We start from the raw sequence: 347,555 nt of genomic DNA, 5'->3' as shown, positions 1-347,555 counted from the left end.
GCCCGCCAGCAAGCGCCGCCGGGTGACGAAAGACAAACTCATGCTATTGTCGGAATCATCCATGATCCGAGCTCCATACGGCTTGGGTTGTGGTCAGGCCGCGTCGAGTGTTCGCTCACTCGACGCGGCCGCTTTCTAAAAACGAAAGGATTGTCTGTTTTTAGAAAGCCACTGTCAAGGTTTTCCGAAAAGGCTTGCGATTTTCGGAAGTTATCACCAGTTTGCGGCATGGATTCTTCTCAATGTCGCGCCGCACGAGCACTGTTGAAATGGACGCAAGAGGATCTTGCCGCCCGCTCCGGCGCGAGTGCTGTTACCATTCGCAATTTTGAAAACGACCGTTCTGTTCCTCAAACTGGAACGCGATACCTCCTCCAAAAAACGCTTGAGACTGCCGGCATCGAGTTCATACCTGAAAATGGCGGTGGTGTCGGTGTGCGCTTGTCACGGCGTTCCGAAAGCACGTAGCTCGGTGACGTCGCGTCCTTTGACCAAGGCACACGCGTTCATTGCCGACAATCATTTCGGCGCGGCGGCGGTTAGGTATCAACCGCGAGGGCTTCGACGATCGCCCTCTTTGCTCGTCGGGGCGTGATTGAGCGAATCCTTGCTTTCACGCAGCACCCATCGAGCCGAACGGCACGACCTCCGCGCCACCTCTGACAATTCCGGCCAGTCGATCGGCCCAAAGTTCGAGTGCTTCTCGCTTTTCTCTCATGTAATCGTAGCGCGCATAAACGCGGCTGGTGATGCTGGCCTTCGTCGCGCTTACGTGATTCAAAACGTGGCCAATAATGAAGGGCGAGATGCCGAGTTCTTCCATGTGCGTTGCCGCCGACCTGCGAAGGTCGTGTGACGTCCAAGGCTCAACGCCCAAGATCGTCGCTGTTCCGCGCTTCATGACCTCTTCACGCTTGATCGCCTTCGCGATCGCGGCGCCGGTCACAGGCGCACGGGCTCCAGGTCCTGGCAAGACGAAGGCCGGCATCGCCCTGCCCTTACGTTCGGCAAGCGCCTTCACGTCGGCAAGTTGGTCGCGAATGATCTTGACGGCCATTGGCGATAGGGGGACGGCATGCTCGCGCTTGTTCTTTGAACGCGTCGGCGGAATGGTCCACAAGGCGGCGTCGAGGTCGAGCTCGTCGACCGTTATTCCGCAGACCTCGCCTACGCGCTGCGCGGTGACAAGACACAGGCGGATGACGCGCCGCGTCGACTCCCGCATATCCGCGTCTGCCAAGGCTCCCCACATGGTTCTGATCTCGTCGACAGATAGCACGCGATCGCGTTCAACTGTCTCGGTGGGCTTGCGCATACCCTCAACGAGATTCTGATCAAGATCGCCGCGGCCTCTAGCCCATCGGATCATGGCGCGAACGTCTTCGAAGAGTCTGTTCGCCTCGACGTGGGCGCCGCGATCCTTCACGGCGTCGATCGCCTTCGTGATATCGCGGCGATGCAGCTCGGAAAGCTTGACCTCCCCAATGCAACCCGCCGAACAATCCTCCAACTTCTTACCGTCGGCGTCCCGGCCAGATACATTCTTGCGAAGGCGGCGAGCGATCTCGTCGCCCGAGCGCTTCGTCGAGGCGTGACGCTTGACGTAGTTCTCGACTAGGTCAGCAACAGTCTGGGAAACCGCCAGCGACTTCTTGTCGGCGACCGGATCGCCTCCATCTCCCACCTTCGCACGCGCATCCCGGGCGCGCTGACGGGCTCCCCTGTCACCACCGAGCGGTATTTCCGGATAGGAGCCGAGTTTCAGCCATTGGCGCTTGGCCGGCGGCCCATAGACTAGATACCAGGACTTCGTCCCACCTGCCGACACACGCAAGACGAGCCCTTTTACCAACGTGTCGAAGTAGTCGACCTTTCGCCCAGAAGTCGCCTTCGCAGACTGGCAGAATTTGTCCGTAAGCTCGTTCTGCGGCATCCGTCCCTCGACCAACCGGTTCACATGATCTACACAATGATCTACAGGAATCCACGCGCTTTGTCGAGATGCGATGCGACGACGCGAGATGCGGAAGAGGGAAAAAAGAGTTTCATTACATGAGCTTCTGATGTTTCAGGCCGTCGCAAGACGGTCCAGAGAAAGTCAGCGGAAAACCTCTGTTAACCGGTTGGTCGCTGGTTCGAATCCGGCCCGGGGAGCCAACATTTCCAAAGACTATACGCGGGCACCACACACGGCGGCGTAGTGGGCTTGACTGGTCGGCTACCCGTACTGAGCTGCGGCAGCGACACCTCTGGGCAGTGCCGCTGCCGTGTCGCAGCTAGGCGGCTATCCCACCGCGGCCTGATTTGGTACCACTCATCCAGGGCAGCGGAGCAAGCGGCTCCTGCAGGATCTTGACAGATCTCGCGAAGCCAGCGACGGCATCGCGCGCGACCGACAGTGGTATCTGGCCATCATAAGCACGCTGGCAAGCCCGGAAAGCCGTTTCGAAAATCGGGCCCCGCCGCTCCCGCGGCCACTCGTCCAAGAAATCGAAGGCATCCTCAAGACTTCCTATTTCTTGAATGAACTGGCCATCCTTGACCAACACCGGTCGATCGAACGTCCTGTCGTCCATGTAGTCCTCCATTCGGTTGAACGAATTGGTTTGCCGATTCAGGTTTTCACGCGATGGCATGCTCAGGCTCCGCGAACATGCCGCCATCACCACATCTGGGCGGAACGCCGGCATACGCCGGAACCGGCGGCGGATCATCGTCATCGTCATCTCGCCAAGGGTACCGTATCCAACCGCGCCTGGCTTTGTTGCGACGCCGGTCTGAAGACGGACTGCGGTCAACCGGTGCCCTGGCTGGCGGCTTGCGCCCGATCTCGTCCAGGGTGCGGAGCGCACGAAGAATTTCTTTGACTTGCGCAACGGCACCGCTGTCCAACTGGCGTAGGGCGGGATTGTCAGGAACCGCATTGGCGTCCGAAGCCCAGAAGGCGAGCAAAGCCCTCTTTTCGTCGATCGTCATTTCTTCGTTCAGGACGTCCTCCGGCGTACGCACGGCAGCGAATCCCGCAACGTGATCTGTCAGTTTGGATTCATGAAAACAGTAAGCTTGCGATCTCATCTCCATTCTCCGCGATCTGTGCCTCCCGGCCGAGCCGGGAGGCGGACCACAGACTGAGGTTTCCGGTATCAGGCCACCTTGCGTTGCGGCTCTGAATCCATGGACTGCTTGTTGCCGCTGTCCTGAAGCGGAACCGCTCTGGCTTCGGAGCCGATCTCGATGCGCCGAGGCTTGAGTTCATCGGGCACTTCGCGGACCAGGTCCACCGACAGCAGGCCATTATGAATATTGGCCGCCTTGACCTTGACGTGGTCCGCAAGTTTGAACACCTGCTTGAAGTTTCCTGTCGCAAGGCCGCGATGGAGGATTTCCCGATTTTGCTGATCGGGCTTCCTCTGTCCGGTCACGGACAATTCAGGGCCGTTCTGCACAAGCTCGACTTCGTCAACACCGAAGCCGGCGACGGCCATCGTGATACGATAATCGTTGTCGCCATTCTTCTCGATATTGTAGGGAGGCCAGTCGGAGCGCACGCCGTTTTCGAGCATGTCGAACAGTCGGTCGAAGCCGACCGTGGTGCGGTAAAGGGGGGAATAATCAAAGCTTCTCATAGCCATATCCTCCGTGAAGCAACATGGGTCGCGGCAGCGCCGCCGCGACGAACTATGTCGAGCCGAAGCCTCGACGGAAACGATCTGGGAATCACGTTTTTTTTGTTCAAGAGGTCGCCCGAATTTTTTTTTGGAGCGGCACCACGGTCGTTCATGATCGGCATACGTCCGACTTTCGCGGCGAATTTTGCGGCGAAAGCGTTCGGTTCGAAGCGGGAATATGGTTTCTGTGATGGAACGCCTGCCCGTGCGAGTGCGCGCCAGGTTCGGCCTCTGGTCAGGAGCGGTCACACGCCCCGCCACTTCTTGCGTGATGAGAGGGTTCTCAGCAGCCGCGCGGCGTGCGGAGCGGACTTGCTCGGTGAAGACTGGCGCAACCTCACGGGCAACTCAACGTGCAATCCGGACGCCTTTCCATCCACGCTCACAAAGCGCCTGAGCTCGCTCTGCAACCGCACGCCGGTGTGTACCAGTGAAAGACATTTCTTTGCGTCGAAAACGAAACTATCGGGAACGCAGCGAGAAGCGCGGCGTTGGGATCGTGAAGGGACGGCCGTCCCTGCCGCCGTAAGGCCGGCATCGGACAGGCAGTCATCGGAGTATCCGTCATGCGAACTCTCATCGTCATTGCGGCGTTTTCGCTGCTTGCCGGCCCCGCGTCGGCAGCCGATCACCTCTTCACCGCCACGTCGGCCGGGGGCCTGACGACCTCGAGCCAGCCGTTCATGAACGGCATAAACAACAGTGCGCCGACAGCCGACGCTGTGCCGGGCCAGGGCAGTCCGCTGTCGGGCGACGAGCATACCGTACCGGCCACTGATACGCAGACCGGTGCCTCACTCAGGACCCCGCCGTCGGTGACTCAGGGTAAGACGGCACCATCGGCCAAAGCCCGGTAACAGCCCTGTCGCCTGACGGACGCGCAAGGCGGCACCCATCATCAGCGAGTGCCGCCCTCGGGTCCTAAGCGGACTGCACCCCCCGGAGGTTGATCGTCACTCGCGACCGCTGACCGGAACCGGCCAGGCGGCGCGTCATGTTTTTTTCTGCCCGATGGACTGGCTCCACTGATATTGCTCTGCGGCGCGGGCTCTATGGCCTAGACCTCAATACGCTGTCGGCAGGTGGTGGCGGTCTGCTGCTGAGCCCGGCAGTGACCTTCCAGCAGGGGCGCAAAAGGCGATCAATAGGCCATCTCAAAGGATTCGCCTGCGACGATTTTCCCTAACAGCCGCGTCACGGCGTGGGAGCCGCCGTGATCTGCAATCCACCTGCTTACCCGGCAGGCAGCTTTCGCGTACAGGCTGGCCGATGCCGCACTTTCAATCCAGGCGCTCCTCGTCGTCGGCAGCGCGCCATCCGGTTCAACCAGGCAACGATCGGGCGATGATATTGGCTTCAGGTAGCGGTCGTCATCCGAAACCAGGACCGCAACGCCCTCATCAAACCATTGCGGCACATCACGACGGAAAGTCTTGACCAGCCCGATCCGGACATGAAGTTCGATGTGCGACATCTCGTGTGATGCAATGGTAACGGTCACGCCTTCGGGCGAGAGGAACAGCGCGAGATTGAGGACAGCCATGCCGCGCGATTTGCCACCGCCGATCATGCGGTAACAATTGTCGTCACCGCAGACGAAGATCTCGGGATTACTTTCTGTCGCCCCGTAGAACTGGCGAAGCCGTTCGCGAGCCATGGCGATTGTCTCAAGCGCTGCTGCCTGCTGCTGAGGCGTCATCCCCTCCTCGACATAGACTTGACCCGAGGCCTTTTTGAACCCCAGGCAGCTCGGGCACGCTATAGCGGCCGCCGTGGGATATGCGACCGCGAGGCCGGCGGCTGTCGTCACAATCAGAAGGATTGCGAGTGCGGTTGCTTTCATCGATCTCGACACCATGCTCCGTCAGTCCCGCGCGGGTATGAGCTTATACAGTGGCTTTCGCGGCGATGCGGGTTGGCGAGCCATCACGAAGCACAGAAGACGGAGAGCGCTAGGACCCGGCCGCATCGCCGACGCCGGACGAAACGGTGTTCAACTGAGAACGCGCGAGCAGATAGAATGCGGTGAGATGTGAGATCATCTGCAACGGCATATAGATGATCAGGAACGCGTACATGGCGCCGAGTTCGCCCGCGGCTGCAGGAAGATTGACCTGGACTGCGTGGTAGGAGTCGAGGGCAATGTCCGCCACCCCTATAAGGTTGAAGGCGAGCACGAGCAGCCAGAACAGCGGACGCATCCTGATCGCGAGCAGCGCCAGCATGGATAACGCCCCGGTCGCGAAGTTGCCATAGGCCGCGAACGTGGCGAAGCCGTCAGGCAGGTTGGAGCCGACGACCCCCGGAAGGAGAAAGGCAAGCCCGATGACGCGGAAAATGTGCACGGCCGCAATAGCACGTTGCGCATCGAAGTGATCCATCGCGTTGAGCCTTGGCCAGATGTACGCGCCAAAGAAAAGCAGCCACGAGACATACCCCAGGACGAGCTGGGTTAGGAACACGGTTTGCGACGACATGTGAGCTCCTATAAGCTGGTCTCGTTCGTCAATCCGCCGGCGGCCTCGAACGTCGCGTTCGGTGGCCGACAGCCTTCCTCGACTAAACGGTCCGAAGGAAGTCGATCATGGCGGCGTTCACCTGCGGCGCACGTTCTTGCTGGGTCCAATGACCGCAGCCCGGCAGCATGACTGCGGGCCGGAGCTTGGGAACCATTGCCGACTGTTTTGCGATGATCGGTTGAAATAGCTCCACGATCATGTCGTGTTCGCCCGCAATGTAGAGCGCCGGAACAGTCACCACCGCCTGGCTGAACGCGGCCATGAGCTCCCAACTGTGATCGATGTTGCGCCACCAGTTCAGAGCGCCGCGAAATCCGCTGCGCGTGAATTCCTCGACATAGATATCGATGTCGGCCTCACTGACCCAGGAAGGCAACGACACCGGATTGGTCAGGAAATCTCCGTTCCGGGGCACCATTCCGGCGGCAAATCCTCCGGCGCCTGCCTGTGGCGGGCTGTCGCCCGAGAGCGAGTAGAACATGGAACGGAAGGTGCGACGCAGGTCGCCTTCGAGCGCCGCCTCAGCCTCGGGGGTCTGGAAATAGAGTTGATAAAACAGGGCGTCCTTGGTGTGTGGCATCAGCGTCGTCGGCGGCCCTGAGTCGCCGAACCCTCGCGAGCGGAACGGCGGGCTGAGCGCGACAACAGCCCGGAAGCGATCGGGGCGCAGAAGCGCTGTTTGCCATGCTATCGCAGCACCGATGTCGTGGCCGGCGATCACGGCTTGTCTGGCGTCAAGGGCGTCGAGAAGGCCCACCATGTCGCCGATATTATGGAGAATCGTATATTTCTCCACATCCTCCGGGCGGTCGCTCCGCCCGTAGCCGCGCAAGTCGGGCGCTACCGCACGGAACCCGGCGTTCGCCAGCGCGCCAAGCTGGTGCCGCCAAGAATACCAGCATTCGGGAAAGCCGTGACAGAGGATGATAAGCGGACCTTCACCCTGTTCGGCCACGTGCAGCCGGATGCCGTTTGTCTCGATCATGCGATGCGTAACGTCGGGCATCGTCGGATCCACCCACGACGTCGGCTCTGGGCCGCCTACGGCGAGTTGAGCGGCAGCGGCTTCAAGTGGCTTTGCGAGAGTAGCGCCGACTGTCAGCGCGCCCCCTGCCAAGAGCACCTCGCGTCGGGAAAATGTCGCGTCGGCCATTGTGTGTCTCTCTTGATCCTCGCGCATCTGGAGCATCGACGACGTCGCAGGCTCGAATTGCGGCGCGAGTCCAGATTTCCACGGGAGAGGTACCGCCGCTCCCTGCGATCGACTATTGGCGATAACGTCGATGAGCTATGAAGTAGAACTTCACAATCAAGCGCTGAGCGCCGGACTCGCGCCTCGTTCGGGCGTGCCGTGAGTCCCGTAACTTTCAATGGACAGATCGATCCAGACCGATCCGACAGGATTGTTGGGCCCGGCAGCGTCGGGCGCGCAAATGTAAACTTCGGCACCGCTGGGGAGGCAGCAGACTTGCGTTGAGGGATATGTGCGGCCGCGTTTGAGATGGATACGGGCTCGAACTGCTTCGCTCAGAGGGGGTGGCGCGCTCCCCTCGCCGCCCCGGCCGCTGCGACCGGCTCCTGATAAGTGGTTCCGTAAGCAATTCCGGACGGAAACCGCTCACACTTTTCCTGGAATTGCTCTTCCTGGAATAGCTCTGGTCCTTGCCACAAGTGCCAGTATCAGCACGGCCGGCATGGTCAGCATCGTCGTCTTGGCGCTTATGCCGACGCTGGTGGAGTTGATCAGCAATGCGAAAAAGAGCGGCAGGATCGCGCCACGGCCGCCGACCCGCAGCATCTCGATAAACCAGCTCAAGATGCCCAGCCACAGAACCGACGAGAAGACGAGACCATAGCGCAACAGGTGGCCAGCCCACGCGTTCTCGATACCCTCGCTGAGGCCGTTTATACGTACACTGGTCTCCAGTTCGTCCTGATTAAATCCGATGAGCAGTTCGCGCAGCCCGAAATTGTCGAACAGGCGAAACAACTGAATGCGAGTCGCCGCACTGCCGCTGTCATTGGTAAAACGCGCGAGGAAATTGTCGAAATAGCCGAATTGGTACATTGCCGCGACAGCGACTACGCCAAGCGGTGCAAGAACGAGAATGGCGAGCAATGCGCGCACTGAAATCGCGCCGCCGCGCATCAGCTTCAAAATGAAGAGCAGGCCCATCACCGCCGCCACGCCATAGACAACAGCAAACGAGGTTCGGGCGCCGAGAAGCGGCATCGTCGCCATGCACAGGAGTATGATGGGCAGGCGCCAGCGCGGGCTCAGCCCGCGAACATCTTTCACAGTCATCAGGATCACCGCGTAGACGCCAGTGACCAGCGCACCACCAAGCGGGTGGCCAAGCAAAGCCGTGGCCCGATGATCCCAGGTCTGGACCCGATCCTCAATGAGGAAGGGAAACAGTCGCCACGATGTCAAGCCTTCGGCGATCGCAATCAGGCAATTGAGGACTATCAGCATGTGAAGGCAACGGGCAGCATAAAGCCGCAGCTTCTCGCCCGAGTCGCAAAACAGCATGGTAATAACGGCCGCGACCATCAACGCGTCGATCAGGAAGGAGGCGGATTGATCGGGCTTGTAACGGGAGATGAAGTACCAGAGCAGCAGGCAAGCGGCGAGCAGGCTGGTCGATCCGGCGCAACGAACGAGAAGGGAGACCGCGTAGCCGACCGGGTTTCGATTGGCGAGCACCGCCAGGACCAGCGCCAAGCCAAATGTGTAGGTAGCCGGATGGATCTTGGTGACGATCGATCCGCTCGATGAATCATACGGGATGCCGAGAAAGTCGAGCGCATAGTTTGATAAGGAGAATAAAAGTACCGTGGCCAGCAGAATGAGCGGATCGACCAACTGCCGCCAGGACGCAGGGTCGCCTTGCACCTTTAGAGGGAAATCGGCCACGTTCAGCCGATACTCTATTGATCCCATTGTCATTGACTTTCAGTGGCCGCGTTGGGCCGATGAATGCCTTTCGCCGCGTCGCAATTTTTTGGCCAGGGGAACTTCATGCGGCCTGATCGATAGCCACGTCCTTCTCAACCGACACCACCGAAACATCCATGTCGCCATCGCCGGCCAACGCATTTAAAGCCTGGCGTTCGCGTAGACCAAACACACCGTCCCGCACCGCCAGCACCGACCGGCTGGAATATCCGGCAATCACATCGGCCATGGGACCGGGACTGGCCTCGAGTGTCCCTCCATTGACAACGATGTGGTCATATTCCTGAATTATCGCGCCAAGGACCGCTTCCACTTTTCCGGGCGACAGGCGCGCGACAGTATCCTTGCGCCCGGCGTTGAGCATCTGAAGTCCCGATTTACGGCCGATCCGGATCGCTTTCGCGACCGGGGATTCACCAATTGCTAGTTCCGCAAGTCCGGCTATGTCGGAAGGTGCATCAGACGCGAGATCGATGAAAATGACCTTCTGGTCGGCCGCCATTGCGTCTCGCGCCAACTCGAACGCGGCCTGACGGGCAAGGGCGGGATCATGGATGGAGACGACTGTTACAAGCCCGCCGCCGATGTCCGCCTTGGCAGGCTCCAAAGGCTGAGCCTGAGGACGCGCGGCGGGCGCGCCGGCAGCCAGATCCCGCAATATCGCGGCAAAGACGCCTATGAACAAGCCCAACAGTCCGGCGGCGATAAGCAGCGGCAACTTAGGTGGATACGAGGACGAACTTGGAACCGCCGCTTCAGCGATGATACGGGCATTGGGCGGCGAAATATTTTCCTGCTCGGCGGTTTCCTTGGCGCGGACCATAAACGCCTCGTAGACGACCTTGCTGGACTGCGCCTTGCGCTCAAGTTCACGCAGCTTGATTAGATCCTGGTTGGTATCGAAGGAAGCTGTCTTGGCGGCATTAAGGTCTCCGGTGACCTTGTTCAGCGTGTCAACAGCTGCGCGATAGTCGTCTTGCGCGGCTTGCACCAGCCGCTCACTTTCCGCACGGATTGTCGCGCGAGCTTGCATAACCTGCCCTTCGGCAGCCGTGACGCGCGGATGACGTGGTCCGAGGATCTGCTGGAGCTCGGCCAAGTTTCGCTGCGCCTCGCCAAGCTGGGTGCGCAGGTCGACCATGGCGCTGTCGGTACCGGTGATGACCGTGCTGACATCTCCGCGCGTCTTCAGCGCGGCCTGCATAACCTCGAACCGGGCCTTTGTTTCGTTGACTCGCGCAGCACTAGCCGACTGGCGAGCCGAAAGGTCCGTCAGTTCGCGATCGCCGAGCAATCGTCCGTCCGATTCCGAAACATTGTGGTCGCGCTTGAAGGCTTCGACCTCTTCCTCTGAGCTGTTCAACTCGCTTTGCAATTGTGCGAGGCGGTCACGGATCGACGTGCTGGCGTCGCGTGCGGTGCCGGAAGTTGTTTCGGCCTGATAGCCCAAATAAGCGGCAGCCACGGCGTTCGCGAGACGAGCCGACTTGATGGCTTCTTTGCTGGTGACGCTGATCTGAAGCACGTAAGTGTTTTCGGGCCGCACGACCTTGGTCGCTTGCGCCAGCGCTTCAAGCGCAACGACGGAGGGATCTTGCCCGCTTTTGATGGCGGATATGAATTCCGGATCCGTGGCAAGACCGCTGCTCTGGACAACCCGCTTGAGCACCGCTTCCGAGGTGATCACCTCGATCTGGCTTTCCACCAGCGCCATGTCGGAGCCGAAGCCTTGCTGCACCACCTCGTTCTGCATGACCCGCTGCTCACGCGGGTCGATAAGGATGCGCGACGTCGCTGTATACCGCGGCGAAATCAGGAACAACGCCAACAGTCCCAAGGCGACGAAGGTCAGCGTGAACGAAAGAACGATCCAGCGCCGGCGGATTAGCGTATCGGCAAGGCCGAGCAAATCCACCGAGGTATCGACCTGCGCTCGCCTGGCGGCAGATCGATCGCGTGAAATGCCGCCCATGGAGGTCGCCATAGTCTCGTCTCCACCGCACTAAAATCATCGTGCGCATATCGCCAATAAGCCATGCGCGGATATGCTTAATATCGGGTTACAGGATATTCCTCAGCCGCGATGCCGGAGCACCCTCATCGGGAAGACGCCGGTCAGGGCGAGGTCTCAGTCCGGGATCTGACTGACATCTGGTCAGCGACGGATATGCTCCCAAGGAGAGGCCTCATGCGGTTCCTCAATCGTGCCGTAGTCCGTGGAAGCACCCTTCGAAAATCCACGTCCGACATAGGCTGAGCTTGCAATTTTAGCTTGTCCGTTGCTTGAAGATTGCATCAGTTCGGCCACGCTGGCGTGCAGTTCGGCGAGCTCGGCATGAATGCTGTGGATGGTTTCAGCGGTATTCTCATCCTGGTCTTGGAATATCTCGTTGTCATGAGGAAAGTAGTCCAGTTCCAGTGGATCAAGGAGCCGTAGTCTGGCAGGCGAGCCGGCAAAATCGTCATCCCCGTAGATCACGCCGGTCTGTGAAGCCGCTATATTGCCGCTCCTCTTGCGCAGCAAATTGGTGATCAAGGACAGCAATCTCAATTTTTTCTCGCTCGACGGTGGCAAATCTGAGTTTTCACCCGGCCTGACGGCTGTGTTTCGCGCGTTGGACATTCCGCGATATCCATGAAGATAAAAAGCCTCTCCCAATTGGTATGCCAGTTTGGGAAATAAAGAATTAAAGTGCCGGCTGTCGATTGGCCGTCGAGCAGGCCCCAGGTCCCTACCGCCCGTCGGCGGCGGGGCTTAACAACTGTGTGACGTGCTCGACAAGCCGAGAGCGTGCATGGGCCGGCGTCAATGTATGATCGGCGGCATCCAGACGCACGAGAGTGACACCTTGCATGCGCCTCAAACGCTCGCCGTCCGGCCCGAAGTGACGAGCAATTTCATCCAGGCTCCGATCGTTTTCGGCGCTTACCACCAAAACGCGCGTTCCACGCGCGGTCAGATTTTTCATCCAGGTTTCCACCGACTGGCTTCCCGAACCGCGCCTGCGCCAAAAATTGGACGTCGTGGATTTCGACAGTTCCAGGCCGAAGCGCAGGGTGCGCCCGCCAAGTCTCGACAAGAGCGCTTTCAAGCGAGGTGATCTCAAGGCCGTTCCGTGTGAATGCGGCTCAGCCACATCCGCCTCGCCGGCGCCGTCCTCTGGTTTGAGTGAGCCACGCGCATTGTCCCTGACTTTCGACAGTTCCATGTCCAGGGCATATGAACTGTTCCATGCGAAGCACAAAGGATTGACCATGGTCAGCGAGGCAATACGGCGATCGAATCGCGCGGCATGGAACGCCTGATAGGCCCCGGCGCATGTGCCGATCGCGCTGACCTGATCAAATCCATGCTGCTCGAGCCAGTTTACAATACGCAGCATGTCATCGCGGCCGCGCTCATCGTAGAGAAACAGCCGCTTCTCGTCCGGCGTCCCGCTCTGGCCGAGGCCCGGCAGATCGACCCTCAGCGAGGCTATGCCATCTCGGGCGAGTGAACGCGCCATGTCGACCGCACCACGTGCCCAACCGATATGCGGTATCGCGCCGGCATTGAGGATAAGGACGACCTGTCCCTGGGGCTTGGCCTGGGCAGGCATGCACAGCACGCCGCAAATCTCCGGCGCGGGCGCGAGGACCAGTGGCCATTCGTTATATCCACCCTCCGCCAGAAACACTGGCGCGGTGGCCACCGGCTCGTGGGAAGCCGCGCCGATGGGCTTTCGGCGCTCGACTGCCCACCCCACGACCATCTCAAGGGTGGATTGCGGGATGTCGTTGGCGGTCGGGTTGCTCATCAGCCGGGCAAAACCGGCAAATGTCTCGATCCGCACGCTGCCACCGGCCGCGGCCACGCCTTCGGCGAGCGCCGAATGCGACGTGGCGGGTTGTGTCGTCACAAGCAGAATATCCTGGCGCAAGGAACCGGCGAGTTCACGCCACTCAAGCGTCCGCAGATCCGCGATCGTCTCGGCGCTCATCCTGAAGCCGGCGGTTTCGATGCCGTCGAATGGGTCGACCTCAGTGCCGTATGGCGGCAGGGCTGCGTCGATCATTCTTGCCAGGCCTGCCATCTCGCGCACATAGGCCTTGCCCGATATTGGCGGCGCAAGCAGTGCCAGACCGGCAACGTCATCGCGTCCGACTATGGCCGATGGAGCAAGGAGAGCACCGAGACGGAAGCCGATCACCAGCACATCGGTCACGCCGGTTTCGGCTTTCAGTCGCGCTATCGCCGTCTCGATGCTCGACACCCAGGCAGCCACGCGATGGGGCTCCGTGTGATCGCCGGTGGCGTCTCCACAACCTGGATAGTCGAATTGCAGAACCGGTAGACCAGCTTGGGCCAACCGCCTTGCCATCAATGTGAGAAAACGCCGGCTGCAAAGGTCTTCGAAACCGTGCGCGCCCGCTATAACCACGCCCCGGCTGCCCCCGGCGGGATGAACCCAGCCGACAGTCCCTTCGAAGACGATCGGCCTCACGAAATGCCCCTGGCTGCACCCATTTTAGGGAACGGCTCGGTCAGGTCGAAAACAGCAGGTTGCTGCGCATTGAGGGCTGTAACGGTCCCGATAGGCATCGGTGCGCCTGTCAACGCGACCAGCCGCACTGTTTTTTCGCGACCAGGCAACAGATGAAAATAATCCTCTTCGGCCCGATAATGGGGACCGCCGACGTGGACATAATACGCGGCTCTGTCGCAGGCGAGCCGAAGTCGCCAGCAATCGCTGCCAGGTTCGATCTTGGCGCGAAGGCCGACATCGCACCGTTTCGTCATGATATTGGGCAGAACATGGAAGGCTTCCGCCAACTGGGTTCCCTGCGAATCCGTAAACTGCCCCACGCTCAACTCATGCGCAACCGGACCGAAGCGATAGGCGTAAGAGATATCGAAGAACGCACCGAACAGCTCGAAGGCCGAAACCGTCACGGCATCATGCGCCGCAACCGCGATCTCGCGTTTGCCTGTGACGACCGGTGTCAAACCATCGCGCAGGCAGGTCAGGGTGAGCCTGCCTTCAACCAGGTCCGGTCCATCGTTGATCACATGCACATAGAGGCCGTTCAAGCCTTCATCGCTAAGGATCAGGCGCAGCGGACGGAAGGCCCGCTTCATCGCATGCCAAACCGATTTTGGCCGGCCGGTCGCATCGATCGCGCCCCAGCCGGCGCCGACGGCCAGATCTTTCCAGAACAAGGTCAGTGCACCCGCCGTCGGCGAGGCCGGTCGGCGCCATTCGTCAATCGTGCGCTCCACAATCTCGGCCGTCACGGCACGCGAGAGGTCGAGGTAGCGTGCACCGTCCTGCAGCCTCAACGCACGGGCGTCGACGCCGAAGACGTTTTCCAGATAGTGGTCGCGTACATCCTCGAAATCCCAAGACGCCCCAACGTCCCTCGGCGTCGCGGCTTTCCAGCGTGGGTCATGCACGGGCGCAACGGCCAGGAAGGCGTCCAGCGTCTCCTGATCCGGCACGTTGGCGAAGGCAAGGCACTCGCTGGCGAAGCGGACCTCGGCACGGCGCGCATCCTCCAGCGGCCGGCAATAAGCGCCCACGCCGTAATAATGCACCGGTCCGGCTTCAGCGGTGAAAGACAGGCTGCCGCCATGCGGCGAGGAAGCAACCTGCACGAGATCAGGTCTAATGGCGCCCGCAAGCGGCCTCACCACCGTGTCGAACCATGGCGTCGGGTCCATGGACGCTGGAATTCCCATCATCGACGCCTGCTGGGCGATTTCGCTGCCGCCGCAAATCACAGCAAGCGAAGGCGAGTGCCGCAATCGTCGCAGCAATGCTTCTACCTCCGCCGCCAGCGCAGCGCACCATTCGTCATCCCGGGCGGGATAGTCGAAATTCGCCAGCATCAAATCCTGCCAGACGAGTATGCCGAGTTCGTCACACAGGGCATGAAAGGCGTTGGATTCATAGACGAAGGGGCCGGCGACACGCAGCATGTTGACACCGGCATCACTTGCCAGGCGCAAGGCGGCGTCCAACGGCGCCGCGCTCCCGTCCAAGGACACTATGTCCGACGGTGTCCAAACCGCGCCGCGACAAAAGACCGGGATGCCGTTGACGATCAGCCGAAAGTCGCGCCCGTCACGGCCGCGATCCAGTTCCAGGCGTCGAAAGCCGACACGTCCGAGGTTTACCTCGTTACTCCCGATGGTAGCGCTGACACCATGAAGATCCGGCGTTCCATGGCTGTGCGGCCACCAAGCCGCAACGTTGGCGATGTCAAGGCGCGCATTCAGCTTCTCGCCATCGCTGGTGAGCGTCGCGGTTTTTCCGGCACAGCTGATAAAGGCGGTTTCGCCGTCGACAAGCGGCGTGAAGAGCGTCAGCTCGACATCGAGCCTGCCTGTAGTCCCTTCGAGATCGGAATGCATGTCGACGCTAGCGACGCGCGAAGCCAAATTCTCGCGCACCAGCAGAACCGGCCGCCATGCGCCGACCACGTCGAAGGCCGGGCACCAGCCCGGCATGTGGCCAAGCAGGGTCGTGCGAACGAGCCGCAAGCGCTGATCGTCAATCATGCGCGCCTTCCAGCGGGCCCGCGGACCCTTGAGGCCGTCCATATAGGCGTCAAGACTGCGAAACGCGATGGCAAGCATTTCGCCGCCTTTCAGCGTCAGCGACGTCTGACAAGGCGCGAACATGGAGGTGGAGACAAGGACCAATCGATCGTCGATGTAGATTTCGGCAATCGTCGCAAGGCCTTCGAAGACAAGCCGCACCGGCCCGCTGGCTTCAAGGCGACAGCGATACCAGATGTCCTTGTCGTGCAATGGCATCGGTGCTTGCCGATCCCAAAGGCCGCCCGCCTCGAGCGCCGCCGCCGCGGTACCAGGACATGTGGCGCGCAGCCATGTTGCCGAAGGGTCAGCATCGCCCGGCCCGCGCCATGCACCAGCCGGCGTCAGGGCAAGCTGCCATCCTGCTTCCAGCAACTCAGCTGAATCGGCGACGGAGATCACTGTCGTCATGGATCTGATCCAGGCTACGGCAGCCGAATTCCGCTCGCCGTTCAGGCCGCCTCCGCCAGGGTTGCCATGCGCGCGTCAAGCACGTTGATGATAACATCATAAGCGCTGGCCATCGGTTCCAGCGTCGCCTCCAGGCCATCGAAACGCCCGCGCGCCATGGCCCTTGCGAGTTTGAACTGCATGACCTTGGCGCCTTCGGCGATATCGCCGGCGGCCTTGGCCGCTTGCTCGAAACTCTCGCGGCGATTTTTCCCGAGCCACTCCAGGTGGCTGCCGAGAAGCTCGAAATTCGCGCCTAGCTGCCGCAACGTGTTGAAGGAGTAGATATGAAAATACTCCGGCGGGCGGTGGACCAGCATATCGACATGGCGGCCGAACGCAGCAGCGTAGGATCGCAACGGATTGTGCTTCGGGCGGCGTGACAGGTGATGTGAGAGCAGTGCCGCGGCTGCTCGTGCCATGTCTTCCGGCGGCTGCGTGACGCCGAATTTCACGAACTCCGCGTAGGGAAACAGTGGCAACGAGCCCGCGCTCGCAAGGTCCGCGCCGCCGAAGATGCCTTCATAGTCCTCACCACCCAGTGCGAAGACACCATCATTGTGAAAATAGACCATCCGCTGCGTCCGCGGATCGACCTCATTGATACCGATGGTCGTCTTGGAATGGGCCGCGCGATAGGTGATTCCCCTTGTGTCGGGCAGGTAGAAAGCATCGACTTCCACCAGCGGCAGGCGTCCGAGGTCGATCTGCGTCGCAACATGCGTTTCCAGCCGGTCGAAGATCGCCAGTTCCTGGATATCGAGACCCGCAAGCCGCTGCAGATCGGCGATCGGAAACTTGAAGAAGGTGAACTGATCGCCTTCGAAATCCTGGGCAAGGGTAAAGCCGAGCGCGGCCACCGGATCATGGCCGGTCGCATGCATGACTTCAATCAGCAGGTCGACGTAGCAATTTGTCTGCGGCCAGCGTCGTTCGGCGCTGTGCAATTCATGCGGCCTGTAGCCCGCCGGGTCGAGACCGGGGATCACGGCGTTCATGTCAGGCATCCCAGAGAACCGCGCGGACAGCCGGCGGCCAGGCATTAACGTCGGGGCCATGATGACGAAACAGCGCCAGCGCCACCCGTTCCAGGCCGAAGCCGACGCAGGCCGAATGGCACAGGCTGCCATCGGCGAACTTCAATCCCCAGGTCTGGCCGAAATGATCCTGGTGATAGTTGAAACTCAGGCAGGCTGTCGGCTTTTCCTGGCTGCTCACCGGTATCAGCAGCTCGAACTTCAGCCCCTGGTCGCGCTGGTTGTTGGCCAGCATCTTGCCGCCGCGACCGAAGAACGGGTCGTTGGCGAGATCCAGCTCACAAGGCAACTCCAGCGACTCGATCATCGCCTTGCCACGCTCAAGCCAGCTCTGGCGAAACGCATGCACATGATCGGCCGTACCGATGCAGACGAATTCCCGCATTCGGAAAAGCTGCATGCGGGCCGGGTCCTGCGATGGCTCATGCCGGAAACAATAGGATGAGAGTTCAAACAGGAGACCGTCCATCGGAACTGGTCCGCGCGCGGCGACCGTCGGATAAAGCGGATAGCACGCGGCAGGCGTCAGCGCCAACTCCGTTGGCTGCTGCAGTTCGGTCCAGTCCTGGCCGGCGTCCATCATGCCAAGCAGCTTGGCATGGTCGCGCTCGCCGCCCATGAAGGAGTGCACGCACCCGGCAAGCTGCGGAAAGCTTTTCATGTAGCCGCTTTTTTCCAGCGTCGCGCGGCTCATGCCTGGCGGAAAGTGGATACGGGTAGGCTTGTCGACCGCGCCGAGGCCCGTGACCAGGCGCTCGAAACGTTCGATGACTTCCTCGAACATGCCGGAGCGGCCATAGAGGCCGTCGACGCCGGTCTCAAACAGGATGCCGTTATTGAACAGCTTGTCGAGCAGGTCCTTTGAGGTGAATGTCCCGGTATCCATCTCAACCTCCCAGCCTGGCATCGAAGCGGCTCATCAGGAGCAGCGTCGACGTGTTCGCATGAATGCGGTCGTTCGAGATCATCACTGTAGCGGAGGTGATGTCGCGCAGATGCCGGCCGACGCTGAACGGCGTGCCGTTCTTATAGCCAAGGATGCCGCAGATCAGCATTGCGAGCCGCACGATTTCGCCCGCCTTTTCGCTCGCGGCCACCTTCAGCGCGTTGATTTCAGCGGCAAAGCCTATCGAGGAGAGATCGTCCTCATTGCGTTCGGCGATCTCAAAACGGCGGATGGCGGCAACGAGATGTCCCTTCATTTCCTGCAGCTTGGCGGCTGCCTCCGACAGGCGGAGCGCGCCTGGCGGCGTCAGGTTTGGCTGCTTGCGGGCGGCTTGCTTGACGAAGGCCTGGGCACGCCCGAAGGCATCGGCCGCGATGCCAAACCATGTCGCTGCCCAGTAGATGTGCGAACTCGCCAGCATTGATTGGGCAGCGATCTCCGAAAACGGCTTGGTGAATATCTGCGCGGCATCGCCGGTTGCGGTCAGCAGAAAGCCGTCGGAACAGGTGCCGCGCATGCCGAGCGTGTCCCAAACGGACTTGCGCTCCAGCGTGCGGTTGGCGTCGGCGGGTATGACGATCATGGACTGATCGGTGCCGGCTGCGTCCGGTGCCCGGCGCGCTGTGGCCAGGATGGCGTCGGCAAAGGCGCCGTAGGAAATCACGGTCGCGTCCTTGGTCAACGAGAAGCGGCCATCGATGACGTTGAGCGCGCAGATAGAATTGCGAAGATCGCCACCAATGCCCGCCTCGGAGGTAGCGGATGCCATCAGCAGCTGCTCGCTCGCAATGCGACGCATGTAGGCACGATGCCATTCGCTGCCGGTCCCATGGCTGGCCAAGCTCGCAATCTGAATCTGGTGCATGCCATAGATCATCGCGCTGGAACCGCAGGCCTGCGCCAGCTGGACGATCAGATCGGCAATAGCGGCATGGCCCATTCCCTGGCCGCCGAATTCAATCGGCACAGCCACGCCAAGAAGGCTTTCCTGCTTCAATGCATCGAAGACTTCGTGGGGGAAACGGGCGTCGCGATCGACGGAATCGGCCGCCTTGGCCGCAACCTCGGCAACACGGGCCATGCGCGCCGTGGGGGCGTCACTGTGCATGCCGGCAGGGGCGACGCCAATTGCTTTCGCGACATTCATGGTCAGACTGCCTGCCTCGCAAGTTTGGAGACCGCCTCGGCGATGTTGGCAAGCGAGGCGAATGTGCGCCGTGTCAACATTTCCTCTGGAAATTCGGTGTCGAATTCCTCCTCGATCGCCAGCATGATCTGGACGGAGGCGAACGACGTCATCCCCGCATCATAAAGGTTGTCATGATCGGAGAGTGTTTCGATGTTGAATGAAAGCGCCTCGTTGCGGGCGAAAAGTGCACGAATACGATTGATCATCTGTCCAAGTCTCCCTGGCTGGAAGATACGCTTCAACTCTAGCGGCGCAGTTAATGCGAAATCGTATCCGCGATTATGCTTAACCAACGACTTCCGGATCCATTATAATGCCTGTGTTTCACCCCGACGCACCATCAGGCATCCAAGGATGCCGACTTGGCGAGCGCAGTGGAAAGGTCACGATCGCGAAGCAACGTGCCCTTTTCACCGCACGTCCGGCCAACGGCGAAGCGGGTGAACCCGATATAGACCACCGTCTGCAGTGACCAGGCGATGGCGCGGGCTATAACGATGCCGAGAGCGCCACGATCTTGCAGAAACCACGTTGCGATGATGAATGTCAGCGCCCATCCAGCCGTGATCGAAAGTCCGGTCCACATGTAACCGGAGGACACCGGGACCTGTCCGAGCGGCAGGGCAGCGGCGATGATGGCGGCCGCGAGCACCACGATCATGAAAATCGGCCAGTGCTGGGCGGGATCGAGCTTGAACAGCACAAGGAACCAGTTGCCGAACGTCATCATGACCACGACGAAGCCTATGGCTATGGCTATATTGGTGCCGATGCCCATGCCAAGCACGTTGATCACACGCCGGCGGTCGGCCTCGCCAAAGCCGGCCGACAGCATCGGGATAACCACTTGCACCACGATCTGCGGCACGAACAGCAGCAGCGTCTCCAACTGCATGGCAATGAAGTACAGGCCGACCTGGGCAAGACCGTCGGGATTGTTGACCACCATCGCCGTGCAGATCCAGTTCACCGGCTCGTACAGCAGGCTGGCAAGCAGCGCCGGCACCGCATAGCGTGTAACCAGCCGCCACTGCGAAAATGCCTCCCGGAACGCAATCTCAATACCGCGCCGGCGAAGCGCTGCCACTACGGCCGGATAGGAGATGAGGCATCCACCCAGATAAGCGCAGCCCAAGGCGATAAAGCTGCCCGAGAGGCCGTAAAAGTAAAGCCCGACAGGCACCAGCGTGATCATCAATCCACCAAAGATCACGTTGAGGCGAGCGATGGTCCTGAAGGCCTGGATACCGCTCAGGATGGCCGTCTGGACCGTGTTCATCGCGTTGACCACAATCACAGGCGCGATGATCTGGAGATAGAAAGCGAGTTCCGGTTGCTTCAGCAGCCGACCGGCGATCTCATGCGCGAACAGGAAGATCATCAGGCCGATCAATGCCGCGGCGCCACCGGTGAGGAGGAATGCCATGCCGGCAAGGCGGCCCGCCGTGGCGGGGTCGTTTATCGAGTAGGCGGCGATATTGCGCGTCGCCATCAGGCTCACACCGGCGGATGCCAGCAGGCTGCTCGACATCAGTGTGCCGTAGGTCACTCCGAATTTGCCGACGAATTCAATGCCGAACCAGTGTGAAATCAAAATGGTGGTGATCATCGGCGTCAGCCGAACGATCACCGTTCCAAAGGTCGACCAGAGCAGCCCGGCGCTGAATACCCGAATGTCTGCGGATCGACCGATCAATGTTCTGAGCGACGCAATCAATTCTCGTCCTGTCGATTGGATAATTCTCGCCGACTGCTAACAGGAATGTATGAGCTAAGCGATTACCGCCGAGGCGACCGGTTCGAAAGGTTAACGAACTCTCTGCGCTTGACTCTCCGCCGCCCGAGAAAACGCGATCCATGGGAATGAAGAACATCTGTCTGAGGTATTATAGAGGATTGCTAGACCATTCCTTAAGTCGTGCGGGATAAAGTAGTTTGGAACCTGGCATGCATACCCAACAGTTTTCTCAACGCAGATTGCCAGCAGCCGGCGCCAAGGGTCGCGAGAATGAACTCACGGTTGAACACGGCAGCCGATGGAGAGGCACAGACTGTCTGGTCCGACAGACCTTGTGGTCGTTTCGAGGTCGCGGCTTTTACCAACCCTTCGGATATCGAGCGCGAATGGCGCCAACTCGAGTCGACCGGCGTGGCAACGATCTTTCAGCGCTATGATTGGGTCGATGCCTACGCCCGGCATGTGCTGCCAAAGGAGAAAGCCACGCCAGCCATAGTATTGGGGCGGCTCGACGGCAATCCGGCCTTCATCCTCCCGCTGGCGACCTCGACGTTCGGACCCGTTCGCGTCGCGACCTGGATCGGCGGAAACCACTCCAGCTACAATTTCGGCCTGTGGAGCCACGAAGCCGCGGCGGCCATGGCCAGCATGAGGCGCACCCAGATTGAAGCCATGTTGCGCGCCGCGCTCGATGGAGTGGACTATGCGGTGCTCAGAAGAATGCCCAGGATCCATGACGACATGGCTCAGCCGCTCGCCGCGCTGTCGCGCAGCCCATCGCACACGGAAGGCTACTCCTTCGCTCTTGCCGGGGGATTTGCGGCTGTGCTGCAGAAAAGAAACGGCGGTTCGCGCCAACGCAAAATCCAATCGAAAGAGCGTAAAATGCGAGAGGCAGGCGTGCTGGAATATGGCACGGTTCGGTCTCTCGAGCGCGGCAATGCCGCTCTCGACTTCTTTTTCGAGCAGAAAGCCTTGCGCCTTGCCGAGCAAGGCCAGCTCAACAGCTTTGGTGCCCCAGGGGTGACGGATTTCTTCCGCGACCTTCTCGATCGCTCCCGGCACATGAGCGAGCCGTTGCTGGAAATGGCGGAGCTTCGGGTGGGCGGCAAGATCTGCGCCGTCATCGGTTCGGCGATACATCGCAAGCGGGTCAACGTATATTTCATGACCTTCGCCAGGGATGAATTGGCGCCACAAAGTCCGGGCCAAGTGCTGACTTTCAGGCAAATCGCGGAGTGCTGCGAACGCGGCATGGCCGCCTATGACCTGGGCGTCGGCTTCGAAGACTTCAAGACCCATTGGTGTGACGTCATCCATGAACTGGATGATGCCTATGTGCCGCTCACATCACGCGGCAATGCCGCTATCGCGGCGATCCAGCTTGGTCGGGCAGCGACGGATCAACTGCGTCGAAACCCATTTCTGTGGCAGCGCCTTAAATGGTTGAGGGCATATTTGGCGCGCCATGCATTCGCACGGAACAGATGACAGTCTTGGCCTCGAAACAATCCATCGCGACCGCTGACGTGAAATCGCCACAGCAAAGTCCGCTGGCTGGAGTCCGCGTCCTGTTCGTGGCGCCAGACGACTACCCGGCATTCCGTGTCGATCTGGTGGAACTGTTTTCAAACCATCTGGTTGGCCGTGGGCTGAAGATTGACTGGAGCCTGCGGCCTTACGCGGATGGTCTCAAACGTGTCGACGTGCGCGGCGCCGAGCGGTTCTATATCGCTCGTCGCCAGATGACGGAGAAATTCGGTTCGCTCCGTTATATGATGGCGGAAACCCGGCTTCGCCTGAAGCTGGCCTGGCGGGCAATGCGTGGCGAATATAACCTGATACAGATACGCGATCAGCCGCTGTGGGGCATCGTGTACGGCATCGCGGCCAGGATCTCCGGTACGCCCTTCGTGTTCTGGATGAGCTATCCCGTGCTGGAAGCGCGCATGCGTATCGCGCTTCACAATCTCGTGCCCATGAGCCTGCCGGCCCGATTTGTTCGACTTGCCTATGCTGTTATCGGCAGCGCCCTCTTCTACCGGATCGTGCTGCCGCTGTCGGACCATGTCATTGTCCAATCGAAAAGGATGCTTGAGCGCGTTGCCGAACGAGGCATACCGACGAAGAAGATGACGCCGATACCGATGGGGGTCACGGTTGAGCGCTATAATCCCGCGTCGATCACTGCCACTGACGACCCGCGGCTCATCGGCAAAAAGAGCATGGCTTATATGTGCGCCGATGTTCTGAACCTGACCACCCGCCTGACATTCGAGGCATTGGCCCTGCTGGTAGCCAACGGTTACGACACAGTGCTGGTGATCATTGGGGCCGTTGCGGCGCACGAGCGTGAACAACTTGCCTCTCAACTCGACAGGCTCGGCCTGTCCGAGAGGGTGATCTTTACCGGACGTCTTCCCCTGGTCGAGGCGCTGGGCTGGGTAAAGCGTGTCGACGTCTGCCTGTCACCGTTCGAGATGGATGCGGCCCAGCAGGTAGCCACGCCCACAAAGCTGGTTGAATATATGGCCATGGGACGGCCGATCGTTGCCACCGTCCACTACGATCAGAGCGAGGTGGTCAACCGCAGCGGCGCCGGTATCGTCACGGCATTTTCGGGCGAAGCAATCGCGGAAGGTGTCGCGCGATTGTTCGACGACCCGGACAAGGCCCGGACGATGGCCGCCAAAGGGCCCGTGTGGGTCAAGGCCAACCGTGACTACGCCCGTCTGGCAGACGAAGTTGAGCGCGTCTATACCAGCCTGCTTGCCCGATAGTGGTCGCGGGAGTTGAGGCTCTAACTCTTGTTTTCACATAATCTTGGACGGAATAGTGCTGGCAAGCATCGCTGCGGCGGTCTCAAGGCGGGGATTGCTTTCAGCATGTCGCGGCGGATAGGATTCGGTCGACCTGCCGTAAGCTTCTGATTCTATGCATGTCGTTATCCCGGAACCGAGGACACTTCCGGGCGACATGCATTAGCCTGGCATCCCCAATGCCTCGACGATCAAAGGATCGATCCGGTTGTCGTCGGCCCGCTGAATACCAAATTCCCGGCCGTTGATTTCCCAGAGCGCCCAGCCAAACCCCTGCGTCTGCGCAATGCCTGTCACATCCGAAAGCCAGGCCCGGCGATAGATCGGCTCGGCTCCCGTGAAAATCCGATCGCGCCGCGTCACCCCGCACTCGCCCATCACTATGCGATTCCTCGCGATGCCGTTACGATCTGCCCAGTTCGCCACACGCACGAAGTCTTTCTCGATGCGGGCGCGGTTCCAGCCGTCGGCCAAGAAACCATCGAGAATCCGATGCGCATCGGCCATGACAGCCATCTTTGCAGCCTGGTCAAGCGTCGTGTTGGCGGCAATGCGAGCTTCTATTTTCGCCGATATCTCGTCGGGCGAGACAGCGTCGTAAGGATAAGGAAGATCGACGACGTAGGGCGAAGAGGGTGCGTCCGGCGTCCCAAAATCGATGCCCTGATGGGTGAAGCTGAGCGGCATGTAGTAGTGGTAGGAAAACAGCGTATTGCTATCGATGAATGGTGATGGATCCAGATCCGTAAGCCCACTGATGCCGCCATAGTCGGCGCCGGTCAGCAGGATCGGCAGATCGACCGCCGCCCGCCGCGCCGCATCGTGCAGAACCAGCTGCGCCGCGCCCCAGACTTGGACCTGGGTTCGATGACTCGCCTCCCCGATCACCGGCTCATTCATGAGTTCCAGCGCGACCCGCTCCGACCGCAGTTCACCCAGCAGAGCCGCCAGCCGGCTGATCATCGCGGTATATTGAGCAAAAAGCGGCGCCTCCAGATCCGCCAGGATTGACTGAACCGAATAGGCCGGCACCTGCTCGACCGGATGGCAATCCACGATCACCGAAAGCCCGAGCTCCTGGAAGAGTTGCAAATTGTCCATGAGCTTCCGCTCCAGCGCGTCCCTGTCGCTGCCCTGCAACTGGATGAACGGGCCAACGTCCAAGGTGAGTCGGATAAAGTCGAATCCGACCTGCGCAAAATCGCGCACCAATTCGGCTGGGAAGACGTTTCGGGCCGTTTCGAACGGGCGCGCCACATAGTGTTGTGGATCGCCGTCGCGCAACGCTCCCCAATTCATCATTGTATGGATCGAACCGCCGTGTTGAAAACGGGAATTAGTTTTTGGCGCCGCGGCAGCACGCACCGAAAGGGCCGTCAGCGCGGCAATCGAAGCTGAAAGAAGCTGGCGTCGTGAGAATTCCATATGGCGGCGCTCCTGCGAGGCCCTGCAAGCCCGCGCCTATAAAGATACGGTACCCGGCCGGTGCGCACGAGGACAACGCGACAAAGATGCCGATTAAGGTTAGCGGAGCCGTCTGCCCGATAGCCGATGTTAATCTCAAGGCAATGGCAGTCCGTTAGAATCTGCTCCATGTTGAGACGTTTGACCTGGTATGCACGACGGCTTGCCGTGATGGAACATGGCGAGGTCCGTCATCGGTTTCGTGAGCAGTTGGAGCGCAGGCGCGCGCGGCGCGAGCGCCACAACTGGTCCGACTTTGCAACGGCCGGTGCGCGACCCAGCGTGTTGCCGCTGTTTGCGCCCCTGTTCGAAGCGGACTTGCCGCTGCCCGTCGCACAGCAACTGCAAACCGCCGCTGCCGCGTTTCGCGCCGGCCGGCTGAGACTGCTCAATCGCGACTGGCCTGTATCGATGCTGGACAGTAGCGGCCGTGTCGATCCGGTGATCTGGCGACTGGACCCGGTGAGCGGCGCAAGCTGGCCTGGCGCCGAGCGATCGACCTTCGACATCAATTTCCGCTTCGGCGAGGAGCATGGAGACGTCAAGTATGTGGCCGAGGCAAACCGGCTGCATTTTCTGGCGGCGCCGGCAATCCATGCCCGCCGGGAAAACGACGCAAGCCTTGCCCACGCCATACTCGGCTCCGTCTTCTCGTGGATGGAAGCGAATGTTCCCGGCCGCGGCATCAATTGGTATTCAGGCATCGAGGCCGGCTATAGGCTGATCTCGCTGTCCATCATCATAGCGTCGCTCGATCCATGGATCGACCGGGCTGCCGGCGAGCGGCTGGCATCCTTTGTCTGCGCCCACGGCCTGTGGCTCGCCAGGTTTCCCTCACTCCATTCCTCGGCCAACAATCACCTCGTCGCCGAGGCGATGGGCCTTGTGCTTGCCGCACGCATGCTGCCGGACCACTCGGACGCCTCACGCTGGTCGACACACGGTCGGACACATCTTGAAGACAGGGCGCTGGCCCTGTTCCATAAGGACGGCGTGGGCAAGGAGCAGTCGCCGGCCTACAGCGCTTTCACGCTCGAAATGCTGCTCATCGGCTTCAGCGTCTTGGGCGGCGCCACAGAAACCGCACGTAAGCGCATGGCTGAAGCCGCCCGCGCCTTGAACTTCTTTCTCGATGATGCCGGCCATACGCCGTTGATCGGCGATGACGACCAGAGCCGGGTCCTGTTGGCATTCGGCAGCGATGAGCCGCGTTATGTCACGTCCATCGTCGGCGCGATTGCCGGTTTTCTGGATCAGCCCGAACTCGGACCGGCTATACGCGATCCGCATTGGCGCGATGCTGTATTCGCCACCCCATCGTTGACGCCGCCGCCCGCCGACGGCGCGGTTACCCTTGAAGAGGGCGGCTATACCATCCGGCGCGGTGCCATAAAGGGCCGCCGTGTCCATTTTGTCTTCGATCACGGACCGCTTGGATTTGGCGCCTTGGCCGCACATGGCCACGCCGACGCGCTCGCGGTATGGCTCTCACTGGATGGCCTGCCGCTGCTGGTCGATGCGGGCACGCATCTTTATCATTCGGAAGGCGAAAGTCGACGGCGCTTCCGGGTCAGCGCCGTACACAATACCCTTACCATGGACGGCGTCAGCCAAAGCGAGCCGTCAGGTGCTTTCAACTGGATGCCACGGCGTGCCCGAGCAAGATTGGACGCCAGGTCGCAAGCGTCCCGGCTGAAAGTATCCGCCTCGCATGATGGTTACATGAGGCGCTTCGGCGTCATCCACCATCGGGATATAGAAGAAACCGCCGAGGGTTTTCTGATCACGGACCGGCTGGTTGGCACGAAGCCGTCGGGGACGGTCGAGATCGCTTTCCTGATTTCGCCGGAACTCAGCGTGTCGGTCGAGGGCAATTGTGTGGTGGCACGCCGCAACGGCCGGTCGGAACTCAGCATAGTAGCGCCCGAAAGCGCCGAGATCGAGATTGTACGCGGCGACCAGGCATCCGGACGCGGCCTGCAGTCGGCTGGATTCGGGCTCCTCGATGAGGCGGCAACCGTTGTTTTCAAGGCGCCTGGCCACCGGATGCGGTGGCAAAGCAGATTACTGATCGGTTTGCTAACCTGACCTTTACTTGTATTTTTTATGTTCTTCGAAAACAAGCGTGAAGGTGGCTCGATCCGCCTTTCGAAAGAAAGAACAGGACGGGCGAGCTATGAAAGTTTCCATCTTCGGATTGGGATATGTCGGTACTGTTTGTGCCGCGTGCCTGGCCGAGCGCGGGCATGACGTCATCGGCTGCGACGTCAGCGAGGCCAAGGTCGATCTCATAAACAGTGGCCGAAGCCCTATCATCGAGAAAGACGTCGGCGAACTTGTCGCTGCCAATGTCGCGTCGGGTCGTCTAAAGGCCTCATCCTCGACCGAGGAAGCCGTGATGAACAGCGACTTGTCGTTGCTTTGCGTCGGCACGCCCTCACGCCCCAACGGCTCACTGGATCTGTCGGCGGTTCAGGCGGTATCGCGCCAAATCGGATCGTCTCTTTCCAGAAAGGCCGACTATCACTCGGTCGTCGTTCGCTCGACCGTGCTGCCGGGGACGTTGTCCGACATCGTCATTCCGGCGCTCCAGGCAACTGCATCAAGGAAACTGGGCGAAACGTTCGGCGTGGCCTCAAACCCCGAATTCATGCGCGAGGGATCGGCGGTCGCCGATTTCAATAATCCAGCCAAGACCGTGATCGGCGTTGACGATGAGATAACCCGGGATCGGCTGTTGGAGCTCTACGCAGGCCTGCCTGGCCGCGTTGTCGTCACAGAGCCCCGGCTGGCTGAACTGGTCAAATACACAGACAACACCTGGCATGCGCTTAAGGTCGCCTTCGGCAACGAAATCGGCAATATCTGCAAGGCGGCGGGCGTTGACAGCCATGAGCTGATGGAGGTGTTCTTCGCCGACACCAAGCTGAATATCTCGAATGCCTATCTTCTGCCCGGCTTTGCGTTCGGCGGCTCCTGCTTGCCAAAGGACGTACGTGCGATCAACGCCTACGCGATACAGAACGATGTGGAAGCACCGCTGCTTAAATCCCTGCTGCCGTCGAACAAGCAGCAGGTCGAGCGCGCACTGGATCGCTTGCTGAGCTATGGCAAGCGCAAAATCGGCTTCCTCGGCTTCTCCTTCAAGGCAGGCACCGACGATTTGCGCGAAAGCCCGTATCTGGAACTTATCGAGCGGCTTGTCGGGAAGGGCTGCGACATCCGCATTTTTGACCCGAACGTGTCGTTGGCAAAGCTGATGGGCGCCAACAAAACATACCTAATGAACGCGATCCCGCACGTTACGCAGCTGATGGTCCCCTCGCTCGACGAGATGGTGATGCATTCGGACGTTGTCGTGGCCACCAGTCGTTCGCCCGAATATGAAACTGTGGTTGACAAGATGAATGCAGACCAGACGCTTCTCGACATGGCCAGGCTGCCGAACACGAACCGGTTTGCGGGGACCTATGACGGCATCAACTGGTAAGCGCATCCTCATCATCGTCGAAAACCTGCCTGTCCCCTTCGACCGCCGCGTCTGGTCAGAGGCAACCACGCTGGTGAAAGCCGGCTATCAAGTGTCGGTGATCTGCCCGAAAGGCAAGGGCGCGACCGCGCCCTACGAGGTGATCGACGGCGTCCATATCTATCGCCATTCGCTGCCGCTCGACGCCGAGGGCTTCCTTGGCTATGTGCTGGAGTACAGCACCGCGTTGTTTTGGGAATTCCTGCTGTCACTCAAAGTGGCGCGGCAGCGCGGTTTCGACGCGATCCATGCCTGCAACCCACCAGATACGATTTTTCTCATCGGCGGGTTCTACAAGTTGTTCGGCAAGAAGTTCCTGTTCGACCATCACGACGTCAATCCAGAGCTCTACGAGGCCAAGTTCGGCAAGCGCGGCATCGGCTGGAAATTCATGGTCTGGCTGGAGCGGCTTTCGTTCCGAACCGCCAATGTCTCGATCGCCACCAATGAAAGCTACCGCGACATCGCCATCAGACGGGGGGGCATGCTCCCCGAGAAGGTGCATATCGTGCGTTCTGGCCCCAATCTGGACCGGGTCAGAGAGGTTGCGCCCGATCCGAAATGGCGCAATGGTCGCCGCTTCGTCGTCGGTTATGTCGGCGTCATCGGCAAGCAGGAAGGACTCGACCTTCTGCTCGACTCGGTCGACCACCTGGTGAATACCAAAGGCCGCCAGGATATTCAGTTCGTGATCTGCGGCGGCGGTCCCGAGCTTGATGCCATCAAGGCGGATACAATCGCGCGCGGGCTCGTCGAGTACGTCACCTATACCGGTCGCTGCCCGGACGAGATTCTGTTTTCCGCGCTCTCGACCGCCGATGTCTGTGTCAATCCCGACCGGCCCACGGCGATGAACGACAAATCGACCATGAACAAGATCATGGAATATATGGCGCTTGGCAAACCGATCGTGCAATACGATCTGCGGGAAGGCCGCTTTTCGGCGCAAGGCGCCTCGCTCTACGCAACCTGTACGGAGCCGACCGACTTCGGCGACAAAATCGCCGAACTCCTCGACGACAGCGAGCGCCGCGCGACCATGGGCGCGTTAGGTCGTGAGCGGGTACGCAAGGAACTCGCCTGGAGCCACGAGGGTCCGAAGTTGCTGGCCGCCTATGACGCCTTGTTCGGCACGCCTTCCAGGAGCCAAATCCAGAAGCCAAGTTCGGGGTCCGACCCGGCCATGTGCAGCGGTCAGGGCTAGCCGCGATGTGCGGAATTTTTGGGTTCCACGCCCGATCGCGCTTGGCTCTCGCCCAAACGCTGGATGGGGCCACGGATCGGCTGGCCCATCGCGGTCCGGACGGGCGCGGAACATTGATCATGCGGAGCCCGGATGGCGAGTGGCAGGCCGGACTCGGTCATCGTCGGCTGTCGATCCTTGATATCGAAGGCAGCCCGCAGCCGATGCATTCGCATGACGGCCGATATGTCATCGTCTACAATGGCGAGGTCTACAATTATATCGAATTGCGCGCCGAACTCATGGAACGCGGACATCGCTTTGCCACGCAAGGCGACACCGAAGTCGTGATCGAGGCCTGGCGCGCCTGGGGCGACGACTGCCTGCCGCGCCTCAACGGCATGTTTGCCTTTCTGCTTTGGGACAGCGAAACCGGCCGCCTCTATGCCGCGCGCGATCCTTTCGGCAAGAAACCGCTCTTCCTGGCTTCCGGGGACGACTTCCACGCCTTCGCCTCCGAAATCGATTCGCTGCGCCATTTTCCAGGTGTCGACGACCGTCTGGATCAGGATTCGCTGCGCGAATTTCTCAGCTATCGCTATGTCCCTGGACCGGCCACGTTCTTTCGCGGCATCTCCAAGGTTCCGCCAGGAACCTTCATGGTGGCCGATGGCGCCAACATCCGTGCGGAGCGCTATTTCACGACGCCTTTTTCGCGCACGTCGCCCACCGTCGAAAGCTTCGACGAGGCGGTGAGGCTTTTTGGCGAGAAGCTTGATGAGGCGGTACGGCTCAGATTGCGCTCGGATGCGCCGTTTGGCGCATATCTTTCCGGCGGGCTCGATTCCTCGATGATCGTTGCGCTGATGAGCCGTCACATGGGCAAGCCCGTGGCGACCTATTCAGTAGGGTTCGATGTGCCCGGCTCCTCCGAATTACCCTATGCCAGGCAAGTCGCCGACACCTTCGGCAGCTACCACAGTGAGCTCGTCGTGAACATGGATGCGTTCACGTCGGTGTGGGAGGAGGCGGTGCTGCGGCGGGGCGCGCCGGTATCCGAGCCGTCGGACCTGCCGGTTCTCCTTTTGTCACGGCTGGCGAGCCGCACCGTCAAGATGGTGCTTACCGGCGAAGGCGCCGACGAGCTCTTGGGAGGCTATCCCAAGCATCGCGCCGAGCCGTGGGTTTCCATGTACCAGAGTCTGGTGCCGGGCGGCTTGCACGAAGCCCTTGTGGGTCCTGGCGCACGCGCCCTGCCCTATGCGGCGCGGCGACTGAAGATCTTGGCCGGCGTCGCCGGCATTCGCGATGCACAGGCCCGTATGGTGGCCTGGTTCGGCGGAGCAGACGGCGGACAAGCCGAGGCGCTCTATTCCGGTCCGCCCCAATCGCGCGATCTCGATCCGCTGCCGTTCACGACCGATGGCGAAATCAGCCCGCTCAAACGCATGCTGCATTTCGATCAGACGTCATGGCTGCCGGACAATCTTCTCGAGCGCGGCGATCGCATGATGATGGCGGGGTCAATCGAAGGACGCATGCCATTCATGGATGTCGGCCTGGCCGAACTCGTCGCCCAATTTCCCGATGCTTTCCTGACCGGCGCGCCAAAGGGCAAGCGCGTGCTGCGATCGCTTGCAGCGCAATTGCTTCCCCGCCAGATCCTGGAGCGCAAGAAGGTCGGCTTCCGGGTACCTGTCGAGCAATGGTTCCGTACCGGCATGTCGGATCAGCTTCGAGATCTGCTGCAGAGTGACAGCGCCACAGTGCGCAATGTCTGCAATGCGCGCGAGATAGATCGACTGATGAGCGAGCACCTGGGTGGCGCTCACAATCACGAGAAGATACTGTGGGCGCTTGCCAATCTGGAGCAGTTCTTCCGGGTGTTCCGGCCGACGCTCGATGCTGAACAGCCGCAAGCCGCTCAGCGACGGGTCGCCAGCGCCTTCCGATAGGCTCCCTGAAGACCTTCGATCATGGTTTCGAGGCGGAAACGCGCGTTATAGATATCGCGCGACGCGGTTCGAAACGCTTCGCGGCGCGCGCCGTTTTCAATCAATTGCGCAAGGGCATGCGCAAGCTCTTCCGCATCGTCCGGCTTCACGCTTAGACCGTTCCGACCTTCCCTCAATACGTCGGGCACCGAGCCAACCGATGTCGCGACCAGGGCTGCGCCCGCACACGCACCCTCCAGCAGGCAAACCGGCAGGACCTCATTGCGTGACGGCAGGACGACGATGTCGGCCTGCCGATAGAGCGGCAGGATCGTCTCGAGCGCCAGCCAGCCGGTGAATTCTACCTGGCCGAAAAGCCCTGAACTTATGGCGCGGTCGCGGAAGGCGGCGACATCGCCGGCACCCGCGAAGGTCGCGCGCCATCGCGGCAGATCCTTCGGCAGCAGCGCAAGTGCCTGAAGCAATACCCCGGCGCCTTTGGCCTCGGTGAGGTTGCCGGCAAACAACAGTCGAACGGGCGCATTCTCCTCGCGCGGTTGCGGTGCATCAAAAGCGAAGTCGGCGACGCCATTGGACACGACATCGAAGCGATCCGGCGGCATGTGATAAAAGTGAGCGACGAAGTCTCGCCAGTAATCGCCAAGCACGATGATGGCGTCGGCTCGCTCAAAGACAAGGCGCAAGACACGGACCCAGCCGCGTTGCGCATCTCCGGGCTTGGGAAAGGCCGAGCCATGAAAATGGACGACCGTGGCCGCGCCGGCCAATCGCGCCATGGACTGCATGACCCATTTCCTCCACGACGATGCATTCGTCGCGGTGTTGAGGTGGACGATGTCATACCGGCGGGTTGCCAGCAGCCAGCCATAGCGGATCAATGCGAACGGGAAATGTGCCAGCCAACCGACACTGGACGCGTCGCCACGCGAGGCCAGGAAATCCATCTCGATCGCACTGCCAGCCGTCGAACGAAGCTGTTCATCAACGTGAGAAAACAGCGTCTCGATCCCGCCACGGCCTTTCAGGCCCCGTGGAACGACACAGAGGACCCGTATTCGATCCAAAAGGTCACACAACCCTTCGAAGCGCCGACCTGGGCGCGGGTGCACGACAGTCGATGACTTCAAGATGATCGCTGCTGTTGAGAGTATGGATCATCGGATAAGGTCTCTTTGCCGACGCAAGAATGGGCACTGGTAAGGTCAAACGCACCTTCGTCTCGTCCAACTCGACAAGGTCGGCAAGTCCGAGCCCGCCGCCATAATTGTCCGTGCCGTTCTGCAATGGCAATATGATGCGATCGCCCATACGCACAAAACAGCCTCCGGGCCGGGCTGCGGCGCGATCGATTCTCACCGGATTGCTCCGGTGCGGGAACCATGGTCCCTCCAGGGCCTGCGCATAATAGACCACGAGGGTGTCCGAGGCGCTGCCGTAGCCGTCGCGTTCGGTCGCGAACAGCCAAAGCTTGCCGCCATGCTCCAGCAAGGTCGCATCGAAAAGTTCGCGATCCGGAATCAGGACCGAATGCCGAACCCACCGGTCCGGGAACGACTCAGCCCGGTATAGAACCAGATCTCCACCCGAACCGCCCTCGGGAAGCATCCAGATCTGGCCGCCATGACTGAACACTTGCGGATAGGACAGATGATAGGGTTCCTCGATCACCACACGCGGCACGGTTGGAGCGCCGTCCCGGAAGACCTCGGTCACGGAAATCACCGCTTTGGTACTGGCATGGCAAAAGTCTTCAATGAATATGAAATATCGCCCCTGCCATTCGAACGGAAACGGATCAGCATAGAAACGATCGCCATCATCGGGCAGATCGATCCAGGGTTCTCCGGCCAGGAGACCCGTGGCCGCGACGGTCTGGCCATTGTGAAACCGGTAGCTCACCCGCCAACGATTGAGGCGGAACCCCAAGCGCTTGGCCGCCCCTGCTGTTTGCCGGGGTATGGTTGAAAGAAGGTAGGTACCGATCAGCTGTCCATTGGTTGGACACTGATGCGCGCGCCCTGTCGGTTCGGATCGGGCCTTGTGGCCCTTGAGGAAATGATCCGTCGTATCCACCAGCAGTGTGCACATGCGCGCCAGAATGTCATTGAGCCCGCGAAGGATCGAAAGCCGGCTGTCGACCATGGGGGCCGCGCACGCGATGCGTTCACCATCCAGAATGATTTCGATATCGGGAAGGCCGCCGGCCATCAACACCCGGGCTGCTTCGGCAATTGACGCGGAGCCCGCGAAGCCCGGGCGAAGGCCGGGAGAGGCAATAGGCAGCATGACGCCGGTCAGATCGATACGCAGTTCAGCGTCAGGCCGGGACCGAGACAGTTCCACGCTCTCGACAGGTTCAAGAAGGTCATGGCCCCGAATCTGCACTGCCTTGCGCTCAAGGCGCAGAATATAGCCAAGCGGCCATTGTACCCCGGGCGCCGCAACGCCGACCAGCGCAACGTCATGACCTTTCTCGGCCAGCCGCTTGGCGACAAGCATGTGCACCGAACACACGTTGTCATCAGGAACAAGTATATCAATTCTGCTCATCGGGGATTCCGTCAGCGAAGGTCGAGAGACTATGAGAACCAGTTGCTAAGTTCGGCTTAATACCGCGGACTCTGTAAGGTGTGTTCGGCGGTGTGCGTTCTGCCTATCACCGAGACGTGCGACAGCATGGCTTTCTCACTCGATGCCAGGTGGCAATGGGTCGAGCCATTCCGACGGTCTCACCGGCAGGCTTGCGCATGGGGAGTCTCCCGAGCAATGCTGCGGCAGTGGAGGAATCATGCGGAAAGTCCTGATAGCGGTACTGCTGACCGCGGCCGCACTTTATGCAAATTGTGCCCTGGCATTGGACAGCAGCGGAACCCCCGTCGTCGTGACGCCACTCGCATCACGCACGACCACTGCATCAGGTCAGCCGATCCCGCTGCCGCAGAAGAACGTGCAGGTGCTGGTCTCGACCTATGACATCAGGCCCGGCGCGACCTTGCCGGTCCATCGCCATCCCTTCCCGCGCTACGCCTATGTCGAGGCCGGAACACTGAAGGTCACCAACGTCGAGACCGGCAACAGCAACGTCTACAAGACAGGTGATTTCATCATCGAGATGATCGGCCAATGGCATCAGGCCACCAATATTGGTGACGGGCCGGTCAAGCTCCTGGTGATCGATCAGGTCGAGGAAGGCGCCAAGAACACGGAATTGCGCCAGTAGCCACCAAGACTAAGCCCGCGCCCGAGGGCGGGAAGGCAAAGCCCCGCCCGCCCTCGCCTCGCGGACCATTCGAACCAGGCGCCTAGCCCCAGGCGCCAACCGGCTGCCGGGTCGTTGCGTTCAGCCTATTGAAGGCGTTGATCAGGGCGATCTGGATGACCAGTGCGGCAAGCGCCTTCTCGTCATAATGCCGCGCCACTTCGTCCCAGACATCGTCCGGCACTGCGTCCGGCCGGTCGGCGAGCCTGGTGCCGGCTTCTGCCAGCGCCAATGCCGCGCGCTCGGCGTCGGTGAAATACGGCGTCTCCCGCCAGGCCGCCAGCGCAAAGATGCGCTCGTCCTTTTCTCCGGCCTTCTTCAATTCGCGCGCATGCATGTCGACGCAGACGCTGCAATTATTGATCTGGCTGGCGCGCAGATGAATGAGCTTGCGCGTCACATAGGGCACGTCGGCCGCCTCGGTCGACTTGTCCAGCGCCAGCAGCGCCTGCACCGAACCGGGGATGAGCATCACCGGGTTCTTGATCCTTGCTTGCATGATCCTTCTCCTTTTGAATTGTTTCTCCGGGCGTGTCTTCCCGGCCCGGACGCCTCGCATCCAGGATTCGAACTTGATAAAACTGTTAGCTGCCTGCCGCGTATCAGGCCTGCGTTGCGGTAACCTGTTCGAGCCGTTCGAGAATGCGCGGCCAGCCACTTCCCATGCCGATATAGCCACGCTCGTCGGCCGGCCGGAATCCCGACTGCTCCATTCGCACCCGGGTCGCCACACCCTCGGGCGTCAGTGACCAGGTCACCACGGTTTTCAACCCGCTGTCCGATTCCGTCCCATCGCCCCAACTGTAGGCCAGCAGCCGCGGCGCCTCGACTTTCAGCACCACGCAGTTCGTTACGCCGGACCATCCGGGAATTGGTGTGGCACGCAGTGTGAAGCGATGCCCCTCTTGCGCAGCGAAGTCATTCTGCATGAGCCATTCGCCGACGAGCGCTGGCACGGTCAGTGCCCGCCATATCTTTTCCGCCGAATATGGAACCAGCCTTTCGACGACAATCGATTTGGTTTCCGTCATGCCTTGCTCCTCTCGTTGTTGTCGTCGTGCCACGCACGCGCAATCAATAACCCGTCAGCTATACATTACTCATAACCATGTGGTTATGCGATTGTCAAGTAAGGAATCTGCCATCTGGTCCAAATGGCGGCATAGGGTTCGCGCTTTCGCGTCAGCCGTCCTGGTGCTAGGGCTCTCCACGACATCATGAACTGGATTGCCCCTTGACCATGGAAACTCGCCCGCCGCTGATCGAAATCTGTGTCGAAGGCATCGATGGCCTGCTCGCCGCGCAGGCCGCAGGCGCCGACCGGGTCGAACTCTGCGCCAGTCTGGTCGAGGGCGGCATCACGCCGAGTGTTGGCACTGTGCACGCCGCGCTCGACCAGGCGACCGTCCCGTTCCACGTCATGGTGCGGCCACGCGGCGGTGATTTTCTCTACAGCGAGACTGAATACCGCTCGATGCTGGCCGACGTCACCGCGCTCCGCGAGCTCGGTGTGCCCGGCGTGGTGTTCGGCTGCCTGAACGCCGACGGCACCATCGATGAGAAGCGAATGGGCGAACTGACCGAGGCCGCAGGGCCCTTGAACGTCACCTGCCACCGCGCCTTCGACATGACGCGCGATCCGGCCGAGGCACTGGAAGCGCTGATCCGCGGCAAGGTCGGCCGCGTGCTGACCAGCGGTCAGCGCGACACGGCGATCGAGGGCTTGCCGTTGCTGGAAGAGCTGGTGCGTCAAGCCGGCGACCGGATCATCATTCTCGGCTGCGGCGGGCTCGATCTCGGCAACATTGCCGAGGTGCGCGCAAGGACCGGCCTGGCCGAAATGCACTTCGCCGCCCTCAAGGACGTGCCGAGCGCCATGCGCTACCGCAATCCGAAGGTCGGCATGGGCGGCTCCGATCTCGACCGCGAGTATCGCAACACACTGACCGACACACCGCTGGTGGCGGCGACAATCGCGGCGGCCAAGGCATGACCTCTCCCATAGACCGCATAGCGCAGGACGACGAAGCCGCCATACTGGCGCTCAACAACGAGCACGCCGCCGAATTGTCGTGGCTCGAAGCCGAACGGCTGTCCTTCCTGCTCGGCGAGTCCTTCTATGCCCGCCGCATCGGCGATCTCGAAGCCTTCATCATGACCTTCGACCAGGATGCGAATTACGACAGCCCGAACTTCGTCTGGTTCCGCGAGCGCTACGAACGCTTCATCTATGTCGACCGCGTCGTCGTGGCGGCGCACGCAAGAGGCCGCGGCCATGCTCGCCGGCTCTATCGGGACCTGTTCGACCAGGCGGAGAGCGCCGGCCACACACTGGTCACCTGCGAGGTCAACACCGACCCGCCCAACCCAGCCTCGGATGCCTTCCACGCCGCTCTCGGCTTCGCCGAAGTCGGCGACGCGGTGATCCATGGCGGCAAGAAGGCGGTGCGCTATTATATCAGGCAGATCGCCGCCTGATCCGATGGCGCTCGGCGCTCATTCACCAATTGCGGTTGAGCCATTCGCGCGCTGGGCGCTCGATGAGATAGTAGCTGCAGAGCGCGCAGGCGAAAACCCCGGCCAGCATCGGCCATGGATTGCTGCCCTGCTCGTAGACGAATTTGTAGAAGGGCTGCTGCCACAGATAGAGCGAATACGACCACAGACCCAGTGTCGTCATCGGCAGGGATGACAGCCATCCGGACAAGAACCGCGTGCTGAAATCCAGCGCATTGATAGCAGTCGCCAGCAATGGCACCGCGACCAGGTAGTGGATCGGTGTCGGTACTGAATCCATGAACAGGAAAACCGCGCCAACGGCCGCCGCAACGGCGACATAGGGCCCCTTCAACAAGGCCGGCAGCTTGCCGTCGGCCTTGAGCAGGCAGACCGCGGCCGACAGCAGGATCGAGGCGATGTGCACATCGGTGCGCCAGTACGTGGCTTCATAATCCATGTGCAGGAACCAGTAGGAAACCGCGCCATTGGCCATGGCCAGCAAGGCCAGGACCAGCAGCAGCGGGACGACACGGCTGCGGCTGGCAACGATTGCGCTGATCGCTGCCAGGATGATGTAGGCATGCTCTTCGATACAGAGCGACCAGATGTGGTCGAGTGCGCCGGCCCGGTTCAGGAGAATTCCGGCATAGTTGTAGGTGAATGTCAGCGCCGTCAGGGCCGCCTTCCATTTGAAGACGATGAACGTGCCTGAGAGCGCGATCATGGCGACGACGACAAAGACCAGAAGCGCCGGATAGATGCGCGAGAAGCGGCGTTTGAAGAATTTCTTCAGCGGATAGCGTTCGATGAACAGGATTTCGGCCATCAGCCGGCCGCTGAGCACGAAGAAGAATTCGACGCCCAGCACGCCCAGATTGATTCCGGGAACGGGAAAAAAATGCCCAATCAGCACCAGGGCGATCGACAGACCGCGCCAGCCGTCGAGATAGGCAAGCCTTGTCCTGGCCGATCGGTCGACGATCGTTTGGGACGGAACCAAATGGGTCGCGGAAATTTCGGACATGCCGATCCCTTCGCATTGATATGCGAAAGGGCACGGCTGCACGCATTCCGAACCCGGCTCGCATTCTCCGCCCGCCCCATACTGCAGTGCAATATAAGTTTGTGCAAGTGCGAGATTGGCGCCGGTGCATTCCCGGGCAGGCATGGGTCAGAATCGTTTCAACCAAACATGGGAATGCGGCGGCCGGGAACCGGGCAGCTACAGGCGCCAGGAACGAAAAAGGGGCCGTGACAGCCCTTTCCTTGTCCGCAATCGATCTTGTGTCAGGCGTTGGCTGCCGCCACCGCGCGCTTGGCCATGACCGCGATCAGGTTGGCGCGGTAGTCGGCGGAAGCGTGGATGTCGCTCATCAGGTTTTTCGCCGGCACTTTCACGCCATTGAGCGAAGTGGCATCGAAGCTCTTGGCAAGTGCCGCCTCGATCTCCTTCGAGCGGAAGACGCCGTCATCGCCGGCGCCGGTGACGGCAACGCTGACGCCATCCTTGCCCTTGGCCACGAACACGCCGACGATCGCGTAGCGCGAGGCCGGGTTGCGGAATTTTTCGTACGCAGCCTTTGCCGGCGCCGTGAAGGAGACCGCCGTGACGATCTCGCCATCCTTCAAGGCCGTCTCGAACAGCCCCTTGAAGAACTTGTCGGCTGATATGTCGCGCTTGTTGGTGATGATGGTGGCGCCCAGCGCCAGAAGTGCGGCCGGATAATCCGCCGCCGGATCGTTGTTGGCGATCGAACCGCCGATCGTGCCCTTGTGGCGTACCGCCGGATCGCCGATCAGCGACGCCAGATGGGCAAGCGCCGGGCAGGCCTTGCGCAGCTTATCGTCATTGGCGACGTCGAAATGCGTGGCGGCGGCGCCGATCGTGACCGTCTTGCCTGACACCTTGACGCCCTGCAGGTCCTTGATGCGTGACAGGTCGACCACGTCGGAAGGGGCCGCCAGCCGCGTCTTCATGGCGGGGATCAAGGTCATGCCGCCCGACAGCAGCTTGGCGTCGCCGTTTTTTACGAGCTTGGCGGCTTCAGTGACCGAGGCGGCACGGTGATAGTTGACTGCGTACATGGGATCCTCCCCCTAAGTGGTTAGGCAGTAGTGGTAGTCAGTAGTAGGTAGGGACTGGCTGCCGCCGGAGCTGGATACGGTGCCCTTTTTCGCTACTCACTACTCCCTACTCACTCATTCGCGGCGCGGATCGCGGCCCACACGGTCGACGGTGTGGCCGGCATGGCGATATCGGCGATGCCGATGGCGTCGGTGATGGCATTGATCACCGCCGGCGGCGAACCGATGGCGCCGGCCTCGCCGCAGCCCTTGATGCCGAGCGGATTGCTCGGACATGGCGTGTTCGATGTCGAGACCTTGAACGACGGCAGGTCGCCGGCACGCGGCATGGTGTAGTCCATGTAGCTCGCCGTCAGCAATTGCCCGCTGGTGTCATAGTGAGCGCCTTCCAGCAGCGCCTGGCCAACGCCCTGGGCGATGCCGCCATGCACCTGCCCTTCGACGATCATCGGATTGATGATGTTGCCGAAATCGTCCGCCGCCACGAACTGGACGATCTCGGTCGTTCCGGTTTCCGGATCGATCTCAACCTCGCAGATGTAGCAGCCCGCCGGGAAGGTGAAGTTCGCCGGATCGTAGAACGCCGTTTCCTTCAGTCCTGGTTCCATGCCGGCCGGCAAATTGTGCGCGGTATAGGCGGCCAAAGCCACCTGGAACCACGGCAGGCTCTTGTCGGTACCGGCGACCTTGACTTCGCCATTCTCGATGACGATGTCGCCCTCGTCGGCTTCGAGCAGGTGCGCGGCGATCTTTTTGGCCTTGGCCTCGACCTTGTCGAGCGCCTTGGCAATCGCCGACATGCCGACCGCGCCCGAGCGCGACCCGTAAGTGCCCATGCCCATCTGCACCTTGTCGGTGTCGCCGTGGACGATCGACACCGAATCGATCGGCACCCCAAAACGCTGGTTGACCAGTTGCGCGAAGGTCGTTTCGTGCCCCTGGCCATGGCTGTGCGAGCCCGTCAGCACCTCGATAGTACCGACGGCATTGACCCTTACCTCAGCCGATTCCCACAGGCCGACGCCGGCGCCAAGCGAGCCGACCGCAGCCGACGGGGCGATGCCACAAGCCTCGATGTAACAGCTCATGCCGATGCCGCGCAGCTTGCCCTTTTTGGCCGCGTCCGCCTTGCGCCTGGCAAAGCCTGCATAATCGGCGGTCTTCATGGCCGCGTCGAGCGAGGTCGCATAATCGCCGGCGTCATAGTTCATGATCACCGGTGTCTGGTGCGGGAAGGTCGTGATGAAGTTCAGGCGCCGCAGCTCGGGCGGAGACACGCCGAGCTCGCGTGCAGCGGCTTCCATGGTGCGCTCCAGAAGATAGGTGGCTTCTGGCCGCCCTGCCCCGCGATAGGCATCGACAGGTGCCGTGTTGGTGTAGACGGTGCGTACATTGGCGTGAATGGCCGGGATGTCGTACTGCCCTGACAGCAGTGTCGCGTAGAGATAGGTCGGCACACAGGACGAGAACAGCGACATGTAGGCGCCGAGATTGGCGATGGTGTCCACCTTCAGCCCGGTGATCCTGTTGTTCTTGTCGAAAGCCATTTCCACGGTCGAGACGTGGTCGCGGCCATGCGCGTCGGTGAGGAAGCTTTCGGTGCGATCGGCGACCCATTTGACCGGCACGCCGGTCTTCTTCGAGGCCCACAGGCAGACGATCTCTTCCGGGTAGATATAGATCTTGGAGCCGAAGCCGCCGCCGACATCCGGCGCGATCACGCGCAGCTTGTTTTCGGGTGCGACGTTGTAGAAGGCGCTCATCACCAGCCGCGCGACATGCGGGTTCTGCGATGTCGTCCAGCAGGTGTAATGATCCTCGGCCTTGTCGTAATGGCCAAGAGCCGCGCGCGGCTCCATCGCGTTCGGCACCAGCCGGTTATTGACGATCTTCATGCGGGTGACATGCGCCGCCGCCTTGATGGCGGTATCGGTCGCCTTAGCATCGCCGATCTCCCAGTCGAAGATCAGGTTGTTCTCGGCCTCGGCATGGACTTGCGGCGCGCCCTTTTCGAGCGCCTTGGTCGCGTCGACGACGGCCTTCAGTTCCTTGTAGGTGATGTCGACCGCCTCGGCCGCATCGCGTGCCTGGCCCTTGGTTTCGGCCACCACCACCACGACCGCATCGCCGACATAACGGACCTTGTCGACGGCCAGCGGCGACCATGCGCCCATCTTCATGGGCGAACCGTCCTTGGAATGGATCATCCAGCCGCAGATGAGATTGCCGATACCATCGGCCTTGAGCTCCTTGCCGGTCAGCACGCCAATGACGCCCGGCATGCCTTGAGCCGTTTTCACGTCGATCTTCTTGATCTGCGCATGCGCGTGCGGGCTGCGCACGAAGGCTGCATGCTTCATGCCGGGCACCACCATGTCGTCGACATAGCGGCCGGCGCCGGTGATGAACCTTTTGTCTTCCTTGCGCGCGACCCGAGCGCCAACACCTTCGATGCCCATGCAGAGATTCCTCCCGAAAAGTGAATAGGAAGCAGTGAGCAGTAAGTATAGCCGCCGGTTCAGACCGACTACTGACTACTCACTACTCGCTCTTCTCTCACGCCGCCTGTTTCGCCTTGTCCTTGGACCCCTTCGACATCGTCTTCGATGCGGCGAGGATCGCCTTCACGATGTTGTGGTAGCCGGTGCAGCGGCAGATATTGCCTTCGAGTTCTGCACGAACCGTGGCCTCGTCGAGGCCTTCGGGATGACGGTTGATCATGTCGATTGCGGCCATGATCATGCCTGGCGTGCAGAAGCCGCATTGCAGACCATGATGTTCCTTGAAGGCCGCCTGCACTGGATGCAGGTCGGCGCCGTCGGCGAGGCCTTCGATCGTAACCACGGTCGATCCGGACGCCTGGACCGCGAGCATGGTGCAGGACTTGACCGCCTTGCCGTCGACATGCACGACGCAGGCTCCGCACTGCGAGGTGTCGCAACCGACATGGGTGCCGGTCAAGCCGAGATTCTCCCGCAGGAAATGGACGAGCAGCGTTCGATCCTCGACGGCACCGCCGATCCGCTTGCCGTTCACCATCAACGAAACGTCCGACATAGCCCCTCCCTGGGTGTCAACCTTGGTCATCAGGTTGCCGACGCGCCGCTGGCACTTCGGCCATGCGTTAGTCGTACACCGCACAACGCACAAAAAACAACACGAGGGAAAAGTCGGATTATTGTACTTTCGGCCATGGCCAAGGGACCAAAGTGCATTTTTCCGGCCCCATTGCCAAAACGCCTCCTGGCGGCAAGAATGCCTTCGTCGCTCGCGCGCCAGAAGCACTCGAAAAGCCGCGCACAAGAAGGCGTCGGAGGAAATGCGGGAGAACGCCGCTGACCAGTTCACTGACGCGCTACGCATGCGGGTTGTCGGCGCTGACCACGGACGAGCCCGACCCGGACGTCTTCGCACGCGCGGTAGCCGCCGAGGCCGCTGCCATTGATGCCGGCTTTGCCCTCGTGTTCTTTTCCCAAAGCCTCGTCGAGGCAAGGACCCTCTCGCAGGCGCTCGCGACGTGCGCGCCGGGGCTCCACCATGCCGGCTGTTCCACCGCCGGCGAGATCACGCCGCAGGGGCTCGAGGAAGGCCATATGCTGGCGATGCTGCTGCCCTCGGCGTCCTTCACGGCGGTCAGCACCATGGTCGACAATTTGTCGACGTCGGGCATGGACAGGATCACCGAAGAGGTCGAGGCCCTGCGGCGCACGCTGCGCGCCCGGCCCGGCGGCGAGCAGACCAGGAACACCTTCGCGCTCTGCTTCATCGACGGGCTGTCCTATGCCGAGGAAGCGGTGAGTTCGGCCATCCACTGGGGTCTTGACGACATACCGCTGCTCGGCGGCTCGGCCGGTGACGATTTGAAATTCGAGACGACGCGTCTGATCTCGAACGGCGCCGTCACTTCGGACAGCGCCATCATCGTGCTGATCGCCACGGAAATTCCGTTCCACGTCTTCAAGACCGACAACTTCGTTCCCACCGACGAAAAGCTGGTGGTGACCGCGTCCGATCCGGATCATCGCATCGTGCGGGAGTTCAACGCCGCCAATGCGGCGGAGGAATATGCCGCTTCCGTCGGCATCCTCCCGCAGACCCTGACCCCGCTGAGCTTCGCCTCGCATCCTGTGGTGGTGAAGGTGGGCGGAGAATATTACTGCCGCTCGATCCAGAAGATGCACGCGGATGGCTCGCTGTCGTTCTTCTGCGCCATCGACGACGGTGTCGTGCTGTCGATCGCCCAGCCCAAGGACATGGTGGAAGCGACACGAGCGGCATTGCGCGAGGTCGAGGAAAGGCTGGGCGGTATCGATATGATTCTTGGCTTCGACTGCGTGCTGCGCCGGCTGGATGCGCGCAACCGGCAGGTCTTTCGCGACATTTCGGAGCTCTACAGGGTCAACAATGTCATCGGCTTCGGCACCTATGGCGAGCAATATCGGTCGATGCACCTGAACCAGACTTTCACCGGCATCGCCTTCGGTGACCGGCAATCGGCTGAATAGGCTCAACAAAATGCCGCTCAGGGACATAAACGATCTCGACAGGCTGAAGAAGATCAACGCCGCCCTGGTCAGCCGCGTCGAGCGCTCGATGGACCAGCAAGGCAATGCCTTTTCGTTGTTCCAGACCGCGATCTCGCTGGAAAACCGGGTGCGCACGCGCACCGAGGAACTGCATTCGACCTTGCGCAGGCTGGAACAGTCGAACATCGACCTCAGCGCCGCCAAGGAGAGTGCCGAGCTGGCGAACCTGTCCAAGACAAGGTTCCTCGCCGCCGCCAGCCACGACGTGCTGCAGCCGCTGAACGCCGCCCACCTCTCCGTCTCGGCGCTCGCCGAGGTGCAGACCAGCGAAGAGGGAAAAAAACTGGTTCGGCAGGTCGAGCGCTCGCTGGAGACGATGGAAGACCTGCTGCGCACCTTGCTCGACATTTCCAAGCTTGACGCCGGCGTGGTCCAGCCCGACATCGGCGATGTCAGCCTGGAGGCGTTGTTCTCGTCGCTGCGCTCGGATTTCCAGCCGGTGGCGGAGTTGAAGGCGCTGTCGCTGAAATTCCGGCCGGTCAATGCGGTGGTCCGCTCGGACAGGACCTTGCTGCGCCGCATCCTGCAGAACATCCTCTCCAACGCGCTGGGCTATACCCGTTCGGGTGGCGTGCTCGTCGGCACACGCCATCGCGGCGACACCATCCGCATCGATGTCGCCGACACGGGCTGCGGCATTCCCGAGGACCAGCGCGAAGCGGTGTTCGAGGAGTTCCATCGCGGCACCTCGCCGGCCAACGCCGAACTCGATGGCGGCGGGCTTGGGCTCGGGCTCGCCATCGTGCGCCGCATGGCCGGCGCGCTCGGCCACCCCGTGACGTTTTCATCCAAGGTTGGCCGTGGCACCATTTTCCACATCGATGTCCCCGTCGGCCTCGGCGCGCCGGCCGATGCCATCGCCAGCGCCGCCAGCCTGGAACGACCGCGCGGCTACGGCCTGTTCGGCACCAAGGTGCTGCTGGTCGAGAACGATGCCGAGGTGCTGGAGGCCATGACCTTCCTGCTTGAGCGCTGGCAGTGCCTGGTGCGGGCCGCGACCTCGACCGACGATGCGCTGGACCTGCTCGGCGATACCGATTGGGTGCCCGACATCGTCATCGCCGACCAGCATCTCGACGGCGGCGACCTCGGCACCGCCACCATATCGGAAGTCCGCGACTATCTCGGCCGCGCCGTGCCGGCGCTGATCGTCACCGCCGACAGTTCCGAAGCCGTGGCCAAGGCAGCGCGTGCCGGCGGCATCGAACTGATGCGCAAGCCGTTGAAGCCGGCGCAACTGCGCGCGCTGCTGGCGCATTTGCTGGCCTAGAGTCCCCAGCGGAGGACTAATGGCTCAAAAACCGGCCTGATCGCGAAACAGCTCGGCACTGTCCAGCTTCGACACCTCGATCACCGCTTGCGTGCGGCTGTAGACGTTGAGCTTGCGCAGGATCTCGGAGACATGCGCCTTCACCGTGGTCTCGCCGACCTGCAGCTCGTAGGCGATCTGCTTGTTGAGCAGGCCCTGGCGCAGCATCTGCAGCACGCGCAATTGCTGCGGCGTCAGCTTGGAGAGGCGCTGGAGCATGTCGGCGCGATCGGGACTGTCGGCGCCCGGCGGCACGCCCTCATAGGTTTCCGGCACATAGATCGTGCCGTCCATCACCGAACGGATTGCCGCGGCCAGATCGCTCTTGCGCGCTGATTTCGGAATGAAGCCGGCAGCGCCATAGGACAAGGCCTCGGAGATGATCCTCGGCTCCTCATAGCCCGACACTATCACCACCGGCAGGCGCGGATAGCGGGTCCTGAGCTGCAGCAGCCCGTCGAAGCCGTGCACGTCGGGCATGCTGAGGTCGAGGAGCGCCAGGTCGAAAGGCTTTGCATCGGCCAGCAGATCCAGCGCCTCGGTGATCGATCGCGCTTCGACCGTGTCGACCTCGGGATAAGCCATCTGGACGGCGCTGTGCAGCGCCTCGCGAAACAGCGGATGGTCGTCGATGATAAGAAACCGGGCACGATCGGTGGGAGGGGTCATAGGGCTCGTTCCGGTTTACCGGGCACACCATAGTCTCCTGACCATGGCCGGATTATTGGCAAATAGTCTATCGCCTGTTGACGGGATTCATCGCTGCAAAAATGATCGGAAGCCTGAATTCCTCATCCAGCCGCGGCAAAGCCCATGCTTATGAAAAGCGACGCCTTGCCCGACCCCCGAAATCGGCCGAATGTATCGCCATCATACGCAGAGATCGCCATGACCGCCTTTGTCCTTCCCGTCCCGCCAACGCCTTCTGTCGCCATTGCGGGTTCCGGCGAACGCTTTGCCGTGCGGCGCATCTTCTGCGTCGGCCGCAATTATGCGGCGCATGCGCGCGAATTCGGCAATGACGAGCGCGATCCGCCTTTCTTCTTCACCAAGCCGGCCGACGCGGTGGTCGATTCCGGCACTCATATCCCCTATCCACCGCTGACCGAAAATCTCCACTTCGAGATCGAGCTGGTGGTGGCGATCGGTACATCGGGCTTTCGCATTTCCCGCGACAAGGCGCTGGACCATGTCTGGGGCTATGGCGTCGGCATCGACCTCACCCGCCGCGATCTGCAGGATGCCGCCAAGAAGGCGGCGCGGCCCTGGGACTGGTCGAAGGCGTTCGACCGTTCCGCGCCTTGCGGCCCGCTGGTTGCCGCGCGGAAATCCGGGCACCCGGCGAAGGGCCGTATCTGGCTCGCCATCGACGGCGCGGTGAAACAAGATGCGGACCTCGCCGAGCTGATTTGGCCGATCGCCGATATCGTCTCGATCTGCAGCGAAGGCGTGGAATTGCAGGCCGGGGACCTGATCTTCACCGGGACGCCGGCCGGTGTCGGCGCGGTCAAGCCGGGTGAAACGATATCAGGCGGCGTCGACGGCATCGGCACGATCGAAGTGACCATCGGCCAGCCGAAGTCATGAGCAAGATTGTCCTGCACAACTACTTCCGCTCCTCCACCTCGCACCGGGTGCGGATCGCCCTGGAGATGAAGGGGCTGAGCTACAATTATGTCCCGCATCATCTGCGCCATGGCGAGCATCTGGAACCATCCTATCTCGCGGTCAATCCGCAGGGGCTGGTGCCGGCGCTGATCTGGAGCGACGGCATGCTCCTGACGCAATCGCTGGCGATCATCGAATTTCTCGACGAGACCATACCTGAACCCCCGCTATTGCCGAAAGACCCGCCCAGCCGGGCACGGGTGAGAATGCTGGCGCAGATCATCGCCTGCGACATCCACCCGGTGAACAATCTGCGCGTGCTGACCTCGCTGCGCACGCTGTTCGGCGTCGGCGACCAGGATGTCGCCAACTGGTTCCGGCATTGGGTCAATGAGGGTTTTGCGCCGCTCGAGCAATTGCTGACGGCTTCGCCCGAAACCGGCGCATTCTGTCACGGCGACACGCCGGGGCTGGCCGACATCTGCCTTGCCGCGCAAGTCACCAGCAACGCCCGCTTTGGCGTCGATATGACGCCCTACCCGACAATCGCGCGCATCAACGCCGCCTGCATGGCGCTAGCCGCCTTCCAGAAAGCCGCGCCACAGAACCAGATCGATGCCGAATAGAGAAGCCACCGATGCCGACGAGGCAAAGGCGCTGACCGATATCGAGGCGTATGGCTGCCTCTACGTGCTGGAGGAAGATGACGAACCGCCATTCGCCTCCTCCGTTGGCATCGCGGAATCGATTTCCGCTTGAACGGTCAAGGAATCGGCTATCGTTTCCCCGTGCAGTCTCAAGGGTGGAGTGACCGATGAAAGCCGTCGTCTTCGAAAAATTCGGCGAAGCGCCGACGATCCAGACCGTGCCCGATCCGAAGCCGGCTGCCGATGGCGTTGTCATCAAGGTCGAGGCTACCGGGCTATGCCGCAGCGACTGGCACGGCTGGATGGGCCATGATGCCGATATTCGCCTGCCGCATGTACCGGGCCACGAACTGGCGGGAATCGTCGTCGCCGCCGGCAAGCACGTCACCCGCTGGAAGGCGGGCGAACGCGTCACCGTGCCGTTCGCCGTCGGTTGCGGCCGCTGCTTCGAATGCACATCAGGCAATCACCAGGTTTGCGAACATCAGTCGCAGCCGGGCTTCAACGCCTGGGGCTCATTCGCCGAATATGTCGCCATCGAATATGCCGACACCAATCTCGTGCGGCTGCCCGACGAAATGGAATTCGCCACCGCCGCCAGCCTCGGCTGCCGCTTCGTCACGTCGTTCCGCGCCATCGTCGACCAGGGCCGGGTGACGCCGGGCGAATGGGTGGCGGTGCATGGCTGCGGCGGCGTCGGCCTGTCGGCGATCATGATCGCCAGTTCGATGGGCGCCAATGTCATCGCCATCGATCTCACCGAGGAGAAACTGGACTTCGCCAAAAAGATCGGTGCCGTGGCGACCATCAACGCCTCCACGACGCCGAACGTCGTCAAGGCGGTCAAGCAGATCACCAATGGCGGTGCCCACATGTCGATGGACGCACTCGGCCACCCCACGACGTCCTTCAACTCAATCGCCAACCTGCGCCGGCGCGGCCGTCACGTACAGGTCGGCCTGATGCTGGGCGAGCACGCCCGCCCGCAAGTGCCGATGGACAAGGTGATCGCCTTCGAGCTCGAAATCCTCGGCAGTCACGGTATGCAGGCCTATCGCTACCCCGCGATGATGGAGATGATCCGCCACGGCAAGCTCAAGCCCGAACTGCTGGTCGGCAAGAAGATCAGCCTCGACGAGGCGCCAGCAGCCTTGATGGCGATGGGCGGTTTCGAGGGCATCGGCATCGGCGTGGTGACGAAGTTCTAAGGTCGAGACTCAATCACAGCCCGAACGCTATTATGGCAGCGAGGGTGAGCCCGATCCTCTTGGAGAGAGTGTATGATCGCGACAGACCGGTTGAAGCTCAGGGCCTGGCGAGAGGCGGATAAGCCCCTATTGGGCGTTATCCACGCCGATCCGGAGGTGATGCAGTTCCTCGGCGGCATGAAGACCGCCTCTGAGACCAGCGACATCGTCGAACAACTGATGCGGCTTTCCGAAGTCGGCGAGCCGATTTTCTGGGCCGCCGAGCGTATCGGCGACGGAGCGTTGCTCGGCGCGGTCGGCCTGCACCGCCTCGGGACCGGTTTCCCTTTCGGCCCGGCCCTGGAGGTGGGCTGGCGCCTTGCTCGCGACCAGTGGGGCAAGGGTTATGCGACCGAAGCCGCTCGCGCCGCCCTCGACTATGCGTTCGGCAGCCTGGATGCGCCGTGCGTCTACGCATTCACCGCATTGGCGAACACGCGGTCCGAAGCCGTCATGCAGCGGTTGGGGATGAAGAAAATCGAGGGCGGGGAATTCGCTCACCCTGACCTGCTGCCGACCGATCCGAGCTCAATGCACATGCTGTATGTCGCCGAAAGGATGGTGCCGCAGTCGGGTACCTAGAGCTTAAACTCGTTCAGAGCCAAAAGGCGGTGAAAGCGAAGCAACAATCGGATGGCCGCTAGGCCATGCTCGACAAGAAGGCGCCGCTGGTACTTCATCGATAATGTCGCATTTGAGCGCCAGCTCGGCGCATCTCATGGCGACTCTCCACCTACGCTCGGTACAACTTATTGGGTCAGTGACTTGAGGAGAGTTTGCATGCGTGGTCATTGCTTATGCGGCGCTATTGCTTTTGAAGTCGATGGGCCGGCGCAAGCATGCGTGGTCTGTCATTGTGAAAGTTGTCGGCGGCAATGTTCCGCGCCGATGACCACCTACATTGGCGTCTTGGACGGCCACTGGCGATGGTTGGGCAAGCCACCGAAGGTATTCGACTCTTCACCCGGTGTGGAAAGAACATTTTGCGATCACTGTGGCTCGCCGCTGTCCTTCCGCTCAACGAACATGTCCGGTGTCATGCATTTTTTTGCAGCGGGGATGGAGGAGCCGGAAAAATTTGCACCCACGCTGCATGTCGCTTTTGAGGAGAAACTCCCTTGGTTGAAACTCGCCGACGGCCTGCCGACACGGGTTGGGCCTAACTATACGAAAAACTAGTCAGGTCGGCATCATCACTATGCAGTCGCACGCCGCGGCAAATCCCGCTTGGCGAATTTCTTCGCGCCGAACACGCAGGTCACCACGCCCAGCGTGACGACGATCATCATTGGGCTGACCTGCTCGTGCAGCAGCGTCGCCGCCAATGCGAGCCCGAAAAACGGCTGCAGAAGCTGCAACTGCCCCACCGCTGCAATACCGCCTTGCGCCAGGCCGCGATACCAGAAGACGAAGCCGATCAGCATGCTGAACAGCGAGACATAGCCAAGACCGATCCAGGCATTGGAGCCGACGCTGGCGAAGGATGGCGGCAGGGTCGCAAACGTCAGCACCAGCATGATCGGCAGGGACAGCACCAGCGCCCAGCAGATCACTTGCCAGCCGCCGAGCTTGCGCGACAGTGCGGCACCCTCGGCGTAGCCCAGGCCGCAAGCGATAATGGCCGCAAGCATCAGCCCATCGCCGATCGGCGAAGCCGTCACGCCTTGCGCAAGTGCAAAACCCGCCACCAGCGCACTGCCGAGGCATGAGAACAGCCAGAAGGCCGGCCGGGGCCGTTCACCGCCGCGCAACACACCGAAGATCGCAGTCGCCAGCGGCAGCAGGCCGACAAAGATGATGGAGTGGGCCGAGGTGACATGCTTCAGCGCCAATGCCGTCAGCAAGGGAAAGCCGACCACCACGCCAAGAGCAACAATGACGAGCGACAGCAAGTCATGACGCCCAGGGCGTTCCTCGCGGAATGCAAGTAGCAGCGCCAGACCAAGCAGGCCGGCTATGACCGCGCGGGCCGATGTCAGGAATATCGGATCGAGATCCATCACCGCCACGCGCGTCGCCGGCAACGAACCGCTGAAGATCAGCACGCCGATAAATCCGTTCACCCAGCCGCTCGCCGTCTTGTCCATCGCAGGCTCCATTGCTTTCACCCTCTATCGGGCGGACGCCCATGGTGCGGCCAGAGACAATGGGGTACAATTCGATGAAACTGTAATGGAGGATTGAGCAGTACGGATGACAGACCTTACTTTGGAACCCGACAGCGCGCCCACCCTTGTGGAAAGCGTCATGGCGACCATCCGACAGCGGATCGCAGCGCGCAGCCTGACACCGGGAACCCGATTGCCGTCGATCCGTGCCTTCGCGAAGTCCATGCAGGTGTCCAAATCCACCGTCGTCGAAGCCTATGAGCGGCTCGCCGCCGAAGGCGCGATCCGCTCCCGGCCGGGTTCCGGTTTTTATGCCGCCGGCTCGCTGGCGCCGCTGTCCCTGGCCGAGATCGGCCCCCGGCTCGATCGTGCCGTCGATCCGCTCTGGGTTTCGCGCCAGTCGCTGGAGGCTGGCGAGGAGGTCCTGAAACCCGGCTGCGGCTGGCTGCCGGCATCATGGATGCCCCAGACCGGGCTGCGCCGGGCACTGCGTACGGTCGCGCGAGCCGACGATGTCGCGCTTGCCGATTACGGCACGCCGCTCGGGCTGCCGCCGCTGCGGCAATTGCTGGCGCGGCGCATGGCCGGGCACGGCATCGAAGTTTCCCCCGAACAGATCATGCTGACGGAATCGGGAACCCAGGCCATCGACCTGCTCTGCCGGTTCCTGATCGAGCCCGGCGACACGGTGCTGGTCGACGACCCCTGCTATTTCAATTTCCACGCTTTGCTGCGTGCCCACCGCGCCAAGGTCGTCAGCATTCCCTATACACCGTCGGGACCGGACATAGAACTGTTCGCCCAGGCGCTGGCCGAACACCGGCCGCGCCTCTACATCACCAACTCCGCCATCCACAATCCGACCGGCGCGATCTTGTCTCCGGTCACCGCGCACCGTTTGCTCAAGCTTGCCGATCAGTCGGACCTGACCATCGTCGAGGACGACATCTTCGCCGATTTCGAGCACACCCCTGCCCCAAGGCTGGCGGCGTTCGATGGCCTCAGTCGCGTCGTCCAGATCGGCAGTTTCTCCAAGACGCTGTCGGCGTCGGTCCGCTGCGGCTTCATCGCCGCGCCCCGAGATTGGATCGAGCGCCTAGCCGACCTCAAGATCGCCACGACTTTCGGCGGCGGACGGCTGGCGGCCGAACTTGTGCTGACGCTGCTGAAGGACGGCAGCTACCGCAAACATATGGATCTGCTGCGCGCCAAGCTTGCGCGCGCCATGGTTGAAACCAGCGCCCGGCTGAAAGCGATCGGCATCATGCCCTGGATCGAGCAGCCGGCCGGCCTGTTCCTGTGGTGCGGCCTGCCGGACGGGGTGGACGCCGCCGAAATCGCCCGCCGCGCCCTGGCCGACAACATCGTGCTGGCACCCGGCAATGCGTTCAGCCTGTCGCAGTCCGCCAGTCGCTTCCTACGCTTCAACGTCGCCCAGTGCGCGGACGAGCGGATTTTCAAGGCGCTCGAAACGGCGATGGCTCGCTGATTTGGCACGAAATCGTCAGTGCTTCGAACAAACCGCGCGCACGCACTCACGCAACCAGCGTTGTGCCGGATCGGCATCGAGGCGCGGATGCCAGAGCATGGAGATGGTAACGTCCAAGGTGGCGACCGGCAGGGGAAAACTGTGCATGCCGGCGCGCGCTCCTGTCGTATGTCGCTCCGGCACGCTGGCGATCAGGTCCGAGGCTCGGGCCATGGCAAGTGCCGCCGAAAAGCCCGAGACCATGCACACCACCGTCCGCCGCAAGCCAAACCCATTCAGCGCTTCGTCGATCGGCCCCTTCTCGCGGCCGCGCCGCGAAACACTAATGTGCCGGCCGGCCGCATAGTGCTCGGGCGTCACCTTGCCCTCGCTCAGGGGATGGCCTGAGCGAACAGCGCCGATGAAACGGTCGCGAAACAGCGCCTGGATGCGCACTTCGGGTCCGGTCTCGCCGGCAACGCCAATTTCTAGGTCAATCGCCGCTTCGCGCAGCGACATCGCATCCTTATCGGACTTCGGCGCAAAACGCAGCCGCACCCCTGGCGCATCGGCCTCGATGCGGGCGACGAGACGGGGCGCGAACTCCTCGACGAAGCTTTCGTTGGTGCGCAATGTGAAGATCCGGTCCAGACTCCGGGGGTCAAGCAACTCGGCAGGGCGCAGGAGCACTTCCGCGTCCTGGACGACACGGCCGACTTGTGACCGCAATTCCTCCGCACGCGGCGTCGCCACCAGACCGCGCCCGGCGCGCACCAGCAGAGGATCGCCCGTTGCCTCGCGCAGCCGCGCCAGCGTTCGGCTGATCGCCGAGGGGCTGAGGCGCAGACGGCGCGCCGCGCGCGCCACACTGCCCTCGGCCAGCAGGACATCGAGGGCAAACAGCAGATTGAGATCGGGTGATGTCATCGGTCTATCCTAGCATGATATGGCGTTTGACGCACGGATAAGATGCAAATGCTGCACCTTCCGCCATATCAGCCACAAGACTAGATCTCCGACAGCTCCGCTTCGGGAGCAGACAGAAGGAGATCGCCTTGGCACTCGCTGAGCAAAATCGGAAACTGATATCGGCGCCGCAACAGGCCCGGTCCACCGGCCTGGCGCTGACGAGCCTGTCGCTCGCCACGCTGCTATCGTCCTTGGGAACCAGCATCGCCAGCGTCGGGCTGCCCTCGCTCATGCAGGCTTTCGATGCATCGTTCCAGTCCGTGCAATGGGTGGTTCTCGCCTATCTGCTCGCCATCACGACACTGATCGTCGGCGCCGGGCGGCTGGCCGACATGTTCGGGCGCCGGCCGTTGCTGCTCGGCGGCATCGCGCTGTTCACGCTGGCATCGGCGCTCTGCGGCCTGGCACCGACGCTCTGGCTGCTGATCGCGGCACGCGCCATGCAGGGGCTTGGCGCCGCGCTGATGATGGCGCTGACGTTGGCCTTCGTCGCGGAAACCGTGAGCAAGGAGCGAACCGGCAGCGCCATGGGCCTGCTCGGCGCCATGTCCGCGATCGGCACGACGCTCGGGCCTTCGCTTGGTGGCTTTTTGATCGCTGGCCCTGGCTGGCGGGCTATCTTTCTGGTCAATGTCCCGCTGGGCCTTCTGACCTTCGCTCTCGCCTGGCGTGCCCTGCCGGCGCGCAGCGGGACAATGGAGGTCGCTCGAGGCACGTTTGACGTCACGGGCACCGCCCTGCTGGCCCTTACCTTGGGCGCCTATGCCCTGGCATTGACGCTTGGCAGAGGCAATTTCGGCATGCCCAATTTGGGCCTGCTGGTCGTGGCCGGTATCGGCGTTATCGTGTTCGCCATTGCGCAGGCGAAGGCGAAGGTGCCCCTTGTCCAACTCGCCCGCTTCCGCGACCCACGGCTGAGCGCCGGCCTTGCCATGAGTCTCATCGTCGCGACGGTGATGATGGCAACCCTCGTGGTTGCTCCGTTCTATCTGTCGCGCGGGCTCGGATTGGATGCCGCGATGGTCGGAATGGCGCTTTCGACCGGGCCGCTTGTCTCGACCCTGTCGGCGCTGTTGGCCGGCCGCCTGACCGATCGCCTCGGCGCCCACGCGATGATGGTCGCCGGCCTGGCCTGCCTCGCCACGGGGACGTTCCTCCTGTCGCTTGCCCTGACCAAGTTCGGCATTGCCAGCTATGTCGTTCCAATCACCGTCACATGCTTCGGCCACGCCCTGTTCCAGACCTCCAACAACGCGAATGTCATGAGCGGTGGAAGCGCAAACGAACGTGGCGTCGTTTCCGGTCTGCTCAACCTGTCGCGCAATCTCGGCCTCATCACCGGCGCATCGCTGATGGGCGCCATATTCGCGATTGCATCGGCCGGTACGCGGCAAGGAACAGGTCAGGACGTCCTGAGTTCCGCTTCGGCCGCCCGGGGCATGCAGGTCACCTTTCAGACGGCAGCGGCCTTAGCGCTGGTTGCGCTGTTGCTGGCGCTAATCTCACTACGCTTTGCCGGCCGTACCCGGCCCGGGATTGCGTGACCTGTTTGGCCGGCGTAGGGCGTCCCAAAGGACCGCCGTTCAGGCCCCTGCCCGTCTGCGGCGCTCATAGAGCATGACCAGCGTTTCAGCCATCAGCGCCGGCTTTTCCTCCCCTTCGATCTCGACCGTATTGGCTGCCTTCATCAGATACTGGCCCGGGCCTCTGTCTTCCATGGAAAGCAGCGTCGTGCGCAGGCGAATGCGTGCGCCGACCTTGACCGGCGCCAGGAAACGCACCTTGTCGAAACCGTAATTGAAGGCGGCCTGCGTATTCTCGGGAACGATCCCCATGTCGAGGGCCAACGCGCCGATGATCGACAACGTCAGATAGCCATGCGCGATCGTGGTGCGGAACGGGCTTTGCCGCCGCGCCCGTTCAGGATCGACGTGGATCCATTGATGGTCGCCGGTACAGTCGGCGAACTGGTTGATACGGTTCTGGTCGACCGTGGTCCATTCCGAGACGCCGAGCTCCTGTCCGGACATCGTTCTCAGCTGCTCGTAGCTAGGCGGCGTTTTAGGCCGTACTTCCGTCATTCCTGCTTTCCCGATCGCTTCCAAAGCTTCCGGACCACGAACCGGCGGCCTCTGTCAATTCATCCTGCGCAAATCCGTTCCGGCGGAGTCGAGCTCACTCGTGCCATGCATTGCCAGGCGATGGCAGGCCGAATTCGGATTTTCCAACCTTCCAGGCTGCCGGGAGCTTATGCTGTGGCGCTAATACAACTATGCGCAAGGTTGCGGAATCGCGAACCGGCGTGCTTGGCCGAGGACGGAACGACAGCCGATGAGAACCTACTTCTGCCCGTAACCGGCGCGGACCTCCTCCATCGCTTCCTTGATGCGCGCGCGCAGGATATCGATCGATTCGGTGCCTGATTTCCTTGCCAGTTCAGCCACTTCACCGGTGTTCTTGAGCGCCGCCTCGAAGGACTTTCTGGCAAACTCCGTCTGCTTGGCCATGAGCTCCTGCGGATTGCCCGGTGCGCGGTAGCTCTGCGCCATGTCGGCGACTTCCCGCAGCGTGTCCTGCAGCATTTCGCGCTGCCTCGACAGCAGCGAGGATGCCCCGGCCGCACTGGTCCGTGCCGCCTTCTCCAGCGCTTCCAGATTCTTGCGATGGTGCGCAAGAATCGCCTCGACATCGACGTTGGGCACCTTGAGGTCACGGCCGAATCTGCCGAACATCTCCATGAAGGAATCGGATTCCGGTTGCCTGGCCATGATTGTCTTCTCCCCTGTTGCCGCGGGTGCGGACGCCCTCGACTGGAGAATAGCACTCGAACGCCGTGTGTCCATTTCGAACGCACGCCTGGCGGTCGAAACGGATCAATTGACCGGGAGCAGCAACTCTATCGTATAGAGCACGATGCCGGCCAGCCCGCCGATGACCATGCCGTTGAAGCGGATATATTGCAGGTCCCTGCCGATGTTCATCTCGATCAGGCGCGTCAGTTGCGCGAGATCCCAGCGCTTGACTTGGTCGGCGATGAATTTCGATACGCCGCTCTTCTGGCTCTCGACGAAAGAGGCCAGCGCCACCACGAATCCTCCGTTCATGTCGGCCCGGATCTGCGCATCGCCGGCAAGATGGCGGCCGACCTCGACGAACATGTTGGCGAGATGCTCCCGGATCAGCGAATTCGGCGCCTTGGCATCCTGCTCGATGAACAGGCTGAGGCTCTCCCACATGTCGCCGGCCAGCGCCCTGACTTCGGGTCTGGCGAGGAAATCGCGCTTCATTTTCTCCGCTCGCTTGGCATATTGCTTGGACGTGCGCAGCCGCTCGACGAAGCCTAGCGCGAAACGGTCGAATTCGGCGCGCATCGGGTGGTCGGGATCGGCACGCACCTCGTCCAGCAGGGAGCCCGCCGAGGCGACGATCTTCTTCAGGAGATAGGCGTCGGCGCGGAACAGGTTGAACAGCGACGGCAATTCCTCACGGATCTTGTCGCGCATCGTCGCCAGCGCCTGTTCGTCGTTGAGAAACCGGCCGATGACCTTGATGAACTCGTCGAACAGCTTTTGGTGGCGGCGATCGTCGGTGAGCGCCGACAAGAGTTCGGCGGCCAGCGGCGCCAGCGGCACCTTTTCGATCTGTTCGAGCATGCGGCTGGTGACGAAACCGCGCAGGCCGGATTGTTCGACGGCGGCAAGCGTCTGCGGCACAAGCCGCACGACGAAGCGCGACAGGTCGGCGGCGCGCTCGGCATCGGCCAGCCAGTCGGCGACGAGTGCCGAAAAATCGACCTCGGCGAGTTTTTCACGCACCGGCTCCGGCGCCAGGAAATTGACCTCGATGAAACGGCCGAGATTGTCGGCGATACGATCCTGGTTTTCCGGGATGATGGCGGTGTGGGGAATGGGCAGCCCAAGCGGCCGTTTGAACAGCGCCACCACCGCGTACCAGTCGGCAAGGCCGCCGATGGTTGCCGCCTCGGCGAAGGCGGCGACGAAGCCGAGCCACGGATAGCTGCTCTGGAAGGACTTGGCCAGGGCAAAGACCAGCACGCAGAGCGCCAGTGCCGCCGTGGCGACGAACTTTGTCCGCCGCAGCGCGGAAAGTTTGGCGCCCGCGTCGGCATCGAACCGCACTGGCGCCAGGGACTGGTCCGATTGAGCCATGGATGGGCCGCTCCTCGTCGATCTCAGCCTATTTAGTGTTTCGACCGCCAGAATGCCCGTGACAGCGATTACCCCCGGGTTTCACCTGGTCAGGCACATAAAGTTGACGAGAATGTTCAGCTATAACTCGAAGCTAGTCTGGAATTATTCCAAGGTATAGGCCATATTCCGTCGAGGCCAGTGTGGAGACTCCGAAATCCGGATGAAGCCGCGCCAGCAAGTCTACACTCTGGCATGGTTGCACCGTGCCAGCGCTTTGTGAGGATGAAATGCGGCTTACCCGCCAAACCAACTACGCCATGCGCATCCTGATGTATTGTGCCGCCAACAATGAACGGTTGAGCCGCATCCCGGAGATAGCGGCCGCCTATTCGGTGTCGGAACTGTTCCTGTTCAAGATCCTGCAGCCTTTGGTCGAGAACGGCCTGGTCGAGACTGTCCGCGGCCGGAACGGAGGGGTACGGCTCGGCCGTGCCGCCGAAGCGATAAGCCTGTTCGACGTTGTGCGCGTGACCGAGGAAAGCTTTGCCATGGCGGAGTGCTTCGAGAACGACGCGGCCGAATGCCCGCTCGTCGACAGCTGCGCGTTGAATTCGGCGCTGCGCGAGGCGCTCAACGCCTTCTTCGCCGTGCTTGCCCGCTACACGATCGCCGACCTGGTGGCGGCGCGGCCGAATGTGCGCAACCTGCTCGGCATCGATCTGTTGATGGAGCGCCGCGCGCCGGCAGCTTGATCCCTGTCGCGTCGTGCGAGGTCGGCTGAATATCAGCTGACCGACGATTGCGGGAGCACGAACGGCATGTCGCTAGCCGGCAGCACGCCGACCTTGAGCCGGCAATCGAACACCTTTTCGATCAGCTCATCGCTTAGCACCTCCCGCGGCGAGCCGGTCGCGGCCAGCCGGCCGCGATGCATCACGAAGATGCGGTCGGCATACATGGCCGTCAGATTGAGGTCGTGCAGGATCGCGACCACGCCCCCGCCTCTTCTGGCGAAATCGCGGGCTATGTTCATGATGATCAGCTGATGCTTGATGTCGAGGCTGGAAACCGGTTCGTCGAGGAAGAGATAGCGCGGCCTGCCGTCGAGCACTGGCGCCCAGACCTGGCACAGCACGCGCGCAAGCTGGACGCGCTGCTGCTCACCACCCGAAAGTTCCTGGTAGAAACGCCCGGAAAAGCCATCGAGATCGACCCGCGCCAGCGCCCGCTCCGGCAGGCGTTCGTTCTCGCCAGGCAGCACCCCCGCGCAGCCACCGACCAGGCCAAGCCTGACGATCTCGCGCACCGTGAAGGGAAAGGACAAGGTCGTTGCCTGAGGCAACACCGCTCGCACCGTCGCAGCCTCGACCGGCTTCATCGTCGACAGCTCGCGACCGTTGATGACGATCCGTCCGGTATGGGCGAGATCCCCCGACATCGCCTTGAGAAAGGTCGTCTTGCCCGAGCCGTTGGGACCGACGATGGCCGAGATTTCACCCGGCCCGACTTCGAAATCGACATCAACGACAATACGCTTCTTGCCGATCGCCACAGAAACATCGCGCGCCTCGATCATGAAACACTCCAACAGGGTCCCAACTCACAGGTCGATCACGCCGCGCTTGCGCAACAGGATCCACAGGAAGAGCGGCGCGCCAGCGACGGCGGTGACGATACCGATCGGCAATTCGGCCGGCGCCACGATGGTGCGGGCGACGGCATCGGCGAGCAGCAATAGCGAGGCGCCGAGCAGCGCCGAGGCCGGCAGCAGGTAACGATTGTCCGGGCCGATCAGCAGGCGCAACAGATGCGGCACCACGATGCCGACGAAACCGATGCCGCCGCTGACGGCGACGGACGCCCCGACCGCCGCCGAGACACCAATGATGGCGGTGTATTTCAGCCGCTGCACCGGAATGCCGAGATGGCCGGCGGTCGCTTCGCCCAGCGCCAGCGCGTTAAGGCCGCGGCCCAGGAACGGCATCGCCGCCAGTGCCAGGACGATAATGGGCCCGACGGAAGCGATCTTGGCCCATGTCGCACCGCCGAGCGATCCCAGTGACCAGAAAGTCAGGTCGCGCAACTGGCGATCGTCGGCCATGAATATGAGGATTCCGGTCAGCGCCATGGCAAGTGCCGCCAGGGCTATGCCGGCGAGCAGCATGGTGGCGACCGAGGTTTGCCCGCGTCGCGTGGCGACCTCATAAAGCACCAGTGTGGTGGCGAGGCCGCCGAAAAACGCCGCAAGCGGCAGCGCGAGCGTTCCGAGCAAGGCGGTCGCCGGTACCAGCACGGTCCCGCCGAGCACGATGACGGCCACCGCGCCAAGGCTGGAGCCGGCTGAAACCCCGATCAGGCCGGGATCGGCGAGCGGATTGCGGAACAGCCCTTGCATGACGGCGCCGGAAACCGCGAGCGCCGCGCCCACCAGCATGCCGAGGATGACGCGCGGCAGGCGGATTTCGTAGACGATCAGACTGTCACGCGCGTTGAGGGCCGCATCGCCAGGGACGGTGCCAAAGAGCCAATCCCTGATGACGTTCACGGCGGATGCATCCGACGCCCCGGATGTGAGCGAAAGCAAGACGGCGATCGCCAGGCCCAAGAACAGCAAGAGGACGACGGCACGGGCGCGACCGGAACGATCGCCTTCGGATGCACCCATCGCCTTCATTGGACCGGCGATCGACTGGTCGGCCATGATGCTCAGTCCGTGACCTGTGCGCCATAAAGCGACACGGCGAGGTCGTGGATGGCGTCGGCCGTGCGTGGCCCGAAGCCGAGCAGATAGGCGCCATCGATGCGGATCAGCTTGCGCGCGGTGCCGGCCGGCGTCGAGGCTATGGATGGATTGCCGAACACTTCGTCGCCCGACACCGGCGGCCCGGCATTGCTCATCATCAGGATCACGTCCGGCCTGGCGGTGACGATCGCTTCGTCGGACATCTGCTTGTAACCGGAAAAGCCTTCCACCGCATTGACCCCGCCCGCCAGCTTGACCATGCCGTTGGCCGCGGTGTCGCTGCCGGCCGCCATGATCTTGCCGCCCTGCACCGAGAGCACGAACAGGACGCGCTTGCGCTCCTTGATCGATTCTGTCTGCTTTTTAGCGGCCGTGAGTTTGGCATCGAGCGCCTTGGCCAGCACCTCCGCCTTGGCCTCGACCCCGAGCGCCTTGCCGACAATGCGGACCTTCTGGAGGATGCCTTCGTGGTTGTACTGCTCGGGCACTTCGATGAAGGGAATGCTCGTCTTCTTCAGCACGTCGACGGCTTCCTTGGGGCCGCTGCCCTGCAATGCCAGTATGGCTGTCGGATTGACCGACAAGACGCCTTCCGGCGACAGCTGGCGCATGTAGCCGACATCGGGCAATTCGAGTGCCGCTTTCGGATAGAGGCTGCTGGAATCGCGCGCTACGAGACGCTTTTCCTCGCCAAGCGCATAGACGATTTCGGTGATGGAACCGCCAATGGCGGCGATCTTCGAAGGGTCGGCGAAGACCGAAACGCCTTCGGTGGCGCCGGCTGGTTGCATTGCCGCGAAAGCCAGGGAAAGGCCGATCGCGGAACCGATGATCGATCCGCGCAGGACGGATGGTCTCGAAACAGAACGCATTACACTTTCCTCAGGCTGCCGTCGGGCTTGGAATGCGCGGCAGGTGCTCGGCCAGGAAACGCCAGTCGTCGCGTTCGCCCTCGCCTTCATGGCGCTTACCGAAGAACTGGATAATCATGTCACCATTGGCGGCATAGACCTCGAGCGAGGTGACATGGCCGTCCTTGGTCGGCTTGCGCACCGCCCAGACCTCATGGATGTGGTCGATTCGCAGGTGCAGATGAAAGGTCTCGTCCAGCACATTGATCCACGGTCCCATCGTCTTGATCGACTTGACCGGGCCGGAATGGATCTGGATGCAGCCGCGGTTGCCCACGAAGCACATGATCGGCATCTCGCCTTCGGCGGCGTGATGGAACATGGCCCGGACCGCGTCATTGTCGAGCAGCCAGGCATAGTCCTGGCCGATCATGCGCACCGCCTGGCGGCGGCTGAGCTTCAACGTCTTCAGCATGCCGAAGAACTGGTGCACGTCCGTCAGCTGGCTCCAGCGGTCACGCAGATCGTCCAGGCTTGCGGTCCCTGCCTCGCTTTCCACATCGAGAACGGGCCGTGAAACGGCGGTTGTCGGCTCCTGGTTCGACGATTCCAGTGAGGCGACCAGCTTCTGGTAGGCATAGAGGCTGGAGGCCGGGCGCAGATGCACCTTGTGCACCGCCTCGCCGGCCGCATCGAAGAACTGCAGGCTGCGGCGAATGTCGTCGCCGTCCCGCTTCTCCACGGCGAAGCCATGCGCCCAGACTTTCGGGAAGATGCGCAGGTCGATGTTCTCGCCAAGCACCATGGCATTGTGGTTGCCGGTGACGGCCTTGTCATAGACCCCGATCTTCTCGTGCACCGCACTTTCGTTGCGGGTCAGCGCCATGACCTCGCCAACGGCCTCGAGACCGGTCAGGAGGTCATTGACGCGCGGTTCGATGCGGACGGCGCCGTCGCCGCAATGCGCGGCGACCAGCTCGGCCTCCGAAATGCCGAGCTGGGCGGCAAGGTCACGCTCGCGCGTTTTCGGATTCTCGGTCCGTGCCCGCCGGATTTCATGCGGAGCGGGTTTTACGCGCTGGTCCATGTCTTTACCCCTGATGCCTTGCCTTACTTGTTGAGAATGAGCTTGCCCTGGCGGGTGATCTTCAGCCGGTAGAGCGCTCCATGATGTTCGATGCCGATCTCGTGCTCGCCCTGAAACAGCGTGTTGCTGGACAGCGTTCGCACCGCCAGCGGAATCCGATCGAAACGGGCGGAGGCATCGTCCGAACGGCGGACGCGATAGCGAAAATCGTTGGGATTGTGCGTGTTCATCTGGGTCGATCCCTTTCCTGTGCCGGGCATCTGGCTAGGCGTTGCGAAATTGCCGATTCATTTCTTGACTCGAATAATCATGTTTACTAGTCAGTGCAATACCGGAGTAAATGAGTCAACATTTAAGATGCCGGATACGATCGAAAATGCCAGCAAGCCCCGGGCCAGCCAGCATGGAACCTGGAATTTGGAGTTGGGGCATGGGGTTGATGAATTGGGAATGGCGCGGCCGGTCGAAGGCGAACCGTGCAATGGCTTTGCTTGCAAGCGTGGCGGCGATCGCCCTATCCGCGCCATCGGCGCACGCGCAACAGGCGACGCAGCCGGCGAGCGAGCAGACCAGTCAATCGAAAAAGACTGATCAGGAAAAAGCAGCTCCCTCGGGCGCGACGCTGCTCGACAAGATCCTGGTGCTCAGCCGCACCGGCGAAACGGCGATCGAATCGCTGGCTTCGGCCAGCCACGTCGACCAGGAGCAACTCGACCGCCGCATGGCGACGACGCCAAACGAAATGCTGCTCGGCGTACCAGGTGTCGCCGCGCAGGCAGACGCCAGGCGCGTCAGCACCAGCATCAACATCCGAGGCCTGCAGGATTTCGGCCGCGTCGCTGTAATCGTCGATGGCGCGCGCCAGAATTTCCAGCGTTCCGACCACGGCACCCAGTCGACCTTCTACATCGATCCCGAACTGGTCAAATCCCTCGACGTGATCCGCGGTCCGGTCGCCAACACCTATGGTTCTGGCGCCATTGGCGGCGTCGTCTTCTTCGATACCAAGGATGCGCTGGATTTCCTCAACCCTGACGAAACCTGGGCAGGCTCCGTTACTGGACGCTACGAAAGCAACGGCAAGGGCTGGACATCAAGCGCATCCGGCGCCTATCGGATCAATCAGAACTGGGACGTGCTGGGCAACATCGTCTACCGCGACTACGACAACTACAAGGACGGCGACGGCGACACCGTCAATGGCACTGGTTTCGACGTGCTGAGCGGCCTGCTCAAGACCACCATCCGGCCGACCGAGAACAGTGAACTGAAGCTTGGCTGGGTCGGCTCTAGCGATGGCTGGAACGAGACCAGCGGCGGCCTCTCTGTGAATGATGTCGACCTGAAGTCGAACACCTTCACGGCCCGCTACAACATCACGGACGAAGACAAGAGCTGGCTCGATCTCCACATCAACACCTCCTACAACAAGACCAATCTCGACCTGACCAGTCTTGTGCCGCAGAACCGCTTCGATCCGGTGACCGGTCTTCCCGTGATGCTGCCGACAGGATCGCGGTCGACATTCGATGTCGGCACGACCGGCATCGATATCTGGAACACGTCACGGTTCGAGACGAGCGGCATCGCGCATGAACTGACCTATGGCGGTGACTGGGTCGGCGACAGCGTCAAGACGGGCGGCGCTGCCGGCGGCGACAGTTTCTACACCCCTTCTGGCAAGCGGAATGTGTCGGGCGCCTACGTCCAAGACAAGCTCAGCTGGGACTGGCTCGAAGTCATCGCCGGCCTGCGCTACGACAGCTATAGCCTGAAGGATGACACGCACGATATTTCCGGCGACAGGCTATCGCCGCGCGTCACGGTCGGTGTCTCGCCCTTCGAGAGCGCCGGGCTTGCCGGCCTGCAATTCTACGGCACCTACGCGGAAGGCTATCGCTCGCCGTCGATCACGGAAACGCTGATCAGCGGCAACCATCCGGCTGGCGTCAGCTTCCCGTTCCTGCCCAATCCAAATCTGCGGCCTGAAACCGGCAAGACGACCGAGTTCGGCGTCAACTACAAGCAGAACGACATCTTCGAGGCTGGCGACGCACTCCGTATCAAGGCGGCCTATTTCAACAACGATGTCGACGACTATATCGACGGCGTAACGCTGTCGCCGTTCGCTCCAGGCAGCGGCTGCCCCTTCGGCCCCGGCATCCCGATCTGCTTCCAGTATCAGAATTTCGCCAAGGCCAAGATCGACGGCCTCGAGCTGGAAGGTGTCTACGACGCGGCATGGGGCTATGCCGGCCTCTCGGCTACGATCACAAATGGCCACACGGTTTCCTACAAGGGTGTGGAAGCCGACCTCGCCACCATTCCTTCCTCTCAGGTCACCGCTCAGCTCGGCTTGCGCTTCCTCGAGGACAAGCTGACCGTCGGCGGCGAGGTACAGTATAACGGCAAGCCGAAGGGCAATGCGGTGGCCACGGACTACATACTGGTCAACGCGTTCGCCAGCTATCAGGCGACCGACAATCTGAAAGTCGATTTCCGTGCCGACAACCTGTTCGACGTCAAATACGCCAACCCGCTGAACGGTGGCACGACGGTCGCTGTCCATGAACCGGGCATCACGCTGAAGCTGGCCGCAACCATGCGATTTGGAGGCTGAGCATGACGAGCTTGACGACATCCCTTCGTCTGCTGACCTCGACGCTGGCGATGTCGCTTGCGATCGTTCCGGCGTGGGCTGAACAGTCCGCGCCGGTCCTGATCCTCGAACTCAATGCCGCGCAAGCTTCCGACAAGGGCTGCCGGCTGACCTTCCTGGTCAACAACAATCTCGGCGCCGACCTCACCAAGGCGGCGTTCGAGATCGCCCTGTTCAACGAGGCCGGGGTGGTCGACCGGCTGACGGTGCTCGACTTCAAGGATTTGCCATCGGGCGAGACAAAGGTGACGCGCTTTGACCTGGCCGGCACCGACTGCACCAAGGTCAGCCGTGTGCTGATCAACAGCGCGACGGAATGCGCCGGCACGGGCCTCGAACCGGCCGCCTGCTTGCGCAAGCTGAAGACGGACACCAGGACCGGAGTTGCTTTCGGCGTCTGATGTGGGACCAGAACTGCTGTTCGAGCCAGCCTATCTTGATTTGACAATGGCGCCTGGGCCGCTGCATTTTCCGCCGCGCGACATGCAGGAAATCAGTTCCTTCCCCACTGCCGGCGACGAGTTGGCCATCGTGCCGGCCGAGCCGCTTGCCCAGACGCGGCCGCCTGCCGGCACCGGCAAATGGCCGGCTGCGATCGTCGTCTCCTGCCTGCTCCACGCAGGCGTGGCGGCGGCCTTTTTTATATCGCCAACGGCAACGTTCGATCTCCAGGGCGGGGTGCAGTCGGAAGGCAGCGATCACTCAGGAGACAAGGTGGTCGGTAGCGCCCTGGACAAGGACCCGGCGGCGATGAATGTCACGCTGGTGCCGAATCCGCAGCCGGCCAAGCAGCAACCGGCAAAGGCAGCGGGGTCAATGCCACCGACACAACCTCCACGTCCCGCGCAGAAAGGCGCGAAGCCCCCTCCCGAGCCTCTGCCGGAACCTGTCAAGCTGCCGGCGGTCACGCCGGACATACTGGTGGCGGGGACGCCGCGTTCCGATGACCAGAGCGTGGCGCCTCCCAGAACTGAAATGCCGGCGCAACCGACCGTGCAGGCCGAGGACACCGAAACGCCTGCCTCGGTTCCAGAGCAGCCGCAGGTTCCCATCGCAAGGCCGAGCCCGGAAAGTGCTCCAGCAAATGCCGGCGAACCATACGAGAAGCGCGGCTCGGCTGACGGCCATGAAATCAAGGCGGCCATTGCCAGCAAAGGGAGAAAGCAAAGCGAGGCCGGCAACGCGGCGGCTTCCCGCTATAGCGGCGAAGTGGCCAGCAAGTTGGCTCGCGCCAATCGCCGTGTATCGAAATCCGCGCAAACGACAGCCCGCAACAACGCGATGGTGGCATTTGTCGTGCTTGCCGATGGCAACGTTGCCGATTTGCAACTTGCCAAGAGCTCCGGCTCGCCGGAGCTTGATCAATTCGCATTGGAGCTGGTGCGAAAACAGGCGCCATTCCCGCCAATCCCGCCCGAGACCGGGATGTCGAGCTGGCGCTTCAAGGCGCCAATCGGTCCGTTCTGAGCCGTAGCCATTCACTCAAGCCATCAATCATCAACGTTCGAGACCTGCTGAAAGGAACCCCCATGTATATCGCCATGAACCGCTTCAAGGTGCAGACCGGCTCCGAGGCCGAGTTCGAAGCCGTGTGGAAGAACCGCGATTCCAGCCTTGCCGAGATGAAAGGCTTCCGCGAGTTCCATCTGCTGCACGGTCCGGTCAACGAGGCCGAAGGCTACACGCTTTTTGCCTCGCATACGGTCTGGGCCAGCCATGACGATTTCGTCGCCTGGACCAAGTCGGAGAATTTTCGCGCCGCCCACCGCAATGTCGGCACGACAAAAGTCCACTATCTCGGCCACCCGCAATTCGAGGGCTTTTCCGTTGTCGAAGGCGCGTAAGTATCGACCAGTCTATGCAGCGGCCAACAGGCTGGCATTGCCGCCCGCTGCCGTCGTGTCGACGCAAACCGCCCGCTCATGCGCATAGGCCGCCGGATTGAGCACCTCGCTGACCAGCGGCACGATCGGCCCGCTGCGCTCGGCGATGACCTTGCGCACGATGCGCGCCGCCTCGGGCGTGCCTGAAAAAGCAACGACATCGACGCGCAGCGAGCGCGCCTCGACCGGATCGGGGCGGCCATCGATGGCCGCCAGCGGCAGGCCTTTCCCCGTCAATGCGGAGAGGGTAGCCGGGGCACCTGGCGCCACCGCCAGCACCGCATTGCCGGCGGCGAGCGCCTGGATGGTCTGGGCTAGCAGCGTGTCGGCGTCCGGCCCCAGACACAGCACCCGGCCGCGCGGCGACAGCGACAGCGTGTTGGCCTCGCCGGTCGGGCCAGGCAAATCGACCTGGCCGAAATCGATGTTGGCGGCGGCACCGATCGCGGCCGCGCCCTTGCCACGCAGATGCTTCCTCAGGATGGCGATCCGGTCCGGCCGCGTCGACCAGCCGCCAAGTGCCGGATCGGGCAGATTGTCGGCAAGCTCGGTCGCCGTAACCTTGTGGCCTTCGCCAACTTCCGTGCCTGCTTCCGGCCCCTTGCGGAAGCGCCTGACATAGTACGGGCCGCCTGCCTTCGGCCCGGTGCCGGAGAGGCCCTCGCCGCCAAATGGCTGCGAACCGACGACGGCGCCGATCTGGTTGCGGTTGACATAGATGTTGCCGGCATGGATGCCGTCGACGAAATGCTGCACACGCCCCTCGATGCGGGTGTGCAGACCGAAGGTCAGGCCATAACCCTTGCGGTTGATGGCGGCGATGACGCTGTCGATCTGATCGGCGTCGAAACTGGCGACGTGCAGCACCGGCCCGAACACCTCGCGCTCCATCTCCTCGATGCCCTTGACCCGGAAGACATGCGGCGCGACGAAGCGGCCGTCCTTGGGGGCTTCCAGTTTGGCGATCAGCCGCCCTTGCAGCCCCATCGTCGTGCAATAATCGCGGATCGAGGCCTGCGCCTCGTTGTCGATGACCGGCCCAATGTCGGTCGAGATCAGCCAGGGATCGCCGATATTGAGCGCCTCCATGGCGCCCTTCAGCATCTCCAGCATCTTCTTCTCGACGTCTTTCTGCACATAGAGCACGCGCAGCGCCGAGCAGCGCTGGCCGGCACTCTGGAAGGCCGACGCCAGGATATCGCGCACCGCCTGTTCGGGCAGCGCGGTAGAATCGACGATCATGGCATTGAGACCACCGGTCTCGGCGATCAGCATGGCGTCCGGCACCGCGGTCTCGGCCAGTTGTTTTTCGATCAGCTTGGCAACCTCGGTCGACCCGGTGAAGCAGACGCCGGCAATACGCGGATCTGCAGTCAGCGGGCCACCGACCGATGGGCCGTCGCCGGGCAGGAGCTGGATGACGTCCTCCGGCACACCGGCCTCGCGCAGCATCTCGACGGCGCGGAAGGCGATCAGCGGCGTCTGCTCAGCCGGTTTGGCGATCACCGAATTGCCGGTGACGAGTGCTGCCGCGACTTGGCCGGTGAAGATGGCGAGCGGGAAATTCCATGGCGAAATGCAGACAATGGCGCCGCGCGCTTGCGTGCCCGCCTCGGCATTCGCCGCCTCGGTGGCGTAATAGCGCAGGAAGTCCACGGCCTCGCGCACCTCGGCGACGCCGTCTGCCAACGATTTGCCGGCTTCGCGCGTAGCGAGCGCAAAGAACTCGACGGCATTGGCCTCGTAAAGGTCAGCCGCGCGGTTGAGGATGCCGGCACGCTCGGCGACCGGCCGTTTTGCCCAGGCCGGCTGCGCCTCCACCGCGATGCGCACGGCGGTCGCGACTTGCTTGGCGGCGGCCTCGTGAACCATGCCGACGACCTCGGAAGGTTTTGCCGGATTGACGATCGGGCGCTGCTTGCCGTAGCCGGCGGCGCGCGTGATCGGCTTGGCGTGCCAGCGATCGGGACCCGCGAATGCCGCTTTGGCCTGGTCGATAGCAGCCAGCGTCATCGCATCGGTAATGTCGAACCCTTTCGAGTTGCGACGGCCCGCGCCAAATATCTGGGAAGGCCGGGCAATCGCCGGATTGGCGGCGGTACCCTGGCGTTCGACCGTTTCCAATGGATCACGCGCGATGTCCTCCGGCTTGACGTCCTCATCGGTCAGCTGATGCACGAAGGAGGAATTCGCCCCGTTCTCCAGCAGTCGACGGACCAGATAGGCAAGCAGGTCCGAATGCGCGCCGACCGGCGCGTAAATGCGGCAACGCGTGCCCTCCGACCGGCGCACGGTTTCGTGCAAGGCCTCGCCCATACCGTGCAGGCGCTGGAATTCGAAGGTGTCGCGGTTGTCCGCCATCGACAGAATGGCGGCGACGGTGTGGGCATTGTGGGTGGCGAATTGCGGATAGATTCGGTCGGTCATCCCAAGCAGTTTTTTCGCGCATGCGATGTAGGAAACGTCGGTGTTGGCCTTGCGCGTGAACACCGGATAGCCTGACAGTCCGAGCGTCTGCGCACGCTTGATCTCGGTGTCCCAATAAGCGCCCTTGACCAGCCGAACCATGATGTTGCGATTGTTTTTTTTGGCCAGCGCATAGAGCCAGTCGACGGTGAAAGCCGCGCGCGGGCCATAGGCCTGCACGACGACGCCAAAACCATTCCAGCCGGCGAGTTCCGGCTCTGCCAGCACCCGCTCGATGACGTCGAGCGACAGATCCAGACGATCCGCTTCCTCGGCATCGATGTTGAGGCCCATCCGCGAATACCGTGCGGCCAGAGCCAGCGACAACAGCCGCTCGGCCATCACAGGCAGCATCTTTTCCTTCTGCGCCACCTCGTAGCGAGGATGCAGCGCGGAGAGCTTGACCGAAATGCCGTGGTTGTACCGGATATCTGGCCCGTTCGAGCCGGCATCGAGCGAGGAAATGGCGTCGGCATAGGCCTTGTGGTAGCGCAAGGCGTCGGCCTCGGTGCGAGCCGCTTCGCCCAGCATGTCGAAGGAATAGAGATAACCCTTCTGGGTCATCGGCCGGCCGCGCTTGACGGCTTCCGCGATCGTGCGGCCAAGCACGAATTGTTCGCCCATCTCGCGCATGGCGGCGGCCACCGCCTTGCGGATAACGGGTTCGCCCAGCCTTCGCACCATCGAGCGCAGCGTGCCTTCGATGCCCCCCTCGCCTTCGTCGAGCACCCGGCCGGTCAGCATCAATGCCCAGGTCGAGGCATTGACGAAAATGGAACTCGAACCACCGGAATGCGCCGACCAGTCGTGCGGCGCGATCTTGTCGGCGATGAGATCGTCCATCGTCTCGGTGTCGGGCACGCGCAACAGCGCCTCGGCCAGGCACATCAGCGCCACGCCTTCCTTGGTGGAGAGACCGTAGGCGGAGAGGAAGACCTCCATCAGCCGGGGATCGGTGGAGCCCCGTACCGCCCGCACCAGGTCGGCCGCGCGCGCCGAGATCGCCTTGCGGTGTCCGGCAGAAAGCCCGGTCGCCTCGGCCAATCGCTTAACCGCTGCGTCTTCGTCGGGCAAATAATTGGCACGGATCTGCTGGCGGATGGCGTCGAGCGGCATGGCGGTCCTATGAGCAAGCATAAGGGAGCGGCCGGCGGTCACCGGACCGAATGGCGCAAGCTAGCACAAGTGCCAGATTTCAGGCGGTCTGAAAAAATCGACACGGCAGCTCAATCGGACTTATCATGCTGCTGAAAATTGCTGATTCAGGCTGCGGTTTCGATGACAGAAGACCAATTAGACCGCATCGACAGGAACATCCTGTCGGCATTGGCCAGCAACGGCCGGCTTTCCATGTCGGAACTGGCCGCCAGAGTCGGCTTGTCGAAGACACCGGTGCAGGCGCGGGTGAAGCGGCTGGAGAAGGACGGCTATATCAGGGGATACCAGGCGATCATCGACCGCGAACGCATGGGCGAAGGCCATGTCGCCTTCGTCCAGGTGAAATTGTCGGACACCCGATCCGCCGCGCTCGATGCCTTCAACCGGTCCGTACAGGCCGTGCCGGAGATCGAGCAGTGCCACATGATGGCGTCGAGCTTCGACTATCTCCTGAAGGTCCGCACCCGCGACATCGCCGCCTACCGCCGCGTGCTCGGCGAGCGCATCTCGGCCCTGCCCCACGTCGCCCAGACCTCGACCTTCGTGGCGATGGAAACGGTGAAGGATAGGTAACCTATTCCGACAACGTCTTCAGGAACGCCACCAGTGCGGCGCGCTCGTGGTCGGACAGCTCAAGCGGGTGAATTTCAGAGGTGCCCTCAACACTTCCTGCTGCTTTGGCGTAGTGCGCCACAACCTCGTCGAGCGATGAAAACTGCCCGGCATGCATGTAAGGCGGACGCGTCGCCGCACCGCGCAGCGACGGCGTCTTGTAGGCGCGCACAAGTTCCGGCGCATCCTTGACCATGAAGCGCAGTTCGCCGCAGGCACTGGCGTCGCCATCGCGATAAGCGCCGAAGCAGTTGAACGGGTCGGCCTCGACTTGGGCCACCGCATCGGCGCGCCCACGATCCGCCGGCAGGCCGGCAACAGGCGGCACGCCCGTGTTGTGAAAACCGTTGTCGCTCAAGCGCGGGCCGTTGTGGCAGGTCACGCAATTGGCCTTGCCGATGAACAGTTTCAGCCCAAGGATTTCTTCTTGCGAAAAGGCCGCATCGCCTTTCGGCTCGGCACCTGTGGCAAGGTCCAGTGCAAAGCGGTCGAAGCGCGTCGGCGACGGCTCGATCGAGCGTTCGAAAGCGGCGATCGCCTTGCCTATATTGGCGTAGACGCGGTTCACCGCATCACGCTGCGCGCCGCTCATCGCGTTCCAGGCTGTCCTTTCGGCATCGCTTCCGAGCGGGCTGGCATTCGGCGGAATGCCGGACAAATCAGGCAATGGCCCGAAGATCCGCTCATAGCGTTCGCCGAAGCGTGTCTTCATGTAACGCGCATAGGCGGTGCGGTTTCCAGCCTGTTCCAACGGGTTTTCGAGGGGGGTCAGCGCCTGCGCCCACAAGCTATCGCGACGTCCGTCCCAGAAGAACCAGGGGTCGCGCGCCACACCGGCCAGTGGCATGGTGCGCCGGTTGGTGCGCCCAACGCCGACCGCCTGCGGCAGGTCGTCCTGGAACTGGCGATCGATCTTGTGGCAGGTCGAGCAGGACACCGTACCGTCGCGGCTCATCCCGACGTCGAAGAACAGCGTCGAGCCAAGTGCGGCGGCGGCTGGCACATCCGCAAAGCGATTGGTGGTGTCCGGCTTCAGCGCTGGCAGTGTGTTCAATGCCAGCGAAGCAATCATTTTCTTCTCGGCATCGGAAAAATCCGGCTTGCCGCAACCGGCAAGGATGGCCGCCACCGTCAGCGCAAAAAAGCAGAAAAAGCGCCTCATCGACCGCTCACAGCACCACGTTGAACAGCACAGTGTCGGAGCCCGCGCCGGACGATATGGCGAAACGCAGTTGCCACCAGCCGCTCATGGTGAATTTCACCCCTTCGATGCGGTAGCGTCCCTCGCCCAGATAATCGGTCGCCTGCGGGCTGGTCGGCAGACCGTGATTGTGTTGCGGCATGCCGCCGGAGATGGTGATCGCGGCTCGCTCCACCGAAGCCCCTGTCTTTGTCTTCAGCGTCAGCAGCCAGGATTCCAGCTCGCCCTGCCGCACCACGCCGCGTTCCGGCACGAAACTCGCTACGTACAATCCATTGTCGGTTTTCTTGGTCCGCGAGACATCCGGGCCGACGGGCTGTGCCGAATGCGGCGCCGTCAGATAGACGGCCGCGAGAACGCCGACCAGCAAAGCAGCCAGACCAAGACCTGCCAGGAAATAACGCCATAATGATGCCAAACCGGTTCCTCTTCTGCGGATAACGTTCTGCCGGGCGGATCGCATCCCGCCAGCCTGTGGGAAAACGCTGTGGCGGAAAAAAGCCTGCTTGCCAAGCATGGCGCTGCGTCCGCCAAAAAGCTACAGCACCGAAATCACTGGAGGATTGCAGATGGTGGGAAACGGCGTCGCCTCGATCGGCGAATGCATGCTCGAACTGTCGGGACAGACCGGCCCGAACTGGCGCATGGGCTTTGCCGGCGACACGTTCAACACGCTGTGGGCGCTGCATGCGCTGAGCGCTGACCGGCCGGCAACATATGTCTCGGCCTTCGGCGACGACCCCTTCTCACAGGGCCAGATCGCCTTCTTCGCAGAAAACGGCATCGGCATCGGCTCCAGCCCGGTCGTACCGGGCGCGCGCCCCGGCCTCTATGCGATCACGCTGACCGGCGCCGAGCGCTCCTTCACTTACTGGCGCGGCGACGCCGCCGCCAAGCAGCTCGCGTCGGATCCAGCGGCGTTGTCGAAAAACCTGGAAAATCAGGCGCTTGTGTATTTTTCCGGAATCACTTTGGCAATTCTCGACGAGGCCTCGCGCAAGGCACTGCTGGTTGCCGTGGCTAAGGCACGCTCGGCGGGCTCGCTGATCGCCTTTGATCCGAATTATCGGCCACGGCTCTGGCGCCGCCGCGAGGATTCGCAGGCAGCGATCGTCGAAGCGCTCGCCGTCACCGACATTGCATTGCCGACTTTCCCGGACGAACAGATGCTGTTCGGCGATGACACACCGCAGGCGACCGCTGATCGCCTCGGTCAATTGGTCAAGGAGGTCGTGGTCAAGAACGGCGAAGCGCCGGCGTTGATTGCCGAGGGTGGAGCGCTGCGGGAGGTCGCCGCAATCCATGTCGCGGAGCCCGTGGATACGACAGGTGCCGGGGATTCCTTCAACGGCGGCTATCTCGCCGCACGGCTTGCCGGGTTTGGTCCGACGGACGCTGTCCGCCACGCGCACCGCGTTGCCGCTGCCGTGGTGCAGGTCCGCGGGGCGCTGGCGTCGTTCGAGACGCTACGAGCGGCGTTCGACAAGCCCTGAAAAAGCTAACTCTGCCGGAAGCGATATTCGGTCACGTGGTGGTAGATCGCGCCCGGCCATAGCGTCGCCTGCGGGAAATAAGGCCGGTTCGGCGCGTCCGGCCATATTTGCGGCTCCAGGCAGAAGCCGCTGAAGGCCTTGTAATTCCGTCCTTCCAGACCGATGCGCGGCGTCACATATTGCCCGGTGTAGAGCTGGACACCGGGCTCCGTGGTCCAGACTTCCATCTCGACGCCGGAATTCGCTCCTTGCACCCACGCTGCCTGCTTGAGCGGCCCGCGCGCCGCGGCCAGGCAGAAATTCTGGTCGTAGGGCAGCTGTTCGCCCTCGGTCTCCATGCGCAGCGGCCGCGCCTGACGAAAATCGAAGGGCGTGCCGTCGACCGGCTTGACCACGCCGGTCGGGATCATGTCGCCGTCGACAGGCAGATAGGCGCCGGCGTTCAGCATCATCCTGTGGTCGAGAATGTCGCCCGTGCCGCCATCATCAAGGTTGAAGTAGGAATGCTGGGTGAGATTGCACGGCGTCGGCTCCTCGCAGGTCGCCGTCAGTTCGACGCTGAGCGTGCCGGGAATTTTCAGCCGGTAAGTGCAGGTAACGTCGAGCGCGCCGGGAAAGCCCATCGCGCCATCGGGATCGTGCAATGTCAGCGTGACGAAGTCCCTGCCATGCAGTGAAACCGCCCATGGACGGTGCGAGTAGCCTTGCGAGCCGCCATGCAGCGTATGCTTGTCCAGGAAGTTGCGCTCGGTCTGGTAGCGGTTGCCGCCAATTGTGAAGCGGCCGTCGCCGATGCGGTTGGCGTAGCGCCCAACCACTGCCCCGAAGAAGCCGGTGTCGGTCTCATAGGCCTCCAGATTGTTGTAGCCGAGGACCAGCGGCGCGTCGTGCCCGATCAGCCGCAGGTCCTGGACGATGGCGCCAAGCCCGATGACGTTGGCGCTGAGGCCGCCGCCCCTGATCGTAAAGCGGCGGATCGGTTCGCCTGCCTGCGTCGTGCCGAAAACCTCGCCGTCCTTCATCATCATGCCCGCAAATGCCAGTGGATCCAAAGGACTTCGGCTGGTTGTTCAGCCTGGGGCAGGTTTACCAGCCTGCCCCAACACCAGCCTATCAGAGGCCGAGGCCGCCGATGCACACATATTTGGTATCGAGGTAATCCTCGATGCCCTGATGTCCGCCTTCCTTGCCAAGTCCGGATTCCTTGACGCCGCCGAACGGCGCTTCCGGAGTGGTGATCAGCCCTTCATTGACGCCGACCATACCGTATTTCAGGCCTTCCATGACCCGGAAGGCGCGGCCGAGATCGCCGGTGTAGAAATAGCAGGCAAGGCCGAACTCGGTGTCGTTGGCGAGCGCGACGGCCTCTTCCTCGGTTTCGAACTTGAACACGGGTGCGACCGGGCCAAAGATCTCTTCCTTCATGAAGCGCATTTTCGGCGTCGCGTTGGCGATGACCGTCGGCTGGAAGAACGAGCCGCCCAGCGCATGGCGATGACCGCCGGCGACGACCTTGCCGCCCTTCGAGGTGGCATCGGCGATCAGCTCCTCGACCTTCTCCACCGCCTTCTCGTCGATCAGCGGCCCCTGCTGGACGCCCTCTTCGAGGCCGGAACCGACCTTCAGGCCGTTGCTGGCTGCAGCGAGCTTCTCGACGAACTTGTCGTAAACACCGGCCTGGACGAGGAAGCGATTGGTGCAGACGCAGGTCTGGCCGGAATTGCGATATTTGGCGGTGATCGCGCCGGCCACGGCACGCTCGACATCGGCGTCGTCGAAGACGATGAACGGCGCGTTGCCGCCGAGTTCCATCGACACCTTCTTGACGGTGACCGACGATTTCTGGATCAGGACCTTGCCGACCTCGGTCGAGCCGGTGAAGGTGATCTTCTTGACCAGCGGATTGGCGCAGATCTCGTCGCCAATCTCGCCGGCGGCGCCGGTCAGGATGTTGACGACGCCCTTGGGAAAGCCGACTTCCTCGGCCAGCGCTCCCCAGGCGAGACCCGAATACGGCGTCTGCGAGGCCGGCTTGACCACGGCGGTGCAGCCTGCGGCAAGTGCGGGACCGAGCTTGCGGGCCAGCATCGAGGACGGGAAATTCCACGGTGTGATGGCGGCAATGACGCCGACCGGTTCCTTGGTCACCAGGATGCGACGGTCCGCCCATGGCGAGGGCACGACGTCGCCATAAGTACGGCGGCCTTCTTCGGCGAACCACAGGATGTAGGCGGCGGCCGAACCGATCTCGCCCTTGGACTCGAACAGCGACTTGCCCTGCTCGATGGTGAGCAGTTCAGCCAGCACGTCCTGATTGTCCATCATCGCGTCATGCAGCTTGCGCAGCAGCTTGGAGCGTTCGAGCGCGGTCGTCTTGCGCCAGGTCTTGAAAGCTTCGTCGGCCGCCTCGATGGCGCGGCGTGTCTCTGCCTTGCCCGACTTCGGCACCGTGCCGATCTTGAGGCCGGTGGCTGGATTGTTCACATCGACCGTCTGGCCGCTGTCGGCCTGCACCCATTCGCCGTTGATGAGATTGGCCTGGCGCATGAAATGGCTGGTTTTCTGAAGCATGGTCTAGCCTCCGTTCGGCGCTCACGGGCCGCTATCTGGATGTCTTCGGTAAAGCGCAGGCAGGGCCGCACGCTGGAGCCATTGCTCTTAACCTAGGGAAAGCCTCGCAAGCAATCGCAAGATGGCATATAGGGGTTGGACCAGCGCAAGACGAGAGCGGGTCGGCATGCGCCGTCGTCAATCTCACCCGAAGACATGCAGGACCACCGTCAGCCAGAAGGCGGTGGTGAGGACCGCGCAAGCCGTGGCGATGGTCATCTGGTTCGATGCCAGCGCCTGGCCGGTGTTGAACTGCACGGCGATGAGATAGGAATTGATGCCGGACGGCAGCGCCGCCACCACGACCGCCACCTTGGCAGTCAACGGCGGCAGGCCGAGCAGCCAGACGAAGGCAAGAACCAGCGCCGGCATCAGGAACAGCTTCAGCGCCGAAAGCGCCAGGGCCGGCCGGACATTGCCTGATATGCCGAAGCGGCGCAGGCTGAGCCCCATGGCAAACAGCGCCACCGGCCCGGCCGTATTCGCCAGCGCATCGACCAGCCGCATGACGAGACCGGGCAACGGCACGCCGCTGAGCCGCGATGCCAGCCCCAGGATAATGCCGATGATCAGTGGGTTGATGAACAGCCGCCTCAGGAAGCTGCGGATGACGCGCAACGGATGCACATGGTCGCCGCTGCCCCGGCCGAACATCTCGAACAGCACGATCGAAGCCATCATCATGATCGGCAGATGCACCGAGACCAGCAGCGACAGCACTTCGAAGCCGCTCGGACCAAATATGCCAAGGATGAAGGGGGCACCGAGCAGCACCACATTGGAATAGGCCGATGACACCCCGCCGACGACCCCGGCGCGTGCATCGCGACCAAAGATTCGCGTGGTGACGACATGGCCCGCCGCCCAGGTGATCGCCACGGCGGTGAAATAGGCACCCCATAGCGGCCATGGTGCCACGCCATGGAAATCGGCCTTGACCATGGTCTGGAACAGAAGCAGCGGCATTGCCACGGAGACCGCGAAGTCGGATATCCCCTCGCCGCTCGCCGGTCTCAGATAACCTGTGTACCCGGCGAGATAGCCGAGCGCGACAAGACTGAAGACGAACAGGACGGTTTCGGTGAGCGGAGACATTTTTCAGGGATAGGCGAGCCACGGTCGCGGCGCAATCGCGCCCGAATTTGATCATCGTCGGCTGCCAGGGTTATAGAGGGCTTGGATCATCAGGGCGGAACGACAAATGACCTTTGTCGAAACCTCGAAACTGCGTCTTTTCCGGCGTGCGTGGCTGACGTTGTTTGTCGCCATGCTTGTCTCCGTTGCCGCGTCGATGCTTCAGGCTGCCGAGGCAAAAGACCTCAAGGGCGTGGCGCTGATCGTCGGCCAGTGCATTGACGGTGTTCACCAAGCAGCGCTTCCCGATGGATTGGGCGTCGGCGCAGAACAATCTCGGCTCGATCTACCAGACGCTTGGCCAGCGCACCCGCGACGCATCCAGGCTGGAGCAGTCGGCCGCGGCATTCCAGGCGGCCCGCCAGGTCTATGTCAGACGGAAATTTCCCCTCGATTGGGCGATGAGCTACTGTAATCTCGGCAACACGCTCCAGCTTCTTGGCGGCGTGACGGACAAGCCCGAACACTACAGCGAGGCGATTGCCGCCTACCGCGATGCCTTGCGCGAGTACAAACGCGAGACCAATCCGCGGCAATGGGCGCTGAGTCAGGCTGGCCTCGGCTCGACGCTGCATTGGTTGAGCATGAGCAATGCCGATCCCAGGATCTTGCAGGATTCAATCGCCGCGCGGCGTGCGGCGCTTGAAGTGCTGACCATCGAGACGGCACCCGTCGACTGGGCCAACGCCCAGAACGGTATCGGTATGAGCCTCCTCAACCTCGGCAACATCGAACGGACCGGCAAATATCTCGATAACGCCGGGGCGGCTTTCACGGCGACGCTGAAAGTGTTCACCAGGGAAAGTCAGCCCATGCAGTGGGCCTTCGAACAGAGCAACCTTGGCGACATCCACTGAAACCGCGCCAGCTATGGCGGCGGCAAGCCGGAATACCTCAAGGCGATCGCGTTCTTCGAGAACGCCAAACAGGGTTTTACCGAAGCCGGCTACACAATCCCCATCCCGCTCACCGACCAGAAGATCGATCTGGTGAAGCAGCAGCTCGCCAAAAAGTGAGGCTTGAGACGCGGCCGACGCCCGGCTTGTCTTTGTGCCCGCTTTCCAATCTCTATATGCGAATGGTTGGAGCCCGATACGGACTCATGGAAGGGTGGCGATGATCCGGTTAGCCTTGGCGTTGTTCCTGCTTGTCGTCCCCGCCGCCGCGCACGCGACGGACGCCGGCTGGGCGCTGCTGCGCGACGGCGGCCATGTCGTGCTGCTGCGCCACGCCATGGTCACCGGCACCACCGACCCGGCCAATTTCGAGATCGGCAATTGCGCCACCCAGGTCAATCTGTCGGCGCGCGGCAAGCAGCAGGCAAGCAAGATCGGCGCCCTGTTTGCCGCCCGCGCGGCTCCCATCGAGCGCATTCTGTCCAGCCGCTATTGCCGCTGCCTCGACACGGCGCGCACCGCCTTCGAGGCCGAGCCGGAGCTTTTTGCACCCCTCGATCTTTTGAAGAGCGATGCGGCGGACAAGGCGGCGCAGATCGCGGCGGTTATGAAGGAAATCCGCGCCTATACCGGTTCCGACAATATGGTCATGGTCACCCATCTCGAAAACATCGTGGCGCTGACCGGCGTATCGCCGCGCGAAGGCGAAGCAGTGGTGGTCGAGCCGCAAGGCGACGGCTTGCGCGTACTCGGCCGCGTCACGTTCTGAGACCGCAACTCCCCGATCGCAGGCGCGGCAACCAGTGTTGCCGAAATGCCACCGCCGCAAGAAGCCGCGATTTGGCCGCGACAATGCCGCTTGCGACAACCCGTCGCGGGGGCTATAGGCGCGCTCCCGGTCACGAAAACCGAAGCGAGCACAACGGTTGGAGCTTTCGTCTCCGCCCGTGCAGGCGGCTTTGCCGCCCTGTATACGGCGCAGCTTTGGGGATTGGGATCGCGGATGTAGCTCAATTGGGAGAGCGCCGGACCTAATCCGGAGGTTGTGGGTTCGAGTCCCGTCGTCTGCACCACGGATAGCTCAGTTTGGTTAGAGCATCAGACTCATAATCTGATTGTCGAAGGTTCGATTCCTTCTCCATTGGCCTGATAAGCCAGCACCCTGCCAGGGTTTATCCGAAAACGGTCCGGGGACTGGAATGCTGAAGACCTGACGGACGGCCGAAGCCTTCGGGCCAAAGCCGTATCGAAAGGTCCGATGCCGTCGGCTCGCGGCCAGGCTCGCGGTGATGGTCAAGGCGCAGCGTCGCCGGCAAGGGAGGTTTTGGCCTCCGGCGCCCGCTTCGCTGCCCCGCGATCCGCTCCCGAAGGCCCGCCACGGATTGATGCCACCAGTCCCTGGATCATTCGTGCCGGAATTCGAAGCGAAACGAGAAACGAAGGGAAGATCGACGCATGACGTGACGCCTCGCATGGGGCCATGCCCGACAGGAGTAAGACAATGACGACTATTCTCGACAAGGTTCTTGGGCGCGAGCGCGTCCTCGTAAGGGAAAACGAACGTGCCCTCACCCTCCACAAGGGGGAGATCAAGGCTGTCCTGCTGCCGGGTGAGCACTGGCTCGCCAACCGGAACCAGAGCCTTGAGGTGTCCCGGCACGATTTGAAGAACCCGGAATTCGTTTCGGCGTACGAGAAGGCGTTGTTCGACAAGCTCCCGGACGTGGCTGCGCGTCATTTTACCGTCATTCGCACCGGACGCACGGAAGTCGCCGTCATCGAGCGTGACGGCAACCTCCATTCCGTGCTGGCGCCGGACCGCAAGCTGGTGCTGTGGACCGATGCCGGACCGTGGAAGGTGACGGTGGTCGACACCTCGGCCGATCTTGCCATCGATCCGGCGGTTATGCGCCGGCTCGGCCAGGCTCGGAAGGCGGAATTGATGTCCGTTCACCCCGTTGTCGACGGCCAGGCCGGGCTGCTGTTCATCGACGGTGTCCTTGTGCGGACACTTGCCGCTGGCGTGCACGGCTTCTGGAACGTCGGACGGATGGTGCAGATCAAGGTCGTCGACCTCAAGCGCCAGTCGCTCGACGTCGCCGGGCAGGAAGTGCTGACCAGGGATCGCGTCACGATCCGCGTCAACATCGCCGCCGAATACCGGGTCGTCGATCCGGTCAAGGCGGTGAGCGTGGTGAAGGATTTCTCCGAGGCCCTCTACCGTGCCCTGCAGTACGCCTTCCGCAAGACGTTGGGCGCGCTCACCCTCGACCAGATCCTTGAAAAGAAGGTGACGGTCGACGAAGAGGCGGCGGCCAAGGTCCGGGCCGACATGGCCGAGATCGGGGTCGAGGTCAGCGATATCGCGCTCAAGGATGTCATCCTGCCGGGCGAGATGCGCGAGATCCTCAATCAGGTGGTTTCGGCCGAAAAGCAGGCCGAGGTCAACGTCATCCGCCGCCGTGAGGAGACGAACGCCACGCGTTCCCTGCTCAATACTGCCAGGGTGATGGCGGAAAACCCGGTGATGCTGCGGTTGAAGGAGCTCGAGGCTCTGGAAACCATCGCCGGCAAGGTCGAGCGGCTGACTGTCCACAACGGAACGGGCGGGCTGCTGAACGACCTGGTCAAGCTCCGCGACAGCTGAGCTTACGTTACGTCAATGGAAGAGCCGCCGGGTCAACCGGCGGCTCTTCTTGCGTTTCCTGGGCGCCCTGCCCATCCGCGCCCGGCTATCAGGCCTTTTCCTGCCGGAAAAAACCGATTAGACAGCGCCCAAACGAATGCGGACAGATTCCGCCCGCAAAGAAGGAAAAGCCCTTGTCCACCACGAACTCCACCACGTTCGACAAAGTCGCCAAGATCATTGCCGATACCAGTGAGATCGATATCGACACGATCACGCCCGAGAGCCACACCATTGACGATCTCGGTATCGACAGTCTCGACTTCCTCGACATCGTCTTCGCCATCGACAAGGAATTCGGCATCAAGGTGCCGCTGGAAAAGTGGACCCAGGAAGTCAATGACGGCAAGGCTTCGACCGACGATTACTTCGTCATGAAGAACCTGTGCGCCAAGATCGACGCGCTGGTTGCCGCCAAGACCGCCTGAGGTCATCAGGGCGCGTGACTTGACGCGCTCCGCCGCCTGACCCACAAAGCCGCCCATGAGCAGCCCCCACGACGTCGTCATCACAGGTATCGGCCTTGTTTCCTCGCTGGGGGAAGGTCCTGACGCCCATTGGCAGAAGCTGGCGCAACCCGGCCGGGAGCCGGTGCTCGAAGCCGCGCGCTTTGCACCCTACACCGTCCATCCGCTGCCCGAGATCGACTGGAACCTTCAGATCGCCAAGCGCGGCGACCAGCGGCAGATGGAGACATGGCAGAGGCTCGGCACCTATGCCGCGGGCCTCGCCCTGGACGATGCCGGCATCAAGGGCAATGACGAGCTGTGCACCACCATGGACATGGTCGTGGCAGCCGGCGGCGGCGAGCGCGACGAAGCGGTCGACGCTGACATTCTCGCCGCTTCGGAAAGCCGCAACGACCGCGACGTGCTGCTCAACGAGAAGCTGACCACAGAGCTGCGCCCAACTCTGTTCCTGGCGCAGCTTTCCAATCTGCTCGCAGGCAACATCTCCATCGTCCACAAGGTGACGGGCTCGTCGCGCACCTTCATGGGCGAGGAAGGCGCCGGCGTCGCCGCCGTCGAGACGGCGGCCGCGCGAATCCGCTCCGGCCAGTCGACGCACATCCTGGTCGGCGGCGCCTTCCAGACTGAACATTCCGACATGCTGCTCGGCTATGAACTGGCCGGTTATCTGCATCGCGGCCCGTGGAAGCCTGTCTGGCAAAGGCAGGGCGCCGAGGGCGGCGGCGTGGTGTCAGGTTCCGGCGGGGCCTTCCTGGTGCTTGAGCAGCGCGAACACGCGGCAAGCCGCGGGCGCAAGATTTACGCGGAGCTCGGACAAATCGTGTCCGGCCGCGCCAGGCGGTCGCGCGGAGAACTCGACGCCGAGATCGCTCTCCTGCTTAAACAGGCGGCGCCGCCGAACGGCAAGCTGCTCGCCATGTCCGGCGCGTCCGGCGCACATGCGGCAACCATTGCCGAGAAATCAGCGCTCGATGCCGATCCGGCAATCGCCACGCGCGGTTTCTCGACGCTGACCGGGCATATGAAGGAAGCACAGTTCCCCTTCGCCGTGGCGCTGGCGGCATTGGCTGTCGACCGCAAGGCCGCCTACCCTGTTTTTGACGCTACGGCCGAAAAGCCATTCGAAGGCATTCCCGCGAGCGTCCTTGCAACGGCGATCGGCTATCACCAATTCGAGGGCATGGCGCTGGTCAACGCCGCCTGAGGCGCGTTTCGCGATCATGCCGCAGAGATGAGAGGGGCTCCCGGATGGCCAAGTTCAGAGATCACATGGGCAGGCCCGTTGTCGCCGTCACCGGCATCGGGGTTGTGACCTCGCTCGGCGTCGGCAAATCAGATAATTGGGCAGCACTGACTTCGGGCAAGTCGGGCATTCACCCGATCACCCGTTTCCCGGTCGATCACCTCAACACGCGTATCTCCGGCATGGTCGATTTTCTGCCGTCGAGCTCCAAGGGAGCAAGCCTCCTCACCTATGAGCTTGCGGAAACCGCTGCGCAGGAGGCCGTTGGCGAAGCCGGCCTGAATTCCGGTGATTTCGGCGGCCCTCTGTTCCTCGCCTCGCCACCGGTAGAACTCGACTGGCACGACCGCTTTTCGCTCTACAATTCCGACAAGCAGGATTCCGGCGCCGAAAGGCTGCTGCGTGTGGCGCGCGGCCTGAAGGAGCTTGATGTTTTCGAAACCACCCAGTTCGGTTCGATCGCCGACCGGCTCGCCGACCGGTTCGGCACGCGCGGCCTGCCGATCACGCTCTCGACGGCTTGCGCGTCCGGCGCGACCGCCATTCAGCTCGGCGTCGAGGCGATCCGCCGTGGAGAATGCGACCGGGCCCTGTCGATCGGCGCCGACGGTTCGGCAACCGCCGAGGCGCTGATCCGCTTCTCGCTGCTGTCGGCTCTTTCCACTCACAACGACAATCCGGAAAAGGCTTCCAAGCCGTTTTCCAAGGACCGTGACGGCTTTGTATTGGCGGAGGGGTCCGGCGCTCTGGTGCTGGAATCGCTGGAGGCGGCGCTCGCCCGTGGGGCCGCCGTTCTTGGCATCCTCAGCGGCTGTGGCGAAAAGGCCGACGATTTCCACCGCACCCGCTCCAAGCCGGACGGTTCGCCGGCGATTGCCGCTGTCCGGGCCGCACTTGCCGATGCGGGCCTCGGCGAAGACGAGATCGACTATGTCAACGCCCACGGCACCTCGACGCCGGAAAACGACAAGATGGAGCACCTATCGCTGTCGACGGTGTTTGGCGAGCGCATCGGCTCTATGCCGATCTCGTCCAACAAGTCGATGATCGGCCACACACTGTCGGCGGCGGGCGCGGTCGAAGCGGCGTTTTCGCTGATGACGATGTGCGAAAGCGTCATTCCCCCGACCATCAATTATGACAATCCCGACCCTGCGATCGTGCTCGACGTCGTGCCGAACAAGAAGCGCGATGCGCAGGTTCGCACTGTACTGTCGAACTCCTTCGGCTTCGGCGGCCAGAACACTTGCCTTGTCATGGCGCGGGAACCGGTCTAAGCGAGCCCTTTCCGCTTAACAGAACCGACAGGCTCCATGCGCGCACTGCAACTTATCGAGGACCGCCGCCTTGAAACGGTGGACCTGCCACCCCCGCCACCCCCCGCGCTTGGCGAAGTCACGCTGCGCATCAAGGCAGTGGCGCTGAACCATATCGACGTCTGGGGCTGGCGTGGCATGGCCTTCGCCAAGCGCAAGCTGCCGCTGGTCGTCGGCGCCGAGGCTTCCGGCGAGGTTGAGACGGTCGGTCCCGGCGTTTCCAGCCTGCTTCCCGGACAATTGGTGTCGATCTACGGCGCGCGCACCTGCGGCCTCTGCCGCGCCTGCCGCGAAGGCCGCGACAATCTGTGCGAACATGTTTCGGGCGTTCACGGCTTCCATCTCGACGGCTTCGCGCAGGAGAAGATCAACCTGCCGGCGCGCCTTCTGGTTCCCGCCCCGCCCGGCGTGACCGACATCGGGGCCGCGGTAGCACCCGTTACTTTCGGCACCGTCGAGCACATGCTGTTCGACAATGCCAGGCTGCAGCCCGGCGAGACGATCCTTGTCCATGCCGGCGGATCGGGCATCGGTTCGGCGGCTATCCAGTTGGCCAAGCGGATGGGCTGCACGATCATCACCACGGTCGGCTCGAACGACAAGATCGACAAGGCCAAGGCGCTCGGCGCCGACCACGTCATCAACTACCGCGACGACCGCTTCGAAGGCGTCGTGCGCAAGCTGACGAAGAAGAAGGGCGTCGACGTCGTGTTCGAGCATGTCGGCACCGACACCTTTGCCGGCTCGATGCTGTGCCTGAAGCGCGGTGGCCGCCTGGTGACCTGCGGCTCGACCTCGGGCGTGTCGACGCAGATCAACCTGATGCAACTCTTCCAGCAGCAGTTGAAACTGCTCGGATCCTTCGGTTGCCGCATGGAGAACATGGCCAACGCCATGCAGAAGATGGCTGCGGGGCAGGTCGCGCCGGTCATCGACACCGAGGTCGGCTTCGACGATATCGATGCCGCGCTGAAGCGCATGGAAGGCCGCGACGTCTTCGGCAAGATCATCCTGCGCGTCGCCTAGAGCCTCGATTTCCGTGCTCAAGAAACTTCGCCGCGATCTGACATTTCGCTATGGCAGACAACTGCGCCAGATGAATTACTGGCTTGTCGCGCGCGCGGCGATGATCATCATGTCGCTGCTGCGCCTGCTGCCGGTCGACAGCGCGCTGAATTTTGCCGACCGCACGGCTCGCCTCATCGGCCCAAGGGTCGGACGCCACCAGGTCGCCATCGACAATCTGCGCAAGGCCTATCCGGGAAAGAGTGATGGCGAAATCCAGGCCATCGCCTCCGACATGTGGGGCAACATGGCCCGCCTTGCCGCCGAATACATCTTTTTGGACGCCCTGTTCGACTATGACCCCGCCGCCGGCAAGCCGGGTCGGGTTGAGGTCAAGGGAACAGAGCACTTCGTCGAGATCGCGGCCGAGAAGCAGCCGCATATCGTCTTCACCGGCCATCTCGGCAATTTCGAGCTGCTGCCGGTGGCGGCCGCGACCTTTGGCATGAACATCACGGCGCTGTTTCGGCCGCCCAACAACCCCTACCTGGCCGACTACATCCTTTCGACAAGGCGATCGACCATGGGAGGCTTGCTCCCTTCGATGGCTGGCGCCTCGTTCGCGCTGGCGGGAGTCTTGGAGAATGGCGGCAATATCGGCGTTCTCGTCGACCAGAAATTCTCCAACGGCCTGGACACGACCTTCTTCGGCCGTCCCTGCCAGAGCAACCGCGTGCTCGGCACCCTTGCCCGTCACTATGACTGCGATGTCTATCCGGCGCGTTGTGTCAGGTTGCCAGGCAACCGCTTCCGGCTCGAGATTGAGGACAAGCTGGTCTTGCCGCGCACGGCCGACGGCAGCGTCGACGTCCACGCCACCACCCAGATGCTGAACGACGTCGTCGAGCGCTGGGTGCGCGAGGATCCCGGCCAGTGGATGTGGTTCCACAAAAGGTGGGAGATCAGCAACTGGCGGCGAAAAAAGCGGCCGAACCCGGCTCCCGCCTCAAACACCTGAGCAAGCCGCTGGCGGGAACGTGAGTTCCTCCGCCAGCAGACAAAGCCAATATCAGTGAACCGCCAATTGCCTAATTGGTGACGACAATGCGCGTATTGCCGTATCCGACCTCGCGCACCATCGAATAGAAGGTTGCGGCATTTGCCGTATGCAGCCTCACGCAGCCATGCGAAGCCGGGCGGCCGAGCTGCCTGACGGCGCCTGTTCCATGGATGGCATAGCCGCCATGGAAGAATACGGAATAAGGCATCGGCGACATTTCGTATTTGCGCGAATACCACATCCGCGCCGTGCGTTGCGGCCGGTAGGTGCCGCGTGGCGTGAAATAGCCTGGCCGAGCGGTCGACACGGCCCACCGATAGACCGAAGCGCCATAGCGGACCGTCATTGTCTGCGACGACACGTCGATATTCGCCACCAATGTGGCCGCCTCACTTGCGACCGATGCGCCAAACAGCGCAACAACCAATACTGCTGCCTTGAGAAATGACATTTTCATGCGATCAAACCCCTTTGATTGCCCCTTGCCTGCTCGCCATCACGTTCTTTTTCACCTTTTTAATGGCGGTGAACGGATAACACACAGTCCTTGATCAATTCGCCAATCCAAAGCAGCTAATTTGAACGATTTCCCGCGATAGTTGCCGCAGGGACGCGCTGCACGGGTTGATCGACGGGCTTGCAAAACCACGGCGATCGCTGCTCAAATCGCGGCATGAACGAGCGACTCCTCAAGGCAATCGATATCAGGCGCGACGAGTTGGTGGCGCTGACCGCCGACCTGATCCGTTTTCCGACCGTCAATCCACCCGGCGAAGCCTACAGGCCATGCGCCGACTATATCGGTGCGCGGCTAAGGAAACGTGGCTTTGAGACCGAGTTCATCCGCGCCGAAGGCACGCCCGGCGACACCGATCGCTATCCGCGCGTCAATGTCGTCGCCCGTTTCGACGGCCGGTCACCCGGCGCCTGCGTCCACTTCAATTCGCATATAGACGTGGTTGAGGCCGGCGAGGGCTGGACCGTGGATCCCTTTGCCGGCGTCATCAGGGACGGCAGGGTCTATGGCCGCGGCGCCTGCGACATGAAGGGCGGCCTCGCCGCCTCCATCATCGCTGTCGAAGCCTTCATGGAAGTCTTCCCCGACTTTCCCGGCGCTATCGAGATCTCGGGCACGGTCGATGAGGAGTCCGGCGGCTTCGGCGGCGTCGCCCATCTGGCCAGGCTCGGCTATTTCTCGAAACCCAAGGTCGACCACGTCATCATCCCCGAGCCGTTGAACAAGGACCGCATCTGCCTTGGCCATCGCGGCGTCTGGTGGGCGGAGATCGAGACCAAGGGAGAGATCGCGCACGGTTCGATGCCGTTTCTCGGCGACAATGCGGTGCGCCACATGGGCGCCGTCCTGCGGGCCTTCGAGAACGAGTTGTTTCCGGCGCTCGACCGCAAGATCACGCGCATGCCGGTGGTGCCGGAAGGCGCCAGGCGCTCGACCATGAACATCAACTCCATCCATGGCGGCCAGACCGAGGATTTCCGGCCCGGCCTGCCCTCGCCCAACGTGCCCGATTCCTGCCGGCTGACCATCGACCGCCGCTTCCTGCTCGAGGAGGATCTCGCCACGGTCAAAGCCGAAGTGACCGGCATTCTCGACCGACTGAAGCGCGAGCGCGAAAAGTTCGATTATGAAATCCGCGACCTGATGGAAGTACTGCCGCTGATGACCGAGCGCGACGCGCCCGTGGTCAAGGCGGTGGCGCAAGGCATTCATGCGATCTTCGACCGCGAGCCCGACTACGTCATTTCGCCCGGCACCTACGACCAGAAGCACATTGCCCGCATCGGCCACATCTATGACTGCATCGCCTACGGACCCGGCATTCTCGATCTTGCCCACCGGCCGGACGAGTGGGTCGGCGTATCGGACATGGTGGAATCAGCCAAGGTGATGGCGATCGGGCTCAACGTGCTGCTGCGTGGCACTGCCACGGAATAACCCAGCATCGCGACAAGCTTCGACCTGCCGACAGGGCTGGCACGGCAGAAACATTCCCGGCCATCCTGCCCGGCAGCACGAAACGCAATTTACTCCCGCGCGAAATCACGCTTCTATCGCCCGGTTTGAGCACGTGTCCTGAACGCATGGGGAGTTGCACGATGAGACTGTGGAAAACCATTCTGGCCGCGGCGGTCCTTGCGCTGGCCGCCGGAAGTCAGGCCGTTGCGGCCCGGACCGACCTGGTCATCGGCATTCCGCTCGAACCGCCCCATCTCGATCCAACAGCGGGCGCTGCGGCGGCGATCAAGGAAGTGCTCTACGCCAATGTCTTCGAGGGTCTGACCCGGATCGGCCCCAATGGCGAGGTTCTGCCGGATCTGGCCGAGGGCTGGACAATTTCCGATGACGGCAAGATCTATACGTTCAAGCTGCACACCGGCGTCAAATTCCACGACGGCGCCGATTTCAGCGCCGACGATGTGAAATTCTCGCTCGACCGGGCCCGCGCCGACAATTCGGTCAATGCGCAGAAGGGCCTGTTCGCAGCCATCGACAAGGTCGAGATCATCGATCCGGCAACGGTCAAGATCACGCTGAAGAACCCGCAAGGGTCTTTCCTCTACAATATGGGATGGGGCGACGCGGTGATGGTGTCCCCCAAATCCGCCGATACCAACAAGGAAAAACCTGTTGGCACCGGCCCGTTCAAATTCCAGAACTGGGCCAAGGGATCATCGATCACTTTGGTAAAAGCCGACCATTACTGGGGCGCTCCGGTGTTCCTCGACAAAGTCGAGTTCCGTATCGTGCCGGATGCCGCGGCCTATGTGCCGGCGCTGCTGTCCGGCGACATCCAGGCCTTCCCCTTCTTCGATCCCGACAGCCTGGCACAGGTCAAGGACGACCCGCGTTTCAAGGTGGTGATCGGCTCGACCGAGGGCGAGACCATCCTGGCGATCAACAACAAGAAGCCGCCTTTCGACAAGCTGCAGGTAAGGCAGGCGATCTCCTACGCGCTCGACCGCAAGGCGATCATAGACGGCGCCTCGGCCGGCCTTGGCCTGCCGATCGGCTCGCATATGTCGCCAGCCAACAAGGACTATGTCGACCTCACCGGCCTCTATCCGCACAACATCGACAAGGCCAAGGAGTTGCTGAAGGAAGCCGGGCTGGAGAACGGCTTCAAGGCAACGCTGAAACTGCCGCCGCCCAGCTATGCACGGCTGGGTGGCGAGATCATCGCCTCGGAACTTCGCGATGTCGGAATCAACCTCGAAATCATCCCGGTCGAATGGGCGCAGTGGCTGGACCAGGTGTTCACCAAGAAGGACTACGACCTGACCATCGTCTCCCACACCGAACCCAACGACATCGATATTTATTCGCGCAAGGACTACTACTTCAACTACGACAATCCGACCTTCGACAAAATAATCGCCGACCTCAACCTCACCTCCGACGAAACCAAGCGCAAGGAACTGCTTGGCGAGGCACAAAAGATCCTGGCCGACGACGCCGTGGTCGGCTTCCTCTACGAACTGCCCAAGATCGGCGTCTGGGACGCCAAATTGCAGGGATTATGGGAAAACGCGCCTATCCAGGCCAATGATCTCACCAAGGTGAAGTGGAGCGAGTGAGGCTTGTGGTGCGGCAGCGGTTGCGCGGGACTGCCCTTCTCCCCTTGTGGGAGAAGGTGGATTGGCGCAAAGCGCCAAGACGGGTGAGGGGTGCTGGAACAAACTCAACCTGCAATTCGTCCAGTACCCCTCATCCGACCTCGCTTCGCGAGGCCACCTTCTCCCACAAGGGAAGAAGGAAGAACGCCACGCTCCCTCGCCTTCCATGACAGCCTACCTCCTCAAGCGCCTCGCCATCGCTTTCGCCACGCTGGTGCTTGCCTCGATGGTGGTGTTCGCCGTGCTGGAGGTCCTCCCCGGCGATCCCGCGCGGCTGATGCTGGGTATGAATGCCAGCGCCGATCAGGTCGAACTCTTGCGCAACCAGATGGGTCTCAACGCGCCACTTGTCCTGCGCTACCTGCATTGGGTCGGTGGCCTGCTCAGCCTCGATTTCGGCCGCTCCTATACCTATTCGGTGCCGGTCATCGACCTCGTGCGTGAACGGCTCGCCGTCTCGCTGCCGCTGGCGCTGATCGCGCTGGCGCTCTCTACCATCATCGCCATTCCGGTCGGGCTTTATTCCGCCAGCCGGCGCGGACGGGCCGGCGACACGATTTCAATGGGCGTGGCGCAGCTTGGCGTAGCCGTCCCCAATTTCTGGTTCGCGCTGATGCTGATCTATGTCTTTGCCGTCTGGCTGCGCCTGGTCCCAGCCGGTGGTTTTCCCGGTTGGGGAGCCGGCGCCTGGCCCGCGCTGAAATCGCTGCTGTTGCCGGCGGTAGCGCTTGCCCTGCCACAAGCGGCGATCCTGGCGCGCGTCACCCGCTCGGCGCTGATCGAGGTGCTGAACGAGGACTATATCCGCACCGCCCGCGCCAAGGGCCTGCCCTATCGCGCCGTGCTGTGGCGGCACGCGCTGCGCAACGCCATGATCCCGGTGCTGACCATTCTTGGCCTGCAATTCGCCTTCCTGCTCGCCGGTACCATCATCATCGAGAATGTCTTCTATTTGCCCGGTCTCGGCCGGCTGGTGTTCCAGGCGATCACCCAGCGCGACCTGATCGTCGTCGAAAGCGTGGTCATGCTGCTGGTCGCCGCCGTCATTGCCGTCAATCTCGTCGTCGACCTTTCCTATGCGGCGGTCGATCCTCGCCTGAGGACCCGGCAATGACGCTGCGCATCGACATCCCCGAAGAGACGTTCCGCAGCATCCTGGCCAAGGCGTTTGGGAACGCCGCATTCGTCGCCGGCTTCATCATCACGGCGCTGATCCTGGCAATGGCCGTCGTCTCCTATGCCTGGACACCTTACGATGTGACGAAGCTGGTCATAGCGGACAAGACGCAAGGCCCATCGCTGGCGCATTGGTTCGGCACCGACCATTTCGGCCGCGATATCCTGTCGATGCTCATGGTTGGCGCGCGCAATTCGATTGCCGTGGCGCTGGTGGCCGTCGGCATCGGCATGGGGGTCGGCGTGCCGCTTGGCGCCTTCGCCGCGGCGCGCGGCGGCCTCGTCGACGAGGCGCTGATGCGCGTCAACGATCTCGTCTTCGCCTTCCCCGCGCTGTTGTCGGCCATAATGATCACCGCCATTTTCGGGCCGGGCGCCATCAACGCGATCATCGCCATCGGCATCTTCAACATTCCGGTGTTCGCCCGCGTCGCCCGCGCCGGCGCGCTGGCCGTCTGGCCGCGTGAATTCATCCTTGCCGCGCGCGCCGCCGGCAAGAGCAGCACGCAGATATCGATCGAACACGTGCTGCCCAATATCGCCACGCTGCTCCTCGTGCAGGGCACGATCCAGTTCGCGCTGGGCATCCTGGCCGAAGCCGGGCTTTCCTATCTCGGCCTCGGCGCTCAGCCGCCAATGCCGAGCTGGGGCCGCATGCTGTTCGACGCCCAGACGCGCATGGTGGTGGCTCCCTGGATGGCGATCTTCCCCGGCATGGCGATCGTCGTCACCGTGCTCGGCCTGAACCTTCTGGGCGACGGCATCGCCGACATTCTCGACCCGAAATCGCGGCGGCAGCGATGAGCCTGCTCGAAATCGACAATCTGTCGCTGACCATCGGCGATACGCAGGTCCTGAAAGATATGGAGCTCTCCGTCGCGCCCGGCGAAGTCATGGGGCTGGTCGGCGAATCCGGCTCCGGCAAATCGATGACCGCGCTGACGGTGATGCGGCTCCTGCCCCCTGCCGCACGCCCCACCGGGCGCGTCACATTCGACGGCATCGATATTCTGACGGCAACCGAGGACCAGATGTGTGCCCTGCGCGGCGATGACATCGGCATGGTGTTCCAGGAACCGATGACAGCGCTCAATCCGGTCAAGACGATCGGCGAACAGGTCGCGGAAGGCATACGCTGGCACGCCAGGGCAAGCCGTGCCGATGCCGAGGAGCGCGCGCGAAAAATACTCGATCGCGTTGGTCTGCCCTCGGCAAAGTTCCCGCTGTCGCGCTATCCCCACGAACTGTCAGGCGGCCAGCGCCAGCGCGTCGTCATCGCCATCGCCTGCGCGCTGAAGCCAAAGCTGCTGATCGCCGACGAGCCGACGACGGCGCTCGACGTGGTGCTGCAGGCGCAGATCCTCGACCTCTTGCGCGACCTCGTTGCGGAGAACCGCATGGGCCTGCTGCTGATCTCGCATGATCTCGCTGTCGTGACCGAGATGGCCGACCGCATCACCATCCTGCGCCATGGCGAGGTGATGGAAGCAGGCGACACGGCGCGCACGCTCTCCGGTCAGCTTCATCCCTATACGCGCCAACTGGCGCAGGCTTCGATGCATGTTCCGACGCGCGCCAAGCCTCACCGTGTCGGGACAGACCAATCCTTGCTCCAGGTCGAAGGCGTCACCCGCGATTACCCCGGCCGCCGCATCTCGCTGTTCAGCCGTGCGCCGGCGATTCGCGCCGTCGACGACGTCTCCCTTTCGATGGCGCCGGGCCAGTCGGTGGCACTAGTCGGCCGCTCCGGTTGCGGCAAGTCGACCCTTGCCCGCATGATCCTGGCACTGGACCGGCCGGGTTCGGGCGAGATCCGGTTTCGCGGCGAAGCCATCACCGGCAAGAGCGAAGCCGAGCTGAAGCCGGCCAGGCGCGATATGCAGGTCGTGTTCCAGGATCCCTACGGGTCCTTCGATCCACGCCAGAAGGTCGAAAAACTGGTTGCCGAGCCGCTTCATGTCCTGGAGAAAAAACCGACGCGGGCCGAACGCCGCGAGATGGTGGCGCACGCGCTCCACGAGGTCGGCCTCGACCAACGCGACATGGACAAATACCCGCACGAGTTTTCGGGCGGCCAGCGTCAGCGCCTGTCGATCGCCCGCGCCATCATCACCCGCCCGAAACTGGTGGTCGCCGACGAGCCGGTCTCGGCACTCGATGTCTCGATCCGCGCCCAGATCCTGGACCTGTTCGCCGATCTTAACCAGAAGCTTGGCATCGCTTATCTCTTCATCACCCATGACCTGACCGTCGCCCGCGCCATCACGGACGAAGTGCTGGTTATGCATGACGGCAAGATCGTCGAGCGCGGCAAGACGAGCGAAGTGCTCGATCACCCACAATCAGAGGCGGCCAAGGCGCTTGTCGCTGCGGCCCCGGACCTGCACCGGGCAATTGCTCGGCGAATGCAGGAACAGGGTTAGGATATCTCAAATCATCTGGAATTCTCCGGTGCTCTTGAACCGGAGATAGGCCTCGACGCTGCGCGCCATGTTTGGCAGCATCTCAGGCAGGCTGTCGACCGCGAACCATTCGACGGCGCTACTCTCGTCGTCGGCGACGGCCGCCTCGCCTTCAAAGGCGCGCGTATAAAATATCAACGCGAAGAACTGGGCGCGATCGCCATTCGGAAATTGGACGGTCTCATAGCGTGGGTTACAGCCGAACCCGAACGGCTCGACATCGCTGACGACCAAGCCGGTTTCCTCAAGTACTTCTCGGATCACCAGGGTTTCCAGGCCCTCGCCTTCCTCGGCATTACCGCCGGGCAAGCCCCACAAGCCAAAATCGGTTCGTTTCTGCAGGAGAATGCTGCCGTCTGCGCGTTCAATAACGATACGAGCACCTGGCATCAGCACCAGACGGTCGCCGATCAGCGCCCGCAATTGTCCCAGGTAGCTATCGGCAAAGCTCACACAAACAGCCCCTCGGCGCTGGCGATTGGGTGTCTCACGCAGTGTCAATCTTCTGGCTTCACCATATCGACCGGGCTGATGTCGAGCAAATCGAGCGTGCGGCGGAGCAGCCGCACCTCGGTTTCGGCCAGCTGCGAATCCGCCTTGGCGATCTCCGCCATGTGCTGGGCCAATTGCTTGCGCCGCCCGACGTCGAGATCGCGGAACAGCGCGATCGCCTGCGAGCCGTTGGTCTCGTAGCCGAATTCGTTGAGGTATTCGATGACGGCATCGATGCTGCTCTCCGGAATGCCGAAGGCATCCTTGCAGATGCGCCGGAAGGCAACCATCTCGCTCTCGCTCACTGTGCCATCTGCCAGGATCATCCGGAACAGCATCAGCAGTTCCGCCGACAGGACGGGATCGTCTGCGACCTTGCGCACGCCCGGGTCGCCGTCGAAGATCGAGCGTATCTGGTCCAGCAACGCGAATGCCATGAACGGCCCCTTTCCGATTCCTCTTCAATAGAATTAGCGCGGAATCGGCCTTGCGCAAACGGGGTGGTCGTGGTCGAACGCGCGCTATCTCAGCCGACCGGACATCTCGACAGATCAGATGATCGACCTCAGCATCCAGTCCATCGCCATGCTTGCCCTCGCGGCTTTTGCCGCGGGCTTTGTCGATTCGATTGCCGGCGGCGGCGGACTGATCACCATTCCGGCGTTGCTGCTTGCCGGTTTCTCGCCGGTCGAAGCGCTTGGAACCAACAAGCTGCAAGGCATGTTCGGCTCCGGGTCGGCGACGATCCACTATGCCTCGAAAGGCCATGTCGACCTGCGCCGGCAATTGCCATCGGCGCTGCTGGCACTTGCCGGCGGTGCCGTCGGCGCGTTGCTGGCCACGATCGTGCCCGGCGACCTGTTGCGCGCGGCCCTGCCGCTGGTGCTGATTGCCATCGCGCTATATTTCGCGCTCAAGCCCAACATGAACGATGTGGACCGGGCCGAGCGCCTCTCGCCCTTCCTGTTCGGCGTGACCGTGGTGCCGGCCATCGGCTTCTATGATGGCGTGTTCGGCCCGGGCGCCGGTTCCTTCTACATGCTGGCCTTCGTGACGCTCGCCGGCTACGGCGTGCTCAAGGCGACGGCGCACACCAAACTGCTCAATTTCGCTTCCAATATTGGCGGCTTCATCGTCTTTGCCGCTGTCGGCGTCATCTCCTGGAAGATCGGCCTGATGATGGGCGTTGCCCAGTTCCTCGGCGCCCGGCTTGGTGCCAGTCTCGCCATGCGCATCGGCGCCAAGCTGATCAAGCCGCTGCTGGTCATCGTCTGCGTGGCTTTGGCGGTGAAGCTGCTGGCGGATCCGGTCAACCCGCTGCGTGTCATGATTGGTGTGTGATCACGGGCCTGTTACAATATCGCTGTTCGAATGATGTTGGAGGAGCCAGACATGAATCTCAGCGCGCCTACTCAGATTGTTTTCATCATTTCCCTGGTCATCGCCATCATCGGCCTTCTTGCCGCGCTTGGCGTTTTTGCGTTCATTCCGCTCGCATCGGTGTGGATCGTGCTCGTCGCCTACATCGTGCTCGCCGCCGGCTGCCTGATGCGCGGCGCCTGACAAGTTTCCCTCGACAAGCGGGGACCGAGAGCGCCCGGCCAAAGCCGGGCGTTTTTTGATTCCAATGCGGGCTCTGCTAGATTCGCTTGGCGGAAGGATGGCCAATGCCAATCGAGATGCAGCGCCGGAAAGAACAGGATCGCTCCATATCGGGGCTTTTCGAAATGCGCCGGCGGCTTCCCAACGCAGCACTTGACGGCGTTGTCACCGATATCTGCGGTTATCGCGAGACCGCGCCCGGCTATTTCCATAACATCGAATATGCCTCGCTGACCGTGCCGCTGGTGATCAGCTTTGCCGAACCCTTCGCCATCGGGCTTGGCCGAACCCCCGGCGACAACGACCGTTTCGCCAGCTTCGCCGCGGGCCTTTATGCCGGACCGGTGATGATCCAGTCTTTCGGCGGCGCCTGCTGCGTCCAGGTCAACTTCACGCCGCTGGGCGCACGCCGGTTTTTCGGCCGGCCGATGAGTGAATTGGCCGATCGCATGGTAGCCCTCGACGACGTGCTCGGTCTCGAAGGCATCGCCCTGCGCGAAAAGCTTGGCAACGCGCCGGATTGGAACATGCGTTTCGACTTGGCGGAAATGTTCGTCGCCGGCCGGCTGGCCGCTGCCCGCGAGACCCCGGCCGAGATCGCCTGGGCTTATGACAGGATCGTCTTTTCGGGCGGCCGCACGCGCATTGCCTCTCTTGCCGAAAAGCTGGGCTGGAGCCGCAAGCATCTTGCCGGGAGATTCACCGACGCCACCGGCATCGGTCCGAAAACCCTGTCGCGCATCGCGCGCTTCAACCGAGCCCTCGGCCTGTCCAGGCAACAGGCGAGCGGCTGGGCCGACATCGCCGCCGATTGCGGCTATGCTGACCAGGCGCATCTGGCCCGCGAGTTCCGCGACCTTGCCGGCGAAACGCCGACCGCACTGTCGATGGGCGTGTAGTTCCGAACAAGCCGCAGCGCACTGGCTGGCAGGTAACATTTCTTCAAGACGCCGGAACGGCCTTCGAACAGACTGGGTTATCGACCAATCCGGATGAAGGAGGCAGCCATGCCCACAACCACAACCAATGAAGCACCCCGGCTCTACCCTGCCCTGCGCTACAGAAACGCGGCGAAGATGATCGACTGGCTGGGCGAAGCCTTCGGCTTCAGCGTCCGTGCCTGCTATGGCGAAGGCGATGTCGTGCATCATGCCGAACTGGTCTTCGGCTCTTCGATGATCATGCTGGGCACGGTGCGCGACGACGACTACGGCAAGATGGTCGGCGAACCCGGTTCAGGCGGCGGCAAGTCGATCTATATCGCCGTCGACGATGCCGACGCCGCCTACGCCAAGGCCAGGAAGGCCGGCGCGACGATCATCCAGGAACTGACGAACCGCGATTACGGCAGCCGCGAATTCATCTGCCGCGATCCCGAAGGCAATGTCTGGTCGTTCGGCACCTACCGGCCGAAAGCAGATGAAAAGGCCTGATTCGGACCTTCAACGTGCCAGCGCGAAAATCGCATCGCAGTCGAGATGGTTCTCCAGCTCGGCCGCGACTTCGTCCAGCGCCCGCTCGACTTCGGCGCGATAGTCGATGCCGCCCCCCTTGATGCCGAGGCTTTCGAGGAATTTTCCCCGAAAGCCGTCGGCGCCGAACAGGCCATGCATGTAAGTGCCGATCACCTTGCCGTCGGCGGAGATCGCACCATCCTCGATGCCGTTGATGATCGCCGACGGCCGCATGGTGTCCGGGCCGGTGGTGCGGCCGAGATGGATCTCGTAGCCCTCGAGCGGCAAGTCGAACGGCACAGAGCGGGCACTGACATTGCGCACCGTCTTTTCCGGCTCCATCACCGTTTCGATATCAAGCAAGCCCAGCCCTTCGGCATCGGTGACGCTGCCTTCGATGCCGTTGGGGTCGCGCACCGTTCGGCCTAGCATCTGGAAGCCGCCGCAAATGCCGACGACATGGCCGCCGCGCTTGCGGTGCGCCGCCAAATCCCGGTCCCAGCCATTCTCGCGAAACTTCAGGAGATCGCCGATCGTCGACTTGGAGCCGGGAATGACCACCAGCCCGGCATCGGCCGGCAGCTTCTTTCCCGGCGGCACGAACACCACCTCGACCTGCGGTTCGGCCTTGAGCGGGTCGAGATCGTCGAAATTGGCGATGCGGCCAAGCATCGGCACCGCCACCTTCAACGCGCGCGCCTCACCGGACGCCAGCCGCTCCAGCACCACCGAATCCTCCGATGGCAGCCGCGCCGCCGCCTTCAGCCACGGCACGACGCCAAAACAGCGCCACCCGGTGAATTTCTCGATCGCCTTCAGGCCGTCATCGAACAGCGAAACGTCGCCCCGGAACTTGTTGATAAGGTAGCCGACGATCATGCACCGATCCTCTTCCGGCAGGATCAGATGCGTGCCGGCGACCGAGGCGATGACGCCGCCGCGATCGATGTCGCCGACCAGCACCACCGGCACGTCGGCGCGCGTGGCAAAGCCCATATTGGCGATGTCGCGGCTTCTGAGGTTGATTTCGGCTGGCGAACCGGCGCCCTCGACGATGACGAGGTCGGCGCCCTCGCGGACCTCGCCCCAGGAATCCAGCACGGCATCCATCAGCCGGCCCTTCAGCGCCTGATAGTCACGCGCCCGCGCTTCGCCGAACACCTTGCCCTGGACGATGATCTGGGCGCCGACATCGGTCTGCGGCTTAAGCAGCACCGGGTTCATATGGACCGACGGCGCAACCCCGCAAGCGATCGCCTGCAGCCATTGCGCACGGCCGATCTCGCCGCCATGGTTGTTGTCACCGGGAACATCGGCAACGGCAGCGTTGTTCGACATGTTCTGGGGCTTGAACGGCCGCACCTTCAGGCCGCGATTCCTGGCGGCGCGGCACAGCCCGGCGACGAGCACCGTCTTGCCGACATCCGAGCCCGTGCCTTGCAGCATGATCGCTTTGGCCATCAGCTCTGGCCCTGCGTCGCATTTCCGGTGATCGTGGACTTCTGCGCCAGCGGCCCGCCGCGCCAGATATAAAGCGCCAGCAGAGGTTCCTTGCCAGTCCGCATGGCGTGATTGACATTGGAGGCATGGTGGACTACCTCGCCGGCTTCACGCGTGCGAAAACCGCCCTCGCCCATGCGCCATTTCGTACGGCCGGTCAGCGGAATGTAGATCTCCTCGGCGACGTGATGATGGTCGGGATAGACGATCCCGGGCCCAAGGATCAGCAGCCCGGCCGCAACCTCGTCATTGGCGAAATGGCCACGCGTGCCGAACATTTCCAGCCAGCCATAATTGTCGATGAAATCTTTCCCGATATCCGCTTCGCTGTAGGTCTGCCCCCAATGGAGGTCGTTGCGCTGCCGTGCCAGCAATTGCACCAGGGGTTTCGCGGCCATCGGCGCCAGCTCAGCCGAGCGATCGAGATGGCGCAGGCAACCAAGCGCATACGGCTCCAGATCGCGGGCCGGCATGTCCCAGCCTATGCGCGCCACGGCCTCGCGCACCAGGGCGTCGTCGACGGAAGCAAGGTAGGCGTGGAACTGTTCCAGCAGTTCGTCGAATTTTGTCGTCACATCTTGCTCCGGACATGCATTGGTGCACAGCCGCTCCGCGGCAGGTCGGGTTGCGCGGCGGCATCATTGGTCTAGATTGGTGCGCGCGCAAAGCCAAAAACGACAGGCCAGCGGGCTAGCTGGCCAACATATAGGGAGCACGCCATGGACGCCGCGGTCGATGCGAGCACCAGCCAGTTCGAACTCAACGAGGAACAGCGCGCCATCCAGGAGATGGCGCAGGCCTTCGCCGCCGATCGCGTTGCGCCGAATGCACTCGACTGGGACCGCAGGAAACACTTCCCCGCCGAGGTGATCCGGGAAACCGGACCGCTCGGCCTCGGCGGCATCTATATCAAGGACGACGTCGGCGGTTCCGCGCTCGGCCGACTCGACGCGGTGCTGATCTTCGAGGCGCTGTCACATGCCGACCCGGCCTTTTCTTCCTTCATCTCGATCCACAACATGGTGGCCTCGATGATCGACCGTTTCGGCAATGAAGAACAGCGCCGGCGTTTCCTGCCGAAGCTCACCTCCATGGAATGGCTGGCGAGCTATTGCCTGACCGAGCCGGGTTCCGGCTCCGATGCCGCTGCATTGAAGACCCGCGCGGTGAAGAGCGGCGGCGACTATGTTCTCAACGGCGCCAAGCAGTTCATCTCGGGCGCCGGCGACAGCGATGTATACGCCGTCATGGTGCGCACCGGCGCCGACGGCCCGAAAGGCATCTCCACCATTGTCGTGCCCAAGGATGCGCCCGGCCTCTCCTTCGGCGCCAACGAGCACAAGATGGGCTGGCATATGCAGTCGACCCGCCAGGTCATCTTCGAGGACTGCAAGGTGCCGGCGGAGAATCTCCTGTCGGGCGAAGGCGCCGGTTTCGGCATCGCCATGGCCGGGCTCGACGGCGGCCGGCTGAACATCGCCGCCTGTTCGCTGGGCGGCGCGCAGTCGGCGCTCGACAAGGCGCTGGCCTACACGGCCGAACGCAAGGCCTTCGGCTCGAAGATCAACCAGTTCCAGGCGCTGCAGTTCAGGCTTGCCGACATGGAGACAAAGTTGCAGGCCGCGCGCATCTTTCTCTACGCGGCGGCCTCGAAGCTCGACCGCAAGGCGCCGGACGCCGGCAAATGGTCGGCGATGGCCAAGCGCTTCGTCACCGACACCGGCTTCGACGTCGCCAACGATGCGCTGCAATTGCTCGGCGGCTACGGCTATCTGCATGATTATGGCATCGAGAAGCTGGTTCGCGATCTGCGCGTGCACCAGATTCTGGAAGGCACCAACGAGATCATGCGCGTGATCATCGCGCGCGCGCTGATCGGCCGCTGAAGCCAGCAAACTCCGGGAGAGAGACAATGACGACGACCGCCTTCATCGGCCTCGGCAATATGGGCAATCCGATGGCCGCAAACCTGGTCAAGGCGGGCCATACGGTGCATGGCTTCGATCTGATGCCGGAAAACCTCACCATCGCGCGTGAACATGGCGTCGTTGTCATGGCCAATGCGCTCGCGGCGGTGAAGGATGCCGACGTGGTGATCACCATGCTGCCCGCCGGCAAGCATGTTTTGTCGGTCTATGAGGACATCGCTCCCAAGGCGAAGAAAAATGCCTTGTTCATCGATTCCTCGACCATCGACGTGGACTCGGCACGCAAGGCGCATGCGATTGCCGCGAAGCATGGCCTGCTGTCGATCGATGCGCCGGTTTCGGGGGGCACCGGTGGTGCCACGGCCGGTACATTGACCTTCATGGCCGGGGGATCCGATGGTGCCTTCGCCGCCGCCGAGCCGATCTTGAACCCGATGGCCGGGCGCATCGTCCATTGCGGCAGCGACGGCGCCGGCCAGGCCGCCAAGATCTGCAACAACATGATCCTCGGCATTTCGATGATCGGCGTCGCCGAGGCCTTCGTGCTGGCGGAGAAACTCGGCCTGTCGCATCAGGCGCTGTTCGACGTCGCCTCGACGTCGTCAGGCCAGTGCTGGTCGCTGACCACCTATTGCCCGGTGCCCGGCCCGGTTCCCACTTCGCCCGCCAACAAGGATTACAAGCCGGGATTTGCTGCGGCTCTTATGCTGAAGGACCTGAAATTGTCCCAGGAAGCAGCGCTTGGCGCCGGCGCGGTGACGCCGCTCGGCGCCGAAGCGGCGCAGCTCTATGCCCTGTTCAATGCCCAGGGACATAGCGGCGCGGATTTCTCCGGCATAATTAATTTTCTGCGCGGCAACCCGGCGTAACCGGCGGATCGAATTGACTTTTTTCCGGTCCTTCCAGTCGAAGGGCCGCAAATTTAGATTTGCTTAAGCTCTCGATAACTCCGCGGTAACGATGTCCCTATAAAACGGATTGCGAGGCGGATATATCGCATCCGCCCGGCGCTCCGGATCAGGTCTCGCGTGCCGGAGCCCGTAAGTTTCGCAAGTGTCTTCGTAGCGAAACGCCATGCGTATCTGGCAAAGCCGCGTTCCCGGTGGGGCGCGGTTTTTGCGTTTCCGACCCCTTTATTATCGATGATCCGTCTATATTCCGATCGCGGCGCCCGGGATCGGCACGTGATCTTCATTGGTCAGCACGATCGGCGCATCGACGCCGTCCACGCGGACCACGAGCAGGCGCGTGCTCCAAGTGCCGGCATTGCGAATCAGATGAGAGAAGACGGTGCCCTTGCCCTTGGCGCCGTGGACGGGAATGCTGAACTGGGCATCGCCCGCCCCATTCGCATTGACGTTGAGGTGGCCTCCGATCCAGAATTTGTCGGTCACATCGTCGCCAATGGCGGCCTTCACCCGGGTGTCGGCGCGGACGGCGTCCATGGTCATACGGAAGGCGTCGCTCCCTTTGAGCACGAAGGGGATGCTGCCGACCATGGTCGCACAGCCGCCGATGCTGACCACCCAGACGGCAAGGCCGGCAATCGCCCAATTGCGCTGCGTCTTGCGGAACTGCTCGGCGTCGCGCCAGGCACGGTTCCGCCAGGCCCAGCGGCTGCCGCGCGCGCCGAGCACGAAGATCATGATGAGGTTGACGACGGGGATCAGCGCCAGCAGCGCGATGAAGGTGCTGTTGCCGATGCCCCAAATCCAGTTGAGGAAGAAGGCGCCCCAGTTCCAGCGATCGAGTTCGGCTGGAATTTCAGCCGGCTGGTTGAGCGGTTGTCCGGCCATGTTGTCCCCCATCGATGCGTATGCCGATTGGTTCTAGCGCATGACTTCGACGATGCGCAAAGAAGTTCCGCGACGCCCGCTTCAACCCTTTGTCGAAAGCCGACGAAAATTTGCCTTCACGGCGCGGCTGGCCGGCTTCAGCGCGGCGCTGATCGACCGTTCGGCCGCGACGCCGTTGAACAGCGACGGCGTGCGGCCAGAAGAGAGCGCCCGATCAACGGACGCCCGGTTCCGTTTTACCGCCTGTGCAGGTCGGCCTGCGCCAGGTCGAGCGCCTTGCCGATGCGCTCACAGGCCATGTCGATGGTGTCACGGGTCCAGATCAGCGGCGGCGACAGGATCATCGTGTCGCCGGTGGCGCGCAGCATCATGCCATTGGCGATTGCATGATCGCGCACCGTCACCGCGGCACTTCCCGACGGCAGGAAGCGTTCCTTCGTCGTCTTGTCCTTGACGATCTCGATCGCACCCATCAGGCCGATCGAACGCACCTCGCCGACCAGATCATGCCCGGCGATACGCTCCTGCAAAGCCTTGGCGAAATACGGTCCGGTGTTGTTCCTGACGCGATCGACCAGGCCTTCCCGTTCGATAATCTCGAGGTTCTTCAGCGCCACGGCGCAGGCCACTGGGTGCCCCGAATAGGTGTAGCCGTGGTTGAACTCGCCGCCCTTCTCGACCAGCGTCGAGGCAATGCGATCGCCAACCAGCAGCGCCGAGAGCGGCTGATAGCCCGATGTCAGCGCCTTGGCCGTGGTGATGGTATCCGGTTCGATGCCGAAGGTCTGGGCCGCGAACCACTCACCTGTCCGGCCATAGCCGGTGATGACCTCGTCCAGCATCAAAAGCACGTCGTATTTGCGGCAGATGCGCTGCACTTCGGGCCAGTAGCTCGCCGGCGGGATCTTGACGCCACCCGCCCCCATCACCGGCTCGCCGATGAAAGCCGCGACCTTGTCGGCGCCAGCCTCGATGATGGCATCCTCGACGGACTTTGCCGCGCGCAGGCCGAAATCGTGATCGCTTTCGCCAGGCAGAGCCAGCTCATAAGCATAGGGCATCATCACATGGACGATATTGGGCACCGCGCCGTTGAGCTGCTTGTGCATGGCATCCATGCCGCCGAGCGAAGTGCCGGCGATGGTCGAACCGTGATAGGCCATCTTGCGCGAGATGACGCGGTTCTTCTCCGGCTTGCCTTCCAGCACCCAATAGTGGCGCACAAGGCGCAACGCGGTGTCGTTGGCCTCCGAACCGGACGAGCCGTAAAACACCTGGTTGACGTTGCGTGGCGCGATCTCGGCGAGCTTTTTCGACAACAGCACCGGCGTCGGCGTCGAACATTTGAAGAAGGAATTGTAGTAAGGCAATTCCTTCATCTGGGCATAGGCGGCCTCGGCCAGTTCGTCACGGCCGTAGCCGATATTGACGCACCACAGGCCGGCCATGCCGTCCAGCAGTTCGGTCCCTTCGGAATCGTAGATGAACAGGCCCTTGGCGTGGGTGATGACGCGCGCGCCGGCCTCACGCAGCTCCTTATGGTCGGTGAAAGGATGCAAGTGATGCGCGGCGTCGATCTGCTGAAGCTGCTTCAGCGAATAATTCTGATAGGTCATTGATTTGATCTTTCCTCTGAAATCCTTCCGGCGGTGCCGGGGCGAATTCGTCAGAGGACGGCAGGTGGCGAATAACCAATACGGGCGCACAGCCGCAAAAGCTCGGCGCGCAGCGTGCGTGACGATGGCGTCACCGCGACCCGGAATGCGCGAGCTGATAATCTAGCGAGAGCCATGAAGGCACCTTAGAGCAAAGGGCGGTCGAGGTGAACCACCCTTTGCTCAAGTGGCGCCATGGCATGATGTCAGGCTTCGCCGCTCAGCGCCCGCTGCAGGAACACATACTTCATCGCCGTCTGCGCCGCCTGCGGCCGTCGGTCGCCGCGCCCGCCATGACCGCCTTCGGTCTCCTCGAAGAACAGCGTCTTGCCGTGTCCGGCTTCCTGCAGGCGGGCCGCCATCTTGCGCGCGTGGCCCGGATGGACCCGGTCGTCCGCGGTCGAGGTGGTCAGCAGCACCGGGGGATAAGCGGCATCCGCCTTGACATGCTGGTAGGGTGAATAGGCGGAAAGCCATTTGGCGTCTTCAGGCTTTGACGGATCGCCATATTCGGCCATCCACGAAGCGCCCGGCGGCAGTTCGGTGTAGCGCAGCATGTCGAGTAGCGGCACATCGATGATGACTGCGCCGAAAAGCTCGGGATGCTGCGTCAGGGAGGCGCCCGTCAGCAGGCCGCCGTTGGAGCCGCCCTGAATGCCAAGCGACGCAGGCGTTGCGATGCCACGCCTGACGACATCCTCAGCCACCGCGGCAAAGTCGTCGAAGCCGGTCCGGCGCTTGCCTTTCAGCGCAGCCTGGTGCCAGGCCGGGCCGAACTCGCCACCGCCGCGAATACAGGCCTGCACATAGGCATTGCCTTTCTCCAGCCACAGCCTGCCGCGCACGCCGGCATAGCCGGGCAACAGCGGCACTTCGAAACCGCCATAGCCGTAGAGCAGCGTCGGCACCGGCCCATTCTGGTCGCGCCGCCTGACGACGAAGTAAGGGATCATCGTGCCATCTTTCGAGCGCGCCTCGAACTGCTCCGAGACAAGCGGCGAGGCATCGAAGCGCGCCGGCTGCGACTTCACGGTGGCGAGCGTCTCGCCATCGTCATCGGACCAGATGATCGAACTCGGCGTCAGGAAATCGGTGAAGGAGAAGGAGACGGTGGAGCCGAAATGCTCGGCATGGCTGATGCCGACAGTGCCGTTTTCGGGCAGCGCGACAGGTTTCAGCGACCAGGCGTCGTCCCTACGCTCGCAAACGAGAACCTTGCCACGCACATTGTCCATCAGGTTGATGAACAGGCGGTCCTGCGTGCGGCTGATACCGGCGATCGAGACGCGATATGCCGGCGCCAGCAACGTCTCGATCGTACCAAAACTGCCGGTTTCGATCCAATACGCGAAATCGATCGAATAAAGCCCGTCCGGCTGGCATGCGGTGCCGTCCGGCGCCGTCCATGGCGTCCGCACTCCAAACACCAGTTGGTCCCTAAAGAGCGCGGTGTCGGTGACGTCGTCGGGCAGGGGGATGCGGCGGTTCTCTCCCGAAGGGAGGCGCAGGAAACTGTGCGACGCGAAGAAGTTGAGTGTCCGCGCCAGAAACAGGTGACGCTTCTCGCCATCGAACTCGACCCCGGCGCCAACGGCAAGATCCTCGGTCTTTCCCTCGAAGATCGGCGTCGCCTCTTCCAACCTCGTGCCGCGCTTCCAGAGCTTGACCATACGCGGATATCCGGACTCGGTCTTGTCGGCCTCTTCGAATGCGGCCGAGACGATCACCGTATCCTCGTCCAGCCAGCCGAAGCCCGATTTCGAGGCCGGCGCCTGAAAACCGCCTTCGACGAAGTACTTGGCCGCGATGTCGAACTCGCGCATCGCGCTGGCGTCACCGCCATCGGGCGACATCGAGACCAGGCAGCGATTGAAATCGGGGTAAAGCCTGACAGCGCCGCCGAACACCCACTTTATCCCCTCCTTCGCCGCCAGTTGATCGAAGTCGATGATCGTCTCCCAGTCGGGCTTGTCGGTTTTGTAGGAAGCGATCGTCGTGCGCCGCCACAGGCCGAGCGCATTGTTCTTGTCCTGCCAGAAATTGTAGACATGGCCCGCGATTGCCGCGCCAACCGCGATATTGTCCTCGGCCGTCATCAGGTCGAGTGCCGTCTGGAACAAAACCTGGTAGGATGGATCGCCCTGCAATTCCGCCACCGTGACCTCGTTCTGGCTATGCACCCAGTCGAGCGACTGTTTGCTGGTCCTGTCTTCCAGCCAGAGGAAGGGATCGCCGGCCTTCTGAGAGGGCTGGGCTTTGGTCGTCGAAAAGGTCATGCAGGTCTCCGGGGGATTCTGGGCGGCCTTGCCTACATCGCGTTGGCGGCGCTGACATTCAAGATGCGATATGGTCTTTTGCGGTCCGCATCACATTGCTTCACAGCACCCGCCGGCGGATGATCGTCGCCAAGGCCAGCGTAGCGCAGATCGCACCAAGCGTGACCGGCAGGCCGACCGCGCCAAACACATCCATCACGCCGCCGGTAAGCGGCGGAACCAGAATGCCGCCGACGCCCCACATCAGGGAGAATGCCGCATTGCCGGCAACCAGCGCCGAGCCGGTAAAGCGCTCGCCAAGCTCGATGATCGACATCGTGTAGATGCCGTAGGACACCGCGCCCCAGACGAACACACAGGGCCAGACCAGCGGGGTTTCGATCAGAACCGGCAGCAGCGCACAACCGAACACAGTCAGCGAGACGCAGATGAAGCGCACCAGGCGGGCCGTCAGCCGCTCGGCCAGCAGGCCAAGCGGCACCTGCATGGCAATGTTGCCGGCAATCATGACCGACAGCAGCGCGGACATGCGAGCCTCCGCGATGCCATGATACGTGCCATAGACAGGCAGCAGCGCCAGCACCGCCTGCTCGAAGCCGGCGGCCACGACCACCGCCGACAGAAGCAGCCAGGCGAGAGGCATGAAACCCATCACCGAAACCTGATGCTCTGCCTCGTCCACCCTGGGCAGCCGCGGCAGAACCGATGCCAGGCAGAAGCCGCAGAGCACGAAGGCGCCAATGCCGACAAGGAACGGCGGCCAGCCTTCCGTGCCGACGGCAAGCAGGCAAAGCGGGCCGGTCGCGAAGCCAGCGGAAATGATCGTCGAATAGAGACCCATGATGCGGCCGCGCCGGGCCGGCGGTGCGAGCGCGATCACCCAGATCTCACTGAGCACATAGAGTGGGTTGGTCACTACGCCGATCAGGAAGCGCAGCGGAAACCAGAGATAGACGTTCTGCGTCCAGCCGATCAGCGCCAGCACGACAGCCGAGAGTGCGGCACAGGTGAGTGCCGTGCGCCCTGCCCCGAACCGCCTTGCCAGGCCAGGTATCAGTGGCGATGACAGGATGAAGCCGACAGGCGTCATTGCCGCCGACAGGCCGATCATCGCCGGCGAGACACCCTGGCGCTGCAGGATGAAGCTCAACAGCGGGTAGGACAGGCCCTGCGCGATGGCGAACACGGACACGGTCGCGATCACACCGGTGATCGCCGCCCACTGCGTCGTCTCGTCGCTTCTCGTGTCCACCAAGTCCATGATCCATAATGCTGTCGTGGTTGCAGACTTAGCGGTTCGGTCAGGCCCGGGTAAGCCCCGCGGCCCGAACCGACGCCCGGCTCCAGCCAAACCCTGCCAGGAGCCTCTGCGGCTGGCCGATCTATAGACAGCGAAGGCGACCAGCAAAGCGTCGAGGGCGACGATCACGGTCGGCAATCCCAGTCGTCCGATCGCTTTTCCCGCTTCGCCTTCGCTCGAGCCGGTTGCGACCATGCTGCCATTCCATGTGACGTGCCGGCTAACCTCCCTGCCGACAGGCCCCACTAGCTACGGGTTCGATCGGCGGAAAGAAAGGGCCGGCAAGCAAGATCCGCTTGCGCCAACGGGTGGATGATCAAGGCGGATGTCGCGTCCACGCAACTGCCGTTCCGGCATGTCGCTTCCCTCGCCCTAGTGGTCGCCGCCTCCGCAATGGCCGGGCGGGCGCCGGTCCATTATGCCGCCCATTATCGCATCCTACGAGGACCATCATGACCGCCGCCCTACAACCCTCAGAGCCGGCTTTGGCGCCCGACCGTGCCCGCCGGGGCGGTCGCGCCGGAAAGCGCGCCGGTGGCTCGGCCGCGTTCGAGCAACCGGCTTTCCGCCAGCTGAAAAATCCGCTGACGCCGACCAAGCTGGTTTCCGAGGACGAGCTGGAATCGATCCACCTCGCTTCCTTGCGGGTGTTGCGCGAAATCGGTGTCGACGTTCTGCACGACGAAGCCCGCAGCATCATGAAGGCGCATGGCGCCGATGTGCGCGAGGGCTCGGAGCGCGTGCGCTTCGACAGCGACATGATCCTGGAGCTGGTGTCGAACTGCCCGTCCGAATTCACCATCCACGCCCGCAACCCTGCCCACAATGTGCACTTTGGCGGCGACAATCTGATCATCTCGATGATGGCGTCGGCGCCCAATTGCTCCGACATCGATCGTGGCCGCCGGCCGGGCAACCAGCAGGATTATCGCAATTTCCTGCGGCTGGCCCAGATGCACAACATCCTGAATTGCACGGGCGGCTATCCGGTCGAACCGACCGACATCCACCCTTCGGTGCGCCACCTCGAATGCATCCGCGACCTCGCCACGCTGACCGACAAGGTGTTCCACATCTATTCGCTCGGCAAGGAGCGCAATGTCGACGGCATCGAGATCACCCGCATCGCGCGCGGCATCAGCCATGAGCAGTTGCTCACGGAGCCATCCGTCTTCACCATCATCAACACCAATTCGCCGCTCAAGCTCGACGTGCCGATGATGGAAGGCATCATCCAGATGTCGAGCAAGGGCCAGGTCGTCATCGTCACGCCCTTCACCCTGTCGGGGGCGATGGCTCCTGTCACCATCGCCGGCGCGCTGGTGCAGCAGAATGCCGAAGCACTGTCCGGCATTGCCTTCGCCCAGATGGTCAGGAAGGGCGCGCCGGTCGGCTACGGCGGCTTCACCTCCAATGTCGACATGAAGTCCGGTTCGCCGGCCTTCGGCACGCCCGAATACATGAAGGCGCAGCTGGTCGGTGGCCAGCTTGCCCGCCGCTACAACATTCCCTACCGCACCTCCAACACCTGCGCCGCCAACACGGTCGACGCGCAGGCCGCCTATGAAAGCGTGTTCTCGCTGTGGGGCGCCATCCAGGGTGGCGGCAATCTGATGATGCATGCCGCCGGCTGGCTCGAGGGCGGCCTGCGCTGCTCCTACGAGAAGACCATTCTGGATATCGACCTCTTGCAGATGGTGGCCGAATTCCTGACCCCGCTCGACCTCTCCGAAGAGGCGCTCGGCTTCGATGCCATCCAGTCGGTCGGCCCCGGCGGGCACTTCTTCGGCACCCAGCACACGCAGGACCGCTACAAGACCGCCTTCTATTCGCCGATCCTCTCGGACTGGCGCAATTTCGAAACCTGGGCGGAAGCCGGCTCGCCGACGGCGCTGGAAAAGGCCAACAAGGTCTGGAAGGAGCGGCTGGCGTCCTATGACGAGCCCTACATGGATCCCGCCATCCGCGAAGAACTCAACGCCTTCGTCCAGAAACGCACGGCCGAAGGCGGCGCGCCGACCGATTTTTGATCTGTATTGATGAACAGTCGACCCCCACTCCGTCGAGCTTCGCTCGCCACCTCTTCCCCGATCGACGGGGGAGAGGAAAGGCGCGAGCTTAGGCCGTCTGGCGCCCTTCCTCTCCCTCCTGAGGGGGGAGAGGTGGCGCTGCGAAGCAGCGACGGAGTGGGGGAAGGCGCTCCCCGAACGCGCAGCCGCCGCAAAGCTGGCACAACGCAGCGAGCGCGAAAGCTCCGCCAAGCGGGCAACCAAGCAGAGGCATTGCTTTGGCTTGAACTGAAAGCGCGCAAGCTTGGCGGTCATCGCTTTACCCGTCAGCTCTCCATCGGCCCCTTCTACCCAAACTTCGCATGCGGCGAAAATCGGCTCGTCATCGAGGTCGATGGATCCCAGCACGCCGACAGTCCCTATGGGCGCCGCCGCGACGATTTTCTGCGCGCGCAGGGCTATTCGATCCTGCGTGTCTGGAGCCACGATGTCCTGAAACATCGTACTTCCGTCTGTAAGACCATCCTAGCCGCGCTTGATGGCAGGCTCTCCGAAAACATTGCTGAATCCGACCTGAACTTTGTTTTCACGCCCCATTCATTCGATTCAATCTCTTCAAAAACGGATCTATCTTCATGAAATCCCATGTAAAAGCGGTCGTCATCGGCGGCGGCGTCGTCGGCTGCTCGGTGCTCTATCATCTTGCCAAGGCCGGCTGGACCGACATCATGCTGATCGAGCGCTCGGAGCTCACCTCGGGCTCATCCTGGCACGCGGCGGGCGGCTTCCATACACTGAACGGCGATCCGAACGTCGCCAAGCTGCAGGCCTATACGGTGCAACTCTACAAGGAGATCGAGGAGATCTCGGGCCAATCCTGCTCGCTGCACCTGACAGGCGGCGTGATGTTGGCCGATACGCCCGAGCGCATGGACTTCCTGCGGCTGGCCCACGCCAAGGGCCGCTATCTCGGCATGGACACCGAACTGATCACGCCGTCCGAAGCCAAGGCGATGTTCCCGCTGATGGACGAGACCAATTTCGTCGGCGCCATGTGGGATCCGGTTGAAGGCCACCTCGACCCCTCCGGCACCACCATCGCCTATTCCAAGGCGGCGAAAAAACTCGGCGCCGAAATCGTGCTGCGCAACCGCGTGGTCGACCTGACGCAGCAGCCGGACGGCACCTGGAATGTCGTCACCGAACAGGGCACGGTTCACGCCGAGCATGTCGTCAACTGCGGCGGCCTGTGGGCGCGCGAGATCGGCCGCATGGTCGGCGTCGAGCTGCCGGTGCTGGCCATGGAGCACATGTATCTGCTTACCGAACCGATGCCGGAGGTTGAGGAATTCAACAAGTCGACCGGCCGCGAAATGATCGGCGTGCTCGACTTCAAGGGCGAGATCTACACCCGCCAGGAGCGCAACGGCATCCTGCTCGGCACCTATGAAAAGGCTTGCAAGCCATGGTCGCCGGTCAACACGCCGTGGGACTTCGGCCATGAACTGCTGCCGCCCGATCTCGACCGCATCGCGCCGTCGCTGGAAATCGGCTTCAAGCATTTCCCCGGCATCGAAAAGGCCGGCATCAAGCAGATCATCAACGGCCCCTTCACCTTCGCGCTCGACGGCAACCCGCTGGTCGGCCCGGTTCAGGGACTGACCAATTTCTGGTGTGCCTGCGCCGTGATGGCCGGTTTCAGCCAGGGCGGCGGCGTTGGTCTCGCTCTGTCCAACTGGATGGTCCACGGCGACCCGGGCTTCGACGTCTGGGGCATGGATGTCGCCCGCTTCGGCGAATGGGCCGGCCTGCGCTATACCAACGCCAAGGTGCGCGAAAACTATTCGCGCCGCTTCTCGATCCGCTTCCCCAACGAAGAACTGCCGGCCGCTCGCCCGGCGCAGACGACGCCGCTCTACGACACCATGGTCGCCAACAACGCCGTCATGGGTGACTCGTGGGGCCTCGAAACCCCGCTCTGGTTCGCGCCCAAGGGCAAGGAGCCGAAAGACGTCGTCTCCTTCCACCGATCCAACGATTTTGGGCCAATCGGCGAGGAAGTGCGCGCCACGCGCGAGCGCGTCGGCGTCACCGAGATCGCCAACTTCGCCAAATACGAAGTGTCGGGACCGGGTGCGGAAGAGTTCCTCAACTGGCTGATGACCAACCGCATGCCGAAGACCGGTCGCATCGTGCTGACGCCGATGATCAACGAGTTCGGCAAGCTGATCGGCGACTTCACCATCGCCAAGGCCGGCGCGGACCGCTTCATGATCTGGGGTTCGTCGGCGGCGCAGAAGTACCACATGCGCTGGTTCGAAAAACACCTGCCCAAAGACGGATCGGTGCGCATCCACCGTTTCGACCAGACACTGGTCGGCCTGTCGATCGCCGGTCCGAAATCCCGCGACCTCTTGCAGAAACTGGTCGATGTCGACATTTCGACCAAGGCCTTCCGCTTCATGGATTTCCGCGACATGGCGGTCGGCGGCGCACCCTGCCTAGTCAACCGCATCACCTACACCGGCGACCTCGGCTATGAGATCTGGATGGCGCCGGCCTATGAGCGCCTCGTCTATAAAGCAATCAAGGATGCCGGCGAAGAATTCGGCGTCGTCGATTTTGGCATGCGCGCCTTGCTGTCGATGCGTCTGGAAAAGAACTTCCCGACCTGGTTCCGCGAGTTGCGGCCGATCTACGGGCCGTTCGAAGGCTCGATGGACCGCTTCATCAAGCTCGAGAAGAACGGCTTCATCGGCCGTGAAGCGGCCGCCAAGGAACAGGCGGAAGGGCCAAAACTGCGCCGCGTCTCTTTCATCGTCGATGCAGCGGACGCCGACGTAATGGGCGACGAGCCGATCTGGGCCAAGGTCAGCAAGGATTATGGCACGGTGGAAAAGCCACATGGCTACGGTGCGCCGCGCTTCGACACATCAGGCCAGGAAATACGCGGTTCAAAGGCCGCCGAAGGCGCGTCCGCCGTGCGCGGCATCGTCGATGGCGACTGGCGCGTGGTCGGCTGGGTGACGTCGGGCGGCTATGCGCATTACGTCCAGAAGTCGATGGCGCAAGGCTATGTGCCGGCAGCCCTCGCCGAGGATGAAAGTGCCGGATTGTTCGAGATCGAGATTCTTGGGTCCCGCCGCCCGGCCCGCATCAATGTCGAAGCGCCTTTCGACCCCAGCGGCGAGAAGATGCGAACCTGAGGTTTCGTCATGGATAGCGGGGCGCTAAAGGGAAGCTTCGGCCGCCACCGCAAGATCATGCCGTTTGTATCAGGCTCGATCGAAGCGTTGCGCGAAGCCTCCCGGGAGAAGGCGGCGGCGCTCAACCAGCATGTGCTGGGCTATGGTGCACAAGCTGAAGCGGAATGGGCGGCGGCAGGTATTGCCGCGCCCGACCTGCCGGCGATGCGAAAATACCGGCTCGAGCGCATCCGTGCCGAGCTGAAGCGCCGCAGCTACGCCGGCGCCTTGCTCTATGATCCCGTCAACATCCGCTACGCGGCCGATTCTACCAATATGCAGCTCTGGGTCGCGCACAACCCGACGCGGCATTGCTTCGTCGCCACCGACGGGCCGGTGGTGCTGTTCGACTACTTTTCCTGCGAGCACCTGTCAGACCATTCCGGCATCGTCGACGAAGTGCGGCCGGCGGTGTCGTGGATGTATCTCTACAGCGGCGAACTGACCGAGCAAAAAGTCCGCCGTTGGGCCACCGGTATCGCCGATCTGATCAGGGAGCACGGCGGCGGCAACAGCCGCATCGCCGTCGACCACATCAACCCGGAAGGCGTCGAGGAACTGGCGCGCCTTGGTGTTTCAATCGGCAATGGCGAAGCGGTGATGGAGAACGCCCGCTTGTTAAAATCGCCGGACGAAATCCTCGCCATGCGCCGCGCAATCGTCGCTTGCGAGGCGGCCATGGGCGAGATGGAACATGCGCTCAAGCCCGGTATCTCCGAAAACGAATTGTGGGCCGAACTCCATCGCGGCAACATCGCGCGCGGCGGCGAATGGATCGAAACGCGGCTGCTGACGTCGGGACCGCGCACCAATCCGTGGTTCCAGGAATGTTCGTCGCGGAACATCGAGACGGGCGACCTGGTCGCCTTCGACACCGACCTGATCGGCCCCTACGGCTTCTGCGCCGATCTCTCGCGCACCTGGCTGTGCGGCGATACAAAGCCGACCAACGAACAACGCGACCTGTTCCGCATCGCAGCCGATCAGATCGAACACAACATCGCGTTGATGCAGCCCGGCGTCTCGTTCCGCGACCTTGTCGAACGCTCAGCCATCCCGCCGGGAGACTGCTTCCCGACCCGCTACGGCGTGCTCTACCACGGCGTTGGATTGGCCGACGAATATCCAACCTTGCCGCATGCCAGTGACTGGACGCCAGACACGCCCGATGGCGTGCTTGAACCAGGCATGGTGCTGTGCGTGGAAAGCTATATCGGCCGGCTGGGCGGCCGCGAAGGCGTCAAGATCGAGGAGCAGATCCTGATCACCGAGACCGGCAACGAGAAGCTTTCAACCTACCCGTTGGATGCGAGGCTGCTCGGCTAGTCCAGCAAGCGCTTCGCGCATCGAGTGCAGGGTCTTTTCCGGCGTCGTCCTGGCGGTGATGTAAGGCAGGCCTTTGCGTCGTGCCGTCCAGCCGACGATCACGACCTTGCGCGCCGCCGGCTCGAAACGCTGCGCCAGCGCCCAGCTTTCGCAGTCGATCGCCGCGATATCCGCTCTGCCTTCGGCGACCGCCACGATCGAGTCGCGATGGCCGCCGCTTTCGCCGCTCGATGAAAATATGTCCAGGTTTTCGCCGGCCGCTTCAAGGTCGCGCGTCAGCGCGATGATGCCCGACATGGAATCGAGGCTGTTGAAGGTAAAGCGCCTGTCTCGGATGAGATCGAGCGGCAGCAAGGCCTTGCCGTCGGCGGGCGACCGAACCTCCGGTCCCTCGCCTGCCCGCATAACCAGCGCGCTCGAATAGAGTTCGCCCTGTCCGCCCTCATAGGCGTCATAACTTGGCTGGCCAACCACCTGCACATGCCGGGACAGGCCGAGTTCCATCGGCCCCCAGCAGGCCTGCGCGAACAACAGTGCCGGATGCAGCCAGAGCTTATGGGAATCGAGTTCATCCGGCGGCAGCGTCGCCGGATCCGGAGCAATCAGGCCCCCCTGAGCCTCATGGATACCACCCGGCACGACCGGCAGGTCGCCATTGCGGCGCACAATGCTTTGCGGCGCATCGATACCCTTCCGCCGGAAGGCATCGCGCAACACCGCCCATTGGGCGTCGACCTCGTTACGCGCCTCCGGCCAGTCATACATCGGCAACGCCGCAATCAATTCGCTCATGCCGATATCAAACCACCATGCCGGGATAAAGGATCGCAAAAACGCGGCGCCCAATCAGAATTGGCCGACACAGTATCCACTCTACGCGCGGATACTATTCCTTGGGCGGTTCGGCGGGAACCGGCGCGCTGCCAAGCCCACTGATGCTGCGCGCCCTGACGCGCGGCTTGAACGCCCTGCCCGGCTCGGGCGCGCGCCGCAGAACCGGATGCACGATCGGCTCCTTGGCCTTGAAGGCATAGGATCTGAGCAGCGCGAAATAGTTCGGGTAGGCATAGCCATTGTTCATCCGCAGCCAATCCTCGCGCCGGTCACGGAACAGTTTCGGCAGCCGGTACCAGGCGATGGTCGGGCTCTTGTGGTGGACAAAATGCAGATTGTTGTTGAGGAACAGGAGCGACAGCGGCGAGCGCTCGACAATCACCGTGCGGCCTTCCGGATGCTCCGACCACTGATGCTCGGCATAGGTGCGGATCGAGATCAGCGACTGGCCGAGCCAGACCGGCACCAGCACATAGAGCCAAACCGGCATGCCGAACCCGAACTGCACGACCGGCAGCACCACGACGAGGCCGATCGCATGCAGCAGCCAGGCCTTGCGGATCGCCTTGTCGCCGGCGATCGCCTGCTTGGCGTCGTCGATGAAGAAGCCGATGCAGGACAGCCATGGCCCCAGCACGAGGCGACCGGCCATCGTGTTGTTGACCTTCAGCACGAATTTCATCAGCGGCGGCAATTCTTCGTGATGCCACAGAGCCTTATAGTAGCTCTCGGGATCGTCCAGCGGATCGGTCAGCCGCTCGTCCGCATGGTGGCGCAGGTGAATGGTCTTGAAGCGACGGAACGGCCAGGCAAGGCCGATCGGCAGGAAGACGAAGGCTTCGTTGACGAGGGCGTTGCGGGTCGGGTGACCATGCAGCACTTCATGCATGATCGAGGACTGCAGAGCCAGCGTAACGGCCATAACGACAAGGGCCAGGATGGGATAGGATGGCCAGAGGAAGAGACCGGCAACGAACCAGACACCGTAGCAGAAGAAAGCGAGAACCACGGTCGGCCATTCGATGGCCGGTCTGCTACTTCGCCGAATGCTCTTGCCAGTCATGCTATCGACCACTGTCCCTCAGTCGCCGGAACCCCAACTGGTTCCTGACAGCATTGTGTCAGGAGAAGTGATTCCACTCAACGCGACAAAGTGCACAAAATGTTGAGATTGCGCATTTTTGACCGCATATGTTGCACATTGTGAACAAACTTAGAGATTCGTTTACGCCTCAAGCGCCTATTCACCGGGATCGAGCGCAAATTTTTCCTCCAGCAGACGGAAGCAAAGGTATGGACAAACGCGATCTGTCGACGATCTTCCGGGAGCGTCTGAAGCTCCTCCTGACAAGGTCCGACCTCAACCAGTCGGCTTTCGCGTCAGCAGTCGGCATCGATCGGTCGGCGCTGTCGCAACTGATGTCGGGCGCCTCGACGCGCCTGCCGCGCGCTGAAACGCTGCTCAACATCGCCGCCGAATTCAAGGTGTCGCTGGATTGGCTGCTTGGCCTCAGCCAGGACGAAGGCGTGACCGGCGAAATCCGCGAAAGCCTCGAGATCGAGGAAGCGCCCGACGGCTTCGACCGCACGCTGCTGGCAAAATGGTTCGCTGAAGCGGCCGGCACCAAGATCCGTTATGTGCCGGCCGGCATTCCCGATCTCCTGCGCACTCGCGCGCTCGTCGACTACGAGGCCAACATCACCAATAGGAGCCGCCTGGCGCAGGCCAGCGAGACGCAATACCGCATCGAATACAACCGGCGTCCGGAAACCGACATGGAAGTCTGCATGCCGCGCCACACGCTGGAGATTTTCGCCCGCGGCCTCGGTGTGTGGGACCGTTTCCCGGCGGCAGACCGCCAGCAGCAACTTGCCCATATGGCGACGCTGCTCGACGACCTCTATCCGACCTTCCGCCTGTTCCTCTACGACGGCCGCATGCGCTATTCCATCCCGCTCACCATCTTCGGCCCCTACCGCGCCGCCATCTATGTCGGCGACATGTATGTGGTGCTGAACGCCACCCAGCCGGTCCAGGCCCTGACCCGACACTTCGACAATCTGATCCGCGCCGCCGACATCAACCCGCACGAAGCGGCCGCTTTCGCACGCAATCTGGCCGGCATGTCGTTCGCAGCAGGCACTGTCTGAGCGCGCTGGATACCGGGGGATCGTCAGATCCGCCTCTATGCCTGCCATTCCGACGTCGCAATTTGATTGACTAGACATAAAGACTTCTTTATATCCTTATTCGAATTCCAGGACATGAAAGCCAATCCGATGATGCCCAATCCGATCGATGCCCTGCTGGCTGAAAAGGGTGTGCTGCTGGCCGATGGCGCCACGGGCACCAATTTATTCGCCATGGGTCTGGAGGCCGGTGAGGCGCCGGAACTGCTGAACGAAACCGCGCCCGACACCATCACCCGCCTGCACCAGAATTTTGTCGACGCCGGCGCCGACATCATCCTGACCAACTCCTTCGGCGGCACCCGCCACCGGCTGAAGCTGCACCATGCGCAGGATCGCGTCCATGCGCTGAACAAGCGCGCGGCCGAGATTGCGCGGGCCGTTGCCGACAAGGCCGGCCGCAAGGTGATCGTCGCCGGTTCGGTCGGCCCAACCGGCGAATTGCTGGTGCCGCTTGGCGCCATGACCTATGACGAGGCGGTTGACGCCTTTGCCGAGCAGATCGAGGGCCTCAAGGAAGGTGGCGCCGAGGTCGCCTGGATCGAGACCATGTCGGCGCCGGACGAAATCCGCGCCGCTGCCGAAGCCGCCATCCGCGTCGGCATGCCTTACACCTATACCGGCTCCTTCGACACCGCCGGCCGCACCATGATGGGCCTGCTGCCGAAGGATATCCACGGCGTCGCCGATGGCCTGTCGCAAGCCCCGCTCGGCGTTGGCGCCAATTGCGGCGTTGGCGCCTCCGACATTCTGGCCTCGCTGCTCGACATGACCGAGGCGAAGCCGGAGGCGACCGTCATTGTCAAGGGCAATTGCGGCATCCCTGAATTCCGTGGCACCGAGATCCACTATTCCGGCACGCCGGAATTGATGGCCGACTATGTCCGGCTCGCCGTGGATGGCGGCGCCAAGATCATCGGCGGCTGCTGCGGCACCTCGTTTCAGCATCTTGCCGCGATGCGCAAGGCACTCGACGCCCACACCAGGGCGGATCGTCCGACGGTCGAAAAAATCGTCGAGCGCATCGGCCCGATGCGCAATAAGGTGGCGACGGCAAACACCGCCGAGACCAGCGAAGCCCGCCGCGAGCGGCGCCGCGGCCGCGCTTGACGCGATTTCTTAACGGCTATTCGGTGTTGTCGGCGTAGCTCGACTGCGCCGACTTGAAATCGACGATACTGTCGCCGCGCATTGTCGCAAGCGCACCCGATGCACCGGGATCGGTGATCTGCTCCAGCATGGCGCGGAAGCGGTCGTTGGTCAGTGCCGAGATGGCGGTGTGACGCGCCTGCGCGACATCATCGCTGATGCGTCTGGATTCGGCAGACGGGGCTGATGAAACCGCCGAAGCATCCCGTGCCGGCGGAGTCGAGTTGGCGATGGTTCTGATTTGCAATTCCGGCTCCCTCAAGCCTTAGACATAACCGGCGTAACGAGAGGAAATTGCGATCCGGTACCGGAAATGCAGCGCAATTTAACGATCCGGCGCGCTGCCCTAGGATCTGTTGAGATTCAGGTCAGGCCGAGCCGAAAACAGTGACTTTCGAGAACCGGAGCGGAGCGTACTTAGGTACGTGAGCACCGGAAGCACAGGAAGCCACTGTTTGCAGGCCGGCATCACCTGAATATCAACAGATCCGAAAAAAGGCCGGCAAGGGAAAGTATCCCTCGCCGGCCTGCCTCACCCGCCCGTGGGCCGGTTATCAGAATGATCCCATCATCTGAAAGAAACCGGCCTTCATCGCCACTACCGGTTGCCGCCCAGCGCCGAGGCAAGGCGCACAAGCGAAAGGAACTCGGACCTGTACCCAAACGGGTCGGCTCCTCGGGCGGCAGTGGCAATCTCCATGATCTTGTCGTAGCCGAACTTCGCGGTCGCATCCTCGTCGCGCAGCTTCTGGCCGAAGGCCGCGACCGCGACGGAGAAACGCTGGTCGGTGCTCGCCTGGTCGAAGGACGACACCTCGTTGGCCGAGGTTACCGGCGTGGTGATCAGCTTCGAGACATCCTCGTTCGGCAGCTTGTAGCGGATCTTGACGAAGGCATATTCGCCCGCATTGGCAACGCCGCCATTGTTCACCGTGGCCTGGCCATAGCGCAGCGGATCGATCTGCTCGCCGCCACCGCCTTTGGGCGTGATCTCATAGATCGCGGTGACCGAATGCCCCGAGCCGATATCGCCGGCATCGACGCGGTCATTGTTGAAATCCTCACGGTTGAGCGCCCGGGTCTCGTAGCCGATCAGTCGATATTCGGAGACCTTGTCCGGGTTGAACTCGACCTGGATCTTCACATCCTTGGCGATGGTGAACAGCGTCGAGGACGCGTCCTCGACCAGCACCTTCTCGGCTTCGGCCAGTGTGTCGATATAGGCGGCGGTGCCGTTGCCGTTCTGGGCAATGGTCTGCATCATTTCATCGTTCAGATTGCCGCGACCGAAGCCGAAAACCGACAGGAATACACCGGTCTTGCGCTCGCTCTCGATCAGCCGCTTGAGATCATCGTCATCGGTCTGGCCGACATTGAAGTCGCCGTCGGTGGCAAGCATCACCCGGTTGACGCCGTCCTTGACGAAGGACTGCTGGGCAAGCTTGTAGGCTTCCTTGATGCCGGCCTCACCTGCCGTCGAGCCACCGGGCTGCAGATTGTCGATGGCATTGAGGATCTTGTCCTTCTCGGCAACCTTTGTCGGCATCAACACGGTGCCTGCGTCACCCGCATAGGTGACGATCGAGATCGTGTCGTCGGCCTTGAGCTTGCTGACCAGCAGCCGGAACGCCGACTTGAGCAGCGGCAGCTTGCCCGGTTCGTCCATCGAACCCGACACGTCGATCAGGAAGACCAGATTGGCCTTCGGCTGCTCGGTCGGCTTGATGTCGAAACCCTTGATTGCGACATGCATTAGCTTGGTGTGCGCGTTCCACGGCGTCGGCATGACGCTGACGGTCGAGTTGAACGGCGTCGAGGCCGAGTCCGGCCCCTTCCAGTCATAGGGGAAGTAATTGATCATCTCCTCGACGCGGACCGTATCGGCTTGCGGCAGGTAGCCCTGCTTCAGCGAGCCGCGCACGAAGGAATAGGAGGCCGTGTCGACGTCGATCGAGAAGGTCGAGACCGGATCCTCGAGTGCGGCATGCACCGGGTTGGTCTTGAAATCCTCGATACGGTCGCGGTTTTCCTCTTGCGGCTGCATCTGGTCGGCCGGGATGGCCGCCGGCTGCTGCGGGGCCACAAGCTTGGACTCAGCTCCCTGGACGCGACTGGTCCGCGCGGCATCGGGCGCGGTTGGCATGAGACCGGCACTCTCCCGTGAAACTTCACCGGTGGGTGCAGGCGCCGGCCTGGAGGCTCGCAAAGTCCCAGACTCCATCTCCTTGCCGCTGTAAGTCTTCAGGTCAAGCCTCGATGATACAGTGGGGCTCACCGGCGCGTTCGGTTGTGCTGCGCCACCGGCGGCAGTCGATTCGGATTTCGGCGGTGCGGCCGGCGCGAGGGCATCGCTGGCATCGCGACTTTCCAGATCCGCGTCGGCCTTCTTGTCCTTGGCCGGCACAGTGGTCACGGCCGGCTCATTGACGGCCTGATCTCCCGGTGCCTGCTTGGGCAATGGCTTCAGCGTCGCTGGCTTGTCGGCCAGCGTCTCGGTGATCTTCTCGTCGCCGCCGAACGGCGAAGGCTGTTCCCTCAGCATATGGAAGGTGGCGTATCCGGCGATCGGCAGGGCGACGAGCCCGGCGATGGCCGGCGTGGCAATGAGTTTCTTTTGCATGATCTCGCTCCAGAGCTTTTGTGCTCGCTCTGTGAGACGAAGGCCGCCGACTGATCCTTGGGTGACGGCGGAAATATTCTGCTGGTCATAAGCGCGCAGGGCGGCCTCGAAGGCGCGCGCCTTCGCGCTCTCGCCGGGCACCGGTATTGCCGTGTCGCGCAGCTTTCTGAGTTCGTTGTCGTCGACCATGGTCACACTTCCCCGGCTGAACGCATCAACGTCTTCAGCCGTTTCTTCGCTTCATGGATGTGCCAGGAAACCGTCGTCTCCGAGATCGCCATCGCCTCGGCGGCGGCCGCGTGGCTCAAACCTTCGCCATAGACAAGCATCACGGCATCGCGCTGCTTGTCGGGCAATTGCCGCACCGCCGCCCACAGCGCCTCGGCGGGGTCTTCGCTCTCGGCCGGGGCCTCGCCCGAAATCAGCGCATGGACGCCATAGGCCTCGGTCTTGACGGTCTCGCGCGCGGTCTTGCGCATCATGTCGCGCGCGGCGTTCATCGTCATGGTATAGAGCCATGTCGTGAACGCGCCGCCGCCGCGATAATCGCGGATCGCCTTGCCGAGCCGGACACAGACTTCCTGGGCGATGTCTTCGGCATCCGCCTTCCTGCCGCACCAGCGATAGGCGGCGCGATAAACGAAGTCGTAGTGACGCTCCAGCAACTTGCCGAAGGCCCCCCTGTCTCCGCCCTTCGCCCGCCCGATCAGCTCGGCGTCGGAGGCTTCGCTCACATCCAGCATCATCGCCATCATTTGCCCGTTGGACGAAGGCTACTGGCTAATCCTTGGGGTGATGGAAAGATTTTTTCGAATTGGGACTTTTGCACCTGGAGCGGGTTGAGATTCAGGGCAGGCCGGCTCCACCAGGATATCAACACGCCTGGCCCGCCGCCCAGCCCGACGACCACGCCCATTGGAAATTATAGCCGCCGAGCCAACCCGTGACGTCGACGACTTCACCGATGAAGAACAGTCCGGGTATCGATTTCGCCTGCATCGTCTTCTGGTCGAGGCCATTGGTGTCTACCCCGCCAAGCGTCACTTCGGCCGTACGGTAGCCCTCCGAACCGGCCGGCTTGATGCGCCAGTCGTTGACCGCGGCCTCGACGGTTTTGATCTGGGCCTCGGAAAGATCGGCGAGGTTGCCGTCGAGCCCAGTTCGCTCGGCTATCGCCTGTGCCAGCCGTTTCGGCAAATGATTTGCCAGCACGGTCTGCACCGCTTGCCGGCCATTGCCACGCCTGGCGGCGCGGACGAGCTCAGCCACATCCGTGCCCGGCAGCATGGCGACGCGGATTTCATCACCCTCGCGCCAATAGGAGGAGATTTGCAGGATGGATGGCCCACTGACGCCGCGATGCGTGAAGAGCATTGCTTCGGAAAACCGCGTCTTGCCGCAGGCAATCTCGGCGTCGACGGCGTTCCCGGCCAGGGGCGAAAGCCGCTCAAGCGTTTTTGCATCGAAGGTCAGCGGCACCAGGGCAGGCCGTGTTTCGACGATGGCAAGGCCAAACCGTTCGGCAACCTCGTAGCCGAAGCCCGTCGCGCCCATCTTGGGGATCGACTTGCCGCCACAGGCCACGACTAGGGACTGGCAAGAGACCGCGCCGGTGGAAAGGGCGAGTTCGAACCCTTGCACGGTTTTGGCGACCGTCTCAACGCGGGTCGACAACACCAGCTCGGCGTCCCTGCCCCGCATTTCCGAGACCATCATGTCGATGATCTGGCGCGCGGAGCCGTCACAAAACAGCTGCCCCAGTGTCTTCTCGTGATAGGCAATGCCGTGGCGTTCGACGAGCGCGATGAAGTCGCGTTGCGTATAGCGGCTGAGCGCCGAGATGCAGAAATGCGGATTCCTCGAGATAAAATTCTTCGGGCTCGCATGGATGTTGGTGAAATTGCACCGGCCGCCGCCGGAGATGCGGATCTTTTCGCCAGGTGCCGCCGCATGATCGAGGATCAGCACCGAACGGCCGCGCTTGGCGGCCTCCACGGCGCACATCATTCCGGCGGCGCCGGCGCCGATGATCACGACATCATAGGATTGCATCAGGCTGATCGTTCCCGCATGACCCCGCGCCGCATTAGCCGGGCGAGGCGCTCATTCCGCCTGATACCTCCAATGTGCCGCGCGGCCAACAGGGTGGCGAAGGCTCAGACCAACGTTTCTGCGAACAAGTCAGTCAATCGCTTCCAATGCCGCTCGGCACCGGCTGCATTGAAGACGCTATGGTCGGGCACGCACCAGCCATGCGCCATGCCGACATAATTCTCGATCGCGTGGTCGATTTCAGCGTTCCGAAGCGCCTCTTCCAGCCGCGTCGACTGCTCCGGCGGAAAGCTCCGGTCGACACCGGCCATGCCGACATAGACACGCGCCTTGATGGAGGCCGCCTTGCGGTGCGGACTGTCGGCGGCATCGCTGGCGAGATTGCCGCCATGGAAACTGGCGGCGGCCTTGATCGTGTCTGGATACGTCGCAGCGGCGTTGAGCGCCCGCGCTCCGCCCATGCAATAACCGACGGTGCCGATCGGCCCGGTGACGCCTTCGGCGGACATTGCCTCGAGAAAGCCGCCGCTGTCGCTGATGGTCATCTCCTGCGTCGTGCCGGTGACCAGCGCCATCAGCGCTGTCTTGGTCTTTTCCACGGTGAAGGCGGTCTTGGCGTCGAACGGACCGTAAGGCGCATTGCGATAGAAGAGGTCCGGCACCAGCACCGCATAGCCCTCGCCCGCCAGCCGTTCCGCCATTTGGTCAAGCGCCGGGCGTGGACCGAAAGCGTCCTGATAGAGGATGATGCCAGCTTTGGCTGGAGAGACCTTGGTCGAGCGGAACAGGCCAGCCTTCGCCACGCCGTCACGGGTCTTGATCTGAAGGTCCTGCTTCGCCATTGCCTGCTCCGTTGATCAGATGGGCGATACATATCCGCGCAAGCGGCCGCGGCAAGGCGGTTGCCTGAATCCGCCAGTCAACATTTCGTAGGATCGCGTGACGAGCTAAAGATCAGCGAATGCAGCCATATGGAAGGCCTGAACCTCTGCCGGATAGCGGTAGCTTGTGCCATAGGGGCAGGCATTGCGGTCAAGGCAACCGCCAGTGCGGCACGGCCCGCCATTCGCTCCCCGAACATGCGCCAGGCAGGGCTGGTAGGCGAACCCTTCCGTGGAATAGGCATCGACCGGGCAGGATTTCAGGCACGGTTTCTCGACACATGCCTCGCAGAGATGGATCGCTTCGCAAGGCTGCGGAAGCGCTATCTCCTCCTCGAACAGCAACGCGCCGCGATAGGCATGCCACAGCCCATATTGCGGATGCATGAGGATGCCGAGCGGCGACGGCCTCAGCCCCTCCGCCCGAACAGCCCATTGCTGGAACGGCAGGTAAGGCTTGTCCGACGGCGAAACGGCGCGCGCGCCAAACTTTTCTGCTACAGCGCCAATCACCTGCCGCGACCAGGTGTCGAGCGGATTGGCGATCGCCTGCGGCTGCTCTTTCCGCCAGCGCAGGAAATGCGGCCAAGGCGCGGCACCCGCCTGCCCCACCAGCAGGACGGACTTTGCCGGCGCGCCCGAGACGCCATGAGGGGCACCGTCGTGATGGGGAAAAAGAAAGCCGCCACGCAGGATGAGGCCGTTGGCGCCAAGCGCGGCCGTGATCTCCCCGATCATGCCGCGCACGCAATCATCCCTTCTTGTCCGGATCGGAGAAGGCGCTCCGCCAGACTTCCTTGTGGATGATGTTGGCGACTTTAGCCCCGCCTGACTCGGGCTCCTTTCAGGTGAAGGCGTCGGGCATCGACCCCTTCTTCTTGGCGATGAAGTCCTTCAGGGCTTCGTCGATGCCTTCATCAAGGTGCGGCGCCTCGTAAGACTCCAGCCAGCGCCGCGCCAGATCGTTGGCACGCTGCGGCGCGGTCTTCTGACCCTCGGCCAGCCACTGCTCATAGGAGTTGTTGTCGGCGATCGACGAGCGGTAGAAGGCGGTCTGGAAATTGGCCTGGGTGTGGTCGCAACCGAGATAGTGGCTGCCCGGGCCGACCTGGCGGATGGCGTCCATCGCCTGGCCGTTTTCCGAAAGATCGACGCCTTCGGAGAATTTTTGGGTCATGCCGAGCTGGTCGATATCCATCATGAATTTTTCGTAGCAGGACGCCAGGCCACCTTCGAGCCAGCCAGCCGAATGCAGCACGAAATTGGTGCCGGCGAGAATGGTCGAGTTCAGCGTGTTGGCGCTCTCATAGGCTGCCTGCGCGTCCGGGACTTTCGAGGCGCAGAGCGAGCCGCCGGTGCGGAACGGCAAGCCGAGGCGGCGTGCGAGTTGCGCCGCGCCATAGGAGACCAGCGATGGTTCCGGCGTGCCGAAGGTCGGCGCGCCCGACTGCATGGAGATCGACGAGGCGAAGGTGCCGAACAGCACCGGGGCGCCCGGCCGGATCAGCTGCGTGAACGACGCGCCGGCCAGCACTTCGGCCAGGACCTGCGTCAGCGTGCCGGCGACCGTCACCGGGCTCATCGCGCCGGCCAGGATGAACGGCGTGACGATGCAGGCCTGGTTATGACGCGAATAGACCTTCAGGGCGCCAAGCATGGTCTCGTCGAACACCATCGGCGAATTGGCGTTGATCAGACTGGTCAGCACCGTGTTGTTCTCGACGAAGTCGTCGCCGAAGACGAGCTTGGCCATCGCCACCGTGTCCTCGGCGCGCTCCGGCGCGGTCACCGAACCCATGAACGGCTTGTCGGAATATTTGATGTGCGCGTAGACCATGTCGAGGTGGCGCTTGTTGACCGGCACGTCGACCGGCTCGCACACCGTGCCGCCCGAATGGTGGATCGATGGCGCCATATAGGCGAGCTTCACGAAATTCTGGAAATCCTCGATCGTCGCATAGCGCCTGACGCCGTCGAGATCGCGTACGAAGGGCGGACCATAGACCGGCGCGAACACGGTCGCATTGCCGCCGATCTGCACCGAGCGTTCTGAATTGCGGGCATGCTGGGTGTAGACGGATGGCGCGGTCTTCAAGAGCGAACGGCAGAGCCCCTTGGGAAAATGCACGCGCTCGCCCTTGACGTCGGCGCCGGCCTCTTTCCACAACTGCAACGCTTCCGCGTCATCGCGGAAAATAATGCCGATCTCTTCCAGCACCGTGTCGGTATTCTTCTCGATCAGCGCCAGGCCTTCCTCGTTCAGCACCTCGTAAACGTTGATCTTGCGCTTGATGTAAGTGAGCTGTGTGCCCGGGCCGCCGCCGGAACGCGCCGCGCGCCTTGCCGCCGCTCCGCCGCTGGCGCCGCGCCCACGCCGCGCGTTTGACGCTTCCTGGTCGACTGCCGCGTGTTCGCTCATGATCGCTCTTCCCTGAATATGGCCTGCCTGACTATGGCCGGTCCGTAACCGTTGCGGCCGCATGGCGCGGCTTTCGCCGGATCGTAGCCAAGCACCCTATTCGAAACGGCCCGTCCGCGCCAACGCCTGTCGCAAAATCGACAAGAAATCCGATAGATTTTCCAGTCGCTTTCCTTTTGCGGGAAGTCGCAAATCAGCTATGGATACCCGCCCGTTGCGGGTTAGGTATGAACGCCATTATTTTGTGCCTTGCGACACAGTCGCGATGCCGTGAGGAGCTGGATTAAAATGTCCGACGACGAGATCATCCTTTCCGAACTTTCCGACGACGAGTTGGTGCAGCAGATGCACGACGATCTCTATGACGGTCTGAAGGAAGAAATCGAGGAAGGCACGCGCATCCTGCTCGATCGCGGCTGGGTGCCCTACAAGGTGCTGACCGAGGCGCTGGTCGAGGGCATGCGTATCGTCGGCGAGGATTTTCGCGACGGCATCCTGTTCGTTCCCGAGGTGCTGTTGTCGGCCAATGCGATGAAGGCCGGCATGTTCATCCTGCGCCCTCTGCTCGCCGCCACCGGCGCGCCGAAACAGGGCAAGATGGTGATCGGCACCGTCAAGGGCGACATCCACGACATCGGCAAGAACCTCGTCGGTATGATGATGGAGGGTGCTGGCTTCGACGTCATCGACCTCGGCATCAACAACGCGGTTGAGAAATATCTCGATGCGATCGAGCAGCACCAGCCCGACATCATCGGCATGTCGGCGCTGCTCACCACCACCATGCCCTACATGAAGGTCGTCATCGACACGATGAAGGAAAAGGGCATTCGAGACGATTATGTCGTGCTGGTTGGCGGCGCGCCGCTCAACGAGGAATTCGGCAAGGCCGTCGGCGCCGACGCCTATTGCCGCGACGCCGCGGTGGCGGTCGAGACCGCGAAGGACTTTATGAAGCGCAAGCACAACGTGCGTGCTTCGGCCTGATTGGACAATCCGGCATGGACAATAGAACAAGCCGCGCCTTGCAGCGCGGCTTTTTTGTTCCCAGATGATGGGAAGGCCGCCCGCGGATCAGGGCTTCGTGACGGTGTCCTTGACCGCCCTGGCCGTCGATTTGACGTCCTTGCCGACGCCGCGGACGGTGTTCGCGCAAGCCGTAAGGGCCAGGACGCTGGCAAGAATGGCAATCGGTGCGATGCGTAGCAGTTTCATGGACGGTGTCTCCCTCAATAGATAAATTAGCTTACAGCAACGAAGCTCGGCTTGACTGATCCCATGGCCAAAACACAGAAAACGAAACCGAATCAAAGCGACAGGCTGCTCGTCATCGCCTGCGGGATGATTGCGCGCGAGGTGTTGGCCGTCAAGGAACGGCTCGGGCTGGATCACCTCGAATTGACGTGTTTGCCGGCGGAATTTCATTTCTATCCCGACCGCATCGCGCCAGCCATGGATAAGGCGATCGAGAGGGCCAAGGCGGAAGGTTACGAGCACATCTTCGTCGGCTATGCCGATTGCGGCACTGGCGGCCTGCTTGACCGCGTGTTGGAGAAGCATGGCGTCGAGCGCATGGCCGGCCCGCATTGCTTCGCCTTCTATCAAGGCATGGAGGCCTACGACAAGGTCGGCGACGACGACATGATGTCGTTCTACATGACGGATTTCCTGTGCCGTCAATTCGATGCCTTCTTCATGAAGCCGCTCGGCCTGGACAAGCACCCGGAGCTGATCAAGGACTATTTCGGCAACTACCAGAAGCTGATCTATCTCGCGCAGACCGATGACCCCGAGCTCGACAAGGTCGCGGAAAAGGCCGCTGCCCTCCTTGGCCTTGCCTATGAGCGCCGCTCCACCGGTTTTGGCGACCTGACGCCAGGCCTGGCGCGGGCGGCCGCGAACGCCTGACGGCTCAGGTCCCGTCTTCGGCCGCCAGCGCCGCCAGCACGTCGGCAAAACTTGTCCTGCAGGCAAAGCCCAGCCTGTCCCTCGTCCGTGACGCGTCATAGACCCGGTCGATCGAGGAAAACATCGTCCAGCCTTTGCGCGCATAAAGTGCCGGAAATTCGGGAAAATAACGCGCCACGACCGATGGAGCGTCGGCGATCAAGTCGGCGCAATCGTCGGGTTGGAACAGCGTTGGCGCACAGACGATGAAGATGTCGAAGCCGAGTTCCGGTGCCTTCTCCAATGCCGCGACATGCGCCTGCGCCGCGTCGTCCACCGTCAGCCGCCGAAACAGCAGTTCGTTCGCCTTGGTGTTGGCGTCCGACTGCTCGATCGCATGCGCCATGTCGTCGGGCTCGGGGAAGAAACGTGCCGTGCGCGCAGCACCACCACCCAGCCACCCGACGACCCCGTGAGCAAGATTCGCATTCGTCACACCATGAATTTCGACCGTGACCCTGTTAAGCACGGATGACAGGCGCCAGCGACCCGGTAAGTTAGCCCAGACAAAAACAGGGAATCCTTTGATGAACCTCCGCCCCTTGCTTGCCGTTGTCGGCCTGCTCTGCTGCGCTTTGCCCGCCTTTGCCGACGGTCAGGTGCAGAAACTGATCACCGCCGCCGACAAGGCGCGGCTCGACAAATATGGACACCCGCAAGGCGGCGCTCGCCGAGGCAAAGGCGGGCAAACCCGCCGAGCTCAAGCAACTCGACACGCTGCTGGGCAAGCCGCTGGTCGCCTTCTCCGACAAGGATCTCACCGGCAATTGGCGGTGCCGCACGATCAAGATCGGCGGACCGAGCCCGCTCGTGATCTATGGCTGGTTCAAATGCAGGGTCACCGATGATGGCTCCGGCTGGCGGCTGGAAAAGATCAGCGGTTCGCAGCGCACCCAGGGCCGCTTCTTCGACGACGGCGACAAGCGCTCGATCTATCTTGGCTCCGGCTCCGTCAACGACGACCTGGCAAAGCCCTATGGCAGCGGCCCGCAAACCGACCAGGTCGGTTACGCCTTCCGCAACAGCGCCAAGGAATGGCGCATCGAATTCCCCGCGCCCTACTACGAATCGAAGCTCGACATCATGGAGTTCAAGCGCTGACCGGGGTCTTCATGCCGTGGTAGGCTTCCGGCATACCAAGGATTAACCCGCCTGCCCTAAAGTCCGGCCACATCAGCCGGTCCTTGGAGCATGGCAAGATCAATGGCGGCGTCGCGACGTTCGATCCAGGGCTGCTATCGAAACAATGGTACCACCCAACGATCTGGTTCTACGTCTGGAGGGCTGAGAACCGGCATCTGATAACGCATCCAGCGTCGGGAACAGCGCAAACTTCGCCGCCATTCCTGCTGCATTGACCCCGTCGCGACATAGGTCGCAAACGAATAAACCCCCCTTTCATTTTACGACATCCAAATGCGTCGCTTTTGAATGCGCGCGCGTCGTCCCATAACAAGCAGCCTTGCGACGCTTTCGGCAATGCTCGGAATATCGAGGAGCGAGAATTCATGGCCGATCTTATCGTCGTCTACTGGCGCGACATCCCTGCCCAGGTCATCGTCAGGAAAGGCCGGCAGAACGCCAAGCGCGAATTGCCGTTGCGCTTCACCGAGGCGATCGACATGTGTGCCATGCGCACCGGCGCCGGTGGCACTGACGACTATCTCGCCGAATGGCGCAAGGCCGAACCGGTTCCGGTCGGTGACGATCTCGAAGCCGAGGTCGAAAAGGCATTCCACGAGCTCGACACGAAATACGACCGCGAGCGGCTGGTCGCTCTGGTCAAGGCGGGCGGAAAAGAAAATGTCTGACGAGAACCCGGCGGTTACCCAGGCCACGCTGGTCAAGAAGGCCGCGCCGAAATCCGACTACAAGCCAGCCGACGTGTCGCCACAGCGCCGCGTGCAGCGCTCGTTCGCGGTGAGACTATGGTCTGTTCGGCACTCGCGATTGCTCGAATGGTTTTATGCCCGTTTTGCCGACATGTTCCTGCTGCTGCATCCCTTGTGGAAGGGTATCGGCTACGGCCGCGTCGAGGCTCCAATCAAATTCGTTGAAAAGCGCGTCAAGGGCTTCATGTTCGACTGCCGCATGTGCGGCCAGTGCATCCTGTCCTCGACCGGCATGTCGTGCCCGATGAATTGCCCCAAGCAGTTGCGCAACGGCCCCTGCGGAGGCGTGCGCGCCAACGGCAATTGCGAGGTCGAGCCCGATATGCCCTGCGTCTGGGTCAAGGCCTGGGAAGGTTCGCAGAACATGGTCAATTCCGACAGGATCCTCACCGTGCAGAAGCCGGTCGACCAGTCCTTGCGCGAAACTTCAGCCTGGCTGCGGGTGACCGCGCAGGCCGCGGCAGCCCGTGAAGCCGCCGCTGCCGCGAAGACCGGAGCCTCCGCATGATCGGCCGCCAGCTCGATGAAAATCCGGCCGGCATCCATTTGCCGCTCGATCCCCTGCCCGGCCACACCTCGCGCGGCCGGCTGGAGCGCGTGCTCAGGCGCGGCGAATTCGCGGTGACCACCGAGCTCAACCCACCCGACAGCGCCGATCCCGAGGATGTCTATAACAGGGCGAAGATATTCGACGGATGGGTCGATGCCATCAACGCGGTCGACGCGTCCGGCGCCAATTGCCATATGTCGTCGGTCGGCATCTGCGCACTGCTGACCCGCATGGGCTACGCCCCGATCATGCAGATCGCCTGCCGCGACAAGAACCGTATCGCCATCCAGGGCGATGTGCTGGGCGGTGCTGCGATGGGCGTCGCCAACATGCTGTGCCTGACCGGCGACGGCGTGCAGGCCGGCGACCAGCCGGGCGCCAAGCCGGTGTTCGATCTCGATTCCATGTCTCTGCTGGAGACCTGCCGCATCATGCGTGACAACGGCAAGTTTCTGTCCGGCCGCAAGCTGACGACGCCCCCGCAGCTGTTCCTGGGCGCTGCCGTCAATCCGTTCGCGCCGCCCTTCGACTTTCGCCCGATCCATCTCGGCAAGAAGATCGCCGCCGGTGCGCAGTTCGTGCAGACGCAGTATTGCTTCGACGTGCCGATGTTCAAGACCTTCATGCAGAAGGCCCGCGATCTCGGCCACACTGAAAAGGTGTTCATCCTGTGCGGCGTCGGCCCGCTCGCTTCAGCCAAGACGGCAAAATGGATCCGCTCCAACGTGCCCGGCATCCATATCCCTGACGCCATCATCAAGCGGCTGGAAGGCGCCCAGGACCAGAAGAAGGAAGGCAAGCAGCTCTGCACCGACATCATCAACGAGGTGAAGGAAATTCCCGGCGTCTCTGGCATCCACGTGATGGCCTATCGCCAGGAGGAATATGTCGCCGAGATCGTCGATGAATCGGGTGTGCTGAAGGGCCGTCAGCCATGGAAGCGTGAGATCCGCCGCGACGACCAGATGGTCGCCGACCGGCTGGACCATATCCTGCACGACGAGATTACCGAAACCCAGGTGGATATGGTGAAGACCGCGCATTGACCCGCGCGGAACGACCACCATTCGCTTGATCGACAAGAGATAACGATATAAAGAACTCTTTATATCACGACGGAGAGATTTCATGACCCGGACCATCGTTGCCTCGGCGACACGAGAAATCATCATCGGCTTCGACCAGCCCTTCTGCGTGATCGGCGAACGCATCAACCCGACCGGCCGCAAGAAGCTCGCCGCCGAGATGGTGGTTGGCAATTTCGAGACCGTCATCAAGGACGCGCTGGAGCAGGCCGCCTGCGGCGCCACCATGCTCGACGTCAATGCCGGCGTCACTTCGGTCAACCCGAACGAAACCGAACCTGGTCTTTTGGTGCAGACGCTGGAAATCGTCCAGGGCCTGGTCGACCTGCCGCTGTCGATCGATAGTTCCGTCAGTGCCGCGATCGAGGCCGCGCTGAAGGTCGCCAAGGGCCGGCCGCTGGTCAACTCTGTCACCGGCGAGGAGGAAAAACTCGAAGCCATCCTGCCGCTGGTCAAAAAATACAACGTGCCCGTCGTCGCCATCTCCAACGACGAGACCGGCATTTCGATGGACCCGGACGTGCGCTTCGCCGTCGCCAAGAAGATCGTGCAGCGCTGCGCCGATTTCGGCATCCCGGCGCACGACGTCGTCGTGGACCCGCTGGTCATGCCGATCGGGGCGCTTGGCGATGCCGGCCGCCAGGTGTTCGCGCTGCTGCGCCGCCTGCGCGAAGAGCTCAAGGTCAACACCACGTGCGGCCTGTCGAATATCTCGTTTGGCCTGCCGCACCGCCACGGCATCAACGCCGCCTTCATCCCGATGGTGATCGGCGCCGGCATGACTTCGGCGATCATGAACCCGGTGCGGCCGCAGGAAATGGAAGCCGTGCGCGGCGCCAACGTGCTGAACGGCACCGACGAGAACTGCACCAAATGGATCAAGACCTACAAGGATTACAAGCCGGCCGAAGGCGGCCACGCGGTGGCGGCGCCGACAGCGGTCAATGCACCGGGCGAAGGCGGCGGCAATGGCAGCCGCCGGCGCGGCGGTCGTGAAGCCCGGATGGGCCGGGGATAAGCGCGCAATCGTGAATTCACCTGCAAACATTACCGATCCGCTCGTGCTGTTCATGCCGTCAGGCAAGCGCGGGCGGTTCCCTGTCGGCACGCCGGTGCTCGACGCCGCGCGCCAGCTCGGCGTCTATGTCGAGAGCGTGTGCGGCGGACGCGCCACTTGCGGGCGCTGCCAGATCGAGGTGCAGGAAGGCAATTTCGCCAAGCACAAGATCACCTCCTCAAACGACCACATCTCGCCCAAAGGTCCCAAGGAAGAGCGCTACGAACGCGTGCGCGGCCTGCCCGAAAGGCGCCGCCTCTCCTGCTCGGCGCAGATCCTCGGTGATCTCGTCATCGACGTGCCGCAGGACACCGTCATCAACGCGCAGACCATCCGCAAGGATGCCGACACCAGGGTGATCGCCCGCGATACGGCGATCCGCATGTGCTATGTCGAGATCGAAGAGCCCGACATGCACAACCCATCAGGCGACCTGGACCGGCTCAAGATCGCGCTGATGAAGGACTGGGGCTTTAAAAACCTCGAATTCGACTTTTATCTGCTGCCGCAGGTGCAAGGCATATTGCGCAAGGGCAACTGGACCGCTACCGCTGCCATCCACAAGGATGCCGACAGTGACATCGCGCGCGTCATCGCGCTGTGGCCGGGCCTCAAGAACGAGGCTTATGGGCTGGCCTGCGACATCGGCTCGACCACCATCGCCATGCATCTGGTATCGCTGCTGTCGGGGCGCGTCGCCGCCTCGTCCGGAACGTCGAATCCGCAGATCCGCTTTGGCGAGGATTTGATGAGCCGCGTCTCCTATGTGATGATGAACCCGGATGGCCGCGAAGGCATGACGGTGGCCGTGCGCGAGGCGATCTCCGGCCTCGTCGACAAGGTCTGCGCGGAAGGCAATGTCCAGCGCAACGACATCCTGGATTCCGTCTTCGTCGGCAATCCGATCATGCATCACCTGTTCCTCGGCATCGATCCGACCGAACTCGGCGGAGCCCCCTTCGCGCTTGCCGTCTCGGGCGCCGTGCGCATCAAGGCATCCGATATCGGGCTGAAGCTCAACCAGGGCGCGCGCCTCTATATGCTGCCTTGTATTGCCGGCCATGTCGGCGCCGATGCGGCGGCGGTGACGCTGTCGGAAGGCCCGCATCGCCAGGACGAGATGATGTTGATCGTCGATGTCGGCACCAATGCCGAGATCGTACTCGGCAATCGCGCGCGTGTCGTGGCTGCCTCCTCGCCCACCGGTCCGGCCTTCGAAGGTGCCGAAATCTCCGGTGGCCAGCGGGCTGCGCCCGGCGCCATCGAGCGCGTGCGCATCGATCCCGACACGCTGGAGCCGAAATACCGCGTCATCGGCTCGGAATTGTGGTCCGACGAACCGGGCTTCCTCGACAGCGTGCAGGCGACCGGCGTCACCGGCATCTGCGGCTCCGGCATCATCGAGATCGTCGCCGAAATGTATCTCGCCGGCATCATCTCGGAGGATGGTGTCGTCGACGGTTCGCTGGCCGCGCGCTCGCCGCGCGTCGTCGCCAACGGCCGCACCTTCTCCTACGTGCTGAAGGAAGGCGAACCCAAGATCACCATCACCCAGACCGACGTACGCGCCATCCAGCTTGCCAAGGCGGCGCTCTATGCCGGCACCAAGCTGTTGATGGAAAAGCAGAACACCGAGCATGTCGACCGCATCCATTTCGCCGGTGCGTTCGGCTCCTTCATCGATCCGAAATACGCCATGGTGCTCGGCCTTATCCCCGATTGCGATCTCGACAAGGTCTCGGCCGTCGGCAACGCCGCCGGCGCCGGTGCCCGTATGGCGCTGCTCAATCGCGGCTATCGTCGCGAGATTGAGGAGACGGTGAGCCAGATCGAGAAGATCGAGACCGCGCTGGAGCCGAAATTCCAGGAGCATTTCGTCTATGCCATGGCGTTGCCCAACAAGGTCGATCCCTTCCCGAAACTGTCGGCGGCGGTGAAACTGCCGCCACGCAAGACGGTCAGCGAGGATGGCATCGCCGGAGATTCAGCACCGCGAAGGCGCTCGCGCGAAGGCCACGCCGCACGGCGCAGCCGCGACTGACAAACCGCTTCAGGCCGTTGCGATCGGATTCATGTGTCTGCAGCCTGGGTAAGCGGGGTCTCTTTTCCGCGCTTGACGCCTTTGGGGCGTGAGGGGTGCAGCGCCCGGATGAGCGGCTTTTCAACGACCGGATAAAGCATCGCCGAGAACACCAGGCTGAGAACGACGATCAGCGCCGGCTGCAATGCCGGCAGCACGCCGAGCCGCAAGGTGATGCCCGTCACCGCGACGGCGACCAGGGCGTGCCAAAGATAGATCGAATAGGAGGCTTCGCCGAGGAAACTGAACAAGGCCACAGGCCTGAACGGCCGAGCGCGTTCGGCAAAGACCGCACCCGCCACGATCAGCATGGCCGGGATGCCCCAGCGCAATACGCGCGGCATATCGGCGTCGACCAACGGGATGACGGCGAGCAGAAGAAACCCACCACTAAGCAGCGTCAGGGCCAGCCCAAACGAGAGCCTAACGTCCTGGAGCCACAGGCGTGCGAGAATGACGCCGGCAGCGAATTCGAGCACGATTGGGCTGGTGAAGGAACGCGCATATCCGTCGGGCAAGACAAAATGCAGCGCGACGATGATGGTGAGACTGCCGACGAGCACGCCCAGACGCCATCGTTCGCCCAGAAAAAGAGTCAAGGCGAAAACGAGATAGAACATCATCTCGTAGCTCAGCGTCCAACCCTGGAGGACGACGGGATGCAATGCGCCGTCTTGCAGAAGCGGCAAGAAGAACAGCGAGCGGCCGAGACTCAGCGGGCTGAGCAACTGATCGTAAAAAAACTGTGGCTTGATCAGCATGGCTGCGGCAGTCATGAAGGTGACGATCCAGTAGAGCGGCACGATGCGGGTGATCCGGCGGCCGATGAAGCCCACTGGATCCGCCGGGCGGCTCGCCGTCGTCACCCACATGATGAAACCGCTGATCACAAAGAAGACGTCGACCCCGGCGGCACCGACAGAGAACGGGCCGTCGAACTGCTCGCTGACGTGGAAGCAGACCACAGCACTCGCAGCTAGCGCCCGCAGATACTGAATGCTGTGGATACTCGGCACGATGACCCCAGTCATGGTTTCCGCGTTGTGCTGCAACGCACACTTCTGCTGCTGCGCTGCACAATTACAGGCAGTTGCGGGGCGACTTGTCAACTATTTTCTATTCGATTCGCAGCGCACCACCGCCCGAGGACGTCCAATTTATTGGGACCTGAAAACGACTTCGGCGCCTCGAAAACTCATTTGTATGCAATGTTTCCAGATTAGGCCGATCTGGAAACGAACGCGCTATTTCCGCGAAATCCATCCGATACATGGCAGGCGCATTTACCCCGCATCGAACGGCGGCCGAGAAGTCCTTGGCCACTGCCGTTCTTCAAGGGAGATGAAAATGTCGATGTTCGAAAGTCTCGGCCGCTTCGGTGTGACCGTCAGGCAAGCTCATGCCAGGAATAAGGCGATCCGCGCGCTGAACAGCTTGCCGGCGCATGTCCAGAAGGACATCGGGTGGCCGGCATCGCCGCCGAACGATCCGCAGGCCACGCTCGCCTCGCTGCTTCTGGGTACGACGCGCTGATGACCTTCACCGACAAATGCAAATTGCTCGGCCTTCGCCGGGGACCTCGCACGTCCCCGACGGCCCGCAACCGGCTGCGCGCGGCACTTCTGCCGCGCCACTGATCACACCAGCGTGTGGACAAGGCGCTGATCTTGACATCTTTGGCCAGGGCACGATCTTCAAGAATGAAGGGGAATTCTCTTAGTCGGCTGCCGCCGAAGTCCGTGTATCCGCATGCCAAGTTTGAAAAGCCACGTCGTGTCCTTCGTGCTCAGGCACAGCCGCAAGCAGGCCTTTTCCAGCCCGGAAAACCTGCAGCGCTGGATAGCGGCCGCGCGCAAGACCGAGGATCACCGTCCGCCGGCCTTGCTGCAGCAGCGTTACGATATCCAGACGCGCAGCGTTGACGGGTTTCCGGTCTACGAAATCGCGCCCAGGGCCGGAGAGCACAAGCAGATACTCTACCTGCATGGCGGCGCCTATGTCTTTGAGATCACGCCTTATCACTGGTATCTGATCGCCGACATGGCCGACCGGCTGGGCTACGGCATCACCGTGCCGATCTATCCAATCGCCCCCGAGCACAACTTCCACGCCATGTTCGGCATGGTCGGCGCTGTCTATCGCCGGATGCTCGAGGAGACAGAGGCGGAAGACATCATCTTCATGGGCGATTCCGCCGGCGGCAACATGGCCGTGGTGCTGACCATGATGGCCGCGGAAGCGGGCCTGCCCCTGCCCTCGCGCCATGTGCTGATTTCACCCGGCCTCGACGTCTCGCTCGCAAACCCCGAAGTATTCGAGGCGGAGCGGAACGATCCATGGTTGGGCATTGCCGGTGGGCGGGAGGCGATCCGGCTCTATAGTGCCGGTATGGATCCGACCGACTGGCGCATCAGCCCGGTCTATGGCGATCTGTCGGTGTTGCCGAAGACATTGCTCCTGACGGGCTCCCGCGATCTTCTCACGCCCGACAATCTGATCTTTGCACAAAAAGCCCGCACCGCCGGTGTCGAGGTGGAGTTGGTTTACGAGGAAGGCATGTTCCACGTCTGGCCGCTGATTGACATGCCGGAAGCGCGGCGCGCGCGCCAACACATCGTTGCTTTCCTGAGCCAGAGCCCTTCGCCGATCGCCGCCTCCGCAGACGCGGCGGAGCAGCGCCTTCGGTCCGACTATCCCGGATGATCAGAACTTGCCGGTTTCCCTAAATACTTCGAAAGTCGCGCGGATGTGGTCGGCGACGGCCTTGACCGGCGCACTGGCGTCCGGCGCCACCACCATGGCAAGATTGTAAGTGCCGATATCGGGCATGCCGTCCTTCGGGCAGAGTTCGACCATGTCGTTGCCGAGGAACGATCGCGGCAGCGGCGCGACCGCAAGATCTGCCATGATCGCGGCTCGCTGGCCTGCGGTATGGGCGCTCATGTAAGCGACGCGATAGTTGCGGCCCTCGCGGCCTAATGCCTCGAGCGCACCGGCCCGCCAGGCACAGCCTTCTTCCCACAATGAGACCGGCAGCGGTTCGCGTAGATGCGCGCAGCCGCCCTTGGCGCCGGCCCACACGATGGGCTCGGTCAAAAGCACCTCGGCGCCAAGCGCGCTGGTCTTATAGGAGTTCGTCAACAGCGTAATGTCGAGCGCGCGGTCGTCCATGCGCCGGCGCAGATTGCTGCTCTGGTCGATGGTGACGTCGACGGCAATCGAGGGATGCGACTGCGCGAAACGCTTCAGCACATGCGGCAGCACGCGCTCGCCATAATCATCCGGGGAGCCAAGCCGCACCACGCCCACAATATCGGGGATAATGAACTTCGACACCACCTCGCGGTTGATCGACAACAGCCGCCGGGCATAGCCGAGCAGCATTTCGCCGTCCGTGGTCAGCGTCACCGAACGTGCATCGCGCGCGAACACCGAGCGGCCGAGAATATCCTCCAGCTTCTTGATCTGCATGGAGACGGCCGACGGGGTCCGGAACACCGCATTGGCCGCGGTGGTGAAGCTGCCGGTCTCGGCAATCGCCACGAAGGTGCGCAAAACGTCGAGGTCGAGCAGCGGCAGCGGATGATTGAGTGGGGCGTTCATGACGATCGACCTTCAATTTTTCTGATACAAAACATCATTCCATTTCGTTTGATTGAACATCAGATCAGGAGCATAGTCAACTCCATCGAAGCAGCATGCTGCCAAAGCGGCCACGAAACGACTACGGCGCAGACCTGCATTCGACGTGTAATGTAGCTGAAACAGACCTGACGTAATGCATTGCCGGCGCCTCCGCGCCGCAGCAAAGGAGATCGAAATGTCTATCCTCTCATCCCTCGGCCGCATCGCGACCGAATTCAACGCGGCCCGCGCCCGCTACCAGACCGAACGCGCCATCCGTTCCCTGCCGATCGAGTTGCAGAAGGATATCGGCTGGCCGGAAGCTTCCGACACCAAGACCGGCATTCGCAATGGCGTCGGATCCTGGGCTGGAGCAAAGTAGATCGTGTGTACCCCGTGCTGAAGGCCTGCCGCGCAACCCGCCCGGCAGGCCTTCTCTATTTTATTTGTATTCAAACGAATTCAGCAGCCATGCTGCCGCTGCATGGCGCATATGAGCAAGCCGCATAGCAGCTCTTTTTTGAAGCCAACCAACTGTAAATATTCGTAAATATTGGGCACAATACCTGCAACCTGCCCAAATCTGTTGCAGTCGGTGTCGCTTTTCATATCAAGCGCTTCGCTTTTGCGATTCAGTTTCTGCTTACACAAGCCTATATCCCCGTCAGCAAACGAGCTGCCCCACTCCATCAAGCGAAGGCGACCCGTCTGAGCAACCGATTGGAGATGATCATGAAGCTTTTTGCCCGCCTCTTCGCTCGCCGCGAAATGAACCTGACCACCGCTCTCGAGCGTCAGCGCCTCGCCAACACCATGCCTGGCCAGACCGGGGCCATGGCTGCGGCGCGTCTCGGCTTCGTCGCCTGATACCTCCACAGCCGCGCTCCCTGCCACGGCTTCAGAGTTGACAGCCGCCGCTTCGGTTCCGCCGAGGCGGCGTTTATCTGTTGCGCTTCCATCACCTTTTCACAACCTGACGGTGGCCTGGTTTGAGCAGCACCGCGCTGCGATTGCCCATTTGCGACCCATGTCGCAAATTTAATCTTGCCAAAGCCGCCTAGCCGATTGACAGGAATGGTTTTTCCTGATGACGCTATGCTATTCGCGACATCCTGTTCGCGTCATGGCCAGATGAGGTTCCCCGTGAACGCCGTCAAGCATCCGATCAAGCGGTCGTTTGTGTTCTTCCTTGTTCCCGATTTCACCATGATCGCTTTTGCGACCGCGCTGGACCCGTTGCGCTCCGCCAATCGGATGCTCGGCTACGAGGCCTATCGCTGGCGCCTTGCCAGCATTGACGGCAAGCCGGTGCGCGCCTCCAACGGCGTGGAGTGTGCGGTCAACACCTCGCTGGAGGAGGAACGCAAGAAGATGGCCGGGCCGGACCGCCCGAACATGGCCATCGTCTGCAGCGGCACCAATGTCGAGCGCTATCAGAACAAGTCGGCTTTTGCCTGGCTGCGCGAGGAATATAACCGCGGCGTCGCAGTCGGCGGTCTGTGCACCGGTGCGCATATCCTGGCCGCCGCCGGGCTGTTGTCGAACAAGCGCTGCGCCATCCATTGGGAAAACCTGCCGGGCTTTTCCGAGGCCTTCCCGAAAGCCAATGTCTTTGCCGACCTGTTCGAGATCGACCAGAACATCTACACCTGCGCCGGCGGCACCGCCGCGCTCGACATGATGCTGAAGCTGATCGGCGACGATTTCGACGAGAACCTCGTCAACCGCGTGTGCGAGCAGGTGCTGACCGACCGTGTGCGCAGCCCCACCGACCGCCAGCGCCTGCCGCTGCGCGCCCGCCTTGGCGTGCAGAACTCGAAAGTGCTGACCATCATCGAACTGATGGAGGCCAATCTGTCCGAGCCGCTGTCGCTGATCGAGATCGCCGACCATGTCGACCTGTCGCGCCGCCAGATCGAGCGCCTGTTCCGCACCGAGATGGGCCGCTCCCCAGCCCGCTACTATCTCGAAATCCGCCTCGACCGCGCCCGGCATCTCTTGATCCAGTCGTCGCTCCCGGTGGTCGAGGTGGCGGTCGCCTGCGGCTTCGTCTCGGCCTCGCATTTCTCGAAATGCTACCGCGAGCTCTACGCCCGCTCGCCGCAGCAGGAGCGCGTGGACCGCAAGCAGTTGCTGGCGGCTTGACCCCAAACCGCAGACGACCGAGCCGTGAACGGTTAGTGCACCTCTGCGGTCCGCATCGCCTCGACGCGGATGTCCTCGGTCAGCCGTGCCTTCAACGCCGAGAATTCCGGACTGGTCTTCAGCGTGTAGTGGCGCGGATGCGGCAGGTCGATGGCGACATCCGACTTGATGCGGCCGGGCCGCGCCGTCATCACGATGACCCGCGAGGCCATGAAGATCGCCTCCTCGATGTCGTGGGTGACGAACAGCACCGTTTTCTTGCGCCGTTCCCATATGCCGAGCAGCAATTCCTGCATCAGCCCGCGCGTCTGGTTGTCGAGGGCTCCGAACGGCTCGTCCAGCAGCAGGATTTCCGGATCGTTGGCCAGTGCCCGCGCTATCGCCGTGCGCTGCTGCATGCCGCCGGAAAGCTGCTTCGGCCAATGATTCTCGAACCCCTTCAGCCCGACGAGATCGACATAGGAGGCAACGATCCCGTCCCTCTCCTCCTCGGCCATGCCGCGTTCGCGCAGGCCGAAAGCGATGTTTTCGGCGACCGTCAGCCATGGGAAAAGCGTGTAGGACTGGAAGACCATGCCGCGGTCCGGCCCGGGTCTCGTCACCGCCTTGCCGTCGAGCAGAACGCGACCTTCGCTTGGCGCTTCCAGGCCGGCGACGATCCTCAACAGCGTCGACTTTCCGCAACCGGACGGCCCCAGTATGGTGATGAAATCATTTGCCGCGACCGCGAGATCCACCGGCATCAGCGCCCTGACCGGCTCTCCGCCGCGCACGCCGGCAAAGGTGCGCGCAACGCCCTCGATGAGAAGCTTGCTCACGCCAGGCTCCATGGAAAGAGCCAGCGGTTGAACGCCTTGAAAGCGAAATCGGACAACAGCCCGATCAGACCGATGACGATGATGCCGAAGATGATCTGCCCGGTCGCCAGCCGTGACTGGCTGTTGATGATCATATAGCCGATGCCCGACGACGAGCCGATCAGTTCGGCAACGATGACATAGGTCCAGGCCCAGCCGAGCACCAGCCGCAGCGTCTCGGCGATCTCGGGCGCGTTGGCCGGCATGATCACCCGCCTGACGATGCCATTGTTGGTCGAGCCCAGCGTATAGGCGGCCTCGACCAGGTCGCGCCGTGTGGAACCGACCTTGACCGCAATGATCAGGATGACCTGGAACACCGAGCCGACGAAGATGACGAGCAGCTTTTCCAGCTCGCCAATGCCGGCCCACAGGATGAGCAGCGGAATGAAAGCCGAGGCCGGCAGGTAGCGGGCGAAGGAGACGAAGGGTTCCAGAAATGCTTCCACCGGTTTCCAGGCGCCCATGGCGATGCCGAGCGGCACGGCGACGACCGAGGCCAGCACAAAACCGCCGAAGACCCGCCAGATGGTGATCAGTATGTCGAGCCAGAAACGGTCCTCGACCAGCAGCCGCCAGCCGTCCCGCAGCATCGACAGCGGGTCGGCGAGGAAGATGCGGTTGACGTGGCCGCCAAGTGTGATCCAGGCCCAGAAGGCCACGAACAGCACGAAGAAGGAGATACCGAGCACTGTTCGCAGGCTCGGTGAGACAGGATGCAAGGGGCGCATCTTCATCCTTTGTCAGCGGGAAAGTGGCGGCGCACTGCGCCGCCGCACGGTATCCAAGGGTTGAACCGTCAATTCGCCACGGCGCTGGTGTCGGCCAGCGTGGCGACGTCGGGCGCCTCCTTGATCAGCCCCATCTGCAGCAGCAGGTCGCCGGCGGTCTTGGAAAAGTCCTGGAATTCCTTGGTGAAGAACTGCTTGTTTGCGGCCTTGTCGGCCCATTTCAGGTACTTCGCCGAATCCTCGAATTCCTTGGCCGACTGTTTCACGTCGGCGCCCATGATCTCATAGGATTTCTGCGGATCCTTCTTGATCATCTCGAGGGCATCGAAATAGCTGTCGGCAAGCGCCTTGGCGGCGTCGGGATTAGCCTTGAGAAATTCGGGCGTGCAGCCGACCGTGTCGAGAACCATCGGATAGTCGAGCGTGGTCGCCAGGATATGACCCTGGTCGGCCTTGTCGCGCACGGCCGAGATGAAGGGCTCGTAGGTGACGGCCGCGTCATTCTGCCCGGCGAGGAAGGCTTGCGCCGCCGCGTCAGGCTCGAGATTGACGACCGTCACGTCCTTGGTCGACATGCCGTTCTTGTTCAGCACCCAGGCCAGCATGAAATAGGGCGACGTTCCCGGCGCGGAGGACGCTACATTCTTGCCCTTGAGGTCGGCGACGGTCTTGATGTCGTTGCGCACGACGATGCCGTCGGCGCCATAGGATTTGTCGAGCTGGAAGATTTGCTTGGTGGTCACCCCGCTGGCGTTCCAGACCAGCCAGGTCTCGACCGTGGTGGCGGCGCATTGCAGGTCGCCGCTGGCGATGGCGAGCGGCCGGCTGGCCTGCGGCACCTTCTTCAAGGTCACGTCGAGGCCATGCTTCTCGAACAGCCCTGCCTGCTTGGCGAGTGTCAGCGGCGCGAATCCGGTCCAGCCGCTGATGCCGATGGTGAGTGACGTGGCGGCCATCGCCGGCGCGGTCAACCCCGCGGCAAGCGTCAATGTCGCGGCAAAGACGGTTATCCTGTTCATGTCAGTTCCCCTTTTGTTTTTCTGGGGGAAATTGTTCACAGAGGCCGATGGGCTTGTCAATCAACAGGAACGTGTTTGCGCACAAAGCAGCCGGCAACCCGGTTTGGAATTGCTCTACCTGCTGTCGGGCATCCAGTTGCGGTTGCGCCACATTTTCTCGCCGACCTGGCAGTCGGCGGCGGGCTTGTCCTGCGCCAGCTCCACTGGCGGATAGTCCGCCTCCTCCGCCACCCAATAGGGTGACGCCGGACCGGCAAGCTCAAGCACAAGCTTGCGGCGGATGGCTTCGGGAAATTGTGTCCAGTCATTGACCGGGATCATGAAGGCACCGGCGCCGCCGATGACGCAGTCGCTGTAGTAGCGGTCGAGATCGTTCACGTCATAGACGCCGGAAAAGCCGCCCCGGGTCATCAGCGGCAGGCCGTTGATGACGATGCCTTGGCTGACCACCCCGTTGCGGACGAGATTGACCGGCGCGCCCTGGTTATTCGGCCCGTCGCCCGAAATGTCGATGACGCGCTTGGTTCCCTGGTAGCCGCTTTCGGCGAAAAGATCGCTGCCGAACTCCAATGCACCGGAGATCGAGGTGCGCCGTGCGCTGTTGAGCGGCTGGGCCGACATTTGCGCCACCACCCGCTCGGCGTCGGCGCGGCTTGCGATCACCGTCCACGGCACGATGACGTGTTGCCAGCCGGTGCCGGCCCATTCGACATAAGTGACGGCGATCTTGCCATAGGCGCCATCGGCGATCGCCTGCAGCACATTGTCATGCGTCAGCGCCGCCGCGTAGCCATGGCGCTGGATCTCCAGCTCCTCCGCCGACATGGACAGCGAAACGTCCACCGCCAGCACCAGCTCGACATCGACCGGCTCGTCGGCGTGGGATCTCGGCGCCAGCCAGAGCGTCAGCGCCAGTGCGGCAGTGGCCGAAAGCAGATGTCTCGCGCAGGGCAAACCAGACATTGCGCAAGGTTAAGCCAGAATCGCCCACCGAAAAAGAGAAAAGCCCGGCCGTGGCCGCGCTGATCCAACAGCGAGCCCGGCCGCGGGCGATCAGCTCCGCGGCTTGAGATTCTCCGGGTCGTAAAGCGGCTTGTAGCCAACGCTGGCGACTTCGACCGGATAAGTCTCGCCGAAATACTCGACCGTGAGCTTGCGGCCCTCCTGGGCATAGGCCCAGGGCAGATAGGCGAGCGCGATGTTCTTGCCGATGGTCGGGCCATAGGCGACCGATGTTGTGAAGGAGCGGCGGCCGAGTTCGTCGACCAGTGTATCCCCGCTCTCGGGGTCCATCACCGGCATGATGCCGACGGGATAACGGGCAACACCCTTGGAGTCCGTATTCTCGGTCATCACCAGCGTGCACAGCATGGCGGGCTGGTGCGCCCGTTCGCGATACTCCACATGCTTCGCCTTGCCGCAGAAATCGTTCTCCTTGACCTTCGGTCGGGCAAGATCGGCCTCGAGCAGATTATACTCGGTCAAGAGGTCGGCGTTCTGCAGCCGCAGGCTCTTCTCCATGCGACGGGTGTTGGCATAGGTTTCGACGCCGAACGGCATGACGCCTGTCGAGCGCAGCGCGTCCCAGACGGCCAGACCGTCCTCGTAGCGCATATGCAGTTCCCAGCCCTGCTCGCCGACATAGGAGATGCGGAACGCGGTGACGTCCTTGCCGCCGATCCTGACCGGCTTGATCGCCGCGAATGGAAAATTCTCCGGCGAAAGCCCATCCGGGTTCTCGACCACCTTTTGCAAGGTCGCCCGCGCGTTCGGCCCCCAGATGCCGATGGTGACGTACTTCTCGGTCACATCGGTGATGGTGACATCAAAACCTTTGTCCTGAGCCGTGCGGCGCATGTACTGGAAGTCGCGCGGCCCCGCGTCGGCGCCGTCGATCAGCCGGCAGCGGTCGGCCATGCGGATCACGGTGAAGTCGGCGCGCACCATGCCTTCCTCGTCGAGGAAGTGGGTGTAGATGCCCTTGCCGATGTTGTTGTCGCCGCCGATCTTGGCCGCGCACAGCCATTCCAGCAGCGCGACATGGTCGGGTCCTTCGATATCATACATGGAGAAATGCGAGAGGTTGACGATGCCGCAATCCTCGCTCATCGCCAGATGCTCGGCGTTGGAGACGCGCCAGAAATGGCGGTTGTCCCATTCGTTCTCGCGCACCGGCACCCGGTTTCCATACTTTTCAAGCAGATGCTCGTTGGCGGCGTAGCCGTGGGCGCGCTCCCAGCCGCCGAGTTCCATGAAATAGCCGCCGAGTTCCTTCTCGCGCTCCCAGAACGGCGAACGCCTGATGTTGCGGGCCTTGGAGAAGGGTTCGCGCGGATGCACAGCCGGATTGTAGACCTTCATCGCCGTCTCGGTGCAGCGATCCCAGATGAACTGTTCCTTGGTCTGGTGCGGATAGAAGCGCGCATAGTCGATTGCGTGGTGGTCGATCTCGGTGCGGCCGTCGGTCATCCAGTCGGCGATCAGCTTGCCCATGCCCGGGCCGTCCTTGACCCAGATGGCGACGGCATACCAAAGCCCCCTCACCTTCTGGCTTTCGCCCATCGATGGGCCGCCATCGGCCGTCACCTGCAGCAGGCCATTGAACGAATGGCTTTCGTTATAGCCGAGTTCACCCAGGATCGGCGTCAGTTCCATGGCGCGTTCGAGCGGCGCCAGGATCTGCTCCATGTCGAGATCGCGCTGCGACGGCGACAGCCGCGCCTGGTCCTTCTCCAGCAGGTCGCGCGGATGGCAGAGGCGCGGATTGGTCTCTTCGTAATAGCCCCATTCGATCTGGCCGCCCTCGGCGGTCTTGGGATCGCCAGTGTCACGCATATAGGCCGAGTTGCCCTGGTCGCGCAGCAGCGGCCAGCCGATCTCCTTGCCGGTGCCGGCGAACTCCGTGTACGGGCCAAAGAAGGTCAGCGGATGGTCGATCGGCATGACAGGCAGGTCCTCGCCGACCATCTCGGCGATCAGCCGGCCCCAGATGCCGGCGCAGACGATGACGTAGTCGGCCTCGATCGTGCCGCGGTCCGTCACCACGGAACTGATGCGGCCATCCTTGACGACAAGCGACTTCGCCGGCGTGTTGGCGAAGGATTTGAGCTTGCCGGACGCTTCGGCCTGGTCGACCAGCTTGCCGGCAACGGTCTGCGAGCGCGGAATGACGAGACCGGCGTCCGGATCCCACAGGCCGCCCTGCACCAGGTCTTGTTCGATCAGCGGGAATTTTTCCTTGATCTCGGCGGGCTCGATCAAACGGGCGCGCGTGCCGAAAGCCTTGGCCGAAGCGATCTTGCGCTTGATCTCGTCCATGCGGCCGTCGTCGCCGACACGGGCGACCTCAAGGCCGCCGACGCGCGCGTAGTGGCCCATCTTCTCGTAGAAATCGATGGAATAGAGCGTCGTCCAGCAGGACAGAAAATCATGACTGGTGGTGTAACAGAAGTCCGACGCATGCGCGGTCGAGCCGATGTCGGTCGGGATGCCCGACTTGTCGATGCCGACAATGTCGTCCCAGCCGCGTTCGATCAGATGATGGGCGATCGATGCGCCGACAATGCCGCCGAGGCCAATGATGACGACCTTCGCCTTTTTCGGAAACTCTGCCATTGCCCGCGACTCCAGAATGCTGTTGCGGGCGGCGTCGGCGCCCGCTTGATCGGCGCACAATATGCAGGCCACGGGCACGGCGCTACCGCCTGTTTGCGACACGCCAAAGATGCGGCGCGACCCTTCCCAAATCAGGGAAAACAGCTACCCATCAGGCAAACGCCCACACGTCCTGGGCCTGGAAGCCAAGCTGGTAGCCCGCCGTTTTCAGCTTGACCACGACCTGGCCTATCTACAGGGCGGCGCGCCGACCTCGACCTTGATCATGCCGGGACATAGCGCTTGAGGTCGAGCTGCTCGAACACACGATGCAAACGGCTGACGCGGCGGGATTTTCAGCGTCATTGTTAGACAGCTACCGGAAATGATAAAAGGCCGAGCAAACGCCCGGCCTTTCCAATCATGCCACCGAGATTACTTGATGCGGGCGACACCGCCGGAAATCTCGACGGTTTCCGAACCGGTCAGGGCTTCGAGGTCGCCATTGGGCAAGGTGACGAAGCAACCGTTCTGGCAGAACTCGACGGTTTCGCCGCCGGCCAGCGCAAGCTCGGTCTTGCTGCCGCCCTCGGTCACGACCAGCGTGCGCGTCTCGGCGTCCTTGTTGACCGCGCTTGCGGCATGGGCGGAGCCGCTCACGGCGAGCAAAGCCACTGCGGCGACGAGAGACTTCCACATTTGCAATATCGGTGTTCCCACCGCCTCTGTTGCATTTCACAAGGCATTTTCGCCTTTGCATGGAGCTTATATGAGATGGAAGCTGAACCGCAACTGAATGCCGCATTCATGCCGCAATTGGTCTTGGCGACGTGCAACGCCTCCAATCTAATCCGGATCGGGCTTGCGTGTCCTGCGGCCTGATTTGGCCTGACGCTTCGCTTCGGCCTCGGCTTGCGCCTTAGCCTCTTGCTGTTCGGCGAAATCGGCCTCGATCTTGTCGTCATCGGTCGGCCATGCCACGTGCTTCTTGGCCTCGACGACCGCGCGAGGCGTTGAAGGGATTTCGATGTGCTGATCGTCGAATTTCTCCAGCACGGTGAAGCGGACGTCGTTCTGCACGATGTTGCCGTTCATCACATCGGCCAGGAACAGACGAATCTCGAATTCGAGCGCGGCGGGTCCGAAATTGGAAAACAGCACGAACGGCTCGGGGTTCTTCAGCACCAGCGGATGCCTGCGCGCGATCTCCAGCAGGACGGCGTGGACATGCTTGACGTCGCTGCCATAGGCGACGCCGACCTTGATGTCGATGCGGCCGAGCTTGTTGCGGTGCGTCCAGTTGCCGACGGCATTGTTGATCAGGTTCGAATTGGGCAGGATCACCGACTGCCGCTGGAAAGTCTCGATCTCGGTGGCGCGCACGCTGATCTTCTTGACCGTGCCGCTGACGTCGCCGGCCACGATCCAGTCGCCGACCTTGAACGGCCGCTCGGCCAAGAGGATCAGGCCGGAGACGAAATTGGACACGACATTCTGCAGGCCAAAGCCGATACCGAGGGAGAGAGCGCCGGCGACCAGTGCCAGGCTGGAGAGATCGATGCCGGCCGCCGAAATACCGACCAGCGCCGCAAGAGCAACGCCGGCATAGCCGACCGCCAGCCGGATCGAGTTGCGCACCCCTGTATCGACCTTGCCACGCGCCATGACCGAGCCGTCGAGCCAGCCCTGGAACCAGCGCGTCAGGAAATAGCCGACGACGAAGACGACGATGCCCGACAGGATGCCGGTGACCGAAATCGTCACCGAACCGATATTGATCCCGGTTGCGAGCTTGTACGCCCACGCTTCGATATCGCCAGGCTGGAAGCCCCACATCAAAAGGATCAGCGGCAGGAACACCAGCACGATCATCACGTTGATGGCGATGCTGACGACAAGGCCGAGCTGGTCAAGCGCGGTGTCCTCGTAGCTGGAATTGGCCGACAGCCAGCGCCCGACCGACGTGTTGGCGAAAGCGTCCTCCTCGCCGATCGCCTGCGCCGACAGGAAGCCGATATAGGCTGTTATCAGCGCCGTGCCGGTGACCACGACCTGTTGTGAGACGAACAGCGCAAGGCCGATATAACCGAGCAGCGCCGCGACGATGGTGAACAGGCCAAGGGCGAGCGATGTATAGCGCAGCCATGCCGGCCATGGTCGCCAGCTTCCGTCACGCGCCCTGAACGGCCTCAGCATGGCCATCAGCATCAGGATGACGCCGACGGTTATGGCGGCTCCGAAACTGCGGGCGATGGTCAGCGACAGCGGCGAGCCCATCTTGTCGTTGACGATCGACAGGAAATAGTTGGCGCCGATGACCACGGCCATGGCTGTCGCTAGCCGCACCAGCCAGCGCGCCGGGCCGGTTTCGACGGGAATGAGCCGCCAGTTCGGTAGGCGCGGCTCGAGCGCAGCGTTGGTCAGCCGATTGACGCAAAACACCACGCCGATGACGGCCGCCAGCGCATTCAGGAAGAGCCCGATATCGCCGCGCAAAACATTATAATAGTTGAAGAAGAAGATCGTCGAGCCGAGAAAGGCGGCAACCGCCACCGTCGGCAGCAAGGTCGACCAGAACGCCACCGAAAGACGGCTGAGATAGGACGGGTCCTCATTGCTGGAGTCGGCCTCGAACACCCGCCCGAACAGGCGCCGCCCGCCGACCAGCAGCACCAGCGCGAGGCCGAGCGCCACGAAGGTTGCCGCCAGGATGGCCTGGAACTTGAACTTGATGGCGAAGCTCAGCCAGGACGACACCGCCTTGTAGAAATTGCCGAACTCGTCGCGCGCATCGGAAAACACCTGCGGGCTCAAGGCGTCCGAGAGTACGTAGCGCTTGGTCAACAGATTCCGGAACAGCGCGCTGCGCATGTTGCCGATCTTGTCGATCAGCCCGCTGATGCGGATCGACAAGGTCTGAGCTTGTGCGATGACCGCGTTGATCTCCGCCTTTTCGGACGTCAGCGCCTGGCGCTCGCCGCTGACGATGTCGGGCTCCGCCGGTTGGCCCGCGGCAGGCGGCGGCCCGAGCTGTTCGAGCCGGCTGTTGATTTCGCCCAGGCGCGTGCGGAACGCCAGCGCGCTGGTCAGCGATTGCCGCGACAATTCCTCGAGCTGCAGGCGGATATCGACGAGGTTGCTGTCGTCCTCGCCATCCTGCTGTGTCTGCTTCTCGAAATTGTCGGCCTTGGTCGTCAGGCCCTGGATGATCTTTTGCTGGTCGGCGACCAGTCCGGCGGGCGCCTGGCCAACGCCTTGCGCCGCCGCCTCGAACGACAGCGGCGCCGCAACGACAAGCGCCAGGACCAGAATGAAGCGAAGCAATCGAAAAAACATGATGGATCGGCGACTCGCGGGCGGCAAAGGCATTCAAAAGCCTGTCCTTGATAAAGACGGCCATATCATGGGGCAAGTCACCGCGACGATCGCACTCATCAAGCGTCGGCCAGTCGAAAGGCGATGGCGCAATATTGGCTTTCTATCAGCCCCCTGCTCTATAGTCTGCCGCATCGCCGCAACGGACACCTTACACATGGCAGAGTACTCAGCCCTTTCGCTGCTCGCGAACGCGTTCAAGGGAAACAAGGACTGGAAGCCGGCCTGGCGCAAGCCGGATCCGAAGGCATCCTACGACGTCATCATCATCGGCGGCGGCGGTCACGGCCTGGCGACCGCCTATTATCTAGCCAAGGAACATGGCATCACCAATGTCGCGGTGCTGGAGAAAGGCTGGCTGGGGTCCGGCAATGTCGGCCGCAACACGACGGCCGTTCGCTCGAACTATCTCCTGCCCGCCAATACCCGCTTCTACGAACATTCGATGAAGCTGTGGGAGAACCTGTCGCACGAACTCAATTACAACGTTATGTTCTCGCAGCGCGGCTGCCTGAACCTGGCGCACACGCCGGCTCAGTTCGACGACTACGCAAGACGCGGCAACGCCATGCGCCATCTCGGCGTCGATGCGGAACTGATGACGCCAGCCGAGATCAAGCGCCTGATCCCGGCGCTCGATATCTCCAATGATGCACGCTTTCCGGTGGTTGGCGGCCTGATGCAGCGGCGCGCCGGCACCGCCCGGCACGATGCGGTCGCCTGGGGCTATGCACGCGGCGCCGACCGGCGCGGCGTCGACATCGTCGAGAATTGCGAGGTCACCGGCTTCCTGCGCGACGGCGACCGCATCACCGGCGTTACCACATCGCGCGGCGATGTCAGGGCCAAGAAGGTAGCGGTCGCGGTGGCCGGCAGCACCGGCCGCGTCATGCAACTGGCCGGCGTCGAGACAATGCCGATCGAGAGCCATGTGCTGCAGGCCTTCGTCACCGAATCGCTGAAACCCTTCATCGACACGGTCGTGACGTTCGGCATGGGCCATTTCTACATGTCGCAGTCCGACAAGGGCGGCCTTGTCTATGGCGGCGACATCGACGGCTACAACAGCTACGCCCAGCGCGGCAACCTGCCCATCGTCGACGAAGTGATGAGCGAGATGCTGGCGCTTTTCCCGGGCCTAACGCGTGTGCGCATGCTGCGCTCCTGGGGCGGCGTCTGCGACATGTCGATGGACGGTTCGCCGATCATCACCATCGGGCCCCTGCCCGGCATGTATCTCAATTGCGGCTGGTGCTATGGCGGCTTCAAGGCGACGCCCGCTTCCGGGTGGTGCTTTGCCTGGACAATCGCCAAGGACCAGCCGCACGATTTCAACGCCCCTTTCACGCTGGACCGATTTCATCGCGGCCTGGTGATCGACGACAAGGGCCAGGGCGCGAACCCGCGGCTTCATTAGGAACATTCAGTGCTGATCACTTGCCCCTATTGCGGCCCGCGCGACGTCATCGAGTTCACTTATCAGGGTGACGGCAACCGCGAACGTCCCGACCCTGCCTCGCAGAATTTCGAGGCCTGGAACGCCTACGTCTACGACCGGCTGAACCCGGCCGGCGACCACAACGAGATCTGGCAGCATTCCGGCGGCTGCCGGGCTCACCTGAGGGTCGTGCGCAACACGCTGACGCATGAGATTTCCAGTGTCGCCTTCGTGCGCGGCGATCACAGCTCGGCCGCGCGCCGCAAGGCGGAGGACAAGCCATGAGCCCGCGCCGCACCGTCACCGGCGGCCGCATAGACCGGTTGAAGACGATCCGCTTCAAGTTCGACGGCGTTGCCTATACCGGGCATGGCGGCGACACGCTGGCGTCCGCGCTGCTGGCCAATGGCGTCACCCTTTTCGGGCGTTCTTTCAAATACCATCGCCCGCGCGGCCTGCTGAGCGCAGGCGTCGAGGAGCCCAACGCGCTGGTAACGGTGCTGAAGGGCGAGGTGCGGGAACCCAACATCCCGGCGACCATGGTCGAGATCCATGACGGGCTGATTGCCGTCAGCCAGAACCGTTTCCCCTCGCTCACCTGGGACATCCATGCCGTCAACCAGCTCGGTGGCAAGCTGCTGTCGGCCGGCTTCTACTACAAGACCTTCATGGGGCCGGTTATCGGCCCGCTGAAAGGCACGCGCTTCTGGATGTTCTGCGAGCATTTCATCCGCCGCGCCGCCGGCCTCGGCAGCGCCGGATCGGCAAAGGACCCGGCCCGCTACGAGCGCATGAACGCCTTTTGCGACGTGCTTGTGGTCGGCTCCGGCCCAGCCGGCCTGATGGCCGCCAAGGCCGCCGCGGACCAAGGCGCCCGCGTCATGTTGACCGATCTCGAGCCGCGTTTCGGCGGTTCGGCCAACTGGTCCGGCGAAACCATCGATGGCGCACCCGCGGCTGATTGGGTGCACCGCACCGTCGCTCAGCTCGAGGCGCGCGACAACGTCCGGCTTCTGCCGCGCACCACGGTCTGGGGCTACTACGACAACAACACGCTTGCCGCGCTCGAGCGGGTCAGCGACCACAAAGCACAGCCCGCCAAGGGTGAGCCGCGCCATCGCTACTGGGCGATCCGCGCGGGATCCGTCGTGCTGGCTACCGGCGCCTTCGAAAGGCCGCTGGTGTTTCCCGGCAATGACCGGCCCGGCGTGATGCTGGCGCATGCGGCGGAGCGCTACGCCAACGAATTGGGCGTGCTGCCGGGGCAGCGCGTCGTGGTGTTCACCAACAATGACAGCGCCTACCGGTCGGCGCTGGCGCTGAAGCAGGCAGGTGCGGCGATCGTTGCCATCGTCGACGTGCGCCCGCAACCGTCCGCCGAGATGAGCGCCCTGGCCGGCGAAGCCGAGGCGGAATTGCTTTCCGGTCATGCGGTGGTCGCCACGGAAGGCGGCAAGTCGTTGTCCGGCCTCAAGGTCCAGCGTTTCGACATGGTCGCCGGTGCGCTGAGCGGCGATGCGCGCAGCGTCCATGCCGATTGCCTGCTGATGTCGGGCGGCTGGTCGCCGACCATCCATCTGGCCAGCCAGGCCGGCGCCAAGGCGGAATGGAACGCCGCCCGGCAGGCCTTCCTGCCGCCCAAGCCGACGCAAAATTGGATCGGCGCGGGCGCCTTCACCGGCAGCTTTTCGACGGTCGAGGCGATCGCCGAAGGGCGCGCCGCAGGCACTGCCGCGGCTGGCGGAACCGCCGCGCCTGTAGCATTGCCCGCTGTCGAGGCAACCCCTGGAGATCCAGATCCCGCGCCCGTGTTCGAAATCAAGGGCAGCGGCAAGAGCTTTGTCGACTTCCAGCACGACGTCACGGCGGAGGATGTCCGCCTGGCGCATCGCGAAGGCTTCGTCTCTGTCGAGCACCTGAAGCGCTACACTACGCTCGGCATGGCCACCGACCAGGGCAAGAGCTCCAACGTCCCCGGTCTTGCCATCATGGCGGAAGCGCTCGGCAAGCCAATCCCGGAAGTCGGCACGACGCGCTTCCGGCCACCCTTCGCACCGGTGTCGATCGGCTCGCTGGCAGCCGAGCGCTTCGGCGACCTCAAGCCCGAACGGCTGACGCCGATGCATGACTGGCATGTCGCCAATGGTGCGACCATGTACTCCGCCGGCCTCTGGTACCGGCCGATGATCTACGGGCTTTCAGGCGAAACCATCGAACAGGCCTACGTGCGCGAAGCCAAGGCGACGCGCGAAAGTGCGGGCATCGTCGATGTCTCGACGCTGGGCAAGATCGCCGTGCAGGGCCCCGACGCCGCCACGTTCCTCGACCGTGTCTACACCAACATGTTCTCGACCCTCGCCGTTGGCAAGGCGCGCTACGGTTTGATGCTGCGAGAGGATGGTTTCGCTTTCGACGACGGCACCACCTGGCGGCTCGGCGAACAGGATTTCCTGATGACCACCACCACGGCCAATGCCGGCAAGGTGATGCAGCATTTGGAATATTTCCTCGACGTGATCTGGCCGGAACTCAAGGTCCACGTCACCTCCGTGACCGACGAATGGGCAGGAGCCGCGATCGGCGGGCCGAAAGCGAGGCAGATTCTGGCCGCCTGTGTCACCGGCACGGCTGTCGACAATGCGACGCTGCCCTTCATGGGCATCGTGCACGGCGAGATTTCAGCTGTGCCGGTGATGATTTGCCGGCTGTCCTTCTCCGGTGAAATGGCGTTCGAGGTCTATTGCGGCGCCGGCCACGGCACCCATGTCTGGGAAGCGTTGATCGAAGCCGGCAAGCCGTTCGGGCTGGTCACCTACGGGCTGGAGGCGCTGGGCACGATGCGCATCGAGAAGGGCCATGTCACCGGCGCCGAGATCGACGGCCGCACCACGGCGCGCGACCTGCATCTCGACTGGATGCTGTCGAAGAAGAAGCCCTTCATCGGCTCGGCGATGATGGACCGCGAAGGTCTCGTTGCGTCCGAGCGGCTGGAACTGGTCGGCCTGGTCGCGCTCGACAACCGGCCGCTCAATGGCGGCGCGCACATTGTCGAGGAGGTCGACGAAGCCAATCCGCACGGCTCGGTCGGGCACATCACCGCCTGCTGCTATTCGCCGGCGCTCGGCAAGCATATCGCGCTGGCGCTGGTCAAGGGCGGCAAGGCCAGGCACGGCACGCGCGCCCATGTCTCCGATCCCTTGCGCAACCGCTTCGGCCCCGTGGAGATCGTCTCCAACCACTTCTACGATCCGGAAGGGACCCGCATGCATGGCTGAGCGTCAATCGCCCCTCGAGCCGGAGTTCCATGTCGGCTCGCATGGAAATTTCGAACATGGCGTCGAGATACTGCTCACCGAAACCCGGCCGGGCTCGATCGTGCAACTCGCAGCATGGCCGGGCGAAGAGAAGAAACTGATCGCGGCCATCCGCGGCGTCACCGGGCTTGCGCTGCCCGACGGCGCTGGCGGCGGCTTGAGCGACGGCGTGAAATCGGTGTTCGGCTTCGCACCGGGAAAATTCACGGTAACCGATGAGGCCGAAGGACTGGCCGCGGCCTTCGCCAAGTCGGTGACGCCGGCCATCGGCACGGTGACGGACCTGTCGCATGGCCGCACCGCCATCCGCATCGCCGGGCCGAAAGCCGAATGGGTGCTGTCGAAATTCTTCGCCATCGACTTCGCCCTGCCCGCCTTTCCGGTCGGCGCCGGCCGCTCGACAACGCATCACGACGTCTTCGCCCAGATCCAGCGCACCGGCACCGACCAGTTCGACATCTATGTCTTCCGCTCCTTCGCCCGCTCGTTCTGGAAGGCGCTCTGCCACGCCAGCGAGGAGGTCGGCTACGAGGCACAGTAAGCGGTGTGGCCTTGGAGCGGCTGCCTCTGGCCTCAATGCCGGCTGGTTCTGCCGCTAGAGAATCCCGCCGCGGGCGCCCATGATGGAAACGTGGCCCGTTCAACCGGTCCAAGGGGATGAAAATCCCATCTCAGAGTCGGCATATTTGGTTCGAACATCCCCATGACCGCTGAACTATCCGCCGGCGCCACCGATCGCGCCGATGTGTCGGCCAGAGCCTTGCTCCTGCTGCCGCTGACCGTTGCCTGCGGCGTGTTCATGACCAGCCTCGACCAGAATGTCGTGGTGACGGCGCTGCCGGGCATCAGCGAAAGCCTTGGCCGTCCGCCAAGCCAGCTCGGCCTGCTGATCACCGTCTACGTCGCCAGCCTGATCATCTCGATGCCGCTCGGCGGCTGGGCCGCCGACCGTTTCGGCCTGCGCAATGTCTATTGCTTTGCCCTGCTGGTGTTTGCCGCTTCATCGGCCCTGTGCGGGCTATCGAACGACATCTGGATGCTGGTCGGCGCCCGCGCGCTGCAGGGCTTCGGTGGCGCTCTGATGGGCACGCTTGGCCAGGTAGTGATCCTGTCGACCTTCCCGCGCAGCCGGACCTTGAAGATCAACATGTATATCTCACTGGCCGGGCAGTCCGGGCCGCTGGTCGGTCCGCTCGTCGGCGGCGCATTGACCACCTACATCTCCTGGCGCTGGATCTTCTTCATCAACGTGCCGTTCGCGCTCGCGGCGGCTATTCTTGCCGCCTCGTTGTTTCCGACAATGACCAAGCCGGTGCGCACGCGGTTCGATTTTTCAGGCTTTGTGCTGGTCGGCGGCGGCATGGTCCTGCTGGTCTTCGGCATGGACTCGCTCGCGGCGAAAGACGCTGCCGGCAGCATGATCGCCGCCGAGCTTGCGCTGGCGCTCATCATCCTGACGGCCGCCTCCTTCTACTGCCTGCGTGTGCGCAATCCCCTGCTCGATCTCAAGCTCCTGCGCATCCGCACCTTCCGCATCTCCTTCCTTACTGGCGGCGGGCTCGACACGATCGGTCTCAGCTCCGTCGTCTTCCTGCTGCCGCTGATGTTCCAGCTCGGCTTCGGCATGAGCGCGGTGCAGGCGGGATCGCTGACCTTCGTGGCGGCGGTCGGTTCGGTGGGTATGCGTGTCTTCATGCCACGCGTCCTCAACCGTTTCGGTTTTCGCCGCGTGCTGGTCTTCAACACACCCGTTGTTGCCGCCATGGTCGCGGGCTTCGCCTTGATGCAAGCAACGACTCCGGTCTGGATCACGCTCACCTACATCTTCGTCTTTGGCGTCTTTCGCTCGGTGCAATGGGCTTCGACCGGCAACCTCGCCTATTCCGACATCGCGCCCGAACAACTCGCCCGCTTCAGCGCGCTCTACTATATTCTCTGGCAGCTGGCGGTCGCGATCAGCGTCGGCCTGGCGGCTGCGATGCTGTCGTTTCTCGCCGGCGGCGGGCCGGCCGCCGCCAGCGATTTCCGGATCCTGTTCGTGATCGAGGGCATCATCACGCTCTGCGCGCTGCTCGCCTATCTCAAGCTGACGCCGCAGGACGGCGCCCATGTCAGCGGCCACGGCGCGCACATGAATACGGAATAGCGGAGCTGCGCCGGACGAAACCTATTCGCTGAACGTCACCCATTCCTTGAGCGGCTCACGGTCGGTGCGGAAGGCGTTCTCGGGCTTGGACGTGTCTTCATAGCCGAGCGCCATGCCGCAGACGACGATCTCCTCGTCGGGAATGTCGAGCACCGGCCGGATCTGCCGGTGATAGGGCGCGAAGGCCGCTTGCGGACAGCTATGCAGCCCCCTGCCGCGCGCCGCGACCATGATGTTCTGCAGGAACATGCCGTAATCGATCCACGAACCCTGGTTGAGCCGGCGGTCGATGGTGAAGATCATGCCGACCGGCGCGTCGAAGAAGACGAAGTTGCGGTCGTGCTGGGCGCGCATCTTGTCGACTTCCCGGCGGCCGATGCCGAGCGCGCCGTAGAGGCCGAACCCGTTGGCACGGCGGCGGGTGAGATAAGGCTCGAAGAACTGGGTGGGATAATAGCGGTATTCGTCCCAGTCGGCTTTTTCCGCGCGGATGCCGGAATTCATGATGGCATCCGTGATCCGTTGCTTGGTCCCGCCCTTGGTGACATAGACCCGCCACGGCTGCATGTTGGTGCCGGAGGGAGCCCGCGCAGCAACAGTCAGTATGTCTCGGATCGTCTCGTCGTCGACCATGTCGGGCAGAAATGCGCGCACCGAACGGCGCGACATGATCGCATCGTCGACGATCTCGGCATCAACCGCGATTCGAGCCTTCTTTTCCAGCATGGGCCGTCCCTTAGCCATTATGTCGATCGGACGTCCCCACTCGCCGCTCGCGGCGGAGCCTTTGCATGAACCGTCAAAATCCTGCAAGCAAATCTTGAGCATTGGTGAAAATCTACTTGATTTTTTCATGAGCTTCATTTCTCATGAAATTCGACTGCAATTTTTCATGAAGTGAGCGATTTGGCCTCCCCTACCGCACGAACATTACAGGGAGCTGACGAACGAGTCCTGGCCGGCGATATCAGGGCCTTGCGCCGGGTGCGCGGGCTGACGCTGGCCGAGATCGCGCTGAAACTCGGCCGGTCGGTCGGCTGGGTCAGCCAGGTCGAGCGCGGCCTGTCGACGCCATCGCTCAGTGACCTCAGGGCCTTCGCCGAGTTGTTCGGCGTGCCGATCAGCCTGTTCTTCAGCCATGACGTGCCCGTGGAAAGCGAGCGCGGCGTGGTGGTGCGCGCCGGCAAGCGTCGCACGCTTGGCACCAGCGAATCCGGCCTGGTGGAGGAGCTTCTGTCACCGGACCTCGGTGGTAGCTTCGAGATGGTGCGGTCGGTCTTCGCGCCGGGCGCGGAGTTGAAGAGCGAGGCACGCCGGCCGACCGAGGAGGCCGGATACATCTCGTCCGGGCAGTTCGACATCGAAATAGCCGGGGTCTGGCACCGGCTTGGCGAAGGCGACTCCTTCCGCTTCGAAGGCAAGCCTTACCGCTGGCGCAATCCGGGTAGCGAGCCGGCGGTCGTCATCTGGGTGGTTTCGCCACCAGTCTATTGAGTGCATGTCGCCCCAAACCCGTGGAGCGGTTTTGGGATAACGACATGCATCAAACAAAAATAAAGCGCGGCGCGCTTGAAGATTGGGAGAAGAACATGGCGGGTTTGCCGAGCTCGGCGCGCGTGGTGATCATCGGAGGTGGCGTTGTCGGCACCTCCTCGCTCTATCATCTGGCCAAGGCCGGCTGGACCGACTGCGTGCTCCTGGAAAAGAACGAGCTGACCTCGGGCTCGACCTGGCATGCTGCCGGCAATGTGCCGACCTTCTCCTCCTCCTGGTCGCTGATGAACATGCAGCGCTATTCGACCGAGCTCTATCGTGGGCTCGCCGACGCAGTCGACTATCCCATGAACTACCATGTCACCGGCTCGCTGAGGCTCGCCCACTCCAACGAGCGCATGCAGGAATTCCAGCGCGCCAAGGGCATGGGCCGCCACCAGGGCATGGACATAGACGTGGTCGGGCTCGACGAGATCAAGCGCCGCTACCCCTTCCTCGAAACGCACGAGTTGAAGGGCGCGCTCTACGATCCGAGCGACGGCGACATCGACCCGGCACAGTTGACGCAGGCGCTGGCTAAAGGCGCGCGCGACATGGGCGCCAGGATCATCCGCTTCTGCCCCGTCACCGGCGTGCGACGCGAGAAGGACGAATGGGTGGTCGTAACAGCGCAAGGCGAGATCCGCTGCGAGATCATCGTCAATGCAGCCGGCTACCGTGCCGCCGAAGTCGGCAGGATGTTCGGCCGCGACGTGCCGATGATGGTGATGAGCCACCAGTACATATTGTTCGAGGAAATCCCCGAACTCGCCGCCTGGTCGAAGGAACAGGGCAAGAAGCTGCCGCTGCTGCGCGACGTCGACACCTCATACTATTTGCGCCAGGAAAAGGCCGGCATGAATCTTGGCCCCTATGAGCGCAATTGCCGCGCGCATTGGGCCACCCACAGCGACCCCATGCCGGAGGACTTTTCCTTCCAGCTCTTCCCCGACGATCTCGACCGGCTGGAGCATTACCTGGCCGACGCGGTCGCCCGCGTTCCGATCCTGGGCACCGCGGGCCTCTCCAAGGTCATCAACGGCCCGATCCCTTATGCGCCGGACGGCAATCCACTGATCGGTCCGATGCCGGGCGTTCCCAACGCCTTCGAGGCTTGCGTCTTCACTTTCGGCATCGCCCAGGGCGGTGGCGCCGGCAAGGTGCTGGCCGAATGGGTGACGCAAGGCCGGACCGAATGGGACATGTGGTCGTGCGATCCGCGCCGCTTTACTTCCTTTGCTTCCGCGCCGGACTATTGCGTGGCCAAGGGCATGGAAATCTATGGCAATGAATATGCCATCCAGTTCCCGCGTCACGCCTGGCCGGAAGGACGTGACAGAAAACTGTCGCCGATCCACGATCGCATCAAGGCGTTCGGCGCCCGCTTCGATGCCTATAATGGCTGGGAGCGCGCTATCTGGTACGCGCGGGACGGCGACGACGTCTCCGAGGAAGCCACGTTGACCTTCCGCCGCGACGGACCCTGGCAGCATCGCGTCCGTGAAGAGTGCCTGGCCGTGCGTGACGCCGCGGGCATCCTCGACCTGCCCGGCTTCTCGCGCTTCAACCTCGAGGGCCCAGGTGCCGCCGACTGGTTGAGCCGGCAAGTGACCGGCCTGGTGCCGAAGCCTGGCCGCATCGGCCTCGTCTATTTCTCCGACGACAAGGGCCGCATCGTCACCGAAATGTCGGTGGTACGCCATGGCGAGGAATCCATGACGCTGATCACCGCGGCGGTGGCGCAGTGGCATGACTTCGAATGGCTGAAATCGCACATGTCCGGTGATGCGGCGCTCAAGCTGATCGACCGGACGGAGGAATTCTCCACGCAGATCCTGGCCGGTCCCAATTCGCGAAAAATCCTTGCCGATGTCTGTGATGCCGACCTGACCCTGCCATGGCTGACCCATCAGGAGACCAGGATTGCCGGCCGCTGGGCCAAGCTGGTCCGTGTCTCCTTCGCCGGCGAGCTCGGCTGGGAGATCCACACCAGGGTCGACGACACCGCCGCGATCTTCGATGCGATCTGCGCCGCCGGGCAGAATCATGGGTTGAAGCCGTTCGGCATGTACGCGCTGGATTCGCTGCGTCTGGAAAAGGGCTACCGCACCTGGAAGGGCGACCTGTCGACGGACTACTCTATCCTGCAGGGCGGGCTGGAGCGTTTCGTCAAATGGGAAAAGCCCGACTTCCGTGGCAAGTCGGCGCTCCAGAACGAGAAACAGCAAGGCGTGAAGAAACGCTTCGTCACGCTCGTGGTCGAAAGTCCCGGCGATTGCGACGCGCCTTACATGTCGACGCTCTGGCATGACGGCCAGATCGTCGGCGAGACGACATCGGGGGGCTGGGGCCATCGCGTCGACAAGTCGATCGCGCTCGGCATGCTGCGCGCCGACCTGACCGAACCCGGTACCGCCGTCGAGGTCGACATCTTCGGCGATCGCTTCAAGGCGGTCGTGCAGCAGGACGAGCCCTTGTGGGATCCCAGGAACGAAAGGCTGCGGGCATGAAGAGCGTTATCCTCACCGATGGCGGCATGGGTCAGGAGCTGGTGCGGCGCAGCAAGTCCGAGCCGACGCCGCTGTGGTCGGCCAGGGTGCTGATGGACGAACCGGACCTCGTGCGCGGCCTGCATGCCGAATTCATCCGCGCCGGTGCCCGTGTCATCACCATAAACACCTATTCGGCGACGCCCGAACGCTTGGTGCGCGAAGGCGCGGAAGACTTGTTCAAGCCATTGCAGAAGCGTGGCATCGAGCTGGCCAGGCAAGCGCGCGACGAGGCGGGCGATGCGGCCATCGCCGGCTGCCTGTCGCCGCTTTTCGGCAGCTACGCGCCGGCGCTGACCATCTCCTACCAGGACACGCTCGACATCTACCGCCGGATCGTCGCCGAGCAGGCGGACGGTGTCGACCTGTTCCTGTGCGAGACCATGGCGTCATCAGAGGAAGCGCGGGCCGCGGTCACCGCGGCATCGGAAAGCGGCAAGCCTGTCTGGGTGTCATGGACACTGGCCGATCACGGCACGCCACGCTTGCGCAGTGGCGAGACGATTGCGGCGGCGGCGGAGGCGCTTGGCGATCTGCCGGTGGCGGCGCGGCTGCTCAACTGCTGCCGCCCGGAAGCGATCGCGGCGGCCTTGCCGGAACTGATCGAGCTGGGCGGCCCAGTCGGCGCCTATGCCAATGGCTTCACCTCCACCGAAGCGCTCAAGCATGGCGGCACGGTGGATGTACTGCATGCCCGCCACGACCTCGGTCCGGACGCTTATGCCGAACAGGCTGTCGGCTGGGTGGAAGCGGGTGCGGACATCGTCGGCGGTTGCTGCGAGGTCGGTCCTGCCCATATCGCCGCCTTGCGCGACCGGCTGCAACGGAACGGCTACGCGATCTCGGGAGTCTCACATGCCTAGACCATCATCGCGCATTACCGGCATCGTGCCATCGGGCAAGGACGGCTGGGAGGTTCATTTCGCCGCCTGGAACCGCAAGGAAGCCGGCGAGGACATCATCATGCTGTCGGCCGGCGACCATGATTTCGACACGCCTTCGGAAACGATCGAAGCTTGTGTGGTAGCGGTCCGTGGCAGCAACCATCACTACACGCCGCTGCCTGGCCTGCCACGCCTGCGCAAGGCGATGGCGGCGGCCTCCAGCGCCTGCACCGGCGTCGAGACGATGCCGGAAGAGGTCATCGCCACGCCAGGCGGCCAGGCCGCACTTTACGCGGCCGTGCAGGCTGTTCTCGACCCGGGCGACCACGCCATCGTCGTCGCCCCTTATTATGCCACCTATCCCAACACCTTCAGTGCGGCGGGTGCCAGTTTCACCGTTGTCGAGACACCGGCCGAGGATGGTTTCCAACCCCGCGCGGACATGATCCGCGCGGCACTCAAGCCCAACACGCGCGCCATATTGATCAACACGCCGAACAACCCGACCGGTGCGGTCTATTCGCGCGAGCGGCTGGAACAATTGGCCGAGGTTTGCCGCGAGCATGACCTGTGGCTGCTGTCCGACGAGGTCTACTGGACGCTGGGCGGCGGCGAGCACATCTCGCCGCGTTCGCTGCCAGGCATGGCCGAGCGCACGCTGGTCATCAATTCCATGTCCAAGAGCCACGGCATGACCGGCTGGCGCATGGGCTGGCTGACCGGTCCTGAGAAAATGATCACATTGCTGATCAACCTCAACCTGGTAACGACCTACGGCTTGCCCGCCTTCATCTCGATCGCTTGCACCGAGGCGCTGGAGCAGAACTATGGCGTCAAGGACATCGCCGAACGCTACGCCGCACGCCGCACCGTTCTGCTCGATGCGGTGCGCGGCATGAACGATGTCACCGTGCGCGGTTCCGAAGGCGGCATGTATGTCATGCTCGACATTTCGGCTGTCGAACCCGACGACGAGAAATTCGCCTTCGCCTTCCTCGACAAGGAGAAGGTCGGCGTCATGCCGGGCTCGAGTTTCGGCGAAGCCGCAGCCGGCCATATCAGAATCAGCCTGTGCCAGCCCGAGCCCGTATTGCAGGAAGCAGCCACGCGGCTGCGCCGTTTCGTTTCCAGCTACCGCCGCGAGGCCGCATGACCGCCAGGATCCTTCCCACCAAAGCGCGAGCCGTCATCATCGGCGGCGGCGTCTCCGGCTGTTCGGTCGCCTACCATCTGGCCAAGCTCGGCTGGACCGACATCGTGCTTTTAGAGCGCAAGCAGCTGACCTCGGGCACGACATGGCATGCCGCCGGGCTGATCGGACAGTTGCGCGGCTCGCAGAACATGACCCGGCTGGCGAAATATTCGGCCGACCTCTACGTCAAGCTGGAAGCCGAGACCGAGGTCGGCACCGGCATGCGCCAGGTCGGCTCGATCACCGTGGCGCTGACCGAAGAGCGCAAGCACGAGATCTACAGGCAGGCGTCGCTCGCCCGCGCCTTCGATGTCGACGTGCGTGAGATTTCTCCCAACGAAGTCAAAGAGATGTACCCGCATCTCAACGTCTCCGACGTGGTCGGCGCCGTGCATCTGCCGCTCGACGGCCAGTGCGACCCCGCCAACATCGCCATGGCATTGGCCAAGGGTGCGCGTCAGCGCGGCGCCACCATCGCCGAGAATGTGAAGGTCACAAAGGTCCATACGAAAAATGGCCGCGTCTCCGGCGTGTCCTGGGCGCAAGGCGAAGACCAGGGCACGATCGAAACCGACATCGTCGTCAACTGCGCCGGCATGTGGGCGCGCGACCTCGGCGCCCGGAACGGCGTGAACATCCCGCTGCACGCCTGCGAGCACTTTTATCTCGTCACCGAGCCGATCCCCGGCCTCGGCCGGCTGCCGGTGCTGCGCGTGCCGGACGAGTGCGCCTACTACAAGGAAGACGCCGGCAAGATGATGCTCGGCGCCTTCGAACCGGTGGCAAAGCCATGGGGCATGGAGGGCATTCGCGAGGATTTCTGCTTCGATCAGTTGCCCGAGGATATGGACCATTTCGAGCCGATCCTCGAAATGGGCGTCAACCGCATGCCGATGCTGGCCACCGTCGGCATCCACACTTTCTTCAACGGCCCTGAAAGCTTCACTCCCGACGACCGCTACTATCTCGGCGAGGCGCCGGAGCTGCGCGGCTACTGGATGGCGACCGGCTACAATTCGATCGGCATCGTCTCGTCCGGCGGCGCCGGCATGGCGCTGGCGCAGTGGATCAACGATGGCGAAGCGCCGTTCGATCTCTGGGAAGTCGACATCCGCCGCACCCAGCCGTTTCAGAAGAACCGCCGCTATCTCAAGGAGCGCGTTGCCGAAACGCTCGGCCTGCTCTATGCCGACCATTTCCCCTACCGCCAGATGGCGACATCGCGTGGTGTGCGCCGCTCGCCCCTGCATGAGCATCTGAAGGCGCGTGGCGCCGTGTTCGGCGAAGTCGCCGGCTGGGAGCGCGCCAACTGGTTCGCGCGCGAAGGACAGGAACGCGAATATCGCTATTCCTGGAAGCGGCAGAACTGGTTCGACAACCAGCGCGAGGAACATCTAGCCGTCCGCAATAAGGTCGGCCTGTTCGACATGACCTCGTTCGGCAAGATCCGCGTCGAGGGCAGCGATGCCTGCGCCTTCCTGCAAAGGCTCTGCGCCAACGACATGGACGTGGCGCCGGGCAAGATCGTCTATACCCAGATGCTCAACCAGCGCGGCGGGATCGAGAGCGACCTCACCGTGTCGCGGCTTTCGGAGACTGCCTATTTCCTCGTCGTGCCGGGCGCCACGCTGCAGCGCGACCTCGCCTGGCTGCGCCGGCATGCCGGCGAGCAGTTCGTGGTCATCACCGATGTTACCGCCGCCGAAAGCGTGCTTTGCCTGATGGGCCCGGATGCGCGAAAACTGATCCAGAAGGTCAGCCCCAACGACTTCTCCAACGAGAACAATCCGTTCGGCACCTTCCAGGAGATCGAAATCGGCATGGGCCTCGCCCGGGCGCATCGCGTCACCTATGTCGGCGAACTCGGCTGGGAGCTTTATGTCTCGAGCGACCAGGCCGCCCATGTATTCGAGGCGATCGACGATGCCGGCGCGGATGTCGGGCTGAAGCTGTGCGGGTTGCACACGCTGGATTCCTGCCGCATCGAAAAAGCTTTCCGCCATTTCGGCCATGACATCACCGATGAAGACAACGTGCTGGAGGCGGGCCTCGGCTTCGCGGTGAAGACGGCCAAGGGCGATTTCATCGGCCGAGATGCCGTGCTGAAGAAGAAGGAAGCCGGACTGGACCGCCGTCTGGTCCAGTTCCGCCTGAAGGATACGCAGCCCCTGCTCTTCCATAACGAGGCGATCCTGCGCGACGGCAAGATCGTCGGTCCGATCACCTCCGGCAATTATGGTCACCATCTCGGCGGGGCGATCGGGCTGGGCTATGTGCCTTGCCAGGGCGAGAGCGAGGCAGATGTGCTGGCCTCGACCTACGAAATCGAAATCGCCGGCGAGCGGTTTGCTGCGGAGGCATCGCTGAAGCCTATGTATGATCCGAAGGCGGAACGAACGAAGATGTAGCGCCCTCTTCCTTCTCCCCTTGTGGGCCCCGAAGGGCGGGCGAGGCCCGTGACTCGCCCAGGGCGGTGGATCGCCGCGTAGCGCCAAGACGGTTGAGGGGTGTTCCAGCGGAGTGAGGCGTCGGTGTTCTCTGGAACACCCCTCATCCGACCTCGCTTCGCGAAGCCACCTTCTAACCACAAGGAGAGAAGGCAAGTCCCGCGCTTAAAATCGCTCCAGCTTCGCCCGCACCTTCACCAGAAACGCCGCCCTCGTCGCCGGCGTCGACGCGTCCATCAAATAATGCGCCAGGAAGAACGTCTTGCAGCGTCTGGCGCATAGCGCCCGCATGCCACGCAGCAAGGTCTTGCGTCCGGGTTGGCCGACGACGACGCTCCACCAGGTCGGCGCACCGCAGGTGGTGATGACGCCGACCTTGGTCACATGCGTCATCAGCGACTTGATCCCTCCCTTGCCGGCCGGCAGCTTGAAAGCGATGTCGGTCGCCCACACGCGGTCGAGCCAGCCCTTCAACATCGCCGGCAGCCCGTACCACCAGGTCGGATAGACGAACAGGATCGCCTCGGCCCAGTTGAGCAGTTCGAAATGCGGTTTCAGCGCCGGATCCCGCGGCGCCTGATCGTTGTAGGAACGCCGCTCCTCGCAGCTCATCACCGGATCGAACTTTTCCGCATAAAGGTCGAGCAACCGCACGTCCCAGCCTCGCCGCGTCAGCACATCCACGGCGGTATCGCGGACCGCGGCGCAAAAACTCTCCGGCACCGGATGGCAATAGACCACAAGCGCACGCATCAAAATGCATCCATGCTGGCCGCGACCTTCGCCGTGAAGGACTTCCGCGTCTCGTCGGTCGACAGGTTCATCGAATAGTGGGCAAGATAGGAGACCGGAGCGCCGGGCTTGATCGTGGCGCGCAGCATGCGCTTCACAACCTTGCGCGGCGGGTCACCCATCAGCATGGCGCGGAATCGGCTGCCGCCATAGGTAGTGACAGCCGTCAGCTTGCGGATGTTGTGTAGCGTCGGCTGCACTTTGCCATCGACAAGCTTGAACGACACGCCGGGCAGGAAGACGCGGTCGAAAAACCCTTTCAGGATCGCCGGATAGCCGTAATTCCATACCGGAAACGACAGCACCAGAGCCTCGGCTGCCTGTAGCCTCTGAATGTAGCCGGTGACCGCATCGCCTGGTCCACGCCGGTCGTGATAGCCGAGCCGCTCGGCCCGCGTCAGCCGCGGGTCGAAGTCCTCGGCATAGAGGTCGCAGTCATCGACTGTATGGCCCGCCGCCGTCAGCCGCTCGACGATCATCCGGTGCAGGCCGGCATTGAAGCTGGTCTCGACCGGATGGGCGTAGAGGACGAGGATGTTCATGGGAGGACATCCCGCAGGTCAGCCCGAGGCGCCCCCCTCTGCCCTGCCGGGCATCTCCCCCTCCAGGGGGGAGATTGGCAGTTTCGACGTCCCCAATCCGTTGCGGCGTTGGCAATTGGCGAAAGCCCAGGCGACATCCAATTTCCCTTGAGGGGGAGATGGCCGGCAGGCCAGAGGGGGGTGGCTTGGCGCCAACGCTTCATCGTTATCAGCCTGCCTTTTGCAGCCCCTTGAACAGAAAAGTCCGGCCCGAACGATAATCATAGTCCGGGTTTTCCCAGGCGATCATCTTGCCAGGGTTGAGCAAGCCTTGCGGGTCCGTCTCACGCTTGAAGGCGAGTTGCACCGCGTCCGTCTGCTTCATGCCGCCCTCTTCCAGCGTGTAGCGGTGCGGGTTGAAGATCGGGCAGCCGTTGTCCTCGTGCAGGCGGATGATCTCGTTGAGCCGCGCCTCGGTGGTGAAGTTGACCAGTGGCAGGCCAAAGCAGGTGATGTTGCCGTCCAGCCGCACGAATTCGAGATGCGAGAACACTTCTCCGGGAAACATCGCGTCCATTTTCTCGACCAGCGCCAGCTGGTTGGGAAAGGGATAGAGCGACTGCAGATAGGTAATGGCTGGGTCGACGCGCAGCGCCCTGAGCGTCGTGTGGTTCCAGGCCAATTCATAGGCCGGCGGCAGGCCCTTTTTCTCCTCCGGCGCGGCAAGGGCGGCGTTGAAGATCACTTCGCCCCCAGCGCGGCGCGTAAAGGCAAGGAAGGCGTCCAGCCCATGCTGCGCCACCATGACGACGCAGATGCTTTGGCCTTCCCTGAAAAATTTCTGGTGGCGTTTGAAATAGAGCTGCGGAACGGGTGCTGCGATCGGCGTGATCAGCTTGGTCAGGATGCCATCCTGGCAGGCCAGCGCATTGCCATAGCGGGCCGCATCCATGAAAGCGTCGAAGCCGACGATGACGTCGATCCACTCATAGGCTGCCGTCAGCGGCATCTCGACCTCTGATATGATGCCATTGGTGCCATAGGCATGGGTCACCTTGTGCAGGTCTTCGCCTGTCAGTTCGAGCACCCTCGGCTCGGCCTCCATCGTCACCACGCGCAAGCGCAGCACATTGCCGAAATCGCGCAATCCGCCGAAATTGATCGAGCCGACGCCGCCAGAACCGCCGGCGATGAAGCCGCCGATCGAAGCGGTGTTGTAGGTGGAGGGCGACAGCCTCAATTCCTGTCCGGAATGCGCCCGTGTCGCCTTGTCGATGTCGGCCAGGATCGCGCCGGGTCCGGTCACCACGCGGCCTGGGCCGATCGACGTGATCTCGTTCATCTCCGCAAGATTGAGCACCACGCCTCCCGACAGGGGCATCGCCTGGCCGTAATTGCCGGTGCCGCTGCCGCGCGGCGTCACCGGCACGCCATGGCGGTGACAGGCGGCAAGCACGCGGAGCAGCTCGGCTTCGGTCTTCGGCGTCACGATCAGGTCGCCGGTGACATGGTCGAGCTGCTGTTTCAGAACCGGGCTGTACCAGTAGAAGTCGCGGCTCTTCTGCTGGACGATGGCCGGATTGTCGTCGAGCTTCATCCCATCGAGATCGCGTTTCAGCGCCGAAACATCCATCATTCCACCATCAACTCGTCGAGTTCGGCATAGTCGGGCAATTGCCGGTCGATCGCGCGTCCGGCGCGTACGACGATGCGATCCGATTCGGGCCGCGACAGCAATTCCGTCCAGCTCCGACCTTTAAACAGCACAAAGTCGGCATCGCCTCCGGCGGCAAGCGTGCCGAAGCCATCGAGCCGCATCACCTTGGCCGGCGTCGCGGTGACCGCCTGCGGCCAGTCGGCGACCGGATGATCGAAATGCAGGATACGTGTCGCCATGCGGTAGACCTCCAGCATGTCGAGATCGCCATAGGCATAGAAGGGATCGCGCGTGTTGTCTGAAGCGACGGCCACCGGAATGCCCCTCGCCTTCATCTCGTGCAGCAGCGTCACGCCACGCCAGCGCGGTGTGGTTTGATCAGCGCGACGATCTTGCAAATAGAGATTGCACATCGGCAGCGACACGATTGCGAGCCCAGCCTTCGCCACCTTGTCCAGCGTGTCCAGCACCTCGAGATCCGGCTGCCGCGCCAGCGAGCAGCAATGGCCGACGAGGATTTTTCCCTCGAAGCCGTTCCACAGTGCCGCCTCGGCGATCTTCTTCAGCGAGATTGCGGCGACATCGTCGGTCTCGTCGGCATGGAAATCGAGATCGAGCCCATGCTTGATCGCTTGCGCGAAAACGTGGTCGAGCAGCTCTTCCAGGTCTGGCACCATATAGGTGACGACGCCAAGCACGCCCTTGGCGGCGGCCACGCGTTTCGCCAGCCTGTCGAACCATTTTTTGTCGCGCACGCCCTCGATGCCGAGCAGGCAGGCACCCTGCAATTTGATGCGACCACGCCATGCCTCGCGCATCGTCTCGAACACCGGCCAGGAGATTTCCTCCTGCGGCGCGACGCTGTCGATATGAGTTCTGAGCGCCCGGGTGCCATGCGCGTAGGCCGAGCGCAGCGAGAAATCCATGCGGCGCGCCACATCCTCGGCGCTCCAGCGGGCAGTGCGGTCGGCCCCCGTAGCGTTCAGAGCGCCCATGAACGTACCGTCAGGATTGGGCTTTCGCGGCCAGATATGGCCCTTGTCGATATGCGTGTGGCAGTCGACGAAACAGGGCAGCACGACACGGCCGCCAAGGTCGATGGCGCCGGCCGATACCTTCGATGCGGCATGCGCAGCGGCGATGCTGGAAATCTTGCCGCCCGCGACGGTGATGTCGGTCAGCGCAAAACCATCTCTGTCGAAAGCCGCGGCAACGCCCGGCGTCAGCGACGCGTGAAGCCGGACATTGGCGAGGTGATAGGGACCGGAGGTTGGTATCAAGGCACTAACGCTCCTGCTTCAGTGCGCTCTCGTGCCAGCGCCGCAGAATGAGATGCGAAATCAGCGACAGTACGAGGAAGATCAGGATGCCGGTAAGTGAAATCAAAAATAGCGCCGCGAAAAGCCTGGGTGCATTCAGCCGGTAGCCGGCCTCGATAATGCGCGAGGCGAGCCCCGACGACTGGCCGGTGGCGCCGGCGACGAACTCGGCCACCACGGCGCCGATCAGCGACAGGCCGCCAGCGATCTTCAGCCCGCCGAGGAAATACGGCATCGCCGCCGGCAGTCTGAGATAGCGCAGCTGCTGCCACCGCGTCGCGCCGTTGAGCTTGAACAGGTCGCGCAGATTGCGGTCGACCGAGTTCAGGCCAAGCGTGGTGTTGGACAGGATCGGGAAAAAGGCGACGATCCAGGCGCACAGCAGAAGTTTGGTCGTCTGATTGTCGACATAAATGTTGATCAGCGGAAAGATTGCCACGATCGGCGTCACCTGCAGCACGATGGCGAACGGGAAGAACGACATCTCCACCCACTTCGACTGCGCGAACAAGACCGCCAGGCCGACGCCGCCGACAACTGCGAGGAGCAGGCTGAGGAAGGTGATGCGCAAGGTGACCAGCAGTGCGGAAAACAGCAGGCCGGCATCGTTGTAGAGCGTTGTCAGCACCACGCCGGGGCGCGGCAGGATGTATTGCGGAATCGCGTTCCACACGCAGATACGGTCCCACAGCCAGATCGCCAGGACCATGATTGCCAGCGGCAGCACCCAGCGGCCGATTCGCTCGAGCCGCTCCTGGCGCACGCGCCGCGCCTCCTCGGGGTCGAGTTTCAACGTGCCGTCAATGACCGTCATGATGCGAGCCCGCAGTTGAATTGATGGCATTGACCAGCACATCCGAGGCCTGCCGGCAAAGGGCCGCATAATCCGGCGAGGTGCGAAACGCCTCGTCGCGCGGATAGGATGCCTCGATGGCGAGTTCGTCGAACACCCTGCCCGGCCGCGCCGCCATGACGACGACGCGGTTGGACAGAAACACGCTTTCGAACACACTGTGGGTGACGAAGACGACGGTGAAGCGTTCGTCTTGCCACAGTTCCAGCAGATCGTTGTTGAGCTTGAAGCGGGTGATCTCGTCGAGCGCCGCGAACGGCTCGTCCATCAACAGCACGCGCGGCTTGGTCACCATGGCGCGCGCGATCGAGACGCGCATCTTCATGCCGCCCGACAGTTCGCGCGGCACGGCGTCTTCGAAACCGGTCAGGTGCACACGCGCCAGCATCTCCGTTATCGCTGGAGCTGCCTTGGCGCGGGAAATGCCCTTCAGCCTGAGCGGCAGCCAGACATTGTCGAAGACGCTGGCCCAGGGCAGCAGCGTCGGCTCCTGAAAGACGAAGCCGATATTCGCGCGGTCGAGCGAACCGCCGCCACGCCAGTCGAGCACACCTGATGTCGGCGTCGACAGGCCGGCAATCAGCCGCAGCGCCGTCGACTTGCCGCAGCCCGATGGTCCGAGCAGGCTCAGGAAATCGCCTTCCCGGATCGTCAGGTCGACATCGCTGAGCGCCGTCACGCCATTGGAAAAGACCTTGCCGACGCCACGCAGCGCCAGCAAGATCGGAGCCATGTCCGAGGCGGGCGTTTGCGCCACCTTTTCCCGCATCATGCCGGGCCGGCCTATTTCTTCAGCTCGAGCCCGACGCCCTTGTTGACGAAGGCCAGCGTGTAGGCCTTCGTGATGTCGATGCCTGCAGGCGTGACCTTGGCCTTGACCATCTTGTCGTAGAAACTCTTGATCCGCGCATCGGTCATGGCGCCGATGCCGAGCTTCTCGGTGTCACCGGAATCGGCAAGGCCGAACTTCTTCATCTGGTCGATCGAGAAAGCGATCTGCTCGTCGCTTATGTCAGGATTGTCTTTCTTGATCAGATCGTTGGCGGCCTTGTTGTCGCCGTAGAGGTACTTGTACCAGCCCTTGGCCGAGCCATCGACGAAGCACTGGACCACCTCGGGCTTCTTGTCGATCGTGTCCTGCATCACCTCGATCGTGGTCGAATAGGTATCCCAACCATAGTCGGCGAGCAGGAACTGGTTCGGCACGAAGCCGCCTTCCTTCTTGACCGCGAACGGCTCCGAAGTGACGTAGCCCTGCTGGATCGACTTCTTGTTGGCGAGGAAAGGAGCGGTGTTGTAGGTGTAGGGAGCGCGCTTTGAAGCGTCGAAACCGAGTTCGATGACCATCCACTGGAAGAAGGTCTGCGCACCTTCATCGCCCAGAATGTACTGCTCGGCGTTCTTCAGGTCTTCCCATTTGTCGAGCCCCTCACCGGGGTGGGACATGATGACCTGCGGATCCTTCTGGAAATCGGCGGCCACGACACGCATCGGAATGCCCTGCTGGACGGCATCGAAGGCCGACAGCAAATTGCCGCCCATGTAGAAATCGATCTTGCCGGCAAGGAGCATCGGCCGGCCGCTGACCTGCGGGCCGCCCTGCATGATGGTGACATCGAGGCCGCAGGCGGCATAGGTGCCATCCGCCACGGCCTGGTAATAGCCGCCATGTTCCGGCTCGGCGAGCCAGTTGGTGCCGAAAGTCACTTTTTCATTCGCCGCCGCGCCCAATGTGCTGGCCGCAAGGAGAGCCACCACCGCGACCGAAATCTTCTGTTTCACGTACATTGACCACCACCCTTTATTTGCACCGGCGCGCTGCGCGCCGTGCTTGACACCAAAGATTCAAGAAGCAAGACACATGCCACCGGCGTCGCGCGCCGGGACCCGCCCGCCTGCACCACAGCCATCTGCGAAAGCCGGAAAGGTCGTGCTGCACCGAAGGGCATCGTGCCTATTTTTTGAACGCCTGTCCACAATCGCACCGGCGACATGCACCGCCATCTTGATGGTGCAATGCATCCGGCCTTAGGCTGGCCATATCCAGGAGATTGCCATGTTCAAGTTCCTCACCCCGAAGTCGATCAAGCCGCCCTTTGCCCGTTACAGCCACGGCGTCGAGGTGGCGGCCGGCAAGCGGCTGGTGCTGTGCTCCGGTCAGGTCGCCATCACGGCGGACGACCAGATACCGGACGACGCCGGCGCGCAGGCCGAACTCTGCTTCAGGAACATCGCGGCGATCCTGAGCGAGGCCGGGCTGGGGCTTGGCGACATCGTGCGCATCAACGCCTATGTCACCGACCGTGCGCATCTGCGGCCCTATATGGAGGTCCGCGACCGGCTGTTTTCGAGCCCGGCGCCGGCCTCGACGCTGATGATCGTTTCCGGCTTTGCCCGGCCCGAATTCAAGGTCGAGGTCGAGGCGATCGCGGCCGGGTGATCGACAGGCCGGGCACACCGCGCTAGGTCTGCCCTGATCATTTGAAGAGGCGTGACATGACCGTAGCAAAAAGACGCGTCTGGTGGGGCGATTACCGGACAACCGAGTATGCCTCGATCGATCCCGAGATGACGATCGCGGTGCTGCCGGTCGCGGCGATCGAGCAGCATGGGCCGCATCTGCCCGTCTCGACCGACACGTCGATCATGAACGGCATGCTCGACACGGTGATCGCACGCCTGCCCGAGGACCTCGATATCCGCATCCTGCCGGTCCAGGCGGTGGGCAAGTCGAACGAGCATCTGCACGCGCCGGGCACATTGACCCTGCCGGCAACGACGCTGATCGAGGCGTGGACCGAGCTTGGCCTGTCGATAGCGCGCGCCGGCGTGCGCAAGCTCATCGTCGTCAATTCCCATGGCGGCAATGAAGAGATCATGGGTATCGTCACGCGCGAACTGCGCGTGCGCGAAAAGATGCTGGCGGTGAAGACCAGTTGGCAGCGCTTTGGCCGTCCGGCCGGCATGTACACCGAACTTGAGGACCGCCACGGCATCCATGGGGGCGACGTCGAGACTTCGCTGATGCTGCATTTCCGGCCGGACCTCGTCGACATGGGCAAGGCCGACAGTTTCGTTTCCAACGTCGCCGACGCGGAGAAGGAATTCGCGCTTCTGCGCCAGACCGGCACGCATGCCTTCGCCTGGATCGCTAGCGATCTCAACGCAAACGGCGTGGTCGGCGACGCCAGCATCGCGACAGCCGAGAAAGGCCGGTTGACCGCGGAATATCAGGCCAATGGCTTCATCAGCCTGGTGCGGGACGTGCGCAAGGCCAAGCTCGCCGAGTGGCTGAAATAGCCGCCTAAATATCGATCTTGAGTGCGAACGGTGTGCCTTCGAAGGCGTCGGCGCCGCGCCCGATCGCTTCGATCGCCTCGATCATGCGGCCATTGCGCTCGAGCAGCGTGTCGGCCACAGCGATCAGCCGTGGATTGGGCGTCGCCGAAGGCGACAGCGCGCGCAGCGTCTGCGCCAGTTCCACCTCGTCGCGTTTCGGCGCCAAAGCCGCGGCGATGATATAGGCCGAGGCGGTCGAGCGGCTGATGCCGGCATAGCAATGCACGACCATCGGCTTTGCGCGGTTCCAGCGGCGCGCGAAATCGAGCAGGTTGCGCACATGCTCCTCGCCCGGCACGGTCATCCCCTCCTGCGCCACGGCGATGTCGTGCATGACCAGATGCAGATGGTTTTCCCGGGGGATTGAGGCTGGTCGAATTACGTCCGTTCCGGCGGCAAGCAGCGACAGCATGCGGTCGGCGCCGGTCCTGGCAACGGTTTCCTCGATCTTCGCCAGCGAGCAGACATGGATCATTGTTTCGAACCTTTCGACCGATCCTCGCGCCGCGACGCCCATTCGGCAAGGGCGGATTCAAGCCTGCGCCATTCCTCCTCGTTTGCCGGCAGGCCGGCGCGCAGGGCATGCGGCCGGTCAGAGAAATGCCGGAGCAGGATGCCACTCTCGCCAAGCGCAGAAAACAGGCCGCCGGCATCGGGCAGGCTGAGATAGCGGAACAATATGGTGCCGCCCGCGACGCGAACGCCGAACCGGCCAAACAGCGCATCAACCCGCACCACCTCATCCGCCAGCGACGCCCGCATCGCATCTTGCCAGCCGAGATCGGCGAGCGCGCGGATGCCGTATTCCAGCGCCGGTCCGGCGACGGCCCACGGCCCGAACTGCATGTGCAACCGTTCAGCCGTCGGCGCATCGGCAAGTGCGAACCCAAGCCGCAGGCCGGCCAGACCAAAGAACTTGCCAAAGGAACGCAGCACGACAATGCCGGCCTGGCCGACGTCGGCGGCGAGGCTGTGTTCGCGTGGACCGACATCCATGAACGCCTCGTCGACGACCAGCAGCCCGCCCTTGGCGCGAAGTCCGTCAGCCAGCATCAGCAGCCGGTCGCGCTCGATGATGCGCCCATCCGGATTGTTCGGATTGACGATGATGGCGAGGTCAGCGTCCGCCAGCGCCGCGAAATCGCTGACCTCGACCACCTCATGCCCGGCAATCGCCGCCGCCCGGGCGTGTTCGGCATAGGTCGGCCCCAGCACCTTCGCCTTACCGGGCCTCACCAGCGAGGCCACGCGCGGCAGCAGGATTTGGGTCCCGGGCGCCGCCACCACGTTTCCCGCGGAAGGCGCGCCATAGGTGTTGGCCGCGATCTCTATCAGTTCGCGCCCACGCGCGGCCTCCGGCAACCGCCACAGAGAGGTGGCGGGCAGGTCGAAAAGCGGGTAGGAGTGCGGATTGATACCGGTCGAGAGGTCGACGAAAGGCAGCACGGCATTGGGGAAAAGCGCCCTTGCCCGGCCAAGACTTCCACCATGGTCCACCGCTCCTTCAAGAAGCTTCATGTCTGTCCTGATCGCTTTCCTGTCATTGGTTGTCGAATTCGCCCTTGGTTATCCCGACTGGCTGTTTCGCGCCATCGGCCATCCGGTGACGTGGTTCGGCAGGCTGATATCCTTTCTCGACTTGAGGCTCAACCGCGCCACTGATCCCGACGCACTGCGTCGTCAACGTGGTGTCCAGGCGCTTTTGGTCATCGTGCTGGTGCCGGCGCTGACAGGTCTTTGCGTGCAGCTCGTTCTGCTCTGGTTCGTCCCCTTGGGATGGATCATTGCCGTCCTTCTGGCAACATCGCTTCTGTCGCAGAAGAGCCTGCATGAACATGTCGAAGCCGTCGCCGACGCGCTCGACAGTGGAGGCCTCGACATGGGCCGCGCCGCCGTCTCGCGGATCGTCGGCCGCGATCCCGAAACGCTGGACCGGGCAGGCGTCTGCCGTGCGGCGATCGAAAGCCTGGCGGAGAATTTTTCCGATGGCATCGTCGCCCCCGCCTTCTGGACCGGCGTTGGCGGGCTGGCCGGCGGCGCCGCCTACAAGGCGGCCAACACCGCCGATTCGATGATCGGCCACCACACCCCGCGCCACGAGGCGTTCGGCTGGGCGGCGGCGCGCTTCGACGATTGGATCAACCTGCCGGCATCGCGGCTGACGGCGCTGCTGATCGTGCTCGCTTCCTTCTTGGTCGAGGGCGCCGACCCCCACTGCGGCTGGCAAGCGGTACGGCGCGACGCGAAAAAACACCGCTCGCCCAATGCCGGCTGGCCCGAAGCGGCCATGGCCGGCGCGCTTGGGCTCGCGCTTGCCGGACCACGCAGCTATGGCGGTGTCATGGTCGACGACATCTTCATGGGCGAAGGCGGCCGCAGCGATGTCGACAGCGGCGATATAAGGCGCGCGCTGCAACTCTACCGTGTCGCTGATTTCCTGCTGATTGGCTTGTTCGGCCTGGTCGCGGTGATCGCTGTTCTGGTTTTTTAAAACTCGATGCCCTGCTGAGCTTTCACGCCCGCCGAGAAATGATGCTTGGTGACGCCCATCTCGGTGACCAGATCGGCAGCCTCGACCAGCGCTGGCTTGGCGTTGCGGCCGGTGATGACGACATGCAGACCCTCGCGCCGGCCCTTCAGCGCCGCAACCACCTTGTCGAGATCGAGATAGTCGTAGCGCAACGCAATGTTGAGCTCGTCGAGCACGACAAGGCTGATCGAGGGATCGTCGATCAATTCCAGCGCCTTGGCCCAGGCGGCTTCGGCGGCGGCGATATCGCGCTTCAGGTCCTGCGTCTCCCAGGTGAAACCCTCGCCCATAGCATGCCAGACCACGCGGTCGCCGAAGGCGGCAAACGCATCCTTCTCGCCGGTGTGCCATTTGCCCTTGATGAATTGCACGACGCCGACGCGCTTGCCGTGGCCGAGCATCCGCAGCGCCAGCCCGAAGGCGGCCGTGGTCTTGCCCTTGCCGGGACCGGTGTTGACGATCAGCAACCCCTTCTCGACCGTCTTGCTCGCAACCTCGGCGTCCTGCACCGCCTTGCGCTTGGCCATTTTGGCGCGATGGCGCTCTTCATCCTTGTCGTCGATATCGGTCATTTCACTTCACCTTGAGCGGTAGCCCCGCCACCATCAGCAGCACCGTGTCGGCAACCGCGGCGACCCGCTGGTTGAGCCGGCCGGCGTCGTCGCGAAAACGCCGCGCCAGTGCATTGTCGGGAACGATGCCTTGCCCGACCTCGTTCGACACCACGAACCACGGTCCGCGCGGCCGCGACAGCACGTCGGCCAGCCGTCGGCACTCCGCCTCGACGTCGTAATCGGCCAGCATGTGATTGGTCAGCCATAGCGTCAGGCAGTCGACAAGCACCGGCCGATCATCCGGCAAGGCCTCCAGCGCTTCGGCAAGGTCGAGTGACGCATCGATGGTCGACCAGCCCTCACCGCGCCGCGAGCGGTGCACCGCGATGCGCTCGCGCATCTCATCGTCATAGGTTTGCGCCGTGGCGACATACGCCCATGGCGGGGGGAATGCCGTCACCAGGGTTTCGGCGTGCGCGCTCTTTCCGGAGCGCGCGCCACCGATGATGAAAGTCAGCTTGCCGCGGTCAGGCAAAGCTGTCGCGCAAGCTGGTCGCCGTGCCGGTGAAGCGCCTGCGCACCACGCCCACGACCGCGCCGAGCACCAGCCAGAACACCAGATTGGTCACCGTCACCGCCACCACGAACTGATGGTGCAGGCCTTCCGGGATAGGCGTCTCGAAACTGTCGGGCTGCGGCGCGCCGACGATATGCGGGACGACGATCAGCAAGACGGCGAAGATGGTCAATGGCAGCGATCTGCGAAACACGATCAGGCCAAGGCCGATAGCGGTCGCCGCGGCCGTTGCCGTCCACCAGATCTGGCGCGCAAGCAGATCGGCCGCCGGCATCGCCGGCAGTTCCGGCTGCAGGCCGAGGCCTGGTGCCAGCGTGAACACGGCAAAGCCGGCCAGCCCCCAGAATACGCCCTGGCGCCAATTGCCGACGCCGCCGGCAAACTCGGAAATCGCGACCAGGACCAGCGCGAAGCCGATGCCGGTGACGATATTGGCAACCACGCTGAAGGCAAAACGCTCGACACCGTCGGCCGGCGCCCAGCCTTCATCTTCCTCCGCCGGTGCCGTGACTTCGGCGGGTGCTGGCGCGGCAGAACTCATCGCATTCCCAGCGGGCGCGACCGTGCTCACCGCATCGTTGCTCGCCGCCGGTGCAGCCGCGTGGTCATGGTGATGGCCGCCGCCGGCCTGTTCGTAGACTTCCGCCTTGAGGATCAGCGGCACTGTCGCATAGGCCTGCATACAGGCGAGAACGACACCCGCCACAAGCCCCGCGATCGCCGCGATGAACACGACGTTGCGAAACAGATTCATGATGTCAGATCCTCGTTAGTGGCAGGGAAACGCCATCGAGTGGCGATAGTCGTGGGCGGCATTGTGGACCGCATCGATATGCGAGAAACCGACAAAGCCGACGACGAACATGCCGAGCAGCGCCGCGAGCGCGAGCTGCATGAAGCGCGACTGCGAGGAGACGGAGGCGCCGAGGGAGACGGAAGCGGTAGTCATGTCTTGTCCTTTCGCCCTCCACCCGAGGGCATCGAAGTCAGTTTCCTGTCGCCGGCAGGTCTCCTGGCTCGCGGATAAGCGCCCTTCCCCACCTTCCCGAGGAAAACCCTCAGTGGCATATGGAGAGGACTACCGCACACAGTTGCGGGGGCAGCCACGGCATTGGACAGGAATTCCTGTCCGCACCGCATTCCCTCTTGGCTCCAAAAAGGAACCGACGACGTTGGTGACTATAGGGAAATTTGCCGCGCGCGGCAAACCAAATTCCGACAGTCGCCAGCGCAGGAGCGTCGTATCGGCGAAGCCGCTCCATCCCGTCCTGATTGACAAATTTTCTAGTCGGGTGTCGGCTCGCAACCCTCACAGGAAGCCAGCCATGCAGCCCAATGCCAGCGAGCGCGAGCCCTACAACGGCCTGACCCGAACCCAGCAGACGCTGCCGTCATCGGCCTATTGGGACCAGGAGAACTATCAGCGTGATCTCGATGCCATCTGGTACAGAAATTGGCTGCTCGTCTGCCGCGAGACCGACCTTGCCCAGCCTTTGGCATTCCGCACCTTCCGCGTCGGTACGCAGGAAATCCTTGTGCTGCGCGACGACGCCAGCGAGTTGCATGCCTTCCACAACACGTGCCGGCATCGCGGTTCGCAGCTTTGCCAGGAAAGCGAAGGACGCCTGAAGGCGCGGCTGATCACCTGCCCGTACCATGCCTGGTCCTATTCGCTGCGTGGCGATCTGGTGCGTGTACCGTCGAAATCGCTGCCTGACGGCTTCGACAAGGCCGACCACCCGCTTTACCGCGTTGTACTCTCGGTGCGGCGGGGCTTCGTCTTCGTCAATCTTGCTGAAGATGCCGCCGGCTCAGTGCAGTCATCCTTCGACCCGGCCTCCGGCGACCTCGGCAACTGGCCGCTGGACACGCTGGTGTCAGGCCATGTGCTGCGCAAGGTGATGAACTGCAACTGGAAGATTTTCTGGGAAAACTTCAACGAGTGCCTGCACTGCCCGGGCGTCCACAAGGACCTGTCGCGGCTGGTGCCGATCTATGGCCGCGGCCTGATGAGCCGGCATGACGATCCCGAATGGACGCGCCATGCAGACAATGATGCGCCGGAATTCTCCGGCGGCCTGCGCGCCGGGGCTGAAACATGGTCGCGTGATGGGCAGACGCATGGGCCGGTTTTCCCCGGCTTGACGCAGGCGGAACGCACCGCCGGCCAGACCTACGCTACCAGCCTGCCCTCGATGTTCATCGTCGGCCATGTCGACTATGTCAGGACCGTGCGGCTGGTGCCGCTCGGTCCCGAACAGACCGAATTGACCGCCGAATGGCTGTTCGCGCCCGAGGCGCTCGCCGCCACCGATATCGACAACATCGTCGCCTTCGGCACACAGGTGCTGGAGGAGGATGCCGCGATCTGCGAGGTCAACCAGAAGGGCCTGCGCTCGATGCGTCATACAGCCGGCGTGCTGATGCCCGAGGAATATGAGCTGCACCGCTTCCACAATCGGGTGCGCGAGCGCCATGCTGAGCTTTCGCTCTGATTTTTTAGAGGGATTTAGGCAGGTAGCGCCAGGTCATGAGGCCACAAAACGCCGCCAGCAGGCCGAGCGTGACGAACACCGATCCCAATCCGAAGAAGGCCAGCACCACCGAATAGACCAGCGGCGGCGTCAATTCGGAAAAGTCGAGATAGGTGCGGTAGACCGCCGCCATCTGCGCGCGTTCATAGGAGCGCACCGAGCGCATGAAGGCGGTCGAGCCCAGCGCGTCGAGCGCGATGGTGAAGAAGGCGCCGCACAACAGGAAGGCGCCGGTCAGCAACGGCTCTGCCGCTCCGACCGTGCCCGCCGCCAGCAGCGACGCCGACATGGCGAAATAGGCAAACGTCATGGTGCGTCGGCCGCCAAAGCGTTTTCCTGCCTTGCCCCAGAAGATCGCCATGAACAGCAGCGCATTGCCGGCCGAGACCAGCAGGCCGCCCGCCAGTTCACCCTCGCCGGTGATCACCATGAACAGCGGTCCATAGACGAAGAACGTCGTCCAGAAGCACGACCGGCCGAAGGCGATCAGCCAGGCGAGCCTGAGCCTTGGCTGCGCCACGAAGCGGCCGATGTTGGCGAGCGGATTTGCCGGCCGCGTCTTGCCCGGGCGGATCGACGGGTTATCGCCCAGCCGGTAGGTCCAGAACAGCGCCAGCAAAGCCATGGCGAAAACCGCCACCGCGCCATGCGCGGCATAGATGCCGAAATGCGCATAAAGGAAAATGCCAAGCGTCGGCCCGCCCGTCCAGGCAACCATCGACCACGCCATGCGCAGCGATTCGGCCTGCATGAAGTCGGTCTTGCGGATGTGGTCCATGATGTAGAGGTTGAGTGTGATCGACAGCGCACTGGCGCCCATGACGCGGCACAGCATGCCGGCGAGTTGTCCAGCGAGCGTGTGGGTGACGAAGAACAGCGAGCCGATGGCGAGCAGGCAGGCGCCTGCCGTGTAGACCCAGCGCCGCGCGAAGCGGCGGATCAGCATCGGCATGAACAAGGTCACCGAGAGGCCGAGCATGGATACGACGGTGTAGAGGATCGAGACGATCTGCTCGTTGTGGAGTATCTCGTAGGCCTGGATCGGGATGACGCTCGACACCATGGCGCGGGCGAAGGACTCGACCGCGTAGAGCGAGGCGAAGGTGCGCGCATCCGCGGCCTTGAGGGCCGGAAGCCAGTTCGGATGGCGCACATGCGTGGACATTGCTTCCCCAAAGCAGAATCGCGGCGTCAAATCTGCCGTGGACATTTCAGGCCCATTAAGAGGAAACCGACGCACACCCGGCAAAAAGCGAAGCCGGTCAAAGGCTTTCCCGCGCTGGCCCAATTCGGCGGCTGGCGCGGGCTCCGCCGCGCGGTCAGGCCAAGGCGACCGGTCTTCTTCTATCCAGTGCAACCGTGATAGTCGTCTTGGAGGGCTGAATCAGATCGCGAGACCATGAGCATCCACACGCCGACCGCACCCGTTCCGCAGCCATCGAAGCGCATCGTTGCCATCGATATTTTGCGCGGCATCGCGCTGATCGCGATGGCAAGCTACCATTTCACCTGGGACCTGGAATTCTTCGGTTACACCGACCCCGGTCTCACCGCCTTCGGCTGGTGGAAGATCTACGCCCGCTGCATCGCCTCGACCTTCCTGTTCCTTGTCGGCGTCAGCCTCTATCTCGCCCATGGCCGACAGATCCGCTGGAACTCCTTCTGGAAACGGTTCGCCATGGTCGCCGGTGCGGCGGTCGCCATCTCGGTCGCCACCCGCATCGCCACGCCTGACGGATTCATTTTTTTCGGCATCCTGCATGAGATCGGGCTCGCCAGCCTGCTTGGCCTCGCCTTCCTGCGCCTGCCGGCGCTGCTGACGCTTGTCGCCGCCGCGCTGGTCATCGCGGCGCCCGTCTACCTGCGCTTCGAGGCACTCGATCACCCTTGGCTGTGGTGGATCGGCCTTTCCGCCGTCAATCCGCGCTCCAACGACTACGTGCCGCTGTTCCCCTGGTTCGGCGCGGTGCTTCTCGGCCTCGGAGTGGCGAAACTCGCTTCCGCTTCCGGCATACGGGCACGCCTGGCGAGCCTCGTGCCGGGCCGCTGGGCCAATCCACTGGTCTTCATCGGCCGCCACAGCCTGGCCTTCTACCTGATCCACCAGCCGCTGCTGATCGGTTGCGTCTGGCTGTTCTCGCAACTGATGCCGGCGCAAGTCGAGCCCCCGCAGGTCAATTTCCTGAAAACCTGCCAGCGCTCGTGCGAGCAGATGCGCAACGCAACCTTCTGTTCGAGCTATTGCGGCTGCATGCTTGATACGCTGCAAGGCGAAGGATCTCTTGATCGGCTCTTCAACAACGACCAGACTGCGGACTTCAGGGCGCATCTGTCCGATCTTGCCGCAACCTGCACAGCCAAGACGGACGACAAGATGACCGAGGGAGGAACACAATGACCGAGCCGAAGCCTGGGATGATACCGTGGCCGCCGGTGATCTACGCTGCCGCGATCGCCATCAGCATCATCCTCGGCATGCTCTATCCCTTGCCCTGGATCGGAGACCTCCTGGGCGACATTCTGTTCGCCGCTGGTTGGGTGGCGTTGTTCGCCGTCGCCGTACTCTGGTTCACCGCGATCCGCACCATGATGCGGGCCAGGACAACGCTCAATCCCAACGCCGTGCCCGATCATCTCGTCACGACCGGCCCCTTTGGCATCACCCGCGACCCGATGTACCTGGCCAACACGCTGCTGTTGATCGGCGTTGCCTTCGTCTCGGGCATCGCCTGGTTTTTCCTGCTTGCCTTCGTCGCCGCCTTCGTCACCCAGAAGGTCGCGATCGAGGGCGAGGAAAAGATATTGGCGGCGAAATTCGGCAAGAAATACCGCGACTATGCCAAGCGGGTGCGGCGCTGGATTTGAGCCAGCGTTAAAGTTGCCAATCTCCCCCTTATCGGGGAGATGTCCGGCAGGACAGAGGGCGCTGTCCCGCCGGCATCTCGAAATTTCGGCTAGGTGTTGACCCCGAGCTCGACCAGCCGCTCGACGCAAGACTCCTCGGCCTGATCGAGTTCGGCCAGCGTCTCCTCGAGGTCCCGGCGCTTTTGCCTGAGGTCCTCGCGCTTTTCCTCGATGCGCTTGATCATCAGCTTGAGCTGCCCGACCTCGCCCGGCGGCTCCTTGTACATCTGGATGATCTCGCGGATCTCGTTGATCGAGAAGCCGAGCCGTTTTCCGCGCATGATTTGCCGGATGAGGTGACGGTCGGAAGGGCGAAACAGCCGCGTACGGCCGCGCCGCACCGGCTGCACCAGTCCCTCGTCTTCGTAAAAACGCAGCGTCCGCGTCGACACGTCGAATTCGCGGGTCAGTTCGGTGATCGAATAATATTCCCGCATTGTCACTCCATGCCGGAATTCCGGGTGATCGCCATGCGGCGTCGCCCATCTGTCCCGAACCAAACCCTTGCCCGCCGGAATCGACGCGGCACCCCGCACGAGCCTCGCACGGCATTTACGTAAAAGTCAATTAAGACGCTTACCGGACGCCGAACCACCAGGTCGCGAGGCCGAGGAAGGCAAAGAATCCAACGACATCGGTAACGGTGGTGACGAAAACCGCCGAAGCGACCGCGGGATCGACCTTGAACCGGTCGAGCAGCAACGGGATCAGGATGCCGGCAAGGGCCGCCACGAACATGTTGATGATCATCGCCGCCGCGATGATGCCGCCCAGATTGGGGTCATGGAACCAGACAGCCGCGACGATGCCGATCAGGATCGCGAAGACGATGCCGTTGATGAAGCCGACGCCCATTTCGCGGCGGATAATGCGGCCGGCATTGTAGATGTCGAGATCCCTGGTCGCCAGCGCCCGCACGGTGACGGTCATGGTCTGCGAACCAGCATTGCCGCCCATGCCGGCCACGATCGGCATCAGCACGGCGAGGGCGACGATATGCTCGATCGTGCGATCGAACAGGCCGATCACCGATGCCGCCAAAAATGCCGTCAGCAGATTGACGAGCAGCCAGGGAACGCGCGAGCGCGAGGTCGCCAGAATGCTGTCGGAGAGCTCCTCGTCGCCGACGCCGCCCATGCGCAGCAGGTCCTCCTCCGCTTCCTGTTGGATGACGTCGACGACGTCGTCGATGGTCAGCACGCCGACCAGCCGCTCGTTCTCGTCGACGACGGCGGCCGACAAAAGGTCGTATTGTTCGAATTCCCGCGCCGCCTCTTCCTGGTCCATGGTGGCCGGGATGGCGTGCCGCGTCTCATGCATGACTTCCTCGACCTTGACCGCGCGCTTGGTGCGCAGGATCTGGTCGAGATCGATGGCGCCCAACAGCTTGAAGGTCGGATCGATGACGAAGATCTGGCTGAAGCGGTCGGGAAGGTTCTTGTCCTCGCGCATGTAGTCGATGGTCTGGCCGATGGTCCAGAAAGGCGGCACCGCGACGAACTCGGTCTGCATGCGCCGCCCGGCGGTCTCTTCCGGGTAGTCGAGCGAACGGCGCAGCCTGATCCGCTCGGTGAACGGCAGTTGCGACAGGATCTCGTCCTGGTCTTCCGGCTCCAGGTCTTCGAGGATGTAGACCGCATCGTCGGAATCGAGTGCCTGCACGGCTTGCGCGATCTGCGCATTGGGCAGGTTATCGACGATATCCATGCGGATCGCCTCGTCGACTTCGGTCAGCGCGGAAAAATCGAAGTCGGCGCCCAGCAGCTCGACCAGCGCGCGCCGCTGTTCGGGGTGCAGCGCCTCGATGAGGTCGCCAAGTTCCGACTGATGCAGGTCGTCGACTTGGCGCTTGAGGGTCAGCGTATCGCGATCGGCGATCGCCGCACCAATCTGGGCAAGGAAGGACGATAGGACGGCACCGTCCTCGCCATAGATATCAGCGTGGTGCTCGTCGGCGGCCCTGGCGCCGGTCGTCCGTTCGTCCTGGCCTTCCACCAGCGCCTCCCGCCATCAGAATCCGGAAAAGGTGCAAATCAGGTCTAGACCATGAGTCCGCAAAGTGGAAACCGGTTTTCGGTCCGGTGCCCATACAAAAGTGACGGCGACCCGGAACGCTTCAACTTCGCAACATGTTCTTCCAACGCACGGGAATTTCAGGCCAAACACATGCTTGCCCGCTCACCGATGCCGAGTTGTCGTGCCCGCGCGAACTGTCGATTTCATCAAAAGCAGGCCACGCTTCGGCTTCCTGCGGCGCGACAGCCGATGTCGCTGGGGAAAGAGCACCCCCGCGCCATTGGAGCAGAATTGTCATGATGCAGGTCCAGGCATCGGCTGGCCCCGCCAGGCCGCAACAAAAAGCCGGAAGCCCTTGAAGATCAGGTCACGGACAGAGAACAAGGCAATCGAAGAGCGGCGCGTTCGCGTGGTCGTGGCCGAACGCAATCCGCTCGTCATATCGGCTCTGCGCGAAATGCTGGACTGCGACGGGCGCTTCGAACTTTTGGCCTCGGTACAAAGCGGCAGGCATTTCCTGGAGCTTGCAGCGGTACAGGAGTTCGATGTCGCCGTGATCGGCTGGAAGCTCTCCGACATGGACGGCGCGGACGTCCTGGCCGAGGTCCAGGGCCGCAAGCTCAACATCCGCATCGCGGTCTTCTCAAATGACCATGACATCGGCATCCTGAAACAGTGTGTGCGCCTCGGCGCGCAAGGCTACTGCTTCCAGTTCGACGATCCCGCCATCATTTTCGACACCATCCTGGCTGTCGCGCACGGCCGCATCTGCATCCCCTATATCGACATCAACAAGGTCAACGACACGCCTCTGTCCCGGCTTACCGTGCGCGAGCGTGAACTGCTGGCGGTACTGTCAGATGGCTGGACCAATTTGCAGATCGCGACCCGGACCGGGATCTCCGAGAATACGGTGAAGTACCATCTCAAGAATCTCTACGACAAGCTGGACGTCCGCAACCGCGCCATGGCGGTCGCGCTCTATTCACGAGAGAGGCGCAGCCAGAAGCAGCCTTTCGGGTAGGGCAACCGGGTAGGCCATACCCACCCGCACGCGGCAAGTTCTTACCCGCCAAGGTATTGTTGACATCAGCCATCGAAACGAAACTCCCCACCACCGCTTTGCTGGGTCAGGAGGAGTTCGCACATGGCCGGTTTCACCCATCTTTTCATTCCCGGGCCGACCAATATCCCCGAACAGGTGCGGCAGGCGATGAACCTGCCGATGGAGGACATGCGCGCGGCCACCTTCCCCGACCTCACCCTGCCACTGTTCGAAGACATCAAAAGCGTCTTCAAGAACGAGACCGGCCGCGTCTTCATCTATCCGTCCTCCGGTACCGGTGCCTGGGAAGCGGCGATGACCAATGTGCTCAGCCCCGGCGACCGCGTTTTGATGTCTCGCTTCGGTCAGTTCTCCCATCTGTGGGTCGACATGGCCGAGCGGCTCGGCTTCGAGGTCGACGTGATCGACTGCGAATGGGGAACCGGCGTTCCGCTTGACCTCTATGCCGAGCGGCTGAAGGCGGACAAGACGCACCGCATCAAGGCGATCTTCTGCACCCAGAACGAGACGGCGACCGGCGTCACCAGCGACGTCGCCGGCTGCCGCGCAGCGCTCGACGATGCGAACCACCCTGCCCTGCTTTTCGTCGACGGCGTCTCGTCGATCGGCTCGATCGACTTTCGCCAGGAAGAATGGGGTGTCGACTGCGCCGTCAGCGGTTCGCAGAAAGGCTTCATGCTGCCGGCCGGCCTCGGCTTCCTGTCGGTCAGCAAGAAGGCGCTCGTGGCTTCCAGAACCGCCACCCACCAGCGCTGCTTCTTCTCCTTCGAGGACATGATCCGCGCCAACGATGCCGGCTATTTTCCCTACACGCCGGCAACACAGCTCCTGCGCGGCCTGCGCGCCTCGCTCGACCTGATCGAGGATGAAGGGCTCGACGCCATCTTCGCCCGTCACCATCGCCTCGCCGAAGGCGTGCGCAAGGCGGTCGATGCCTGGGGCCTGAAGCTCTGCGCCAAGGCGCCGAAATGGCATTCGGACACGGTCAGCGCCATCCTCGTGCCTGATGGCATCGACAGCGGCGACGTCGTCAAGCGCGCCTACCAGGCCTACCAGACGTCGCTCGGCGGCGGCCTCAACAAGGTGTTCGGCAAGGTTTTCCGCATTGGCCATCTCGGCTGGCTCAACGAGGTGATGGTGCTGGCCTCGCTGTCGTCAGCTGAAATGGCGCTGCTCGATTGCGGCGTGCGGCTGGCGCCGGGCTCCGGCGTCGGTGCCGCCATCCAGCATTTCCGCGCCTCGGCGGCAATGCCGGTCGCCGAAGCGGCCTGAAGGGACAGAAGATGAGCCACACCATCAACCACCTCAAGAAACTCAGGCTCCAGCGCAGCGAGCTGGCGGTTCCCGGCTCCAGCCCGGAGATGATCGACAAGGCGGCCAACAGCGCCGCCGACTTCGTCTTCCTCGACATCGAGGACGCTGTCGCCCCGCCCGACAAGGAACGCGCCCGCAAGAACATCATCCAGGCCCTGAACGACATCGACTGGCGCGCCAGGGGCAAGACCGTATCGGTGCGCATCAACGGCCTCGACACCCATTACATGTACCGGGACGTCGTCGACGTGATGGAACAGGCCGGCGACCGGCTGGACACCATCCTGGTGCCGAAGGTCGGCGTGCCGGCCGACCTCTATATGGTCGAGGCCATGGTCAACCAGATCGAGATGGCCAAGGGATTCAAGACCCGTGTCGGCCTGGAAGCGCTGATCGAGACCGCGCTCGGCATGGCCAATGTCGAGGCGATTGCCGCGACGCCAGGCCGGCTGGAAGCCATGCATTTCGGTGTTGCCGACTATGCCGCCAGCAACAAGGCACGCACCGTCAATATCGGCGGCCTCAACCCCGACTATCCCGGCGACCAGTGGCATTTCGCGCTGTCGCGCATGACCGTCGCCTGCCGCGCCTATGGGTTGCGCGCCATCGACGGGCCGTTCGGCGATTTCTCCGATCCGGAAGGCTACAAGGCGGCCGCCAGGCGCGCGGCCGCACTCGGTATCGAAGGCAAATGGGCGATCCATCCCTCGCAGATTGCCTTGGCCAACGAGATGTTCTCGCCGCCGGAGAAGGAAGTCACGCGCGCCCGCCGCATCCTCGAAGTGCTGAAGGAAGCCGAGGCGCAGGGCAAGGGTGCTGCCGCGCTCGACGGCAAGATGATCGACGCCGCATCGGAACGCATGGCGCGCAACGTGCTGGTGGTTAATGACGCCATCGAACGCGCCGGCCAGCTTAACTAGCCAACGAGAACCGCGCGTCGCGGCACTTCGACGATTTGGGGAGGAGAAAAAATGGACATCCACGAATATCAGGCCAAGGAACTGCTCGCCCGGCATGGAGTGCATGTGCCGCGCGGTGGCCTGGCTTACAGTCCCGAACAGGCGACCTACCGGGCGCGCGAGATCGGCGGCGGCAAATGGGTGCTGAAGGCGCAGGTTCATTCCGGTGCCCGTGGCAAGGCCGGTGGCATCAAGCTTTGCGCCAATGACGAGGAGATCTCCAGCGCCGCCGAAGCCATGCTCGGGCGCAAGCTGGTGACCCACCAGACCGGCCCGCGCGGCAAGCTGATCTCGCGCCTCTATCTGGAGGAAGCCGTCGACATCGCGCAGGAGCTCTATCTCGGCTTCGTGCTCGACCGCAAGGAAGAGCGCGTCATGATCGTCGCCTCGGCCGCCGGCGGCATTGAGATCGAGGAGATTGCCGAAAGAGCGCCGGATTCCATCATCCGTGCCACCGTCGATCCGGGCGTCGGCATGCAGCGCTTCCAGGCGCGCGAGATCGCCTTCGGGCTCGGGCTGGAGGACAGCCTGATCGGCAAGGCGACCGAGACCATCTTCAGCTGTTACCAGGTGTTCCGCGACTACGACGCCTCGATGCTGGAGATCAATCCGTTGGTGGTGACCCGCGACGGCAGCCTGGTCGCCCTCGACGCCAAGATGTCGTTCGACGAGAACGCGCTGTTCCGGCGGCCCGAAATCTCCGAATTGCGCGACAAGAGCCAGGAAGACCCGCGCGAAACCTTCGCCAGCGACCGTGGCCTCTCCTATGTCGGCCTCGACGGCAATATCGGCTGCATCATCAACGGCGCCGGGCTCGCCATGGCGACCATGGACATGATCAAGATCGCCGGCGGCGAGCCGGCGAACTTCCTCGACATCGGCGGCGGCGCTTCGCCCGAGCGGGTGGCGAAATCCTTCCGCGCCGTGCTCGGCGACAAGAATGTCGAGACCATCCTGGTCAACATCTTTGCCGGCATCAACCGTTGCGACTGGGTCGCCGAGGGCGTCATCAAGGCGATCCGCGAGGTCGGCGTCAACGTGCCGCTGGTGGTGCGGCTTTCCGGCACCAGGGCCGAGGAAGGGCGCAAGATCCTGGCCGATTCCGGCGAGGCGGTGATCGTCGCCGACACGCTCGCCGAAGCCGCCGAAAAAGCCGTCGCCGCGTGGCGCGCGGCCACCAAGAAAAAAGCAGCCTGAGGGAGGACAGAAAAATGGCAATCCTGCTCAACCGCAGCACGCGCGTCATCGTGCAAGGTTTCACCGGCAAGATCGGCAGTTTCCATGCCGAGGACATGAAGCGCTACGGCACCAAGCTCGTCGGCGGCGTCACCCCCGGCAAGGGCGGCCAGACGCATCTTGGCCTGCCGATCTTCAACACCGTCAAGGGCGCGGTGCGCGAAACCCGCGCCGAGGCGAGCATCGTCTTCGTGCCGCCGCCCTTCGCCGCCGATTCGATCATGGAGGCCGCGGATGCGGGGATAAAGCTCTGCGTCTGCATCACCGACGGCATCCCCTCGCAGGACATGATGCAGGTCAAGCGCTACATGCGCCGCTACCGCTTCGAGGACCGCATGCGGCTGGTCGGGCCGAATTGCGCCGGCATCATCACGCCCGGACAGGCGCTGATGGGCATCATGCCCGGCTCGATCTACCTTCCTGGCCGCGTCGGCATCGTCGGCCGCTCGGGCACGCTGGGCTACGAGGCCGCCTCGCAGATGAAGGCGCTCGGCATCGGTGTATCGACCAGCGTCGGCATCGGCGGCGATCCGATCAACGGCTCCTCCTTCAAGGACGTTCTGAAGCTGTTCGAGCAGGATGACGAAACCGACGCAGTGGTGATGATCGGCGAGATCGGCGGACCGCAGGAAGCGGAAGCCGCGATCTGGGCGCGTGACAATATGCGCAAGCCTCTGATCGCCTACATCGCCGGGCTTTCGGCCCCGAAAGGCCGCCGCATGGGCCATGCCGGCGCCATCATCTCGGCCTTCGGCGAGTCGGCGCAGGAGAAGGTCGAGATCCTGAAAGAGGCCGGCGTCATCATCGTGCCGACGCCGTCGTCCTTCGGCGATGTGGTGGCCGATACGCTGGAGCGAACGAAGAAGGCGGCCTAACCTTCACCAACAAGCGGCCGCGGGCCGTTGCCGAGCACGAGGCGGCGCGACTGGAATGCGCCGCCAACGGTCTCTTCCAATCAGCGGCAAGATCGAGTTGCACGACAACCAGCCAAGCGGCCTCGTCCTGACCATCGATCTGCCGAATGGACCCGAGGTCCGGCCCTTATAGGAAGGTCGGCACCGTACTCATGGTCTGATGATCGCCAGATTGCCGGCGTTGACATCAAGGCGTCCGAAGGCTTGCTTCAGGAAATTTTGGTGCGGTCGAGAAGACTCGAACTTCCACGGGTTGCCCCACAGCGACCTCAACGCTGCGCGTCTACCAATTCCGCCACGACCGCACGTGGTAGGAGCCGGAACCGACCGGCTCGCGGCGTGTAGCAAATCGTTTCCGGCGAAACAAGTGCGCGATGAGCAATAATGTCCGGCAATTGGCATAACGTTCCACAGGATTGCAATGAGCATCCGGAACTGGACGTTTGCGCCTGATGTCGCCATATGGAGGCCAAAGGCATGTCGCCCAAAAGTGCAAGGCGGTTTTGGGACCACGACATGTATAAGCAAAAGCGACACACCATGACAGAACGCAGCCAGATCGCCACGTCGTTCCTCCCGTTGCCTGGTTCGGCGCCGGTAGAATGGCTGGTCGAACCTGGCCTTACCGCCTATCCCGATGCGCTGGCCTTCATGGAGGCGCGCGCCGAGGCGATCCGCAGCGGAGCCGCCGGCGAGATGGTCTGGCTGGTCGAGCATCCGCCTCTCTACACCGCCGGCACCAGCGCCCGCATCGAGGACCTGATCGAGCCTGACCGCTTTCCGGTCTTCGCGGCCGGTCGCGGCGGCGAATACACCTATCACGGGCCCGGCCAGCGGGTTGCCTATGTCATGCTCGACCTGAAGCGCCGGCGCGAGGACGTGCGCGCCTTCGTCGCCGCACTCGAACAGTGGATCATCGGTACGCTCGCCGCCTTCAACGTGCGCGGCGAGCGCCGCGAGGCCCGGGTCGGTGTCTGGGTGGTGCGGCCCGATCGCCCCGCCTTGCCGGACGGCTCACTGGGCGAGGACAAGATCGCGGCAATCGGCATCAGGCTGCGGCGCTGGGTCAGTTTTCACGGCATAGCCATCAATGTCGAGCCGGACCTTTCCCATTTCGGCGGCATCGTGCCCTGCGGCGTGCAGGACCATGGCGTCACCAGCCTCGTCGACCTTGGCCTTCCCGTGACGATGGCCGATCTCGATCTCGCGCTGAAATCCGCGTTCAAGGATGTGTTCGGTGCAGCCGTGGCCTTGCCCGCCGAAGTGGCCCGCAAGACCGGCTGACCGCGCGTCAGATCAGTTGGGCCGACGCCCACAACACGCCGCAGCCATGGATGGCGAACACCGCCAGCAAGGCCCCTGCGATGACGAGACGGTCAACGGTGCCGATCGGCTCCAGTTCGTGACGTGGCTTCACGCCGCTGCCGACGGTGAGCAGGCTGAGGATCGAAAACACCGCACCGGCCGCCAGCAGGAAGCCCGACGAAAAACCAGCCCGCCAGCCGAGCGCCAGAAAGGCCGAAAGCAGCGAGAAGGACGCCAGCGCCAGGACGATTGGCCCCGGGCAGATCTGGCGCAGCACCTGGCCGCCGTCGAATTTCCACACCGGCACCAGATTGGCGATGTTGAACAGGGCCACGCAGCCCGCAAGCGCGGCCAGCAGCGCGGCCGCGGCCTTGTGGCCCTCGCCGCCGGCAAGCACGCTGGCGGCAATGACGATCGGCACCAGGAAGGCTGAGAACCCCGCCCCCATCAACGCCACGAAGGCCACTTCGAAACGGCTGTTGTAGGGCCGGCCGCCAATGGCGATGCCGCCAAGCAGCGGGATGAAGATCATCCGCGCCCTGCGATGGCCCGTCAGCCGAAACGCCGCCATGTGGCCGAGTTCGTGCAGTGCCACCACCGACGTCAGGATCGCGGCCAGCGCCAGCCCGCCAAGGTGAAGGCCGAAGAACGGCCACAGCATCAACGCCGACAGCACGGCGAAGCCGACCTGGCTCAGCGGATGCTCGAACCAGCCGCCCTTGCGGTACTGCCCGGTCCTTGCCCAACACTGCAGCTTGGAGAGCTCGCGGCGCATGGCGAAGTAACGGAACACCAGGAAAGCGACGCCGCGATACCGGTCTGTGCGGCTGAGCGTCACGCGTGTGCCGCTGCCCTGCGAAACCAGTTCGGCGGTCTCGCCATAATCCTTCCAGAACGAGCCATCGAGCGCGGTGTCCTCGATCACCCGCATCGAGAAGCGGCTGCCCTCGACGACGTCTTCAAACCGCGCCCTGCGCTCGATCGGCTTGCCGTCGCGGCCTTCCCACGACAGCATGATGCGGGCCACGCCCCCTTCGTCCAGCGGCTGCGCCGACAGGATCTCGCCGGACCAGCCGGCATCGCTGCCAAGTGGCCACAGCGCTTGCCACAGGCGCTGCCGGTCCATTGCCACGACGCGGCTCGACCGGACCGTGCGCAAACCGAGCGGCACGGTCATCAAGAGAAAGATCAGCCCGAGATTGCTGGCCACGAGAATGGCCGTGACGATGGGCGACACCTGGACGTTGCTCCTGCCTGGAGGCGCACCCTAACGTCGCGGCGGCAAGAAAAGCTTAACGGCGGAGCGGCTTACGGCAATCGGGAAATAGCGATGGCGGATGCCGCCAACTCACATGGCTCCGATCCAGATCGCCATGGAAACAAGAAACGCACTCATGCAAACCAGTGAGATGACATCCTGAACCAAATCGGTCATAACTCTCTCCTGTTGTGGATATGTTTCTAATTTGTTCTAATTTTGTTCCATTGTCAACGAACAGAATCCGACCGCATCCAAAATCTCTGGGCGATCAGATCGGCAGAGTTAAGAAAAGGTTGACAGCCCGCCGCCTATCAACAGGCAGGGGAAATGGCGGGCGTCGGGCACTCGCGAAACACGCAGGTGTTGAGTTTCAGGTCAGGCCGGCAACACCTGACGCACAGACTAAAGCGGCACCACCTTGCCGTCGGAGAGCGTGACGCGCCGGTCCATGCGCGATGCCAGTTCGTGATTGTGGGTGGCGATCAGCGCGGCGAGACCCGATTGCCGCACCAGCGCCTCCAGCGCCTCGAACACATAGGAGGCGGTGACCGGGTCCAGGTTGCCGGTCGGCTCGTCGGCGAGCAGCACCAGCGGCGCATTGGCGACAGCTCGCGCAATGGCGACACGCTGCTGCTCGCCGCCGGACAGCTCGGATGGCCGGTGCGACGCCCGCTTGCCGATCTGCATGTAGTCGAGCAGTTGCGCGGCGCGCTCGCCCGCTTCCTTGCGCGGCAGCCCCTTGATGAGCTGCGGCATCATGATGTTTTCCAGCGCCGAAAACTCCGGCAGCAAATGATGGAACTGATAGACGAAGCCGACATCATTGCGGCGGATCGAGGTGCGCTCGTCGTCGGACAACCGGCCGCAGGCGCGGCCGGACAAGATCACGTCTCCGGCGTCGGGACGCTCCAGCAGGCCCGCCGTATGCAGCAGCGTCGACTTGCCGGTGCCCGACGGCGCCACCAACGCCACCATTTCGCCGCGCCGCAGCGAGAAGTCGGCGCCGTTCAGGATGGTGAGCTTGCGCGGCCCCTGGACATAGTGCCGCTCGACGCTCTTCAGCTCGATAATGACCTCGGCCACTACTCATACCTCAACGCTTCGACCGGATCGAGGCGGGCCGCCCGCCAGGCTGGAAACACCGTTGCCAGGAAGGACAACGCCAGCGCCATGATGATGACGTAGGTCGTCTCGCGCGGATCCATCTTGGCCGGCAACTGGCTGAGGAAATACAGCTCCGGATTGAACAGCACCTTGCCGGTCATCCAGGAGAAGAACTGGCGGATCGATTCGATGTTGGTGCAGATCAGGACGCCGAGCAGCACGCCGGCGAGCGTGCCCGTCACGCCGATCGCCGCTCCCGTCATCAGGAAGATGCGCAGGATAGCGCTGCGCGAGGCGCCCATGGTGCGCAGGATGGCGATGTCATGCCCCTTGTCCTTCACTAGCATGATCAGTCCGGAAATGATGTTGAGCGCCGCCACCAGCACGATCAGCGTCAGGATCATGAACATCACGTTGCGCTCGACCTGAAGGGCGGAAAAGAAGGTCTCGTTGCGCTGGCGCCAGTCGACGAGGTCGATGGGGCGTTGCGCCGCCTCTTCCACCTTCGGTTTCAGCGCATCGACCTCATCGGGATTGTCGACATAGATCTCGATCGTCTGCGCCCGGCCGTCCATGTTGAAATAGAGCTGCGCTTCGGAGAACGGCATGTAGACGATGGAGCTGTCGTACTCCGACATGCCGACTTCGAAGATCGCGGCGATCTTGTAGCCCTTCATGCGCGGTGTGGTGCCGAGCGGCGTCACATCCCCGTCCGGCGAGATCAAGGTGATGGTATCGCCGAGCGCCAAGCCGAGATTCTCGGCCATGCGCTTGCCGATGGCGACGCCCTCGCCGGTATCGAAATCGGCGAGCGTGCCTTGCTTGATGTTGCTGGCCACGATGGCGATCTTGCCGAGGTCTTCACCCCTGATACCGCGCACCAGCGCGCCGGTGCCGCCGCCGACATTGCCTTGCGCCAGCACCTGGCCATCGATCAGCGGAATAGCGTATTTGACGCCGGACACGCCGTTGATGCGGCTGGCGACCTGGGCATAGTCCTCGAGTGGCGAATCGAGCGGCTGCACGATCAGATGGCCGTTGACGCCGAGTATGCGCGTCAAAAGCTCGGCGCGGAACCCGTTCATCACGGCCATGACCACGATCAGCGTGGCGACGCCCAGCATGATGCCGAGAAAGGAGATCGAGGCGATCACCGAGATCACCGTCTCCTTGCGCCGCGAGCGCAAATAGCGCCACGCAACCGTGCGTTCGAAGATTGAGAACGGGCCGGCGCCCGCCGATCTCGCTGCCGCCGCCTCGCTCATGCGGCGGCACCGAAGCGTTTTGCCGCGTCGGCGATCGGCAGCGTCACGCGCTCGCCGCTCTTGCGATTCTTGATCTCGACCTCGCCGGCGGCCACGCCGCGCGGCCCGACAATCACTTGCCAGGGCAGGCCGATCAGGTCCGCGGTGGCGAATTTGCCGCCCGGCCGCTGGTCCGTATCGTCGTAGAGCAGGTCCTTGCCGGCGGCCGTGAAGGCAGCGTTGAGCTCGTCGCAGACGCGGTCGCAGTCGGCGTCGCCCGCCTTCATGTTGATCAGGCCGATATCGAACGGCGCCACCGCTTCCGGCCAGATAATGCCGTTCTCGTCGTGGCTGGCCTCGATGATCGCCGCGACCAGCCGCGACGGGCCGATGCCGTAGGAGCCGCCGGAGGCGAAATGATCCTTGCCGTCGGGGCCGGTCACCTTGGCGCCCATCGGCTTGGAGTATTTCTCGCCGAAGTGGAAGATATGGCCGACCTCGATGCCGCGCGCCGAGACCCGGTCACTTGTCGGGACCTTCTCCCAGGCCGCCTCGTCATGCATCTCGTCGGTGGCGGCGTAAGGCGTCGTCCACGTCTTGACGATGTCCGATATCTCGCCGTCATTGGCGAAGTCGGTGTTCGCGCCAGGCACGGCAAGCGACAGATAATCGCGATGGCAGAAAACCTGGCTCTCGCCTGTATCGGCCAGGATGATGAACTCATGGCTGAGATCGCCGCCGATCGGTCCGGTGTCGGCCCGCATCGGGATTGCCTGCAGGCCCATGCGGGTGAAGGTCCGGAGATAGGACACGAACATCCTGTTATAGGCGGCCCGCGCGCCCTCGAAGTCGAGATCGAAGGAATAGGCGTCCTTCATCAGGAATTCGCGCGAACGCATCACGCCGAAGCGCGGCCGCACCTCGTCACGGAACTTCCACTGGATGTGGTAGAGGTTGAGCGGCAGGTCCTTGTAGGACTTGACGTAGGCGCGAAAAATCTCGGTGACCATTTCCTCGTTGGTCGGTCCGTAGAGCATGTCGCGGTCCTGACGGTCCTTGATGCGCAGCATCTCCTTGCCGTAGTCGTTGTAACGGCCGCTCTCGCGCCACAGATCGGCCGACTGGATGGTCGGCATCAGGATCTCCAGCGCGCCGGCGCGGTTTTGCTCCTCGCGGATGATCTTGCAGACCTTGTCCAGCACCCGCTTGCCCAGCGGCAGCCAGGAAAAACTGCCCTGCCCCTGCTGTCGGATCATGCCGGCGCGCAGCATCAGCCGATGCGAGACGATTTCGGCCTCGCGCGGATTTTCTTTAAGGATAGGCAGGAAATAGCGCGACAAACGCATGGACTGGTCCGTGAATGAGAATGGCCACGCCAGAATCGGCGGAGCGCAGGCTTGCTTGCCCCGGCTTCATAGCGATTTCATGACCGAATGGAAACCCGGCCATCCCACCACATCAGCCCCTTCCGTCCCGGAATCCCGCGCTTCGGATCAGTCCGCGCCGACAATGGAACGCACCGATCCTCTTCGGATCTGCCCACCAATTCTTTGCGCGCGTCAATCGCGAACATGCCGCAAAGGCTCTATCAACCCTGGCTGTCCGTTTCAAAAGCAAAGCCTGCCGCACTATTGTGCAGTGCAGCACGAGAATGCCCGTTTCAAGGCAAAATTCTTCGTGACATTTTCATTTCCGTTAGGCTAATGTGCCCCGATAACCGAGAGGGCAGAAACAAATCTGCCTTCCTACGCGGTCAAAGTCTTGGGAGGATGCGATCTAGGCGCGGTCATTCGCTGCCGCCGGACACCGGAAACAGATCGGACGCGTTTAATTGCAAGGCCTTGTGCCTTGCATTTTTTTTGGGCAATCATCTGGTTAGCGCCGCGAATTGCCAGGCTACATGACCTTGCGTCAGCAGCCGGTGGCCGGCAGGCGGGGCGGCATCTCAATATCATCCGCAGCGCTCCGATCTCGTTGGAGCACCTTTGGGGAGCAGCCTTACCGGGCGCTCTATTTCGCTGGGGTCTGGCCGAAATCCGGCACGATGTGCGGGATGTCGTTGAGGCTATACCCCAGCCCGTGCGTCAAACCGTAGAAAATGCCCATCAGGATCGCCGTCGCGATGGTGGTGCGGATCACGGCACGCAACATATGCGGCCCGCGCGGCGCGCTCGCAACCGTGCCCAGCGTCACGTCATGATCGTCATCCTGCGTCTTGACGCTGAACGGCAGAACGGCAAACAGCACCACCCACCAAGTCGCGAAAAACAGGGCGGTGAACGAGACCCAGCTCATGATTGCTCCAGTTCGATCAGCGTACCGAAGAAATCCTTCGGATGCAGGAACAACACCGGCTTGCCATGCGCACCTGACTTGGGATTGCCGTCGCCAAGCACGCGGGCGCCGGCAGCCTTGAGCTGGTCGCGCGCGGCCAGGATATCGTCGACCTCGTAGCAGAGATGATGCATGCCGCCCGATGGGTTCTTCGCCAGGAATGCCGCGATCGGCGAGTTCTCGCCGAGCGGCTCCAGCAATTCGATCTTGGTGTTGCCGACATTGACGAACACCACGGCGACGCCATGCTCCGGCAAAGCCTGCGGCTCGGTCACTTCGGCGCCGAGTGTGTTGCGGTAAGCGGCAATGGCGGCAGTCAAATCCGGCACCGCAAGCGCGACATGGTTCAGTCGTCCGAGCATGGCGAGCTTTTTTCTCCCAGGTCCAAGGTTGGCGTCATACGTCAAATCAACCGAGACCGACAGCCTTTCACGAGGAGCGCACTGTCGCACCTGTTGCAAACGACATCAGCGAAGTACAAACGGCAATGTCCGGAATCAGCCCTGCCCGCGCCCGCGTGTTCACCTTCGATCTCGGGTCGTTCAAAGTTGCCGCTTTGCTCGACGCCGTTGATATCAGAGACAAGCTTGCATCGGCCTTCGCGGCCGGACAGCCGCCGGCGGCCGTGCACGAACTCGCGGTCTCGAATTTCATCGACCCGGATCGCTACGAACATTGCTTCGTCCCGACGCTGGTCGACACCGGTTCCGAAAAGATCCTGTTCGACACTGGCTGCGGAGATGAAGACAGTTCACTCCTGGGCTGTCTGCAAGCCCTTGGGCTCGGCCCCGATGACATCGATGTCGTGGTCATCACGCACGGGCATCCGGACCACATTGGCGGGCTTGTCCGGAACGGCGAACCGGTTTTCAGCCGGGCGCGCTATGTATTCGGCGCGGCGGAATTCGCCTTCTGGACCGAAGGAAATGCTGTGCGCGCGGCCAGGTTGGCCAACCGTGATCTCTTCAGGCGGATTTGCACCGGACTGGCCGATCGCGCGACATTCATAGCGCCTGGAGACGAAGTGGTGCCGGGCATCACTGCCATCGATGCAGCCGGTCACTCTCCCGGGCTTTTGGCCTTCCTTGTCGAAAGCGGCGGGCAGCAATTGCTAATCTGGTCGGACGCTTTCCTGCACTATGTCGTGTCCATCCAGCATCCAGAGTGGCATGCCGATTTCGACGACGACAAGGAAAGGGCAATCGAGACCCGCAAGCGGCTGCTGAGGATGGCTTCGGAACGGCGCCTGCTCGTCGCAGGTCATCACATGCCGTTTCCGGGCCTGGGCTATGTCGGGCAGATAGGCGGGTCCTTTCGCTGGATTCCGGTCAGCTATCAGTTGAACGTCTGACCAGCCCTGCCCCTCTCAACGGGTGACGAAAACAGTCACCAACGGTTTCTTGCCCCAGGCTTCGTTCGCCGCGCCGCGTACCGCGCGCCGCACCGCCTCCTGCACCAGGTCGAGGTCCTTGCGGCGCTGACGGGGGATCGAATCGACCGCGCCGACGGCCGCATCGATCATCAGATCCTCGAGCGTCTCGCCACGGGCATCGGCCTCGGCGACGCCAATTGCGACCAGATCGGGATCGCCGGCCAGTTCATACTTATCGTCGAGAACGACATTGACCGCGACATGACCGGCAAAGGACAATTTGCGCCGGTCGCGAATACCCATCGCCTGGTCGGTACCGATCAGATTGCCGTCCTTGTAGACGCGGCCGAACGGCACCTGGTCGATGATGGTCGCGGGACCCGGCGCCAGCCGCAGCATGTCGCCATCGCGCACCTGCGCCACCTGGCCGATGCCCGACATCGACATCAGCGAACCCTGCGCCACCAGATGCGCCGCCTCGCCGTGTACGGGAACGCCTATCTGCGGGCGCACCCATTCATACATCTTGCGCAGTTCGCTGCGCCGGGGATGGCCGGAGACATGCACCAGCGCATCGCCGTCCTCGATGATCTTGATGCCGAGATCGATCAGGCGGTTCTTGATTTCGAGGATCGCCTTTTCGTTACCGGGAATGGTGCGCGAAGAAAACACCACCGTGTCGCCCGCCGTCAGCGACACCGATTTCATCTCATCGCGCGACAGTTTCGCCAGCGCCGCCAGCGGCTCGCCCTGGCTGCCGGTGCAGATGATGACCAGGTTCTCGCGCGGGATGAAACCGAAATCCTCCTCGGCGATGAACTCCGGCAGACCGTCCATGTAGCCAAGCTCGTCAGCGACATCGATGACGCGCTTCAGCGAGCGGCCGAGCACCAGGCACTGGCGGCCGGCATCGCGCGCCGCCCGGGCGATCGAGACGATACGTCCGACATTGGAGGAAAAAGTGGTGACGGCGACGCGGCCCTTGGCGGCCTGGATGACACCTTTCAGGCCCTCGCCCACGGCCACTTCCGAGGGTGAATCGCCTTCGCGCAGCGCGTTGGTCGAATCGCAGATCAGCGCCAGCACGCCCTTGTCGCCATAGGCGCGGAAACGCGCCTCATCGGTCTTGGGTCCGATCGTCGGTTCCGAATCGATCTTCCAGTCGCCGGTATGGATGACGGTGCCGGCCGGCGAGGTGATCGCCAGCGACATCGGCTCGGGGATGGAATGCGCCACCGGAATGGCTTCGATCTCGAAGGGACCGACGGTGAACTTTTCGCCGGCCCGGTAGATCGACAGCGGGATCTTCGGTGCGCCCTGCTCGCCCTGCCGCTTGGCTTCCAGCAGCCCGGCGCTGAATGGCGTCATCCAGACCGGCGCCTTCAGCTTCGGCCAGGTGTCGAGCAGCGCACCGTAGTGGTCCTCATGCGCGTGGGTGATGATGATGCCGCGCAAATTGGCGAGGTTCTCCTCGATAAAGCGCGTGTCGGGCAGGATCAGGTCGACGCCCGGATGCGCCGCGTCGGGAAAGGTGACGCCGACATCGATCACGATCCACTCGCGCGCGCTCGGCGGACCGTAGCCGTAGAGGGCGAAGTTCATGCCGATCTCGCCGACGCCGCCAAGCGGCACGAAGACGAGTTCGGCGTTGTCCGCTTTCGCCATGATTTTTCCCTTCCTGGCCCTCAGGCCAAGCCGTTAAAGCAATTCCAGCAAAAGTGTCTAACCGTTTTCAGCCCGGAATTGCTCAAGAACAAAACTATACCCGCGCGGACGCGACCGCGCCGAAATGCACATCGCCGGCGGCGATCGTCAGAACAGACCCTTCATCGTCGCGGATCACGAAACGGCAGTCCTCGTCAATGGTCTCGAAGACGCCGCGCACCACATTACCGTCAATTCTGACAGCAACCTCGCCGCCAAGGCCAGCTGCGCGGGCCAGCCAACGCTTCCTGATGGCGGCAAGGCCACGCCCTTCGTCCCAAAGGCGGGCATTCTCGCTCCAGGCATCCGACAGCGCCAGAAACAGCGTTTCGGCATCGCAAGCCGCACCCAACGCGTGAAGCGATGTCGCGGGATACGGCAAATCCTGCGGGTGCGCCACCACGTTGACACCGATGCCTACCGCCACCGCGAAACGGCCACCATCAAGCATCGCCGACTCCAAGAGGATGCCGGCGAGCTTGGCCCCGGAGGCGAGCACGTCGTTTGGCCATTTCAGCTCGAAGCGGTTCCGTCCCTGGCTCGCACCGTCGAGACCTATCGCGATGCGGCTCTTCGGCACCACCGCGTCGAGCGCGTCCGCCAGCGCCAGCCCGGCGACAAAGCCGAGCGTCGCGGCCAGGCGAAGCTCGCCGGCGGTGATGACAAGCAGCGTCGCCGCCAGATTGCCTTCCGGCGTTGCCCAGGCACGGCCACGCCGGCCGCGCCCGCTTTCCTGTTTTTTGGAAACGACCCAGAGCTTGCCCGGGCCGCCCGCCCGGGCATGGTCCAGCGCCAGCGCGTTGGTGGAGCCCACACTGTCATGCGCTTCGAGCCGGAACCCTTCCGACGCCGAGGTTGGAGCCAGCCGAAATGCCATCCCGTCAGAAAAATGTCTTGGCGGCGGCTTCGGCATAGGTGCCGATCGGCCCGCCGATCAGCACATAGAACAGCACGAACGCGCCACTGACGCCGAGCACGACACGCAATTCGCTGGCCATCGGCACGAAGCCGCCGACCGGCTCATCGAACCACATGATCTTGATGATGCGCAGATAATAGTAGGCGCCCACCACCGAGGCCAGCACGCCGATGATCGCCAGCGCGTAGAGATTGGCGTTGATGGCTGCGAGGAAGACGTACCACTTCCCCCAGAAGCCGGCGAGCGGCGGAATGCCGGCCAGCGAGAACATCAGGACCGTCAGGATCGTCGCCATCACAGGGTTGGTCGACGACAGGCCGGCGAGATCGCTGATCTGCTCGACATTGCCTTCCTTGCGCCGCATGGCGAGGATGAAGGCGAAGGTGCCCAACGTCATCACCAGGTAGATCAGCATATAGATGGCGACGCCGCGCACACCGGCCTGGCTGTTGGCGGCGAGGCCGACCAGCGCGTAGCCCATATGGCCGATCGAGGAATAGGCCATCAGCCGCTTGATGTTGGTCTGGCCGATGGCGGCGAAAGCGCCAAGCGCCATCGAGGCGATCGAGATGAAGACGATGATCTGCTGCCAGTCGGAAGCGATCGGCTTGAACGCGCCCATGGTGACGCGCACGATCAGCGCCATCGCCGCCATTTTCGGCGCTGCCGCCAGGAAGGCCGTCACCGGCGTCGGCGCACCTTCATAGACGTCTGGCGTCCACATGTGGAACGGCACCGCCGAGATCTTGAAGGCAAGCCCGGCCAGCACGAAGACGAGGCCGACGACGAGGCCAAGCTGGCGCTCGCCGCCGCCAAGTGCGGTGGCGATCTCCTGGAAACCGGTGTTGCCGGTGTAACCATAGACCAGGCTGATACCATAGAGCAGCATGCCCGAGGACAGCGCGCCGAGGACGAAATATTTCAGGCCTGCCTCGGTCGAACGCAGATTGTCGCGGTTGATCGCCGCCAGCACGTAGATCGCCAGCGACTGCAGTTCGAGGCCGAGATAGAGCCCGATCATGCCGTTGGCCGAGATCATCAGCATCATGCCGAGCGTGCAAAGCAGGATCAGCACCGGATATTCGAACTTGTCGAAACGCTCCGCCTTGGCAAAGCGCATCGACATGATGAGCGTCACCGCCGAACCGACCAGCGCGAGCACCTTCATGAAGCGGGCGAAGGAATCCTGGATGAAGGCATTGCCATAGGCGGTGCCCTGCCCGGCGTGGAAGATCAGCCAGGCGCCTGCGATCACCAGCACGGCGACGGCAAGGCCGGTCACCGTATTGGCGGTGTTGGAACGCGAATAGGCCCCGACCATCAGCAGCGCGAGCGCGCCGATGGCAAGGATCAGTTCGGGCGTCGAGAGCGACAGGCTGGAGAGAAGGTCCGGCGTCATGGTTCGCAAAACCCCTGGGTCAGTTCGCCGCCGCGGTCTGCGCGGCGCCGATGGATGCGGTGACATTGGTGACGAGCGACTTGACCGACTGGGCCGTCGCGTCGAAGACGGGTGCGGGATAGACGCCGAAGAAGATTACCAGCACGACCAGCGGATAGATGATCGCCTTCTCGCGGGTCGACAGATCGAGCAGTCCCTTCAGGCTGTCCTTGGTTAGTGCGCCGAAGATCACCCGACGATAGAGCCAAAGCGCGTAGGCGGCCGACAGGATGACGCCGGTGGCGGCGAAGAACGCCACCCAGGTGTTGACGCGGAACACGCCGAGCATGGTCAGGAACTCGCCGACGAAGCCTGACGTGCCAGGCAGGCCGACATTGGCCATGGTGAAGATCATGAACACGGTGGCGTATTTCGGCATGTTGTTGACGAGGCCGCCATAGGCGGCGATCTCGCGGGTATGCATGCGGTCATAGATGACGCCGACGCACAGGAACAGCGCGCCCGAGACCAGGCCGTGGCTGAGCATCTGGAAGATCGCGCCCTGCACGCCTTCCTGGTTCATGGCGAAGATGCCCATGGTGACGAAGCCCATATGGGCGACCGAGGAATAGGCGATCAGCTTCTTCATGTCCTCCTGCATCAGCGCCACCAGCGAGGTGTAGATGATGGCGACGACCGACAGCGTGAACACCAACGGCGCGAACATCTCGGACGCCAGCGGGAACATCGGCAGGGAGAAGCGCAGGAAGCCGTACCCGCCCATTTTCAAGAGGATGGCGGCCAGGATGACCGAGCCTGCCGTCGGCGCCTCGACATGCGCGTCGGGCAGCCAGGTATGTACCGGCCACATCGGCATCTTCACCGCGAAGGAGGCGAAGAAGGCGAGCCACAACCAGGTCTGCATGTTGGCCGGGAAGTTGTGCGTCAAAAGCGTCGGGATGTCGGTGGTGCCGGACTGGAAGAACATCGCCATGATGGCGAGCAGCATCAGCACCGAGCCGGCCAGCGTATAGAGGAAGAATTTGAACGAGGCGTAGACGCGCCGCTTGCCGCCCCACACGCCGATGATGATGAACATCGGGATCAGGCCGGCTTCGAAGAAGACGTAGAACAGCACGATGTCCAAAGCGCAGAACACGCCGATCATCAGCGTTTCCAGAAGCAGGAAGGCAATCATGTAGGCCTTGACGCGCTTCTCGATCGCTTCCCACGACGCCAGGATGCAGAGCGGCATCAGGAAGGTTGTCAGGATGACGAACAGCATGGAAATGCCGTCGACGCCCAAATGGTAGGAAATGCCGGAGTCGAGCCAGGCGACCTTTTCGACGTACTGGAAGCCGGCCTGCGAATTGTCGAAGCCGGTCCAGATCAACAGCGACACCAGGAAGGTGAATGCCGTGGTTATGAACGCAATGGCGCGGATGTTGCGGCGCGCGTTTTCGCTGTCATCGTTGATGAACAGGATCAGCAGCACACCAACCAGCGGCAGGAAGGTGACCAGCGAGAGGATTGGCCAGGCGGTCATCAGAGCATCATCCAGGTGACGAGTGCGGCAACGCCGATCAGCATGGCGAAGGCATAGTGATAGAGATAGCCGGTCTGCAGCTTGACGACGCGGTTGGTGACATCGACGACGCGCGCCGAAATGCCGTCCGGCCCGAGCCCATCGATGATGGTCCCGTCACCGGTCTTCCACAGGAAGGAACCGAGACGCTTGGCCGGCCGCACGAACAGGAAGTCGTAAAGCTCGTCGAAATACCACTTGTTGAGCAGGAAGGCGTAGAGTCCGCGATGCTGGGCAGCGAGATTCCTCGGCATTTCCGGGGACCGGATGTAGAACTGCCAGGCCACCGCGAGCCCTATCAGCATGGCGATGAAGGGCGAGAGCTCGACCCACAGCGGCAGTTCGTGGATCTCGTGCAGGATGTGGTTGTCCGCCAGCGTGAACAGCGACGCCTTCCAGAATTCGGCATAGCCCTCGCCGATGAAGGCGCCGTGGAAGATGATGCCGGCAAACAAAGCGCCGGCCGCCAGGATGAACAGCGGCACCAGCATCACCGGCGGTGATTCATGGACGTGATGCATCACCTCGTGGCTCGCCCGCGGCTCGCCATGGAAGGTCATGAAGATCAGCCGCCAGGAGTAGAAGGAGGTGAAGCCGGCGGCGATGACCAGGGCCACGAAGGCCAGCCCCGCGACCGAATTGTGCCCGGCAAAGGCCGTCTCGATGATGGCGTCCTTGGAGAAGAAGCCGGCGGTACCGATAACGGTCACCGGAATGCCGACGCCCGTCAGCGCCAGAGTGCCGATCACCATCATCCAGTAGGTGGTCGGGATCAGCTTCCTCAAGCCGCCCATCTTGCGCATGTCCTGCTCGTCGGAGACGGCATGGATGACCGAGCCCGAGCCAAGGAACAGCAGCGCCTTGAAGAAGGCGTGCGTGAACAGGTGGAAGATCGCCGCGCCATAGGCGCCGACGCCGAGCGCCACGAACATGTAGCCGAGCTGCGAGCAGGTCGAATAGGCGATGACGCGCTTGATGTCGTTCTGGACCAGGCCGACGGTCGCCGCGAAGAAGGCGGTGAAGGCACCGATGAAGGTCACCACCGTCAGCGCCGAATGCGACAATTCGAACAGCGGCGACAGCCGCGCCAGCATGAACACGCCGGCGGTCACCATAGTGGCGGCATGGATGAGCGCCGACACCGGCGTCGGGCCTTCCATGGCGTCCGGCAGCCAGGTGTGCAGCGGCACCTGCGCCGACTTGCCCATGGCGCCCATGAACAGCAGCAGGCAGACGACGGTCATCGCCGCCTGCTTGTCCAGCGCATGGCCGAGGAAGGTGAGCACGGCGGCACCCTGCGGCGCGCCTTCAGCAGGAATGAACGTCGCCGCATTGGCGAAGATCGTGCCGAGATTGACCGAGCCAAACAGCACGAACAGGCCGAAAATGCCGAGCGCGAAGCCGAAATCGCCGACGCGGTTGACGACGAAGGCCTTGATGGCGGCGGCATTGGCCGACGGCTTCTTGTACCAGAAGCCGATCAGCAGGTAGGACGCGAGGCCCACCCCTTCCCAACCGAAGAACATCTGCACGAGGTTGTCGGCCGTCACCAGCATCAGCATGGCGAAGGTGAACAGCGACAGATAGGCGAAGAAGCGCGGCCGGTTCGGATCGTGGTGCATGTAGCCGATCGAATAGATGTGAACCAGCGCCGACACGGTGTTGACCACCACCAGCATCACCACTGTCAGCGTGTCGATCCGCAGCGCCCAGGAGACGTCCAGGCCGCCGGACTGGATCCAGTGCAGCACCGGCACGGTGAACACCTCGCCATGGCCGAAACCGACGCTGAAGAAGGCGACCCATGACAGCACGGCCGCGATCACCAGGAAGCCGGAGGTGATGTATTCGGATGCCTTGGCACCGAGCGACGTGCCGAACAGGCCGACGATCAGGAAGCCGAGCAGTGGAAGGAAGACGATGGCCTGATACATGGTGGTTCCGTCAACCCTTCATGGCGTTCACGTCTTCGACCGCGATCGAGCCACGGTTGCGGAAGAAGACGACGAGAATGGCAAGTCCGATTGCGGCCTCAGCCGCCGCGACCGTCAGCACGAACAGCGCGAACACCTGGCCGACCAGATCGCCGAGCGCCGCCGAAAAGGCGACGAAGTTGATATTGACGGCGAGCAGGATCAATTCGATCGACATCAGGATGACGATGATGTTGCGGCGGTTGAGGAAGATGCCGAACACGCCGAGCGTGAACAGGATCGCCGATACGGCCAGATAATGTGCGATGCCGACGACCATCTCAGACTCCTTCGCCCGACTTGACCTTGCGGATTTCCATGCCGGTCGCCGGCGTGCGGCCGACCTGGGCTGCGATCGACTGCCGCTTGACTCCTTCCTTGTGGCGTAACGTCAGGACGATGGCGCCGATCATGGCGACCAGCAGGATGAGGCCCGAAATCTGGAAGTAGTAGAGGTAGTCGGTATAGAGGATGTCGCCGAGCGCTGCCGTGTTCGAGCGCGCGGCGAGATCCGGAATGGGCTTTGCGACCGTCGAGGCGAGCTTCGGCGCGAAGGTGTAGCCGCCCAGCACGACGATCAGCTCCGCCGCCAGGATCAGCCCGACCATCGCACCGATCGGCGCGTATTGCAGGGCTCCTTCCTTCATCTCGGCGAAGTCGACATCGAGCATCATAACGACGAACAGGAACAGCACCATGACGGCGCCGACATAGACGACAAGCAGGATCATCGCCAGGAACTCGGCGCCGGTCAGCATGAACAGGCCGGCCGCGTTGAAGAAGGTCAGGATCAGGAACAGCACCGAATGCACGGGGTTGCGCGACGAAATGACCATGAACGCCGACGCCACCGCGACAAAGGCGAAGAGGTAGAAAAAGGCCGCCTCTAGTCCACTCAGCATTGGGGATCCCCCGGGTTCCTGTCCGGACACGACGCTTGCGCCTATCCGATTTTCTGCCGCCGCCTCCGGCTGGCAAGTTGCTTGTCCTTAGACGAGGCCCCTCGCCCCGTCCATGCGTCAAATGTCAGCGATACGGCGCATCCAGCGAGATGTTGCGCGCCAGTTCGCGCTCCCACCGGTCGCCATTCGCCAGCAGCCTGTCCTTGTCGTAGTAGAGTTCCTCGCGCGTCTCCGTCGCGAATTCGAAATTCGGCCCCTCGACGATGGCATCGACCGGGCAGGCTTCCTGGCAGAAGCCGCAATAAATGCACTTCACCATGTCGATGTCGTAACGCACCGTGCGGCGCGTGCCGTCATTGCGGCGCGGGCCGGCCTCGATGGTGATCGCCTGCGCCGGGCAGATCGCCTCGCACAGCTTGCAGGCGATGCAGCGTTCCTCGCCGTTGGGATAGCGGCGCAGCGCATGCTCGCCCCGGAAGCGCGGGCTGATCGGCCCCTTTTCGTGCGGATAGTTGATCGTCTCCTTCGGCGCGAAGAACTGGCGCATCGACAGGAAGAAGGCGCTGACGAAATCCTGCAGCAGCAGCGATTTTGCGGCTTGAGACAAAGCGGACATCACGCAAACCCCGTGATCTTGAGGAAGGCCGCCGTGGCGACGACCATGAACAGCGAGATCGGCAGGAACACTTTCCAGCCCAGCCGCATCAGCTGGTCGTAGCGGTAGCGCGGCACGAAGGCCTTCACCATCGAGATGCCGAAGAAGACGAAGCAAACCTTCAGCACGAACCAGATCACGCCGGGCACCCAGGTGAAAGGCGCGAAGTCGAAGGGCGGCAGCCAGCCGCCGAGGAACAGGATGGTGGCCAGCGCGCACATCAGCACGATGGCGACATATTCGCCGAGGAAGAACAGCAGGAACGGCGTCGACGAATATTCGACCATGTGGCCGGCGACCAGCTCCGATTCGGCTTCGACCAGATCGAAGGGCGGACGGTTCGTCTCGGCCAGCGCCGAGATGAAGAAGATGATGAACATCGGGAACAGCGCCAGCCAGTTCCAGTCGAGGAACGTGTTGGGCAGGCCAAGCCGCGTACCGAGCCCACCCTGCTGCGACAGCACGATATCGCTGAGATTGAGCGAGCCGGCGGTGAGCAGCACGGTGACGATGACGAAGCCGATCGAGACTTCATAGGACACCATCTGGGCCGCCGACCGCAGCGCACCGAGGAACGGATATTTCGAGTTGGACGCCCAGCCGCCCATGATTACGCCATAGACCTCGAGCGACGAGATGGCGAAGACATAAAGGATGCCGACATTGACGTTGGCGATCGCCCAACCCTGGCTGACCGGAATGACCGCCCAGGCCGAGATCGCCAGCACGGCCGAGACCAGCGGCGCCAGCAGGAAGACGCCCTTATTGGCGCCTGACGGGATGACCGGTTCCTTGAAGACGAACTTCAACAAATCGGCGAAGGCCTGCAGCGTGCCCCAGGGGCCGACGACGTTCGGGCCACGGCGAAGCTGCACGGCCGCCCAGATCTTGCGGTCGGCGTAGAGGATGTAGGCGACGAAAATCAGCAGCACGACGATCAGCACGACTGACTTCAGCAGGATCAGCAGCGCCGGCAGCACGTAGAAGGAGAAGAAGGTGTCCATGCTTATTCCGCCGCCTGCTTGAAGCCGCTCTTGGCCAGTGCCGAGCATTCCGCCATCACGGCCGATGCCCGCGCGATCGGATTGGTCAGATAGAAATCCTTGACCGGCGAGGTGAAGGTGCCCTTGTTCAGCCGTCCGCCTAGCTTCGCGACCCTGGCGATGTCCTCGGCATTACCAGCCGCGACCTGGTCGATGCGGGCGAGATGCGGGTATTCGCCATAAAGCTTGGCACGCAGTTGCGGCAGCGAATCGAACGGTAGTTTCTTGCCCAGCACGTCGGACAGTGCCCTGAGGATCGCCCAGTCCTCGCGCGCATCCCCCGGTGCGAAGCCGGCGCGGTTGGTCTGCTGCACGCGCCCTTCCGTGTTGACATAGGTGGCCGACTTTTCGGTATAGGCCGCCGCCGGCAGGATGACATTGGCGCGGTGTGCGCCGGCGTCGCCATGCGTGCCGACATAGACGACGAAGGCGCCGCCGGTCTTGCTCATGTCTATCTCGTCGGCACCGAGCAGGAACAGCACGTCCGTCTCACCCAGCATGCCGGCAACGGCCTTGCCGCCCTCGCCCGGTACGAAGCCGAGGTCGAGGCCGCCGACGCGAGCGGCTGCAGTGTGCAGCACGGCGAAGCCGTTCCAGTCGGCGCGGGCAGCATTGACGGCAGCGGCGAGCCTGGCCGCCTGGCCGAGCACGGCCGCGCCATCGGCGCGCGCCAGGGCGCCCTGGCCGACGATGATCAGCGGGTGTGTCGCCTTCTTCAGCGTCTGGAAGAACTTGCCGTTGCCATCCGCCAGATCCTTCAGCGAATCCGGCCCGGCACCCAGCTGTTCGTAGCCATAGCGCGTGTCGCCGACTTCGCCGATGACGCCGACCGGCAGATTGCCGAGGCGCCAGCGCTTGCGGATGCGGGCATTGAGCACCGAAGCCTCGAAGCGCGGATTGGCGCCGATGATCAGCACCGCGTCCGCCTGCTCGATGCCTTCGATGGTCGGGTTGAAGATATAACTGGCGCGTCCGAGCGCCGGATCGAGCGCGGCGCCATCCTGACGGCAATCGATGTTCTTCGAACCGAGCGAAGCCATCAAAAGCTTCAGCGCAAAGATTTCCTCGACCGCCGCGAGATCGCCCGCGATCGCGCCGGTCTTCTCAGGCGTCGTCTTCGAAACCGCGTCCTTGATCGATACGAACGCTTCGGCCCAGCTCGCCGGAACCAGCTTGCCGTCCTTGCGCACATAGGGGCGGTCGAGGCGCTGCGTGCGCAGCCCGTCCCAGATGAAGCGGGTCTTGTCGGAAATCCATTCCTCGTTCACGGCCTCGTTGACGCGCGGCAGGATGCGCATCACTTCGCGCCCGCGGCTATCGACGCGGATCGCCGAGCCGACGGCATCCATGACGTCGATGGATTCGGTCTTGGTCAGCTCCCACGGCCGCGCCTGGAAGGCGAAAGGCTTCGAGGTCAGCGCGCCGACCGGGCAGAGATCGATGACATTGCCCTGCAGTTCCGAGGTCATTGCCTGCTCGAGATAGGTAGTGATCTCGGCATCCTCGCCACGGCCGATCAGGCCAAGTTCGGAAATGCCGGCTACCTCGGTGGTGAAGCGGACGCAACGCGTGCAGTGGATGCAGCGGTTCATCACCGTCTTGACCAGCGGGCCGATATACTTGTCTTCCACCGCGCGCTTGTTCTCGTGGTAGCGCGAGGAATCGACGCCGAAGGCCATCGCCTGGTCCTGCAGGTCGCACTCGCCGCCCTGGTCGCAGATCGGGCAATCCAGCGGGTGGTTGATCAGCAGGAATTCCATCACGCCTTCCCGGGCCTTCTTGACCATGGGCGTGTTGGTGAAGATTTCCGGCGGCTCGCCGTTCGGACCGGGGCGCAGGTCGCGCACGCCCATGGCGCAGGAGGCCTGCGGCTTGGGCGGCCCGCCCTTCACCTCGATCAGGCACATGCGGCAATTGCCGGCGATCGACAGCCGCTCGTGGAAGCAGAAGCGCGGCACTTCCGCGCCCGCGTCCTCGGCCGCCTGCAGCAGCGTGTAATGGTCGGGTACAGTGATTTCTTTCCCGTCGACCTTGAGCTTTGCCATTTGTCTCAAACCCCTGCGGATTTCCCGCAATCTCATTTCCCGGGCGCGACAGAACCAGCGCCCGATATTCCGTTTACTTCTTGGCGGCCAGCGCCGCGGCCTGGGCAGTCCAGCCGTCGCGGCCGATACGGCCGTTGAACGACAGATAATCGTCGACCCAGGCGATCTCTTGCGGCGACCATGCCGCGATCTGGGCGAACGTCCAGATACCGAGACCGTTCAGCACTTTTTCCAGCTTCGGACCGATGCCCGATATCGCCTTGAGGTCGGACGGCTTCGCGGGCTTCGCCATGGCCTTGGGCTGACGGAAATCCTCGGGCAGCAGCACATCGGCGGCCTCGCTTGTTGCCGGAGCGGCGCTTGCGGTCGGCGCGATGATGGCGGTTTCCCTGGCTGCGATATCGGTGACTTCCTGGGCGAACGACTGCGCCTCGGCAATCACGGTCTTCGCCGTCGCCCGCGCCCTGGTGGATGACGAGTTCGCGTCCTCGAATTGCTCGACGCGTGCTTCGAAATCCTCGATCAGCGGCTGCATGAGGCGCTGTGACGCCTCGGCGGCTCCCGAAAGCGCGCCCATCCAGACGCCGAACGCATGATTGGCGAGCCCCATGCCAAGCGCCGACATCGCCACCGCACCCGCCACAGGGTGCGCGAAAAGGTTGACGGCGTTGGCCATCTCCTTCGGCAGCATCCTGGTCAGGTCTTGGTTCATCTTCTCGATCTGGTCCAAATTGGGCATCAATGGGTAGGGTGTCGAATACGGCGCCATAGAGTTCTCCTGGTCGATTCTTCGTTCGTCCCGCCCGTTTTCTTCCCGAGTTCAAAAGTTTCTTTTTATTCCGCCGCCACCATCACCGGTTCGGCCCGGTGCGCGTTGCGCGAAAATTCGTCGATACGCCGCTCCACCTCGCCGCGGAAATGCCGCATCAGGCCCTGGATCGGCCATGCCGCCGCATCGCCCAGCGCGCAGATCGTGTGGCCCTCGACCTGCTTGGTGACGTCGAGCAGCATGTCGATCTCACGCTTCTGCGCCTCGCCGCGCACCAGCCGCTCCATCACCCGCCACATCCAGCCGGTACCCTCGCGGCACGGCGTGCACTGGCCGCAGCTTTCATGCTTGTAGAAGTAGGAAAGCCGCGCGATCGCCTTCACGACATCGGTCGACTTGTCCATGACGATGACGGCCGCCGTGCCGAGGCCGGATTTGAGATCGCGCAACGCGTCGAAATCCATCGGCGTGTCGATGATCTGCTCCGCCGGCACCAGCGGCACCGAGGCGCCGCCCGGAATGACCGCGAGCAGATTGTCCCAGCCGCCGCGGATGCCGCCGCAATGCGTCTCGATCAGTTCGCGGAACGGGATCGACATCGCTTCTTCGACGGTGCACGGATTGTTGACATGGCCGGAGACGCAGAACAGCTTGGTGCCGACATTGTTGGGCCGGCCGAACGACGAGAACCACGCAGCCCCGCGGCGCAGGATGGTCGGCGCCACCGCGATCGATTCGACATTGTTGACCGTCGTCGGGCAACCATAAAGGCCGACATTGGCCGGGAATGGCGGCTTCAGCCGGGGCTGGCCCTTCTTGCCTTCGAGGCTTTCCAGCAGCGCCGTTTCCTCGCCGCAGATATAGGCGCCGGCGCCGTGATGCATATAGATTTCGAAATCATAGCCCGACGTATTGTTCTTGCCGATCAGCTTGGCCTCGTAGGCCTCCTCGATCGCCCGCTGCAGCGCCTCGCGCTCGCGGATGAATTCTCCGCGTACATAGATGTAGGCGGCAATCGCGCCCATGGCGAAGCCGGCCAGGAACGCGCCTTCGACCAGCGTGTGCGGGTCGTTGCGCAGGATATCGCGGTCCTTGCAGGTGCCGGGCTCGGATTCGTCGGCATTGATGACGAGATAGCTCGGCCGGCCGTCGCTCTGCTTGGGCATGAACGACCATTTCAGGCCGGTCGGAAAGCCGGCGCCGCCGCGTCCGCGCAAGCCCGACGCCTTCATCTCGTTGACGATCCACTCACGCCCCTTGGCGACGATGCCGGGCGTGTTGTCCCAGGCGCCGCGCGCCATGGCACCGGCCAGCGACTTGTCGAAGAGGCCGTAGATATTGGTGAAGATGCGGTCTTTGTCCTGAAGCATTTTTTCGTCCCTCAGACCGGCTTCTTGCCGAAGACGCGGATGTATTCGGCGACGCCGCCCTTCGCGAGCGCCTTGGCTTGGCGGACCCAGTCGTCGCGGTCGATGCGGCCCTGGAAGGAGAGATAGCCGTCGACCCACTCTCGTTCGGCCTTCTTCCACGACGCGACCTGCGCGAAGGTGAAGATGCCTAGCGTGTGCAGGATACCCTCGATCTTCGGACCGACCCCGGAGATCAGCTTGAGATCGTCGACCGCGGCCGGCCTGTCGATACCGGCCGGACGGTTCTTGTCCTCCAGCGATGGTTTTGCCGGCTTTGCGACTGGCACCTTGGCTTCCGGCGCCTTGAAGGCCGATGCCGGTTCGGCCCTGACCGTCGGTCCACTGCGCTGCTTGGAGACCTTCTCCACTTCCGGCGCCGCCTTGTTGGCATTGGCGGCCGAATGCAGCGGCGCAGAAACGCTCGCCGCCTTCTCCGTCGCCGGCGCCACCTTGGCCTTTGAAGGCGTCTTCAACACCGGGCTGGTCTCAGGCGCGTCGGTCTTCGGCTTGCTGGCATTGGACGGCGCGACAGGTGCACCAGCCGCCGGTGGCGGCACCGGCGCCGCGATGATCGCGCCGGGTGCTGCCTTGGCAGCCTTGGCTGCTTCCCGGGCCTCCCGATCGCGGGTCGACTTGAGGATAGCCTTTTCGCTCTTGAGCGTCGTCAAACCGGAGGCCGGCTCCGAGCCTGTACGGCCATTCTGCGGTCCGGGCGCCACCGAGGCCCCCTTGCCGGCATCGTAGAGATCGATGATTTCGGCCAGCCGCTCCGGCGTCAGATCCTCGAACGTGTCCTTGAACACCATGACCATCGGCGCGTTGACGCAGGCGCCGAGACACTCCACCTCCTCCCACGACAAGGTGCCCTTGTCGTTGGTATGGAACTGCTCATGATGGATTTTCGAACGGCACACATCCATCAGCGCTTCCGAGCCGCGCAGCATGCACGGCGTGGTGCCGCAAACCTGGATGTGCGCGCGTGTGCCGACGGGATTCAACTGATACTGCGTGTAGAAGGTCGCGACCTCGAGCCCGCGAATACGGGGCATGTCGAGCATGTCGGAGATGGTCTCGATCGCCGCCTTGGTGACCCAGCCTTCCTGCTCCTGCGCCAGCATCAAAAGCGGAATGATCGCCGACTGCTCGCGGCCCTTGGGGTATTTCTTGATCCATTGCTTGGCAGCCGCCGCATTCGCCCGGTTGAAGGCGAAGGAGGCTGGCTGGACGCTGGCTTCTGCGAGACGGCGGACTGACATTTAGCGATCGACCTCACCAAACACGATGTCGAGGGAGCCAAGAACGGCGGTGACGTCGGCCAGCAGGTGGCCGCGGCAGAGGAAATCCATGGCTTGCAGATGCGCGAAACCAGGTGCGCGCAGCTTGCAGCGGTAGGGCTTGTTGGTGCCGTCGGAGACCAGATAGACGCCGAACTCCCCCTTCGGCGCCTCGACCGCCGCATAGACCTCGCCGGCCGGCACGCGATAGCCTTCGGTGTAGAGCTTGAAGTGATGGATCAGCGCTTCCATCGAGCGCTTCATCGCCGCGCGCTTGGGCGGCACTACCTTGCCGTCGAGATTCGACACCGGACCGGTGCTCTCCTTGCCGAGCAGCAGGTCGACGCATTGGCGCATGATCCGCGCCGACTGGCGCATTTCTTCCATGCGCAGGAGATAACGGTCGAAGCAGTCGCCGTTCTTGCCGATCGGGATGTCGAAATCCATTTCCGAATAGCATTCATAGGGCTGCGACTTGCGCAGGTCCCAAGGCGAACCCGAGCCGCGCACCATGACGCCCGAAAAGCCCCAGGCCCAGGCGTCGGCCAGCGAGACGATGCCGATATCGACATTGCGCTGCTTGAAGATGCGGTTGCCGGTGAGCAGCCTGTCGAGATCGTCGAGCGATTTCAGGAACGGGTCGATCCATTTGCCGATGTCCTCGACCAGTTGGCGCGGCAGGTCCTGGTGGACGCCGCCGGGACGGAAATAGGCCGCATGCATGCGCGAGCCGGAGGCCCGCTCATAAAACACCATCAGCTTTTCGCGCTCGACGAAACCCCACAGCGGCGGCGTCAGCGCGCCGACGTCCATCGCCTGCGTCGTCACATTGAGGATGTGCGACATGATGCGGCCGATTTCGCAATAGAGCACGCGGATCAGTTGGCCGCGCCTCGGCACCTCGATGCCGAGCAGGCGCTCGGCGGCGAGCGCGAAGGCATGCTCCTGGTTCATCGGGGCGCAATAGTCGAGCCGGTCGAGATAAGGCACCGCCTGCAGATAGGTCTTGGCCTCGATCAGCTTTTCCGTACCACGATGCAGCAGGCCGATATGCGGATCGACGCGATCGACGACTTCGCCGTCGAGTTCGAGGACCAACCTCAAAACACCATGCGCCGCAGGGTGTTGAGGGCCGAAATTGATGTTGAAATTGCGGACGGAGGTTTCGGCCATTTACTGCTTTGCCTTCTCATCCCCGGGCAGCACATAGTCGGTGCCTTCCCAAGGGGAAAGAAAATCGAAATTGCGGAATTCCTGCTTCAGTTCCACAGGCTCATAGATCACGCGCTTGGCCTCGTCGTCGTAGCGCACTTCGACGAAACCGGTCAGCGGGAAATCCTTGCGCAGCGGATGGCCTTCGAACCCGTAATCGGTCAGCAGGCGGCGCAGGTCCGGGTGGCCCGAGAACAGCACGCCATAGAGATCGTAGGTCTCGCGCTCGAACCAGTCGGCGCCTGGATAAACGCCGGTGATCGACGGCACCATCGTCTCTTCGTCGGCCTGCACCTTGACCCGGATGCGGACATTCTGTTTCGGCGACAGCAGATGGTAGACGACGTCGAAGCGCTTGGCCCGCGACGGATAGTCGGCGCCGCAGACATCGATGATCGAGATGAATTGGCAGCGCGCATCGTCGCGCAGGAAGGTCATCACTTCGACCAGGTCGCGCGGCTCGACATTGATGGAGAGCTCGCCATAGGCGAGCACCGCGTCATTGACGCGGCCGATCAGCTTTTCGCCGAGATAGGTCGACAGTTCGGTAAGGGATGCGGCCATGGATTTACCGTTCGATCGTGCCGGTGCGGCGGATTTTCTTCTGCAGCAGAAGAATGCCGTAGAGCAGGGCTTCGGCGCTCGGCGGGCAGCCGGGCACATAGATGTCGACCGGCACGACCCGGTCGCAGCCGCGCACCACCGAATAGGAATAGTGGTAGTAGCCGCCGCCATTGGCGCAGGAGCCCATCGAGATGACGTAGCGCGGCTCCGGCATCTGGTCGTAGACCTTGCGCAACGCCGGCGCCATCTTGTTGGTCAGCGTGCCAGCCACGATCATGATGTCGGACTGGCGCGGAGACGCGCGCGGCGCGACACCGAAGCGCTCCGAATCGTAGCGCGGCATCGAGGTGTGGATCATTTCGACCGCGCAGCACGCCAGACCGAAGGTCATGAACATCAGCGAACCGCTGCGCGCCCAGGTGATCAGCGCCTCGGTCGAGGTGACCAGAAAACCCTTGTCGGCAAGCTCGTTGTTGATTTCGAGGAAGAAGGGATCGTCCTCCCCCACCGGCTTGCCGGTGTTGGGATCAATGATACCCTTGGGCTTCGGCGCGACGAGGGTGCCTGAACTGTCGTTCAATCCCATTCCAGCGCTCCTTTTTTCCATTCATAGGCAAAGCCGATGGTCAGCACTGCCAAAAACACCATCATTGACCAGAAACCGAGCATGCCAATCTTCGAGAAGGACACCGCCCAGGGGAAGAGGAAGGCTACTTCCAGGTCGAAGATGATGAACAGGATCGACACCAGGTAGAAGCGGATGTCGAATTTCATGCGGGCGTCGTCGAACGAGTTGAATCCGCATTCATAGGCGGACAGCTTCTCGGGATCCGGGTTGCGGTAGGCTACCAGGAAGGGCGCAGCCAGCAGCGCCAGACCGACCACCAGCGCCACGCCGATAAACAGGACGATGGGCAGGTACGAACTGAGGAGTGCGTTCATGCAGCGGCTTTCCGTTGGCGCCAATCCACGTTGATTACAGCACCGGACCTTAATGCGGAAGCGTGACAGTTTAACCGCTGAACCGTTTTAAGGAGCCTATGCTGCAACGCGGCGAGGGTTAGCGCAGCACTTCCAGTGAAGCAAGTCAAACCTTGTTCAAAACACCGAGCTGGACGGCAATCCGGGAGAAACTGGTCCCATACGCTCCTGTTTGATTTCCTTCGCCATTTACTCCACTTTTCTCTCCTGACAGGGTTGCCGCCAAAACCCTGCTAGCATTGGCTGGAATCACGCCTCGCAACGACGCCAGACAGGTCCATCAGGGACGCATCCGCATGAAGGAAAAGATCTCGCTTGCCGCCGCCCGGCGCATCGCGCTCGCCGCTCAAGGGTTTCTCGATCCCCGCCCCGCCGGTACGCCCGACCGCCGCCACTTCGCCCGCGTTCTGTCCCGCACCGGCCTGCTGCAGATCGATTCCGTCAGTGCGGTGGTTCGCGCCCACTACATGCCGCTCTATTCGCGTCTTGGCCCCTATCCCCTCGCTTTGCTCGACAACGCCGCCGTGACCCGCAAGCGCACGGTCTTCGAATACTGGGCGCATGAGGCCTCGTTCCTGCCGGTCGAGACCTACCCGCTGATGCGCTGGCGCATGCAGCGCGCCGAGCAAGGCGATGAAATGTATCTGGGGCTGGCCAAATGGGGCCGCGAGCACGCCGCCTACATAGAAGAGATCTACCGCGAGGTCGTCCAGCGCGGCCCGGTCGCCGCTTCCGCGCTGGAGGGCCAGAAAGGCTCCGGCGGCTGGTGGGGCTGGAGCCACGCCAAGCATGCCTTCGAATGGCTGTTCTGGGCCGGGCGCATCACCACGGCGCACCGGCGCGGCTTCGAGCGCTTCTACGACCTGCCAGAGCGCGTGCTGCCGCAGGCGATTCTCGACCTGCCAGTACCGGGCGCCGAGGATGCACATCGTGAATTGCTGCGCATCTCCGCCCGCGCCCACGGCATCGCGACATCGGGCGACCTGCGCGACTATTTTCGACTCTCCCCCGCCGACATGAAAGGCCGGCTGGAGGAATTGGTCGAACTCGGCGAGTTGCTGCCGGTCCGCGTCGAGGGCTGGGACAAGCCGGCTTACCTCTATAGGGACGCGCGATTGCCACGCAAGATCGAGGCCCGCGCCCTGCTGGCGCCGTTCGACCCCGTTGTCTTCGAGCGCTCGCGCTCAGAGCGGCTGTTCAGTTTTCACTACCGGATCGAGATATACACGCCGGCCGACAAGCGCCAATACGGCTATTATGTCCTGCCCTTCCTGCTCGGCGACAGGATCGTGGCGCGCGTCGACCTCAAGGCAGACCGGCCGGCAAGTGTCCTGCGTGCCCATGCTGCTTACGCCGAGCCCGGCGCACCGCCCGATACCGCCGCTCAGCTCTTCGAGGAATTGAAGCAGATGCAGGGCTGGCTTGGCCTCGAACGCATCGAAGTGACGCCTGCCGGCGACCTGGGCCCGGCGCTGTCCGACATCGCGGTGTCGTAAGCTCGCGTTGACACCGCTGCCCGCAAGAGCCTAAATCGGATCCAGACGGTCTCCTCTCGGCAAAGGGAGGAGCCAAGAGGGAATGCGGTGCGGGATTGAAAATCCCAAATCCGCGGCTGTCCCCGCAACTGTGAGCGAAGAGCCAAGGCCGAAAGCCACTGGGATTGTCCCGGGAAGGCGGCTACCCAAGGCGATGACCCGCGAGCCAGGAGACCTGCCGTCTGGAATGCAAGTATCCGATCGCCCGGCGGGTTTTCCGGGCAAGGAGCCTGATTTGGATCGCGACAGCAGTTTTTCGGCTGAAACAATGGACATTTCGTCCGGCGAGGATGATTCCCTGGCCGGCATCACTGTCATCGTCTGCGCCTCCTGTCGCGACGAGAGCGGCTCCGACGCCCGTCCCCGGGCCGGCGAACTTTTGGCCGAAGATACGCGCCAAGCCGCCTCGGGCGACAATATCCGCATCCGCACCGTCGAATGCCTCGGCAATTGCAAACGTCGACTGAGCGCCGCGATCCTGCGTGACGGCTGCTGGAGCTATGTATTCGGCGATCTGACCACGACCAGCGGCGCCGATCTCGTCACTGGCGCGAAACTCTTCGCCACCTCCAGCGACGGCCTCATTCCCTGGCGGGGCCGGCCCGATAGCCTCAAGCGCGGCCTCGTGGCCCGCATCCCTCCCCTCGACATGCTGAAAGACTTGATATGACCGCATCCGTTTCCCGCGTTCCCTGCACCGTCGTCACCGGCTTCCTCGGCGCCGGCAAGACGACCCTGGTCCGCCATCTCCTGGAAAACGCCGGCGGCAAGCGCATCGCGATCATTGTCAACGAATTCGGTGACATCGGCATCGACGGCGAAATCCTGAAAGGCTGTGGCATCGACACCTGCCCAGAGGAAAACATCGTCGAGTTGGCCAATGGCTGCATCTGCTGCACCGTCGCCGACGATTTCGTGCCGGCGCTCGACCAGATCCTGTCGCTGACGCCGAAGGTCGACCATATCCTGATCGAAACCTCGGGCCTCGCTTTGCCCAAGCCGCTGGTCCAGGCTTTCCAGTGGCCGACAGTGAAGAGCCGGGTGACCGTCGACGGCGTCATCGCCGTGGTCGACGGTCCCGCACTTGCCGAAGGCCGCGTCGCCAACGACATGGACGCCCTGCAGGCGCAGCGCGCCGGGGATGAAAGCCTCGACCATGATGATCCTGTCGAGGAGGTGTTCGAGGATCAGATCGCCTGCGCCGACCTGATCATCCTGTCGAAGAGCGACCTGATGGACGCCGAGGGCTCAGCCCGCGCCCATGCCATCATTGGCGAACACTCCGCCCGCGCAGTGAAGATCGTGCCGACGTCTTATGGCAAGGTCGATCCCTCCGTACTGCTCGGGCTCGGTCTCGCCGTCGAGGACGACATCGAGAACCGAAAATCCCATCATGACGGCGCGTTCGACCACGAGCATGACGACTTCGACACGTTCATCGTCGACATCCCCTCGATCGCCAATCCCGACGAACTGGCAAAACGCGTCGCCGCCGCCGCCGAACAGGAAAACGTGCTGCGGGTGAAAGGCTTCGTCGAGGTCGGTGGCAAGCCGATGCGGCTCCTGCTGCAGGCCGTCGGCCCGCGCGTCAATCATTACTACGACCGGGCCTGGACCGCCGGGGACGACCGCCGCTCGCGCCTCGTCGTCATCGGCCTCAAGGGGCTGAACCGTCCGGCGATCGAACGTATCCTCGCCGGCTGATTTCAGGCACGGGCCGCGATGCACATCCTCACCACGACCTCCGCCTCGCTCGACGACCTCGCCGAGCCTGTCGATCTCCGGCAGGCGCCGGCGGATATCGTGGCCTTGTCCTTCACCGACAGCGATCTCGCCGGACTGGCGGCGGCATGGAAGGCCGACGCCGATCGCCTGCCGTCGATGCGGCTCGCCGCACTGCGCGACCTGCGCCATCCCATGTCCGTCGATCTCTGGATCGACAGCGTCGCCCGCCATGCCAAGGTCATCATGGTGCGCATCCTCGGCGGCTACGACTGGTGGCGCTATGGCTGCGACCAGCTCGCGGCAATCGCCCGCGAGCGCGACATAAGACTGGCGCTGCTTCCGGGTGAAAGCCATGACGAGGATCTCAGGCTGATCGAAGCCTCGACGCTGCCGCGCGCCGAACTCGACGGCCTGCTCGGCTATTTCCGCGAGGGCGGCCCGGCCAATATGAGCGCCCTGGTGCACAGGCTGGCAGGCCTGGCTGGACAAGATATGCCCGTCGCCAGTCCGGTCAGCGTGCCGAAAGCTGGTTACTATCAATCTGGATTGGGAGTCGCAGAACAGCCGGACCTTTCAAATGCCAGCACTCCCATCATCCCGATTCTCTTCTACCGATCGATGCTGCTTGCAGCCGATGTCGCCCCGATCGATGCGCTGGCCGAGGCTTTACACTCCCAGGGACTGGCACCGGTCCCGATCTTCGTTTCCAGTCTCAAGGATCCGGTGTCCCTGGCGTTCGTCGAAAATACCATCGCATCGCTGAAACCCGCCGCCATCATCACCGCGACCGCTTTCGCTTCTGGCGCCGAGCCCGGCGTGGAAACCCTGTTCGACCGCGCCGGCGTGCCTGTCTTCCAGGTCATCGTCGCCACCACGCGCCGCGACGTGTGGGAAAACAATCAGCGCGGACTGGCGCCCGCCGACCTTGCCATGCATGTCGTGCTGCCCGAACTCGACGGCCGCATCCTTGCCGGTGCCATCTCTTTCAAGGGCGAGAGCGATGTCGACCCGGCGCTGGGCCACCGCGCCTTGGCCAACCGGCCGGAACTGGATCGTGTTGAGCAAGTGGCTAGCCGCGTAGCAGCCTTCATCCGTTTGCAGCAGACCCCGCGCGCCGAACGCAAGCTGGCAATCCTCATTCCCGATTATCCCAGTGCTCCCGGCCGCACCGGCTATGCGGTCGGGCTGGATGTGCCGTCCAGCGTGATCGCCATGCTGCGGGACTTGAGCGAACAGGGCTATGCCGTTGACGCGATACCGCAAACGCCGCGTGAATTGCTGGATTTGCTGGAGCGCGGCGACTGTGGGCTGAGGCTGGACGACTATCACTCCTTTTCGACAGAGTTGCTGGCAACGGCAATTGCTGCGGTAGAGGCTGCTTGGGGCAGAGCGGAAGACGAGACAGGTCTTCGCGAGGCGCGCCCCTCTGGCAGGACAGAGGGGCGCGCCTCGCGAAGACCTTCGCTATCAGGCAAAAAACACTTCGCCTTCCGCGCCGCGCATTTCGGCAACATCACCGTCGCACTCGCCCCCGACCGTGGCCGTTCCGCGGACCGCCGCGCCGACTACCACGATCCGACGCTGCCTCCGCGCCACGCTTTGATCGCGTTCGGCCTGTGGCTGCGCGAATCGCTCGGCGTCCACGCTCTCATCCATGTCGGCGCCCACGGCACGCTGGAATGGCTGCCCGGCAAGACCGTCGCGCTTTCGCAAGCCTGCTTCCCCGAGATCGTCACCGGCTCCCTGCCCGTCATCTATCCCTTCATCGTCTCCAACGCCGGCGAAGCGGCACAGGCCAAACGGCGCATTGCCGCGGTCACGCTTGGTCATCTGCCGCCGCCGCTGACAGGCGCCGGACTGGACGAGGACCAGCACAAGCTCGAACGGCTGGTCGACGAATATGCCCAGGCCGACGGCCTCGACCGCCGTCGTCGTGACCGGCTGGCGAAACTGATCGTCGAAACCGCGCAAAAGACCGGCCTCGCCTCCGAGGCCGGCGTCGCCAAAACCGACGCGCCCGACGAAGCACTGCGCCGCATCGACGCCTGGCTCTGCGATCTCAAGGATTTTGCCATCAAGGACGGGCTGCATATCTATGGTCGCGCCCCAGACGACGAGCCCGATCCCATGCGCCGGCAAAGCGCGGAAGCCGAGAAGGCCGCGCTGCTCGCTGCGCTCGATGGCCGTCACGTCAAGGCGGGCCCGGCCGGCGCGCCCGCACGCGGGCGCTCCGATATCTTGCCCACCGGCCGCAACCTGTTCACATCGGACCCGCGCACCATGCCGACCCCGACCGCCTATGATCTCGGCAAGGCGGCGGCGGAAGAAGTGGTGCGCGCCTACATGCAATCGCATGGCGATTGGCCGCGCTCCCTGGTGACAGACCTCTGGGGCTCGGCCTCGCTGCGCACCGGCGGTGAGGAGATCGCGCAGGGCCTTGCGTTGATGGGCTGCCGGCCGCAATGGGATACCGCGACCGGCCGCATCACCGGCATCGAGGTGTTGCCGCCGGCGACGCTCGGCCGCCCGCGCGTCGACGTCACCTGGCGCATATCAGGCCTGTTCCGCGACATGTTCCCGACCCAGATCGCACTGATCGACGCCGCCGCCAACGCCGTTGCAGCGCGCGACGAGGACGAATCAGAAAACCCGCTCGCCGCCAGGACCCGCGCCGACGGCAAGGTCAGCCCGCGCATCTTCGGCACCTCGCCCGGCACTTACGGCGCCGGCGTCGAAGAGATTTTGTCCAGCGGCGACTGGGCGGCGCGCGAAGAAATCGGCCGCGCCTATCTCGACGCCACCTCGCATGCCTATGGCGGCGCCGGCGGCGAAGGGGTCTCGGCACCCGGAGCGTTTGAAGGCCGCATCGCCGAAGCCGATCTTCTGGTCCACACCGGCGACGACCCCGGCCGCGACATTCTCGAGGGTTCCGCCGACGTCGCCTTCATCGGCGGCTTTTCGGCCGCCTTGGCCACACTCGGCAGGAACGCCGACGTCATCGTGCTCGACACCACGGACCCGCAGAAGCCGAAACCGCGATCGGTTGGCGAAGCGGTGTCGCGCGTGGTGCGTGCCCGTGCCGTCAACACCCGCTTCATATCAGGGCAGATGCGCCACGGTCCGCGCGGCGCCTCCGAATTCGCCGAGACGGTCGACCGGCTGGTCGGCTTCGCCGAGGCCACCCATGCCATTTCAGGCGCGTTGATCGAGGCCGTGCATGATGCCTATCTCGGTGACGCCGAGGTTCGCGCCTTCATCCTGCGCGAAAATCCCGCCGCCGCCAAAGTCATCGCCGAGCGCTTCCTGTCGGCACGCCGGCGCGGCCTCTGGCATCCCTTGCGCAATTCCATCGACGACGATCTCGCCGCGCTGATTGCCGAGGCCAACGCGCTCGGGGTCGCGGCATGAACGCCTTCTCGCGCCGTGGCGCCTGCCCTGCTTTGTCGGCGCCGATGCAGACAGGTGACGGCCTGCTGGTGCGGCTCAACCCGGTCTCCGGAGGCCTATCGCCGAGGCTCTTGATCGAGTTGGCCGAAGCCGCCTTGCGGCACGGCAACGGCATCATGGAAGTAACGGCGCGCGGCAGCATGCAGATACGCGGCCTGACAATGGAGAGCGCTGCGTTGCTGGCAGCGGAGGTCGATGCGCTGGGCATCGCGGTGCGCACCGGCGTCCCGGTCGAGACCGGCCCGCTGGCCGGCATTGACCCGCGGGAGATCGCCGATCCGAAGCCGATGGCTGAGCGCATTCGGATGGGCATTGAAGAAACCGGGCTGGCAATAAGGTTGGGGCCGAAGGTTGCGGTGGTCGTCGACGGCGGTGGGCAACTGACGCTGGATGCGGTGACGGCGGATGTGCGGCTCGCTGCAACGCGGACCGATGTGGGGATCCAGTGGCGGGTGTCCGTCGCGGGTGATGGGCAGACCGCCAAGCCACTCGCTGTGGCGGATGAGGATGCGGCGCGCGACATTGCTGTCGCGGCGTTGCGGATGGTTGCCGAGAAAGGCCGCGAGGCGCACACGCGGGATTTGTCGAGGCGGCAATTGGAGTCTCTTGCAGGCTGGCACTCTACGGCGCCCCCCTCTGTCCTGCCGGAGGGAGGCGCCGTAGAGCGCTTTCATTCGCCCATTGGCTATTTCAGCCTCGGTAAAGGCCACGCCCTCGGCATCGGCCTAGCCTACGGCAGCATGCCGGCGGACAAAATCATCGGCCTCGCGCAAAAAGCTCTCGCCCTCGGCGCAACCGAAATCCGCCTCGTCCCAGGCCGCGCCCTGCTGTTCCTCGGCCAGCCGGCGGACGCCAAACAATCCCTTCATGACACCGCCGCCACCCTTGGCTTCGTTACCTCCCCCGCCGACCCGCGCACGCGCATCGCGGCCTGCCCGGGCACGCCGGCCTGCGCGTCCGGCCGGATCGCGACCCGCGACATCGCCGAGGCGATTGCCGCCGAGAACGCGGACATCCTCGACTTTACCCTGCACGTTTCCGGCTGCGCCAAGGGCTGCGCACATCCCGGCCCAGCAGCACTAACAATTGTCGGCGGTGAAAATGGAGCCGGACTTGTCGTGAACGCGACGGCAAAGGCCCTTCCTGCCGGCTACAGGCCGGGCTATGACGCCGCGCGCGGCATCAGCCGCGTCGCGGCGATGATCCGCAGCGCACGATTTCAAGGCGAAACCGCCGCCGCTTGCCTGACAAGGCTAGGACCGGCCGGCATCGCTGAGACCTACAAACAGGAATGAGCATGGCCGCCTACGACTATATCCACGACGGCACCGCGATTTACGAGCGCTCCTTCGCCATTATTCGCGCCGAGGCTGATCTGTCGCGCTTCTCCGAAGCCGAGGCCGATGTCGCCATCCGCATGATCCATGCCTGCGGCCAGGTCGAGGCAGTAAGTCGTTTCGTTCTCTCCCCCGATTTCGTCGCCGCCGCCCGCACCGCTCTGGCCGCCGGCGCGCCGATCTTCTGCGACGCGGAAATGGTATCGCATGGCGTCACTCGTGCCCGGCTGCCGGCCGGCAATGAGGTGATCTGCACCTTGCGCGACCCGCGCACGCACGACATCGCCAGGGAGATCGGCAACACCCGCTCGGCCGCCGCGATCGACCTTTGGGGCGAGCGTATGGCCGGTTCGGTCGTCGCCATCGGCAATGCGCCGACCGCACTCTTCTACCTGCTGGAAAAGCTGCGCGATGGCGCGCCCAAGCCGGCCGCCATTATCGGCATGCCGGTCGGCTTTGTCGGTGCTGCCGAATCCAAGGATGCCCTGGCCGAAAATTCCTATGGCGTACCGTACGCCACCGTGCGCGGCAGGCTTGGCGGCAGCGCGATGACCGCCGCAGCGCTCAATTCACTGGCGAGGCCGGGCCTGTGAACGCGCTCCCCAAAGGCCGTCTCGTCGGCGTCGGCACCGGTCCCGGCGACCCCGAATTGCTGACGCTGAAGGCCGCACGGACCTTGGCCGAGGCCGATGTCGTGGCTTATTTCGCCAAACGCGGCAACAACAGCAATGCGCGCGCCATCGTCGAGGCGCGCTTCCGGCCCGACATGCTGGAACTGCCGCTGCTCTATCCCGTGACCACCGAGATCGACAAGGATCACGACGATTACCGCTCGCAGATATCAGGTTTCTACGAGGAGTCGGCCGACAGGGTCGCCGAGCACCTCGACGCCGGCAAGATGGTTGCCGTGCTCTCCGAAGGCGACCCGCTGTTCTACGGCTCCTACATGCATCTGCATGTGCGCCTTGCCCATCGCTACCCGACCGAGGTCATTCCCGGCATCACCGCCATGTCCGGCTGCTGGTCGCAGACCGGCGTGCCGATCGTCCAGGGCGACGACGTGCTGACCGTGCTGCCTGGCACGATGAGCGAATTCGACCTGACGCGCCGCCTCGCCGACACCGACGCTGCCGTCATCATGAAGGTCGGCCGCAACCTGCCCAAGATCAAGCGCGCGCTGGACGCGACCGGCAAGCTGACGCGTGCCGTCTACGTCGAGCGCGGCACCATGGCCGGCAGCGTCTCGATGAAGCTTGCCGACAAACCGGACGACAAGGCGCCCTATTTCGCCATCGTGCTGGTTGCCGGCTGGTCCGGTCGACCCGGCGTGGCTGGAGCGCAGGCATGAGCGGCCGTCTCACCGTCATCGGCCTCGGGCCCGGCAATGCCGACCAGGTCACGCCGCAAGCCAGCCGCGCTATCGCGGAGGCAAAATTCTTCTATGGCTACAAGCCCTATCTCGACCGGCTCGACCTGCGCCCGGACCAGACCCGCGTCGCTTCCGACAACCGTGAGGAACTCGCCCGCTCCAAGGAGGCCCTGACCAAGGCAGCCGAGGGCCACGACGTCGCCGTGGTATCCGGTGGCGATCCCGGGGTCTTCGCCATGGCCGCGGCGGTCTGTGAGGCGATCGAGGCCGGTCCGGCCGAATGGCGTGCGGTCGATGTCATCATCGTGCCTGGCGTCACCGCCATGCTGGCGGTCGCCGCCCGCATCGGCGCGCCGCTCGGCCACGACTTCTGCGCCATTTCGCTATCCGACAATCTGAAGCCTTGGGATCTAATCGAGCTGCGTCTGCTGGCGGCGGCCGGCGCCGGCTTCGTCATCGCGCTCTACAACCCGATCAGCAAGGCGCGTCCCTGGCAACTTGGCCGCGCCTTCGAATGCCTGACCGCCATCCTGCCCGGCACGACGCCGGTGATCTTCGGCCGCGCCGCCGGCCGCCCGGACGAGCGCATCGAGGTCTATCTGCTGGCCGATGTCGACGCAGAAAAGGCCGACATGGCGACCTGTATCATCATCGGCTCGCCGGAGACCCGGATCATCAAGCGCGGCGACAAGCCGGCGCTGGTCTACACGCCGCGCTCGGCATCGGGCTCCACAAAATGAGGCACCATCGCGGCCAGCGCTTCTACGGTTTCAGCCGAAGGCACGTCCGGCAGATCGGGCCTGCGCACCATGACCACCTCGAGGCCGAGCGTTCGCGCCGCGGCAATCTTCCCGTATGTCGCCGCGCCACCGCTGTTCTTCGATACCACGACATCGATCCGATGCTCTTCGAGCAGCACGCGCTCGTCGGTCTCGCCAAACGGTCCGCGCGCCAACAGGTACGCGGCATCGGCAACCGCCAGCTTCGGCTCGACCGGATCGACGCTGCGGATGAGATAATGGTGCTGGGGCGCTGCCTCGAAGGCGGCGACCTCCTGGCGGCCCAGCGCCAGAAACACACGGCGCGGCACATCGCCAAGCGCCCGCGCGGCCTCGGCAACGCTGTTGACCTCAAGCCAGCGGTCGCCTTGGCCGGCCTCCCACCCCGGGCGCCGCAGGGCGAGGATCGGCACGCCGGTCTTGCGCGCGGCCATCGCCGCATTGGCGGAGATTCGCGCCGCGTAGGGGTGCGTGGCGTCGATCAGCAGACCAGTGCCTGTCTCGCTGAGATAAGCAGCCAGACCATCGACGCCGCCGAATCCTCCGCTTCGCACGGGCACACCCTGCGCGACCGGGCTTTGCGTGCGGCCGGCCAAGGAAAGCGTGACCGAGCAATCGGCGCGCGCCGCCAGTTCTCCGGCCAGTTGCCGGGCTCCGGTGGTACCGCCAAGGATCAGAATGCGGTGGGTCATCATGCCTGCTAAGGGTCCGAGCGGCGCCAAGCTCAACTCGAGATGGCTCACCATCGTCGGCATCGGCGAGGACGGTTTAGCGGGTCTCGGCGACGAGGCCAAGCGGCGGATCGCCGAGGCGGAGTTCATCTTCGGTGGCAAGCGGCACCTGGCGCTCGTCGCTTCCTTCGCCAGGGGCAAGCAGCGACCCTGGCCGGTTCCGTTCGATGCCGGAATGGCCGAGGTCTTGGCGCTGGCCGGCGGAAACGTCTGCGTGCTCGCCTCCGGCGACCCGTTCTTCCACGGGGTCGGCGCCACCCTCGCCCGCAAGGTCAACCCGCGCGAGATGTATGTCATCCCAGCGCCGTCAGCCATTTCGCTGGCAGCCGCGCGTCTTGGCTGGGCGCTGCAGGACATCGAGATCATCTCACTGCACAGCCACCCGATCGACCTGATTCGCCCGCTGCTGCAGCCCAACGCACGCATCCTGGCGCTGACATCGGATGGCGACGCACCTGCTGCAATTGGGCGCCTGCTTACCGAACTAGACTTCGGCACTTCGCGGTTGACGGTCTTGGAAGCGTTAGGCGGGCCGAAGGAGACGTTGCGTTCGGTTCGTGCCGACGCCTTCAACCTCGAAAACATCAATCCGCTCAACGTGCTGGCCATCGAAATTGATTCGAACCCGCAAGCGCGCGTGCTGCCGCTCACATCAGGCCTTGCCGATCATCTGTTCGAGCATGACGGCCAGATCACCAAACGCGAAATCCGCGCCGTAACCCTGTCGGCGCTGGCGCCGAGGCGCGGCGAATTGCTGTGGGATGTCGGCGCCGGTTCAGGCTCGATTGGCATCGAATGGATGCTCGCCCACCCTTCGATGCGCGCCATCGCCATCGAGGCCGATCCGGCCCGCGCCGCCCGCATCGGCCACAACGCCGTTGCCTGCGGCGTTCCCGGCCTCGTCATTGTGGAAGGCAGCGCGCCCAAGGCACTGGCCAGGCTAGAGACGCCCGATGCCGTCTTCATCGGTGGCGGCGGCAGCGACGCCGGCGTCTTGAATGCCGCCATCAGAGCCTTGCGCGCCGGCGGCCGTCTTGTCGCCAACGCGGTGACGTTGGAAATGGAAGCCCTGCTCCTCGCCCAGCACACAAGGCGCGGCGGCGACCTCACCCGCATTGGCATCTCCCGCGCTTCGCCGGTCGGCTCCATGCAGGCATGGCGGCCGGCCATGCCTGTCACGCAATGGAGCTGGGTAAAGCCATGATGGTCGCGGGCATCGGCAGCCGCAAAGGCGTAACCGTCGAAGACGTGCTCGCGGCGATAGAAACCGCGCTCGAAGCGCATGGCCTGGCGATGTCGGCTCTTTCGGCACTGGCTACCGCGGCGCTCAAGAAGGATGAAGACGCGATCGCCGCCGCCGGTCGAAAACTGAACCTTCCGGTCATTATCGTCGATGACGCAGCCCTTCAGGCCGCCTCGCCGCGGACGCTCAGCAACTCCAGTCTCTCGGGGGACTTGGCCGGCACCCCATCGGTCTCGGAAGCCTCCGCCCTTGCCGTCGCCGGCAAAGGCGCCAGCCTGCTTGGTCCGCGCACTGTGCTCGGCGCGGTCACCTGCGCCATCGCCATCAGCGGAGACGCGCCATGACCGTCCATTTCATCGGCGCCGGCCCAGGTGCGGCCGACCTCATCACGCTGCGCGGTGCCAGGCTCCTGGCGAGTTGCCCGGTCTGCCTCCATGCCGGGTCGATCGTCGCACCGGAATTGCTGCAGCATTGCGCGCCGGGAACAAAATTGATCGACACCGCGCCGATGTCGCTGGATGAGATCGAGGCTGAATATGTGGCGGCCCACAAGGCCGGCCATGATGTTGCCCGCCTGCACTCCGGCGACCTGTCGGTGTGGAGCGCTGTCGCCGAGCAGATCCGCCGGCTGGAAAAGCATGGCATCCCCTACACGATGACCCCGGGCGTCCCGTCCTTCGCCGCCGCCGCCGCCGCACTTCGCCGCGAGCTGACCATTCCCGAAGTCGCGCAAAGCCTGGTGCTGACCCGCGTCTCCGGGCGTGCGTCGAAAATGCCGCCCGGCGAAACGCTGGCCGCCTTCGGCCGCACCGGCGCCACGCTGGCCATTCATCTTGCCATCCACGCCATCGATCGCGTCGTCGCCGAACTGACGCCGCATTATGGCGGCGATTGCCCGGTCGCGATCGTCTTCCGCGCGTCCTGGCCGGGTGAGCGGGTGCTCACCGGCACGCTGGAGACGATCGAGGCAAAGCTCGCCGCCGATCCGATGGAGCGTACGGCGCTCATCTTCGTCGGCCGCTCGCTGGCGGCGGAAAGCTTTGGCGAGAGTTCATTATACGACGCCCATTATCAGCGGCGTTTTCGCGGACGGGACGGATTGTGAGCGGCAGCACCAGCAATAAAGGCGGAAACGCCACGCTCGAAGGGGCGCTCGCGCGCCTGAACTTCAAGCCTCGTCCGCTTGAGCCGGGCCATGTCTGGCTGGCCGGCGCCGGTCCCGGCGATCCCGGCTGCCTGACCCTGGAAGTGCTGGCGGCGCTGGCCGAAGCGGATGCGCTGGTCTACGACGCGCTGGTTTCGCCTGATGTCGTCGCTGTTGCCGCAAGTGCCGAGCTTTTCTTTGCCGGCAAGCGCGGCGGCCAGCCCTCGATGAAGCAGGACGACATCACCGCCCTGCTGGTACGGCTGGCGCGTGAAGGTCGCCGCGTCGTCAGACTGAAGGGCGGCGATCCCTATATTTTCGGCCGTGGCGGCGAAGAGGCGCTGGCGCTGGCGCGCGAAAACATCCCGTTCCGTGTGCTGCCGGGCCTGACATCGGGCCTCAGCGCGCTGGCGGCCACGGGCATCCCGGCCACCATGCGCGGCATAAACAAGGCTGTCATCCTGGCGACGGGGCATGCCGCCGGCACCGATGACGACATCGACTGGGCGGCGATCGCCCGCACCGGCCAGCCTGTGGTCGTCTATATGGGCATGGCCAATCTGCCACTGATAGCAGCCGCCTTGCTCGACGGCGGACTGGCGCCGTCGACGCCGGCGGCCGTGATTGTCGCCGCGACGACACCGCAGGAGCGAACCGTCGTGGCCACGCTGGCCACCATTGCCGAGGAAGCGGCGGCTGCCGGGCTCGCCTCACCGGCACTGATCGTCGTCGGCGGCATCGTCGCGATGCGCGCGGCACTGGCAGCGCAAGCATGACGGCGCGCGCGATCATCATCGGCGCGCCGCGCTCCGGCTCGGGCAAGACCAGCGTCACCATCGGCATTCTGCGCGCGCTCACCCGGCGCGGCCTGAAGGTGCGCGGCGCCAAATCCGGCCCGGACTATATCGACCCCGGCTTCCACACCGCCGCCACCGGCCTGTCCGGCGTCAACCTCGACAGCTGGGCGATGTCACCGTCGCTGCTCAATGCGCTCGCGGCACAGGCAGCCGACGATACCGACTTCGTCATCCTCGAAAGCGCCATGGGCCTGTTCGACGGTATTCCGGCCTCGCCGGGGCGCACCGGTTCGGCCGCCGATCTGGCCCGGCTTTACGGCCTGCCGGTTCTGCTGGTGCTCGACGTGTCCGGCCAGTCGACCACGGCGGCGGCCGTCGCCAAGGGTTTTGCCATTTACGATCCGGATGTGCGCATGGCGGGTGTCGTGCTCAACCGGCTGGGCAGCGAGCGTCACCGGCGGCTGTCCGGCGACGCCATCGAGGCGATCGGCCTGCCAGTCGTCGGCGCCATCTTGCGCGATCCCACGTTGAACCTGCCCGAACGCCATCTCGGCCTCGTCCAGGCCGGCGAATATGACGATCTGATGGCGCATCTCGACCGGCTCGCCGACATGGCGGAGAAGTCGCTCGATCTCGACGCGGTCATGGCGCTGGCGACACCCCTGGCCCCGGCAGTTGGCGACTTCACCGACGCGCTGCGGCCGCCCGGCCAGCGCATCGCACTGGCCGAGGATGCCGCCTTCAGCTTCCTCTACCCGCATGTTGCCGCCTGTTGGCGCAAGGCAGGAGCGGAAATTGTCCCGTTCTCGCCGCTCGCCGACGAAGCGCCGGACGAGGATTGCGATGTCTGCTGGCTGCCCGGCGGCTATCCAGAGCTTCACGCCGGCAAGCTGGCCGCCGCCACGAATTTCCATGTGGGAATGGCGCGTTTCGCCGAGAAGAGGCCGATCCATGGTGAGTGCGGTGGCTTCATGGTGCTTGGTGAAGCGCTGGAGGATGCCGGCGGCGAAACGCATCGCATGCTCGGCCTGCTCGGCCATTCCACCAGCTTCGCCAGGCGCAAGATGAATCTCGGCTACCGTGAGGCACGGCTGCGCGCCGACTGTCCGCTGGGGCCGCAAGGCGCACTGATCCGAGGTCACGAATTCCACTATGCGCAGGTGACGGCCACCGGCAATGATGAGCCGCTGGCCGACCTCGCCGACGGCCAGCGCAATCCGCTCGGCGCTTCCGGCTACCGGCGTGGCCATGTCAGTGGCACCTTCTTCCACGCCATTGCACGGGCCTAGACCATGAAGCGCCCAAGAATCACCCTGTCGCCTCGGCAAGTCCTCGATGACATCGCCTTTTGCCTGGTCTTCTTCACCCGCCTGCCACTGCCCGTCTTCGATTTTCGTGGCCGCAGCCTCGCCGCCGCGATCTGGGCCGCCCCCATTGCCGGCCTTGTCGTCGGCTTGATCGGCGCGATCGTCTTTGCCACGGCGGAACGTTTTGGCCTTGCCATAGGACCGTCGGCCGCCCTCGCCCTTGTTGCAACCGTGCTCACCACAGGCTGCCTGCATGAGGATGGGCTGTCCGACGTCGCCGACGGCTTCGGTGGCGGCAAGTCGCGCGGACGCAAGCTCGAGATCATGCGCGACAGCCGCATCGGCGCCTATGGTGCCATGGCGCTGGCGCTATCGCTGCTGATCCGCTGGAGCACGCTTTCGGAACTCACCGATCCCACGCAAGCCCTCTTCGCTCTGGTGGCGGCGCATGCCGCTTCGCGCGGCATGCTCGGCGCCTTTATGCATCTTTTGCCGCCAGCGCGATCCGACGGCCTCTCGGCAGACGCCGGCACCGTCTCAATCGAAATGGCAATAGCCGGCGCCGTGCTTGGCGCGATTCCGCTGCTCCTGCTTGGCGCCGGCGGCGCCATCGCCGCGCTCATCCTGCTCGGCCTGCTGTTTGCTGCCTTTCACGCCCTTTGCCTCAACCAGATCAATGGCCAGACGGGCGACACGGTTGGCGCCTTGCAGCAATTGAGCGAGATCGCGGTGCTTCTCGTCGCTTCCGTCGCTCTTTCCTGATCCCCTTTTGCCTAATTCCCTTCCGGAGACCTTGCCCCCATGCCCTTCAAATCCCTCGATGAACTGCGCGCCGCCTGTCTCGACCTGCCCGCCGGCAGCGAGGCGGCAGCCAATGCCGTTGCCAGCCGCCAGGACACGCTGACCAAACCGCAAGGCAGTCTCGGCCGGCTGGAAACGATCGCCGCCTGGCTGGCGCGCTGGCAGGGCCGTGACATGCCGAAGCTCGACCGCGTGAAAGTCTTCGTCTTCGCCGGCAACCACGGCGTCACCGCGCAAGGCGTGTCGGCCTATCCTTCGGAAGTCACCGTGCAAATGGTGGCGAATTTCGCTGGCGGGGGTGCTGCCATCAACCAGCTCGCCCGCATCGCCGGCGCCGAGCTCGACGTCATCCCGCTCGACCTTGATCATCCAACCGGCGATTTCACCCAAGTGCCCGCAATGGATGAGAAACCCTTCCTCGCCGCGGTCTCGGCCGGTTACGACGCGGTGACGAAAGATCTGGACCTCGTCTGTTTTGGCGAAATGGGCATCGGCAACACCACGCCGGCCGCCGCCATTTCGGCGGCGCTTTTCGGCGGGGGTGCCGAAAAATGGACCGGGCGCGGCACCGGCGTCGACGATGCCGGACTGAAGCGCAAGGTGGTCGCCATCGAAGCCGGCCTGAAGCGCCACGCCGCCGCCCTTGCCGATCCGCTGGGGGTCGCAGCCAGCCTCGGCGGGCGCGAACTCGCCGCCATCTTCGGCGCCACGCTCGCCGCCCGGCATCTGGGCATACCCGTGCTGCTAGACGGCTTCGTCTGCACCGCCGCCGCCGCGCCGCTGGCAAAGCTGCACCCAACCGGCCTTGCTCATACGACCGCCGCACATGTCTCCGCCGAATCGGGCCATCGCGGCCTGCTCGAAGCGCTCGCCCTGCCGCCGCTACTCGATCTCGGCATGCGGCTCGGCGAAGGCTCCGGCGCGTGCCTCGCCGTCAACATCGTGCGCTCGGCGCTGGAGTGCCATGCGAGAATGGCGAGTTTTGCCGAGGCTGGCGTGTCGGAGAAGTAATGCGCGGATCGCCTTGATGTACAAACCCTCATAAATTTTCAGAGGCCCAAAAACAGCGGGTTCGCGATGTCCTTGCCCGGAGTGAGTGAAATTTCGACCGCAAAAAGCGGCCCCGGGCGCCGCTCGGCCTTTCCGCAGGCTCAACGAAGGAGGAATATTAGCAGGAAAGAATATATTAACGACTGTGATGCAGCCTTCCATGCGGGGACGGGAAACGCCTCCTCATCGGACGTTCCAAACGCGCGCCCTCAAGCGCCGGGACGCTCGACCAATGCGGAGCAAACGCATGAGTGTCGGAGCAGCTCTCGAACTATTGCTGCGGTTGATTCATAGCCGAGCCATGAAGTTGGCGGCGTTGCCGGAGGATGAAAGGGATATACATTACGATCTCATCCGCCGCTCATGTTGCGAAGCCGCCGAGCACATCGGGCAAAACCCCGACAAGGCAGCCATCACGGCAAACGACATGGTTGAGTTTGTTCGCGCACTGGTGGGAATCATCGAAGTGGGCTGTGGATCAGGCCAAGGGCCAAGCACCGATCGGCCGCCGCCAGCGCGACATTTTGGCAGCCGGGAGAATGGCATGACACGCGTCTAGAGCATGATGCGGAAAAGTGTGGGTGCTGGCCCAAAATATTTGGAGACGGACCTCCGCCTGCATCCATCGGGGTCCCTCACCTCGTCCAACAAATTGATTTTGTTAGATTTTGGTGGGTGCGCACAGGATTGAACTGTGGACCCGCTGATTAAGAGTCAGCTGCTCTACCAACTGAGCTACGCACCCACTCGGCCGGCAAAAACCGGCGTTGGCGGGCATATAGCCGCCGACACCGGTCCTGTCCAGCCCTGCTGGAATCATTTCCCGACAAATCGCATCAAGCCTTGTCGTGCCGGGAAAGAATGCGGAGGCGATCAGACGAAAAGCTTGCCTTCCGCCACCTTGATCGCGTTGCCGCCAATGCGCGCGGACGCCAGCTTTCCGCCTTGCACGGTCAGTTCGAGGCGAATGCGCGACGGCCGCCCCATCTCCAGTCCCTGCTCGATCCACAATTGCGAAACCCCGTCCGTCGGGCCGTCGAAATGCATGATGGCGCCGGCGAAGGCCGCCGCCGCCGAACCGGTCGCCGGGTCCTCGTAGGACGGCGTGCCGGGCACGATCATGCGCACATGGAACGCGCTTTCGTGATTCACCGTTTCGCGGCAATAGACGTACGGGCTGGCGAAGGCCCATTCGCTCTTGCGCGGCGCCAGTTCCGACCACGCCTGGTTGTCCAGCCGGATCCGGCCCGCCGCCTCGAGGTTGGCGACCGGGATGGTCACATAGGGCACGCCCGCCGACCAGAAGGCGACGCGGTGATTCTCGAAGCCGATCTCGTGCGGTGTCAGGCCGAGTGCCGCGCCGATCGCCTCCGGATCGGCGTCGAGCTTCAGCGGCTCCGGCAGCTTGGCGAGGTCGAATTCGGCGAAGGTGGCGCCATCGTGCTTGCTCACGGCGCAACGCACCGGACCAATGTTTTCTTCCAGCACGAAAATGCCGGCGCCGCCCTCACCGGCCAGTTCCGCCAGCGCGATTGCCGAGCCCACCGTCGGGTGGCCGGCGAACGGCATTTCATAATCGGGGGTAAAGATGCGGATGCGGTTTCGGTGCTTGGGATTGTCCGCCGGCAGCACGAAGACCGATTCGGACAGGTTGAACTCGCGCGCGATGGCTTGCATCGCGGCGGTGTCCAGACCTTTGCAATCCAACACCACCGCCAGCGGGTTGCCGGCCAGTCGCTCGGTCGTAAACACATCGTAAAGCAAGTAATTCCGGGTTTGCATTCCTGCCTCAATCCCAACATGGGCGAAATTTAATTTGATATTTGAACCGATAAGCCTGATCTGTGCACAGACAGGGACATTACGCATAATAGGGGTCCGACGTGGACCAGATTGTCAATCTGCCAAAGGCGGAATCGGATTCCGCCATTGAGACGGCGCTAGGGCTCGACCAGATCGGCCGGCGCAGGACGCGCCGCCGCGGCTGGCTCTACGCGCTGCTGGCGCTGATCGTCCTCGTCGCGACTTTTGCCGGCTACCAATGGTATGCCGGCACGCCGACCAAGATCGACTATACGACAGTGCCGGCCGCCAAGGCCGACCTCATTGTCCAGGTTTCGGCGACTGGCACGCTGCAACCCCTCACCCAGGTCGACATATCAAGCCAGCTCTCCGGCATCATACGCTCGGTCACGGTCAACGAGAACCAGCAGGTGAAGAAGGGCGACGTGCTGGCTGCACTCGACACCGCCAAGCTGCAGGTCCAGATCGAACGGGCCGAAGCGTCCGCAAAAGGGGCGGCTGCCAATGTCGAGGACGCCCGGGTGACGCTCACCGAGAACGAGAGCGCGCGTGTCCGCGCGGCGGCCCTGACCAAGCGCGGCATGGCCACCGACCAGTCGCTCGAGGCCGCGACCGCGACCCGCGACCGCTCCAAGGCTGCACTCGACAGCGCCGAGGCCAATCTCGCCATCGCCAATGCAGACTTGAAATCGCAGCAGACCGATCTCGCCAACAGCACCATCTATGCGCCGATCGACGGCATCGTGTTGACCCGTTCGGTCGACCCCGGCCAGACGGTCGCCTCTTCGCTGCAGGCGCCGGTGCTGTTCATCATCGCCGCGGATTTGAGGAACATGGAGCTGGTGGCGGCGGTCGACGAAGCCGACATCGGCGCGGTCAAATCAGGCCAGCATGCCCGCTTCACCGTCGACGCCTTCCCCGACCGGCCGTTCGATGCCGAGATCCGCGACATTTCCTATGCCTCGGTCACGACGGATGGGATCGTCACCTACAATGCGCGGCTCGAGGTCGACAACAGCGAACTTCTGCTGCGCCCGGGCATGACCGCCACCGTTTCGATCGTTACCCGGCAGGCCAAGGATGTGCTCACCGTGCCGGCCAGCGCCTTCCGCTACCGACCGGCGCAGCAGGCCCCGCGTGGCTGGAGTCTCGGCGACCTGTTCACCGGCCGCATGGGCCGCCCCGACCGCCAACGCCAGGCGGCGAAGGCCCCCACCGATGGTTCTCGCACGCTCTATGTGCTGGAGAACGGCCGGCCGCATCCGGTCAACGTCAAGATCGGCTCCACCGATGGCGAACTGACAGAGATCACCTCCGGCCTGGAGGAAGGAGCGCAGATCATCACCGCCTCGCAGTCGCGGAGCTGAGGCTATGGCCGCGGGCGCGCCCCTCATCATCTTCGACACGGTCTGGAAGAGCTACGGCCAAGGCGGAGCCAAGGTGCATGCGCTGGCCGGCGTCGACCTTGCCATTCGGCGCGGCGAATTCGTCGCCATCATGGGTCCGTCGGGCTCCGGCAAGTCAACGGCAATGAACATCATCGGTTGCCTCGACACGCCGACGGCCGGAACCTACTCCTTCATGGGCGTCGATGCCGGCCGGCTCGACCGCAACCGCCGCGCCATGTTGCGCAACCTTTATGTCGGCTTCGTCTTCCAGGGCTACAATCTCTTGGCCCGCACCACCGCGGCGGAGAACGTCGAACTGCCGCTGATCTATCGCGGCGTCGCCGCCCGCGAGCGCCGCGACCTTGCCATGCAGGCGCTGGCTGAGGTCGGCCTTGTCGGCCGCGAGCATCACACGCCGGCCGAGCTCTCCGGCGGCCAGCAGCAGCGCGTGGCGATCGCACGCGCCATCGTCACCAGGCCGACGCTGCTCGTCGCCGACGAGCCGACCGGCAATCTCGACACGGCTCGCACCCACGAAATCATGGAACTGCTGACGCGGCTGAACAAGGAGCTTGGCCTGACCGTCGCCATGGTCACGCACGAGGCCGATGTCGCCGAATATGCCGAGCGCACCATCCGCTTCCTCGACGGCCATGTCGCCTCCGACACAAGGAACATGGAGACGGCATAACCATGATCTGGGAAACCATCCGCCTCTCGCTGCGCTCGATCCGCCGCAACGTGCTGCGTTCGTTCCTGACCTTGCTCGGCATCGTCATCGGGGTCGCCGCCGTCATTGCCATGCTGACCATCGGCTCCGGCACCACGCAAAAGGTCAAGGCCGACATCTCCAAACTCGGCAGCAATCTGCTGGTCGTCCGGGCCGGGCGCCCGGCCGGTCCCGGAGGTCCGGGCGGGCTCGATCAAGCGGTGCGGCCGCTGGCGGAAAAGGACCTGGCGGCGCTGGTTGCGCATCTCTCCGGCGCGCGCGCCATCTCGCCGGCATCGCAGAAGCAGGTCCGCGTCATCTTCGGCACCGAAAGCCTGACCTCAGGCGTCACCGGCACCGACAGCGCCTATCTCGACGCGCGCGACTGGAAACTGGTGTCCGGCCGCCCGTTCAGCGATTCCGAAACCCGTTCGGGCACCGGCGTGTGCCTGATCGGCGAGACGGTGCGCCAGCAATTCTTCGGCACCGGCGATCCCGAGGGTGAGATCATCCGCGTCAACCGCACCTCCTGCAAGATCGTCGGCCTTCTCGAGCCGAAGGGCTATACCGGCTTCGGCCAGGACCAGGACAATGTCGTGCTGATGCCGCTCGCCGCCTATCAGCGCCGCATCGCCGGCAACCGCGATATCGACAACATCTACATCGCCGCCGACGACCGCACGCCGACCACCGAATTGCAGCCGCGCGTCGAGGATATTTTGCGCGATGCGCGCCGTATAACCCCGGACCGCGAAAGCGATTTCGCCATCCGCGACATGACCCAGATCGCCGATGCCATGGCCAGCGCAACTACGACGATGACCGGCATGCTGGGCGCGGTCGCCGGCGTCAGCCTGCTGGTCGGCGGCATCGGCATCATGAACATCATGCTGGTGTCGGTCACCGAGCGAACCCGCGAGATCGGCATCAGGCTCGCCATCGGCGCGCATGAAAAGCACATCCTCATCCAGTTCCTGGTCGAGGCGACGGTGCTGTCGCTGCTCGGCGGCATCATCGGCATCCTGATTGGCCTGGCGCTGGCCGGCCTCGCCTCGATGACCTTGACCATACCCTTCGCGCCGAGCCCGGCGGTCATCCTGCTCGCCGTCGGCTTCTCGGCGCTGATCGGCATGGTGTTCGGCTTCTTCCCGGCCCTGCGCGGCGCCAGGCTCGACCCGATCGACGCGTTGCGTCACGAGTAAAGGAGCAAGCTGCGAAGGCAGCCCGGCACTCCGGGCCGGTGTTACACAACCTTCTGCTCGAGACGATCATGCAGGATCGTGCGGCGCTTGCCGGCAGGCATCGCCGCGATACCGAAACGTAGCTCAGCCACGGTGACGGCCGATAGATGCAGGGTTTCGACGGCTTGCGCGTCGATCCATGCTGTGACACGGGGATCGGGTGCAGGTTTCCACGGCTCAGAAATCACATTGGTGTCGATGAGGATCATTCGAACCGCACCGGCTCGCCCGGTGTTTTGTCGCGAAGCTGTTGCAAGGTATCGACATCCTCTTGAGACAATCCGGCCTCGCGGCCGATGGCGGCGAGCAGGGAGCCGAGTTTGACCCGATTGGTCGGCCGCACAGCCGTTTCCAGGATTTCACGCATTTCGGCTTCGGTGCTGCGGCCGTGGTGCGCTGCCCGCACCTTCAAGGCGCGGAGCGCGCAACAGCCCGTGTACGGTTTTATCATCTGCAAGAAGCCACTCAGACCATCGCGTCTGCGATCATGACATCGGCACGAAATTTTAATTTCCGTTCGCGAAATGCCACTCGATCAGGGGCTCCATGTGCGGCGACAGACCGTCCGGCAGGTCGTCGGCATGGCGGATGATCACCGGCCCCTCGATCTCCGGATCGGCTTCGGTGGCGACGAAGGCCACGATTCGGCGCGCTATCTCATCGGCAGGCTCGTCGACGTGATAGCGGCGGAAGATGACGGTGCCGCTTGCCGTCGACAGCGCGTGCCAGCGCACCCCGCGCCTGGCATCCGACAGGTCGAGGCCGGTCTCCTCGCGCACCTCGCGGATCATGTTGAAATCGACATCGACCAGCCCATCGCGGAAATCGGTCGGCTCGAACGAACCGGCGGCGAAATAGACCCGGCCGGCATTGACGGTTCGCGGCCCCATGCGAATCGCCACCAGCGCATTGTCGCCGGCCACCAGCACGGCATGGGCATAGGCGTGTTCGGCGCCGGAATTCTCGCGCCGCTTCCGCCACAGCATGAAGGTCGAGTAGTTGACCGCATGGCAGAGGCCAATGAGGCTCCGGTCGCGATAGGCAAGTTCCGAAAGCAGAACCACGGTGCCGTCGAAGAGCGCCGGATTGGTCTCGATCTCGCTCTGCCAGTTCTCGGCGATCGCCCCGGCATTATCCACCGCGAAGGGATGCGGGCCGGCATCGAGACGCACATCGATGGCGTCGACCGGCAGGATGACATTGCGTGGAAGATCAAAGCTCATGTCGGCTCAGGCCCGATCCTGCCCATCAGGCCCCGGGCCCATACTCCCCATCATGCCATGTCCAGCGTGATCGCCACCGGGCAGTGGTCCGAAGCCTTGGGCCGATCCCAGCCGGCGCGCGGGAAGCGCTCGACTTCCTGGCCCGCGGGAAAGATCGTGCGCCAGGGCTGACCGTTGCGGATGATGTCGGGAACCGCGGTGGCGTTCTTCGCCGCCAGTCCCCTGGAAAGCAGGATATAGTCGAGCTGGCACAGATGCCGCTCTTCGGGTCCGCGTGTGTGATAGAAGGTCCAGCGGTTCATTTCCGGCCGCCGCTCCACCACGTTTTCGCAGAAGCCGCCCGCTGTCAGCACGTTGATGCAGGACAGGTTCTCGTCAACCACCTCGAAACGGTAGCCGTCCACTTCATCGCCGGCGATCTTCACCCGCTGGCGGTGATCGTTCATGTCGCCGCAGATCGCCCAGCGCTTGTCGGCGGCATGATCCACACCGAAACGCTCCTCGATGATGCGCCGCACGGCCTGCGCTTCCGCGACGCGCACCGGCATTGTCGCTTCGCGTCCGTCGAGCCCGTTGCGGGGCGAGCCCATCGACTTGAAGTGCACGAGATAAAGCGTCATCGATGCGCCGCCCACCCTGATGTCGACCTCCAGGCAGTCGCGCCGGAAGATGCGTTCATTGGACTGGTTGCCGAGGGCCGCCAGCTCCGGCGTATGCAACCCGAACTGCTCGTAGGTGACATAGGCGTGGCTGGTCATGCGAACGAATTCGATCGGCTGTCCCTGCGCGGTTTCGTTGCGCATCATCACGGCGACATCGATGCCGCGCGAATCATTGCCCGACGTGGTGTATTTCTGGCGGTAACCCTGCCCCACCATCTTGAACAGATAGCCGTACTCGAACGCCTTCAGCGCTTCGATGTTGTCGACCTCCTGCATGCAGATGATGTCGGCGCGGGTGGCGGCGATGGCCAGTGCCGTCAGCTGGCGCGTGTCGTCGGATTGGGCGATGGCGCGCGCCTGCTCCAGTATCTTGTATTCGGCCTCGCTCTGGATATCGAACATCGCCAGCGTGCGATCCTCGTTGAGCTGGTTGCGATAGCCGGAAAAATCGAACCTGTTCATCAGGTTCTCGACATTGAAGGTGGCAAGGCGCAGCGACATGCCCTGACCTTTGCCTGCAAGAGCGGCGGAAAACAAGATCGCGGGACCACAAGCAGGGATGCTTTGGTCCTGGTGGCCTTCGCCCTATGGTTGACGGAACCTTTCCGTTCATCCGCCGTTCAGACGCAAAGGCCCACAGTAGGCTCATTCCCAGGGTAGGCGTGGGGCCTGTATCTCTTGGAGAGTGCAATGAATTCGCTCTTTTCTTCCACCGTCAAATCCGGGCTGATTGCGCTCGGTATTGTCTCCGGTATCACGGCGCCATCCGCCGCCGGTCCGATCCTGCAGCCCGATCTATCGATCCCGGCCAGCACCGCCGCGCCAACGGTCACCCCGGTCCGCGAAGACTGGGCCGGCGGCAACAACAATGGCGGCGATTGGAGATGGCGCCGGAACTGGAACGGCGGCCACTGGAATGGTGGTGGCAACTGGAGCGGCCGCCACTGGAATGGCGGAGGCAACTGGAGCGGCCGCCACTGGAATGGTGGCGGTAACTGGAGTCGCGGCGATGACTGGCGCTGGCGCCATGGCCGCCGCCATTATCACGGCGGCTACTACGATGATGGCGCCGCCGCAATCCTCGGCCTTGGTCTGGGGCTCGGCCTTGGCAGCATGTACAACAACTATAACAACTACGATTACTATACGCCGGCGCCGCGCCGCTACTACCGCGCCGGCCGGCTTTCGAGCGCCCATGTCCGGTGGTGCTACAACCGCTACCGTTCATATCGCGCCTACGACAACACGTTCCAGCCCTATAACGGCCCGCGCCAGCAGTGCTGGTCGCCCTATAGCTGAGCTGGCTGCGGCTGATGTGGAGAAAATGAAAACGGCGCCACCTGGCGCCGTTTTTGGTTTTGACCGTTCGAAGTTAGAGGGCTTCGAGCCTGTCGATTTCGCTCAGTTCTTGGCCTTGTCGACCAGCTTGTTCTTGGAAATCCACGGCATCATCGCGCGCAGCTTGGCGCCGACTTCCTCGATCTGATGGCTGTCGTTGTTGCGGCGGATCCCCTTGAAGCGCGACATGCCGGCGCGGTATTCCTGCATCCACTCCGAGGTGAACTTTCCCGTCTGGATGTCCTTCAGCACGCGCTTCATCTCGGCCTTGGTTTCGGCGGTGATGATGCGCGGGCCCGAGACATATTCGCCCCATTCGGCGGTATTGGAGATCGAGTAGTTCATGTTGGCGATACCGCCTTCATAGATCAGGTCGACGATCAGCTTGACCTCGTGCAGACACTCGAAATAGGCCATTTCCGGCGCGTAACCGGCTTCCACCAGCGTCTCGAAGCCGGCGCGGATCAGTTCGACCAGGCCGCCGCACAGCACGACCTGCTCGCCGAACAGGTCGGTCTCGCATTCCTCGCGGAAATTGGTCTCGATGATGCCCGAACGGCCGCCGCCGACGCCACAGGCATAGGAGAGAGCGAGGTCGAGCGCGTTGCCCGAGGCGTCCTGGTTGACGGCGACCAGGCACGGCACGCCGCCGCCCTTCTGGTATTCGCCGCGCACAGTGTGGCCCGGGCCCTTTGGCGCGATCATGACGACGTCGACGGTCGACTTCGGCTCGATGAGGCCGAAATGCACGTTGAGGCCGTGCGCGAAGGCGATCGCGGCGCCGTCGCGGATGTTCGGCGCGATCTCGTTCTTGTAGATGTCGGCCTGCAATTCGTCGGGGGTCGCCATCATCATCAGGTCGGCCCATTTGGCGGCATCGGCGACGCTCATTACCTTGAGCCCGTCGGCCTCGACCTTCTTGGCGGTCGCCGAGCCGGCCTTGAGGCCGATGGCGATCTCCTTGGCGCCGGAATCCTTGAGGTTGAGCGCATGCGCCCTGCCCTGGCTGCCATAGCCGATGATGGCGACCTTCTTGCCCTTGATCAGGTTAAGATCGGCATCACGATCGTAATAGACACGCATTTTACTTCCTTCCCGTTTTGAAGATCAAAGGCCTTGAGGCCCGGTTTTTGCTCCGAAAAGAGCGAGAAACTGTTGCGTCGCCCGCGCGGCATCGCCGCCGATCGCCGCCTCAGTCAATTCCAGCCGGTCACCGAGCAGCAGACGGATCTGCACATCCCGGCCAACCAGCCCGAAAAAGGTACGGAATGCCGTCTCGGCATCCGCAAATTCAAGGAGCCCCGCCTGCCGGCCGGCTTCCAGCACCGGCTTCAGCCGCTTGGCCAGTGCAAAGCGCCCATTCTCCAGCACGACGGCGCCGAGATTGTCCTTCCCCGAACCGGCATGGCCGACCGCCACCCTATTGAGCGCGATCGAGGTATCGCTCGAAATGACCATGAGCCAGTCGCTGGCAAAGCGCTCGAGGCTCGCCGTCAACGAGGCAAGGTCGAGCCCCTTGCCGTCAACCTGCGCCACCCGCACCTTCGACGCCTGCCACTGCACGGTCGCCGTCAGCAGCCCGTCGCGGTCGCCGAACCATTTGTAGAGCGTTTCCTTGGAACAGCTCGCGCGGCGGGCCACGGCGGTCATGGTCAGGTTGTCGCCGTCTTCGACCAGCAGCCGCAGTGCCGCATCCAGGACGGCCTGCTGCCGCTCCGTCAGTGTCTCGCTGTTGTCGATGTCGGGCACGATGTGCAACACGCTCTTCCCTCGCGGACGGCCAAGCCAGTCATTTTCGGCAGCCGTACCGTACGTTACGGTTCGCCTTCTCCTCTATGGCCTATTGCACCGAACCTTGCAAGCCCTATTTCTCTTCGGACGGCTTCGCTGCCGTTGTCCTAAGGGGAGAAACATGTTGGCCGGTTTGCTGGCCTTGGCCATAGCCGCCGTGTTCACCGGCGCGGCGATCTATGTCAGCGCGGCCGAGCAGCCGGCACGGTTGCGGCTGGATGACAGGTCCCTGCTCCAGGAATGGCAGCCTTCCTACAAACGCGGTGCGGCCATGCAGGCATCGATCGCCATCGTCGCCTGCGTTCTCGGCCTTGTCGCCTGGTGGCAGACCGGCGGGCTTGCCTTTCTTAGCGGCGCGGTGACGATCATCCTGCCCTGGCCGTGGACCCTTGTTGTGATGATGCCGACCAATCGAGTGCTGGAGGCAATGGACCCGGAAGCGGCCAATCCGCTGGCCAGGGCGCTGATCGTCAGATGGGGCAATCTGCACCTAGTTCGCGCGGCGCTCGGTGTGCTGGCGACGCTGTCTTTTCTCTGGGGCAGCCATCTGCCTTGACCCGCCAGGCCGGGCTCGTCCCTGCGGAATCAGTCCGCGGCAGGCGGATGGCGCAGCCGGCCGAGCAGTGCCGAGACCGTGCTCAACTCATCCGGCGAGAGCTTGGCACCCACCAGTTCGGCGATCGAACGTCCGTAGACCGCCCACATCCGGCGGCGCGTCTCACGTCCCCTGGCCGTGATGCGAATGGTTTGCCCACGGCCGTCATCGGCCACCGGCAGTTTCTCGACCAGCCCGTCGGCCTCGAGCCGGCCCAATAGACGCGAGATGTTGTACTGCGCGAACAGGGTGCGTTCGATCAATTGAAACGGCCGCAAGCCGCCCTCGCCCGCCTCGGCAAGCTCGTGCAGCACATCGTACCAGGCGAGCGGCGGCAGGCCGCCCTCCTTCAGCGCGTCTTCGGCCCGTTCCATCAGTTGGCGCGAAACCCGCATCAGGCGGGCCCAGGCCTTGATGGCATCCGGCGAAGGCTTGGCTCTTTCGGTCATGGCCCACCCTAGGCGATAGATGCAAATGCATCAAGCTTGACGATCAATGCAAATGCATCTACATAAATGCAATTGCATCGATGTTGAAAGGCACATTCCTATGAAACCCGCCGACACCCTCGTTCTCGTCAGCCATCCGCTCTGCCCCTATGTCCAGCGCGCCGCGATCTCGCTGGCCGAGAAAGGTGTGCCCTTCGAGCGGATCGACATCGACCTTGCCGACAAACCGGCCTGGTTCAAGGCGCTCTCGCCGCTCGGCAAGGTGCCATTGCTGCGCGTGAGGCAAAATGGCGACGAGACGATAGTCTTCGAATCCGCGGTCATCCTCGAATTCCTCGAGGAAACGCAGGCCAGTCCCCTCCACCCCGCCGACCCTTATGCCCGCGCCCGGCACCGTGCCTGGATCGAGTATGGCTCAGCCATCCTCAACGCCATCGGCCGGTTCTATTCAGCGCCGAGCGAGGCTGGATTCCTCGCCGAGTCCAGCGCGCTGTCGGCGATGTTTGACTGCCTTGAGGCTGAACTCGCTAACGATACCTTGCGGAGCGGGCCATGGTTCGCTGGCAGCCGCTTTTCCCTCGTCGATGCCGTTTACGGTCCGGTCTTCCGCTACCTCGACGCCTTCGATCGGATCGGCGATTTCGGCATTCTTGACGGCAAGCCGCTTGTCCGGGCCTGGCGCAGTGCGTTGAGTGACCGACCGTCGATCAGGCAGGCCGTGGCGCCGGACTATCCGCAGCGCCTGCATGCCTTCCTGCGGGCGAAGGGATCTTTTCTATCGAGCCTCATTCGGCAAGGCGATCCGGCCATCGCGCTTCGGCAAGCCCAGCCCGCCTGAACGGATCGATCACCGTGCCGGCCACCATCGAGGCCAGGAACCGCGGCGCCGGCGGAATCTTGGCAATCGTCGCCACCAGCCTGTCGCGGATGAAAGGCAGCGCCACGGAGTCCGACTGGTAGAAGGGCGTGAATGCCAGCGACAGCGCCTGGAAGGCCCGCACATGCCAGCGCCGCGCTTTCGCATAGCCTTCTAGAGCAGCCTCGACGCTGCCCGTTCGCGCCAGCGCATGGCTGAGCGCCGCGGCGTCGAGCAGCGCCATGTTGGCGCCCTGGCCAAGCTGCGGACTGGTCGAATGCGCGGCGTCGCCGACCACGGCCAACCGCCGGCCAACCGGAGACTTCATCGTGTGATGGCCATAGCGGGCCAGCGAGAGCTGGTCGAAACTGCCGATCTGGCTGGTGAACGCCTCGGCTTGCGGCCACAGCCGCACCACCCGCTCCTTCCAGGCATCGATGCCAAGGTTGCGCACGGCATCGGCATCCGCCGGTTTCAGGCTCCAGAAGAAGGCCGCCATCCTTTCGGCATCGGGTTCCGGCCGGCCGATCGGCAGCACGCCGATCATCACGCTGGCCTTGTCGTAGCGCTGCAAAAGCGCGTGCTCGTCAAAGCCCTCGCCTCGCCAATCCAGCGATGCCCAGAATGCGCCATAGGTGAGTGGTCGTGGCGCCCCGGCATTGCCGGCGCACTGCCGCAGTTTCGAACGCGAACCGCTGGCGTCGACGACAAGATCGAACGGCCCCACCCTTCGTCCATTGCCACGGACCAGCGTCGCCCGGTCGCCGGTGTCCAAAGTCTCGATTTCGACGCCGGTTTCGATGGCGATGGTCTCACGCCGGGCAGCGCGAAACAGCACGCCGAACAGAGCCGCCCGGTGCACCGCCAGGCCGAAGCGACCGCCGTGCTGGGCGTCGTAGCGGACGTCGAGCACGGTGCGGCCGGTCGAGGCATCGGCGCCATGCAGCCGGTCGATCCTGCTGCCCAGTGCCATGATGTCGTCGAGCAGGCCGAGATCGGCAAGCACCGTCAATCCGGTCGGCTGCAGGATCAACCCGGAGCCGACCGGCTTCGGTTCCTCAAAGCGCTCGAAGATGGTGACGCGGTGCCCGGTACGTCTGAGATAGAGCGCCATGGCCAGCCCAGCCGGACCGGCGCCTGCAATTGCGATATCGTAGGAAATGCCGTTGCCCCCAAGCCGCACTGGCCGGGACAATCCTTCAGCCGCCGGATGAAATCAAGTCGCGATACCGAATGCTAACCGGCTGGGTCAAGCCTGTGTCGAATCAAAGGAAGTGCGCGCGTCGCGCACCGCGTGGTGGTTGTTTTCAGCCCAATTCAACAAATGCTGCAAAGCGTCGAACATCGAGCGCCCAAGGTCGGTCAGGCTGTATTCGACACTGGGCGGCTTGGTCGGAAACACCTCGCGACGCACATAGCCGTCGCGCTGCAGATCATAGAGCGTCTGGGTCAGCATGCGCTGCGAAATGTCGGGAACCAGCCGCCGCAGCTCGCCGAAGCGATAGGGCTGCTCTGCCAGGGCCGCCGTCAACAGCGAGTTCCATTTACCATTGAGCCCCTGAATGACGTCACGGACCGGGCAATCGGCAATGTTTCCGCCTTCGGTCATCGCTTTGTAGACTTCGAGTTTGGATTTCAGATCGACGGTCCGGCTGTCCATGGCTGGTTCCCTGCGTGTGCCTACTTCCCCAAAAACTGCCTTCTTTACGGCGGTGGGTCAATTCCTATTTTAGTGCTGGTCTCTTTTTGAGACCACCACCCGAACCGCCCTTCCGGCGCAATGTCAGGATCCCCCATGACCGCAACTCTTCTCGTCACCGGCGCGTCCGGCCAACTCGGCCGCAGCGTCATCAACCATCTGCTGGACACATTAGAGGTGCCGGCGGCCCGGATCATCGCCACGACCCGCACGCCCGCCAATCTTGCCGACCTGTCAGCGCGCGGCGTCACCGTTCGCGAGGCTGATTTCGACGATCAAGCCTCGCTCGCCAAAGCCTTCGCCGGCGCCGACCGGGCGCTCATCATTTCGACCAACGAGCTGGCGATCCAGGGAAAGCGGCGCGAACAGCAGCTTGCCGCCGTGGCGGCGGCTAGGCAGGCTGGCGTCGGCCACCTGCTCTACACCTCGCTGCCCAACACGGAGCCGGGTTCGCCGGTGCTCTTTGCGCCCGACCATTACGACACCGAACAGGCGATCAAGGCCAGCGGCATTCCCTACACGATCTTCCGCAATGGCTGGTACGACGAGAACCTGTTCATGGCGATGCCGCAGATCCTCGCTTCGGGCCAATGGTATACGTCCGCGGCCGACGGCGCCATTTCCTATGGCGCGCGTGACGATCTCGCCGCCGCCATAGCCGCGGGGCTGGCTTCGGACAACACCGAAAGCAAGACGTATACGCTGACCGGCCCCAGGGCCTATACGTCAGCCGAAGTCGCGGCACTTGTCACCGAAGTCACCGGCAAGCCGATCCAGGTCATTCAGCTCTCGGACGAAGCCTTGACCGAGGGGATGAAGAGCGCAGGCCTTCCCGAGCCCATCGCCCGGCTTCTCGTGTCCTTCGACGCCGCCACGCGCGCCGGCGACCTTGGCATGGTAACGGACTCGATAGAGACACTTTCCGGCCGGAAGTCAGTACCGCTGAAGCAGTTCCTCGAGGCCAACAAGTCCGCATTGGCAGGCTGAAACCAGCGCGGCGGGAAGTCTTTCTCCCGCCGCGCTATTTCGGCGTTTTGACCAGCCCGAGCCGCACCAGGCTTTCCGCGGTGGCGGCCAGCGCGTCCTCGCGCGAGCGCGGCGCCCAGCCGAGCATGCGCACCGCCTTGGCGCTGGTGGCGTTCTTGACCTTGCCGAGTTCCGTCACGAGTTGCGCGGCTTCCGCGTTGAACAGCCCCACCACCCGCACCAACCAATCGGGAAGCTCCCGCGTCGAGACACGCGACGCGGCCGCGCCGAGCCGCGTTTTCACCGTCTGGGCGATCTCCCGCACGGTCATGAAATCGCCGGCAACGGCCAGGAAGCGCTCGCCACTGGCGGCGGGATTGGTCATTGCGCGCACATGCAGGTCCGCCACGTCGCGCGCGTCGACCACACCGAAGGACAGGCGCGGCAACCCAGGCATGGCACCATTCAGCATGCGCTGAACAAATTCGGTGGAGGTCGAATGGTCGGACCCTAGCACTGGTCCGAAAATGCCGACCGGATTGACGACGGCCAACTCCAGCTTGCCACCCTCGGCGGCGATGAAATCCCAGGCCGCGCGCTCGGCGAGCGTCTTCGATTTCACATAGGCGCTGACCTTGGCCGTCGGATCGGTCCAGCTCTCCTCGGTGAAAGGCCGGCCGCCGGGCGGCATCTTGCCATAGCCGATGGCGGCGAAGGACGAGGTCAGCACGACGCGTTTGACGCCAGCGTCTCGCGCCGCCCTGAGCACGCGCAACGCGCCTTCGCGAGCCGGGATGATCAGGTGATCCTCGTGCTTCGGCACGCCGGGCGGAAATGGCGAGGCGACATGCAGGACATAGTCGCAGCCGGCGATAGCGTCGGGCCAGCCGGCATCGCTCATGAGGTCGGCGATGGCAAAGGAAAGCCTGTCGCCCGGCTCGCCGCCGCCGGCCTTGAGTATGGCGATAACGTCGGCTTCGCGCTTGGCGGAGCGCACCGTCGTGCGCACGCGATAGCCCGCCTTCAACAGGGCAAGAATACAGTGCGCGCCGAGGAAACCCGATCCGCCGGTGACAAGCACCAATTCGCCGCCCATGGCCGCCTCCCCGTTCAGGTCGAGACGATCGAACTCGTCAGATCGCCACCTGCGTGCCGATTTCTACCACACGGCCGGTCGGGATCTGGAAATACTCCGTCGCATCCGCCGCCGTGCGCGCCAAGCCGATGAACAGCCGGTCCTGCCATAGCGGCATGCCGGAATTGGGCGAGGCCTTGAGCGAGCGCCGCGACAGGAAGAAGGACGTCGTCATAATGTCGAACTTCCAGCCCTGCTTGCGGCAGATCGCCAGTGCGCGTGGAATGTTGGGCTGTTCCATATAGCCGAAAGTCAGCGTCACCCGCATGAACAGCTCGTTGACCGTCTCCATCTTGACGCGCTCGCTGTCGGGCACCACCGGCTGAGGGGCAGTCACCACCGAAAGGATAACGTTCTGCTCGTGCAGAACCTTGTAGTGCTTGAGGCTGTGCATCAAGGCGGTCGGCGCACTGAGCGGATCGCTGGTCAGGAACACCGCGGTGCCGGATACCAGCTGCGGCTTCTTCTTCAGCAGATTGCCTGCAAGGAAATCGAGCGGGATCTCGTTGCGGCGCGTCTTGTTGAAGAGATAGCGGCTGCCGCGCACCCAAGTCCACATGCCCAGCACGATGGTGAAGGCCACGACCAGCGACGCCCAGCCGCCTTCGAACACCTTGACGATGTTGGAGGCGAAGAAGCCGACATCGATGAAGGCGAACAGCACGGTGAGCGGGATCGCCACCGACAGCTTCCACTTCCAGATACGGGTCATGATCACATAGAGCAGCACCGTCGTCACCAGCATGTTGCCGGTTACCGAGATGCCGTAGGCGGAGGCCAGCTTGCTCGATTCGCCGAAGCCGACCACCAGCATCATCACCACCAGGGCCAGCAGAAGATTGACGCGCGGCATGTAGATCTGGCCGGACTGCTTTTCCGATGTGTGCAGGATTTCCAGCCGAGGCAACATGTTGAGCTGCACCGCCTGGCGGGTCAGCGAAAAAGCCCCTGAAATGACCGCCTGGCTGGCGATGACGGTAGCCGCCGTCGCCAGCACCACCATCGGGATCAGCGTCCAACCCTCGTTCATCTCGAAGAACGGGTGCCCGACCACACCGTTCTTCGCCAGCACGAAGGCGCCCTGCCCGGCATAATTCAACAGCAGGCAGGGGAACACGATCGAAAGCCAGGCAAGCACGATCGGCTTGCGGCCGAAATGGCCGAGATCGGCATAGAGCGCTTCCGCGCCGGTCACGGCAAGGAAGATGGCGCCGATGGTGACGAAGGCGACGTCGGGCGAATGGATCAGGAAGGCGGCGATATAGTGCGGGCTGACCGCCCACAGGATTTCCGGATCGGCGATGATGTGCTTGAGACCGGAAAGGCCGATGGCCAGGAACCAGATCGCGGTCACCGGGCCGAAGACCAGCCCCACGCCACCGGTACCGAAACGCTGAACCGCGAATACCATGGCGAGGATGACCAGCGTCAGCGGCACGACATAGGGCTGGAAGGTGGGGGTGACGACATTCATGCCCTCGACCGCCGACAGTACCGAAATCGCCGGCGTGATGACCGCGTCGCCGAAAAACAGCGAGGCGCCGACGATGCCAATGCCGAGCATCAGCGCCGACCGCTTCGGAAAACTGCCGCGGGCCAGCGCCATCAGCGACAGCACGCCGCCCTCGCCGCGATTGTCGGCGCGCAGCACGAACATGATGTATTTGATGGTGACGATGATCGTCAGTGACCAGATGATCAGCGACAGAACACCAAGAATGTCGCCACGGTCGGCAACTTGCCCGCCCGACGACGCGACCAGCGCCTCGCGGAATGCATAGATTGGGCTGGTGCCGATATCGCCATAGACCACGCCGAGTGCGCCCAGCATCAACACCTTGGTGCTGTGCTGCTCGATTTCGGGATGGCTCGATTGGTCGACGGGTTCTGCCTCACTACCAGCACTGGCAAGGGCCATGTACGACACTCCGATAAACGCGCGGTGCTCTACGCTTGCTGCAATGCAATATCAAGTGCCGTAACGTTATGGCACTCATGTTGGCGGCGCGGCCTCTTGTGGGCGAATTCGAGCGAATGCCGGTCAATGCGACATTCGCGGCTCATGTCCGGACCCATGGCAAAACCTGAGGGCCGGCGAGCACGTGTCTGTTAAATGGCGACCTGCGTGCCGATTTCAACGACGCGGCCGGTCGGGATCTGGAAATACTCCGTCGCGTCGGCCGCCGAGCGCGCCAAGCCGATGAACAGCCGGTCCTGCCACACCGGCATGCCTGAATTGGGCGAGGCTTTCAGCGACCGCCGCGACAGGAAGAACGACGTCGTCATGATGTCGAACTTCCAGCCCTGCTTGCGGCAGATCGCCAGCGCGCGCGGAATGTTGGGCTGTTCCATGTAGCCGAAGGTCAGCGTCACCCGCATGAACAACTCGTTGACCGTCTCCATCTTGACGCGTTCGCTGTCGGGCACGACGGGCTGCGGCGCCGTCACCACCGAAAGGATGACGTTCTGCTCGTGCAGCACCTTGTAGTGCTTCAGGCTGTGCATCAGCGCGGTCGGCGCGCTGAGCGGATCGCTGGTCAGGAACACCGCGGTGCCGGATACCAGCTGCGGCTTCTTCTTCAACAGATTGCCGGCGAGGAAATCGAGCGGGATTTCGTTGCGGCGGGTCTTGTCGAAGAGATAGCGGCTGCCGCGTATCCACGTCCACATGATCAGCCCCATCAGGCAGGCAACGGTGATCGAGACCCAGCCGCCTTCCACGATCTTCACGACATTGGCCAGGAAGAAGCCGCTGTCGATGACGCCGAACAGCAGGGTCAGCGCCAGGGCCAGCGCCAGCTTCCATTTCCACATCTTGCGCATCACCACGAACAGCAGGATCGTCGTCATCAGCATTTCGCCGGTCACCGAGATGCCATAGGCGGAAGCCAGCGAACTTGAACTGCCGAAACCGACGACCAGCAGCATCACCCCCATCGCGATGAGTAGGTTGACACGCGGCATGTAGATCTGCCCGGACTGCATTTCCGACGTATGCTGTACCTCGATGCGCGGCAGAAGATTGAGCTGCACCGCCTGGCGGGTCAGCGAAAAAGCCCCTGAGATGACCGCCTGGCTGGCAATGACCGTCGCGGCCGTTGCAAGTCCCACCATCGGCATCAGTGCCCAGTCAGGCAGCATCTGGAAGAACGGATTGGTCGGTTTTCCGTCATTGGCGAGCACAAAGGCGCCCTGCCCGAAATAGTTGAGCAGCAGGCAGGGGAAAACCACGGAAAACCATGCCAGCACGATCGGCTTGCGTCCGAAATGGCCGAGATCGACATAAAGCGCCTCAGCCCCGGTTACCGCCAGGAACACGGCGCCGACGGTGACAAAGGCGGCGGTCGGTGTGCTGGCCAGATAAGCGACCGCGTAATAGGGATTGATGGCAAGCAGGACCGATGGATCATCCTTCAAATGATAGATGCCGGCAACGCCGATGGCCAGGAACCACAGCGCCGTCACCGGCCCGAACACCGCCGCCACCTTTCCCGTGCCGAAGCGTTGCACGGAGAACAGGATGGCAAGGATGACCAGCGTGATCGGCACGACATAGGCGCCCAGCGTTGGGGTCACCACGGTGAGGCCTTCGACCGCCGACAGCACCGAGATGGCCGGAGTTATGATCGAATCGCCGAAAAACAGCGCCGCGCCGCAAAGACCGATCACCAGAATCAGTCGAGCGCCTTTGGGATAGGCGCTGCGTGCCAACGACATCAGCGACAGGGTGCCGCCTTCGCCCTTGTTGTCGGCACGAAGCACGAAGGCAACGTATTTGACGGTCACGATGATCGTCAGCGCCCAGACGATCAGCGACAGCACGCCAAGCACGTGAACGCGCGTATCGATGCCGGGCGAAGCGTGAAGCGCCTCGCGAAAGGCGTAGATCGGACTTGTGCCTATGTCCCCATAGACAACGCCGAGCGCGCCCAGCATGAGAACCTTGGTGCTGTGCTGCTCGACTCCGGCATGGCTCGATTGCTCGACGGTTTCAGGCTCGCTCCCGCTATTGGCAAGGGCCATCGACCACTCTCCGACTAGCGCGCGGTGCTTTATCCATGCTGCGACACGATATCAAATGCACGCGATGGCTGCCATACCAATACGAAGCATTACCCCCTACCAGCCGCAAGCCCTGAGGAACCGGCCCACTGTGCCGGCCATGCCATACTCCAATGCGTCGGCTGTCAACCCATGTCCGATCGACACTTCGGCCAATGCCGGAATGCGCTTTGCCAGCGCGGGCAGATTGGCCACCGTCAGATCGTGCCCGGCATTGACCTGGAGGCCGGCGGCAAATGCCACGTCAGCGGTTTTTCCCAGCCTTTCCAATTCCTTGGACGCCTTACCGGAATCGGAATGGTAGCTGCCATAAGGACCAGTATAGAGTTCGATACGATCGGCGCCCGTGTCGCGCGCGGCCGCCATGCCGGCGGGATCGGCATCGGAAAACAGCGAGACCCTGAAACCGCCCTTCTTCAGACGCTTGACGATCGGCGCCAGGAACGCCGCATCGGCGATAAAGTTCCAGCCATGGTCGGAGGTTGCCTGAGAGGGATCGTCGGGCACCAGCGTCACCTGCTCAGGCTGGTGCTTCTCCACAAGCGCCAGGAAATCCTCGTTTGGGTAGCCCTCGATGTTGAATTCCGCCTGCGGGAATTCGTCGTCGATCAGCGCCCTGATCTGGGGCAGGTCGGAATGCCTTGTGTGACGTTCGTCGGGGCGCGGATGCACCGTCAGCCCATGCGCTCCGGCGGCAAGGGCAAGGCGGCCGACGCCGATTACGCTGGGCCATGGCAGGTCGCGCCGGTTGCGCAGCATGGCGATGGCGTTGAGGTTGACGGAAAGCTTGGCGGGCATGGGCTGGCGTCCGTGAAACAGGCTATCGAGGCGCGCCACGCTCATTCGTTCCGGCACGGCGCATTTGAGACGGCGCATCTATAGCGTCTTTAACGGGAACAGATAGGGCCTTTCCGGTGTTCCAGAAGACCAACATACTCCACGAAAAGGAGGCGCTACCTTGAATTTCCTCCAATCCGTGCCGGCGATCCGCCGCATCGATACCAGCCGCGACGACCTCTTTGCCATCGATGTGGTTGGCCATGTCTCGGCCGCCGATGCCGAGAACCTGTTTGGCCTGCTCGAGGCGGCCTATTTGCTCCATCAGAGAATTGACGTGGCCGTGCGCATAGTCGATCATGAGGGCGTCGACTGGGCGGACATCTCCGATGAGACCATCAAGAAGGGTGCCGTCCACGCATTGGAACATATTGGCCGTTGCGCGGCGATCGGCGCCCCTGACTGGACGCCGAACGCACGGCGCGCCTTGCCCGCTTCGTCGCCCGTCGAATTCAGGCATTTCAAGATCGAGGACGAAGCTGCTGCTTGGGAATGGCTCGGGGCGCGACCGACGGGCCAGGAGGCCACGGCCGCTCCAGAAAGAGGATGAAACGGTTTTCCACCTACCCGCCGACCCCTTCTATCTGACGATCGTCAGTCGTTCAGCGGCCCGGGTGATGGCTGTATAAAGCCAACGCTGGCGCGTTTCCTTGAAGGCCCAGCTTTCGTCGAACAGCACGATCTCGTTCCACTGCGAACCCTGCGCCTTGTGCACGGTCAGCGCATAGCCATAGTCGAAATCATCGAAGCGCTTCTTCTGCTGCCAGGGGATTTCGGCGTCCGGATCCTCGAACGCCGCCTTGAGCAGCTTGATCTTGGCGACGCCACGATCCGGATCGTCCTCCTCGGGCGACACCAGAAGGTTGATGCCGGGCTTCACCGTCTCGCGCGACGAGGTCATCACCTTCCACAGCGAGCCGTTGAGCAGGCCTTTGGCTGGGTCGTTGCGCAGGCACACCAGCTTGTCGCCCGCTTGTGGGTAATCCGCATTGAAGCCCTTCAACTCGCGCAGGCGCTGGTTATAGCGCCGCCGCGTCCGGTTGGTGCCGACCAGCACCTGATCAGCCCTCAGCACCAGTTCCTGGTTGACGTCTTCCTTGCCGATCACCTGCGCGCTGCCATAGTCGCCGCGCATGAATTCGCGGCCCTCGCGCACATCGAGCGCCAGCCGCAGGATCGGATTGTCGCGCGCCTGCCGGTGGATCTCGGTCAGCAGAAAGTCGGGCTCGTGATCGGTGAAGAAGCCGCCGCCCGAGATCGGCGGCAACTGGCCGGGATCGCCCAGCACCAGGATCGGCGTGCCGAAACTCATCAGGTCACGGCCGAGCTGTTCGTCGACCATCGAGCATTCGTCGATGACGACCAGTTTCGCGCGCGAGATCGGGCTCTGCCGGTTGAGCGAAAAGGTCGGCGACATCGACGTCTTTCCGGTCACTTCGTCGGCCACCGATTCCTCGCCCTTGGGCCTATAGATCAGCGAATGGATGGTGCGGGCGTTGACCGCGCCCTTGGAGCGCAGCACTTGCGCCGCTTTGCCGGTGAAGGCGGCGAACTGCACCTGGCCGTCAACATGTTCGGCGAAATAGCGCGCCAGCGTCGTCTTGCCGGTGCCGGCATAGCCGAACAGCCGGAACAGCTGCGGCTTGCCGGTCTTCAGCCAGCGGGCGACCGCTTGCAGCGCCTCATCCTGTTGGGGTGAAAATTCCATCTAATCGTGTGACCGGATTCGCGAGGCAAACACAAGATAGCCGCCACCAGCATCAACATAGCGGGCGGCGAACTCCCCCCGTGGTTCCAGGCTATCAGCCGCAATCAAGAACGTAAAGGGAACGAAACAGCCTGCATTCAGTTGTCAGCGCGCGGGTCGTTGTCCAGCAGGATCGGCTTGCCATGCGGCGTGGCGTGCGCGGCACGCTCCCAGGCCCGCGCCATCGCATCGACGTCAGGCTTGGCGGCCAGCCCCTTGGAAGCAAGCAGGGTTTCAAGCGCCGCCAGCCAATGCTCGTAGTAATCATGGCCGTCCGCCGCGGCATCTGGCCTCTTCACCTCGGCGGACAGGGCATCCGCCCACTCGCTCCACGAAAACAGGCCCTTGTCGTGCAGGGCCACCGTCATGGCGAAGGCTTCGGCCTGCCATGGCGCGGCGAAAACCGGTGCGTCGAGCCCGGCGGGCAAACCGGCGGCAGGCCCCTTCACTTCACGCCGGTTCAAGATAGCTCTCCCAGGCGTCGATCGAGACGGTCAGTGTCGGGTCGGCGCCCTCGCCCCAGATTTCCGTGCCGTCGAAAACCACGGTATAGACCCATTGCGGATTCTCGCCCTGCCCATGCGCATTGCTGTCGGGAAAGACGAAGCCGTCGCGCACGGCCTCGATCGTCCCGTTCTTGTCGCGCGCATAGCGCGGCAGCCTGGTATGGCCGGTCGGATTGAAGTTTTTGGTCCGCACCGAATCACCAGCCTTGAAGCGCGGCGCTGTCTCGACCGGCCGGTCACACGGACCGCCCTTGGCCAGCACGGCCGGAACGTTTTCCGCCTTCAGCACCCGTTTCGGAGTCGCCGCCGGATCGATCGCCTCGCCTGCCCCGAGGTCGCGTTCGCTGACGAAGCCGTGCCGCTTGAGCAGGATCTCCAGTGCCTTGATCCAGATCTGATAGTAGCTGGAGCTGTAATAGTCGGCCGGATGCAGCGATTCCCGCGCATGCCGGCTCTCGTCGATGTTCCAGGCGCCCATGCCGCCGGCGCAGAGCGTCACGCCGAGCGCCCGCCGCTCCCACGGAGCATGGAAATAGGGTTCATCCTTTTCGGGCGCGACCGGCCCGAATCCCATCTGTCCGCCGAGATCTTGCGGCCCGTTCATGCCCGTTGACTCGCTAGCGCGGTGCCGATCATGGCATCGCGGCTCACCAGTTCCGCCAGCCGCTCCTCGCTCCAGCCTTCGGTGCCCTCCGGCCGCATTGGCACGACGAGATAGCGCAGTTCCGCCGTCGAATCCCAGACGCGTATCTTCGTCCCGGCCGGCAGCACCAGCCCGAATTCCTCGAGCATGCCGCGCGGATCGATCACCGCGCGCGACCGATAGGGCGGCGCCTTGTACCACACCGGCGGCAAGCCAAGCACCGACCACGGATAACAGGAACACAGCGTGCAGACGACGAGGTTGTGGGTGTCCCCGGTGTTGAACACCGCCTGCATGTGCTCGCCTTGCCGGCCGGTATAGTTCAGCGATTCGATTGCCCGCGTCGCGTCGCGCTTCAGCCACTCGGCAAAAGCGGGATCGCTCCAGGCCCTGGCCACTACCCTGGCACCGTTGCGCGGGCCGATCTTCGTCTCGTAGGTATCGACGATGACGTCGATCGCGGCCGGATCGATCAGCCCCTTGCGGGTCAGGATGGTTTCCAGCGCCCGCACCCGCGCGGCAAACGGATCGAGTTCGTTGTCGTGGTCATGATCGTGGGACATGGCCGCAAATTACGGTTCCGATCCGCCGGCCGCAAGCTCCATGGCTTGGGCCAACAGGGACCGGAGCTTTGTCCGCCCGCTACTCGGCGGCCGTCTTCTGTGGCTCGCCCGGGATGTCGTCATTGGTGCCGAACAGCGAAGGCTGATCGCCCTCTTCGACCAGATGCAACTCGGCTTTGCGCTTCGGCATGAGCCCGACCAGCCAGCCCGAGAAATTCTCCATGTAGACATAGATTACCGGCGTCACGAACAAAGTCAGCGCTTGCGAAGCGAGCAAGCCACCGACAACGGCTACGCCCAGCGGCTGGCGAAGTTCCGCGCTGGCGCCGGTGCCGAGCGCGATCGGGAACGTGCCCATCAGTGCTGCCAGCGTCGTCATCATGATCGGCCTGAACCGCATCAGGCAGGCCTTGTGGATCGAGTCCGTGGCCGACATGCCTTCTCGTCGCAGTTCAAGCGCGACATCGACCATCATGATGCCGTTCTTCTTGACGATGCCGATCAGCATCAGGATGCCGATCACCGCGATGACGGACAGATCCATGCCGGCGAAGCGCAAGGCGACAACCGCCCCGAGCACAGCCGACGGGAGGCCCGTCAAGATGGTGAGCGGGTGGATGAAGCTCTCATACAGAATGCCGAGCACGATATAGATGGTCAGGATGGCGCCGCCGACCAGCAGGCCCTGGTTGGCGAGCGAATCCTGGAAGGTCTTGGCCGTGCCGGCGAAGGTCGTGGAGATCGCTGCCGGCATGCCGATCTGTTCTTTCAGCGCGTCGATGCGTTTCACACTATCGCCCAGCGCCACGCCCTGCGGCAGGTTGTAGGAGATGGTCACGGCCGGAAGCTGGCCGAGCTGATTGACCGTCAAGGCGCCGGCCGTGCGATCGACCCGGGCGAAGGCGCCGAGCGGCACCAGGCTGCCGCTCGCCGTCCGCATCTGGATGGCGAGCATCCGCTCCGGCGACCATTCGATCTTGGGATCGAGTTCGGTGATGACTTCGTAGCTGTCGGCCGAGCCGAAGATCGTTGAAACCTGGTCGGTGCCGAACCCGCCATAAAGCGCCGAGCGGAGCGTGTCGGTGTCGATGCCGAGCTGCGCGGCCTTGTCGCGATCCACCACCAGGGACGCCTGCAACGCATTGTTCTGCAGGTCGCTGGTGACATCGGCGAAGGTCGCATGGTCGGCCGCCATCGCGTCATTCATCTTCTGCGCCCAGATATCGGTCTGTCCGGTATCGAGGCCCTGAACCACGAGCTGGTAGGCACTGGCCGACGACCGCGAACCGAGCCGCAGATTCTGCACCGGCTGCATGTAGGTCTCGATGCCCGCCACGCCGGTCAGTTGCTTGCGCAGGTCCGAAAGCACCTTCTCGATATCGGGACGCAGGTCCTTGCCCTTGAGCTGGACGAAGAGCTGCCCCTGGTTGAGGGCATTATTGCCACTGCCCGCCGACCACGCCACGTGGTCGACATAGGGCGACCTCGAGAACACGCTGGCCACCTGCCCTTGCAGCTTGGCCATGGCGTCGAACGAAATGTCCTGGCGCGCGATCGTGGTCACCGAAATCTGGCCGATATCCTCCTGCGGGAAGAAGCCCTTCGGCGAGACCTCGATCAGCCACACCGAGGCTGCCGCGGTGCCGATGAAGACGAGGAACACCAGGAAGGTGTGCCGTAGGCAGAAGCTCAGGATCCAGTCATAGCCGCGCGTGATGAAATCGCGCTTGTGGCCGGCGCCGTGCGCCTCGCGGTCGGCCTTGGTCACCGACAGCAGCCGCGAGCACAGCATCGGCGTCAGCGTCAGCGACACGAACATCGAGGCCAGGATGGCGACGGTCACCACCACGGCGAACTCGTTGAAGATGCGCCCGATCACGCCGCCCATCAGGAGCACCGGGATGAACACCGCCACCAGCGAGATCGAGATCGAGATGATGGTGAAGCCGATCTCGCGCGCGCCCTTCAGCGACGCATCGAAGGCCGACAGCCCGTCCTCTTCCATGTGGCGGAAGATGTTTTCGAGCATCACGATGGCATCGTCGACGACGAGGCCGACGGCGAGCGTCAGGCCCATCAGCGAGATGTTGTCGATGGAAAAGCCGAACAGGAACATCGCGCCGAGCGTGGCGATCAGCGAGATCGGCACCGCCACGGCCGGGATGATGGTCGCCGTCACCCGGCGCAGGAACACGAAGATCACCAGGACCACCAGCGCGATGGTCAACAGCAGCGTGAACTGCACGTCGTCGACGGCCTGGCGGATCGAGCTCGAGCGGTCGTTGAGCAGCTTGATCTGGGCGGCGGCCGGCATCTGGTCCTGGAAGGACGGCAGCATCGCTTTGACCTTGTCGACGACGTCGACCGTATTGGCGTCGGGCTGGCGTTGCACGGCCATGATGATCGCGCGGGTACCGTCGTACCAGCTTGCGGTCGTGGTGGTCTGCACCGAATCGACGACACGGGTCACCTCGCCCAGCCGCACCGGATGACCGTTCTTGGTGGCGATGATGAGGTTGGAGAAGCCGGCCGCATCGGTAAGCTGCGTGTTGGCGGTGATGGTCAGCTGCTGCTTATTGTTCTGCAGCACGCCGAGCGGCGTGTTGCTGTTGGCCGAAGCCACAGCCGCTTGCAGCTGATCGATAGAAATGCCCCGCGCGGCAAGCGCGGTCGGATCGATCTGGATGCGCACTGCGTATTTCTGCTGGCCGAAGATCGACACCTGCGCGACGCCGTCGATGGTCGACAGCGACGGCGAGATGACGTTTTCGGCAAAGGCATCGAGGTCGGTCAGCGGAACCGTATCGCTGACCAGCGACATCAGCAGGATAGGCGCATCGGCCGGATTGACCTTCCGATAGCTAGGTGGCGACGTCATCTGCGGCGGCAGTGATTTCTGGGTGCGCGCGATCGCGGCTTGCACGTCGGCCGCGGCCGCATCGATATTCCGGTTGAGGACGAATTGGATGGCGATCGAGGTCTGGCCGAGCGCGTTGGTGGTCGAGATGGAATCGATGCCGGCGATGGTGGCGAACTGCTTGATCAGCGGCGTCGCCACCGATGTGGCCATGGTTTCCGGCGACGCGCCAGGCAGCGAAGCCGAGACGTTGACCACCGGAAATTCGGCGCTCGGCAATGCGGCGACCGGCAGGAATTTGTACGCGAACAGCCCGCCCAGCACGAGGGCGAACGACATCAGAAGGGTGGCGACGGGCCTGCGGATGCAGAATTCGGAGATCATTGGCCTGCCTCGCCGGCGTTGCTGGCCTGGGCAACCTTGGGCGCTTCCTTGCCTTCATGCACCGCAGCGCCGTCCTTCAGCCTTGTCTGGCCCTCGGTGACAACCTTCTCGCCGCTTTTCAGCCCCTGGCTGATGGCGCTGTTTTGGCCTTCGGTCAGCGCCACCTGCACTGGCCGCATCTCGACGGTGTTGTCCGGCTTGACCACATAGACGAACGGTCCCTTCTGGCTGGGCTGGACCGCGACGGTCGGAACCGAGGTCATCTGCGGCATGATGCCGGCGTCAAGGACGACATTCACATACTGGCCGGGCCACAAGGAAAGATCGGCATTGGGAATGCTTGCCCGTGTGGCGATCGTGCCCGACGCGGTGTCGACGCTGGAATCCACGAAATCGAGCGTCCCCTTGCCGATCGGCGTCGGGTCGCCGCTTTGGGTCAACGTCACCGCGTTCTGCTGCGGATTGGCAAGCGCCTTGTGCAGCAGCGCAAGGTTGCTTTCCGGCAGATTGAAGTTGACCTGCAAGGGGTCCATCTGGGTGATGGTCACCAGTGGCGTCGCCGTGCTGCTGTTACCGTTGCTGACAGTCACGAGGTCGCCGACGGCGACATTCACCGCACCCAGCCTGCCGGCGATCGGCGCGGCGATGGCGGCAAAGCCGAGCTGGACATTGTCGGCGTCGATCGTTGCCTTGTCGGCATCGACGGTCGCCGCCGCCGCCTTCTGCGCGGCAACAGCCTGGTCGTAGGTCTGCTGCGTACCGGCCTGCTTGGCGACGAGGTCCTTGGCGCGCTGAAGGTCGGAATTCGAGCTGGCAAGCAGCGCCTGGTCCTTGGCAAGCGCTGCCTGGTCCTTGGCGAGTTGCGCCCTCAGCGCCCGGTCGTCGAGCGAGAACAGGAGGTCGCCTGCCTTCACCATCTGCCCGTCCTTGACGCCGATCGACACGATCTGGCTGGAGACGCGCGCGTTGATGTTGACCACGGCCGGAGAGGAGACGAAGCCGATGGCATAGCGGCGGACCGGAAAGTCAGCCGTCGTTGCCGTCGCCGAAACGATAGAAGCCGAACGGGCACCATTGCCGCCACCGCCCTGTTTGCCGCCCGCCTTGTCGGCTGCCGGCTTGTCTGTCGCGGCGACCTGCTTTGTGCCGATGATCTGCTGGGCCTTGTTCAGCGCGTCCGGCGACAGATAGAGCCAGGCCGCACCCGCACAGGCGACCGCCAGCAACGACAGAATGACTTTTCCACGCATCGACAAAAGACCTCTCCGTTCGACACGCCATAGCCAGGTGGTCGTATTCTAGCGCAATTCACGGCTCATTGCCGCGATTTCGCCGAATAGATAGGACGCGGGTTTGTCGGAAAAGGGCCAAAACACGGCATTACGAAGATTTAATGTGCACTGCACAATAGCTGTGCAGCCGGCTGTCGTTAAAAGCCGGAGGTCGGATGGGCTCCGAGAAATGGCCTCCGAGAGGGCAGCCTTATAATCTACCGCAACATCGGCCAAAGCGTCGCCGCCAGCAGCGCGCCCATGGCGATGTTGAACCATTTCAGCCGCACCGGATCCGAAAGGAAACCGCGCAACGCCGTGCCGAATCCAGCCCAGACCGAGACGCTGGGAAGGTTGACCACGGTGAAAGCCACACCAATCAGAATGACGGACAGGAATGGTCGTTCGGGATTGGTGTAAACGGCCATCGCGGTGATGGCCATCACCCAGGCCTTGGGATTGACCCATTGGAAAGCCGCTGCATCGATGAACCGCATCGGCCGCGCATCCGTCTCGCCTTTGCCGCTGAGCGAGCGCGACATGGCGATCTTCCAGGCAAGGTGGAGCAGATAGACGGCACCGGCGATCTTCAGCCCGGTGTGCAGCGCGGGAAACGCGGTCAGCACCGCCCCCAGGCCGAGCCCGACGGCCAGGAGCAGCACAAGAAACCCGATACTGATGCCCAGCATGTGCGGCACGCTTCTGACCAGTCCAAAATTCACGCCTGATGCCAGCAGCATAAGGTTGTTCGGCCCTGGCGTGATCGAGGTCACGAAGGCGTAGACAAGCAGTGCGAGGAATGCGTCGAGGGACATGATATCCTCCCAGATACGTCAGTACTATTGTCTCTTTCCGACGGCTGCACAAAAGCCAGTGCCGACCGTTGGTCGCGCCAGTCCTGCACTCGTACAAAAATTCCGATGGGCTAAGTCGGCCTACATCCCCTGCGGGCCGCGGTTCATCGCCGCCACGCCGGTACGGCAAATCTCGACCAGGCCGAGCGGCTTCATGATGGCGATGAACTGGTCGAGCTTGGACCCCTTGCCGGTGATCTCGAAGATGAAATGCTCGGTGTTGGCGTCGATGACGCTGGCGCGGAAAGCGTCGGCCAGGCGCAGCGCCTCGACCCGGGCCTCGCCGGTGCCGGCAACCTTGACCAGCGCCAGTTCCCGCTCCAGCGGCCGCTCCTGCCCGAACTCGTGCGAACGCACGGTGAGATCGACCACGCGGTGCACCGGCACGATGCGCTCGAGCTGATGCTTGATCTGCTCCAGCACATGCGGCGTGCCGCGCGTCACGATAGTGATACGCGACAGGTGTTTTTCATGCTCGGTCTCCGAGACGGTCAGGCTCTCGATGTTGTAGCCACGCCCGGAAAACAGGCCGATGACCCGGGCGAGCACGCCCGGTTCGTTATCGACCAGCACGGAAAGCGTGTGGTTTTCCGGCCGTTCCGTTTCCTTGGCGATGAAGTAGGCGGAACCGGTGGGTTGAAGGTGCTGTGCGTTCATGACATGAATCTCAAATTCTGGATTTAATTATCTGTTTCCGCACGGCTTTTTGACAAGCCCTGCCTTGGCTCGTCGTCTACACCAGTTCCCGGCCCTTGGCGTCGATGGCATTGGCCACGGCCTCGTCGGTCGCCTCGTCGGGCAAAAGCATCTCGTTGTGCGCCTTGCCCGAAGGGATCATCGGGAAGCAGTTGGCGAGTGTCGCCACGCGGCAGTCGAACAGCACCGGTTTCCTGACCGAGATCATCTCCTTGATCGCGTCGTCGAGTTCGTCGGGCTTGTCGCAGCGAATGCCGTGGCCGCCATAGGCCTCGGCCAGCTTGACGAAGTCCGGCATCGCCTCGGTGTAGGAATGCGACAGCCGGTTGCCGTGCAGCAGCTGCTGCCACTGCCGCACCATGCCCATATACTGGTTGTTGAGGATGAAGATCTTGATCGGTGCGTCGTGCTGCACGGCGGCACTCATCTCCTGCATTGTCATCTGCACCGAGGCGTCGCCGGCAATGTCGACGACCAGTGCATCGGGATGCGCGATCTGCACCCCGAGTGCGGCCGGCAGGCCATAGCCCATCGTGCCCAGCCCGCCCGACGTCATCCAGCGGTTCGGCTTCTCGAAATGATAGTGCTGCGCCGCCCACATCTGATGCTGGCCGACCTCGGTGGTGATGTAGGTGTCCATGTTTTTGGTCAGTTCATAGAGCCGCTGGATGGCGTATTGCGGCATGATCACGTCGTTGTTCATCTTGAAGGCGAGTGAATCGCGCGCGCGCCATTTGGCGATCTGCTCCCACCAGGGATAGAGCGCCTTCTTGTCGGTCTTGGCGGTTGCCCGCCACAGCCGCACCATGTCTTCCAGCACCCGGCCGACATCGCCGATGATAGGCACTTCGGTGTGGACGTTCTTGTTGATCGAGGACGGATCGATATCGATATGGATTTTTCGCGAATTCGGCGAGAAGGCATTCAGCCTGCCGGTGATACGGTCGTCGAAACGCGCGCCGATGCAGAGCATCACGTCGCAATCATGCATGGCCATGTTGGCTTCGTAGGTGCCGTGCATGCCCAGCATGCCCAGCCAGTTCTTGCCCGAAGCCGGATAGGCGCCGAGACCCATCAGCGTCGAGGTGATCGGGAAACCGGTGAGGTCCACCAGTTCGCGCAGGAGATGGCTCGCTTCCGCGCCGGAATTGATGACGCCGCCGCCCGAATAGATGACCGGCTTCCTGGCGGTGGCCATCAGTTCGACCGCGGCCTTGATCTTGTCCAGGTCGCCCTGGACCTTCGGCTGGTAGCTGGTGCGCGGCGCGATCTGCGGCGGGACATAAAAGCCCTTGGCGAACTGCACGTCCTTCGGGATGTCGACCACGACCGGGCCGGGACGGCCGGTCGTCGCGACATGGAAGGCCTCGTGGATGGTCGCGGCGAGTTCGTTGACGTCCTTCACCAGCCAGTTGTGCTTGGTGCAGGGCCGCGTGATGCCGACCGTGTCGCATTCCTGGAACGCGTCGGAGCCGATCAGCGAAGTCGGCACCTGGCCGGTCAGGCAGACCAGCGGGATCGAGTCCATCAGCGCGTCCTGCAGCGGCGTCACCGCATTGGTGGCGCCGGGGCCTGATGTCACCAGCATGACACCGGCCTTGCCGGTCGAGCGCGCATAGCCCTCGGCGGCGTGGCCGGCGCCCTGTTCGTGCCGCACGAGAATGTGCTCGACCTCATCCTGCTGGAAAATCTCGTCGTAGATCGGGAGAACGGCGCCGCCCGGATAGCCGAAGACATGCTTGACGCCATTGTCCTTCAGCGCCTGCACCACCATTTCGGCGCCAGTCATTTCCCTACTTGCCATTTCGCGCCGCTCGTTCTGTCCATTGCTCATCGGTCTGGTCCCGTACTGTCGCCATTTGGGCGTTGCTGGTCGTTTAGTCGTGTTTCAGGCAATAAAAAAGGCCCCCGAGGGAGCCTGTGTGGTGCGCATGGGAGGTCTTCGCCCGGCGGTTACACCGCCTTGCCCACGCGCCTTCCTACGAGAATGAGTGCCGTTTTCATGGTGGCGGACCATAAAGGCGAACTCGCGGGGTCGTCAATGGGGGATGATGCGAATTCACTCGCCTGTGAGATAGGGCTTCGCTACGCGCTACCGTAGTACAGTTGAGCCCATCCATCGACACACCACTATGCGACGCCGGCTGCCCCGGCCGCCCGACTGGCAGCGCCGCGTGCTCCATCCCCCGAGGATGAGCGCGCGTCGCCGATGGATACTCTCGTAGCACCGGCTGGGACATCTCCGAGGCGGCGCGGCGCCTCGGCGGCGACTGCACGACGGTGCATCGCCGCATGAAGCGGCTGCGGGTCGATGCTCCCAACTAGGCTGTAGACCCGCTCATAAACGGTCCTTGGCGCCGTTCTGCGACCTGTGACAAAACCGCAAGATCGGTCGAGCGCTTCAGGTCTGCCTGCCCATATTTGGTGCTGCCACGGAGAACGGAACGATGAAGGCGTCGCTTCAAAACTACCATGCCCGGATGCAACGCGTGCTGGATCACATCGACCAGCATTTGGACGGCAATCTGGACCTGGACGCGTTGAGCGGCATCGCGGCATTTTCCAAATACCATTTCCACCGGCAGTTCACGGCGACCTTCGGGTTGTCGGTGCATCGCTATGTCCAGCTTGCCCGTATGAAGCGTGCTTCGCACCGGCTGGCCTCGAACGAGGCCCAGAGCGTCACGGATATAGCGATGGATGCCGGTTACGATGCACCGGACGCCTTCGCCCGCGCCTTTCGGCAACGGTTCGGGCAATCGCCCTCGTCGTTCCGGAAGTCGCCCGACTGGGCACCGTGGCTTGCGGCCTTCGGGCCCTTGGACAACGCAAGGAGCAAGCTCATGCAGATTACCTATGAACAAGACGACGTCACGATCCGCGATATGCCTCCAACGCCGGTGGCGATCATGGAGCATCGAGGCGACCGCGCGACACTCGGCGACACCATCCAGCGGTTCATCACCTGGCGCAAGGCTGCTGGCCTGTCGCCCGAGACGAGCCCGACCTTCAACATCTTCCGTTCCGAGAGAATCCCCGCGGTTCCAGCCGATTACAGCATGGACCTGTGCGTCGGGACCGACCAGCCGATCGATGCCGACGACGAGCAGATGAAGGCTGGTGTGATCCCTGGCGGGCGCTGCGCGGTGTTGCGCGTCGTCCACAATACCCACAATCTGGAACCCGCCGCGCTCTACCTCTATCGCGACTGGCTCCCTGCCAGCGGCGAGGAAGCGCGTGACTTCCCGATCTATTGCCGACGACACTTTTCATTCTTCCCGAACGTGCCGGTGCATGACGTCGTCGTGGAATTGTTTCTGCCGCTAGTCTAAAATAGCGCCCTGACGGGCCTGCCCCCCGATCGCAAGAAGTGGACAGGCCGCGATTCATCCGAATCTCGGTCTTTATGGGCTCACGGTCTGGTGTTGCATCGACTGTGGCGTACCATGGCGCACGCAACACCGCTGCAACGGCCCGCAATACCGGAATTCGTTGGGCCGGACTGATTTCACTACGATTTCTACCGTGCAGCGTGTTTGGCATGCCCTTTGCGATGGCCTGAGGCACCATCTGGCGCCTGGAGGAGGCGCCATGAACCTGACAACTGGAGGAGAAACCATGCTCGAGAGAACACCCACAACGAAGGCGCAAGCGCTGCTCGACAAGTTTGGCAAGGCGCTGGATACCGGCGACATCGACGCGGCGGTCAACTGTTTCCAGGCGGATTGCTACTGGCGCGACCTCGTCACCTTCACCTGGAACCTGAGGACGATAGAGGGCCAGGACCAGGTCCGCGACATGCTGAAGGCAACGCTGGCTGAGACCCGGCCGAGCAACTGGAAAGTGGCCGAAGGCGAGGAGGCGACCGAGGCGGACGGCGTCACCACCGCCTGGATCACCTTCGAGACCGAGGTGGCGCGCGGTTTCGGCCTGGTGCGGTTCAAGGGCGAGCTGATCTGGACCTTGCTCACCACCATGGCCGAACTCAAGGACCATGAGGAGAAGGCGGGCTTCACCCGGCCGCTCGGCGCCAAGCACGGCCACGGCAAGGACAGGAAATCCTGGCGCGAGGAGCGTGACGATGAACTCGCTGAACTCGGCCGCAGCAAGCAGCCCTATGTCGTGATCATCGGCGGCGGCCAAGGCGGCATCGCGCTCGGCGCGCGCCTGCGCCAGCTCGGCGTTTCAGCCATCATCATCGAGAAGAACGAGCGCCCCGGCGATTCCTGGCGCAAGCGCTACAAGTCGCTCTGCCTGCACGATCCGGTCTGGTACGACCATCTGCCCTATATCGATTTCCCCAAGAATTGGCCGGTCTTCGCGCCCAAGGACAAGATCGGCGACTGGCTCGAGATGTACACGAAGGTGATGGAGCTGAACTACTGGTCCTCCACCTCGGCGAAATCCGCGAAATACGACGAGAAGGCCAAGGAATGGACCGTTGTAGTCGAACGCGACGGCGAAGAGATCGTCCTCAAGCCCAAGCAGTTGGTGCTGGCAACCGGCATGTCCGGCAAGGCGAACTGGCCGAAATACAAGGGCCAGGACATCTTCAAGGGCGAGCAGCAGCATTCCTCGACCCATCCCGGCCCGGACAAATACCGCGGCAAGAAGGTCGTGGTCATCGGCTCCAACAACTCCGCCCACGACATCTGCGCGGCTCTCTGGGAGGGTGGCGCCGACGTCACCATGGTGCAGCGTTCCTCCACGCACATCGTGAAGTCCGACACGCTTATGGATATCGGGCTGGGCGCGCTCTATTCGGAGCAAGCGGTCGAGAGCGGCATGACGACGCGCAAGGCCGACCTGATCTTCGCCTCCCTGCCCTACCGCATCCTGCACGAATTCCAGATCCCGCTTTACCAGCAGATGAAGGAACGCGACGCCAACTTCTACGCGGACCTGGAAAAGGCCGGCTTCCTGCTCGACTGGGGCGATGACGGCTCGGGCCTGTTCATGAAATATCTGCGCCGCGGTTCAGGCTACTATATCGATGTCGGCGCCTGCGACCTCGTCATCGACGGCTCGATCAAGCTCAAGAGCGGACCAGGCGCGGCGGTGGAGGAGCTGACGCAAACCGGGGTCAAATTCGCCGATGGAACCGAATTGCCGGCCGATCTCGTGATCTACGCCACAGGCTACGGCTCGATGAACGGCTGGGCCGCGGACCTCATTTCCCAGGAGGTGGCGGACAAGGTCGGCAAGGTCTGGGGTCTTGGCTCCGACACCGCCAAGGATCCCGGCCCCTGGGAAGGCGAGCAGCGCAACATGTGGAAGCCGACCCAGCAGGAGGCGCTGTGGTTCCATGGCGGCAACCTCCATCAGTCGCGCCACTATTCGCAATATCTGGCGCTGCAGCTGAAGGCCAGACAGGTTGGCTTGCCCACACCGGTCTACGGATTGCAGGAGGTCCATCACAAGGGATAGCCCGTATCCCCGCATCACGATGGTGAGCCTTCGGCGACACCGAACGAAACGGCGGGAGTGAGCCCGCCGGGCTCACCGCTGGTCGGCGATGGCGTGAAACGCCCTCGTCAGCCAAACACTCGCGGCAGGTCTCCGGGCTACCGCATTCCGCCATCGAAGCAGAGGCACATGTCTCCTCCCGGTGACTGGTCAGGCGCGATTGGCGAAATCGTGCACGACGCGCTGCAGCAACGGCACATAGTCGCGAAACGCCCGCGTCCGCATATTGGCGACCTTGCCGCCCTCGTCCCAGATGCGAACCCGCACCGCTTCCTCATGGAACGGGTTCTTGCGGAACTCGGCCACCTCGTCGGCACTCATCGGTCCGCCCTGCAGCGACAGCGTGTGAACCGAAGCCGGCGACAGCTTGGAGAAATAGGTCGGGTCCGTGGCGCAGAGATAGCGCTTGGCGGCGACATGCAGCCGGACGCATTCGACGATGACCGGCGGGAAGAACGGCGCCAGCACCTCGCCGCCGGCCTCGTCATGGTGCTTGTCTTCGACATCGTCGGGCGAATAGGTGCCGAACTCGCTGGTGTAGTGGCCGATGTCGTGCAGCAGCGCGGCGGCCACCAGCACCTCGGGCGCTCGATCCTGTTCCGCCAGCCATGCTCCCTGCAGCATGTGCTCGGACATCGTCACCGGCTCGCCGAGATAGGATTCGGCACCCCGGCGCTCGAAAATGTCGGCTATGAACTCGACGATGGTGTCCGCGTTCAGATCATGGCTGCTCATTCCGCCGCCTCCTTGAAGCCGTGTTCGATCGCCGCGAGCGTCGACAAAAGGCCGTCCTTGTCTGCGTAGCATCCCTGCAGCCACCGCTTGCCGGTGCCCGAAAACGCCTTGCGGGCATGCATGACGCGAGTGTTGTCGACGATGAAGGCCTGGCCGGACTCAAGCTTGAAGGTGACTTCGAAGGACGGATCCTCGATCAACTCGGCAAAGCGGCGGTAGGCGGCGTAGTAACGATCCATGTCGGCGAACGGCACATCGACGGTCGGCGCCAGCGAGCGGTTGTTGAAGCGGATGCAGATCAGTTCGCCGTCGGGTCCAAGCTCGATCATCGGCCGTTTGGACTGCAGCCGCACGCCGGATGAACCTGCGTATTCGAACCGCGCCGCATGGGAGCTCAACAGCCGAAAACCTTCGGGGTTTTCCGCTTGCAAGGCAGCGGCGACGGCAAAGCCGTCGACGACGCTGGATTCGCCGCCCTCCACCGTGTTCTCGATGCAGGACAGGATCTGCAGCGTCGGTACCGGATCGCGATAGGGATTGTCGGTATGCGCCTGCAGGCCGAGATTGGTGTAGGCGAGGTTGTTCGGATTGACTTCGGCGCGCACGTCGAACCAGCGCCCGTAATTGGTTTCCCTGACGTAGCCGAACAGGTCGGACACCTTGCACAGCGCCCGGATTCGGCCGGCAGCCCGTCCATCACCGCAAAGCCGTAAGTCCTCACCGCCGAAAGCCATTCGCGCAGGACACCGCGGCCATGGAAGGCCGCCGGATAGCTGGCGCGCGGCACCGAGTTCTGCATCGTCGCCCTGGTCCAGCGCTGGATGACATCGCCTGTCCAACCGGGCTGGCGTGTCTCCTCGCGATCATAGGCGTTTGCACGCAGCCAATGGGCGGGAAAGCTGACCGTCTTTCCCTCCGGTTCGAAGCTGATCTCCAGCGCCCCGGCCTTGACCGAAGCAGCGCCAATTCTCGTGCCGGCCGGAATGTCGAGGATGGTGACGAGCCGCTGGCCATTGCCGGCGCTGCGCGTCTTGTCGTCCAGCGCATTGTCACGCAGCCAGATGGCGTGAAAGCGGGTGCGCCTTCCGTCCTGCCAGCCAAGTTCGATCGTTCTGCCTTCGTCGCCGATCAGCGCGTGGGTCAACATGGAGATCAGGTCCTGTGTCTATCCGCCCACGGCCAGATCCGGGGCTTCGATTGCATGTTGAGCGGACCCCAGGCATAACTCAAATTATCATTTTTTAGCCAAAGGCCGAAATTTCGTAATGGCTCGGAAACGACTCCCCAAGTTGCCTCCACTCGACTGGCTGCGCAGCTTCGAGGCTGCGGCACGGCTGTCGAATTTCACCGCGGCGGCAGCCGAACTCGGCCTGACCCAAGCGGCCGTCAGCCAGCATATCCGGCTGCTCGAGGAACGGCTGAAGACGCGGCTGTTCTCGCGGCTGGCGCGTGGAGTCGCGCTATCGCCCGAGGGCGCCGCCTACCTGCCGCACATCCAGTCGGCCTTCGCCACCATTGGCAGCAGCACCACGGAATTGTTCGAACCGCGCGCCGTCCGGACCGTCTCCATCCGGGTGCCGATCTCGTTTGCCTTGCTGGCATTGGTCCCGGCGCTGCCGGAGCTCGCCGAGGCGCTGCCGCGCGTCCAGCTCGATCTGGTGACGATCCACCGGCCGACCGACTACGATCTGCCGGGCTCGGCGCTCGACATCCGTTTCGGCAACGGATCCTTTCCTGGTCGCGAGGCCGAGAGGCTGACCGCCGAGCGGCTTGTGCCGGTGGCAAGTCCGGCCCTCGCCAGTGCCGCCGATTGGACATCGCTGCCGCTGCTTCTCGTGGCCGGCGCGCGCGAGATGTGGTCGGAATGGTTCGCGGCGGCCGGATTGGCCGGCCATTCCCAGCGGTCGCATCGTTTCGACAGTTTCGTCGCCGCCATGGAGGCGGCAAGAGCCGGCGCCGGCGTGCTGCTGGGGTCCCGTCCTTTGATCGACGCGGCGCTCGACGACGGGGCGCTGGTCCCGCTTTCCGATTTTGAGCTCCCCAGCACGTCGGGGCATTTTCTGACCAGGCCGTCGACCGCGCATCTGACCAGTGCCGAGCAGGATTTCCGCCACTGGCTGCTAAAGCGCCTTGCCGGAGAAGCCCGGACCTGACTGGCGCTACGGCGACGCTGTGCCGATACGCTTCCAGTAGATTAGCGTGCCCGTCAGCCCGCCATGCGGCTTCAGCGCATAATCCGGTACCTCGCCGGCCAGGGTGAAGCCGAGCTTCTCATAAAGTCCTGAAGCACCCTCCTCCGTCGCCGTGTCCAGAACCAGCAGCGTGCGTCCCTTCTCCGCCGCGAAGCGTTCGGCGGCCCGCATCAGGCGTGTCCCGACACCCCTGCCCCGTTGCTCGGCTGATGTCATCAGCTTGGCAATCTCGGCCCGATGCGGCTGGTTGGGAGGACAGTCGAGCAGCAGCGTGACAGTGCCGACCAGAGCCCCGCCGTCCCATGCCCCAAGCACCACTCTTTGCCCTCGTGCCGCCGCGGCCAGCGACGTCTCCCAGAATGCCCTTGCCGCCTCCGGCGCCAGCGGATGCATGAAACTGACCGATCCGCCGGCGGCAACCGTTTCGACCAGCAGATCCGTCAGCAGTGCGAGTGTTTCCTGGCTGGCGGTCAACGGCCCGATCTCTATGGCATTCATAGCTGGTCCTCTGGAAGCGATTGCTGGTATCGATAGCGCTGGGTCAGTCGAGATGGCTGGCACGCCGCCGCTTGCGCGCGGCCTTGATGGCGCTGATGCGTTCGGTGTCCTCTTCCCTGAGATGCCGACCGCGCTCGAGGATTTCGAGCGTGTATTCCTCATAGGTCAGGCCCAGCCGTTCAGCCTTGTCCATGCGCATCAGCATCACTTCGCGGCTCGGCACCTTCCATGCCTTGGCGTGCGCCGTCTGCCAGGCCAGGAAGATGTAAGGATCGCCCTTGCCCCATGGCGGCCCCTTGTAGTCGTCAAGCGGCGGCCCCCCATTATGGGAGCGCTTTGGCCGTCTTGCCATGATGTCAGCCCTTGACCAGAGCGACGAGATAGTCGGCGCCCGCCCCCAGCGCATGGAAGGTGCAGTCCGACGGTGCCCCGAGCGCCAGGCAGTCGCCCGGCTCGAGCCTGTGCACCTGATCGCCTTCGGTGAATTCGAGTTGTCCCGAGATCAGCCAGATCTGCTGCTTGATGAAAGCATAGGAAGCCGCGGGCAAGCTGACCTTCGCGCCCGCGGGCAGATGGACCTTGATCAGTTCGAGCGGCATGTCGCAGGCCGGCGACAGATGCCGCCTGACATAGCCTGTATCGGGATCGCGCCACACCGGCTGGTCGGCCGCGCGCAGCAGCCCGCCGCCTTGCAATTCCGCGCGCGCGATAAGGGTCGACAGCGTCATGCCGAAGGCCGCCGCAATGCGCACCAGAAGCGCGGCCGTCGGGCTGGTCATTCCGCGCTCGATCGTGCTCAGCATCGCCTTGGAAACGCCCGACCGTTCTGCGAGTTCGGCCAGCGACCAATCCCGCATGATCCTCTCGGCATGAATGCGCCTGCCGATGGTCGAGGAAATATCGTTCGCTATATCATCCATTCGTCCATTATAACGAAACAAAAACGCGAGTGAAGAGCCATCTCACGATAATTTTTACGAAGGCCTTAATCCTATCTACACCATCCGACCTCATCCGACCTTAACCCCGTTCCTGTAGCATCCGGTCTCCAGGGAAATGGGGATTGGCGTGTCCATGTATGTCGAACGCGAGGCTTCCGTCGGAGAACCGACATCGCAGGAGCGCCGCAACGCAGAGCAGAACGATCGGCGCATCCTGGGCAACGTCGTGCAATGCGACGGCGCGCGCGCCACCATCAGCGCCTATGCCGACGATGTCGACGGCGCGGTCACCGGCCTGTGGACGGTGGGCAAGATGATCTCCATCAATCTGGGCACGACGCGCACCGTTGGCCTGGTTTATGCGATCGGCAAGTCGGATCGCGCCTGGAGCAATGAGGGCCAGAACGCCATCGAGGTCAGCATCGAGCTGATCGGCGAAGTGCGCGACGGCGCCGAGCCCGGTGCCAAGCCGATCTTCGACCGCGGTATCACCAGCTATCCGCATATCGGCGCCGTCGCGCACCGCATCCGCACCCGCGACCTGCAGGCGGTCTATGACCTGGCCGGCCGCCATTCCATCACCATCGGCTCCCTGGCGCAGGACGAGGCGATCGCCGCCAACATCGCCATCGACGACACGCTGGCGCGCCATTTCGCCATTGTCGGCACGACCGGCGTCGGCAAGTCCACCGCCGTGTCGCTGCTGCTGCGCAAGTCGATCGCGGCGCGACCGGACCTGCGCATCCTGATCCTCGATCCGCACAATGAGTTCGCGGCCTCGCTGCCCGAATATTGCGTAAGGGTCGATTCCAAGACGCTCGACCTGCCGTTCTGGATGTTCACGCTGGAGGAATTCGCCGAAGTGCTGTTTCGCGGACGCGAAACGGTGCCGGAAGAGATCGACGCCCTTCGCGACCTCGTTCCGCTCGCCAAGAACCTCTATCGCAACCCCGGTTCAGGCGCCTACCTGAGGCGCGGCAGCGATGCGCTGACCGCCGATACGCCGGTACCTTACCGCATCGCCGACCTGCTCAAGCAGATCGACGAGCGCATGGGCATGCTCGAAAGCAAGACCGATCGTCCTACCCTCAAATCGCTGAAGACGCGCATCGAATCGGCGGCTGCCGATCCGCGCTACCGCTTCATGTTCAATTCGCGCCTGATCGAGGACACCATCCACGAGACGATCGGCAACATCTTCCGCGTGCCGCATCATGGCCGCCCGGTAACCTGCTTCGAGATGGCCGGCATGCCCTCGGAAGTGGTCAATTCCGTCTGTTCGGTGCTGGCGCGCCTGGCCTTCGACCTCGCTTTGTGGAGCGAAGGCAAGCTGCAGCTCCTGTTTTTATGCGAGGAAGCGCATCGCTATATGCCAGCCGATCCGCGCCTCGGCTTCGCGCCGACCAGGCATGCGCTGTCGCGCATCGCCAAGGAAGGCCGAAAATATGGCTGTTATCTCGGCGTCGTCACCCAGCGCCCAGGCGAGCTGGACCCGACCATCCTGTCGCAATGCTCGACCTTCTTCGCCATGCGGCTCGCCAATGAGCAGGACCAGGCGATCATCCGCTCGGCAATCGCCGACTCGTCCGCCTCCACGCTCGCGTTCCTGTCCTCCATGGGCCAGCGCGAAGCTATCGCCTTCGGCGAAGGCGTGGCGACCACCATGCGGCTGAAATTCGAGAGATTGCCCGCTCACCTGCTTCCCGGCACGGCCAAGCGCGAGGAAGAAGTGACGTCGAAGGCCGGTGAGGTCGATCTGGTGGCGATCGTCGAGCGGCTGCGCAACGTACCGAAACCGCAGAGCCAGGCAATGGCTTTCGCCGAGGTGGTCGATTCCGGCCGGCAGGCCGGCGACCCCGACTACCGCAAAGCGCCGGCGGCGGCGCGCGTGCAGTCGGACGAAGATTTCGACACGCGCTACGGCCTCAAGCCAGCCACCTTCGGCCTGCGTCCGCAGAACGATTGAGGCTGAGCGCTGCTTTCGCGTCAAATTTCCGTGGTTCTGCTTCGTCGGAAAGCTCGGCTAAATCCCGTGAGGAAATTCGTCAGGCTGAGTCGGTTGGTGTCGACTTGGAGAACCGGAGCGGAGCGGGTTCTTGGTCCGTGAGCAACGGAAGCGCAGACGTCGGCATCAAACGGCCAGCATCACGAATTTAGTGACGGGATTTAGGCGCAGACGCGATTGCGGCCTTGCCTCTTGGCTTCGTAGAGCTGGCGGTCGGCGCGGCGGTAGAATTCCTCGGCGGTTTCCTTGCGGTCCCAGACGGCGAGGCCGACGCTGGTCGTGATCTTGAGCCGGACATTGTTGCCGGATAGGATCGACATGTTGGCGATCGCCTTGCGGATGCGCTCGGCGAATTTGGCCAGGAGGTCCGCCTCCATGTTGGGCGTGACCACGGCGAACTCCTCACCGCCCAGGCGCGCCACCACATCGTGGAAACGTGTCATGTCCTTGAGGCATCTGGCGACAGCCTTGAGCACCTCGTCGCCGACGTCGTGGCCGTGGGTATCGTTGACCTGCTTGAAGTGGTCGAGATCGAGGATCATCAGCCCGACCGGCTTTTCGATGCGCCGGAACTCCTCGAGATATTCCTTCAGCGCGTCGTCGAAATAGCGGCGATTCTGCATGCCCGTCAGACCGTCCGTCAGGGCGGCATGCTCGAACGTCTCGGAGCGGGCACTGAGCGAAACCGTCATGGCGCGCAGCTTGCCTTCTTCCGTCGCCTGTTTGCGGATCAGCGGGTAGATGAAGAAGATGCCGAAAAACAGCGCGGTCGCGAGCAGAACGCCCGTCGCGAACAACAGCTTGTTGAGGTAGATGACCTTGTCCAGGCCCGAAGGCGTATGGAGCTCGGTGGCGAAGGATTGCAAGAGCCCATAGGCGTGCAGCGTCACCAGGCCAGCAGCGAGGATCACGAAAATAAAGACGAAAAAAGCGGATTCCGCCTTATGGAAACGCATCTGCTCCCCGATGGAAAAGTGCCCACCGACCTTATGGCAGCGACCGCCTTACGGAGCGTTAATTCCGGCAACTTCGGCGGGAACCTTGCCCTCAAGGTCAACTTTTTAGGTTGCATTAGCAACAAGTGTTTGGATCGTGGTTTCGCAATCGTCACCGGGGCGCAGTCTCTGCCATTCCGGCCCCAGCTGATGGCGAAACCAGGTCCCCTGCCGCTTGGCATATTGCCTTGTCGCGATCTTGGCGCGCTCGATCGCCTCGGGAAAGCTCGATTGCCCTGCCATCGCAGCCTGCAGTTCGCGAACCCCGATCGCCTTCATCGCCGGCAGGTCCGGATCCAGATGAAGGGCCGCAAGCTGCTTGACTTCCTCCAGCGCGCCCTTGTCCAGCATCCGGTCGAAACGTCTTTCGATGCGGCCGACCAACGCCGCCCGATCCGGCTCGATGACGAGGAAATGCGCGCTCTGCCTGTCGATCAGCGGCCGGCCGCGCTCGGCCTGCCATTCCAGGATCGATCGGCCGGACGCGTCGAGCACCTCGAGCGCCCGCACGATGCGCTGGCTGTCGGTTGGCTTCAGCTGCATGGCGGCTCTCGAATCCTCACGCAACAACAAGGCGTGCAGCTTGACCGCGCCTTGCTCTTTCAACTCATAGCGCCAGCGATCGCGGATCCGCTGCGGAATGTCGGGCATTTCCGAAATACCCTCGGTCAGCGCGCGAAAATAAAGGCCGGTGCCGCCGACGAAGATTGGCCGCCGCGAGAGTGTTCCGTCATCGATCAGTTTCATCACGTCGCGCAGCCAGGCGCCGGTCGAGTAAGCGGAGCCGGGATGGACATGCCCATAGAGAAAATGCGGCGCTCTTGCGAGCTCGGCCGCCTCCGGCCGGGCGGTCAGGACGTCGAGAACCGAATAGACCTGCATGGAATCGGTGTTGACGATGACGCCACCTGTGCGTTCGGCCAATTCGAGCGCCAGCGCCGACTTGCCGCTGGCGGTTGGTCCGGCTATCAGGATCGCGTTCTTCACGCGGCCTTCGCCCGCATCCGCGCCGGAATTCTCGATGCCGCTCATTGCCACGCTTGTTTCCCATTCCGCTGACCGCGCTCTGTCGCCGTCGCTTGCGAATATGGCCTCACGGTCGGTGGGCGCAAGCGCTGTCGTCTGGCTGGCCGAAGGCATTGCCTGTGATCTTGCCCTGCCGCCAGAGGCGCAGGCTGATGAAACGACTGCAAGGCTTCGCGCCGCATTGGCCGTTGAGCCCGTCGATGTGATCGTCCAGCAGGCTGAAACACGCCGCAAGAAAATCCTTATCGCCGATATGGATTCGACCATGATCGACCAGGAGTGCATTGACGAACTGGCCGACGAGATCGGCGTCAAGGATCACGTGGCGGCCATCACCGCGCGGTCGATGAATGGCGAGATCGCCTTCGAGCCGGCACTGCGCGAGCGCGTGGCACTGCTCAAGGGTCTCGATGCCGCCGTGGTCGAGCATATCGTCGCCAATCGGCTGACGCTGGCCTCGGGCGGCCGCGCCCTGGTCCAGACCATGCGCGCCAACGGCGCCTGGACTGCACTCGTCTCGGGCGGTTTCGAGGTCTTCACCACGCGCATCGCTGCGATGCTTGGCTTTCAGGAAAACCGCGCCAACAGCCTGCTCGACCAGGATGGACGCTTCACCGGGCTGGTCGGCGAGCCGATCCTCGGCCGCGCCGCCAAGGCCGAGGCGCTGCTCGAAATCTGCGCGCGCCTTGGCTTGACGCCGGCCGATGCCATCGCCGTTGGCGACGGCGCCAACGATCTCGACATGATCCGCCTGGCCGGCACCGGTGTCGCGCTCCATGCCAAGCCTAGCGTCGCGGCGCAGGCAAAAGTCCGGATCGACCATGCCGACCTAACCGCGCTGCTCTATCTGCAGGGCTACCGGCGGGAAGAATTCGTGCAATGAAACCAATCCGTACCAAACGACTGATCCTGCGCAATTGGGAGGATCGCGACCGCCAACTGTTCCATCGCATCAATTCCGATGAACGCGTGATGGAGTTCTTCCCGTTTCGCCGCGACCGTGCCGCCGCCGACGCCAAGATGGATGAGTTCCGCGCCGCCATCGATCGCGACGGCATTGGCTTCGCCGCCGCTGAGATCGCTGCCACGGGCGAATGCATCGGCTTTGTCGGCATAACCGGAACCGATCACCTGCCGTTCCTGCCGGCCAGCATGATCGAGATCGGTTGGCGGCTGGCGCCCGAATTTTGGGGCAAGGGCTATGTCACCGAGGCCGCCGAGGCATGGCTGGCCTACGGTTTCGAGACATTGGCCCTCGACGAAATCGTTTCCTTCGCCGTCGCCGACAACCGCCGCTCGACTGCCGTCATGGAACGTCTCGGCATGACAGCCGATCCCTCCGCCGATTTCGATCATCCCGGCATTCCCGACAGCCATCCCGCGCTCAAGCGGAATGTGTTCTACCGGCTGTCTCGCCAAGACTGGCAGGCAAGAAAAAGGGCGGCTCTCTAACCGCCCTTTCCGTCAAAATCAGGTTTTGCAGGTCCTGCCGGACATCAATCCATCCGGATCGTCACGAACCTGAGCTCACCGGTCTTCGAAGCCAGCATCAGCAGCGCGTTCTTGCGCCCCTGCTCCTTCAGCGCGCCAATCCTGTCCATGACGTCCTTGGGCGTGGCGACCGATTCCTGCGCGATCTCGGTGATCACTTCGCCCGGCTGGATACCGCGTTCGGCGGCGGCGGAGTCCTTTGCCACGTCGGTGATGACGACGCCGGAGACATCTCCGGCGATGCTGAACTTCTTGCGCGTCTCGTCATTGAGTTCGCCGACCGTCATGCCAAGCACTGCGGCGGTCGAGACAGCCGGAGCCTTGTCGCCGCCCTTGTTCTGGTCGGTGTTGCCATTCTCGCCGCTGGCGAGCTTCTCGCCATCCTCGAGCCGGCCGAGCGTCACCTTCACCGTCTGCTCGACGCCCTTGCGCACGATCAGCACGTCGACGGCCTTGCCCACTGGGCTTTCGGCCACGACGCGCGGCAGGTCGCGCATTTCATGGATGTCCTTGCCGTCGAACTTGATGACGACGTCGCCGGCCTGGATGGTGCCGTTGTCGACTGGTCCGCCCTTGATGACGCCGGCCACCAGCGCGCCCTTGGCGGTCGCCATGCCCAGGCTTTCCGCGATGTCGTCCGTCACCGGCTGGATGCGCACGCCGAGCCAGCCGCGCCGCGTCTCGCCATATTGGCGCAACTGCTCGACGACGCCCGAGGCGAGCTGCGAGGGAATGGAGAAGCCGATGCCGATCGAGCCGCCGGACGGCGAAATGATCGCGGTGTTCATGCCGATGACCTCGCCGGCGCTGTTGAACAGCGGTCCGCCCGAATTGCCGCGGTTGATCGCCGCATCGGTCTGGATGAAATCGTCATAAGGGCCTGAATTGATGTCTCGGTTGCGTGCCGAGACGATGCCGACGGTGACGGTGCCGCCGAGGCCAAACGGATTGCCGACCGCCATCACCCAGTCGCCGACGCGCATCTTGGTGGAATCGCCGAATTTCACCGCCGTCAGCTTGTGGCCTTTCGGATCGACCTTCAGCACCGCGACGTCGGTCTTGGTATCGGTGCCGACCAGCGTCGCCTTCAAGGTCACGCCATCGGAAAAATTGACCTCAATGTCGTCGGCATCGGCGATCACGTGGTTGTTGGTGACGACGATGCCTTGCTCGGCGTCGATGACGAAACCCGAACCGAGCGATTGCACCTTCTGGGACCCATTGTCCTTGTCGCCACCGCGGTTCTTGAAGAAGTCGTCGAAGAAGTCCTGGAAGGGGGAGCCTTCGGGCAGCTGCGGCATCGGCACGGCGCCCGGCCCTTCGGTGCCCTTCACCGTCTGCGAGGTCGAGATGTTGACCACTGCGCCGAGCACGCTTTGCGCCAGGTCGGCGACCGAGGCAGGCCCGTCGGCGGCGAATGTCGGCGTCACGAAGGACGGGATGGCGGCAGTGCCCAGGACAAGCGCTGCCGTACCGGCGACCAACGTCCGTCGAGCAGCGCGCAAAAGGGTGTTGGATGTCATCGAGAAGCCTCCCGGCATTTCTGAAAGAGAAAAGCGCTTCGACGAAAACGCCGTGTCGCGCCATGATGGCAAGAAATACGGCACGTTTGCGGCTATGGCTATCGGCGGAGTGTAAATCGAGTGTTATTCCGCAAACCGGACGCCTTTACCCGCCCCGCACCAGCCAGACGACGCCGACACCGATGGCGATGGCGGCCAGCCCGCCAATCCGCAGTGCATTCTCCGGCATCGACAGCACTTCGCCCGCGAGCTTCCTCGCAAAGCGGGGGAAGCCGCCATAGACCAGGCCCTCTATGACAAGGACCAGGCCTATCGCCGCGAAGAAGTCCTGCACCGGCCGTTACTGGCCGGTGCTGGGCTGTGTCGTCGGCGCAGCGGGTGACGCCGCCGGCGCGGCGGGTGCCGGCGATGTCGGCTTCGCCGGCCCTTCCTTGCCGTCGGGATCGCGGAAGTAGCGGAAGAACTCCGAGCTTGGCGACAGCACCATGGTGGTCCCGGTGCTGTCCAGCGCGGTGCCATAGGCATTCATCGACCGGTAGAAGTCGAAGAAGGCCGGATCACGCTGATAGGCTCCCGCGAAGGTGGCGCTGCGCTGGGCTTCGCCCTCGCCGCGCAGGATTTCGGACTCCTTCCGCGCTTCGGCAACGATCTCGACCACTTCACGATCGGCGCGTGCCGTAATGCGCTGTGCCGCTTCGTTGCCGCGTGCCCTCAGCCGCGCGGCCTCAGCCAGGCGTTCCGCCTTCATGCGGTCGTAGGTCTGCTGTGAAACTTCGGCCGTCAGATCGGTGCGGCGGATGCGGACATCCTCGATCTGCAAGCCGAGCGATGTGGCGTCGGGCCTGAGCTGATCGCGAACTTCGCGCATCATCACGGCACGCTCTTCGGAGAGCGCGGCCTCGAAATCGCGCAGGCCGTAGACGCGGCGCAAGGCAGCGTCGAGACGCGTCCTGAGCCGCGCTTCGGCCAGTTCGATCTGACCCGACACCGCCGCACGGAAGACGCGCGGATCCGAGATGCGGTAGGCGATGAAGGCATCGACCTCATAGAACTTGCCGCCCGACACCTGGACGCGAATGTTGTCGAGATCGAAGCGCAGCACCCTGTTCTCGATCAGCTGCACCGTGTCGGCGTCGAAGAAGGAGAACGGCGCCTTGAAGTAGATGCCTGGCTCGCTCTTGACGTCAACGATCTCGCCGAAACGGAGCACCAGCGCCTGCTGGCGCGCATTGACCACGAAGACCGAGGAATAGATCAGGAACAGGATGACCGCCGCTACGACGACGAAGATGGGAAGACGGTTGGCCATCATCACTGGGTACCTCCCGTGCGCGCGGCGGGAGCAGCCGGCGCCGGCGGTTTCGGCTGCAATGCGGGCAGCGGCAGATAGGGCAGGACACCTTGTCCGTTGCCCTGCTCGACGATGACCTTGCTCGAGTCCTTCAGAACCCTCTCCATGGTTTCCAGATAAAGGCGTTTGCGCGTGACATCGGGGGCCTTGGCATATTCGTCGTAGACGGAGATGAAGCGCTGGGCCTCACCTTCGGCTTCCTGCACCACACGGTTCTTGTAGGCGGCCGCGTCTTCGCGGACCTGGGCTGCCTCGCCGCGTGCCTGGCCGAGCTTCTGGTTGGAATACTGATTGGCCTGCTCGACGAACTTGTCCTCGTCCTGCTCGGCACGCTGCACCTCGTCGAACGCATCTGCCACCTCGCGTGGCGGCGCTGCATCCTCGATGGAGACGGCGTTGACGTTGAGGCCGGCCTTGTAGCCGTCCAGCGTCGTCTGGATGATCTCGCGCACCGAGGCCGCTATGCCCTGACGGTCGTCGCGGAAAATGTCTTGTGCCGGCCGGCGGCCGACGGCTTCGCGCATGGCGCTCTCGGCAACCTGCCGCAGCATGCCGTCCGGGTCGGAAACGTCGAACAGGTAAGCGCGGGGGTCGGAGACCTGGTAGGCCACCGAAAACTGTACATTGACGATGTTCTGGTCGCCAGAGAGCATCAGGCCGTTGCCGCTGGTGTTGCCACCGCCAATGTCGACGAGTTGCTCTGAAATCTTGGCCGTCTCGACGGTTTCAAGCGGCCACCAGTGGAAGTGCAGGCCAGGTTGGGAAAGCTCGGCCTTCGGCTTGCCAAAGCGCAGTTCGACCGCGACCTCGTCGGGCTGAACGGTATAGACCGCCTGGAAGGCCCACAGAACGACCAGCACCGCGGCGATCAGCCCAAACACGGCCGGACTGGCGCCACCGCCCCCGGGCAGCGCGCGCCTCAGCCGATCCTGGCCACGGCGAATGATGTCTTCGAGGTCGGGAGGCGACCCCTGCGGGCCGCTCGGCCCCTTGGGTCCCTGCCCCCAGGGTCCCTGATTGTTGCCGCCGCCACCCCACGGGCCGCCGCCTCCGCCACCTTTGTCGTTCCAGGGCATGAATGTCCTTTCGCTTGGAATTCCCTCAAGCGCCGCGGGTACGGCGCAAATCCAGTGTCGTTCTTCTATAGGGACGCCACGGCACGCTTTCAACGCGATGCCCGTCGACTTCATCCGTTTTGGGCCGGTAGCGACCCTTTGTCGTCCTTAAATGCCGTTTTTGTCTTCAAACCATTTCGCGGCGGCGCTCGTAAACCGTATAGCGCGTCGCATGGCTGTCCTTTTCTCCTGACGGAACCCCCTGCGAACTGACCACGTGCCATGTATCAGGGTCGATCGGCGGGAAATACGCGTCGCCGTCGACGGCGGCCAGCACATGGGTGACGTGCAGGCGGTCCGCCAGCGGCAGCGCCTGGGCATAGATTTCGCCGCCGCCGATGATGCAGACCTCGTCGACGCCTGTCATGCAGCGTCCGCGCACCGTCGCCAGCTGGATGGCCGCTTCCAGCGTATGCGCCACCTCGACGCCCTCGGCGCGCCACGCCTTGTCGCGGGTGACGACGATGTTCAGCCTGCCCGGCAGCGGCCGGCCGATGCCTTCATAGGTCTTGCGGCCCATGATGATGGGCTTGCCCATCGTGTCGGCCTTGAAGCGCTTGAGGTCGGTGGAGAGCCGCCAGGGCAACCCACCATCCCGCCCGATCACGCCGTTCTCGGCAATGGCGACGTAGATCGCGACATGCATCAATTTGCGTCCCCGCCATTGCTGTCCGACGGTTCGAGCAGGAGGATATCGATATCGTGCTCGGGATAGAAATCGTGCGCCGTCATCTCGAAACTCGTCGGCCCGACCTTTTTGACGTTATCGCCGCAGAACGAGACCAGGGCTTTCGGGTTGCCCTTGTCGACGGTCAGCTTGAACTTGCCGATGGTGCCCGCCGCCCAGTTGCCGCCGGTGGTCAGGATATAGGCGATGCGGCTTTCGTAGAATTTGGGATAGCCGTCCGCATTGTCCTTGGCCGCCTTGCGCACCGCGTTCTCGAATGTGTTGTCCATGCAGTAGCGGGTCTTGTAGGTTGCGTATGAGCCCTGGAACTGGCCCTCATTGAAAAAACTGACAGACGACGTGCCGCCGACGCTCGGCTTGTAGCGGTGCGAGACGTGGACGTCCTTGTTGGCCGGAAAGGCCGAGCGCCACCAATAGGTCGAGCGCAATTGCCAGAACGGCGAATAGCCGGGTTTTTGGCCACTGTCGGCCTCCGCATCCTCGATGATGATGCCGCGGTTGACCCAGTCGTCAGCCACCGCTTGCGGCAGCTTCGCCAGCGCCGCCTTGGCGGCATCGCCGAACGGATTGAAGGGCACGTTTTGCGCCTTCAAATCGGCGCTGATGTCGATGCCGAGCGCGAGCACCTTCTGCTCGAGTTTCGGCTTTGCCGGCGCGCCGTCGATCGTCACCTCGAAGCCGAGGAAGTTGTCGCTCTGGTTTTCAGGGATCGCCGGCATCTCTTCGGGATCCCCCGAAATGTCGGGCATCGGGAAGGCCACGATCGCGTCGACATCCTTGTTGGTGTTGTTGTGGAAGACGTAATCCACCGTCACCTTTTCGGGCGAGATGAAAAGATCCTCACTTTGCATCGCCACGGCATCGTTGCGCGACAGGATCAGGCCGCCGGTGCCAAGCTCGGCAACCGAATCATTGGCCAATGCAGGCGCCCCCGATAGGGCCAGCACGGTGGTCAAAACATATCGCAGCATGAAAGCCCCCTCGGCGAGAATGCCCGCGGGACCCTAGCCCTTTCAATGCGGCGTTTCAAAGCCCTTCCGCGTCAGTGCTCACGCACGCAGTCTGGACACGTACGCGGTCTGGACAACCCTGCGGTCTGGACACGCATGTGGTCTGGACTAACAGGTTACGATCGGGCAGGAGTTCGCCGCATGCGCAAGCTTCTCGTCATCGGCATCGGCGCCGGCAATCCCGACCACATGACGGTTCAGGCCATATCGGGCCTGAACCGGGCGGACGTCCTGTTTATTCCCGACAAGGGCGCCGACAAGACAGACCTTGCCGACCTGCGGCGCGGCATCTGCGACCGCTTCGTCACCAACCCGACCTCACGCCGGGTCGAGTTCGACGTGCCGGTGCGCGTCGAACCAACGTCTTCCTATCGCTCGACGGTCGACGACTGGCATGAGGCGATCGCCGCCATCTACGAGGGGCTGATCCGCGACGAGATCGCCGGGGATGGTTGCGGCGCCTTCCTGATCTGGGGTGACCCCTCGCTCTACGACAGCGCCCTGCGCGTCCTGGAGCGCGTGCGCCTGAGGGGCAGTGTCGCCTTCGAGCTGGAAGTCATCCCCGGCATAACTGCCATCCAGGCGCTGGCCGCCAGCCACAAAACGGCGCTGAACCGCATCGGCGATCCTGTGCTGATCACCACCGGCCGCCGCCTGACCGAGGAAGGCATGCCGGACAATGCCGGCAGCGCCGTCGTCGTGCTCGACGGCAAATGCGCCTTCAACACGCTGGCCGACCAGAACCTTTTCATCCAATGGGGCGCCTATCTCGGCACGCCGGACGAGATCATCATCTCCGGCCGCCTGGGCGATGTCGGCGCCGAAATCGAGAAGCGCCGCGACGAAGCCCGCCGGGAAAAAGGCTGGATCATGGACACGTATTTGCTGCGGAAGCAGGAGTAGTAGTGAGTAGTGAAGCCAACCAACTACTGACTACTGACTGTTCCCTACCCCGCTTCAATCTCGGCCTGCAGCGCATCCATATGCGTCGCCGCCGCGGCGGACGCCGCGCGCTCGATGGCGCGAAAGCGGCTGACCACCGCCAGGCCGACCGTCGTCAGCTGCGCCCCACCGCCCTTGCGGCCGCCGGTCTGCGCCGAAACCAGCGGTTTGCCGAACACCCGGTTCATGTCCTCGACCAGATCCCAGGCGTGCTTGTAGGACATCTCCATGCCGCGCGCGGCGGCCGAGATCGAACCGAACGTGGCGATGTGCTCCAGAAGCTCGATCTTGCCAGGGCCTATCCGTCCGTCCGGATCGAGATTTATCCGCAAGCTCAGCGACGGCATTTTTGCTCCTCCGCGATCGCTTCAGCTTCGGCGACCGTTATTCCAAAACAATATAGCGGTGATCACCACCCCTGTCAGCCGTCGACCTCGAGCGGCAAGCCGGCGCCGGTGTTCGCCCGGTCGAAGCTCACGGTCTTGACCACCGCGAAGGCCTTGTCGCCAAGCCGCAGCTTCAGCGCCTGCCGCGATTGTTCCGTGATGCGAGCCAGCACGGTTGCGCCATCGCAGTCGATGCCGATCTCGACCGTCGGCCCTTCGCCCGGGCTGATCGCGACGATAGTGCCCGGCAAGATGTTGAGTGCACTGAGGCCCGTCGGTTTTTCCGTGGCGATCATCACGTCGCGAGCGCGAATGCGGATACGCACCGGAGCCCCGGGCTTCATCTCAAGGCGCGGCACGCGGATCTCGCCGGCGGCCGAACCGAGCACGGTCATGCCGAAAGTCTCGTCGTGACGCAGCACCTTCGTATCCAGCACGGCGCCACCCTCGCCGCGCTCTTCGGCCGGCAACAGGTCGAGCCTCTGCATGACTGCCTCGGTCAGCCCGCTGGCGATGACCTTGCCCTGCGCCAGCATCACCACGTCGCTGGCCAGCCGCGCCACCTCGCCAACCGAATGGCTGACATAGACGATCGGGATCTTCGTTTCGTCGCGCAGCCGCTCGATATAGGGCAGGATCTCGGCCTTTCGGGCTTCGTCGAGCGAGGCCAGCGGCTCGTCCATGAGCAGCAGCCTGGGGCTGGCAAGCAGCGCCCTGCCGATCGCCACGCGTTGTTTCTCGCCGCCCGAAAGTTTTGCCGGCCGTCGCCCAAGCAGCGGGCCGATGCCGAGCAGTTCGACAACACTGTCCATATCCGCGTAGCGTTCCACCGCTGGCGTGAACCAACGGCCGTAGCGCAGATTGCTCATCACGCTCATATGCGGAAACAGGCGCGCATCCTGGAACACCATGCCGATGCGGCGCTTGTGCCTTGGCACGAAAATGCCGGCACCGGTGTCGGCCAGCACGCGGCCGTCGACCTCGATGCGCCCCTGGTCCGGCCGGATCAGCCCGGCAATCATGTTGATCAGCGTCGTCTTGCCCGAACCGGATGGCCCGAACAGCGCCGTCAGCCGTCCGGCGCTCTCGAAGTGGGCGTCGATGGCGAAATCGCCAAGCCGATGTCCGATGTCGACAAGGACGCTCATTCGATGTCCATCCGCCGGCCGACGCGCCGCGCCAGCACTTCCGAGGCGACCAGTGCCGCCATCGAAATGATGATGGAAATCAGCGTCAGCCGCAGCGCCCCTTCGTCGCCGCCCGGCACCTGGGTAAAGGTGTAGATTGCCGTCGGCAGCGTCTGCGTCTCGTTGGGGATGTTGGAGACAAAAGTGATCGTGGCGCCGAACTCGCCCATCGCCTTGGCGAAGGACAGGATGGCGCCGGCGATCAGCCCGGGCAGGATCAGCGGCAGCGTGATGGTGCCGAACACCCACAGAGGGTTGGCGCCGAGCGTGCCCGCGGCCGCCTCCATCTTGCGGTCCACCGCCTCGATCGACAGCCGAATCGCGCGCACCATCAGGGGAAAGCCCATGACGCCGCAGGCAAGGGCGGCACCCGTCCAGCGAAACGAGAAGACGATGCCGAAATGTTCGGCGAGGAATGCACCGGCCGGGCCGCGCCTGCCGAAAGTCAAAAGCAAGAGATAACCGGTCACCACGGGGGGCAGGATCAGCGGCAGATGCACCAGCCCGTTGAGCAGTGTCTTGCCCCAGAATTTCCCCCGGGCAAGCAGCAGCGCGATCGCTATGCCCGGCGGCAGACTGGCCAGCATCGCAGCCGTCGCCACCTTGATGGACAGCCGGACCGCATTCCATTCGTCGGGAGTGAGGTCCAGCAGCCAGGTCATGTTGCGGTATCGGGGCCTTTTCGAGCTCAGTTGCTCGGCGTGAGCACGGTAAAACCCTGTTCCCTAAAGAGTGCGCCGGCCTTGGCGGATTGCAGGCACTTCAGGAAGGCCGGTGTATCCTTGTCCTTCGAATCGGCGGTCTGGGCAACCGGATAGATGATCGGCGGGTGTGAATCCTCTGGGAAGGTGCCGACCACCTTGACGCCCTTTTCGGCGTGCGCGTCGGTGGCATAGACGATACCGAGGGCTGCTTCGCCGGTCGAAACCAGCTTCAGGGCTGCACGGACATTCTCGGCCTGCGCCACCTTGCCCTCGACCGAGGACCAGACGCCGAGCGATTCGAGTGCCGCCTTGCCGTATTTGCCGGCCGGCACGGCCTTGAAGTCGCCCATGGCGAGTTTGCCGTCGCCGACAAGCTTGGCGAGGTCGAAGCCCTTCTCGATCTTGGCTTCGACAGTCGAATCCTTCGGCGCCACCAGCACGATCTTGTTGCCGAGCAACTTCACTTCCGTATTGGGCCTGGTCAGCTTTTTGTCGGAGAGATATTTCATCCAGTCGAGATCGGCCGGGATGAAGACGTCGGCCGGTGCCCCGCCCTCGATCTGCTTGGCCAGCGCCGAACTCGCGGCATAGGAGACGGTCGCGGCCTCGCCGACATCAGCTTCGCAGGCCTTGTTCACCGCGTCGAGCGCGTCCTTGAGGCTGGCAGCCGCGAACACCACGACCTTGTCTTCCGCGTGCGCTGCCGGCATTGCCGCCATCAACGCCGCTGCAAAACCGCTAATGGCGATCGTCCTCAACCCGAAACCTTTGCGCGTCACCGAAAACTCTCCCTGGGTTTGAAATCCGGTCGGCTCGAAGCCTGCAGACCGATATATCCGCATGGATATAACAAGGGAAGGCCTGGCATTGCCGGAATGCACCTGTTCGAGGGTTGTTCTGCTAAGATCTTCGATCGCTAACGAAGCCGTCGCGACCTCAAGCTCGAAAAAAGGGTAAGGAGGCCTATGCCGTGGTCAAGGCTTCGGACGTGATGGTCGGCATCGACTGAAAAGCCGCGGCTCAGACCGCTATCGGCGCCTTGATCGAGGCATCGGCGACATAGTTTTCCAGCCGGAAATCCTCGAAGCGGAAGGCGAACAGGTCCTTCACGTCCGGATTGATCCACATCGTCGGCAGCGCCCTCGGCGTGCGCTGCAACTGTTCGCGCGCCTGCTCGAAATGATTAGAGTAGAGATGCGCGTCGCCGAGCGTGTGGACGAAATCGCCTGGCTTCAGCCCCGTCACCTGCGCCACCATCAGCGTCAGCAGCGCATAGGACGCGATGTTGAACGGCACGCCGAGGAAGATGTCGGCGGAGCGCTGGTAGAGCTGGCAGGAAAGCCGGCCTTCGGACACGTAGAACTGGAACAGGCAGTGGCAAGGCGGCAACGCCATGGCTTCCACCTCGGCGGGATTCCAGGCCGAGACGATCAGTCGCCGCGATTGAGGATTGCGGCGGATCTCCTTGAGAAGATTGGCGATCTGGTCGATCGAACCGCCGTGGCCGTCCGGCCAGGACCGCCACTGCTTGCCGTAGACCGGACCAAGGTCGCCATTCTCGTCGGCCCATTCGTCCCAGATCGAAACGCCATGGTCCGTCAGGTACTTGATGTTGGTGTCGCCGGCCAGGAACCACAGCAGTTCATGGATGATCGACTTCAGGTGCAGCTTCTTGGTGGTGGTGACCGGAAAACCGCGCGCGAGATCGAAGCGCATCTGGTAGCCGAAGACGGAGCGCGTGCCGGTACCGGTACGGTCGCCGCGATCGGCGCCGTTGTCGAGCACGTGCTGCAAGAGGTCGAGATACTGGCGCATCGGTTCCGGGCTCGATTCGAGATTTCGCCGATCATAGCGCATGTAGCCGCTGACGCCACGCTTGTCTGAAGTTTCCCCATCCAGGGGAGAAACTGTTTCAGCGCTTGCTCTGGCGAACCGGAAACGCGGAAAGTCGCCAGCCGGCCGCCAGAATGGAGTGACCCAAAAAAGTCCTAGAGGGAGCTGAGCTTGCCCAGATCCTTGGCCACCAGATAGTAAAAGGTCACGCGGTTCTTGGTGTTGTCGGCGTGCATCGCCTTGCAGGTCTTCTCGATCGCAGCGTCGGCTTTCGCCCCGTCGCTGACGCCGAGCTTCTTGGCCACCCAGCTCTCCTTGACCCGCGCCAATTCCTTTGGGTCCGTGCAGGACACCAGCGAGGAATCGCGGTTCCTCAGCGCAATGCCGAGATGCTTGACGATCTTTTCGACCGCATCGGCGTTTGCCGCGGCGTCATACTTCTTCACATCCGCAAGATAGTCGGCCATCAAAATTCCCCCTCGTCGGCACCACGGATCCGATCGATGAGGGCTGTGGCGCTTGGCAACTTGTGCGCTAGGTCGGTAACTCCTCACCGCTCGCAAAGCTTCGGTTGAGACCGCGCCCAAGTCAACCCTCGGCGTCGCGATTTGACACAGGGACAAACCACCATTGCGGCCTTTCATTTCCACGCAACGCCCCCTATATTCGTTTTGTCGGCTTGACCGACTATGGCGATAAATGGGCGATGAAATAAGCCGTTCGGACCCGGGGGCGGTACCCGGCGCCTCCACCAAAAGCCGCTGTCGACGATAGAGCGGTTTTTGCTGGGGGCGAAATAGGATCGACGAAGGTGTAAAGATCGTACTTTTGCCCGGCATTGTACCACCGTTATCGGGCTAAACTTATAGTTGCCAACGACAACTATGCGGAAGCACGTCTCGCTGCTTAATGCAGTGCGATAGCTTCAAATCAAGCCCTAGGGGTTCGCACTTCTAGGCGGGGTTCGGAGGTACCTGGCAACAGAAACCTCCACTTCTCCCCCTTCAATTTGCGTCACGCACAACGGCTCGTGCCGACGAAACTTCGCGCCTCTTACCCAGGACGAAGAGCGCAGGCAAACGCTCGACGAGGCCGAGCGCACTTGCCAATCAGTGGCCGGCGTTTGTGCCGAACTTGGCCACGAATTGGTGACCTTGCCGCTTGCGCCAGTCGAGGAGCGCGTGCGCTTCCTCCTCGACGCTGCTGGATTGTCGCTGACATCGCGAGCATAAAGCGGCCGGACCACCGGCCCGGCCTTTCATGCGCGTTGTTGGAACCCGGCGAAACATTGTGGATTGAACCGACATCTTGGAGATCGGAAACATGGCGCTCAAGCGGATGGACAATGTAGGAATCGTCGTCGAGGACCTCGGAGTGACGATCGATTTCTTTCGCGAACTCGGCCTCGAGCTCGAAGGGCGGGCCACGATCGAAGGAGAATGGGCCGGGCGTGTCACCGGACTGGGCGATCAGCATGTCGAGATTGCCATGATGCGCACGCCGGACGGCCACAGCCGGCTGGAGCTCTCCCGCTTCCTCACGCCGCCTGTCGTCGCGGATCACCGGAATGCCCCGGTCAACGCCCTGGGCTACCTCCGCGTCATGTTCACCGTGGACGACATCGACGATACGCTTGAACGGCTCCGCACGCGCGGCGCGCAGCTCGTGGGTGAAGTGGTCCGGTATAAGGATGTGTATCGGCTCTGCTACATCCGTGGGCCCGAAGGGCTTCTCATCGGACTCGCCCAGGAACTCAGCTGAGCGCCAGAGAGCAGTCGTGAACCCCGGGCAAACGCCGGTTTTGCGCCGGGATAGACGACTGCAGCTTGTGTCGTCCGCAATGCCTCCGGCACAAAAAAGGCCGGGATCGACCCGGCCTTTCCTGATTCATCGAGGGTTTGCCTATTCCGCCGGCGCTTCGACCGCTTCCCGCGAGCGGCCAAGCGTGACCTTCGCCAGCGCGAACGATACCACCGCGCAGAGCGTGATGCCGGCGACCATCGGAAACGGCGTGCCGTCGAAGAACACGCCGGCAACGCCCATGGCAAGCGCGCCGATGGCAAAGTGCAGCGTGCCCATCAGTGCCGACGCCGTGCCGGCGATCTCGCCATGCTCTTCCATCGCCAGCACCGATGTGGTCGGGATAACCAGGCCGAGGAAGCCGTAGCCGACGAACAGCAGGGCCGCCATCACATCGAGCCGGTCGACGCCCGTCGCCATGATGGCGAACAGCACAACCATCGTCGTGGCGTAGCCGGTCACCGCCACCCACACCACGCGCTTCAGCCCGAACCGTTCGGAAAGCAGGCCGGTCAGTTGCGACATGCCGATGAAGGCAACCGCATTGATCGAGAAGAACACGCTATAGACCGAAGGCGACAGCCCATAATGGTCGATCAGGATGAAGGACGAGCTCGACAGGTAGACGAAGAAGCTCGCAATGCCGAAGCCGGCGATCGCCACCAGGCCGAGGAAATTACGGTCGCCCATCAGGAAGCGGTAGCCGGCGAGCGCGGTTCCGAAGGAGGAACCGACCCGTTCTTCCGCCGGCCGCGTCTCTTTCAGCGAGGTGGCCAGGAGAATCGTGGCGAGCACGGCCGCGCCGGTCACCGTCCAGAATACGGCGCGCCAGCCGAAATTCTCGATGATCTGGCTGCCGGTCAGCGGCGCCAGGATCGGCGACACCGAAAACACCAGCATCAGCAGCGACATCAGCTTGGCGGCCTCATTGCCGGTGTGCAGATCACGCACGATGGCGCGCGGAATGGCCATGCCGGCGCTGGCGCCAAGACCTTGCAGGAAGCGGAAGGCGATCAACCACTCGATGGTCGGCGCCATTGCCGAGCCGATGCCGCCGACCATGAACAGCGCCAGGCCGCCATAGAGCGGCAGCTTGCGGCCGACCATGTCGGAGATCGGCCCAACGACGATCTGGCCGAAGCCCATCGACAGGAAGAAGATCAAAAGGCTCATCTGCACGGCGGCGGTGCCGGCATGCAGATCTGTGCCGATCGACGGCAGTGCGGGCAGATACATGTCGATGGCGAACGGGCCGATGGCGGACAACAGGCCGAGTACGACCGCGATGCGGAGGAATTTGGGACTCATGATATTGGCTTCTTTCGAATCTGGTTATCGCCGCCAGGCGACGTCTACCCCAGGACGTTCCATCCCGTGGGATTCCGACTCCTGGAGAGAATTTATTCGTCCCCCTGGAGTGAAATCCCTTTATGTCGTGTCCACAAATTTAGACAGCCTTGTCTAAATCGTCAATCACCTCTATATAGATTTTCATGAGACCGGGCGTTTCTCCTGACACTTTCCCGCCACGCGGCCACGAGGCCAAGCGCCTGTCGATCGTCGACGCCGCCGCCGGAGTGTTCTGCCGAGAAGGCTTCGCCGGTGCCAACATCGACCTGATCGCGGTTGAGGCGGGCGTGTCACGCCAGACCGTCTACAACCACCATGGCGACAAGGAAAAGCTGTTCATCGCCGTCGTGCGCGACCTGACCGAGCGCTGCAACGCCGGCATCTTCGCCACCATTGCCACCTTCCCCGATCAGCCCGGGGATATCGAAGCGGACCTGATCGGTTTTGCCGTGCGCCTGAACCAGAATTGCATCTGCAACCGCGACGGAAAATTCCTGCGCAAGCTTATCCAGACCGAAGGCGAGCGCTATCCCGAGCTCTTTGCCGAGTGGCGTAAACAGGGTCCGGGCCGGACATGGCCGGCAATCGCCGCCCGTTTCGCCCGCCTCGCCTATGGCGGCCACCTCACGATCGACGATCCCGACGTCGCGGCGCGCCAGTTCCTCGGCCTCGTCAATGCCGAATTGCAGACCACCTTCATGCTTGGCGGCACGCCGCGCGAGGACGAGGTGGTGCAATCGGCAACGAACGGCGTGCGCACCTTCCTGCGCGCTTTCGGCAAGCGCCCTTCCCCGGCCGGCGCGAAAAAGCACACTGCGCTGGCTAACGCATAACATTTGCGGTTGCGGCGAAGCCGTCTTGCAGATCAAATCGTTGGCAATAGTCTTCGCTTCGGCGCGGCGGCGGTCTATATCAGGTTTACGCCGCGCCCAAGCTTGATTACAGCTATGCGGACGATTCAACGGAACCCGACCACCTCATGGCCGACGACCACATCCGCTACGACATTCTGGCCCAGGAGGCGTTGCGCGGCGTCATGCGCAAGGTCCTGGCCGAGGTCGCGCGCACCGGCCTCCCCGGCAATCATCATTTCTTCATCACCTTCCTGACCGGCGCGCCCGGCGTGCGCGTGTCGTCGCGCCTGCGCGAGCGCTATCCCGAGCAGATGACCATCGTCATCCAGTTCCAGTATTGGGACCTGAAGGTGACCGACACCGGCTTCGAGGTCGGTCTCTCTTTCTCCGACGTGCCGGAGAAACTCGAGATCCCGTTCTCGGCCGTACGTGGGTTCTACGATCCCTCGGTCAATTTCGAACTCGAATTCGACGTCAAGACCGACGCGCAGCCCGACGAGGAACCGGCAGCACCGGCCCCCGAGCCGCTGACCATCGTCTCCGAGAAGAAGCCGAAGGCCGAGAAGAAGGCCGCCGCCGAAGCGGAGAAGAAGCCCGCCGCTGGCGATGCCGGCACCAAGGGCGCAGAAGTGGTCTCGCTCGACGCCTTCCGCAAAAAATAGGCTCGCGGTCCATGGCCGATATCGTGAACCTTCGTCAGCTCCGCAAACAGAAGGCGCGAGCCGAGAAGGAACAAATGGCCAGCCAGAATCGCGCCTTGCACGGCCGCACCAAGGCCGAAAAGCAACGCGACCGCCTGATCGCCGACAAGAGCGAAAGGTTCGTCGCGGGCCATCACCGCGAAAAGCCCGGCGAACCAGGCAACCCCAGCCAACCTAACGATCGCAGCCAATCTGGCGATTCCAGCCAATCTGACGGTCAATGAGCGCCGTCGAAAAGCGCTCGGTGACCATTCGCGGCCATCGCACCAGCTATTCCCTCGAAAAACCCTTCTATGACGACCTCCTCGCCATCGCGGCGGCGAGAAAGCTGACACTCGCCGCCCTTGTCGCCGAAATTGACGAGACCCGGCCGCGCGGTGCCAACCTGTCCTCGGCGCTGAGGCTCTATGTCCTGGAGTGGGCGAAGCACGGGACGAACGCCTGAACTAGGCACTGTCAGCCACGTCTGCCTTTTTCCTGCGTCTGGTGCCGAAGCCGAGCAAGGTCGAGCGCTCACGCTCCTCGGCCTGCTTGCGCGAGCGCACGCGCATCAGATCCTTCCAGCCGACATAGCCGACCAGCCTTCCGTCCTCACGCGCCACGACCGGCAGATGCGAGACATTGGCCGTCAACAGTTTGTCCGAAAGACCTTCCAGATATTCGTCGGGATAGGCCAGCGTCACCTTGCTTCCGGCCAACAACTCCCCCAGCGTCGTCGTCCGGTGCTTGCCGGCGCGGCGCCAGCGCAGGATCGCCGGCGGATCGATGAGCCCGAGCACCTGCCTGTTTTCATCGACCACGGGAAAACTCGGATGCCGGGTTTCCGGCGCGGTCAAGAAGGCGGCCGCGCCATGCAGCGTCATTGTCGCCGGCACGCTCTCGACTTCCGATGTCATCACCTCGCGCACCCTGGTGAGCGCGAATGGATCGACGCGATATTCGCGCACAAGGTGGTGCCCTCGCCTGGCGATCTTCTCGGTCAGGATCGAACGCTTCATCAGGAGAACGGTGACGGCATGCGCCGCCGCACAGGCCGCGATCAGCGGCACCAGCACATGCGTGTTGCCGGTCAGCTCGACGGCGAAGAAAGTGGCTGTCAGCGGCGCGCGCATTGTGCCGCCCATGGTGGCGGCCATGGCCAGCAGCGCCCAGAAGCCCGGGTCCGCCGCCGGCAGGATCCCGGCAAGCACCGCGCCCATTGCGCCACCCATGATCAACAGCGGCGCCAGCACGCCGCCCGAGGTTCCCGAGCCGAGCGCCACCGACCAGATCACGGCCTTGACCACCAGCAGCAGGAGCGCCGCGGTCGCGATCGTGCGGCCGTCCAGCATGTCGGCGATGTTGTCATACCCCACGCCGAGCGCCCGTGGGTCGATCAATCCGCCTATGCCGACCACCAGGCCGCCGAGCATCGGCCACCACATCCAGTGGATGGGCAGCTTCTGGAAGCCGTCCTCGCACGCATAGACCATCTGCGTCAGCAGCCCGGACAAAAGACCGGCGCAGATACCGACCAGCACCCAGCCGCCAAGGCCGAGGAAGGAAACCGCCATGCTGCCCTGGAACGGAAAGATCGGCCCCGGCATATGCAGCATCGTGCGCTCCACCTCCGCCACGATGGCCGCCACCGCCACGGGAATGAAGCTGCGCGGCGTCCATTCGAACAAAAGCAGTTCCACCGCCAGCATGATGGCCGCGATCGGCGTGCCGAACACGGTGGTCATGCCGGCCGCCGCTCCCGCGACCAGCAGCGTCTTGCGCTCGGTGTCTGAGACCGGCAGCATCTGCGCGATCAGCGAGCCGATGGCGCCGCCGGTCATGATGATCGGCCCCTCGGCGCCGAACGGCCCGCCGGAGCCGATCGAGATCGCCGACGACAGCGGCTTCAGGATTGCCACCTTCGCGTCCAGTCTGGAGCGCCCGAGCAGGATCGCCTCGATCGCCTCGGGAATGCCGTGACCGCGGATCTTCTCGCTGCCATAGCGCGCCATCAGGCCGATGATCAGCGCGCCGATGACCGGAACGATGACGGCGGCAAGCCCGAGCGGCGTATCCTGCAGCTTCAGCTCGGCAAGCGAGAACTGGCCGAAATAGGCGATGTTGGTGGCCAGCCGGATCAGCTTCAGCAGCACGATGCCGGCAAACAGCCCGGCGGTCGCCACCACCACCGCTATCGCGGCGACGAGCAGCACTCGGGCATCCGTGGTGAAATCCCTGAGATGACCGGGATTGGAGTTGTGGGTCTTCATGGTTGCGTTGCTTCCCGGCGGCGGCCGTATCTGGTTCTGCGGCACGGTCGAAGTGGCCAGCCGGTTGTCGGTCGGCTATGTATCGTAACACGATATATCTATTCAAGCTCATTCCGCCCGAAATTTCGTTTGAGCTTTCTCCGGAAAACGAAGACATCTCCTATATGACGCAGCCACCCAAGACACGACGCCCCGCCATCAGGCAATCCGACTACGAGCGGCTGTCCGAATTCCGCTACCTGATCCGCCGCTTCCTCGAATTCAGCCAGGTGCAGGCCGAGGATGCCGGCCTGACCCCGCGCCAGCACCAGGCGCTGCTGGCGATCAAGGGCTATCCGGGCGGCGGGCCGGTGACGGTGGGCGACCTGGCGGAACGCCTGCGCATCCGCCACCACAGCGCCGTCGAACTGGTCAACCGCCTCGGCGAGGCAGGACTGGTCGCACGAGATCAGGACAAGGACGATCATCGCCGCGTACTGCTGCGGCTGACCGAGCGCGCCGACGATTGCCTGGCCGAGTTATCTGCCGCGCATCTCGACGAGCTCTCGCGCATAGAACCCATGCTGCGGCGCCTGCTCGATGGGGGCCAAGACTGACGCCCGGCGTCCGCGCGGGCCGATACCGAACTATTTTTTTCGAATCCGAATCCTTTGGCCTGGCCGCTGCGTCCTGGACAGGTGAGAGCCGAGGAACCGATGCGATGAAACACCATCTGATACGCTATAAGACGAAGCCGGACCGGGCCGACGAGAACGAGCGCCTGGTCAAGGCCGTGTTCGAGGAACTGCGCGGCAAATCGCCGGAAGGCGTTCGCTACATGACCTGGCGCTCCGGTGACGGCACTTTCGTCCATCTCGTCGAGATCGAAACCGACGAGCATGCCGATGTCATCCCCGGGCTTGCCGCGTTCGAGGCCTTCCAAAATGGCATCAGGGATCGCTGCATCGACCCGCCGCACCGTGACGTGATGACAGTGGTGGGCCATTATCGGATGCTGGACGAGTAGCTGAATAAACCACGTCAAGAACGGGCGGTGCATGAACAGTCAAGGCGAAGTCCGCGAGCCTTTCGACCGCTTGTTCGGCGAATTGCGCCCCAAGCTGCACCGCTATTGCGCCCGCATGACAGGCTCGGTCGTCGATGGCGAGGACGTCTTGCAGGAGGCGCTGGCCAAGGCATTCGAGGCCTTGCCCAACGCCGGCCCGATCGCCAATCCCGAAGGCTGGCTGTTCCGCATCGCCCACAATGCGGCGCTCGATTTCCTGCGCCGCCGCGCCCGCGAGAGGGCCTTCTCCGACGAGGAGCCGGACATGATCGCCGACCCGGCAAATTCCATCGCCGACCGGCAGGCCGCGGCAGCCGGATTGCACAGTTTCATGCGCCTTCCCGTCGCGCAACGAAGCAGCGTCATCATGATGGACGTCCTGGGCTATTCGCTGCAGGAGATCAGCACCATGCTCGACACCAGCATCCCCGCGATCAAGGCCGCGCTGCACCGTGGCCGAGGCCGGTTGCGCCAGTTCGCCAATGAACAGGACGATCGTCCTGTTCCCAGGCTGAGTGCATCGGAGCGCCTGTTGCTCGACGCCTATGTCGATCGCTTCAACGCCCGTGATTTCGACGCCGTGCGGGACATGCTGGCCGATGAAGTGCGGCTGGAACTGGTGGCCAGGGCAAGGCTGAACGGCCGCAAGGAGGTGGCCACCTATTTCGGCAATTATTCCCGGGTGCAGGATTGGCATTTCGCGCCTGGTTTCGTCGAAGACCGTCCGGCAATCCTCGTGCGTGATCCCAACGACCCTGCGGCAGCGCCGACATACTTCATCCTGCTGGGTTGGCAGGGCGACAAGCTTGCCACCATCCGCGACTTCCGCCACGCCAGATACGTCGCTGACGGCGCCGAAACGTTTCTTCTTTGAGACGATTGCGAGACGGCGAGCAACCGGAAAGCCCAGTCCTACCGCCTACTGCAGCGACTTCAGCAGATTGTCGACAGTGAACGGATTAGCTTTCGGCTTGGCCGGAGGCGGATTGTCGTTGGCGGGCACCCGCTCGGCCTTGGGCGCCTGTTCCGCCGCCTTGCGCTCGGCTTCGAGCCTGGCTTTTTCCTGAGAGGCAATGCGCATCGCCTCCTCCGCCTTCTGGCGCTCCTGCTCGGCCTGCGCCTTGGCCGCCTCCTCCGCTGCCTGCTGTTCCGCCGCCGCCTTCGCATCGGCATCGGCCTTGGCTTTCGCGTCTGCATCCGCCTTGGCTTTCGCTTCCGCGTCGGCCTTCGCCTTGGCATCCGCTTCAGCCTGGGCCTGAGCGTCGGCTTCCGCTTTTGCCTTGGCGTCGGCTTCTGCTTTCAGGCGCGCCGCTTCCTCCTGCTGGCGCAATTCTTCCGCGGCCTTGTCGCGGGCATCCTGAAGTGCCGCGTAGTAGCGCACCTCGCGCCGCAGCCGCTGTTTCTCAAGCAGCGCGGCCTGCATCGCCTCGACGCGTTGCTGTTCTTTTTCCAGCGCGCGCTGGGTCAGGAACTGCGCCAGCGGCTCGCTGTCGAACTGCCGTTTCACGGCACCGAACGGCCCCTCGGCGGTGAAATTCACGACCGGCTCGGAGCCGACCAGCGCTTCGTCGCCGGGCCGATAGGTGACCGCGCCCTTGGCCGAAACCGTGCTGGCGTTAAGGTCGGCCGTGATGTCGGCCGACAAGGTCGCCGCCGGATTTTCAAGGCTGATCGGCGGCGCTCGCAGCATGCCGCCGGCAATCGTGAAGGCGACCTCGGCGTCCTTTGCCGCGAAGCTGCCGTCGGCTGCGATGTCAGGCACGAAGCCAGCGGTCTTGGCCGCGTCGATATCGCGGCCGATCGCATCCGCCTTGGCGAGGAATGCGCCGAACGCGTCAGGATTGACGCCGGCGATCTGCAAGCCCTTCAGCGTCGCCGTGCCGGATCCCGACAGAGCGGCAATCATCGCGTCGACCGACTTGCCGCTGGTCGACATCGTCGTCGAGAAATCGCCACTGCCGCTGATGCCCGCATTCGGCAAGACATCAGCCAGGTCGGCACCCGCCAGTTTCATCTGTCCGGTGAAAAGCCCGGTGCCCTCATTGTTCTTCAACTCGAACAGGCCGGAGAGCGCCCCGCCGAGGAATTTGGCTTTGAGATCGGCCACCCGAATGCCTTCCGGGTCGAGCTTGAGCGAGAAGGCCGCGTCATAGGCGGTGGCCAACGGGCCGGCGGCCAGCGAAGCCGTGGTCAGGTCGAGATCGGCGGTGAACGGCAGGCTGGACTTCTGGCTGAACGGCGCCGACGGCCATGCGCCGGCCTTCTCACTCTTGTCGGCATTGTCACTCTTGCCGGCGCCGTTCTTGTCCAAGAGAAAAGCGGAATCGCCAAACAGTGCCACCGCCATCGGATCGAGGTCAAGTTCGTCGAGCGCCAGCGCACCGGCCAGATGCGGCACGCCATCCTTGCCGTCGACCCCCTGCTTGACATCGAGGTTGATGTCGCCGGACACAGCCGCCTCGTTGATGGCGCCGCTGAGCCCGGAGAGCACCAGCAGGCCATTGCCGTAATCGGCCTGCGCGGCCAGCGATGTCGACATGCCGGCGCCCATGCCGGGCAGGCCAATGCCCGTCGTCATCAGCCAAGGTTCGATGTCGGCGGCGTCGAGGTTGACCTTGCCCTTGGCCGTCGGACCTTGCTGCGTGTCGGCGACCGTACCCTCGAAGCCGGCCTTGAAGTCGTTGCCGGCAAGGCTGAAGCTCGTCGCCAGGCCGCCGCCAAACGTGCCCTTGGCCTGGATATCGGTGCTTGCTTCACCCAGCATGCCGAGCGGCAGCGCCGGCAGGCCATAGAGCGCCAGCAAGGCGGTTGCGTCCGGGTTCCTTGCATTGAAAGTCAGGGTCACCGGCGCGTCGGCAAGCTTGTTCACCGCGCCCCTTCCCGACAGCGACGCCGAAAACGCCGAGCCGCCGGCCTTGCCCTGCCCGCTGACCGCCAGACCCGTAGTGCCATCGCCATTGTCGGCGGCACTGGCCACGAGGTCGATGCGCGCATCCTGGAACAGGTCGGGATAAGCGGCGGCGCGGCCCGCAAGCCCCTTCAGCACGGCATTGTCAGGATAATGCTGCGCGGCGACGTCGATCAGCGGCTTCAGGTCGACCGCGACCACCGAGGCGTCGAGCTTGCCGGTCGGGCCCGCCGGAAAATCCTTGATCCGGCCCGTGGCGCTGATCGAGGAACCGGCCAGTCCGCCGACCGAAAGCCTGTCGATTTCGAGCAGTCCGTCCCGCAGCCTGAGAGCGGTATCGATCGTGTCGGCGGTCAAGCCGCCGGCGCTGACCGGGCCGGCCTTGATCTGGAAATCGAGGTCGCTGCTGGCAAAACGGTTGGCGCCCTTGTCGCTGACGAAGATCGAGGCGAAGGCCGCCAGCCCGTCGACATCGAGGTCACCGCCCTCGAGCCGCATCAGCACCGAGGGCTTTGCGTCGTCAGGCTGGCTGGAATCGATGCGGCCGGAAAACTTCGCCTTGCCCAGGATCAATTCGAGATCGCTGAAGGATTGATGGTTTTCCGAGAGATCGACCTTGGCCTTGAACCCGGCGGCAGGCAGACGGCGGATCGCTTCGTCGACATCCTTCGACAGCCAGGCTGCGAAACCCGAAGGTTGCGCCACGGCCAGCAGCAACGAGCCGGTGAAGCCGAAATGGCCCTGCACGTTGAGCATGACCTTGCCATCGGCTTCCAGCCTGGTGCGGCCCGGCAAGGTCGCGGCCAGCGATTTCACCGACCAGCCGTCACCGACCGGCTCGGCGGAAAGATGAACGTCGCGCACCGTGGTGTCGCCGGCCACCACCGCCGGCAGCTTGACCTCGACCGTACCGGGAATGGCCGGCTTCGGCACATCGAGCAACGCCTGCTCGAGCCCGGCGATACGCTGGTCCAGCGTCAGGCCCGCACCCGCCGGCGCACCCACCGCCTCGTCGAATTGCACCTGTGCGCCGTTGGCTTCGATGGCGAAGCTCGGTTTCTGGCCGAGATCGACCGAAGCCTTGCCGTCGGCGGTGTAGGGATTGTCGAGCGGACCGGTTTCGAAACGGAATTCATCGACACCAAGCTTCTGGTGGTCGAGCGAGAACTTGCCGTTCAGCCGGAAACCCGGATCGGGCTTGCCGGCGCTGACCTTGACCGTCTCGCCATCCGTGCCGCGCAGCTCGGCTGAATTCTTGCCGGCACCATCCTTGTCGGCACCCGAAATCTTGAACTGGCCGGAATAGACGGCGGCACCGTTGACGATTCCGGCATTGCCGTCGGTCTCGATAACCAGCGGATAGGCTTCGGGGTCCGCCCTCACCCGTAACCGCATCTGCCCGGAGGGTTCGGCCTTGCCGGTCGACGCCGCGACCGTGGTCCGCAACCCGTCCAGCCGCAACGTGCCGTCCATGCGCCACGGACCGGCCAGCGACTTGGCCGAAATGGTCGAATTGATCTCGGAAAAGATGTGGCTGCGGCCGCCGGCGGCATGGCGCAGTTCGACCTGCCCTTCCGTCACCGTCAGCTTCTCGATCGAAATCTGGCCGGGGTCGAAGGGCGAGGACGGGCGCATCGCCCAGTCGACGGTTCCATTGGCGGCGATGTCTATGGTCGCCTTCGGCCGCACCAGCCGCATGTCGAAGATCAGCACCTCGCCGCGCAGGAAGGGCGCCAGTTCGGCATCCATCGAAAACGTCTCGACGGTCATGGCCGGCTGGCCGTCGGGGCCACCGGCGACGGCGACGTTGGAAAAGGTCACCGAGGGGAACGGCAACAGCCTTGCCGTGGCGTCGCCCTGCACGGTGACCTTGCGGCCGAGGATGGCGCTTGCCTCGCGCTCGAACTCAGCGCGGTAGCCGGTCCAGTCGACGAAATACGGCACCACCAGCGCCGCAAGCAGCACCAGCACGAACAGGCCACCGAAGATCACGAACAGGCGTGCGAGCATCCGCTCCGAACAGGTTGATTGAAATTCTGCCGCACTCTACCCGCATCCGCGTGTCGATAAAGAGGCAATTCATCCTGTGTTGCGTCACGTCGGACGATCTGAAACAAATTCTGGGAAAAGCGGAGATTCTCGGATGTCGGGCAAAAACTGGGATCGCGTGCCGATCGATGCACAGAGTGTCGATGCCCCGCTATCGCAGTCGGCGATTTTCCTTGTCGTCACCGTCGCCGGCGAACAGCCGGCCTTGGCCAGGGTTTGCTCCGTGCTCGGCGAGCTCGACGATCTGGTCAAGACTGTCGGATTCCGCGATCTTGGCGGGCGCCTGTCGTGCATCGCCGGCATCGGCAGCAATCTCTGGAACCGGCTCAGCCCCGGCCGGCGACCGCTGGAGCTGAAGCCGTTCGCGCCGATCAAGGGCGCGGTCCATTCGGCGCCAACGACGTCGGGCGACCTGCTCTTCCACATCCGCGCCGAGCGGCCCGACATGTGCTTCGAATTCGAACGTATCCTGCTCGACAGGCTTGGTCCCGGCGTGACCGTCGTCGACGAAGTGGCGGGCTTTCGTTATTTCGATGCCCGCGACCTGCTCGGTTTTGTCGACGGCACTGCAAACCCGACCGGCCTCGATCTGCCAGCCTCGGCGCTGGTCGGTGACGAGGATGCCGACTTCGCCGGCGGCAGCTATGTCGTGGTCCAGAAATATCTGCACGATATGCAGGCCTGGGCGCGCATTCCGACTCCCGAGCAAGAGACGATCATCGGCCGCACCAAGATCGACAACATCGAAATCGATGATGACGACGCGCCCCGCAAATCGCACAAGTCGCTGGCCACCATCGAGGATGCCGACGGCAACGAGTACGACATATTGCGTGACAACATGCCGTTCGGCAGGCCCGGGCAGAACGAATTCGGCACCTACTTCATCGGCTACAGCAGATATCTTTGGGTCACGGAGAAAATGCTGCAGCGTATGTATGTCGGCGACCCGCCGGGCGCCTACGACCGGCTGCTCGATGTCTCGACGCCGCACACCGGCACGACCTTCTTCGCCCCGACCCGTCCCATGCTGCAGACGCTTGTGCAGGCGAAGTAAGACAAGCTACTCCACTGCACGGTAGAGCAGCGGCTGGTGGCCTCTATCCGCGGTCCCTCAGCGTGCGTCGCGTTTCGCCTGCGCCACCTTGGCCGCTTTGCGCTGGCGGCCAAGTTCCGCCGGTCGAACAAGACTTGGAACCTTCTGGTTGGCGACGGCCCGCATGCCCTTGTGCGCCGTTCGCGAATTATGCGTGGGACCGTGCGGGGCTTTCTGCTTCAAGGCCAGCGCCTTGCGTGCATTGTCAACCAGCGAAATGCGGGCCGCCAGTTGGCGGCGCCGTTCGGCCTCGCCGTTCAGCCGCCGCATCGCCATGGCCAGCACCGCGAGCTTCACTTGTGAACCGCCATCGGCCTTTGAGGGTGCCGCGCCTTTCGGCGCGCCCTTGCCGCGTATCTCGCGCCGCCTGCGATGCGCTTCGGCCTGCGCCTTGTCACGCCGTTCCCGCAACAGCTTGACCAGGCCGGAAAGGTCGGTATCGGAAAGTTCCTGCACCACCGGATGGTGCGATTTCTCCACCATCTCGTGTTCGTCGGCGCTCAGCGCTCGCGCTTCTTCCTTGCGTGAAATGGCCATGACAGTCCTCCTCAGCCGGCACGCCTGTCTTTCCAGGCTTGCCACTGCGGGAGCCTCGACCCGAATGGCCGCGCGGTCAAGACGCGCTCTTCACGACGCCCTAGCCCGCGTCAGGCAGGATCTTGCCCGGATTCATGATATTTTGCGGATCGAGCGCCTGCTTGATGGTGCGCATGACGTCGACGCCGTGGCCGAGTTCATGACGCAGGAAGCCGATCTTGCCCTGGCCGATGCCGTGCTCGCCGGTGCAGGTGCCCTCCATGGCGATCGCCCGCATGTTGAGCCGCGCGACGAATTTTTCCGACAGCGCGATTTCCTTGGGATCGTTCACATCCATCAGCACCAGCACGTGGAAATTGCCGTCGCCGGCATGGCCGACGATCGGCGCGATCAGCCCCATCTCGGCGATATCGGCCTCGGTTTCCATGACGCATTCGGCAAAGCGCGATATCGGCACACAGACATCGGTCGAAAGCCCCTTGGCGCCCGGCCGCAAGGTCAGCGACGCCCAGTAGGCGTCGTGCCTCGCCTTCCACAATTTTGTCCGCTCCTCGGCGACGCTGGTCCACAGAAACGGCCCGCCGCCATTTTCTTCCGCGATCATGCCGAAGGTCTCGGCCTGCTCGGCGACACCGGCATCGCTGCCATGGAATTCCACGAACAGGCACGGGCTCTCGGGATAATCGAGCTTGGAATAAGTCTTCATCGCCCGCATCTGCAGTGCATTGACCAGTTCGATGCGCGCCACCGGAATGCCCATCTGAATCGTCGCGATGACGGCGTTGCAGGCCGCCTCGACGCTCGGAAACGGACAGACGCCGCCCGAGATCGCCTGCGGAATACCCTGCAGCTTCAAGGTTAGCGCGGTGATGATGCCGAGCGTGCCTTCCGAGCCGACCAGCAGCCGGGTCAGATCATAGCCCGCAGAACTCTTCTTCGCCCGTTTGCCGGTCGTCACCGTCTCGCCGTCAGCCATGACGGCGGTCAGCGACAGCACGTTCTCGCGCATCGTCCCGTAGCGCACCGCATTGGTGCCGGACGCCCGCGTCGCCGCCATGCCGCCGAGCGAGGCATTGGCGCCCGGATCAATCGGAAAGAACAGCCCGGTGTCGCGCAAATGCCGGTTCAGGTCCTCGCGCGTCACGCCGGGCTCGACCGTGCAGTCGAGATCCTGTGGATTGACCGAAAGAATGCGGTTCATCCGCGACGTATCGACCGAGATACCGCCACCCGGCGCATTGGTGTGGCCTTCGAGCGACGAGCCGACGCCAAACGCGATCACCGGCACGCGATGCGCGGCGCAGGCGCGCACGATCTCCTGCACCTCGGCCATGGTCTCGGGGAAAGCCACGCCGTCGGGCGCCTGCGTCGGAATGTAAGTCGTCGTATGCGCGTGCTGCGAGCGGATGGCCTGGCCGGTCTGGAAGCGCTCGCTCAGCCGCTGCTTGAGGATGCCGAGCACCGCCGCGATGCCTTCCTCGTTGCGTTCGACCGGATTGAGGTCGCTCAGAGCCATGAAATCCTCCGCGAATGGACCAGCATGCATGCTTGTTATGCGATTATGGATGCGTAGTCTCCGCAACCACGCTCTGTCCAGCACCAGAACAAGGAAGTTTCAATGTCCATCCCCGCCCCCTTCGTCTCCAGGCCCATGGACATCGAGAAGGACTGGATCGACTATAACGGCCATCTCAACATGGCCTACTACAACGTGCTGTTCGACCGCTGCTCGGACGAGGCCTTCGAGGCGATGGGCATGGGGCTGGACTATGTGAAAGAGCGGCGGCTCACCATCTACACCGCCGAAGTCCATGTCTGCTACGTGCAGGAACTGCACCTGGACCACAAGGTCACGGTCTCCTTCCAGCTCATCGAGCATGACGAGAAGCGGCTGCGGGCCTACCAGGAAATCCGCCATGTCGACGGCTGGCTCGCCGCCACGTCCGAGACCTTGTCGCTGCATGTCGATATGTCGGGGCCGAAGGTGGCGCCCTTCCCGGCCGATGTGCTGGCGAGGATCCAAGCCATGCGCGCCGCCCATTCGGTGCTGCCTATGCCCGAACGCGCCGGCCGCTCGATTGGAATCAAGCGCAGGTAGGGCGGAGCCGGCATCCATCTCGCCCATTAGCGGGAGACCGGGCTGGCTTCAAAGCCACACCCGAAACTCAAAATCGCAGAACATCGGATAACCGCCGGCACCCGCGCTTGAAGCGGGTTCGCACCGACGTTAACCTTACCGAGGTTTTAACGGGAACAAGCCAATTGAGCCGTTGAACGACTCAGCGGAGCGGTCGAAAACGTCCGCACAAGGGTTGTTTTAGCGGGCGGCGGGGCGAAGCCGGTTCGAGGAACGTGCATGAAAACCGACATCAAGGTCGAGGTGGACAGGCTGGCCGCCGATCCGCGGATATCAGACTACGATTTCTGGCGTTCGCTCAAGAATGTCGACAACGAGATCTTTCACATCGCCAACAACAACGAACCGATTCCATTCGACATGATCCGCTGGCGCAGCATCCTGAAGCGCGCCCGCCTGAAGCGCGGCCATGCATAGCGAGGCGGAGGGATCAAATCCCCAGCTTCACGGCTGCCGCCTGATCGCCGCCAGCGGTGAGCGCGCGATCACCGGCGATGACTGGATGATCGCCGTATTGGTCATCGCATGGGGGATGATGCGGTCGATCACCCGTTCGAGTTCGGCGACCGAGCCGACATGCGCCAGCGCGATGAAACAGTCTTCGCCGGTCACCCGGTCGCATTGCGCGATTTCCGGCAGGTCTCGGATGATCTCGGCCACGACGGCCAATTGCCCAGGCACCGGCCGGATGCGCAGCCATGCCGATAGTTTCAGGCCAAGCGCCGCGGGATTGATCTTGACGCAATAGGCCTCGATCACGCCGTTTTCCTGCAGCCGCTTGATGCGCTCGGCCACACTCGGCGCCGACAGGCCGACCGAGCGCGCCAGTTCCGCCGTGCTGGCGCGCGCATCCTTTTCCAGCAGGCGCAGGATCTTCATGTCGGCCGCATCGAGGTCGATGTTTTCGCTTCGAAGGCGTTTCATGGAAAACTCCTTGCTTCCGGGTAAGAAATGATCGGACAAGCGGATCATCATCCATATAAGTCGGGACGATCGGCTACGATACTGGTCTCATGGACGACCCGAGGCAAGCACCGCATTCCGGTTTTACCGCAGTCAGCCCTACTGCTGTCCGCCCGGCCCTTGCCGGCCCCGCACTCAGCGGGCTGCTGACAAGACTGCCGCCGCATGTCTGGTTCGCGGTCAGCGCGGTCTTCCACTATCTCGGTCCGGCCTTCGCCGTGCTGCTTTTCCCGCATGTTGGCGTGCTCGGCATGGCGTGGCTGCGCATCGCCACCGCGGCGCTGATCTTCGCGCCGCTGACCCGCCCTTGGCGAACCTTCGCCCGTGCCGGCCCTCGGACGCGGCTCCTGCTCATTGCCTTCGGCGCTTGCCTGGCGGTGATGAACTGCTCGTTCTACCTGGCGCTTGACCGCCTGCCGATCTCGCTGGTGGCGGCGATCGAGTTCGTCGGCACCATCGGCATTGCGCTGGTCGGCCTAAGGAGCGCCCGCAATCTGGCCGCCCTTGCCATCGCCGTCACCGGCACCTTGCTGTTGATTGACCTCAAATGGTCAAGCGACCCGGTCGGGCTGTTCTGGGCTTTCCTCAACGGGGCGCTCTTTGTCGGCTACATCGTGCTTGGCCACCGCGTCGCCCGCGCGGGCGCCGGCGACGGCATCGCCGGCCTGGGTGCTGCCATGGCGGTCGCCTTCGTCGTCGTGCTTCCGATCGGTGTCACCGACGCGCTGCCGGCGTTTTTCTCGCCGCCGCTGCTCATCGCCGCCATCGGCGTCGGCATCTGTTCTTCGGTCATTCCGTATGTCTGCGATCAACTGGCCATGGCGCGGTTGCCGCGCGCGAGTTTCGCGCTGATGCTGTCCCTGCTGCCGGTCACAGCGACGCTGATCGGCATCGTCGTGCTGCGCCAGATTCCAAGCGTCAGAGATTGCCTCGGCGTCGCGCTGGTCGTGGCCGGCATTGCCTTCCACAAACCGGCGGCTGATCGCGAAGCCGATCGCACTTAGGCCAGCTTCTGCTTGAGGAAGGCGATCGTCCTGCCCCAGGCGAGGTCGGCCGTCTTCTTGTCGTAGCGCGCCGCCGAGGTGTCGTTGTTGAAGGCATGGTTGGCGCCTTCATAGACATAGACCGTATATTCGACATGGGCGGCGTCGAGTTCCTTCTTGAAAGCATCGATGCCGGCGTTGGTGCGCTCGTCCAAGCCCGCATAATGCAGCAGCAGCGCAGCCTTGATCTTCGACGCGTCGGCGGCCTTGGGCTGCATGCCGTAATAGGCGACGCTGGCGGAGAGATCGGGCGCGTTGACGGCCAGCATGTTGGCCGTGCCGCCGCCCCAGCAGAAGCCGATGGCGCCGACCTTGCCATTGCCGTCCTTGTCGGCCTTGAGGAAGGCGACCGTCGCCACGCCGTTGGCAACGGTCTGCGCCGCATCGAGTTTCCCGAACATGTCGCGCGCCTTGTCCTCATCAGTGGGCGTGCCGCCGAGCGGCGACAGGAAATCGGGCGCGAGCGCCAAGAAGCCCTCCAGCGCCACGCGCCGGGCGACGTCGCGGATATGCGGGTTGAGCCCCCTGTTTTCATGGATGACGATGACGGTGCCGAGCTTGCCGGTCTGGTTTGCCGGTTTGACCAGATAGCCTTTCATCTCGCCGCCGCTGACGGGATAGGTGATGTCCTCGCCCTTCACGCGGGGATCGTTTTCGGCCACGATCGCCGCCTGGGCGGAGTTCGCCGCCAGCATCGGCACGATCGCGGCGGCCGCAGCACTTGATCCGGCAAGCCTGGTCAACTGCTCCATGAAGCGGCGGCGATCCAGCGTCAGATGCGTGTATTCGTCATAAGCATCGATCATCGCCTGGGTGATGACGGGTTTGGTGGTGACGTTAGCCATCAGCTTCCTCGCTCTCTCGGCTTCGGTGTCCTTGCCGGTCGCAAGATAGGGGCGAGCCTCTCATCGTCCAGTCACCGGACCGTGACATCTCGCTGTCCTGCCGGCCGCCAGTCGGTCGGTTGGTCGGAAGATCATCACGTTTTTGTCATCGGTGACAAATCTTGATGGCGCCGCCACAATAGTGGGGGAAACTGGCTTGCCGGCCGCCTTTGGCGGCCACGGTCCTATAGGCCCGATCTGAAAGGAACAGTACCGATGACCATGACCCTCGCCGATCCTGGCAAGCGCCTTCGTGGCAGCAGTGGCGGCCGTTCTGGCGATGCGCGCGGCTGTTGTCGCGGCGAGCCGCAAGTCCATGGTCAAGGTTCGCAGCGCCGGCGTCAGCGCACAAACACGAAACCCAAGTTGAGGTGAAGTCATGAACGTCCAGGACATCGTGAACACCGTCTCGCAGAAGGCCGGGCTTGACCAGGCTACGACCGAAAAGGTCGTCGGCACCATCCTCTCGGTGCTGGAGCACGAAGCCGAAGGCACCAGTGCGTCTTCGTTTTTCGCCAAGATTCCCGGCGCCGACGACCTTGCGCACCAATATGACGTCATGGCCGCCGCGCCGGCCGGCGGCGGCGGCTTCCTGTCGTCGCTGCAAGGCGCGCTTGGCGGCGTTCTCGGCGAGAAAGCCGGCGCACTGGTCAACGGCCTCGCCGCGCTCAAGGCATCCGGCCTCGACATGGCGCAGATCCAGAAGGCCGGCGAGACGCTGGTCCAGCAGGCCGAGGCCGCCGCCGGCCCCGATTTGACCAACCAGGTGCTCGGTTCGGTGCCCAGCCTGAAGGCCCATCTGGGGCTCCGCTGATCGTCGGATCGCCGAACCCGGCACCGCCTATTTCGGCAGCGCGTAGGCCATCACATAATCGCCCGGCTTGGTGCCGACCGAGCCGTGGCCGCCGGCGACGATGACCACGAACTGCCGCCCGTCGGCGACCGTATAGGTCATCGGCGTCGATTGCCCCCCGGCCGGCAGCCGCGCCCGCCAGAGCTGCTTGCCCGATGTCAGGTCGTAGGCGCGCAGATAGTCGTCGACGGCGGCACCCAGGAAGGCAACACCGCCGGCCGTGATCATCGGTCCGCCAATGCCGGGCACCCCGACCTTCAGCGGCAACGGCAGTGGCGTCATGTCGTAGACGGTGCCGTTGCGGTGCTTGTAGGCAATGGTACCGGTCCGAAGATCGACGCCAGCGACATAGCCCCAGGGCGGCGCCTGGCACGGAATGCCGAGCGGCGACAGGAACGGTCCCATCACCACCGCATAGGGCGCGCCGTCATTGCGGTTCAGCCCCTGCTCGCTGCCCTTGGTATCGCCCGGCGGCGGCACGTCGGCGCGGGGGATCAGCCTGGACGTGAAGGCGAGATAAGTCGGCATGCCGAACATCACCTGCCGCACCGGATCGACCGCCACGCCGCCCCAGTTGAAAGTGCCGAAATTGCCGGGGTAGACCAGCGATCCCTGCAGCGAGGGCGGCGTGTAGCGGCCTTCATAGCGCAATTTATGGAGCGCGATCCGGCAGGCCAGTTGGTCGAACATGGTGATGCCCCACATATCGGCCTCGGTCAGCGGCGGCGGGCTGAAGGAAAGGTCGGATGCCGGCTGCGTCGGCGATGTGTGATCTCCTCCGATGGCGCCGCCCGGCGCTGGCACGTCCTTGACGGGGATGACCGGCTCGCCGGTGCGCCGGTCGAGCACATAGAGGTCGCCCTGCTTGGTCGGCCCGACGAGGGCGGGCACGACGGAGCCGTCAGCCTTGGTGATGTCGATCAGGCTCGGCTGCGCCGGCACGTCCATGTCCCAGAGGTCATGGTGCACGGTCTGGCGCACCCATTTCAACTGTCCGGTGTTGAGGTCGAGCGCGGTGATCGAGGAGGAGAATTTCTCGACATTGGCGCTGCGGCCCATGCCGAGCTGGTCCGGTGTCTGGTTGCCGAGCGGTACGTAGAGCAGGCCGAGTTTCTCGTCGGCGCTCGGCGTCGACCACATGTTGGGCGAGTTGGCGGTGTAGGTCTGGTCGGCCGGCAGCGGCGTCGTCTGGTCCGGATTGCCGGAATCCCAGTTCCACAGCAGCTTTCCGGTGCTCGCATCGTAGGCGCGGATGACGCCGGACGGCTCCTGCGTCGAATAATTGTCGTTGACCGCGCCGCCGACGATGATCTTGCCGCCCGCGATCAGCGGCGCCGAAGTCGAGTAGTAATAGCCCGACTTCGGATACGGCATGTTGGCCAACAAATTGAGCGTGCCGCCCTCGGCGAAGGCCGGGCAAACCTGCCCGTTTGCGGCGTCGAGCGCGATCAGCCGGGCATCCGAGGTCGGCAGGTAGACGCGCGCAGCGCAGGGCTGACCGGCGGCGCCCGCGGCATCGGCATAATAGGAAACGCCACGGCAGGTCTGGTGCTGGCGGTCCTTGTCGAGCTTGACCTTGGGATCGTAGCGCCACTTCTCCTTGCCGGTCGCCGCATCGACGGCGATGGCGAAGTTGTGCGGCGTGCAGATATAGAGCGTGTCGCCAATTTTAAGCGGTGTCACCTGGTAGGTGGTCTCGCCGACATCGTCCGGGCCCTTCACGTCACCGGTGCGGTAGGTCCAGGCCGGCTGCAGATTGGCGACATTGTCCGGCGTGATCTGGTCGAGCGGCGAATAGCGCTGGCCGAACTGCGTGCGCCCGTAATAGTGCCATTCGCCCGCCGGCACATCGCCGCCGAGATTGGCGTTGGGAATCATCTTGTCGGTGTCGAGCGCGCCGCCGATGTCCTTCGGGTCCGTGGTCATCGAATAGCCGGCCACCGCCAGCGATGCCAGCACGGCAAGGATCAGAGGCGCGCGACCGTCCGGACCGGCAAGGCCCCGCCGCGCCCATGGCGTCAGCAGCCACAGCGCCACCAGCACGATGATGCCGCCGCGCGGGCCGAGCTCCCACCAGTCGAAGCCGGTTTCCCAGACCGCCCAGGCCAGGGTGCCGATCACGATCGCCGCATAGAGCCAGAGCGCCGTGGAACGGCGCCGGTAGAGCAGCCAGGCGGTGATCAGGAAGGCGAGACCGACAATGATGTAGTACCAGCTGCCGCCCAGCGAAGCCAACCAGATGCCGCCGGCGCCAAGTGCCAGGCCTATGAGGAAGAGGACGAGGGAGGTGATGGTGACAGCCAAGATGATACTCCTTCGACTGTTGCGCGCATGAGGCGGCCTTGGGCAACCCGGCATTGTGTGCCGCCCCCTGCGCAACTTTCTCCCGACCGCCGCGCCTGTCAAGCATAGGTCATGGGTCCGCGGCAGCAACCTTCTTCCGCCTGAGGTTGTTCACAACGCCGGCCGCCATGTCGCTCAAGCGGCCGTATCAGGCACTTTACCGGAACAAAACGTAGACAGTTCTGGTCTTTCGCTACCGAATCACTACATTCGGGGGCGATGTCCGGCTTTTCCGAAGACATGCCCTTTTTCGACGAACCCGATGCGCGGCCCACGGCCCCGTCGGGCATTGCCGCGCGCGCCATGGCTGCCCGCGGTGGCCAAAACAATGCGCCGGACTATCTCAGGGGGCTTAACCCCGAGCAGCGGCTGGCGGTGGAGACCACCGAAGGGCCGGTTCTGGTGCTGGCCGGCGCCGGCACCGGCAAGACCCGCGTGCTGACCACCCGCATCGCCCACATCCTTGCCACCGGCAGGGCCTTCCCCTCGCAAATCCTGGCCGTGACCTTCACGAACAAGGCCGCGCGCGAGATGAAGCAGCGCATCGGCATCCTGATCGGCGAAGGCAATGTCGAGGGCATGCCGTGGCTCGGCACCTTCCACTCGATCGGCGTGAAGCTGCTGCGCCGCCATGCCGAGCTTGCTGGCCTGAGATCCGACTTCACCATCCTCGACACAGACGACGTCGTGCGGCTGATCAAGCAGCTGATCCAGGCCGAGGGCCTGGATGACAAGCGCTGGCCCGCGAAACAGTTCGCCCAGATGATCGACGGCTGGAAGAACAAGGGCCAGGGCCCGGCCGACATCGCCGAGGGCGATGCGCGCAGCTTCGCCAACGGCAAGGGCCGCGAGCTCTACAAGGCCTATCAGGAGCGGCTGCAGACACTGAACGCCTGCGACTTCGGCGACCTGCTCTGCCACCCGATCCGCATCTTCCGCGCCAATCCCGATGTGCTGAGGGACTATCACCGGCGCTTCAAATACATCCTCGTCGACGAATACCAGGACACCAACACCGCCCAATACATGTGGCTGCGCCTGCTGGCGCAAAGGCCCGAAGCGCCAAGGAGTGGTTCTCCGGGCGGTCGCGCTCCCACCGCGTCCAATTCGTCAGTCATCGACAGAACAGAAGCAGGGCGCTATAGGCCTCCAGCGCCTGAAGAAGACCCACTGGAGCATAGCCATGGATCGGCTGCTTCGGCCGAAGGCCGCAAGCCCGACCGGGCGTCCGAGCCGTTGCGAGGCCCCCGCGGAGGGCCCGCGCCGGCAGGCGCGGAACAGCCCGTGAGCGAAAACAAAGTAAATATCTGCTGCGTCGGCGACGACGACCAGTCCATCTATGGCTGGCGCGGCGCCGAGGTCGACAACATCCTGCGCTTTGACAAGGATTTTCCCGGCGCCACCATCATCCGGCTGGAGCGCAATTACCGCTCGACCGCGCACATACTGGGCGCGGCCTCCCACCTCATCGCCTACAATGAGGGCCGTTTCGGCAAGACGCTGTTCACCGATCGCAACGATCCCGAGGACGGCAAGGTCAACGTCCACGCCGCCTGGGATTCGGAGGAGGAAGCCCGCGCCATCGGCGAGACCATCGAGGCCTACCAGCGCCAGAAGCATAATTTAAATGACATGGCGATCCTTGTCCGCGCGTCCTTCCAGATGCGCGCCTTCGAGGACCGCTTCATCACGCTCGGCCTTAACTACCGCGTCATCGGCGGCCCGCGTTTTTACGAACGCATGGAAATCCGCGACGCGCTGGCCTTCTTCCGGGTCGTTGCCAACAGCACCGACGACCTCGCCTTCGAGCGCATCGTCAATGTGCCCAAGCGCGGCCTGGGCGAAGCGACCATCCGCCAGATCCACGACACGGCGCGCGGCTTGCGCATCCCGATGCTGGAGGCGGCGGCTACACTCGCCGAAAGCGACGAGCTGAAGCCGAAACCGCGCGCCGCGCTGCGCGAGGTCGCGGCCAATTTCGAACGCTGGCAAAAGGCGCTGGAAACCACGCCGCACACCGAACTCGCCGAGACCATTCTCGAGGAGAGCGGCTACACCGACATGTGGAAGAACGACCGCTCGGCCGAAGCCCCCGGGCGGCTCGAGAACCTCAAGGAACTGATCCGCTCGATGGAGGAGTACGAGTCGCTGCGCTCCTTCCTCGAACATGTCGCGCTGGTGATGGATGCCGAGCAGAATGCAGGGCTCGATGCCGTTTCCATCATGACGCTGCACTCGGCCAAGGGCCTCGAATTCGAGACCGTCTTCCTGCCCGGCTGGGAGGAAGGCCTCTTTCCGCACCAGCGCGCGCTGGACGAAGGCGGCCGCTCAGGCCTGGAGGAAGAGCGGCGGCTCGCCTATGTCGGCCTGACGCGGGCCAAGAAGAACCTGCATATCTGGTTCGTCTCCAACCGCCTCATCCACGGGCTCTGGCAATCGACCATCCCGTCACGCTTCCTCGAGGAATTGCCGGAAGCCCATGTCGAGGTCGCGGAAGCCGGCAATTCCTACGGCGGCTACGGCAATCGCTATGGCGGCGGCTCGTTCGCATCCGGCCGTGGCGGCGGCCAGGCGGCAGGAAGACAGAACCCGTATGGCGCCTCGCGCTTCGACAATATCGGCGCCAATTCGGGCGGCGGGGAAAAGTCCGGCGCCTTCTCCAACACCTATTCCACGCCGGGCTGGCAGCGCGCACAGGCCAACCGCACCGAGGCGACCGACCGCAACTGGGGCACGCGCTCGGGCCATCAGGTCGAACGCATCGGCTATGGCGAGACCGATTCCGGCTACGGCGCCGGCCGCACCAGCGTCAAGGGCCGCACCATCGACGGCGAACTGGTCGCCAAATCCGTCTCCGACACGCCGTCGGCTTTCAGCGTCGGCGACCGCGTCTTCCACCAGAAATTCGGCAACGGCAATATTTCAGCCATCGAAGGCAACAAGCTGACCATCGACTTCGACAAGGCCGGCCAGAAACGCGTGCTGGACGGGTTTGTGCTGCCGGTGTGAGGCTGCCAGCCTCGAAGGCTGACGTCCCGCCTCAATCCACCTTCTTCTCGCCCCGCTCCCCGGCCTTCACGATATCCCCCGTCGAAAACAGGATTTCCTTCAGTTCCACGCGCCAATCCGTCTTCTGGCGCAGCAGGAATTCGAGGTCCATGCCGAAATGCTTGAACTCCTCGCTCTGCGCGTTCTTCATGATCGCCTTGGCCTGCGGGTTCTTCTCGACCGACATGCGCTGTTCGTACCAGCTGATCGCTTCCGCCTCCTCGATCAGCGAGGCAATCATGCGGGCAAAGGTCCGCACTTCCTGCGACAGTTCTTCCGGCGGTTCGTGATACTGGTCGAAACCCATGTCGTTCTCCCTCAATGGCTCGCAAATGGAGCCAGGCATTGGCCCGCTTCCATGAATGCGTGGGAAGCGCTGCGGGTTCCGGGACAACGGCCACAATTCAGGACGGTGGATCTGCGAGCTATCTCACGACACCGGTGCCGCGCCGCCCTCCTCCGTGCGCCGCGCGATGAATGCATCGAGCATGCCTGACGTGGCGGCCGCCGTTGCCGGCGGCTCGAAATCGGCGAGGATGCGTTTCCAGACGCCGGTGGCGCGTTCGGTGGCGTTCTTCGACCCGCTTTGCGTCCAGTTGCCGAAATTCGACCAGTCGGCCACCAGCGGCTCGTAGAAGGCGGTGCGGTAGCGTGCCATGGTGTGGCCGGCCGAGAAGAAGTGCCCGCCCGGCTGCACTTCGGCGATCGCCTCGAAGCCGATTGCGTCGTCGTCGCCGGGCGTCGCGGTACAAAGTTCCGCGACCGTCTGCAGCGCTTCGATGTCGGTGACCAGCTTTTCCAGGGAAACACTCAAGCCCCCTTCCAGCCAGCCGGCCGCATGGATGCAGACGGTGGCGCCCGAAAGCACCGAGCCCCACAGCGCGAACTGTGTCTCGTGCGCGGCCTGCGCGTCCGAAATGTTGGCAGCGCTGCCGCCGCCCGAGCGCCAGGGCAGACCAGTGAAGCGCGCCAGTTGGCCTGCACCCAGTGTGGCCTTGACGTGCTCCGGCGTGCCGAAGGCGGGTGCGCCCGATTTCATGTCGACATTGGAGGAGAAGGAACCGTAGACCACCGGCGCGCCCGGCCGCACGATCTGCGCCAGCGTCAGCCCGGCCAGCGCTTCGGCATGCTGCAAGGTCAGCGCGCCGGCCACCGTGATCGGCGCCATCGCACCGGCCAGGCAGAACGGCGTGATGATCAGGACCTGGCCCGCCTTGGCGAAATCGATGATGCCTTGCGCCATCGGAATGTCGAGCTGGCGCGGCGAGTTGGTGTTGATGACGGTGTAGCAATGCGCGCCCGAGCGGAACTCGTCCTCGGACAGCCCGCGGGCCAGCCTGATCATCTCGAAACTGTCATCGACCTGCGGCGTGCCGCGCGCGAACACGAACGGGAATTTGTCCGACAGGGTCAGCTGCGCCCGATTGACGGCATAATGGCGAAAACGATTGTCGATATCCTGCGGTTCAATGCACGGTCCCAGCATGTGCAAGACATCGAAATGCTGCACCAGCTTGATGAGCTCCTCGAAGGCGACCAGCGTTCCGGGGCGCCGGCCGCGGTCGAGATCGGTGACGTTGGGCGCGCCGGAGCCCGCCAGGAACGTCATCGAGCCCAGTTCGAGCGACAGATCACGAGCACGCGCGCCTGCATGGGCGTGGATCGATCGCGGCGCCGAGGCTAGGGCTGCCACCACCATGTCGCGGCCGATGCGCACCATGTCGGTGTCGGGATCGACCAGGGCGCCGGCGCGGGCGAGCACTTCGCGCGCCTCAGGCAGCAGCACCTTGATGCCCAGTTCTTCCAGCACGCGCAGCGCCGTGTCGTGGATCGACGCCACCTGGTCGTTGGAAAAGATCGGCTGCGGCAGGAATGGGTTCTTCAGCGAGCGGTAATCGGGCTTGCGGCTTGATTCGCTGCCGGCCTCGCCCGTGCGTCCGCGCCGGCGTTCGCGCCTGCTGTCTCGTGCCGCGTCATCGATCATCGCGAATTCCCTCCTCATTGCCGCATCGTCTTGCCCTGGGGATCATAGGGCGAGCCCGCGATGACCCGCGCAGGCCGTTCGGCGCCGACAATGTGCACGCAAAGCTGCGTCCCCTCCCCGGCGAAATCGTCGTCCACCAACGCCAGCGCGACGCTCTTGATCGTGTAGCCAAATCCGCCCGAGGTGACAAAGCCGCGCGGCGGCCTCAAGGCTTCCCTTCCGGTCAGTTCGAAGCCGGCATCCTATATGTATTAGACATAAGTGTCCAATACGTTGGCGGACCCGTATCGCGCACTGTCACGCAAGCATCATGTTCACGCCTTAGATCGCTCTTGGGGAGGCTCGCGCGGCATCGTCGATGCGGCACCTCTTTCCGTTTTTGTCCTTCGACCGCTCCGGCATGCTCGTCACAAAGAGGATTGTCCATGAAACACCCGCACCGAACCGCCTCGCTCGGCGTCGCGCTGGCCTTGTTCACCGCCCTGACACCGGCGCTTGCCGACGGCGTGGCCTACATCAACAAGGGCCTGGTCGGCGTCGGCCGCATGCCGGCTGCTCAGCGCGACAAGTTCGGCGAGACCTTCGGCTCGGGCTCCGGCATGGCAATCGACACTACAGGCTGGACGCAAGATGCCGGCACCTACAAGGGATCGCTCTGGCTCCTGCCCGACCGTGGCTACAATGTCGCTGGCACCACCGACTACCGGCCGCGCCTCAACACCATCGGCATCGAGTTCACGCCTGTCGCACCGGGTGCGGCTCCCGCCGCCGGCCAGGAGCAGACGGGCGTCAAGGCGACGCTTGCCGACACCATGCTTCTCACCGACGACAAGGGCGCCGATGCCACCGGCCTCGATCCGCTGTCGGATGTACGCCCTGCCGCCGGCGACATGCCGATGTTGCCCGTCGCCACCAACGGCAAGCTCGCTCTCGACAATGAGGCCATCGTGCGGCTGCCCGACGGTTCGATGTTCATCTCCGACGAGTACGGCCCCAACATCTACAGGTTCTCCGCGCAAGGCCGCCTGATGTCGGCGACCCAGCCGCCGGCAGCCCTCGTGCCGATGCGCAAGGGAACGCCGAACTTCTCCTCCGACAATCCCGGTCCGGGTGCCGCCGACCCTGATCCGAAGGATCCCGAAACCGGGCGCCAGAACAACCAGGGCCTCGAAGGCATGGCGATGACGCCGGACGGCAAGTTCCTGATCACCGTGCTACAGTCGGCGCCGAGGCAGGACGGCGGCGATTCACCCTCGACGCGCCAGAACACCCGGGCGTTGGTTTACGATGCCTCCGACCTCGCCCATCTGAAGCTCGCGCATGAATACGTCGTGCCGCTGCCGATGTTCAAGGATGCCAAAGGCAAGACCAAGGTCGCCGCGCAGAGCGAGATCGTGGCGCTTTCGGACACATCCTTCCTGATGCTGGCGCGCGACAGCGGCAACGGCCAGGGCCTGAAGAAGGGTGACGCGTCGCTCTACCGTCAGATCAACATCGTCGACGTGTCCGGGGCGACCGACATCGCGGGCAGCGCCTTCGACGCGGCCGACAAGCCGGTAGCGCCCAAGGGCGTGCTCGATCCCTCGGTGACGCCGGCCAAGCTGACGCCGTTCATCGATATCAATGACGCCGCCGAGCTTGGCCGCTTCGGCCTGCATAATGGTGGGGCGAAGGACCACAACGAGCTTTCGGAGAAGTGGGAAGCGATGTCGGTCGCCAGCGTCCTCGATCCGAAGCTGCCCGACGACTATTTCCTGTTCGTCGGCAACGACAACGACTTCCTTGCCCAGGACGGCTTCCAGGTCGGCGCGCCCTACAAGGCCGATGACGGCGCCGATGTCGACACCATGTTCCTGGTCTATCAGGTCACGCTGCCAGGTCTCGGCAAGAAGTAACGATCACCGCACAAGCGGGCGCGCCTGGCGCGTCCGCCTGTGCAGGTCGTGAAGGCTTACTTCAAGAACTCGGCGTCCTTCGGCACGCCCGCATCGATTGGCTCGGCCGTCCTGCTTGACACGGCCATGATCTTGCCGGCAGCCGACAGGTTGGGCCGCACGAAGACCTGGGCGGGGCCGTGGACGCGGCTGTAGAGGTCGATGATGTCCTGATTCATGAAGCGCACGCAGCCGGACGATGCGTTCTTGCCGATGGAATCCCATTCCGGCGTGCCGTGCAGCCGGTACATCGTGTCCTTGCCGTCGCGGAAAAGATAGAGCGCGCGGGCGCCCAGCGGGCTCTGCGGTCCGGGCGGCATGCCGTCCTTGTATTTCGCCAGTTCCGGCCGGCGCTGGATCATTTCGGGCGGCGGCGTCCACACCGGCCACTTCTTGTGTGCCTGGACCACGGCGCTGCCGGTCCATCCGAAACCGGCCTTGCCGAGGCTGACGCCGTAGCGGATGGCCTTTCCGCCGTCGCGCACCAGATAGAGGAAATGCTCGGAAACATCGACGACGATCGTGCCAGGCTTCTCTCCGGTCGGATCGGCCACGATCTGGCGCACGAACTTCGGATCGAGCTTGGCAACCGGGATGGCCGGCAGTTGATAACCCTCGTCGGTGCGCGCCGCATACATGGTTGCGGTATCGCCGACAGCCGGCTCGCTTGCCGCAGCCGACGGCGGGACCGGCGCCACTGCCGGCGGCGCCACATCGGTCGTGGTGCACGCCGAGAGAAGGACGGAAGCGCAGCCCAAAGCGGACGCGCCAACAAACGCGCGCCGGCTCAGGCGCTCAGCAACAAGCGGAATATCGGACATGAACCCCCTGGTGAGAAACGCGGCCCAACGCGCCTGGGATCAATATCCCATTCCGCAAGCTTTGAGAACAGGATGGATCATGGCGTGAGCACCGTGGACCGTTCGCGCCCCCGCATCGACCTGTCGGGTTGAATCTGCAATCATCGCGCACCGGACTCGAGATAGGCTTTGTCGGCCATGAACGAAAAAATGCCCGCGCGTCGGCGCACCGGCGACCTGACCAGCGGCCCGATCCCACGCACGCTGCTGCTCTTCGCCTTGCCGGTGCTCGGCTCCAACGTGCTGCAATCGCTGAACGGCTCGGTCAATGCCGTCTGGGTTGGCCGCTTCCTCGGCGAATCGGCGCTGACGGCGACCTCCAACGCCAACCTCGTCCTGTTCCTGATCCTCGGCACGGTGTTCGGCATTGGCATGGCGGCCACCATCTTGGTGGCGCAGTCGGTCGGCGCCCGCGACCTGCCCGAGGCACGCCGCATCGTCGGCACCAGCGCCACTTTCTTCTTCCTCGTTTCGGTGGTCTTCGCGGTTTGCGGCTGGATCTGGGTCGACGCCATCCTGGGCGCGCTTGGCACGCCGGCCGACGCCTTGCCGCTCGCACGCTCCTACCTGCGCATCATCTTCGCCGCCGTGCCGATGATGAACCTCCTGTCCTTCGTCATGACCGTGCTGCGGGGTGCCGGCGATTCCCGCACGCCCTTCATCTTCATGGCGCTGGCGGTCGTGCTCGACATCGTGCTCAATCCCCTGCTCATCCGCGGCATCGGCCCGTTTCCCGAACTCGGCATCGCCGGTTCCGCCACCTCGACGCTGATCGGCCAGACCGTAAGTGTTATCGCCATCCTCGTCGTGCTCTACGCGCGCAAGCATCCGTTGCGGCTCGCCGGCACAAATCTCGCCCTGCTGCGCCCGGATCCGGCGCTGCTGCGCATCGTCGTCTTCAAGGGGGTGCCGATGGGTCTGCAGATGATCGTCATCTCGGCGGCGGCACTGACGGTGATGGGCATCGTCAATTCTTATGGTTCGCAAGTGGCCGCCGCCTACGGCATCGCAGCGCAGCTCTGGACCTACATCCAGATGCCGGCGCTCGCGATCGGCGCCGCGGTTTCTTCCATGGCGGCGCAGAATGTCGGCGCCGGCCGCGGGGACCGGATCGGCCGCGTTGCCGCCTCTGGCGTCGGCTTCAACCTCGTCCTGACCGGCGCCCTCGTCGCGCTGCTATGGGTCTTCGACCGCTCGATCCTGGGCCTGTTCCTGAGCAGTGACAGCGCCGCGATCGATATCGCCGCCCACATCAACACCGTAGCGTCCTGGTCGTTCATCCTGTTCGGCATCACCATCGTGCTGTTCGCCACGGTGCGCGCCACGGGTGCCGTGATGCCGCCGCTGATCATCCTGGTGATCTCGGTGCTCATCGTGCGCACCGGCTTTGCCTATTACATGCGCGGCGTGATCGGCGAGGAAGCGCTGTGGTGGAGTTTCCCGGCCGGCTCGATCGCCTCGCTGGTCCTGGCCGCGGCCTACTACCGGTTCGGCGGCTGGCGCACCTTGCACATGATCGAGAACAGGCCGGCTGCCGGCGAACCGCCCGACACCGGGCTCGGCGTGCCGCGCCAGCGCGCGAACATGGCACCTGAAACGCCGAACGGCTGAAGCGCACGTGCTGGCGCGGCGGTCTCAGCGCCTCTGTCGGAGCCCGAAGGCGAGCGCCACCAGCGCGAACACGATGATCATGGCCGCGAAGGCCAGGCTCGCGGCGACGGGGCTGGCATAGGTCGACACGACGCCGATGCCGATGACAGGCAAGGCGTTGCCGACAAAGCAGCAGACGAAGAAGCTCGACACCACTTCGGCACGGCGATCCTGTGGCGCGATCTCGTTCACCACCTGCAGGCCGCCTCGGTAGCCAAGCGCGGCCACGACACCGCAGCAGGCCGTCGCCACGACCATCAGTGCCATCGAGGCCAGAATCTGCGCAGCCACCACCAGCAACACGCTTGGGATCATCAAGGCCAGGGCGGCCAGCATGGCCTTGCTGCTCTGCACCCGCATCAGCGCCACGATGCTGGCCGCCGCGACGATCGCCAGTTCGAAGAACAGCGCGCCGGCAACGGCATGGTTCGTTTCGTGCAGCTGCTGCGCCAGGATGCTCGGCGCCAAAGCGGCATAGAAGCCGACCAGCGCCATCGCGCCGAAACCGGTCACCGCCGGCGCGACGAAGCGCGTGCGTATCTTCCGAGGCACGGAGAGGCGCGGCCGCATCGAAATCCGCTCGAGGCCACCCGGCTTCGCCACCGTTTCACGGGTACGCCAGACCAGGACCGCCACCACCGCGAGTGCCATGAGATAGACGATGAACACCAGCCGCAGGGGCCAGGGCTCGTATTGAGCCAACAGTCCCGATATCAGCGACCCGAAACCGAGACCGAGGAAATTGGTGCTGGTGGTGATGACGCTGGCACGCGATTTATCGGCGGCGGGGAGAAGCTCGGCAATCCAGGCGGTTCCCGTTCCGGCGCCAACGCCGATGCCAAGCCCGCTCAGGATGCGCGCCACGTCGAGCGAGACGACATTTCCGGCGAACAGGAAGATAAGCGCGCTGACAATGGCCACGATCATCGCCGCCAGCGCTGCGGGCCGGCGCCCGACAACATCCGACACGCCACCGAACACCAGCAGGGCGCCGAGATTGCCGACAACATAGACCGCGTAGATCAGCGTCAAGGTGATCTGCGAAAAGCCGAACTGCTGCTTGTAGATGATATAGAGCGGCGTCAGCGCCGTGCTGCCGGCAAACAGCACCGCGATCATCGCCGCGACAGTCGGGATCGCGAGGACGTCGCCGGCCTCGTTCTGAGTTTGCGCCAAATCACGAAAGGCCATGGCCAACCTCGTCATCAGTTTTCAGGGATCGCGACGTTAACGCGCCCTTCCCGCCGGCGTTCCAGTGAACGGCCACGCTCCTGACACCACGGTGGGCCTTGCCTGACCAGGCCGATGACGCACAAAGGCGGATCGGGGCCAGCGGCCCCGATCCATCACGGCACCCCTTGTGCCCTATCAGACGCAATCAGTCTATTTGCAGGAAACCGGGCCTACTTGCAGGAAAAACCGGGCGCGATCTTGCACTTGCCGGGACGCGGCTTGTGCGGCGGGCGGTGGTGCGGAGGACGGTGATGAGGCCGGTGGTGCCAGTATGGCGGCCGATGCGGCGCGCCTACGATGATAACCGGCGGATGCACGACTTGGGCCCGCGAGAGATAGCCGGAGCTGGCCCAGCCGCTGACACCGCCGCCATGGATCCTGCACCAGCCAGGCTGGCAGCCGGTCACGTCAACCCGGAAGCCGGCCGGCAGCGTCCCGACCTTGGCGTATTCCGCGCCAGGCCCGGTACGCACGTTGAGGCTGGTCGTGGTATGGCGCCGTAGGCGAAGGCAGCGGCGGACGTCCCGAAGACGGCGTCCAGAATGGTCGCTATCGCAAGCAGAAATCGAAATCTCATCGGTCCCTCCATCGAGTGCCGGCCGTTCGACCGCTTCGGCCGGGACAGCATCGCAACGGGAGAGGCCGCGGCAAGAAAAGTCAACAAGCTGCCAGGGCCGATCACCACGATCACCGTTCCTGCGTGGAAGTTTCCCCTGATATAGTGAGGAGTTTTCCTCACACTGTTTATCGGCGCGCCAACATCCGCTAACGATTTACTATCTTTCGGCAACTCATCGCGGACTGGGGTGGTGATCATGGGCAAAGGCAGGGTCGAGGCATTCACCGACGGCGTGGTGGCGATCATCATCACCATCATGGTGCTGGAACTGAAGGTGCCGGAAGGCGAGGATTTTTCGGCGCTGCTGCCGCAGTGGCCGATCTTCCTGTGCTACGTGCTCTCCTTCATCAATGTCGGCATCTATTGGAACAATCTGCACAATATGTTCCACACCGTGCAGCGTGTCGACGGCCACGTGCTGTGGGCGAACCTGCATCTGTTGTTCTGGCTGTCCCTGATGCCGATGACGACCGCCTTCATGGGCGAGAACCATTTCGCCACGGTTCCCGTCGCGGTTTACGGTTTCGACCTTGTAATGTGTGCGACCGCCTACAGCATCCTGGTCATTGCGCTGCATCGGCTGCATGGGCCGGATACCGCATTCGCCAAGGCGATCGGCCGCGACCGCAAGGGAAGGATTTCGCTTGCCGCCTACATAGCGGCCGTTGGGCTGACCTTCCTCGACCGGTGGATCGGCGTCGCGCTCTATGTCGCCGTCGCCCTGGTCTGGCTGGTCCCGGACACGCGTTTTTCGCGCGTTCTCGAAAAATAGCTCTTTGTCCAGCGCAATTCCCTAGGGAAAGCGTTATGCGCTTTTCCCGGGAAAACTGCCTCACGCCTCTCCTGGAATTGCTTAACCGCGCATCGCCTTCAGCTTCTCCGCCACGGAAGCGGCAAGGTCGGCATAGCGCTCTTCCAGCCGCTCCGCCGCCTTGATGATCGAGAAATCATGGCCGAACTTCTCCAGCGCCATGCGCAGCTTCTCGACGAACTCCGCTTGTTTTTCCAATGCGGAGAACAAGGTTTTCACCTGGGCTTCGCTGATATCCGGGTTGGCCAGCATCTGTGGCACCTCGCGCCCCATCTGGTCGCCGGTGGCGGTCTGCTCCTTCAGAATTGCAACCCAATCCGTCAATCGCAAATCTCCCTTTTGGCATCGCAGCATGCGCAGCCACGACCGGACTGGTCAACCCGACAAGCCCGACGGCGGCTTGCACAAGCCCGTTCCGGCGCTAAGTTCGGCGCCATCGAAAAAGGAAAGCATCGCCGATGATCCCCGATACCGAGATCCAGACCGCCTTGCCCGCGCTTGGCCAAGGCAATACCGCCGTCATCACCGGTGCCGCCAGCGGCATTGGTCTTGCGGCGGCCAAACGGCTGGCGCTGATGGGCATGAAGATCGTGCTCGCCGACATTGGCGGCCCGCGCCTCGACGATGCCTCGCGAGTCGTTGCCGCGATTGCCGGCGACGACGCCGTGCTTGCCGTTGCATCGGACGTGTCGAAGGCCGATGAGGTGGATCGCTTGGCCGACCGGGCATTCGGCGCCTTCGGCGCCGTCTCGCTGCTGATGAACAATGCCGGCGTCGGCGACAACCCGGGAAAGCCCTGGGACAACCGCGACGGCTGGAAACGGCTGCTCGACATCAATTTCTGGGGCGTCGTGCATGGCGTCGAAGCTTTCGCGCCACGCATGCTCACGTCGGCCAAGCCGGGCCTGATCATCAACACCGGCTCCAAGCAAGGCATCACCACGCCGCCCGGCAACCTCGCCTACAACGTTTCCAAGGCCGGCGTGAAGACCTTTACCGAGGGCCTGGCGCATGCGCTGAGGAATGAGCCTGGCGCCCGCCTGTCGGCGCATCTGCTCATCCCCGGCTTCACCTATACCGGCCTGACCGAAGGCGCGACGGAAAAGCCGGCGGGAGCGTGGACCGGTGAGCAGGTGATTGATTTCATGCTGGAATCGCTGGTCAGGGGTGACTTCTACGTCCTGTGTCCCGACAATGAGGCCGCGCGGCCGCTGGACGAAAAGCGCATGGCCTGGGCGATCGGCGACATTATCGAAAACCGCCCTGCCTTGTCGCGCTGGCACCCCGACCACAAGGATGCGTTCGCGGCGTTCATGAAAGGCTGAGCCTCAAGCCACGCTCTTTTTCGCGCCCCGCTTCTGGGCAACCGCCTTCTTGGCTGCCATGGTGGCTATCTTCTCGTCGTGCCGCTTAGCCGCCCGCTCGCATTTGGCGCGGATCTCCTGGACCTCGGCTTCAGTCAGGTGCTCGATGCCGATGAAGGTGTTTTTGGCCGCGCTGACCCGTATCAGCTCATCGAGCTTGGCCTGGATCGCCGCGCCGTCGCGATTCTGGGTGTTCTGGATGAGAAACACCATCAGGAAGGTGATGATTGTCGTCCCGGTGTTGATCACCAGTTGCCAGGTGTCCGAGAACGCGAAGAGTGGCCCGCTTAGTCCCCAGACGATGACGATCAGGCAACAGAGTGCAAACGTGGGCGACAGGCCAGCAAGGTGAGCCACCCGGTTGGCGATTTTGGTGAAAAGCTTCTCGATCATGAACTCCCTCAGACAGCGCGGCTCCGTGCGGGCACAAGAGGAAACAACCAGCAGCCATTTCAGGTTCCCGCGGGCAAAAAATACAACCGATGCAATTAAATGCACGCGAAGCGCGCATTCGGCACAAAACACACCTTATCGGTTCAATGTCATGGTAGCCGCGCAGGCAAGAGCCTGTTCCTTCCGCTTTACAGCGGGTTACCTCCAGCCCCTTCCGCCGCGCCACCCCCGCATGGCGGAAGGGGTTTCATTCCGGAGAGCGTCAAGAATAGTTCCCTGCGCAGCCGTGACGGCGAGGCCCAAACCGTTCTCCGCGGGAGTTAAACGGCGTCGTTTTCCCAGCGGTCGAGGAAGGTTTCGATCGGCATTGCCTGCATGTCGGGAACCGCCCTGGCGAGTGTCTCGACCGGCCAGTCCCACCAGGCGAGAGCCTCGATGCGTGCCGCTATTTCAGGGGCAAAGCGCAGCCTGATCGGCTTCGCCGGCACGCCGGCGACGATCGTGTAGGACGGCACGTTCCGCGTCACCACCGCATTGGCGCCGATGACCGCGCCATTGCCGATGGCGATGCCAGGCAAGATGACCGCGCCGTGGCCGACCCAGACATCATTGCCGATGGTCACGGCCTTCGACCGCCGCCGGTCGCGAAACGCGGCATCGACACCCAGCCAGCGAAAATATTCGTTCGGCCGATAGCTGACCTTGTGCTGGGTCAGCCGCTCGATCGGATGTTCCAGCGCGTTGATGCGGCTGTTGGCGGCGATAGAACAGAATTTGCCGATCGTCGTATAGATCGCCTCGGCATGACGTTCGAAATAGGAGAAATCGCCGACGATGACCTCGCGCAGCACGACGCGTTCGCCGATCGCGGCGTAGCGGCCAAGCTTGCAGCCCTTCATCTCCGCCGTTGGATGGATGCGCGGCTCGGGGTCTTTCGCGACGAGATCTTCGGAACGGTCCATGCCGGCGGCTTTACGTCAGGTCGACTGGTCCCGCAAGCAGGAGCCGATCATCGTCAGAGTAGCACCAGGAAGAGTTCGCCCGCCTATTTCGGCTTGCTGTTGCTCCACACCACGTTCTGGCCGTAGAGCGGCACCGTCGTAACCGACATCTTGGCCGAGCCGTTCTGCACCTGGCGCGAGTGCGACAGATAGATCAGCGTCTCGTTCTTCTTGTCGTAGATGCGGTTCACCACCTGCTTCTTCCAGATCAGGCTGAGACCTTGCTTGAACACCTCCTCGCCGCCCTCGCTCATGTCGATGTCGCCGATGGTGATTGGCCCGGTCTGGCGGCACGAAATCGAGGAGTCGCTGGGATCCTCGAACCAATTGCCCTTGTGCAGGCGGTCGATCACGCTTCGGTCGAAATAGGAGACATGGCAGGTCACGCCATCCACCTTCGGGTCCTTGATCGCGTCGATGATGATGTCGTTGCCGACCCAGTCGACGCCGACCTTGCCGACTTCCTCGGCAACGGCGCTACCGGCGCCAAGCGCAACGCATGCCGCCAACGCGCCGCCGATCAGTTTCCGCCCAGTCAGTTTGAGCCCAATCAGTTCGAGCAAAGAAGCCTCCTCGGTTCGAGTTGCCGGTCTCAGGTGGGGCGGGCTGTGCGGCTTTGCAAGCAGATGTGGCAACACCACAGCGGTTGCGGCAACGCGGCACTTTGCCTGTGCGAGGCTGAACCGCTAAGACTGTGGCCGAACAAGGGGCACACGGCTTTGGCCGGCGCGCCATGACATTACAGACGGACTTTTCTGATGATGCGTTCTATCCTGGTCGGCATTCTCGTCCTGATGGCCGCCGGCATCGGCTGGCTGACCTTCGACTGGTATCGCGGCCACTATGGCGGCGAGCCGTTCGGTGCGGCGTTCACCCTGGTCGACCAGAAAGGCGCACCGATTACCGAGGCCGCTTTCCGGGGCCAGCCCAGCGTCGTCTTCTTCGGCTTCACCCATTGCCCTGAAGTCTGCCCGACCACGCTGTTCGAACTCTCCGGCTGGCTGAAGACGCTCGGCGACAACGGCAAGAACCTGCACGCCTATTTCGTCTCGGTCGATCCGGAGCGCGATACACCGCAGGTCATGAACGCCTATGTCAGCAATTTCTCCGACCGGATCACCGGCATTACCGGCGACCCTGACAAGGTCCATGCCATGGCCAAGGCATTCGGCATCTACTGGAAGAAGGTCGACACCGGCGACGGCGACTACACCATGGACCACACCGCCTCGGTGCTGCTGCTCAACGCCAAGGGCGACTTTGCCGGCACGATCGCCTATGGCGAGAGCGCCGACACCGCCGTGGAGAAGCTGAAGCGCCTCGCCGCGAACGGCTGACCAGAATTCACATGACCCAAACGCGGCTCCATTTCACCACCGGAAAGATCGAGGCCGAGCGCATCTTCGCGGCGCTCGAAACGTCCTTCGAGGATGAAGGCCTGCCGATCGCCGTGCTGGAGGTCGACGAAGACGCCGACATCCATGAGGTCTCGCTCTATGCCGATGGCGACGTCGACGCGGTTGAGGCGCGGCTGAAGGACATTCTCGCCGGCCTCGCCTTGTCGAGACCGGTCGAGCGCGAGGCGCTGCCCGACATCGACTGGGTGGCACGTTCCCTGGAAGGCCTGAAGCCGGTGCGCGCCGGCCGGTTCTTCGTCCATGGCGCGCACGACAGCAGGAAGCGCCATAGCGGCGAGCTCGCCATCGAGATCGAGGCGGGCCTTGCCTTCGGCACCGGCCATCACGGCACCACCGCCGGATGCCTCGAAATGCTGGAGAAAGTTGTGCGGCGCGAGCACCCGCGCAACGCGCTCGACCTCGGGACCGGCAGCGCGGTGCTGGCGATCGCCGTCGCCAAGCTGGCGCATATTCCGGTGCTGGCCACCGACATCGATCCGGTGGCGGTCAAGGTCGCCGCCGCCAATGCGCGGCTGAACCACGTCAAGGCGCTCATCGAGACGGTGACCGCGCCGGGCTTTCATCACCCGATCTTCGCCAGGCGCGCACCCTTCGACCTCATCGTCGCCAACATATTGGCGCGGCCGCTGATGCGGCTCGCGCCGCAAATGGCAGGGCATATCGCGCTTGGCGGCTCGATCGTGCTGTCAGGCATCCTGGACCGCCAGCGTGATGCGGTGGTATCGGCCTATGTCGGCCAGAATTTCCGCCATATCAGCACCTTACACCGCGAAGGCTGGGTGACGATCCACCTCAAGCGCTGAGGTCGGCAAAGCCATTGCCGATCAATGGTTGTCGGCAAGGCACCGCCAAGAGAATGCCGGCGCCGTCCCCTTCAGACCACGGCTGGACCAGCCCCATTTGGTTGTCAGCCAGGCAATGCTGTAGCAGGTTGCGCCAGCCGGAAATCGATTCCGATTTCCAGGCCCATGCGCTACGGTCAAGCTGATATCAGGAGGCCCATCATGTTCCAGACCTTCGATTCCGCGGGCGATCCGGCAGTCGGCAAGCCACGCGTGGCGTTGCTGCGCCAATGGCTCAGCGACAATGGCCTCGATGGCTTCATCGTTCCTCGCGCCGACGAGCACCAGGGCGAATACGTCGCCGATCGTTCTGCACGGCTGAAATGGCTGACCGGCTTCAGCGGCTCGGCCGGCGTCGCCGTCGTGCTGCGCGACCGCGCCTTCGTCTTTGTCGACGGGCGCTATACGCTGCAAGTGCGGGGCGAAGTCGACCTCGGCATCTTTTCGATCGAGAGCCTGGTCGACAATCCGCCCGCTGTCTGGCTCAGGGACAACATCGGCAAAGGGGCGCGGCTGGGCTTCGATCCCTGGCTGCACACGATCGGCGAGGTCAAGGCGCTGCAGGCCTCCGCCGACAAGACCGGCGCGGTGCTGGTGCCGTTAGACAGGAACCCGATCGACATCATCTGGAAGGATCAGCCCGCCGCACCCGTAACCCCGGTCGAACTGCACCCGATCGGCTTTGCCGGCGAGCTCGCCAAGGACAAGCTGGCGCGGCTGGCAACGGCGATCGGCAAGGACGGCGCCACCCATGCGGTGCTGACCGACCCCTCCTCTATCGCCTGGGCCTTCAATATTCGTGGCGGCGACGTCCCGCATACGCCGCTGGCGCTCGGCTTCGCCATTCTCGCCGCCGACGGATCGCACCAGCTTTTCATGGATCGACGCAAGTTCTCGCGTCAGGTGGCGGCCTACCTCACCCAGCTCGCCGATCCGCGTGAGCCCGGCGAATTCGAGGCCGCGATCGTGGCGCTTGCCAAAAGCGGCGCGAAAATCGCGCTCGATCCGGTGCTGGCGGCCGACCGTCTGCGCATGCTGGTCGAGGACAATGGCAGCACGGTGATTGCCGCGCCCGATCCCGCCCGTATTCCGCGCGCCACCAAAAACCAGGCCGAGATCAACGGCTCACGCGCCGCGCATCGCCGCGACGGCGCGGCGGTGGCCAAGCTTTTGTGCTGGCTCGACCGGAAGCAGCCCGGCTCCCTCGACGAGATCGCGGTCGTTGCCAGGCTCGAAGAGACCCGCCGGCAGACCGGCGAGGAAACCCAGATGCCGCTGCGCGACGTCTCCTTCGACACCATTTCCGGCGCCGGCCCGAACGGCGCCATCATGCATTACCGCGTCTCGCGCGCCACCAGCCGCAAGCTGCAGGCTGGTGAGCTGTTCCTGCTCGATTCCGGCGCGCAATACCAGGATGGGACCACTGACATCACCCGCACCGTACCAATCGGCCAGCCGACCGAGGAGATGCGCGAGCGCTTCACGCTGGTGCTGAAGGGCATGATCGGCATTTCGACGCTGCGCTTCCCCGCCGGCACGCGCGGCTCGGAGATCGATGCCGTCGCCCGCATGGCGTTGTGGAAGCATGGCTGCGATTTCGCCCATGGCACCGGCCATGGCGTCGGCTCGTACCTGGCCGTGCATGAGGGTCCGCAGCGCATCGCCCGCACCGGCACCGAAAAGCTGCTCGAGGGCATGATGCTGTCCAACGAGCCCGGCTATTACAAGGAAGGCTCCTACGGCATCCGCATCGAGAACCTCATCCTGGTGACGCCGGCCGAACAGATCGAGGGCGGCGACATCGCCATGCACGGCTTCGAGACGCTGACGCTCGCCCCGATCGACGTCAGGCTGGTGCGATCGGACTTGCTGACTCGTGACGAACTGCACTGGCTCGACACCTACCACGCCCGCGTGCTGTCCGAGATCGGTCCGATGCTCGACGGCGAAACGCTCGCCTGGCTGGAAAAGGCGACAGCACCGCTGCCGCATGATGCGAAGATTTGAATTTTGAGGCGCCAAGGGCGATGCGCCCTACCCCACGAACTGCCGTGCCAGGATCAGCGCCACCGCGCCCGCCAGAAACATCGCCATCAGCCCGCCACGCAGCGAAACCACCGCCGTGACGACCAGGGCTGCCCACTCCGCCGGTCCGGCATTCAGAAGCTCGGGCGCCACCAGCGTCGTCAGCACGGCAGCCGGCACGGCGTTGAGACCGGCTTCCACGCGCGGATGGATGTGATCGAAGCGGGAGATGACCAGATGGCCACCGATGCGCGTGAGATAGGTGGCGAACGCGCCGGCGATGATGATCCAGAATGTTGTGCTCATGACCTTGCCTCCACGCCGCTGTGGCGCGGCGGCAGAATGACGGCGAGCAGCACGCCGGCGACGGCGCCTATGGAGACGTGCCAGGGTGAACCCACCGTCTTGTAAGCGACGATCGAGGCGCAGGCACTGGCGACGACCACCGGCAACCACAAGGGGCGCTTGCGGAAGCCCATCACGAGGCCGAGGAAATAGATCGGCAGCAGGAAATCGATGCCCAGCGCATGGGTGTCCGGGATGAGCTTGCCGAACAGCGCGCCGAGCGCGCTTTCGACGATCCAGAACAGATAGACCGGCAGGCCAAGCCCCAGATACCAGGCGAAGCCGACCGTTTGTCCGGATTGCGCCCGCGCCTCCGCGACCGCGAATTGCGGGTCGGTGAGGATGAAATAGCCGAGAGCCTGCTGGATGACAGGCCAGTGCGCGATGCGCCGGCCGATGCCGGCGGAATAGAGCACGTGGCGGAAATTGACGGCGAAGATCGAGAGCACGACCAGCCACGGCGCGACATGCTGGCCGAACAGCTGGATGCCGACCATCTGGCTGGCGCCGCCATAGACCAGCGCGCTCATCAGGAAGGCTTCAAGGACCGAGAAGCCATTGTCGACGGCGAGCGCGCCGAACAGCACGGCGAACGGCGCCGACGCCACCACGACCGGCATGGAGAGCCGTACGCCCTGCCAGAAATCGCTTTTGCCGCCGCTCTCAGAAATCACGTCCGTCGCCATCGGCCACCCCTGATGCATGTCGCCCAAAACTGCGTAGCGCTTTGGGACAACGACATGCACGACAACAAAAGGAGTGGCGGTATTTAGGTGGCATGGGTTGCCGTGTCACACGAATTCGCTTGAGCCAAACGATCAGCGGAAATGATCGTCGACGCTTGCGTGGAAGCTCAGTCCTTCGCGGTCTTGCTCTCGATCGCCCTTCCCCAGTCGAGCAGCGGCTTGGCGCGCAAGGTGAAATCGACAAGTTCCTCGACCAGCTCCGGCCCGTGGATACCAGCCGGATCGATCGCGTGGCGGACGGCGAAATGCCGGTTGCGGATGGCAGCGACAAGATCCTCGTCGGCGACCTCTTCAAAGCCGCGCGGCGTGCGTTTCATGCCGCCTTCGGCATCGAGTTCGAGGCCATTTTTGTTCAACGCCTTCACCATGGCGCGAAACCGCTCGGGCCATGTCTCGATGGCCCGACGCATCGACAACAGCAGCGCGGCTTCCGGCTGCCACCAGGCGACGCCGGCGTAGCATCCCTCCAGCCCGATATGGACATAGAAGACGCCCTGCACCGCCTTGCTGCCGTCCGGCGACAGGATCGCCGAGACATGCCTGTTATAAGGCCGCTTGTCCTTGGCGAAGCGCACGTCGCGATTGATGCGAAACAACGACTTCTTGCGGTCGCCGCGCAGGCCGAGGCCGGCTTCCGCAAATCGCTGCGTAAGCGTCTCGACGAGATCGCCCAGTGGATCGCGCAATTCCTTTTCGAACAGTTCGCGGTTCTCCAGGAACCATTCGCGGCTCTGGTGGAAATCGAGCGCTTTCAGGAACGGAATGGCCTTGGGACCGAACCCTTTGAACGCTTCGCCCGTCACGACTTGCCGACCCGCTGCAGCCAGGTGTCCTCGTCGATGACTTCAACGCCGAGTTCGCTGGCAAGCTTGAGCTTGGAGCCCGCACCCGGTCCCGCCACCAGCAGATCGGTCTTGGCCGAAACCGACCCGGCCACCTTGGCGCCGAGACGTTCGGCCATCGCCTTGGCCTCGGAACGGGTCATCTTTTCCAGCGAGCCGGTAAAGACGATCGTCTTGCCGGCGACTTCGCTGTCGGCCGAGACGGTGACGATATACGGCTTCGGCTTGACCTGCTCCAGCAACTTCTCGAGCACCTCGTCGTTGCGCTCATTGCCGAAGAAATCGCGCAGCGCATCGATCACCGTATCGCCAATGCCATTGATCGATGGGAAGACGGTATGAGGATCCTCCGCCGCGGCCGTCTCCTTGCCGACCCGGATCAGCTCCTCGATGGTCGAGAATGTTCGCGCAAGCACGGCGGCCGTCGTCTCCCCTATATGGCGGATGCCGAGCGCGAAGATGAAGCGGTCGAGCTCCGGCTCGCGGCGCGAATCGATGGCCGCGAACAGCTTGTCGAGGCCTTCGTAATTGCGGTCCTCGACGCTGCGCACATTCTTGCGGGTCTTGCCGGATGCGGCCTCGCGCTGCCTGGCCTGCTCCTCGCGCCGCTCGGCCAGCGCCTTGGTTACGGCGGGGCGGCGCTCCCTGAGCGTGAAGATATCGGCGGCTGTCTTGATCAAACCCGCGTTGAAAAACGTGTCGATGTTCTCCGCGCCCAGGCCTTCGATATCCAGGGCGCCGCGCGACACGAAGTGGCGCAGCCCTTCCACGGCCTGCGCCGGGCAGATCAATTCGCCAGTGCAGCGGCGCCGCGAATCCTCCTTGCCGGTCTTCTCGTTGATCTCGCGCGTCGCCGGCGAGCCGCAGATCGGGCAAGAGTGCGGGAATTCGTATGGCATGGCATTGGGCGGACGCTTGTCGACGACGACACTGACGATCTGCGGGATGACATCCCCTGCCCGCTGGATCACGACCGTGTCGCCGATGCGCACGTCGATACCGTCGCGGATCGGCTGGCCGGTGCTGTCCAGGCCCTTGATATAGTCCTCATTGTGTAGCGTGACGTTTTCCACCACCACGCCGCCGACCGTCACCGGCGCCAGCCGCGCCACCGGCGCCAGCGTGCCGGTCCGGCCGACCTGGATGTCGATCCTCTGCACGGTCGTCATCGCCTGTTCGGCCGGGAATTTGTGCGCGACGGCCCAGCGCGGCTCACCGGTGACGAAGCCCCAGCGGCGCTGCAACTCCAGCTGGTCGACTTTGTAGACGACGCCGTCTATGTCATAGCCGAGCGACGAGCGCTGCTCCTCGATCCGGTGATAATGCGCGACCAGCTCCTCGACCGACTTCGCCCGCACCATCAGCGGACTGATCTTGAAACCCCAATCGGCGAATTTCTGCACCGCTTCGTACTGTGTTGGTGCCGGATCCGCCGTCGTGTAACCCCAGGCATAGGCAAAGAATTTGAGATTGCGGCTGGCGGTGACGGAGGCATCCTTCTGGCGCAGCGACCCGGCCGCCGTATTGCGCGGATTGACGTAATCCTGGCCACCGACAGCCGCCGAGCGCGCCTTGAGCGCCTCGAATTCCGCATAGGTCATGTAGACCTCGCCGCGTATCTCAATGATCTCGGGCCAGCCCGAACCTTTCAACCTTGCTGGGATGTCGGCGATGGTCCTGAGATTGCCGGTGATGTCCTCGCCGACAGCGCCGTCGCCGCGCGTCGCCCCCTGCACGAACACGCCTTTTTCGTAACGCAACGACGCCGACAGCCCGTCGATCTTCGGCTCGGCGGTGAAGGCGATGTCGAGGTCCTTGTCGCGGTCGAAGAAGCGCCGGCCGCGCTCGATGAAATCGGCAACGTCAGCGTCGGTATAGGCCTTGGCGAGGCTGAGCATCGGCACGGCGTGGCGCACCTTGGTGAAGCCTTCCGCCGGTGCGGCACCCACCCTGAGCGAGGGCGAATCCTCACGCACCAGCCCGGGAAAACGCTCCTCGATGGCAAGATTACGCCGCCGCAGAGCATCATACTCCGCGTCCGTGATAACAGGCGCGTCCTCGGCATGGTAGCGCCGGTCGTGACCGGCGATCTCCTCGGCAAGGCGCTGGAGTTCGGCTTCAGCCTCGCTTTCGCTGAGCGAATCGACAGGTTTTTCGGCCATGCTTTTTGTCCCTGAACGGTGGCGCGTCACCATAGAGCATGATCCGGAAAAGTGGGAACCGGTTTTCGGAAAAGATCATTCCTGAACAGCAGGATGGAGCCATATCCTGACTCGCCCCATGACGCCGGATAGTCTCATGCCGCGTTTGTATTCTCGCGCAGCAGCCGCTCGGCGGCGGCGCGCGCCTCGTCGGTGATCGTGGCACCGGCCAGCATGCGGGCGATCTCCTCCTGCCGCGCCGTCCTGTCCATCTCGGCAATCCCTGTCGCCACCCGGTCGGTGCTGCCCGATTTGGAGATCAGGAAATGTGTCGCCGCGCGCGCCGCAACTTGCGGCGCGTGGGTGACGGAAAGCACCTGGACGCGCTTCGACAGCCGCGCCAGCCGCTGGCCGATGGCGTCGGCCACCGCGCCGCCCACGCCGGTGTCGATTTCATCGAAAACCAGTGTCGGCGCCGAACCACGATCGGCCAGCGCCACTTTCAGCGCGAGCAGGAAGCGTGACAGCTCACCGCCGGACGCGACCTTCATCATCGGCCCGGGCCGCGTGCCGGGATTGGTGCGCACCCAGAACTCAATCTGGTCGATGCCCTCCTCCATGCGCGTCTCGGCCTCGCTCTTCATCTCGACGATGAAGGCCGCGCGTTCGAGCTTCAGCGCCGGCAGTTCGGCCATCACAGCCTTGGTCAGACCGACCGCCGCGGCATGGCGGAGCGAGGACAGCTGTGCGGCGGCGATGTCGTAGGTTTCGCGCGCGGCCGCCGCCTGCCTTTCCAGGCCGTGCAGGCGCTCCTCGCCGGCATCGAGATCGGCGAGATCGGCAACCATCGTGTCGCGCAGCTGCGCCAGATCGTCGACGGCGACGCTGTGCTTGCGCGACGCCGCGCGCAGCGAAAACAGCCGCTCTTCCGCTTTTTCCAGCCGCTGTGGATCATACTCCGTGGCCCGAAGCGCGGCCTCGACGCCCGATTGCGCCGCATCGAGCGACAACATCGCTTCATCCAGCGACTTGACCACGTCCTCGAGCAGGCCGGGCGCCTCCGTCGCCTTGCGCTGCAGCCGTCTCAGCAGGCTAGCCAGTTGCGGCAAGGGCGAGGACGGGCCCGACAGCACATCCTGCGCATCGTGGATTTCGGAGGCGATCTTCTCGGCGCGCATCATGTGGGCGCGCAGCTCCGCAAGTTCGGTTTCCTCGCCGGGCTGCGGATCGAGCTTGGTCAGTTCGGCGACCGCGGCGCGCAGATAATCGGCCTCGCGCGCGGCGGCCGCCACCTTGGCGCGATGGCGCGTCAGCTCCTGCTCGCAGGCGCGCCAGTGCCGCCATGCCTCGCCGGTCGAGCGGACGGCACCCAGATGGCCGCCGAAAGCATCGAGCACATCGCGGTGTGCGCCGGGATCGACCAAAGCGCGTTCATCATGCTGGCCGTGGATCTCGACCAGCGCGCGGCCGACGTCGCGCATCAGCGTCACACTGGACGGCTGGTCGTTGACGAACACACGGGTACGGCCGTCCGCCGTCTGCACGCGGCGCAGGATGACGTCGCCGTCATCCTCGATGGCGTTTTCGGCAAGCAGCGCGCGCACCGGATGGTTGCGCGGAACATCAAACACGGCAATGACCTGCCCCTGGGATGCGCCATGGCGCACTAGCGAGGCATCGCCGCGCGCGCCGAGCGCCAGCGACAGGGCGTCGAGCAGGATGGATTTGCCGGCGCCGGTTTCGCCGGTCAGCACGGAAAGACCAGGCTGGAAGTCGATGTCCAGCTTTTCGATCAGGACGATATCTCGGATCGACAGTCTGGAAAGCATGAGAAACCGGACCTATTGCATGCCGCCCAAAAAGTGGACCCGGTTTCGGGATAACGACAGGCACGAAAACAAAAAGATTTAGAGCGGCACCCGACAGTTGGAGTCGCAGCGCCGCACTATCTTTTTGTTTGAGCTTCGGATCAATCCGAAAAAGCGCGCTGCGCGCTTCGCTCGGAGGTCAGGCGCCGGTAATCAGCTTCCCGGCCTTGGATATCCACGATCCGGCATTCTCGCGCGGTGCCAGCCCATTGCTCTGCAGCAGCTTGTAGGAATCCTTGTACCACGAGCTGTCGGGATAGTTGGTACCGAGCACCGCGGCGGCCGTCTGGGCCTCCGAGGTCAATCCCATCGCGTAATAGCTTTCGGTCAGGCGCGCGAGCGCTTCCTCGACATGGCGGGTATTGGAATAGTTTTCGACCACTGTGCGGAAGCGCTTGACGGCGGCGATGTACTCGCGGCGCTCCAGATAATAGCGCCCGATCTGCATTTCCTTGCCGGCGAGCTGGTCGTTGGCGAACCGGATCTTTTCCTTGGCGTCGTCAACATATTCCGACGTCGGCCAGCGCGTCACCAGGTCTTGCATGGTCTGCAGGGTCTGGCGTGCTTCCTTCTGGTCCTGCGTCACGTCCTTGATCTGGCGATAGTAGCTGAGACCAATGATGTACTGGGCGTAGGCGGCGTCATCCGTGGACGGATAAAGCGCCAGGTACCGCTTTGCCGACTGGATCGCGTCGTCGTAGCTGCCCTTTCGATAGTCGGCGAACGCGCCCATCACCATCGATTTGCGCGCCCACTCCGAATAGGGATGCTGGCGGTCGACGGCGTCGAACTTCTTGCTCGCCTCGTCCAGGCGTCCCGCATTCATGTTGGCGAGGCCCTGATTGTAGAGAACGTCGGCCGGCTCGGTCTGGTCGACATAGGTCGACAAGTCGATATCTTTCTCCGACGACATGCAGGCCGACAGAAAGAGCGATGGAACAACCACCGAAAGCGCCAGGAAAACAGACCGCTGCGGCGCTTTCGATTGACCGACTCGCTTGAAGAACATGATTGGATTGCGCCCTTTCGGCGTTATTTCAATGCCCACTTTTGAGCGACATGCACTAATAGACGGCCGCAGCCATAAACCATAACCGCCTTGCCCGGCAACGCTATGTCCAGCCAATCGCACATTTTTGTGGCGGTGGACCGTGGCGTGAAAATCTATGCAATTTCGCTGATGGATGATGCATTCATGCAACACCATGCCCCATGGAATCCGAAAAAGATTAAGACAATCAGATCATCCAGGGCGCATAGAGCGGCGCGTTGACGGCGTTCATCTCGGCGGCCCGGCCACGCTCCCGGCGTGTCGTCTCGACGATCTCGAAGGCCGTGCGGTCCGACAGCAGGCGCCGCAGCGCGGCGGCGTTCAGCCTGTGACCACCGCGATAGGAGCGGAAACAGCCGATGAAGCGCGCACCGGCCAGCGCCAGATCGCCCATGGCGTCGAGCGTCTTGTGGCGCACGAATTCGTTGGGATAGCGCAGGCCGCCCATATTGATGACGCGGTTGTCATCACCGATCACCACGGAATTTTCCAGCGAGGATCCCAGCGCATAACCGGCGGCCCACAGCCGCTCGACGTCCTTCATGAAGCCGAAGGTGCGGGCCCGCGCGATGTCGCGGCGGAAAATATCGGCATTGATGTCCGATGCGAAGAGCTGACGGCCGATCGCCGGGCTTTCGAAATCGATCTCGACCTCGAAACGGGTACCGTCATAAGGCCTGAACTCCGCCCAGGAGGCGCCGTTCTCGATGCGGACCGGCTTGACCACCCTGATATATCGCCGCTTGACGGCCGACACCTCGATGCCGGCCTGGTCGATGGCTTCGACGAACGCCATGGCGCTGCCATCAAAGATTGGGACCTCGTGGCCGTCGATCTCGATGACGACATTGTCGATGCCGAGCCCGAACAGGGCCGCCATGATGTGCTCGACCGTGGCGATGTGCTCGCCAGAGGGATCGCCGAGCATTGTGCAAAGGTCGGTGGCGCCGATCTCGGAGAACAGGGCGCGGAATTCGCGGCCCTGCCCATCGCCATTAAGGAGTTGGAACACGATGCCGGTATCGGCATCCGCGGGCAGGAAACTGATGGAAACTTCTTTGCCGCTGTGAACGCCGGTGCCTGTAAGCGACGCGCGCGTCTTCACTGTCGTCTGGTGGTCGTGCAAGACAATCCCCATGAGCCCGTAATGCCTAGGTCCGCTTCTCCAGCCCGAGGGCGCGGCTCTTGTCAAATCGGCAGGCAGGGCTACTTCCCCCGAAATCCCAGCATACCGACTATGGTAGGCCGCGAAGATAATGTCCCGGCAAGGAGACTCCAAATCACGGTTTCTTACTCTTTGTAACCGCGAACTGGAACATGTACGGCACCACAACCAATTGATTATGCTGTATTTTAGACGTTAACAGGCAAGCAATTCCTTGCCTGTTAACAATTGTTACAGTCCGTTAACGGCTCAGTTGGCCTGGCGGCGCAGGAACGCCGGAATCTCCAACTGATCGTCGTCCTGAGTCGCCCTGGTCTGTGGTGTCAGGCGGCCCTGATCGTCCAGCTGACCGCGGCGCGGCGCGTAGAGCTGCGCGTCCTGGCTGGCGAGGCGGCGCACTTCCGGTGCGGCCTGGCGCAGTTTGGGCTCGCGCGGTTGCGCCGGCTGCAGCCGTGCAGGTTCCTCTTCGCGACGGGTCAGGCCATTGGTCAGGCGCTTCAGGAGACCCATCGGGCCGCTGTTCTCATGGTCCACCGGACGGCTCTTGGCGTCGACCTCGGCCTTCACGACCGGCGGAAAGTCCTCGACGCGCGGCATGCGCTGCGGCGCCATCGCGACCGGCTGCTGAACCTCACGCAGCATTTCGCGCGGCTGCGGAGCCGGCTGCATCATCTGCTGGACGACCGGCTGCACCATCGGCTGCGGCTGTGCGGGCGGCGCCTGGAAGATCTTGCTCTGCGGGCGGAAATCGTCCGCATGGGCGACCGGAGCCGGACGAGCCTGCGCCATGGCCGCGGCATTCGCTTCGGCCAACTGGATGGCTTCGGCAACCGGATCGGCGGCGCGTGGTTCATACACCGCCTGCTGGACCGGTGCCGGGCGGCTTTCCACCGGGGCGACGGCCGGCCGGGCAGCCGGCTTCGGCGGAGCGGTGCGGATCGAAATCGGCGCGGCGGCGATTTCAGCCGCCGACTTGTCGATACCGGTGGCGACCACCGAGACCCGGATGACGCCTTCGAGTTCCTCGTCGAATGTGGCGCCCAGGATGATGTTGGCGTCCTGGTCGACTTCCTCGCGGATGCGGGTCGCCGCTTCGTCGACTTCGAACAGGGTCAGGTCGCGGCCGCCGGTGATCGAGATCAGCAGGCCCTTGGCGCCCTTCATCGAGGTCTCGTCGAGCAGCGGGTTGGCGATCGCGGCTTCCGCCGCGGCCATCGCACGGCCCTCGCCCGAAGCCTCGCCGGTACCCATCATCGCCTTGCCCATCTCGCGCATCACCGAACGCACGTCGGCGAAGTCGAGGTTGATCAGGCCTTCCTTGACCATCAGGTCGGTGATGCAGGCGACACCGGAGTAGAGCACCTGGTCGGCCATCGCGAAGGCGTCGGCAAAGGTGGTCTTGTCATTGGCCAGCCGGAACAGGTTCTGGTTGGGGATGACGATCAAGGTGTCGACGCATTTCTGCAACTCCTCGATGCCGAAGTCGGCCGTTTTCATGCGGCGCTGGCCTTCGAAGTGGAACGGCTTGGTGACGACGCCGACGGTCAGGATGCCCTTCTCGCGGGCCGCGCGGGCAACAACCGGAGCAGCACCCGTACCGGTGCCGCCGCCCATGCCGGCGGTCACGAAGCACATGTGGGTGTTGGTGAGATGGTCGAGGATCTCGTCGATGCACTCTTCCGCCGCGGCGCGGCCGACTTCCGGCTGCGATCCGGCACCGAGCCCCTCGGTGACATGCGCGCCAAGCTGGATCAGCCGGGAGGCCTTCGACATGGTCAGCGCCTGCGCGTCGGTGTTGGCCACGACGAACTCGACACCGCGCAGTCCGGCGGTGATCATGTTGTTCACGGCATTGCCGCCGCCGCCGCCGACACCGAACACGGTGATGCGCGGCTTGAGCTCGGTGATGTCCGGCTTCTGCAGATTGATGGTCATTGTCTCCGTCCTTTGCCTTTCACGCCGCTTCGCCGCCGCGGCCGCCTATGGGGCTGTCCCCGTCAATTAGAAACTGTCTCTCAACCACTGACTCATGCGATGCAGTTTTCCACCAGTTCCGGTCATCCTGAGACCGGAAATGCCTTTCGCCGGATGGCTCTCGAAGCTCGCCATCTGCGGATAGATCAGAAGCCCGACAGCGGCCGAGAAAGCAGGGCCTTTCGCCGCTTCGGGCAAGCCCGCCACGCCGAGCGGGCGACCGATGCGTACATTGCGCCCCAGGATGCGGCGCGCCGCCTCCGGCAGGCCGGCCAGCTGGCTGGCGCCGCCGGTGAGTACGACGCGCTTGCCGACCGCATTGCCATAGCCGGACTTGTTCAACCGGTCGCGCAGGAGTTCGAGCGTCTCGTCGATGCGGGCGCGCACGATGCGCGTCATCACCGAACGCGGGATCTGCAGCGGCACGTCGCCATCGTCGCCGATCGGCTGGATCGAGACCAGGTCGCGGTCGTCGGCACTGCCCGGCAACGCCGAGCCGTGCATCACCTTGAGCCGTTCGGCGGCATCGAGCGAGGTCGAAAGTCCCTTGGCCATGTCGAGCGTGACATGGTTGCCGCCAATGGCGATGGCGTCGCCATGAACGAACTTGCCTTCCGAAAACACCGAGATCGTCGTCGTGCCGCCGCCCATGTCGATGCAGGCGGCTCCGAGTTCCAGCTCGTCGTCGACGAGTGCCGCCAGCCCGCTGGCATAGGGCGTCGCCACCATGCGCTCGACCGACAGGTGCGAGCGATTGATGGAAAGCTCCAAATTGCGCATCGGCGCGGCATCACCGGTCAGCACATGCATGTCGACGCCAAGCGTGTCGCCCACCATGCCGCGCGGATCGCGCACACCGCGCTCGGCATCCAGCGAGAAGCCGACGGGCAGCGAATGGACCACCTCGCGCTCGGCCTTCAGCGCCTGCTTGGCGCCGGCGCCGAGCACGCGCTTGATGTCGGCCTCGTCGGCCTCGTGGCCACCAAGGTTGATGGTGGCCGAGAAGCTTTCGCTCTTCAGCCGTCCGGCGGTCATGTTGACGATCAGCGAATCGACCGTCAGCCCGGCCATGCGCTCGGCGGCGTCGACGGAAAGGCGGATAGCATGCTCGGCACGATCGAGATCGACGATGACACCCGACTTCACGCCTTGCGATTTCTGGTGGCCGATGCCGATGACCTGGATGCGGTGCGAGCGGCCGCGCAGGAGCTTGCCGTCATCGTTCGGCTTGAGCTTGGCCACCATGCAGCAGACCTTGTTCGAGCCGACATCCAGCACCGTCAGGGTGCCCGACCGGCGCGACGAGGCATCGCCAGAACCGCCAAGCCAGCTCATATCTTCGTCTCCGGCTTGCGTTTCAGGGTTTTCGGCTTCTCGTTGAGCGCGGCTTCGCGCTGCGTCGCCGCCTGTGGCGTCAGCTCCACGACCAGCCGGTCTGTCAGGCGCATATCGACGGCGGCGATGTCGCGCGACAGCAGGCCCTTGTCATGGTCCATCTTGACGAGCTCGGCGAGCGCCTGTTCCTCGTCATCCTCGGGTAGCTTGATGGTGATGCCGTTGTCCAGCTTCAGGTCCCAGCGCCGCTCGCCGACGCGGACATAGCCTTTGATGCGACTGGCAAGGTCAGGATACTGTTCGATCCTGGCCAGGAAATCAGGCGCCTTGGCGGGCGCGCCGGTACCGATCAACAGCGGCAGCAGCACCTGCTTGCCGCCCGAGAACGGCGCGATGACAGCGCCATCCTTTTCGATGACGGAGAGGTCGTTGCCCTGCTGCCAGAGCGCGAAAGCCGCGCGCTCCTCGACGCGCACTTCGAGCGTATGCGGATAGATCTTGCGCACCGCGGCGACCTGGATCCACGGCAAGGTCGCGATGCGCTCCCGCGCGGCCTCGGCATCGAAGCCGATCAGCGAAGTCCAGCCATCGAGTTCAAGCCTGTCGAGAATGTCGATCTCTGAAGTCTGACGGTTGCCGACCACCTTGACCTGATCAACGGCAAAGCCGGTGCGGGCGGTGATGCTTTGAATGATGCCGTCGGCATGACCGCCGAGGTAGGCGCCATAGACCCCGCTCGAAGCCAGCAGCACCGACGACATGATCGCGACGGAGAACCGCGGCGCCTGGAATTCACCATCTCCAAGGCGCGTCAGGATGCGCACCGGGCGGCGAAGCACGCGCGGCAGGACGAAATGGTCCAACGACAATGGCAGGCCGAACAGCGACGGCCCGGCCGCGCCCCTCACCTTGCCCTGCCCCCATTTCAACGCAGACACGAAGCGTCCTCCACCATCCAACTCAACAGTTCACCAAACGAATGCCCGGCATGGGCGGCAATTTCAGGCACCAGAGACGTCGGCGTCATGCCCGGCTGAGTGTTGACCTCGAGCCATACAACTTCGCCATTTTCGGAGTGACGATCGTCATAACGGAAGTCCGACCGGGAAACGCCCCGACAGCCGACAGCTTGGTGAGCCTTGAGCGCCAGTGTCTGTATTTTTTGGTAAATATTCGGTGAAACTTTTGCGGGGCATTCGTGTTTTGATCCACCCGCGACATATTTTGAATCATAGTCGTAGAAGGAATGACCCGTCGGGATGATCTCGCAGACGCCAAGCGCCACATCGCCCATGACGGCGCAGGTCAGCTCGCGCCCATGGATGTAGCGCTCAACCATGACGGTATCGCCATATTTCCACTCGGACGACCCGATCACCTGCGGTGGGTGCGACTGCCCCTCCAACACGATGACGACGCCGAAGCTCGATCCCTCGCTGACCGGCTTGACCACGTAGGGCGGCTTCATCGGGTGCTTGTTCTGGATAGAGAAGCGGTTGGCGACCTTCGATTCGGCAACGGGAACGCCGACCGATTTGACGATCTTCTTCGCCTGCTCCTTGTTCATGGCAAGCGCCGAGGCGAGCACGCCGGAATGGGTGTAGGGAATGCCGAGATATTCAAGGATACCCTGGATAGTACCATCCTCGCCAAAGGGTCCATGCAGCGCATTGAAGGCGACGTCGGGCTTGATCTCGGCAAGCACCGAGCCGACATCGCGCCCGACATCGACACGAGTGACCTGATAGCCTTCCTGCTCCAGCGCATCGGCACAGGCCTTTCCCGAAGACAAGGACACGGGCCGCTCGGACGAGAAACCTCCCAGCAATACGGCCACATGCTTGTTTTTCATTCCCCGTCATCCCCTCTCACGGCGGACCAAAATCCAAGATTTCCGCAACATTGAGTCCGAGTCTCCCGGCAGGTTGCCCCCCCAGACGGAAAACGCGGGTAACGCGTCGAACGACTCAAATCAGGAAACGCTTTAGGGCAGAGAATCAGAGAGTTGATTCACTGGCAAGTACTTATGATTCCGAGAGATTCACTTTCTGAGAAAATGGATGCGAAAACCGTGTCGCTGAGTCTTTGCAGCAACGATTTCACGGCATTTCGATCCCGTTGAAGTTCACGCATCACGTGAACTTCAAGATGCGCTAAAGGAGCTGGCCGAGGAACTCCTGCACGGCATGCCCGGAGCGGAAATCGCCGATGCGCTTGATCTCCCACTGCAACCGGATGCCGGAATGCTCGAGCACCCGCGCGCGCACCGTCTCGCCGAGATATTCGAGATCGTAGCCGGTCGCGGTTCCGGTGTTGATCATGAAGTTGCAGTGCATCGGCGACAT

The 347,555-nt window shown here is 63.2% G+C and carries 327 protein-coding genes, 3 tRNA genes, 1 other RNA gene, 6 pseudogenes and 2 riboswitches (1 of these 339 running past the window's edge); of the genes and pseudogenes, 145 read left to right on the top strand and 192 right to left on the bottom strand.

Annotation, left to right across the window (positions count from 1 at the left end; translation table 11 throughout):
• Window positions 1-468 (top strand): helix-turn-helix transcriptional regulator (locus FJ941_RS29300; RefSeq protein ID WP_246673662.1); only part of this gene is annotated, 468 nt, incomplete at its 5' end.
• 145 nt (window positions 469-613) lie between these two features.
• Here the strand turns inward: FJ941_RS29300 and FJ941_RS02440 are convergent.
• From FJ941_RS02440 to FJ941_RS02425, 4 genes are all read right to left on the bottom strand, one after another.
• Window positions 614-1,933, bottom strand: a complete 1,320-nt coding sequence (locus FJ941_RS02440) for a site-specific integrase (RefSeq protein WP_140502757.1) — start codon at window positions 1,931-1,933, stop codon at window positions 614-616.
• A 343-nt stretch (window positions 1,934-2,276) separates the two neighbouring features.
• The gene (locus FJ941_RS02435; protein ID WP_027144010.1) at window positions 2,277-2,576 is read right to left on the bottom strand and encodes a DUF982 domain-containing protein; all 300 of its coding nucleotides are present in this window, start codon (window positions 2,574-2,576) and stop codon (window positions 2,277-2,279) included.
• A gap of 46 nt (window positions 2,577-2,622) precedes the next feature.
• Entirely contained in the window at window positions 2,623-3,075 is a 453-nt protein-coding gene (locus tag FJ941_RS02430; protein ID WP_140502756.1) for a hypothetical protein, read from the bottom strand.
• Between the two features lie 68 nt (window positions 3,076-3,143).
• Window positions 3,144-3,626: an Hsp20 family protein gene (locus FJ941_RS02425; RefSeq protein WP_140502755.1), complete on the bottom strand. Its 483-nt coding sequence runs from the start codon at window positions 3,624-3,626 to the stop codon at window positions 3,144-3,146.
• Window positions 3,627-4,234: 608 nt separating this feature from the next.
• On the opposite strand from FJ941_RS02425, the gene FJ941_RS02420 reads away from it, so the two are divergent.
• Window positions 4,235-4,525, top strand: a complete 291-nt coding sequence (locus FJ941_RS02420) for a hypothetical protein (protein WP_140502754.1) — start codon at window positions 4,235-4,237, stop codon at window positions 4,523-4,525.
• A gap of 284 nt (window positions 4,526-4,809) precedes the next feature.
• On the opposite strand, the gene FJ941_RS02415 is transcribed toward FJ941_RS02420, so the two are convergent.
• From FJ941_RS02415 to FJ941_RS02350, 14 genes and pseudogenes are all read right to left on the bottom strand, one after another.
• A complete protein-coding gene (locus tag FJ941_RS02415) occupies window positions 4,810-5,511 on the bottom strand; it encodes a hypothetical protein (RefSeq protein ID WP_140502752.1) in 702 nt (233 codons plus the stop codon).
• Between the two features lie 109 nt (window positions 5,512-5,620).
• Window positions 5,621-6,145, bottom strand: a complete 525-nt coding sequence (locus FJ941_RS02410; protein WP_140502751.1) for a hypothetical protein — start codon at window positions 6,143-6,145, stop codon at window positions 5,621-5,623.
• 82 nt (window positions 6,146-6,227) lie between these two features.
• The gene (locus FJ941_RS02405) at window positions 6,228-7,340 is read right to left on the bottom strand and encodes an alpha/beta hydrolase (protein ID WP_246672569.1); all 1,113 of its coding nucleotides are present in this window, start codon (window positions 7,338-7,340) and stop codon (window positions 6,228-6,230) included.
• Window positions 7,341-7,520: 180 nt separating this feature from the next.
• Window positions 7,521-7,607: pseudogene (locus FJ941_RS29295) on the bottom strand (L,D-transpeptidase); the annotation flags it as partial.
• A gap of 198 nt (window positions 7,608-7,805) precedes the next feature.
• A complete protein-coding gene (locus FJ941_RS02395) occupies window positions 7,806-9,137 on the bottom strand; it encodes a VpsF family polysaccharide biosynthesis protein (protein WP_140502750.1) in 1,332 nt (443 codons plus the stop codon).
• A 70-nt stretch (window positions 9,138-9,207) separates the two neighbouring features.
• Window positions 9,208-11,130: a GumC family protein gene (locus tag FJ941_RS02390; RefSeq protein WP_140502749.1), complete on the bottom strand. Its 1,923-nt coding sequence runs from the start codon at window positions 11,128-11,130 to the stop codon at window positions 9,208-9,210.
• Between the two features lie 171 nt (window positions 11,131-11,301).
• The gene (locus tag FJ941_RS02385) at window positions 11,302-11,769 is read right to left on the bottom strand and encodes a hypothetical protein (RefSeq protein WP_140502747.1); all 468 of its coding nucleotides are present in this window, start codon (window positions 11,767-11,769) and stop codon (window positions 11,302-11,304) included.
• 109 nt (window positions 11,770-11,878) lie between these two features.
• Complete coding sequence (locus tag FJ941_RS02380; RefSeq protein ID WP_281405557.1) at window positions 11,879-13,567, bottom strand: alpha/beta fold hydrolase; 1,689 nt, start codon at window positions 13,565-13,567, stop codon at window positions 11,879-11,881.
• Window positions 13,568-13,626: 59 nt separating this feature from the next.
• Complete coding sequence (locus tag FJ941_RS02375; RefSeq protein WP_140502745.1) at window positions 13,627-16,137, bottom strand: glycoside hydrolase family 2 protein; 2,511 nt, start codon at window positions 16,135-16,137, stop codon at window positions 13,627-13,629.
• A gap of 41 nt (window positions 16,138-16,178) precedes the next feature.
• Window positions 16,179-17,174, bottom strand: coding sequence for a DUF1839 family protein (locus FJ941_RS02370; RefSeq protein ID WP_140502744.1), 996 nt, complete (start codon window positions 17,172-17,174; stop codon window positions 16,179-16,181).
• 1 nt (window position 17,175) lies between these two features.
• A complete protein-coding gene (locus tag FJ941_RS02365) occupies window positions 17,176-18,099 on the bottom strand; it encodes an amino acid--[acyl-carrier-protein] ligase (RefSeq protein ID WP_140502742.1) in 924 nt (307 codons plus the stop codon).
• 1 nt (window position 18,100) lies between these two features.
• On the bottom strand, window positions 18,101-19,306 hold the full coding sequence (locus FJ941_RS02360) for an acyl-CoA dehydrogenase family protein (RefSeq protein ID WP_140502741.1): 1,206 nt from the start codon (window positions 19,304-19,306) through the stop codon (window positions 18,101-18,103).
• Window positions 19,307-19,308: 2 nt separating this feature from the next.
• On the bottom strand, window positions 19,309-19,554 hold the full coding sequence (locus tag FJ941_RS02355) for an acyl carrier protein (protein WP_027144021.1): 246 nt from the start codon (window positions 19,552-19,554) through the stop codon (window positions 19,309-19,311).
• Between the two features lie 134 nt (window positions 19,555-19,688).
• Window positions 19,689-21,044, bottom strand: coding sequence for an oligosaccharide flippase family protein (locus tag FJ941_RS02350; RefSeq protein WP_281405556.1), 1,356 nt, complete (start codon window positions 21,042-21,044; stop codon window positions 19,689-19,691).
• Window positions 21,045-21,725: 681 nt separating this feature from the next.
• Between FJ941_RS02350 and FJ941_RS02345 the strand changes: the two genes are divergently transcribed.
• Both FJ941_RS02345 and FJ941_RS02340 read left to right on the top strand, forming a co-directional pair.
• Window positions 21,726-22,577 carry a GNAT family N-acetyltransferase gene (locus FJ941_RS02345; protein WP_181169695.1) on the top strand — a complete coding sequence of 284 codons (852 nt, stop codon included), beginning with the start codon at window positions 21,726-21,728 and terminating at the stop codon, window positions 22,575-22,577.
• Window positions 22,574-23,866, top strand: a complete 1,293-nt coding sequence (locus FJ941_RS02340; protein WP_181169694.1) for a glycosyltransferase — start codon at window positions 22,574-22,576, stop codon at window positions 23,864-23,866. The genes FJ941_RS02345 and FJ941_RS02340 overlap by 4 nt, the downstream gene beginning before the upstream one ends.
• 201 nt (window positions 23,867-24,067) lie before the next feature.
• Here FJ941_RS02340 and FJ941_RS02335 read toward each other — a convergent pair whose 3' ends face one another.
• The gene (locus FJ941_RS02335) at window positions 24,068-25,330 is read right to left on the bottom strand and encodes a cellulase family glycosylhydrolase (RefSeq protein WP_140502736.1); all 1,263 of its coding nucleotides are present in this window, start codon (window positions 25,328-25,330) and stop codon (window positions 24,068-24,070) included.
• Window positions 25,331-25,498: 168 nt separating this feature from the next.
• Between FJ941_RS02335 and FJ941_RS02330 the strand changes: the two genes are divergently transcribed.
• From FJ941_RS02330 to asnB, 4 genes are all read left to right on the top strand, one after another.
• Window positions 25,499-27,457, top strand: coding sequence for a heparinase II/III-family protein (locus tag FJ941_RS02330; RefSeq protein WP_181169693.1), 1,959 nt, complete (start codon window positions 25,499-25,501; stop codon window positions 27,455-27,457).
• A gap of 88 nt (window positions 27,458-27,545) precedes the next feature.
• Window positions 27,546-28,859 carry a UDP-glucose/GDP-mannose dehydrogenase family protein gene (locus tag FJ941_RS02325; RefSeq protein ID WP_027144026.1) on the top strand — a complete coding sequence of 438 codons (1,314 nt, stop codon included), beginning with the start codon at window positions 27,546-27,548 and terminating at the stop codon, window positions 28,857-28,859.
• A complete protein-coding gene (locus tag FJ941_RS02320; protein WP_140502734.1) occupies window positions 28,840-30,102 on the top strand; it encodes a glycosyltransferase family 4 protein in 1,263 nt (420 codons plus the stop codon). The genes FJ941_RS02325 and FJ941_RS02320 overlap by 20 nt, the downstream gene beginning before the upstream one ends.
• 5 nt (window positions 30,103-30,107) lie before the next feature.
• On the top strand, window positions 30,108-32,036 hold the full coding sequence (asnB, locus tag FJ941_RS02315) for an asparagine synthase (glutamine-hydrolyzing) (protein WP_140502732.1): 1,929 nt from the start codon (window positions 30,108-30,110) through the stop codon (window positions 32,034-32,036).
• Here asnB and FJ941_RS02310 read toward each other — a convergent pair.
• Together FJ941_RS02310 and FJ941_RS02305 are read right to left on the bottom strand one after the other, a co-directional pair.
• Window positions 32,006-32,980 (bottom strand): glycosyltransferase family 4 protein, encoded by a 975-nt coding sequence (locus FJ941_RS02310; protein ID WP_140502731.1) that lies wholly within the window; start codon window positions 32,978-32,980, stop codon window positions 32,006-32,008. The genes asnB and FJ941_RS02310 overlap by 31 nt on opposite strands.
• A 124-nt stretch (window positions 32,981-33,104) precedes the next feature.
• Window positions 33,105-34,586 carry a hypothetical protein gene (locus tag FJ941_RS02305; RefSeq protein ID WP_140502730.1) on the bottom strand — a complete coding sequence of 494 codons (1,482 nt, stop codon included), beginning with the start codon at window positions 34,584-34,586 and terminating at the stop codon, window positions 33,105-33,107.
• 238 nt (window positions 34,587-34,824) lie between these two features.
• On the opposite strand from FJ941_RS02305, the gene FJ941_RS02300 reads away from it, so the two are divergent.
• Window positions 34,825-35,256 carry a cupin domain-containing protein gene (locus FJ941_RS02300; protein WP_140502729.1) on the top strand — a complete coding sequence of 144 codons (432 nt, stop codon included), beginning with the start codon at window positions 34,825-34,827 and terminating at the stop codon, window positions 35,254-35,256.
• A gap of 82 nt (window positions 35,257-35,338) precedes the next feature.
• On the opposite strand, the gene FJ941_RS02295 is transcribed toward FJ941_RS02300, so the two are convergent.
• Together FJ941_RS02295 and FJ941_RS02290 are read right to left on the bottom strand one after the other, a co-directional pair.
• Window positions 35,339-35,794 (bottom strand): carboxymuconolactone decarboxylase family protein, encoded by a 456-nt coding sequence (locus tag FJ941_RS02295; RefSeq protein ID WP_140502727.1) that lies wholly within the window; start codon window positions 35,792-35,794, stop codon window positions 35,339-35,341.
• 103 nt (window positions 35,795-35,897) lie between these two features.
• Window positions 35,898-36,326, bottom strand: coding sequence for an SRPBCC domain-containing protein (locus tag FJ941_RS02290; RefSeq protein WP_140502726.1), 429 nt, complete (start codon window positions 36,324-36,326; stop codon window positions 35,898-35,900).
• Window positions 36,327-36,535: 209 nt separating this feature from the next.
• On the opposite strand from FJ941_RS02290, the gene FJ941_RS02285 reads away from it, so the two are divergent.
• Window positions 36,536-37,288, top strand: coding sequence for a copper homeostasis protein CutC (locus FJ941_RS02285; protein WP_181169700.1), 753 nt, complete (start codon window positions 36,536-36,538; stop codon window positions 37,286-37,288).
• Window positions 37,285-37,773 (top strand): GNAT family N-acetyltransferase, encoded by a 489-nt coding sequence (locus FJ941_RS02280; RefSeq protein WP_027144033.1) that lies wholly within the window; start codon window positions 37,285-37,287, stop codon window positions 37,771-37,773. The genes FJ941_RS02285 and FJ941_RS02280 overlap by 4 nt, the downstream gene beginning before the upstream one ends.
• Before the next feature lie 22 nt (window positions 37,774-37,795).
• On the opposite strand, the gene FJ941_RS02275 is transcribed toward FJ941_RS02280, so the two are convergent.
• From FJ941_RS02275 to FJ941_RS02260, 4 genes are all read right to left on the bottom strand, one after another.
• Window positions 37,796-38,818, bottom strand: coding sequence for an acyltransferase (locus FJ941_RS02275; RefSeq protein ID WP_027144034.1), 1,023 nt, complete (start codon window positions 38,816-38,818; stop codon window positions 37,796-37,798).
• 263 nt (window positions 38,819-39,081) lie between these two features.
• Entirely contained in the window at window positions 39,082-39,879 is a 798-nt protein-coding gene (locus tag FJ941_RS02270) for a xanthine dehydrogenase family protein subunit M (protein WP_140502724.1), read from the bottom strand.
• Window positions 39,880-39,989: 110 nt separating this feature from the next.
• Window positions 39,990-42,338 (bottom strand): xanthine dehydrogenase family protein molybdopterin-binding subunit, encoded by a 2,349-nt coding sequence (locus tag FJ941_RS02265; protein WP_140502722.1) that lies wholly within the window; start codon window positions 42,336-42,338, stop codon window positions 39,990-39,992.
• A gap of 97 nt (window positions 42,339-42,435) precedes the next feature.
• Window positions 42,436-42,936: a (2Fe-2S)-binding protein gene (locus tag FJ941_RS02260; RefSeq protein ID WP_140502721.1), complete on the bottom strand. Its 501-nt coding sequence runs from the start codon at window positions 42,934-42,936 to the stop codon at window positions 42,436-42,438.
• Between the two features lie 311 nt (window positions 42,937-43,247).
• On the opposite strand from FJ941_RS02260, the gene FJ941_RS02255 reads away from it, so the two are divergent.
• A complete protein-coding gene (locus FJ941_RS02255) occupies window positions 43,248-44,384 on the top strand; it encodes an FIST signal transduction protein (protein WP_181169692.1) in 1,137 nt (378 codons plus the stop codon).
• A 10-nt stretch (window positions 44,385-44,394) separates the two neighbouring features.
• Entirely contained in the window at window positions 44,395-45,735 is a 1,341-nt protein-coding gene (locus FJ941_RS02250; protein ID WP_140502720.1) for a hybrid sensor histidine kinase/response regulator, read from the top strand.
• Between the two features lie 24 nt (window positions 45,736-45,759).
• Here FJ941_RS02250 and FJ941_RS02245 read toward each other — a convergent pair whose 3' ends face one another.
• A complete protein-coding gene (locus tag FJ941_RS02245; protein WP_140502719.1) occupies window positions 45,760-46,443 on the bottom strand; it encodes a response regulator transcription factor in 684 nt (227 codons plus the stop codon).
• 219 nt (window positions 46,444-46,662) lie between these two features.
• On the opposite strand from FJ941_RS02245, the gene FJ941_RS02240 reads away from it, so the two are divergent.
• From FJ941_RS02240 to FJ941_RS02215, 6 genes are all read left to right on the top strand, one after another.
• Complete coding sequence (locus FJ941_RS02240; protein WP_027144041.1) at window positions 46,663-47,361, top strand: fumarylacetoacetate hydrolase family protein; 699 nt, start codon at window positions 46,663-46,665, stop codon at window positions 47,359-47,361.
• Window positions 47,358-48,008, top strand: coding sequence for a maleylacetoacetate isomerase (gene maiA, locus FJ941_RS02235; RefSeq protein WP_140502718.1), 651 nt, complete (start codon window positions 47,358-47,360; stop codon window positions 48,006-48,008). Before FJ941_RS02240 ends, maiA begins: the two co-directional genes overlap by 4 nt.
• Entirely contained in the window at window positions 47,998-48,141 is a 144-nt protein-coding gene (locus FJ941_RS02230; protein WP_181166082.1) for a hypothetical protein, read from the top strand. Before maiA ends, FJ941_RS02230 begins: the two co-directional genes overlap by 11 nt.
• Before the next feature lie 55 nt (window positions 48,142-48,196).
• Window positions 48,197-49,237 (top strand): zinc-dependent alcohol dehydrogenase family protein, encoded by a 1,041-nt coding sequence (locus FJ941_RS02225; protein WP_140502716.1) that lies wholly within the window; start codon window positions 48,197-48,199, stop codon window positions 49,235-49,237.
• A gap of 72 nt (window positions 49,238-49,309) precedes the next feature.
• The gene (locus tag FJ941_RS02220; RefSeq protein WP_140502715.1) at window positions 49,310-49,858 is read left to right on the top strand and encodes a GNAT family N-acetyltransferase; all 549 of its coding nucleotides are present in this window, start codon (window positions 49,310-49,312) and stop codon (window positions 49,856-49,858) included.
• Between the two features lie 51 nt (window positions 49,859-49,909).
• The gene (locus FJ941_RS02215) at window positions 49,910-50,455 is read left to right on the top strand and encodes a GFA family protein (RefSeq protein ID WP_348640734.1); all 546 of its coding nucleotides are present in this window, start codon (window positions 49,910-49,912) and stop codon (window positions 50,453-50,455) included.
• Between the two features lie 17 nt (window positions 50,456-50,472).
• Here the strand turns inward: FJ941_RS02215 and FJ941_RS02210 are convergent, their stop codons facing one another.
• Complete coding sequence (locus FJ941_RS02210) at window positions 50,473-51,363, bottom strand: DMT family transporter (RefSeq protein ID WP_140502713.1); 891 nt, start codon at window positions 51,361-51,363, stop codon at window positions 50,473-50,475.
• A 106-nt stretch (window positions 51,364-51,469) separates the two neighbouring features.
• Between FJ941_RS02210 and FJ941_RS02205 the strand changes: the two genes are divergently transcribed.
• Window positions 51,470-52,873, top strand: a complete 1,404-nt coding sequence (locus tag FJ941_RS02205) for a PLP-dependent aminotransferase family protein (protein WP_140502712.1) — start codon at window positions 51,470-51,472, stop codon at window positions 52,871-52,873.
• A 15-nt stretch (window positions 52,874-52,888) separates the two neighbouring features.
• Here FJ941_RS02205 and FJ941_RS02200 read toward each other — a convergent pair whose 3' ends face one another.
• Complete coding sequence (locus FJ941_RS02200) at window positions 52,889-53,779, bottom strand: LysR family transcriptional regulator (protein WP_140502710.1); 891 nt, start codon at window positions 53,777-53,779, stop codon at window positions 52,889-52,891.
• Between the two features lie 128 nt (window positions 53,780-53,907).
• Between FJ941_RS02200 and FJ941_RS02195 the strand changes: the two genes are divergently transcribed.
• Entirely contained in the window at window positions 53,908-55,365 is a 1,458-nt protein-coding gene (locus tag FJ941_RS02195; RefSeq protein WP_140502709.1) for an MFS transporter, read from the top strand.
• A gap of 39 nt (window positions 55,366-55,404) precedes the next feature.
• Here FJ941_RS02195 and FJ941_RS02190 read toward each other — a convergent pair whose 3' ends face one another.
• The 3 genes from FJ941_RS02190 to FJ941_RS02180 all read right to left on the bottom strand — a co-directional run bounded on the left by FJ941_RS02190 (window position 55,405) and on the right by FJ941_RS02180 (window position 57,990).
• On the bottom strand, window positions 55,405-55,902 hold the full coding sequence (locus FJ941_RS02190) for a MaoC family dehydratase (protein ID WP_140502708.1): 498 nt from the start codon (window positions 55,900-55,902) through the stop codon (window positions 55,405-55,407).
• Between the two features lie 258 nt (window positions 55,903-56,160).
• A complete protein-coding gene (locus FJ941_RS02185; RefSeq protein ID WP_140502707.1) occupies window positions 56,161-56,589 on the bottom strand; it encodes a phasin family protein in 429 nt (142 codons plus the stop codon).
• 105 nt (window positions 56,590-56,694) lie between these two features.
• Complete coding sequence (locus FJ941_RS02180; RefSeq protein ID WP_140502705.1) at window positions 56,695-57,990, bottom strand: DUF445 domain-containing protein; 1,296 nt, start codon at window positions 57,988-57,990, stop codon at window positions 56,695-56,697.
• A 269-nt stretch (window positions 57,991-58,259) separates the two neighbouring features.
• Between FJ941_RS02180 and rirA the strand changes: the two genes are divergently transcribed.
• Window positions 58,260-58,724, top strand: coding sequence for an iron-responsive transcriptional regulator RirA (rirA, locus tag FJ941_RS02175; RefSeq protein ID WP_027144053.1), 465 nt, complete (start codon window positions 58,260-58,262; stop codon window positions 58,722-58,724).
• A gap of 32 nt (window positions 58,725-58,756) precedes the next feature.
• Here the strand turns inward: rirA and FJ941_RS02170 are convergent, their stop codons facing one another.
• The 5 genes from FJ941_RS02170 to hemP are packed head-to-tail and all read right to left on the bottom strand — an operon-like array spanning window position 58,757 to window position 62,883.
• Window positions 58,757-59,548 (bottom strand): heme ABC transporter ATP-binding protein, encoded by a 792-nt coding sequence (locus tag FJ941_RS02170; RefSeq protein ID WP_140502704.1) that lies wholly within the window; start codon window positions 59,546-59,548, stop codon window positions 58,757-58,759.
• A 24-nt stretch (window positions 59,549-59,572) separates the two neighbouring features.
• A complete protein-coding gene (locus tag FJ941_RS02165; RefSeq protein ID WP_140502703.1) occupies window positions 59,573-60,673 on the bottom strand; it encodes an iron ABC transporter permease in 1,101 nt (366 codons plus the stop codon).
• Between the two features lie 5 nt (window positions 60,674-60,678).
• A complete protein-coding gene (locus FJ941_RS02160) occupies window positions 60,679-61,587 on the bottom strand; it encodes a hemin ABC transporter substrate-binding protein (protein WP_140502702.1) in 909 nt (302 codons plus the stop codon).
• 10 nt (window positions 61,588-61,597) lie between these two features.
• Window positions 61,598-62,653, bottom strand: a complete 1,056-nt coding sequence (locus FJ941_RS02155) for a hemin-degrading factor (protein WP_140502700.1) — start codon at window positions 62,651-62,653, stop codon at window positions 61,598-61,600.
• Between the two features lie 23 nt (window positions 62,654-62,676).
• Window positions 62,677-62,883 (bottom strand): hemin uptake protein HemP, encoded by a 207-nt coding sequence (gene hemP, locus FJ941_RS02150; RefSeq protein WP_027051401.1) that lies wholly within the window; start codon window positions 62,881-62,883, stop codon window positions 62,677-62,679.
• Here hemP and FJ941_RS29290 point away from each other — a divergent pair.
• The 5 genes from FJ941_RS29290 to FJ941_RS02130 all read left to right on the top strand — a co-directional run bounded on the left by FJ941_RS29290 (window position 62,876) and on the right by FJ941_RS02130 (window position 67,156).
• Complete coding sequence (locus FJ941_RS29290; protein ID WP_246673659.1) at window positions 62,876-63,244, top strand: hypothetical protein; 369 nt, start codon at window positions 62,876-62,878, stop codon at window positions 63,242-63,244. The genes hemP and FJ941_RS29290 overlap by 8 nt on opposite strands.
• Window positions 63,135-65,273, top strand: coding sequence for a TonB-dependent hemoglobin/transferrin/lactoferrin family receptor (locus FJ941_RS02145; protein ID WP_246673658.1), 2,139 nt, complete (start codon window positions 63,135-63,137; stop codon window positions 65,271-65,273). Before FJ941_RS29290 ends, FJ941_RS02145 begins: the two co-directional genes overlap by 110 nt.
• A gap of 2 nt (window positions 65,274-65,275) precedes the next feature.
• A complete protein-coding gene (locus FJ941_RS02140; RefSeq protein WP_140502698.1) occupies window positions 65,276-65,713 on the top strand; it encodes a hypothetical protein in 438 nt (145 codons plus the stop codon).
• 223 nt (window positions 65,714-65,936) lie between these two features.
• Entirely contained in the window at window positions 65,937-66,779 is an 843-nt protein-coding gene (locus FJ941_RS02135) for an energy transducer TonB (RefSeq protein ID WP_246673657.1), read from the top strand.
• A 62-nt stretch (window positions 66,780-66,841) separates the two neighbouring features.
• Window positions 66,842-67,156 (top strand): antibiotic biosynthesis monooxygenase, encoded by a 315-nt coding sequence (locus FJ941_RS02130; RefSeq protein ID WP_140502697.1) that lies wholly within the window; start codon window positions 66,842-66,844, stop codon window positions 67,154-67,156.
• 12 nt (window positions 67,157-67,168) lie between these two features.
• Here the strand turns inward: FJ941_RS02130 and putA are convergent, their stop codons facing one another.
• Window positions 67,169-70,777 carry a bifunctional proline dehydrogenase/L-glutamate gamma-semialdehyde dehydrogenase PutA gene (putA, locus tag FJ941_RS02125; protein ID WP_140502792.1) on the bottom strand — a complete coding sequence of 1,203 codons (3,609 nt, stop codon included), beginning with the start codon at window positions 70,775-70,777 and terminating at the stop codon, window positions 67,169-67,171.
• 162 nt (window positions 70,778-70,939) lie between these two features.
• Here putA and FJ941_RS02120 point away from each other — a divergent pair, with 162 nt between their 5' ends.
• A complete protein-coding gene (locus FJ941_RS02120) occupies window positions 70,940-71,392 on the top strand; it encodes an Lrp/AsnC ligand binding domain-containing protein (RefSeq protein ID WP_140502695.1) in 453 nt (150 codons plus the stop codon).
• A 1-nt stretch (window position 71,393) separates the two neighbouring features.
• Here the strand turns inward: FJ941_RS02120 and FJ941_RS02115 are convergent, their stop codons facing one another.
• Both FJ941_RS02115 and FJ941_RS02110 read right to left on the bottom strand, forming a co-directional pair.
• Window positions 71,394-72,593, bottom strand: a complete 1,200-nt coding sequence (locus FJ941_RS02115; RefSeq protein WP_140502694.1) for a cytochrome c peroxidase — start codon at window positions 72,591-72,593, stop codon at window positions 71,394-71,396.
• A 7-nt stretch (window positions 72,594-72,600) separates the two neighbouring features.
• Window positions 72,601-73,050, bottom strand: a complete 450-nt coding sequence (locus tag FJ941_RS02110) for a FixH family protein (protein WP_140502693.1) — start codon at window positions 73,048-73,050, stop codon at window positions 72,601-72,603.
• A 151-nt stretch (window positions 73,051-73,201) separates the two neighbouring features.
• Here FJ941_RS02110 and FJ941_RS02105 point away from each other — a divergent pair, with 151 nt between their 5' ends.
• Window positions 73,202-74,125, top strand: a complete 924-nt coding sequence (locus FJ941_RS02105) for a sugar kinase (protein ID WP_140502692.1) — start codon at window positions 73,202-73,204, stop codon at window positions 74,123-74,125.
• 5 nt (window positions 74,126-74,130) lie between these two features.
• Here the strand turns inward: FJ941_RS02105 and FJ941_RS02100 are convergent, their stop codons facing one another.
• The 4 genes from FJ941_RS02100 to FJ941_RS02085 all read right to left on the bottom strand — a co-directional run bounded on the left by FJ941_RS02100 (window position 74,131) and on the right by FJ941_RS02085 (window position 78,104).
• On the bottom strand, window positions 74,131-75,153 hold the full coding sequence (locus tag FJ941_RS02100; RefSeq protein WP_140502690.1) for an aldose epimerase family protein: 1,023 nt from the start codon (window positions 75,151-75,153) through the stop codon (window positions 74,131-74,133).
• 85 nt (window positions 75,154-75,238) lie between these two features.
• On the bottom strand, window positions 75,239-76,696 hold the full coding sequence (locus FJ941_RS02095) for an NAD-dependent succinate-semialdehyde dehydrogenase (protein WP_140502689.1): 1,458 nt from the start codon (window positions 76,694-76,696) through the stop codon (window positions 75,239-75,241).
• Window positions 76,697-76,879: 183 nt separating this feature from the next.
• Window positions 76,880-77,830 carry an AEC family transporter gene (locus FJ941_RS02090; protein ID WP_140502688.1) on the bottom strand — a complete coding sequence of 317 codons (951 nt, stop codon included), beginning with the start codon at window positions 77,828-77,830 and terminating at the stop codon, window positions 76,880-76,882.
• Between the two features lie 70 nt (window positions 77,831-77,900).
• Window positions 77,901-78,104 (bottom strand): hypothetical protein, encoded by a 204-nt coding sequence (locus tag FJ941_RS02085; protein ID WP_140502687.1) that lies wholly within the window; start codon window positions 78,102-78,104, stop codon window positions 77,901-77,903.
• 13 nt (window positions 78,105-78,117) lie between these two features.
• Between FJ941_RS02085 and FJ941_RS02080 the strand changes: the two genes are divergently transcribed.
• From FJ941_RS02080 to FJ941_RS02040, 9 genes are all read left to right on the top strand, one after another.
• Complete coding sequence (locus FJ941_RS02080) at window positions 78,118-78,726, top strand: tetratricopeptide repeat protein (RefSeq protein ID WP_246673656.1); 609 nt, start codon at window positions 78,118-78,120, stop codon at window positions 78,724-78,726.
• Window positions 78,727-78,985: 259 nt separating this feature from the next.
• Window positions 78,986-79,534, top strand: coding sequence for a histidine phosphatase family protein (locus tag FJ941_RS02075; protein ID WP_140502685.1), 549 nt, complete (start codon window positions 78,986-78,988; stop codon window positions 79,532-79,534).
• Between the two features lie 306 nt (window positions 79,535-79,840).
• A tRNA-Met gene (locus FJ941_RS02070) sits at window positions 79,841-79,910 on the top strand.
• A 356-nt stretch (window positions 79,911-80,266) separates the two neighbouring features.
• Window positions 80,267-81,412 carry a slipin family protein gene (locus FJ941_RS02065; RefSeq protein WP_181169691.1) on the top strand — a complete coding sequence of 382 codons (1,146 nt, stop codon included), beginning with the start codon at window positions 80,267-80,269 and terminating at the stop codon, window positions 81,410-81,412.
• 173 nt (window positions 81,413-81,585) lie between these two features.
• Entirely contained in the window at window positions 81,586-81,879 is a 294-nt protein-coding gene (locus FJ941_RS02060; protein WP_027029416.1) for an acyl carrier protein, read from the top strand.
• A 55-nt stretch (window positions 81,880-81,934) separates the two neighbouring features.
• Window positions 81,935-83,125: a beta-ketoacyl-ACP synthase gene (locus FJ941_RS02055; RefSeq protein WP_140502684.1), complete on the top strand. Its 1,191-nt coding sequence runs from the start codon at window positions 81,935-81,937 to the stop codon at window positions 83,123-83,125.
• Window positions 83,126-83,169: 44 nt separating this feature from the next.
• Entirely contained in the window at window positions 83,170-84,441 is a 1,272-nt protein-coding gene (locus tag FJ941_RS02050) for a beta-ketoacyl-ACP synthase (RefSeq protein WP_140502683.1), read from the top strand.
• 36 nt (window positions 84,442-84,477) lie between these two features.
• Window positions 84,478-85,506 carry a zinc-binding dehydrogenase gene (locus tag FJ941_RS02045; RefSeq protein ID WP_140502682.1) on the top strand — a complete coding sequence of 343 codons (1,029 nt, stop codon included), beginning with the start codon at window positions 84,478-84,480 and terminating at the stop codon, window positions 85,504-85,506.
• Between the two features lie 13 nt (window positions 85,507-85,519).
• Window positions 85,520-86,503 (top strand): lipid A biosynthesis lauroyl acyltransferase, encoded by a 984-nt coding sequence (locus FJ941_RS02040; RefSeq protein ID WP_181166080.1) that lies wholly within the window; start codon window positions 85,520-85,522, stop codon window positions 86,501-86,503.
• Window positions 86,504-86,573: 70 nt separating this feature from the next.
• Here the strand turns inward: FJ941_RS02040 and FJ941_RS02035 are convergent, their stop codons facing one another.
• Window positions 86,574-87,002: a L,D-transpeptidase gene (locus FJ941_RS02035; RefSeq protein ID WP_140502679.1), complete on the bottom strand. Its 429-nt coding sequence runs from the start codon at window positions 87,000-87,002 to the stop codon at window positions 86,574-86,576.
• A 216-nt stretch (window positions 87,003-87,218) separates the two neighbouring features.
• Between FJ941_RS02035 and FJ941_RS02030 the strand changes: the two genes are divergently transcribed.
• The 5 genes from FJ941_RS02030 to FJ941_RS02010 all read left to right on the top strand — a co-directional run bounded on the left by FJ941_RS02030 (window position 87,219) and on the right by FJ941_RS02010 (window position 93,777).
• Window positions 87,219-88,499, top strand: coding sequence for an acetylornithine deacetylase/succinyl-diaminopimelate desuccinylase family protein (locus FJ941_RS02030; protein ID WP_140502678.1), 1,281 nt, complete (start codon window positions 87,219-87,221; stop codon window positions 88,497-88,499).
• A 161-nt stretch (window positions 88,500-88,660) separates the two neighbouring features.
• Window positions 88,661-90,139: an ABC transporter substrate-binding protein gene (locus FJ941_RS02025; RefSeq protein ID WP_140502677.1), complete on the top strand. Its 1,479-nt coding sequence runs from the start codon at window positions 88,661-88,663 to the stop codon at window positions 90,137-90,139.
• A gap of 205 nt (window positions 90,140-90,344) precedes the next feature.
• Complete coding sequence (locus FJ941_RS02020) at window positions 90,345-91,292, top strand: ABC transporter permease (protein WP_140502675.1); 948 nt, start codon at window positions 90,345-90,347, stop codon at window positions 91,290-91,292.
• Window positions 91,289-92,158 (top strand): ABC transporter permease, encoded by an 870-nt coding sequence (locus tag FJ941_RS02015; RefSeq protein ID WP_140502674.1) that lies wholly within the window; start codon window positions 91,289-91,291, stop codon window positions 92,156-92,158. Before FJ941_RS02020 ends, FJ941_RS02015 begins: the two co-directional genes overlap by 4 nt.
• Window positions 92,155-93,777 carry a dipeptide ABC transporter ATP-binding protein gene (locus FJ941_RS02010; protein WP_140502673.1) on the top strand — a complete coding sequence of 541 codons (1,623 nt, stop codon included), beginning with the start codon at window positions 92,155-92,157 and terminating at the stop codon, window positions 93,775-93,777. The genes FJ941_RS02015 and FJ941_RS02010 overlap by 4 nt, the downstream gene beginning before the upstream one ends.
• A 6-nt stretch (window positions 93,778-93,783) precedes the next feature.
• On the opposite strand, the gene FJ941_RS02005 is transcribed toward FJ941_RS02010, so the two are convergent.
• Together FJ941_RS02005 and FJ941_RS02000 are read right to left on the bottom strand one after the other, a co-directional pair.
• Entirely contained in the window at window positions 93,784-94,269 is a 486-nt protein-coding gene (locus FJ941_RS02005) for an NUDIX domain-containing protein (protein ID WP_140502672.1), read from the bottom strand.
• 44 nt (window positions 94,270-94,313) lie between these two features.
• Window positions 94,314-94,745: a TerB family tellurite resistance protein gene (locus FJ941_RS02000; RefSeq protein ID WP_140502671.1), complete on the bottom strand. Its 432-nt coding sequence runs from the start codon at window positions 94,743-94,745 to the stop codon at window positions 94,314-94,316.
• 118 nt (window positions 94,746-94,863) lie between these two features.
• Here FJ941_RS02000 and FJ941_RS01995 point away from each other — a divergent pair, with 118 nt between their 5' ends.
• The 4 genes from FJ941_RS01995 to FJ941_RS01980 all read left to right on the top strand — a co-directional run bounded on the left by FJ941_RS01995 (window position 94,864) and on the right by FJ941_RS01980 (window position 97,343).
• Complete coding sequence (locus tag FJ941_RS01995) at window positions 94,864-95,649, top strand: TSUP family transporter (RefSeq protein ID WP_140502669.1); 786 nt, start codon at window positions 94,864-94,866, stop codon at window positions 95,647-95,649.
• A 51-nt stretch (window positions 95,650-95,700) separates the two neighbouring features.
• Entirely contained in the window at window positions 95,701-95,871 is a 171-nt protein-coding gene (locus FJ941_RS01990) for a hypothetical protein (RefSeq protein ID WP_140502668.1), read from the top strand.
• 104 nt (window positions 95,872-95,975) lie between these two features.
• Window positions 95,976-96,809 carry an AraC family transcriptional regulator gene (locus FJ941_RS01985; protein WP_140502667.1) on the top strand — a complete coding sequence of 278 codons (834 nt, stop codon included), beginning with the start codon at window positions 95,976-95,978 and terminating at the stop codon, window positions 96,807-96,809.
• A gap of 108 nt (window positions 96,810-96,917) precedes the next feature.
• Window positions 96,918-97,343, top strand: coding sequence for a VOC family protein (locus FJ941_RS01980; RefSeq protein ID WP_140502666.1), 426 nt, complete (start codon window positions 96,918-96,920; stop codon window positions 97,341-97,343).
• A gap of 9 nt (window positions 97,344-97,352) precedes the next feature.
• Here FJ941_RS01980 and FJ941_RS01975 read toward each other — a convergent pair whose 3' ends face one another.
• Window positions 97,353-98,825: a cobyric acid synthase gene (locus FJ941_RS01975; RefSeq protein ID WP_140502664.1), complete on the bottom strand. Its 1,473-nt coding sequence runs from the start codon at window positions 98,823-98,825 to the stop codon at window positions 97,353-97,355.
• Window positions 98,825-99,439, bottom strand: a complete 615-nt coding sequence (locus FJ941_RS01970; protein ID WP_140502663.1) for a dimethylsulfonioproprionate lyase family protein — start codon at window positions 99,437-99,439, stop codon at window positions 98,825-98,827. The genes FJ941_RS01975 and FJ941_RS01970 overlap by 1 nt, the downstream gene beginning before the upstream one ends.
• Before the next feature lie 144 nt (window positions 99,440-99,583).
• Between FJ941_RS01970 and FJ941_RS01965 the strand changes: the two genes are divergently transcribed.
• Together FJ941_RS01965 and mmsB are read left to right on the top strand one after the other, a co-directional pair.
• A complete protein-coding gene (locus tag FJ941_RS01965) occupies window positions 99,584-100,750 on the top strand; it encodes an isobutyryl-CoA dehydrogenase (RefSeq protein WP_140502662.1) in 1,167 nt (388 codons plus the stop codon).
• A 26-nt stretch (window positions 100,751-100,776) separates the two neighbouring features.
• The gene (gene mmsB / locus FJ941_RS01960; protein WP_140502661.1) at window positions 100,777-101,661 is read left to right on the top strand and encodes a 3-hydroxyisobutyrate dehydrogenase; all 885 of its coding nucleotides are present in this window, start codon (window positions 100,777-100,779) and stop codon (window positions 101,659-101,661) included.
• 282 nt (window positions 101,662-101,943) lie between these two features.
• Here mmsB and FJ941_RS01955 read toward each other — a convergent pair whose 3' ends face one another.
• The 4 genes from FJ941_RS01955 to FJ941_RS01935 all read right to left on the bottom strand — a co-directional run bounded on the left by FJ941_RS01955 (window position 101,944) and on the right by FJ941_RS01935 (window position 107,780).
• Window positions 101,944-102,588, bottom strand: coding sequence for a cytochrome c oxidase assembly factor Coa1 family protein (locus FJ941_RS01955; protein ID WP_140502660.1), 645 nt, complete (start codon window positions 102,586-102,588; stop codon window positions 101,944-101,946).
• Between the two features lie 236 nt (window positions 102,589-102,824).
• Entirely contained in the window at window positions 102,825-104,204 is a 1,380-nt protein-coding gene (locus FJ941_RS01950) for an aspartate aminotransferase family protein (RefSeq protein ID WP_140502658.1), read from the bottom strand.
• 245 nt (window positions 104,205-104,449) lie between these two features.
• Window positions 104,450-106,519, bottom strand: a complete 2,070-nt coding sequence (locus FJ941_RS01940) for a prolyl oligopeptidase family protein (RefSeq protein WP_140502657.1) — start codon at window positions 106,517-106,519, stop codon at window positions 104,450-104,452.
• 100 nt (window positions 106,520-106,619) lie between these two features.
• A complete protein-coding gene (locus FJ941_RS01935; RefSeq protein ID WP_140502788.1) occupies window positions 106,620-107,780 on the bottom strand; it encodes an MFS transporter in 1,161 nt (386 codons plus the stop codon).
• A gap of 491 nt (window positions 107,781-108,271) precedes the next feature.
• Between FJ941_RS01935 and FJ941_RS01930 the strand changes: the two genes are divergently transcribed.
• The 4 genes from FJ941_RS01930 to FJ941_RS01915 all read left to right on the top strand — a co-directional run bounded on the left by FJ941_RS01930 (window position 108,272) and on the right by FJ941_RS01915 (window position 114,399).
• Window positions 108,272-109,849: a trimethylamine methyltransferase family protein gene (locus FJ941_RS01930; protein WP_140502656.1), complete on the top strand. Its 1,578-nt coding sequence runs from the start codon at window positions 108,272-108,274 to the stop codon at window positions 109,847-109,849.
• Window positions 109,850-109,981: 132 nt separating this feature from the next.
• A complete protein-coding gene (locus FJ941_RS01925) occupies window positions 109,982-110,467 on the top strand; it encodes a DUF559 domain-containing protein (protein ID WP_140502655.1) in 486 nt (161 codons plus the stop codon).
• Window positions 110,464-113,034 carry an FAD-dependent oxidoreductase gene (locus FJ941_RS01920; protein ID WP_140502653.1) on the top strand — a complete coding sequence of 857 codons (2,571 nt, stop codon included), beginning with the start codon at window positions 110,464-110,466 and terminating at the stop codon, window positions 113,032-113,034. The genes FJ941_RS01925 and FJ941_RS01920 overlap by 4 nt, the downstream gene beginning before the upstream one ends.
• Before the next feature lie 9 nt (window positions 113,035-113,043).
• Window positions 113,044-114,399 carry a Xaa-Pro peptidase family protein gene (locus tag FJ941_RS01915; RefSeq protein ID WP_140502652.1) on the top strand — a complete coding sequence of 452 codons (1,356 nt, stop codon included), beginning with the start codon at window positions 113,044-113,046 and terminating at the stop codon, window positions 114,397-114,399.
• Here FJ941_RS01915 and FJ941_RS01910 read toward each other — a convergent pair.
• Both FJ941_RS01910 and FJ941_RS01905 read right to left on the bottom strand, forming a co-directional pair.
• On the bottom strand, window positions 114,364-115,191 hold the full coding sequence (locus FJ941_RS01910; RefSeq protein ID WP_140502651.1) for a PhnD/SsuA/transferrin family substrate-binding protein: 828 nt from the start codon (window positions 115,189-115,191) through the stop codon (window positions 114,364-114,366). The two genes, FJ941_RS01915 and FJ941_RS01910, sit on opposite strands and share 36 nt — an antisense overlap.
• Window positions 115,192-115,285: 94 nt before the next feature.
• On the bottom strand, window positions 115,286-116,296 hold the full coding sequence (locus FJ941_RS01905; protein WP_181166749.1) for a fatty acid desaturase: 1,011 nt from the start codon (window positions 116,294-116,296) through the stop codon (window positions 115,286-115,288).
• Between the two features lie 230 nt (window positions 116,297-116,526).
• Here FJ941_RS01905 and FJ941_RS01900 point away from each other — a divergent pair, with 230 nt between their 5' ends.
• Entirely contained in the window at window positions 116,527-117,384 is an 858-nt protein-coding gene (locus FJ941_RS01900; RefSeq protein WP_140502648.1) for a helix-turn-helix transcriptional regulator, read from the top strand.
• Between the two features lie 132 nt (window positions 117,385-117,516).
• Complete coding sequence (bmt, locus tag FJ941_RS01895) at window positions 117,517-118,533, top strand: betaine--homocysteine S-methyltransferase (protein ID WP_181166096.1); 1,017 nt, start codon at window positions 117,517-117,519, stop codon at window positions 118,531-118,533.
• 16 nt (window positions 118,534-118,549) lie between these two features.
• Here bmt and FJ941_RS28895 read toward each other — a convergent pair whose 3' ends face one another.
• The 7 genes from FJ941_RS28895 to FJ941_RS01860 all read right to left on the bottom strand — a co-directional run bounded on the left by FJ941_RS28895 (window position 118,550) and on the right by FJ941_RS01860 (window position 126,544).
• Entirely contained in the window at window positions 118,550-118,819 is a 270-nt protein-coding gene (locus FJ941_RS28895) for a hypothetical protein (RefSeq protein ID WP_181169690.1), read from the bottom strand.
• Between the two features lie 351 nt (window positions 118,820-119,170).
• Window positions 119,171-121,381, bottom strand: coding sequence for a VWA domain-containing protein (locus FJ941_RS01885; RefSeq protein ID WP_140502646.1), 2,211 nt, complete (start codon window positions 121,379-121,381; stop codon window positions 119,171-119,173).
• A gap of 2 nt (window positions 121,382-121,383) precedes the next feature.
• Complete coding sequence (locus tag FJ941_RS01880) at window positions 121,384-121,944, bottom strand: RNA polymerase sigma factor (RefSeq protein ID WP_140502645.1); 561 nt, start codon at window positions 121,942-121,944, stop codon at window positions 121,384-121,386.
• Between the two features lie 121 nt (window positions 121,945-122,065).
• Complete coding sequence (locus FJ941_RS01875) at window positions 122,066-123,244, bottom strand: NAD(P)/FAD-dependent oxidoreductase (protein ID WP_140502643.1); 1,179 nt, start codon at window positions 123,242-123,244, stop codon at window positions 122,066-122,068.
• A gap of 104 nt (window positions 123,245-123,348) precedes the next feature.
• Window positions 123,349-124,086 (bottom strand): dienelactone hydrolase family protein, encoded by a 738-nt coding sequence (locus tag FJ941_RS01870; RefSeq protein WP_140502642.1) that lies wholly within the window; start codon window positions 124,084-124,086, stop codon window positions 123,349-123,351.
• 105 nt (window positions 124,087-124,191) lie between these two features.
• The gene (locus tag FJ941_RS01865; RefSeq protein ID WP_181169689.1) at window positions 124,192-124,872 is read right to left on the bottom strand and encodes a 4Fe-4S dicluster domain-containing protein; all 681 of its coding nucleotides are present in this window, start codon (window positions 124,870-124,872) and stop codon (window positions 124,192-124,194) included.
• Window positions 124,873-124,969: 97 nt separating this feature from the next.
• On the bottom strand, window positions 124,970-126,544 hold the full coding sequence (locus tag FJ941_RS01860; RefSeq protein ID WP_140502641.1) for a trimethylamine methyltransferase family protein: 1,575 nt from the start codon (window positions 126,542-126,544) through the stop codon (window positions 124,970-124,972).
• Window positions 126,545-126,832: 288 nt separating this feature from the next.
• Here FJ941_RS01860 and FJ941_RS01855 point away from each other — a divergent pair, with 288 nt between their 5' ends.
• The gene (locus FJ941_RS01855; protein WP_140502640.1) at window positions 126,833-127,531 is read left to right on the top strand and encodes a B12-binding domain-containing protein; all 699 of its coding nucleotides are present in this window, start codon (window positions 126,833-126,835) and stop codon (window positions 127,529-127,531) included.
• 87 nt (window positions 127,532-127,618) lie between these two features.
• On the opposite strand, the gene FJ941_RS01850 is transcribed toward FJ941_RS01855, so the two are convergent.
• Window positions 127,619-127,759 carry an entericidin A/B family lipoprotein gene (locus FJ941_RS01850; RefSeq protein ID WP_140502638.1) on the bottom strand — a complete coding sequence of 47 codons (141 nt, stop codon included), beginning with the start codon at window positions 127,757-127,759 and terminating at the stop codon, window positions 127,619-127,621.
• 63 nt (window positions 127,760-127,822) lie between these two features.
• On the opposite strand from FJ941_RS01850, the gene FJ941_RS01845 reads away from it, so the two are divergent.
• Window positions 127,823-128,452 carry a DUF1638 domain-containing protein gene (locus tag FJ941_RS01845; RefSeq protein ID WP_140502782.1) on the top strand — a complete coding sequence of 210 codons (630 nt, stop codon included), beginning with the start codon at window positions 127,823-127,825 and terminating at the stop codon, window positions 128,450-128,452.
• Between the two features lie 4 nt (window positions 128,453-128,456).
• Here the strand turns inward: FJ941_RS01845 and FJ941_RS01840 are convergent, their stop codons facing one another.
• Window positions 128,457-128,927 carry a hypothetical protein gene (locus FJ941_RS01840; RefSeq protein ID WP_246673655.1) on the bottom strand — a complete coding sequence of 157 codons (471 nt, stop codon included), beginning with the start codon at window positions 128,925-128,927 and terminating at the stop codon, window positions 128,457-128,459.
• Window positions 128,928-129,018: 91 nt separating this feature from the next.
• Here FJ941_RS01840 and FJ941_RS01835 point away from each other — a divergent pair.
• From FJ941_RS01835 to FJ941_RS01805, 6 genes and pseudogenes are all read left to right on the top strand, one after another.
• Window positions 129,019-129,592: pseudogene (locus tag FJ941_RS01835) on the top strand (DUF4893 domain-containing protein).
• Window positions 129,593-129,999: 407 nt separating this feature from the next.
• The gene (locus FJ941_RS01825; protein WP_027145891.1) at window positions 130,000-130,302 is read left to right on the top strand and encodes a virulence factor; all 303 of its coding nucleotides are present in this window, start codon (window positions 130,000-130,002) and stop codon (window positions 130,300-130,302) included.
• A complete protein-coding gene (locus tag FJ941_RS01820) occupies window positions 130,295-130,891 on the top strand; it encodes a methylenetetrahydrofolate reductase C-terminal domain-containing protein (protein ID WP_140502637.1) in 597 nt (198 codons plus the stop codon). Before FJ941_RS01825 ends, FJ941_RS01820 begins: the two co-directional genes overlap by 8 nt.
• The gene (locus tag FJ941_RS01815; protein ID WP_027145889.1) at window positions 130,888-131,979 is read left to right on the top strand and encodes a methylenetetrahydrofolate reductase; all 1,092 of its coding nucleotides are present in this window, start codon (window positions 130,888-130,890) and stop codon (window positions 131,977-131,979) included. The genes FJ941_RS01820 and FJ941_RS01815 overlap by 4 nt, the downstream gene beginning before the upstream one ends.
• 82 nt (window positions 131,980-132,061) lie before the next feature.
• The gene (locus FJ941_RS01810; protein ID WP_027145888.1) at window positions 132,062-133,036 is read left to right on the top strand and encodes a methyltetrahydrofolate cobalamin methyltransferase; all 975 of its coding nucleotides are present in this window, start codon (window positions 132,062-132,064) and stop codon (window positions 133,034-133,036) included.
• On the top strand, window positions 132,987-135,116 hold the full coding sequence (locus tag FJ941_RS01805) for an ASKHA domain-containing protein (RefSeq protein ID WP_140502636.1): 2,130 nt from the start codon (window positions 132,987-132,989) through the stop codon (window positions 135,114-135,116). The genes FJ941_RS01810 and FJ941_RS01805 overlap by 50 nt, the downstream gene beginning before the upstream one ends.
• Before the next feature lie 29 nt (window positions 135,117-135,145).
• On the opposite strand, the gene FJ941_RS01800 is transcribed toward FJ941_RS01805, so the two are convergent.
• Complete coding sequence (locus FJ941_RS01800; protein WP_246673654.1) at window positions 135,146-136,207, bottom strand: acyltransferase; 1,062 nt, start codon at window positions 136,205-136,207, stop codon at window positions 135,146-135,148.
• A gap of 295 nt (window positions 136,208-136,502) precedes the next feature.
• Between FJ941_RS01800 and FJ941_RS01795 the strand changes: the two genes are divergently transcribed.
• Together FJ941_RS01795 and FJ941_RS01790 are read left to right on the top strand one after the other, a co-directional pair.
• Window positions 136,503-136,688 carry a hypothetical protein gene (locus FJ941_RS01795; RefSeq protein WP_140502635.1) on the top strand — a complete coding sequence of 62 codons (186 nt, stop codon included), beginning with the start codon at window positions 136,503-136,505 and terminating at the stop codon, window positions 136,686-136,688.
• Window positions 136,689-136,904: 216 nt separating this feature from the next.
• Window positions 136,905-137,858, top strand: coding sequence for an alpha/beta hydrolase (locus FJ941_RS01790; protein ID WP_140502633.1), 954 nt, complete (start codon window positions 136,905-136,907; stop codon window positions 137,856-137,858).
• On the opposite strand, the gene FJ941_RS01785 is transcribed toward FJ941_RS01790, so the two are convergent.
• Window positions 137,859-138,758, bottom strand: coding sequence for a LysR substrate-binding domain-containing protein (locus FJ941_RS01785; RefSeq protein ID WP_015317416.1), 900 nt, complete (start codon window positions 138,756-138,758; stop codon window positions 137,859-137,861). It lies immediately after the preceding gene.
• A 217-nt stretch (window positions 138,759-138,975) separates the two neighbouring features.
• On the opposite strand from FJ941_RS01785, the gene FJ941_RS01780 reads away from it, so the two are divergent.
• A complete protein-coding gene (locus FJ941_RS01780; RefSeq protein WP_027145885.1) occupies window positions 138,976-139,161 on the top strand; it encodes a hypothetical protein in 186 nt (61 codons plus the stop codon).
• An 80-nt stretch (window positions 139,162-139,241) separates the two neighbouring features.
• Here FJ941_RS01780 and FJ941_RS28890 read toward each other — a convergent pair whose 3' ends face one another.
• Window positions 139,242-139,655: a hypothetical protein gene (locus tag FJ941_RS28890; RefSeq protein WP_181169688.1), complete on the bottom strand. Its 414-nt coding sequence runs from the start codon at window positions 139,653-139,655 to the stop codon at window positions 139,242-139,244.
• A gap of 330 nt (window positions 139,656-139,985) precedes the next feature.
• On the opposite strand from FJ941_RS28890, the gene FJ941_RS01765 reads away from it, so the two are divergent.
• The gene (locus tag FJ941_RS01765; protein WP_263485819.1) at window positions 139,986-140,924 is read left to right on the top strand and encodes a GlxA family transcriptional regulator; all 939 of its coding nucleotides are present in this window, start codon (window positions 139,986-139,988) and stop codon (window positions 140,922-140,924) included.
• Between the two features lie 32 nt (window positions 140,925-140,956).
• On the opposite strand, the gene FJ941_RS01760 is transcribed toward FJ941_RS01765, so the two are convergent.
• The 8 genes and pseudogenes from FJ941_RS01760 to FJ941_RS01725 all read right to left on the bottom strand — a co-directional run bounded on the left by FJ941_RS01760 (window position 140,957) and on the right by FJ941_RS01725 (window position 150,461).
• Window positions 140,957-141,742 (bottom strand): ABC transporter ATP-binding protein, encoded by a 786-nt coding sequence (locus FJ941_RS01760; RefSeq protein ID WP_140502631.1) that lies wholly within the window; start codon window positions 141,740-141,742, stop codon window positions 140,957-140,959.
• Window positions 141,739-142,512 (bottom strand): ABC transporter permease, encoded by a 774-nt coding sequence (locus FJ941_RS01755; RefSeq protein WP_140502780.1) that lies wholly within the window; start codon window positions 142,510-142,512, stop codon window positions 141,739-141,741. Before FJ941_RS01755 ends, FJ941_RS01760 begins: the two co-directional genes overlap by 4 nt.
• A 68-nt stretch (window positions 142,513-142,580) precedes the next feature.
• The gene (locus tag FJ941_RS01750) at window positions 142,581-143,531 is read right to left on the bottom strand and encodes an ABC transporter substrate-binding protein (protein ID WP_140502630.1); all 951 of its coding nucleotides are present in this window, start codon (window positions 143,529-143,531) and stop codon (window positions 142,581-142,583) included.
• 114 nt (window positions 143,532-143,645) lie between these two features.
• Window positions 143,646-144,494 (bottom strand): DUF1194 domain-containing protein, encoded by an 849-nt coding sequence (locus FJ941_RS01745; protein ID WP_140502629.1) that lies wholly within the window; start codon window positions 144,492-144,494, stop codon window positions 143,646-143,648.
• A gap of 90 nt (window positions 144,495-144,584) precedes the next feature.
• Entirely contained in the window at window positions 144,585-147,146 is a 2,562-nt protein-coding gene (locus FJ941_RS01740) for an FAD-dependent oxidoreductase (protein WP_140502627.1), read from the bottom strand.
• A 151-nt stretch (window positions 147,147-147,297) separates the two neighbouring features.
• Window positions 147,298-147,451, bottom strand: a pseudogene (locus FJ941_RS29730) (FkbM family methyltransferase); the annotation flags it as partial.
• 109 nt (window positions 147,452-147,560) lie between these two features.
• A complete protein-coding gene (locus FJ941_RS01730; RefSeq protein WP_027145877.1) occupies window positions 147,561-147,824 on the bottom strand; it encodes a hypothetical protein in 264 nt (87 codons plus the stop codon).
• A gap of 147 nt (window positions 147,825-147,971) precedes the next feature.
• Window positions 147,972-150,461 (bottom strand): mechanosensitive ion channel family protein, encoded by a 2,490-nt coding sequence (locus FJ941_RS01725; RefSeq protein WP_140502626.1) that lies wholly within the window; start codon window positions 150,459-150,461, stop codon window positions 147,972-147,974.
• A gap of 196 nt (window positions 150,462-150,657) precedes the next feature.
• Here FJ941_RS01725 and FJ941_RS01720 point away from each other — a divergent pair, with 196 nt between their 5' ends.
• The 5 genes from FJ941_RS01720 (at window position 150,658) to FJ941_RS01700 (ending at window position 157,398) form a co-directional block, all read left to right on the top strand.
• The gene (locus FJ941_RS01720) at window positions 150,658-151,917 is read left to right on the top strand and encodes a sarcosine oxidase subunit beta (RefSeq protein ID WP_140502625.1); all 1,260 of its coding nucleotides are present in this window, start codon (window positions 150,658-150,660) and stop codon (window positions 151,915-151,917) included.
• Between the two features lie 9 nt (window positions 151,918-151,926).
• Window positions 151,927-152,223: a sarcosine oxidase subunit delta gene (locus FJ941_RS01715; protein WP_027145874.1), complete on the top strand. Its 297-nt coding sequence runs from the start codon at window positions 151,927-151,929 to the stop codon at window positions 152,221-152,223.
• A complete protein-coding gene (locus FJ941_RS01710) occupies window positions 152,220-155,213 on the top strand; it encodes a sarcosine oxidase subunit alpha (RefSeq protein WP_140502624.1) in 2,994 nt (997 codons plus the stop codon). The genes FJ941_RS01715 and FJ941_RS01710 overlap by 4 nt, the downstream gene beginning before the upstream one ends.
• Window positions 155,206-155,793, top strand: a complete 588-nt coding sequence (locus FJ941_RS01705) for a sarcosine oxidase subunit gamma (RefSeq protein WP_140502622.1) — start codon at window positions 155,206-155,208, stop codon at window positions 155,791-155,793. Before FJ941_RS01710 ends, FJ941_RS01705 begins: the two co-directional genes overlap by 8 nt.
• A 162-nt stretch (window positions 155,794-155,955) precedes the next feature.
• Complete coding sequence (locus FJ941_RS01700; protein WP_140502621.1) at window positions 155,956-157,398, top strand: MFS transporter; 1,443 nt, start codon at window positions 155,956-155,958, stop codon at window positions 157,396-157,398.
• A gap of 21 nt (window positions 157,399-157,419) precedes the next feature.
• Here the strand turns inward: FJ941_RS01700 and FJ941_RS01695 are convergent, their stop codons facing one another.
• On the bottom strand, window positions 157,420-158,124 hold the full coding sequence (locus FJ941_RS01695; protein WP_181169687.1) for a nitroreductase: 705 nt from the start codon (window positions 158,122-158,124) through the stop codon (window positions 157,420-157,422).
• Window positions 158,125-158,304: 180 nt separating this feature from the next.
• On the opposite strand from FJ941_RS01695, the gene FJ941_RS01690 reads away from it, so the two are divergent.
• From FJ941_RS01690 to FJ941_RS01670, 5 genes are all read left to right on the top strand, one after another.
• Window positions 158,305-158,892 (top strand): XRE family transcriptional regulator, encoded by a 588-nt coding sequence (locus FJ941_RS01690; protein WP_140502619.1) that lies wholly within the window; start codon window positions 158,305-158,307, stop codon window positions 158,890-158,892.
• 95 nt (window positions 158,893-158,987) lie between these two features.
• Window positions 158,988-161,441, top strand: a complete 2,454-nt coding sequence (locus FJ941_RS01685) for an FAD-dependent oxidoreductase (RefSeq protein WP_140502779.1) — start codon at window positions 158,988-158,990, stop codon at window positions 161,439-161,441.
• Window positions 161,438-162,343, top strand: a complete 906-nt coding sequence (locus tag FJ941_RS01680; RefSeq protein ID WP_140502617.1) for a homocysteine S-methyltransferase family protein — start codon at window positions 161,438-161,440, stop codon at window positions 162,341-162,343. Before FJ941_RS01685 ends, FJ941_RS01680 begins: the two co-directional genes overlap by 4 nt.
• Window positions 162,336-163,517, top strand: coding sequence for a pyridoxal phosphate-dependent aminotransferase (locus FJ941_RS01675; RefSeq protein WP_140502616.1), 1,182 nt, complete (start codon window positions 162,336-162,338; stop codon window positions 163,515-163,517). Before FJ941_RS01680 ends, FJ941_RS01675 begins: the two co-directional genes overlap by 8 nt.
• Window positions 163,514-165,964 carry an FAD-dependent oxidoreductase gene (locus FJ941_RS01670; RefSeq protein WP_140502615.1) on the top strand — a complete coding sequence of 817 codons (2,451 nt, stop codon included), beginning with the start codon at window positions 163,514-163,516 and terminating at the stop codon, window positions 165,962-165,964. The genes FJ941_RS01675 and FJ941_RS01670 overlap by 4 nt, the downstream gene beginning before the upstream one ends.
• Window positions 165,965-166,168: 204 nt before the next feature.
• Here FJ941_RS01670 and FJ941_RS01665 read toward each other — a convergent pair whose 3' ends face one another.
• The 7 genes from FJ941_RS01665 to FJ941_RS01630 form a co-directional block, all read right to left on the bottom strand.
• Entirely contained in the window at window positions 166,169-166,756 is a 588-nt protein-coding gene (locus tag FJ941_RS01665; RefSeq protein ID WP_140502613.1) for an NAD(P)H-dependent oxidoreductase, read from the bottom strand.
• Window positions 166,756-167,337, bottom strand: a complete 582-nt coding sequence (locus tag FJ941_RS01660) for an NAD(P)H-dependent oxidoreductase (protein WP_140502612.1) — start codon at window positions 167,335-167,337, stop codon at window positions 166,756-166,758. Before FJ941_RS01660 ends, FJ941_RS01665 begins: the two co-directional genes overlap by 1 nt.
• A gap of 208 nt (window positions 167,338-167,545) precedes the next feature.
• Window positions 167,546-168,949, bottom strand: coding sequence for an FAD-binding oxidoreductase (locus FJ941_RS01650; protein WP_140502777.1), 1,404 nt, complete (start codon window positions 168,947-168,949; stop codon window positions 167,546-167,548).
• Window positions 168,949-170,253 (bottom strand): cytosine deaminase, encoded by a 1,305-nt coding sequence (locus FJ941_RS01645; RefSeq protein ID WP_140502610.1) that lies wholly within the window; start codon window positions 170,251-170,253, stop codon window positions 168,949-168,951. The genes FJ941_RS01650 and FJ941_RS01645 overlap by 1 nt, the downstream gene beginning before the upstream one ends.
• 4 nt (window positions 170,254-170,257) lie before the next feature.
• Complete coding sequence (locus FJ941_RS01640; RefSeq protein WP_140502608.1) at window positions 170,258-171,106, bottom strand: ABC transporter permease; 849 nt, start codon at window positions 171,104-171,106, stop codon at window positions 170,258-170,260.
• Complete coding sequence (locus FJ941_RS01635; RefSeq protein WP_140502607.1) at window positions 171,093-171,917, bottom strand: ABC transporter ATP-binding protein; 825 nt, start codon at window positions 171,915-171,917, stop codon at window positions 171,093-171,095. The genes FJ941_RS01640 and FJ941_RS01635 overlap by 14 nt, the downstream gene beginning before the upstream one ends.
• An 11-nt stretch (window positions 171,918-171,928) precedes the next feature.
• Window positions 171,929-172,933 carry an ABC transporter substrate-binding protein gene (locus FJ941_RS01630; protein ID WP_140502606.1) on the bottom strand — a complete coding sequence of 335 codons (1,005 nt, stop codon included), beginning with the start codon at window positions 172,931-172,933 and terminating at the stop codon, window positions 171,929-171,931.
• A gap of 268 nt (window positions 172,934-173,201) precedes the next feature.
• Between FJ941_RS01630 and FJ941_RS01625 the strand changes: the two genes are divergently transcribed.
• Together FJ941_RS01625 and FJ941_RS01620 are read left to right on the top strand one after the other, a co-directional pair.
• A complete protein-coding gene (locus tag FJ941_RS01625; protein WP_140502605.1) occupies window positions 173,202-173,585 on the top strand; it encodes a RidA family protein in 384 nt (127 codons plus the stop codon).
• Between the two features lie 56 nt (window positions 173,586-173,641).
• Window positions 173,642-174,445 carry a creatininase family protein gene (locus FJ941_RS01620; protein WP_140502603.1) on the top strand — a complete coding sequence of 268 codons (804 nt, stop codon included), beginning with the start codon at window positions 173,642-173,644 and terminating at the stop codon, window positions 174,443-174,445.
• A 4-nt stretch (window positions 174,446-174,449) separates the two neighbouring features.
• Here FJ941_RS01620 and FJ941_RS01615 read toward each other — a convergent pair whose 3' ends face one another.
• A complete protein-coding gene (locus FJ941_RS01615) occupies window positions 174,450-174,959 on the bottom strand; it encodes a tyrosine phosphatase family protein (RefSeq protein ID WP_140502602.1) in 510 nt (169 codons plus the stop codon).
• A complete protein-coding gene (cobD, locus tag FJ941_RS01610) occupies window positions 174,956-176,002 on the bottom strand; it encodes a threonine-phosphate decarboxylase CobD (RefSeq protein ID WP_140502601.1) in 1,047 nt (348 codons plus the stop codon). The genes FJ941_RS01615 and cobD overlap by 4 nt, the downstream gene beginning before the upstream one ends.
• Here cobD and cbiB point away from each other — a divergent pair.
• Window positions 176,001-176,975, top strand: coding sequence for an adenosylcobinamide-phosphate synthase CbiB (cbiB, locus tag FJ941_RS01605; RefSeq protein ID WP_140502600.1), 975 nt, complete (start codon window positions 176,001-176,003; stop codon window positions 176,973-176,975). The genes cobD and cbiB overlap by 2 nt on opposite strands.
• Here the strand turns inward: cbiB and cobO are convergent.
• From cobO to FJ941_RS01585, 4 genes are read right to left on the bottom strand one after another with little or no spacing between them, the layout of a single operon-like run.
• Window positions 176,972-177,586, bottom strand: coding sequence for a cob(I)yrinic acid a,c-diamide adenosyltransferase (cobO, locus tag FJ941_RS01600; protein ID WP_140502599.1), 615 nt, complete (start codon window positions 177,584-177,586; stop codon window positions 176,972-176,974). The two genes, cbiB and cobO, sit on opposite strands and share 4 nt — an antisense overlap.
• 1 nt (window position 177,587) lies before the next feature.
• A complete protein-coding gene (gene cobU, locus FJ941_RS01595; RefSeq protein WP_140502597.1) occupies window positions 177,588-178,103 on the bottom strand; it encodes a bifunctional adenosylcobinamide kinase/adenosylcobinamide-phosphate guanylyltransferase in 516 nt (171 codons plus the stop codon).
• A complete protein-coding gene (locus FJ941_RS01590) occupies window positions 178,096-178,899 on the bottom strand; it encodes a CbtA family protein (protein ID WP_140502596.1) in 804 nt (267 codons plus the stop codon). The genes cobU and FJ941_RS01590 overlap by 8 nt, the downstream gene beginning before the upstream one ends.
• Window positions 178,900-178,914: 15 nt before the next feature.
• The gene (locus FJ941_RS01585) at window positions 178,915-179,094 is read right to left on the bottom strand and encodes a CbtB domain-containing protein (protein WP_140502595.1); all 180 of its coding nucleotides are present in this window, start codon (window positions 179,092-179,094) and stop codon (window positions 178,915-178,917) included.
• A gap of 35 nt (window positions 179,095-179,129) precedes the next feature.
• A riboswitch (cobalamin riboswitch) is annotated at window positions 179,130-179,328 on the bottom strand.
• Window positions 179,329-179,470: 142 nt separating this feature from the next.
• On the opposite strand from FJ941_RS01585, the gene FJ941_RS01580 reads away from it, so the two are divergent.
• Entirely contained in the window at window positions 179,471-180,640 is a 1,170-nt protein-coding gene (locus tag FJ941_RS01580) for an aromatic ring-hydroxylating dioxygenase subunit alpha (protein ID WP_140502594.1), read from the top strand.
• A gap of 4 nt (window positions 180,641-180,644) precedes the next feature.
• Here the strand turns inward: FJ941_RS01580 and FJ941_RS01575 are convergent, their stop codons facing one another.
• Entirely contained in the window at window positions 180,645-181,844 is a 1,200-nt protein-coding gene (locus tag FJ941_RS01575; protein WP_140502592.1) for an MFS transporter, read from the bottom strand.
• 234 nt (window positions 181,845-182,078) lie between these two features.
• Here FJ941_RS01575 and FJ941_RS01570 point away from each other — a divergent pair, with 234 nt between their 5' ends.
• Window positions 182,079-183,077, top strand: a complete 999-nt coding sequence (locus FJ941_RS01570; RefSeq protein ID WP_140502591.1) for a DUF1624 domain-containing protein — start codon at window positions 182,079-182,081, stop codon at window positions 183,075-183,077.
• A complete protein-coding gene (locus tag FJ941_RS01565; RefSeq protein WP_140502590.1) occupies window positions 183,074-183,544 on the top strand; it encodes an isoprenylcysteine carboxylmethyltransferase family protein in 471 nt (156 codons plus the stop codon). Before FJ941_RS01570 ends, FJ941_RS01565 begins: the two co-directional genes overlap by 4 nt.
• Window positions 183,545-183,633: 89 nt before the next feature.
• On the opposite strand, the gene FJ941_RS01560 is transcribed toward FJ941_RS01565, so the two are convergent.
• Both FJ941_RS01560 and mgtE read right to left on the bottom strand, forming a co-directional pair.
• A complete protein-coding gene (locus tag FJ941_RS01560) occupies window positions 183,634-184,020 on the bottom strand; it encodes a MerR family DNA-binding transcriptional regulator (RefSeq protein WP_006203215.1) in 387 nt (128 codons plus the stop codon).
• 139 nt (window positions 184,021-184,159) lie between these two features.
• Window positions 184,160-185,578: a magnesium transporter gene (gene mgtE / locus FJ941_RS01555; RefSeq protein WP_140502589.1), complete on the bottom strand. Its 1,419-nt coding sequence runs from the start codon at window positions 185,576-185,578 to the stop codon at window positions 184,160-184,162.
• A gap of 376 nt (window positions 185,579-185,954) precedes the next feature.
• On the opposite strand from mgtE, the gene FJ941_RS01550 reads away from it, so the two are divergent.
• The 5 genes from FJ941_RS01550 to sucD all read left to right on the top strand — a co-directional run bounded on the left by FJ941_RS01550 (window position 185,955) and on the right by sucD (window position 191,049).
• Window positions 185,955-186,623 (top strand): response regulator transcription factor, encoded by a 669-nt coding sequence (locus tag FJ941_RS01550; protein ID WP_140502587.1) that lies wholly within the window; start codon window positions 185,955-185,957, stop codon window positions 186,621-186,623.
• 123 nt (window positions 186,624-186,746) lie between these two features.
• On the top strand, window positions 186,747-187,937 hold the full coding sequence (locus FJ941_RS01545; RefSeq protein ID WP_140502586.1) for an aminotransferase class V-fold PLP-dependent enzyme: 1,191 nt from the start codon (window positions 186,747-186,749) through the stop codon (window positions 187,935-187,937).
• A gap of 11 nt (window positions 187,938-187,948) precedes the next feature.
• Window positions 187,949-188,899, top strand: a complete 951-nt coding sequence (locus FJ941_RS01540; RefSeq protein ID WP_140502585.1) for a CoA ester lyase — start codon at window positions 187,949-187,951, stop codon at window positions 188,897-188,899.
• A gap of 51 nt (window positions 188,900-188,950) precedes the next feature.
• A complete protein-coding gene (locus FJ941_RS01535; RefSeq protein WP_140502584.1) occupies window positions 188,951-190,135 on the top strand; it encodes a malate--CoA ligase subunit beta in 1,185 nt (394 codons plus the stop codon).
• A 14-nt stretch (window positions 190,136-190,149) separates the two neighbouring features.
• Window positions 190,150-191,049: a succinate--CoA ligase subunit alpha gene (gene sucD / locus FJ941_RS01530; protein ID WP_140502582.1), complete on the top strand. Its 900-nt coding sequence runs from the start codon at window positions 190,150-190,152 to the stop codon at window positions 191,047-191,049.
• A gap of 259 nt (window positions 191,050-191,308) precedes the next feature.
• Here the strand turns inward: sucD and FJ941_RS01525 are convergent.
• Window positions 191,309-191,393, bottom strand: a tRNA-Leu gene (locus tag FJ941_RS01525).
• Window positions 191,394-191,628: 235 nt separating this feature from the next.
• Between FJ941_RS01525 and lipB the strand changes: the two genes are divergently transcribed.
• Window positions 191,629-192,372, top strand: coding sequence for a lipoyl(octanoyl) transferase LipB (gene lipB, locus FJ941_RS01520; RefSeq protein ID WP_140502581.1), 744 nt, complete (start codon window positions 191,629-191,631; stop codon window positions 192,370-192,372).
• Between the two features lie 7 nt (window positions 192,373-192,379).
• Here lipB and FJ941_RS01515 read toward each other — a convergent pair whose 3' ends face one another.
• The 6 genes from FJ941_RS01515 to mce all read right to left on the bottom strand — a co-directional run bounded on the left by FJ941_RS01515 (window position 192,380) and on the right by mce (window position 198,698).
• The gene (locus FJ941_RS01515) at window positions 192,380-193,630 is read right to left on the bottom strand and encodes a site-2 protease family protein (protein ID WP_140502580.1); all 1,251 of its coding nucleotides are present in this window, start codon (window positions 193,628-193,630) and stop codon (window positions 192,380-192,382) included.
• A 426-nt stretch (window positions 193,631-194,056) separates the two neighbouring features.
• The gene (locus FJ941_RS01510; RefSeq protein ID WP_027145277.1) at window positions 194,057-194,737 is read right to left on the bottom strand and encodes an ABC transporter ATP-binding protein; all 681 of its coding nucleotides are present in this window, start codon (window positions 194,735-194,737) and stop codon (window positions 194,057-194,059) included.
• Window positions 194,737-196,023 carry a lipoprotein-releasing ABC transporter permease subunit gene (locus FJ941_RS01505; RefSeq protein ID WP_140502578.1) on the bottom strand — a complete coding sequence of 429 codons (1,287 nt, stop codon included), beginning with the start codon at window positions 196,021-196,023 and terminating at the stop codon, window positions 194,737-194,739. Before FJ941_RS01505 ends, FJ941_RS01510 begins: the two co-directional genes overlap by 1 nt.
• Window positions 196,020-197,348: a proline--tRNA ligase gene (gene proS, locus FJ941_RS01500; protein ID WP_140502577.1), complete on the bottom strand. Its 1,329-nt coding sequence runs from the start codon at window positions 197,346-197,348 to the stop codon at window positions 196,020-196,022. The genes FJ941_RS01505 and proS overlap by 4 nt, the downstream gene beginning before the upstream one ends.
• 664 nt (window positions 197,349-198,012) lie before the next feature.
• Complete coding sequence (locus tag FJ941_RS01495) at window positions 198,013-198,297, bottom strand: DUF1467 family protein (RefSeq protein ID WP_140502576.1); 285 nt, start codon at window positions 198,295-198,297, stop codon at window positions 198,013-198,015.
• Window positions 198,294-198,698 carry a methylmalonyl-CoA epimerase gene (gene mce / locus FJ941_RS01490; RefSeq protein WP_140502575.1) on the bottom strand — a complete coding sequence of 135 codons (405 nt, stop codon included), beginning with the start codon at window positions 198,696-198,698 and terminating at the stop codon, window positions 198,294-198,296. Before mce ends, FJ941_RS01495 begins: the two co-directional genes overlap by 4 nt.
• A 125-nt stretch (window positions 198,699-198,823) precedes the next feature.
• Here mce and FJ941_RS01485 point away from each other — a divergent pair, with 125 nt between their 5' ends.
• Window positions 198,824-199,687: an MBL fold metallo-hydrolase gene (locus tag FJ941_RS01485; RefSeq protein ID WP_140502573.1), complete on the top strand. Its 864-nt coding sequence runs from the start codon at window positions 198,824-198,826 to the stop codon at window positions 199,685-199,687.
• Window positions 199,688-199,702: 15 nt separating this feature from the next.
• Here the strand turns inward: FJ941_RS01485 and FJ941_RS01480 are convergent, their stop codons facing one another.
• The 17 genes from FJ941_RS01480 to FJ941_RS01400 all read right to left on the bottom strand — a co-directional run bounded on the left by FJ941_RS01480 (window position 199,703) and on the right by FJ941_RS01400 (window position 218,082).
• Window positions 199,703-201,373, bottom strand: coding sequence for a ribonuclease J (locus FJ941_RS01480; RefSeq protein WP_140502572.1), 1,671 nt, complete (start codon window positions 201,371-201,373; stop codon window positions 199,703-199,705).
• A 94-nt stretch (window positions 201,374-201,467) separates the two neighbouring features.
• Complete coding sequence (locus tag FJ941_RS01475; protein WP_140502571.1) at window positions 201,468-202,289, bottom strand: biotin--[acetyl-CoA-carboxylase] ligase; 822 nt, start codon at window positions 202,287-202,289, stop codon at window positions 201,468-201,470.
• Window positions 202,290-202,293: 4 nt separating this feature from the next.
• The gene (nuoN, locus tag FJ941_RS01470; RefSeq protein ID WP_140502569.1) at window positions 202,294-203,730 is read right to left on the bottom strand and encodes an NADH-quinone oxidoreductase subunit NuoN; all 1,437 of its coding nucleotides are present in this window, start codon (window positions 203,728-203,730) and stop codon (window positions 202,294-202,296) included.
• A gap of 19 nt (window positions 203,731-203,749) precedes the next feature.
• Window positions 203,750-205,255: an NADH-quinone oxidoreductase subunit M gene (locus FJ941_RS01465; protein WP_140502568.1), complete on the bottom strand. Its 1,506-nt coding sequence runs from the start codon at window positions 205,253-205,255 to the stop codon at window positions 203,750-203,752.
• The gene (gene nuoL / locus FJ941_RS01460) at window positions 205,255-207,228 is read right to left on the bottom strand and encodes an NADH-quinone oxidoreductase subunit L (RefSeq protein ID WP_140502567.1); all 1,974 of its coding nucleotides are present in this window, start codon (window positions 207,226-207,228) and stop codon (window positions 205,255-205,257) included. Before nuoL ends, FJ941_RS01465 begins: the two co-directional genes overlap by 1 nt.
• Before the next feature lie 10 nt (window positions 207,229-207,238).
• Window positions 207,239-207,547: an NADH-quinone oxidoreductase subunit NuoK gene (nuoK, locus tag FJ941_RS01455; RefSeq protein WP_027145288.1), complete on the bottom strand. Its 309-nt coding sequence runs from the start codon at window positions 207,545-207,547 to the stop codon at window positions 207,239-207,241.
• A 1-nt stretch (window position 207,548) separates the two neighbouring features.
• Window positions 207,549-208,169, bottom strand: a complete 621-nt coding sequence (locus FJ941_RS01450) for an NADH-quinone oxidoreductase subunit J (protein WP_027145289.1) — start codon at window positions 208,167-208,169, stop codon at window positions 207,549-207,551.
• A 124-nt stretch (window positions 208,170-208,293) separates the two neighbouring features.
• Entirely contained in the window at window positions 208,294-208,785 is a 492-nt protein-coding gene (gene nuoI, locus FJ941_RS01445) for an NADH-quinone oxidoreductase subunit NuoI (RefSeq protein ID WP_027025978.1), read from the bottom strand.
• Window positions 208,785-209,828, bottom strand: a complete 1,044-nt coding sequence (gene nuoH, locus FJ941_RS01440) for an NADH-quinone oxidoreductase subunit NuoH (protein WP_023763315.1) — start codon at window positions 209,826-209,828, stop codon at window positions 208,785-208,787. The genes nuoI and nuoH overlap by 1 nt, the downstream gene beginning before the upstream one ends.
• A 2-nt stretch (window positions 209,829-209,830) precedes the next feature.
• Complete coding sequence (gene nuoG / locus FJ941_RS01435) at window positions 209,831-211,912, bottom strand: NADH-quinone oxidoreductase subunit NuoG (RefSeq protein WP_140502565.1); 2,082 nt, start codon at window positions 211,910-211,912, stop codon at window positions 209,831-209,833.
• Between the two features lie 73 nt (window positions 211,913-211,985).
• Window positions 211,986-212,681, bottom strand: a complete 696-nt coding sequence (locus FJ941_RS01430; protein ID WP_140502564.1) for an NADH-ubiquinone dehydrogenase — start codon at window positions 212,679-212,681, stop codon at window positions 211,986-211,988.
• Between the two features lie 65 nt (window positions 212,682-212,746).
• The gene (nuoF, locus tag FJ941_RS01425) at window positions 212,747-214,051 is read right to left on the bottom strand and encodes an NADH-quinone oxidoreductase subunit NuoF (RefSeq protein ID WP_015317342.1); all 1,305 of its coding nucleotides are present in this window, start codon (window positions 214,049-214,051) and stop codon (window positions 212,747-212,749) included.
• 11 nt (window positions 214,052-214,062) lie between these two features.
• The gene (locus FJ941_RS01420; protein WP_140502563.1) at window positions 214,063-215,346 is read right to left on the bottom strand and encodes an NADH-quinone oxidoreductase subunit E; all 1,284 of its coding nucleotides are present in this window, start codon (window positions 215,344-215,346) and stop codon (window positions 214,063-214,065) included.
• Complete coding sequence (locus FJ941_RS01415) at window positions 215,347-216,537, bottom strand: NADH-quinone oxidoreductase subunit D (RefSeq protein ID WP_140502562.1); 1,191 nt, start codon at window positions 216,535-216,537, stop codon at window positions 215,347-215,349.
• Window positions 216,538-217,140, bottom strand: coding sequence for an NADH-quinone oxidoreductase subunit C (locus FJ941_RS01410; RefSeq protein ID WP_140502561.1), 603 nt, complete (start codon window positions 217,138-217,140; stop codon window positions 216,538-216,540).
• 4 nt (window positions 217,141-217,144) lie between these two features.
• A complete protein-coding gene (locus FJ941_RS01405; protein ID WP_027145296.1) occupies window positions 217,145-217,726 on the bottom strand; it encodes an NADH-quinone oxidoreductase subunit B in 582 nt (193 codons plus the stop codon).
• Window positions 217,717-218,082, bottom strand: a complete 366-nt coding sequence (locus FJ941_RS01400) for an NADH-quinone oxidoreductase subunit A (protein WP_010910112.1) — start codon at window positions 218,080-218,082, stop codon at window positions 217,717-217,719. The genes FJ941_RS01405 and FJ941_RS01400 overlap by 10 nt, the downstream gene beginning before the upstream one ends.
• 335 nt (window positions 218,083-218,417) lie before the next feature.
• Here FJ941_RS01400 and FJ941_RS01395 point away from each other — a divergent pair, with 335 nt between their 5' ends.
• From FJ941_RS01395 to FJ941_RS01360, 8 genes are all read left to right on the top strand, one after another.
• Window positions 218,418-219,617, top strand: coding sequence for a winged helix-turn-helix domain-containing protein (locus FJ941_RS01395; protein WP_140502559.1), 1,200 nt, complete (start codon window positions 218,418-218,420; stop codon window positions 219,615-219,617).
• Between the two features lie 29 nt (window positions 219,618-219,646).
• Window positions 219,647-219,854, top strand: a riboswitch (cobalamin riboswitch).
• A gap of 37 nt (window positions 219,855-219,891) precedes the next feature.
• Complete coding sequence (locus tag FJ941_RS01390) at window positions 219,892-220,326, top strand: DUF1636 family protein (protein ID WP_140502558.1); 435 nt, start codon at window positions 219,892-219,894, stop codon at window positions 220,324-220,326.
• Window positions 220,323-221,360, top strand: a complete 1,038-nt coding sequence (cobW, locus tag FJ941_RS01385) for a cobalamin biosynthesis protein CobW (RefSeq protein WP_140502557.1) — start codon at window positions 220,323-220,325, stop codon at window positions 221,358-221,360. Before FJ941_RS01390 ends, cobW begins: the two co-directional genes overlap by 4 nt.
• Window positions 221,361-221,378: 18 nt before the next feature.
• Window positions 221,379-224,789 carry a cobaltochelatase subunit CobN gene (cobN, locus tag FJ941_RS01380; RefSeq protein WP_140502556.1) on the top strand — a complete coding sequence of 1,137 codons (3,411 nt, stop codon included), beginning with the start codon at window positions 221,379-221,381 and terminating at the stop codon, window positions 224,787-224,789.
• Complete coding sequence (gene cobG / locus FJ941_RS01375) at window positions 224,786-226,123, top strand: precorrin-3B synthase (protein ID WP_140502555.1); 1,338 nt, start codon at window positions 224,786-224,788, stop codon at window positions 226,121-226,123. The genes cobN and cobG overlap by 4 nt, the downstream gene beginning before the upstream one ends.
• Window positions 226,124-226,125: 2 nt before the next feature.
• The gene (locus FJ941_RS01370) at window positions 226,126-226,758 is read left to right on the top strand and encodes a precorrin-8X methylmutase (RefSeq protein WP_140502553.1); all 633 of its coding nucleotides are present in this window, start codon (window positions 226,126-226,128) and stop codon (window positions 226,756-226,758) included.
• Window positions 226,755-227,513, top strand: coding sequence for a precorrin-2 C(20)-methyltransferase (locus FJ941_RS01365; RefSeq protein ID WP_140502552.1), 759 nt, complete (start codon window positions 226,755-226,757; stop codon window positions 227,511-227,513). The genes FJ941_RS01370 and FJ941_RS01365 overlap by 4 nt, the downstream gene beginning before the upstream one ends.
• Complete coding sequence (locus tag FJ941_RS01360) at window positions 227,510-228,274, top strand: precorrin-3B C(17)-methyltransferase (protein WP_140502550.1); 765 nt, start codon at window positions 227,510-227,512, stop codon at window positions 228,272-228,274. The genes FJ941_RS01365 and FJ941_RS01360 overlap by 4 nt, the downstream gene beginning before the upstream one ends.
• Here the strand turns inward: FJ941_RS01360 and FJ941_RS01355 are convergent.
• Complete coding sequence (locus FJ941_RS01355; RefSeq protein WP_140502549.1) at window positions 228,238-229,005, bottom strand: cobalt-precorrin-6A reductase; 768 nt, start codon at window positions 229,003-229,005, stop codon at window positions 228,238-228,240. The two genes, FJ941_RS01360 and FJ941_RS01355, sit on opposite strands and share 37 nt — an antisense overlap.
• A 1-nt stretch (window position 229,006) precedes the next feature.
• Here FJ941_RS01355 and cbiE point away from each other — a divergent pair, with 1 nt between their 5' ends.
• The 8 genes from cbiE to FJ941_RS01315 all read left to right on the top strand — a co-directional run bounded on the left by cbiE (window position 229,007) and on the right by FJ941_RS01315 (window position 235,945).
• The gene (gene cbiE / locus FJ941_RS01350) at window positions 229,007-230,248 is read left to right on the top strand and encodes a precorrin-6y C5,15-methyltransferase (decarboxylating) subunit CbiE (RefSeq protein WP_140502547.1); all 1,242 of its coding nucleotides are present in this window, start codon (window positions 229,007-229,009) and stop codon (window positions 230,246-230,248) included.
• Window positions 230,245-230,631, top strand: coding sequence for a cobalamin biosynthesis protein (locus FJ941_RS01345; RefSeq protein WP_140502776.1), 387 nt, complete (start codon window positions 230,245-230,247; stop codon window positions 230,629-230,631). The genes cbiE and FJ941_RS01345 overlap by 4 nt, the downstream gene beginning before the upstream one ends.
• Window positions 230,628-231,392 (top strand): precorrin-4 C(11)-methyltransferase, encoded by a 765-nt coding sequence (cobM, locus tag FJ941_RS01340; RefSeq protein WP_140502546.1) that lies wholly within the window; start codon window positions 230,628-230,630, stop codon window positions 231,390-231,392. The genes FJ941_RS01345 and cobM overlap by 4 nt, the downstream gene beginning before the upstream one ends.
• Window positions 231,389-232,207 (top strand): uroporphyrinogen-III C-methyltransferase, encoded by an 819-nt coding sequence (cobA, locus tag FJ941_RS01335; protein ID WP_140502545.1) that lies wholly within the window; start codon window positions 231,389-231,391, stop codon window positions 232,205-232,207. The genes cobM and cobA overlap by 4 nt, the downstream gene beginning before the upstream one ends.
• A complete protein-coding gene (locus tag FJ941_RS01330; protein ID WP_140502543.1) occupies window positions 232,204-233,517 on the top strand; it encodes a cobyrinate a,c-diamide synthase in 1,314 nt (437 codons plus the stop codon). The genes cobA and FJ941_RS01330 overlap by 4 nt, the downstream gene beginning before the upstream one ends.
• A gap of 3 nt (window positions 233,518-233,520) precedes the next feature.
• Window positions 233,521-234,297, top strand: coding sequence for an adenosylcobinamide-GDP ribazoletransferase (cobS, locus tag FJ941_RS01325; protein WP_140502542.1), 777 nt, complete (start codon window positions 233,521-233,523; stop codon window positions 234,295-234,297).
• A 39-nt stretch (window positions 234,298-234,336) separates the two neighbouring features.
• Complete coding sequence (gene cobT / locus FJ941_RS01320) at window positions 234,337-235,347, top strand: nicotinate-nucleotide--dimethylbenzimidazole phosphoribosyltransferase (RefSeq protein ID WP_140502540.1); 1,011 nt, start codon at window positions 234,337-234,339, stop codon at window positions 235,345-235,347.
• Between the two features lie 286 nt (window positions 235,348-235,633).
• Window positions 235,634-235,945, top strand: coding sequence for a hypothetical protein (locus FJ941_RS01315; RefSeq protein ID WP_140502539.1), 312 nt, complete (start codon window positions 235,634-235,636; stop codon window positions 235,943-235,945).
• Between the two features lie 110 nt (window positions 235,946-236,055).
• Here the strand turns inward: FJ941_RS01315 and FJ941_RS01310 are convergent.
• Window positions 236,056-236,131 (bottom strand) — tRNA-Lys (locus FJ941_RS01310).
• Between the two features lie 128 nt (window positions 236,132-236,259).
• A complete protein-coding gene (locus tag FJ941_RS01305) occupies window positions 236,260-237,168 on the bottom strand; it encodes a PhzF family phenazine biosynthesis protein (RefSeq protein WP_140502538.1) in 909 nt (302 codons plus the stop codon).
• A 101-nt stretch (window positions 237,169-237,269) separates the two neighbouring features.
• Here FJ941_RS01305 and FJ941_RS01300 point away from each other — a divergent pair, with 101 nt between their 5' ends.
• Genes FJ941_RS01300 through FJ941_RS01290 form a run of 3 tightly spaced genes read left to right on the top strand, consistent with a single transcriptional unit; the run spans window position 237,270 to window position 240,488 of the window.
• Entirely contained in the window at window positions 237,270-238,556 is a 1,287-nt protein-coding gene (locus tag FJ941_RS01300; protein WP_140502536.1) for an efflux RND transporter periplasmic adaptor subunit, read from the top strand.
• Between the two features lie 4 nt (window positions 238,557-238,560).
• Window positions 238,561-239,268, top strand: coding sequence for an ABC transporter ATP-binding protein (locus tag FJ941_RS01295; RefSeq protein ID WP_140502535.1), 708 nt, complete (start codon window positions 238,561-238,563; stop codon window positions 239,266-239,268).
• A 2-nt stretch (window positions 239,269-239,270) separates the two neighbouring features.
• On the top strand, window positions 239,271-240,488 hold the full coding sequence (locus FJ941_RS01290; RefSeq protein ID WP_140502533.1) for an ABC transporter permease: 1,218 nt from the start codon (window positions 239,271-239,273) through the stop codon (window positions 240,486-240,488).
• 44 nt (window positions 240,489-240,532) lie between these two features.
• On the opposite strand, the pseudogene FJ941_RS01285 reads toward FJ941_RS01290, so the two are convergent.
• The 4 genes and pseudogenes from FJ941_RS01285 to FJ941_RS01270 all read right to left on the bottom strand — a co-directional run.
• Window positions 240,533-240,736: pseudogene (locus FJ941_RS01285) on the bottom strand (PIN domain-containing protein); the annotation flags it as partial.
• Window positions 240,733-240,978, bottom strand: coding sequence for a plasmid stabilization protein (locus FJ941_RS01280; protein WP_140502775.1), 246 nt, complete (start codon window positions 240,976-240,978; stop codon window positions 240,733-240,735). The gene FJ941_RS01280 and the pseudogene FJ941_RS01285, both read right to left, overlap by 4 nt.
• 55 nt (window positions 240,979-241,033) lie before the next feature.
• Complete coding sequence (locus FJ941_RS01275) at window positions 241,034-241,750, bottom strand: hypothetical protein (RefSeq protein WP_140502532.1); 717 nt, start codon at window positions 241,748-241,750, stop codon at window positions 241,034-241,036.
• A 50-nt stretch (window positions 241,751-241,800) separates the two neighbouring features.
• The gene (locus tag FJ941_RS01270) at window positions 241,801-242,913 is read right to left on the bottom strand and encodes an endonuclease/exonuclease/phosphatase family protein (RefSeq protein ID WP_140502530.1); all 1,113 of its coding nucleotides are present in this window, start codon (window positions 242,911-242,913) and stop codon (window positions 241,801-241,803) included.
• Between the two features lie 189 nt (window positions 242,914-243,102).
• On the opposite strand from FJ941_RS01270, the gene FJ941_RS01265 reads away from it, so the two are divergent.
• Window positions 243,103-243,711: a BA14K family protein gene (locus tag FJ941_RS01265; protein ID WP_140502529.1), complete on the top strand. Its 609-nt coding sequence runs from the start codon at window positions 243,103-243,105 to the stop codon at window positions 243,709-243,711.
• Window positions 243,712-243,813: 102 nt separating this feature from the next.
• Here FJ941_RS01265 and ilvC read toward each other — a convergent pair whose 3' ends face one another.
• Entirely contained in the window at window positions 243,814-244,833 is a 1,020-nt protein-coding gene (gene ilvC / locus FJ941_RS01260) for a ketol-acid reductoisomerase (protein ID WP_013531065.1), read from the bottom strand.
• 24 nt (window positions 244,834-244,857) lie between these two features.
• On the bottom strand, window positions 244,858-245,511 hold the full coding sequence (locus FJ941_RS01255; protein WP_140502527.1) for a TetR/AcrR family transcriptional regulator: 654 nt from the start codon (window positions 245,509-245,511) through the stop codon (window positions 244,858-244,860).
• A 154-nt stretch (window positions 245,512-245,665) separates the two neighbouring features.
• Here FJ941_RS01255 and FJ941_RS01250 point away from each other — a divergent pair, with 154 nt between their 5' ends.
• The gene (locus tag FJ941_RS01250) at window positions 245,666-246,097 is read left to right on the top strand and encodes a DUF1772 domain-containing protein (protein WP_181169699.1); all 432 of its coding nucleotides are present in this window, start codon (window positions 245,666-245,668) and stop codon (window positions 246,095-246,097) included.
• A 29-nt stretch (window positions 246,098-246,126) separates the two neighbouring features.
• On the opposite strand, the gene FJ941_RS01245 is transcribed toward FJ941_RS01250, so the two are convergent.
• On the bottom strand, window positions 246,127-246,585 hold the full coding sequence (locus tag FJ941_RS01245) for a MarR family winged helix-turn-helix transcriptional regulator (protein WP_140502524.1): 459 nt from the start codon (window positions 246,583-246,585) through the stop codon (window positions 246,127-246,129).
• A gap of 100 nt (window positions 246,586-246,685) precedes the next feature.
• On the opposite strand from FJ941_RS01245, the gene FJ941_RS01240 reads away from it, so the two are divergent.
• Window positions 246,686-247,423 (top strand): glutathione S-transferase family protein, encoded by a 738-nt coding sequence (locus FJ941_RS01240; protein ID WP_140502523.1) that lies wholly within the window; start codon window positions 246,686-246,688, stop codon window positions 247,421-247,423.
• Here FJ941_RS01240 and FJ941_RS01235 read toward each other — a convergent pair.
• Window positions 247,371-248,636 (bottom strand): NAD(P)/FAD-dependent oxidoreductase, encoded by a 1,266-nt coding sequence (locus FJ941_RS01235; protein ID WP_140502522.1) that lies wholly within the window; start codon window positions 248,634-248,636, stop codon window positions 247,371-247,373. The genes FJ941_RS01240 and FJ941_RS01235 overlap by 53 nt on opposite strands.
• Before the next feature lie 54 nt (window positions 248,637-248,690).
• Window positions 248,691-249,101, bottom strand: a complete 411-nt coding sequence (locus FJ941_RS01230; protein WP_140502520.1) for a helix-turn-helix domain-containing protein — start codon at window positions 249,099-249,101, stop codon at window positions 248,691-248,693.
• 135 nt (window positions 249,102-249,236) lie between these two features.
• On the opposite strand from FJ941_RS01230, the gene FJ941_RS01225 reads away from it, so the two are divergent.
• Window positions 249,237-250,127: an SDR family oxidoreductase gene (locus FJ941_RS01225; RefSeq protein ID WP_140502519.1), complete on the top strand. Its 891-nt coding sequence runs from the start codon at window positions 249,237-249,239 to the stop codon at window positions 250,125-250,127.
• A gap of 34 nt (window positions 250,128-250,161) precedes the next feature.
• Here the strand turns inward: FJ941_RS01225 and FJ941_RS01220 are convergent, their stop codons facing one another.
• The 4 genes from FJ941_RS01220 to FJ941_RS01205 all read right to left on the bottom strand — a co-directional run bounded on the left by FJ941_RS01220 (window position 250,162) and on the right by FJ941_RS01205 (window position 256,101).
• The gene (locus FJ941_RS01220; protein ID WP_140502518.1) at window positions 250,162-251,202 is read right to left on the bottom strand and encodes an aldehyde reductase; all 1,041 of its coding nucleotides are present in this window, start codon (window positions 251,200-251,202) and stop codon (window positions 250,162-250,164) included.
• A gap of 37 nt (window positions 251,203-251,239) precedes the next feature.
• Entirely contained in the window at window positions 251,240-253,159 is a 1,920-nt protein-coding gene (locus tag FJ941_RS01215; RefSeq protein WP_140502517.1) for a potassium transporter Kup, read from the bottom strand.
• 191 nt (window positions 253,160-253,350) lie between these two features.
• The gene (locus tag FJ941_RS01210; RefSeq protein WP_140502515.1) at window positions 253,351-255,264 is read right to left on the bottom strand and encodes a potassium transporter Kup; all 1,914 of its coding nucleotides are present in this window, start codon (window positions 255,262-255,264) and stop codon (window positions 253,351-253,353) included.
• 96 nt (window positions 255,265-255,360) lie between these two features.
• Window positions 255,361-256,101 (bottom strand): pyridoxine 5'-phosphate synthase, encoded by a 741-nt coding sequence (locus FJ941_RS01205; protein ID WP_140502774.1) that lies wholly within the window; start codon window positions 256,099-256,101, stop codon window positions 255,361-255,363.
• 160 nt (window positions 256,102-256,261) lie between these two features.
• Between FJ941_RS01205 and FJ941_RS01200 the strand changes: the two genes are divergently transcribed.
• A complete protein-coding gene (locus FJ941_RS01200) occupies window positions 256,262-256,690 on the top strand; it encodes an STAS/SEC14 domain-containing protein (protein WP_140502514.1) in 429 nt (142 codons plus the stop codon).
• Window positions 256,691-256,720: 30 nt separating this feature from the next.
• Here FJ941_RS01200 and FJ941_RS01195 read toward each other — a convergent pair whose 3' ends face one another.
• From FJ941_RS01195 to FJ941_RS01155, 9 genes are all read right to left on the bottom strand, one after another.
• The gene (locus FJ941_RS01195) at window positions 256,721-257,848 is read right to left on the bottom strand and encodes an ATP-dependent RecD-like DNA helicase (RefSeq protein WP_027146532.1); all 1,128 of its coding nucleotides are present in this window, start codon (window positions 257,846-257,848) and stop codon (window positions 256,721-256,723) included.
• A 137-nt stretch (window positions 257,849-257,985) separates the two neighbouring features.
• Entirely contained in the window at window positions 257,986-258,351 is a 366-nt protein-coding gene (locus FJ941_RS01190) for a nitrile hydratase accessory protein (protein ID WP_181169686.1), read from the bottom strand.
• A complete protein-coding gene (gene nthB, locus FJ941_RS01185; protein ID WP_140502513.1) occupies window positions 258,338-258,997 on the bottom strand; it encodes a nitrile hydratase subunit beta in 660 nt (219 codons plus the stop codon). Before nthB ends, FJ941_RS01190 begins: the two co-directional genes overlap by 14 nt.
• Window positions 258,994-259,599: a nitrile hydratase subunit alpha gene (gene nthA / locus FJ941_RS01180; RefSeq protein WP_140502511.1), complete on the bottom strand. Its 606-nt coding sequence runs from the start codon at window positions 259,597-259,599 to the stop codon at window positions 258,994-258,996. The genes nthB and nthA overlap by 4 nt, the downstream gene beginning before the upstream one ends.
• A gap of 79 nt (window positions 259,600-259,678) precedes the next feature.
• A complete protein-coding gene (locus FJ941_RS01175; protein WP_140502510.1) occupies window positions 259,679-262,840 on the bottom strand; it encodes an efflux RND transporter permease subunit in 3,162 nt (1,053 codons plus the stop codon).
• Complete coding sequence (locus FJ941_RS01170; protein WP_140502508.1) at window positions 262,837-264,090, bottom strand: efflux RND transporter periplasmic adaptor subunit; 1,254 nt, start codon at window positions 264,088-264,090, stop codon at window positions 262,837-262,839. The genes FJ941_RS01175 and FJ941_RS01170 overlap by 4 nt, the downstream gene beginning before the upstream one ends.
• Before the next feature lie 239 nt (window positions 264,091-264,329).
• Window positions 264,330-264,926 carry a LysE family translocator gene (locus FJ941_RS01165; protein WP_140502506.1) on the bottom strand — a complete coding sequence of 199 codons (597 nt, stop codon included), beginning with the start codon at window positions 264,924-264,926 and terminating at the stop codon, window positions 264,330-264,332.
• Between the two features lie 120 nt (window positions 264,927-265,046).
• Window positions 265,047-265,622: an acetolactate synthase small subunit gene (ilvN, locus tag FJ941_RS01160; protein WP_013894763.1), complete on the bottom strand. Its 576-nt coding sequence runs from the start codon at window positions 265,620-265,622 to the stop codon at window positions 265,047-265,049.
• A 76-nt stretch (window positions 265,623-265,698) separates the two neighbouring features.
• Window positions 265,699-267,495, bottom strand: coding sequence for an acetolactate synthase 3 large subunit (locus FJ941_RS01155; protein WP_140502505.1), 1,797 nt, complete (start codon window positions 267,493-267,495; stop codon window positions 265,699-265,701).
• Between the two features lie 613 nt (window positions 267,496-268,108).
• Between FJ941_RS01155 and FJ941_RS01145 the strand changes: the two genes are divergently transcribed.
• Together FJ941_RS01145 and FJ941_RS01140 are read left to right on the top strand one after the other, a co-directional pair.
• Window positions 268,109-268,993 (top strand): AraC family transcriptional regulator, encoded by an 885-nt coding sequence (locus FJ941_RS01145; protein ID WP_140502503.1) that lies wholly within the window; start codon window positions 268,109-268,111, stop codon window positions 268,991-268,993.
• 286 nt (window positions 268,994-269,279) lie between these two features.
• Window positions 269,280-271,088, top strand: coding sequence for an NAD(P)/FAD-dependent oxidoreductase (locus tag FJ941_RS01140; RefSeq protein WP_140502501.1), 1,809 nt, complete (start codon window positions 269,280-269,282; stop codon window positions 271,086-271,088).
• 189 nt (window positions 271,089-271,277) lie between these two features.
• On the opposite strand, the gene FJ941_RS01135 is transcribed toward FJ941_RS01140, so the two are convergent.
• The 3 genes and pseudogenes from FJ941_RS01135 to FJ941_RS29280 form a co-directional block, all read right to left on the bottom strand.
• On the bottom strand, window positions 271,278-271,862 hold the full coding sequence (locus FJ941_RS01135) for an HD domain-containing protein (RefSeq protein ID WP_027146522.1): 585 nt from the start codon (window positions 271,860-271,862) through the stop codon (window positions 271,278-271,280).
• Entirely contained in the window at window positions 271,859-272,521 is a 663-nt protein-coding gene (locus tag FJ941_RS29285; RefSeq protein WP_246673653.1) for a TauD/TfdA family dioxygenase, read from the bottom strand. Before FJ941_RS29285 ends, FJ941_RS01135 begins: the two co-directional genes overlap by 4 nt.
• 278 nt (window positions 272,522-272,799) lie before the next feature.
• Window positions 272,800-273,009: pseudogene (locus FJ941_RS29280) on the bottom strand (gamma-butyrobetaine hydroxylase-like domain-containing protein); the annotation flags it as partial.
• Between the two features lie 118 nt (window positions 273,010-273,127).
• On the opposite strand from FJ941_RS29280, the gene FJ941_RS01125 reads away from it, so the two are divergent.
• Window positions 273,128-274,015: a LysR substrate-binding domain-containing protein gene (locus FJ941_RS01125; RefSeq protein WP_140502500.1), complete on the top strand. Its 888-nt coding sequence runs from the start codon at window positions 273,128-273,130 to the stop codon at window positions 274,013-274,015.
• Between the two features lie 6 nt (window positions 274,016-274,021).
• On the opposite strand, the gene FJ941_RS01120 is transcribed toward FJ941_RS01125, so the two are convergent.
• The 3 genes from FJ941_RS01120 to FJ941_RS01110 are packed head-to-tail and all read right to left on the bottom strand — an operon-like array spanning window position 274,022 to window position 275,472.
• Window positions 274,022-274,552, bottom strand: coding sequence for a GNAT family N-acetyltransferase (locus FJ941_RS01120; protein WP_140502498.1), 531 nt, complete (start codon window positions 274,550-274,552; stop codon window positions 274,022-274,024).
• A 43-nt stretch (window positions 274,553-274,595) separates the two neighbouring features.
• Window positions 274,596-274,904, bottom strand: a complete 309-nt coding sequence (locus FJ941_RS01115; protein ID WP_140502496.1) for a hypothetical protein — start codon at window positions 274,902-274,904, stop codon at window positions 274,596-274,598.
• A 4-nt stretch (window positions 274,905-274,908) separates the two neighbouring features.
• A complete protein-coding gene (locus tag FJ941_RS01110) occupies window positions 274,909-275,472 on the bottom strand; it encodes an XRE family transcriptional regulator (protein ID WP_140502495.1) in 564 nt (187 codons plus the stop codon).
• A 154-nt stretch (window positions 275,473-275,626) separates the two neighbouring features.
• Here FJ941_RS01110 and FJ941_RS01105 point away from each other — a divergent pair, with 154 nt between their 5' ends.
• On the top strand, window positions 275,627-277,459 hold the full coding sequence (locus FJ941_RS01105; protein WP_140502770.1) for an ATP-binding protein: 1,833 nt from the start codon (window positions 275,627-275,629) through the stop codon (window positions 277,457-277,459).
• Between the two features lie 200 nt (window positions 277,460-277,659).
• Here the strand turns inward: FJ941_RS01105 and FJ941_RS01100 are convergent, their stop codons facing one another.
• The gene (locus FJ941_RS01100; RefSeq protein WP_027141716.1) at window positions 277,660-278,454 is read right to left on the bottom strand and encodes a GGDEF domain-containing protein; all 795 of its coding nucleotides are present in this window, start codon (window positions 278,452-278,454) and stop codon (window positions 277,660-277,662) included.
• A 105-nt stretch (window positions 278,455-278,559) separates the two neighbouring features.
• Window positions 278,560-279,525: a tRNA (adenosine(37)-N6)-dimethylallyltransferase MiaA gene (gene miaA / locus FJ941_RS01095; RefSeq protein WP_140502494.1), complete on the bottom strand. Its 966-nt coding sequence runs from the start codon at window positions 279,523-279,525 to the stop codon at window positions 278,560-278,562.
• On the opposite strand from miaA, the gene serB reads away from it, so the two are divergent.
• Window positions 279,515-280,402 (top strand): phosphoserine phosphatase SerB, encoded by an 888-nt coding sequence (serB, locus tag FJ941_RS01090; RefSeq protein ID WP_140502493.1) that lies wholly within the window; start codon window positions 279,515-279,517, stop codon window positions 280,400-280,402. The two genes, miaA and serB, sit on opposite strands and share 11 nt — an antisense overlap.
• Complete coding sequence (locus tag FJ941_RS01085; RefSeq protein ID WP_140502491.1) at window positions 280,399-280,971, top strand: GNAT family N-acetyltransferase; 573 nt, start codon at window positions 280,399-280,401, stop codon at window positions 280,969-280,971. The genes serB and FJ941_RS01085 overlap by 4 nt, the downstream gene beginning before the upstream one ends.
• A gap of 44 nt (window positions 280,972-281,015) precedes the next feature.
• Here FJ941_RS01085 and FJ941_RS01080 read toward each other — a convergent pair whose 3' ends face one another.
• On the bottom strand, window positions 281,016-282,533 hold the full coding sequence (locus FJ941_RS01080) for a DegQ family serine endoprotease (RefSeq protein WP_140502490.1): 1,518 nt from the start codon (window positions 282,531-282,533) through the stop codon (window positions 281,016-281,018).
• Between FJ941_RS01080 and FJ941_RS29620 the strand changes: the two genes are divergently transcribed.
• Window positions 282,523-282,648, top strand: a complete 126-nt coding sequence (locus tag FJ941_RS29620; RefSeq protein ID WP_281405555.1) for a hypothetical protein — start codon at window positions 282,523-282,525, stop codon at window positions 282,646-282,648. The genes FJ941_RS01080 and FJ941_RS29620 overlap by 11 nt on opposite strands.
• Window positions 282,649-282,678: 30 nt before the next feature.
• Here the strand turns inward: FJ941_RS29620 and FJ941_RS01075 are convergent, their stop codons facing one another.
• The 5 genes from FJ941_RS01075 to FJ941_RS01055 all read right to left on the bottom strand — a co-directional run bounded on the left by FJ941_RS01075 (window position 282,679) and on the right by FJ941_RS01055 (window position 286,658).
• Window positions 282,679-282,867: a DUF2065 domain-containing protein gene (locus tag FJ941_RS01075; RefSeq protein ID WP_140502489.1), complete on the bottom strand. Its 189-nt coding sequence runs from the start codon at window positions 282,865-282,867 to the stop codon at window positions 282,679-282,681.
• Between the two features lie 6 nt (window positions 282,868-282,873).
• Entirely contained in the window at window positions 282,874-283,842 is a 969-nt protein-coding gene (locus FJ941_RS01070) for a protease modulator HflC (RefSeq protein WP_140502769.1), read from the bottom strand.
• A 2-nt stretch (window positions 283,843-283,844) separates the two neighbouring features.
• Window positions 283,845-284,960 (bottom strand): FtsH protease activity modulator HflK, encoded by a 1,116-nt coding sequence (hflK, locus tag FJ941_RS01065; protein ID WP_140502488.1) that lies wholly within the window; start codon window positions 284,958-284,960, stop codon window positions 283,845-283,847.
• Between the two features lie 166 nt (window positions 284,961-285,126).
• Window positions 285,127-285,645: a dihydrofolate reductase gene (locus FJ941_RS01060; protein WP_140502486.1), complete on the bottom strand. Its 519-nt coding sequence runs from the start codon at window positions 285,643-285,645 to the stop codon at window positions 285,127-285,129.
• Window positions 285,645-286,658 carry a DUF4424 domain-containing protein gene (locus tag FJ941_RS01055; RefSeq protein WP_140502485.1) on the bottom strand — a complete coding sequence of 338 codons (1,014 nt, stop codon included), beginning with the start codon at window positions 286,656-286,658 and terminating at the stop codon, window positions 285,645-285,647. Before FJ941_RS01055 ends, FJ941_RS01060 begins: the two co-directional genes overlap by 1 nt.
• A gap of 180 nt (window positions 286,659-286,838) precedes the next feature.
• Here FJ941_RS01055 and cobF point away from each other — a divergent pair, with 180 nt between their 5' ends.
• Window positions 286,839-287,600 (top strand): precorrin-6A synthase (deacetylating), encoded by a 762-nt coding sequence (gene cobF, locus FJ941_RS01050; protein ID WP_140502484.1) that lies wholly within the window; start codon window positions 286,839-286,841, stop codon window positions 287,598-287,600.
• Between the two features lie 44 nt (window positions 287,601-287,644).
• Here the strand turns inward: cobF and FJ941_RS01045 are convergent, their stop codons facing one another.
• The 6 genes from FJ941_RS01045 to FJ941_RS01020 all read right to left on the bottom strand — a co-directional run bounded on the left by FJ941_RS01045 (window position 287,645) and on the right by FJ941_RS01020 (window position 292,216).
• Window positions 287,645-287,986 carry a winged helix-turn-helix domain-containing protein gene (locus tag FJ941_RS01045; protein ID WP_127279684.1) on the bottom strand — a complete coding sequence of 114 codons (342 nt, stop codon included), beginning with the start codon at window positions 287,984-287,986 and terminating at the stop codon, window positions 287,645-287,647.
• Between the two features lie 74 nt (window positions 287,987-288,060).
• Window positions 288,061-289,173 carry a molybdenum ABC transporter ATP-binding protein gene (gene modC, locus FJ941_RS01040; RefSeq protein WP_140502483.1) on the bottom strand — a complete coding sequence of 371 codons (1,113 nt, stop codon included), beginning with the start codon at window positions 289,171-289,173 and terminating at the stop codon, window positions 288,061-288,063.
• A complete protein-coding gene (gene modB, locus FJ941_RS01035; RefSeq protein ID WP_027141703.1) occupies window positions 289,170-289,874 on the bottom strand; it encodes a molybdate ABC transporter permease subunit in 705 nt (234 codons plus the stop codon). The genes modC and modB overlap by 4 nt, the downstream gene beginning before the upstream one ends.
• 26 nt (window positions 289,875-289,900) lie before the next feature.
• Complete coding sequence (modA, locus tag FJ941_RS01030) at window positions 289,901-290,695, bottom strand: molybdate ABC transporter substrate-binding protein (protein WP_140502481.1); 795 nt, start codon at window positions 290,693-290,695, stop codon at window positions 289,901-289,903.
• Window positions 290,696-290,936: 241 nt separating this feature from the next.
• Window positions 290,937-291,731, bottom strand: a complete 795-nt coding sequence (locus tag FJ941_RS01025) for a thymidylate synthase (RefSeq protein ID WP_140502768.1) — start codon at window positions 291,729-291,731, stop codon at window positions 290,937-290,939.
• A gap of 173 nt (window positions 291,732-291,904) precedes the next feature.
• Window positions 291,905-292,216: a DUF2853 family protein gene (locus FJ941_RS01020; RefSeq protein WP_140502480.1), complete on the bottom strand. Its 312-nt coding sequence runs from the start codon at window positions 292,214-292,216 to the stop codon at window positions 291,905-291,907.
• 167 nt (window positions 292,217-292,383) lie between these two features.
• On the opposite strand from FJ941_RS01020, the gene ssrA reads away from it, so the two are divergent.
• Window positions 292,384-292,744, top strand: a transfer-messenger RNA (tmRNA) gene (ssrA, locus tag FJ941_RS01015).
• A 328-nt stretch (window positions 292,745-293,072) separates the two neighbouring features.
• Complete coding sequence (locus tag FJ941_RS01005; protein WP_140502479.1) at window positions 293,073-293,510, top strand: VOC family protein; 438 nt, start codon at window positions 293,073-293,075, stop codon at window positions 293,508-293,510.
• 141 nt (window positions 293,511-293,651) lie between these two features.
• On the opposite strand, the gene FJ941_RS01000 is transcribed toward FJ941_RS01005, so the two are convergent.
• Window positions 293,652-294,857, bottom strand: coding sequence for a multidrug effflux MFS transporter (locus FJ941_RS01000; protein WP_140502477.1), 1,206 nt, complete (start codon window positions 294,855-294,857; stop codon window positions 293,652-293,654).
• Window positions 294,858-295,042: 185 nt separating this feature from the next.
• On the opposite strand from FJ941_RS01000, the gene FJ941_RS00995 reads away from it, so the two are divergent.
• The 4 genes from FJ941_RS00995 to FJ941_RS00980 all read left to right on the top strand — a co-directional run bounded on the left by FJ941_RS00995 (window position 295,043) and on the right by FJ941_RS00980 (window position 296,899).
• Entirely contained in the window at window positions 295,043-295,732 is a 690-nt protein-coding gene (locus FJ941_RS00995; RefSeq protein WP_140502476.1) for a TetR/AcrR family transcriptional regulator, read from the top strand.
• Window positions 295,733-295,878: 146 nt separating this feature from the next.
• Window positions 295,879-296,415, top strand: a complete 537-nt coding sequence (locus tag FJ941_RS00990) for an SspB family protein (protein WP_140502475.1) — start codon at window positions 295,879-295,881, stop codon at window positions 296,413-296,415.
• 11 nt (window positions 296,416-296,426) lie between these two features.
• Window positions 296,427-296,678: a DUF4169 family protein gene (locus FJ941_RS00985; protein ID WP_140502474.1), complete on the top strand. Its 252-nt coding sequence runs from the start codon at window positions 296,427-296,429 to the stop codon at window positions 296,676-296,678.
• Entirely contained in the window at window positions 296,675-296,899 is a 225-nt protein-coding gene (locus FJ941_RS00980) for a ribbon-helix-helix domain-containing protein (RefSeq protein WP_140502472.1), read from the top strand. The genes FJ941_RS00985 and FJ941_RS00980 overlap by 4 nt, the downstream gene beginning before the upstream one ends.
• Before the next feature lies 1 nt (window position 296,900).
• On the opposite strand, the gene FJ941_RS00975 is transcribed toward FJ941_RS00980, so the two are convergent.
• Window positions 296,901-298,703 carry a chloride channel protein gene (locus FJ941_RS00975; protein ID WP_140502470.1) on the bottom strand — a complete coding sequence of 601 codons (1,803 nt, stop codon included), beginning with the start codon at window positions 298,701-298,703 and terminating at the stop codon, window positions 296,901-296,903.
• 164 nt (window positions 298,704-298,867) lie between these two features.
• Here FJ941_RS00975 and FJ941_RS00970 point away from each other — a divergent pair, with 164 nt between their 5' ends.
• The 3 genes from FJ941_RS00970 to FJ941_RS00960 all read left to right on the top strand — a co-directional run bounded on the left by FJ941_RS00970 (window position 298,868) and on the right by FJ941_RS00960 (window position 300,622).
• Window positions 298,868-299,299 carry a helix-turn-helix domain-containing protein gene (locus tag FJ941_RS00970; RefSeq protein WP_181169685.1) on the top strand — a complete coding sequence of 144 codons (432 nt, stop codon included), beginning with the start codon at window positions 298,868-298,870 and terminating at the stop codon, window positions 299,297-299,299.
• Between the two features lie 104 nt (window positions 299,300-299,403).
• A complete protein-coding gene (locus FJ941_RS00965) occupies window positions 299,404-299,709 on the top strand; it encodes a hypothetical protein (RefSeq protein WP_140502469.1) in 306 nt (101 codons plus the stop codon).
• A 31-nt stretch (window positions 299,710-299,740) separates the two neighbouring features.
• Window positions 299,741-300,622 carry a sigma-70 family RNA polymerase sigma factor gene (locus tag FJ941_RS00960; RefSeq protein WP_140502467.1) on the top strand — a complete coding sequence of 294 codons (882 nt, stop codon included), beginning with the start codon at window positions 299,741-299,743 and terminating at the stop codon, window positions 300,620-300,622.
• Window positions 300,623-300,667: 45 nt separating this feature from the next.
• Here FJ941_RS00960 and FJ941_RS00955 read toward each other — a convergent pair whose 3' ends face one another.
• Window positions 300,668-304,666 carry an AsmA-like C-terminal region-containing protein gene (locus FJ941_RS00955; RefSeq protein ID WP_140502466.1) on the bottom strand — a complete coding sequence of 1,333 codons (3,999 nt, stop codon included), beginning with the start codon at window positions 304,664-304,666 and terminating at the stop codon, window positions 300,668-300,670.
• A gap of 133 nt (window positions 304,667-304,799) precedes the next feature.
• Between FJ941_RS00955 and FJ941_RS00950 the strand changes: the two genes are divergently transcribed.
• The gene (locus FJ941_RS00950) at window positions 304,800-305,762 is read left to right on the top strand and encodes a Dyp-type peroxidase (RefSeq protein ID WP_140502465.1); all 963 of its coding nucleotides are present in this window, start codon (window positions 304,800-304,802) and stop codon (window positions 305,760-305,762) included.
• Between the two features lie 57 nt (window positions 305,763-305,819).
• Here FJ941_RS00950 and FJ941_RS00945 read toward each other — a convergent pair whose 3' ends face one another.
• Both FJ941_RS00945 and FJ941_RS00940 read right to left on the bottom strand, forming a co-directional pair.
• Window positions 305,820-306,338, bottom strand: a complete 519-nt coding sequence (locus tag FJ941_RS00945) for a hypothetical protein (RefSeq protein WP_140502464.1) — start codon at window positions 306,336-306,338, stop codon at window positions 305,820-305,822.
• A gap of 100 nt (window positions 306,339-306,438) precedes the next feature.
• Window positions 306,439-307,854: an FAD-linked oxidase C-terminal domain-containing protein gene (locus tag FJ941_RS00940; protein WP_140502462.1), complete on the bottom strand. Its 1,416-nt coding sequence runs from the start codon at window positions 307,852-307,854 to the stop codon at window positions 306,439-306,441.
• Between the two features lie 102 nt (window positions 307,855-307,956).
• Between FJ941_RS00940 and FJ941_RS00935 the strand changes: the two genes are divergently transcribed.
• Window positions 307,957-308,436 carry a thioesterase family protein gene (locus FJ941_RS00935; protein ID WP_140502461.1) on the top strand — a complete coding sequence of 160 codons (480 nt, stop codon included), beginning with the start codon at window positions 307,957-307,959 and terminating at the stop codon, window positions 308,434-308,436.
• Between the two features lie 258 nt (window positions 308,437-308,694).
• Window positions 308,695-308,892: a hypothetical protein gene (locus FJ941_RS00930; RefSeq protein ID WP_015317249.1), complete on the top strand. Its 198-nt coding sequence runs from the start codon at window positions 308,695-308,697 to the stop codon at window positions 308,890-308,892.
• A gap of 27 nt (window positions 308,893-308,919) precedes the next feature.
• Here the strand turns inward: FJ941_RS00930 and FJ941_RS00925 are convergent, their stop codons facing one another.
• Complete coding sequence (locus FJ941_RS00925) at window positions 308,920-309,399, bottom strand: Lrp/AsnC family transcriptional regulator (protein ID WP_140502460.1); 480 nt, start codon at window positions 309,397-309,399, stop codon at window positions 308,920-308,922.
• An 89-nt stretch (window positions 309,400-309,488) separates the two neighbouring features.
• On the opposite strand from FJ941_RS00925, the gene FJ941_RS00920 reads away from it, so the two are divergent.
• Window positions 309,489-310,442: a DMT family transporter gene (locus FJ941_RS00920; RefSeq protein WP_246673652.1), complete on the top strand. Its 954-nt coding sequence runs from the start codon at window positions 309,489-309,491 to the stop codon at window positions 310,440-310,442.
• Here FJ941_RS00920 and FJ941_RS00915 read toward each other — a convergent pair.
• Window positions 310,439-311,326 (bottom strand): dienelactone hydrolase family protein, encoded by an 888-nt coding sequence (locus FJ941_RS00915; RefSeq protein ID WP_140502458.1) that lies wholly within the window; start codon window positions 311,324-311,326, stop codon window positions 310,439-310,441. The genes FJ941_RS00920 and FJ941_RS00915 overlap by 4 nt on opposite strands.
• Window positions 311,327-311,744: 418 nt before the next feature.
• Here FJ941_RS00915 and FJ941_RS00910 point away from each other — a divergent pair, with 418 nt between their 5' ends.
• Window positions 311,745-312,179 carry a hypothetical protein gene (locus FJ941_RS00910; protein WP_140502457.1) on the top strand — a complete coding sequence of 145 codons (435 nt, stop codon included), beginning with the start codon at window positions 311,745-311,747 and terminating at the stop codon, window positions 312,177-312,179.
• Between the two features lie 27 nt (window positions 312,180-312,206).
• Here FJ941_RS00910 and FJ941_RS00905 read toward each other — a convergent pair whose 3' ends face one another.
• A complete protein-coding gene (locus FJ941_RS00905; protein WP_140502456.1) occupies window positions 312,207-314,522 on the bottom strand; it encodes a glucose/quinate/shikimate family membrane-bound PQQ-dependent dehydrogenase in 2,316 nt (771 codons plus the stop codon).
• Between the two features lie 258 nt (window positions 314,523-314,780).
• On the opposite strand from FJ941_RS00905, the gene FJ941_RS00900 reads away from it, so the two are divergent.
• The gene (locus tag FJ941_RS00900) at window positions 314,781-317,570 is read left to right on the top strand and encodes a UvrD-helicase domain-containing protein (RefSeq protein ID WP_140502454.1); all 2,790 of its coding nucleotides are present in this window, start codon (window positions 314,781-314,783) and stop codon (window positions 317,568-317,570) included.
• A gap of 31 nt (window positions 317,571-317,601) precedes the next feature.
• On the opposite strand, the gene FJ941_RS00895 is transcribed toward FJ941_RS00900, so the two are convergent.
• The 3 genes and pseudogenes from FJ941_RS00895 to FJ941_RS00885 form a co-directional block, all read right to left on the bottom strand.
• Window positions 317,602-317,916 carry a hypothetical protein gene (locus FJ941_RS00895; RefSeq protein WP_140502453.1) on the bottom strand — a complete coding sequence of 105 codons (315 nt, stop codon included), beginning with the start codon at window positions 317,914-317,916 and terminating at the stop codon, window positions 317,602-317,604.
• Window positions 317,917-318,039: 123 nt separating this feature from the next.
• On the bottom strand, window positions 318,040-319,593 hold the full coding sequence (locus tag FJ941_RS00890; RefSeq protein WP_140502452.1) for a trimethylamine methyltransferase family protein: 1,554 nt from the start codon (window positions 319,591-319,593) through the stop codon (window positions 318,040-318,042).
• 14 nt (window positions 319,594-319,607) lie between these two features.
• Window positions 319,608-319,787, bottom strand: a pseudogene (locus FJ941_RS00885) (glycine cleavage T C-terminal barrel domain-containing protein); the annotation flags it as partial.
• Window positions 319,788-320,018: 231 nt separating this feature from the next.
• On the opposite strand from FJ941_RS00885, the gene FJ941_RS00880 reads away from it, so the two are divergent.
• A complete protein-coding gene (locus FJ941_RS00880; RefSeq protein WP_140502451.1) occupies window positions 320,019-321,488 on the top strand; it encodes an esterase-like activity of phytase family protein in 1,470 nt (489 codons plus the stop codon).
• Window positions 321,489-321,544: 56 nt separating this feature from the next.
• On the opposite strand, the gene FJ941_RS00875 is transcribed toward FJ941_RS00880, so the two are convergent.
• Window positions 321,545-322,348 carry a L,D-transpeptidase gene (locus tag FJ941_RS00875; protein WP_140502449.1) on the bottom strand — a complete coding sequence of 268 codons (804 nt, stop codon included), beginning with the start codon at window positions 322,346-322,348 and terminating at the stop codon, window positions 321,545-321,547.
• A gap of 177 nt (window positions 322,349-322,525) precedes the next feature.
• On the opposite strand from FJ941_RS00875, the gene FJ941_RS00870 reads away from it, so the two are divergent.
• A complete protein-coding gene (locus tag FJ941_RS00870; RefSeq protein ID WP_140502448.1) occupies window positions 322,526-323,998 on the top strand; it encodes an MATE family efflux transporter in 1,473 nt (490 codons plus the stop codon).
• A 24-nt stretch (window positions 323,999-324,022) separates the two neighbouring features.
• Here the strand turns inward: FJ941_RS00870 and FJ941_RS00865 are convergent, their stop codons facing one another.
• Entirely contained in the window at window positions 324,023-325,228 is a 1,206-nt protein-coding gene (locus FJ941_RS00865) for an MFS transporter (protein WP_140502446.1), read from the bottom strand.
• 212 nt (window positions 325,229-325,440) lie between these two features.
• Window positions 325,441-325,743, bottom strand: coding sequence for an SH3 domain-containing protein (locus FJ941_RS00860; protein WP_246673650.1), 303 nt, complete (start codon window positions 325,741-325,743; stop codon window positions 325,441-325,443).
• A gap of 69 nt (window positions 325,744-325,812) precedes the next feature.
• Here FJ941_RS00860 and FJ941_RS29155 point away from each other — a divergent pair, with 69 nt between their 5' ends.
• Both FJ941_RS29155 and FJ941_RS00855 read left to right on the top strand, forming a co-directional pair.
• Window positions 325,813-325,992 (top strand): hypothetical protein, encoded by a 180-nt coding sequence (locus tag FJ941_RS29155; RefSeq protein WP_210242207.1) that lies wholly within the window; start codon window positions 325,813-325,815, stop codon window positions 325,990-325,992.
• Between the two features lie 93 nt (window positions 325,993-326,085).
• Window positions 326,086-326,661 (top strand): TMEM175 family protein, encoded by a 576-nt coding sequence (locus FJ941_RS00855; protein WP_140502445.1) that lies wholly within the window; start codon window positions 326,086-326,088, stop codon window positions 326,659-326,661.
• Window positions 326,662-326,742: 81 nt separating this feature from the next.
• Here FJ941_RS00855 and FJ941_RS00850 read toward each other — a convergent pair whose 3' ends face one another.
• Window positions 326,743-327,024, bottom strand: coding sequence for a hypothetical protein (locus FJ941_RS00850; RefSeq protein WP_023792142.1), 282 nt, complete (start codon window positions 327,022-327,024; stop codon window positions 326,743-326,745).
• A 134-nt stretch (window positions 327,025-327,158) separates the two neighbouring features.
• Here FJ941_RS00850 and FJ941_RS00845 point away from each other — a divergent pair, with 134 nt between their 5' ends.
• Window positions 327,159-328,025, top strand: coding sequence for an SDR family NAD(P)-dependent oxidoreductase (locus FJ941_RS00845; protein ID WP_140502443.1), 867 nt, complete (start codon window positions 327,159-327,161; stop codon window positions 328,023-328,025).
• A gap of 3 nt (window positions 328,026-328,028) precedes the next feature.
• On the opposite strand, the gene FJ941_RS00840 is transcribed toward FJ941_RS00845, so the two are convergent.
• From FJ941_RS00840 to FJ941_RS00830, 3 genes are all read right to left on the bottom strand, one after another.
• Window positions 328,029-328,457 carry a low affinity iron permease family protein gene (locus FJ941_RS00840; protein WP_181165913.1) on the bottom strand — a complete coding sequence of 143 codons (429 nt, stop codon included), beginning with the start codon at window positions 328,455-328,457 and terminating at the stop codon, window positions 328,029-328,031.
• A 320-nt stretch (window positions 328,458-328,777) separates the two neighbouring features.
• On the bottom strand, window positions 328,778-329,419 hold the full coding sequence (locus FJ941_RS00835; RefSeq protein ID WP_140502442.1) for a DapH/DapD/GlmU-related protein: 642 nt from the start codon (window positions 329,417-329,419) through the stop codon (window positions 328,778-328,780).
• 83 nt (window positions 329,420-329,502) lie between these two features.
• Entirely contained in the window at window positions 329,503-330,021 is a 519-nt protein-coding gene (locus FJ941_RS00830; RefSeq protein WP_140502441.1) for a CreA family protein, read from the bottom strand.
• A 195-nt stretch (window positions 330,022-330,216) separates the two neighbouring features.
• Here FJ941_RS00830 and FJ941_RS00825 point away from each other — a divergent pair, with 195 nt between their 5' ends.
• From FJ941_RS00825 to FJ941_RS00815, 3 genes are all read left to right on the top strand, one after another.
• Window positions 330,217-330,795 carry an SCO family protein gene (locus FJ941_RS00825; protein WP_140502440.1) on the top strand — a complete coding sequence of 193 codons (579 nt, stop codon included), beginning with the start codon at window positions 330,217-330,219 and terminating at the stop codon, window positions 330,793-330,795.
• Between the two features lie 11 nt (window positions 330,796-330,806).
• On the top strand, window positions 330,807-331,679 hold the full coding sequence (locus FJ941_RS00820) for a 50S ribosomal protein L11 methyltransferase (RefSeq protein ID WP_140502438.1): 873 nt from the start codon (window positions 330,807-330,809) through the stop codon (window positions 331,677-331,679).
• A gap of 201 nt (window positions 331,680-331,880) precedes the next feature.
• Window positions 331,881-333,725: an aminopeptidase P family protein gene (locus tag FJ941_RS00815; RefSeq protein WP_140502437.1), complete on the top strand. Its 1,845-nt coding sequence runs from the start codon at window positions 331,881-331,883 to the stop codon at window positions 333,723-333,725.
• A 27-nt stretch (window positions 333,726-333,752) separates the two neighbouring features.
• Here FJ941_RS00815 and FJ941_RS00810 read toward each other — a convergent pair whose 3' ends face one another.
• From FJ941_RS00810 to murB, 12 genes are all read right to left on the bottom strand, one after another.
• Window positions 333,753-334,049: an AzlD family protein gene (locus FJ941_RS00810; protein ID WP_140502435.1), complete on the bottom strand. Its 297-nt coding sequence runs from the start codon at window positions 334,047-334,049 to the stop codon at window positions 333,753-333,755.
• Window positions 334,046-334,774, bottom strand: coding sequence for an AzlC family ABC transporter permease (locus FJ941_RS00805; protein WP_140502434.1), 729 nt, complete (start codon window positions 334,772-334,774; stop codon window positions 334,046-334,048). The genes FJ941_RS00810 and FJ941_RS00805 overlap by 4 nt, the downstream gene beginning before the upstream one ends.
• A gap of 167 nt (window positions 334,775-334,941) precedes the next feature.
• The gene (locus tag FJ941_RS00800) at window positions 334,942-335,637 is read right to left on the bottom strand and encodes a TIGR02453 family protein (RefSeq protein WP_140502433.1); all 696 of its coding nucleotides are present in this window, start codon (window positions 335,635-335,637) and stop codon (window positions 334,942-334,944) included.
• Window positions 335,634-337,838: an NAD-dependent DNA ligase LigA gene (gene ligA, locus FJ941_RS00795; RefSeq protein ID WP_140502432.1), complete on the bottom strand. Its 2,205-nt coding sequence runs from the start codon at window positions 337,836-337,838 to the stop codon at window positions 335,634-335,636. Before ligA ends, FJ941_RS00800 begins: the two co-directional genes overlap by 4 nt.
• A 134-nt stretch (window positions 337,839-337,972) precedes the next feature.
• Entirely contained in the window at window positions 337,973-339,646 is a 1,674-nt protein-coding gene (gene recN, locus FJ941_RS00790; protein ID WP_140502430.1) for a DNA repair protein RecN, read from the bottom strand.
• Window positions 339,647-339,824: 178 nt separating this feature from the next.
• Window positions 339,825-340,694 (bottom strand): outer membrane protein assembly factor BamD, encoded by an 870-nt coding sequence (locus tag FJ941_RS00785; protein WP_027141655.1) that lies wholly within the window; start codon window positions 340,692-340,694, stop codon window positions 339,825-339,827.
• Window positions 340,695-340,923: 229 nt separating this feature from the next.
• Window positions 340,924-341,874, bottom strand: a complete 951-nt coding sequence (gene lpxC, locus FJ941_RS00780; protein WP_140502429.1) for a UDP-3-O-acyl-N-acetylglucosamine deacetylase — start codon at window positions 341,872-341,874, stop codon at window positions 340,924-340,926.
• 276 nt (window positions 341,875-342,150) lie between these two features.
• The gene (ftsZ, locus tag FJ941_RS00775) at window positions 342,151-343,836 is read right to left on the bottom strand and encodes a cell division protein FtsZ (RefSeq protein WP_140502428.1); all 1,686 of its coding nucleotides are present in this window, start codon (window positions 343,834-343,836) and stop codon (window positions 342,151-342,153) included.
• 66 nt (window positions 343,837-343,902) lie between these two features.
• Complete coding sequence (gene ftsA, locus FJ941_RS00770) at window positions 343,903-345,210, bottom strand: cell division protein FtsA (RefSeq protein ID WP_015317215.1); 1,308 nt, start codon at window positions 345,208-345,210, stop codon at window positions 343,903-343,905.
• Window positions 345,207-346,148 carry a cell division protein FtsQ/DivIB gene (locus tag FJ941_RS00765; protein WP_140502426.1) on the bottom strand — a complete coding sequence of 314 codons (942 nt, stop codon included), beginning with the start codon at window positions 346,146-346,148 and terminating at the stop codon, window positions 345,207-345,209. Before FJ941_RS00765 ends, ftsA begins: the two co-directional genes overlap by 4 nt.
• A complete protein-coding gene (locus FJ941_RS00760) occupies window positions 346,136-347,062 on the bottom strand; it encodes a D-alanine--D-alanine ligase (protein ID WP_140502425.1) in 927 nt (308 codons plus the stop codon). Before FJ941_RS00760 ends, FJ941_RS00765 begins: the two co-directional genes overlap by 13 nt.
• A 301-nt stretch (window positions 347,063-347,363) precedes the next feature.
• On the bottom strand, window positions 347,364-347,555 hold the end of the coding sequence (murB, locus tag FJ941_RS00755; protein ID WP_140502424.1) for a UDP-N-acetylmuramate dehydrogenase. It continues 774 nt past the right edge of the window; only the last 192 of its 966 coding nucleotides appear in the window; the start codon falls outside the window, past its right edge — the gene reads right to left on this strand; it ends in the stop codon at window positions 347,364-347,366.

This window comes from Mesorhizobium sp. B2-3-13, assembly GCF_006442195.1.
Taxonomy (GTDB): domain Bacteria; phylum Pseudomonadota; class Alphaproteobacteria; order Rhizobiales; family Rhizobiaceae; genus Mesorhizobium; species Mesorhizobium salmacidum.
This window is presented reverse-complemented; position numbering and strand designations above follow the sequence as displayed.

Bases quoted from the DNA above. Each gene is read 5' to 3' on its own strand.
- FJ941_RS02405 (WP_246672569.1), bottom strand. From the start codon at position 7,340: ATGGCCGACGCGACATTTTCCCGACGCGAGGTGCTCTTGGCAGGGGGC.
- FJ941_RS01145 (WP_140502503.1), top strand. From the start codon at position 268,109: ATGAAGGCGTCGCTTCAAAACTACCATGCCCGGATGCAACGCGTGCTG.
- FJ941_RS01560 (WP_006203215.1), bottom strand. From the start codon at position 184,020: ATGCGGGAATATTATTCGATCACCGAACTGACCCGCGAATTCGACGTG.
- FJ941_RS01795 (WP_140502635.1), top strand. From the start codon at position 136,503: ATGTCGATGTTCGAAAGTCTCGGCCGCTTCGGTGTGACCGTCAGGCAA.
- FJ941_RS00995 (WP_140502476.1), top strand. From the start codon at position 295,043: ATGAGACCGGGCGTTTCTCCTGACACTTTCCCGCCACGCGGCCACGAG.
- FJ941_RS02335 (WP_140502736.1), bottom strand. From the start codon at position 25,330: ATGGAATTCTCACGACGCCAGCTTCTTTCAGCTTCGATTGCCGCGCTG.
- FJ941_RS01155 (WP_140502505.1), bottom strand. From the start codon at position 267,495: ATGAGCAATGGACAGAACGAGCGGCGCGAAATGGCAAGTAGGGAAATG.
- FJ941_RS01640 (WP_140502608.1), bottom strand. From the start codon at position 171,106: ATGACGGTCATTGACGGCACGTTGAAACTCGACCCCGAGGAGGCGCGG.
- FJ941_RS02440 (WP_140502757.1), bottom strand. From the start codon at position 1,933: ATGCCGCAGAACGAGCTTACGGACAAATTCTGCCAGTCTGCGAAGGCG.
- FJ941_RS01485 (WP_140502573.1), top strand. From the start codon at position 198,824: ATGTCCGGAATCAGCCCTGCCCGCGCCCGCGTGTTCACCTTCGATCTC.
- FJ941_RS01270 (WP_140502530.1), bottom strand. From the start codon at position 242,913: ATGTCGCTGCGCCTTGCCACCTTCAATGTCGAGAACCTGATGAACAGG.
- FJ941_RS02420 (WP_140502754.1), top strand. From the start codon at position 4,235: ATGCGAACTCTCATCGTCATTGCGGCGTTTTCGCTGCTTGCCGGCCCC.
- FJ941_RS01400 (WP_010910112.1), bottom strand. From the start codon at position 218,082: ATGAACGCACTCCTCAGTTCGTACCTGCCCATCGTCCTGTTTATCGGC.
- FJ941_RS02105 (WP_140502692.1), top strand. From the start codon at position 73,202: ATGGTGGGAAACGGCGTCGCCTCGATCGGCGAATGCATGCTCGAACTG.
- FJ941_RS01535 (WP_140502584.1), top strand. From the start codon at position 188,951: ATGGACATCCACGAATATCAGGCCAAGGAACTGCTCGCCCGGCATGGA.
- FJ941_RS01980 (WP_140502666.1), top strand. From the start codon at position 96,918: ATGCCCACAACCACAACCAATGAAGCACCCCGGCTCTACCCTGCCCTG.
- FJ941_RS02395 (WP_140502750.1), bottom strand. From the start codon at position 9,137: ATGACAATGGGATCAATAGAGTATCGGCTGAACGTGGCCGATTTCCCT.
- FJ941_RS01910 (WP_140502651.1), bottom strand. From the start codon at position 115,191: ATGAGCGAATTGATTGCGGCGTTGCCGATGTATGACTGGCCGGAGGCG.
- FJ941_RS01230 (WP_140502520.1), bottom strand. From the start codon at position 249,101: ATGGACAGCCGGACCGTCGATCTGAAATCCAAACTCGAAGTCTACAAA.
- nuoG (WP_140502565.1), bottom strand. From the start codon at position 211,912: ATGGCAAAGCTCAAGGTCGACGGGAAAGAAATCACTGTACCCGACCAT.
- FJ941_RS00900 (WP_140502454.1), top strand. From the start codon at position 314,781: ATGTCCGGCTTTTCCGAAGACATGCCCTTTTTCGACGAACCCGATGCG.
- FJ941_RS01025 (WP_140502768.1), bottom strand. From the start codon at position 291,731: ATGCGCCAGTATCTCGACCTCTTGCAGCACGTGCTCGACAACGGCGCC.
- FJ941_RS01630 (WP_140502606.1), bottom strand. From the start codon at position 172,933: ATGTACGTGAAACAGAAGATTTCGGTCGCGGTGGTGGCTCTCCTTGCG.
- FJ941_RS00855 (WP_140502445.1), top strand. From the start codon at position 326,086: ATGGGCAAAGGCAGGGTCGAGGCATTCACCGACGGCGTGGTGGCGATC.
- FJ941_RS02055 (WP_140502684.1), top strand. From the start codon at position 81,935: ATGAGCAGCCCCCACGACGTCGTCATCACAGGTATCGGCCTTGTTTCC.
- FJ941_RS00895 (WP_140502453.1), bottom strand. From the start codon at position 317,916: ATGGGTTTCGACCAGTATCACGAACCGCCGGAAGAACTGTCGCAGGAA.
- FJ941_RS02265 (WP_140502722.1), bottom strand. From the start codon at position 42,338: ATGGGCATCGAAGGTGTTGGCGCTCGGGTCGCGCGCAAGGAAGACAAA.
- FJ941_RS00890 (WP_140502452.1), bottom strand. From the start codon at position 319,593: ATGATCGATGACGCGGCACGAGACAGCAGGCGCGAACGCCGGCGCGGA.
- FJ941_RS01695 (WP_181169687.1), bottom strand. From the start codon at position 158,124: ATGCTGGAAAAGAAGGCTCGAATCGCGGTTGATGCCGAGATCGTCGAC.
- FJ941_RS02095 (WP_140502689.1), bottom strand. From the start codon at position 76,696: ATGCTTCAGAAAACCAGCCATTTCATGCGCCAGGCCAATCTCATCAAC.
- nuoK (WP_027145288.1), bottom strand. From the start codon at position 207,547: ATGGTCGTCGGCATCGCACATTATCTGGCCGTATCGGCGATCCTGTTC.
- ilvC (WP_013531065.1), bottom strand. From the start codon at position 244,833: ATGCGTGTCTATTACGATCGTGATGCCGATCTTAACCTGATCAAGGGC.
- FJ941_RS00865 (WP_140502446.1), bottom strand. From the start codon at position 325,228: ATGGCCTTTCGTGATTTGGCGCAAACTCAGAACGAGGCCGGCGACGTC.
- FJ941_RS01820 (WP_140502637.1), top strand. From the start codon at position 130,295: ATGTCTGACGAGAACCCGGCGGTTACCCAGGCCACGCTGGTCAAGAAG.
- FJ941_RS01685 (WP_140502779.1), top strand. From the start codon at position 158,988: ATGGCGGGTTTGCCGAGCTCGGCGCGCGTGGTGATCATCGGAGGTGGC.
- FJ941_RS02360 (WP_140502741.1), bottom strand. From the start codon at position 19,306: ATGAATGTCGCGAAAGCAATTGGCGTCGCCCCTGCCGGCATGCACAGT.
- nuoN (WP_140502569.1), bottom strand. From the start codon at position 203,730: ATGACGCCGGACCTTCTCTCCAGCCTGTCGCTCTCGACGCCCGAACTG.
- cbiB (WP_140502600.1), top strand. From the start codon at position 176,001: ATGTCTGTCCTGATCGCTTTCCTGTCATTGGTTGTCGAATTCGCCCTT.
- FJ941_RS01750 (WP_140502630.1), bottom strand. From the start codon at position 143,531: ATGAACAGGATAACCGTCTTTGCCGCGACATTGACGCTTGCCGCGGGG.
- FJ941_RS01930 (WP_140502656.1), top strand. From the start codon at position 108,272: ATGACCGCCGCCCTACAACCCTCAGAGCCGGCTTTGGCGCCCGACCGT.
- maiA (WP_140502718.1), top strand. From the start codon at position 47,358: ATGAGCAAGATTGTCCTGCACAACTACTTCCGCTCCTCCACCTCGCAC.
- FJ941_RS00910 (WP_140502457.1), top strand. From the start codon at position 311,745: ATGAACGTCCAGGACATCGTGAACACCGTCTCGCAGAAGGCCGGGCTT.
- serB (WP_140502493.1), top strand. From the start codon at position 279,515: ATGCCGCTCATTGCCACGCTTGTTTCCCATTCCGCTGACCGCGCTCTG.
- FJ941_RS01480 (WP_140502572.1), bottom strand. From the start codon at position 201,373: ATGGCGAAAGCGGACAACGCCGAACTCGTCTTCGTGCCGCTTGGCGGC.
- FJ941_RS01880 (WP_140502645.1), bottom strand. From the start codon at position 121,944: ATGGCGATGATGCTGGATGTGAGCGAAGCCTCCGACGCCGAGCTGATC.
- FJ941_RS01950 (WP_140502658.1), bottom strand. From the start codon at position 104,204: ATGACCTATCAGAATTATTCGCTGAAGCAGCTTCAGCAGATCGACGCC.
- FJ941_RS01815 (WP_027145889.1), top strand. From the start codon at position 130,888: ATGATCGGCCGCCAGCTCGATGAAAATCCGGCCGGCATCCATTTGCCG.
- FJ941_RS00925 (WP_140502460.1), bottom strand. From the start codon at position 309,399: ATGAAACGCCTTCGAAGCGAAAACATCGACCTCGATGCGGCCGACATG.
- FJ941_RS02080 (WP_246673656.1), top strand. From the start codon at position 78,118: ATGGATTGGGCGTCGGCGCAGAACAATCTCGGCTCGATCTACCAGACG.
- FJ941_RS02120 (WP_140502695.1), top strand. From the start codon at position 70,940: ATGACAGAAGACCAATTAGACCGCATCGACAGGAACATCCTGTCGGCA.
- FJ941_RS02295 (WP_140502727.1), bottom strand. From the start codon at position 35,794: ATGCAAGCAAGGATCAAGAACCCGGTGATGCTCATCCCCGGTTCGGTG.
- FJ941_RS02290 (WP_140502726.1), bottom strand. From the start codon at position 36,326: ATGACGGAAACCAAATCGATTGTCGTCGAAAGGCTGGTTCCATATTCG.
- FJ941_RS01785 (WP_015317416.1), bottom strand. From the start codon at position 138,758: ATGAACGCCCCACTCAATCATCCGCTGCCGCTGCTCGACCTCGACGTT.
- cobF (WP_140502484.1), top strand. From the start codon at position 286,839: ATGCGCAAGCTTCTCGTCATCGGCATCGGCGCCGGCAATCCCGACCAC.
- FJ941_RS01585 (WP_140502595.1), bottom strand. From the start codon at position 179,094: ATGACTACCGCTTCCGTCTCCCTCGGCGCCTCCGTCTCCTCGCAGTCG.
- FJ941_RS01080 (WP_140502490.1), bottom strand. From the start codon at position 282,533: ATGACATCCAACACCCTTTTGCGCGCTGCTCGACGGACGTTGGTCGCC.
- FJ941_RS01745 (WP_140502629.1), bottom strand. From the start codon at position 144,494: ATGTCTGGTTTGCCCTGCGCGAGACATCTGCTTTCGGCCACTGCCGCA.
- nthB (WP_140502513.1), bottom strand. From the start codon at position 258,997: ATGAACGGGCCGCAAGATCTCGGCGGACAGATGGGATTCGGGCCGGTC.
- FJ941_RS00930 (WP_015317249.1), top strand. From the start codon at position 308,695: ATGAAAACCGACATCAAGGTCGAGGTGGACAGGCTGGCCGCCGATCCG.
- FJ941_RS01810 (WP_027145888.1), top strand. From the start codon at position 132,062: ATGACCCGGACCATCGTTGCCTCGGCGACACGAGAAATCATCATCGGC.
- FJ941_RS00875 (WP_140502449.1), bottom strand. From the start codon at position 322,348: ATGTCCGATATTCCGCTTGTTGCTGAGCGCCTGAGCCGGCGCGCGTTT.
- FJ941_RS00820 (WP_140502438.1), top strand. From the start codon at position 330,807: ATGACCCAAACGCGGCTCCATTTCACCACCGGAAAGATCGAGGCCGAG.
- FJ941_RS01305 (WP_140502538.1), bottom strand. From the start codon at position 237,168: ATGCAAACCCGGAATTACTTGCTTTACGATGTGTTTACGACCGAGCGA.
- FJ941_RS00955 (WP_140502466.1), bottom strand. From the start codon at position 304,666: ATGCTCGCACGCCTGTTCGTGATCTTCGGTGGCCTGTTCGTGCTGGTG.
- FJ941_RS01140 (WP_140502501.1), top strand. From the start codon at position 269,280: ATGCTCGAGAGAACACCCACAACGAAGGCGCAAGCGCTGCTCGACAAG.
- FJ941_RS02390 (WP_140502749.1), bottom strand. From the start codon at position 11,130: ATGGCGACCTCCATGGGCGGCATTTCACGCGATCGATCTGCCGCCAGG.
- FJ941_RS01720 (WP_140502625.1), top strand. From the start codon at position 150,658: ATGGCAGAGTACTCAGCCCTTTCGCTGCTCGCGAACGCGTTCAAGGGA.
- FJ941_RS01330 (WP_140502543.1), top strand. From the start codon at position 232,204: ATGACGGCGCGCGCGATCATCATCGGCGCGCCGCGCTCCGGCTCGGGC.
- FJ941_RS01975 (WP_140502664.1), bottom strand. From the start codon at position 98,825: ATGGCCAAAGCGATCATGCTGCAAGGCACGGGCTCGGATGTCGGCAAG.
- FJ941_RS00935 (WP_140502461.1), top strand. From the start codon at position 307,957: ATGTCCATCCCCGCCCCCTTCGTCTCCAGGCCCATGGACATCGAGAAG.
- FJ941_RS01315 (WP_140502539.1), top strand. From the start codon at position 235,634: ATGAGTGTCGGAGCAGCTCTCGAACTATTGCTGCGGTTGATTCATAGC.
- FJ941_RS01580 (WP_140502594.1), top strand. From the start codon at position 179,471: ATGCAGCCCAATGCCAGCGAGCGCGAGCCCTACAACGGCCTGACCCGA.
- FJ941_RS01210 (WP_140502515.1), bottom strand. From the start codon at position 255,264: ATGGCCCTTGCCAATAGCGGGAGCGAGCCTGAAACCGTCGAGCAATCG.
- FJ941_RS01670 (WP_140502615.1), top strand. From the start codon at position 163,514: ATGACCGCCAGGATCCTTCCCACCAAAGCGCGAGCCGTCATCATCGGC.
- hflK (WP_140502488.1), bottom strand. From the start codon at position 284,960: ATGCCCTGGAACGACAAAGGTGGCGGAGGCGGCGGCCCGTGGGGTGGC.
- FJ941_RS01850 (WP_140502638.1), bottom strand. From the start codon at position 127,759: ATGAAACTGCTACGCATCGCACCGATTGCCATTCTTGCCAGCGTCCTG.
- FJ941_RS01275 (WP_140502532.1), bottom strand. From the start codon at position 241,750: ATGAGCTTTGATCTTCCACGCAATGTCATCCTGCCGGTCGACGCCATC.
- mmsB (WP_140502661.1), top strand. From the start codon at position 100,777: ATGACGACGACCGCCTTCATCGGCCTCGGCAATATGGGCAATCCGATG.
- FJ941_RS01570 (WP_140502591.1), top strand. From the start codon at position 182,079: ATGAGCATCCACACGCCGACCGCACCCGTTCCGCAGCCATCGAAGCGC.
- FJ941_RS01855 (WP_140502640.1), top strand. From the start codon at position 126,833: ATGTCCGACGACGAGATCATCCTTTCCGAACTTTCCGACGACGAGTTG.
- FJ941_RS00835 (WP_140502442.1), bottom strand. From the start codon at position 329,419: ATGGACCGTTCCGAAGATCTCGTCGCGAAAGACCCCGAGCCGCGCATC.
- FJ941_RS01120 (WP_140502498.1), bottom strand. From the start codon at position 274,552: ATGAATGCCATAGAGATCGGGCCGTTGACCGCCAGCCAGGAAACACTC.
- FJ941_RS02365 (WP_140502742.1), bottom strand. From the start codon at position 18,099: ATGGATACCGGGACATTCACCTCAAAGGACCTGCTCGACAAGCTGTTC.
- FJ941_RS02130 (WP_140502697.1), top strand. From the start codon at position 66,842: ATGTATATCGCCATGAACCGCTTCAAGGTGCAGACCGGCTCCGAGGCC.
- FJ941_RS01965 (WP_140502662.1), top strand. From the start codon at position 99,584: ATGGACGCCGCGGTCGATGCGAGCACCAGCCAGTTCGAACTCAACGAG.
- FJ941_RS02065 (WP_181169691.1), top strand. From the start codon at position 80,267: ATGACGACTATTCTCGACAAGGTTCTTGGGCGCGAGCGCGTCCTCGTA.
- hemP (WP_027051401.1), bottom strand. From the start codon at position 62,883: ATGAACACGCACAATCCCAACGATTTTCGCTATCGCGTCCGCCGTTCG.
- cobM (WP_140502546.1), top strand. From the start codon at position 230,628: ATGACCGTCCATTTCATCGGCGCCGGCCCAGGTGCGGCCGACCTCATC.
- FJ941_RS01875 (WP_140502643.1), bottom strand. From the start codon at position 123,244: ATGCAATCCTATGATGTCGTGATCATCGGCGCCGGCGCCGCCGGAATG.
- FJ941_RS02305 (WP_140502730.1), bottom strand. From the start codon at position 34,586: ATGAGCAGAATTGATATACTTGTTCCTGATGACAACGTGTGTTCGGTG.
- FJ941_RS02205 (WP_140502712.1), top strand. From the start codon at position 51,470: ATGACAGACCTTACTTTGGAACCCGACAGCGCGCCCACCCTTGTGGAA.
- proS (WP_140502577.1), bottom strand. From the start codon at position 197,348: ATGCGTTTGTCGCGCTATTTCCTGCCTATCCTTAAAGAAAATCCGCGC.
- FJ941_RS01635 (WP_140502607.1), bottom strand. From the start codon at position 171,917: ATGATGCGGGAAAAGGTGGCGCAAACGCCCGCCTCGGACATGGCTCCG.
- FJ941_RS01590 (WP_140502596.1), bottom strand. From the start codon at position 178,899: ATGAATCTGTTTCGCAACGTCGTGTTCATCGCGGCGATCGCGGGGCTT.
- FJ941_RS01710 (WP_140502624.1), top strand. From the start codon at position 152,220: ATGAGCCCGCGCCGCACCGTCACCGGCGGCCGCATAGACCGGTTGAAG.
- FJ941_RS00870 (WP_140502448.1), top strand. From the start codon at position 322,526: ATGAACGAAAAAATGCCCGCGCGTCGGCGCACCGGCGACCTGACCAGC.
- FJ941_RS01755 (WP_140502780.1), bottom strand. From the start codon at position 142,512: ATGCGCCCCTTGCATCCTGTCTCACCGAGCCTGCGAACAGTGCTCGGT.
- recN (WP_140502430.1), bottom strand. From the start codon at position 339,646: ATGCTTTCCAGACTGTCGATCCGAGATATCGTCCTGATCGAAAAGCTG.
- FJ941_RS01295 (WP_140502535.1), top strand. From the start codon at position 238,561: ATGGCCGCGGGCGCGCCCCTCATCATCTTCGACACGGTCTGGAAGAGC.
- FJ941_RS01995 (WP_140502669.1), top strand. From the start codon at position 94,864: ATGATCGACCTCAGCATCCAGTCCATCGCCATGCTTGCCCTCGCGGCT.
- lpxC (WP_140502429.1), bottom strand. From the start codon at position 341,874: ATGGGGATTGTCTTGCACGACCACCAGACGACAGTGAAGACGCGCGCG.
- putA (WP_140502792.1), bottom strand. From the start codon at position 70,777: ATGCCGCTCGACGCCATCCGCCAGCAGATCCGTGCCAATTATTTGCCC.
- FJ941_RS01565 (WP_140502590.1), top strand. From the start codon at position 183,074: ATGACCGAGCCGAAGCCTGGGATGATACCGTGGCCGCCGGTGATCTAC.
- FJ941_RS01805 (WP_140502636.1), top strand. From the start codon at position 132,987: ATGGCAGCCGCCGGCGCGGCGGTCGTGAAGCCCGGATGGGCCGGGGAT.
- FJ941_RS01005 (WP_140502479.1), top strand. From the start codon at position 293,073: ATGGCGCTCAAGCGGATGGACAATGTAGGAATCGTCGTCGAGGACCTC.
- FJ941_RS02240 (WP_027144041.1), top strand. From the start codon at position 46,663: ATGACCGCCTTTGTCCTTCCCGTCCCGCCAACGCCTTCTGTCGCCATT.
- FJ941_RS01940 (WP_140502657.1), bottom strand. From the start codon at position 106,519: ATGACCTTTTCGACGACCAAAGCCCAGCCCTCTCAGAAGGCCGGCGAT.
- cobW (WP_140502557.1), top strand. From the start codon at position 220,323: ATGACCGCATCCGTTTCCCGCGTTCCCTGCACCGTCGTCACCGGCTTC.
- FJ941_RS00915 (WP_140502458.1), bottom strand. From the start codon at position 311,326: ATGGCTAACGTCACCACCAAACCCGTCATCACCCAGGCGATGATCGAT.
- FJ941_RS00940 (WP_140502462.1), bottom strand. From the start codon at position 307,854: ATGGCTCTGAGCGACCTCAATCCGGTCGAACGCAACGAGGAAGGCATC.
- FJ941_RS02015 (WP_140502674.1), top strand. From the start codon at position 91,289: ATGACGCTGCGCATCGACATCCCCGAAGAGACGTTCCGCAGCATCCTG.
- FJ941_RS02140 (WP_140502698.1), top strand. From the start codon at position 65,276: ATGACGAGCTTGACGACATCCCTTCGTCTGCTGACCTCGACGCTGGCG.
- FJ941_RS01540 (WP_140502585.1), top strand. From the start codon at position 187,949: ATGAGCCACACCATCAACCACCTCAAGAAACTCAGGCTCCAGCGCAGC.
- FJ941_RS00980 (WP_140502472.1), top strand. From the start codon at position 296,675: ATGAGCGCCGTCGAAAAGCGCTCGGTGACCATTCGCGGCCATCGCACC.
- FJ941_RS01665 (WP_140502613.1), bottom strand. From the start codon at position 166,756: ATGCGTGCGCTTGTGGTCTATTGCCATCCGGTGCCGGAGAGTTTTTGC.
- FJ941_RS01790 (WP_140502633.1), top strand. From the start codon at position 136,905: ATGCCAAGTTTGAAAAGCCACGTCGTGTCCTTCGTGCTCAGGCACAGC.
- cobT (WP_140502540.1), top strand. From the start codon at position 234,337: ATGCCCTTCAAATCCCTCGATGAACTGCGCGCCGCCTGTCTCGACCTG.
- FJ941_RS01625 (WP_140502605.1), top strand. From the start codon at position 173,202: ATGTTCAAGTTCCTCACCCCGAAGTCGATCAAGCCGCCCTTTGCCCGT.
- nuoI (WP_027025978.1), bottom strand. From the start codon at position 208,785: ATGTCCGCTTTGTCTCAAGCCGCAAAATCGCTGCTGCTGCAGGATTTC.
- modC (WP_140502483.1), bottom strand. From the start codon at position 289,173: ATGAGCGTCCTTGTCGACATCGGACATCGGCTTGGCGATTTCGCCATC.
- cobO (WP_140502599.1), bottom strand. From the start codon at position 177,586: ATGACCGATATCGACGACAAGGATGAAGAGCGCCATCGCGCCAAAATG.
- asnB (WP_140502732.1), top strand. From the start codon at position 30,108: ATGTGCGGAATTTTTGGGTTCCACGCCCGATCGCGCTTGGCTCTCGCC.
- FJ941_RS01240 (WP_140502523.1), top strand. From the start codon at position 246,686: ATGAAACCCGCCGACACCCTCGTTCTCGTCAGCCATCCGCTCTGCCCC.
- FJ941_RS02285 (WP_181169700.1), top strand. From the start codon at position 36,536: ATGGAAACTCGCCCGCCGCTGATCGAAATCTGTGTCGAAGGCATCGAT.
- nuoF (WP_015317342.1), bottom strand. From the start codon at position 214,051: ATGCTTCAGGACAAAGACCGCATCTTCACCAATATCTACGGCCTCTTC.
- FJ941_RS01170 (WP_140502508.1), bottom strand. From the start codon at position 264,090: ATGCGTGGAAAAGTCATTCTGTCGTTGCTGGCGGTCGCCTGTGCGGGT.
- FJ941_RS02210 (WP_140502713.1), bottom strand. From the start codon at position 51,363: ATGGACAAGACGGCGAGCGGCTGGGTGAACGGATTTATCGGCGTGCTG.
- FJ941_RS01900 (WP_140502648.1), top strand. From the start codon at position 116,527: ATGGACAAACGCGATCTGTCGACGATCTTCCGGGAGCGTCTGAAGCTC.
- FJ941_RS01885 (WP_140502646.1), bottom strand. From the start codon at position 121,381: ATGGTCGACGACAACGAACTCAGAAAGCTGCGCGACACGGCAATACCG.
- FJ941_RS01740 (WP_140502627.1), bottom strand. From the start codon at position 147,146: ATGGCAGAGTTTCCGAAAAAGGCGAAGGTCGTCATCATTGGCCTCGGC.
- ilvN (WP_013894763.1), bottom strand. From the start codon at position 265,622: ATGAACGCACAGCACCTTCAACCCACCGGTTCCGCCTACTTCATCGCC.
- FJ941_RS01290 (WP_140502533.1), top strand. From the start codon at position 239,271: ATGATCTGGGAAACCATCCGCCTCTCGCTGCGCTCGATCCGCCGCAAC.
- FJ941_RS01055 (WP_140502485.1), bottom strand. From the start codon at position 286,658: ATGCTGCGATATGTTTTGACCACCGTGCTGGCCCTATCGGGGGCGCCT.
- FJ941_RS02245 (WP_140502719.1), bottom strand. From the start codon at position 46,443: ATGACCCCTCCCACCGATCGTGCCCGGTTTCTTATCATCGACGACCAT.
- FJ941_RS01355 (WP_140502549.1), bottom strand. From the start codon at position 229,005: ATGACCCACCGCATTCTGATCCTTGGCGGTACCACCGGAGCCCGGCAA.
- FJ941_RS02000 (WP_140502671.1), bottom strand. From the start codon at position 94,745: ATGGCATTCGCGTTGCTGGACCAGATACGCTCGATCTTCGACGGCGAC.
- FJ941_RS01205 (WP_140502774.1), bottom strand. From the start codon at position 256,101: ATGCCCGCCAAGCTTTCCGTCAACCTCAACGCCATCGCCATGCTGCGC.
- FJ941_RS02300 (WP_140502729.1), top strand. From the start codon at position 34,825: ATGCGGAAAGTCCTGATAGCGGTACTGCTGACCGCGGCCGCACTTTAT.
- FJ941_RS01545 (WP_140502586.1), top strand. From the start codon at position 186,747: ATGGCCGGTTTCACCCATCTTTTCATTCCCGGGCCGACCAATATCCCC.
- FJ941_RS02230 (WP_181166082.1), top strand. From the start codon at position 47,998: ATGCCGAATAGAGAAGCCACCGATGCCGACGAGGCAAAGGCGCTGACC.
- FJ941_RS01505 (WP_140502578.1), bottom strand. From the start codon at position 196,023: ATGAGCGAGGCGGCGGCAGCGAGATCGGCGGGCGCCGGCCCGTTCTCA.
- FJ941_RS01705 (WP_140502622.1), top strand. From the start codon at position 155,206: ATGGCTGAGCGTCAATCGCCCCTCGAGCCGGAGTTCCATGTCGGCTCG.
- FJ941_RS01405 (WP_027145296.1), bottom strand. From the start codon at position 217,726: ATGGGATTGAACGACAGTTCAGGCACCCTCGTCGCGCCGAAGCCCAAG.
- FJ941_RS02075 (WP_140502685.1), top strand. From the start codon at position 78,986: ATGATCCGGTTAGCCTTGGCGTTGTTCCTGCTTGTCGTCCCCGCCGCC.
- FJ941_RS02225 (WP_140502716.1), top strand. From the start codon at position 48,197: ATGAAAGCCGTCGTCTTCGAAAAATTCGGCGAAGCGCCGACGATCCAG.
- FJ941_RS00815 (WP_140502437.1), top strand. From the start codon at position 331,881: ATGTTCCAGACCTTCGATTCCGCGGGCGATCCGGCAGTCGGCAAGCCA.
- FJ941_RS29155 (WP_210242207.1), top strand. From the start codon at position 325,813: ATGGTCGCTATCGCAAGCAGAAATCGAAATCTCATCGGTCCCTCCATC.
- FJ941_RS01415 (WP_140502562.1), bottom strand. From the start codon at position 216,537: ATGGCCGAAACCTCCGTCCGCAATTTCAACATCAATTTCGGCCCTCAA.
- FJ941_RS01215 (WP_140502517.1), bottom strand. From the start codon at position 253,159: ATGGCCCTTGCCAGTGCTGGTAGTGAGGCAGAACCCGTCGACCAATCG.
- FJ941_RS02410 (WP_140502751.1), bottom strand. From the start codon at position 6,145: ATGTCGTCGCAAACCGTGTTCCTAACCCAGCTCGTCCTGGGGTATGTC.
- nuoL (WP_140502567.1), bottom strand. From the start codon at position 207,228: ATGTATCAGGCCATCGTCTTCCTTCCACTGCTCGGCTTCCTGATCGTC.
- FJ941_RS01765 (WP_263485819.1), top strand. From the start codon at position 139,986: ATGATCGCTTTTGCGACCGCGCTGGACCCGTTGCGCTCCGCCAATCGG.
- FJ941_RS01100 (WP_027141716.1), bottom strand. From the start codon at position 278,454: ATGCGTTTCCATAAGGCGGAATCCGCTTTTTTCGTCTTTATTTTCGTG.
- FJ941_RS00825 (WP_140502440.1), top strand. From the start codon at position 330,217: ATGATGCGTTCTATCCTGGTCGGCATTCTCGTCCTGATGGCCGCCGGC.
- FJ941_RS01465 (WP_140502568.1), bottom strand. From the start codon at position 205,255: ATGACCGCCTGGCCAATCCTCTCGCTGGTCACCTTCCTGCCGCTGGTT.
- FJ941_RS01000 (WP_140502477.1), bottom strand. From the start codon at position 294,857: ATGAGTCCCAAATTCCTCCGCATCGCGGTCGTACTCGGCCTGTTGTCC.
- cbiE (WP_140502547.1), top strand. From the start codon at position 229,007: ATGCCTGCTAAGGGTCCGAGCGGCGCCAAGCTCAACTCGAGATGGCTC.
- FJ941_RS02045 (WP_140502682.1), top strand. From the start codon at position 84,478: ATGCGCGCACTGCAACTTATCGAGGACCGCCGCCTTGAAACGGTGGAC.
- FJ941_RS02430 (WP_140502756.1), bottom strand. From the start codon at position 3,075: ATGAGATCGCAAGCTTACTGTTTTCATGAATCCAAACTGACAGATCAC.
- FJ941_RS02050 (WP_140502683.1), top strand. From the start codon at position 83,170: ATGGCCAAGTTCAGAGATCACATGGGCAGGCCCGTTGTCGCCGTCACC.
- FJ941_RS01450 (WP_027145289.1), bottom strand. From the start codon at position 208,169: ATGCTGAGTGGACTAGAGGCGGCCTTTTTCTACCTCTTCGCCTTTGTC.
- FJ941_RS01915 (WP_140502652.1), top strand. From the start codon at position 113,044: ATGGATAGCGGGGCGCTAAAGGGAAGCTTCGGCCGCCACCGCAAGATC.
- FJ941_RS02025 (WP_140502677.1), top strand. From the start codon at position 88,661: ATGAGACTGTGGAAAACCATTCTGGCCGCGGCGGTCCTTGCGCTGGCC.
- FJ941_RS02355 (WP_027144021.1), bottom strand. From the start codon at position 19,554: ATGATCAATCGTATTCGTGCACTTTTCGCCCGCAACGAGGCGCTTTCA.
- FJ941_RS01825 (WP_027145891.1), top strand. From the start codon at position 130,000: ATGGCCGATCTTATCGTCGTCTACTGGCGCGACATCCCTGCCCAGGTC.
- cobD (WP_140502601.1), bottom strand. From the start codon at position 176,002: ATGAAGCTTCTTGAAGGAGCGGTGGACCATGGTGGAAGTCTTGGCCGG.
- FJ941_RS02160 (WP_140502702.1), bottom strand. From the start codon at position 61,587: ATGCGTTCTGTTTCGAGACCATCCGTCCTGCGCGGATCGATCATCGGT.
- FJ941_RS02340 (WP_181169694.1), top strand. From the start codon at position 22,574: ATGACAGTCTTGGCCTCGAAACAATCCATCGCGACCGCTGACGTGAAA.
- FJ941_RS01615 (WP_140502602.1), bottom strand. From the start codon at position 174,959: ATGATCCATGTCTGCTCGCTGGCGAAGATCGAGGAAACCGTTGCCAGG.
- lipB (WP_140502581.1), top strand. From the start codon at position 191,629: ATGACAGAACGCAGCCAGATCGCCACGTCGTTCCTCCCGTTGCCTGGT.
- FJ941_RS00840 (WP_181165913.1), bottom strand. From the start codon at position 328,457: ATGATCGAGAAGCTTTTCACCAAAATCGCCAACCGGGTGGCTCACCTT.
- FJ941_RS01265 (WP_140502529.1), top strand. From the start codon at position 243,103: ATGAATTCGCTCTTTTCTTCCACCGTCAAATCCGGGCTGATTGCGCTC.
- FJ941_RS00960 (WP_140502467.1), top strand. From the start codon at position 299,741: ATGAACAGTCAAGGCGAAGTCCGCGAGCCTTTCGACCGCTTGTTCGGC.
- FJ941_RS01360 (WP_140502550.1), top strand. From the start codon at position 227,510: ATGAGCGGCCGTCTCACCGTCATCGGCCTCGGGCCCGGCAATGCCGAC.
- FJ941_RS02170 (WP_140502704.1), bottom strand. From the start codon at position 59,548: ATGATCGAGGCGCGCGATGTTTCTGTGGCGATCGGCAAGAAGCGTATT.
- FJ941_RS00880 (WP_140502451.1), top strand. From the start codon at position 320,019: ATGAAACACCCGCACCGAACCGCCTCGCTCGGCGTCGCGCTGGCCTTG.
- FJ941_RS02415 (WP_140502752.1), bottom strand. From the start codon at position 5,511: ATGAAAGCAACCGCACTCGCAATCCTTCTGATTGTGACGACAGCCGCC.
- FJ941_RS01195 (WP_027146532.1), bottom strand. From the start codon at position 257,848: ATGGAATTTTCACCCCAACAGGATGAGGCGCTGCAAGCGGTCGCCCGC.
- FJ941_RS01860 (WP_140502641.1), bottom strand. From the start codon at position 126,544: ATGAGCGAACACGCGGCAGTCGACCAGGAAGCGTCAAACGCGCGGCGT.
- ftsZ (WP_140502428.1), bottom strand. From the start codon at position 343,836: ATGACCATCAATCTGCAGAAGCCGGACATCACCGAGCTCAAGCCGCGC.
- FJ941_RS02275 (WP_027144034.1), bottom strand. From the start codon at position 38,818: ATGTCCGAAATTTCCGCGACCCATTTGGTTCCGTCCCAAACGATCGTC.
- FJ941_RS01675 (WP_140502616.1), top strand. From the start codon at position 162,336: ATGCCTAGACCATCATCGCGCATTACCGGCATCGTGCCATCGGGCAAG.
- FJ941_RS02325 (WP_027144026.1), top strand. From the start codon at position 27,546: ATGAAAGTTTCCATCTTCGGATTGGGATATGTCGGTACTGTTTGTGCC.
- FJ941_RS01395 (WP_140502559.1), top strand. From the start codon at position 218,418: ATGAAGGAAAAGATCTCGCTTGCCGCCGCCCGGCGCATCGCGCTCGCC.
- FJ941_RS02185 (WP_140502707.1), bottom strand. From the start codon at position 56,589: ATGGCCAGGCAACCGGAATCCGATTCCTTCATGGAGATGTTCGGCAGA.
- FJ941_RS00845 (WP_140502443.1), top strand. From the start codon at position 327,159: ATGATCCCCGATACCGAGATCCAGACCGCCTTGCCCGCGCTTGGCCAA.
- FJ941_RS02190 (WP_140502708.1), bottom strand. From the start codon at position 55,902: ATGACGGAAGTACGGCCTAAAACGCCGCCTAGCTACGAGCAGCTGAGA.
- FJ941_RS02020 (WP_140502675.1), top strand. From the start codon at position 90,345: ATGACAGCCTACCTCCTCAAGCGCCTCGCCATCGCTTTCGCCACGCTG.
- cobG (WP_140502555.1), top strand. From the start codon at position 224,786: ATGAACGCCTTCTCGCGCCGTGGCGCCTGCCCTGCTTTGTCGGCGCCG.
- FJ941_RS01060 (WP_140502486.1), bottom strand. From the start codon at position 285,645: ATGCATGTCGCGATCTACGTCGCCATTGCCGAGAACGGCGTGATCGGG.
- FJ941_RS01370 (WP_140502553.1), top strand. From the start codon at position 226,126: ATGGCCGCCTACGACTATATCCACGACGGCACCGCGATTTACGAGCGC.
- FJ941_RS00965 (WP_140502469.1), top strand. From the start codon at position 299,404: ATGAAACACCATCTGATACGCTATAAGACGAAGCCGGACCGGGCCGAC.
- FJ941_RS01105 (WP_140502770.1), top strand. From the start codon at position 275,627: ATGTATGTCGAACGCGAGGCTTCCGTCGGAGAACCGACATCGCAGGAG.
- FJ941_RS02260 (WP_140502721.1), bottom strand. From the start codon at position 42,936: ATGTCGGACGTTTCGTTGATGGTGAACGGCAAGCGGATCGGCGGTGCC.
- FJ941_RS00985 (WP_140502474.1), top strand. From the start codon at position 296,427: ATGGCCGATATCGTGAACCTTCGTCAGCTCCGCAAACAGAAGGCGCGA.
- FJ941_RS02030 (WP_140502678.1), top strand. From the start codon at position 87,219: ATGAACGAGCGACTCCTCAAGGCAATCGATATCAGGCGCGACGAGTTG.
- FJ941_RS00810 (WP_140502435.1), bottom strand. From the start codon at position 334,049: ATGAGCACAACATTCTGGATCATCATCGCCGGCGCGTTCGCCACCTAT.
- FJ941_RS00990 (WP_140502475.1), top strand. From the start codon at position 295,879: ATGGCCGACGACCACATCCGCTACGACATTCTGGCCCAGGAGGCGTTG.
- FJ941_RS01225 (WP_140502519.1), top strand. From the start codon at position 249,237: ATGACCGCAACTCTTCTCGTCACCGGCGCGTCCGGCCAACTCGGCCGC.
- nuoH (WP_023763315.1), bottom strand. From the start codon at position 209,828: ATGGACACCTTCTTCTCCTTCTACGTGCTGCCGGCGCTGCTGATCCTG.
- cobN (WP_140502556.1), top strand. From the start codon at position 221,379: ATGCACATCCTCACCACGACCTCCGCCTCGCTCGACGACCTCGCCGAG.
- FJ941_RS02115 (WP_140502694.1), bottom strand. From the start codon at position 72,593: ATGAGGCGCTTTTTCTGCTTTTTTGCGCTGACGGTGGCGGCCATCCTT.
- FJ941_RS01110 (WP_140502495.1), bottom strand. From the start codon at position 275,472: ATGGATGATATAGCGAACGATATTTCCTCGACCATCGGCAGGCGCATT.
- FJ941_RS01920 (WP_140502653.1), top strand. From the start codon at position 110,464: ATGAAATCCCATGTAAAAGCGGTCGTCATCGGCGGCGGCGTCGTCGGC.
- FJ941_RS01220 (WP_140502518.1), bottom strand. From the start codon at position 251,202: ATGGGCGGCGAATTGGTGCTTGTCACCGGCGGATCGGGTTTCCTCGGC.
- FJ941_RS01125 (WP_140502500.1), top strand. From the start codon at position 273,128: ATGGCTCGGAAACGACTCCCCAAGTTGCCTCCACTCGACTGGCTGCGC.
- FJ941_RS01475 (WP_140502571.1), bottom strand. From the start codon at position 202,289: ATGGCATTTCGGCTGGCTCCAACCTCGGCGTCGGAAGGGTTCCGGCTC.
- FJ941_RS01245 (WP_140502524.1), bottom strand. From the start codon at position 246,585: ATGACCGAAAGAGCCAAGCCTTCGCCGGATGCCATCAAGGCCTGGGCC.
- FJ941_RS02270 (WP_140502724.1), bottom strand. From the start codon at position 39,879: ATGTACGCAGTCAACTATCACCGTGCCGCCTCGGTCACTGAAGCCGCC.
- FJ941_RS01575 (WP_140502592.1), bottom strand. From the start codon at position 181,844: ATGTCCACGCATGTGCGCCATCCGAACTGGCTTCCGGCCCTCAAGGCC.
- FJ941_RS02035 (WP_140502679.1), bottom strand. From the start codon at position 87,002: ATGAAAATGTCATTTCTCAAGGCAGCAGTATTGGTTGTTGCGCTGTTT.
- FJ941_RS02165 (WP_140502703.1), bottom strand. From the start codon at position 60,673: ATGGCCGACCAGTCGATCGCCGGTCCAATGAAGGCGATGGGTGCATCC.
- FJ941_RS02310 (WP_140502731.1), bottom strand. From the start codon at position 32,980: ATGGATTTCCTGGCCTCGCGTGGCGACGCGTCCAGTGTCGGTTGGCTG.
- FJ941_RS00975 (WP_140502470.1), bottom strand. From the start codon at position 298,703: ATGAAGACCCACAACTCCAATCCCGGTCATCTCAGGGATTTCACCACG.
- FJ941_RS02435 (WP_027144010.1), bottom strand. From the start codon at position 2,576: ATGGACGACAGGACGTTCGATCGACCGGTGTTGGTCAAGGATGGCCAG.
- FJ941_RS02375 (WP_140502745.1), bottom strand. From the start codon at position 16,137: ATGACGACAGTGATCTCCGTCGCCGATTCAGCTGAGTTGCTGGAAGCA.
- FJ941_RS02370 (WP_140502744.1), bottom strand. From the start codon at position 17,174: ATGAACGCCGTGATCCCCGGTCTCGACCCGGCGGGCTACAGGCCGCAT.
- FJ941_RS01990 (WP_140502668.1), top strand. From the start codon at position 95,701: ATGAATCTCAGCGCGCCTACTCAGATTGTTTTCATCATTTCCCTGGTC.
- FJ941_RS01135 (WP_027146522.1), bottom strand. From the start codon at position 271,862: ATGAGCAGCCATGATCTGAACGCGGACACCATCGTCGAGTTCATAGCC.
- FJ941_RS01115 (WP_140502496.1), bottom strand. From the start codon at position 274,904: ATGGCAAGACGGCCAAAGCGCTCCCATAATGGGGGGCCGCCGCTTGAC.
- mce (WP_140502575.1), bottom strand. From the start codon at position 198,698: ATGCTCGGACGACTGAACCATGTCGCGCTTGCGGTGCCGGATTTGACT.
- modB (WP_027141703.1), bottom strand. From the start codon at position 289,874: ATGACCTGGCTGCTGGACCTCACTCCCGACGAATGGAATGCGGTCCGG.
- FJ941_RS01085 (WP_140502491.1), top strand. From the start codon at position 280,399: ATGAAACCAATCCGTACCAAACGACTGATCCTGCGCAATTGGGAGGAT.
- FJ941_RS01345 (WP_140502776.1), top strand. From the start codon at position 230,245: ATGATGGTCGCGGGCATCGGCAGCCGCAAAGGCGTAACCGTCGAAGAC.
- FJ941_RS01870 (WP_140502642.1), bottom strand. From the start codon at position 124,086: ATGGCGAAGCAGGACCTTCAGATCAAGACCCGTGACGGCGTGGCGAAG.
- FJ941_RS01280 (WP_140502775.1), bottom strand. From the start codon at position 240,978: ATGATAAAACCGTACACGGGCTGTTGCGCGCTCCGCGCCTTGAAGGTG.
- FJ941_RS01495 (WP_140502576.1), bottom strand. From the start codon at position 198,297: ATGAGCTGGGTCTCGTTCACCGCCCTGTTTTTCGCGACTTGGTGGGTG.
- FJ941_RS01020 (WP_140502480.1), bottom strand. From the start codon at position 292,216: ATGGCCGACTATCTTGCGGATGTGAAGAAGTATGACGCCGCGGCAAAC.
- FJ941_RS01410 (WP_140502561.1), bottom strand. From the start codon at position 217,140: ATGGCCGCATCCCTTACCGAACTGTCGACCTATCTCGGCGAAAAGCTG.
- FJ941_RS00970 (WP_181169685.1), top strand. From the start codon at position 298,868: ATGACGCAGCCACCCAAGACACGACGCCCCGCCATCAGGCAATCCGAC.
- FJ941_RS02010 (WP_140502673.1), top strand. From the start codon at position 92,155: ATGAGCCTGCTCGAAATCGACAATCTGTCGCTGACCATCGGCGATACG.
- FJ941_RS02345 (WP_181169695.1), top strand. From the start codon at position 21,726: ATGGCCAGCATGAGGCGCACCCAGATTGAAGCCATGTTGCGCGCCGCG.
- FJ941_RS02425 (WP_140502755.1), bottom strand. From the start codon at position 3,626: ATGAGAAGCTTTGATTATTCCCCCCTTTACCGCACCACGGTCGGCTTC.
- FJ941_RS01935 (WP_140502788.1), bottom strand. From the start codon at position 107,780: ATGGACTTGGTGGACACGAGAAGCGACGAGACGACGCAGTGGGCGGCG.
- FJ941_RS02090 (WP_140502688.1), bottom strand. From the start codon at position 77,830: ATGTCTCCGCTCACCGAAACCGTCCTGTTCGTCTTCAGTCTTGTCGCG.
- FJ941_RS00805 (WP_140502434.1), bottom strand. From the start codon at position 334,774: ATGGCGACGGACGTGATTTCTGAGAGCGGCGGCAAAAGCGATTTCTGG.
- miaA (WP_140502494.1), bottom strand. From the start codon at position 279,525: ATGAGCGGCATCGAGAATTCCGGCGCGGATGCGGGCGAAGGCCGCGTG.
- FJ941_RS02220 (WP_140502715.1), top strand. From the start codon at position 49,310: ATGATCGCGACAGACCGGTTGAAGCTCAGGGCCTGGCGAGAGGCGGAT.
- FJ941_RS01175 (WP_140502510.1), bottom strand. From the start codon at position 262,840: ATGATCTCCGAATTCTGCATCCGCAGGCCCGTCGCCACCCTTCTGATG.
- ftsA (WP_015317215.1), bottom strand. From the start codon at position 345,210: ATGAGCTGGCTTGGCGGTTCTGGCGATGCCTCGTCGCGCCGGTCGGGC.
- FJ941_RS01725 (WP_140502626.1), bottom strand. From the start codon at position 150,461: ATGTTTTTTCGATTGCTTCGCTTCATTCTGGTCCTGGCGCTTGTCGTT.
- FJ941_RS01070 (WP_140502769.1), bottom strand. From the start codon at position 283,842: ATGGCCAACCGTCTTCCCATCTTCGTCGTCGTAGCGGCGGTCATCCTG.
- FJ941_RS01780 (WP_027145885.1), top strand. From the start codon at position 138,976: ATGTCTATCCTCTCATCCCTCGGCCGCATCGCGACCGAATTCAACGCG.
- cobS (WP_140502542.1), top strand. From the start codon at position 233,521: ATGAAGCGCCCAAGAATCACCCTGTCGCCTCGGCAAGTCCTCGATGAC.
- nthA (WP_140502511.1), bottom strand. From the start codon at position 259,599: ATGTCCCACGATCATGACCACGACAACGAACTCGATCCGTTTGCCGCG.
- FJ941_RS01700 (WP_140502621.1), top strand. From the start codon at position 155,956: ATGACCGCTGAACTATCCGCCGGCGCCACCGATCGCGCCGATGTGTCG.
- sucD (WP_140502582.1), top strand. From the start codon at position 190,150: ATGGCAATCCTGCTCAACCGCAGCACGCGCGTCATCGTGCAAGGTTTC.
- FJ941_RS02100 (WP_140502690.1), bottom strand. From the start codon at position 75,153: ATGATGATGAAGGACGGCGAGGTTTTCGGCACGACGCAGGCAGGCGAA.
- FJ941_RS00950 (WP_140502465.1), top strand. From the start codon at position 304,800: ATGTCGGGCAAAAACTGGGATCGCGTGCCGATCGATGCACAGAGTGTC.
- FJ941_RS01430 (WP_140502564.1), bottom strand. From the start codon at position 212,681: ATGGCGCCGTATTCGACACCCTACCCATTGATGCCCAATTTGGACCAG.
- FJ941_RS02385 (WP_140502747.1), bottom strand. From the start codon at position 11,769: ATGTCCAACGCGCGAAACACAGCCGTCAGGCCGGGTGAAAACTCAGAT.
- FJ941_RS02145 (WP_246673658.1), top strand. From the start codon at position 63,135: ATGGCTTTGCTTGCAAGCGTGGCGGCGATCGCCCTATCCGCGCCATCG.
- FJ941_RS02320 (WP_140502734.1), top strand. From the start codon at position 28,840: ATGACGGCATCAACTGGTAAGCGCATCCTCATCATCGTCGAAAACCTG.
- rirA (WP_027144053.1), top strand. From the start codon at position 58,260: ATGCGGCTTACCCGCCAAACCAACTACGCCATGCGCATCCTGATGTAT.
- ligA (WP_140502432.1), bottom strand. From the start codon at position 337,838: ATGGCCGAAAAACCTGTCGATTCGCTCAGCGAAAGCGAGGCTGAAGCC.
- FJ941_RS01845 (WP_140502782.1), top strand. From the start codon at position 127,823: ATGGCCAAAACACAGAAAACGAAACCGAATCAAAGCGACAGGCTGCTC.
- FJ941_RS02180 (WP_140502705.1), bottom strand. From the start codon at position 57,990: ATGGCTCAATCGGACCAGTCCCTGGCGCCAGTGCGGTTCGATGCCGAC.
- FJ941_RS02155 (WP_140502700.1), bottom strand. From the start codon at position 62,653: ATGGACCAGCGCGTAAAACCCGCTCCGCATGAAATCCGGCGGGCACGG.
- FJ941_RS00920 (WP_246673652.1), top strand. From the start codon at position 309,489: ATGGACGACCCGAGGCAAGCACCGCATTCCGGTTTTACCGCAGTCAGC.
- FJ941_RS01045 (WP_127279684.1), bottom strand. From the start codon at position 287,986: ATGCCGTCGCTGAGCTTGCGGATAAATCTCGATCCGGACGGACGGATA.
- FJ941_RS02280 (WP_027144033.1), top strand. From the start codon at position 37,285: ATGACCTCTCCCATAGACCGCATAGCGCAGGACGACGAAGCCGCCATA.
- FJ941_RS01985 (WP_140502667.1), top strand. From the start codon at position 95,976: ATGCCAATCGAGATGCAGCGCCGGAAAGAACAGGATCGCTCCATATCG.
- FJ941_RS02250 (WP_140502720.1), top strand. From the start codon at position 44,395: ATGCCGCTCAGGGACATAAACGATCTCGACAGGCTGAAGAAGATCAAC.
- FJ941_RS01730 (WP_027145877.1), bottom strand. From the start codon at position 147,824: ATGTGGAAGTCTCTCGTCGCCGCAGTGGCTTTGCTCGCCGTGAGCGGC.
- bmt (WP_181166096.1), top strand. From the start codon at position 117,517: ATGCCCAATCCGATCGATGCCCTGCTGGCTGAAAAGGGTGTGCTGCTG.
- FJ941_RS01905 (WP_181166749.1), bottom strand. From the start codon at position 116,296: ATGACTGGCAAGAGCATTCGGCGAAGTAGCAGACCGGCCATCGAATGG.
- FJ941_RS01165 (WP_140502506.1), bottom strand. From the start codon at position 264,926: ATGTCCCTCGACGCATTCCTCGCACTGCTTGTCTACGCCTTCGTGACC.
- FJ941_RS01955 (WP_140502660.1), bottom strand. From the start codon at position 102,588: ATGGCCGGACAACCGCTCAACCAGCCGGCTGAAATTCCAGCCGAACTC.
- FJ941_RS01620 (WP_140502603.1), top strand. From the start codon at position 173,642: ATGACCGTAGCAAAAAGACGCGTCTGGTGGGGCGATTACCGGACAACC.
- FJ941_RS01680 (WP_140502617.1), top strand. From the start codon at position 161,438: ATGAAGAGCGTTATCCTCACCGATGGCGGCATGGGTCAGGAGCTGGTG.
- FJ941_RS01660 (WP_140502612.1), bottom strand. From the start codon at position 167,337: ATGAACATCCTCGTCCTCTACGCCCATCCGGTCGAGACCAGCTTCAAT.
- FJ941_RS02215 (WP_348640734.1), top strand. From the start codon at position 49,910: ATGGCCGCTAGGCCATGCTCGACAAGAAGGCGCCGCTGGTACTTCATC.
- FJ941_RS01420 (WP_140502563.1), bottom strand. From the start codon at position 215,346: ATGTCAGTCCGCCGTCTCGCAGAAGCCAGCGTCCAGCCAGCCTCCTTC.
- FJ941_RS01650 (WP_140502777.1), bottom strand. From the start codon at position 168,949: ATGGATGTTTCGGCGCTGAAACGCGATCTCGATGGGATGAAGCTCGAC.
- FJ941_RS02200 (WP_140502710.1), bottom strand. From the start codon at position 53,779: ATGACATCACCCGATCTCAATCTGCTGTTTGCCCTCGATGTCCTGCTG.
- FJ941_RS02330 (WP_181169693.1), top strand. From the start codon at position 25,499: ATGTTGAGACGTTTGACCTGGTATGCACGACGGCTTGCCGTGATGGAA.
- FJ941_RS00945 (WP_140502464.1), bottom strand. From the start codon at position 306,338: ATGGCCATTTCACGCAAGGAAGAAGCGCGAGCGCTGAGCGCCGACGAA.
- FJ941_RS00785 (WP_027141655.1), bottom strand. From the start codon at position 340,694: ATGTTCTTCAAGCGAGTCGGTCAATCGAAAGCGCCGCAGCGGTCTGTT.
- FJ941_RS00760 (WP_140502425.1), bottom strand. From the start codon at position 347,062: ATGAAAAACAAGCATGTGGCCGTATTGCTGGGAGGTTTCTCGTCCGAG.